The following is a 360,000-nucleotide window of genomic DNA, read 5'->3' as shown; positions in this document are numbered from 1 at the left end:
TCGGGCGCGCTCACGTTCGGAGTGCCGACGTCACCCGGGGTACCCAAGGCCTCGGCCGACCTCACTCTCACCCTGCCCTACAACGACATCGACGCTGCGAAGCTCCTTTTCGCCCAGGAAGGCAAGGAACTCGCCGGCCTGATCATCGAGCCGGTCGCCGGCAACATGAACTGCATTCCGCCGAAGGACGGCTACCTGCAGGCGCTGCGCGAGCTGTGTACCGAACATGGCGTGCTCCTCATCTTCGACGAGGTCATGACGGGTTTTCGCGTCGCACTCGGTGGGGCGCAGGCCTATTACGGCATCACGCCCGACCTGACCTGCTTCGGCAAGATCATCGGCGGCGGTATGCCGGTGGGTGCCTATGGCGGCCGCCAGGATCTGATGGAACAGATCGCACCGTCGGGCCCGATCTACCAGGCGGGGACGCTGTCGGGTAACCCGGTGGCGATGGCCGCGGGCCTGGCCATGCTCCAGCTGATCCAGGCACCCGGCTTCTACGATGACCTGACGGCCCGCACCGTCCGCCTCACCGACGGCATCCTCGCGGAGGCGAAGAAGGCCGGCGTGCCTTTTAGCGTGAACCGCGTCGGCGCGATGTTCGGCCTGTTCTTCACCGACGAAACGGTGGAGAGCTACACCCAGGCGACCACGGGGGATGTCGCGGCATTCAACCGCTTCTTCCACGGCATGCTGGAGCGCGGCGTGTACCTGGCGCCGTCGGCGTTCGAAGCGGGCTTCGTCTCCAGCGCGCACGATGACGCGGTGATCGCCGCGACGATCGCCACGGCGGGTGAGGTTTTCGCCTCGCTTCAGGCGAATCGCCGCTGAAGCGGCTCCCACAGAGAGCCGGCTTTCACAGAGAGCCGGCTTTCACTCGGAGCCGGCTCCCACACCGTGCCCTATCAGGCGACCTGCGCTTCCTGGACGAAGGCGGCCAGTGAGGCATGGAGGCGCTCGAGGCCTTCGGCGGTTTCCTCGTCGGTGATGGTCAGCGGCGGCACGATGCGCAACACGTCCGGGCCGGCCTGCAGGATCAGCAGGCCATGCGCCGCGGCGAGGTCGAGGATTTCGCCCGCGCGGCCGGCGTACCTCGCATCGAGCACGGCGCCGATCATCAGGCCGCGGCCACGGATTTCCGAGAACAGGTGGAATTCGTGATTGAGCTTGTTCAGACCGGCACGCAGGTCGTTGGCCTGGCGTTCCACGTTGAGCATGACCGCCGGCGAAGCGATCTTGGCCAGGGCGACGCGCGCGACCGCCGCCGCCATGGGATTGCCGCCGAACGTCGTGCCATGGGCGCCGAACTGCATCACCTCGGCGACCTTGGGGCCGACCAGCATGGCGCCGATCGGGAAGCCGGCACCGAGGGCCTTGGCCAGGGTGACGATGTCGGGCGTGACGTGGTCGTGGGTGTGGGCGAACAGCGTTCCGGTGCGGCCCATGCCGCACTGGATCTCGTCGAGCACCATGAGGGCCTCGTGCGCGTCGCACAGCTCGCGCACCTTCTTCAGGAAACCCGGCTCCGCCGGCATGACACCGCCCTCGCCCTGGACCGGCTCGAGCATCACGGCGGCGACGTCGCCATGGGCCATGGCCTCTTCCAGCGCAGCGGGGTCGTTGAAGGGCACGTAACGGAAGCCACCCGGGAGTGGCTCGTAGCCTTCCTGGTATTTCGGCTGGGCCGTTGCGGTCACCGCGGCGAGGGTGCGGCCGTGGAACGAGCCCTTGAAGGTCACGATGACGCGCTTCTCGGGCGGACGCCCCAGCGAGGCAGCCCACTTGCGCACCAGCTTGATCGCGGCCTCGTTGGCCTCGGTGCCGGAGTTGCAGAGAAAGACCCGCTCGGCGAACGGCGCGTGCTCGACCAGCTCCTGGGCCAGGTGCAGCGGCGGCTCGGAGTAGAAGACGTTGCTGGCGTGCCAGAGCTTGTGGGCCTGGCCGACCAGGGCGGCGACCAGATCCGGATCCTGGTGGCCCAGGGCGTTCACGGCGATGCCGGCGCCAAAATCGATGTAATCGCGGCCTTCCGTATCCCAGACGCGGGAGCCTTTCCCGTGATCGAGGATGACATCGCGCGGGCGGTACACGGGCAGCCAGTAACGCTTGCCCAGGCCAACGAGATCGGAGGGTTCGACAGGGTGCGACGACATGGGTACGACTCCGGGCAGCGGCCGCAGCGCCGACACCCCTACAGGAACGGATGGAATCGCACGGTACGCTCTGCGGTCCGACATCGATCCGAAACCACCTCATCGTATAAGGCGCGGCCCCTGCCGACAACGCGCATCGTGTAGCGCAGGTGCAACGACTTGTTACACCTCGCTACACCGCCTGAACGCCCCGTTTCGGCGACCTTGCCGGAAAGTCCTTGCGAATCAAAGCAAGGCCTTCGTGGCACGGCGCTTGCTGCCGTAGTGGGCAAGGCCCTGTGAAGCCCGCGATGTTCGCTCGCCCGACGACCCTGCCAAGCCGGACGACGAATGGGAACTCCCGGTCCCCCAGAGGGCCGGGAGTTTTCTTCACTCCCCATCAGGACGGGCCGAGCCCGGTCAGCGGAGCTGATCGAGCGCGAGTTGGTGCTTTTTGCAAAGGCGGTAAACGGTCACGCGGGATACGCGCAGGCGTCGCGCGCACTCGCTGATGTTGAACGCACTTGCGCGCAGGCAATCGACGATCGCTTCGCGTTCGGCGGAGGTACGCGCGCTGCCCAGGCTGTCCCGGTCCGTGCCAGGGAGGTCGGCACTCAGCTCGAGATCTTCCGGCGTGATCAAGGCGTCGTCGGCGATCACGGCTGCGCGCTGCACGCGATTCATCAGCTCGCGCACGTTGCCCGGCCACGCGAAGGCGTTCATCGCCTTGCGGGCGGTCGTGCTGAAGGCCCGTGCACGCGTGCCGTAACTTTCGCGGAAAGCATCGAGGAAATACTGGGCGAGCAGCTCGATATCGCCGTTGCGTTCTCGCAAGGGCGGCATGCGCAGGCGGAGCACGTTGAGTCGATAGAACAGGTCCTCGCGGAACCGGCCCTGGGAGACGGCTTTTTCGAGATCCACATGAGTGGCCGCCAGTACACGGACGTCCACCTTGATGGACTGGCAGCTGCCGATTCGCTCGATCGTGCCTTCCTGCAGCACGCGCAGCAGGTTGGTCTGGGCGTCCAGCGGCAGGTCGCCGATCTCGTCGAGGAACACCGTGCCGCCATCGGCGGACTCGAAGTGACCGATACGCCGTGCGGTGGCACCGGTGAACGAGCCCCGCTCGTGGCCGAACAGTTCGGACTGGACGAGGTTGGCCGGCAGTGCCCCGCAATTGATCGCCGCGAACGGCTGTTCATGGCGCGGCGACAGCTGGTGCAGTGCCCGGGCCGCCATCTCCTTGCCCGTACCGGTTTCACCGGTGATGAGCAGGGGCAGCTCGACTGGCGCGAACTTGCGAATATTCTGAGAGAGCATGCGGATGGCCGGGCTGTCACCGGTCAGGATGCTCGGGCGGTTCTCGATCGGTGCGGGCGCATCGCCGGGCGCACGCTGCAGCGCCTGGCGCAGGGCGGTGAACGACGACGCTCCGTCGATGATTTCGAGGGCCTGGGGTAAAGCCTGGCGGACCAGGGGTTCGTGGGCCGGGGTGCGCGATCCCGTCAGGCCGATCCAGGCGATGCCCGGATAGTTTTCGCGCAGCGCGTGGAGGATGCGAACCGCCGCCAGCGCACTGGCCCGGAGGTCGACCACGGCGATAGCCGCGTCTCCGCATTCGGGTAGCGCTTCGTTCTGGCTGGCCGGATCGGCAACCAGGGTGCGCCAGCCCGCCCGGAGCAGCCCGAAGTGTTCTTCAACGCTCGGCCTGCCAACCCAGACGACACAACGCCCCGACATTTCCCCGCGCGACATGCCTGCTCCTCACCCGTTACGTGGCCTGCTAGCCGGCTTCGCGGATTCAATCCTGGACCCGCCGCCGGCACCCCTGCAGGCCGGCAAGCCCCACATCGTCGCGCGTGTGTCAGACGACTGCGACGGGGATCGAAGTTATACCGGCATGCCGAATGCGGCCATACACCAAACGGGCTAGCCTCCAGAGCCATACGGGTGTATCGACGCGCTAGCTACAGAAACAGATCCGGGAGTAGCGGGTGGCCCGGCGCGACAGCGTAGCGATCGAAATCGGTGACGCCTTCTTCGCGCAGCACGTCTTCGTCGATGTAGAAGCGTCCGGTCGATTCGCGTGAGGGACGCGTGAGGATCGCGTGGGCCGCATCCGCAACGATGTCCGGCGTGCGGCAATGTTCGGCACGAACGCCATCGATCATCGCGATGGCTGCCGTGCCGATCACGGTTTTCGGCCACAGTGCGTTCACCGCGATGCCCAGCGGTGCGAACTCCGGCGCCATGCCGAGCACGCACAGGCTCATACCAAACTTGGCAATGGTGTACGCGACATGTGGGGCGTACCAGACCGGATCGAGGGTCGGCGGCGGCGAAAGCATCAGCACCTGCGGGTTCTTCGCGTCCTTCAGATACGGCAGGCAGGCCTGCGTGGTCAGGAAGGTGCCGCGCGTATTCACCTGCTGCATGAGGTCGAAACGCTTCATCGGCGTGTTTTCCACACCGGCCAGCCAGATGGCGCTGGCGTTGTTCACCAGGATGTCGATACCGCCGAAGTGTTCGGCAGCTGTCGCCGCGGCCATGCGCACTTCGGACTCTTCGCGGATATCCACCTTCAACGGCAACGCCTGGCCACCTGCCGCTTCGATCTCGGCAGCGGCCGTGTAAATGGTCCCCGGCAGCTTGGGGTTGGCCACACTGCTCTTCGCCGCGATGACGATGTTCGCACCGTCGCGTGCAGCGCGCAGCGCGATAGCCAGTCCGATGCCACGCGAGGCGCCGGTGATGAAGAGGGTTTTCCCCGCGAGTGAAGTCAAGACAAGTCCTTTTACGGGCGCTGGAAGCGCGGAAGAATGTCACGCAGTTCGGCGAGCCGCTCGAGCGGATCGTCGAGTTCGAGCATGTGCTGGCACTCGTTCGGATCCAGCGGCAACAATTCGGAAAGGCGAAAGCCCACCCAGCTGGCATCGTCCGAGCGGGTGATCACGTCGTGTCGCCACGGCGGCTGCATCTGGTCGACGAGGCGTTCGAGAATCGTTGCGAGCAGGCCGAATTCGGGCGGAAGTGGGGTTATCTCTTCGGCACGCCAGGTGGCGATGTCGCCACGTACCTGGCCATCCGAACGGATGCGGGTACGCGTGACGCGAAAGCGCAGGCCACCTTCGGCGACGATACCGAGCAAGCCGTCCTCACTGGTGTGGAAATCGGTGATCGTGGCCAGCGTACCCACCGCGGCGGGCACCGCCGGCTGGCCGGCTTCGTGGCCATCGAGGATCATGCAGACACCAAAGGGCCGGCCCGTGCGCGCGCATTCGCGGACCAGGTCGATGTAGCGCGGCTCGAAAATGCGCAGCTGCAGTTGACCGCCCGGAAAGAGGACGTTCGACAGGGGAAACAGCGGGTAGTCTTGACCGGGCGTGGTGGCTGCCATGCCCGTCAGTCTAACCTGCGTCGAGCGCGGTAAAGAAGCGCCGCGGCGCGGCCTCGAAACCGCCGTTGGACATGAAGACGACATGGTCGCCTTCGCGCGCGTCCGCAGCCAGCGTCCTCACCAGCGCATCCACGGTAGGCACCGCCGTGCCACGACCCGCGAGGGCGGCGGTGACGCGCGCCGCGTCCCAGGCAAGCTCGGGGCGATGGAGGAAGACCACGCGATCGGCATCGGCGAGCGACGGTGCCAGGGCCTCGGCGTGCGCGCCCAGCCGCATGGAGTTCGAACGCGGTTCGAGCGCGACGACGATGCGCGCATCGCCGACCTTCGCGCGTAGCCCCGCCAGCGTCGTCGCGATCGCCGTGGGGTGGTGAGCGAAGTCGTCATAGATGGTAACGCCCCGTGCTTCGCCGATCGTTTCCATGCGACGGCGGACGCTGGCGAAGCTGGCGAAGGCCGGAAGCAGCGCCACCGGATCGGCGCCCGCGGCGGTCGCCGCCGCGAGGGCGGCCAGTGCATTCATGACGTTATGCCGGCCCAACGAATTCCAGCGAATCTCGCCGAGCACGCTGTCGCCATGACGCACACGGAAGTGCGAACCGTCGGCGGCGATCAGCTCGGCGCGCCAGTCGCCCTTCTCGATACCGAACGTCTCGACCGGCGTCCACGCACCCATTGCCAGCACCTCGGCGAGGTAAGCGTCTTCCGCATTGACGATGAGCCGGCCGTTACCCGGGACCGTGCGGACAAGGTGGTGAAACTGGCGCTGGATGGCGGCCACGTCCGGAAAGATATCCGCGTGGTCGTACTCGAGATTGTTGAGGATGGCGATGCGCGGACGGTAGTGGACGAACTTCGACCGTTTGTCGAAGAAGGCCGAGTCGTACTCGTCGGCTTCGATCACGAAGGGCTTGCCTTCACCCCGGCGCGCCGAGACGTCGAAGTTGCCGGGCACGCCGCCGATCAGGAAACCCGGCGAGAGGCCGGCCGATTCGAGCAGGTGGGCAAGCAGGCTGGTGGTCGTCGTCTTGCCATGCGTACCGGCCACGGCCAGCACCTCGCGGCCGCCGAGCAGGGTCTCACCCAGCCACTGCGGACCCGAGATGTAACGCAGGCCTTCGTCGAGCATGTACTCGACGGCCGGATTGCCGCGAACCATGGCATTGCCGACCACGACCAGGTCGGGAGCGGGCTGGAGGTATTCCGCCTTGTAGCCCTGCATCAGGCCGATGCCGAGGGCCTCGAGCTGATCGCTCATCGGCGGGTAGACGTTGGCGTCCGAGCCTTCGACGGTCAGGCCGAGTTCGCGCGCGAGCGCGGCGACGCCGCCCATGAAGGTGCCGCAGATACCAAGGATATGCACGCGCATGAGTCGACTCATCGGAGCGCGATGCCTGGGGCACCGCGGAACGGCCCGCCGGAGCGGGCCGTGCGGATCAGGCGCTGGCAGCCTGGACGCCGCCGGGCAGCACGTCGAGGACGCGCTGGGTGACGTCGTCGAGCTCGCCGACGCCGTCGACGACCTGCAGCTTGCCGCGCTGCTCGTAGAAGCTGGCCACCGGCGCGGTCTGTTCGGCATAGATGCCCAGACGCTTCTTCACCGTGTCCGGATTGTCATCCGGGCGGCCTTCCTTCTCGAAACGCACTTCGCAGCGGCCCACGATGGCCTGGTCGGGCACATCGAGCTTGACCACGACATCGAGCGGCTGGCCGATACGGGCGAGCACGTCATCCAGCGCCGCGGCCTGGGCCAGGTTGCGCGGATAGCCGTCGAGAATGAAGCCCGGCCGGGCATCCGCCTGGCTGAGGCGGTGCTCGATGATGCCGAGCATGATGTCGTCCGAAAGCAGGATGCCCTGGTCCATCAGGCCTTTGGCCTTCAGACCCAGCTCGGTCCCTTCCTTGATCTCCGCGCGAAGCAGGTCGCCGGTGGAGATGTGGGGGACGCCGAGGCGCTCCTTGAGGCGGGTGGCCTGGGTACCCTTCCCGGAACCGGGGGCGCCGAATAGCACGAGTCGCATTGATGCTCCGTTACGTCGGGCGACTGGGGATAAACCCACCGCCGGACACAAGAAAATGGGTCTCAAGGTAACGGCAGGGCCTCGCTCGCGTCAAACGGCCGACACGGGTCCGGTGTAGGCGATGGCCCGCTTCCAGCGCGGAGCGACCAGCCTGCCGCGCTGGCGGGCCACCAGGAACAGGCCCAGCGACACCAGGCTGCAGGCGACCAGGGCGACGATCGATGCCTCCGCGCCGAACTCACCGCCGGACAGCCAGTCCGGGCCGGTCAGGCGCGAGGCGACCAGGCCGTGCATCCGGGCCCCCGAGGTCGGCACGCCGAAAACGAGCGACTGGGTGATGTTCCAGGCCGCGTGCAGGCCCATGCAGGCGAGCAGAGAGCGGGTCGCCACATAGAGCAGGCCGAGCATCACCCCCGCTTCCAGGGCGATGGCCAGGCTGGTGCCGACCGTGGCATGCGGGTTGAAGAAGTGGGCAAAGCCGAAGAACAGCGACGAGATCACCAGTGCCCAGCCGGTGCCGAGGGCTTCCTCGCACGCCCGGAACAGGACGCCGCGGGAAATCAGCTCCTCACCGATGGCGGCGCCGACGCCAGCGCCCAGGACGATACCGGGCCAGTCGGCGCCGCTGTCCGGCCCCAGCACCACGTAGGCATGGCAGAGCCAGAGGGTGCCGACCACCACGGCCATGAGAGCCGCGCCGCCGAACAGCCAGCCCAGGCCTGCCGGCCACGTCACCGGGGAGAATTCGATGAGCGGCCGGCGCTCGATCCAGCGAACCAGAACGAGGTAGGCGATGATCGCCGGCACCGCCCGGATCAGCATTTCGCCGATCCCGTGGGCGAGGGCACCGCTGTCCTTGCCGAACGGCCCGATGGCGTGCAGCGCGCTCATGGCGATGGTCAGCACAATGGTGAGGATCGCGAACAGGCCGATGCGCGCGCCGGCACTGTAAAGCAGGCCAAGCTGCCGGCGCGTGGCGCCGGCCGGCGGGGCGTACAACGTATTCGGTAAACGCATGGCGATCCCCTCCCCCTGACTCAACCCTGAGTCTAGCGTGTCATCCGCCTCCCGCACGCGCTACGCTCGGCACTCCCATGGTGACGAGGAAGTGCGTATGGCCGCCGGCAAAATTCTCTACGCCCAGTCGGGTGGCGTATCCGCCGTCATCAACGCGTCCGCCGCGGGAGTGATCGAAACCGCGCGCGACAAGGGCATCGTCGTTTATGCCGCGCGCAACGGCATCCTTGGCGCGCTTCGCGAGGAGCTGATCGATACCTCCAAGGAAGCCAAGGCGAATATCGCCGCGCTCAAGCACACGCCCGGCGGCGCCTTCGGCTCCTGCCGTTACAAGCTCAAGTCGCTGGAAGAAAATCGCGCGGAGTACGAGCGCCTTATCGAAGTGTTCAAGGCGCACGACATCCGTACCTTCCTCTACAACGGTGGCAACGACTCGGCCGATACGGCGAACAAAGTCTCGAAGATCGGCCAGGCGCTGGGCTACGAGGTCAACTGCATCGGTGTACCGAAGACGATCGACAACGACCTCGTCGTCACCGACACCTGCCCCGGCTTCGGCTCCGTGGCGAAGTACACGGCCATCTCGGTGCGCGAGGCCAGCCTGGACGTCGTCTCCATGATGGACACCTCGACCAAGGTCTTCATCATCGAGGTGATGGGCCGCCACGCGGGCTGGATCGCCGCTGCGGCCGGCCTCGCCGGCTCCGCGCCCGGCGACGCGCCGCACGTCATCCTGTTTCCGGAGAACGTGTTCAATCCGGAGACCTTCCTCGCCAAGGTCAAGGCCACCGTGGAGAAGGTGGGCTACTGCACGGTGGTCGTCTCCGAGGGGGTGAAGGACAGCAACGGCACCTTCCTCGCCGAGTCCGGCGCCCGTGACGCCTTCGGTCACGCGCAGCTCGGCGGTGCCGCACCGGTGCTCGCCGCCCTGGTGCGCGAGAAGCTCGGCTACAAGTATCACTGGGCCCTGCCCGACTACCTGCAGCGCTCCGCGCGTCACATTGCTTCGAAGACGGATCTCGACCAGGCCTATGCCGTGGGCAAGAAGGCCGTCGAATACGCGGCCGAAGGCCTCAATGCGGTGATGCCGGTGATCGTGCGCACCTCGGACGAGCCTTACAAGTGGAAGATCGAAGCGGCGCCGCTGGACAAGATCGCCAACCACGAGAAGAAGATGCCGAAGAATTTCATCTCGAAGGATGGATTCGGCATCACTGCCGCGGCGCGTCGTTACCTCGCACCGCTCATCCAGGGCGAAGCACCGCCGCCGTACGGTCCCGACGGCTTGCCGATTTACGTGACGCTGAAGAACGCCTCGGTGCCGAAGAAGCTGAAGAAGTTCAAGATCTAGCGCCGCGCTGTTGTTGTAGGAGCCGATTTATCGGCGATCGGGTGCTCGCAGCAGACTGGCTCGCTGCCGCGAGTTCGCCGATGAATCGGCTCCCACAGAGAGCCAGTCTGCCGCGAGCACCCGATCGCCGCTGAAGCGGCTCCCACAGAGAGCTCGCCGACGAATCGGCTCCTACCTGAGCAAGGTGCGCATAAGGGTCAGGTCGCGGACGAAGTCCGCGTAGCCCGTCTCGCGAGCCTGTTCATCGGGCAGGCGCAGCAGGTACGACGGATGCACGGTCGCCATCGCGCGAGCGCCATCGGGCAGGTCGATCCACTGCCCGCGCTGCGCCATCAGACGAAACGACGCGCCGAACACTGCCTGCGCCGCCATCGCCCCGAGGCAAACGATCGCGTCGGGGCGGATGCGGTCGATCTCGGCGGCAAGCCAGGGCCGGCATGCCGCCTGCTCCTCGGCATTGGCGCGCTTGTGCAGGCGACGCTTGCCGCGCGGCTCGAACTTGAAGTGTTTCACGGCGTTGGTGATGTAGAGGGCAGCGCGATCGACGCCCGCCTCCTCCAGTGCGCGGTCGAACAGCTTGCCTGCCGGGCCGATGAAGGGTTTACCGGCAAGGTCTTCCTGGTCACCCGGCTGCTCGCCGATGACGACGATGCGGGCATCGCTGGGTCCCATGCCAAAAACCGTCTGCGTAGCCGGCTTCCACAAGTCGCAGCGACGACAGTCCTTCGCCTGTTGGCGAAGCGCCGCCAGACTGCCTTCGGGTGCCTCGGCGACAGCCTTTTGCAACGGTGTGATCTTCTTCCGCGGAATCGTCGGCTGTTTCTCGACCATGGCCTGCATCCTCGGCAAGGCGTCGCGCACCAGTCCCGGAATGAGCTGCGCTTCGGGCAGGTTCTTCCAGTACTTCACCGGCATCTCGCGACGCATCGCGTCCACCTTCAGGCGGGCCGGATTGAAGATGTTCGCGTAGTAAGTGCGCCAGAGATCTTCGAGCGCGTCGCCCGACGGTGCGTCGGCGCGCTGTGCACCCGGCCCGAACGAAAGCGTCGTACCGTCCCAGTGGGCGCTGCGTGAGGGCGTCAGCAAGGACCAGCGCATACCCGTGAATCGACGGACGAAGAACGGTGCCACGCGGGTGACGATGTCGTGGTCCGGTTCGAACCACGCTACGTAGACCGTACCATCGTCCACCGGCAGCTCACGAAAGCGCACGAAGGCCTTCATCTTATGCATGTCGCGATTGACCTGCTTGACGCAGGTATGCGCCCAGGCCACGTCATCGTCCGTGGCGATTGCCAGCAGGTTGCGTTCACCGTGGGCGAGGCGCCAGAGCATGCGGTAGAGCGTGGCATGGCGACGCGGATCCGAATGCGCCAGCACGGTGTTGACGAGGGAGAGGAAATCGCGCGGAACGGCAGGCGCCTGTGTGTGGCGCGGCGGCGGCAGGGCATCGTCGCTTCCGAACAGTCCGCCCTCGGCGCCGGTTGTCCATTCGACCTCGGCCGGATCCACCTCCGCCAGCAGCAGCGCACGCGCTTTCGCGCGCCACTCGTCCGCGTCCGATGCATCGTCGAGCCGGACGCCGAGCATCAGCCGAAGAGATCGGGCTGCGCCGGCTCACGCAGGTCGCGTTGCAAGGCCGCGCTCTCGCGGTCGCCGCGAGGGCGATGATCCACGGTTTCGACAAAGGGAGCGACCTTCTTCACCGGCACACGCAAGCGAATCAGGTCGGCGTAGCGGATGCGCTGATGGGCCCGCATCGCGATCATCCGGTCCACGGTCTTGACGCCGAGGCCAGGTACCCGGAGCAACATGTCACGCGACGCCCGGTTGACGTCCACCGGAAAGCTCTCACGATGACGCAGCGCCCAGGCCAGCTTTGGATCGACCTCGAGCGAGAGCATGCCGCTATCGCCGGGCGGTGCGATTTCCTCTGCGCGGAAGCCGTAGAAACGCATCAGCCAGTCCGCCTGGTAGAGCCGATGCTCGCGCACGAGCGGCGGCGGCTTCAGCGGCAGGATCTTCGATGCATCGGGAATCGGGCTGAACGCCGAGTAGTAGACGCGGCGCAGGTGGTAATTCGTATAGAGGTTGGTGCTGGCCGTGAGGACGTCGCGATCCGTTGCCGCATCGGCTCCGACGATCATCTGTGTGCTCTGTCCGGCGGGGGCGAACTTCGGTGCCTTCTTCTCGGCCTTGGCTTCGTCGATCGACAGACGCAGGCGCCCCATCGCACTGCGGATGTCACCGAGGTCCTTTTCCGGGGCAAGCGACTTCAGGCCTTCGGCCGTGGGCATCTCCACATTGATGCTGAGACGATCGGCCCAGCGTCCGGCGGCATCGATCAGCTCGGGTGAGGCATCGGGAATCGTCTTGAGATGGATATAGCCGCCGAACTTGTGCTCGGTGCGAAGACTGCGCGCAACCCGGACCAGCTGCTCCATCGTGTAGTCGGGCGACTGGATGATGCCCGACGAGAGGAACAGGCCTTCGATGTAGTTGCGGCGGTAGAACTCCATCGTCAGCTCCACCACCTCTTCAGGCGTGAAACGTGCGCGTTGTACGTTGCTGCTGCGCCGGTTCACGCAGTACACGCAGTCGTAGACGCAGAAGTTCGTCAGCAGGATCTTCAGCAGGGAGATGCAGCGCCCGTCCGGCGCGTACGCGTGGCAAATCCCCATGCCTTCGGTCGAGCCGATACCGCCAGAACGCAGCGAGTTGCGGCCCTTGCCGCCACTGGACGAGCAGGACGCGTCGTACTTGGCCGCATCGGCCAGGATGGCGAGTTTGTCGGAGATTTTCATGGGGAATGCCATGGTGCCAAATGACCGCGCGATCCGCGTGAAAACGCGGATCACATAGGCAATGTGGGAGCCGATTCATCGGCGAAAAGCCAACAAAGCGGCGATGCGGGAACCCCGATTGTCCAAGGCAACCTGGCCCGCTGCCGCGGGATCGCCGATGAATCGGCTCCCACACAGCCCGGTATGATCGGATTTTGCTCCCAGAGACGGACTCCGCATGGACCTGATCATCCGCCACGCCACCCTCCCCGACGGTCGCCGCGACGTCGACATCGGCATCGTGGACGGACGTTTCGCGGCGATCCAGCCGGGGCTGCCAGCGAAGGGTGCGGAAGAGATCGACGCGCGGGGCCGGCTGGTGTCCCCGCCCTTCATCGACGCCCACTTCCACATGGATGCGACGCTGTCGCTCGGCCTGCCCCGCCTCAATGCCTCCGGCACCTTGCTCGAAGGGATCTCGCTGTGGGGCGAGCTCAAGCCCGACCTCACCATCGACGCCTTGGTCGCCCGTGCCATGGCCTACTGCGACATGGCCGTGGCCCAGGGCCTGCTGAGCATCCGCAGCCATGTCGACATCTGCGATGACCGCTTGCTCGCGACGCAGGCCCTGCTCGAGGTGAAACGGCGCGTCGCGCCTTACCTGCACCTGGAACTGGTGGCCTTTCCGCAGGATGGCCTGCTGCGTTCGTCCTCCGCGAAAGCCAACATGATCCGTGCCCTGGACATGGGCGTCGAGGTGGTCGGCGGCATCCCGCACTTCGAACGCACGATGGCCGACGGCGCCACGTCCATACGCTGGCTATGCGAACTCGCCGCCGAACGCGGCCTGCGGGTGGACATGCACTGCGACGAATCCGACGATCCCCTGTCCCGGCATATCGAGACGCTCGCCGCCGAGACCATCCGCAGCGGCCTGCAGGGTCGCGTCACCGGTTCGCATCTCACCTCCATGCACTCCATGGACAACTACTACGTGTCCAAGCTGCTGCCGCTGATCGCCGAAGCGGGGGTGCATGCGATCGCCAACCCCCTGATCAACATCACCTTGCAGGGCCGGCACGATACCTATCCGAAGCGTCGCGGGATGACCCGTATCCCCGAGCTGTTGGCCGCCGGCGTCAATGTCGCCTTCGGCCACGATTGCGTGATGGACCCCTGGTATGGCCTGGGCTCGGGCGACATGCTCGAAGTCGCCCACATGGGCCTGCATGTGGCGCAGATGACCTCGTCCGCCGGGGTGGCTCAGTGCTTCGAAGCGGTCACCACATATGCCGCGCGTGTCCTCGGCCTGGACGGCTACGGCATCGAGCCAGGCCATCGCGCCGATTTCGTACTGCTTCAGGCCGGCGACGCCTACGAGGCAATTCGGCTCAAGGCGACCCGGTTACTGGTGGTTCGAAGTGGAAAAATTCTCGCCCGCACACCTGAACGGGTCACTTCGCTAAATCTTACGGAACGCGCGCAGGAACTCACTCTGGAGTTCCGTCCGGGGTCGATTTCCTGAACGCGTGAGTTCATTAGCTGTCGCGTCAGTGAATGCTTTCGCGAAACTTTCGATTCGTAGGACTTCGCATTCAGGAAACTCTGCCTATCTTCGGGTCGTCGATCAGCCGTAGCGACTTGCGGCGTGATGATCGTCCTGGAGAGATGCGATGAAGACGATGCTGCGTACCGCGTTTGCCGCCCTTGCCCTGGTCGCCACGACCGCGGCGTTTGCCGACGACCATCACGACCGCGACCACGACCGCGACAGGCACGGCTACGACCGTGGCCATGACCGCGGTCACGGCGGCCGTGACTGGCATCACGACAACGGCTGGCATGGCCATCGCCCGCCGCCGCCGCGTTACTACGGACACGGCTATCACAATGGTCCTGGCTACTATGGGCCTCCCCCGCCGCGCTATTACGGCCACTGGGAGCGCGGCCATCGCTACTACGGTCGTAACACGGTCGTGTACGACTACGGCAGCTATCGCCTGCGCCCGCCGCCGCGTGGCTACCACTGGGTACGCGAGAACAACGATTTCCTGCTCGTCGCCGTGGCGACCGGCATCATCTTCGACATTGCCACACGCTAATTCGGGAGCATCCGCATGAAACTGCTTAGCAAGATCGCCTTGACCCTCGCCGCCTCGGCCGTCATCGCCCCGGCGTTCGCTTTCAGTCCGGCGCCGTTCGCGCCGGCCGGCATCCAGCAGTATCACGACGACCACGGTGACGATCACCGGGACGACCGTCGCGACGGCCACCGTGACGATCACCGCGACGACCATCGTGACGGCCGTTACGACGACCATCGCGACAACCACGCCAACAACTGGCATCCGGGTCCGGGCGGCCATTGGGAGCGCGGTCATCGTTACGACGGTCGCGTCATCGTGGTGAACGACTACCGCGAGCGCCACCTGCGCGAACCGCCACGCGGCTATCGCTGGCAGCGCGCCGACAACAACGACTTCCTGCTTGTTGCTGTCGCTACGGGTGTGATCGCGGACATCATTTCGCAGTAACGCCGCGGTATCGGGCCGGGCCTTCGCTGTTGCGGGGGCCCGGCTTTTTTTGTGGTTCTTCATCGCTTACCGTGGAGGCATGGCGCTGCCACTTGCGTGTGTGGATGAGGCGCAGAGCCTTCGGTGTCCACCCTCGCTGCTCAGACAGGTCCTCCGCGTTCCGTACCGGAAAGGCCGCTGCGCGGCCCATGTTTTACTTGGCCTGCGGCCGCTGCACTTGTGCGGAACTCGCCTCGAGGGTGGACACCGAAGACTCTTCCTATCCCTGAGGTTCGTGCGGGTCGAGCCGACGAAGCAACGCCGCTTCGGCTGATGGCTCGGCGCCATCGCTATCGCCAAACCGCCAGCCCCAGCGCGCCGGTCCCGTGGGGCCGCGCCACGACGACGAAGCCGCTCACTGAGCGAGATGTACGTAACAGCACGACTGCCGTAACGGCCCCTTGGGCGGCGACACCCACGCCAACGGCTCGCCTTCCCGCTGACCGTATCGTCGTGAGAGACCTTGGTGTCCACCCTCGAGGCGAGTTCCGCACAAGTGCAGCGGCCGTAGGCCAGATAAGTCACGGGCCGCGTTAGCGGCCTTTCCTTTACGGAGCGCGGAGGACCTGTCTGAGCAGCGAGGGTGGGCACCAAGGTCTCCCCGCGAGACGCCCAAGTGTACGCAGCGACGGCGACGGCGAAGCCGAGCCGCCCCCGCGAGGCAGCAAGGCGAGCCCGCGAACAAGGCACCGCACCCCCTCCCGCAGCGCACAACAGCTTCCGCCGCCTCCCCTGCCTATACTCGGGTCGAGCCCCCAGGCGGGCTCTCACCATTCGGGGAGGCTTCGATGCTGCAACAGTACGGTTTATGGATCGCGCTGGCATGTGCGGTCGTTGCGATTCTGTACGGCGCGTTTTCGGTCAGATGGGTCATGGCCAAGTCGCCCGGCAACGAACGCATGCAGGAGATCGCCGCAGCCATTCAGGAAGGCGCGCGCGCATACCTCAACCGCCAGTACGCCACCATCGGTGTCGTCGGCATCGTCCTCCTGATCCTTATCGGTGTCTTCCTCGACTGGGGAACCGGCATCGGCTTCGCGCTGGGGGCGCTCCTCTCGGGGGCCACCGGCTACATCGGCATGAACGTGTCGGTTCGTGCCAATGTTCGTACCGCAGAGGCCGCCCGGAGCGGCCTTTCTTCTGCCCTCGCGGTGGCTTTCCGTGGCGGCGCGGTCACCGGCATGCTGGTGGTCGGCCTGGCCCTGCTCGGCGTGGCCGGCTACTACGGCGTGCTCCTGCACCTGGGCTACGAACGCACCCACGCCCTGCATGCGCTCATCGGACTGGCCTTCGGCTCGTCGCTGATCTCGATCTTCGCCCGGCTGGGTGGTGGCATCTTCACCAAGGGCGCGGACGTCGGTGCGGATCTGGTCGGCAAGGTGGAAGCCGGGATTCCCGAGGACGACCCGCGCAATCCGGCGGTGATCGCGGACAACGTGGGCGACAACGTCGGTGACTGCGCCGGCATGGCCGCCGACCTGTTCGAAACCTATGCCGTCACCCTGATCGCCACGATGTTGCTCGGAGGCGTGATGGCCACCGAAACCGGACCCTCCGGTGTGCTGTTCCCGCTGGTGCTGGGTGGCGCATCGATCATCGCCTCGGTGATCGGTACCTTCTTCGTGAAGACCCGCGGCGGCAAGATCATGAATGCGCTGTATGCCGGCGTCTTCGTCTCCGCCCTGCTCGCCGCGATCGCGTTCTGGCCGATCACCCAGTCGATGATGGCGGACTCGGCGTATGGCGCCGGCCGCATCTATGGCTGCACGATCATCGGCCTGGTCCTCACCGGCGCCATGGTGGTGATCACCGAGTACTACACGGCGACGGAATACGCGCCGGTCAGGCACGTGGCGCAATCGTCGACCACGGGCCACGCGACGAACATCATCGCCGGCCTCGGTGTCTCGATGAAATCCACGGCCCTGCCGGTGCTCGCCGTCTGTGCGGCCATCTGGGGTGCGTTCGAGTTTGCCGGCCTGTACGGCATCGCCATCGCGGCGACGGCCATGCTCAGCATGACCGGCATGATCGTGGCGCTGGACGCTTATGGCCCGATCACCGACAACGCCGGCGGTATCGCCGAGATGGCGGATCTGCCGCCCGAGGTGCGTGGCGTGACCGATCCGCTCGATGCGGTCGGCAATACGACCAAGGCCGTGACCAAGGGTTATGCGATCGGCTCGGCCGGCCTCGCCGCGCTGGTGTTGTTCGCCGATTACACGCACAACCTCAACCAGCACTTCGGCGGTACCGAAATCCGCTTCGACCTGTCCAACCACTACGTGATCATCGGCCTGCTGATCGGCGGATTGATCCCGTTCCTGTTTGCCGCCATGGCGATGGAAGCGGTGGGTCGCGCGGCGGGTGCGGTCGTGGAAGAAGTGCGCCGGCAGTTCCGCGAGATCGCGGGGATCATGGAAGGCACGACCAAGCCGGACTACTCCCGCGCGGTGGACATGCTCACCCGCTCGGCCATTCGCGAAATGCTGGTGCCGTCCCTGCTCCCGGTGCTCGTGCCGGTCGTGGTGATCTTCGGCTTCAAGTGGCTCGGCGGGGCGGAAGCGGGCGCGCAGGCGCTTGGTGGCGTGCTGATTGGCACCATCGTCACCGGCCTGTTCGTGGCCATTTCGATGACCACGGGCGGCGGTGCGTGGGACAACGCCAAGAAGTACATCGAGGACGGCAACTTCGGCGGCAAGGGCTCGGATGCGCACAAGGCCGCCGTCACCGGCGATACCGTGGGTGATCCGTACAAGGACACGGCGGGGCCGGCGGTGAACCCGCTGATCAAGATCATCAACATCGTGGCCTTGTTGCTGGTTCCGTTCCTCTAGCCAGTTGCTCAGGGTAGGAGCCGATTCATCGGCGAATGGGTGCTCGCGGCAGTGTTGCCCGCTGCCGCGGGGATCGCCGATGAATCGGCTCCTACCACAGCGGGGGAGCCGGTTCATGCCTAGGGCCAGGTAGCCCGGAAGTCATGGGCCGGACGGCCCCGCAGGTGAGCTAAGGTCCGGGTTCCGCTCAATCTCGGAACCCCGAACCATGCATCGACGCTGGATTGCGCTCGTCATCGCCCTTACCTTCAGTGGCATGACCCAAGCCCACGACACCCCGCATACCGCCGCTCCCGCCGCCCAGGCCGGGGCCGATGACGAAAACCTCTGGCTGGACGATATCGACGGTGCCAAGCCGCTCGACTGGGTCAAGGCGCGCAACGCCGAGACCGTAAGTAAGTACGCCGAGAGCCAGGACTTCAAGACGCTGGACGCACGTCTCCTCGAGATGCTCGATTCCGACGCGAAGATCCCGATGGTTTCCAAGATTGGCGACCACTTCTACAACTTCTGGCGCGACAAACAGCACCCCAAGGGGCTGTGGCGCCGGACCACGCTGGCCGAGTACCGCAAGGACAAGCCGGCCTGGGACACCGTGATCGATCTGGACGCGCTGGCCGCCTCGGAGAAGGAGAACTGGGTCTGGCACGGCGCGCAGTGCCTGAAGCCGGACTATCGCCGCTGCCTGGTCTCGCTGTCGCGCGGTGGCGCGGATGCGGACGTGGTGCGTGAGTTCGACCTGTCGACCAAGGCCTTCATCAAGGACGGCTTCGCGCTGCCGGAAGCCAAGAGCCAGGTGGCCTGGATCGACGACGACCACATCTATGTGGCCACCGACTTCGGTCCGGGTTCGATGACCACGTCGAGCTATCCGCGCATCGTCAAGGAATGGAAGCGCGGTACGCCGCTCGCTTCCGCCAAGACGGTCTACGAGGGTAAGGACAACGACATGTCCATCTCGGCCTATCGCGATCGCACGCCGGGTTTCGAGCGCGATTTCGTCCAGCGTGCACTGGAGTTCTACAACTCGGAAACCTTCCTGCGTGGCAAGGACGGCAAGCTGACCAAGATCGATGTGCCCAACGATGCGGAAACCGACGTCGAACGCGAGTGGCTGCTGGTCGAGCCGCGCACGGCATGGACGGTCGGTGGAAAGACCTTCCCGTCGGGCTCGCTGGTGGCGACGAAGTTCGACGACTTCATGGCGGGCAAGCGCGAATTCACCGTGCTGTTCACGCCGGATGAGCACACCTCGCTGGCCGGCCATTCGTGGACGCGCCACCACCTCATCCTGACCGTGTCGCACGACGTGGTCAGCCAGATCAAGGTGCTGACGCCGGCCGCTACCGGTGCCTGGAAGGAAGACACACTCAGCGGTGCGCCTGCACTGAGTAACATGCAGGCCGGCGGCATCGATCCCGACGACACCGACGAGTACTTCCTCACCGTGTCGGGCTTCCTGCAGCCCACCACGCTGTATTACGGCACGCTTGGCCAGGGTGAGCGCGAGGCGATCAAGCACGCGCCGGCGTTCTTCGATGCTTCGAAGTTCGCGGTGAGCCAGCACTTCGCCACTTCGAAGGACGGCACCAAGGTGCCCTATTTCGAGATCGCCCCGAAGGCGATGAAGACCGACGGCGACAATCCGACCCTGGTCTACGGCTACGGTGGTTTCGAGATCTCGCTGGAACCGGCTTATGCGGCGGGTGCGGGCCGTGCCTGGCTGGAAAAAGGTGGCGTCTACGTCATCGCCAATATCCGCGGCGGTGGCGAATACGGTCCGCGCTGGCACCAGGCGGCGCTCAAGGCGAACCGTCCGCGTGCCTACGAGGACTTCGCCGCCGTTTCGCAGGACCTGATCGACCGCAAGATCACCAGCCCGAAGCACATGGGCATGATGGGCGGCAGCAATGGCGGTCTGCTCGCCGGCAACATGCTGACCCAGTACCCGCAGCTCTACGGTGCGGTCGTCAGCCAGGTGGCCCTGCTCGACATGAAGCGCTACACCCACATGTCTGCCGGTGCCTCGTGGATGGCCGAATACGGTGACCCGGACAAGCCGGAGGAATGGAAGTACATCCAGACCTTCTCGCCGTACCAGAACCTGCACAAGGGCACGACATATCCGCCGGTGCTGTTCACGACCTCCACGCGCGACGACCGCGTCGGCCCGGTGCACGCCCGCAAGATGGCCGCGCGCATGCAGGCCATGGGCTTCGACGCCAGCCTCTACGAGAACCTCGAAGGCGGTCACGGTGCGGCGGCGGACAACAAGCAGTCGGCGTTCATGAGCGCCCTGGCCTATACCTACCTCTGGGAACACCTTAAATAAGGTCATGTGGGAGCCGCTTCAGCGGCTCCCACAAAAAAGCCCGCTGAAACAAGGCGCTTTGCCGTGGCTGGGGCCGGGCGGTATCCTATTCGGCCGCTTTGACCCCTCGAATCACCAAGGAATCCCATGGGCCTGCACCTCGTTCCCGCCGGCAAGAATGTGCCGGACGAAATCAACGTCATCATCGAAATCCCCAAGGATGCCGAGCCCGTCAAGTACGAAGTGGACAAGGAAAGCGGCGCGATCTTCGTCGATCGCATCCTGTCGACGCCGATGCGCTACCCGTGCAACTACGGCTACGTGCCGGGCACCCTGGGCGGCGACGGCGATCCGCTCGACGCGCTGGTGATCCTGCCGCTGTCGCTGGTCCCGGGGTCGGTGATCCGTTGCCATCCGGTCGGCATGCTGAAGATGACCGACGAAGCCGGCGCCGACGAGAAGCTCGTCGTGGTTCCGGTGGACAAGGTGTTCGCTGGTTACGCGCACATCAAGGATATTGGCCAGGTCTCGGGTCACTGGCTGGAGCGCATCGGCCACTTCTTCGAGCACTACAAGGATCTCGAGAAGGGCAAGTGGGTCAAGATCGACGGCTGGGTGGGCGCGGACGAGGCCAAGGCCGAGATCGTTGCCGGCATGGGTCGTTACAAGGCTGACCACTAAGAGCCGCTCTTTGTAGGAGCCGATTTATCGGCGATTAGCCTCGCAGCTTCTCCGCTCCGTTGGCTTTTCGCCGATGAATCGGCTCCTACATTTCCTTGGTCAGCCGCGGCCCAGCAGGGTGCGCAGGTCGATGATCGCGGCGTTCGCACGCGAGATGTAGTTCGCCATCACCAGTGAGTGATTGGCGAAGAAGCCGAACGGCGATCCGTTGAGGACGACCGGGCTACCCAGCGATTTCTGCGACTCTTCCAGTTCCCGGATCACCTGCTGCAGGCTCGCGTCGGCGTTCTTGCTGCGCAGGATCGGGGCGAAATCGTGGCGGATCGCCTTCAGCTGCTCGAGCAAAGCCCAGGTGTATCCGCGCGCTTCGTAGAAGTTGTCGTCGATCTTGTTCCAGGGCGTCTTCACGTACACCGCCTTGGACTGGCCCGCCTTGCCGGCGACGTCGGCGTTGGGCGCCGCATCCACCTTGAGCTGGCCAACGCTTGCGGACAGACGCTGCGACAGCGAGCCCAGACGGGCGGATACGGTCTGCAGGTAATCGGCAAGGTTGTCGGCACGCGCATAGAAATGCGCGTTCGCGTCCTCGCTGTCGCTCAGGCGCACGAGGTACTTCTCCAGGTCGTCCGTCGCCTTGCCGTACTGCGATTCCGAACTCGGCAGCAGCCAGCGATCGTTCGGGCTGTTGAGCAGCGGATCGGCCTCGCCCAGATCCTTGTCTTCGGTCGACTGTGTCTGCGAACGGCTGAAGCTGTTGCGCAGTGCCTGCGCGAGATCGCGCGAGGCCACCAGCGAGCCGAATTCCCAATTGGGGATGTTGTCCATGAACACGCCAGGCGGCAGCTTGTCGTTGCTCAGGTAGCCACCATGCTTGTCCAGCAGGGTCTGGACCGACTCGATCAGCGTGTACGTGGTCACCGCACCGGTGGCCATCGGCCGGCCGATCTCCTTCATGTGCGCGGTGGTCACCGCGACCGGATCGAACTGTTCGGGCTCCTTGTCCCACCACCACATGGTGAAGAGCACCCAGACGATGAGCAGCGCGATGACGATAGCCACGGTGAGGCTGATCGGGTTGCGCCGGCGACGGGAGGGCGACGGTGAGGGGGCGGCTGTCGCGTTCATGCCTGTCCTTTGGTGGTGGAACATGGGCGGTTAGCTTACCCCGCCTCTGCCGGGTCTACCTTTACGAATATTCTCGGTATGGCTGGTTACACAAGGTGAAAGGGCGCGACAGCTCTGTGTAGGAGCCGATTCATCGGCGATCCCGCGGCAGCGGGCAGGCTGCCGCGAGCACCCATTCGCCGATGAATCGGCTCCTACAAAGAGCAGCTTCACGCCTTCGTGTAGACCTCACTGCCCTGGGCGCGGAATTCGAGGGCCTTCTCCTCCATCCCGGCAGACGCCTCCATCCCCGCCGCGTAGTCGCGCACATCCTGGGTGATCTTCATCGAACAGAACTTCGGGCCGCACATCGAGCAGAAGTGCGCCGACTTGTGGGCGTCTTTCGGCATGGTCTCGTCGTGGTATTCACGTGCCTTGTCCGGATCCAGGCCGAGGTTGAACTGGTCGTCCCAGCGGAACTCGAAACGCGCCTTGGATAGCGCGTTGTCGCGCACCTGCGCGCCAGGATGGCCCTTGGCCAGGTCCGCCGCATGAGCGGCGATCTTGTACGCGATGATGCCGTCGCGCACATCCTGGCGGTTGGGCAAGCCGAGGTGTTCCTTCGGCGTCACATAGCAGAGCATGGCCGTGCCGAACCAGCCGATCATCGCCGCGCCGATGGCGCTGGTGATGTGGTCGTAGCCGGGCGCGATGTCCGTGGTCAACGGCCCGAGCGTGTAGAACGGCGCCTCGTCGCACATCGCCAGCTGGCGGTCCATATTTTCCTTGATCAGGTGCATCGGCACGTGGCCGGGGCCTTCGATCATGGTCTGCACGTCGTGCTTCCAGGCGAGCTTGGTCAGTTCGCCGAGGGTGTCGAGTTCACCGAATTGCGCGGCATCGTTGGCATCGGCGATACAGCCCGGACGCAGGCCGTCGCCGAGACTGAAGGACACGTCGTAGGCCTTCATGATCTCGCAGATGTCTTCGAAGTGCGTGTACAGGAAGTTCTCGCGGTGATGGGCCAGGCACCACTTGGCCATGATCGAACCACCGCGCGAAACGATGCCGGTGACACGCTTCGCGGTGAGCGGCACGAAGCGCAGCAGGACACCGGCGTGGATGGTGAAATAGTCGACGCCCTGCTCCGCCTGCTCGATCAGCGTGTCGCGGAAGATCTCCCAGGTGAGGTCTTCGGCGACGCCGCCGACTTTCTCCAGCGCCTGGTAGATCGGTACGGTACCGATCGGCACCGGCGCGTTGCGGATGATCCATTCGCGCGTCTCGTGGATGTGCTTGCCGGTGGACAGGTCCATCACCGTATCGCCGCCCCAGCGGATCGCCCAGACCAGTTTCTCTACTTCCTCGGCGATGCCCGAGCTGACCGCGCTGTTGCCGATGTTCGCGTTGACCTTGGTCAGGAAGTTGCGGCCGATGATCATCGGCTCGACTTCGGGATGGTTGATGTTGGCGGGGATGATCGCGCGCCCTCGCGCCACCTCGTCGCGCACGAATTCGGCCGTGATACGACCCGGTATCGAGGCACCGAACGACTCGCCCGGATGCTGCGCACGCAGTGCGCTGTCGACGAGGGCGTCGAGTCGCTGGTTCTCGCGGATGGCGATGTATTCCATCTCCGGCGTCACGATGCCGCGGCGGGCGTAGTGCATCTGCGTGACATTGAATCCGGCTTTCGCACGCAAGGGCATGCGCGGGGCCGCGAAGCGGATCGGGTCGAGCCGTGCATCATCGGCGCGTGCGCGGCCAAAGCTGGATGACAGGCCGTCGAGACGTTCGACGTCGCCACGTTCGGTTATCCAGCCGGAACGCACGGCAGGCAGGCCGCGGGCGAGATCGACCGCATGGTCGGGATCGGTATACGGCCCCGAGGTGTCGTAGACGACGATCGACGGATTGGTCTCGCCACCGAACAGGGTCGGCGTGGGCGCCTGGGCGATCTCTCGCATCGGCACGCGCAGGTCGGGGCGGCTGCCGGTCACATGGATCTTGGTCGAGCCGGCGATCGGCTGGGTGACGGCTTCGGACAGCTCGCGCGCGGCGCGGGCAAGATCGGAGGGCATGGCGTTCATTGGCTTCTCGTTCCTTGCGGATAAGGGGAGAAGCGGACGGCGCCGCCACGGAAGCACGCGTGCGCGGACGCACGTTACCCGTGGACGAAGCTTCCTACGCCGGTACGGACCGGATCAGGTTCGAAGGGACTCTCTCAGCCCACGCAATTGCTTGGGCACCCCCGCTTCGAGGGGGATTCAACCACGAAGCGGGTATCCGACGCGAGCGCTCAGCAGTTCGGGCGCGGCTCGTAGGCGCGGATGAACATCTCGACGGCGGCCAGGGCGTTGGCCTTGACCTCTTCACCGAACTGCACGGCGCAGTCCTCGCAGCCGAACAGGCGGCGAAGGAGCAGATCGCCCTTGAGCAGGGCAAGGAACTGCGTGGTGGCACGCGAGGTGTCGGCGATTTCCAGCTGACCACGGGCCGTGGCGCCGTCGAGCAGGCGCTGCATCAGCTTGTGCATGCGCACCGGGCCTTCTTCCCAGACCAGCCGGCCGAAGCGCGGGTTACCGCCGGCCTGGCAGTCCGAGAGGATGGCGCGGAAGGTACCGACCGACTCGACGTTGGTTTCCATCGCCGCATGGCGGCTGGCGATGTTGCTCAGGGTGACGCGGATGTCCGCGCCCGGGCTGAAATCGAAGAGGTCATCGGGCAGGCGTTCCTGCACATGGGCGCGGATCACCTCGCGGAAGAGGTTGTCCTTGTCGCCGAAATGGCTGTAGACGGTGAGCTTGGAGACGCCTGCGGAGGCCGCGACGGCATCCATACTGGTTCCCGCGAAGCCGCCCTGGGTAAAGAGTGCCTTGGCGGCATCGAGGATGGCCGCGCGCTTCTCCATATCCTTCGGACGCCCGGGACCCTGCGTTTTCATTTTCGGGCTGGCGTTCATGGCTACACCTTCACAAACAAAAATTATGACTTTATTATACGCAGCGGTTCAGTTATTTCCAGCACGTCATGGTTGTCATTCATGAAGCCGGAAAAGGTAAGGGTCTGACCGCTCGTCTACCTTAGAATAAGGTGGGGACGGCGCAGGCCGATCCCATGGGCATCAGGGACTTGCGCCACTAGCTGTTCAGGCGCCGGCGAGTCACTGTAGGGCCGGGGCATGACTTCCGTCAGCCCCGTCCGGTGACTTCCGGCACTTAGTAGGCATGGTGCGGGCGCCTCAGCCTTAACACATTGGGAAAGCAGGCTCCGAACGCTTATCCTTTCCAACCTTTTTGTAGCTTTTCGTACGGAATCCAACACCATGGCGATGAATTTCGAGCAGGCCCGGCAGAACATGGTCGAAAACCAGGTTCGCCCGTGGGAAGTCCTGGACTTTGACGTCCTCGAGACCCTGAAGGGGATTCGCCGCGAGGACTTCGTCGCGGCGGCCCACCGCAACGTGGCTTTCGCCGATCTCACCCTGCCCCTGGGCCACGGTGAGGTCATGATGAAGCCGGTGGTGGAAGGCCGCGTCCTGCAGGCACTGGAGCTGAAGAAGACCGATACCGTGCTGGAAGTCGGCACCGGTTCGGGCTTCCTGACCGCCTGCCTGGCCCGTCTCTCGGCCCATGTGACCAGCATCGACATGCATGCCGACTTCGTCGAGGCCGCTCGCCAGCGCCTTGCCGCCACGTCGGTGACCAATGTCACGCTGGAAACCGCCGAGGCCGTCAACGGCTTCAACCCGACCGGCGTTTTCGACGCCATCGTCATGACGGGCGCTGTCCACACGGTCCCGGAAAAGTTCGTGCGCTGGCTCAAGCCGGGTGGGCGCATGTTCGTCGTACGCGGCGATTCCCCGGCGCAGACGGCGGTGCTCCTCACCCACGAGGGTGAAGGCCGCTACCGCGAGGAATCGCTGTTCGAAACGGACCTTCCCTACCTGGCGCATGCCGCGCCGGTGAAGCGCTTCGTGCTCTGACCCACAGATTACCCATCACCCACGAGGCGAAATCATGCGCTTGAAGCTGCTCACCGTCGCGCTGGCATTGGCCGCGACGCCGTTCGCGAGCCATGCTGAAGACTTGCTCGACGCCTACCGTCAGGCCCGGGCAAACGATCCGGTGCTGTCGCAGGCCGACTCCACCCGCCTCGCCATCGGCGAAGGCGTGGACCAGGCACGTGCGCTGCTGCTGCCCCAGGTCAACGGCTCGCTCGGCATTACCCAGTCCGATCCGGCCGGCCCGTCGCGCTCGGTGCTGACCGACGCCGCAGGCAATCCGCTGCGCGATGCCGCAGGCAACCCGCTCCTGAGCAGCGACATCGGCCACACCCGCCAGCGCACGCTGGGCGCGACGGTCACGCAGAGCGTGCTCAACTTCAGCCAGATCGCCGACCTGCAGGCCGCGCATTCGTCCGCGAACTCGCAGAACGCGACGTACGAGGCCGCCCTCCAGCAGCTGGCGACGCGCGTGGCCACGGCCTATTTCCAGGTCCTGACCAACGACGACGCCCTGACCTTCGCCAAGGCCAACGAGCAGGCCCTGGCCCGCCAGCTGGAACAGGCGCAGCAGCGCTTCGACGTCGGCCTGTCCGCCATCACGGACGTGCAGGACGCCAAGGCACAGCACGACACCTCGGTCGCCGCCGTCATCACGGCCGAGAACACGCTGGCCGATTCGCGTGAAGCCCTCACCCAGATCACCGGCAAGCCGGCCGACAACCTGAAGAAGCTGCGCGAGCAGCTGCCGATGGACGCGCCGACCCCGAACGATCCGAAGGCCTGGGTGGCCGAAGCGGTCAAGAGCAGCCCGAGCATCCTCGCCGCGCAGTACAACGTCGAGTCGTCCGAGCACAGCATCTCGTCCGCACGTGCCGGCCATCTGCCGACCATCGACGCCTCGCTGGGTTACAACAAGAGCACGGCGTGGACCCAGAACGCCGGCGCCGGCTCGGCCGCTTCCGCGGGCACCCTCGGTTCGAGCGGCACCAACGGCCGCGGCGCGACCACGGTCGGCCTGACGCTGAACGTGCCGATCTTCTCCGGTGGCCTCACGCAATCGCGCGTCCGCCAGTCGATCTACCAGCGTGACGCCGCCCAGGACTCGCTGGAATCGGTGCGCCGCCAGGTGGTGCGTGACACGCTCAACTTCTACCGCTCGGTCGTCGCCGGCATCAGCAAGGTCGAAGCGACCAAGGCCGCCGTCGAATCCTCCGAGAGCGCTCGCGATGCGACGCAGGCCGGCTTCGAAGTCGGTACCCGCACCATCGTCGACGTGCTGATCGCCCAGCAGAACCTCACCCAGTCGCTCAGCGACTACTCGCAGGCCCGCCACCAGTTCATCCTCGACAAGCTGCTGCTCAAGCAGACGGCCGGCACGGTGGACATCAAGGACCTGGAAGCAGTGAACTCGCTGCTGCAGTAAGGGCAACGGTTTCATCGAACGACAGAAAGGCGGGCCTTCGGGTCCGCCTTTTTTGTCGATTGTTCGCGCATTTCCTGGGCGGCTCGGCTTCGCCGTCGCTCCTCACACTTGGGCGCCTCGCGGGGAGACCTTGGTGTCCACCCTCGCTGCTCAGACAGGTCCTCCGCGTTCCGTAAAGGAAAGGCCGCTAACGCGGCCCGTGTACTTATCTGGCCTACGGCCGCTCCACTTGTGCGGAACTCGCCTCGAGGGTGGACACCAAGGTCTCTCACGACGATACGGTTAGCTGGACGGCGAGCCGTTGGCGTGGGTGCGGTCGCCGAAGCGGGCCGTTACGGCAGTCGTGCGGGTACGTTCACTCCGGCTCGGTGAGCGCCTTTCTCGCCGTGGCGCTGCCCGCGAAAAGACGATCGCGACCGGCGCGCCGGGTCGACCGTTTGGCGATGGTGACAAGCCAGCAGCCAAAGCGGCGTTGCTTCGTCGGCTCGACCCACACGAACCTCAGGAATGGGAAGAGTCTTCGGTGTCCACCCTCGAGGCGAGTTCCGCACAAGTGGAGCGGCCGCAGGCCAAATAGGTGCACGGGCCGCGTTAGCGGCCTTTCCGGTACGGAACGCGGAGGACCTGTCTGAGCAGCGAGGGTGGACACCGAAGGCTCTTTGCCTCAAGCCCCCAAACGAGGGTGGGCACCGAAGGCTCTTTGCCTCAAGCCCCCCGGAAGGCTCTGCGCCTCATCCACACACGCAAGCGGCGGCAAAAGCTGTCCGCTTACTCCTGCAACAACCGGTCGACGAGTTTCATCACCTTGCCGACGGAGCCGCGCTCGCTGTCGAAGACGTGACGGGCGGCGGTGCCCATGCTTTCGCGGCGGGCGTGGTCGCGCAGGAGGGAGAGGACCTGTTCGCCGAGTTCGCTGCTGGTGGCCACGCGCTGACCACCGGTTGCTTCCAGCAGAGCCTGGGTGATTTCTTCGAAGTTGAACGTGTAGGGACCGACCAACACCGGCTTCGACAACGCCGCAGGCTCGAGCACGTTGTGGCCACCGATGGGTACCAGGCTGCCGCCGACGAAGGCGACGTCGCAGGCGGCGAAGAAGCGCAGCAGCTCGCCCATGGAATCGATCACGAAGCACTGGGTGTTGTGCCCGGGAACGCCATCCGTGCTGCGCGTACCCACCTGGAAACCGAGGCTGCGCACCGATGACTCGACGGCCTTGAAGCGCTCCGGATGCCGTGGTGCGATCAGCAGCAAGGCATCGGGCAAGCGTCGCATCACGTCGAGATGCGCCTGGAGCACGGCCATTTCCTCACCTTCGTGGGTACTGGCCGCGATCCATACCGGACGGCCGGTGCCCCAGGCTTCGCGCATGGCCTTGCCGGCCTGCAGCGCGTCGTGGGGCACGGGCATGTCGAATTTCAGGTTGCCGCACACGGTGAGCTGGCTGGGCTCGGCGCCGAGCAGCCGGTAGCGCGCCGCGTCCGTGCGCGACTGCGCGGCGATGTGGCTGACGCAGCGCAGGGCACTCTTCACCAGCGAGCTCATGCGCGCATAGCCACGCAGGGAACGTTCGGACAGACGGGCATTGGCGATCAGTAGCGGAATGCCGTGACGCCGGCAGGCGAAGTAGAGATTCGGCCAGATCTCGGTCTCGACGATCACCGCCAGGCGCGGGCGCGTGTTGCGCAGGAAGCTCCTTACCGCGAACGGGAGGTCGTACGGCAGATAGACACTGTGGACGCGGTCGCCGAACAACTGACGGACGCGTTCGGAGCCCGTGGGCGTCACCGTCGTCACCATCAGGGGGGCCTGCGGGTAGGCCTCCATGAGGGCCTTGATCAGGGGCTCGGCGGCGTTCACTTCACCGACCGATACCGCGTGCACCCACAGGCAGCCATTCAGGCGCGGCGTCGGAAAGCGGCCGAAGCGCTCGCGCCAGCGCACGTGGTAGTCGCCATAGCGCATGCCGCGCGCCATCAGGCGGAGCATCACCAGCGGCGTGAACAGGTACATGGCGCAGTTGTAGATCAGACGCAGCAGCACGCGGTCCCCTGGGACTTGCCAGTGACCGGGCAGTATAGCCGCCCCCATTCGCTACAATGGCGTGACATGCCCGGAATGCCCCGCCCCTCCCTGACCCTACGCCTGCTTGCGCCCCGCCACTGGGCCGCGTGGATCGGCGTGGGCTTCATCTGGCTGATCGCCCACCTGCCCTTCCGGATCCTGATGCGATCGGGGCGCCAGGCCGGCCGGTTGGCCCTGCACCTCAATCCCGAGCGTCGGCGCGTCGCGGCGACCAATATCGCGCTGTGCTTTCCCGAGCTTGGGGCCACCGCGCAGAAGGCGTTGCTACGGGCCAACCTCTGCGATGTCGGCATGATGCTCGCCGAGTTCGCGCTGGGCTGGATGGGCTCGGACCGTGCCATCGCGAAGGTACCGGTGACCGTCGACGGCCTCGAGCACCTCGAAGCCGCGCGTGCCGCCGGCCGTGGTGTGCTGCTGGTCGGTGGGCACTTCTCGCATCTCGAACTGAGTGCGCGCCTGGTCTCCTCGCGCATCCGTATCGCAGGCATGTACCGGCGCATGGACTCGGACGTGTTCGAGTTCGCGGTGCTGCGCTCGCGCCTGCACTATGCCGACGCGATGTTCGACAAGGACGACATCCGCGGCACCGTGCGCTACCTGAAACAAGGCGGCACGCTCTGGTACGCGCCCGACCAGGACATGCGCAGCAAGGACAATGTCTTCGTGCCGTTCTTCGGGGTCAAGGCCGCGACGATCACCGCAACCCATCATCTGGCCCGGCTGTCCGGCGCCCTGGTCATCCCGTTTTATCACCGCCGGTTGCCGGACGATGCCGGCTACGTCATGCGTCTCGGTGCGCCGCTTGCGGATTTTCCGAGCGACGACGCCGAACGCGATACCGCACGGGTGAACGAGCAGATCGAAAGCATGGCAAGGGAAGCACCCGAGCAGTACCTGTGGGTGCACAAGCGCTTCAAGACGCGGCCGCCGGGCGAAGCGAAGATCTACTGATCCCCGCCCCGCGCAGGCAATTACGGGCCTGGGCAGCTATAGCCCGTCAGCGTCGACGAAAGCCACGCGAAAAAGTACGAGCGTAAAAACGACTCGTCTTCCCCCTAGACGGACCTTCCCCATGCAGTCGCTCTTCCGCTTCGCGCGATCCCTGCGCGGTCGGGCCGAATGGCACAGCTCGCGCTGGCGCGGCTTCAACGCCGCGACAACGTATATCGCGCGCTCCGTGCTGCACTGGCGCGAGCATGCGGCGTGGCTGGCCTTCCTGGAGTCGCCGGCCATGGCTGGCCTGGCGATGATCGACCGCACGCTGACGGAGCGCTACCAGCACCGTTACATGAACCGCCACTGGTCGATGATGCAGCGGCTGGGAGCAACGCGAGCGCACTACGCCTTTGCCGTCCGCCGCTTTCCTTCCGAGCTGTTCGACAGTCTGTACTGGCAGCGCGAAGTGCCAGTGGGTCGTGTGATCTTGCGCGATGGAAGCGGCCTGTCCCTGCTGCTGAAGGCCCCTGCCCTGCGGGGTCGCGAAGGCGAGCTGAGCATTTCGCTCACGGACGATCACGGCTTGCAGATCTCTTACGCGACGATCTCCTTCGTTGACGACGGTCGCACCGTGATCATCGGTTGCCTGCAGGGTGCGGCGAACAACGCCGGACGCGATGCGATTCGCGAACTCACCCGACAGTCGCATGGCCTGCGCCCGAAGAACCTTCTGCTTTCGATGATCCGCTCGCTGGCCGAATCCCTGGGTGCGCAACGCATCCTCGGCATCGGCAACGAGGCGCATCCGTTCGCGAGCAGGAAGAAGATCAAGGCCGACTACGACGCGTTCTGGTTGGAGAACGACGGCGTGGCCGATGCGCAGGGCTTTTACACGATGCCGGTGCGCGAGCCCGAACGCTGCGCCTCCACCGTGGAGAGTAAGCGACGCAGCGAGTTCCGCCGTCGCGAGACGCTGCGCCGGGAAGCCTGCGCCTTACTCGTCTCGGCCTTCGTCGCGCAGCGAGGCGCCGAGGCGCAGGCGGCCTGAGACACGAAGCTCGTAGAGCTTGGCGTATTTGAGGAAGGCGTAGAACGCATGCACGCGGGCGGCGACGAAGCCGGCCCATCCGCCCCGCCAGTGACCGCGCCACAAGTAGTAACGCAGGAACGCCACGGTCGGGTAGACCACCATGCGCAAACGCAGATGTCGCGGCGTGCGCGTGCGGCGGTCATGCACCTGCAACGACGAATAACGATTGGCCTTGTCCACGCGACCTTCGATGTCGCGCTCGCCATAGTGGTCGATCACCGCGTCGAGACGACGCACCGGCCCGTCGACGACGATGCTCTCATGCACTTCGTGACCGCTCATGCGCGCGCGGGTGCGATCGAACAGGCGGACGTAGTGATTCAGCCTGGCGCGATCGGACTGCCAGCGCCAGAACACCCATTCGCGACGGAGCAATTCGAAACCGGCGACGTCGGGCGATTCCAGGGCGCGGCATACGCGTTCCGCCGCGGCCGCCGGCAGCGCTTCATCGGAGTCCAGCAGGAGTACCCAGCGATGGAGTGCAAGATCGATCGCGGCCTGCTTCTGTGCGCTGTATCCGGCGAACGGCTTCACGTCGACGCGTGCACCCGCATGCGCGGCGATGTCGCGTGTCGTATCCGTGGACCCGGAATCCAGGACCAGGATGTCGTCGGCGAAGTGCACGGAAGCCAGGCAGGCCTCGATCGTGTCGGCGTTGTTGAACGTGGTAACGACAACCGAGAGCGGTTCACGCGCCATCACGCGGCTCCAGATCCGGCAGATCGGCGAACAGCGCGGCACACCAGACCGATACGAGCCAGGCGGCGAGCAATCCCCACCATGCCGAATAGAAGGCCATGTGCGTATTCAGCGGAAAGAGGATGACGACCAGGGCGAGCGTAGCGGGAAACGCGCGATAACGCGCCGCGGTCCCTGCGCGCCACCACGTGCGCACGGCGAAGATCACCGCCGCCAGCCAGGCGAGCACGCCGATGACACCGGTCTCGGTCGCCACCTCGAGCACGACCTGATGGGCATGACAGGCACCCTCGCCCTCCGCGCACTTCTCGATCGTCAGGAAGTGATCGCCCAGGTTTGCCACGGCGGGATACGCGTAGCGAAATCCGCGCACACCGACGCCGTTCACCGGATGCGCGGCAAACATGCGCAGCGAGGTGGTCCAGATATCCAGGCGCCCGGTCAGCGCGGCGTCGACGCCTTCGCTCGTGCCCGACAGGGCCGGCATGGTGTGCGCGACGCGGTCACGGAAGCGCGGCGACACCTGCCAAGCGAGCAGCGCAACCAGGGCGAGCGATGCGCCTGCCGCGACGCACGCTACGGCGAACCGCCGCGGCGTCTTCGCCTCGTTCCAGAGAAAACCCAGGGCGACGAGCCCGTAGCAAAGCCACGAGGCACGCGACCCGGAAAGTAGGACCGGACCGAGCGCCAGCAGGAAGGCGATCGCCAGGCCGCGACGCCCCCAGCGCTCGCGGGCACCCCAGAGCAGGAAGGGCGCAAGCGCGGAAAGCGCCGGGCCGAGTTTCAGGTTGTCGGCACCGAAGATGCCCGAGAGGCGCTCGGCATTCGAAGCACCGGCAAGACCGTAACCCGTGATGGCCTGGATCCAGGCATCGGCGACCCAGATCGCGACCACGACGGCGGTGGCCAGATAGAGGGCCCGCACCTTACCCGGTCGGCGCATCGCGAAGCAGGTGTACACACCCAGGGGGGCGAAGCGCAGGATGCCTGCCACCGTGAGCCAGGTCTTGCCCGGCGCGGCGGCATCGATCGCCGAGACCAGCGCCGCGCCTGCGTAGGCGGCGAATAGCCACAGGAATAGCTTCGCACCCGGGTGATGGCGAATGGCCTGTGGCTCACGAACCAGCAGCAGGATGCTGCCGACCAGGCAAAGGAACACGCCCAGCTCGGCACTGCGACCGAAGGGCAGCAAGGCCGGCACGAGCCAGATCGGCAGCAGGGGCGATGCAAGGCCGGCTTTGAGCGAACGGGCGAAGGTCCCGCTCACGCGGCTGGCACGCCCTGGAGCACGTCGGCGTAAAGCGCCAGCGTGGCTTCCTGCATGTCGACCAGGCGATAACTGCGCGGCGGCGGAATGGGCGGGGCGAAACGGAGCAACTCGGCCGCCCGCTCGACCAGCTTCTCGCGGTCGCCCAGCGGGACGCGACCAGCCGGGTAGAGCTCGGCCAGCAGCTCACCCACGCCGCCGTGGGCATAACCGATGACTGGCCGGCAAAGGGCCAGCGCCTCGACCACCGTCCGGCCGAACGATTCAGGCCGCACGGACAGCTGAAGGATGAGCGCCGACATGGCGAACACGTCGCGCACGTCGGCGCGAGCCGGCGAGATCACCACCTTGTCGTCCAGGCCGCGGGCACGGATGAGCTCACGCAGCTCGGCCACGTAGGCCTCGCGCCCGGGTTCGTCCGCACCGAGCAGAAGCAAGCGCGCGTCGATGGCGCGGTGCTTCAGGTCGGCCAGGAGCTCGATGGCGTCCGCATGACCTTTCAGGCGCGTACCGCGTCCAGGCAGGGTCAGTAGCGGCGCACCGGCCAACTGGGGATATTCCTCGAAGAAACCGCGCTGCCAGGTCTCGTCGGGCCGGTAGCCATACGGAAAAGCCTCGGTGTCGATGCCGCGCGGAATGACGGCGATGCGCGCCGTGTCGATATCGTCCGGGTAATGGCGGAGCACATAGTCGCGCAAGGTCTGCGACACGACGATCACGCGCTCGCCGCGGAGCAGGATGGCGCTGTAACGTCCCGGCGAATTCAGGCCATGCACCGTGGTGACGAAATGCGGGCGGGGCTTCACGCCACGCATGGCCCACCAGCCTATCCATGCCGGCAGTCGCGAACGGGCATGGACGATTTCGGGCTTCACCTCGCGCAGGATGCGGCGAAGCTTGCCCACGGTGAACAGCGTGCCGAGCGACTTGTGGCCGATCGGCAGGGTGATGTGCTCGCTACCCTCGGCCTCGAGCTGCGCGACGAGACGGCCGCCGGCGGAGACCACGACCGAGCGGTGCCCGGCAGCGACCAGCGCCCTGGCGATTTCCAGGGTCGAACGCTCGGCCCCACCGGAATGGAGGGTGGGGATGAGCTGTACGACGGTCATCGTCCGATCTGGGAAGACGGTGGCCATGGGCGTTCCGAGAGGAAGGAGTGTCACGGGCAATGCAGGAAACATGCCCGCGCGGGGCCGTTCAGTCTTTCAACACGTAATTGGCGCCGCAATAGGGGCACTTGGAGGTGCCGCCATCGTCGACGATGGGCAGGTAGACCTTCGGATGCGAGTTCCACAGGTACATGCCGGGCATCGGGCAGGACAGCGGGAGGTCCGCCTTGGTGACTTCGTAACGGTTCTCGGCGTTGGCCGGGATCAGCTTGGCGGCCGCGGGATTGGCATGCATGGGGAAACTCCGGACTAGGCCGTGGAACTGGGGTCTGCGATGGTAGCAAAAAACGCAATTCCCTCTTGGTGGAATCGGCGCCGGCACGGGTAGCCACCCTCGCTGGGGGCTTGAGGCAAAGAGCCTTCGGTGCCCACCCTCGCTGGGGGGCTTGAGGCAAAGAGCCTTCGGTGCCCACCCTCGCTGGGGGGCTTGAGGCAAAGAGCCTTCGGTGTCCACCCTCGCTGCTCAGACAGGTCCTCCGCGTTCCGTAGCGGAAAGGCCGCTAACGCGGCCCGTGTGCCTATTTGGCCTGCGGCCGCTGCACTTGTGCGGAACTCGCCTCGAGGGTGGACACCGAAGACTCTTCCCATCCTTGAGGTTTGTGCGGGTCGAGCCGACGAAGCAACGCCGCTTTGGCTGCTCGCTCGTCGCCATCGCCAAACGGTCGACCCGGCGCGTCGGTCGCGATCATTCGCGCAAGGGCAGCGCCGCGGCGAGGAAGGCGTCACCGAGCCGGACTACGTACCCAGTACGACTGCCGTAACGGCCCGCTTCGGCGACCGCAACCGTCCTGCCGGCTCGCCGTCGAGCTAACCGTATCGTCGTGAGAGACCTTGGTGTCCGCCCTCGAGGCGAGTTCCGCACAAGTGGAGCGGCCGTAGGCCAGATAGGTACACGGGCCGCGTCAGCGGCCTTTCCTTTTCGAACGCGGAGGACCTGTCTGAGCAGCGAGGGTGGGCACCAAGGTCTCCTGCGCGCAACGCCCAAGTGTACGTAGCGACGGCGACGGCGAAGCCGAGCCAGCGCACAGGGCACCACACGCACCCCGCGGTAATGCGCGACGAACCAACAAAAAAAACCCGCGCCGCTGCCGGCGCGGGTTCGAGGCCGTGAGGCCGTGGTACCTGCTTACTTCTTGTCGGCAGCCGAGGCGTCGTGCGCTTCGGTGGTGATGCGGATCTTGATCTCGTCGGAGACGTTCGGCACGTAAGCGCCGACGCCGAAATCCGAGCGCTTGATCGTGGCCGTGGCGTCGAAGCCGGCGGTCTGGACCTTCATCATCGGGTGCGGGCCGACCTTGTTGACGGTGACGTCGAGGGTGACCGGCTTGGTGACGCCGTGCACGGTGAGGTCGCCGACGACCTTGAGCTTGTCCTTACCGGCCGAGGTGACCTTGGTGCTCTTGAAGGTGACGGTCGGGAACTTGGCGGCGTCGAGGAAATCGGCCGACTTCAGGTGCTCGTCGAGCTTCGGCACGAAGGTGTCGAGGCCGGCGAGCGGCAGGGTCGCTTCGACGGTGGACTTGGTCGGGGCGGCTTCGTCGTAGACGAGGGTGCCGTCGACCTGGCCGAGGTTGGCGGTCGGGTTGGAGAAACCGAAGTGGTTCCAGCTGAACAGGACCATGGTGTGGCCCGGGTCCAGCTTGTAGGTGACCGGAGCGGCGGCAGCGGTGCCGGCGGTGGCGAGCAGGCCCGCGAGGGCGACGTAACGGAGAGCGCGCATGGTGAATCTCCTGCAGTGGGTTGGGTACTGCTGATGGCAGCGGGACCGGGTGGTCACCGCGGGAATGGGTCAGGCTATTTGTGCCGCTTCGTCGAAGGAAAGACGCGGCAGTCGACCGAAAAGATTGGTGTCCGGATCGCCGTAGCCGATGTTGATCAGGAAGTTGGACTTGATCTGGGTACCGGCGAAGAACTCGGCGTCCACGCCGGCCTGGTCGAAACCGGACATCGGGCCGCAGTCGAGGCCAAGCGCGCGGGCCGCCATGATCAGGTAGGCGCCCTGCAGCGAGCCGTTGCGCGTACCGGACGCCTGGACCAGCGCTTCGTTGCCGACGAACCAGCTACGCGCATCGGCGTGCGGGAACAGCTGCGGCAGCTTTTCATAGAAGGCGTAATCGGTGGCGACGATGGCGGTGACCGGCGCCTGCATCGTCTTCTCGGCGTTGCTCTCGGAGAGATACGGCTTGAGGCGCTGCTTGGCGTCCGGCGACTTCACGAAGACGATGCGCATGGGCGAGGAGTTGGCCGCGGTGGGGCCGAACTTGGCGAGCTCGTACAAGCGGCGGATCTGCTCGTCGCTGACGTCCTTCGGCTGCCACGCGTTATAGGTGCGGGCGGTCAGGAAGAGCTGGTCAAGCGAAGCATCGGACAACGGAGCGCTCATGGATATCCTTGTACAGTGATGGATCGCCGGGGCCCCGGCATCCCGACAGTGTAAGCGTCATAAGCCGGTCCGTGACCGGTCGGCCAGGGAACGTACTGTGGCAAATTCGACAACAATGCTGCCCCAGGATGCCTGCTGGGTCGTGACAGACGGGGCGGCCGGCAATCGGAGGCAAGCGCTGGCCCTCGCCGAGGCCCTCACGCCGTCCATTCGCGAGATCGTGGTCGAGCTGCGCGCCCCGTGGTCGTGGTTCGCACCCCGCCAGTTGCCGGGTTCGCGCATGGCACTGGGCCGCGACGATGAGAGCCTGCAGCCACCCTGGCCAAGCCTGGTCATCGGCTGCGGTCGCAGTGCGGCCTGGGCGACGCGACAGATCCGCCAATGGTCGAACGGCAAGACATTGGCGGTGCAGTTGCTCGACCCACGGATCGATCCGGCGCACTGGGACCTGGTGATCGCGCCGAAGCACGATGCCCTCCGCGGTGAGAATGTACTCAATCCACTAGGCTCACTGCATCCCATCGACGACGCCTGGCTCGCCGACGGACGCGATGCGTTCGCGCCGTTCGCGGACCTGCCGTCGCCGCGGCTCGGTGTGTTGATCGGCGGCGCCCGGCGCGGCACGCCATTCGACGACGATGCGGCGGACGCCTTCCTCGCGGCCGTCAAGGCTCGGCATCGGGCGGATGGTGGCTCGGTCCTGGTAGCTGCGTCCCGGCGGACACCGGAGGCGCAGCGGACTCGCATTCGCGATGCGTTGGCGGGCCTGCCAGGTGTCGTGTGGACCGACAGCACGGACGGCGCCAACCCCTACCCCGGCATTCTCGGTTGGGCCGACCGGCTCGTGGTCACGCCGGACTCGGTGAACATGCTGTCCGAGGCCTGCGCGACGGGGCGACCGGTGCATACGTTCGTGTCGAAGCCGCTGCCGGAGAAGCTGGCACGGTTCCATCAGGAGCTACGCTCGGCGGGGCTGCTGCACGACATCGATGCAACCACCGCATCCACACAGACACCACTGCGCGAAACCACGGCGATTGCCAACGAGGTGCGAAGACACCTCGGCCTGGACGAGCCTACGCTCCTGTAGGAGCCGATTCATCGGCGAGCTCTTCCTTCGGGTGGGACTGAGGCCAGCAACCTGGGGGGGGGCGCTGCTGCGCAGCGGGTTTATTTACTATTCGCCGATGACTCGGCTCCTACATGTATTTATTGCCGATAAATCGGCTCTTTATGCATCGACGTAGCGGGCGGCGTCGCCGACCCAGCGGGCGATGAGGCGCTCGCAGCGACCCGGATGATTTTTCATCATCGCTTCGGCCACCCGCTGCACTTCCGGCATCAGGTGCCCGTCGCGCGTGAGGTCGGCGATGCGGAACTGCAGCTGGCCGGTCTGGCGCGTGCCGAGCACTTCACCCGGGCCACGTAGTTCCAGATCCTTCTCCGCGATGCGGAACCCGTCATTGGTCTCACGCATTACCTGCAGGCGCTCGCGAGCCAGCCGCGACAAAGGCATCTGGTAGAGCAACACGCAATTGGAAGCGATGGCACCGCGGCCCACGCGACCGCGCAACTGGTGCAACTGCGCCAGGCCGAGGCGCTCGCTGTTCTCGATCACCATGAGGCTGGCGTTGGGCACGTCCACGCCCACCTCGATCACCGTGGTCGCGACGAGCACGGCGATATCGCCGGCCTTGAACGCATCCATCACCGCCTGCTTTTCCTTCGGCTTCATGCGGCCGTGGATCAGGCCGACGGCGAGGTCGGGCAAGGCGATCGTCAGCTCGGCATGCGCGACTTCCGCCGCCTGCGCGTTGAGCTGCTCGGACTCTTCGATCAACGTGCAGACCCAGTACACCTGCCGCCCTTCGGTGCAGGCCGCATGGATGCGCTCCATGACGTCGTAGCGGCGCTCGTTGGAGATGGCGACGGTCTGCACGGGCGTGCGGCCGGGCGGCAGCTCATCGATCGACGACACGTCGAGATCCGCGTACGCGCTCATCGCCAGCGTGCGCGGAATCGGCGTCGCGGTGAGCACCAGCTGGTGCGGAATGAGATCACCCTCGGCGCCCTTGTCGCGCAGCGCCAGGCGCTGGTGCACGCCGAAGCGGTGCTGCTCGTCGACGATGACCAGGCCCAGCTTCGCGAAGCTGACGCCTTCCTGCATGAGCGCATGCGTTCCCACCAGCACGTGCGCACCGCCCGCCGCGCGAGCGAGCGCACTCTTGCGCGCCTTGCCCTGCACCTTACCGGCGAGCCACTCCACTTCCAGGCCGAGCGGCTCCAGCCAGGCGCGGAAGTTGCGCAGGTGCTGTTCGGCGAGCAGTTCGGTCGGCGCCATCAGGGCGACCTGATATCCGCTCTCGATCGCGGCCAGCGCGGCGAGCGCGGCAACCACGGTCTTGCCGCTACCCACGTCGCCCTGGACCAGACGCAACATCGGGTGCGCGCGTGCGAGATCGCGGGCGACTTCCTTCGAGACGCGCGCCTGCGCTTTCGTGAGCGCAAACGGCAGTGCCGCCAACAGCCGGTCGCGCAAGGTACCGGCGCTCTTCAGCGCGGGCGACTTGCGCTTCTTCACCGCGGCACGCATGCGCCGCAAGGTGAGATGCTGGGTGAGCAGTTCTTCGAATGCGAGGCGCTGCTGTGCCGGGTGCGTGCCTTCGCCCAGCTGCCGCAGGTCGACGTCGGGCGGCGGACGGTGCACATGAAGCAAGGCGTTGCGCAGCGAGGTCAGGCCCATGGGCCGGCCGATCTCGTCAGGGATCAGTTCCAGCCGGTCGTCGGTGGGCAGATGCGCAAGGGCGCGCGAGATCACGCTGGCGAGGCGACGCGGGCCAAGCCCTTCGGTGGTCGGATAGACCGGCGTCAGGCGCTCGTCGACAAGCACCGCTTCGTCCGGTTCGATGCGCTGGTATTGCGGATGGACGATCTCCAGGCCTTGCGGCCCCTGTCGCACTTCGCCAAAGCAAAGCAGGCGTGTGCCCTTGGCGAGCAGGTCCACCTGTGCTTTGCGGAAGTGGAAGAAGCGCAGCAGCAAGGGCCGGCCGGAATCGTCGCCGATGATCACCTTCAGCTGGGGACGAAAGCGGAAGCCGCGCTCCACGTGCTCGACGATCCCTTCCACCTGCGCGCGGTCGCCCGGACGCAGGTCGCCGATGGGTACGACCGTGGTCCGGTCTTCGTAGCGCAGAGGAAGGTGGAACCAGAGGTCCTGCACCTCGCGCAGGCCGAGCTTGCCCAGCGTGTCGGCGAGCGCGGGCCCGACACCGCCGAGTGTCGTCAGCGGTGCGCGTCCGGGATCCGCCGGCGGGGCTACCGGCGTGGTCGCTGCGCTTCGGGCCACGGAGCGTGCCGTGAATTACGGCAGGACGAGGATCGCGTCGACTTCGACCTGGGCGCCCTTGGGCAGGCCCGAGACTTCGATGGTCGAGCGTGCCGGATACGGCTGCTGGAAGTACTCGGCCATCACCGCGTTCACAGCAGCGAAGTTGCCCAGGTCCGTTACGTAGATACCCACGCGGACGATATCCGCCAGCTTGCCGCCCGCGGCTTCGGCCACGGCGACGAGGTTGTCGAACACGCGGCGCGTCTGCAGGGTGATATCGCCCTCGACAAGATTGCCGGTGGCGGGATCGAGCGGGATCTGGCCCGAGAAATACACCGTGTTACCGGCGCGAACCGCCTGGGAATATGGGCCGATGGCCGACGGTGCCTTCTCGGTGGCGATGGTGCTGCGGGTCATGGGGCGTCCTCGGGGATTGATCCCCTGAGTCTACAACGGGTGGCGGTAGACGCCGCTGACCACGCCGGTGCGCCGGACACGACGCATCACGTCGGCCAGGTGCTTGCGATCCTTCACCTCGATGGCGAAGAGCAGCGTCGCGGCCGTGCTGTCGCGCTCGATGTACTCGACGTTCTCGATGTTCGAGCCGGCATCGGCGATGGCCGCCGCCACGGTGGCGAGTACACCCGGACGATTGAGGACTTCGATGCGGAGCTCGGCGCGGTAGTCGCCCTGGACGTCGCGATCCCACTCGATGGCGACGATGCGCTCGGGTGTCTTGCGGAACTCGACCACGTTCGGGCATTCGACACGATGGACGACGATGCCCTTGCCCGACGACAGGAAGCCGACGATCTCGTCGCCCGGCAGCGGATGACAGCAGTTGCCGAAGCTGAGCACGCCGCGCTCCGCACCACTGATGCGGATCTTCTCGGCGTTGTGCTCCGGCGGCGCTTGCGGATGACTCCCCTCGCGCGGCCCGAGCAAGGCGACGAGTTGCGTGGCGACCTGGTCGGCGAAACGGTTGCCGAGGGCGATCTCCGAGAGGAGCTCCTCGAGGCGCTTGAGCTTGGCGTCGTCGAGGAAACGATCCAGCGCGGCGGCCGGCACCGAGTCGAGGCTCAGGCCGCGCGCGTCGAGGGCGCGATCGAGCATGCGGTGACCGAAATCCACCGCGTCCTCGTGCTGCAGATGCTTGAGGTACTGGCGGATCGCCGTGCGCGCCTTGCCGGTGACGACCGCTTCCAGCCAGGCCGGGTTCGGCACGGCGGACGGCGCGGTGATGATCTCCACCTGCTGGCCGGAAATCAGGCGCGTACGCAGCGGTACCAGCTTCTTGTCCACACGTGCGGCTACCGCATGGTCGCCCACGTCGGTATGCACGGCATACGCAAAGTCCAACGCCGTGGCATTGCGCGGCAGCGAGAAGATCTCGCCGCGCGGCGTAAACAGGTAGACCTCGTCCGGGAACAGGTCGATCTTGACGTTTTCGAGGAACTCGGCCGCGGACGGCGTATTGGCCTGGCTGTCGGCCAACGCGGAAAGCCATTCGCGGGCGCGTGCCTGTGCACTGTTCGCGGGGCCCGAGTCCGACTTGTATGCCCAGTGCGCCGCGACGCCGCGCTCGGCCACGGATTCCATTTCCGACGTACGGATCTGGATCTCGATCGGCGCGCCGAAGGGGCCGAGCAGCACGGTGTGCAGCGACTGGTAGCCATTGCCCTTGGGAATGGCGATGAAATCCTTGAAGCGGGCATCCACCGGCTTGTACAGGCCGTGCACGGCACCGAGCGCCATGTAGCAGTGCATCGCCGAATCGGTGATGACGCGGAAGCCGTAGACATCCATCAGCTGCGCGAACGACTTGTGCTCGCCGCGCATCTTCGAATAGATGCTCCAGGCCGACTTGATCCGGCTCACCGCGCGCCCGGGAATCTTCTCGGCGGCAAGGCGCCCTTCCAGCGCCATCTCGATCTTGGCCATCGCCTCGCGGCGATTGCCCAGCGCGGCGCGGATGCGCTCGCCGATGATGCGATGGCGATCCGGATACAGCGCCTTGAAGCCGAGGTCCTGCAACTCGGCCTTGAACTTGTTCATGCCCAGGCGCTGGGCGATCGGCGCGTAGATCTCGAGCGTTTCACGGGCGATGCGGCGACGCGACTCGCCGTCTTTCGCACCGAGCGTACGCATGTTGTGCAGGCGGTCGGACAACTTGATCAGGATGACGCGCAGGTCGCGCGCCATCGCCAGCAGCATCTTCCGGAAGCTCTCGGCATCCGCTTCCTGGCGGCTGGAAAAACGCATCTTGTCCAGCTTGGTGACGCCGTCGACCAGCTCGGCGACGGTCTCGCCGAACTCGCCGGCGAGTTCGTCACGCGCCAGCTTGGTGTCTTCGAGGGTGTCGTGCAGGATTGCCGCGATGATCGTTTCGGCATCCAGGCCGAGCTCGGCCAGTACCTGCGCCACGGCCACGGGATGCGTGATGTAGGGCTCACCCGATTTGCGCGTCTGTCCGTCGTGGGCGGCGGCGCCGATCAGGAAGGCGCGACGAATGCGCAGCACCTGTTCCCGGGGCAGATAGGCGCCCACACGATCTTCCAGCGCCTGCACATAGGGAGGCACCGAGCCATCATCGACCACATCGGTCAGTTTTTTCGCAGGGACGACTTCCATGGGAGGGTCTCGCGCCTTAGCCGGCGCAGCCTCCCGCGCGCGGCCTCAACAGCCGCGCGTCAACCTGCGCAGTGTTACGTTTATGACAGGGCCGACAGCGACCCGGTGTCATCAGTCATCCCCACCCTTCGAGAGGTCGTCGTCCACTTCCGTGGCGGCCCACTCGAGGGCTTCACGCTCGGCACGCTCGCGGGCGGCACGGTCGATTTCGTCGATCATCTCGTCGTTGACGCGACGGTCGGCGATCTCGCGCAGGGCCAGCACGGTCGGCTTGTCGTTGGCGGGATCGATGGTCGGCTCGGCGCCCTTGGAGAGCTGACGGGCACGCTTGGTCGCCATGAGCACCAGCTCAAAGCGGTTGTCGACTACCTCTAGGCAGTCTTCGACGGTAATACGGGCCATTTCAAATCCTTGACAATTAAGACACTTCTGGTCGTGCAGTTTAGCGGTCCGGCCGGTTGGCTGGCAATCAGGGGAGGGGTATCATGCGCGGTTCTGGCCAGGACGGACGGGTATTAGTGCAAATAATAAAACCAAGCGGTACACTAAAGTATCGCCCCACCCGCAAAGTCGCCCCGATGCACCCCAACCTGATTTCCCGGATCGCCAGGCCTGCGCTGGCCGCGTTCGCCACCGCCCTGCTTGCCGCGTGCCATATCGCACCGCCGCGCACGGACGACCCGAACGAACATTTCAACCGGAACATGTACGCTTTCAACGACAAGCTCGACAAGGCGGTCATCCGCCCCGTCGCTGTCGGCTACCGGAAAGTGACCACCCCGGCGGTGCGCACGGCGGTGAGCGACTTCTATACCAATATCCGACTGCCGATCACGGTGGCCAACGACCTGCTCCAGGCCCGTCCGAAGCAGGCCCTGCAGTCGACCAGCCGCTTCGTCGTGAACCTGACGATCGGTTTCCTCGGCTTCAAGGATCCGGCCAGCCTCCTCGGCATTCCGCTGGAAGACAACGACTTCGGTGTGACCCTGGCTCGCTGGGGCGTCCCCGAGGGTGACTACCTCGTGCTGCCGCTGGTCGGTCCGACCACGGTCCGCGATGTCTGGCGCCTGCCGGTCGACAGCTACTTCTTCGATCCGCTCAGCTACTACTCGCGCAACCACAGCTACAAGTATGGCCAGGAGTACATCCCGTCGGCCCTCTACCTGGTGACCCTGCGCTCGCGCGGCATCGACGCGGAGAGCTTCCTCGCCTCGGCCTACGATCCGTACGTGTTCATGCGTGACGCCTACCGCCAGCAGCGCCTGTACCAGATCTACGACGGCAACCCGCCGGCCGAGGTCATCGAGCAGATGCAGGGCCTGAACGATAACCAGGGCTTCGATCCCGACAAGTTGCTCGACGAGCAGCACACCTGGGAACGCCAGAACGGCGAAAAGCCCGAGTAAGAAAAAAGCCCCGCTACCAGCGGGGCTTTTTTCTTACTGTGGGAGCCGCTTCAGCGGCGATGGGTGCTTGCCTTGACCTGGCCCGCTACCGCGGGATCGCCGATAAATCGGCTCCCACATCGCCGCTGAAGCGGCTCCCACATTACTTACAGCAGGTTTTCTACACCGGAAACGCGAGCAAGGGCCTGAAGGCCTTCGGGCGTGTGCGTGACGGCAAGCGTCTTGCCCCGGGTGCGGGCGTGGGCCAGCAACGCCAGCAGCGTGGCGAGGCCGGCGCTATCCGCATGGGTCACGCCGCCCAGATCGAGCGTGGTCTGGCCACTGCGATCCAGTTCAGCACGGGCAGATTCCAGAGCTTGCGCCGCCGTGGCGAACGTCAGGTCACCGGACAGCGCGAGGCTGCCCGGCACCGTGGTCGTCAGCGAGAACGACGACGAACTCACTTCTGCGCGCCGCCCTTGGCACCACCGGTATCCTTCTGGATATCGTCGATAGCCGCGCCGCCCTTCGATTCGAGATCGGCGGTCAGCTTGTCGAGGCCTTCCTTCTTGATCTCGGCGTCGACCTGGTTGCGGTAGTTGGTGATGTACGAGATGCCCTCGATGATCACGTCATATGCCTTCCAGTCGCCGCTGGAGCTCTTGCGGAACGCATAGTCGACCGAGACCGACTTGCCGTCGTCGAGCATGACCTGCGTACGCACCACGGTGCGCTTGTTGTTGAGGTCGTCGGTGAACGGCAGGACCTTCACGCGGCCGCGGGTGTAGTTGAGCAGGCCCTCGGCATACCGGTGCGTGATCGAGTTGTAGAACGCCTTGGCGAAGCGCTGACGCTGCTCCGGCGAGGCCTTGCTGGCGTTCTGGCCGAGCACCAGGATCGACGCGTAGTCGATATCGAAGTGCGGCAGGAAGGTGTCGTCGATCACCGCGATCAGCTTTTCGTGATCGTTCTTGAGCTCGGCCTGGTGGCCTTCGATGGCCTTGGCCAGGTCATCCGAAATCGTCTGCACGATCTGCTGGGGGGTGGCACCCTGGGCGACGGCCGCCGGCGCGGGCGCCTGGGCGAACGCGGGAGCGGCGATGACGCCACCGACGGCGAGGGCGATGGCAAGGGAAAGCTGACGCAACATGCGATGTCTCCTGGGTTCCGGCCTTATTTCTTGCCGGAGTTATCGGGTGTGGTGCCGCCCTGGGCGCCACCGGATTTGTTGTCGCTCGGCGAACCGTTCACGAGGAACTTGCCGATCAGGTCTTCAAGCTGAAGTGCGGACTGCGTAAGGATCAGCTGGTCGCCTTCCGCGAGGAAGGTCGGCGAGCCGCCCGGCTGGATCGCAACATACTGGCTGCCGATCAAACCGCTTGTGAACACCGCACCGGCCGAATCATCCGGTATCTGGGAGTAGCGCTTGTCGATCGCAAGGGTCACGGTGGCTTCGCTGCTGCCCGGCTTGATCGTGACCGAATCGACGCTGCCGATCGGCACACCGGCCATCTTCACCGCCGCGCCCGGCTGCAGGGCGCCGACGTTGGTGAAGTTACCGGTGACATGGAAGGTACCGCCCAGGCGATCCGGGGCGCTGCCGCCACCGAAGAACTTGCCGATCATCTCCTCCAGCTGCTGGGCCGGACGGGTCAGGCCGATCTCGCCGCCCTCCTTCACCGGGGTCTTCGACTGGCCGAACTGGATGCCGACGTACTGGTCGCCGAGCAGGCCGCTGGTGAAGATCGTGGCCACGGAATCCTGGGGGATGTCCTTGTGCCGGTCGTCGATCGACAGGGTGACCTTGGCCTCTTCCTTGCCGGGAACGAGCTCGATCGCCTGCACCGAACCGACACGCACGCCGGCGATCTTCACCGGGGCGCGGTTCTTCAGCTGGCCGATATTGGCGAAGTGGGTCTCCACCGTGTAGCTGGAGCCCTGGCTGGCATTGGCGACCGAGGTGGTCTGGGTGGCCAGGTAAGCGAGGGCGGCAAAGCCCAGCACGATGAACAGGCCGGTGCCGAAGGCATAGGAACGTCTCTGGGTCACGGCGCGATCCTCGAACGGGTAAAGAAGGAAGGGACAGTCATGGCGGGTCTCCGGTGCCTCAGATCAGGAACGAGGTGAGGACGAAGTCCAGCGCCAGGATGGCGATGGACGAAGCGACCACCGTGCGGGTCGTCGCATAGGCGACGCCTTCGCTGGTGGGCGGCGTGGTGTAGCCCTGGAACACCGCGATCAGGGAGACCACGATGCCGAAGGCGATGGATTTGAGCAGCACGCCGTCGATGATGTCTTTATGGACATCCACGGTGGCGGTCATGTTCGACCAGAAGGTGCCGTTGTCGATGCCGAGCCAGGTCACCCCGACCAGGTGGCCGCCGAACACGCCCATGGCACAGAACACCACCGCGAGCAGGGGCAAGGCGATCACGCCGGCCAGGAAGCGAGGCGCGATGACGTAGGCGATCGGATCGACCGCCATCATTTCCATGGCGTCGAGCTGGTCGGTCGCGCGCATCAGGCCGATCTCGGCCGTGACCGAGGTACCGGCGCGGCCGGCGAACAGCAGCGCGGTCACCACCGGCCCGAGTTCGCGGTAGATCGCGATCGCGACCACCGTACCGGTGGCCGAGGTGCCGCCGAAGATCGAAAGTACGTCGTACAGCTGCAGCCCGAGCACCATGCCGACGAACAGGCCGCAGGTCATCACGATGGTCAGGCTCATCGCGCCGACGAACCAGATCTGCCGGATCGTCTCGCGACCGTGGCGGAAGCTGCGCGGGATCGCCGCGAGAATCGTCAGCAGGAAGATGCCGCAGGCACCGATCTGGCTGAGGCTGCGAACGACGACATTGTCATTGCTTGCCGTCGTCATGCCTTGCCTCCTGGAAAACCGAGCGCCGTGGCGTAATCGCCGGCGGGATACTGGAACGGGACCGGGCCGTCGATCTGGCCACCGAAGAACTGCGCGGTCCACGGCGAGCCATCGCTGGCCAGCGTGGCCGGCGCACCCTGGGCCACGACCTTGCCGTTGGCGATGAGGTACACGTGATCGGCCACTTTCTGCACCGCGGCCAGCTCGTGCGCCACCAGCACCGAGGTGATGCCGAGGGTGTGGTTGAGCGTGCGGATGAGCAGCAGCACCTGGTTGAGCGAGATCGGATCCAGGCCGACGAAGGGCTCGTCGTAAAGGATCAATGCGGGATCGAAAACGATCGCACGGGCCAGGGCCACGCGCCGGGCCATGCCGCCGGACAGCTCGGTCGGCGACAGCCGCGCGGCGCCACGCAGGCCGACCGCCTCGAGCTTGTTGAGCACGATGTTACGGATCAGCTCTTCCGGCAGCTCGGTGTGCTGACGCAGCGGGAAGGCCACGTTCTCGAAGACGTCGAAGTCGGTGAGCAGGGCCGAGTTCTGGAAAAGGTAGCCGATCCGCTCGCGCAGCCCGAACAGCTTCTCGCGGCTGAGCGAGGGCACGTTCTCGCCGTCCACCTCGATCGTGCCCGCATCCCCGCGCATCTGCCCGGTGATGTGCTTGAGCAAGGTGGTCTTGCCCGTGCCGCTGGGACCCATGATCGCGGTGACTTTGCCGCGTGGGATATCCAGGTCGAGCTTGTCGAAGATGGTCTTGCCGTTGAGGACCGTAGTCAGTCCGCGTACGCGGACGATGGCGTCGTCGGTCATGGTGCGAGAAGCTCCTCGATCAGCGCCTCGTGGCGGCGAGCCGACGCAGGCGTGCGCTGGCGGACGGCGCGAACGATCGCCTGGAGGTCCGCCAGGGCGTCCTCGAAGCGGTCGTTGACGATGATGTAGTCGAACTCATGCGCGTGGGCGATTTCCTCGCGCGAATTGAACAGGCGGCGCTCGATCACCTCGGGCGCGTCCGAGCCGCGGCCGCGCAGGCGGCGCTCCAGCTCCACGCGCGAGGGCGGCAGGATGAAGACACTCACGCAATCGGGCTTGCCCTTGCGGACCTGGCGCGCGCCCTGCCAGTCGATCTCGAGGAGCACGTCGGCACCCTCGCAGAGCTTGCTTTCGACCACGGTACGCGAGGTGCCATAGAGGTTGCCGTGGACCTCGGCATGCTCGAGGAAGATGCCGTCGGCGATCTCGGCCTCGAAATCGACGCGCTCCACGAAGAAGTAGTGGCGTCCGTACTGCTCGCCCACGCGCGGTGGTCGCGTCGTATGCGAAATGGACAGCGAGATGTCCGGCTCACGCTCGAGCAAGGCATTGACCAGCGTGGATTTTCCGGCTCCCGAAGGCGCGGCGACCACGAACAGCGTGCCGTCGATCATTCGTGGATGTCTCGTAGGGAGTGCATGACCTCTCCGGGAACCGGGCAAAACGAGATTGTAGCGAAATTCTGCCCTCTCCCGGCTTTCGCCGGGGCTTCAGCCGCGGTGGGTAGCTGGGCCATCGCGTTCGGAGGTGACGCTATGTGACAGGTCGTGTCCGGAAGTGTCGCTACACGTCGTCACAGATGAAATCTGTGCACAAGTTCGCAGTTCTGATATGCGCCGTCTTATTTTCTTCACATTTATCCGAATTCGCGTCTCACGGTCGTTGGCACAGCATTTGCTCTATCGCTTCCTCGTACAGGGGGACCCGCCTCATTGGCATCCAACCGTCTAAATCCAACGTGGCTCAAGGGGAGCCGCGACGGCCTGTCGCACCCAAAATTCAGGAAATCGCCGTTTTGAATAGAGTTTTTCGGATCGTCTGGAATCGCGCACTTAACCAGTTCGTGGTCGCCTCTGAACTCTGCCGTTCGCGCGCCAAGGGCGCACGCTCCATCGGCGGCGCCTCCATGATCGCGACCACCAAGGGCCGCCTGGCGGCCGGCGTGATGCTCGCCCTGGCCGGGACCACCGGCGCCTTCGCGCACACGACGTCCATCGGTTACACGAATTCGGGCAACAACTCGCTGTCGTTCTACTACGGCACCTACCATCTGTCCGACGAAGCGACGTACACGGAAGGCTCGCTGCACCTCACCTCGACGGCCGGCTTCAACCAGACCGTCTCGTTCAACATCCTGACCGGGACCAAGCCCGCAGGGCTGGTCGACGGCGACACGAACTTCTTCTCGGACGGCACCAAGCTCATCGGTACGCCGAACCAGGTGATCGCGAACTGGCAGGGCGTGACCTTCAATAACCTGGTGCACGGTACCTACACCTTCACCTATATCCCCATCGCCAACCCGACCCAGGTCTGGGCACCGATCGACAACGTGATCCTCTCCAGCACGATCACGATCATCAATGCCGACCTCAGCACGGCACCGCACGTGGTGGCCGGCCAGGTCGTCGACCAGACCTATGCGATCGACCCGCTGATCATGGACGGCGGCATGGTGAAGAACACCGCCGACGGCACCATGAGCCAGATGGTCAGCATCACGAACAACAACGGCACGTTCGACACCAACGGCCACGACCTCACGCTGACCGGCGAGATGGACGGGCGCGGCGCCCTCATCAAGCAGGGCGAAGGCACGCTCAACCTGCGCGGCGACAACACCTCGGTCGGTGAAATCGATCTCAACGGCGGCGCCATCAACGTCCTTTCGGACGCTGCGCTGGGCGATACCAGCAACGATCTCAAGTTCAACGGCGGCGCACTACAGTGGGGCGCCGGTTTCGATCTCAACAGCGGTCGCAACGTGACGCTCGGCGCGGGCGGCGGCACGCTCGACCTGCAGACGTACAACAGCAACGTCGGCAATGTCATCTCGGGCACCGGCTCGCTGACCAAGACCGGTACCGGCACACTCACGCTGTCTGGTGCGAACACCTACACCGGTGACACGCATGTCGCCGGGGGCGACCTGATCATCGCCAGCAACGGGAAGCTCGGTACCGGCGTGCTGAACGTCGACACCGGCTCGGCCGTCACGATGAACAACGCCACGCAGACCGTGGCGGGCCTCGCTGGCGCAGGCAATGTCGATCTCGAAGGCACGACGCTGACCCTCAACGGCAACGGCGCTTCGACCACGTACGGCGGCGTGCTTTCCGGTACCGGCGGTCTGATCAAGAACGGCAGCAGCACGCAGGTCCTGACGGGCAGCAACACCTACAGCGGCGGCACGACCGTCAACGACGGCACGCTTGCCTTCTCCAGCGATGCCAACCTCGGCAACGCGGCGGGCAGCCTGACCCTCAACGGCGGCACGCTCGAAGCGAGCGGTACCGGTAGCACGGCACGCGACATCCACGTGGCTGGCGGCGCCATCGCCGTGGACGCCGGTCAGCAGCTGACCTCGACCGGAAGCGTCAGTGGTACCGGTGGACTGATCAAGAACGGTGACGGCACCCTGGTCGTCAACGGCGTCGCCTCGCAGGCTGGCGGCGTGACCGCGAACGGCGGCACGCTCGCCCTGGGTGGCACCAATACCTACACCGGTGACACGACCATCAACACCGGCGCGACCGTCGTGGTCTCGCGCGACAACAACCTCGGCGCCTCCGCGAACCAGGTCGATCTCGACGGCGGCGCGCTCGTCGCGACCGGAAGCTTCACGACGGCGCGCGACGTGACTGTCGGTAGCGCCGGCAGCAGCCTCGGTGCCAGCACGGGCAACACCCTCACCTCGACGGGCGTTGTATCGGGCAGCGGCACGCTGAATACGCAGGGCGCCGGCACGATCGTCCTTGCCGGTACGAATACCTACACCGGCGGCACCGCGATCAATGATGGCGTCCTGCAGATTTCTTCCGACGCCAACCTCGGCGCGGCGAGCGGTGCCATCGGCTTGTTCGGCGGCACCCTGCACTCCACCGCCGACATCACCAGCACGCGCGCCGTCACCACGGGCGGCGTGGGCGGCGTCGATGTCGACGCAGGAACCACCTTCAGCACCTCGGGCGCCGTCAACGGTGCCGGTGGCCTGATCAAGAATGGCGAAGGCACGCTGGCGATGTCCGGCACGCTCAGCCAGATCGGCGGCGTAACGGTCAACGACGGCACGCTGGCTCTGTCGGGCAACAACAGCTACCACGGCGCCAATACGCTCAACGGCGGCACGCTTCAGATCGCCAATGACACCAATCTCGGCGATGCCGGCAACCACGTCGTCTTCGAGGGCGGTCAGCTGCACGTGACCGGCGATACCACGACGGCACGCACGGTCGACACGAACGCCGGCTCTAACGCCGACCTCGTCGTCGACAGCGGGAAGACGTTCGCGGTCAACGGCACGGTGCAGGGCAATGGCGGTCTCGTGGCGTCGGGCAACGGCACGCTCGTCCTCGGTGGCAACAACACCTATACCGGCGGCACGCTGGTCAATGGCGGCATGGTGCAGATCGGTAACGATGCGGCGCTCGGTGCCGCATCCGGCGCCATCACTCTCGCCGGCGGCACGCTGCACACGACGGGCGATGTCGCGTCGGCGCGCAACGTCACGTTGAGCGGCGGCGACTTCGCCATCGATCAGGGCACCACGTTCGCCACGACCGGCAACGTCGGCGGCAATGGCGGCCTGGTCAAGAACGGCAGCGGCACGCTCGAGATCGACGGCACGGCATCGCACACGGGCGGCACCACGATCAACGACGGCACGCTGGTGCTGGCGGGCAACAACGGCTACACCGGCGGCACGACGCTCAATGGCGGCACGCTGCAGGTCGCCAGCGACGCCAACCTCGGCAATACATCCGACGCCCTGGTCTTCAACGGCGGCACGCTCCACGCCACCGGCGATGTGAGCGGCACGCGCGCCCTCACGCTGAACGCCGATGCGGTCATCGCGACGGATGCCGGTGCGAGCTTCGCGACGTCGGGCACGGTGTCCGGCCATGGCGGCGTCAGCAAGAACGGTGACGGCACCCTGATCCTCAGCGGCGACAACACGTACACGGGTGCGACCACGATCGACGCCGGCACGCTGCAGATCGCGTCCGACACCAATCTCGGCGCGTCGACGTCCGCACTGACCTTCAACGGTGGCTCGTTGCACACCACCGGCAGTATCGTCACCCAGCGCACGCTCAACCTCGCCGGCAATGCCACGCTCGTCAACGACGCCGGCACCTCGTTTACCGCCGCCGGCACGATCGTCGGCAACGGCGGCCTGGTCAAGGACGGCGCAGGCACGCTCTCGATCACTGGCGTCGCATCGCACACCGGTGGCACGACCGTAAACGAAGGCACGCTGGTGCTCTCGGGCAACAACACCTACACCGGTGGCACCGTGATCAACGGCGGCACGCTGAGCATCGCCAGCGACGCCAACCTCGGCGATGCCGCCAATGCCGTCACGCTCAACGGCGGCAACCTGACGGTGACCTCGAGCATCACGACCGCGCGCAACATCGTCGTCGACAACGGTGGCGGCTCGATCACCACGGACGCCGGCGCCACGCTCAGCCAGACGGGAAGCATCTCCGGCAATGGCACGCTGACCAAGCTCGGTGGCGGCACGCTGATCGTCAGCGGCAACAACAGCTTCACCGGTGGCACGCTGGTCAACGGCGGCACCATCCGCATCGACAGCGGTTCGTCGCTGGGTACCGGCGATATCATCCTGCAAGGTGGCACGCTGCAGACCTATGCGACCCTCGGCACGGGCCAGACGGTGCTGGTCAGCGGCAACTCGGGCGTGAATGTCTCTGCCGGCACCACCACCGTGCTGTCGGGCGACATCAACACCAGTGGCGCCTCGGGCTGCTTCATCAAGAGCGGCGCCGGTGCACTGAGCCTCACCGGCAAGGCGTCGCTCGACCAGGGCACCTGCGTGCAGAACGGTATTCTTCGCGCCAACGGCACGCTCAACAGCAGCTTCGTGAATGTCGACGCGATCGGCACGCTGCGCGGCGTCGGCGTCATCAACGGTCCGGTCAACGTGACGGGCCGCCTGGCACCGGGTAACTCACCGGGCACGCTCACCGTCAACGGCACGGTGACGATGAATGCAGGCAGCACCTTCGAAGCCGACATCGATGGCAAGGGTACCGGCACGGGTGCAGGCAACTACTCCCGACTGCTCGTGATCGGCGCCGGTCATCAGTTCATCGCCAACGGCACGCTGGCACCGCTGCTTCGCGGCATCACCGGTGACGCGAGCAATACGTTCATGCCGACGCTGGGCGATACCTACCGTATCGTCACCGCCGAAGGTGGCATCGTCGGCCGCTTCAGCAGCCTCGACCAGCCGAGCGTCGGCCTGCCGGCCAACACGCGCTTCCTGGCCTTCTACAACCTTGCCAACAGCAACAGCATCGACCTGCGCGTCGTGCCGAAGGCCTATAGCGAGTTCCTCGGCACGGGTGCCACGCGCAATACGCTGGCCCTGGCCGGTGCACTGGACCGCGCGGTGGATGCGCAGATCGCCGGCAACGGCGCGGCCTATACCGCTGTCGTCAATGCCATCGGTGCGCTCGATACCGGTCGCATCGCGGACACCGTCAAGGCGATGGCCGGCGAAGTGCACGCCGATCAGGCCGCCGCGGCACGCGGCATGGGTCTGGCGCTCAACCGCGATGCCTTCGACCACCTGGGCACCGACACCACCAATCCGGCCAACAAGGTCTGGGCGAACGTGACGCAGGACGGCCAGCGTTTTGTCGCCGATAACCAGGGCTCCGGCTACAACGCCAGCACCAGTCATGTCACGGCGGGTGTCGACGTCTTCGCGAACGACGCCACGGTGATCGGCGTGGGCGCGTCGCATGGCGAAAGCAACATCATCGCCACCGGTGGCCAGGGCACGATCCGCGGCAACGCGGGCCTGATCTACGCCCAGCAGAAGGCCGGCGCCATCATTGTCGACGGTGTCGTGTCCTACGGCTCGGACGATTGGTCGAGCCGTCGCATGGATCCGTTCGGCAACGGCTCGCTCGAGACGCGTACGGACGGTCATGACACGATGGCCAGCCTCACGGCGCGCCTTCCGCTGGATGCCGGTGGCCTGCGCGTCGAGCCGTATGCCGGTGTGATCTGGCAGAAGGTGGAACGCGATGCGGTGAACGAAACGGGCACGTCGCCAGCGGCGCTGTCGCTCGACAAGCTGTCCGTGACCGGCACCCGTGCCCTGGTCGGCGTGACCGCCGGCTCGAAGGCGAACGATCCGCTCGCCTCCGAGCTGACCTGGCGCGTCGGCGTCGCCGGTGGTGTGGATTCCGGCAAGCTGCTCGATCCGACGGTGCGCGCCCAGCTCGCCGGCGAACAGTTCGAGACCAAGGCACCGGACGCCGGTCGCGGTTTCGTGCAGTTCAATGCGAACGGCACCATGCGTCTTGCCCACAACACGTACCTCTACGGCGGCCTCACCGCCGAACAGGGTTCGGGTCGGACGGCCTACGGTGTGACTGCCGGTGTGCGCGTCGCCTTCTGAGGCAACGCATCCGGTTAGCAAGGGAAAAGCCCGCTTCGGCGGGCTTTTCTTTTGGCTCTTCGTCGCTTTCCGGCGGACTCATTGCGTGGAGGGGTGAGGCGCAGAGCCTTCGGTGCCCACCCTCGCTTGGGGGGCTTGAGGCAAAGAGCCTTCGGTGCCCACCCTCGCTGCTCAGACAGGTCCTCCGCGTTCCGTACCGGAAAGGCCGCTAACGCGGCCCGTGTACCTATTTGGCCTGCGGCCGCTCCACTTGTGCGGAACTCGCCTCGAGGGTGGACACCGAAGACTCTTCCCATCCCTGAGGTTCGTGTGGGTCGAGCCGACGGAGCAACGCCGCTTTGGCTGCCGGCTCCCATCGCCAAACAGTCGACCCCAGCGCGCCGGTCGCGATCGTCCGCGCGAGACAGCGCAGCGGGAGGAAGGCGCTCACCGAGCCGGGATGGTCGTGTCAGCACGACTGCCGTAACGGCTGGCTTCGGCGGCCACACCCACTCCAACGGCTCGCCGTCCCGCTGACCGTATCGTCGTGAGAGACCTTGGTGTCCACCCTCGAGGCGAGTTCCGCACAAGTGGAGCGGCCGTAGGCCAGATAAGTACACGGGCCGCGTTAGCGGCCTTTCCTTTTCGAACGCGGAGGACCTGTCTGAGCAGCGAGGGTGGACACCAAGGTCTCCCCGCGAGACGCCCAAGTGTACGGAGCGACGGCGAAGCCGAGCCGCCCCCGCGATGGCGATAGGCGAGCCTGAGAACAAGGCGTCGCGCGCCCCGGAAATACGCGGTGAGCGTCTTTCAGGGAACCGCGGTGGCGTAACGACTCGGGGAAACGCCGACGATCCGCTTGAAGGCATGGCTGAACGCGCTCTCGGATGCGTAGCCGAGATCCCTCGCCAGCACGGCCACCGGCACATCGCCCTGGCGCAGCGCGCGCTCGGCAAGACGCATGCGCCATCGCGCCAGGTAGGCCAGCGGCGCCACGCCAGCTGCGGCCTTGAACTGCGAGGCGAAGATGGTCCGCGACATCGCCGCCGCGCTGGCCAGCTGCTCGAGGCGCCAGGCCTTGCCAGGTTCACCGTGCATCATCCGCAACGCCGCGCCCAGGCGAGGATCGGCCGCCGCACGCAACCACCCTGCCTGCAAGGGACCGCCCGCTGACAGGTGGGCGCGCAGGATCTGCACGAACAACAGGTGGGCAAGCTGGGTTCTGGCCATGCCTGAGCCGGGCAAGTCGCCACGACTTTCTTCGAGCATCCGGTCGAGGATCCAGCGCATGGTCGCCGCCTCGGGCGCCGATGCGCGTACGTGGATCATGGGTGGCAGGGCCTCGTGGAGCATCGGCGCATAGGTCGGATGCAGGCGTACGTGGCCGCCGATCTGGAGCACGTCGTCGCCCTCGCCCACCGTGACGATCGGCGTCGTGCGTCCGGCGAACACCTCGCGCGCGTCGACCACCGGCAACGCGAGATCGCTGGCGAGGACGAAACCGCGCTCGGCAATCAGCAGGACCACGTCGCCCGTTTCCATCCGCACCGTGCTGCCACCGTCTGTCCGCAGCCAGCAGCCACCGCGCAGGACGGCGAAGAACTTCAGCTTGTCCGGCGCCGGGAAGCGAATCGCCCAGTCGCCGCCCGCGCTGAAACCGCCGGAAACGACCGATTCGACATCGGCCAGCCTCAACACTTCGGAAATCGGATCGTCAGCCATACCCGTACGATTGAGCATGAATGACGGACTTTCAAGCATTCATCGTTCGGAGAACGACGCCTAAGCTTCTCCCGACCCCACGAGGAGATCCCCATGTCCAGCGTCCAGACCCCCATCCATTCCGGTTTCAGCATGGCCAGCACGGCGGACGAGGTGCTGGCCGGCATCGACCTCACGGGCAAGACCGCCGTCGTGACCGGCGGCTATTCCGGCATCGGCACCGAGACCAGCCGGGCGCTGCGCGCCGCCGGCGCGCGGGTGATCGTCCCGGCCCGCGACCTGGCCAAGGCCCGCAAGGCCCTCGACGGCATCGACGTCACCATCGAGCCGATGGATCTCGCCGATCCCGCGTCCATCGATGCTTTCGCCGAGCGTTTCCTCGCCCGCGGCGAGCCCCTGCACATCCTGGTCAACAGCGCCGGCGTGATGGCCATGCCGCTGACCCGCGACACGCGTGGCTACGAGATGCAGTTCGCGACCAACCATCTCGGCCATTTCCAGCTGACCGCACGCCTGTGGCCGGCACTGAAGCGCGCCGGCGGTGCCCGCGTCGTCTCGGTATCGTCGCGCGGGCACCGCTTCGCCGGCGTCGACTTCGACGATCCGAACTTCACGCACCGTGAGTACGACCCCTGGGTCGCCTATGGGCAGTCGAAGACGGCGAACGTGCTGTTCGCCCTTGGCGTGGACAAGCGTGGCGAGGCCTACGGCATCCGTGCCTTCGCACTGCATCCGGGAGCCATCATCACCGACCTGGTACGTCACATGAGCCAGGACGACCTGCGCGCTCGCGGCGCCATCGACGAGGAGGGCCGCCCGGTCGTCGACCTTGCCCGCGGGTTCAAGAGTGTGCCGCAAGGTGCGGCCACCAGCGTCTGGTGCGCCACCAGTCCCCAGCTCGACGGTATGGGCGGCGTTTACTGCGAGGATGTCGAGGTGTCGCCCGTGCTGGTCGATGCCGATAACACGCCCGGCCGCGTGAGCAGCGATGTCGGGGTTCGCCCCTGGGCCATCGATCCAGCGGCGGTGGAAAACCTGTGGTCGCTCAGCGAAAAACTCACGGGTGTATCACTGCCTTTACGCTGATCCATCATGGAAACGACGCGCCGTTAATGCGTAGCGGCGCATCGTTTGTTTGCCCCGCGTGACGGATCCGCGGTGAGCCGATCAACCCGATGACACTCCAGCCTGCGCGGCCGTTCGCGACGGGCGGACTTACGACTTCTGCGCTTCGAGGCACGGCCATGCGCATCGACAATCCGAATGGATCTTTTGATTCGTTCCCGTATCGCGTCTCTTTCGAAACGATGCGCGATATGGAGAACGCCCGCCGTCACAACTGGTCGCCCGGCTACTACGACACAACCGAAGGCACCTGGGGGCGCCGGCCCGGCGAATTAATCGACGTCCCGCTCGCCGATGGCGAGCCGGGACCGGAACAGCGCGAACCACCTTCGGATCCCGAACCCATCGACGTGAAGCCAAGCGGTCGGGAGACGGCGGACGTCTACTGAGCCGCCGAGGTCGAAGGTGCCTTGTAGATCACCCCGCCTTTCATGACGAAGGCGACGTGCGCGATCGCGCCGATGTCCTGCGTGGGATCACCTGGCACGGCGATGACGTCCGCATCGAGGCCTGCCTTCAGCTGGCCGATGTGGTCTTGCTGGCGCAGCACGTTCGCATCGACCGCCGTCGCGGCCAGCAGCGCGCGGGCGGGTGACATGCCGTCACGGACCATCCAGGCCAGTTCCTTGTAGTTGTCGCCGTGCGTGAACACGCCGACGTCGCTGCCGTTACCGATGGTCACGCCGGCGTCCATCGCCAGCTTGAACGCATGCGCCGCCTTCTGCATGGATTCGGTCGGCGCGTCGCCCGGCTTCCAGCCACCGAAATATTCCGACGTGGCGGCACTGGCTTCGAGCGTCGGCATGTAAGCGACCCCGTGCTGTTTCATCAGCGCGAAGACTTCCGGCGTGCCGTCGTAGCCATGTTCGATGGTGTCGACGCCGGCCATGATCGAGCGGCGCATGCCCTCGGCCGTGGTCGAGTGCACGGCGACCGGCAAGCCCATGCCGTGGGCCGCGTCCACGGCCGTCTTCAATTCGTCCTCGGTAAACGTCGGCATCGATCCCTTCGCCTTGCCGCAGTGGTAGTCGGCGTAGAGCTTGATCCAGTCCGCGCCATGCGCCGCCTGGTCACGCACGGCGTCGAGCATCTGTGCCGTGCCGCTCACGGGAATGCCGCCCTGCGGCAGGTCGACGTCGTCGCGGAAACCGAGCGGACCCGGCCCATAGCAATGCGCCGCGATGGTCGCGCGCGTGGCGACGAAAAGATGCGGCCCGGGGATCACGCCCTTGTCGATCGCGCGCTGCACGTCGACATCGGCATAGCCCGCACCCTCGGTGCCCAGATCGCGCAGGGCCGTGAAGCCGGCCATCAGCGTGTCGTTGGCGTGCTTCACCGCTTCGACCGTACGGAAGGCCAGCGTCTCCTTGAGCACCTGATCGTTCCAGGACGTCTCGTTGTACGGATGCAGGAAAATGTGTGAATGCGCGTCGATGAGGCCGGGCAGGATCGTCATGCCGGCCAGGTCGATGGTCTGCGTGCCGGCGGGAGGTGTCACATCTTTTGCCGGGCCTACCGCGAGGATCTTGTCGCCTTGAACGAGAACAACCCAGCCGGGATGCGTCTGCTCGCTGCGCGCATCGAAAACACGGTCGCCCTTGAGCAACCAGGGGTGATCTACTGGCCTGGGCGTGCTTGACGATTCCGCCGCCAACGATGCGCCCGTCACGGCGATGCACGCCGCAAGGGCGACTGCCCTGCCCCACCCTACCCGCTTAGCCATGCCGTCCCCTGATCGCTTCATTGCTGCCCCGGATGATAGGTCCGCTCGACGTGCCCTTGCAGCTCTTCCGGCCAGAAGTACACCGTCCGCAAATTGCCGGTGGTGTACCGCTCTGCCTCGTCGTTGAAATGCGCCGACGTGGGATGTCCACTTTCGCCGCCCGCCGTGATCGCCCGCGCGTGGACCTTGTCGCCAAACTCGACGACGGCTACGAAGCTGTTCCCGCTGGTGCCGTAGTAACGCTTCGTCCCGGGCCAGCGGTGCGCCCCGAACGAAGCCAGCGAGCCCCAGCGCGACGAGGTGAACGGTACCGGGATGCTCGCCTTCGCGTCGTCGAAGGGTTGCACGATGGCTCCATCGACACGCTGGAAGCGATTGACCTCGCCCCACGGCACGCCCCAGCTGCCAAAGTCGTGCTCCAGGCGATCGGCCGATTCCACCAGCGCATTGAGGCGTACCTGCGGACCGGCCTTCTCCGCCATCACGTCGTAGACCGAAAGCCCTTCCTCGGTGTCCAGCTTGCTGGCCTTGTCCCAGAGGATGTCACCCCAGAAGACCGCCAACGAGGTCGGCATCGAGGTCATGCCCCAACAGTAATCCCAGGTCCGCAGCAAGCCGATGGGACCAGCGAGCTTATGCCTGAGTGCATCACCGTGCGGCAGCGCGTCGTAGTCGGCGATAAGGATCGGCAACTGCCGCGCGAAGGCCGGCAGATAGGGATCGAACGCGGCATCGATCAAGGATGCCAGCGTGAAGTCACGACGACCGGTCAGCACGCGCGTCGCATGGAGGCCGCGGGGATTCTCGCCGACCGCATCCATATAGCGCGGAAAGTCGGCCTGCTTCGGGCTGTCGGGGCCGGCCGCGGAATACGGCCAGTCATTCGTGTTGAAGATCCAGCCCGTGGGCGGATTGAGCAGGCGCGGCGCCTTGTCCAGCGGCAGCAGTCCTTGCCAGTCCGTCGCGGGATCGCTGCCATCGACGGGCTTCGTATAGTCGAATCGGTTGTCGCGCTTCGGAATGAACTGCGGATGCAGGTAGGCGATGTTGCCTTTATCGTCCGCGTAAATCGTATTGTTGGACGAGTTGGCCTTGAGTTCTGCGACCTTCATGTAGGTCGCGTAATCGTTGGCCTTGGTCCGAAGCCAGCTCTGCTGCAAGGCTTCCAGCGGCTTGTTCATCAGTGCGACGGCGATCCACTTGTCACCCTCCGCGCGGACCACAGGGCCGTGATGCGTCGCATAGACGGTGAAGGTTCGCGCCGTGCGTGTACCGTCGGCTGCGCGATACGGTACGACGATCTCGCGCGTGGTGACTGCACGCAATTCCTGGCCGTACCGATAGAAAGGCTTGCCGCCCTGCTCGACGATGGTTTCAGAAAACTCATCGACGACGTCAGCACCGGTGGACGTGTGCATCCAGCCCACATGCTTGTTGAACCCCTGGTAGATGAAGAACTGACCCCAGGTCACTGCGCCGTACGCATCGAGGCCTTCGTCGCTGGACATCTGCAGCTCGGAGCGGAAAAAGAACGACGTATGCGGATTGATCAGCAACAAGGCGTGGCCGTTGGTGGTGAGCTTCGGCGCGATGGCGATGCCATTCGAACCCGTCGGTTCCTCCCAGCTGGATGGCGGCGTGAACTGCGCGAGCGCGCCTTGCGGATCCTTGCCGTAAAACGCCTGCAAGCCCTTCGTCGACACCCGCTCGATGTCGCCACCGATACTGCCTTCGCTGAAGCTCAGCGCCATCCACGGCTCGAAGTGCGTGATGACACGCGGATGCACGTCCGGATGCGTGGCGAGGTAGTCGTTGAGACCATCCGCCCAGGCGTCCATCAAGGCCACCAGCCAACGCGGACTGCGCGCATACATCGCCTTGAGCTGGACCGGATCGACGAAGAGCTTCTGGCGAAGATCCTGCCAGATCGCCGACTCTCCCTCAGCTTCGGCCGTCCGACCCAGCGCCGTCAGGTAATTGGTCTCGACGCGATTGAAGTCGTCTTCCGCCTGGGCGTAGGCCATACCGAACACGGCATCGGCATCGGTCTTGCCATGGACGTGTGCGATGCCCCAATCGTCGCGTTGGATCGTGACGGCCTGCGCTTCGCGCTTCCATCGGGCGGCGTCGTCCGCGGCATGCAGCGGCGCTGTCGCCGCCAGGCCGAGCACGACGAACATAGGCAGTGACAGACGGCACACGAGCATCGGGTATCCCCTGGCTACCGATGAGGGCGTGCCCGTGGCACGCAAGGACGCAGTATAGCCAGGCGAGGTCGGCAACTGCCGGGAATGCGCACCGAAATCATGGTGGCTTCCGGTGCGGCAAGGACTAGTATCGAACACGGCAATGGATGCTGCCATGGAGAGTCTTTATGACCGACCCTACTTTTGGCTCAGTTGAAGCCAGATCTGCAAGGACGCGGCCACAAGGCGTGTCCGTCATCGTTCCCGCCTTGAACGAAGAAGTGGTTATCGGCGCAACGATACGTGCCTTACTCATCAGCGACTATTCGCCCCTGGAGATCATCGTCGTCGACGATGGATCCAGTGATGGGACGACTGACGTGCTTAGCCGCATGGCTTTCGAAGACCCTCGTCTCACGTGCATACGACTCCCACTCACCATGGGAAAGTCGCATGCATTAAACGAAGGCGTGGCAAAAGCCCGTCACGACCTCATCGTGACGGTCGATGCCGATACGATTGTCGATTCCGACTTCATTCGCGCTATTTCGGCGCCGCTTTGCGAAGGTACTGCCGATGCCGTCGCGGGCAACATAAAGGTAGGAAATAAAGGCCACATCATCACATTGTTGCAAAGCATCGAGTACATCTCGAGTCAGGATCTCAAGCGCGCATTTCAAAGCTCACGCCAAATGATCACGACGCTTCCTGGGGCAGGAAGTGCGTACAGAAAAACCGACATTCTGTTGGCGGGAGGGTTCAGCGACGTCACGAGGGCCGAGGACACCGAACTGACGCTTCGCCTCGGCCAGAAAGACCTTCGTCTCGTCTACTGTCCGCAAGCTGTGGCACGGACGGAGGCGCCGACAACCTTACAGGCCCTTTTCCGCCAGCGGCGGAGGTGGAACCTCGGAAACATGCAGTCGATTGGAATGCACATTGGCAAGCTGGGAGGATTGAGAACAGGCCAGGTCGCCGGGTATCTATTACTTTTCTTTGAAAATTTTATCGGTCCTCCGATTCAATGTGCCGCCCTTCTCCTTGCGATCGTTGCGCTATCGACGTCTCAGTTCCTCCTTCTACCCTGGTGCTATGGCGTCATCACGTTGGCTTATGGATCGGCGGTCGTCGCGACCTATTATCGGACGGGTGAGGGCTTGCGAGAATTGATGTGGCTGCCCCTCATGCTATTCGCCCGGCCTCTGTTCGCCATCGCGCCCTATACGGCTGCTCTCTGGCACTACTTCCGGCGATGCCCCGCTGGCTGGCACAAACTCGATCGTACGGGCGAGGTAGCGCTGAGCGGTGTCGAGTGTGGACAATCCTGCGACGAGGTGACTTCTCTCGCATCCTCGAAATAAACAGCCGTCGATCGTCGGAGACAGCAACACTCACCACCCGCGTCTGCGTCTTTCGTTATCGATATTCGGCAACCGTCGCGTCGCAGTATTGATCGACCGGTGAATTCAGCCCGGCGAGTGAGAAGCCGTTACGCGGCGTGGGTCGTCGACGGCGCGATGACCGGCGTTACCATGACTCGTGGCAACGATTGACGTCGGCTGACTATTGCGAAAGTTCTCACTAACGCAATCTCATCGACCGCCGCTTCCGACCTTTGGGCCTCGGCGAGGCGGTAGCACTCATCGGTGAGTCGACCGAGCGTATCGACGGTGCTGTGATCGCAAAAGCCTCGTCAGGCGGCGCCTCGAGCTGACTTAGTTTTGGCTTAGCGACGCACACCGCATCGATGTCCTCGTCTACTAATGCCGAACCTATCGACAGATCGTGAACGTGCGACGACAGTGCGCCTCGACGAAACCTGCATGAAACCAAGTCAGTCTACTTTCCCACTCGCAAGCGGCAGGTAACGAAAGTCGTAGGCAGCAAAGGCTCCGCTCAGGCATGACGACGTACGATCGGCCTGCGCTACATCAACCATGAAGTATCGCGGACGCATCATGCGAATCCACTACGTTGTTACCAGCCTCGAAAGCGGCGGCGCCGAGTTCATCATCCCCGACATCGCCAGGGTGATCCGGGATCTTGGGCACGAATTCCACGTGTTTGCCTGCGAACCTCGCGACCGCATGGCAGAGCCGCGCCTGATCGAAGCAGGCGTACCGTACACGTTGATGTCCGACCGCCCGGCATCGAAGCTTGCCAGCATGTACCGATATGCGAAGGCCGTCCGCGCATCCCCGCCCGACCTGATCTGGACATCGCTGAGCCGGGCCACGCGTGTGGGCCAGCTCGTCGGATCGATGTTCGGCATCCCGGTGGTGAGCTGGAAGCACAGCGCGGATGCGAAGGGATACATTCGCCGATCGCAGCAACGCAGTCACTTATGGATTGCCGACTCCCAGGATGTCGCCTACTACCTTGAAGAGTCGATGGGCGTCGAACCCGGCAGGATCGCCACCTGGCCGTTATTCAATCCGACCTTCGCCGAAACACTCCCGCCCCGCTGGAACGGCGTTGGACCGCTGCGTATCGGCAGCTCCGGTCGCCTGCATCCCCAGAAGAACTACGACCTGCTCATTCGCTCTGTCGACCGACTTCGCCGCGAGGACCCGGAGACCTATTCGAGGATCGACGTGTCGATCGCGGGTGACGGACCGCTTCGTGGTGAGTTGCAGGGCCTGATCGAATCGCTTGGTTTACAGCACAAGGTCACGCTGATGGGCTGGGTGTCCGACGTCCCCGCCTACCTGCGCGGATTGCATCTCTACGTCCAGCCGTCGTCTTATGAGGGCATGTGCATCGCCGCCCATGAAGCCATGGCGGCGGGACTGCCGATCGCCGCCACACCGGTGGGCGAAATGCGGCGTAGCGTTCAGCCCGGCGTGACCGGCGTACTCATCGAAGGCAACATTGTCGGCGACCTTGCTGCGGCCATACGGGAATTTGCCGCGCACCCCGAAAGACTGGCCACCTTCGGCGACAACGCCAGGGCGTATGTGGAACGCAACATGGGCGTCGGGGCCTTCGCTCGGCATGGCAGCGATCTTCTCCGCCGGATCGAGCACGACGTACTGCAAGGCTCCGCCAGGCTGGCTGGCTCTCGAAAGCTTGGCCCGGACATCGCCGTGGCTCCCCGGGCGAGACATGGCGCAGCCAACCGGCGACCACCGGTCGTCACCGGGACCGACTAAGCGATCTCAGTCGTCCGGATAGGCCAGGGCGTAGTCGAATGCGGCACGTACGGCCGCTACCTGCGCATCGTTGCACTGCTGCGGCGTCGCACGCGGGCTATCCGGGTAGACCTCGGTGGTCGTGACATAGCGAGCGTTGGTGATGCCCGCGCACAGACCGAGTTTCTTCACGTCGTATTCGATGACGCCGTCCGCGACCACAGGGGATCCGATGATCTCGCCGTGTTCGTCCGCCGGCGCGATATGCGTGACCTTGGCGACGGCCTCGATGATCGCTTCCTGGAATTCCGGCTGGCGATTGAAGGAATCGTCGACGAGGTAAAAGCCGTCCGGAATCTCGCCAGGCTCGTAGTCCTTGCCGTCGCGCGCGGCCACCGCCGGACGAAACTCCGACTCGTCCGAATCGGTGGTTTCGTGCAGGTCGATGTGCACGAGGATCCGGTCGACCAGAGGGGCCAGCAAGGCCACCAATGCCGCCGACTCCGCCGCCGGGCTGTCTTCGCGGAAGTTGCGATTCGGATCGATCGCGTCCGGATTCCAGCGCTGGATGCGCTCGTACGCCCAGGGGCTGATGCAAGGGGCGACGAGCAGGTTCGCCCGGCCGGCATAGTCCCCGGCGTGGTCGCGCACGAACTGCAGCGCGCCTTCGACACCGCTGGTCTCGTAACCATGCACGCCGCCGGTCACGAGCAGCACGGGCAGGTCGTCGCGCCAGCCGCGACTGTGGATCGCCAGCAGGGGGTAGCGTCCCTCGGCATAGTCGAGCAGGCCGTATTCGCGCACGTCGAAGCGCTCACGCAGTGCGTCGATCGCCGGCAGCACGCCGGCCGCGTAGCTGCGACTCTTCACCTGGCGAGCTCGCCATTGGGCGACTTCCGATGCGCCCCAGGGCTGGCCCGGGCTGCCGATGGGGTAGGACGATGAATTTGTCATGGCCCGATATTAGCCGGGAAGATCAGCCGGCCGTAAGGTTGTGGTCCTAATCTCGAACGATGGCGGCATGCCGGCCGCCGTCGTGAGGGAGACGGGGTGATGGCACTACGAACCTGGGCATGCCTGTTGGCGCTGACCGTGTCGGCCTCGGCGACCGCCGGCGGTGGACCGCTGGGCATCGACCACCGACTCCACTACGACAACAGTGGCATCTGGAAACGCAGCAACCAGAAGATCCTTGCCGGCGCGACCGCCGTGACCGTCTTCGGCGGCGCCTTGTTGCTGGGCGACAACGACGACTTCGGCGACACGCTCTGGCGTTCGGTGGACTCGGTGGTCCTGGCCAGTGCCACGACGGATGTGCTGAAGCTGGGCTTCCGGCGACAACGCCCTTCCGAGACGGACGATCCGGACAAGTTCTTCTCCAGCGGGAAGAAGAACAACAGCTTTCCCAGCGGGGAAGTGACCCTCATCTCGGCGGCCGTCACGCCCTTCATCGTCCGCTATGGCGAAGACCACCCGATGGTCTACGCCCTCGCTTTGCTGCCCGCCTACGACATGGTCGCGCGCATGAAGACCCGGGGTCACTGGCAGACCGACGTACTCGCCGGTGCGGCGATCGGCACCGGCTTCGGCATCTGGGCCTCCCGCCGGAATTCGCCCTTCATCCTCAGCGTGCTGCCGGGCGGCTTCAAGGTGGGCTTCATCAAGCACTTCGACTAGGCCGGGGTCATTCACTCGATGTTCTGAACCTGCTCGCGCATCTGCTCGATCAGCACCTTGAGCTCAACCGCCGCATTGGTCGTACGCGAATCGACGGACTTCGAACCCAGCGTATTCGCCTCGCGGTTGAACTCCTGCATGAGAAAGTCGAGGCGACGACCCACCGGCTCTTTCAGCGCGAGCACACGACGAGCTTCGGAGATGTGGGTGGCGAGGCGATCGAGTTCCTCGTCCACGTCGATGCGGGTGATCTGCAGGACGAGCTCCTGCTCCAGGCGACCCGGTTCCACCGGCTGGCGCATGTCGGCGAGGCGAGTTTCGAGGCGCAGGCGCAGCGCGGCCTGGATCTCGGGCAGCCAGCCGCGGACGTCGCCGACGATCTTCTCGATGCCGTTCAAACGTTCGACCAGCAGTTCGCCCAGCTTGCTGCCTTCACGGCCGCGGGTATCGTTGAGGGCGACAAGCGCCCGGTCGAGCACCTCGACCAGGGCGACCTGGAGGGCATCGGCATCGGTTTCCGCCTGACGGAGCACGCCCGGGAAGCGAAGCAGCTCGGTGAACTCGATCGACATGCGCGGGAAGCGCTGTTCGAGATCCAGCGCCAGCTCGGAGAGGCGCGCCAGCATCTGTCCGTTGACCTGCAGGCCTTCGCTGGAGCCGGCTTCGCTGCGCAGGCGCACCGTGAGATCGACCTTGCCGCGCGACAGGTGGGCACCGATCCGCTCGCGCAGGGCGCTTTCGAAGCTGCGCAGCTCCTCGGGCAGCCGGGGGCTGATCTCGAGGTAGCGGTGGTTCACGGTGCGCAGTTCGCAGGTGAGGGTGCCGATGGGGCCAGCGCTCTCGGCGGAGGCATAAGCGGTCATGCTGCGGATCATGGATGGCTCGCTTACGCGGCGGGGAAGACCGCAATGGTAAACTGACCCACCGTCCGCGCCCAAATCAGGTTATCCATGACTTTTTCCCGTCCGAGCGGCCGCGCCGCCGATCAGCTGCGCGCCGTCAGCATCGAACGTCACTACACCCGCCACGCGGAAGGTTCCGTTCTCGTGTCCTTCGGGGACACCAAGGTGCTGTGCACGGCCTCGGTCGAAGAGCGCGTGCCACCGTGGTTGCGCGGCAAGGGCGAGGGCTGGGTCACGGCCGAGTACGGCATGCTGCCCCGGGCCACGACCGACCGCACCCAGCGCGAAGCCGCGCGCGGCGGCCAGGGTGGCCGCACCATGGAAATCCAGCGCCTGATCGGCCGCTCCCTGCGTGCCTGCGTGGACCGCGCCGCCCTCGGCGAGCGGGTCATCACGCTCGACTGCGACGTCATCCAGGCCGACGGTGGCACCCGCACGGCGGCGATCACCGGCGCCTATGTCGCCCTGGTGGATGCCGTGGCGACGCTGACCAAGCGCAACGCGATCAAGCGCAATCCCATTCTGGGTGCGATCGCGGCCGTGTCGGTCGGCATCTATAACGGTGTGCCGGTACTCGATCTCGACTACGCCGAGGACTCGAACTGCGATACCGACATGAATGTGGTGATGAACGACGGTGGCGGCTTCATCGAGGTGCAGGGCACGGCCGAAGGCCACGCTTTCCGCCGCGAGGAGATGGATGCCCTGATGGACCTCGCCGCCAAGGGTATCGACGACCTGGTGGCCGCCCAGCGCGCCGCGCTCGAGAGCGCTCCGTGACCGAGGTACGCGCCGCCGCCGCAGGAGATCTCGAGGCCATCGTCGCCATCCATCGTGCCGCCTTCGGTCGCGATGCCGAGGCCGACCTGGTCCGCCGCCTGGTCGCCGCCGGTCGGGCCGCGATCTCGCTGGTTGCCGTCGACGATGAGGACACGGTGCTCGGCCACGTGCTGTTCTCGCCGGTGACCATCGAAGAAGGCGACGACGGCAAGTCGCTCGGCCTGGCCCCGGTCGCGGTCCATCCGGATCACCAGCGCCAGGGCCTCGGCCACGACCTGATCGAGGAAGGCATCGGTGCCTGCTTCGTGCAGGACGCCCGAGCGGTCTTCGTCCTGGGCTCGCCGGCTTATTACACCCAGTTCGGTTTCACCAAGGCCTCCGTGCACGACTTGCACGACGCCTACGAGGGCGGCAACGCGTTTCAGGTGCTGCCGCTCACGATCGACGGCCTTTCCGGCTATCGCGGCCGCGTGAACTACGCGCCTGAATTCGCTGAACAGGGGCTCTGAACCGATGCGTCTGGTCCTGGCTTCGGGTAATGCGGGCAAGGTGATCGAGCTGGAGCAATTGCTCGCCGGCAGCGGCGTGCAGTTGGTGCCACAGACGGCGCTCGGCGTGAGCGACGCCGAGGAGACCGGCCTGACCTTCGTCGAAAATGCACTGATCAAGGCGCGCCACGCGGCGCGGGCCACGGGCATGCCCGCGCTGGCCGACGATTCGGGCATCTGCGTGGACGCCCTCGGTGGCGCGCCCGGCCTGTATGCCGCGCGTTATGCGGGCAAGCACGGCGACAGCGCGGCGAACAACGCCAAGCTGTTGCACGAACTGGCCGGCGTGCCGACCGACCAGCGCAGCGCGTACTTCATCGCGGTACTGGTGGTGCTTCGCCACGCCGACGATCCGGCACCGCTGATCGCGGAAGGCCGCTGGCATGGCCGCATCCTCGAGGCACCGCGCGGCGAAGGCGGCTTCGGTTACGACCCGCTCTTCCTTCCTGCCGGCCACGAACTCGGCGCCGCCGAACTGGATCCCGCCGTGAAGAACCGCCTGAGCCATCGCGGCCAGGCGCTCGAGGTGCTCAAGGCGCGCTTCGCCGAGCTGTCATGATCCTCGTCCCGCCGCCGTTATCGCTGTACGTCCACATGCCGTGGTGCGTGCGCAAATGCCCGTACTGCGACTTCAACTCGCACGGTGTCCGTGGCACGCCTGCTTACGCCGAGTACGTGGACGTGCTGCTGGCCGATCTGGACGCGGACCTTCGCGACTTCGGCGAAGCGATCGGCGGCCGTCCGGTCGAAACGGTGTTCTTCGGCGGCGGCACGCCGAGCCTGTTCGCCCCGGAGCTGGTCGGTCGTTTTCTCGATGGCGCGCGGCAACGGCTGGCCTTCGCGACCCACGCGGAAATAACCCTGGAAACCAACCCGGGCACGGTCGAGCACGGTCGCTTCGATGGCTATCTCGCCGCGGGCGTGAACCGTATCTCGTTCGGCGTGCAGAGTTTCGATAACGAGAAGCTGCATCGCCTCGGCCGCATCCACTCCGCCCACGAGGCTGAAGACGCGGTGCGTCAGGCGCGGGACGCCGGCATCGACAACATCAATATCGACCTGATGTACGCCTTGCCGGAGCAGACACTCGAAGGCGCGCTGGACGACGTGCAGCGAGCCATGGCGCTGGCGCCCACGCATATCTCGCACTACCAGCTCACGCTCGAACCGAACACGGCCTTTGCCGCGAACCCGCCGCCGCTGCCCGACGACGATGCCGCCTGGGCGATCCAGGAAGCCTGCGAGGCGAGCCTGGCCGCCGGCGGTTACGGCCAGTACGAAGTCTCGGCCTATGCCGCGACCGGTCGACGCTGCGCACACAACCTGAATTACTGGCGCTTCGGCGACTACCTGGGCATCGGTGCCGGCGCCCACGGCAAGATCACCGATGCCACCGGCGTGCGCCGTCGCTGGAAGACTCGCCTTCCCGCCGCCTACCTTGCCTCGTCCGGCCAGCCGGGCCGCATCGGCGGGGACAACCTCGTGGGTGCGGACGACCTGCCCTTCGAGTACATGCTCAACGCCTTGCGCCTGATCGACGGCGTTCCCGCAGCGGACTTCGCCGAGCGGACCGGCCTGGCTGCCGACACCATCGCTCCGGCACGTGCCGCCTGTATCGCACGCGGCTGGCTCGTGGACGATCCTGTCGTGCTACGGACCACGCCACTGGGCCAACGCTTCCTCAACAACGTGATCGAAGCCTTCATGGCCTGATCGCTGCCGTTTCCGCCCCTAGTCCATCCGCTCTAAGCCGTAAGCCGACCGGCTCCCCGCTGGCGCCCAAGGGCTTCGGACGCCTAAACTCGACATCAGGCAGGGGAGAAACCAACTCGATGAGCACAGGAATGCAGCCCCCACACGGCAGAATGGGTCAGGTCGCCATTGCTTTGTCGCCGCGCGCGGAGCGCGAGGCACAGCAAGGCCTGTCGCTGTGCCTGACGTGGCTGGACATGCCACTGCGCGAATCCCTGCGCGACTTCAGCCAGCGCCTGTTCGCCACGGCCGAAAGCACCCGCAACCACCTCGAGCAGCAGGAGTGTTTCGAAAGCCGGAACATCATCGAGCGCGAGGGGCCCGCCTTCCGTAACCGCTTCGCCGCGCATCTGTCCGAGCGATTCCGACACCTGGGTGAAAACCCCGAGAGCAAGTCGGCGACGGGCGAGCACGTCAGCCTGAACCTGAGCCTGGTGGATCCCGAAGAGCAGGAGCAGGCGGACGCACTGAGCAGCATGGCGGCACGCGGCGAAGCACGCAGCGCGAGCAGCCTGTTCGAACTGGGTTATCGCATGGCCGTGCTCGCCGGCACGGCGCCCCTCGAAGGTGAGGCCCTGCCTGCCGGCCCGCGTGTACTCACCGCCGCCCTCGAAGCGGCGGTGGCGCCGTTGCCGCTGGCCAGCGCGCATCGACTGCTGCTGTTCCACGCCGTCGATACCCACGTGCTCGGGCATAGCGAGGCGTTTTACGGCGCGCTCAACGAACATTACCGGACGCGCGGGATTCTTCCCGGCTTCCGTGTCTACCCCAACGTCCGCGTGTCCACGCCACCCGTCGCGGAGCGTCGCGGCCGGCCCGGCGAGGGTGCGGCTGGCGGTGTCGGCGGCACGGGTGCGTCCGGCAACGCGAATGTCCCTGGTGGCAGCCACGAGGCCGCGCCAGTCAGTGCGACCAGCGAAGGCCATATCGGCGTTCTCGAAAGCCTGCGTGACCTGCTGGCCAATCGCGTGGCCGCCCAGGGCCGCGGCGCAGGCTTCGCGCCCGATCGCCTGGTTTCCCAGGACGAACTCCAGACCGCCCTGTCCGCCCTGCAAGGCCATGTCTCCGAGGTGGCCGGCGCCGCACAGCGTGAAATCCGCAGCGCCCAGGCCTTGCGCGACGAATTGCTCAACCAGCTCAATCGCGGCCGGCCGGCCGGCTCGCCGCCCGCCGAGCTCACCCTCGAGCAGGGCGATACGGTCGAGCTCACGGCCATGCTGTTCCAGAACCTCGGCCAGCAACTTGGCGCCGCCAGCCCGGGCCGCGCCGTCCTGGGTGGCCTGCAGTGGCCGATGCTGCGTGCAGCCGTGAACGACCGTGGCTTCTTCGATCGCCCCGAGCATCCGGCGCGCCAGCTGCTCGACACCGTCAGCGAAGCCGCCCAGCACTGGCTCGATCCCGCCGAGGGCGAGCCGGACGCCGCACTGATCGACCGTCTCGAACGCCTGGTGGTCGAGGCCAGCCACGCCCAGGTGATCGATCCCGCGTGGCGTTCCGAGATCGAACAACAGATTGCCCAGCTGTCGCGCAAGGCACACGTGGCCGAGCGGCGGCAGATCGAAGCGATGGAAGGCCGCGACCGCCTGGAGCGCGCACGCCAGCGTGCCACCGAGATCATGAGCGAGCGGCTGGGCAGTGGTGCCGCGCCGCGTGGCGTCCTGCGCATCCTGCTGGAGCGGACCTGGGCGGACGTCCTCGCCCTGCATATTCTTCGTGGCGGTGAAACGGGCGAGGCCTTCCTTCATTGCCTCGGCGTCACCGACCAGCTGCTCGGCCGCCGTCCGATCGCCGACGTGCAGAAGCTTCGCGTGGAAGTCGAACGCGGTCTCGAACACCTCGGCATGCATCCTTCGGAGGCGGCCCAGGTGGCTGCCGGCCTGTTCGAAGCACCGGAAAAGCAGACCGACGAGGCACTCACGCCGACCGACGTCGCCCTGCGCCTCAAGCAACGCCCGAGGCTGGGCGAAGGCACGGCACATGGGGAGACCGTCGCGCCGGTCGAACCGACACCGCTCGATGCCGCGGCTCGGGCCGTGTACGACGGCTTTGCCACCCTGCGCTTCGGTACCTGGTTCGAATTCGTCCATGACGACGGCAACCTCAGCCGGCGCAAGCTGGCCTGGTTCTCACCCACAACGGGACGCTGCCTGTTCGTCAATCAGCGCGGCAGCCGTGCCGAAGACATGGATCTGACGCGGTTGGCCCGGCTCATCGCCCGAGGCGAAGCGCGTGAATGGCGTGAGCAACGCATGTCCTTCATCGATCGCGCCTGGCAAGCCGTGGCGCGTAGCCTGCGCCGTGACGGCATGCACGAAACACGCATGGCAGGCCACGCATGAGTCAGGAATTCGAACAACGCCGCGCGCCGCGCAAGCGGGTCACCTCGCCCATGCCCATTGTCGACGGCATGACCGAGCGGGTGATCGGTCAGCTCGGCAATCTCTCCGCCACGGGCCTGATGGCACTGACGACGCAGGCGCCGTGCAGTAGCGGCGTGTACCAGGTGAGCTTCACACTGCCGGACGCCCAGCACCGCGAACATCGGGTCGAGATCGGCATCCAGGAGCAGTGGCACGAACCTGCCGCCTCGGCCGGACAATTCTGGGCCGGCTACCGGATCGTGGCCGCCAGCGAGGACGATGTCCGGGCCATCGACGAGTGGATCGGTCCGCCGCCGGACTGAACGGGAGGTCGCGACCATGCTTTACGACGCACCGCACAGGGGATCACCATCGCCCATCATGAGCGATGCCACCACCATCCTGGTCGATACCGACCTCGAACGCGACGATGCCGCGGCCGCCGCCACTGGTCTCTATTTGAGGCTGGCCGGCGACGGCACGATCTCGCCTGTCTATGAAGTCGAAAGCGAACCGCGTTTTCGTGTGCTCGATGAGCGCCTCACCCAGGACACCGGCGTCTACGCGATCGGTCTGCATGCAAGCAGCCACCGCTGGCGCGACGACGAAAAGGGCGGTGCACACCTGGTCGAGGGCGGCCCGGAAAACGGCATTTTCTGTCGCTACGACGGCAGCTTCACCATCCGCTGTCCGGAGTGTCGCCAGCCGCTGGCACCCGGCGATGAAGGCAGCGAAGCGCTGGAAGAAGCCCTGGCGGTGTGGTGCGACGCGCCCAACTCGGCGTATGTGGCCTGTCCCGGCTGCGCGGCCTGGACGCCGCTCACGCTCTGGCGCTCTCCTGCCCATGATTTCGCCGTGGGTCACTTCGCCATCACCCTCTACGGCACGCACCTGCGCAGCCTGACCGATGGCCAGAACGACCACGCCGCCACCCTGCTCCGCCACCGCCTCGGCGACGTCGCCGGCGATTTCGCCGTGGTCTACGCCCGCGCCTAGACCACCGGTTGTGGGAGCCGATTCATCGGCGATCCCGCGGCAGCGGGCCAGGTTGGCGCAAGCACCCCATCGCCGATAAATCGGCTCCCACAGGAAAGCCGGCGACCCCGGAGGCTTGGCTACGGGATCGCCGAAGCGCACCATTGGCGTTTGCCCCGCCCCCTGTTCCCCGGAGATCGACGATGAACGACGCGCTGGCCGCGCTCTACCCGCAGCACCTCGCCACCTTGCGTGAGCGCACCGATACCGCGCTGGCGCGCGGCGGTTTCGACCACCTCGTCGTCCCGGCCGGCCGACCGATCACCAAGTTCCTCGACGACCAGGACTACCCGTTCATCGCCAACCCGCACTTCAAGCACTGGCTGCCGCTGGTCGATGCGCCGGGCAGCTGGCTGGTCTACACCCCGGGCGAGAAGCCCAAGCTGGTCTTCCTGCAGCCGCGCGATTACTGGCACGTGGTGCCGGAAGCGCCGTCGGGCTATTGGGTCGATTCATTCGACATCGTCATCGTGCGCAAGCCGGCCGACGCGATCGCCGAACTGCCGCAGTCACTCGCCCGCTCGGCGATCATCGGCGATCAGTACTGCGCGCTCGACGAGGTCTGTGCGAACAACCCGCCGGCGGTGGTCGATCACCTGCATTACCACCGTGCGTTCAAGACGCCCTATGAAATCGCGCTGATGCGCGAAGCCAGCCGTCGCGGTACGCGCGGTCATCGCGCGGCCGAGCAGGCGTTCCGCAACGGCGAAAGCGAGCTCGGCATCCACTTCGCCTATCTCAAGGCCGTCGGCCAGATCGACGCCGAGCTGCCGTACGCCAGCATCGTCGGCCTCAACGAGCACGGCGCCGTCCTGCATTACACCAACTTCGATCGCAAGGCACCGGCCGAGAGCCGCTCCTTCCTGATCGATGCCGGCGCGAGTGCCTCCGGCTACGCGAGCGACATCACGCGCACGTATGCGGGCAAGAACTTTGGTGAGTTCCAGGCACTGATCGACTCGGTCGACGCGGCCGAGCAGTCGTTCGTGTCGAAGGTGCGCGCCGGCCAGAGCTATCCCGAACTGCATGTGCACGCCCACCATGCGCTTGCCGGCGTGCTGCGCGAGCATGGTTTCATTCGGATGAGCGCGGAAAGCGCGGTGGAATCCGGCGTCTCGTCCGCGTTCTTCCCGCACGGTCTCGGCCACGGCATCGGTCTGCAGGTACACGACGTCGCCGGCTTCGCGGCCGGTGAAACCGGTGGCACCATCGCCAAGCCGGAAGGTCATCCGTACCTGCGCCTGACGCGTAACCTCGAAGCCGGCATGGTGGTCACCATCGAGCCGGGCATTTACTTCATCGACATGCTGCTGGCCGAACTGAAGAACAAGCCGTTCGCCAACGACATCGACTGGGCCAAGGTCGATGCCTTCCGCAAGTACGGCGGCATCCGCATCGAAGACGACGTGGTCTGCACCACGGGCGAGCCGGAAAACCTCACCCGCGACGCCTTTGCCCTGATCTGATCCGTGCTTTTGTAGGAGCCGATTCATCGGCGAAAGGGTGCTCGCCACACCCTTTCCCGCTGCCGCGGGATCGCCGATAAATCGACTCCTACATAAAACACCGACAGGTCGGATTACGGACCCTCGTGCTTCGGCATCGGATCCCGCTTCAGCGTCGCCTCGTCGTCCGAATGCACTTCGTACCAGATGGCGTTGAGGATGCCGAAGGCGGCGGCGAGACCAAGGCCCAGTATCCAGGCGAAATACCACATGGCTTTGCTCCTTCAGTACAGGCTGTGCGACTTGCGCACGTGTTCGAGGGTGACCCGGCCACGCATGACGCGGTAGACCCAGCCGGTATAGAGCAGGATCAACGGGATGAAGACGACGGTCACACCGAGCATGATCAGTAGCGTGCCGCGGCTGGAGGACGCGTCCCATATCGTGAGGCTGGATGTCGGATCAGCTGCCGAGGGCATGAGAAACGGGAACAACGCAAAGCCCGCGGAGAGGATGGTTCCCGCCACGGCGAGGCAGCTGCAGAAGAAGCCCAGGAAGCCGCGCCTGCCGACGAACAGCTGCAAACCGAGTGCGCCAACGAAAGCGATGACCGGGCCGGCCCAGAAGTACGGATGCGTGAGATAGCTGGCGAACCACGATCCACCGACCGCTACCTGCTTGTTCATAGGATTGGACATCGCATCGGTAACCACCGGCCCCGACACGGCGTAACCCGGAATGCCGTAGGCCAACCAGATGCCGGCGAGCACGAACAACACGATGTAAACCGCCGAAGCGATGCGTGACACCTTCGCCGCGCGTTCCGCGATGAGCAAGTCGGCCTTCATCGCTGCCCAGCTCGCGCCATGCGCCAGCAGCATGCTCAGACTCACCAGGCCGGACAGCAGCGCGAACGGACGGAACAGCTGGAAGAAGCTACCATCCCAGGTCATCCGCAAGTCGCCGTCGTAATGGAACGGCAGGCCGAGGAACAGGTTACCGAAGGCTACGCCGCAGACCAGCATCACGATCACACCGGATGCGATCAGGCACGTATCCCACACGGCCCGCCAACGCGGATCGTCCACCTTCTCGCGGAAATTGAACCCGACCGGGCGGATGATGAAAGCGACAAGAAGCACGAACATCGCCACGTACAGGCCGGAGAACGAGGCGGCATAAAGCAGCGGCCACGCGGCGAATACCGCGCCGCCACCGAGGATGAACCACACCTGGTTGCCTTCCCACGTCGGCTCGATGGTCTCGAGCAGCACCACGCGCTCGTGCTCGTCGCGCCCAAGAATGCGCAACAGCGCGGCCACGCCGAAGTCGAAGCCATCCATGACCGCAAAGCCGATCAGCAGGACGCCGATCAGCGCCCACCAGATCACACGCAGGGTTTCGTAATCGAACATGTCGTTCTCCTCAGACCGTCTGCGCGGTGACGGGAATGGCGTCCGGGCGCTTCGGCCACATGCCGAGGCCATCCGGACCCTTGCGGGCGAACTTGAGCATCAGGTAGCCATCGACGAAGGCCAGCGCCGTGTAGAACAGGACGAAGCCACCCAGGGAAATCCAGACCTGTCCTGCCGTGAGCGACGACGCTCCCAGCGCGGTTGGCAGTACGCCCTCAATCGCCCACGGCTGCCGACCGTACTCGGCGACGATCCAGCCCAGCTCCGCGGCCACCCACGGCAGCGGCAGGCTCCACAGAGCCACCTTGAGAAATCTACGGCCGTCGAGACGCCGCGTGCTCGAGCGCCAGAACGCATAACCGAACAGGAAGATGAAGTACATGCCGCACGCGACCATGATGCGGAACGACCAGAACAGCACCGGGACATTCGGGATCGTACTGTCGGCGGCCTTCTGGATGTCGGCCGGTGTCGCCTTGCGCGGGTCGTCCATGAATCGCTTGAGCAGCAAGGCGTAACCCATGTCCTTGTCGTGCGCGGCGAGAATCGCCTTCGCCTGCTCGTCGCCCTTGTTCTCTCGCAGGATAAGCATGGCGTCGTAGGCCTTGATGCCATCGGCGATGCGGATCTTGGCGTCGTCGACAAGGGCGGCAATGCCGGGAATCGGCTGGTCGATGGAGCGTGTGCCGATCAGTCCCATGACCCAGGGCACGCGGATCGCCGCATGCGTCTCTCGCGCTTTCACATCGGGCAGGCCGAACAGCGTGAACGACGCCGGTGCCGGCTCGGTCTCCCACATGGCCTCGATCGCGGCCATCTTCATCTTCTGGTTTTCGGACACGGTGTAACCGGACTCGTCACCCAGCACCACGACCGACAGCGACGCGGCGAGGCCGAAGCTTGCCGCCACGGTCATCGAGCGCTTGGCGAAGTCGACGTTGCGTCCGCGTAGCAGGTACCACGCGCTGATCGAAAGCACGAACATCGCACCCATCGTGTAGCCCGCGCTCACCGTGTGCACGAACTTGGATTGCGCGACCGGATTGAAGATGACCTCCTTGAACGAGGTGACCTCCATGCGCATGGTCTGCGGGTTGAATGCTGCACCTACCGGATTCTGCATCCATGCATTGGCGATAAGTATCCACAGCGCCGACAGGCTGGTCGCGAGGGCGAGGAACCAGGTGACCAGCATGTGCTTCAACGGCGAGATGCGATCCCAGCCGAAGAAGAACAGACCGACCAGGGTGCCTTCGAGGAAGAAGGCCATCATCCCTTCGATCGCCAGCGGCGCACCGAAGATGTCACCGACGTAGTGCGAGTAGTACGCCCAGTTCGTACCGAACTGGAACTCCATGGTCACGCCGGTGGCCACGCCCATGGCGAAGTTGATGCCGAACAGCACGCCCCAGAACTGGGTCATGCGTTTCCACACCTCGCGTCGCGTCATCACGTAGACGCTCTCCATGATGGCGAGCATGAAGGCGAGGCCGAGCGTGAGCGGCACGAAGAGGAAGTGATACAGCGCCGTCAATGCGAATTGCAGGCGCGACAGGCCGACGACATCGGGGTCGACGATCATGGCTTGGATCCCTGGGTAGAGGCGGAAGCGGGCGCGAGCATCCGTCCGACACCGGCGGGCGAGACGTCCGCGCGGGGCAGGGGCCGGATGGCCACGTACCAGATGAGCATGAGCAGGGCGAGCTTGGCGACGACGATCACCGACAACTCGAGGACCAGCCTCGGCAGGGGCTTCTTGTCGCGCCAGCGACGGCGCCTGGGTGGAACGTCGACAACCATCGGTGCGACTCCCTCGATTCCCTGAACATCTGCCAGGCATCGTATGCCTGGCGAGCCGACCGCGATCCATGGCCGATTGTCGCAACCGGCTGACCGCGTATGCTTCGGTTTCCCTCGTTGGCTGAAGCGTATCCCCGGGATGGTTCCGAATAAAGTGCGCTATGCCTCAGTCGACATCCTGCGCGGAATGACGGTGGCCGCCATGCTCCTGGTCAACGATCCCGGGGACTGGGGCCATGTCTGGTGGCCCCTGGAGCACGCCGAGTGGAACGGCTGCACGCCGACCGACTTCGTTTTCCCCCTCTTTCTTTTCATCGTCGGGGTGTCGGTGTCGCTGGCCATCGTGCCGCGCATCGAGGCTGGCGCCGAGCATGCACCGATTCGGCATGCGGCGTTGCGCCGCGCCGCCCGCATCGTCGGATTGGGACTGCTGCTGAATCTCGTCGCGTGGCTGACCATCCCCGAGGCCCACCTGCGCCTTCCCGGCGTGCTGCAGCGGATCGGTCTCTGCTTCGCCGCGGCGGCGCTTCTCGCCGTGGAGGCGCGACCGCGTACGCGTGACTTTGTCGGCGTGGTGTTGCTGGTTGGCTACGGCGTCCTGCTGCTGGCCGGCGGCTCGCTCGACCCCTGGATCAATATCGTCAGCCGGGTGGATACCGCCGTCTTCGGCTCCTTCGTGTACGTGACCGACGCCCCCAGCGGTCGTGGCCACGATCCCGAAGGGCTGTTGGCCACCTTGCCGGCGCTGGCCACCACCCTGCTCGGCATGCGTGCAGGGGCATGGCTTCGCGCAGGCGATACACGCCGCCTGCTCATCGCGGCCGTCGCCTGCGCCGTGGCCGGCTGGCTGCTGCAACCGCTCTGGCCGTTCAACAAGAACCTGTGGACGCCGAGTTACGTGTTGTGGACCGGCGGCTGGTCGTTCGCCGTGCTGGCACTCTTCCACGTCCTGATCGACCAACGCGGCTGGCGACTGCCCGGACGCGCCTTCGGCGTCAACGCCATTGCGGCCTACGCGGGCTCGGGACTGATGGTCTACCTGCTCATCGGCCTCGGCATCGCCGCACCGCTCTACCGCGTGGCTTTCGCGTCATGGATGACGCCGTTGTTCGGACCGTATGTGCCTTCGGCCGCCTGGGGTGTCGTCTTCGTCACCGTCTGGTGGCTGGTGGTCCGCTGGATGGACAAGCGTGGCATCTACCTCAAGGTTTGAGGCACGGCTCGTTCGGGGGGGGGCGGCCCTTGTGGGAGCCGATTCATCGGCGACAGGCGTTACGGCGTCACCGCTCCGTTGGCTTTTCGCCGATGAATCGGCTCCCACAGAATCGGTTCCTACAGAGAAAGCGGTTATCGCTCCAGGGCCTCGGGTGATTTGGGCACCATCGCCGTCAGCACATCCGGCGCGCCCTTGGTCACGGCGACATCGTCCTCGATGCGGATGCCGATGCCGCGCCAGCGTTCGTCGACCGTCTTGTCGTTCGGCGGAACGTAAATGCCAGGCTCGACGGTGACGACCATGCCTTCCTCGAGCACGCGCGGCTCGCCGTCGATGCGGTAGTCGCCGACATCGTGCACATCCAGGCCGAGCCAGTGGCCGGTCTTGCTGGGGAAGTAGGCCTTGTAGCTGCCATCGGCGATAGCGCGATCGGCACCGCCCTTGAGGATGCCGACGGCACAGAGGCCCTCGGCGATCACCCGCACGGCGGCATCGTGCGCCGCGCCGAACGACCGACCGGGTCGCACGGCATCGATGGCGGCGAGCTGGGCCTCGTGGACGATCTCGTAAAGCGCACGCTGGGCCGCCGTAAAGCGACCACCCACCGGGAAGGTCCGCGTGATGTCCGAGGCATAGCACTCCACTTCGGCACCGGCGTCGATCAGGAGCAGGTCGCCATCCTTCAGGGTGGCCCGGTTGGCCTGGTAATGCATGATGCAGGCGTTGGCGCCACCGGCAACCGTCGGCGGAAAGGCCGGCACGGCGCCCTGGCTGCGGATGCTGCGCAGGATCTCGCCTTCGATCTCGTATTCCGCCACGCCGGGACGCGCCAGCGCCATCGCGGCGATATGGGCCGCGCCGGCCACTTCGCCCGCACGTCGCATCAGGGCGAGCTCGTCGCGCGACTTGAACAGGCGCAGGTCGTGGAGCAGGTGGCCCAGCGCGACCAGATCCTTGGGCACCACGCCACCACCGCGTGCCGTGCGCAGGCGACGTATCCAGCCCAGCAACCGTGCGTCGAAGTCCGGCTCCTGCCCGAAATGGCAGTAGACGCGCGCCCTGCCCTCGATCATCCCGGGCAGGATGTCGTCGATATCGTCAATCGGAAAAGCGTCGTCGAGGCGCAGCTCACGCGCGGCGCGATCGGTACCCATCCGCTCACCATCCCAGCGCTCGCGCTCGGCATCGCGTTCCCGGCAGAAAAGCACGGTTTCGCCATGGGCGCGACCCGGCAACAGGGCGAGCACGGCCTCGGGTTCGCCGAAGCCGGTGAGATAGTGGAAGTCGGAGTCCTGCCGGTACGGCCACGGGGCGTCCGCATTACGCATGCGCTCGGGGGCGGCGGCGAGGATCAGGACGGCATCCTCGCCCGCCATGCGCATCAGCTCCCGGCGCCGCCGGGCGTACTCGGCAGCGGAGATCAATGCAGGGTGTCGTTGGCCGACCGCGCTCCGTTGCTCAGTTCGGCGTGGAGCAGCATGGCGCCGGCACGGACGAATTCCTCCAGCTCGGTCAGGTTTTCGTCGTTGATGTCGTCGTCGGTGTCGAATTCGAACTCGGTCGAGGCGATGTTGGCCATGTCTCTGAGGACTTCCTGCGAATCCTCGCTCATGCCCCGGTTGCGCTCGACCGATCCGCCCAGACCGAATCCACCGAGGAACCCATGGATCCAGTCGATCAGGCCGTCGGCGCGTTCGGGGATGGGAGCATCGTCGTCGGGCAGCCAAGGCGAGAAGGTCAGCTCCGGGTCGGCGAGCCACTCCTCGGTCTGGTGACGCAACCGGTTGAGCATGTCCAGTTCATCGGCGGTCGGAGCCGGATCCGGCTCCAGGCTGAGTGCCTCCAGGATGGCGCCATGAGGAAACCGGCCGCCGGCACTGATGAACCCCACGAGCGAGCCGTGGAACTCACTCACCGATGTTACCAGCTTGCAGCGCCCGATGAGCTCGGCGATGTCTTCGGGATCGACGGTCTGGTTGGCCGACATGGGGGTACTCCTCGATAACTTTGCTGCACAGTCTAATGCAGCCACCTTCACGCCGTTCGTTTCACCCCTGCCACCCCCTGCCGACAAGCGCGAACCTCCTGTTATAGTCCGCGCATGACGAATCCGGACGCCTTCAAGACCGAAGTGGAAGCCCTGAGCGCAACGCTCGACCGGCTCGTCGATACCGTTCGCCGCCTGCACGAGGAAAACCGCAGCCTGCGGCACAGCCAGGAACAGTTGGCTAACGAACGTGCGGGGCTCATGGCGCGCAACGAACAGGCGCGCGGTCGCGTCGAAGCGATGATCCAGCGCCTCAAGGCGCTCGAGAACACAGGCTGATCCGTCACATGAATGCCACCGCCAGCGAACCGGTATCCCTCCGCCTCCTCGATCGCGAGTTCCATATCGCGTGCGCGCCGGAGGAGCGGGCCGGCCTGATCGCCGCCGCCCAGTTTCTCGACGGCAAGATGCGCGAGCTCAAGGCCAACGCCAAGGCGCCCGGCTTCGACCGGATCGCCGTCCTGACCGCCGTCAGCATCGCCCACGAGCTGCTTTCGCTCAGAAAGGAGCACGAGTCGCAGGAACAGGTGCTGACCGACGGATTGGCCTCTCTTCGCAAGAAGCTTGATGGTCTGCTCGACGCACCGGTAAAATAGCCGAAGGCGTTCCCTGCGGTGTTCGCCAGCGCACTTTACATTTGCCTTGTTCCTACATACGACCCCGGGTCGGCTTTTCGTGGCTGTTGTGCATGTCCGCCTTTGTGCGGAAAGCCTGGATGCTGCGTAGCTCTCCCACCTGATCCTTTGGATCAAGGTCGTTTGGTGCGCAGCGGCATCGCGGAGAACGCCTCTCCTTAATCAGCCGATCGGCCACCAGGCCGGTCAGCGCCCCTGTCGCGGCACCGGCTGGGGCGGCTCGACGGCAACCTTCGACCGTGCCGTTCAGCTGAGCGCCCCATGTCAAAGCTTCCCGAGAGACGCGAACTTCGAGCCGACCTCGTCCAGCGCCGACGCCAGCTGACGCCGGCCGAGCGCGTCGCCGCGGCCCGTGGCCTGCGCGATTCGCTCGAGCAGTTGCCCGAATTCCTGACCGACAAGCACGTCGCGGGCTATTGGGCGACCGGCGGCGAGCTGCCGCTCAACCTGGCCATCGCGCCACTGGCTGACCGCGGCCAGACCTTTTACCTGCCGATCGTGACCAAATCGGGCGGCAAGCGCCGCCTGACTTTCGCCCCGTGGGCCACCGGTGAGGACGTCGAATCCAACGACATGGGCATTCCGGAGCCCAAGGCCTCCGAGCACATCGTCGAGGCGAACAAGCTGGACCTCGTGCTGGTGCCCCTGCTGGGTTTCGACCGCAAGGGCAACCGCCTCGGTTTTGGCGGCGGCTACTACGACCGCAGCTTCGAGTTCCTGCATGGCCAGCAGCGCCCTGCCCAGCCCCTGCTGGTCGGCGTGGGTTACCACTTCCAGGAACTGGACGCGATCACGACGGCCGAGTGGGACATCTCGCTCGACTACATCGCGACCGACAAGGAACTGATCGACTGCACGGGTGGCGCCGTATGAACTACTGGCTCATGAAGTCCGAGCCGGATGCTTTTTCGATCGACGACCTCAAGCGCAAAGGCAGCGAACCCTGGGACGGTGTGCGCAACTACCAGGCGCGCAACTTCATGCGCGACGGCATGAAGGTCGGCGACAAGATTTTCTTTTACCACTCGAACACGGATATCCCGGGCATCGTCGGCATTGCCACGGTCGCCTCGCCGGCTTACCCGGACGAGAGCCAGTTCAACAAGAAATCCAAGTACTACGACGAGAAAGCCACCCGCGAGGAACCGCGCTGGGTGCTGATCGACGTGAAGTTCGAACGCAAGCTCGCGCGGACCATTTCGCTCGAAGAACTGAAGAACCGCGACGAACTCGCCGACATGCCGCTGGTGCGCAAGGGCAATCGCCTGTCGGTCATGCCGGTCGCCAAGGGCGACTGGGATTTCATTCTCACGCTGGAAAAGCCATGAGCCAGGATAACGAGAAGCGCCTTGCCGCCGAGACCGCCGTGCATCGTTACGTCGAGAACGGCACGTTCAAGGGCGGCATCATCGGCGTGGGCACCGGCTCCACCGTGAACTTCTTCATCGATGCGCTTGCGCCCTTCCGCGACAAGATCAAGGCCGCGGTGTCCAGCTCGGAAGCCTCCAGCGATCGCCTGCGCAAGCTGGGCATCGACGTGCTCGACCTCAATGCCGCCGGCCGCCTCGACCTCTATGTCGACGGCGCCGACGAGTGCGATGCGCAGAAACGCCTGATCAAGGGCGGTGGCGCGGCACTCACGCGCGAGAAGATCGTCGCCGCGGCATCCGACAAGTTCGTCTGCATCATCGATGCCAGCAAGCAGGTGGACGTGCTCGGCACGTTCCCCCTGCCGATCGAAGTGATCCCGATGGCACGCAGCCTGGTCGCCCGCGAGATCGTCGCCCTCGGTGGCCAGCCGGTATGGCGCGACGGCGTGGTCACCGACAACGGCAACTGGATCCTCGATGTGCACAACTGGCGCATCACCCAGCCGGTGGAGCTCGAAGCCACGCTCAACCAGATCGTCGGCATCGTGACCGTCGGCCTCTTCGCCAAGCGCCCGGCCGACGTCGTCATCGTGGGCAATCGCGAGATCTGATCGGGGCCGGTGTACCCTCTCGCCCCATGACGCTTGAATCCATCCTCCTAATTGTCCTGCTGGTGCTCGCACTGGCTTGCCTCGGCCTGCTCGCCGTCCTGCTTTCTCGCGGAAAACAGGACGACGGTAACGCCGGTCGCCTCGATGCCCTGCGTGAAGACAGCCGTCGCCTCGAGGGCGTGCTGCGCGATGAACAACGCGCCGGCCGTGGCGAGCTCGGTGAGAGCTTCAGCCAGTTCCGCGGCCACGTGCAGGAGCAGATGCAGCAGGCCGCCGAACGGCAGCACGAGCGCATCGAAGGCTTCGGGCGCCGCCTCGACCAGCTGACCGAACGCACGGATACCGGCCTGCAATCGCTGCGCCAGGGCCTGGCCGACGACTCGCGCAAGACCCGCGAAGAATCCGCGCTCACCCTCAAGCACTTCGGTGAGCTGCTCGACCAGCGTTTCACGGCCCTGACCGGCGATAACGAGAAGCGCCTCGGCGACATTCGCACCACGCTGGAAACCCGCCTGGCGGCGATCCAGCAGGACAACGCGGCCAAGCTCGAGCAAATGCGCGCCACCGTGGACGAAAAGCTCCAGTCCACCCTGGAAACCCGCCTGGGCCAGTCGTTCCAGCTCGTTTCCGAGCGCCTCGAAGCCGTCCAGCGCGGCCTCGGCGAGATGCAGGCCCTGGCCGCCGGCGTCGGTGATCTCAAGCGCGTCCTGACCAATGTGAAGACCCGCGGCACCTTTGGCGAAGTCCAGCTCGGCGCCCTGCTCGAACAGATCCTCGTCGCCGAGCAGTACGCGGCCAACGTGGCGACCGTGCCCGGCTCGGCCGAACGCGTGGAGTATGCGATCCGCCTGCCCGGTACCGAAGACGGCACCCCGGTCTGGCTGCCGATCGACGCCAAGTACCCGATCGAGGATTACCAGCGCCTGCTCGATTTCCAGGACGCCGCGGACGCCGACGGCGTGCTCGTCGCCGGCAAGGCGCTCGAGCTGCGCGTGCGTGAGGAAGCCAAGCGGATCCACAGCAAATACGTGGCCCCGCCGCACACGACCGATTTCGCCATTCTTTTCCTGCCGACCGAAGGCCTCTACGCCGAGGTCATCCGCCGGCCCGGCCTGTCCGACCAGCTGCAGCGCGAGTATCGGGTGACGATTGCCGGCCCGACCACGCTCACCGCCCTGCTCAACAGCCTGCAGATGGGTTTTCGCACCCTGGCCATCGAGAAGCGTTCGTCCGAGGTCTGGCAGGTGCTGGGCGCGGTCAAGAACGAGTTCAGCAAGTTCGGCACGGTGCTGGAAAAAACCCGCAAGCAGCTGGATACGGTGCGCAACAGCATCGACAGCGCCGGCACGCGTACCCGCGCCATCGAGCGCAAGCTGCGTGGTGTCGAATCGCTCACGGGAGACCAGTCGCAGGCCCTGCTGGAGCTTCCGGCGGATCTGGACGAGCCCGAGACGCCCGATCCGTCCGAGGACTGAAGCCTCTGTGGGCGGCTCCTGTGGGAGCCGATTCATCGGCGATGCTCTTCGGTGGGGACTGGGGCTAGCAACCTGGGAGGAGCGCTGCTGCGCAGCGGGTTTATTGGCCATTCGCCGATGAATCGGCTCCTACATGTATCTATTGCCGATGAATCGGCTCCTACATTTCCTAATACAATGGGTGTTTGAACCTTCGAAGGAATCCCCGATGAGCGACGACGCCACGTCCCGCCCGGTCACCCGCGAACAGGCCGAAGAGGCGGTGCGCACGCTGCTGCTATGGTCGGGTGAGGATCCGACTCGCGAGGGCCTGCTGGACACGCCCAAGCGCGTGGTCAAGGCCTACTCGGACTGGTTCAAGGGCTACGACGAGGATCCCGCCGAATACCTTCGCCGCACCTTCAAGGAAGTGGAAGGCTACGACGAGATGATCGTGCTGCGCGACATCGAGTTCGAAAGCCACTGCGAACACCACATGGCACCGATCATCGGTCGCGCGCATGTCGGCTACGTGCCGACCGATCGCGTCGTCGGCATCAGCAAGCTGGCGCGCGTCGTGGACGGTTTCGCCCGCCGCTTCCAGGTCCAGGAAAAGCTCACCGCGCAGATCGCCCACTGCATCGAAGACACCTTGCGCCCGCGCGGCGTCGGTGTGGTGATCGATGCCAGCCATGAGTGCATGACCACCCGTGGCGTGCACAAGCGCGGCGTGTCCATGGTGACCAGCCAGATGCTCGGCAGCTTCCGCGAAGATCCCCGCACACGAGGCGAGTTCCTTCGCTTCGTCGGCGTCGACCGTCGCTGACGTTGAGCGGACCGACCGACACCACCCTCCACGACGAACGCCTGCAGGATCTCTTCCGCGACGGCTTCGTCGCCGAGGACCTTCCCGCCGTCTTCCCACTGTTGCGTGGGCGCGGCTTGCTGCGCGCGTTTTCCGCCCTGTTCCACGGCAGCGAAGCCCAGGTCCTCTTGCGCCTGCTGGTACTGCGTACGCTCGGCGCGCGCTCGCATGCGTCGGAGTGGACGCCACAGGAAATCCGTGACCACCTGGCCTTCGTCGACACGGTGAAGCTGGAAACCGTGGTCCAACGCCTCAAGGATCACGAGCTCCTCGTCTACGACGGCGAAACGCAGCGTTATCGCGTCGGCCCGCTCGGTCGCAAGGCACTCGCCGCGCTGGCCGTGATGCTGGAGTTCGAGAACGACGATGACGACGGCCTCGGCTATCTCACTGCGCAGCTCGCCGCCGGCCAGGCGGTCGGCCGCGTGTCGGTGGATGAACTCGGCCATCTGCTGTCGCGCCTCAGCGAGCTGAAGGAAGACTTCGATCGCGCCGTTCTGTCCGGCTCCGAGCACCGCATCCGCCGCGCCGCCGAACGCCTGGATTCGGTCTGGACCTGGGTCGAGAAGGGCACCGAGGTCGTCGCCGGCATCACCGAGAAGGAAGAACTGGAGCCCGCCGCGCATCGACTCGCCCAGGCCGTCGGTCGCGCGCAAAGTGCTTTGCTGCGCCAGGCGGGCATCTTCCAGCGCGAACTGAACAAGATCGATCAGCATCGCGTCCACCTCGGACGGACCGGCCTGTCCTCCTCCGACCTCGTCGGCTGGCTGCGCGCGCTGGATGTCGATGCGCTCGCCGCCTTCGAGGATGGGCAGCTGTTGATGCCCCTGCCGGCACCCTTCATCCACGACCAGATCGCCCTCGACGTGGCGGAATTCGAGTTGCTCGAGCGCGAGCGTCTCGCCGCCGAGAGCACCACGCTTCCTGGCGCGGAAGAACCGCCCGACACGGCCGACCTGCCGATCGACGAGGAAGACCTGCGCTTCCTCGAGGACTGGCACACCGAACTGGCCGCCATCGCGACACCGCGCGAACTCGCCGACACCTTGATCGGCAACAACTATGCGCTCTCCGCGTATCGCCTCTCCTTGCTCGGCCTGCTCGGCGACCCCGAATCGGCGGCCCTGGAAGGCGGCACGGCCGACCTCGCGCGGCTGCCTCTCACGCTGGAAATCGAGCCGATCCTGATCGAGACCGACCTGCCCCAGATCGCGCTGGTGAGCGCCGGACGCCTGCGTCCGCGAACCGTCGCGAAGGACCCTACCGATGCATGATGAAACCGCCACCCTGGTCACCCGGCTGCTCGCCCAGCGCTGGTTGCCGCGCGACGACGTACAAGCCCGCAAGGCCTTGCTGGATGAAGCCTTCCGCGAAGAGCTCGATCGCCGTCTCGAATCCGTCGGCCTGGAGCTTCGTGAGCATCCCTATGCCGCGTACATCGGCCTCGCCGTGGCACGCAAGAGTGAGCGCGCCGTCTTCGGCGGCAGCGACAGCTGGATCTCCAACACCTTGCAGCTGGACCGCGACGGCGTCGCGCTGCTCGTCGTCATCTGGGCACTGATCGTGCTGCCGAAGCGTCAGCGCCAGGTCGAGCGCCAGGATGTCGAAGCGGCCGCCTCGCAGAGCCAGATGTTCGCCGAGCAGAAACCCATACCGCGCGATCCGACCGTTTCGCCCGTGATCGCCGAGCGCACCCTGCTCGCCGACTTCGGCGAGAAGCTCGGTGGCAAGACCCGCGTCGGCTTCAACCTCGGCACGCTCAATCGACTCGGCTTCATCATCCGGCGCAAGGGTGACGTCGCCGAGGGCCCGCTGCTCGACCTCGCGTTCGATTACGAGCGAACGGCACGTCGCATTCTCGACGGCGCCCTCGGTGACCTCCTCGCCGAGGCGGCATCGCGCCCGCCGTCGGCGCCGATGGACGACATCGACGACGAGGAACCCATGGACGAGATCGAGGAAAGCGCCGATGTTTGATTTCCGCAGCCTCGAAGTCGTCCACTGGGATTACTGGCAGCGCTTCATCCTGCCGCTGGACACCAACATCGTCACCGTCGTCGGACCGAACGGCTCGGGCAAGACGACCCTGCTCGACGCCTTGCGCACCCTGCTCACCATCGACTGCGCCGGCAACCGCGACTACAAGAGCTACCTCCGCCACAACGGCAAGCCCTTCGCCTGGCTGCGCGCCCGCGTGGGCAACACGCCTGGACCGAGCGGTGAACGCCCGTTCTTCCCGCTGATGGATCGCGAGGTCACCCTCGCCTGCCGCATCCAGAAGAAAGGTGGCGAATGGACGCGACAGTACGCCGTGATGGGCGGCGACGTCAGCGTGGAAGAGATCGAGGCACGTAACGAGTTCCTCGGCCTGCGCGAGTATCGCGTGCGCCTGGAAGGCGCGGGGCTGTCGCAAGCGATACGTCGTGTGCTGACCCTCGAACAGGGCGCCACGGACAAGCTCTGCCAGATGCCGCCCAAGGCCCTGCTCGATTTGGTCTTCGATGTCTTCGGCGACAAGGCCGTGCTCGACGACTACCAGCGCGCCCGCAACGAACAGAACGAAGCCGATCGCGAGCAGCACGGCCTCGAGCACCAGCTCTCCCTGATCGGTGTGAGCCTGCAGGAAGCCGAGGCGCGCGCGCGATCGTTCCAGGAATGGAATGCGCTGAAGACCGAGCGTGTCGACCTCGTCGCCGACATCCTGCCACGCACGGAACTCGCCGAACTCGGCGCAGGTATCCGTGGCGCGCGTCCCCCGCTCACCGGTGTGAAGCGCCGCGTCGGCGAACTCGAGGCGCGGGATGGCGAGCTCACGCGCCAGCTCGGTGAATTCGATGCCGGCGGCGAGACATTGCGCAGCGAACAGCACGAAGCCGACCTTGCCCGTCAACAGACGCAGAAAAGCCTGGACGCCGCGCGTGCCGCGCTCGCGCAGAACGACTTGCTCATCAAGCAGGAGTTGCGTCTGCGCGAGATGGTCGCGGCGCAGGGCGGTGCCGATCACGAGCGCCTCGCCGACGTGGCGCGAGACGCCCGCGCACGGGTCAATGCACTGCAGGGCGAAGAAACCGTACTCCGCCAGCAGCTGGCGACGCTGACCAGCCAACTCGCCGCGTGGCGTAGCGGGCGCCGTTACACGCCCGACTTCGAGGCCGACTTCCGCCGTGCGCTGGAAGCCGCCGGCATCCGCCACAGCATGCTCAGCGAGATCGTCGAGATCGTCGAACCGCGCTGGCAGCCCGCTGTCGAAGCCGTGCTGGCGGGTTACCGCCACGTCGTCCTGCTCGACGATCCGCGTGACCGCGAAAAGGCCTGGAAACTCGGCGAGCAGCATCGCTACAAGCACTTCGTCGTCGCCGATCGCGCCCCCGCGGAGACCGCCACGCACGGATCCCTCCTTGAAGTGGTCGAATTCTCGGCGGCCGCACCGGACTGGCTGCTGCGCAATCTCGACCGTATCCGTCGTGTCGAGGACATTGCCGATGGTTCGAAGTTTGGCCGCGAGCAGGACTGGATCACGCCGCAGGGTTACTTCCGCGAACGACGCGGCGGCCGTCATCTGGGCGTCGACGACATGGTTTTCGGTGCCGCGGCCCGCGATCGCCAGCTGCGCGATGGCGAGGCGAAGCTGCGTGACATCGAAGGCCGTCTTCGCGACATCGCCAGCGAGCGGAAGGATTCACTGGCTCGCGCAACCGACGCCGAGGGCGTGCTTCGCGGTGCCAGCGCCAGCAGCCAGCTTGCCGATCGTGCCGACGAGTTCAGCGAGGCCCACGAGCAGCAGGCCCGGTTGCGCGAGGACGTGCAACGCACCGCGGATAGCCACGTCGCCGCCGAGAATCACTACGAAGCCGTGCGCGAAAAGCGCCTGAAGACGTCGAACGCCCGCGACAATGCCGCACGTGAACAGCGTGTCGTGCAGAACCAGCTCGCCGACGCCGTGCGCCAGCATCATCAGCTGCGCAACGACCAGATCGATCGACTCAAGGCCTTCCGTGCGAAGCGCGCCCATGTCGGTCTGGCCATGCGCAGCCGCGCCGCGATGGCCGCACTGCGTGAGCGCTACGAATCGCCCTCTTCCGTTCGCCGGGAGATCGAACGCATCGAGCGTCGCCTCGACGAAGGCCACTGGGAACAGGACGCCAGCGTGGTCGCGCTTCGCGAAAAGCTGTGGACCGACCACGACGGCCTCAAGCTCGATCTCGAAAAGCGCCGCATTCACCTGGAGCGCGCCTCGCGCATCACCCATGAGGCACGAGGTGCGTACATCCAGGTCCTGCGCAACACCGTTCGCCGCTACGCCAAGAACCTCAAGGTGCTCGCCGAACTGGCAGGCATCGGTGTCGACGTCGACCTGCCCGAGCTGAGCAACGACGACCTCGCACTCGCCTCCGCCGCCTTGAACGTGCGCTTCGAGTTCGACAAGAAGGGCTGGATCGGCATGGACGATGGCGAGGCATCCGGCGGCCAGCAGGTGATGAAGTCGTTGCTTCTGCTGGTGGCCCTGATGCGCGACGAAGATCGGCCCGGAGGTTTCGTCTTCATCGACGAGCCCTTCGCGCATCTGGATATCTTCAATATCGACAAGGTCGGCGCCTTCCTCAAGTCGACGCGCGCCCAGTACATCCTGACGACGCCGGCGACGCACAACGTGAACGTGTTCCAGCCCTCGGACCTGACGCTGGTGACGAGCAAGCGACGGCCGGGAGCGACCTGGGCACAGCCGTTGGCGGTATTGCGGCGACGCGCGACAGCCGCCGCCTGACCAGAACGGGCTTGCGTCAGTACAAGCCCGTCTCACCCGGTACCGGGTTGTCCTCACCCGAACCATCCAACGCGTCGCCGCTTGCATTGCTCGGGCGGTAACGCGTCGGATCGTGCTCGTCGTATTCGTCCTGCGTGAGCGCCTTGCGGCGCGCAAGCAGATAGGCCGTCGCGATGGCACCCAGACCGAGGCTGACACCGATGGCGATACCCCATCCCGTGCGACTCCGCGCCGCGCGGCGGCCGGACGAGGTCAAGGCCTTCGTCGCGGTCAACGTATGGCTCGCCAGCGAGCCAGCACGTTCGCTGTAATCACGAGCCACGCCGCGCGCCCTATCGTAAGCCTCGCGCGGCGGGTAATCCTGCACGAGCTGCCGGGCGTGGGCGAGAAGTTCCTCGCTGATGGTCTTGCGGCGCAGAAAGGACATGGGCGGTCTCCTCGAAATCAGGCGCCTAACGTGCCTTCCGCCATGTGATGAAGACGCAGCGATCCCGTTCTCTCCGGATAACGAAATCGCTGCCGCCGCGAAGGCTCACCCGAGGCTTTCGAGCCATTCGGTATCGGACCCTTCCTCGACGCCTTCGAACAGGAACGTGGACAGGTAGCGCTCGCCCGTATCGGGCAGCATGGCCAGGATCACGCTGTCCTTCGGGGCGCTGTCGGCGAAGGCCAGCGCCGCTGCCACCGTCGCTCCGGCCGAGACGCCGACGAACAGCCCCTCTTCCTTGGCCAACCGGCGTGCGGTATCGCGGGCGACGACCTCGTCCACCGGCAGGTCGACGTCGAAGACGTTCCGGTTGAGTACCTCGGGCACGAAGTCCGGCGTCCAGCCCTGGATCTTGTGGGGCGACCACGGCTTGTCCGCCAGCAGCGGCGCGGCCGTCGGTTCGGACACGACGATCTTCACCTCGGGACGGGCCAGCTTGAGCATCTCGCCGACGCCCGTCAGCGTGCCGCCGGTGCCCCAGCCCGTGACGAAGGCATCGAGACGGCGACCGGCGAAGTCCTGCAGGATCTCCGCCGCCGTGGTGCTGCGGTGGTAGGCGGGATTGGCCGGGTTGGCAAATTGCCGCGGCAGGAACCAGCCGTGCTTCGCCGCCAGTTCCTCGGCACGTCGAACCATGCCACTGCCTCGTTCGGCAGCCGGCGTGAGAATGACGCGGGCACCGTAAGCACGCATCAACTTGCGGCGTTCGACCGAGAAACTGTCGGCCATGGTCGCGACGAACTTGTAGCCCTTCGCGGCGCAGACCATGGCCAGCGCGACCCCGGTGTTTCCGGAGGTGGCCTCGATGACCGTGTCGCCCGGCTTGAGCAGGCCTTTCTGCTCGGCGTCGAGGATCACGGCGATGGCCAGGCGATCTTTCACCGAGCCGCCCGGATTGAACGATTCGACCTTGGCGTAGAGGGTGGCGTGCGCGGGCGCGACGCGGTGCAGGCGGACGATGGGGGTGCGGCCGATCGTGTCGAGAATGCTGTCGTAGATCATCGGGGTTTCCCTTGGCTGGAGGGCAAGAAGCCAAAGGTACTCCCAGCATGCACGGGGCGACAAACGCGGGCCGATCCCGCAGACTGCCGCCCCATGAATCGACGTCCCTATGTTTTCGTGGCGCTCTTGTTGCTTGCCGGCGCGGCGCCGGCCCAGGATTACCCGCGCACCCCCGCCGAGTACCTGCAACGCATGGACGCGAACGGTGACGGCCGGATCGACGAAGCCGAATACGTCCGCTACATGAGCCAGGGTTTCCTGCGCATGGACGTCAACGGCGACGGCGTCATCGACGCCAACGACGGGCCGATGCGACCCGGCGCCCGGCCGATTCACCTCGACGAATTCCAGCGGAACCTCATCCGCCAGTTCCACAAGCTGGACCGCAACAAGGACGGTTATCTCAATGCGAAGGAGCTCTCGCAGCCGCCGATGTAAGGGCGACGGCGAGAGCCGCCACGTCAAGCTTTCAGCTTGCGGCCGAGGAAGTCGCGGATATAACCGGCGATCTCGTTCGCATGCGTCTCCAGGGCAAAGTGACCCGTATCGAGGAAGTGCACCTCGGCCTCGGGCAGGTCACGCTTATAGGCTTCGGCACCGGGCGGAATGAAGAACGGATCGTGCTTGCCCCAGACCGCCAGAAGCGGCGGCTGATGCTCGCGAAAGTACGCCTGGAATGCCGGGTAGCTGGCGACGTTGCTGCGGTAATCCAGCACGAGATCGAGCTGGATCTCGTCCGCCCCCGGGCGGCTCATGTACGCGATATCCAGCGTGTACCCGTCCGGCGACAAGCGACTCAGGTCCGTGCCGGTGCCGTACTGAATGTCACGGATGGTTTCCGGCGCAAGCGCGTCGCGGGTGGCCTCGCGATTTTCCTGTGTGGGTTCACGCCAGTAGCGCTGCCAGGACTCCCATGCCGGACTGAAACCGTCGAGGTAGGCATTGCCGTTCTGCGTAATGATCGCCGTGACCCGTTCCGGGTGGGCGAGCGCCACGCGCAGGCCGGTCGGTGCGCCGTAGTCGAAGATATAGAGCGCGTAACTGGTCAGCCCGATGGCATCGACGAAGCCGCCGATGACCTTGGCCAGGTTGTCGAAGGTGTAGTCGAAATCGCCCCGCTTCGGCGCCTTCGTCTGTCCATAGCCCGGCAGGTCCGGAGCGATCACGCGATAGCGGTCGGCCAGCAGCGGGATCAGGTCGCGGAACATGTGGCCAGAGGTCGGGAATCCGTGCAGGAGCAGGATCACCGGGGCATCGGCCGGGCCGGCCTCGCGGTAGAAGACATCGACATCGCCGACGGGCTGGCTGCGGTACTGGACGATCGGAAGCGCGGGAGCGGAAGCGTTCATGGCAGGTCTCCGGGGGGAATGAACTTGGCGGGTGGATCTGTTAAAATAGATCCGACCGGTCGGTAGTTTATGTGGAGCATTCGATGAAAGCAAGCCTGGGTACGATCGTGCGTGAGGCACGGGAGCTGTTTCGCCACCACGGCTACGATGGCGCCTCGATGCAGGACCTCGCCACGAAGGTCGGCTTGAAGAAGGCCAGCCTCTACACGCGGTTTCCCACCAAGGAAGCCCTGGTGCCCGAGGTGCTGACGCTCACCAACGACGAGTTGTTCGTCGATCTGCCGGCAGGCGATCCTCTCGCCGCCTATGCCCTGGTGCTAGAACGGATCGCCCGTGGCTTGTCCGAGCAGACCCGTTGCGTCGGGCTGCATCTGGCCTATGGCGCATCGGGGCCGGATACACCCGAGGCGGCGCTAGCGGTCCGTGGGTTCTTCACCGGTCAGCGCGAGCGGTTGGCGGCCTTGATCGCGCCATCGGTCGGCGAGACGCGGGCGCGCGAATTGGCGGGGGATGCGATTGCGCGGCTGGAGGGGGCGACGGTGTGGACGGTGATCGAGGGGGATGCGGCACCGATGGGGCGGGCGTTGCGGTTGTCGGTGGAGGAATTGGCGAGCACCCTTCGCCGATAAATCGGCTCCCACAGATAAATCGGCTCCTACCGGGAGCGGTGTTCGCAAGAGTGTGCGGTCCTGTACGCTCTGCCCAGCTTTGGGGAGAGCGAATGAGCACAACCGAACTGTTCCTGATCGCGATGACGATCATCCTTGGCCTGCCTTACCTGATCTGGCGCGTGTTCCGAACCGACTACTGGGCGCCCCTGGTGGTGGTGCAGATCCTGACCGGCATCCTGCTCGGACCGGGCGTGCTGGGGAAAGTCTTTCCGGCTTATTACGCGACGGTGTTCGCGCCCCCGGTCATCGCTGCCCTCAACGGCATCGCGTGGTGGGCGGTGATGGTGTTCGTCTGGATCGCCGGCATCGAGCTGGATCTGCGCGAGGTGTGGAAACAGCGGCGCGAGTGCGGTACCACGGCCGCCCTCGCCCTGGGCGCGCCCTTGCTCACCGGCTGCCTCGCCGCCGTCGGCATGCTGGCGTGGCGCGCGGGGTGGATGGGTGACGCGGCGAGCACCTGGCAATTCGTCCTCGGCATCGGCATGGCCTGCGCGGTGACCGCGCTGCCGATCCTGATCCTGCTGATGGAGAAAATGGGCATCCTGCGCGAGCCGCTGGGCCAGCGCGTGCTGCGTTACGCCAGCCTGGACGACCTTGCGATCTGGGCCGTGCTCGCGATCATTCTGCTCGACTGGCAACGGGTGGGCCACCAGATCGCCTTTCTCGCCGTGTTTGGCGTGGCGGCGTGGCTGTTCCGCCGCCTCATGGCACGCGTCCCCGAAATGGACCGTTATTTCCTCGGTCTCGTCTGGCTCGCCGCCTGCGGTTATGGCGCGGACTGGTGCGGACTTCACTTCATGGTCGGCGCCTTCCTTGCCGGTGCGGTGATGGAACGCGAATGGTTCGACCTCGATCGCCTCGACGGCCTGCGACACAACGTGTTGCTTGTCGTGATGCCGGTCTATTTCCTTTCCACCGGTTTGCGCACGAACTGGCAGATCGGTGGCACGGCGGTCTTCGTCGCCGCGGCGCTCCTGCTGGTGGCCTCGGTGGTCGGCAAGCTCGCCGGTGTCGGGGTTGCCGGCAAGCTCCTCGGCTGGAAGCGTGGCGACGCGTGGACGGTGGGCTGGCTGCTGCAGACCAAGGCGCTGATCATGATCATCTTCGTCAACGTGCTGCTCGACCGGCGCATCATCACCAGCGAAACCTTCACCGCCCTGCTGCTCATGGCGGTGGCGAGCACCATGCTCACCGTACCCATCGTGGCACCCCGACTTAAACGCGCTAACCCCGGTGATTTCTCGTAGTATGGCGCCCGTATTCGGCAGTTAACGCGACCGTTGGGGCGTGCGTTTGGACAACCAGGTCTGGGAAAGCAGGTATCACGAGGCCGTCGATCGGTTGAGTCGTGAGGAGGCACAGTGGCGGACCGCCGAGTCCCTGCTGCGCCAACTCGTCGGCTGTCTCGGTCGTGCCGCCCACGGTGCCCACGATCAGGTCGACCCGCATATCGAACGTCTTTCCGGTGCCCTGCAGGGCCCCATGGACGCGATGGCCCTCGAGCCCCTGGTCAACGGCCTGACCGAGGCCATGAACAACCTGGGAGCGAGGCCCCGAGGCACCCACGCGGAGCGGTCGATCGCGATCACCCGCGTGACGCGCACGGAGCACGGTTCCTCCGTGCAATCGGCGCTGAGTCGGCTGGTCGACCGGATCATCGTGCTGCCGCGCCTGGCCGACCGGGCCAACGAACTGCGCCACGACGTGGCGGACGCTGGCGACCTGGTCGCCCTGGCGACCTGCGGCGATCGCCTCGCCGACCTCATCAACGAGCAACGCCTCGGCCTCCAGCGCGAGATCGATGCCTTGCAAGCCGTGCTTCGCCATGTCACCAGCCGGCTGGACGAACTTAGCCAGTACATGTCACGCGAACTGGCCGACCAGTCCACCGGCGAAGCCAATGGCCAGGCCCTGGATGCCTCGGTCGCCCACGAAATGCGCCTGCTCAGCGAAGCCGCGCTCGAGTACGACGACGTGCACGACCTGCGCGAGCGGGTGAACCTCTGCCTGGAAACGATCGCGCAATGTTTCAGCGAGTTCCGCGACCGCGAAGGCACGCGCCTCACCGCGTATCGCGACCGCGCCGAGAAGATGCGCCAGCGCATCGAGCAGCTGGAAACCGAACGCAACACCTTGCAACGGTCGCTGGAGCGCGAGCACGAACTGGCGCAGACCGACACCATGATCGGCATGCCCAACCGGCTCGCTTACGAGAAGCGCATCGAAGCCGCGTTCGAGAGCTGGCAGACCACGACGCGTCCGCTCAGCATCGCCGCGATCGATATCGATCATTTCAAGAGCATCAACGACACCTACGGCCACACCGCCGGCGACGCCGTGTTGCGCATCATCGGCCAGGCACTGGTCAAGCACGTGCGCCCCTGCGACTTCGTCGCGCGTTACGGCGGTGAGGAATTCATCGTCCTGTTCGACGGCGCGGATGAAGCCGAATCCATGCAGGTGTGCGAGCGCCTGCGCGGCAAGATCCAGCATCTCGCCTTCCACGCCAGCCGCCAGCCGGTACGCGTGACAGCCTCCATCGGCCTGGCCCAGTTCCAGCCGGGTGACACGCCGCAAACCGTGTTCGATCGCGCCGACCTCGCGCTGTATACGGCGAAGAACGGCGGTCGCAACCGCTGCGTCGCGGGCTAAAGCCGCCCGGCGGCGCGGCTCAGACGGCCGCGTCGAAAAGTCGGCCGACCGCAGCCGACAAAGCCATCGCCAGCGCACCCCAGAAGACGATACGCGCGACGCTGCGCGACGTGTTTGCGCCGCCAAGGCGAGCCGAGATCGCACCGAGAATGGCAAGCGCGAGTAGCGATACGCCCACGGTGATCGAGGCCAGATGTTCCGGCGGCGACCACACCGCTGCGAGGATGGGCAGGATCGCACCCGATGCAAAGCTCACCGCCGAGGCTGCTGCTGCTTGCAACGGCTTCGCGGATGTCGTCACCGACAGGCCGAGTTCGTCGCGTGCATGCGCCTCGAGGGCGTTGTGCTTCATCAACTGCTCGGCCACGTCATGCGCGAGTGCACGATCGAGCCCGCGTCGCACGTAGATCTCGGTGAGCTCCTTGTGCTCGCCAGTGGGATCGTCGCGGAGTTCCCGCGACTCCAGGTCCAGTTCCGCCTGCTCGCTGTCGGCCTGCGAGCGGACCGAGACATACTCGCCCGCCGCCATCGACATCGCGCCGGCGACCAGTCCGGCGACACCGGCCAGCAACACGCTGCCCGAGGTGGCCTGTGCGGATGCCACACCTACCAGCAGGCTCGATGTCGACAGGATGCCGTCGTTGGCGCCGAGCACCGCCGCGCGTAACCAGCCGATACGATCCAGCCGGTGGTGTTCGCGGTGCTTAGGCCTGAGCATCGGGTGTTTTCTCCGGGTCGCGCATGACGCGCGTTTCAATGAACGAGGCGAGCCAGCCGACCGCGATGGCACACAGGGTGCCCAGGGCCACTTCGCCCAGACGATAGAACGCGATCTCCCACGACGGTCCCTGGCTGGGCACGAGCAGGACGATGGTCGCGGTGATGCCACCCAGGCGCGCGGCCGGGCCTGCTCCCGCGGTCCAGCAGGCCAGGGTAACCAGGCCGAGTGCCAGGCTGAAGGAAAAGATCTCGCCCGGGCCACCAATCCATAGTCCGAGCAATCCCGCCACGGCACCGATAGCCGTGCCGAGGCAGCGGTCGCGTGCGGCGCCCCGCGTGTCGCCGAAGTGCGGCTGGGTGACGGCGATGGCGGTGATCGCCGCCCAGAAGGCCTGCTCGGTGTGCAGGGCGCGACCGATGGCGTACGACAGCAGCGACGCGGCGAGTACCTTGACCGCCATCATCAGGCCCTGGCCCATGCGGCGGTGCAACGGCATGTCACGGGCCAACCGGTCCAGCGCGGCCTGGGCCTGACCCAGGCGGATCAGCCTGAGCAGGGACTGGCGGGGCCCGTCGTGCGGTTCGGAGGGACTCATGGCGACATCGTAACCGCACACCCCGTCGACGCGTCGCCAACGAACCCGCAAACTACGCCGCCGCGGCCACCCGGCCGCCACCCACGACAAGAGCCCCTCCATGTCCATCTCCATGTACCAGACCTCCGTGCCCGTCCTCGTGCGCGCCCTGAACAACCTCGCTGCCATCCTCGCCAAGGGCGCAGCCCATGCCGCGGAACGCAACATCGCGCCGGAGGTGCTGCTCCATACGCGGATCACGCCGGACATGTTTCCGCTGATCCGCCAGGTACAGATCGCCACCGACATGGCCAAGGGTGCAGGCGCCCGCCTCGCCGGTGTCGAGCCGCCGAAGATGGAAGACAACGAGACCACCTTCGACGAGCTGCAGGCTCGTATCGCCACCGTCATCGCCCAGCTGCAGGCGTACACGCCGGCACAGATCGACGGCAGCGAAGACCGCACGATCCTGCTGAAGACCCGTGGCGGCGAGCAGAGCTTCCGCGGCCAGGATTACCTGCTGGGCTTCGTCCTGCCGAACGTGTACTTCCACATCACCACCGCCTACGCGATCCTGCGCGGCGTGGGCGTGGTGCTGGGCAAGACCGATTTCATCGGTAAATAAGGAAATTAGCTCTTGAGCTTCCAGCCGGTGCGGAAGATCCACCAGACCACGCCCAGGCAAACCAGCAGGAAGCCCACCGTCGCGCCGGCGCTGACCAGCACGTTCACGTCGGCCTGGCCGTAGAAGCTCCAGCGGAATCCGTTGACCAGATACACGACGGGATTGAACAGCGTGATCTTCTGCCAGACCGGCGGCAGCATGCTGATCGAGTAAAAGCTGCCACCAAGGAAGGTGAGCGGCGTGATCACCATCAGCGGCACGACCTGCAGCTTCTGGAAGTCGTCAGCCCACAGGCCGATGATGAAACCGAACAGGCTGAAGGTCACCGCGGTGAGGATCAGGAAGGCCAGCATCCAGATCGGGTGCTGGATCTCGTAGGCGACGAAGAAGCGCGCCGTGAGCAGGATCAGCAGGCCGAGGATCACCGACTTGGTCGCCGCCGCACCCACGTAGCCGATCACCACTTCCACATACGACACGGGCGCCGACAGCAGCTCGTAGATCGTGCCGGCCCACTTCGGCATGTAGATGCCGAACGAGGCGTTGGAGATGCTCTCGTTGAGCAACGACAGCATGATCAGGCCGGGAATGATGAAGGCGCCGTAGCTCACCCCGCCAATCGCTCCCATGCGCGAACCGATGGCGGCGCCGAAGACGACGAAGTACAGCGACGTCGACAGTACCGGCGAGGCGATGCTCTGCATCAGCGTGCGGAAGGTACGGGCCATTTCGAAACGATAGATGGCGCGGATCGCATGAATGTTCATACGCCACCCCGCACCAGGCTCACGAAAATATCCTCGAGCGAGCTCTCACTGGAGTGCAGGTCCTTGAAGTCGATACCCAGCTCGCCCAGCTTGCGCAGCAGCATGGCGATGCCGGTGTCGTTGCCCTGGGTGTCGAAGGTGTAGGTGAGGCACTGGCCGTCGTCGGACAGGTCCAGCGGCCACTCACTCAGGCCCTCGGGCACGGCCGCGAGTGGACTCTGCAACGACAGCGTGAGCTGCTTCTTGCCGAGCTTCTGCATCAGCGTGTGTTTCTCTTCCACCAGTACGATCTCGCCGCGATTGATGACGCCGATGCGGTCGGCCATCTGCTCGGCTTCCTCGATGTAATGGGTCGTGAGGATGATGGTGACGCCCGACTCGCGCAGGCGACGGACCATTTCCCACATGTCGTGACGCAGCTCCACGTCGACGCCGGCCGTGGGCTCATCCAGGAACAGGACGCGCGGTTCGTGCGCGAGCGCCTTGGCGATCAGCACGCGACGCTTCATGCCGCCGGACAGCGCCATGATCTTGGAGTCCTTCTTTTCCCACAGCGAGAGATCGCGAAGGATGCGTTCCAGGTGCACCGGGTTCGGCGCCTTGCCGAACAGGCCGCGACTGAATTTCACCGTGGCCCAGACCGTTTCGAAAGCATCGGTGGAGAGCTCCTGCGGGACCAGGCCGATCAGGCCGCGTGCCGCGCGGTAGTCGTGCACGATGTCGTGGCCGTCGACATGCACGCTGCCTTCGCTGCCGTTGACGATCCCGCAGATGATGCTGATCAGCGTGGTCTTTCCGGCACCGTTGGGACCCAGCAAGGCGAAGATCTCCCCGCGACGGATCTCCAGGTCCACCTTGTTGAGCGCTTGCAGGCCACTCTTGTAGTGTTTGGAAAGCCCGCGCACCGAGACGATGGCATCGGGCGAGGATGGGGTGGCTTCGAGTGGCGACATGAGGACCCGCGGATCGATGGGTAAGGCGGCCGATGGTAGACCGATTGGACGAAGACTGCCTGCCTTGTCAGGCGCCCTGGGCACCCCCAGATCGAAGCGGATTGCCCAACCCAAAGGCCCCGCCCGCCATGACCCTTTCCGCTTACGACGCTTCCGTCCCCGTCTTCGTCCGCGGTTTCCGCGTGCTGACCGAACTGCTGGACAAGGCCGAGGCCCAGGCCGATGGCTCTCGCCTCATCGAGGCCCGCCTGGCCCCCGACATGCTGACCCTGGCCGGTCAGGTGCAGCGCGCCAGCGATACCGCCAAGTTCGCCATCGCCCGCATCGGTGAAGTCCAGCCGCCTTCCTTCGAGGACAACGAGACCACCTTCGCTGACCTGCGCAAGCGCATCGACAGTACCGTGGCCTGGCTGGAGTCGGTGGACCGCGCCGTCATCGAGGCGGGGGAAGCCCGTCCCCTCTCGCGCAAGTTCAAGGACACCGAGCACAGCTTCACCGCGGCCTCCTACCTGCTGACCTTTGCCATCCCGAACTTCTTTTTCCACGTGACGACGGCGTACGACATCCTCCGCCACAACGGCGTGGCCATCGGCAAACTGGATTACCTCGGCTTCAACGCATGACCGATGGCACGACCCGCTGCGCCTGGGGCGAGTCCGACGAACTCATGCGCGCCTACCATGACACCGAGTGGGGCGTGCCTGAGTACGACGGGCGCAAGCTGTGGGAAAAGCTGGTCCTCGACGGTTTCCAGGCCGGGCTGTCGTGGCGCACCATCCTCGCGCGCCGGGACGGTTTCCGGCGCGCCTTCGAGGGCTTCGATCCGGAGCGCGTCGCCGCGTACGGCGCGGACGATGTCGCCCGCCTGCTCGCTGACGCCGGCATCATCCGCTCGCGCAGCAAGATCGGCGCGGCGATCAACAACGCGAAGGCCTATCTCGCCATGCGCGATAAGGGCGAGGATTTCGCGCGCTTCTGCTGGGACGCGGTCGGCGGTCAGCCGATCCTCTGGGAGGGGCCGGTGCCACCGAACAGCCCCCTCTCCGAACACATCTCCAAGGCGCTACGCCAGCGCGGCTTCACCTTCGTCGGGCCCACCATCGTTTTCGCCTGGCTCGAGGCCACCGGCCTGATCAATTCGCATGCCCCGGACTGCTTCCGGCGCCGGGACGTGGCACGCCAGACGCTGTGCCCCAAGGGTTAACGGGTTTTTTAGTCCCTGCGGCGTAGCGTGGACTCACCGCCCGTCGGCGGCCGCTTCACCCGGTCTACCCATCCCAGGTCTACGTACCGACAGCGAGGGTTTCCATGGCTTCGAGCTCCGCACAACTGTTCATTCCATATAGCGAATCGACACAGGGACCGTGGATCGTCCGCCGTGCCTCCCTGCCCCTCGGCCGTTATGCGTCGCAGTCCATGGCGATCGCTGCCGCCGAAGCCCTGGCCCCCGGCCTGTCCGACAACCTGGGCCGTCCGGTCGAGATCCATGTCCAGCAATCCGACGGCACGTGGGAAGAACACACCTACGTCGTCGCCGGCCTCGTCGCCGGTAGCCCGATCCCCTCTGTCGGTATCAACCGTCACGCCTGAGCGTCGTGGGGTGAGACGGGTATGAGGTAACCTTGGTCGGTTGCCCTTCCCGTTCTGCGCTCTCATCGATGCTCACCGACGACACCAAAGCCGCGATCCGCGCCGCTTATGCGCGATTGAAGGACGGCCTTGCGGGGTTCCGCGGTCGTGCCTCGCAGCTCAAGATGATCGCCGAGGTGGCCAAGGCCCTGGGCGAACCCGGCGGTGCCGCGGTCATCGAGGCGCCGACCGGTACCGGTAAGTCCATGGCCTACCTGATCGCCGGGCTGGAAGTGGCCCGTGCCCAAAAGAAGAAGCTGGTCATCGCCACCGCCACCGTGGCCTTGCAGGAACAGTTGGTGCAGCGGGATATCCCCCAGTACCTCACCCTGTGCGGTGTCGAGGCCAAGGTGGCCCTGGCCAAGGGCCGCGCGCGCTACCTGTGCCCCCGCAACCTGCGCATGGCCGGCTCGGAGCCGTCCGCCCAGGGCGGCTTCGAGTTCGATGCCGACGTCGCGTTGTGGGCGCGTCCACCTGCGGAGCGCGACACCAAGGCCGTCGCGAAACTCAGCGCGGCCTTTGAATCGCGTGAGTGGAACGGCGATATCGACACCAGCCCCGAGCCACTTTCCGACCTCGTGCGCGGCATGGTGACGACCAGCGCCGGCGGCTGCACGGGTCGCAAGTGCGGTGCCTTCGCGGTCTGCCCGTTCTTCGTCGCCCGCCGGCTCATCGGTGAGGCGGATATCGTGGTCGCCAACCAGGATCTGGTGCTGGCCGACCTGACCATGCCGCGCGATGAAGACACTTTCGGCGGCGTGATCCTGCCCAAGCCGGAAGAAACCCTCTACATCTTCGACGAGGCACATCACGTGCCCGCGAAAGCGATCGACCGCGGCGCTGCCGACGTGCATCTGGCCACCGCCGTGCGCCGCATCGGGCGCCTGCAGAACCAGATCCACGCGGCCTACTCGCTCACCGACAAGGAAAGCATCGGCAACCTCTCGCTCGAAGCCGGCGATGAGAAGCTCATGCTGATGTCGGGCTCGCTGGAAGAAATCGAACGCGAGATCCGCATGTCGTGGACGCCCTCGTCCAGCGAAACCGAACCCGTGTTCCGCGCGTCGCTGGGCCAGCTTCCGGAAAACTGGAAGATGCATGCCGAGCACCTGCATCTGGTGACCAAGGACATCCAGCGCTGGCTGCGCACGGTGCGCCGCACCGTCGTCGAGATGGAGGCTGGCGGCCCCACGCAGGAAGCGCTCTCGCGCGAGCTTGGCGTAGCGCTCGAGCGTCTCGATCGTCAGGTCCGCACCTGGTACGCGTGGTCGTCCGACGATCGCGAGAACGCGCCACCGCTCGCACGCTGGGTCACCATGACGCCCGAGCAGCAACTCGTCTGCCATGCCTCCGCCGTCTCTGCCGGAGGCCTGCTGCGCACCGTGCTATGGGATAACGCCTCCGCCGTGGTGATGACCTCGGCCACGCTGAGCGCCGGCGGCAACTTCCGCGGCTTCGCCGATTCGGTCGGCCTGCCCAATGATGCGGTGACACTCAGCCTGCCTTCGCCGTTCGATCTGGAGAAGCAGGCGACGCTCACCGTGCCGGCACTGACGACCATGCCGGACGATCGGGAAGGCCATGCGCGCGAAGTGTCGGGCTGGTTGGCCAAGAACCTCGACTGGGACGCCGGCAACCTCGTGCTTTTCACCTCGCGGGCCAAGCTCGATCGCGTGTTGCAGATTCTCCCTATCGAGTTCGTCCGCAAGGTGCGCGCGCAAGGTTCGCTTTCGAAGGCGCAGCTGATCGCCGAGCATCGCGAAGACATCGAGGCTGGCAAGGGCAGCACCTTGTTCGGCCTGGCCTCGTTCGGCGAAGGCCTCGACCTGCCGGGCAAACTCTGCGAAACCGTCGTCGTCACGCAGCTTCCGTTCGCCGTGCCCACCGATCCCGTCGGGGCGACTTACGCGGAGTGGCTGGAGTCGCGCGGACGCAATCCCTTCATCGAAGTGAGCGTGCCCGATGCCACGCGTATCCTCACGCAGTATTGCGGCCGCCTCATTCGTACCGAAACCGACACCGGCCGCATCGTGCTGCTCGATCGCCGCGTGATCACCAAACGCTACGGCACAGGCATGCTTCGTGCGCTACCGCCTTTCGCCCGCAACATCGAGCGCGTCGCATGACCATCATTCCCTTTGCCGAGCTCAAAGCCGTGCCGTGGAAGAATGGTCTCGGCATCACCCGCGAAATCGTCGTCGAACCGCCCGGTGCGACGATGGACGATTTCCTCTGGCGGGTGAGCATCGCCGACGTCGACACGGCATCGCCGTTTTCGGCTTTTCCCGGTATCGACCGCATCATCGTGCTGCTCGAGGGTGACGGCTTCACGATGACGCTGGACGGTGAGCGCGAGCACGCATTGACGACACCGTGCGCACCCTTCGCCTTCGCCGGCGAGGTGCAGGTGGATGTGACACTGGCGGGCGGCGCCACACGCGATTTCAACCTGATGGTCCGCCGCGGCGAGGCCTCTGGCACGGTCGACGTCGTACACGGTCCGGCCATCGTCGACGCCACCGACGTCGCGTTGTTTCATCTCGCCGAGGGAAGCGCCATCGCCGACGGCACCCCCTGCCAGACCGGTGATTCCATAACCCGTCCGCACCGTATCGAACTTGCCGCCGACACCACCGCCCTACTCGTCCGCATAAGGCCAGTCAAACCTGCGACGTACCAGGCAAATCATCCTCAGGCGTAACGTCGCCGAGCAGCGGACGTTTCCACAGCTCCAGCGACGTCAGCTGGAACCGAACAGGCGGCACCGCGCCCTCCCAGCCCTCGATCCCCGGGAAGTACTCGCGCATGACCTCGACCAGGCTGGTGAAGCCGCTGTCGAGCTCGGACACCGCCAACACCGGCTCGCGATCGATGTGAAAGAACAGGAACACGGTATCGGCCGCCAGGTTGTCCCGGTTGCCCGCCTCGATGCGCCGGATCTGCTCCATCCGCACCTCGCGCGTCCGGAACGGCCCCAGGTGGACCACGACGACGCCCGATTCCCGGTCGAAGTGAACCTTCGGCCGCCACGTGAGGTTTTCACGAAGGCGCGTCCATAGGGGGCGGGGCGTTGATTTGGGGCCCATCGGCGGTGTCTCTGGTCGGCTCCCCCCGTTATCGGCCGCGAGTTCGTAGGATTTAGTTGTAGTTCACCGCCGGAGGGCATCGTAGGGGGTCTGCTCGTAAGGAAAGGCACCGCCATGCGTGAACTGTTCGCCGCCCTCTCCCTGGCCATGGCCGCGTCCAGCGCCGTCGCCACCGTCCCGCTCGCCCCCGTACCCGACCTGGACCTGGCCCGCTATGCCGGCACATGGCACGAGATCGCCCGCCTGCCCATGTGGTTCCAGCGCAAGTGCGAGAGCAACGTCACCGCTCATTACACGCCGAAGCCGGATGGCACGGTCGCCGTGCACAACGCCTGCGTCACGGCCGAGGGCAAGACGATCGCCAGCGACGGCGTGGCCCGGCGTCCGGACAACTTCGCGCGCGGAAAGCTGGAGGTGCGTTTCGCCCCGGCGTGGCTGTCCTGGCTACCGATGGTGTGGGCGGATTACTGGGTACTCGCCCTGGACGACGACTACCAGTGGGCTCTCGTCGGCCAGCCTGGCCGGAAGTACCTGTGGATCCTGTCGCGTGAGCCGTCGATGGATCGGGCCACCTTCGAGGCATTGAAGAAGACCGCCACCGACATGGGCTATGACCTCACGCCACTGATCGTGTCGGGCAAGGTGGAGTAAGCCACGGGGCTGCTAGGATCGCGATCACCCACGAGACCGGCCGTACCGATGCCCACCGCTTTAACCTGCCCCTGCGGATCCGGCGCCACCCTGGCGAACTGCTGTGGTCGCTGGCACGCCGGTGAACCGGCCCCCACGGCCGAGGCAATGATGCGCTCCCGCTACGCCGCCTACGTGCTCGGCCTCGAGGACTACCTGCTCGCGACCTGGCACGAAAGCACGCGACCCGCGTCGCTCGGCCTGGCGACGCAATCGCCGCGACCCACCTGGCTGGGCCTCAGCGTCAAACGCCACGAAACCCCGACGCCGGAGTCGGCGATCGTCGAGTTCGTGGCGCGCTTGCGTATGGGTGGGGGTAGTGCGGAGCGCATGCATGAAACGAGTCGTTTCGTGCGCGAAGGCGGTCGCTGGTTTTATGTCGACGGCACGCTCGACTGAGCCAGGCACTACGCCGAGGGCACGCTCGACGGATGCTTCTTCCGGCGCTTCGCGTACCACCGTCCGAAGGACGGCATGAGACAGGCGACGACAAACGCCGCGATAGCACTGAACATTCCATTGATCCCTGTGCGCCGGCCGCAGGCCGACTATGCCGGCAATCTAGGTGTCACGTCAGTTATTGTCAATCGCCGTCCCTGGCGATCGATCGGCACGTTCAGATAATCGAACGGGTCACGCCACCGTCGACGCGGATGGCCGCGCCCGTGGTGCCGGAAGCCTGCTCCGACGCCAGGTAAACCGAGACATTGGCCACTTCTTCCACGCTCAACAGGCGCTTGATCAGCGAGGTCGGGCGGTGGGTCTGGATGAAGTCACGCTCGACCTCTTCCAGCGACTTGCCCTGGTCCTTGGCAATCTTGCCGAAAAATTCGCTGACACCTTCGGACAGGGTCGGGCCTGGCAGGATGGCATTGACGGTGACGCCGGTGCCCGAGAGCACCTCGGCAAGGCCACGCGACACACCAAGCTGGGCGGTCTTCGTGACGCCGTAGTGGACCATCTCGGCAGGGACCTGCACGGCGGATTCGCTGGAGATGAACTGCACGCGACCCCAGCCGCGCTCGGCCATGCCCTTGGCGTAATGACGCGAAAGGCGCACGCCCGAATTCACGTTCACTTCGAAGAAGCGCGTCCACTCGGCGTCCTCGATGTCGAAGAAGCCCTTCGGCTCGAAGATGCCGAGGTTGTTGACCAGGATGTCCGTCTCCGGGACGGCCTTGATCAGGGCGGCGGCGCCTTCGGCCGTGCCGAGGTCCGCGGCGACGCCCTTGAGCTTCGCGTTCGGAACATCCTTGCGGATCGTGGCGAGGGCTTCATCCACGCGAGCCTGGGTGCGGCCGGTGACGACTACCTCGGCGCCCGCGGCGGCGAGGCCCGTGGCGATGGCCAGGCCGATACCGGCGGTCGAGCCACTGACGATGGCACTGCGCTTGCTGAGATCGATGTTCATGGTGGCGCTCCGAGAAGGGAAGGTTCGATGTCTGACCCACTCATCGTCGGGGCTGACCGGGCGTGGATCAATCGCCGTTTAGGCAAAAGACTCTCGCCGCCACGCCAAGAACCGCAAGCCTCAAGGGCTGGCGAGGTCGAACCGGCCCTCACCGAGGGCGACGCCGTGGGGCCCGAAGCGACGCTCGGCGATGAGGGCGCGATCCTCGTGGTCGACCAGGATGACCGTACTGGCACGCGTACCGTAGTTCTCTCCGACGATGAACGCACTGGAGAGGAAGCGCTCACGCTCGATGCCGATGCCCGTGTCGGGGAGGACATCGTCGGGCCAGGCGCCCTGGTCTGCGAGCAGCGCGAACAGCGCGTCCACGTCGGTGTCCTGGTCGGCGGCGACCCAGGCGGTGAGATGCTCGACCAGTGCCTGGGTCTTCGGCCACGGCGCGTTGAAGTCCGCGTTACTCAGGCCGTGCACACCCGGCTCGACCCGTTGGGCGCGCGCGTTCGGATGATTGCCCAGGTAATAGGCGTCGTCGTGGTCGAAGGTCAGCAGGTTGAACGGCCGGTATGCCTTCGCGCTCGACATCAGTTCGATGGCATGGGCGCGGGCGGGCACGTTGGAGCCGAGGTAGTCCGCGACCAGCAACCCCCGCGACATGCCGCTGTGGTCCGCGCTCATGTCACGCACGTTGGTGATCACACTGACCCGGCCATGCGGTGCGATGCCGGCCCAGGTGCCGCCGGCCTCGAGATCGCGCCCCGCGATGATGTCGGGGGCTTCGTCCCACGGCGCCAGCGGCGCGGTCGGACGTGCGTGGAACTCGTCGCGGTTGCCGACGAGCACCAGCTTCCAGCGCGGATGGACATGCCAGGCGAAGGCGATCAGGCACATGGGCGGGGAATGGCTCGGTAGAGCATGGGCCTATTGTGCCCTACCTGTCGCCGTAAGGTTTTGTGGCGGCTTAGACCGCCACCTTCAATGTCAGCTTCGCTGTCGCCAGCAGGCGTGCGATCGAGCCAGCCGCTTCACGACCGTCGTAGACCGCACGCACGACCAGATCCGCGCCACGCACGTTGTCGCCACCGGCGAAGATACGCGGGTTGCTCGTCTGCAAGGGCAGGCGCCCTTCGCCACCGACAACGATGCGGCCGCTCCTGTCGCGCTCCACGCCGAAGGCCTCGCACCAGTCGGGAGGGCTCGGCTGGAAACCGAAGGCCTGAATCACCACGTCGGCGCGCAGGTCGGTCTCGCTGCCTTCAACGTTGCGCGGTCGCGGGCGTCCGTCACCGTCATCGACAAGCTGGGTCTCGACCACGCGAACCGCGGTGACCTTGCTACCGTCGCCCACCAGGGCGATAGGCTGCTGCTGGAAGAGGAAACGCACGCCTTCCTCGCGGCTGTAGCCGACTTCACGACGCGAGCCGGGCATGCTGGCTTCGTCGCGACGGTAGACGCAGGTGACCGACGCGGCACCGAGGCGGATCGCGGTACGGTTGCAATCCATACCGGTGTCGCCGCCACCGAGGACGACGACGTGTTTGCCGGCGAGGTCGTACTCGGGCGCGGGCGCTTCGTCGCGAAGCAGGCGTTCTACATTGGCGATGAGGAAGGGCAGCGCATCATGCACGCCGCCCAGGTCGCGGCCGTCGAGCTGACCGTCGACATAGGTGTAGGCCCCCGTGCCGACGAACACGGCATCGTAATCGGCGAGCAACTCGTCGAAGGCGATGTCGCGTCCGATCTCGACACCGAGATGGAAGCGCACACCCATGCCTTCGAGCACCATGCGACGCGTAAGCACGACGGACTTGTCGAGCTTGAACGGCGGGATGCCGAAGGTGAGCAGGCCACCGATTTCGTGCTGGCGATCGTAGACATCCGCCGCGATGCCGGCACGGCGCAGACGATCGGCGCAGGCGAGGCCCGCGGGGCCCGCGCCGACGATAGCGACACGCTGCCCGGTCTCGCGAACGCGTGACAAATCGGGACGCCAGCCCTGGCGGATGGCCTCGTCCGTTACCCAGCGCTCGACGCTACCGATCGTGACGGCGCCGAAATCGCCTTGCTCGAGCGTACAAGCGCCTTCGCAGAGACGGTCCTGCGGACACACGCGGCCGCAGATCTCGGGCAGCGGGTTGGTCTCGTGCATGAGGGTGGCGGCCTCGAACAGACGACCATCCTGCACCAGCTTCAGCCAGTTCGGGATGTAGTTGTGCACCGGGCAGGCGTGCTCGCAGTACGGATTGCCGCAATCGATGCAGCGCTCCGACTGCGATGCCGCCTCCGACGGGGCGAACTCGCCGGAGATTTCGCCATAGCCGAGCACGCGCACGGCCACCGGTACGGTGCGCGGTGTCTGCCGCGGGACCTCGAGGAAGCGGAAGTCCTTCGTGCTCATGCGGCGCTCCGCAGTTCTTCAGCGAGGGCGTCGAGGCTCGCGGCTTTCGGCTTGACCAGCCAGAAGCGTTGCAGCAGGCCACGGAAATCGCCGAGCACCTTGCGACCCCAGGCGGAATCGGTGAGTTCGGCGTGGCGGGCGATGAGTTGGCGCAGGTGCTGCATGTAATGTTCCATGCCTTCGTGCGAGATACGCACGATGTCGACGAGTTCGTGGTTGTAGCAGTCGACGAAGTTGCGCTCGGTGTCGAGGACGTAGGCAAAGCCACCCGTCATGCCGGCACCGAAGTTGAGGCCGGTGCGACCGAGCACGGCGACGACGCCGCCGGTCATGTATTCGCAGCAGTGATCGCCGGCGCCTTCGACGACAGCCAACGCACCGGAGTTCCGCACAGCGAAACGCTCGCCGGCCTGACCCGCGGCGAACAACTCGCCACCGGTTGCGCCATACAGGCAGGTGTTGCCGATGATCGAGGCTTCCTGGCTGGCGAACGGCGAATCGGCCGGCGGCCGGATGATGAGACGGCCACCGGACATGCCCTTGCCGACACCGTCATTGGCTTCGCCGGTCAGGTCGATGTGCACCCCGGACGCATTCCACGCGCCCAGGCTCTGTCCCGCCGAACCGGTCAGGTGCAGGTGCACCGGTTTCTCGACCATGCCGACATCGCCCCAGCGACGCGCGACATCGCCGGACAGACGCGCGCCGATGGCGCGATCGGTGTTCGCGATGTCGTAGTGGAAGGTCCCGCCGAGCGCATCGGCGACCACGGCCCGGGTATCCGCCGAAATCCGGCTGGCCAGGGTCGCGGGATCGCGCACCGGGTTGCGCGCGAAGGTACAGGCGAAGTCCACCTTCTCACCCATGCCGTCTTCGGCGATGAGCGGGGTGAGGTCGAGGCGATCCTGCACGGCGGTGACGCCGTCGCGCTGCTCCAGGCGGCCACTCTGGCCGACCAGTTCTTCCAGCGTGCGCACGCCGAGACGGGCGAGGTGGCGACGCACGTCTTCCGCGACGAAGCGGAAGTAGTTCATCACCATGTCGGGCAGGCCGAGGAAGTGCTTCTGGCGCAGTACCGGATGCTGGGTCGCGACACCCGTGGCGCAGTTGTTCAGATGGCAGATGCGCAGGTACTTGCAGCCCAGCGCCACCATCGGACCCGTGCCGAAACCGAAGCTCTCCGCACCGAGCATGGCGGCCTTGATCACGTCGAGACCGGTCTTCAGGCCACCGTCGGTCTGCAGGCGAACACGGCCGCGCAGATCGTTCAGGCGCAGCGTCTGCTGCGTCTCGGCCAGACCGAGCTCCCACGGCGTGCCCGCGTACTTGATGGACGTGAGCGGGCTCGCGCCGGTGCCACCGTCGTGACCGGACACCGTAATCAGATCGGCGCCCGCCTTGACCACGCCTGCGGCGACGGTACCGACGCCGGCGTGCGAGACGAGCTTCACGGAGATGAGCGCCTTCGGGTTCACTTCCTTGAGGTCGTGAATGAGCTGGGCGAGATCTTCGATGGAATAGATATCGTGATGCGGCGGCGGTGAGATCAGGCCGATGCCTGGCTTGGCATAACGCAGGCGGGCGATCGTCGCGTCTACCTTGTGGCCGGGCAACTGCCCGCCTTCGCCGGGCTTGGCGCCCTGGGCGATCTTGATCTGCAGGACCTCGGCATTGACCAGGTAGGTCGGCGTGACGCCGAACCGGCCCGACGCGACCTGTTTGATCTTCGAGGCGCGGTCGGTGCCATAGCGCGCCGGATCCTCACCGCCTTCACCCGAGTTGCTGCGTGCGCCGAGCCGGTTCATGGCGATGGCCAGCGCCTCGTGCGCTTCCGGCGACAGCGCACCCAACGACATGCCGGCCGAATCGAAGCGTTTCAAGATGCTCTCCACCGGCTCGACCTCGTCGAGCGGGATGGCGGTGCCTTCGCGTGGCACGAGCAGGTCGCGCAGCGCGGAAGGTGGGCGCGCATCCACGTAGTGCGCGTACTTCGCGTAGTCGTCCCAATCACCCGTGCGCACCGCCACCTGAAGGCTGGCGATCACATCCGGGTTGTACATGTGGAATTCGCCGCCGTGCACGTACTTGAACAGACCGCCGGCGCGAAGTGCATGGGCTTCATCCCAGGCTTCGGCGGCGAGCAGGCGCTGTTCTTTTTCCAGATCGTCGAAGGTCGAGCCGCCGATGCGCGAAGGCGTACCGGGAAAGCAGATGTCGACGACGTCGCGCGACAGTCCGACGATTTCGAACAGCTGCGCGCCGCGGTAGCCGGCGACCGTCGAGATACCCATCTTGGAGAGGATCTTGAGCAGGCCCTTGCGGATACCGCGGCGATAGTTACGGCCGATTTCACGCGGCGCGCCTTCGCCGTTGCGGATGTGCCCGCTACGGCCCATGTCGAACAGGCTCTGGTAGGCCAGCCACGGGTAGATGGCCGTAGCGCCGAAGCCGAGCAGACAGGCGAAGTGGTGCGGGTCGCGTGGCGTGGCCGTCTCGACCATGATGTTGCACTGACATCGCAGGCCACGGTCGACCAGGCGCGCGTGCACGGCGCCGGTCGCCAGCAGCGAGTGGATCGGAAGCAGGTCGCGACGGGGATAGCGGTCGCTCAGGAAGACGATCTTCACGCCACCGCGCACGGCGGATTCGACGCTATCGCAGATGCGCAGCAGCGCTTGCTCCAGCGTTTCATCGGAACCGTACATGAGATCGAATCGCGGCGTATCCGCGTACTCGGCATTCGCGAGGATCTGCCGCAGTTTGCGTTGCGAGAGGATCGGCGAATTGAGCAGGATCTGCTTCGCGTTCTCCGGGCCGAGGTCGAAGATATTCCGTTCCTGCCCGATCTGCGTCACCAGCGACATGACCAGGCGCTCGCGCAGCGGATCGATCGGCGGATTCGTCACCTGCGCGAAACCCTGGCGGAAGCGGTCGAACAGCGGACGGATCTGTCGCGACAGCACGGCCATCGGCGTGTCGTCGCCCATGGATCCGGTCGCTTCCGCTTCGGTCTCGGCGAGTACTTTCAGTACCGACTCGCATTCTTCGCGGGACAGGCCGAACAGCTTCTGGTAGCGGCGCAGTTCCTCGGCAGGCAATGGCTCGGCAGCGAGACTGGGGTCGATCAGGTCCGACTCGAGATAGGTGACACCATCGCGCAACCAGTCGCGGAACGGTGCGCGCTTGCGATTGATCGCATCGATATCAGCGTCGCGTAGCAGCCGGTGCTCGCGGAAATCCACGGCGATCATTTCACCCGGCGCGAGGCGACCCTTGGCGACTATGCGCGCCGAGGGGACATCCCAAAGCCCGGCTTCCGAGGCGACGATCAGGTGGTTGTCGTCGGACAGCGCCCAGCGTGCGGGGCGCAGGCCGTTGCGATCGAGCGTGCACGCGGCATAACGCCCATCGCACATGACCAACCCGGCAGGGCCATCCCAAGGCTCGCTGTGCAGGGCGTAGTACTCGTAAAACGCCGCGAGATCCTCGTCGATGTCCTCCCGCGCGGAATACGCCGGCGGGACCAGCACACGCATCGCCGTGAGCAGGTCCATCCCACCCATCAACAGCACTTCGAGGGCGTTGTCCAGGCTCTCGGAATCCGAACCACTCTGCCGGACCAGCGGACCGATGTCGGAGAGGTCGACGAGATCCGAGCGCATGACCGACGTACGCGCCTGCATCCAGCGACGGTTTGCGCGGATGGTGTTGATCTCGCCGTTGTGCGCAAGCAGGCGGAACGGCTGCGCGAGGCGCCACTGCGGCGAGGTGTTCGTCGAGAAGCGCTGGTGGAAGACCACCGCATCGGCGACGAGCGCCGGATGCTTGAGATCGGGATAGACATCGCGCAGGTGGCCCGGCGCGGCCATCGCCTTGTAGCCGATCACTTCGCCGGAGAGCGAAACGACATAGAACTGCGTGTCGCCGGCCAGCGCGAGCTCGGTGCGGCGGCGTGCGCGGAACAGCGCGGCTTCGAACTGCGCCGGGGTGAGATCGCCCGGTGCGTCGACGAAAATCTGGCGGACGCGCGGCATGGACGACGCCGCCAGCGGTCCGCACGCGGCCGTGTCGACCGCGACATCGCGCCAGCCGGCCACGTGGAGGTTCACGGCGGCGAGTTCGGTCTCGAGGACGGTGGCGGCGCTGCCATCGCCATCGGGATCGAGGAAGACCACGCCAGCGGCGAAATGCGTGGCGAGCGCGATGCCGGATTCGCGCGCAAGCGCCCGAAGCCATTCGACCGGCCGGCGAATGAGTACACCGCAGCCGTCACCACTGATGCCGTCGGCGTTGACGCCGCCGCGATGCGATAGTTTGGCGAGGGCCGAAAAGGCGGTGTCGACCAGTGCCGAACTGGCATGGCCGTCTATCTGCGCGACGATACCGAAGCCGCAGCTGTCGTGTTCGAACGCCTCGTCGTAGAGGCGCGGAGTGCCTTGCTTCACCATCCGCCTCCTGGGGCATAAGGTTGTGCTGGGAATCTGGCGTGCACGTGGCCCCGCGACCTGGAACGGTCGACCATCACGTGCGCGCGAAGGAGCTTGCGGCCCACTTTAGTCATATTTGTCGCGCTGCGTCAAAGCGTTCAGACGTCCAAACGGAAAGCGAACGGAATTCTTACGTCGCGCGTGTCGAGACCAGTGAGAAGAAACGGGCTGGGGTGCGGCTCGCGAGGCATACCAGCGCAGATAGTTTCGTGTGAGACGAATTTCCCGACCCGAGCACCGGATGGGTAATAATCGCCCGATGCACCCATTCCCTCGCCTCCCTTTCCTCCTGACCCTCGCCCTCGCCGCTGCCGCCCCCTTCCCGCCCGCCTTCGCGGCGCAGGACGTCAAGGCACGGTCCGAGCAGGACGACGCCCGGCAGAAGCTCGATGGCGTCCGCAAGGAGATCGAGGGACTGACAAAGGCGCAGCGGGACACCGCCAACTCGCGCGACACCGCGAACGCGGCCCTGGCCCGGCAGGCCGAACAGGTCTCCACGGCCGCCAAGGCGGTCCGCGAGACCGACACCGAGCTGGAAGCACGCAAACGCGACCTGGCGCAGCTGAACGAGCAACGCGCGGGAATGCAGGCCGGACTCGACCAGCAGAAGGGCGCGCTTAGCGACCTGCTCCGCGCCACGTATACCCTCGGCCGGGGTTCCGACCTGCAGATTCTCCTCGGCGACGAGAACGTCAACCGGATCTCGCGCGCCCTCGCCTATTCCCGTTACTTCCAGGAGAACCGGGTCGAGCGCATTCGCGGCCTGCTCGCGGATCTTTCCCGCCTGCAGGAGGTCGAAACCGCGATCACCGCCGAACAGGAAAAGCTCGAGGCGACCCGGGCCGAACGCGAGAAGCGCACCGGCGAACTGGAAAAGCAGCGCAGCGAGCAGCAGAAACTGGTGGCCGAAGCGGACTCCAAATACAAGGACCAGGCGCAACGCATCGCCGCACTGAAGCAGAACGAGCAGGACATGAATGCCCTGGTCGCCAAGCTGCAGAAGGTGATCGACGAGGCCGCCAAGGCCGCCGAGCCTGCCCCGGTGCCGAAGGGCACGGCACCGTCGGCACCGCTGGGCAACCTGCGCGGCAACCTGCCCTGGCCGACCAACGGTCCGGTGCACGCGTATGGCAGCGGCGTCATCATCGTCGCCGCGCGCGGCAGCGAAGTGAAAGCCGTGGCCCGTGGCCGCGTCGTCTTCGCCAACTTCCTGCGCGGCTACGGCATGATGATCATCGTGAACCACGGCAACGGCTTCATGAGCATGTACGGCAACAACGAAACGCTGTTGCGCGGCGTGGGCGACATGGTCGAGGCCGGCGAAACCGTCGGTACGGCCGCGGCGCCCGCCGGCGACAACGGCGCCTATTTCGAGCTGCGCCAGGGTGGCAAACCCATCGATGCGCGCGGCTGGCTCGGTAAACGGCATTGATCCCGGAGACAGGCATGCGCCAGCACCCCCTTCGTTTCGCTCTCGCGCTGGCCCTCGGCACCGTGGTGGCGATTCCCGCCGCCCAGGCCCAGCACAAACCGCTGAAGCAACCCGACGCGCCGGCAGCGTCGTCGAGTTCCGCAGCAGCCATCGCGGCGAAGGCCGACGACGAGGTGTCTCTCGACGATATCCGCAACTTCACGCGGGTCTACCAGATCGTTCGCCAGGCCTACGTCGAGAAACTCGACAACAAGACCATCATGAAGGCCGCGATCAGCGGCATGCTGGAAAACCTGGATCCTCACAGCGAGTACCTGGACAAGGACGGCCTCGACGAACTCGACGAGGACACCACGGGCCAGTACGGCGGCCTCGGCATCGAGGTGCTGCAGGTGGAGGGCTCGCTGAAGATCGTCTCGCCGATCGACGACACGCCGGCCTCGCGCGCCGGCATCAAACCGGGCGACACCATCGTCAAGGTCGACGGCATGGTCATCGACGGCCAGAACATCGACGAAGCCTTCAAGAAGCTGCGTGGCGATCCAGGCAGCAAGATCACCCTGACCATTCTTCATGAGAAGTCCGACAAGCCGATCGACATGCCACTGGTGCGCGAGCGTATCGCCGTCACCAGCGTCAAGGTGAGGCAGCTCGACCCGGGCTATGCGTACATCCGCCTGAGCCAGTTCCAGGAAGACACGGCGACGGACATGGACAAGAAGCTCACCGATTACATCAAGAAGAATGGCGCGCCGAAGGGTGCCGTGCTCGACCTGCGGTCGAATCCCGGCGGCCTGCTCACCACGGCGGTCGCCGTTGCCGACGCCTTCCTCGACTCCGGCACCATCGTCACGACGAAGGGACGCCTGCAGGACGCCAACCTCAATTTCGAGGCCCACCCGGGCGACCTGCTCAAGGGCGCGCCGATGGTGATCCTCACCGACAACGGCACGGCGTCCGCGGCGGAGATCGTCTCCGGTGCACTGAAGGACAACCATCGCGCGCTGATCATGGGGCGACGCACCTTCGGCAAGGGCGTGGTGCAGACCGTGCTGCCGCTGGACCAGGACCACGCCGTGAAGATCACCACGGCGCGTTATTACACGCCCAACGGCACCTCGATCCAGGCCGAAGGCATCAAGCCGGATATCCCGCTCGCAGACCTCGCCGTGAACAAGAGCGATACAGCACCGCAGCTGATCGGCTCCGAAGCGGATCTTCGCAATCACCTGGCCAATGAGAAAGCCGCCGGTGGCGACAAGAGCTCGGGGGACGACGATGGCAAGCTGGCGATCGAGGATTACGCGTTGTCGCAGGCGCTGAATGTGCTGAAGGGCATGGCGCTGAATCGGCAGCCCGCCGCCAAGTAAGGTCTCACCAGAACTTCCACCAGGGCCGATCCGCGCGGGCCGTCACCATGGCCCGCCGGACGCTCCACGGCAGCGTCGCCTTGCGCCCCGGCTTGAGCGCTTCGGCCGGCGTCCATCCTTCGAAGGCCGCGACGCCATACGCGCTCGCGGGCCGCGTTTCGTCGAACGTCGTCACGCTGTGGGCGAGTTCGGGCGGCAGGAAAAAGAAGTGGTCGGCATCTTCGCCTTCCGCGTCGGCGTGATCCTGCAGGGCCTCGATGCGTGCGTGGATGGCATCGAAGGCGCGAGGCAGCGATCCCTGCGAGGCGAGGTGACGCGTGTCGTCCTGCTGGCCATCGTGTTCGATGCTCCACGTGCGCAGCCCGTCCACGTAGCACGTGGCGGCACTGACCAGCTGCTGGTCGTCCTGTTCGCAGGTGACCACGGTGCAACCACGCGACAGGGGGCGCAACGATTCCTCGGCGATCAACGGGGAGGCGAAACGCGTCACCACGACAAACCAGCCTGATGGGAGCGTGATCGCGAAGCCACGGCGCGGATGCGATTCGGTCTGTTCGTTGCGAACCAGGTCGAGGGCGCCCAACACGGCGTCCGCATCCTTGCCCTTTACCGCCAGCCAGCCGATCGACGCGCCCATGACATCACTCCCTTTCGGGTGGTTTCAGCAGGAAGCGCACCGAAAGCAGGCCCACTTCGTAAAGCAGGCACATTGGCACGGCGAGCATCACCATGGACAACAAATCCGGCGGGGTGATGAAGGCAGAAATAGCGAAGGCGCCGACGATCGCGTAGCCGCGGCCCTTGCTGAGCTTCTCCGCGTCGACGATACCCACGGCGGCCAGGATCACCACGGCCACCGGCACTTCGAAGCAGAGGCCGAAGGCGAAGAACATCAGCATGACGAAATCGAGGTAATGCGTGATGTCGGTCATCATCGCCACGCCTTCAGGCGTGACGGCGTTGAGGAATTTGAACGCCGCCGGCATCACCACGAAATAGGCGAACGCGCAGCCGGCATAGAACAGCACCAGCGAGGCGACCAGCAGGGGCCGCGCCAGCCGCTTCTCGTGGCGGTACAGCCCGGGACTGACGAAGGCCCACAGCTGGTAGATGATCATCGGCATGCTGATGAACAGCGCCACGAAAAAGGCGAGTTTCAACGGGGTGACGAACGGGCTGGCCACCTCGGTCGCAATCAGGTGCGCGCCCTGCGGCATGCGCTCGACCAGCGGCTTGGCCAGTTCCGCATAAAGATGATTGGCCACGGGGACCAGGGCCAATAGCACCAGCAGGAGCACGACCACGGCGCGAAGGAGCCGGGAGCGTAGTTCGATCAGGTGGGAGAACAGGCCCTCTTCGATCGCGTCGTCGGCGGACGGACGGGGGTCACTTGGGGTCATGCGTCTCATCCGTGGGCGGCGTGGTCACGCCGTGGGCCAGCGGCAGCATGTCGCGTGCCGGGTCGGGCTCACGACCCTCGATACGCGCCGTCTGCGTTTCGGTAAAGGTGTCGCGCACGCGATCGCCGGTGTCACGGATGTCCTGGCCGGCACCGCGGATCTCGTCGCGGACGCTGTCGTGGGCGGAACGGGCGCTTTCGGCCGTCTCGCGCAGCGTGCGCTTGATTTCCTCGGCCTGGATCTCGCGCTCGACCTCGGCCTTCACGTTGTCCCAGCCGTTGCGCATGCGCCGGAGCAAGGCGCCCGCGGTGCGGGCCGCGTGCGGGAGCTTCTCGGGGCCGAGCACGATGAGCGCCACCACCGCGAGCAGCAGCAATTTACCGAAGCTGATCTCGATCATGGCGCCGCCAGGATCACGGAGCGCGGTCGCGCGGCTCGGTGGATTCGGTGTGGACCGGCGGGACCTGGGCCGTTACCGGCGGATCGGCGCGCAGCTTCTCTTCGCGCTCACGGGCGGCCTTGGCCTCCTCGTCGCCTTCCATCCCTTTCTTGAAGTCGCGCATGGCACCGCCCAGATCCGAGCCGATGTTGCGCAGCTTCTTCGTGCCGAAGATCAACACGACGACGAGCAGCAGGAGGACGATATGGGTAATGCTCATGAAAACCTCGCAGGCGCCCGCCAGGGCACCGATGGGACGGACCGGCGCCCTTGCGCGACGCCGGATGGTTCAGATTCAGCGGTTAGTGTACTCCTCCAGCGTATCGCGGAAATTGACCACGTATGCCGGAGCGTTGGTTATACCGCCTGTCTCGAAGATGCGGCGGGGTGTAATGCCCGGGCCGTACACCTGCTTGTTCGTATCGTCGTCGATGCTGAAATGGGTGCCATCCAGCGCCACGCCGGCGAACAGACCCCGGGCGCGGGAGTAGGTGTAGATCTCGGCCTTGAGCTGGCCGTCGGTGGCCGCCGTGGCTGAGCGCCCCACCGGGCCGGCGGCGGCGGAGGCGTTGGCGCCCAGGGTGAACTTGCCGTCGATGATGCCCTGCACGCCCCGGTCCGTGCGGAAGACCAGGATCACGTCGGCTGACTGGATACCGATCTGGAAGCCGACACCGGCACCCGCCATGGAGATGAAATTGGGATTGGACCAGGTCCCGTCGGGACTCTTGATCGAGATCAGCCCCTCGCCCTTGGCGCCCGAGAAGACGAAACCGCCCTTGACCATGTCAGGCAGCACCGCGATCGCCCTGGCGTTCTTGAGCAGGTCGGCCGGAAGCTGTTTATCGGGGGCGTCATCCATGATTTCCTTGAGCACGCGAACCGCGTTCTCGGCCTGCTCCTTCGGTGGATCCGCGGCCTGGGCCGCCGAGATGGGCAGCAAGGCAAGAAGTCCGAGGGCAAGCAGGCGGGAAAGACGTGGGGTCATCGCGTGGCTCCTTTCATACATGACGGCTTCGGCGTGACACCGTGCTATGGCAGACTGCGGGAATTCCCGCGAGTGCCCGACGCCGATGCCAGGTACGCCAAACTATACCGGCCTTGCCGGGTATTCCCACGACACCCTGCCCCAGGTCGGTGTGCTACTGGTTAATCTCGGTACACCTGAAGCGCCGACAGCCGCAGCTGTTCGGCCCTATCTTGCCGAGTTCCTCGGCGACCCGCGTGTCATCGAATACCCCCGCCTGCTCTGGCTGGCCATCCTGCATGGCGTGATCCTGCGCGTGCGCCCGAAGCGTTCGGCACATGCTTATGCGCGTATCTGGACGGAGCAGGGATCGCCGCTACGTGTGGGCAGCGAGGCCCTCGCCGCCGCCTTGCAGGCGGAACTGGGCCGGCGGCGATCGGGCCCGATCCGTGTGGCACTCGCCATGCGCTACGGCAGACCCGCCGTTGCCGAGACGATCGCGCAACTGCAACGCGAGGGTGTTCGCCGCCTGCTCGTGCTGCCGCTCTACCCGCAGTACTCGGCGACTTCGACCGGCAGTGTCTTCGATGCCGTCGCCGACGCGGTGAAAGGCCTGCGCTGGCCACCGGAGCTGCGCCAGATCAACGACTATCACGCCGAGCCGGGGTATATCGCGGCGCTGGCCGATAGCGTGCGCGCGCACTGGGAACAGAACGGTCGCGGTGAGAAGTTGCTCATGAGCTTCCATGGCATTCCCGAACGCTACGTGCGAAACGGCGACCCTTATTTCTGCCAGTGCCACGCCACGGCGCGGCTCCTGCGTGAAGCGCTCGGGTTGTCCGAGGAGGAAGCGCCGCTCAGCTTCCAGTCCCGCGTCGGTCGCGAACGCTGGCTGCATCCGTATACCGATGAAACCGTGAAGGTTTTTGGCAAGGACGGGATCAAGCGAATCGACGTGATCAGCCCCGGCTTCGCCGTCGACTGCCTGGAAACGCTCGAGGAAATCGCCATGCAGAACGCCGACTTCTTCAAGGAAGCCGGCGGCGAGACGCTCAACTACATCCCCTGCCTCAACGCCGCGCCCGCGCACGTCGGAACGATCGCCGATCTCGTGCTTCGGCATACCCAGGGCTGGCCAGAGTTCGCCGCAGACTACGACGCCGCCGAGGCGGCTCACCGTCTTGCCGCCAGCCGTGAACGCGCTCGCCAGGTGCGCGACAATGCGTGAGCTGCGTATCGGCATCCCGGGACTGGAACTGTCCGGCCTGACCTGGGGCGAACCCGATGCACCCCCGTTGTTGCTCATCCACGGTTGGCTGGACAATGCGGCGAGCTTCGCCCTGCTGGCACCGCTGCTGGCCGAACGATTCCATGTGATCGCGCTGGACCTGCCCGGGCACGGCCATTCCGATCACCTGCCGGCAGGCACGATCTACCAGCACGTCGACTACACGCGTGCCGTCCTGGCCGCTGTCGATTCGCTCGCCCTGCCCCGTTTTCATCTGCTCGGCCATTCCCTCGGTGCGGGTGTCGCGACCATGGTCGCCATCGCCGCGCCCGAGCGGATCCGCGCCCTGGCCCTGATCGAAGGCCTCGGGCCCCTCGGCGACGATGGATCGCGCACGCTCGATCGCTTCCGCGATGCGCTGGCCATCAAGGACGAAGGCAGCCGGCCGCTTCGCGTTTTCCCGTCCATCGACGATGCCTCCCGCGCGCGGGCACTGGCCAGTGGCCTGGATAGCGCGCTGGCCCGGCATATCGTCGAGCGCGGGCTACGCGCGGTTGACGGTGGTTACAGCTGGCGCAGCGACCCACGCCTCTCGAAACCCACGGCGATCCGCCTGGCCGAAACGCAGGTCATGTCGCTCTTGCTGGGGCTGGCGGCGCCGACGTCGCTGTTGCTGGCGCGGCCGCATCCACCGTATCTGGAACCCGAGGCGTTACAGGTGAGGATCGACTGCGTCGATGAGATCGCGGTGGAACACATGGATGGGGGGCATCATCTGCACCTTGAACATCCGGGGGCGGTCGCGGACTGGTTGCACAAAGCCCTGTAGGAATCGCCGATGAATCGGCTCCTACAAAAAGCCGGCTCTTGTGGGAGCCGATTCATCGGCGATTCCCTAGACGACGGGATCCAACCTAAACGCTGGCTGGACCATCGGATCGATCAGCCAGTGATCGGCGAGCAGGAAGGCGAACAACACCATCAGGTAAACGATGGAGTAGTTGAACATCTTCATCGCGAACAGCTCATCCGGCGGATTGAGCATGCGGATGGCATACCAGAGGAAGCCCGCGCCGAGAATCACCGCGCCGAACAGGTAGATGAGCCCGCTCATGCCGGTGAAGAACGGCAGCAGGGTCACCACGCAGAGCAGGATCGTATAGAACAGGATGTGCCAGCGCGTGTAGACCACGCCGTGGGTCACCGGCAGCATCGGCACCTGCGCGCGCGAATAGTCGTCGACGCGAAAGATCGCCAGCGCCCAGAAGTGCGGCGGCGTCCAGACGAAGATGATCAGCAGCAACTGCAGCGCATAGGGATGCAGCGAACCGGTCACCGCCGTCCACCCGAGCATCGGCGGCGCGGCACCGGCAAGACCGCCGATCACGATGTTCTGGGGTGTCGCGCGCTTGAGATACGCCGTATAGATCACCGCGTAGCCTATCAGCGAGAAGAACGTCAGCACCGCGGTGAGCATGTTCACCAGGAACACCAGCACCAGCATCGACACGATGCCCAGCGTCATCGCGAAGACGAATACCTGCATCGACGTGAGCTGACCGGTCGCGAGCGGACGGTGCGACGTGCGCGCCATGATCTTGTCGATGCGCTGGTCGATCAGGTGATTGAACGCAGCGGCGGAGGCGGAGGCAAGCCAGATACCGAGCGTGCCGAAGACCGCTGCGTGCCATGTCGGCAGCACGCGCTGTCCGGAGGCATCCACGGCGAGGAACATGCCGATGACGGCGCAGAAGACCAGCAGCGCAACGACGCGCGGCTTGGTCAGTTCGTAATATTGGCCGAGAATGCTCACAGTGACTCCGTGGTCGCGGGCAGGCGCTGCGTGCTGGCCAGGGCCACGAGCAGGGTGAAGAGGAGCAGCGCGGCCACGCCATTGTGCGCCGTGGCTACAGGTAGTGGCAGGCCGAGATGGACGTTGCCGATACCGAGAAGGACCTGAGCGACCAGGACCACACCGATAGCGATGCCCGCCCGACGCAAACCCGCGCGCGCCAACTTGTGCGACAGCCAGGCGAGGTAGCAGAACGTCACCAGGGCGCCGATGCGATGTGCCAGCTGGATCGAACTGCGCGCGGCCATGTCGAGCACACCGCCTTCATAATTCACACCGATGCCGCGCCAGAGCACGAAAGCCTGCGGGAAATCCGTCTGCGGCCACCACTGGCCAAGGCACTTCGGAAAATCCGTGCCGCAGGCGAGCGCCGCATAGTTCGAGCTGGTCCAGCCACCCAGGGCGATCTGGCAGACGAGCACGACAATACCGACAGCGACCGGTCCGCGCAGAGCTGCGAAGCGATCGTCCGGCGTACCGACGCGCCACCAGCGCAGGGCAGCCCAGGCAATCAGGCCGAAGGTCGCGAGGCCACCCAGCAGGTGTCCCATCACGACGATCGGCTTCAGCAGCAGCGTGACCGTCCACATGCCAAGCATCGCCTGGAAGATGATGACAGCCAGCGCGACGACGCCGATTTTCCAGGCGCCCGGTCGGTCCAGTGTCACCGCAGCGATCAAGGGCAGCGCGATCGCCAGGGCGGAGAGGAACGAGGAGACGACGTGCTCGCCACGGATGTACATCACCACGCCGACCACCGCGAACGCGGCAGCGAGCAAGACGGCGATCACCGCGACGCGTCGGCGCCATGCGGAGACCAGTGCGATCGCCAGCACCATGAAGCCAAGACCACCGGCGAGGAAGCGATGGACCTGTTCGCGCCAGGCCTTGTGCGTTTCGTAGGGGCGATCGGGGAAGGCCTGGTTGGCCTGTGCAATGTCCTGCGCATGGCCGGGCCACGTGGCCTTGCCGTAGCAGGTCGGCCAGTCCGGGCACGACAGGCCGGCATTCGACAGGCGCACGAAGGCGCCGAACATCACGATGCAGAAGGCGAACAGCGCAGCAAGCAGTGCGAGGGTACGCAGGATTTTCACGGTACCTGGTGTCATCAGCGAATCACCTTCTGCATATCCTTGCGCAGGCCGCTCGGATCGAAACCGGCGGGATAATAGGAAAGCGCCGTGCCGTTGGACTCGATGAGCACGGCGGAGACCGTGTCCGGCTCGGTCGGACGAAACTCACCGAAGGCATCGGCGGCATCACTTCCGAGTTTCCAGCTGGGCATCACGCCATCGGCGCCGGGAGCGGTCGGCGGCGTGCCGAGATAGAGCAGGCGCAGACGGTCCGCGTTGGCATTGAGCACGATGCGCGCATTACGCATCAGCGCCAGCGTCTGCAGGCAGTGGTCGGCGCAACCCGGCCCCGGCAGGGCGATCAAGGTCAGTCGCGGCTCGCTGTCGCGCCACACCCAGGGCTTGCCGTCGACGTCCACACGCACGTCGGTGACGCTCCGCTGGGGCACGATCGGCCGGCCATTGCCCTTGCCTTCCGGCTGCCAGCCACTGAGCGTGAGCAAGCCTGCCGCGATGATCGGCGCAAGGAACACCAGCATGATCAGGATCAGCTTGAGGCGACTGCTGCGCAGGTTCTTGGTGGAGACGTTCGGATCGGTCATGGATTCTCGGGCCGCTTCGGGCGTCGCTGGCGATGCAGGAGGACGAAGATCACCACCGCAGCGAGCGCGAAGGTGAACCATTGGAAGGCGTAGGCGCGGTGCCGCGCCGGCGGCATGAAGCCGGGCGTCCAGTCGCGCGCGTAGATACTGGCCGGATCGGCGTCGAGCAGCAGCACGCGAGGATACAGCGCGCGGCCGACGTCGGCGCCGATCTCCTTGAGGTCGACATAGACCATCGACTTCTCGGCGCCGTGCTGCTCCGGCAGCCGGTCACCGCCCAGGCGGACACCGACACCCGGAGACGGCACGTACAGCCCCCGGATCGTCGTTTCGCCGTTAGGCAGGGGCGGCAGGCGCGGATTGGCGCCGGATTCCTTGGCCAGGAAGCCGAGATCCACCAGCACGTAGGGCGTCTGCCCGTGCGGCGAGAATGGCACATAGACGTGGATACCGACCTGCCCCGCATGGGTCTGGTCGTCGAAGATATAGGTGTGGCCGGGCACGAACTGGCCATGCAGGGCCACGCGGGGATAACGATCCACCGGCGGCGCATCCGCGATCATGCCGAAGTCTTCCACCGCTGCCGCAGCGGATGCGGCGTAGCGCCGCAGCAGTTCGTCCTTCTCGTCGGCGCGGTCCAGCTGCCAGACACCCAGGCGCACGAAGGCAAGCACACCCACCACGGTGAGTGCGACAGCGAACCACGTCGGACGACGCAAGAAGCTCATGCCAGACGCCCCACGGCCACCGCTATACTCGGATTGTCGATATCGGGCGGAAGGGTCACGTGGAAACCATCTATAAGTACGCGCTGGTGATTCTGCTGTTGGTTGTGCTCTTCAACCTCGGCCAGGCCCTGTTCTTCATGATGACCGACAAAGGCCAGAGCAAACGCACGGTATGGGCGCTTACCCGTCGCATCGGCCTGTCGTTGCTGCTCATCGCCATGGTCGCGCTGGGCATCTTCATGGGCTGGCTGCATCCCCATGGGGTCGGCCAATTCTAACGCGCATGGCCGGGGGGCCAAGGCGCGCTGCGGCATTTGGTGCCGTGGGGTAGTCACAGGGGGAAAGCCGGGATGACTTCAGGAACACGTCGACCGCTACCCACCGCGCTGTTTCTCGCGTTGATTCCCATCGGCTGGTCGGGCGTGACGGTCGTGGTAACGGGGATGGAAGGCCTGTTCGGCATCTTTCCGAGCCGCAGAACCGGATTCACGCTCGATGGGCGAATAGCCTCGCTCGTTCGCGGATAAGTCAGGCCAGTGCGGCAAGCACGTGCTTGGGGTCTTTACGGATAGCTCGGAGAAGAGCCCGGGCCGGACCGGTTGGCGCTCGCCTGCCCTGTTCCCAATTGCGCAACGTGCCCACATCCACATCGAGAAGGAGAGCGAACTTCGATTGTGAAAGGCCCGTTGTCTCCCTGAGTTCCTTGATCGCCGCTGGATCGACCCAGAACACGCGCGATGCTTGCCTCTCACCGCGAAGAATCTCGTCCATCTCCTGGACGCTTTCCATCAGGTCTTCAAAAAACTTGCTCATAGTGACTTTTCCAGGTCTCGATGATCTTTCGGAGCGTCTTGCGATGCTCCGCCGTCAGGTCTTCTCGCTCGCTCTTTGCGAATATCAGCAACATCGCGATGTGAGAGCGGGGAACGAAGTGGTAGTAAATCACCCGCGCCCCGGCGCTCTTGCCGCGACCGGCCATGGCAACGCGAACTTTTCTGAGCCCGCCCGTGCCTTCCATCACATCACCCACTTCGGGGTGCTCGAGGAGGTACCACTGGAGCCGGGCGTAATCGTCGTCTTCGAGGAGTTCGGTGATCCGCCTGGTGAACGCAGGCGTCTCGACGAAGATCACGTGGTGAAGGTACGCCAATGACGCATATACGTCAACGGCGTACCCCTCGAGATATTGTCTTTCATGATCCTTCCTCCGCTCGCGCGAATGGCGCTTCTGGAAGGATCCGCACTCCTACGGCGTGAGATCAGTGGGCGGAGCTCAACTTGCCATGAGGGCGGAACTCGCGCCACAAAAAACCCGCCTCACGGCGGGTTCTTCGATTCACATGTCAGCGCGCTTACATCAGATCAAAGCACGTAAACAAACAGGAACAGCGCCAGCCACACCACGTCGACGAAATGCCAGTACCAGGCGACGGCTTCGAAACCGAAGTGATCGTCCTTGGTGAAGTGGCCCTTGGCGCAACGGATCCAGATGATCGCCAGCATGATCGTGCCCAGCGTCACGTGCATGCCGTGGAAGCCGGTGAGCATGAAGAACGTGGCGCCGTAGACGCCGCTGCCCAGCGTGAGGTTGAAGTGCTCGTACGCCTCGGCGTACTCGTGCGCCTGGAACCAGAGGAACAGGCAACCGAGCAGGACGGTGGCACCGAGACCGATCAGCAGCGCCTTGCGGTGACCGGCCTTCAGCGCGTGGTGCGCGATGGTGATGGTCACACCGGACGAGAGCAGGATCAGCGTGTTGAGCAGGGGCAGACCCCAGGCCGCGATGGTCTGGAACGAGCCGCCGATCTTCTGCGGACCGCCGCCACCGTTCGCGCCCCACGATGCCTCGTAACCCTGCCAGACGAACTGGTGGGTGAGCACGCCGTGGCCTTCGCCGCCCAGCCAGGGCACCGAGAAGATGCGCGCGTAGAACAGCGCACCGAAGAACGCACCGAAGAACATCACTTCGGAGAAGATGAACCACATCATGCCCATGCGGAACGAGCGATCGACCTGGCCGTTGTAATTGCCGGCCATCGACTCGCGGATCACCGAACGGAACCAGCCGAAGAACATGCCCAGGATCATGACGAAGCCGATCCAGAAGAGCGGCTTGCCAAAGGCGCTGCTGTCGCCGGGCTGCGAATTCAGCCAGTGCGCGGCACCGTACACGGTGACGAACATGGAGATCGCCGCCACGATGGGCCAGTAGCTCTTGCTCGGTACGTAATAGACGTCGTGTTGCTGGTGACCCATGGTGGTTTCCCGTGGATGTCGCTGGTTTAGCCGATCAGACGTTCAGCATCTGCACGATCGAGAGAAGGAACACCGACACGGCGAACCCGCCCGCGATGAGAGCGGTAACGCGGGCGCGCTTGAGGCGCGCCGCCATCTCGATGTCCGTCTTGTCCTGCATCGATCAGTGGTCCGTGTTGCCGTGCGCGAGTTCGTCGTCGTGGATCACGGGCGGCACGTCGAAGGTATGGAACGGTGCCGGCGACGGCACGGTCCACTCCAGGCCCTTGGCCCCTTCCCACGAGCGATCCGCCGCCTTCTTCTTCGAGAAGAACACGCAGTGGATGATCACGCCGAGGAAGATCAGCTGGGAGGCGCCGAACCAGAAGCCGCCGATGGAGCTGACCATGTTGAAGTTGGCGAAGGCGACGTTGTAATCCGGGATGCGTCGGGGCATGCCCGCCAATCCCAGGAAGTGCTGCGGGAAGAACAGCACGTTCACCGAGATCACGCTGGACCAGAAATGGATCTTGCCCCAGGTCTCGCTGTACATGTGGCCCGACCACTTCGGGATCCAGTAATACGCGGCGGCCATGATCGAGAACGCGGCACCGGTCACCAGCACATAGTGGAAGTGCGCGACGACGAAGTACGTGTCGTGATACTGGAAGTCGGCCGGGGCCAAGGCGAGCATGAGGCCCGAGAATCCACCGATGGTGAACAGGATCACGAAGGCGATCGAGAACAGCATCGGGGTCTCGAAGGTCATCGAGCCGCCCCACATCGTCGACACCCAGTTGAAGACCTTCACGCCCGTGGGCACCGCGATCAACATCGTCGCGTACATGAAGAAGATCTCCGCACCCATCGGCAGGCCCACGGCGAACATGTGGTGGGCCCAGACGATGAAGGAGAGGAAGGCGATGGAAGCGATCGCGAACACCATCGCGCGGTAGCCGAAGATCGGCTTGCGGGCGAAGGTCGGGATGATTTCCGAGATGATCCCGAACGCCGGCAGGATCATGATGTAGACCTCGGGATGCCCGAAGAACCAGAAGATGTGCTGGAACAGGACCGGGTCACCGCCGCCGGCGGCATTGAAGAAGTTGGTGTGGAAGTACTTGTCGGTCAGCAGCATGGTGACCGCGCCGGCCAGCACCGGCATCACCGCGATCAGCAGGAACGCCGTGATCAGCCAGCTCCAGACGAAGACCGGCATCTTCAGCAGGTCCATGCCCGGTGCGCGCATGTTGAGGATGGTTGCGATGATGTTGATCGCGCCCATGATCGAGCTGATGCCCATCAGGTGGATCGCGAAGATCACGTAAGCGACCGACTCGCCCTGCAGCGACAGCGGCGGGTACATCGTCCAGCCGCCGGCGGGACCGCCGCCCGGCATGAACAGGGTGGACAGCAGCATGAAGAAGGCGAACGGAAGGATCCAGAACGACAGGTTGTTCATGCGCGGCAGGGCCATGTCCGGCGCGCCGACCATGAGCGGAACCATCCAGTTCGCCAGGCCGACGAAGGCCGGCATGATCGCGCCGAAGATCATCACCAGCGCGTGCATCGTCGTCATTTCATTGAAGAAATACGGCTGCACCAGCTGCATGCCCGGCTTGAACAACTCCGCGCGGATGACCATCGCGAAGGCGCCGCCGATGAAGAACATCGTCAGCGAGAAGATCAGGTACAGCGTGCCGATGTCCTTGTGATTCGTGGACATCACCCATCGCTGGAAGAACCCTTTCGGGGCCCCGTGGTGATCGTGGTGATCGTGGGTGGCTGCGTGCGCCATAATGCCTGCCTCTACCTGCTTGACTTTTCGGTTAACCCTGGGGGGCCGGGGCGGGAGCGTTCTGGGCGGTCTGCGCGGCCTTCTGGAGCGTGGCCTCGTTTTCCTGGGTCGCCAGCCATTGTTCGAATTCGGCCTTAGGCACGGCCTTCACGACGATCGGCATGAAGCCGTGGTCCTGGCCGCACAGCTCGGCGCACTGGCCGCGGTAGACACCGGGCTCCTTGATCTTGGTCCAGGCCGCGTTGGCGATGCCCGGGATCGCATCCATCTTCCAGCCCAGCGCCGGCACCCACCAGGAGTGGATGACGTCGCCGCCGACGATGATGAAGCGAATCTTGACCCCGACCGGCACCACGAGGGGCTTGTCGACGTCGAGCAGATAGGTGTTGTAGCCGTCGACCTGGATCTTGTCCGGATCGAGGTTGGACTTCAGCTGGCGGGTGCGGTCCGAGGACTCTTCGAGCTTGGATACGAAGCCGACCTTGTCGACCCCCTTACCCTTGTAGTCGACGTAGTCGTAGCGCCACTTCCACTGGTAGCCGGTGATCTTGATGGTCATGTCGGCGCCGGTGGTGTCGGCGAACGAGGTCAGGCCACCCGTGGCGAGGTTCGCCAGGAAGATCAGGATGATGACCGGGACGACCGTCCAGACGATTTCCAGCGTGGTGCTGTGCGCCCACTTCTCGGCGACGGCGCCGCGCGACTTCCGGAAGCGGAACATCGCGATGAACATGGCGCCGAAGACGAGGACGCCGATGACCACGCAGACCCACAGGGCAACCATGTGCATCGCATAGGGCGACCACTCGCTCACACCCTTGGTCATGTTCAGCTGGTTGGCAACGGGGTTGGCCCACGCCTCCCCACCGAACAGCGCCATCGCGCCTGCCGCCCACGCTGAAACCGATCGTCCGATGCCGCCAGATGTCATGTCTTGCACCTTTAATGAACCTACCTGCGCGTCTGGGTCGAGACCTCGGCCAGCAGCACCATGAGTTTCCTTGACACCTCGACCCGTTCCTCTTCCCCGAGAAAGGCGCCGATTTCTAGCTCGTTGCCGTGTGACTTGAGCAACAGACGCTGGCGTCCGTCCCCCGGAGCCAGACCCACCCTGACCCAATACGTCTGGAAGCGCCGTACCCGACGACCGGGCACCACCCTCACCTCCAGCGTATCCGGCCCGATGGCGATACGTTCACCCCTGTCGCCGGCCTTCCAGGCCGCGCCAAGCGCGAACCCCACGACGAAGGTTTCGATCAGGGCGAACACGGGAGCGAAGACATTCCCCTGCCACGCGCCGAACGACGCCGTCGCCAGGGCTATCGCCGCCAGACCCATGATCAGTCGACGCAGACCAAGCTTGTCCAGCGCACGGTTGGGCCTGAGCCACAACACGCGCGGCTGACCCGCGACGGTCGGTCGAAGCACGTTCATGGAAAGTCCAGCGTGCCTGGAACCCGAGGGATGATAGGGCGCTGGTCAAGAAGCGGCAAGGTTGGGAAGGGACGTGTTGTCGCAGGCGGTGTGCCGTGGGGTGCCCTACCGCTGTGCAACACACACCGGGGCCCGAGCTCCCCTACAATGGGCGGTCTCCCCATGTCGCCCACTCCCCTCGTGAACCCATCGATCCTCCGTCCCGAACTCCCGACCGGCGCCGAGCCGGCACGCGCGCGTATCACGGCCGCCTGGCTGCGCGACGAAACCGAGGCCGTCAACGACCTGCTGGCCCAGGCCACCTTGCCGCCGACCGAGCGCGAACACGTCATCGACGTCGCCGCCGGCCTGGTCACGCGCGTCCGCGCGCGGGCCAAGGACCAGAGCGCCGTCGAGTCCTTCATGCGCCAGTACGACCTGTCTTCCGAGGAAGGCGTCCTGCTGATGTGCGTGGCCGAGGCGCTGCTGCGCATCCCCGACAAGGCCACCGCGGACAAGCTCATCCGCGACAAGCTGGGTGAGGCCGACTGGAAGAAGCACCTTGGCCAGAGCGAGTCGCTCTTCGTCAACGCGTCCACCTGGGGCCTGATGCTCACCGGCCACCTGGTGAACCTCGCCGAAGAGACCCGTCACGACTTCAGCTCCGCCCTGCGCCGCCTGGTCGGCCGCGCGGGCGAGCCGGTCGTGCGCCTTGCCGTGCGCCAGGCCATGCGCATCATGGGCCACCAGTTCGTCATGGGTCGGACCATCAAGGAAGCGCTGGACCGCTCCGCCGAGAAGGAACATGCGGTCTACCGCTACTCGTACGACATGCTCGGCGAGTCGGCGCTCACCCAGGAAACGGCCGAGCGCTACCAGCAGGATTACCGCGACGCGATCAACGCGCTCGGTGCCCGCGGCCCGTTCAAGAGCAACCTCGAAGCGCCGTCGATCTCGGTGAAGCTCTCGGCGCTGCATCCGCGCTATGAAGTGGCCAACCGTGCCCGGGCGCGCATCGAACTCGGCGCCAAGCTGCTCGAGCTCTCGCAACTGGCCTTCAAGAACGGCATCGCGCTGTCGGTCGACGCCGAAGAGACCGATCGCCTCGAGCTGTCGCTCGACATCATCGGCGACGTCTTCGAGCACCCGTCGCTGGAAGGCTGGAACGGCCTCGGTATCGTGATCCAGGCGTATCAGAAGCGCGCACCCTTCGTCATCGACTGGGTGACCGAGAAGGCCCGCGCCACCGGCCGCCGCTGGTTCGTGCGCCTGGTCAAGGGCGCGTACTGGGACGCCGAGATCAAGCGTTCGCAGGAAAACGGCCTTACCGGTTACCCGGTGTATACGCGCAAGCCGAACACCGACGTTTCCTATCTCGCCTGCGCACGCCGGCTCTTCGCCGCCGGTGGCGATGCGGTCTATCCGCAGTTCGCCACGCACAACGCGCACACGATCGCCGCGATCAACCATCTGGCGCAGGGTCGTCCTTACGAGAACCAGCGCCTGCACGGCATGGGTGCGGATCTGTATGCCGAGGTGATCGGCAAGGACAAGCTCAACGTGCCCTGCCGCGTGTACGCGCCGGTCGGTACGCATGAAGACCTCCTGCCCTACCTGGTGCGCCGCCTGCTCGAGAACGGTGCCAACACCAGCTTCGTCAACCGCGTGGTCGACGAGAGCGTGCCGGTACGCGAACTCGTCGCCGACCCGTGCGAGACGGTGCGTGCCTTCGCCTCCATCCCCCATCCCCGCATCCCCCTGCCGGTCAATCTGTACGGTGAACTTCGGAAGAACTCCATGGGCATGAACTTCGCTAACGACAACGAGCTCCACGAGCTCGCCGACGCCGTCAACCGTCACAGTGGTCCGTGGACCGCCGCCCCGCTGGTCGCCGGTGGCGCCACGGCCGGCACCAAGGTCGAAGTGACCGATCCGTCGGATCGTCGCCGCATCGTCGGCACGGTCGAAAACACCGATCCGGCCCTGGTCGATCGCGCCCTGTCCGCCGCCGTGAAAGCCCAGCCCGCCTGGGATCGCCTGCCGGCCGCCAGCCGCGCCGCGATCCTCGAGCACGCCGCCGAACAGCTCGAGCACAACCGCGCCGAATTCATCGCGCTGTGCGTGCGCGAAGCCGGCAAGAGCCTGCCGGATGCGATCGCCGAGATCCGTGAAGCCGCCGACTTCCTGCGTTACTACGCCACCATGGCACGCCGCCTGTTCGGTCAGCCGGAACAGCTGCCCGGCCCCACCGGCGAGAGCAATCAGCTGTTCCTCAACGGCCGCGGTGTGTTCGTCTGCATCAGCCCGTGGAACTTCCCGCTGGCGATCTTCCTCGGCCAGGTCGCCGCGGCGCTCGCTGCCGGTAACGCCGTCATCGCCAAGCCGGCCGAGCAGACCGCACTGATCGGCTACGCCGCGGTCAAGCTGCTGCACGCCGCCGGCGTGCCGACCGACGTCCTGCAGTACATGCCGGGCGATGGCGCCACCGTCGGTGCCGCGCTCACCCGCGACCCGCGCGTGGCCGGCGTGGCCTTCACCGGCTCGACCGATACCGCCTGGGCGATCAACCGCGCACTGGCTGCGCGTAACGCGCCGATCGCCGCGCTGATCGCCGAGACCGGCGGCCAGAACGCGATGATCGCCGACTCGTCGGCCCTGCCGGAGCAGATCGTCAAGGACGTGATCGCCTCGGCCTTCCAGTCCGCCGGCCAGCGCTGCTCGGCAGCCCGCGTGCTGTTCGTGCAGGAAGACATCGCCGACAAGGTCACCGCGATGCTCGCCGGCGCCATGGCCGAGCTGAAGATCGGCGACCCCGGCCTGCTCTCGACCGATGTCGGCCCGGTGATCGACAACGATGCCCTGCAGATCCTCGTCGACCACGCCGCGCGCATGGACAAGGAAGCAAAAAAGATCGGCGAAGTGCCGCTCAACGACGCCACCGCCAACGGCACGTTCTTCGGCCCGCGCGCGTACGAGATCCCGTCGCTCGACGTGCTCACCCGCGAAGTCTTCGGCCCGGTGCTGCACGTGATCCGCTGGAAGGGCTCGGAACTGGACAAGGTGGTCGAGCAGATCAACGGCACCGGCTTCGGCCTCACGCTGGGCATCCACAGCCGCATCGACGACACCATCGACTACATCCAGAGCCGCGCCCGCGTCGGCAACTGCTACGTCAACCGCAACCAGATCGGCGCGGTGGTCGGCGTGCAGCCGTTCGGCGGCGAAGGCCTCTCGGGCACTGGCCCGAAGGCCGGCGGCCCGCACTACCTGCTCCGCTTCGCCGGTGAGCGCACGCTCACGATCAACACCACCGCGGCCGGCGGCAACGCGTCGCTGCTGACGATCGGCGAGTAAGGCCACCGCGGGTCCAATGAAAGCCGCGCATCGCAGGATGCGCGGCTTTTTCGTTTCCCTGTTACGTAGTCCGGTTGCGTCACCAGGTCTGGACTGGCGTCGTGGAAACGCGGTTGATCGCGCGGGCGTTGAGAAAGACAAAAGCGCCACCGCTGAAGCGAAGCTCATGAATATCGGAGGGAAGATTCTCGAACAGGATGCTCGTTACACCATCGTTCAAGGCTTCCGTCACCGTTGCCAGTGGGTTCCCCGCCTTGTCGAACGCAGAGACGGTGAGCTTCGTGGCTTTGCCTTTCAGTCCACAGATCGACGCGCTCACGGCGCGCAACCCCGCATTAAAGAACACGACCTTCAGATCGCCGCTACCGACGTTCAGACCCGTCGCCTCAAACGTGAATGGCTTCTCCGCCGCCACGACCGTCTGGAACGGTGATGCGAGTCTGGTGTAAGGGCGTCCTTCCACTGCGGTGTCATCCCCCGTCGTTTCGCTCAGCGGCTCGTACACCTTGATGTGCTCGTACGGACTGCCGAACCACTCATCGGCGTTTACCTTTTCCTGCTGGTCCTTAGTCAGCTTCATAACCACTCTCCATGTCGCGCGTAGCCCCCCTGCAGGAGAGGGATAAGCCCGGCTCCTGGCAATTCAAGCGCCCCGCCCCGGCGTGCGCGAGGCGATTCCGGCAGTCCGGACGGCAAGCTGTTAAGGCGGTCCGGAATTCGCGAACGAACTCCCCCTCTGCCGTATCGTCTCGGAGCAGGCGACGCTGGTCAGCGCCGAGCCGCACCTACAACGAAAGTCATATTGCGGAGCGTGGCCATTTCGTTGCTTCCTGTCAGGACATCGCGCCGGCCGGAACCCGGCGCCCATCCATCCTGGAGGGCCGCGACATGATGTTGCAGATGTCCGCTATACCGGCGTCACCCGCTGTTCAATCAGACCCCGCCCGTGCATCCGCACCGGGCAAGCCACCGGGCCCCAGGCCGGCGTGGAACAACGCACGCTTGCAGGCCTTCATGACGACCCAGCATGGAGGTCGCACCGAGGTGGGCGCCCTGGCAACGCAGGCCATGGAGGAGTCGTTCCAGGACGCCCCTCCCGGCACGGTGAAAGCCGGCGGCATGCTCGAGCTTCGGGAGACGATGGTCGTGGCGGCCAACACCGATGTGATCATCGAACCGACCGACGACGGCTGTGTGGTGACGGGTACACGGGGGAAGAACAACGAGTGCCGACTGATCTTCCGCCATGCCTATTGCCACGTGCGTTGCGATATCCGCATTCCCAACGGCGCGGCGGATGCCCGCATCACGTACCTGAGATCGCCCAGCGAAAGATCGCCCAGCCTCGGTGAACTTCATTCGATCAATATCTGCCAGCCTTTACTCAGGATGCGCAGTGATGCCGGAGGGTTCTCGATGACACTCGACTACCATGCCGACCCCCTCTACGAGGTGCAGGGCATCCTGTGGCGCGGCGGCCTGCTGCAGATCTCGCGGATCGGCCTGACGCCCTGACGAAGAAAGGGCGGCCCCGGGGCCGCCCTTTCTCGTTATCGCCCAACCCGTGGGGTTTACTTCAGGCCGCGATCCTTCAGCATCGGCTCGATGCTCGGATCCTTGCCGCGGAAGTCGCGATAGAGCTTGCCAAGCTCTTCGGTGTTGCCGCGCGAGAGGATCTTGTCGCGGAAGATCTGCCCGTTCTCGCGGGTCAGGCCGCCGTGCTCCTTGAACCACTCGAAGGCGTCGGAATCGAGCATCTGCGTCCACAGGTACGCGTAGTATCCGGCGGCGTAACCATTACCCCAGATGTGCTGGAAATAGCTCGAGCGGTAACGCGGCGGTACCTGGGCGAGCGTGAAGCCCGCTTTCTTCAGCGCATTGGCTTCGAAGGCATCGACATCCTGCTTCGGCGCACCCGGAGCGATCATGTGCCACTGCATATCGAGCAACGCCGCCGAGATCAGCTCGCTCATCGCGTAGCCCTGGTTGAAGCTCTTCGCCTTCTTGATCTTGGCAACCAGTTCGTCCGGCATGGGGGCGCCGGTCTGGTAGTGCTTGGCGTAGTTGGCGAAGACCTTCGGATCGGAGGCCCACTGCTCATTGAACTGCGACGGGAACTCCACGAAGTCGCGCGCCGTGTTGGCGCCGGACAGCGACGGATACTGCGTGGCGGCGAACATGCCGTGCAAGGCGTGGCCGAATTCGTGGAACATCGTGGTGACGTCGTCGAACGAGAGCAGCGCTGGCTGGCCAGCGGCCGGCTTGGTGAAATTGGCGACGTTGTAGACCACCGGCTTCAGGCCGAACAGCTTCGACTGGTCGACGAAGTTGCTCATCCACGCGCCGCCGTTCTTGTTGTCACGCTTGAAGTAGTCGCAATAGAACAGCGCCATGGAGGTGCCGTCCTTGTCGAACACTTCGAACACGCGAACGTCCGGCTGGTACACCGGTATGTCCTTGCGCTCCTTGAAGGTCAGCCCGTACAGCTGGTTGGCTGCGTAGAACACGCCGTTCTGCAACACGTTGTCCAGCTCGAAATACGGCTTGATCTGCGCTTCGTCGAGGTCGTACTTGGCCTTGCGGACCTTCTCGGCGTAGTGGTCCCAGTCCCATGCCTGGACCTGGAAGCCGCCCTTCTCCTGGTCGATCACCTGCTGGATGTCCTTCGACTCCGCGGTCGCGCGGGCGACGGCAGCGGGGGCGAGACGCTCCATGAATTTCTCGGCCGCGGCTGGCGTCTTCGCCATCTGGTCGTCGAGTTTCCAGGCCGCATAGTTCGGGAAGCCAAGCAACTTGGCGCGGTCGGCGCGCACCTGGGCGATCCGCGTGATGATCTCGCGCGTGTCGTTGGCGTCGCCGTGCTCGGCACGATCGAACGAGGCCTTGAACAGCTTCTCGCGGGTGTCGCGGTCGTTCATGCCCTGCAGCGCGGGCTGCTGCGTGGTGTTCTGCAGCGTGACGACGTACTTGCCGTCGAGCTTGCGATCCTTCGCCGCCGCACTGGCGGCTTCGACGTCGGCGTCGGACATGCCGTCCAGCGACTTCTTGTCGTCGACCACCAGGGCACCGGCCTTGGTCGCGGCGAGCAGCACGTTGGTGAACTTGGTGCTGAGGGTCGACTCTTCCTTGTTGAGATCCTTCAGCTTGGTCTTGTCGGCCTCGGACAGCTTGGCACCCGCGTGGACGAAATCGTCGTAGGTCACCTGGAGCAGGCGTGCGGATTCCGGATCGAGCTTGAGCGAATCGCGCTCGTCATGGAGGGCTTCCACGCGCTTGAACAACTTGTCGTTGAGATAGATCGCATCGCTGTGCGCGGCGAGCTTCGGCGATTCGTCCTCATCGACCTTCTGCAAGGTGTCGTTCGTGTTGGCGCCGGTGAGCGCGCTGAACACGTTCTCCGCGCGCTTGAGCAGGACGCCCGATTTTTCCAGGGCAACGATCGTGTTGTCGAAGCTCGGCTCGTCCGTCGCGTTCGCGATGGCCTCGACCTCGGCCAGCTGCTGCTTCATGCCCTCTTCGATCGCCGGCTGGAAGTCGGCATCCACGATCTTGTCGAACGGCGGCGCCTGGAACGGCAGTTCGCTCGGCGTCAGCAGCGGATTCACGTGCGACGCGGGGACGGCGGCGGACGCTGCCGTGGTCGCAGCCGGCGCGGGCGCGGTGCTGGCCGGTGCGGGGGCGGCAGATTTCTCGGCGTCGTTCGACGAGGAGCAGGCGGCGGTGAGGGCGATCGAGGTGGCGATCACGAGGCTACGGACCTTCAGCATGGGCAACAAATCCCTGACGGTGGGCAAAGCGTCGACTCTAGTGGCGCGGGGCCACCGAGGACAACCGCCATCGGTCAGGGGACGGTACCGGGGTCAGCGGGTGTCGCGCAGCTCCCAGCTCGAGCCGATCAGCAGGTTCAGCCGATGCTTGACGATACGCATCGGCAGGCTCGTGGTGAGCTGCACGTCGGTGCGGTCGTTGGAAAGCTCGCCCTTCGCGGAGGCGCTTCCGTCGGTGACGCCCAGGCTCGGATCGACCTCATCCGGTTCGGCCTGTTTGGCGCGCCAGCGCTGGAACAGGCCGTCGCTGCGCATGGCATCGGCGATGTCGGCGGCCAGCTTGTCCGGCCCGATGCCTTCGAAGGAAAGCTCGGGATCGGGGCCTCTGGCCTTGCTCATGTCTTTTACGGAGAGGAAATAGGTCGTCATGGCGTCTTAGTTAAGCCGGTGGACGTGAATGTACCGTCAGCCGAGCAGGTCGAGGTCGAGCAGGAGTGCCGCGTCTCGCGGCGCCACCCGGTGTGGAAGCACGCCAAGGCAGGGCGCGGGCATCAGTTCACGCAAGGTGGCGATGTTCTTCTCGCGCAGTGGCATGTCCGACTCGACGATGTTGGCGATCCACCCGGCGAGCACGCAGCCGTCCGCCTGGATGGCGCGCGCCGTGAGCCGCGCATGGCTGATACAGCCCAGGCGAATACCGACCACGAGGATCACCGGGAGATCCCACCGACGAGGGATGTCTTCGGTGGACATGCCTTCGGCCAACGGCACCATCCAGCCACCGACGCCCTCGACGATGACGCGGTCGTAGTCGCGGGCGAGTGCGGCGAAGCCGGCGTCGAGGGGCGGCCACGCGATGGGCTGCCCCGCCCGGGCCGCGGCCAGATGGGGCGCTACCGCCTCCTCCAGCGCGATCGGGTTGACCCATTCGTAGGGCGGCCGGGGCGAGCTGGCGGCCTGCAGGTCGAGGGCATCCTGGTTGCGCAGCCCATCCGGCTGCCGGGCCGAGCCACTGGCAACCGGCTTCATGCCTGCGACGCGTTGACCGGTCTCGCGGAACGCGTAGACGAGGGTTTGTGCGCCGTGCGTCTTGCCGATGCCGGTATCGGTACCGGCCACGAAGAAGTGTCGTGACATGAGGCCTGGAGCCTTGCGGGGACGGGGACGTGGCACCATACACGGTCACAGATACCGAATTCACCGGAACCCGCCATGTTCGAAGCCAAGGCCATCGCCACCGACGACAAAGCCACGCTGTACGCCGAGCTGGTCACCCAGGCCCGCGGGCTGCTCGCCGGCGAACCGGACATGATCGCCAATGCGGCGAATTTCGCGGCCCTGGTCTTCGACGCCGTGCCCGACATCAACTGGGCGGGCTTCTATCTGTTCGACGGCAAGGAACTGGTCGTCGGTCCGTTCCAGGGCAAGCCGGCCTGCATTCGCATCGCCATCGGGCGTGGCGTGTGTGGCACCGCCGCGCAAACGCGTGAGACACAGCTGATCCGGGACGTGCACGAGTTCGACGGCCACATCGCCTGCGACGCCGCCTCCAATTCGGAAATCGTGGTGCCCCTGGTCAAGGCCGACGGCAGCCTGCTCGGCGTGTGGGACGTGGACAGCCCGTCCGTCGCACGCTTCGACGACGAAGACCGCAAGGGCATGGAAGCACTCTGCCGCGTGTTCATGGAGACCCTGGCCTGAGCCAGGGTTGTCCGAGCCGATATCCGGCCGTCAGAGCTCGTGCGGACGCGGGGTTGCCAGTAGTACCATGACCCGTGCACGGGCTTCTTCGACGCCGGTCTTGGCGCTCGAGGAGAAGACCTGCGCCGTGCCTGGCACGTTGTTATCGCGGAAATGCTTGCGCATGGCATCCAGCGCCTTCTGGGCCTGGCTTCGAGAAATCTTGTCGGCCTTGGTCAGCAGCACGTGGCAGGGCAGCTGGGTGTCGGCGCAGAACTGCAGCATCGTGGCGTCGAACTCTTTCAGCTCATGCCGGATATCCACGATCAGCACGATGCCGCGGAGGCTGCGACGCATCTTCAGGTAGGCGTCGATCTCGCCGCGCCAGTGCTTGCGCATGGCCTCGGGCACTTTCGCGTAGCCATAACCGGGAAGATCGACCAGCCGGCAATCGAGCGGCTCGGCAGCCTCGGTTTTCAACCGCGGCAGATCGAACACGACCATCAGCTGGGTGCGTCCCGGCGTCTTGGACGTGCGCGCCAGCGCGTTATGGCCCGTCAACGCGTTGAGCGCGCTCGACTTGCCGGCGTTGGAGCGCCCGGCAAACGCCACCTCGGCGCCCTGATCGAAGGGCAGCTGGACGATTTCGTGGGCGGCCAGGACGAAGGTGGCGCCGTTCAACGGATTGGAAGACATGGGGGATAGCCCGCCGGGCGGGAAAAACAATGGTCGGGCAGTGTATGCGATACCACGCCCGGTCGCGCGCTGATGCGGTTTGACCCGGCTCTCCCGGGCCCCTCATAATCTTTTGGTTGCGGCGCGTGGGGAAGCGCGCCCGATCCGGAAGCATCCCCCCTTGGAGAGACTTATGAAGTTTCGGCACGCCGCCGCTGCCATCACCGCGATGCTCGTCATGAATGTAGCTGCGGCCCAGACCGCAGCACCTGCCAAACCGGCCTCCGCGCCGGCGGCAGCGACCACCGCGGCGAAGCCAGGGGCGAATCCGGCGACCGATCCGGCCACACCGGGCATGCCGACCACCGAGACCGCCACCGCGGCACCGGGCGCCGACGCGACGGCCGCAGTCAAGCCGGGCGATGCCACCGCCGGCCAGGGCAAGGCCGCCGCCTGCGGCGCCTGCCACGGCATGGACGGTAATTCGACCGACGCGCAGAACCCGCGCCTCGCTGGCCAGAGCGAGCAGTACATCGTCCGCCAGCTCACCGACTTCAAGGCGGGCAAGCGCCAGAACCCGATCATGATGGGTATGGCTGCCCCGCTGACGCCGCAGGACATGCACGACATCGGCGCGTACTTCGCCAAGCAGAAGCCGCTGCCGGGCGTTGCCGACAAGGCGCTTGTCGACCAGGGCCAGACGCTTTATCGCGAAGGCGATACCGCACGCGGCATTCCCGCTTGCATGGCTTGCCATGGGCCGGACGGTCGCGGCAACCCGGGCGCCATGTACCCGCAGTTGACCAGCCAGCACGCCAAGTACATCGAGGCCACGCTGAAGTCCTGGCACGACGGCACCGCCTGGGGCGACGACGCGCACGCGAAGATCATGCCGTCCATCGCGCAGAAACTTGACGACAAAGACATCGCCGCGCTGGCCAGCTATATCGAAGGCCTGCACACGAACGAGGCGACGGACGCACCCGCGACACGCTGATGGCGTTAAAGTTGGAAGATCGAACGGGCCCCTTCGGGCCCGTTCTCGTTTAGAAGGTTAGAAAAGGAATCCCCGATGCGACTGCGCCTTCCCCTGCTCTGCGCCGCCCTGATGGGTCTGGCGGCCTGCGGCTCCGGTAACAACGATACCGCCGCGACCACCCCGACTCCCCCGCCTGCCGCCACCGCGGCAGCCCCCGCCGCGACCGCGCCTACGCCGGCTTCGACCGCTGCCGCGCCTGCCGCTGCCGGCACCGCCGCCGTGGCCGCACCAGTCGCCGCCCCGGCAACCGATGTCGACGACGCGAGCCGCCCGGCGCCGAAGCCCTTCGTCGATGAGGGTAAATGGGTCGAAGGCAAGAACTACTTCCGCATCGATCCCGCGCAGCCGACCAGCACGCCGGGCAAGATCGAAGTCACCGAAGTGTTTTCGTACGGCTGCCCGTTCTGCTACCAGTTCAACGGCCTGGTCGAACAGTTGGCCAAGGACCTGCCCCGTGGCGTGGTCATGACCTACACGCCCGCCTCGTTCCGACCGGATGAAAACTGGCCGCTGCTGCAGCGCGCCTTCCTCACCGCCCAGGCCCTGGGCGTGGAGAAGCAGGGTCACGACGCCATGTTCGATGCGGTGAACAAGGGTGCGCTCAGCATCATGGACACCGGCGGCGACCGCCGGAAGCCGCAGTCGGCCTGGCCGACCATCGACGATGTCGCCAAGGTCTACGCCAAGTACGGCGTCAAGGCGGAGGACTTCGTCGCCACCGCCAATTCCTTCACGATCAACACGAAGATGAAGCGCGCCGATGAACTCGTGCGCGCTTACGAGGTCGATGGCACACCGGCGATCATCGTCAACGGCAAGTACCGCCTGTCGCCTGCCAGCGCCGGTGGCTATCCGCAGGCCGTCGAGCTCACGCAGTGGCTCGTCAGCAAGGAAGCCGCGGGTAAGTAACCGCGTTCTCGACCCCTCCCGGAGATTTTCATGCTCAAGCGTCTCTCGTTCCTGTTCGTCGGCCTGACCCTGGCCACCGCCTGCTCGGCTGGTGGTGCCGATCCGGCGACCGCGACTGCGGCCACCTATACCGCCGACCAGTACGCCACCATTGCCGCGCCCGTACGTCTCGATCCGAAGGACGGAAAGGTCGAAGTCGTTGAAGTGTTCTCGTACGGCTGCATCCATTGCGCGCATTACGAGGCGCAGGTGGAAGACCTCCAGAAGAAGCTGCCCAAGGGCGTGGTGTTCCATGCCATCCCCGCGGCCTTCAACGACGCGTGGGCGCCGTACGCACAGGCGTACTACGCCGCGCAGAAGCTCGGCGTGCTGCCGAAGACCCATGCGGCACTGTTCAAGGCCATCCACGAAGAGCACTACCCGCTGGGTACGCTCGACGAGCTCGGCGACTGGTATGCGAAGACCGCAGGCGTCGACAAGGCCAAGTTCCTTGCCATCGCCGACAGCAAGGAAACGCACGACCGCATCATCGCCGACACCAAGCTGATCAAGGACTGGGGCGTCGATGGAACGCCGTCGATCATCGTCAACGGCAAGTACCGCCCCGCGCAGTTCAAGGACTTCGACGAACTCAATGGCATGACGCTGTTCCTCGTCGACAAGGAACTCAAGGGCGGCAAGTAAGCCCTTGGGTCGATGCCGACGCCGATACCGATGCCCCCCGTTCACACGGCGGGGGGCATCCTCGGCAGTCACGGCCCGACGTGGTAACCATCGCGAAACACCATGACCCGCTCCCCGCCGAATTCCTCTCCCGCTCCCGAGCGCACCCTGCGCCTGCTGAGTTGCAACATCCTCGCCGGCGCCAGTGTCCAGCGCTACAGCGACTACGTCACGCGCAGCGTCAACGCGGTGTTACCTGGCCGATCCAAGCTGGCCAATCTCGACTCGCTGGCCGAGCTCCTTCATGAATTCGACGTGGTCGGCCTGCAGGAGGCCGACGCGGGAAGCCTGCGCTCCGGCTTCCTCAACCAGACACGCTACATCGCCGAAGCGGCGGGCATGCCGTTCTGGAGCCACCAGCCGAACCGGCCGATGGCTCGCGTCGCGCATTCGGCAAACGGCCTGCTCAGCCGCATCGAGCCAACCGAAGTCATCGACTACCCGCTACCGGGCCGGATCAAGGGTCGCGGCGCGTTGTTCGTAAGATTTGGCGAAGGCACCAACGCGCTGGTGATGGTCGTCGCCCACTTGTCGCTCGGCGCGGCGGCGCGTCAGGGCCAGCTCGCCTTCATTGCCGAATTGCTGGCGCCTTACCCGCATGCGGTGCTCATGGGCGACCTCAACACCGAGCCGACCAGTCCCGAGATGCGCGTGCTGTTCGACAAGACGGCGTTGCAGATGCCGGCGATCCACACGCTCACCTTCCCGAGCTGGAAGCCGCGCCGCGCGCTCGATCACATCCTGACCTCGGCGGACATCAAGCTCGATCGCACGTGGACATTACCCCGCGCCTTCTCGGATCATCTGCCGCTTGCCGCCGAAATCCGCCTGCCTCTCGCCCTTGCCGAGGCAGCCGGCGCATCCCGACCGAGGTGATCCGTTCCATGAAACCGAGCCTGCGCGCCGCCCTGCCCTGGGCCATCATCGTCCTCGCCGCCCTCGGAGCGACCTGGGTTCGCTACGGCTTCGTCGAACCCTCGGACATGGCCCATGCCTGCGATGGTGCGAACGGCCCGTGGTGGTGCGGCACCCGCACGCTCGTCGTGCAGGGATTTCTCAGCTATGGCTACGGCTATGCGGCCGTGCTGATCGCGCTCGTCGCGCTGTTCTGGCGCAACACGGCGGCCGCCGTGCTCGCCGCCTGCGCCGGTGTCATCGCCCTGCAGCTGTACTGCTACGAGGGCGGTGCGCTGGCGCTGCTGATCGGCGTACTGCGCCTGGTCCGCGTGCAGTACGACCGGCAGCAGGTCGCCGTCACCGACTGACGAGGCTTAATCGCGCCTCGCCCGATACCACGCCAGCAGCACGGGCAAGGCCAGTGCGAGGTTGAGCAGCATCCAGCCCCAGGAGACGGCGTTCGCACCCAGCTCCTGCACGACGACCGCAACACCGAGTCCGACCATCCAGACGCCGAGCAATCGCTCTTCGACCATCGGCATGAGGATGTACTCACGCGTGCGCAGGATGGCGAGCAGCAGGAAGCCGACGCACGGCAAGGCGAAGAGACCGATCGGGAAATCGCGGTATCGGCCGTTGAACACCATCAGGATGCCGTAGAGCGTCAGCACGAACATCCAGAAGAAGCGTTGCGGCGTGAACGCATCCGACCAGTCGATGCCCAGACGACGGCGCTCGACCGGTCGTGGCGCGATCGCCACGGGATTGACCGGCGAAGCCAGGCGCGAGGCGATGGCGCGCGATAGTGACAGCGCGGTCAGCAACGCCAGGATCGCGATGATCGCGCCCGTGGCCCATTCGACGTCGTTGCGGGCGGTAAAAAGCAGAAGGCGCGCGTGCGCCGCCAGCGCCGTACCCGTGGCAAACCCCGCGAGGATCAGCGCGATCCAGCCCGATGCCCCGTGCCAGCGTCGGCGGAAGGCACCCACGATGAGGAACAGCAGCGCGCCGATACCGCCGGCGCCGATCGCCCAGGCCCAGCGCGGCTCTTCGACGATCGGGCCCTGCATGGCGAACTTGGGCTTGGCATCGGCATCGAAAATGCCCCAATACCCGCCCACGGTCCCTTCGAGGTCGCGCTTCCACGGCTGGTCGAACGCTTCGATGACGTTGTACGGCATGTCGACGGTGGCGGCGTAGTTGAGGAACTCGCGCATGTAGCGAGCCTCGTTGACCAGGCTCGCACTCGCATCGCGACGCGTACGGCCCTGACTCGGCCAGCCGGTTTCGCCGATCATGATCGACTTGCCGGGGAACTCCTTCTTCATGGCCTGGTACACATCGGCGACGTGGTGTACGGCGTCGGCCGGCGCCACGGGTTCGTCTTCCCAATACGGAAGAATGTGGATCGTGATGTAGTCGGTGTCCTTGGCCAGCTCCGGATGCTTCTTCCAGAACTCCCAGACATCGGCGTAGGTCACCGGCACATCCGTCGCCGCGTTCACCCGCGCGATATACGCACCCAGCGCCTTGGGCGACAGCTCGCCGCGCAGCAGCACTTCATTGCCGACAACGATGCCGCGGAGCGTGTCGTGATCGCGCCGGGCAGCGTTCAGGGCCAGCTTGATCTGCTCTTCGTTCGCAACCGGATCGCGCCCCAGCCACACACCCATCAGCACTTTCATGCCGTAGCGTCCGGCGATATCCGGCACGGCTTCGAGCCCCTGGTTCATCGCATACGTGCGCACGCAGTCGAAGCGGGTGGAGAGAGCTTTGAGATCCTCCTCAACGCGCTCGCGCGACACGAAGGCGTGGGGGTCCATCGGATTCTCGCCCTTCAGCCGGAACGGCGCATAGGAAACGCAGGCGATACGCGTCGTCGGCGAGTCAGGGAGAGGGATCGGGCGACCGAGCGTCCACCAGTAACCGGCACCGAACAGGGCGGCGGCAACGAGGAGTATCCATGCGAGCGGGCGCGCGAGGCGCGCGTAGGGCGTGAGGGGCGGCATCCCGCTAGCTTAACGGGCCCACGGCGCGAGGGCGATTCCGGGCCGGGGCGACCGTTCATCCGAAGTGCGCACCACCTTCCCTTACAATCGGGCGATAAGTCCTAAGTAAAGGAAGACCCGATGGCATCCGCCCCGGCAGCACGACGCGTCGATCGCTCCCTCCGCCTGCTTGGCGGACTCGTCCTCGCCGTCTGCAGCCTGACGGCCGCGTTTTCCGCCGCGGCCAGCGGGACGGATGCCGAGCGGGCCCGCTTTCGCCAGGCGTACGCCGCGGCCCAGCAGGGTGGTGACGGATGGCGGGCGCAGGCGACGGGGCTGGAGGGCTACGTGCTGTTCCCCTACCTTGAAGCGGCCTCCCTCGAACACGACCTGCGCACGCTTGACCGCGGCCCGGTCGATGCCTACCTGGCCCGCTACCCCGGGCTGATTCCCGCTGCCGACCTGCGCAAGGATTACCTCGGTGAGCTCGCCCGCCGCAAGGACTGGGCCACGTTCAGTGCGATGTACCAGCCCGGCCTGGGCGATGCGCTGACCTGCTTCGCCCTGCAGGCGAAGCTGTCGCGCGGCGAGCCGCTCGTCTTCGAGCGCGACCTTGCCGACCTGTGGAAGAAGGCCAGCCTGCCCAATGCCTGCGATCCGGTACTGTCCGCCGCCCACGATCAGGGCCTGCTGACGCCCGAGCGCGTCTGGACGCGGATCCAGACTGCCGCCGATGCCGGCAAGGGTGGCACCGTGGCCGCCCTTGCCCCGTGGCTGCCCGCCGATGATGCCATCGTCGCCCAGCGTATCGCGCAAGCCCTCAACGACCCGGCGACAGCGCTGCGCGATGCGGCGAACTGGCCCGACACGCCGCGCCACCGACAAGCCGTGACGCTCGCCCTTCAGCGTATGGCACGTAAGCAGTCCACCATCGCCGATGGTGCGTGGAGCTCGCTGTCCTCGCATTTCACGCTCAGCGAGCAACAGCGCGGTGCGATCGAAAACGCACTGGCGTTGTTCCACGCGACGGACTTCGACGAGTCCGCGCTGGATCGCCTGGCCGCCCTGCCGCCGGGCGCGCAGACCGATGCCACGCGCGAATGGCGCGTGCGTGTGGCGCTGGCACGACAGGACTGGACGGCGGCCCTCGCGGCCCTGGATGCCCTGGGCGAATCCCAGAAACAAGACGGCGAATGGCGCTACTTCCGCGCACTGGTCCTCGGCAAGCTGGGCCGGCAGGGTGAAGCGAAGGCGCTGTACCAGTCGGTGTCGCAAGAGGCTACCTACTTCGGCTTTCTTGCCGCCGACCGCATCGACTCGGCGTACGCCATCTGCCCGTCGACCATGGCGACCGACGAACGCCGCGAGGCCGCCCTGCTCGCCGACCCCGGTCTCGATCGCGCCTTCGAGCTATATGCGGTGGGTCTGCAGAAGCAGGGCCGTCGCGAATGGACGGCCGCGCTTGCCGGGCGCGACGCCGATACCCAGCGTCTCGCCGCCGATCTCGCCTTCCGCAAGGGCTGGTACGACCGCGCGGTCTTCGGCCTGTCGTCCGGCGACGCCCTGCGCCTTTACGAACAACGTTTCCCGCTGGCCCGCCAGGACGGCGTGGTCGAACAGGCCAGCCAGGCCGGCATCGAAGCGCCGTGGGCCTACGCGATCATCCGCGCCGAAAGCGCCTGGATGACCGATGCCCGCTCCGGCGCGGATGCGCGTGGACTCATGCAGCTGCTTCCCGGCACGGCCTCGCTCGTGGCCAAGCGCAACGGACTCACCTGGTCCGGCGGCGACAGCCTTTACGACCCGGCCACCAATATCGTGCTGGGCACACGCTATCTCTCGCAGATGGCCGAGCGTTACAACGGCGCTCCCTGGCTGGCCAGCGCGGCGTACAACGCCGGCCCGAACAAGGTCGACCAGTGGCTGACGGCACGCGGCACGCTGGACCCGGATCTGTTCGTCGTCAGCATCCCCTATAAGGAAACACGCGAGTACGTCGCCCGCGTGATGGCGTTCGCGGTGATCTACGACTGGCGCCTCACCGGCAACGCCTTGCCGATCAGTACGCGGATGACCCGGATCGGCAGCACCTATGCCCTGCCCTCGTCAGGTGCCCTGCGCAAGCCGGTCACGTGCCCGGCACCCGCCGCGGCCGTGGCCCGCAGCGGACGCGACACCGCTCCCGCGGCGCCTGCCGCCTTGCAGCCGGCACCGGCCGCGGCGTCGTCGGCGCCCGCCTCACCGGATGCCCAGCCATGAAACCCCAGCGGATCGTCCTGCTCGGCGCCACCGGTTTCGTCGGCGGCGCGCTCGTGCCGCGACTGGCGGCGGACGGGCACGAACTGATCCTGCTCTCGCGTAATCGCCAGGGCCGCCGTCATAGCGTCGTCGGCCGCAACGTCACCGTCGCCAGCGCCGATGTCTACGACCCAGCCACCCTGCGCCGCCACGTGGCCGGCGCGGATGCCGTGATCAACCTTGTCGGCATCCTCAACGAAAGTGGCCGTCACACGTTCGAACGCGCCCACGTGGGCCTGACGCGCCTGCTCGTCGAGGCCTGCCGTGACACGGGCGTCCATCGCTTTCACCAGATGAGTTCGCTGAAAGCAGGCCAGGGACTGTCGTCCTACCTGCGCACGCGCGGCGAAGCCGAAGCACTGGTGAAGGCCTCCACGCTCGACTGGACCATCTACCAACCGAGCACGATCTTCGGACCGAACGACGGCCTGGTCTCCCGCTTCGACAAACTCATGGCGATCGCGCCGGTGATACCGCTGCCCCGCCCCAACGCGAAGATCGCACCGGTCTACGTAGGCGATGTCGTCGAGGCGATGGCACGCGCGATCGCCGATCCGGCGATCTCGGTATTGCGTACCTTCGAACTCTACGGCCGCGAGACCGTGTCCCTGATCGACGTGGTACGCGCCATTCGCGATGCGCGCGGCCGTCGTCGCTGGGTCGTTCCGATGCCCGATGCGCTCGGCCGGCTACAGGCGCAGCTCGCCCAGTTCGCGCCAGGCAAGCCGTTCACGCCGGACAACTTCCGCACGCTGCGCACCGACTCGGTCGGCAAGGTCGACGGGCTCGCCCAACTAGGTATCGTGCCGCAGTCGTTTTCCGCGTGGCTACCCCGCCTGCTCGGCAAACCCGTTCGCCAGCGCCGTCTCGACGACGCGCGTGCGCGTCACCACCACTGACGCCCACATGGATATCTATCTCGTCGGCGGCGCCGTCCGCGACCAACTCCTGGGCCGCCCTGTCGTCGATCGTGACTGGGTCGTCGTGGGCGCCACGCCCGAGGAGATGCTGTCTGCCGGATACAAGGCCGTCGGCAAGGACTTTCCCGTCTTCCTCCACGGCGACACCAAGGAGGAATACGCGCTCGCCCGCACCGAACGCAAGACCGGGCGCGGCTACCACGGCTTCGCGTTCCACGCCGATCCTGGCGTCACCGTGGAGCAGGATCTCGAGCGGCGCGACCTGACGATCAATGCCATCGCCCAGCACGAAGACGGCCGCCTTGTCGATCCCTTCGGCGGCGTCGCCGATATCGCCTCGCGTACGCTGCGCCATGTGTCCGCCGCCTTCATCGAGGACCCGGTACGCCTGCTTCGCGTGGCGCGTTTCGCGGCCCGCTATGCGCCGCTCGGCTTTCGTGTGGCCGACGAGACCATGGCCCTGATGCGTCGCATGGTCGACGACGGTGAAATCGATCATCTGGTGCCGGAGCGTGTCTGGGCGGAGACGCGCAAGGCATTGGCCGAGCCTGCTCCCTCAGTCTTCCTCCGCGTGCTTCGCGAAAGCGGCGCGCTTCGCGTGCTGTTTCCGGAAGTGGATGCGCTGTACGGCGTACCGCAGCGACCGGAGTTCCATCCGGAAGTGGACACAGGCATACACATCGAACTGGTGTTGGACGCCGCCGCACGACTGGCACCGGGCGACGCTCTCGTGGGCTGGTGCGCGCTCACCCACGACCTGGGCAAGGCCCTGACACCGGCCGACGTGCTGCCCCGCCACATCATGCATGAGCAGCGCGGCATCGAACCGGTGCGGGCGATCTCGGCACGACTGAAGGTGCCGTTCGAGTACGCGTCGATGGCCGAGCTCGTCTGCAAGCACCATCTCAATGCGCACATGGCCTTCGAACTGAAGCCGACGACGATCCTGCGCCTGCTCGATGCGCTCGGCGCACTACGACGACCCGAGCGCCTCGAAACGTTCCTGCTGGCCTGCATGGCGGACAAGCAAGGCCGGCTGGGCAGCGAAGACGCGCCGTATCCGCAGGCGGATTTTCTGCGTGACTGCCGCAAGGCGGCGGCTGCGATCACGTCGCAGCCGTTTGTCGATCAGGGTTTGCATGGGCCCGCTATCGGCGAGGCGATGAAGAAGGCCCAGGCCCAGGCGATTGCGGCTGTGCCGAGGAACCGCTCTTTGTAGGAGCCGATTCATCGGCTACAGGCGCGAGCCCTGGTCGGCGGCGAGGATGCCTTCGGGCAGGGCCGAGGCTTCGATGCCCTTGGCGAACAGCATCACCTGGAAGCGCTCGCCCATCTGCTCGGGCAAGGTCAGCTTCTTCACTTCCTGGGCGAGCCGGTAGCGCGCGGCCTCGTCGGTCAGCATCAGGTAATCGTTCTCGAAGAACTCCTGCATGCCCACAGCCAGCAGGAACGGTGCCTGCGGCATGTACGCCGCGACACCGAAGCCGGCGTTGTTGCCCGCTTCGGCAAGACCGGTGAAATCCACCGAGGCCGTGAGGTCCTGCAGGCCGGGCAGGTAGAACGCGTCGCCGTGCATGCGATGGCGATAGAACGCACGCAAGGTGCCGTCCGTGCGCTCCGGCAGGTAGAACTCGTTGCGCGTATAGCCGTAATCGGCGAACAACATCGCGCCACGCCTGAGCGAGCCAGCCACTGCCTGCATCCAGTACGGCAACTGCGGGAGGATCTCGGTGCGATAACCGTTTTCGAAATCACGACCGAGATCGCGCTCGACGTGACGCACGGCGCCGCTGACCAGGGCATCGGCGGGGCGGTCCGTGCGATGAAAGCGACCGTCGCCGTCGAGGACCACGTACTCCTCGTACACTTCGCCGTCGCGCACCGTGAAGCGCGTGGTCGGCAGCGCGTCGATCACTTCGTTGGCGAAGAGCACACCGTCCCAGTCCTGCTCCGGCGGACCGTCGAGCCACACCGCACGGGAGAACAGTTCGGCCGGCAAGGCAGCATGCAGGCGTTCACGCTGACGCTCACGAAGGTCGGCACTGGGTTCGAGAATCATGAAGCGACGCGGCAGACGACCCGCGGCATCGAGGGCCAGCAGGGCGGCTTCGGCGAAGGCACCGCTGCCGCCACCCAGTTCGAGGAAGTCCGCGTCGGGGCCCAGGGAGGCAAGTACCGGCTCGAGCGCGCGGACCACGCAACGGGCGAAAAGCGTGCCGATCTCCGGCGCGGTGATGAAGTCGCCATCCCCGCCGAACTTGGCCTTGCCCGCGCTGTAATAGCCGAGGCCGGGCGTGTACAGGCAGCGCTCCATGAAGCGCGAGAAGGTCATCGGCCCGTGGGAGGCGATTTCCTCACGCAGCAGGGCGGAAAGATGATCGGAGTGGGCGCGCTCGTCGGCGCCGGGTTCGGGAAGCTTGGCGTTCATGCCCTCAGGATAACGGATGCCGCGCCCCGGTTCAGGAGCGCGGCATCCCGGGGCCGATCAGAAATCCTGCTGCAACGACAGGAACACGCCACGGCGCGGACCGAACTGCGGCGCGCCGACGCCGATACCGGAGCCGTCACGGATCTCGTAGGTACGATCCAGTGCGTTGACCAGGGCCAGCTGGGCGTGGGTCTTGCCGATGCTGGTCAGGTCGAAGTCGTGCGCCAGGCTTAGGTTGAGCTGGAAATAGCCCGGTATCGTGTCGCCATTGGGCACCGCGCCATCGCGACGCAGGCCCGAACCGAACAGGTAGTCCGCACCAACGCGCGTGCCCTCGGAGAAGGCGTAGCTGATGCCACCCGACGAGGTGTACTTCTGGTCGTGATCGAGGTGGATGTAGTTGTTGTAGATGTAGGCCAGATCGTCCGGGTTGAAGTTGTACTGACCCGTGATGATCCGCTTGCCCACCGAGCGGTTGTACGCAAAGTTGAAGTACGCCGTGAGGGCGCCATCGGTGTAGTTCACCGTCAGCTCGCTGCCCTTGATCCGGCCCTGGTCGTAGTTGAAGGTCGAGTACAGCAGCGCTGTACCGAACTGACCCTCATCCTGCAGGCGCGAGACGCGGCGGTTGTAGCTGTCCAGGCCGACGGTCCACTTGTCGCCGATCTTCTGCGAGATACCGACGTCGTAGTAGCTGGAGCGCTCGGCCAGCGGCGTGTCGTTGCCGCTGTCGGGAAGCGCGTTGGTGGTGCCGGCGAACTTGGCGATGGAAACCGGGCTGATCTGCTCGCTGGCCGGCGGCGTGAAGTAACGCGAGTAACCCGCGTGGATCGTCGTGGTGTCGGTCGCCTGGTAAACCAGGCCAAGACGCGGGCTGAGCTGGCTTTCGGTACGGAAGGCCTCGTAGCGATCGCCGCGTACGCCGTAGTTCACGGTCCACTTGTCGCCGATGCTCCACTCGTCCTGCAGGTACACCGCATAGGTGCGCGCCAGGATCCGGCTGGAGTCGAGGATATTGAGCGGTGTGGTCGAGGTCTGGTTGCCGTCGTCATCGGCCGGGAAGACCAGCGCATCGTTGCTCGACGCCGCACGCTCGAACGAGCCGTACATGCCGTAGCGCAGCGTGTGGTTGTCGCCCAACGGCGTGGAAAAATCCGCCTGCAAGGTGCTGGCGCGGTTGGCACGACGCACATCCGACGCGACACCGTTGAACATCAGGTCGCCGATATCGTCCGGCGTGAAGTCCAGGCTGCTGTAACGCTCACCGGCCGACACCTGGTATGCCGTCGAGCCCATCTTGCCCTGCAGGCTGAGGACGCCGAAGCGCGTCTTTTCCTGCTGGCGCTCGTTGAGCTGGGCCGAGTCGAAGTTGGTCACATCGAGATAACCGAACTGCGGCGTCTGGCCCGGGTTGTTCGGGATGTCGAAGCGGTTGTTGGTCACGCCGAACATGAAGCTCAGGCGCGTGTCGTTATTGATGAGGTAGGAAACGTCGCCGAACGCCTTCACCTGGTTGGTGTGGTCGTGCACCGCCTTGCGGCTGGCCGTGGGGTTCTCGATGCCGACGTCGTTCTCGAGATAGTTGGCCGTGAGGAAGAAGCTCCAGTCGCCCGTCTTGCCGAACAGCGTGGCGTTCGGGTTCAGCGTGCCGTACTGGCCGCCGGTGATGCCGACGGTGCCGCCGATGCCGTCTTTCGGCGTACGCGTCGTGATGTCGACAATGGCCGCGGTGCGCTCACCGTACTGCGCGGGGAGCGCGCCGGTGAGCAGCTTCACGTTGTCGATCATGCGCGCGTCGAGGGTCTGGCCGAAGCCACCGATGCTTTCCGGAATGAGCACGCCATTGATGCGGTACTGCAGGTTGGCGTGATCGCCACGCACATGCAGCTGACCGTAGGAATCCTGGACCACGCCCGGCGCCTGCAGGATGACCTGGTTGAGCGGGGTGGAATCGCCCAGCGGCAGGGCCTGGATCGTCTGCCGATCCATGACGTACTGGCTGCTGCCGGTGTCCGGCGACAGGCTGTTACGCGCCTCGTCGAGACGGGCGGTGACGTCCACCGCGCCAAGGTTCGTGGCCTTCTGCGGGTCGGTGGCGTCGGTGGTGTCGTCCGCGAAGGCGGGGGCGGCGGACAGGGCAAGGGCGATGCAGAGCGCGAGGCGAGCGGGGGTCATCGGGGACTCTTCTGGGGTAGCGATGTTATAACGTATCATAATGAAATCGGAGGATGGGGGAAATCCGCCGGAAGTCACTATCCGCCCGACGGGGTTTCATCGCCCTTTCGCTTCATGGCGGACTCACGCAGGCCACGCGACGATGCTTGCCATCGCATGCCCGGAGAGACCGATGGCCAAAAAGGACCCTACCTCGACCTCGAAAGAGATCGTTCCCGTGTCCGCCGAGCGCGGCGAGAGCCCTGTCGCCAAGGCGATTCTCGAGTTCGTCAGCCGCATTCCCGAGAGTGAGGTCCCCCGAGTGAAGGGCGACGCCGCCGAGGAGTGTCGCCGACTGGCCTCATCCGCCGCGCAGAAGGCCGCCATCACCGCCGGCTCGCTCGCCCTGCCCCCGGGTCCGCTGGGCTGGCTCACCGTGCTGCCCGAACTCGTCGCGATCTGGCGCATCCAGGGCCAGCTGGTCAGCGATATCGCCGCGGCGTATGGCAAGACACCGAAGCTGGGCCGCGAGCAGATGCTCTGGTGCCTGTTCCGCCACACCGCCGCGCAAGCCTTCCGCGACGTCGCCATCCGGGTCGGCGATCGCCTTGTCTTCCGCACGACCGCGACCAGCGTGTTGCAGCGGCTGGCCGGCCGCATCGGCGTCAGCGTCTCCAAGCGCGCTGTCGGCAAGGGTATTTCCCGCTGGCTACCGGTGGTCGGCGCCCTCGGCGTCGGTGCCTACGCGTACTACGACACGGGCCAGGTGGCGAAGACCGCGATCGACCTCTTCAGCGGCGAGATCCACATCGACGACGATCCGGACGGCAGCGAACCGAACGGCCGAGAGCAAGGCAAGACATCTCGCGCCCGGAAGGGGACCGCCACCCCCGACGCAAAAGCCCCTGTAGGAGCCGGCTCCGCCGGCGATCCACCCGCGCCGAAGACAGCAGCCCGCAAGACATCGCCCGCGGCCACACGCAAACGCGCCACGACAAAGAAAACCGTCGCCCGCAAATCCGTCGCGACCAAAGCAACCAAGGTAGCCAAGCCAGCGGCGAAGAAAGCGGCCGCCAAGGCGACAAGCAAGGCCACGAAAAAAGTGACCGCACGTCGGGCGCCTGCGAAGAAGACCGCCGCCCGCAAGCCCCGGGCCGCGACGTGACGCGCGCCCCTGTTTGCGGCAAGCTCCTCCCGGATTGAACAGGGAGTCGCGATGAACAAGCAGCCGGTCATTCTGGTTACCGGAGGTGCCCGCCGCGTCGGCGCCGCTATCGTGCGACGCCTGCACGCTGCAGGCTGCGCCGTCGCCATCCACTACCGAAGCTCGGCGGATGAGGCAGAGGCGCTCGCTCAGGAACTCAATGCCACGCGGACGAATAGTGCACACACGTTCGCCGGCGCACTCGAAAACGATGACACGCCCACCGCACTGGTGGACTCCGTGCTCACGCACTTCGGCCGGCTCGACGGCTTGGTCAACAACGCCTCGGCGTTCTATCCCACACCGATCGGCGAGACCACCGCCGCGCACTGGGACGATCTTTTCGCCGCGAATGCACGCGCGCCGTTCTTTCTCGCCCAGGCCGCGACGCCGGCACTACGTGCGGCGCATGGCGCCATCGTCAACATCGTCGATATCTACGCGGAGCGACCGCTCGCCGGGCACGTCGTCTACTCGATGGCGAAAGCGGCGCTGGTCATGCTGACGCAGGCGCTGGCCAAGGATCTTGCGCCGGACGTGCGGGTGAACGCGGTCGCGCCGGGCGCAATTCTCTGGCCCGCCTCCGGCAAGCCGGAAGAAGCCGCAGAGGCACTGATCGCGAAGACGCCGCTAGCGCGCAAGGGCGAGCCGGACGATGTGGCCGAAGCCGTGCGGTGGTTGCTGCTGGATGCGCATTACACGACTGGGCAAGTGATTCGTGTCGATGGCGGCAGGGCTTTGAATATTTGAAGCGTCGGCAAAGATAGGGTTCTTCGTCGCTTACCTTGAGCCATTGCGCCGCCGCTTGCGTGGAGGTGTGAGGCGCAGAGCCTTCGGTGCCCACCCTCGCTGGGGGGCTTGAGGCAAAGAGCCTTCGGTGTCGAGCCGACGGAGCAACGCCGCTTTGGCTGCTGGCTTGTCACCATCGCCAAACGGTCGACCCGGCGCGCCGGTCGCGATCGTCTTTTCGCGGGCAGCGCCACGGCGAGAAAGGCGCTCACCGAGCCGGAGTGAACGTACCCGCACGACTGCCGTAACGGCTCGCTTCGGCGGCCACACCCACTCCAACGGCTCGCCTTCCAGCTAACCGTATCGTCGTGAGAGACCTTGGTGTCCACCCTCGAGGCGAGTTCCGCACAAGTGGAGCGGCCGTAGGCCAGATAAGTACACGGGCCGCGTTAGCGGCCTTTCCGGTACGGAACGCGGAGGACCTGTCTGAGCAGCGAGGGTGGACACCAAGGTCTCCCCGCGAGACGCCCAAGTGTACGTAGCGATGGCGAACCCAAGCCGCCCCGCGAGGTCGACGAGCGTGCCCGCGAACGAAGCACGGCACGTACGCCCCGGAAATGCGCGAAGAACCAAAAAGACGAGGCCCCGATGTCGGGGCCTCGTTTGCTGGTCTCGCCGCTGAAGCGGCTCACACGGGTTTGGCGGAATGCTCAGCCCTTGGGGCGGAACGCCGATTCCAGAAGCGCGCGATCGAAACCCTGGCCCGGATCGCCTTCTTCGGCGAAGCGGTACAGCGCCGCCGAATAGACGCCGTGCATCGCGGTCTGGAACAGGCTGAGAGCAACCAGGCCGATCACCGCGGCGGCGCCGACGACGAACATCAGCGCGACGGAGTGCGTGGCGACCGCACCGAGGAAGAGCATGCCGCTGACCAGGAGCAGGCCGAAGGTCAGCAGGCTGCCGGCGACGCCGATGCCCGCGTTGCCGATGAGGTTCTCGCCCCAGGTATCGCGCAGCAGCGACGCACTGCGCTTGATCGCGTCGATGGGACCGACGTCCTGCGCGGCGAGCACCGGCACGACGAGGAAGGTGGCGACCGTCCAGCCGAAGCCGAGCAGACCGACGACGATGCGACCGATGAGGCCGAAACGCTCCTGCAGCGCACGCAGGATCATGCCGACCGTGGCGGAGATGAGCGCATAGCCGATGATGTTGGGCAGCTTACCCATGGCGAGCCGGACGCCATCGCGCACGGTCGGGTTGCCCCCATCGAGACGGATCATCGCGGCCGAGGCCAGCGCGGTGTTGAAAAAGATCACCACCGTGTACTGCACGAAGTAGAACAGGAAGCTCACCAGCATGAACATCGGTGAGGCATGACCGCGCTGGCCTTCGAAGCCCGCGCGGTGATGAGCGATCAGGGTGAACACCGGCCACGCAAAGGTAGCGATCACGGCGAGCGAAGCCAGTCCCGCGAACAGCGGGAAGAGCATCAGCTCCTTGTCCTGGCGGAGGATGTTGGCGCTCGACTTCATCAGCGCCCAACTGCGTGCGAACTTACCCATTTCCCCGTTCCCTTTGGCCCCTTTGGTGGAACGCGTTGTAGCATCCCTGGGCAGCGGTTCGCCAGAGCCCATGGGCCGGGCGCGCTCAGGAGGCGACGCCTCAGGGACTTCCTAGGACTTGGCGTTGACGGCTTCGGTGCAAGCGTCGTCCAGCGCCAGGGGTTCGCTTTCTGTCGGGAACGCTGCCCAGAGCTCGGCCATGGTCCGACCGTCGACCGGATGGCGAACTGACGGCGCGATGTCGACCATCGGCTTGAGGACGAAGGCGTGGCGCAGCTCGCCGCGCGGCAGCTTCAGGTTTCCCTTGCCGCTGAGGACGAGGTCGTCGAAAAGGACGATATCCACGTCGAGCGTGCGGGAGCCGTAACGCGCGCCACCCCGAATGCGGCCATGCCGGTCTTCCAATGCGTGCAGCCAGTCGTTCAGGGCATCGGGCGCGAGGTCGCTGTCGATCGCGACGGCCAGGTTGAAGAAGTCGGGGCCATCGAAGCCGACGGCAGTACTGCGATAGACCGGGGAGACGTCGATCTTGCCGAAGCGGGCACGCAACTCCTCGACCGCGGCGACGAGCCAGCGCTCCGCATCGATGTTGGAGCCAAGGCTCAGGTAGGCACGACCGGTCCCGGTCATTCCGGTCGGATACCGCGTTCGATGCGGACGCCCACCGCTTTGGCACCGCGCACGGCACCGGGCTTGGACAACTTCAAGCGCACCCAGGACACACCGAACTCCTCGCGTACGATATCGGCGCAACGCTCCGCGAGAGTTTCCACCAGACCGAAGCTGGACGCTTCCACGTACGACTGCAGGCGCTTGGAGATGGACTTGTAGTTCAGCGTATCGGCGATGTCGTCGCTGGCCGCGGGGCGACGATTGTCGAAAGCCATTTCCAGGTCGAACGACAGGGTCTGCCGGATCCGGCGTTCCCAGTCGTAGATGCCGATGACCGCGTCGATGCGCAGGTCTTCGATGAAGACGATATCCATGGAGGGGGCGTAGGGGACGAAGAGGGCCTTACAGGGTCCGCGACCGCCTTGAGATACGCAAGTGGGGCGGCTTCCTCGCTCAGGCCGCGGGCAGACTCTCCAGGCTCCAGCGCGGATGCACTTCGATCGTGGCGTCCTGGTGCTGACCCGACGCCAGGCGGATCGCGCCGGCGAGGGCGATCATCGCGCCGTTGTCGGTACAGAACGCCAGGCGCGGGAAATAAACCCGGAAACCGTCTTTCGCCCCCGCCTCGGCCAGTTGTTCGCGGAGGCGCTTGTTCGCGCCGACGCCGCCGGCGATCACCAGCCGCTTGGCGCCCGTGGCCTCGAGCGCACGCCGGCACTTGATCGCCAGGGTGTCGACGATGGCTTCCTCGAAGGCCCTCGCCACGTCGGCGCGGGTCTGGTCGGTCTTGTCGCTGGCATTCCAGGCCAGCAGTACCTGGGTCTTCAGCCCGGAGAAGCTGAAGTCCAGCCCCGGCCGGTCGACCATGGGCCGGGAAAACCGGAACCTGCCCGGCGTGCCCTGCTCGGCGAGCTTGGCCAGGGCCGGGCCGCCGGGATAAGGCAGGCCCATCATCTTGGCCGTCTTGTCGAAGGCCTCGCCCGCTGCATCGTCCAGGGTGTCGCCAAGGATCGTGTACTCGCCGATCGCCTTCACCTCGACCAGCATCGAGTGGCCGCCGGAGACCAGCAAGGCCACGAACGGGGTCTCCGGCGGGTCGTCCTCGAGCAGGGGCGCCAACAGATGACCTTCCATATGGTGGACACCGATGGCCGGTACGCCGAGCGCCCAGGCCATGGCGCGGGCGGCCGAAGCGCCCACGAGAAGGGACCCGACCAGGCCGGGTCCCGCCGTATAGGCCACGCCGCCGAGATCGGCAGGGGTGAGCCCGGCCTCCTTCAAGGCCTCGCGCACCAGGGGGACAAGCTTGCGGACATGGTCCCGGCTGGCCAGTTCGGGCACCACGCCGCCGTATTGGGCGTGCAGGGCGATCTGACTGAAAAGGGCGTGGGAAAGCAGGCCACGACCCGGTTTTTCCGGGTCCCAGCGCAGCAAGGCCACCCCTGTTTCATCACAGGACGTTTCCACGCCTAAAACAGGCTTTGAAATTTTCGAATCGATCACGTTATAATCCACGGCTCGCCCGGGTACTCCGGGTCAGTTTAATCAAGTGGAGTTTCCATGCCGAGCGTTAAAGTCCGCGAGAACGAGCCTTTCGAGCTTGCCCTCCGTCGCTTCAAGCGTACGTGCGAGAAGGCTGGCGTGCTGGCCGAAACGCGTAAGCGCGAATTTTATGAAAAGCCGACCCAGGAGCGTAAGCGCAAGCGCGCCGCTGCTGTGAAGCGTCACCTGCGCCGTCTGTCCCGCGACACGACGCGCCGGACCCGCATGTACTGATGCCCATCCCGGTCCCTTGGGACTGGGTATGGTACCTCGGCAGGCGCCCTGCGCGCTGCCCGGTGTATTCAGAGCGGAAATCCCGAGCCGGCTTTGCCGAAAGGTAAAGCCGGCTTTTCGTCGTCCCGGAGAAAGTGCATGAGCCTCAAGGCAAAGATCACCGAAGACATGAAGGCCGCCATGAAGAGTGGCGAAAAGGACCGCCTGGCCGTGATCCGCCTGATCCAGGCCCAGATCAAGCAGCGCGAAGTCGACGAGCGGATCGAGCTCGACGATGCCCAGGTCCTGGCCGCGCTGGAGAAGATGCAGAAGCAGCGCCGCGACTCCATCGAGCAGTTCGACAAGGCTGGCCGTACCGATCTGTCGACCATCGAGCGCTACGAAATGGGCGTGATCGACGGTTACCTGCCGGCGAAGCTGGACGACGCCGAACTGGATGCCATCATCGCCGCCGCCATTGCCGAAACGGGTGCCACTTCGGCACGCGACATGGGCAAGGTGGTCGCCCTGATCAAGGAAAAGGCCGCCGGTCGTGCGGACATGGCTGCGGTAGCAGGCAAGGTCAAAGCCAAGCTGGCTTGAAGCCCGACTCTGTGTGGGAGCCGCTTCAGCGGCGATAGGGTGCTCGCCCCATCCTGGCCCGCTGCCGCGGGATCGCCGCTGAAGCGGCTCCCACAGGTAAAGAGGCCGGACAACACGCCTCAGCTTCACGACGGCGCCACACGGTTGTCATTAATTTCCCCCGCGCGGCTGGTGGACTCCCTCCGGCGCTGACGGGGGATCCCTATGCTCAAGTACGCCATTATCTTCGGTCTCATCGCGCTGGTTACCGGCGCGCTGGGCTTCAGCCGTGTGTCCGGCATCGCCGCGACGATCGCCAAGGTCTGCTTCGCCATCTTCCTGATCCTGTTCGTGATCGCGATCCTGGCCGTGATCGGCGTGTTCCACATGGCGTTCTGACGATGATCCGGTCTCCATTCGGACGCGGATGCATGGCATCCTAGGCGACTGATGCGTGGCCGAATTCCCGACAATTTCATCGACGAACTGCTGACCCGCGTCGACATCGTCGACGTGATCGAGCGTCGCGTCCCGCTGAAAAAGGCGGGACGCGAATGGACCGCCTGCTGTCCGTTCCATAACGAGCGCTCACCCTCGTTCTACGTGAGCCCGCAGAAGCAGTTCTTCCACTGCTTCGGCTGCGGCGCGCACGGCAGTGCGATCAAGTTCCTCATGGACTACGACCGCCTCGAATTCCCCGACGCCATCGAGGAACTCGCCCAGTCCGCCGGCCTGAAGGTGCCCTACGAGGGCAACCGCGACGATAAGCCGCGTGAAGATCGCAGCGACCTCTATACCCTGCTCGACGATGCCGCGAGCTTCTACCAGCGCGAGCTCGGTAACAGCCCCGAGGCCACGTCGTATGTGGACCGTCGGGGCCTCGACGACGAGATCGTCAAGCGCTTCCGTATCGGCTGGGCGCCGGCCGGCTTCGATGGCGTGATGAAGGCCCTGGGCACGAACGATCGCCGACGCCAGCTACTCAACGAAGCGGGCATGGTCGCCAGTAACGAGCGCGGCAATAAATACGATCGCTTCCGCGAACGTGTAATGTTCCCGATCCTGGACCGTCGCGGTCGCGTGATCGCCTTCGGTGGGCGCGTTCTGTCGTCGGAGCAGAGCCCGAAGTACCTCAATTCGCCCGAAACCCCCTTGTTCCACAAGGGCAAGGAGCTGTTCGCCCTGTGGCAGGTGAAGCAGGCGAACCAGACCGTCACCCGGATCATGGTGGTCGAGGGCTATATGGATGTCATCGCCCTGCATCAGGCGGGGCTGCCGATCGCCGTCGCCACCCTGGGCACCGCAACCACACCCGAACATGCCGAGGTGCTCTTTCGTACCGCACCCGATGTCTACTTCTGTTTCGACGGCGACCGCGCCGGCAAGGCCGCGGCGTGGCGGGCGCTGGAATCCGTGCTGCCGCGCATGCGCGACGGCCGCCAGGCGCACTTCCTCTTCCTGCCCGACGGCGAAGATCCGGACACCCTGGTGCGCAAGGAAGGCAAGGACGGCTTCGAGAAGCGCATGAAGGAATCCATGCCGATGTCCGAGTACTTCTTCGAAGAACTCGCGCGGGATGTCGACCTCAGCCGCCTGGACGGCCGCGCCCGCCTGGCCGAACGGGCCCGCCCGCTCATTGCCAAGCTGCCCGACGGGGCCTTCCGCGACCTCATGGGCCAGGAGCTGGAGCGCCGTACGGGCGCCAAGGCGGTGCTCGAGCCCGAACCCGCGCCGACCCGCCAGCAGCAGGCGCGGCCGGCCAATGTCCAGCGCAGCCTGGTACGCAGCGCGATCACCCTGCTGCTGGCCCAGCCCGCGCTGGCCGACGAGGTGGAGCCACCGTATGCCTTCCTGCGTCTCGACCGCCCCGGCGTGAACCTGCTGGCCGAGTTGATCGACGTGGCGCGGTCCCGCCCAGGCATCAATCCTGCGGTGCTGGTTGAGTATTTTCTTGACCGACCCGAGTACGCCTCCCTGCAAAAACTCATGCAGGCCGAGGTGGTCGGCGATGCCGATATGCAGCGCGTCGAGTTCCTCGGTTCGCTCGATCAGATGCAGCGCCAGGCCGTGACACAGCGTCGCGAATACCTGATCGGACGGAGCCGCGAGGGGGTACTGGACGATACGGAGAAGGCCGAACTGCGTGTCCTGCTGGCCGCCCGCTCCGCGCCCGCCCCGGCGGAGGGCGAATGATGCGCTGCACCGCGAGATTAACGCGATCCATGGGATCATCCGGGCTTCGTACCCTGAAGGGACCGGCCGGGGCCGGACTTGCGCGTCGCTGATGGATTTATTGAATCACCTCGTCGATCTTTTCGGGCAAAACGGCTATGCGGCTGTTTTCCTCGCCCTGATGCTCTGCGGAGCAGGCGCGCCCCTGCCGGAAGACATCACCCTTGTCGCCGGCGGCATCATCACGGGCCTGGGCTACGGCGATGTCCACTCGATGGTCGGCGTGGGCATGGCGGGCGTCCTGGTCGGCGATTCGACGATGTTCCTGCTCGGTCGTCATTTCGGCGCACGCATCCTGCGCTGGCGTTTCGTCGCGCGACTGTTGACACCGGAGCGCTACGCCAAGGTGCAGGAGAAATTCGAGCGCTACGGCAATCGCATGATGTTCGTCGCCCGCTTCCTGCCGGGCATGCGCACCGCGGTCTTCATCACCGCCGGCGCGACCCACCGCGTGGGATTCTTCCGCTTCCTGCTGCTGGACGGCCTCGCCGCGGCGATCAGCGTGCCGCTGTGGGTGTACCTGGGCTACTTCGGGGCGCACAACCACGAATGGCTGGCCATGTGGATCCACCGCGGGCAGACCGGCATCTGGCTGGCCATTGCCGCTGCGCTGATCGCATTGGCCGCGCTGTGGTGGCGTCGCAAGAAGGCTCCCCGCGACTGCTGAGCTCGTCGCTGCGCCTCTGCAGGAGCCGATTCATCGGCGATGCTCTTCCTTAGATGGGAACTGCGGCAAGCAACCTTGGGGGAGCGCTGCTGCGCAGCGGTTTATTTATTATTCGCCGATGAATCGGCTCCTACGTTTCCTATGACGAGCGCTGGCCTGCCTCGGCGAATAGCCATTCCCGAAATACCATGGTTTCTTCGCGAGACACGGCATCCCGGGAGATCGCCAGGTAATAGGTGTGCCGCAGCGGCACGTCCAGGCGGAACGGCTCAGCCAGCCGCCCGGCGGCGAGGTCGTAAGCCACCAGCAGGTCCTGGGCCAGCGCCACGCCCTGCCCTTCGATCGCCGCCTGCAACATCATCGTGCCGTCGCCGAAGCCCATGTCGCGCGAGACCATGGCGGTCTCCAGGCCGGCACGCTCGAACCACTGCTCCCAACTGACCGCCGAGGCCGCACGGCGACCGGGCCGCTCGTGCAGTAACAGGTGATCGACCAGATCGGCCGGGCCGTGAATGCGCTCCGCCAACGAAGGGGCGCAGACCGGTGTGTAGCCGCTGGTCGCGAGGATGGTCTGGTCGCCGCCCTCACTCAGGCGATCGTCGATGGCCAGGTCCCAACTCGCCTCATCGGCGCCATCGGTCACGACTTCGACGGCGATATCCGGATGCCTCGAAAAGAAGCGGAACAACCGCGGCACCAGCCATTTCGTACCGAAGGTCGGCGGTACGGAGACCCTCAACGAGGCGCTGCGCTCCCCCATCACCTGGTCAGTGGCGTGTTGCAGTGCACGAAAAACATCGCGGACACGCGGAAAATAGTTCTCGCCAGCGGACGTCAGCGACAGCTTATTGTTGCTTCGCACAAAAAGCGCCGTACCCAGGTAAGACTCAAGCAATTTGACCTGGGCACTGACCGCAGCCGCCGTCAGCGAGAGCTCTTCACCGGCCTTGGTGAAGCTCAAATGCTGCGCTGCAAGTTCGAAGACTCGCACGGCGTTGAGAGGTAGCGAGCGCTTCATTGCGGACTCATTCAAAAAAACTTGGGGAAGCCCCGGAGAAATTCTAGTTTGCCTGTCCTGACAGGTGACGCCAATCATCCGTGGCGCTTTCGAACGGACCCGCGATGAACATCCTCACCATCGACACCGGTACTACCAATACACGCGTCACCGTCTGGACCGACGGCGAGGTGGTCGCGCAGGCCGCGCGACAGGTCGGTGTGCGCGATACCGCGATCACCGGCAACACGAAGAAACTCGAAGACGGCGTCCGCGAAACCATCGCCGAGGCGCTGGCATCGGCCCAGATCGAGCGCAACGATATCGGCCTCGCCGTGGCCTCCGGCATGATCACCTCCAATGTCGGCCTTTGCGAAATTCCGCATGTGCCGGCCGCGGCGGGCATCGACGACATGGCGAAAGCCATGCGCGAGCACCGCGTCGAAAACGTGTGGCACGCGCCGATCTGGTTCGTGCCCGGCGTGCGCAACGCGGTGGAACACATCGGCCTGCACAACTGCGAGGCGATGGACATGATGCGCGGCGAAGAGGTCGAGTCGTTTGCGCTCGCCGAGCGCCTCGACCTCAACGAGCCGACCGTCGTCGTACTCCCGGGTTCGCATTCGAAGTTCGTCAGCATCGACAAGGACCGCCGCATCGACGGCTGCGTGACGACACTGGCGGGCGAGCTGCTGCACGTGATCTCGCACGACACCATCCTGGCCGGTTCGCTGAAGGAAGGCTTCGCCAAGCGCATCGATCCCGAGATGCTGCTGGCCGGCGCCGCGTCGGCGAACAAGATCGGCCTGGGTCGCGCCTGCTTCAGCGTGCGCATCCTGGACCAGTTCGCGGTGTACGACGCCAATGCGCGCGCGAACTTCCTGCTCGGCGCCGTGCTCGGCTCCGACCTGCTCACGCTCAAGAATTCCAGTGCGATCCGGATGAGTCCGGGTACACGCTTCGTTGTCAGCGGCAAGCCGATCCTGCGCGAGGCGATCGCGCGGCTGGTCGAAGGCGACGATTTCTTCTCCGGCACCGTCACGGTGCTGGGCGACGACGAACAGCGCGACCTCGCAGGATACGGCGCCATCGCCGTGGCCCGTCGTCGCGGCCTGGTCGACTGAAAACAACGAGTCATTCGAGGAGGGAACGCATGAAGACGAAGATTGCCCTGGGTCTCAAGGCCCTTGCCGTGGCGCTGGCCATGGCCTCCGCCCCGACCTTCGCGGCCGACGAGCCGGTGAAGATCGGTTTCGTGGTCAAGCAGGCCGAGGAACCCTGGTTCCAGGACGAGTGGAAGTACGCCGAGCAGGCCGCCAAGGAAAAGGGTTTCACCCTGGTCAAGATCGCCGCGCCGGACGGCGGCACGGTGCTCACCGCCATCGACAACCTGAAGGCGCAGCACGCGCAGGGTTTCATCATCTGCACGCCGGACGTCAAGCTCGGGCCGTCCATCGTGGCCAAGGCCAAGATCGACAACCTCAAGCTGATGACCGTCGATGACCGCCTCATCGACGGCTCGGGCAAGCCGATCGAAGCCGTGCCGCACATGGGCATCTCGGCGAGCAAGATCGGCGAGCAGGTGGGCCAGGCCATCGCCGACGAAATGAAGAAGCGTGGCTGGAAGCCGGAAGAAACCGGCGCGCTGCGCATCTCCTACGATCAGCTGCCCACGGCCAAGGATCGTACGGACGGTGCCGTCGCCGCACTGACCGCCGCCGGCTTTCCCAAGGCCAACGTAATCAACGCGCCGGAAGCCAAGACCGATACCGAGAACGCCTTCAACGCGGCGAACATCGCGATCACGCAGAACCCCAAGTTCAAGCACTGGATCGCTTTCGGCCTCAACGACGAAGCCGTGCTCGGCGCCGTGCGTGCCGCGGAAGGCCGCAACTTCCGTGCGGACAACATGATCGGCGTGGGCATCGGCGGCAGCAAGTCGGCACTCAACGAGTTCGCCAAGCCCCAGCCGACCGGCTTCTTCGGCAGCGTGCTGATCAGCCCGAAGCGTCATGGCTATGAGACCTCGCTGAACATGTATGCCTGGATCAAGGATGGCAAGGCACCGCCGCCGCTCACCCTGACCACCGGCATACTGACCACGCGTACGAACGTTGCCGAAGTCCGTAAGGAAATGGGTCTTTGACGATGACCGACGCACCACGCCTGGAATTCCGACATATCGGGAAAACCTTTCCGGGCGTGCGTGCGCTCGGTGATGTCGGCTTCGCCGTGCGCGCCGGTAGCGTGCATGGCCTGCTCGGCGAGAACGGGGCAGGCAAGTCCACGATGATGAAAATCCTCGGCGGGGAGTACATCCCCGACGAGGGCGAGCTGGCGATCGACGGCCAGGTTCAGCACTTCCGCAAGGCTGCCGACGCGATCGCCTCCGGCGTCGCGGTGATCCACCAGGAACTCCAGTACGTGCCGGAACTGTCGGTGATGGAGAACCTGTTGATCGGTCGCCTGCCGACACGCTTCGGCCTGGTCGATCGACGCAAGGCGCTGGCCTGGACCCGTGAGCGTCTCGACGCGCTAGGCGTGGATCTCGACCCACGCGCCAAGCTCAAGCAGCTTTCCATTGGCCAGCGACAGATGGTGGAGATCGTCAAGGCGATCCTTCGCGATGCGAAGATCCTCGCCCTCGACGAGCCCACCAGCTCGCTGTCGCACCGGGAGACCGAGGTCCTTTTCCGCCTCGTGCGCGATCTTCGCGCACAGGGCAAGGCGATGATCTACATCTCGCATCGCCTGGACGAGATCTTCGAGCTCTGCGATGCCGCGACCATTTTCCGTGACGGCCGCAAGGTGGCCGACTTCGACACGCTCGAAGGCGTCACGCGCGACCAGCTCGTGCAGCGCATGGTCGGCCGCGAGATCAGCGATATCTTCGGTTATCGTCCCCGCGAACACGGCAAGGTGCGTCTGGCCGTGCAGGGCGTGACCGGACGCGCCGTACCGGCACCGGTGAGTTTCGAGGTGAAGGCGGGTGAGATCGTCGGTTTCTTCGGCCTCGTCGGCGCGGGCCGCAGCGAAGTCATGCGTGTGATCTACGGTGCGGACCGACGCACCGCCGGGACCGTGCAAGTGGACGGCGAGACCGTCAAGGCCTCGCATATCCGCGACGCCATTCGCCATGGCCTGGTGCTCTGCCCCGAAGACCGCAAGGAAGACGGCATCATCGGCGTGCGTTCGGTGTCAGAGAACATCAACATCAGCGCGCGTCGCAACCATCTCATTGCCGGCCTGTTCGTCAACGACCGCAACGAAGCGAAGACGGCCGACACGTATATCGATCGCCTACGCATCCGCACGCCGAACCGCCGGCGGGAGATCCGCCTGCTCTCGGGTGGCAACCAGCAGAAGGCCGTGCTGTCGCGCTGGCTCGCCGAGAAGAACCTGCGCGTACTGATCGTCGATGAGCCCACCCGGGGTATCGACGTCGGCGCGAAGAACGAGATCTACAACGTGCTCTACGAACTCGCCGACCGTGGCGTGGCCGTGGTCATGATTTCCAGCGAACTGCCCGAAGTGCTCGGCGTCTCCGACCGCGTCATCACGATGTGTCGCGGCCAGATCACCGCGCAGTTCAACCGTACCCAGGCGAACGAGGCGGACGTGCTTGCCGCCGCGTTGCCCGAAGGCGCCAGCGCCACCCCGATGAGGAACACCTGAGCCATGACCGAGACCAACGCCGCCGCCATCGGTGCCAAGCAAGCCGACACACCGGACGCGCGCCGCCGCGCCATGTTCTGGCAGATCGTCGACGACTACAGCCTGATCGGCATCTTCATCGTGCTGTTCGCGGTGCTGAGCGCCACGGTGCAGTACTTCTTCTCGTGGGACAACATCGTCGGCCTTGCGCTGTCCGTGTCGCAGATCGGCATGGTCAGCTGCACGATGATGTTCTGCCTCGCCTCGCGCGACTTCGATCTGTCGGTCGGCTCCACGGTGGCGTTCGCCGGCGTCTGCTGCGCCATCGTCTCCAATGCTACGGGTAGCGTGGCGCTCGGCATCGCGGCCAGCCTCGTTGCCGGCGCCCTGATCGGCTTCATCAACGGCGTGGTCATCGCCAAGCTCAACATCAACGCGCTGATCACGACGCTCGCCACGATGGAAATCGTGCGTGGCCTCGCCTTCATCACCTCGCAGGGCCAGGCGGTCGGCGTCACCAGCGAAGCCTTCTTCACCCTGGGCAGCGCCGAGCTGTTCGGCCTGCCCGTGCCGGTCTGGGTCACCCTGGCCTGCTTCGTGGTCTTCGGCATCCTGCTCAACAAGACGATCTACGGCCGCAACACGCTGGCCATCGGCGGCAATCCGGACGCGGCGCGCCTCGCCGGCGTCTCGGTGGACTGGGTGCGTATCGCCATCTTCCTGATCCAGGGCCTGGTCGCGGCACTGGCCGGTATCATCCTGGCCTCGCGCATGACCAGCGGCCAGCCCAACGCAGGTGAGGGCTTCGAGCTCAACGTGATCTCGGCCTGCGTGCTGGGTGGCGTGTCGCTCATGGGCGGCCGTGCGAGCATCAGCGGCGTGCTCGTTGGTGTCCTCATCATGGGGACGGTGCAAAATGCCATGAGCCTCATGAACATCGACGCCTTCTACCAGTACCTGGTCCGCGGCACGATCCTGCTGATCGCGGTGCTGGTCGACCAGCTCAAGAACCGCAGGCAATCCCGCTGATGACCGACGCTTTCGTTCCGCTATCCCCGCATCGCCAGGAGCACGCCGAAGGCGTGATCTGGGACGACCTGATGGGCCTGGTCCGCTGGACCGACATCGGCGCCTCGCGGCTTTACGCGTACGACCCCACGACCGGGGCGACGACCGAGACCGCCCTGCCTGCCCGCCTGTGCTGCTTCGCGCTGACGAACGAGCCCGGCGTGCTGCTGCTCGCCCTGGAGAAGCAGCTGGCCCGCTTCGACACACGGCGTGCCGACTCGCTCGTGGTGCTCGAAGACATCGAGCTCGACCTGCCGGGCACGCGGGCCAACGACGGCCGCTGCGACCGTGGCGGCAACCTGATCTTCGGCACGCTCAACGAGCGCGGCCCGGAACAGGTCGCTTCGTTCTGGCGCTACTCGCGTGAGGGCACGCTGTCCCGGCTCGCACTGCCCAAGGCGGCGATCACCAACAGCATCTGCTTCAGTCCGGACGGTGAAACGATGTATTTCACCGATTCGCCCACGGCGAAGATCATGGCCTGCCGCTATGACGCCGCCAGCGGCGAGGTGGAGCACATCCGCGAATTCGTCCAGCTCGACAAGGGTCTCGAGCCTGACGGCTCCACCGTCGATGCCGACGGCTTCGTCTGGAACGCCCAGTGGGGTGGTTCGCGGGTCCAGCGCTATGCGCCGGACGGCCGTGTGGACCTGGCGATCGACCTGCCGGCGCGCCAGCCGAGTTGCCTGGCCTTCGTCGGCCCCACGCTGGACCGCCTCGTGATCACCTCGGCCAGCAAGGGCCTCGACGCCGCCGTAGCCAGCGCCGAGCCCCTCAATGGCGCCATTTTCATCGGTACCCCGGCGCGAGGCCGCGGGTTGCCCGAAGCCCGTTACGGCTAAGGAACGAACGCATGACCCACGCTACGCACGCCGACCCGCGCACCACGCCGCTGCCGCGCCTTGCCGGCAAGATCGCCATCGTCACCGGCGCCACCCAGGGCATCGGTGCGGCCACCGCGAAGCTGTTCGCCGCGCATGGCGCGAAAGTGGTCCTCAACGTCCTCGAGGACAACGCGCAGGCGCGGGCCACGCTGGCCGACCTGCAGACCGACGAGGCCATGCTGTTCGAGGCCGACGTGACCGATCCCGCCGCGATCACCCGCATGGTGGCTGCCGCGACCGAACGCTTCGGACCGCCCGACGTCCTCGTCAACAACGCCGGCATCAACGTCTTCAACGATCCGCTGTCGCTCAGCGACGACGAGTGGACGCGCTGCTTCGAGGTGGACCTCAAGGGCGCCTGGAACTGCGCCAAGGCGGTCCTGCCGGGCATGCTCGCCGTGGGCCGCGGCAGCATCATCAACATCGCGTCGGTGCATGGCCACAAGATCATTCCGCACTGCTTCCCCTACCCCGTCGCCAAGCACGGCCTGATCGGCCTGACCAAGGCCCTGGGCATCGAATACGCCGCCCGCAACATCCGGGTGAATTCGATCTCTCCGGGGCTTATCCTCACCGCCATTGCCGAGGCCGGCTTCGCTGCGGCAGCCGATCCGGCCGCCGAGCGCAAGCGCCAGACGGACATCCTGCCGAACAAACGCATCGGCGAACCCCAAGAGGTCGCTTACACTGCGTTGTTCCTGGCCTCCGACGAGGCACGCTACATCAACGCCGCCGATATCCGTATCGACGGCGGCCGCTCACAGCTTTACCACGAGAACTGATATGGCCTGGCCTACCGCGCTACCGCTCATCGCCATCCTGCGTGGCATCACGCCCGAGGACGTCGTCGAGCATGTCGAGGCATTGCTTCAGGAAGGCTTCGACGCCATCGAGATCCCGCTCAACTCGCCGGACTGGGAGAAAAGCATCCCCCTGGCTGTGCGCCAGGCAGGCGACCGGGCGCTCGTCGGTGCGGGCACGGTGCTCAGCGTGGAGCTTGCCAGTCGCGTCGCCGATCTCGGTGGCACCCTCATGGTCACCCCGAACACCGACCCCGACGTCATCCGCCGGGCGCGTAGCCGTGGGCTATACACCGCGATCGGCTTCATGACGCCGAGCGAGGCCTTTGCGGCGCTCGCCGCTGGCGCGCAGTCGCTCAAGCTGTTCCCATCGTCCAACCTCGGGCCGTCGTACATCAAGGCGATTCGGGCCGTGTTGCCGCCGGACGTCCCCTTGCTCGCCGTGGGCGGGGTCACCCCCGACAACCTCGGCCAGTTCCTCGATGCCGGCTGTATCGGCGCAGGGCTTGGCGGTGACCTCTACAAGCCCGGCCAGCCCGTCTCGCGCACGCGCGAACAGGCCGCTGCCTTCGTCAAAGCCTATCGCTCGAACTGACCATGAAGATCACCAAGCTCACCACCTACCGTGTCCCGCCCCGCTGGATGTTCCTCAAGGTCGAGACCGACGAGGGCGTCGTCGGCTGGGGCGAGCCGGTCGTCGAGGGTCGCGCGCGCACCGTCGAAGCCGCCGTGTCGGAACTCTCGGAGTTCGTCATCGGCAAGGATCCGTCGCGCATCAACGACCTCTGGCAGGCGATGTACCGCGGCGGCTTCTACCGGGGTGGCGCGGTGTTCATGAGCGCCATCGCCGGCATCGACCAGGCCCTCTGGGACATCAAGGGCAAGGTGCTGGGCGCCCCCGTCTTCGAACTGCTCGGCGGTCGTGTACGCGACCGCATGAAGACCTATTGCTGGGTCGGTGGCGATCGCCCGGCCGACGTCATCGCGCAGATCCGCGCGCGGATGGAGCATGGTTTCGACACCTTCAAGATGAATGGCTGCGAGGAGATGAGCATCATCGCCTCGAGCAAGGCCGTGGACGCTGCTGTGGCGCGCGTGGCGGAGATTCGCGAGGCCTTCGGCAATACGATCGAGTTCGGCCTGGATTTCCATGGACGCGTCTCCGCGCCGATGGCCAAGGTGCTGGTGAAGGAGCTGGAGCCGTTCCGTCCGCTGTTCATCGAAGAACCGGTGCTCGCCGAACAGGCCGAGTACTACCCGCGCATCGCCGAGCAAACCTCGATCCCCCTCGCGGCGGGCGAGCGCATGTATTCGCGCTACGAGTTCAAGCATGTGCTCGAGCGTGGCGGCATTTCCATCCTGCAGCCGGATCTTTCGCACGCCGGCGGCATCACCGAATGCGTAAAGATCGCAGCGATGGCCGAAGCGTACGACGTGGCTCTCGCGCCGCACTGCCCGCTCGGTCCGATCGCACTGGCGGCCTGCCTGCATGTCGACTTCGTCAGCTGGAACGCCACGCTGCAGGAACAGAGCATGGGCATCCACTACAACAAGGGCGGCGAAGTCCTCGACTACGTGCTCAACAAGGACGCGCTCAAGCTCGACGATGGCGGCTATGCAAAACCCTTCACCGGCCCGGGCCTTGGTATCGAGGTGAACGAGGAACTGGTGATTGAGCGCAGCCGTGAGGTCGCCGACTGGCGGAATCCGCTGTGGCGGCATGCGGATGGCTCGGTTGCCGAGTGGTAAGTAGCGACACTCCGGCCCGCTGCCGCGGGACCGCCGATGAATCGGCTCCCACACAGAGCCGCTCTCTGTGAAAGCCTGCTTTCTGTAAGAGACTGCTTTCTGTGGGAGCCGCTTCAGCGGCGATAGCCAGCTAGCGAGAAGGCTGAGGGTCGATGATTCGCACGTCGCCCAGCCCCAGTCCATCGAGGCGGTAACCACCCACCGCCTCCCGGATCAATCGAAGCGTCGGCAAGCCAACGGCCGCCGTCATGCGACGCACCTGCCGGTTGCGCCCCTCGCACAACACGATGCGCAGCCAGCTGTCCGGCACCGTCTTGCGGAAGCGTACCGGCGGATCGCGCGGCCATAACCAGTCGGGCTCGTCGATCGCCTCGACGCCCGCCGGTAACGTGGGCCCGTCGTTGAGCGTAACGCCGCGACGCAGGCGCTCGAGGGCTTCCTCGCTGGGAATACCCTCGACCTGCACCACATAGGTCTTCGGCTGCTTGTGCTTCGGATCGGCAAGGCGATGTTGCAGCTTGCCGTCGTCGGTCAGCAGGAGCAGGCCTTCGCTGTCGTGATCCAGCCGCCCCGCGGCATAGACGCCTTTCTGCGGCACGAAGTCGGCAAGCGTGCGCCGGCCGGCTTCGTCGGTGAACTGGCAGAGCACACCGAAGGGCTTGTTCAGTGCGACCAGCACCTTACTTGGCGGCGGCGGGCTTCACGAAGCGCAGGGTCATGCGATCGGACTCGCCGATGGCCGTCCACTTCGCCTTGTCGGTTTCGCCCATGTCGTAGGTCGGCGGCAGGGTCCACACGCCCTTCGGATGGTTGTGGTCGTCCTTCGGATTGGCATTGATCTCGCTCTGCGCGTCGAGCTTGAAGCCGGCATCCGTGGCGAGCTTGATCACGTAGTCGGTCGGCAGGTAACCGGAGTTGACGACGTCGTCGAGCTTCTTGCCCGCGTCCGCGCGATGGTCTTCCACGCCCAGCACACCGCCCGGCTTGAGCACGGCGAAGAACGATTTGAACATCGTCTCGGCGGTACCGTCGGCGGCCCAGTTATGCACGTTGCGGAAGGTCAGCACCATGTCGGCCGAGTTCGGCGGACCGAGCACGGGCGCCTTGTGATTGACCGCGATCAGCTTGGCGTTGCCGTACTGCGCCGGGGCGAAGGAGAACTTCTTCTGCAGCGCCGCCATGCCCTTGGAGCCATCTTCGATCACGCCGATGTAGTGACCGTTGTCGTGCAGGAACGGGGCAAGGATCTCGGTGAACCAGCCGCCCGACGGCCAGATCTCGATCACGGTCATGTCCGGACGGATGCCGAAGAAGGTCAGCATTTCCTTCGGATGACGGTACTGATCGCGCGCCTTGTTCTGCGGCGAACGCCAGCTACCGGCGATGGCCTTGTCCAGCTGGGAGGCCGTGAGCTGCCCGGCGCTGGCCGGCGGCGTGGCCTGGGCAGGCTGGTCCACCTCGGTGGCGGCTTGGGAAGCAAAGGAGGCCGTCAGGCCGAGCAATCCAGCGCAGGCGAAAGCGAGCTTCTTCATGGCGTCACCGGGGTGTGGGGGATGTGGGCGGAGAGGCTAGCACGAGGCTCTGGCGATGGCATGGGCAGTTGGGAGGGGTCCGGCGGCCCGCTCTTGAGATAACGCATACACTCTCTTGAGCAAAATACATGCATCTCTCGCAGGGTCCCCGCATGACATCCCCCTTTCTACGCCCCCTGGCTGGCGCCGTTCTCGTTGCGCTTGCCGGTGGTGCCGCGGCGCAGGACGCGCCGAAGCTCGCTCCAGTCGTGGTGACTGCCACGCGTACCGCGCAGTCCCCCTATGACATCCCGGCTGCGATCGACGTGGTCGCCACGCCGCCCGATGGCAGCCTCGACGTGAACCTGTCCGAGCAGCTGCAGAGCATTCCCGGCATCGTGGCCCGCGACCGGCAGAACTACGCGCAGGACGAGCAGATCTCGATCCGCGGCTTCGGTGCGCGCTCGACCTTCGGCATCCGCGGTATCCGCCTGTATACCGACGGCATTCCCGCGACCATGCCGGATGGCCAGGGCCAGGTGTCCCATTTCAATCTCGACTCGGCCGACCGCGTCGAGGTGCTGCGCGGCCCGTTCTCCGCGCTGTATGGAAACGCCTCCGGCGGCGTGGTGCAGCTTTTCACCGCTGACGGCACCGATCCGGCCGAGTTGCACATCGGTGTCGCCGGGGGCAGCAACGGCAACTTCCGTACCTCGGTCAACGCACGCGGCGTCGAGGGCCCGGTGGACTACAACGTGGACGTGAGCCACTTCCGCACCAGTGGCTATCGCGACCACAGCGCCGCCCGGCGCGAGTCCGGCAACGCCAAGCTGGGATGGAAGATCGACGACGACCGCAAGCTGACCCTGGTGCTCAATACCGTAGATATTCCCGGTGCCCAGGACCCGCTCGGCCTGACCCGCGCCCAGTACCAGGCGAATCCACGCCAGGTCGCCTCGGTGGCCGATACCTACGACACGCGCAAGTCGGCCGACCAGCAACAAGCCGGACTGATCTACGACCAGCGGGTCGACGACTCGAACAGCCTCCGCGTGATGACGTACTACGGCCAGCGCGACATCACCCAGTACCTCTCCATCCCCAAGGCCACGGAAGTGGCCCAGCCGGGCAACTCCGGCGGCGTGGTCGACCTGACCAGCCAGTACGGTGGTGGCGATGTGCGCTGGACGTGGAGCGACACCCTGGCGGGACGCCCGTTCGAAATCGCCACGGGCATCGCCTACGACAACCAGCATCAGCACCGCATGGGCTACAACAACTTCGAAGGCGACACGCTCGGCGTGCGCGGCGACCTCCGTCGCGACGAGATCGACCGCGTGTTCGACTTCGACCAGTACGCGCAGGCGACCTGGCGTATTGCGCAGGACTGGACCCTCATGGGTGGCATCCGCCACAGCGACGTGCACTTCAGCTCGACGGACCGTTACATCGCACGCGGCAATCCCGACGATAGTGGCACGCAGTCATACAGCGCCACCACGCCCGTATTCGGCGTGCTCTGGCGCGCCGCGCCGTGGGCGCACGTGTACGCGAACTGGGGTCGTGGCTTCGAGACGCCGACCTTCTCCGAAATCGGCTACCGCGCGGACAACGGCCCGGGCCTGGCCTTCAACCTGCAACCCTCGCGCTCGCACAACGAAGAAGTCGGCATCAAGCTGCAACCCACCGAGCGAACGCAAGCCGGTATCGCGCTGTTCCGCGCCGATAGCGACAACGAGTTGGCGGTGGCGACCAATGTGGGTGGCCGCACGACGTACCAGAACATCGCGCGCTCGCGCCGGCAAGGCATCGAGACGTCGTTCAATACCGAGCTCGCGCGCGATCTCCACTTCGTCGCCTCCTACACGCACCTGCAGGCGAGCTTCCGCACGCCCTTCCTCACGTGTGCGTCGACGGGTTGCGCATCGCCTAACACGCCGGTTCCCGCCGGCACGCGCATCCCGGGTGCACCGCGCTCGACCGGCTACGCCGCCCTGAAATACGGTGGCGCTCGTGGTCTGCAGGGCACGTTCGACGTGCAGACGATGGGCTCGACCCCGGTCAACGACCTCGGCACGGAATCCGCGCCGGGCTACGCCCTGTTCGGTCTCTCCGCTGGCTACGTCTTCGACCAGGGTCCCTGGCGCGTGAACACGTTTGCCCGCGTCGATAACCTCGCCGACCGTCATGTCATCGGCTCGGTGATCGTCAACGACGGCAACGGGCGCTACTACGAACCGGCGCCCGGCCGCAGCTTCCTGGTCGGCGTGGACCTGACATGGCGGTGAGTGTCGCTCAGCCGGAAATAGCGAGGCGCTCGGACCGGTAAAGCAGGGCGGTGCCCCACACCGCCAGCAGCGCGGCGACGAATCCACCGGCCAGGCATAGGCCGATCTGCCAGCCCGGCATGCCGTCGCCGCGCAACAGCTGGACGATACCGAGGTTCTGGCCGAGCAGCGGCACGGCGTACATCCAGGGCTCGGCGCGCACCGGGATGACCGACAGCAGCACGCTGGGCAGGATCGGGATGATCATCAGGATCGACAGGTAGGTCTGCGCTTCGCGATAGCTCTTGGCGAACGCCGAGACCAGCGACTGCAGGGCCGCCAGCAGCAGGATCAGCGGCAGCATCAGCAGGATGACCTGCCCGCTGAAGCGCCAGCCGATGTCCAGCGCGATGCCGAGCTTCTCGGTGGGAATGAACCACGGTGCGGTCATGAAGGCACTCACCGTGAGCAGCAGGCTGACCAGCGAGAAGGTGCAGATGGCGGCGAGTTTGCCCGCGAGGATCTTCCAGCGGGCCACCGGATTGACGAACAGCGGTTCCAGCGACTGTCGCTCGCGCTCACCGGCCGTCAGGTCGATAGCCAGATACATGCCGCCGAGAAAGACGGTGAGGACGAAGAAGTACGGCAGGAACGAGAACATCAGCCCGGAACGCGATTGCGACGTGGCCTGGTCCCGGTCGGCGACCTGCACCGGCCACGCCGTCGTCGGCGACAGTCCTCGCGCGATGAGGCGCATGGCACCCTCGCGGCGACCGTAGCTCTCGACGACGCTGCGCACGCGCATCACCGGCGTGGATGCGTCACGTCGGGACGAGTCGTAGATCAGCTCCACCTGCACGGTCTGGCCCTTGTTCCAGGCTTTCGCGTAATCCGGCGAAATACGCACGACGATATCGGTGCGCTGCTCGCGCACGGCATTCTCGGGGTCGGCAAGGGCCGGCTGGGCCTCGATGCCGGCACTCTTCAGCGCGGCGACGAGATTGGGTGCGAGGTCCGCACCGATCACCGGCACCGCGATGGGCCGGTCCGCCTTGGCGATCTCGCGGTTGATCGTCACGTTCATCAGCATGATGAACATCACCGGCCCCAGCAGCGGACCGGTCACCAGCGCATTGATGAGGGTGCGCCGGTCGCGCAGGTTTTCGCGCACTTCCTTCCAGTAGACGGCGGTAAAGGCGCTCATGCGGCCAGGCCCTCGTCGGTACCGATGATCTTCACGAAGGCGTCCTCGAGGCTGCTCTCACCTGTCTGCGCGAGCAAGGCGGCAGGGGTCTCGTCAGCAACGACACGACCGTGTGCGATCACCACGATACGATCGCAGAGCGCGGCCACCTCCTGCATGATGTGACTGGAGAACAGCACGCAACGCCCCTCCGCCTTCAACTGCCGCATGAAGCGGCGCATGGCGCGCGTCGCCATGACATCCAGGCCATTGGTCGGTTCGTCGAGCAGCACGTTGCGGGGATCGTGGACGAGGGCGCGGGCGATCGCCGTCTTCACCCGCTGTCCCTGCGAGAAGCCTTCGGTGCGCCGCGTGGCGATATCGCGCATCTCCAGGCCGTCGATCAAGGCCTCGCGACGGCGCGCCAGCAGGGCGGGTTCCATACCGTGCAAACGCCCGAAGTAGTCGATGTTCTCCGCGGCGGTGAGCCGCTTGTACAGCCCGCGCGCGTCCGGCAGGACACCGAGCCGGCGACGTACGGCCAGCGCATCCTCATACGCGTCGACGCCGTCGACGAGCACCTGGCCCGCGTCGGGCTTCATCAAGGTGTAGAGCATGCGCAGCGTCGTGGTCTTGCCGGCGCCGTTCGGGCCGAGCAAGCCGGTGATCTCTCCATCGCGAGCCGTGAAGCTCACGCCGTTGACGGCACGTACTTCGCCGAAAGCCTTATGCAGGTCCCTGACTTCGATCATGGCGTGGCTCCGTTGAATCCCACGAAGACGGGCAGTGGCGCGAGACGATCCAGGCAACGCGCATCGAGTGCCTTCGCGTTGGCTGTGTCGATGAACTGGTCGAGCAGGCGCGGCATGCAGCCGCGTGCAACGACGTTGTGGCCCTGTCCCTTCAACACGAAGTGGCGTCCGTTCGGCAGCCCCTGCAGTACCTGCTCGCCGTAACGGGGTGGCGTCACCGGATCGAACTCCCCCGACATGAGCAGCGCCGGCACCGGACTCTTCAGTGGCTGGTGGAAATCCGCCGGCCGCTTGCCATGCGGCCAGACCGAGCACGCGGCACGGAACGCTTCGATCATGGCGTCACCGAGGATGGTGTCCTTGTCCTGCGGGCGTGAGGTCAACAGGTCGGCGTCTTCGGAACAGATCACCGAGTACTGCATGCCACCGTCCATGGTGTCGCCGAGATCGCCGGTGAGCAACTTGGCCTGGCCCAGCAAGGGACCGACATCGCCGTGGGCGGCGGCGTCGATCGAAAGGGGCAGCAAGGCCGCCGTCTCGGGTGAATAGGCGAACATGCGGACCACGGTCGCCAGGGCGTGCTCACTCAAGACGCGTTGCACGGACGCGTAGTTCTGCGGATCGCGGAAGCTGACCTTGTGCGGATTCGCACGCAGGGCGTCGCGCAGCTGGAAGAGGGTCTGGTACGGATCGCTGAAACGCGCGTGGCAGGCCTGGTCGGCATCGCAGCGGGCGAACTGGGCCTTCAGCGCGGCGTCGAGGTTAACGGCGAAGTCCTCACCGAGAACGAGTTCGTTCGGCGCGATGCCATCGAGGACGAGGGTGCGCAAGCCTTCCGGATGGCGCATGGCGTACTGCTGGGCGACGCGGGTGCCATAGGACACGCCCAGAAGATCGAACTTCGGCGAGCCGAGCGCACGGCGTGCATCTTCGAGATCGGCGACGGCGTCGGTCGTCGTGTAGAAGCGCACGTCCGCGTCCGGCGACAGCTGGTCGAGGCAGTGGCGGGTTTCCTTGCGCACCGCCTCGGCGTCGAAGCTGTGCGATGCCGCGCCGCCAGGACCGCCGGGCTCGTCCTCGTCACGGCAACTCAGGGGATGCGACCCTCCGGTGCCGCGCTGGTCGAGCAGGAGGACGTTACGGTGCGCGAGCAACGGGGCCATGGCGGGGGCGATCGCCGGGTAGCTCTCGGCAGCGGACTGACCGGGTCCGCCAGCGATGAACGCCACCATGTCGTCTGCCGGCACTTGGGCGCTGCTGCGAATGACCGCCAGGCGCATGTTCACCTTGCGACCCTGGGGATGGTCGCGATCTTCCGGCACCGCGAACGGCGCGCACCAGGCGGCTACCGACGTCCCCGAGTGGGGTTGCGCCAACTCACAGGGACGGAGCGTGAGCGTGCCGAGGGTCCACACGCGCGGCGGGGCGGGACGCGTGGCTGCCGGCACCGCGGCGACGGGCTTGTCCACATCGTCCGCGACCGGCTTCCGCATGAGTTGCCGGGTGGCGAACGCCCCCGCGACGATGACCAGGATGATGGCGATACGTTGTGCGCGTTTCATGCCGTCAGTCCCCGGGCGTGAAAATGGATTCGATGGAGAGCGCGAAAACTGCCGCGATCTTGAAGGCCAGTGGCAGGCTGGGATCGTACTTGCCCGTCTCGATTGCGTTCACCGTCTGCCGGGACACGTCGAGCCGCTCGCCGAGATCGGCCTGCGACCAGCCCAGCGCGGTACGGAGCTCGCGAACGGTGTTTTTCACACGGCTCCTTCCTGGGTCGACCGAAAGCGGGCGCGAAGAGTCGCAAAGCGACGTGGTGCGGCATGCCGAACCTTCGTGTGCTTGTGGCGACATGTCAAGCACGCTTGACATCACGGGGACGCGGACACGTGGTCATGTCAAGCATCCTTGACAGATTGCTGCGCCAAATCGGCATCGCTAAGTCGTTACGGCAGCGTGCGCTGGAATTCACACGTGTGACGACTTTCCTTCCCTGATCCTTGCAGCCGACGGGTACACGTCTCTGGAGATTGGCCATGAAATTCCGTCTGCTCGTCACATCCGCGCTGATCGGCGCCGGCATCGCCTCGGGTGCCGCCCAGGCGGCGACTGCCACCACCACCTTCAATGTCCGCATCACCATCACCGCCGCGTGCGATATCAGCACCACCGCGCCGACCGATGTGAACTTCGGCACGACGCCGTCTACGGCCACCAATGTCGACAACCAGGGCGCGCTCAACGTCAATTGCACGCCGAGCTCGCCGTACACGATCGCGCTCGACAACGGGCAGAACGGTACCGATGTGAACAGCCGGAAGATGAGCAGCGGCACCGCACTCGTGCCCTACCAGCTCTATCGCCTGGCTTCGCGCACCGCCGCCGATGTATGGGGCAGCACCACGGGCACCGGCGGCAACATCTATGCCGGCACCGGAACGGGTACCGTACAGACCGTACCGGTCTACGGCCGCGTACCGAGCACGAATTTCGCGGCCGGCAGCTACGCCGACGTCATCACCGCCACGATCACGTACTGACGGTGTGCCCGTGGCCGCGACGCGTGGCAATCGCCTGCGCGCTGGCCGCAGCGTTCCTGCTCATGCCCCTCGCATCGGCGAGCGGCCTTCAGGTGTCACCGATCGGCCTGCGACTGGCCAGCGCCGCACAGGCGGACGTCCTATGGCTGACCAACACCGGCAGCGAGCCGGTACACGCGCAGGTACGCGTTTTTCACTGGTCGCAAGTCGACGGCAAGGACGTGCTCGAACCCTCGCGCGACCTGGTCGTCAGTCCACCCATGGTGACCATCGCCCCAGGCGATCGCCAGATGGTTCGCGTGATCCGGCAGGTGCCCGCGCCCTCGGCGACCGAGGCCTCGTACCGCGTCATCGTCGACGAGCTCCCGATCGATGCCGGCGACCGTCCGGGACTGAAGTTCGTCCTGCGCTACTCGATCCCGGTCTTCCTCGCGCCAGTGGGCGACCCGCCCGTGAAGGTCACGCTGCAGGCGAGCTGGGAGGATGCCCCGGACGGCCCGAGGCTGCGCGTGAGCAATGCGGGAAGCGGCCATGCGCAGATCGCCGACCTCGTCTGGCGCGGCGCGAAAGGACAACACACCGTCCTGCTCGCCGGCCTGGTCGGCTACGCGCTGCCCGGCAGCACCATGAGCTGGCGTCTGCCGCAAGGCGCTTCGCATGCAGGCGGCACGGTGAAGGCGAGGATCAATGGTGAAACGTCCGAGTCGGCGCTGGTCGTGGACCCGGACGGCCGCTAGCCTCCTCGTGCTGGACGCCGCCGCCATGCATGCCTCTGCCACGGACACCGATCCCGTGCCACCCCCGGCGACCGTGCAACCGCGCGAGCGTCTCGTGGGCGAAGATCTCTACCTCGAGGTCGTGCTCAACGGCAGCGCAACCGAACGCCTCGTCCATTTCACCCGTCGTGGCGAAGCTCTCTGTGCGACGGCGACCGATCTGCGCGGGCTCGGACTCGTGCTTCCTCCCGGCGACGACGAGCGTTGCCTTCCCGACATCCCTGGCCTGCACTACACCTATGACGTGAACCGGCAGCGCGTGTCCGTCGACGCGCCTTTGGACCAACTCAACCTGCCACGGCAGATCCTCAACAAGGCCGAGCGCAGCGCCACGCCGCCAACGAGTGGCACCGGCGTGCTGCTCAACTACGACGTCTACGCGGCGCAGGGCGGTGGGCTGGGCAACGTCAGCGCACTGACCGAGCTACGCGCCTTCAGCGAGGGCCTCGGCGTCCTGAGCAGTACCGAACTCACGCGTCGCTACCAGACGCCCGGACAAGGCTGGCAAGGCGATACCGTGCGTCTGGACACGCAGTGGCGACTGGCCTTTCCCGCGCAATCGCTGGCGCTGACGGTTGGCGACACGTTCACCGGTTATCTCTCCTGGACGCGCGCGACGCGCATCGGGGGCATCGGCTTCGGTACCGACTTTGCCCTGCAGCCCTATCGCATCACGACGCCGCTTCCGCAGTTCTTCGGCCAGGCAACCGCACCGTCCTCCGTCGAGCTGTATGTCGACGGCATACGCCAGTACAACGGACGGGTGCCCGCCGGGCCGTTCCAGCTCACCGCCGTGCCGGGTGTCGATCAGTCGGGACAGGCACAGGTCGTCCTCACCGATGCCCTGGGGCGCAGCAGCACGGTGACGTTTCCTTTCTACTCCGCACGACAGCTGCTACGCGCCGGTCTCGACGACTGGTCCGTGGAACTGGGAACCGTGCGCGAGGCCTACGGCATCACCTCCTTCCGATACGGCGACGCGCCGATAGGAAGCGGCACATGGCGCCATGGGTTGAGCGACAGCCTCACGCTGGAGAGTCACGCCGAAGCGGGCGACGGACGCGGGATAGCGGGTGTAGGCGCCGTATGGAACCCCGCCGGCGCCAGCGTCCTCAATGCGTCGATCGCGGGATCTCGCGGTGGCGGTTTGCAGTACGGGCTCGGTTACGCGTGGACCGGACGCTACGTGAATGCATCGCTGGATACCGTGCGCAGCGACGCGAGCTACCGGGACGTCGCATCGAACTATGGATCGCCACCGCCACGCGCCAGCGATCGTGCGCTGATCGGTTTCAACGTACGCGAATCCAGCTTCGGCGCGAACTTCGTCCGGCTGCGTTACGCGGGGCAGTCGGCCTCGCGCTACGCCGGCCTGTACGTCCTGCGAAATCTCGGCCGGGGCATCTCGGTCAACCTCAGTTATAACCAGAACCTCGACCAATCCAGCGATCGCAGCGTCTTCCTCGGTGTCACCGTGTCACTCGACCAGCGCACCACCTGGAGCGTGTCGGCGCAGCGCGATCGCGACCAGACGTTCGTCACCGCGGATGCGAGTCGGCCGGTCGACGGTGACGGCGGATTCGGATGGCACGTGCAGGGACGCAGCGGTAGTGACGGCGGCGGCCTGGCCGAGCTGGGCTGGCTCGGCAATCGCGGTCAGTTGACCGTCGGCGCGAGCAATGTCGGGCCCTCGTCCTATAGCTACGCGGACGCTAACGGTGCCATCGTGCTCATGGGCGGACACGCCTTCGCCGCACGTCGCATCGACGATGCCTTCGCCCTGGTCAGCACCGAAGGCACGCCGGATATTCCCGTGCTGCTCGAGAACCGGCGCACGGGCGTCACCGACAGCAGCGGACTGCTCCTGGTTTCAAGGCTCAACGCCTACCAGGACAACCGCCTCGCCATCGATCCACTCGACCTCCCCGCCGACGATCGCGTGCAGCGCGTGGAAAGCATCGTCGCGCCCTCCGACCGCTCCGGCGTCGTCGTGCGCTTTCCGGTGAAGCGCGTGCGCGCCGCGTCGGCGATCCTGGTCGACGGGAACGGCACGCCCTTGCCGGTGGGCGCCCTGGTCGACACGGGTGACGGCTCGCCGGCCTATGTCGGTTACGACGGCATGGTCTATCTCGACAACCTCCACGGAAGTACGGCACTGCGCGTCACGCTACCGGACGGCCACCGTTGCGAGACCTCGCTCACCTATCCCGCCAGCGCGCGGAATCTACCGCAGATCGGACCGCTGACCTGCCGGACGATGCCATGAAATGGCTGGCGCTCCTGCTGCTGGCCTTCGCCGCGCTGTGCGCAACGCAGCGCGCTGAAGCGACGACGACATGCACCGTCACCAGCATCACCAATGTCGCCTTCGGTGCCGTGGATCCGACGGGGACCTTCGTCGATACCACGGCGACACTCAACTACAACTGCACGTACAACGGCATTCTGGGCGCCCTCTACGGCAGCTATATCACCGCGTGCGCCAGCCTGGGCGCCGACGATCTCGGCAACTTCGCACCGCGCACGATGATCGACGCCAGCGGCGACCGCATGCAATACCAGCTGTATAAGGATTCGACGCGTACGACGGTCTGGGGCATCCTCACCAACGCCACCTATACCGCGCGAACGTTCAACATGAGTATCGGCATCCTGTCTAACGGCGCCGTGGTGTCAGGCAACGTGACGATCTACGGCCGCGTACCTGCCCTGCAATCCAATCTCTCGCCGGGCAGCTACGCCGCCACCCTGGCCAGCTCGCTTACGAGCAACTCGCTTACCTACAGCTACAACGAAGCCTTGCTAAGCCTCGGCGTGGCACCGGCGACCTGCCAGTCCGGTGGCACCGGCGGTCCGATCACGGCGACCGCGCCGTCGCTGGGCGTCACGGCGTCCGTCGCGGCGAAGTGCACGGTCGGCACGGCGACCGACCTGGACTTCGGCAGCGTGCCCGGCCTGCTGAAAACGGCGACCGACAAGACATCCCTTGTACGCATGACCTGCACCAACCGTGCGGCGTATCAGGTCGGACTCGATAGCGGACAGAATGCGTCGGGCACGATACGCCGCATGTCGTCCGGTAGCGGTTTCGTCACCTACGACCTCTTTCGTGATGCGTCGCGCACCCTGCACTGGGGCGACACGCTCGACACCGATACGGCGACGGGCACCGGCTCGGGCAGTGAGCAGATGATGACGGTGTACGGGCGGGTTCCGGCACAGCCCGCGGCCAAGGCCGCGGTCTACAACGACACAATCAAGGTCACCGTCACCTACTGAGTGGCCACCGTGCCGAGTGGCCACCGTGGCGCGCCTTCAGAATGCATAGACCACGCCGGCACGGGCGCTCATGCCTGACTCGCCGCCACGCCCCATGCGTATCCGCGCCGTGACATCGGCGTACGCCGTCAGGCCGTGGCGAAACTGCAGCGCAACGCCGGCCGCCACATCAGCGCCCTTGCCTGCCCGGCCCGTCGCCAGGCGCACGCCCGATACATCGATCGACTCGCCCGAGCCGCGCGTCACGACGTAGCGGGCGTCGACATACGGCGACCAGGCAGCAAGCACATCGCCACGCGGTTCGAATCGCATGGCGGCTCGCGCGCCACCGCGCAGGGTGAGACGTTCGGGGGAACCGCCCCGAAGCAAGAGCCCATCCCGATCGGCGACGCTGACGAAGCGCAGTCGCTGCCAAAGCAGGGAGACGGCGGGCTCGATCACGAAGTGTTCCGTCGTGTCCCAACGAAAGCCGCCGCCCAGCATGGCGTCATTCGCATGGGCACGAAACCGCCCGAGGACCTCTCCCCGCGCCGGTGTATCCACGTCGAGGCGGTAAACCGAGTAGCCGAAGGACGCCTCGGCGTGCCAGCCGTCGTCGGTCGTCAGGGCGGACGTGACCGTCACGCCACGTGCCTGGGCCCTCGCGCGGCTCGCGCCATCGACGTCACGCGGAGCGATGCGTGTGGATCCCGTGGAAAGCCCCAGCCCCGCACGCATCGTCGTGGCGCCCGATGACCAGGCGAGCAGGTCGCCGGCCATCTGCAAGCCGCGATCCGAACGCACGTAGTCCACGGCGAAGCGCTGGAATGGCAGGCCGCTTTGGTACATCACGTGGCCGCCGAAGGTCTGGACGCGCCATGCGGGGTCCCGCGCCGCGGCTGGCTCGACCGGACGCAAGGCATCCATCGCTGCCCGTCCATAGCCGAAGAGCGCATTGGCAAGTACCAGGTATGCCGGTACCTGTGGCACCAGCCGTGCACGTGAAGACGGCGATTCATCGTTGACCGGTCGACCCGACGCATCGGTGCGGCGACTTTGCAGGCGATAGTCCCAATGATCGTTGCCGCTGCCTTCCAGCAGGCGTTGCCCGGCATCGGACGTGCCCGGCGCATAGGCCACGAGACCGTATTGCCACGGGCCGGCCGCGACGTAACCGCCATCGAGAAAGAAGGAAGTCGCATCTGCGCTGCCGCCGACCTGCACGACGCTGATACCGTCCGCGGCACGCGGCTCGCCCGTGAGTGGCGATGTATCGGCGCCCATCCCCGCCGCATTGAGGATGTGCAGGCGCGTGGAGCCGATCGCGTCACCGGCCACCAGAAGGCGGTCCGTGAGCTGTTGATCGGTGGCTCCGCCGGCATCCAGCCGCGTCCGCAGGGTTACGGCACCCTCGCCGCCAGGATGGGCGAACGTACCGACACGCAGTGTGCTGGCTGGCGCGGCGCCGTCGAACGCGACCTGCGCGCGCCCGAGCAGGGCCAGGTGTTGCACCGAACTATCACCCGTGGCCGTCCACGACCCATCCGCGATGTTGAGTTCGGCAAGTCGTTCACCCCGGCCATGCCAGGACGATTTGTCCAGCCTGACACGCAGCGGCCCGCTTCCCGCGCTGACGATATCGCCCTCAAGCGTGCTGTGATCGGCGGAGAGAGCGAGCAGCTGATCCGCGTTCTCGATGCGCCCGACAACGGTCGTCCCACCCGTCACCCGCACGGCGACGTCGCCGGGGTGTCCCTGCACGGCGCGGATCGCATGGCCCACACCACGTACCTCGCCGCCGTCGATGGCCGCCACGCCGCCGGCCAGCGCGACGGCGGTCGAGCCCGTACCCGCGGCCACGATCCGCGTGTCGGATGCATGGAATGCCGACGTCGCGCCCTGGATCGAAACCGCGTTGACGCCCGGCTGTTCCGTCAGGACGGAACTCTTGCCGAGAATGACACTTGCCCCGTCGCTGAGGGTGACGGCATCGGCGAGCTCGAACGCCGCAGCGGCGCCGTTGCGTTTCCCCGTGTGGACGATCGAAAGGCCGGATCCGACGACCCGACTGTTCGCTCCCCGGGCAAGGACGCCGATCGCGTTGTCGCCGTCCATGCGTAGTCCGACATGATTCGCCGTGACCCGGCTACCCGATCGCGACGAGATACCGATGCTGTCGGCAGCGCTCATCGTCAGGTCGACGTTCTGCAAGGTGACCCTGGAAACGTCCTGGGCATGGACGCCGATCGACCGTGTGCCGGTGCCGACGATGCGACTGTCGCCGATGAACGCGCTCGCTTCGCCGTAGGCCAGTAGCCCGTAGGCATGGCGAGTACGATTGCCCGAGCTGCGATTGACGACGTCCACCTCGTAGGCGTCGAACGAAGCGCGTTTCCTCACCTCGATGGCACGCCCGACACCGGGGCCGACGATCGTGATCGTGTCACCGCGACCCAGTGAATAAGCCTCATCCGGATCGATGACCACGGTGTGGGGATAGTCGGTAGACCGCACTGGAGCGGCCAGTACGCCGAACCATGCGACGGCGAGCGCGCCGCGCGCGTACGAACACATGGCCATGATGCCTTCCTCGTTTCGTCGATGAGGAAAGCAACTTAGTAATCGATGAGCAGCACGTATGTCGGGGAGTGGCCGATCCGTGAGTCAGCTGTCGCCTCGACGCCACTCGCCGCGCTTGGGTTTGGCGACCGGCTTCGGACCCGCCTTCCGCTTCAGGCGTGCTTCCAGTGTCGCGGCCTGTTCTTCGCGTTCGTCGTGCAGCTTGAGGTAATTGCGCCAGCGCTGCGGTGACAGTTCGCCCGAGGCTAGCGCTGCCTGAATCGCGCAGCCCGGCTCGTTGCTGTGCCCGCAATCGGCGAAGCGGCACTGCGACGATAAGGTTTCGATGTCGGCGAAGAGGTCGAGATTCTCTTCGCCAGTAAGCTTCAGCTCACGCATCCCCGGCGTATCGATCAGGCAACCGCCCGTCGGCAAGCTCAGCAGTGCGCGATGTGTCGTTGTATGCCTGCCGCGGCTATCGTGCGTGCGCACCGCACCGGTCGCCATGCGTTCCTCACCCAGCAGCGTATTGGTGAGTGTCGATTTACCCGCGCCCGACGACCCGACCAGAACGGCGCTGGAGCCCGGGCCGAGGTACTCGGCCAGGAGAGCGACGGTGCTCGGATCTTTCGCATTGATCGCATGCACGGCGGCATCGCCGGGGAGGCGCTCGCGCAGGGCAGTGACCGCCCCTTCGACGTCGACCTCGGTGTCCGCCTTGCTCAACAACACGACCGGGCGCGCGCCGGAGCCTTCAACGAGCGTGAGGTAACGTTCGATGCGCGACGGATTGAAGTCACCGTCCAGACCGGTGATCACCAGCACGTAGTCGATGTTGGTGGCGATGATCTGGCGTTCATAGCGCTCGCCGGCTGCGGCGCGGGTCAGGACGGAACGCCGTGGCAGCACCTCTTCGATGACCGGATGGTTGGCATGATCGAGGAGGACGAAATCACCGACCGATGGCCGCAACGAGGGGTCGAGGCCACGTTTCAGGAAGTGGCCGGCCGGCTGCGCATTGAACGCGACCGAGCCGTCGTGCACCTCGTAGCCGGCACGATGCTGTGCCACGACGCGGGCGAGGCGGCGTGGGTCGTCGGGCAGGGCGGGGTCGCGCCAGCCGATACGGCGCAGGCGCGCCAGGTCCGATGAGTCGGTCATGGCCGTGATTATGCCCGCTTCCGGCCCGCTTTCCGCCTCGCGAGCCCGTACGGACGCTGTTACGATCCGATGACGACCGTCGGGAACGCGCCCGGCGGCATGCACCGGAAGTCCTGCACGTGTCATCGATCAAGCCCAGCGCGCACCTGGCGGAAGTGCGCTATGAAATCCGCGGCGCCCTCACCCGGCGTGCCCGCGACATGGAAGCGGCCGGCCAGCCGATCATCAAGCTCAATATCGGCAACCCCGGTCGTTATGGCTTCGCCACCCCGCCGCATCTGCGTGAGGCGATCGGCGCCCATCTGACCGACAGCGAAGCCTACGGTCACGAACAGGGCCTGGAAGAGGCCCGCGAGGCCATCGTCGCCCAGCAGAAAGCCCGCGGATCGGTCGGCATCGACGTCGAGCGCGTCTTCATCGGCAACGGTGTCAGCGAGCTTATCGATATCTCCCTGCGCGCCCTGCTCCAGCCCGGCGACGAGGTGTTGTTGCCCAGCCCGGACTATCCGCTGTGGAGCGCGGCGACGATCCTCAACGACGGCAGCCCGCGTTACTACCGCTGCCTGGCGGAGAACGGGCACCTGCCCGATCCGGACGAGATCGAGGCGTTGATCGGCTCGCGCACGCGCGCCCTCGTGCTGATCAACCCGAACAATCCCACCGGCGCCGTGTACCCGAAAGCCCTTCTGGAACGTATCGTCGAGGTCGCGCGGCGTCATGGCCTGCTGCTGCTCTGCGACGAGATCTACGACGAGATCCTCTACGACGACACGCCGTTCCAGCCGCTGGCGGCCATCGCCGGTGACCATCCCTGCGTCAGCTTCGGCGGGCTCTCCAAGGTGCATCGCGCCTGCGGCTATCGTGTCGGCTGGATGAGTCTCTCCGGCGATCCCCGCCGCACTGCCGAGTATCGCGACGCGCTCCAGTTGCTCGCCGCCTTGCGCCTGTGCGCCAACGTGACCGCGCAGTGGGCGGTACGCCCGGCCCTGCTCGACAAGCCGACCATCGGTGCACTGACCTCGCCCGGCGGCCGGCTGCACGAGGCACGCCAGACGGTGCTCGACCATGTCGCTGCCAGCCCGTTCCTCGATGTCGTCGCACCGGGCGGTGCCATCTATGCGTTCCCGCAGATCCGTCCGGATGCGATCGCCCATTTCGACGACACCGCGTTCGCCCTCCGTCTGCTGGAGGAGGAGAGCGTCCTCGTCGTTCCGGGGACCAGCTTCAACCTCTCGGCGAGCCGTCATCTGCGACTCACCCTGTTGCCCGAGCCGGCCCAGCTCGCGGAAGTCTTCGTGCGCATGGATCGCGTGCTGACCCGCATGGCCAACGAGGCCGCCCCCGCCGCCAGCGCGGTCGCCTGACCCGTGGCGGAAACGACCTTCCTCGCCCTCGGCGATTCCTACACCATCGGCGAAGGTGTGCCGACCGAAGGCCGCTGGCCTGAACAACTGGTGGCGCGGTTGCGCGAGCGCGGTGTCATGGTGGGCGACCCACGCATCATCGCGACCACGGGCTGGACTACCGACGAGTTGTCCGGTGCGATGGACGAGGCCGGTCTGCGTGGCAGCTTCGGCCTGGTCACCCTGCTGATCGGGGTGAACAACCAGTATCGCGGCCGCTCGGCCAGCGAGTATCGCGAGCAGTTCCTCGCCCTGCTCCACCGCGCGATAGCCCTGGCCGGCGATTCGCGACGGGTCGTCGTGGTGTCGATTCCCGACTGGGGCGTCACCGCTTTCGCCGAGGGCCGCGACCGTGCGGCGATCGGTAGCGACATCGACACCTTCAACGCCATCGCGCACGACGAGGCGATTCGCGCGCATGCGCGTTGGGCGGACGTGACGCCTGCCTCGCGAGCGGCGGGCGCGAAGCCGGGGATGCTGGTGGAGGATGGCCTGCATCCGTCGGCGGCGCAGTATGCTTTGTGGGTGGATGCGATCCTGCCCGAGGCGCAGGCGGCGGTGAGGGAACTTCACCGCTGATCGCCGACGAATCGGCTCTTGCACAAAGTCGGCACATCCTTCTCCTGGTGGGAGCCGATCCATCGGGATCCGGTGCATCGGCACCGGCCAGAACCCCTCTCCCCCGCAACATCGCTGAAACACGCCCGCCACGGCCCGGTTACTTCCCAGGCCGACACTGACGTCCCGGGACAACCCGGGAAACCGACGTCATGGCCAAGCTCTCCTGCCGCAGCGCCTTCATCTCCGACGTGCATCTGGGCACGCCGGACTGCAAGGCCGCCTATCTGCTCGACTTCCTCAAGCATCTCGACTGCGAGCGGCTTTACCTGGTCGGCGACATCGTCGATCTCGAGGCTCTCGCCAAGCGCCATTGGTGGCATCCGGACCATAGCGCCGTGATCGCCGAGCTCATCGCCATGGCGGCGAAGGGCGTCGAGGTGATCTACCTGCCGGGCAACCACGATTTCCAGATGCGCGGCCTCGCTGGCTCGACCATCGCCGGCATCCGGGTGGAGCTCGATGCGGTTCATGAAGGTGCCGACGGCCGCCGCTATCGGGTCAGCCACGGCGACGAGTACGACCCCGAACACATCGGGCGCAGCTGGATCGCCTGGCTCGGCGACAACCTGCACCGCTTTATCTGCTGGGCGAACCGGCGCGTGCACGCCGTGCGCAAGCGACTCGAACTGCCCTACATGCCGCTCTCGATCATCCTGAAGTCGCATGTGGGCGCCGCCCTGGCCTACATCCGCGACTACGAGCAGCGGGTGGCCTCCGACGCCCGCGAGCGAGGCTTCGACGGCCATATCTGTGGCCACATCCACTTCGGCCACATCCGCTCGCTGGACGGCGTCCTGTACATGAACGACGGCGACTGGGTGGAGCACTGCACGGCCCTGGTCGAGGATATGAGCGGCGCCATGGAGCTGATCCACTGGACGGAGCGCTGCACCCAGCTGGGTCGCGCCAGCCGTGAGACGGTGTTGCCGTCCCCCGAGGCCGTGCGGGGCTTCGCGCCGCTGGTCGACTGCAGGGCCGATTTGGCCGAATTGACCACGGAAGTGTCACTAGCGGGTTGAAACGGACTGTCGGGGGGCCCATGTGCCACGGATGCCGGTAAAATGGCCCCCTCTCTTTCCGCGGTGACCCCATGGCCCTCGATACACCTACCCGCGAGCGCATCGAAACCCTCCTCGGTCAGCATGACGTCGTGCTGTTCATGAAGGGCACGCGCCAGCAGCCGATGTGCGGCTTCTCGGCAGCGGCGACCAATACGCTCAACGACATCATCCCGACCTACCACACGGTCAACGTGCTGGAAGATCCGGAAATCCGCGAGGGCATCAAGGAATACGGCCAGTGGCCGACCATTCCGCAGCTCTACGTGAAGGGCGAGCTGGTCGGCGGTTCGGACATCATCCGCCAGATGTACACCAGCGGTGAGCTGTACACCCTGTTCGGCGCCAGTGCGCCGGATCGCACGCCGCCGGAAATCGCCATCACCGAGAAGGCCGCCGAAGCCATCCGTGGCGGCATGGCCAATGCGCAGGGCATGGCGTTGCACCTCGAGATCGGCCCGGACCACAGTGCGGGCTTCCAGCTCGCCCCGGCGGGCGACTTTGACATCGTCGTGGTTGCCAGCGGCATCGAAGTGCACTTCGATCCGGGCAGCGCCGCGCGCGCCAAGGGCGTCGTCATCGACTGGGTCACCACGGTCCAGGGCGAAGGCCTCAGCCTGAAGTTTCCCGGCGCCGTCGAGATCGGCACGCTCAACGTTCACCAGCTGAAGGACCGCCTCGCCGCGGGGGACATCACCCTCGTCGACGTGCGCTCTGCTCACGCCCGTGCCATCGCCGCCCCGCTCGCCGGTGCGCGCATCCTCGAAGAGGAAGGCTACGAAGCGCTGGCCCAGCTGCCGAAGGATGCCCCGATCGCCTTCATCTGCCACCACGGCGTCTCCAGCCGCGCCGCCGCCGAGCGCTTCGCCGCGCACGGCTTCACGCAGCTGTTCAACGTCGAAGGCGGCATGGACGCGTGGTCGCGCGAAGTGGATCCCACGGTCCCGCGTTACTGAGCCAAGGCCGAACCTGGTCCGACAATCAGTTAGAAAAGACGGCGCCTTCGGGCGCCGTTTTCGTTTGCTACGTCAGCGCGGCCTGAAAACATTCAGCGCGGCCCCAAAACATGCAGCGTGATGCGGGCAAACGGCCCGTTCTGCGCGACCGCCGTGATCTGGTGATCGCCGGGCAGGGGAAGCGCGATCTGAATCGGCTTGGCCCCGGCACTCGCTCCTTGCAGGCGTCCATCGAGCAACCATTGCACGTCGTCGACGGTACCTAGCGCATTCACCGTCACGTGCAGGGGCTCCGCCGCGTTAGGCGGTTTGCGAAGCGTCACGCCATCGGCGACGCCGGCGATGCGAATCGGGCTCGCCGCATCCAGTGAGTCGGGTGCGCACCCTGCGGCCAGCGGCGGCAGGGCCGATGCGGCGAGATCGTCCGTCGACAACCATGGCGTCGCCAATGCAGGCCACCGCGCCACCGTCACCGTGCGCGCGCCCACCGGGCCGCAACCACCACTCAGTCGGCGGCCCTTGTCGTCGATGTGAAGCACGATGCGTCCGCTTGCCCAGGCGGTGATCCCACGCTCGGCAAACGTGGGCGGTACGGTCTTGCCCAGGATCCAGCTCGCATGGCGCTGGCGACACTGTGCTGGCGGCGTATCGGCGACCGTGCCACCGAGCGGCCAACAGATATCGACCTTGCCGACATCGACGGGCTGCGTGGCACGAGTGCCTGCGTGGGTCACGGGCAGCATGCCGTTCACGGCGAAGAGCAAGGGCAGCGAGGTCACCGCACCGTATTGCCCCGGCGACGGCGTGCCATCGGGGCGACCGATCCACACGCCGATCGTCCAGTCATCGGTGACACCCATCGCCCAGGCATCACGATAGCCGTAGCTGGTTCCGGTCTTCCATGCCAGCGGCGCGGAGGCGCTGACCGAGCCCTCCAGTGGTGCGCCCTCCACCGCGGCCGGGTTACTGGCCAGGATATCGCGCACGATCCATGCCGCCCCCGGGGACAGCAGATGGCGTGGCTGGTAGGGATCCGTCGTGGTGAAGCGCGGCGGCGCGGCCACACCCCGGTTGGCGAACGCGCTGTACGCACCAACCAGTTCCTCGAGGCGCGCGGAGGCACCACCGAGGATGACCGAGAGATTGGGTTGCGCGCCATCGGGAAGGCGCAGGTCGACACCGCCCGCCGCGAGACGCGCCACGAAGCGATTCGCACCGACATGGTCCAGAACATCCACGGCAGGCACATTGAGTGACGACTGCAGCGCGTCCGCGACGCTGACGGGACCGTGGAACGCTTCGTCGAAGTTACCCGGACGATAGCCGCCGAAATCCTGCGGGGCGTCCACCAGCAGGCTGCCCGAACCGATCAAGTCGTCGTCGAGGGCGAGGCCATAGAGAAACGGCTTGAGCGTCGAGCCGGGTGAGCGCTGCGCGCGAACCATGTCGACATGACCGTAGCGCAGGGGATCGGCGAACGCCGCAGTGCCTACATAGACACGCGCCTCCATCGTAGCGTTGTCGACCACAAGCACGGCGGCCGATGTGTGGGACGGAAGGCGGGAAAGATAGTCGCTCACCCGATCCTCGATCGCCCGTTGCAACGGCGCGTCGACCGTCGTGACGATCCTGCGCGCATCCGGATCGCGCTGGTGCAGCCGTTCGGCGAGCAAGGCGGCGTCCAGGGGCGACCGCAACGAGCGGGCGACAACGGGCTCGATCGCCGCGTCGCGCACCTCGGCATCACTCCAGCGACCGAGGTCGCGCATGCGCCGGAGTACCTTGTCGCGCGCCTCTCGCGCCGCCGCAGCGTGGCGGTCGGGACGCAAGCGGCTTGGCGACTGCGGCAATACGGCGAGCAATGCCGCTTCCGCATGCGACAGACGGCTGGAAGGTTTGCCCAGGTACGCCCAAGAAGCGGCTTCGACACCCTGGATAGGGCCGCCGTAGGGTGCGTGGGTCAAGTACAGATCGAGGATCTGCGCCTTCGACAGATGGGCTTCGAGCTGCATCGCCCGAAAGATCTGGACGATTTTCCCGGCAACGGTATGCGGGATCGGATGGATGCTCCGCGCGACCTGCATGGTCAGCGTGGAGCCACCCGAAACGACATGGCCCCGCCACAGGCCACCCGCCGCTCCACGAAGCAGCGCCCAGGGATTAACCCCTGGGTGCCACCGGAACCAGCGATCCTCGTACGTAAGCAGGGCATCGAGGTAGAGCGGCGACACCTGCGCCGCCGTGACCTGCTGACGCCACACGCCGTCGCTATCGGCGAACGCGCGCAACGGTGTGCCGTCACGCGCGACAACGACACTGCTGATCCCGTCGGGGCCAGGCAACCGCAGCGGGAACACGCGATCCAACAGCACCGCCACGACCACGATCGATCCCAGCACGATCAGGACAGCCCGTCGCCATCGACGGGCCTTCCCGGATGTCACGGCTCGCCCACCGTCAGCGTCGTCAGCGTGGTCTTGCCGATCCCGCGCACCGCCGGACGGTACATATCCTCCACCAGCGGCGGCGGCACCACGTACGTCCCTGGCGTTACCGCGCGAACCAGATAGAACACATGCGCGACCTGCCCACGGCGTAGCTTGAGGGCGGCCGCATAACGGTCGTCACGGTATTCCTCGTGCACGATCTCCGCCGCACCCTCGTGCTCGTCCAGGTCGATGCCATCGACCACCACGCCCTTCCACTGCTGAGCGCCACCGAGGTTGAGGTTCTCGATCTCGAGACCGCCGGGAACAAGATCGCTGACCAGGGCGTCGGGCATATCCATGCGTGCCTCGATCCGCAATTCCACGATCAAGGTATCGCCCTCTTTCAGCGAGTCGCCGGACCAGGCCTGGCCGTCGGTCGTGTAGTAGCCCCGCCTGACGTCGATCTGGGTGTCGTCGGCGGGTGGCGCTTTCTGCGAGATACCCGCCACGTCGAGCGTCGCGAAAATCGTCGCGTCGCCTTCCGGCTGAACGGTGACACCGGAGGCGAGGTCGGCAGCGGTCACATCGCGGGTGAACAGGAAGCGGCCATCGGGCACCGCCTCCTTCGTCGCGCCCACCTGTAGCGATGCCGACAGGGGACGATTGTCCGCGGCACCGAACACATGGGCCACGCGTGCGATGGCGACTTGCTCCTGCGTGCTGAGGTACGACCACGACCAGTGGTAATACGGCACTTTCGCCTGCATGGCACGCACGTTGGCAGTCGCGTTCCGCGCCCAGTCGATCAGCTTGGCGTCGTACTCCGGCTTACTCATGCCGTAGGAATGGGTGAGCGCGACCATGGTGCCGAGATCACGCAGGTCCGAACCGTAGTCACCGACGTACCACGGGCGCTCCTTCGTCCAGGCGAAGGCTTCATCGACGGCCTTCTGCGCGCGCTCGTTGTCACCCATGAGCTTCAACGCGATACCAAGGTGCACCAGCGGCAGCGGAGCCACGAGCTTGCTGCGGTCGTTGTCGAACAGATTGCGCAGCGTACCCAGCGGCGCCCGGTTCACGCGGGCGAGCACGAAGCCGGCGTAGGCCTCGTCGGCCAGACGCATGTGGTCGTGGTGTTCGTAGCTGTAGTAAGGATGTCCACCGGCGAGAAGATCGTCACTGCTGCGTTGCAGGGCCTTCTGCAGTACGTCGTCCGGCACCGCGTACCCCGCTTCGCGCGCATCGAGCATGAAGTCGATGACGTAAGGCGTGATGAAGGTTTCGATCGGGCTGGTGCCACCCCAGAAGCTGAAGTGACCGTTGCTCGCCTGGAAGGACGCGATGCGCGCCAGCGCCGTATCGACGGAGGAACGCTGCGCCGCCGGGCTGAGACCCGTCGTACCGAGCATCGCTGCGGTCTTCTGGTCCATGTACAACGCCGCGTAGCCCTTGCTGGTCGTCTGTTCGATGCAGCCGTAGGCATAGGTCAGCAAGCTCTTCAGCGCGGCGGCGTACGGCAAGGGCGGCAGCGTGCTGAGCGTGATCCGGCCGAGCACGGTCGACGGCACGAAGCCGGCGGCGAGCGATCCATCCAGGCGCGTCGCCTTGCCACCTTCGATCGCCATCGGCACCGACTTCACTTCCTCGGGCCACGCACTGCGGACGGAAAACTCGAAATGCCGATCCACGCTGAAATCGTTGAGTTCGGCGTGGATGTCGACCTTGGCCACGTCGACACCCGCGGCCGCCGTGACCGGCATCGTCAGCACCGTGCCCGCGCCGTTCTTCAGCGTGACCGACTGCGTGGTGTTGTCGACGCGGATAAGACCGGTACCTTTTACCGTGACCTTCGCGACACCGTCCTTACCCGACATGTTCTTCAGGTCGATCGTGATCCTTGCCTTATCGCCACCGGCCATCACCCGAGGCGTGCCCGGCTCGACCACCAGCGGCGCACGCACGGTCACCTGGCCTTCGGCATTGCCGAAGCGATCCTCACTGAAGGCAAGCGCCGACACGCGCAGGCTACCGTTGAAGTCCGGCACGTCGACATGCACGACGGCCTTGCCACTGGCATCGAAGGCCACCGGACCGGCGAAGAGATCGACGATCTTGACCTTCGGATTCAGGCGCGTGGCCTTCGGCAGCCCCTTGCCACCCATGTCGCCGCCGTAGCGCAGCTTCGCGGTGGCGCCGTCCATCGCCTCGATCACGCGGCTATAGAGGTCATACGCGTCGATCACCATCGCGCGCCGGGCGAACATCCACGCCCAGGCGTCCGGCACGGGGTAGTTGGTGATGTTGAGCACGCCCTGGTCTACGGCAGCCACGGCCACGAAGGCGCGCTTGCCAGCGAGCCCGTCCGCCTGCACCGTGACATCCAGCGGATTCCCGGGACGCATCGTCGCCGGCACGCTCAGCTTGAGCGGGATGCGACGGTCGTTGCGATCCATGGTGACGTGCTCGATGCCCATCGCGCGCGCCGGCGTCGTCTTGTCGCTGGCCTGACCGCCACGGAAGGCGAGCGCGACGACGTGGACGTCATGGCGTTCCCATTCGGCGGTCACGGGGATATCGAAGGTCGCTCCGGCTTTCGCGTCGATATTACGGGTGTAGAGCAGATGATCCGACTCCACCAAAAGGACGCCAGGACCGGGCTGCGGCGGCGTGATCGTCACCTTCATGGTGTCACCGGTGCGGTAACGCGCCTTGTCCAGCGCAATCTTGACCTTGTCCGGCCGCGCTTCCTTGCCCGTATTTTCGTCGTCCCAGCTGTAGCCGGCGAAGAAGGGGAACACCGTCGTCAACTTCGTTTCCGGATCGAATACCTCCAGGCGGTACCCGCCCCACGAGACCGGGAGGTCGAGCTTCGCGCTCTTGCCGGCGGCGACGTCGATATCGTGTTCCTCCATCAGTTCGAGACTGACGTTGGCGTTCGACTTCCAGTCGTCGCCGTGCTCGTACAGCCAGTAGAACGAACGGATCTCGCGTTGCAGGCGTACTTTCAGATGCTGCCCGGCGACCAGCTTGCCGTCGGCGTTCGCGCGGACGATCTCGAACGACGCGTTGCTCTCGCTCGGCGCGCCCTGCTTCGGATCGAACAGCGGACGCACGCCAACCAGGTTCGCTGCCGGCCAATAGACCTTGTTCATGACACGCGTGACGGCGCGGCCACCGGACTCGTATACGCTGCCGGAGACCACGAAAGTCATCGGGCTAACCGGCTTCACGTCATCGGGAACGGCGATGTCCTGCTCCATCTGGCCCTTGTCATCCAGGGGTTGATCGACGATGTCGTCGGCGCTTTTGTGCGGAGCGACCAGCGGGTCACCGAAGAACGTGTCCTGCATGGCAGGCAGGGGATGCACTTCCGGCGCGACGAAGAGCTTCGCCGTAAATCGATTGCCTGCCGCCGGGGCGCCGAACAGGTAGCTCGATTCCACCTTGAGCCGCAGCGGCTCGTCCGGCACGACGTGCGTCTGCGGACTGGTGATCGCCACCTTGAGGCGTTCGGGAAGGAATTCCTCGACGTGGAACGGGAACGCCTGCACGGACTCCTTGCCCGCCGGATCGAGCCGGAACTCCAGTTGCCACAGACCGGTCGGGGCATCGGCGGGAATGGTCTGCTTCAGCTCGTAGTAGTCGAGTTCATCGGGCTCGATCTTGGTATCGACCAGCGCGCGGCCGTCGGGCTGCTTGAGGCGCACATAAAGCGCCTGCTGATTCATCGGTTTGCCGTCGTAGTCACGCAGCAAGGCGGACACGCGCATATCCTCGCCGGGACGATACAGATCCCGACCGGACCAGGCATACACTTCGAACGGCGCCTGGCGTCGACCCGTCACCTCGAAGTTGGAAACGTCCAGCGCCGGTCGATTGAACGGAAGCACGGACACGTCGCTGCCGTGACGCGCGACGAGCACATCGTTGACATCGACTTTGTAGGCAAGCAGGGCGTTACCCTTGTCATCCGTGGTCGCTGAAAGCGTAGCCTGCCCACCCTCACCATCGATCTCGACCTGGACACCGCTGACCGGTGAGCCATCCTTGAGCGAGGCGACATGGAGCAATGCGTTGTCCTTGTATACGCGCAGGTGCAGGCCGAGGTCGCTGACGAAGAAGATCGACGTGTCATAGGCGTCGCTGAACGAGCCGCCGCGCCGAAGGACCGCCATGTAAACGCCGGGCTCCTTCAGCTGGGGAATGTCCTGCACGGGGATGAAACTCACCGAGCGCGCGTTTTTCTCGCCAGGCAAGGTGTAATGGTTGGCATACACCGACTGCCCGATCTCGGTCAGCGGCATCGGGCTGCTGGTGCCCGCGTTACAGGTGCGATAGCTGGTCGGTTCGAAGTCGAGCTCGTAGCTCTCCTGCCGCTTTCCCACCGAATACGTGCAGAACAACTTCGAGAGCTGGTCGTCCTTGATCCGGAAGAACTCGATGCTCGCGTCTTCGACGTTCATCGAAACAATCGGCAAGCCGCGCGTACCCCGTGCTGGCAGAACGCTGCCTTTGGAAGCGAAGCCCACGGCAGCCGGCATGTCGCCAGAAAAGACATCGTGGCGCTGGTCGGCGGCCAACGTACGACCGTCCGCAGCCAGGAGGGTCGTCTTCACCGTCACGGCGTAGTGGGTGTTCGCCGTGACGAACGGGAAGCTAAGCGTCTTCCGGTCGCTGTCGAGCGTCCAACTGCCGGTAACGCCCCCTCCGTTGGGGCCGGTGACGACGATCCGCTCGTCGAAGGGCTGCGCATCCACCAGCGGTGCCGTAAAGATCAGCACCAGCTCACTGCGCCCGTCGCGAAAGCGGCTGCTCGCCGAGGCGACACCGAAATCCTGCTTGCCGCCTTTGGCGGCGGCTGGGGCTGCGCCCTGCAGGGCGGGTTTATCTCCCTCGTCGTGCCGACAGGCACCCAGGAGGCTAACGATGGACAGCAGACCGCACACAACAACGATGCCGCCGATACGGCGGACCTTCCTATGGTTCGACATGTTGGTTCCCTGTGAGTGGGCAAAGTGTCGCATGACCTCGTGGCGATTTCGAGGCGGCGACCGGGCACGACCGGGATGCCGCGGCACCCGACGTGCCCTTTCTGTCAGGACGGTGTCAGGCCGCTGCGGACGACCGGGTCGCGACAGCCAGCGCATGCGATCGGCGATCGCGCCAACGCAGGAACGGACGCTCCACCGCGTAGTGGAGAACCGCACCCCCCACCAACGTCGCCAACACATAGATGCCGAAGCGCAACAGGCCATGCTCGACCAGCCGGCCGACGAGCGCTGCCTGCACCAGCATGAACACGCCCTTGTGGCTGAGATAGATGCTGTACGACGCCGATGCCAACCAACCGGCACCGGGGATCTTCAGGCGCGCGAACCACGTTACGCCGCTACCGGCAGCGACGAAGGCCATCATCGCCAGGGCGACCAGCGGATAGCCGACCACGCAGGGCCAGAAGTCGGCGCGTGCGTTGTCGAAGAGCACGATGGACGCGGCAAGCAGTGCACCCCCGAGCGCCAGCAGCAGGTTCACACGGGCGTGGATCCAGGCGAACCACGCGGGACGGTAGACACCGCAGGCCGCCAGCGCGACACCGGCAACGAGCCCGTCCAGTCGCGCCCAGGTCGGGTAGTACAGATAACGCAGATACCTGGTTCCCCGTTCGTCGGCGGGACCACCGACCGGGCTGTCATTCGGGCCGACGAAGTGCGTCCACAACCAGGCGCGTAACAGCACGCCGCCCACGACGACGACCAACGCCACCGTGGCGAATTTCCACGCGGCCGGCCTGCGCGTCAGCGCGAAGGCAAGGAAGGGGAAGACAAGATAGAAATGTTCCTCGACGCAAAGCGACCACACGTGTGAGAACGCGTAGTTGTCGCCGTCGTCGTACTGGAGGTTGAAGGTGAAGGTGAGGAACTGCCACAACGGCTGCATGCCCGGCGTCTCGGGCCACGCCGCCCACAGCTTGTACAGCGCCAGCACGACGAAGAACGCCGGCAGGATGCGCACGAAGCGGCGCGCGTAGAATGCGCGGAAGTCGAGTGTGCCCGTCTGGGACAGGGCCTTCAGGACCTGCGTGCCGATCAGGTATCCGCTGAGCACGAAGAAGAGATCCACGCCCATCCACCCGGACCACTGCAGCAAACCGTAGCCGTCGCCGAGACCGCCAATGAGGTAGCTATGGAACAGGAGCACCCACGCGATGGCGACGGCGCGCAGCGTGTCGAGTCCGGGGAGGCGGGTCATGCGCGTTCCTTGCTTGGGCTGAGCGTGAATGTGCGGGAGTACCGGGCGCAATCGCAGGCCGGGTTATGGCGATTCGGAGGCACGGCGCATCCGGAGGCACCCTGCGACGGTGGTCGCTAGCTGTGGGTGCGCTGGTGAAGAGCGGCGAGCAGGGCGCCGATGTAGGTGCGGCTCGCTCGCAACGTCGTGCCGTCGCGCAGGCGAAGTACCGCGTCGCGGTTGGGACGGGGCTGGAACTCCGCGACCTGATCCACGCGGACGATGGCCGAGCGATGCACGCGAAGGAAGCGCGCTGGATCGAGCTTGCGAGACAACGTCGTCAGGGTCTCGCGCAGGAGATGGCGCTGTCCGCTCACGTGCAACGCGGCGTAATCGCCGTCGGCCTCGATCCAGGTGATATCCGCCGCTTCGACGAAACTCAGGCGCGTGCCGATACGAATGCTGAAGCGTTCAGGCCAGGAGCTCGTCACCGTGTGCCCGAGCTGGCGACGCGCGCGGTCGATCGCCTCGGCGAAACGTTCGTCGTCGATCGGTTTCAGCAGGTAATCGATGGCATTGAGTTCAAAAGCGCGCAAGGCGAAGCTGTCATGCGCGGTGAGCAGGATCGCCAGCGGTCGTTCCGCCACAGGGATGGCCGCCAATGCATCGAGCCCGCTCAGGCCGGGCATCTGCACATCGACAAAGGCGACGTCCACCTCGGCCCTGCGCAGCGTCGCCAGCGCGTGACCATCGTGGCACTCGGCCACCACCGTGACGTCCGGCTCGGCACGCAAACGTGAAAGCACACCGCTGCGTGCGAGCGGCTCGTCGTCCACCACGGCCACGCGAATCATCCCGCCTCCTTCGTCGGCGGGGACACTCGCCAGGGCAAGGTCACAGTCACTCGCCACCGAGCCCCGAAGGGCCCCGCTTCCAAGGCATGCGCGCCGGGGTGAAGAGCGTCGAGACGGGCGCGCACGTTGGCAAGACCGACACCCTGCCCTTCGCTCGCCGCCTCCTCGAGCCAGTCGTTCTCGACGACGACACGCAGGGCCTCGGACTCACGTTGTACGCGGATCGACACGGTGCCGCCCTCCGTCCTGGGCGCGATGCCATGGCGTATCGCATTCTCAACCAGGGGCTGCAGGAGCAAGTGGGGCACCAGCGCATCGAGGGTGTCGGGACCGGTCTGGAGATCGATGCGCAGGCGGTCGCCTAGTCTGGCTTTCTCGATGTCCAGGTAGGCGGAGGTGAACACCACTTCGTCCCCCACCGTCACTTCGTGCCCTCGCGTTTCCTCCAGGGTGGTACGAAGGAAGTCGCCAAGGCGGGCGATCATCCGGCTGGCATCCCGCTTGCGATCGTCGTTCACCAGCGCGGAGATGGCGTTGAGGGTGTTGAACAGGAAATGCGGCTGCAACTGGTACTTCAACGCGCGCAGCTCCGCATCGCGTGTCGCCTGCGCAGCGAGCACCAGGCGCTCGCCTTCGGCGCGCAAGGCCGCACGGTGCAGGACCATGGCCTGCAGGCCGCAGAACGCGATGAGGGCGAGCCAGCAGCCATCCAGGCCACCGAAGACCCAGACCCACGTGACCTTCGCGCGCATCTCCGCACTGGCCAGGTTCTCCAGCGCGGCCACCGCGTTGATCACCGACATCGCGTAGCTCACCGGCAGCAGCACCGCCGCCATCGTCCACCAGCTAGCACCGCGGCGCCACAGCACGCGCTGCAACCAGCCCAGGGGAACGATCCAGGCGAGGTAGGACAGCGTGTAGAACAGGCGGAACGCCAGCGCTTTCGGATCGCTGATCGACGAGGGGAAACCCATCACCAGCATGCAGCCGAAGATGGGCAGGCCTGCGACCCAGGCCATGCCCGGCGATACCGTGACGTTCCGATCTTCCTGCACGATGACTCCTACGCGTTTCCGCCGATTCTATCGGTCAGAAGTTCGAGGAGTAGAGCATGGCGGCGATCTTCCAGCCGTTGTCGGTGCGGACCAGCTGCCAGGTCTCCGCGCCATGGTTGCCGACCTTGCCGTCCATCAGGAACTCGAAATCGAAGTAGACCGACGCGACCGAGCCGTCGGTATCGATGCGTACGTTGTGAAAGCGCTCCTCGACACTGCCCTTGGCCTTGCCGACGAAGTCCGTGAACTCCTGCCAGCTGCCTTGCTTGTACCGCGTCACCTCGGGGTGTTTGGCCTTGACGTTGGTGAACGACGGCTCACCGAGCGTCGTGATCCAGGCCTTGCTCTCCGGCAGGAACAGGTCGCCGAGGGCCTTGGCATCCTTTGCTTTCAATGACGCCTGGAAAGTGTCTACCACCTGCTGGACCTGCGCCTTGGGCGACTCGTCGGCGAAGCTTGGCGCAGCGACGGCGAGCAGCAGAGCGGCGAACGGGAGGGTGTTGCGCATGCGGGTAGCCTCGACGGGAGTGGGTATCCGGAGAGGACCAACAAAGACGCCCTGCCGCAAGGGAACGCGCGGCAGGGCGTGGCGTTACTGCGATGAGCCGGTTACAGGCAGCCGAGGAGTCCTTCGTAGATCGTCTTACGGGTCATCGGAAGCTTCACTTCCAGCGGATCCTTCGCCGCCATGAGCGTTTCGTAGAACGACTCGGCCGGTGTGTCCTTGGCGAGCGCGAGCTTGCACTTGAACAGTTTGGCGTTGACCTGCACGGCACCGGACTTGCCGTTGACTTGGGTGTAGCTGCCGGCGAACGTCCACAGGCACTGTTTCATCGTGCCCTTGGTGGAATCGACCGAGCAGCGCAGCTGCATCGGCCGCAGGTTGCCGTAGTCGCCTTCGCAGAAGGTGTCGCCGCAGACGTTGGCGAACGCACCCGAGAGGTGCTCTTCGAGCTTCTGGAAGCGCTCGAGACCGGCTTCGGATGCCGGCCAGTCGATCGCGTCGACGTAGCGTGCGGGAACGGGAGCCGGGGCCGGTTTCGGCGGGGTATCCGCCTGGGCCATGACAACGGCGGGAACGAACAGCAGGGCGGCGGCGAGGGTGTTTCGAAGCATCGTGGTGTCTCCTTGGTTGGGGAGCACACATGACACCGTACCCGCGCATGGGCGTCTGTCCATCGACGCCCATGCCGGTTCGTAGTCTTACAGCCAGCGTCCGTAGCGGCGGATGTAGATCGTCTTCATCAGCTGGGTGAGCACGCAATAGCTCACCAGGGTCACCGCCAGCCAGGCGAAGTAGATGCCCGGCAGCGGCACCATGCCGATGCGCGCACCGAGCCCCGAGTAGGGAATCAGCATGCCGATGACCATGATCGCGCCGGTCAGGGCCAGCACCGGTGCGGAGGCCACGCTCTGCAGGAACGGAACGCGTCGCGTGCGGATCATGTGCACCACGAGGGTCTGCGAGAGCAGGCCTTCAATGAACCAGCCCGACTGGAACAACGACTGGTGGGCGACGTCGTGGGCACCGAAGTAATGCCACATCAGCCAGAACGTGGTGATGTCGAACACCGAGCTGACCGGACCGATCCAGACCATGAAGCGACCGATATCGCCCGCATCCCATTTGCGCGGGTGACGCAGGTACTCCTCGTCCATGCGATCGAACGGGATCGACAGCTGGGACAGGTCGTACAGCAGGTTCTGCACGAGGATCTGCAGGGGCAGCATCGGCAGGAACGGCAGGAAAGCACTCGCCACCAGCACGCTGAACACGTTGCCGAAGTTCGAGCTGGCGGTCATCTTGATGTACTTCATGATGTTGCCGAAGGTGACGCGACCTTCGATCACGCCCTCCTCCAGCACCATCAGGTTCTTCTCGAGCAGGATGATGTCCGCCGATTCCTTGGCGATATCCGTTGCCGTGTCGACCGAGATGCCGACATCCGCTTCGCGCAGTGCCGGCGCATCGTTGATGCCGTCACCCAGGAAACCGACGGTGTGACCGCGCCGCTGCAGCGCCTTGACCACGCGCGCCTTCTGTACCGGCGACATCTTCGCGAACACCGTGGTCTTCTCGACCATCGCGTCGAGCGCATCGTCATCCAGCTGTTCGATATCGCGCCCGAGAGCGGATGCCGTGACGTCGAGACCCACTTCGGTACAGATCTTGCGCGTAACCGCTTCGTTGTCGCCGGTGATGACCTTCACCGCGACGCCGTGATGGTTCAGCGCACGAATCGCTGTCGCCGCCGAATCCTTCGGCGGATCGAGGAAGGCCAGGCAGCCGACCGCGGTCAGGCCCGATTCGTCGGCCACGCCGTAAGCCCGCTCGCCCGCCGGGTCACGGCGAATGGCGACGATGAGCACGCGCAGGCCGTCCTCGTTGAGTTCGCGCGTCATCGCGCGGATCTCGGCACGCTTCTCCGAGGTCATCGGCTCGACCACATCGCCGATCCGTGCCTCGCTGCAGATCTGCAGCATCTCTTCGACGGCGCCCTTGCACACAAGCAATTGCTCGCCGCGACCGTCCGATACCACGACCGACATGCGCCGGCGCTGGAAGTCGAAAGGAATCTCGTCGACCACGTGGAAGCGGGAAGCGATCGGCTCGAGGTCGCGATGCGTCAGCACCGCCTTGTCCATGAGGTTGCGCAGGCCGGTCTGGAAGCGGCTGTTGAGGTAGCCATACTCCAGCGCGTCGTCGGAGTCGTCACCGTTGAGGTCGACATGGCGTTCGAGCACGATCTTGTCCAGCGTCAGCGTGCCGGTCTTGTCGGTGCACAGCACGTCCATCGCGCCGAAGTTCTGGATCGCATTGAGGCGCTTGACCACCACCTTGCGCTTCGACATGGCGATGGCGCCCTTGCCGAGGTTGGCGGTGACGATCAGCGGCAGCATTTCCGGCGTCAGGCCGACCGCGACCGAGAGGCCGAACATGAAGGCTTCGAGCCAGTCGTGCTTGTCGAAGCCGTTGATCAGGAAGACCACCGGCACCATCACCGCCATGAAGCGGATCAGCAGCCAGCTCACCGAGGAGATGCCGCGGTCGAAGCTGGTCTGCACGCGCTCGCCCGAGAGGGTGTGCGCGAGCGAGCCGAGATAGGTACGTGCGCCGGTCGCCAGCACCACGGCCGTCGCCGTGCCGGAGACCACGTTGGTGCCCATGTAGCAGACCGTGGGCAGGTCCAGCGGACCGTCGGCGGTGCCCGGACCAGTGGTGGCGTTCGGTGCGGCCTTCTCCACCGGCAGCGATTCGCCGGTGAGGATGGCCTGGCTGATGAACAGGTCCTTGGCGGCCAGCAGGCGAAGGTCGGCCGGCACCATGTCGCCGGCGCCGAGGTGGACGATGTCGCCCACCACCAGTTCCTCGACCGGCACTTCGATCCGCTCGGCGTGCCCGTCCTCGGCACGGCGGGTCACCGTGGAGGTATTGCGGACCATGGCCTTGAGCTTCTCGGCCGCCCGCGAGGAGCGAAACTCCTGGGAGAACGAGAGGAGCACGCTGATGCCGACCATCACCGCGATGATCACCGGGCCGGTGAGATCATCCGGCGCGGTGACGAGCTGGACCACCGCAAGGACGAGCAAGACGATGATGAAGGGGTTGCGGAAGGCGTGCAGCAGCTGGATCGACCAGTGCGGCGGCTTCTCGTGCCCGACTTCGTTGATGCCGTCGCGGTCCAGCCGCTCGGCGATGGCGACCTCGTCCAGACCGTCGGTGCGGGCGTCCAGCGAGCGCAGCAGTTCGTCGGCCGGACGGTAGGCGTCGGCACTGGCGTTGGTGAAGGCTTTAGCGGCGACGGCCGCCTGCGAGATGTGCTTCTTCATGGCTCACTGCCTTTCCGGACGACCTCTCCGGACGGGCGCGAGCGGCTCTCAGCTGGCAGCTGAAGGCGTGCGCGCCGGCGCGGAGCCGACGTTCGGTTTCCGGGTAATCGTGACGGCGGACGGCGAAAGCCGCGCCGTAGAGTCTATGTCGCTGTTCATGCCTGCGGCAGTTTGCCGTCAGCCCGTTTCAAATTGCTTTCAGCGGTGTCGAGCGAGCGCGGAACGGTGATCGTGCGCTTGGCCGGGGAGGCCTCGTTGGCACGACGACGGGCAAGAGCGAAAGCGAGACGGCGGCCGAACATGCGCGGGCCGGTCTTTTCGAGCTGGATGTACATGGCTCAATCCTCGAAATAACGGAAGCTCGCGAGCTTCCGACGAGGAGAGCCGGACTTTCCCTAGCGGAGGAAAGCGCCGACAGACCGGGTGCGGTCGCCGCGGGCGATGAGTTTTGCCAGCGCCGGGCTCCGATGCGAGCGGAAGCCGGCGCGTCGACTAGGGTAGACGTCCATAAGCCTGGATAAGCTAAGAAGGGTGCCACCGCACGATAAGAGCGGAGCGGTAGCCCGGGAATTGTCGCGCCGCAGCGAGGATCGGTCAAGCCTTAATGAGCCCAACGAAGGCAAATGTGGGAGCCGCTTCAGCGGCGAAAAGCCAACGGAGCGGCTTAGCTGAAAGCCATGCTCAACTGGCTTCCGTCGTGGGCCGCCCATCCGTGATCCCCGCCTCGTACTCCCGGGCCTCCCCCATCAGCCAATCACGGAACCGGGTCACGCCGCTATGCGATTCGGACCGCTTCGGGTAGACGAGGTAATAGGCTTCGGCCACCCGCAGCCGCTCCTTGCAGAGCACCGTGAGCGCCCCGCACTCGATCAGCGAGCGGGCCATGACGAGGCGACCCAGGGCTACGCCCATGCCTTCCAGGACGGCACGCTGGAGATGCTCCGTGTTGTCGAAGCGGGCGACGTAGCGCGAAGGCAAGGGCATGCCGAAGGCCTCGGCCCAGTCGTTCCAGCGGCCCGAGGGGTCGCCGAGCAGCGGCCAGCCTTCCAGCGACGTCGTTGGCAGCCCACCCATCTTGCGAACCAGCGACGGGCTGGCAATCGGCACGATGTACTCGGCGAACAATTTGTCCGCCTTGGTTCGCGGCCATGAGCCCAATCCATAGCGGAAGGCGACGTCGATGGTCGGCTCGCGATCGAAGTCCACGACCGACACGGACGAAGACAGGCTGAGCTCCAGTTCCGGATGCGCACCCACCAGCCGGGGAAGGCGCGGGACCAGCCAGCTCGACGCGACCGAAGGCAACACGCTGAGGGTGACGGTGTCCTGGTGACGGCTCGCATAGCGATTGAGCGCGTGCTCGATGCCATCGAAATGGTGGCCGATCGAGTCGAGCAGGTTATTACCGTCGGCGGTGAGCGTGACACCGCGTGGTCCGCGATCGAACAACGAGCGATCGAGACGCTCCTCGAGATGGCGGATCTGGTGACTCAGCGCGCTCACCGTGAGGTTGAGCTGCTCCGCGGCAAGCGACAGCTTGCCGGTCCGGGCGACCAGGACGAACCCCTGTAGCTGACCGAGCGGCAAGCGAGACATGTGAAAAATCCTCAAGTCCAGGTTGCAAACATATCGCTTTTTGGCGGCCTGCGGAACGGGCACCCTTAACTCCACCGATAGTCGCAAGGGGTTGCGACTCCATCCGCAAGGAGTACGTCATGGCTTCGATCTTTACCGGCCTCGCCTTCATGCACGGCCACATCGTCGACCGCGAACTCATTTTCCGCCTTGGCCGCGACGAGCTTATCGCCGACCGTGGCGCAGGTTCACCGCAAGCCACGCCGCCCATCCGCCATGAAGAGCGTAAGGCATCGCGAGAGGTTTCTGCCTGCCCGGCCTGTGCGAGCTGCTGACGGATACATCGCCTGAACCTTGCGTGCTCCAAAATGGCGGTTTCCGCCCATTCCGGAGAGACGCATGACGCTTCGCCCCATCGGTCGTTCATCCCTGCAGGTCGCCCCGCTCGCCTTCGGCGGCAATGTGTTCGGCTGGAGCGCGGACGAGCCCCGCTCATTCGAGCTCCTCGATGCCTTCGTCGATCACGGCTTCAACCTCATCGACACGGCGGATGTCTACGAAGCGTGGGTCCCCGGTAACGAAGGTGGCGAATCCGAAACCATCATCGGCAACTGGCTGAAGAAGAGCGGCAAGCGCGACCGCGTCGTCATCGCGACCAAGGTAGGCAAGTGGGCGCGTTACCCGGGACTGTCGCCGATCAATATCAAGGAGGCGGTGGACGATTCGCTGCGCCGCCTGAAGACCGATTACATCGACCTGTACCAGTCGCACGAAGACGATGCGAAGGTGCCGCTCGAAGAGAGCTTGCGCGCCTTCGACGACCTGGTGAAGGCGGGCAAGGTGCGCGTGATCGGTGCCTCGAATTACAGCGCCAACCGCCTGGCCGATGCGGTCTCCACGAGTGCGTCGAAATCGCTCGCACGTTACGAGTCGCTGCAGCCCGAGTACAACCTGATGGACCGCGCTGGCTTCGAAGAAGATATGCAGCCGTTGTGCGTGAAGGAAAACATCGGCGTTATCAGCTATTACTCGCTGGCCAGTGGCTTCCTCAGCGGCAAGTACCGTAGCGAGGCCGACCTGCAGAAGAGCAAGGTACGCGGTGGCGCCGTGAAAAAATATCTCGATGCGCGGGGGCTGCGCGTGCTGGCTGCCCTGGACGCGGTCGCGGCCTCGCATGCGGCGACGCCTGCCCAGGTCGCACTGGCATGGGTGATCGCGCAGCCGGGGATTTCCGCCGCCATCGCCAGCGCAACGACCGTGGAGCAGCTGGCCGACCTGGCAAAGTCGGCGACACTCGTACTGACTGGCGTGGAACTCGATTCGCTGCGCATCGCGAGCACTGCCGCCTAGGGCAGACAAAAGCCGACTTGAGGAGATCGATGACTCCCTCTCCAGGCATCCGCCGACATCCCGACGCGGCCGCCGGGAGGCAGGATACCTATCGCCAGCACTAACTGGCGTTCCATTCTCAAGGAGATCGACATGTCCAGGAACGGACACCGCGTGATGCTCGCAGCCCTCGCCTGCATCAGTACCGTGCCCGGCAGGGCCGCCGCCGTAGCCAATGAGGCGCCCGCCTCGCTAGACACTGCAACAACCACCGACGTGCGTTGCCATTTCACGCTCCAGTCGGATCCGATGAACGTGAAGACCGATTTCGTCGATGCGGGAATACGACTGAAGGGATACTGGCACTCCACGGACATCCTCAGGTCACGCAGCATGTTCTTCACGAACGCTTCGCCGACCGAGCTCCACAACGTCTGCGTCGACAGGATCGCCAGGATCTCCGTGGCCAACCAGCTGGCCTTGATCAGCGCGACCAGCGGCGGCGTGAGCAACAACTACGACATCTGGCATAACGGCGACCTGGCGAAAGGCAGGCCCATCGAGCGCATCGTGTCATTCGGGGACAGCCTGAGCGACTCCCGGAACATGTACAACGAGTCCCAGTGGCTCCTCCCTTACAGGGCGTCGTGGTATGTGGGCCGTTTCAGCAACGGTCCCATCTGGGTCGAGCACCTCGCCATGCGTACGGGCCTCACGCTGAACAACTGGGCGGTGGGCGGCGCACAGACGAAAGACGCTCAGGTCGGATTGATCCAGGGCGTCGGAAAACAGATAGACAGCTTTTTCGAGTACGCGTCGAAAGCGGACGGCTACGAGCCGTCACGTACTCTGTTCACCTTCCTGATCGGCGGCAACGATTTCGTCAACGACACCCAGGCAGCGAAACAGGTTGTCATCGACCAGGAAAAGCTGCTCGAAAAGCTTGTTGCAGGCGGTGCACGCCGGATCCTCATCGTGAACCTGCCGGACCTGACTCTCGCGCCCGTATTCACCATGCAGGGTGGCCGCACCGATGAAAGCACGGTGCTGGGAAAAGTCGAGTACTACAACTCGCGGATTCGCGACGTGGTCGCCCGGATAGTCGCGCGCACCGAGGGTACGGAGATCCACATCATGGATGCACGCAAGCGCTTCGACGAGCTCATTGCCAGCCCGGCGACACTCGGCTTCACGAACGCGCGAGAGTCCTGCCTTGAGATCGATTCGCCCGGCTCGCTCACCTACCTCCAGACGCAGACACCGAGGGCCGGCTGCACCGACCCGTCAACGTATGTGTTCTGGGACAGCCTGCACCCCACCACGCGTGTGCACGAACTGATCGCCCAGTGGGCGATCGAGGCGATGCCCGCAAGCTGGGGCCTGCGACAGGAGTAAGGACAGACCCTGCGGGGGCCGCGTAGGCGGCGTCCCGCAGGGACCCGGTCAACGCGAGGCGAGCAGCGTTGCGATCGCCTGGTTGAACGTGGCGCTGGGACGCATCGCTGCGCTGACCAGGGCCATGTCCGGGTGGTAGTAGCCCTTGATCTCGACCGGCTTGCCCTGCGCACCGTTGAGTTCACCGATGATCTTTTCTTCGTTCTCGGCCAGCTCCTTCGCCACCGCCGTGAACCGCGCCTTCAGGTCCGCGTCGTCGTTCTGCGCAGCGAGCGCTTCAGCCCAGTACATGGCCAGGTAGAAGTGGCTGCCACGGTTGTCGATCTCGCCGACCTTGCGCGCTGGCGACTTGTTGCTGTCGAGGAAGCGGCCATTGGCCACGTCGAGCGTCTTCGCAAGCACGCGGGCGTGCTGGTTGTCGTAGCGCTCGCCGAGGTGTTCGAGCGACGCCGCCAGCGCGAGGAACTCACCCAGCGAATCCCAACGCAGGTAATCCTCTTCGACGAACTGCTGGACGTGCTTCGGCGCCGAACCACCCGCGCCGGTTTCGAACAGGCCACCACCGGCCATCAGCGGCACGATGGAGAGCATCTTCGCCGAGGTGCCCAGCTCCATGATCGGGAACAGGTCGGTCAGGTAATCACGCAGCACGTTACCGGTGACCGAGATGGTGTCCTCGCCCTTGCGGATGCGATCCAGCGACAGCTTCGTCGCCGCGACCGGATCGAGGATGCGAATGTCCAGACCGCTCGTGTCGTGATCCTTGAGGTAGCGCTCGACCTTGGCGATCACCTGCGCGTCATGGGCGCGGCTCTTGTCCAGCCAGAACACGGCCGGCGTCGCCGAGAGGCGTGCACGCTGTACGGCGAGCTTCACCCAATCCTGGATCGGTGCGTCCTTGGTCTGGCACATGCGCCAGATGTCGCCCGCCTCGACGGCGTGCTCGAAGACAACGCTGCCGTCATCGGCGATGACGCGCACCTTGCCGTCTGCCGGAATCTGGAACGTCTTGTCGTGCGAACCGTACTCCTCGGCCTTCTGCGCCATCAGGCCGACGTTGGGCACGCTGCCCATGGTCGCCGGATCGAATGCCCCGTGGGCGATGCAGTCCTCGATCACGGCCTGGTACACACCCGCATACGAGCGATCGGGGATGACGGCCTTGGCGTCCTGCAGCTTGCCTTCACCGTTCCACATGCCACCGGAGTCGCGGATCATCGCCGGCATGGAAGCGTCGACGATGACGTCGCTGGGCACGTGAAGGTTGGTGATGCCCTTGTCGGAGTTGACCATGGCCAGCGCCGGGCGGTTCGCGTACACGGCTTTCAGGTCGGCTTCGATCGCCGCGCGCGTGGTCGCATCGAGCTTGTCGAAACGGGCGTAGAGGTCGCCGATGCCGTTATTGGCGTCGAAGCCGATCTGCTTGAGCGCATCGGCGTGCTTGCCCAGCACGTCCTTATAGAATTCGCGTACGACGATGCCGAACATGATCGGATCGGACACCTTCATCATGGTGGCCTTCAGGTGCAGCGAGAAGAGCACGCCCTTCGCCTGCGCATCGGCGATCTGCGCATCGATGAAGCTGGCGAGAGCCTTCTTGCTCATCACTGCGGCGTCGACGATCTCGCCAACCTTGACCGCGACCTTGTCCTTCAGCACTTTCACGCTGCCATCGGCCGCCGTGAATTCAATACGCAGGTTGCCCGCCTTCTCCAGCGTGGCCGACGTCTCGCTGCCGTAGAAATCACCGCCGTCCATGTGCGAGACATGCGACTTCGATTCGCTCGACCACTTGCCCATGCGGTGCGGGTGCTTACGAGCGAAGTTCTTCACCGAAAGCGGCGCGCGGCGGTCGGAATTACCTTCGCGCAGCACGGGATTCACGGCACTGCCCATGGCCTTGCCATAGCGCGCGTTCGTGTCCTTCTGCTCGTCGGTGGAAGGAGCATCGACGTAATCGGGCAGCTTGTAACCCTGCGACTGGAGCTCGCGGATCGCGGCCTTCATCTGCGGCACGGAGGCGCTGATGTTGGGCAGCTTGATGATGTTGGCGTCCGGCGTGGTCGCCAGGGCACCGAGTTCCGCCAGGTGATCGCCGATTTTCTGGGCGTCGCTGAGGTAATCCGGAAACTGCGAGAGGATGCGGCCGGCGAGCGAGATATCGCGCGTCTCGACAGCCACGCCGGCGGTGCCCGCAAAGGCCTCGATGATCGGCAGGAACGACGCCGTGGCGAGGAACGGGGCCTCGTCGGTGAGGGTGTAGATGATCTTGGGCGAGCTGGACATGATTCGGCGAGCCTTATGCTTGAGTGGGCCAGGTCATGGGGCCCGCCGGCGCAAGCCTCAAGGGCGCACCGGCGAGCGGGAAACCGGACCATTGTGGCGCGGATGGCGGCAGGCGGGAAAGCCGCTACGCAGCAATGCAGTTATGCCGCCGGGGCACAGGGGCGCCTACCGGGTGCTCAGGCGCAGGATGCGCGCTTCGCGGCGGCGGGCCTTGCGGGCTTTCCAGCGCTCCGACAGGCAGGCGAAAATCACGTACAGCGCCGGGGTCGACAGCAGGGTCAGGCTCTGCGAAATGATCAGGCCGCCGATCATCGCGATACCCAGCGGGCGACGCAGCTCGGAGCCTTCGCCCAGGCCGATGGCCAGCGGCAGTGCGGCGAGGATCGCCACCATGGTGGTCATCATGATCGGGCGGAAACGGACCAGGCAGGCCTCGCGGATCGCCTCCCTCGAGTTCAGGTGATGCTCGCGCTCGGCAACGAGAGCGAAGTCGATCATCATGATCGCGTTCTTCTTTACGATGCCGATGAGCAGGACCAACGCGATCATCGCCACGACGGATAGCTCCGTATCGGTGATCACCAGCGCAGCGAGTGCACCCACACCCGCCGCCGGCAGCGTGGAAAGAATCGTCACCGGATGGATCAGGCTCTCGTAGAGCATACCCATCAGCAGGTAGACGACGATGATCGCGGCCAGGATCAGCAGCGGCATGTCGCTCTGTGACTGCTGGAAGCGCCTGAAGTCGCTGCCCGCATCCAGACGGATATCGCCAGGCATGCGCATGCCGTTGATCGTTTTCTGGATGATTTCCATCGCCTCGCCCATGCTCACGCCGGGAGCCAGGTTGAAGCTGACGCCCATGCTCGTGTACTGATCTTCGTGGACGATCTGGGTCGGTGCGAGTCCCGGTACCTGCTTGGTCACCGCGGACATCGGCACCATGGCACCGGAGTCCGCCTTCACGTAGATCTGGTTGAGCGACTCCGGCGTGGCCGCCATCTGCGGCAAGGCATTGACGATGACGCGGTACTGGTTGATGTCCGAGTAGATCGTCGACACCGCACGCTGGCCGAAGGCGTTGTACAGCGCGCCGTCGATATTGCCGATGGAAACGCCGAGGCGCCCCGCCGTGTCGCGATCGATCACGATGTTCTGGCGCAGCCCGGCGGCGTCGATATCGCTGCCGACGTCCTTGAGCATCTTGTTCTTCTTCAGCGCGTCGACCAGCTTGGGCAACCACTCCTGCAGCTCGGCGACATCGTTGCCTTTGAGCGATACCGAGTACTGGCCACCCTGCGACGTACCACCGCCACCGCCGGTGGGAAGGTCCTGGATGGGACGCAGGCGCAGGTTGAGATCGGGGTATTTATTGGCCTTGGCGGAAATACGATCGAGTGCGTCGAAGGTGGTGTCTTCACGACCATCCGCCACGGTCTTCAACTCGATATTGAACGAGCCCGTCGAACCGGTGCGACTGGTGCCCAGACGCGAGCCGACTGACTTTACGTCGGGATCGGCGAGCAGCATCTCGGTGAGGCGTGCCTGGCGCGACTTCATCTCGCCGAAGGAGACCGTCGAGCTGGCCGTGGCGCGCGCGGCCATCAGTCCTGTGTCCTGCGGCGGGAAGAAGCCGCCCTTGACCATGCCGGCAAGCACGAAGGTGATGCCGACCAGCACCAGCGGCGTGAGCGCCATCAGCAGCGCGTGGCGCAACGACCAGTCCAGCGCACGGCGATAGACCCCGATCAGTCGTTCCTGCCCACGCTCCAGCGCCCGACCCAGCCGCGACTCGGGCTTGTCGTTCTTGTGCGCCTTGAGGAAATGACCGCAGAGCGACGGCGTCAGCGTAAGCGAGACCAGTGCCGAGACCACGATCGCGGCGACCAGGGTGACCGTGAACTCCTTGAAGAACATGCCGGTGATGCCGCCGGCAAACAACAAAGGAATGAACACCGCGATGAGTGACGCGGTAATCGACACGATGGTGAAGCCGATCTCGCGCGCGCCGAGCAAGGCGGCTTCGAATCGGGAAAGACCTTCGTCCATGTGCCGGATGACATTCTCGATGACCACGATGGCATCGTCGACGACGAAACCGATCGCGATCACCAGGGCCAGCAGGGTCAGGTTGTTCAGCGTATAGCCGAAGCAATACATGGCCACGAAGGCGCCAGCCAGCGACAAGGGCACGGCAAGGCCAGCGATGACGGTGGGCGCGAGCCGGCGCAGGAACAGCGCCATCGTCATGATCACCATGCCGAGGCTGATCAGCAGGGTCGCCTGCACTTCGTGGAGCGAGGCACGGATCGTCGGCGTGCCGTCGAAGAACGAGTGCAGTTTGACGCCAGCCGGCAACCAGGCCTGCATGGTCGGGATCTGCGCCTTGATGCGGTCGACCGTCTCGATGACGTTCGCATCCGACTTGCGATACACGTACATCAGGATGCCGGGCTTACCGTTGAACCATGCGGCCTGGTAGGCATCCTGCTGACCGTCGTACACATGCGCGATGTCGGACAGGCGGATCGGCACGCTGTTCTTGACCGCGATCACCAGCTTGCCGAAGTCGTCGGCCGTATGCAGGGAGTCCGTCGCGGTCACGGCGATGTTGCTATAACCGTCGGTGAGGAAGCCCTGCGGCGAGGTCACGTTGGCGGCGGTGAGCGCATTACGCAGCTGGTCCGGCGACAGGCCCATGGCATTGAGCGCGCGCAGGTTCACGTCCACGCGAATGGCCGGCGTGGCGCTGCCGGCGATGTCCACCGAGGCGATGCCCTCCTGCTGGCGCAGCCGCTGCGCGAGGATCGAGTCGGCCACGTTGTAGAGCTCGGTCGGCGCGACCGTGTCCGAGGTCAGCGCCAGCACGATCACCGGATCGTCGTTGGGGTTGGCCTTCTGGTACGAGGGCGCGTTGAGCAGGCCGGCGGGAAGGTCCGGCTGGGCCGCATTGATCGCCGACTGCACGTCGCGCGCGGCGGCGTCGATATTGGTCCCGTTCTGGAAGAAAAGCAGGACGAAGGTACTGCCCTCGGAACTGTTCGAACGCATCGACTCCACGCCCGGTACCTGACCCAGGTGGCGCTCGAGGGGTGCGGCAACGGTGGACGCCATCGTGCTCGCATCGGCGCCCGATTGCTGCGCCTGGACGAAGATCGCGGGGAACTGGATGTTCGGCAGCGCGGCGACGCCGAGCAGGGAGTAACAGATCATGCCGACGACAAAGAGCCCGATGGCGAGCAAGGTCGTGCCGATGGGTCGGCGGATGAACGGGCCGGAGATATTCATGCAGTGGGACGGCTTGTCTCGTGCTGGATCGCGTCGATCGTCCCTGTATCAACGCGTATCCCGGAAAAAGGTTTCGCCGGGCGGCGAACCGTCCGGCGAATGAGGGTGGTGCGGTCTCCCCCGGCGACGCTTCGCATCAGGAAGCGGGCCGGGCATCTGCCAGTAATAGCTCCCGTCGCGCCTTGCGCTCCGCCAGCCAGTCGGAGAATCGCTCCATGTAGAGGTAGATCACCGGCGTGGTGTAGAGGGTGACCAGCTGCGAGAGCAACAGGCCGCCGACGATCGACACACCCAACGGCTTGCGCAGTTCCGAACCGATGCCGGTGCCCAGGGCCAGCGGCAAGGCGCCGAGCAGCGCCGCGGCGGTGGTCATCATGATCGGGCGGAAGCGCAGCAGGCAGGCACGACGGATCGCTTCCTGCGCATTCAGCCCGGTGCGCTTCGCCTCGATCGCGAAGTCGATCATCATGATCGCGTTCTTCTTCACGATACCGATCAGCAGCACGATGCCGACGATGCCATCGACCGAGAGGGTCATGCCGCACATGAGCAGGGCCAGCAAGGCACCGACGCCCGCCGGCGGCAACGTGGAGATGATCGTCAGCGGATGGATGTAGCTCTCGTAGAGCACGCCCAGCACGATGTAGATGACGATGATCGAGGCCAGCAGCAGGAGCACTTCGTCGCCGACCGACGAGGAGAACTCGGCGGCCTTGCCGATGAACTGGCCACGCACCTGCGGCGGGAAGTTGAGCTGTTTCTCGACCTCGTGGATCGCCGCGACCGCCTCGGAGAGCGACTCGCCCTTCGCCAGGTTGAACGAAATCGTGACCGCCGGCAGCTGCTGCAGGTGGGTCACCACCAGCGGCGCACTGGTCACGACGGAACTGGCCAGCGCGGTGATCGGAATCGTGCCGCCACCGCCGACCTGGAAGCCAACGTTACCGGTGTTGCCGATACCGGCCGGCGTGGCCGAATTGCTCGATGCCAGCTGGCCGAAGCTGGTGGCGTTCGAGCCGGTGAGCGCGCCGTTGCCATTGCCACGCACGGTCAGCTTGTTGAGCAGATCCGAGCTGGTGCGGAACTCGGGCGAGACTTCCATCACCACGCGGTACTGGTTCAACTGGGTGAAGATGGTCGAGATCTGGCGCTGGCCGAAGGCGTCGTACAAGGTGTCGTCGATGGTCTGGACCGGCACGCCGAGGCGGCTGGCACTGTCGCGATCGATGGTCAGCTTCAGCGCCGTACCCTGGTCGGCCAGGTTGTTGTCGACATCCGACAACTCCTTGCGCTTGCGCAGCGCGGAGGTCATTTGCTGGGCGTAGCCGGCCAGCTCGGTGGAGTTCACGTCGGACAGCGAGTACTGGTACTCGGTTGCCGAGACCTGGGTATCCAGCGTGACGTCCTGTACCGGCTTCAGGTACAGCGCGACACCGGCGATATTCTCGACGGTCTTCTGCAGGCGCGGCAGGAGTTCGTCGAGCGAGGCGCGATCGCCGCGATCCTTCAGTACCAGCGACAGCTGGCCCTGGTTGAGCGTCGGGTTGATCGAGCCCGCACCGATGAAGGCGGCGACGCCGGCGACCGCCGGGTCCTTCGCCAGCGCATCGGCGACGGCCTTGGTGCGCTGTTCCATCTGCGGGAAGGCGACGTTCTGGTCGGCCTGGACCACGGCGGTGATCAGGCCGGTGTCCTGCTCGGGCAGCAGGCCCTTGGGAATGATGATGTAGAGCACCACGGTCAGGGCCACGGTGAGTGCGGCGACGACCATGGTCAACGGACGGTGGTCGAGCACCCAGTCGAGGCTGCTGCCGTAGCCATCGACGATGCGCGACCACGTGGTGTGCTTGCCCGAAGCGGAAGCGTGCTCGTGCGCGTCTTCCGCGTCCGGCAGCTCGTCAGCCTTGAGCAGGTAAGCGCACATCATCGGGGTGAGGGTCAGGGAGACCAGCATGGAGATGGCGACGGCGATCGTCAGCACCCAGGCGAACTCGTGGAACAGGCGACCCGTGACGCCCGGCATCAGCAGCAGCGGCAGGAACACCGCAATCAGCGAAACGGTCAGCGACAGGACGGTGAAGCCGATTTCCTTCGCACCGATTTCCGCAGCGGTCTTGGCATCGTGGCCCTGCTCGATGTATCGGACGATGTTCTCGATCATCACGATCGCATCGTCGACGACGAAGCCCGTGGCGACCGCGAGCGCCATCAGCGAGAGGTTGTCCAGCGACATGCCGGCGAAGGCCATCACACCGAAGGTGCCGACCAGCGACAGCGGCACCGCGACCGACGGGATGACCGTGGCCCACAGGCGGCGCAGGAAGACGAAGATCACCGCGACGACGAGGAAGATCGTCAGGATGAGGGTGAACTGGACGTCCTCGACCGAGGCGCGGATGGTGATCGTCCGATCGGAGAACACCTTCAGGTGAACGTCGGCCGGAAGCACCTTCTGCAGGTCGGGGATGGTCTGGCGGATCTGCTGCACCGTCTGCACGATGTTCGCGCCGGGCTGCCGGCGGATGTCGAGCAGGACGGCAGGCTTCCCGTTCGCCCAGGCGGCGAGCTGGTCGTTCTCGACACCGTCGATCACGTTGGCGACATCGGAAAGACGCACGGGTGCGCCGTTCTTGTACGCGATGATGGTGCCCTTGTACTCGGCCGCATCGGCCAGCTGGTCGTTGGTGCCGATGCTGTACGACTGGGTCTTGCCGTTGAGCGTGCCCTTGGGCGCGTTGACGTTGGCCTGCGTGAGCGAGCTGCGCACGTCCTCCATGGTCAGGCCGAGGTTGGCCAGCTGCGCCGGGTTGATCTGGATACGCACGGCCGGACGCACGTTACCGGCGATCGAGACCAGGCCCACGCCCTGCACCTGCGCCAGCTTCTGCGCGATGATCGAGTCGGCGTAGTTGTTCACGTCGCGCAGCGGCAGGCTGTCCGAGGTGAGCATGAGGGTCATGATCGGCGCGTCGGCCGGGTTCACGCGGTTGTAGACCGGCGGATACGGCAGGTTGTTCGGCAGCGTACCGCGTGCCTGGTTGATCGCCGCCTGCACGTCCTGCGCGGCGACGTCGATGTCGCGATCCATGGCGAACTGCAGCACGATCGTCGACAGCCCCGCCGACGAGTCCGAGCTCATCGAGGTCAGGCCGGAAATCTGGCCGAAGTTACGCTCGAGTGGCGTGGTGACCAGGGCAGCCATCGTCGTGGCGCTGGCACCCGGATACTGCGTGGTGACGACCATGCTCGGCGCACTGATCTCCGGCAGCGCCGACACCGGTAGCTGGCGGTAGCCGAGGATACCGAGCAACAGCACCGCCACCATCAGCAGCGAGGTCGCGATCGGTCGGCGAATGAAGAGTGTCGAAAAACCCACGTTTGTGTCCTGGTGTCGGGACCTTTCGGTCCGTGGGCGGCGCGTCCGTCATGGACACGCCGCGCGCTCTGTCAACCGCCGCGCTTGCCGCCCTGGCGACCCTGCTTACCTGCCGTCTTCGACTTCTGCAGCTCTTCGGCGGTGGGTGCTTCGGGCACCTGGCCCGGCGCCAGCGGCTGGATCTTCGAACCCGGCTTGAGACGGAACTGACCTTCCGTGACCACCTTGTCGCCGACCTTCACGCCCTTGCTGAGCATGACGTGGCTGTCGCCGACCTCGGTCGCGGTTTCCACCGCCTGCATCTTGACCGTGTTGTCGCCCTGCACGAGGTAGACGTAATCGCCGTCCGGACCGCGCTGCACTGCCTGGGCGGGCACCACGAGACCGTTCTTCACCGTGCGCACCTTCAGCTGCACGTTGACGAACTGGCCCGGCCACAGCTGGGTTTTTTCGTTATCGAACAACGAGCGCAGGCGGAACGTGCCGGTGCTGGTGTCGATGGTGTTGTCGAGGACGTCCAGGTGACCCGTGGCGATGGCGTGCGAATCGACGCGGTCGAGCGCGGAGACTTCCAGGGCGGAGAGCGAGCCGTCCGTCGTCGAGCCACGGACCAGGTCGAGGTTCTTCTCGGGCAGGTAGAACATGACGTAGATCGGGTGCAGCTCGGTGAGCGTCACGATCGCGTCCGTGGTGGCGACGATGTTGCCGGCGTCCACCGAGCGGATGCCGGCGAGGCCGTCGATCGGCGCGATGACCTTGGTGAAGCCGAGCTGCACCTGGGCGGCACGGATCGCGGCCTGGTCGGCGTTGGCGGTCGCCACGGCCTGGTCGAGGCTGTTCTTCAGGTTGTCCAGGTCCTGCTTGGACACGTACTGCTGACCACCCTTGCTGACCAGGTTGGTCGAGCGGTCGAGGTTGTTCTTCGCCGTGGCCGCGAGCGCCTGGTCCTGCTTGAGCTTGGCGACGGACTGGTCGTACTGGGACTGGATCGTGCGCGGATCGATCTCCGCGATGACGTCGCCCTTCTTCACTTCCTGGCCTTCCTGGAAGTTGAGCTTCATCAGCTGGCCGCCGACCTGCGGGCGCACGGTAACCGTATTACGTGCCTGCACGGTCCCGAGGGCCGTGAGGTAGACCGGCACGTCCTGTGTCGCTACGGGAACGACCGTGACCGGCACGGGCGGCTGATCTTTGCCCTGCCCCTCTCCGTTGGCCTGGGCACCCGCCGCGGCGTCGCCCCCCTTGGCCTGATGGCTCCTGACGATGAAGAAGCCTGCAATCAGCACGACCACAATGACGGCCAGCGCGATTTTCCAGAAACGCGACATGTAACACTCCCAGATGAATAACCGGTCGAAGGCACCGCTCCGACCGGGCGCGCCGTGCGCCATGGGGGGTTATACCCCCCGAAGGTTAAGGATCGACGGCGCCAATGTTAGGTGTTGGGGAACGGAATTGAACAATGCCGGTTGACAGGGGTCCCCCATGACTGACGGCATGTTTACCCCTTTCCGCATGAACCGTTCCAGCGCCGATCTCAAGACCGCTGACTCAAGCAAGGGTTCCGTTATACTCGCCCGGTTCGACGCCGCATCGCGGCCGCAGGCACGCCGGAGCCCGGGGAGGGGGACGGCACACCCAAATTCAGTGGAGTCAATGCGTGAGCGGTTCTCCGAGCAAGTCCGACCAGAACTTCATGCGTCAGTTCTCATTGCTGACCGCCGGCCTCAGCGTCCTCGCCGTCGTCCTGATGGTGCTGGCGTACGTCATCTACAGCAATATCCCCAAGGACCAGGACCCCGCCGTCGCCAAGCGGACCGAGGCCCGGATCGCCCCCGTCGGCGCCGTATACGCCGGTGACACGGGCCGCGCCGCCATGCTGGCCGCCCAGGAAGCCGCCGCCAAGCTCGCCGCCTCGCAAGTGGCTTACGGCGGCAGCACCGACGGCAAGACGATCTACGACAACCTCTGCCACAGCTGCCACACGGCGGGCGTGGCCGGCGCACCGAAGGTCGGCGACAAGTCCGCCTGGGGCGCCCGCATCGCCGAGGGCATCGCCGTACTGACCAAGCACGCGATCGAGGGCTACACCGGCCCGGACGGCAACCATATGCCGGCCAAGGGCGGCAATCCGTCGCTGACCGACGAGCAGGTCGGCAACACGGTGAAGTGGATGGTCGACCAGGCGAAGTAGGAGCCGATTCATCGGCGATCCCGCGGCAGCGGGCCAGTCTGAGGCGAGCACCCATTCGCCGATGAATCGGCTCCTACCGTAACCCCGCAAGCGACGAGCGCTGCACGACCCATTCGCGGGCGAAATCCCTCAGTTGCGGGAAGAACCGCTCGAAGGTCCCGCGCAACATCGTGTCTTCGGAAAGAAGAAGCGGCATCGCATCGGCGACCGGATTGGCGCGCGACAGACGCTGCGAGATACCGCCCAAGGCCTTGCCGATCGCCGCGGGCTCGATGTACCCGGCCGGCAGGTCATTGGCATCCATATAGCCAAGGAAGCGCCTCAGCGAATCGGGGAGTATCGGCATCGCCGCATGCATCTCGTCGCGTAGCCCGGCCGAGAATTCGGCCAGGGGATGAGCAGACCACTTGGCGAAATCCCTTGCCAGGCAATGGTCGAACCACATATCCAGCAGGATGCCCGCGTAACGACGAAACGGTGCGGGAAGGCGCTCGCGCGCCGCGCGAACCTCGTCGTGGCTGTCGGTGAAGCCGTCGATCGCCCGGTGCAGGTAGATGCCGTCGCGCACGCGCGGCGGCAAGGCCAGGTCGGGTGTGCCGCGAATGAAATCGCCCATCACCCCGCCCAGCCGCAGCGCCGCGTCGTCGCCCGCCAGCAGGGCGTGGGCCAGGACGTTCACGGGGCGGGTATCATGAAGGGCATGAGCGAACATCTATCTGAAGCGCCGGAGCGATTTCCGGACGAGACCGCCAGCTTCGCGCTCGCGGGCCCCGCGGGCAAGCTGGAATGCGAAGCCCGGGCCGCTGCCCCTGATGTCGCCCGCGACGCCATCGCCGTCATCTGCCATCCCCTGTCCACCGACGGCGGCAGCATGCGCAACAAGGTCGTGACGATGATCGAGCGCTCGCTGCGCGAAGCCGGCGTCGACACGGTCATCTTCAACTTTCGCAGCGTGGGCGGATCCGAAGGCGAGTTCGACAGCGGTCACGGTGAAAGCGACGACCTCGCCGCCGTGGTCGCCTGGGCGCGCAAAACGCGCCCCGGTGCGGCGTTGTGGCTGGCGGGATTCTCCTTCGGCAGCTACGTCACCCTGCGCAATGCCGTGAGCCTCGGCGCCGAGGCGCTGATCAGCGTCGCGCCGCCCGCCGCGGGCCGTGGCTGGGACTTCGGGCCGCTGGACCTGCCCACCTGCCCGTGGCTGGTCGTGATGGGCGATGCCGACGAGATCGTCGAGCCGCAGGCCGTCTACGACTGGATCGACAGCCTGCCGGAAGACCGTCGACCGCAGCTGATCCGGATGGAGGACACCAGTCACTTCTTCCATCGCCGCCTCATGGACCTGCGCGGTGCGATCAAGCATGCCGTGAAGGACTGGTTGCCGGGACCCCGCCCCGCATGAACTGCACGGAATCGACACCGGGCGAACGTTACCGCGACGGTATCGCCGGCCATCGCTGGGAATCCGATCCCGCGCAGTTGCCCGTCATCGCGGAATTCGACCGCCTGCATGCCGCGCTCTGTGCGCCGGAACCGTCGGCGCCCGGTCTTTTCGGCCGCCTGCGCAACATGCTCGGCAGCGAACCGCGCAAGGCCGTTCCGGGCCTCTACCTCTGGGGCAGCGTCGGTCGCGGCAAGACCTTCCTGATGGACCTGTTCGTATCGAGCCTCGCCCCCGGCCTGGCACTGCGCCGTCACTTCCATCGCTTCATGCTGGAAGTGCATGGCACGCTTCGCGAACTCGGCGAACGGCAGAATCCGCTCGACGAAGTCGCCGATCGCCTGGCCGCGAAGTGCCGCGTCCTGTGCCTGGACGAGTTCCTCGTCTCCGACATCGGCGATGCGATGATCCTCGCCGGCCTGCTCGATGGCCTGTTTGCTCGCGGCGTGACCCTGGTCACCACGTCGAATACGCCGCCCTCGGGTCTCTACAAGGGTGGCCTGCAGCGCGCGCGCTTCCTGCCGGCGATCGCGGCGATCGAAGCCCAGTGCGTCGTGCACGAAATGATTTCGCCTCGCGACTGGCGCCTGCGTGCCCTGTCCCAGGCATCGGTGTACATGGTGCCCCCGGGCGCGGAAGCCGAACGTTCGCTGGCCCGCATCTTCGGCGGCCAGGCGCAGGGCGACGTGGTGGACGGTGGTTCGATCCTGCTGAACAGCCGCGAGATCCCCGTGCGCAAGCGCGCCGACAACATCGTCTGGTTCGATTTCGTCGCGCTATGCGAGGGGCCGCGCGCCGTTGCCGATTACATCGAGCTGGCCCGCACCTTTCCCGCGGTCATCGTCTCCAACGTGCCCCAATTCACCGTCTACTCGGAGAACGAAGCGAAACGCTTCGTTCTCCTGGTCGACGAGTTCTACGACCGGCACGTCAAGCTGGTGCTTTCCGCCGCCGCGCCGATCACCGAACTTTACGATGGCAACAAGGTTCGCGCCGAGTTCGGGCGCACCGAATCGCGTCTGATCGAGATGCAGAGCGAGGACTACCTTGGCCGTGACCATAAGCCCTGATTCGGCGCGGACGCGGACGCCTGTTCGCTCGCGGCCCGCCACCTTCATGCTTTGCGGGCGGGTCTCCCGCGCCACCTGAGAGGACAACCATGGAACATTACGAACTGGTTCCCGGTCGCGGCATTCGCCGCGACGACACCGATATCTTCTTCGGCATGCCACGCAAGAAGCTACGTGACTCGCTCGGCTGGAAGGCCGGTGGCGAGAACATGTGGGACGACGAGGACGAATACAGCACGCCCGACGGCAACGACTGGCTCCGCCTGCGCTTCCTCGACGACAAGCTCTGCGATATCGAGGTCCTGGGCGGCAATCTCGTCCACGAGGGCATCGAGCTGGTCGCCACGACCTTGCCTGCCTTGCGTGTCGCCCTGAAGAAGGCCGGCATGGCGTTGGAGAAAACCCAGTGGCTGTCCGAGGGACACGACTGCATCGACCTGCAGATCGTCGTCGCCTCCCGGGAAGATGCCGGCGACGTCGGCGACGAGATCGAATGGGTCATCACCAGCAGCGATTTCCGCGTCGAATGACGCCTCGGGCCTCCACCGTCGCCCGGCCCATGCGCTTTGCGGCGGTCGCCCTTCTCCTGCTCGCCATGGCGGGTTGCGCCACCGCGCCGTCCGTCGCGCCCCAGCGCAGCGCGCTCGCGCACTGGACCCCCTCGCCGAACTTCAATGCGCGCAAGGCCCAGCTGATCGTGTTGCACCACACGTCCATCGGCGATCCTGCCGCCGCCCTGCGCGTGCTCAGTACGCGCAATAGCGAAGGCCCGGTCAGCGCGCACTACCTGGTCGAAGCGGACGGCCGCATCGACCAGCTCGTCGACGACAACGCACGTGCCTGGCACGCCGGCGCATCACGCTGGGCCGGCATGACCGACATCAACTCGTCGTCCATCGGCATCGAGATCGATAACGACGGCAACTCACCCTTCACCCAGCCGCAGATCCAGGCGCTGGTGAACCTGCTCGCCGATCTCACCGCGCGCCTGGGCATCCCGCGAGAAGCGGTGGTCGGCCATGGCGATATCGCGCCGGGACGCAAGAACGATCCCAGTGTGCAGTTTCCCTGGGCGACGCTGGCTCGCTACGGGTTCGGGCTGTGGCCCGACCCGACACTCCTACCGGCGCCACCGAACTTCGACAGCCTCGCGGCGATGCGTCTGGTGGGTTACGACGTCGGCAGCCCACGCAACGCGATCATCGCCTTCCATCGGCATTACCGCGCGATGGAAACCGATGCGCTCGATGCGACCGACGCCGCGATTCTCTATTCGTTACAGCGCAAGCTGATGGCGCCACGCCAGTAAACCCTCGCCGCTGAGTCCGGATCAGTAAGCGAACGATCCGAAGGCAGCGATCGTCTGCTCGATCGCCGCATCGTCGATATCCAGATGCGTCACCAGCCGGACCGACGGCAGGTAGCCGATACTCAGGCGAACACCTGCATTCGTCATGTGTGCCGCGAGATCCTTCAGGCGCGCCGCCGGCACGTCGAGGAACACCATGTTGGTGTGACAGGCCGTGACCTTGAGACCTTCGATGCGGCGCAGGCCGTCGGCGAGCCGACCGGCACGGGCATGGTCGTCCGCGAGCCGTTCCACGTGATGATCCAGCGCGTGCATGGCCGCCGCAGCGAGCATGCCGGCCTGACGCCAGCCACCGCCGGTGACCTTCTTCCAGCGACGCGCACGCTCGATCAAGGCGGCGTTACCGAGCAGGACCGAGCCGACGGGGGCGCCCAGCCCCTTGGAAAGACAGACCGAGACGCTGTCGAAGCCGGCCGCCACATCGCGGGCCGGTCGACCGTAGGCGATCGCCGCGTTGTACAGGCGCGCACCATCGAGATGCAGGCCGAGGCCACGACGGGTCGCCAGTTCGCGGGCCTGCGCCATATAACCGAACTCTAGCGTCCGGCCGTGCCAGGTGTTCTCCAGCGCGAGCAGCCGCGAGCGGGCGAAGTGCGGGTCGATCGGCTTGATCGCCGCCTCGACCTTGTCCAGCGGCAGGCTGCCGTCGGCGTCCTGCGGAATCGGCTGCGGCTGGATCGACCCGAGCACCGCGGCACCGCCGCCCTCGAAGCGATACGTATGGGCGTCCGCACCGACGATGTATTCGTCGCCACGTTCGCAATGACTCATCAGGGCGAGCAGGTTGCTTTGCGTTCCCGTGGGCACGAACAGTGCGGCGGCGAAACCGAGCTCCCCGGCGAGGCGTTCCTGCAGGGCGTTGACCGTGGGGTCCTCGCCGTAGACATCGTCACCGACCGGCGCGCGCAACATGGCTTCGCGCATCGCCTCGGTGGGTTGGGTGACGGTATCGCTGCGCAGGTCGATCATGGCCATGGTGTCGGGGTCGGCGGGGACAGCCCTAGATACTACGCCAGGGAGGTTACTGCTTTGCCGCTTCGTTGGCTTTTCGCCGCTGAAGCGGCTCCCACAGTTGGCGTGGCATCATGGTTCCTATGATCATTATCGTCATGGGTGTCTCCGGCAGCGGCAAAAGCACGATCGGTGAAGGTCTGGCGACCCGACTCGGCCAGCCCTTCATCGACGGCGACAGCCTCCATCCCGCCGCTAACCGCGAGAAAATGGCGCACGGTATTCCCCTGGATGACACGGACCGCCAGCCGTGGCTCGAGGCCATCGTGGCAACCATGGACGAGCATCGCGAGCGCGGCGAGGCGCTGGTGCTGGCATGCTCCGCCTTGAAGCGTCGCTACCGCGATTTCTTGCGCGGCGGGCACGATGACGTGCGCTTCGTCTACCTCCACGCATCACATGCCCTGCTGGTCGAACGGCTCGGCCATCGTAGCGGGCACTTCTTCGATCCCAGCCTCCTCGACAGCCAGCTGGCTACGCTCGAGGAGCCCTCCGCCGAGGAGGCCTTCCGTGTGGAGGTCGGAAGTACGCCTGCCGAGACGATCGAACGCATCGTCCGTGCACTCGTTTGCGCTGTCGAAGAATAGGGTTCGTCGCGGACTTCCGTAGAGGGCGTGCTGTGCCTTGCGCGCTGGCTCGGCTTCGCCGTCGCCGTCGCTGCGTACACTTGGGCGTCTCGCGGGGAGACCTTGGTGCCCACCCTCGCTGCTCAGACAGGTCCTCCGCGTTTCGTAAAGGAAAGGCCGCTCACGCGGCCCATGTGCCTATTTGGCCTACGGCCGCTCCGCTTGTGCGGAACTCGCCTCGAGGGTGGACACCAAGGTCTCTCACGACGATATGGTCAGCTGGACGGCGAGCCGTTGGCGTGGGTGTGGCCGCCGAAGCGAGCCGTTACGGCAGTCGTGCTGACACGACCATCCCGGCTCGGTGATCGCCTTCCTCCCGTTGCGCTGTCTCGCGCGGACGATCGTGACCAGCGCGCAAGCTCGACCCTTTGGCGATGGCGACGAGCCAGCCGCCGAAGCGGCGTTGCTTCGTCGGCTCGACCCACACGAACCTCAGGGATGGGAAGAGTCTTCGGTGCCCACCCTCGAGGCGAGTTCCGCACAAGTGGAGCGGCCGTAGGCCATATAGATACATGGGCCGCGTTAGCGGCCTTTCCTTTACGAAACGCGGAGGACCTGTCTGAGCAGCGAGGGTGGGCACCGAAGGCTCTGCGCCTCACCCCCGCAAGACCGAAGGCTCTGTACCTCACCCCTCCACGCAGGCGGCAGCGGCAGCGTCAGATGTCGTAACTCACACCCAGCCGCACATAACGCGGCAGCTGGCGAACCACCGCCTGGCCGTACTGCGGATCGGCCACACCCGGGTCCGTCTGCGAGTACGGGTAGCGGTTGAGCGCCCGCTGATCGTTGAAGGCATTGAAGACGCTCGCCGTGAACGACAACTTGCCTTCGGCGAACGCCGGCCGGTAGGTCGTGCCCAGATCCAGCTGGCGAATCCAGGGCAGCCTGCCCTGCGACCCCGGCGTCGCGGCGACGCCATCGCAGTAGTGGTACTGGCCGCCGTACTTGCCCGGATCGGTGAGGTTGGGGCCGTAGTAACCCAGGCAGACCTTCGGCGCACCCGAGACGAAGCTCAGGTTCGCGGAAACCAGCCATTCCGGCGTCAGCTGGTAGTAGCCGTAGAGCTTGAGCTGGTGGGTGTGGTCGTTGTTGGTCGGGCCGTTGTTGTTTTCCATCAGGTAGCTGTTGTCCCAGTCCGGACTGGTGGACGCCGCTGTCGCCTGGACGTCGGAGCGCAGCTGGCCTTCGGTATCGCCGTAGCTGCGCGAGAAGACGTAATCCACCTTGCCGTACCAGCGGCCGTCGAACGGATGCTCGAGGAAGCTTTCCAGTGCGTAGTAACGACGCTCGAGACGAGGAAAGCCGAACTCGGCATTGGTCATCGGCACGCTGACCAGCTGTCCCGAGGTGTCGATCAGGTTGAACGTGCTGGCACGACCCGGGTTGAACAGGTAGCAGCTGTTCGTCGTGGCGACGTCATAGCCGAGCGAGGCCGCCTTGGCGATGATCCGGTCCGTGTCGCAGTAATCGTCGATCGCGCTGCGCAGGATGCGCTGGGTCAGCTTCGCGCCATAGACCCAGTCGTGGCCGAGTGTCTTCGTGAAGCCGAGGATGAACTCGTCCTGGTACTCGGACTTCAGGTTCTTCGCGGTGACCGTTCGCGGATCCGGAAGGACGCCGTAGTAGTTGTTGGACGACACCGGTTGCGAGAACGACGTGAGGCCAGTCGGCAGGCCCTGCCCGTCGATGCCGCTATAGGTGAAGTACTGCGAGGTGCTCAGCGCCGCACCCGCAGCGTTAAGTCCGGGGTTGAGCGGCAGGCCGAGGTAGTAGCGGCCGGCATTGCCGTACACCTTGAAGCTCGCGTCACCGTTTACGTCCCAGCTGAAGCCGAGTCGTGGTGCCCACTGGGGCCGATGCTGGGTGACATAGGCGTCGCCGTCACGGTTGTAGTTCTCGAACTGATCGTTGCGCAGACCGAGGGACAACAACCAGCGGTCATTCACCTGCCACTTGTCTTCGATGTACTGCGCGCGCTGGCTGGAACGGACGCTGGCGAGCGAACTGGACACATGACGAACGACGTAATAGCCGTCCTGACCGTTAGCGATGCCGCCCGTCGCCGGGACACCGAGACCGGTCGAAATCGGCGTGTTCGGATCGGCGCGGCCGTACGTCCAGTAGTAGCCGTCACCCGAGGCCTGCGAGCCCTGGTCGATCGCGCGCGTCACTTCGTTGTCGATACCCGCGCTCAGCGTGTGGTCACCGAGCACATAGGTGACGTCGAATCGCGTGTTCGTGGTGCGCTGGCTACGGTCGGCGTTGTACAGCGTGGAGACGTTCTGATTGTTGCCTCGTGGCGAACCGTCGTTCAACGCGGGATTCTGGTTGATGAGGCCGTCCACGTAGGTCAGGCTCGGATCGTACGCACCCGGCTGGTCGTACTGGCTCAGCTTCATCTTGCCGAACAGGGCGGACACGGTCAGGTTGTCGGTGATGTAACCGGTGTATTTTCCGGAGAAGACGTGGCCACCGGTCTTGATGTTGTCGGCCGACCCGATCTGCTCGCCCCGCGTCAGGTTCGTATAGTCGTAATCATAGACACTGCCGCTGGTCTTGCGCGTGTTCGACGCACCGGTCAGCTCGAGGATGTTGTTGTCCGTGATGTTCCAGTCGACCTTGCTGTACCAGCGGGGTGAGTTGTAGCGGTACTGCACGTCCGGACTCGTGCTGTCGACCGCGTTGTGCGTCGAGCCTTCCTGGCGTTCGAACTCCCCGGCGAGGAAGAAGAACAGTTTGTCCTTGATGAGCGGGCCACCGATATAACTACTGACCGTCGTGACCCAGCTCTTGTCCTGTGCGTTGGGCCGGTAGAGTTCGCCGGCAACCGGCGACGATGGAAGTCCGTTCGTGTAATAGGTGTTGCTCGTCTCGGCGCGTGCAAACGCAGGCTCCCACAGGATCTGTCCGCCGACATGCCATTCGTTGCTTCCGCGCTTGCCGACCTGGTTGATGACACCGCCATCGGAGCGGCCGTACTGGGCGCTGTAGCCGCCGGTATACGTTTCCTGCTGGTCGATCGCGCCATAGGGCAGCGAGATGCCACCGAGCCCGCGTTGCGGATCGGTCACGTTGAAGCCATTGATGTAGTACGCGTTCTCGCTGGCCGCCGAACCGCCGAAGCTGTTCAACGACGCCCCGGTGGGGCCGGTGTAACCACCGCTGTTCGACACCACGCCCGGCGCAAGCCGGGCAATCTCGTCGGCGTTGCGCGCCAGCGGCAGACGGGACAACTGCTCCGCGGTGATCACCGAGCGCGAGTCCACGGTGGTGACGTCGATATCCGGCAGGCGCGACGCGCTGACGTTGACGCCTTCGAGGTTTGCCGTTGCCGCGCCGAACGACACGTCGGTCGATGCGGCGACCCTCAGGCCCACGTCCTTCCGTGTCTCCACGTCGGCACCATTGCGCCGTAGCGTGACCGAGTAGGTACCGAGGGGAAGCTGGCTTGCGCTGTAGCGCCCCTTGTCATCCACGTTCACTTCGCGGGTCAGGCCGTTGCTTCCCCGGACGACCACGGTCGCGCCTTGGGGATCGTTGACCTGGCCGGAGATGCCGCCCGTGGTGGACTGCGCGAGCGCTGCCCCGGTGCCGAGTGCCGTCAGCAGCGCGGCAAAAAGGAGAGGACGGCGAAGGGTGATTCTGGTTTGCACGGTGGTGCCTCATCAAGTCAAACAGGGACGCCCGCAACGGGCACGACGTCGGCACGAACGCGCAGCACTTCGTGCACGCGTCGTCGCGACCGGAGGATCGAAAGAGCACGCGCACGGAACGGCGCGAGAACGGAGACAGGGGAAGGGGGTTACTCGACCGCCCGTAGGGCGGGTGCGCTCAGCGGCGCGGAAGCATCAGCCGCGACAACAACAGCGACACGCACCGATCGAAACGATATCGATCAGAAGGTGCGTGCGAGTTGAGGGCTGGATGATCAAGAGGGGATGCCTGCGTGTGAGTCGGCAGTATAGACGTCTAAAAGTCTTAACGAGAATGCATGCTGCGTTAGTATTCCGCGAATGTCAACCGTTCGGGAACCCGATCGTTGCAGGCCCCTCAGGGGCGGTAATGACTCGGCGACTTGCCCAGCACCCGGCGAAACATGGTCGAAAAGCTGGTGGAACTCTCGTAGCCCAGGTCCAGCGCAACCGTGGTCACGGACTCGCCGGCGGCCAGTCGTGGCAAGGCGACCAGCAGGCAGGCCTGCTGTCGCCACTGGGCAAAACTCGTGCCCGTTTCACGGCGAAACAGCCGGGTGAAGCGACGCCGGTGCATGCCCAGGTCGGCCGCCCAGTCGTCGATGGTCTCGCTCATGCGTGGCTGCTCGAGGAAGGCCGCGCAGCGGGCGGCGAGCGGTGCGTACGTAGGCAAGGGCAAGGCCAGCGGGATGGTCGGCGCGCGGGCGATCTCCTCGACCACCAGGGACATCAGCAGTCCATCGCGCCCGTCCTGGTCATATTCACGCGGCACATCCACCGCCGCGACCAGCAAGGCACGCAGCAAGGGCGCCACCGCAAGCACGCGGCAATGCTCGCCCAGGGCGGTGCTGGCCGACTGTTCGATGTATACGCTGCGCGTGCTCACGCTGCCGACCATGCGCACCGAGTGCGGCGTACCCCCGGGAATCCACACGGCGCGCTCGGGCGGGGCGATCCAGGCACCCTCCGGGGTCGTCACCGCCACCGTTCCCGCCGCCGCGTAGAGCAGCTGGCCCCGCCGGTGCTGGTGCGTGGCCATTTCGAACGAGGCCGGGTATTCATGGCCACGGGAAACCACCGGCCGGGGCACGGCTTCGAACGCCACGGGGTCGTACTTCACGATCATTGTCCCGATCTCGAACGTGTCTGACCCATATCCTAGCGCGGGACGCCCGGAAGCGTGGTCTCATAGGCTTCCCCGATCCCCAGGACGACCCCATGCAAGCGCCAGCCAGCGCGACGGTGGATACACCGCGCGCGGACCCGACCGTGTTCGGCGTGATCTTCGCGATCAGCTTCTGCCACCTGCTCAACGACATGATGCAATCGCTGCTGCCGGCGATTTATCCGGGCCTGAAAGAAGGCTTCCATCTGGACTTCGGCCAGATCGGCCTGATCACGCTGACCTACCAAATCACCGCCTCGATCCTGCAGCCGCTGGTCGGCCTGTATGCGGATCGCCGGCCGACGCCGCTCGCGCTGCCCGGTGGCACGCTGTTCTCGCTGGCCGGTCTGCTCGTGCTGTCCATCGCACACACCTACCCGATGCTGCTCGTCGGCGCCTCGCTGCTGGGCATGGGCTCATCGGTCTTCCATCCGGAATCCTCGCGGGTGGCGCGCATGGCCTCCGGTGGCCGGCACGGCCTGGCGCAGTCGCTGTTCCAGGTCGGCGGCAATGCCGGCCAGGCGCTGGGCCCGCTCGCCGCCGCGGTCGTCGTCGTGCGCTGGGGTCAGTCGAGCCTGGCCTTCTTCGCCCTGCTGGCCCTGCTTTCCGGTGCGATCCTCTGGAACGTCGGCCAGTGGTACAAGCACCATGGCCTGCCGCGACTGAAGGCCAGCGCGGCGAAGCAGGCACCGGTGTCGCATACCAGCGCCGAGGCCAAGCGCGGTATCGCCGTGCTGCTCGCGATGATCTTCTCGAAGTACGTGTACCTGGCCAGCCTGACCAGCTACTTCACCTTCTATCTCATCCACCGCTTCAACGTGTCAGTGGAGAACGCACAGCTGCACCTGTTCGCGTTCCTCGGCGCGGTGGCCGTGGGCACCATCCTCGGCGGCCCACTCGGCGATCGCATCGGCCGCAAGCGGGTGATCTGGTTCTCGATCCTGGGCACCCTGCCCTTCACCCTGCTGCTGCCGTACGCCAGCCTGTTCTGGACGGCGCCACTGACGGTGGCGATCGGGCTGATCCTGGCGTCGGCCTTCCCGGCGATCGTGGTGTTCGCGCAGGAACTGGTGCCGGGCAAAGTCGGGATGATCTCCGGGCTGTTCTTCGGTTTCTCATTCGGCATGGGTGGACTGGGCGCGGCCGTGCTCGGCGAGCTGGCGGACCATATCGGCATCGAAGAGGTCTACCGGATCTGCGCCTTCCTGCCGTTGATCGGCTTGCTGGCGGCGTTTCTGCCGGATACGCGGAAGGCGGCGCGGTAATCCTGATAGAGCATCGCCGATGAATCGGCTCCTACCCCGCTCTGGTAGGAGCCGATTCATCGGCGATGCTTTTCACACACGGGCGATGCTTTAGGGCTTCGGCAAAGCGTAAGCGATCACCCAATCGCCCTGCTTCGTGCCCAGCGAACCATGCCCGCCTGCGGTGACCAACAGGTACTGACGACCGCTGCTATCCGCATACGTCATCGGCGTGGCCTGCCCACCTGCGGGCAGACGCGACTCCCACAGCTTCCTGCCCGTGCGCACGTCGTAACCGCGCACGTAGTAGTCCAGCGTGCCGCTGAGGAAGGTGACGCCGCCGGCGGTGGTGACCATGCCGCCGAGGCTCGGTACACCGAGCGGCATCGGGATTGGCAACGGTGCGCTGTCGACGATCGTGCCGTTCTTGTGCCGCCAGAGCATCTTGCCGCTGCGCAGGTCCACGCCCGCGACGTAACCCCACGGCGGTGCCTGGCATGGAATACCCAGCGGTGACAGGAAGGCCGAGAGTTCGATGCCGTAGGGAATGCCTTCGGCCTTCTTCACACCTTCGGTCTCGCTCTTCGCTGGGCCGACTTCCATTTTCGCCAGCTTCTCCTTCGGAATCAGCTTCGACTGGAAGGCCATGTAGCTGGGATTGATCAGCATAAGCTGACGGGTCGGATCGACTGAGATGCCACCCCAGTCGAACACACCGAAGTTGCCGGGGAAGACCAGCGATCCCTGCTCCGACGGTGGCGTGAACATGCCCTCGTAGCGCAGCGAACGAAAGCGCACGCGACACCACAGCTGATCGAACGGCGTGGTGCCCCACATGTCCTGCTCGCGTATCTGTGGCGGTGCGAAGTTGAGGTCGGACAGTGGCTGCGTCGGCGCGGTGTGATCGCCCGTCACCGCACCCTGCGGACGCGGCACTTCGTTGATCGGGACGATGGGTGTGCCGTCGCGACGATCGAGTACGTAGACGCTGCCCTGCTTGGTCGACGCGAGTACGGCCGGCTTCACACCGTCGGCCGTCTGCAGGTCGACGAGGGTCGGTTGGCCGCCTACGTCCATGTCCCACAGGTCGTGGTGCGTGAACTGGTAGTTCCACTTCACCTTGCCCGTGGCGATGTCGAGGGCGACAAGGCCTGCGCCGAACTTCTCCGAGGTGGGTGTGCGACCACCAGCGAACTGATCGGGGGTCTGGTTGCCCATGGGCAGGTAAACGATGCCCAGGTTCTCATCGACGCTGAAGAGCGACCAGACATTGGGCGAGTTACGCGTATAGATGCCATCGGGACCGATCGGCGTGGTCGCGTCCGGATTACCGGGATCGAAATTCCAGACCAGATGACCGTCGTGCACGTCGTAAGCGCGGATGACACCAGACGGCTCGTTGGTCGATTCGTTATCGGTGACGTGACCGCCGATGATCACCAGGTCCTTCGTCACCGCCGGCGGCGAGGTGGAGTAGTAGCCACCCGGCGTGAACGGCCCGACGTTGCTGCGCAAGTTGATCGTGCCCTTGTCGCCGAAGTCGGCGCAGGGCTGGCCGGAGTCCGCGTTCAGCGCGATCAGCCGTGCATCGGCGGTCGGCAGGAAGAGGCGACGCGGACACGTCGCCGACGCCGTGGCGGTCGGCGGCAACGGCGCGGTGGACGCGGCCACGGGAATGCCGGCGGCCGTGGTCGCCGGTGCGGGAATCACGGCGGACGCGTACTTCGCATCGTCGTGGTACGAGACACCGCGGCAGGTCATGTGCTCCCAGTGCTTGAACCCGACCGGACTCTGGATCTTCGGGTCGAATTCCCAGCGCTTCTGTCCGGTGGCCGCATCGACCGCGATGACGCGGCTGTGCGGCGTGCACAAGTACACCGTGTCGCCGATCTTGAGCGGGGTGTTCTCGGACGTCGTCTCGGTCGGATCGTCCGGACCCACCTTGTCACCCGTCTCGATCTTCCACGCGACCTGCAACTGGCCGACGTTGTCCGGGGTGATCTGGGTCAGCGGCGAATAGCGCTGGCCGTACGGCGAGCTGCCGTAATCGGTCCAATCGCCGTCCGCGCGCGCGGCACGATCGCCCTGCGGTCCGGACACATCGGCCATCGGCAATTCGCCCGGCAGGTCGTGATCGACGTGGAACACGCCGACGATGCCGACAGCGGCGACGATCAACAGTGAGACGAAGAGAAAGCCACCACCGGTATCGCGGGCGCTGTCGTAGTAGCGGTCACGGCCGAGGCCACGTCGCGGCCAGGGCAACAGCAGCCACAGGCCAAGCACGAACCACACGTCGAGGCGGGGTAGCAGCTGCCAGAAATCCCACTGGACTTCCCACACCGACCAGGCGGCACTGCCGATCAGCATGAGCGCGTAGAGGCCTACCGCCAGGCGCTGTCGAAGCAGCAACAGGATGGCCACGACCAGCAGGATCGCACCGGCCACGAGGTAGTAGAGGGAGCCGCCGAGATTGATGAGGCGTATGCCACCGAGCAAGGTCGCACCACCGGCCAGCGCGAAGAGGAACGCCGTAAACAGCGTTGCCGGATGAAATCTTCTGACTCGTTTCACGTGTCGCCTCATCATGAGCAGTAACCCCACCCCTGCGGACAGAGTGGTGCTCAGGGCGTGAATCCGAGGTAGAGGGGTGACATCACACGTTCTTGCGAACGCGCTTACGCACCCGCCTTTTCGGCAAGCGCGGCCAGCATCGCCTCGCGCATGAGGTACTTCTGCACCTTGCCCGTCACCGTCATGGGGAAGGCATCGACGAAGCGCACGTAATGCGGCACCTTGAAGTACGCGAGATGGCGCCGGCAGTAATCCTGGATGGCGGCTGCCGATACGGACGACCCATCGCGCAAGCGTATCCAGGCGCAGACCTGCTCGCCCAGGCGCTCGTCCGGCACGCCGAAGACCTGCACATCCTGGATATCCGGGTGGCCATAAAGGAACTCCTCGATCTCGCGCGGATAAATGTTCTCGCCTCCGCGGATGATCATGTCTTTCAGGCGGCCGACGATGGTGCAGTAACCGGCATCGTCGATCGTCGCAAGATCGCCCGTATGCATCCAGCGCGCCTCGTCGAGCGCGGCGCGCGTATTGGCGTCGTCGCCCCAGTAGCCGCGCATGACCGAGTAACCACGCGTCAGGAGTTCGCCTGTCTGGCCGCGCGGTACGACACGCCCGGCTTCATCGACGACCTTCACCTCCACGTGCGGATGCACCCTTCCGACTGTCGAGACGCGAAGTTCGAGCGGATCTTCCGCGACGGTCTGGAAACTCACCGGACTGGTTTCGGTCATGCCATAGGCGATCGTCACTTCGGCCATGTGCATGTCGCGCACGACGCGACGCATGATCTCGATCGGGCACGGCGAGCCAGCCATGATGCCGGTGCGCAATGAGGTGAGATCGAACTCGTGGAAACGAGGATGTTCCAGCTCGGCGATGAACATCGTCGGCACACCATGCAAGCCCGTACATCGCTCCTCGGCCACGGCCTCCAGTGTCGCCAACGCGTCGAAGCCTTCGCCGGGAATGACCATGCAGGCGCCGTGCGTCACGCAGGCGAGGTTACCCAGCACCATGCCGAAGCAGTGATAGAACGGCACCGGGATGCACAGCCGATCCTCTTCGGTGAGGCGCATGGCTTCGCCGATGAAGAAGCCGTTGTTGAGGATGTTGTGGTGCGTAAGCGTGGCGCCCTTCGGCGCGCCGGTCGTACCGGAGGTGAACTGGATATTCACCGGATCGTCGAACGACAGCTCGGTTTCGATCGCGGCGAGGCGCGCCCGCGCTTCCGTATCGGCGACGATGTCGGCCCAGCGCCGGGTGCCTGCCGCCGGTTCGTCGTCGAGCAGGATCACGTGACGCAGGTCGGGCAGCGCGGCGGCACGCAGGCCGCCGGGTACCGACGTTGCGAGCTCCGGCGCGAGTCCGGAGAGGATCTCGAGGTAGCGCGAACTCTTGAAGGCTCGCGGGAGGATCAGGGCACGGCAGGCCACCTTGTTCAACGAATAGGCCAGCTCGTGCGAGCGATACGCCGGATTGATGTTGACCAGGATCAGGCCGGCCTTGGGCGCGGCGAACTGCGCCACCACCCACTCGGCCCGATTCGGTGCCCAGATACCGACGCGATCGCCGGGTTCAAGGCCGAGCGCGAGCAGGCCGGCCGCCACCCGTTCCACCTCGGCGTGGAACGCGGCGTACGTCCAGCGGATGCCCTGCTGGCGGACGACCAGGGCGGGCCGATCCGGCCAGCGTGCGGCGATTCGATCGAGCATCGCCCCGACCGTTTCGCCGAGTAACGGCGTCGCACTCGCACCGTGGACATAACTGGCGGCGTGATCCATGCGGGCGTTCCTCGAAACAGCGGCGTTGCAACGCAGGATAGGTCAGCCGCCGCGACTCACCAACTGGGCGATTACCTCGTCGACGCCGGCACGGCCTTTCACCGGGGTCCCTTCGAAGTCGATCCAGCCTTCGTTGAAGCCATCCAGCATGCGCATGCGCGGTGTCGGGTTCGTCATGCCCTGGGCGACGAAGCGCGATTCCCATTCGTCACGCGGCACGACATGGGCGACCACGTCACGCCCGAGCGCTTTGGCGAAGGCTGCGGCGATATCGTCCGGACTGGTCCGCAGGGGGCTTTCGAGTTCGACCACACGAACGCCCGTGGAGACCTCGCCCAGGAGCGTGGCGGCCAGCTCGCCAATGTCCTTCGTGGCGACCATGGGCACTTTACGATCGAGGGGGTAGAGATAGCTGTCGATAACGCCCGTGTCGCGCGCCGCGGCAACATCCCACTGCGCGTTCTCGAAGAACCAGCCGGCGCGCAGAAAGGTTACCGGCATGGGCAGCTTGCCCAGCACGCCTTCCATCCGGCCCAGCTGCGAGAGAAGGTTTTCCTCGGTGGCGTGTGCGCCGACCGTCGACAGGACCACCACGCGATCGGGCCGGGCTGCGAGCAAGGCGTCGCGGATGGAGGCAATGCTGCGGGCCGATTCCGGATAGCCCGGCGATGGATCGAACAGCGGCGGCAGGAGCACGAAGACCGCTTCCGCGCCTTCGAAGGCACGGGTCAGCGCCGGCGTGTCATCCACGTCGGCGACGGCGACCTCGGCACCGCGCTCGGCGAAGACCACACCCTTCGCTGCATCGCGAACGACCGCGCGGAAAGGCTTGCCTGCAGCGAACAGCGCATTGGCAAGGGCGGTGCCGACCTGGCCGGTGATTCCGGTAATGGCGTACATGACGTTCTCCTCGTGTTGATAGTGACGAGGAGGACGATAGGCCGACGGGACTGTTGACTGAAGCGACTTATTCGCAGCGCTTTAGTGACGTTTTGTCACCTCAGGCGAATTCCGCCCAGGCATCGCTGCCCTTCTTCACTGGCGCCGACTGGCCGAAACTGAGGTCGTGCGCGGCCCGTTCCACCGCCGAAACAGGCGCTGGCCGCTCGGCGCTGGCGGTGCCGTCGACGGTGAAGAACGCGACCTGATCGCTCAGCGAGTGAGCCTGGTCCTGCATGGACTTGGCCGCGGCGGCCGCCTCTTCCACCAATGCGGCATTCTCCTGGGTCACCTGGTCGATCTGCGCGATGGCCAGGTTGACCTGATCCACACCCGCCGACTGCTCGGCGCTGGCCGCGGCGATCTCGGCGACGATGTCGGTCACCTTCTTCACGCTGGCGACGATATCGCGCAAGGCTCCGGAGGACTGCTCGACCAGCGCCGCGCCGATCTCGACACGTTCACCGCTTTCGGCGATCAGCCCCTTGATCTCGCGCGACGCCGCGGCGCTGGACTGGGCCAGTCGACGCACTTCCGCCGCCACGACCGCGAAGCCCCGACCTTGTTCGCCGGCGCGTGCCGCTTCCACGGCAGCGTTGAGCGCCAGCAGGTTGGTCTGGAAGGCGATCTCGTCGATCAGGCCGACGATGTCGCCGATGCGGCGGCTGGAATCGCCGATCTCACGCATGGCGGCCATCGCTTCGCCAACCACGTCGCCACCCTTCTCCGCTTCACTGCGTGCATGACGCGAGAGTCGGTCGGCGGCGGTGGCGTTCTCCGCGTTCTGCTTCACCGTGGCGGTCATCTCCTCCATCGATGCCGCGGTTTCTTCGAGGCTGGACGCCTGCTCCTGCGTGCGCTGCGACAGGTCGTCGTTGCCACGCGCAATCTCGGCGGACGTCGTGGCGACGACATGCGCCCCTTGCTGCACTTCGGAAACGATGGAGGACAAGGTACCGCGCATGCGCTCCAGTGCGCCGAGCAGGCTGGCCGGGGCGTACTCGCCACCGTCGCTTCGCAGGTCGCCGCCGGCGATACGGCCGGCAATATGCACGGCGTCACGCGGCTCACCACCGACGGTCGCGCGGATACTGCTCATCGACAGCCAGATCACCAGCAGCGCGAGCCCCGCGATGAGCGCGGACTTGAGCAGGTCACGCTGCAGCTGCGCGTGGAACGCCGCGTCGATGTCGCTGAAGTAGGCCCCGGAAATGAAGTGCAGGTCCCAGGGTTTGTACCAGCTGGAATAGCTGATCTTGTCCCTGAGCTCGTTGGTCTTGGGCATGACCTGTGTGTAACGCGTCATGCCATGGCCGTCCTTCGTGTCGGCCTCGAGCATGGCCACGTACTGATGAAAGCCCTTGCCGTCCTTGTCGTCGCGAATGTTCTTTCCGATGTCGTCGGCGCGCAGCGGATGCATGCGCATCGTCAGCGCCGAGTCGAACGCGAAGACATAGCCGGTGTTGTTCGACCAGCGCATCGCCTGGATGTCGTCGAGTGCGGCGACGCGCGCTTCGAGGTCGCTCATCTGGCCCTTTTCAGCGCGCGCGTGATACGCATCGGCGATCGCGATGGCGGCGGTGACATGCTGCTCCAGCGTGTCGGCCAGCTGCGTCATCTGCACGTGGCGACTTTCCACGCCCGACATGACGGTCTGCCCGACCAGGCCCAGCACCACCACGGTCATGACCATCCACACGCGCGCGTTCAACGTCGTGCGGCCGAACCAGTTCTTCAATGCGGACATGTACCGTCACCCTGTGCTTTCCCCGTCTATGCATTAACGGCCGGAATTCGCAGGTCTTTACGACGGCTTTATGAACGGCGCAGGCCTCGCTCTGTGTGGGAGCCGCTTCAGCGGCGATCCCTACGGAGCACCCAAATGATGATCCCCCGACCCCACAACCTTGTCCGACCGCCCAGGCAGCCCGATGACCGCCTCCGCCCCCACAGGCACATGCACATCCAGCTCCACCCGCCCACCGACCTTCCGCCAGGCCACCGAAGCCTCCCCATAAGGCGTCATCACCGCCGCCGATGCATGGTCCAGCCACGCGGTCACCGCCGGCCGCACCTCGATCCTCCGCCAACCCGGTTCCAACGGCCGCAACCCGGCAACATCACCGAACAGCCAGTCATCCACCGTGCCGAGGAAATAATGTCCCCGCGAGCGCGAGGCCAGCTTCCAGTGCTCCCACAGGCTGGTCGCGCCGTTCGCCCGCCAGAAGCCCCAACTCGGAAAGCTCACTTGCGTGGCGATGCGCCAGGCCTCGTCGGCGTGCCCCGTGGCGGTAAGCACCGGCAGGATAATCTTGGTCGCCAGGGCGCCGGTATCGAGGTGGTCGCCCCGGGCCTTCGCATCCGCCGCCACGCCGGCGGCGACGCGATCGCGCAAGTCGTCGGGCACCAGCCCGAAGGCCAGCGCCAGCAGGTTGTGCGCCTGGCGATAGCCCTTATCGCCCTCGCCCCGGTAGCGACCGGCTACGCGATCGAGGAAGCGTGCATTGAAGGCATCGCGCACGAGATCCGCCTGCGCATCGAATCCCGCCGCACGTGTTGTGTCGCCGCGCAGGCGAAGCATGTCCGCGGTGACGCGCTGCATGCGATACAGGTACGCCGTGGCGGCGACGCGTTTGTCTTCCGGCGCATTCTCACCACCCGGGTCGGTTTCCGGACTCACCCAGTCGCCCAGTTCGGTATCGGCAATGCCGCCGGGCGAACGCGCGTTCTCCATCGCCACATAGCGCGCGATGCCTTCGATATGTTCATCGATGGGACGGCGGTCACCCGCGTTCATCCAGAGTGACCACGGCACCAGCACATAGGCGGCGTGCCAGGTCGGCGCGCGGACGTCGCCCCAGCCGGGATTCGGCGCGATCAGCAAAGGCGAACCATCCGCCTTGCGCGTATCGGCGATGTCGCGCACCCACTTCGCCAGCAGGCGATCGGCATCGACGTTGCGCAGGAACATATCCGCGCCGAGCATGCCGTCGCCGGTCCAGCCGTTCTTCTCGTACATCGGCGTATCGGTGGGGATGCCGTAGAGGTTGTTGAGCAAGGTGTCGACCGCGGCGCGATGAATCCAGTCGAGCAACGGGTTCGCGCTCTCGAAGCGGCCGGTCACGGCGACGTCGGTATGCACGACCTGCGCGGTGACGGCACCGAGTGCCGGTTCGCCGCCCGGCCAGCCTTCGACCTGCACGTAGCGGAATCCCTTGTAGGAGAACCGCGGATGCCAGCGCTCGCGCGTGCCGGCAAGCGTGAGCCGATCCGTCTGGAATCCCGCCTTGAAATAGTGATGCTCATCGCGCGCATCCACCGTGCCATCGGGCATCAGCTTCTCGCCGTAATGCGCCGTGATCGTCGTCCCCGCCGGACCCGTCACGTCGAATGTCGCCCAGCCGGCGATGACGCGAGCGAAGGCGAAGACGAACACGCCGGGCTTCGGCTCGGTCACCGACGTGGCGTGCAAGGTGTCGATCACGCGGATCGGCTGTTCGGTCTGCGCGACGAGTTTGCCGCGCGGCACGGGAAGCACGGCCGCCGGCACCCACGTCCTCGGTGTCGATGCACGCGCGTCGTAGGTTTCACCACCGTAGAGATCGTCCAGACGTGTCGGGCCGTCGGCCATGCGCCAGCTGTCGTCGGTGACGATGTCCTGCACGTGTCCGTCGTCATAGCGAATGCGCAGTAACGCACGCAGTCGCGGCTGCCCGTGCCAGGGCGCGCGCTCCCAATGCCAGACGTTCGGGTTGGTCATGCCGTAGAAGCCGCGGCCCAGTTCGGCAGCGAGCGTATGTTCGCCTGGCGTCAGCGGGACATCGTTGGCGACCACTTCCACGCGCTTGTCGTAGTCGGTGAAGCCGGGGGAAAGCACGGCATCGCTCACCGGACGCCCATCGACGGAGAGGTCGGCGTACCCGCCCGCCGCGACGTAAAGCGTCGCGCGCGTGGCGTTCGCATCGACATGAAAGACCTTGCGCAGCAGCGGTGCGGGCACACTTGTCGCGTCGGCCTTGCCGATCCACTTCGCGCCGTGCCAGCCCGGCTCGTCGAGCGCGGTGTCGAAGTGCGACGTCGTGCTGCCGTTGCCGTCCGAGGTCTGGACTTCGGCGCGCCACTCGTAGCGTTGCCCTGGCAGGAGCGCGGGACCCGCGTAGTCGATGTCGAAGGATTGCGGCGAGCGGACGTCACCGCTGTCCCAGACGGGCTTGCCTTCGTGCGTTACGACGATGCGATAGCCGGTCTGGCGTGTCCCATTGACTGGTGACGCGATGAGCCAGGAGAAGCGCGGGGTGGGTGTGTCTACGTAGCTGGGGGTGTTGCTGCGTTCGACGCGGGGGGATTGGATGGAAAGGTTACCGCTAGCACCCTTCGCCGATGAATCGGCTCCCACAGAGGGCGAGGCACCCGCGAACGGCGAGGCCGCCAGGGTCAGCAGGAGGGCGGTGGGCAGGAGGCGGGTGCTTGGCAAGGCCGGGACCGATGCGAGGGAGAACGGTCGAGCATAACCGGCAAGAAGAAGGCCTGCCGGAGGACCGCTTACATCCGTCTAACGCGCGAAGGTTTATCCCTTCCGGACCTCGACCCTCCGGAGCCAACGTCATGAAGACCGTCCTCGCCGGCATCGCCCTCACCCTCGCCATCGCCGCTCCTGTGGCATCCGCCGGTCAGCTCGACAAGCTGATGGGTGGATCGTCCAGCAGCTCGCTCACCTCCGGCAGCATGGGCAACGTCGCCGGCATCCTGCAGTACTGCGTCACCAACAATTACCTCGGCGGCGACAGTGGCGCTTCGGGCGTGAAGGACCAGTTGCTCGGCAAACTGGGTGGCGGCTCATCCGCGACCGCCGCCGCGCCGACGCAGGACAAGGGTTATCTCGACGGCGCCAAGGGCCTGCTCAAGTCCAAGGACGGCAAGACCGTGGATCTGGGCGGCGCGGCCAGCTCGGACAGCTCACCCATGGGCGACATGAAAGCCAAGGTCACCAAGAAGGCCTGCGATGTCGTGCTCAAGCAGGGCAAGGGCATGCTCGGCGGCATGGGCAAATGACATGACGTGGACGGGACATGGACGTCCCGCCCCGTAAACCGGGAGATCTCTCTCCACTGTGAGGATCTCCCCATGGCGAAGCACGCCACGTACGACCCCTACACGATGCGCGACCCGCGCACGCAATATCCGCAACCGGACTTTTCCAAGCAGCCGCAACCGGCACCCGGCCTCGCTGCCGACATGGTGCCGAAGCCTGACCACGGCGAGACCAGTTACCGCGGCAACGGCCGCCTGAAGGGTCGCAAGGCCCTGGTCACCGGCGGCGACTCCGGCATCGGCCGCGCGGCGGCGATCGCGTTCGCGCGTGAAGGCGCCAGCGTGATGATCAACTATCTCCCCGAAGAACAGGAAGACGCCGACGACGTGATCGCCCTGCTCACGGGCGAAGGCCATACCGTGTTCGGCGTGCCGGGCGACCTGAAGGACGAAGCCTTCTGCAAGCAACTCGTCGCCCGGGCTGTGAAGGACCTGGGCGGTCTCGACATCCTCGCGAACGTGGCGGGACGCCAGCAGTTCGCCAAGTCCATCGCCGACCTGGACAGCGCGGCATTCCAGGCAACCTTCCAGACCAACGTGTTCGCGCTCTTCTGGCTATGCAAGGCGGCCCTGCCGCACATGCCGCCCGGTGCGGCGATCGTGAATACCGCGTCGATCCAGGCGTATGAGCCTTCGGACATCCTGCTCGACTACGCGCCCACGAAGGCGGCTATCGTCGCCTTCACCAAGGCGCTGGCGAAGCAGGCTGCGGAGAAAGGCATCCGCGTAAATGCGGTGGCACCGGGTCCGGTGTGGACGCCATTACAGCCGAGTGGCGGACAGCCCCAGGACAAGCTGGTCGAGTTCGGCAAGAACGTGCCGCTGAAGCGCCCGGGACAGCCGGTCGAGTGCGCGCCGGTATATGTGCTGCTGGCGTCGCAGGAGGCGAGCTTTATTACGGGCGAGACGTATGGGGTGACCGGGGGGCATATGTTGCCCTGAGGCGAGCACCCATCGCCGATGAATCGGCTCCCACCAGAGCCCGATAACCTGCTCGGTAGGAGCCGGTTTATCGGCGATGCTCTCCTGTGGGAGCCGCTTCAGCGGCGATGCCCTTACGATCCCCGCGTGATCCGCCCGATGGCCTCGATCAGGTCCGCCACGCCGTAGGGCTTCACGATGATCGCCGTACGCGCATCGCGCTCGACGCCGTTGGCGGTCTGGTCGCCGGTGGCGAAAAGCACCGGCAGCGACGGCTGTGCCTCACGCATGCGCTCGGCGACCTCGACACCATTCATCCCGGGCAGGCCGACGTCGGTGAGCAGGATGTCGATATCCTCGGCGCCGTGCCAGCGCATGGCCTCGATGCCGTCGCCCGCTTCGAAGACGATGTGCCCGCGGCTCTCGAGCATCTCGGCAATGGACATGCGGATGAGTGCATCATCCTCGACCACCAGCACACGCAACGAGGCCGGGGCACCCTTCGGCGAGGGCATCGACGGCGCCGGCGCGGCCTTGGGATCGCCCGGTGTGCGCGGCACCCGGCCGGCGAGTACATGGCGGATCTTTCGCGCCAGGGCCTCACGCGAATACGGTTTGCTCAGCAACTCCACGCCTTCGTCCAGGCGGCCGCCGTGCACGATGGCATTTTCGGTATAGCCGGAAGTGAACAGCACGCCGATGCCAGGCTGACGCTCGGCAGCCTTGCGTGCCAGCTCCGGGCTGCGCAGGGGACCGGGCATGACGACATCGGTAAACAGCAGGTCGATGGCGATGCCGCTTTCGATGATCGACAACGCACTTTCCGCATCGCGCGCCTTCAGCACGCGATAACCGAGATCGGCGAGCAGCCCGACCACCGTCTCGCGTACCGCCTCGTCGTCCTCGGCCACGAGAATGGTTTCGTCGCCACCGCGCACGCCTTCTTCCTCGACCTCGACCACACGGTCTTCGCCCTGCACCGAGCGCGGCAGGTAGATCTTCACCGTCGTGCCTTCGCCGGGCTCGCTGTAGATTTTCACGTGGCCGCCGGACTGTTTCACGAAGCCATAGACCATCGACAGGCCCAGGCCCGTGCCACGACCTTCGGGCTTGGTCGTGAAGAACGGATCGAATACCTGGCCAAGGATGTCCTGCGGGATGCCGGCGCCGGTGTCGGTCACGGCGAGCATCACGTACTGGCCGGGACGCAGGTCACCATGCGCCTTGGCATAGGCGTCGTCGAGCAGCGCGTTACCCGCTTCCACGGTCAGGCGGCCCTGGCCGTTCATCGCATCCCGCGCGTTGATCGCCAGGTTGAGCAGCGCGTTCTCGACGTTGGACGGATCCACCAGGGTGTTCCACAAGCCACCCGCGATCACCGTTTCCACGTCGATGGCCTCGCCGAGCGCGCGACGCAGCAGCTCGTCCATATCGCGAATGAAGCGACCGATGTTGACGACCTTCGGCGCCAGCGGCTGGCGGCGTCCGAAGGCGAGCAGCTGGGCGGCGAGTTTGGACCCGCGCGTGACACCGGCCATCGCATTGGCGACGCGGCGCTCGGCCCGCTCGTTGCCGGATACATCGGTGGCGAGTAACTGCAGGTTGCCGCTGATGACCTGGAGCAGGTTATTGAAATCATGGGCGACACCGCCGGTGAGGTTACCGATGGCGTCCATCTTCTGCGCCTGACGCAGTTGTTCCTGGGTGACCTCCAGCGCCGCCTCGCGCTCACGCTCGGCCGAGACATCGCGGGCCACGGCGAAAATCAGGCCCTCACTCGGGACCGCGCGCCAGGAAAGCGTACGCAGGCCGCCGTCGGCGGTGCGATAGCGGTTCTCGAAACGGAGCGTCGCCTCACCGTCGGAAAGATGGCCGGTCTCGTCCTGGGTACGGAAAATGTCGTCCGGGTGGACGAAGTCGAGGTAGGAGCGGCCGACCGTATCGCGCTCGCTCCAGCCCAGGATGGCGGTCCACGCCGGGTTGACCGACAGCAGGCGCGTGTCGGTGTCGGCGACGACCAGGATGTCGCTGGACAGGGTCCAGACCCGGTCACGCTCGTACGTGCGCTCGACGACCTGGCGTTCCAGGTCTTTGGCGAGCGTCCGTAACTCGTGCTCGGCGCGGCGCCGTTCAACGGCCACGCGCGTGCGGCTGGCCACCTCGCTGACGAAGCTGATCTCTTCCTCGGGCCACGCGCGGGGGTGTTCATGATTGAGATAGAGCAAGGCGACGAAGCCACCCCGCTCGGTCACCGGCATATTGATGAAGGACAGGGCACTGATCCCCGCCAGCGCATCGGCCGTCGCCGCGGTCCGTGGATCGGTCCGGGCGTCGGTCACCACGGCGGTCACGCCGCGCTTGAGGTCGTCGATGTAGCTGCCGTAGTCGCGAAAGCGCAGCAGGCCGGCGAGCGTGGTGATCCCCGGGGCATTCCAGTCGCGCTCCACGGTGATCGTCTCCGCGACCGGATCGATCGTGCCATAGCCGGCGCGACTGACCTTCAGCGTCCGGCCGAGTACCTCGGCGACACGATAGGCAATCTCGGCAGGATCTTCCAGGTCACGCAACAGATTGCCGATCTCGATCAAGGCGAGACGGCGATCGTCGGCCGCACCGTCACCGCCCGCACCCTCGGCGACCGGGCGGATCGTCACCGCCACGCTGGCCGTTGCGCCCGGGCGCGCTTCGAGCGACACCCGTACAGGCAGGCCATCCGCCGTGCCCAGGGCCAGCTCGCGCACGCCGTTACCCGGAACGACCAGTGGCAGGGCGGCGAGAAGGCGGTCCCGGCTCTCACTGTCCCACAGGCCGAGGAACCCCGAGGGCTCGTGCTCGCGCAGGCGTGCCGTGACCCAGGCGTTGGCGTAGATCAGCTCCCCCGTCGCCGACAGGGCGGCAAAGCCGAACGTCAGGCCATCGAGCGCATGGGAAAGGAGGGTCTGGTCCTGCAATGCGAACGATGAGGGCATCGGAAATGCAATCGTGGGTTGGTGATGGCCGGCGATTTTATCGGTTCGTTGTGGTTCCCTTTGTGTAGACGGTCTTCACAAAATCGTCATGCGCCAGCGCATCAAAACCGCTTGACAAAGGCGACTCCCAAGCCGATCAAGCACCTAGGGCAAACACCCTACATCTTGTGTTGACGCACCCCCCAGCCAGCTATATCGTGTGTCCCGTTGGTGTCCGGAGAGGCGCGACTGCCCGTCGGACTTAATAGGGAATACCGGTGTGAATCCGGAACTGCCCCGCAGCGGTAAGTGGAAACGATCCCGTTCTATGCACTGGTCCTACGGGGACTGGGAAGCGACGGGTAGGCGGGCCGAGAGGCCCACGTCCACAAGTCCGAAGACCTGCCAGCAATCGGAGCCCGAGCGGCCTCGATAGCAGTGACGGCTTCCGCGGGGAAGCACGTCGCGGACCGGAGCCCTTCGCGGCGCTCCGTCCTCGACGATTCCCGCGTTTCACCGCCATCGCATCGAGCCGGTTCCTCGGGAACGGGGTTTGACCAAGGCCATGGGGCTGCCAACACAATGACGACGATGGATTCCGCAGCGCGCGAGCGCACCGAGACGGCCGATGCGGCCGCCACCCCCTCCGCAGCAACCGACAAGGCGCCTGCCGCCGGTTACAAGAACGACGTGCCGCCGGCCTTCGCGCTGACGCCGCCGCACAACCCCGGCCAGATGCGCGTGACCAAGCGCAACGGCGGCCACGAAGTGGTCGACGTGAACAAGATCGTGCGCGCGGTGACGCGCAGCGCCGATGGCCTGTTTGCGGTCGATCCGATGCGCGTGGCGCTGAAGACGATCGGCGGCCTGTACGACGGCGCCACCACCCAGGAACTCGACCAGCTGTCGATCCGCACCTCGGCGGCCCTCACCGCCGAAGAGCCGGAGTACGGCCAGCTCGCCGCGCGCCTGCTCGCCGCTTTCGTCGACAAGGAAGTGTCGGGCCAGGACATCCAGTCGTTCTCGCAGTCGATCTCCGCCGGCTTCGACCTGGGCATCCTCAACGAGCGCCTCCGCGACTTCGTGCAGATCAACGCGCGCAAGCTCAACGATGCGATCGACACGACCGGTTCGCGCCGCTTCGAATACTTCGGCCTGCGCACCGTGTACGACCGTTACCTGCTGCGCCATCCGACCAAGCGCTTCGTGATCGAAACGCCGCAGTACTTCTTCATGCGCATCGCCTGCGCGCTCGGTGGCAACGATGTCGCCGAGACGCTCGAGCTGTATCGCATGCTGTCGTCGCTCGAATACCTGGCCAGCTCGCCGACCCTGTTCAACGCCGGCACGGCGCACGAGCAGCTGTCGTCGTGCTTCCTGCTCGACTCGCCGCAGGACGCGCTGGAATCCATCTACGCCAAGTATGGCGACGTGGCCCAGCTGTCGAAGTTCGCCGGTGGCATCGGCCTGGCCTACTCTCGCATCCGTTCGCGCGGTTCGCTGATCAAGGGCACCAATGGCCACTCCAACGGCCTCGTGCCCTGGCTGAAGACGCTCGACGCGTCCGTGGCCGCGGTAAACCAGGGTGGCAAGCGCAAGGGCGCGGCCTGCGTGTACCTGGAATCCTGGCACGCGGATATCGAGGAATTCCTCGAACTGCGCGAGAACACCGGCGACGACGCACGCCGCACGCACAACCTGAATCTGGCCAACTGGGTCCCGGATCTCTTCATGCGCCGCGTGGAGACCGATGGCGACTGGTCGCTGTTCGATCCGAAGATCGTCCCGCACTTCGTCGATACCTGGGGCCCGACCTTCGAAGCCGCCTATGAAAAGGCCGAGGCCGAAGGCCTCGCCGCGAAGTCGATCAAGGCGCGTGAGCTCTACGCCCGCATGCTGCGTTCGCTGGCCCAGACCGGCAACGGCTGGATGACCTTCAAGGATCGCTCCAACGCGACCAGCAACCAGACCGCCCTGCCGCAGAACGTGATCCACCTGTCGAACCTGTGCACCGAGATCCTCGAAGTGACCTCGGAAGGCGAGACGGCCGTGTGCAACCTCGGCTCGGTGAACCTCGCCCGCCACGTGGTGGACGGCCAGTTCGACTACGACAAGCTCGCCACCACGGTGCGCACCGCCGTACGCCAGCTCAACCGCGTCATCGACCTCAACTTCTACCCGATCGCCACGGCGAAGACGGCGAACATGAAGTGGCGCCCGGTCGGTCTCGGCGTGATGGGCCTGCAGGACGTCTTCTTCAAGCTGCGCCTGCCGTTCGATTCGGAAGAAGCCCGCAAGCTGTCGACGCGCATCCAGGAAGAGATCTACTTCCATGCGCTGTCCATGTCCAACGAGATCGCCGAGCGCGATGGCCCGCTGCCGGGCTTCGAAGAGACGCGTTCGGCCAACGGCGAGATGCAGTTCGACTACTGGCCGACGGCGACGCCGACCGACCTCGATGGCCGCTGGGCCGAGCTGCGCGAGAAGATCAAGGCCAAGGGCCTGCGCAACTCGCTGCTCATCGCCATCGCACCGACCGCGACGATTGCCTCGATCGCCGGTTGCTACGAGTGCATCGAGCCGCAGGTGTCCAACCTGTTCAAGCGCGAGACACTGTCGGGCGACTTCCTCGTGGTCAACCGCTACCTGGTCGACGAACTGAAGACGCTGGGCCTGTGGACCGCCGAAGTGCGCGACCAGATCAAGCTCGCCGAAGGTTCGGTACAAGGCATCAACGCTATCCCGGCGCGGCTGCGCGAGGTGTACCGCACCACGTGGGAACTGCCGCAGAAGGCCCTCATCGACCTCGCCGCCTCGCGCGGTGCGTACATCGACCAGAGCCAGTCGCTGAACCTGTTCATGGAGAACCCGAACATCGGCCAGCTCTCCTCCATGTACATGTACGCGTGGAAGTCGGGCGTCAAGACGACCTACTACCTGCGCTCGCGTCCTGCCACGCGCATCGCCAAGACCACCGTGAGCTCCCCGGCCGCCGTCCAGGCACCGATCGCTCCGGTCGCCGATGCGCAGGAACAGGCCGAAGCCGCGGTGTTCTGCTCGCTCGAGAACCCCGAGTACTGCGAAGCCTGCCAGTAACAACAGCAACAACATCTGTAACTCCGCAACACCGCAACACTGTCCCTGTAGGAGCCGATTCATCGGCGATAGGGTGCTCGCGACGAGCCTGCCCGCTGCCGCGGATCGCCGCTGAAGCGGCTCCTACAGAGACCTTGCATACCGATGCTGGCGCGACCCCGCGCCGCTCACCCATTCCCGAGGTACCCGATGTCCGCTGCACCGATCACCCGCGACTCCAACATCCTCGACCCCGGCTTCGAACTGACGCTGCGGCCGATGAAGTATCCGCAGTTCTACGAGATGTACCGCTCCGCTATCCGCAACACCTGGACGGTGGAAGAAGTCGACTTCTCGCTGGACACGTCGGACCTGAAGTCGAAGATGTCGGACGCGGATCGCCACCTCATCCATCGCCTGGTGGCCTTCTTCGCCACCGGCGACACGATCGTGTCGAACAACCTGGTGCTGAACCTGTACCAGCACATCAATTCGCCCGAAGCGCGCATGTACCTCTCGCGCCAGCTGTATGAAGAAGCGCTGCACGTGCAGTTCTACCTCACCCTGCTCGACACCTATATTCCGGAACCCTCGGAGCGCAACAAGGCGTTCGCGGCGATCGAAAGCATCCCGTCCATCGCGGCCAAGGGCGAGTTCTGCTTCAAGTGGATCGACTCGATCCAGGGCCTCCATCGTCTGGAAACCCGCGAGCACCGTCGCCAGTTCCTGCTCAACCTGATTTGCTTCGCCGCCTGCATCGAAGGCCTGTTCTTCTTCGCCGCCTTCGCCTACGTGTACTACCTGCGTTCGCGCGGCCTGCTGCACGGCCTGGCCTCGGGCACCAACTGGGTCTTCCGTGACGAGTCCGGCCACATGGCCTTCGCCTTCGAAGTCGTCCGCACCGTGCGCGAGCAGGAGCCAGACCTCTTCGACGACGAGATGCGCATGCAGGTCGAAGCCATGCTCGAAGACGCCATCGCCTGCGAAACCCTGTTCGCCCAGGACGTGCTCTCGGGCGGCGTCGCCGGCCTCTCGGTCACCGACATGCGCCAGTACCTCGAGTACTGCGCCGACCAGCGCCTCGTGCAGCTGGACATGCCGAAGAAGTACGGCTCGAAGAACCCGTTCGACTTCATGGACCTGCAGGACGTCCAGGAACTGACCAACTTCTTCGAGCGCCGCGTTTCCTCGTACCAGGTCGGCGTGGAAGGCGAAGTCGCCTTCGACCAGTCGTTCTGACGGCCCTTCCTGTTGCAGTGCCTGTATCATTGCTGCACTGCAACAGGAACCGCCCATGACCGACATCGCCCACCCCATCGAGGCCCGCGTCCTCGAAATCGTCTTCCCCGACCACACCAACCACCTCGGCACGCTGTTCGGCGGCCAGGCGCTGGCGTGGATGGATAAGGCGGCCTTTCTCGCCGCCTCGCGCTACTCCCGGAAGATCGTCGTCACCGCCCGCTCGGAGCAGGTCGACTTCCACGTCCCGGTACGCAAGGGCCAGATGGTCGAGCTGATCGCCACGGTCGTCTCGGTCGGCCGCACCTCGATGAAGATCGACGTCGCCATGTACACCGAAGACCTGCTCACCGGCGCGCGCGAGCTGTGCACGCGTGGCACGTTCACCATGATCGCGCTCGATGCCGATCACAAGCCGACGCCGGTGCAGCCGCTGCCGGCCTGACGCTGCCGGCCTGACGTCACCGGCCTGACGCTGGCCGCAACCTTGCCCGCTGCCGCGGGTTCGCCGATGAATCGGCTCCTACCGAAGCGTATGCCAAGCCTGTTGACTTAGAGCGCACTCGAAGGCGTACGCTCCTCGAATGCCCAATTCGATGACCATCGCCGAGGCCGCTCTCGCCACCGGCCTCACCACGCATACGCTGCGGTATTACGAGCAGATCGGCCTGATCGATCCGGTGCCGCGGCGGAGTGGCCAGCGTGTCTACGGCGAGGCCGAGATGCGTTTCATCCACTTCGTGCTCAAGCTACGTGCCACCGGCATGCCTATGCGGGTGATCCAGGAATACGCCGAGCTGCGTCGCCAGGGCGAAACGCCCGAGAGCATCCGCCTGCGCGGCGATCTCCTGGCACGCCATGCCGCCACCCTGCGCGACGAGCTGGTCACGCTCACCGAGACGATCGGGCGGCTGGACGAAAAAATCGCCCTGTACCGCTCGATGTACGTCGAAGACGGCGCCCCTTCCCCCGCCGAAGCACCGACGCCACCCGCGCCGGTGCCGGCTGCCATCCCCTCGAGACGCAGGAGAAATGCATGAAGACCCGCCAACTTGGAACGCATGGACCGCAGGTGTCCCTGCTCGGCCTCGGCTGCATGGGCATGAGCGAGTTCTACGGCGCCGGTGACGAGAAGGAATCGATCGCCACCCTCGAGCGCGCGCTCGAACTCGGGATCACCTTCTGGGACACCTCCGACGCGTATGGCCCGCACACCAACGAAGAACTGCTCGGCCGCACGCTCGCCGGCCGCCGCGACCAGGTCTTCCTGGCCACGAAGTTCGGCATCGTGCGCGATCCGAACGACCCGACCAAGCGCGGCATCAGCGGTCGGCCCGAGTACGTGCGTCAGTCCGTCGAAGGCAGCCTGCGCCGCCTGAAGACCGATGTCATCGACCTCTATTACCAGCACCGTGTCGACCAGACCGTGCCGATCGAGGAAACCATCGGCGCCATGGCGCGCCTGGTCGAGGAAGGCAAGGTGCGTTACCTGGGCCTGTCCGAGGCCTCGGCCGAATCCATTCGCAAAGCGGTCAGCGTGCATCCGATCACCGCACTGCAGAGCGAGTATTCGCTGTGGACGCGCGATCCGGAGACGACGGGCACCCTGGCCGCCTGCCGCGAACATGGCATCGCCCTGGTCGCCTATAGCCCGCTGGGTCGTGGTTTCCTCACCGGCGCGATCACCCGGCCGGAGGATTTTGCCGAGGACGACTACCGCCGGCTCAACCCGCGCTTCGTCGGCGAGAACTTCCAGAAGAACGTCGCCATCGTCGACAAGGTGAAGACCTTCGCCGCCGACAAGGGCTGCACGCCCGGCCAGCTGGCCCTGGCATGGGTACTGGCCAAGGGCGAGGACATCATCCCGATCCCGGGCACCAAGCGCCGCACCTACCTGGACGAGAACGCCGCTGCCGTCGATGTCGTCCTGAGCGCGGCCGAGGTCGCCGAGATCGACGCGATCTTCCCGCCAGATTCCGCCGCCGGCGAGCGCTACCAGGCCAACATGATGGGTTTCATCAACGCCTGATCCGTGAACGGCAGCCCCGCCCCGGTTAACGGGGGTGGGGCTTCCCTCCCTATAATGGGCGGATGTCATCTCCCGATCATTCGCCGCTGGGCAAGGCCACCGTCTACGCCGACCGCTACGACGCCGGGCTGCTCTATCCCATTCCCCGCCAGGGCAAGCGCGACGAAATCGGCGTCTCCGCCGACGCGCTGCCGTTCCACGGCGTGGATGTATGGAACGGCTACGAGCTGTCCTGGCTGGACCTGCGTGGCAAACCCGTCGTCGCGGTCGCCGAATTCCGCTTTCCGGCGACGACACCGAACATCGTCGAATCCAAGTCGTTCAAGCTCTACCTGAACAGCTTCGCCCAGGAACGCCTGGCCGATGCCGCCGCCGTGGGCGCGATCCTCGTCCGCGACCTGTCGGCGGCAGCCGGAGGCCCCGCCGAGGTGATCCTGCGGGCACCGGGCGACCTCGACGGGACACCGATCGGTGAACCCGAAGGCGCTCTCCTGGACGTCCAGGAGCTCGACTTCGACAGCTACGGCCCGCCCCGCCCGGATTTCCTGGCGACCCACGAAGGCGACGCCCGGGAAGTACTGGTCTCGCACCTGCTGCGCTCCAATTGCCCGGTCACCGGCCAGCCCGACTGGGGCAGCGTGCAGATCGCCTATACAGGCGCGCCGATCGACCGCGCCGGCCTGCTCCGTTACCTGGTTTCCTTCCGCAGCCACACCGAATTCCACGAGCAGTGCGTCGAACGCATCTTCATGGACATCCGCGAACGCTGCGCGCCACGCGAGCTGGCCGTGTATGCGCGTTACACGCGCCGCGGCGGCCTCGACATCAATCCGTTCCGCAGCACGGACCCGGCCGCCGTGCCCGGCAATCCGCGCGGCGCGCGGCAATAATGAATGCACCGTTCATGCGTTCTTCATTGGTCTTGCCTTTAGTTGTGTAGCCTGTAACCTGCCGCGGCCAAGGGGATCGGTCCCTGTGCCTCGTCCCATTCGACTTTGATCAGCACTATCGGAATCCAGACATGAAGCTTTCCTTCCGTTCGTCCGCCCTCGCCACGGCCACCGTCGCCGGTCTGCTGGTCCTCACCGCCTGCGGCAAGAAGGAAGATCAGCAAAACGCCGCGCCGGCGCCGGCTGCTACCGCTCCGGCTGCCGCCAGCACCGCTCCGGCCGCTGCTCCCGCCGCCACGACCACCGCTGCCGTCGCTGCTCCGGCTGCCCAGCCCGTTGCCGCGCCCGCTGCCCCGGCTGCCGCTGCCGACACGCTGAAGGTCGGCGCGGTCACCCTCGGCAACGCCGTCGGCGCCGACAAGAAGGTCGCCAAGGCGAAGAACGCCTTCGCTCCGTCCGACAAGACCATCTACGCTTCGGTCGCCACCGACGGCACGACCGCCGGCGCCACGCTGAATGCGAAGTGGACCTACCAGGACGGCGACACCGCCACCACGGTCAGCGACATCAGCCAGTCGATCAGCACGGACGGCCCGGCCGTCACCACGTTCAAGATCCAGAATCCGAACGAGTGGCCGGAAGGCAAGTACAAGGTCGCCATCTCGCTCAACGGCCAGGCCGTGGGCAACGAAGCGTTCGAGGTCAAGAAGAAGTAATTACTTCTTCCGCGAATGTTTCAAAAAAAAGGGGGGTGGCGAAAGCCACCCCTTTTTCGTGGACCCACCTGCTCCTGCCTTGGTAGGAGCCGATTCATCGGCGATCCCGCGGCAGCGGTCAAGGATGAGGCAAGCACCCCATCGCCGATGAATCGGCTCCTACAGAAAGCCGGGCCTCGTTTACCTTTTCAGCAGCGCGTTCAGGAGCGGATAGGTCACTGCCGCCGGCGCAGCTTTGCCCATGAACTCGGCCGCCTTCTGTGCGGTAGCCGCATAAGCATCCAACGACAGCGCGATACCCGCGCTCAGGCGCCGCGCGCCGGCTGAGTAGAGTTCCGCGTGCGACGGCAAACCCGGCACCAGCATGACGTTCAACGGAACCGACGCGATCCCTTCGGCGACCCGTCGGATCTCGTCGATCACCGATAGGCCGGGAACGAACATGCCATCGATTCCGGCGTCGATGTAGCGCTTCGCCCGAGCGAGGACTTCCTCGACTGCCGCGTCACCCGACGCCATGCCACGGAGATACACATCGGTACGTCCGTTGATGAAGAGGTCACGCTTGCCCAGCGCCGCGCGTATCGCCTGCAGCTTCGCGACGAGCAGGTCCGGCGACTTCGATCCGTCCTCGATGTTGATACCCGCCACGCCTTCGTCCACCAGCGTGACAACCAGTCGGGCCACCTCCTCCGGGTCATCCGAACACCCCTCCTCGATATCGACGGTCAGGGGCAGGTCGACCACGCGCAGGATGCGGCGCACGGCACCGATCATCTCGGCAGCAGGTAGCTGATCGCCATCCGGCCAGCCGCACGACCACGCCACCCCGGCGCTGGTCGTGGCGACGGCTGGGGCGCCGGCATGCTGGATGACCGAGGCACTGGCCGGATCCCAGGCGTTAGGCAGCACGAGGAGCTCGCTACCGCGGTGAAGGTCTCGAAGGCGTTGGGCACTCATGGAGAACGTTCCTGGCGAGAAGGTGCGCACACCATCGCGCCTTCGCTACGACGCCGCAACTGCCGCCCGGCGTGTAGAAAATGCATAGGCCCGGTGAGACAGGGACTCACCCGTTGACGACACGGACTTCAGGCGGGCGATGGTCGAATGGCACCCGACCTGGAGCAGCAAGTGATGCCGCCCGGGCGGCACCATCGCTCCACCCACCCTATTCCGCTTCTACCGCGTCACCAGAGAGGAGTCACCGACATGCTGCATTGGGCCGTAGTTTTCTTCGTCATCGCCATCATCGCGGCGGTCTTCGGCTTCACCGGCATCGCCGCCGGCGCCGCCAGCATCGCCAAGATTCTGTTCGTGGTCTTCCTTATCCTGTTCATTCTGTCGCTGCTGTTCGGCGGCCTGCGTCGCGGTCCCAGGATATAAGTCACGCGCACACCGAGTAACAGGGACAACGCCCCGGCCCCAGACCGGGGCGTTGTCTTATCCGGAGGTCGCCAACGAGGGTCTGCCATGCGCACGTTCGCCAGCCTCATCATCGCCCTCTTCCTTGCAGGCACGGCGTCCGCCGAATCCGCGCGAAGCAGCGCCGCCGATACCGACTTTGTCCGCAAGGCCAGTAGCGGTAATCTCACCGAGATCGCGCTTGGTAAACTCGCCGCGGACCAGGCGTCATCCGACGATGTGAAAAAGTACGCCGCCCAAATGGTCATCGATCACAGCCGGTCGAACGAACAACTGGGCAAGCTGGCGGGAAGCAAAGGCATCCAGATCGCAACCGCGCCGGACGTAGCGCAGCAGCAAGACATCGACCGACTCAAGGGCCTCGATGGGGCGAACTTCGATCGTGCGTACTCCGACCTCATGCTGCGCTCACACAAGCTGACCTCGGGGCTTTACGAGCTGGAAGCCACCAAGGGCGAGGACACCGAGATCCGCGCCTTTGCCCATGACACGCTTCCGCTCCTGCGCGAACACGAGAAGCTCGCGGATTCGTTGCCACCGTTCTGACCGCAGACGGGCTCGCCGTGGACGGCGAAACGGCGGATCATCGGGAATCCGCCACCACGTCTCCCCGGACACCGCCATGTCATACGACGCCCTCGACGCGCTCGACCGTCTTCCCCGCATCCCCTTGCTCGACACCGTGACAGCAGTCCATCGCCTCGAGCGTGTCGAAGAGCGGCTTGGCCTTGCCAGGCGCGGCATCCGCCTGAGTATCAAACGCGACGACGTCATGGCGCTCGGCGGCGGTGGCAACAAGCTGCGCAAGCTCGAGTATCACCTGGGCCATGCGCGCGACATCGGCGCGGACACCATCATCACGGTCGGTGGCGTTCAGTCGAACCATGCGCGCCTGACGGCGGCCGCTGCCGCGCGGCACGGATTCGCTTGCGAGATGCTCCTCGCACGCATGGTTCCCAAGGACGGCGACGACTACGAGAAGAACGGCAACGTGCTTCTCGATGCATTGTTCGGTGCGAAGGTGACGCTACTGCCGCGTGGCGAGAATGCGCTGGTCCATGCGACGGCGCGCGCGGAAGCGCTGCAGGCGGGAGGCCATGTCGTCGTTATTCTTCCCACCGGTGGCTCGACGCCACGTGGTGCCTTGGGCTACGCGCGTTGCGCACGGGAAATCGCGCAGCAGGAAGACGCGCTCGACCTGCGCTTCGATCGCATCATCGTGCCCAATGGCAGCTCGGGGACGCACGCGGGCCTTGTCGCGGGCTTCGCCGCGCTGGGCCGCCAGCCGGAGCGGGTCATGGCGTATTCGGTGCTTGCCGCACGCGACGCCGCGGCAACGACGACACTCGGGCTGGCACGCGATGCACTCGCCCTGCTCGGCTCGCAGGCCGAGTTGTCCGATGCGCATGTGCGGATAGACGGAGCGCAGCTGGGCGACGGTTATGGCGTGCCGACGGTGGCCATGAAGGACGCCTTGCGCCTGATGGCGAGCGCCGAAGGCATCCTGTTGGATCCGGTGTATTCGGGGAAGGCGTTTGCGGGGTTGGTGCAAAGCCTGCGCGATGGCACCGTGCGCGATGGCGAGCATGTGTTGTTCATTGCGACGGGTGGGCAGCCTGGCCTCTATGCGTATCGCGAGGATCTGGTGGGGTGAGCCGCGTCGTGTGTGGGAGCTGTATGTAGCAGCTTTGTGTGGGAGCCGATTTATCGGCGACAGGCGTTACGGCGTTTCCGCTCCGTTGGCTTTTCGCCGCTGAAGCGGCTCCCACATGTTCTTCCTTTTCGCCGCTGAAGCGGCTCCCACAGGGTTCACCTTTCGCCTCAGGGCCTCAAGGTAATTCCACGCGCGCGATCAAACCGCCGCCGGGGCGAGCCGCCAGGGTAAGCCGGCCACCGATCGACAGCATCAGCTGTGCAGCGATCGCCAGGCCCAACCCTGTTCCACCCGTATCGCGGTTGCGCGAATTCTCCAGCCGGTAGAACGGCTCGAGCACGCGCCCCAGTTCGTCCTCGGGAATGCCCGGACCGCGATCGGCGACTTCGATGCATAACGTGCCGGCCGCGGTGCGCGCCATGCCTACTTCCGCCGTGCCGGCGTACTTCAACGCGTTGTCGATCAAGTTGCCGAGCACCCGTCGCAGCGCCTGCGGCCGGACGATCGCCGTGCCGTCGACGCTGCCGGAAAGACTCACGGCCTTGCCGGTGTCCTGGTAGTCGAAGACGAGGCTTTCCACGAACGCGGCCGGATCGATCTTGCGCGGCGTCTCCGTGGCGCCATGCGCACTGCGCGCATACGCCACGCCTTCGCGCACCAGGTGCTCCATCTCGTGCAGATCCTGGAGCAGCTTGCCGCGCTCCTGTGAATCGTCGAGGGCCTCGGCGCGCAGACGCATGCGGGTGATCGGCGTCTGCAGATCATGCGAGATCGCGGCGAGGATCTGCAGGCGCTCCTTCACGTAGAGCGCGATGCGATCCTGCATGGCATTGAACGCCACCGCCGCCTGAGCCACCTCGGTGGGGCCGTCCTCGGCCATCCGCGGCCCTTCGTTCGTCGGGGTGATGGACTCCGCGGCGCGCGCCAGTCGAACCAGCGGACGCGTGGCCAGGCGGACGGCCAGCCAGGTGATCACCACCAGCACGATCATCTGCAGGATGAAGACGAAGGGAAGCCAGTCGGCGAGGGGCATCACGCGTGGCGTGACTTCGATAGCCAGGGGGGCGCCGTCGTGCAGGGTGAGGTGTACCTGGTAGCGCTCCGGCCCCATCGCGACGGTATTTGCCTTGACCGCGAACGACGGACCGACTTCGCGCTGGATCAGACCGGTGACGACGCGCGCACGATCCGAGATCGGATCGGTGCCGCCCTGGCCCGGACCGAGGATGTAGCGGTAATTGTCGCGTTGTAGCCGACCCAGCCATGCCGGCCGCTCCGCGGCCGGGAGGCGATCGAGAATCGCCACCGATGTACCGACGTCGTGCTCGAGGGTATTGAGCATGACCGTCTTCGCGCTCTGGTAGCGCTCGAAGAACAGCAGCCCGAACGACATGCCGTGCGCCAGCAGCAACCCGGTAAAGATGATCAGATACAGGCGCGATGCGATGCTCTTCGGCATCCAGCGCGCCAGCGTCGCATTCACGACGCTTCCCCGAGCACGACGACCGGCATGGTGAAGACATAGCCCTCATTGCGCACGGTCTTGATATAGGCCTGCTCTCGGGCGTCATCGACGAGGCGCTGGCGGAGACGACTCACCATCAGGTCGATCGAGCGATCGAACAGCTCGGCGTCGCGCCCCTGGGTGAGGTTGAGCAGCTGGTCGCGCGAGAGGATTCGCTGCGGGTGATCGAGGAACACGCGCAACAGACGGAATTCCGCGCCGCTCAGCGACACGATGGTGCCCTCGTCGTCGAGCAAATGGCGCGCGGTGGTGTCCAGGCGCCAGCGACCGAAACCGAGCATGCCACTGGCTTCGGTCACGCGGAGGTTCGGCGGCAGCATGCGCGTGCGGCGGATCACCGCGTTGATGCGCGCCAGCAGTTCGCGCGGCGAGAATGGCTTGACCACGTAATCGTCGGCGCCCATCTCCAGCCCGATGATCCGGTCGGTCTCGTCGTCGCGCGCGGTGAGCAGGAGCACCGGGATCGCCCGGTGCTTGCTCGCGCGCAGGTTACGGGTGAGCACCAGCCCGTCGTCGCCAGGCATCATGATGTCGAGCACGATGAGGTCCACGGCGGTGGTATCGAGCAGGGCATTCATCTCGCGACCATCGGCCGCTACGCTGGTACGCAGCCCGTTCTTCTGCAGGTACTGCGCGACACCCGTGCGGATTTCGCGATCGTCATCGACGACGAGGATATGGTCGACGTGGTCCATGAAAGGCTCCCGTGGGTGATGTCAGGCAGAGTCAGGCCCTGGTCACGCCTTGCCCAAGAGCTGGCGGACGCGTGCTTCGGTTTCGTCGTAGTTTCCCTCGCCATAGTGGCTGTAGACAATCTTGCCGTTCTGGTCGATCAGATATAGCGCAGGCCAGAACCGGTTGCCATAGGCGTTCCAGGTGGCGTAGCCGTTGTCGACGGCGACCGGATACGTGATGCCTTGCGCCTTGATGGCCGATGCGATCCCGGGAAGCTCATGTTCCTCGTCGTACTCCGGCGTATGCACGCCGACCACGACCAGACCGTCGTTCGCGTATTTCTTGTACAGCGCCTCGGTATGCGGCACGACATGCACGCAGTTGATGCACTCGTGCGTCCAGAACTCCACCAGGGTGACCTTGCCATGCAGGTCCTTGAGGGAAAGCGGTTGCGAATTGAACCAGTGGTCGATGCCGACGAAGTCCGGCGCAGGCACGGACGCGGAAGCGGCTGTGGCGTCGCCGGCACGGTCGCGGGCCCAGCCGGCGGGCCACGCGGCGATCAGGGCGAGGCAGATCGCAGAGAAGCCGATAAGAAGACGGGAGGAGGTCATGGCGCGTCACCTGTGAATGAGGATGACTTATTGAAGCCCCGCCACGTATCCCGGGCGTGTCGCCGGGAGTGCCGTTTTGTATCGCAACGTAGCGGGCCAACCGGTATGTATCCCAATGTATCCCGCGGTGGCCACTACACATTCCGACGCGTTTCGGCAGGCATGGCGACACAACCGGGATACGCCACAGGCGTCTCCTAGTCACCACCTCAAACCGAACGGGAGACCACCATGTCACGCATCGAGAACGTCCTCTATACCGGCAAGACCCGCACCACCGGCGGCCGCGACGGCGAATCGCGCAGTTCCGACGGCCGCCTGGCCATCAAGCTGTCCCCGCCCGGCACGGCCGGCGAAGGCACCAACCCGGAGCAGCTCCTCGCCGCCGGCTGGTCCGCCTGTTTCATCGGCGCCATGGGCCTGGCGGCCCGTGCGCAGCACGTGGCCCTGCCCAAGGACACCGAAGTGAATACCGAGGTCGACCTCGGCACGGCCGGCGACCAGTACTTCCTGCAGGCCCGTCTCAACGTGAGCTTGCCGGGCCTGGATCGCGAGGTGGCGCAGTCGCTCGTCGACACCGCGCACCGCACCTGCCCCTACTCGAAGGCGCTACACGGCAACATCGACATCGTGACCACCCTCGTCTGAGGCCGGTACACATGGCCGGAATGGCTATGTGCGCCAGCGCCCGACCGGCGTAAATTATCGCGAGCCACGGCGCCCGTGGCTCCCGGTAACGAACGGAGATGCGTATGTTTCGTCGGTCGTGGTTCGTGTGGGTGTCGCTGCTGATCGCCGCAGCGGCACATGGCCAGGAGATGCACGACCACGGGATGCCCGAGAAACTCGGGAGAGTCACGTTTCCCATCTCCTGCGATCCCAAGGTGCAGCAGCCTTTCGACCGTGCGGTCGCCCTGCTGCACTCCTTCGCCTATGGGCCCGCCGCCAAGGCGTTTCGCGATATCGCCGCCGCCGACCCGACCTGCGCCATGGCGCGCTGGGGTGAGGCGATGACCTATTTCCATCCGGTCTGGGCACCGTCGCTTCCACCCGACACGTTCGCGGCCGGCCAGAAGGCCATGCTCGAGGCGACCCGCCTGGGCGCCACGAGCCCCCGCGAGAAGCAGTTCATCGGAGCGCTCGGTCAGCTCTACAAGGTCGATCCCGGCCTGAAACCTGCGCAGCGCACGCTGGCTTACGAACAGGCCATGGCGGTGCTCGCCCACGACAATCCGAAGGATGTCGAGGCGCAGGTGTTTTACGCCCTGGCACTGTTGTCCAATGCCGCTCCTTCCGACAAGACCCACGCGAAGCAGAAGCAGGCCATCGATATTCTCGAGCCGCTGTTTCGCGTGAATCCCGACCATCCGGGCATCGCCCACTACCTGATCCACGCCTGCGACAGTGCCGAGCTGGCGCAACGCGGCCTTCCCGCCGCCCGGAAGTACGCGGGCATCGCGCCGTCCGCACCGCATGCCCTGCACATGCCCTCGCACATCTTCACGCGGCTGGGACTGTGGGACGACTCCATTCGATCCAATCTCGCCTCCGAGACGTCCGCGCGTGAACACGGCGACGTCATGGGCCAGCTGCATGCGATGGATTACCTGGTCTATGCGTACATGCAGACCGGTCGCGCCAAAGACGCGGCGGGCGTCGTGAACGACATGCGCGCCATGCCATCGCTCGACATGACCGATTTCGGCGTCGCTTATGCGGCCACCGCCATGCCGATCCGCGTCGCGGTCGAACAGGGTCACTGGGTGGAGGCAAGCACCATCAAGGACCCCGCGGGTGCACCACCCTCGGTTGTCGCCATCGCCGTGTGGGCCAGAGGCATGGGCCTGGCCCGTACCGGCCACGCCAACGACGCAGGCCGGGAGGCGACACGCCTCGAGCAGATCGCGAAACAGCTGAGCGATAGCGGCGACACCTACTGGTCGGTACAGACCGCCGTGCTGGCGGATGAAGTCAAGGCATGGTCGGCGCAGGCCGCGGGTGACCGCGCGAACGCCGTGGCGCTACTCACCTCGGCGGCGGACAAGGAGGATGCGCTGGAGAAACGCCCGGTGACCCCCGGCCCGATCCTTCCCGCGCGAGAGCAACTCGGCGATCTGTTGTTGGCGCAAAACCAGCCCGACCTCGCCGCGACCGCCTTCAAGACCGCACTGGCCGAGTCTCCGGGACGCGCCGGCGCACTGCGCGGCCAATCCCAGGCCACCCACCCCACCCGCGCCTTGTAGGAGCCGATTCATCGGCGATCCCCAGCACCCCTCACCACCTCACGGAAACGCAAGAACTCGCTGCCATTTGCCCCCTCCATCCGGTTTGCCCATGCCAGAATGACCCCATCGCATCCCGACCGAATTCCCCCCAATGACCTCGCCCCGCACCACCGTCTTCGCCGCCCTGGCGCTCTGTGCAACCTTAGCCCTCGCCACAGCCACCGGCGCACCCCAGGCGGCACCGACCAGCACGGGCGCAGCGGCGCACGCCGATACCCAGGGACCGATCGCGCTCGTCGCCAGCGACCAGCAAGCGGTTGCCGGCAAGGTTGCCACCCTGTTCCTGAGCCGCTTCCACTACCGGCCCCGGCCGCTGGATGCGACGTTCTCCGCCGTCGTCTTCGACAAGCTGGTCGAAACGCTCGACCCGGAGCGCGGCTACTTCACCCAGGCCGACATCGCACATTTCGCGCCGCTTCGGCCCACGCTCGGCAACGCCATCGACGAGGGTGACCTGACGCCCGCCTTCGAGCCGGTGAATCTCTACCTCAACCGTGTGGTCGACGAAGCACGCTACGCGCAATCGCTGCTGAAGGATGGCTTCGACTTCACGGCCCATGAGTCCATCGCCACCGAACGGAAGGCCGCGCCGTGGCCTGCGTCGACCGACGAACTCCATGAGCTCTGGCGTGAACGCGCCAAGGAAGACTGGCTGCGCCTGAAGCTGGCCGGACAAGGCGACGACGCGATTCGCAAGACGCTTGCCCATCGTTACGCGAACCTTGTCTCGCGCATCGAGAAGACCAGCACCGACGACGCCTTCCAGTTGTTCATGACGGCGTACGCCGAGTCGACCGATCCGCACACCGACTACTTCGCGGCGAAGGCCGCGACCGTGTTCAACACGGAAATGTCCCTGTCGCTGGAAGGCATCGGCGCCTATCTGCGCGAGCACGACGAATACACGCAGGTCACCGAGTTGATCCCGGGCAGCCCGGCCGCCAAGTCCGGGAAGATCCATGTGGGTGACCGCATCACCGGCGTCGGCCAGGGCAGCGCAGGGCCGCTGACCGATGTCATCGGCTGGCGCTCGGACGATGTCGTTGCGCTCATCAAGGGCAAGAGCGGCACGTCCGTGCGCGTCGAGCTGCTTCCCGATGAGAGCAAGGGCGATGTCGCCCCGCACACCATCACCCTCACCCGCCGCCACATCAGCATCGAGGACGAAGCCGCGAAGCAGACCGTGCTCCAGGTCGGCGAACCGGGCCATGCGCACAAGCTGGGCATCATCACCGTGCCATCGTTCTATGAAGACTTCGACGCAAGGCGCGCGGGTGATGCGAACTACCGCAGCGTGACGCGCGATGTCTCGCGCATGCTCGGCGAGCTGAAGAAGCAGAAGGTCGACGGCGTGGTCATCGACTTGCGTGATAACGGCGGCGGATCCTTGACTGAAGCCTCGGACATGGTCGGACTGTTCACGGGTGCCGGCCCGGTCGTGCAGGTGCGCAGCGCGGACGGCAAGGTCGAGGTGCAAGGTGCCACCAACGCCGCGCCGGCCTGGTCGGGTGCGCTGGGCGTTCTCGTGAATCATGGCTCGGCGTCGGCCTCGGAAATCTTCGCCGCGGCGATCCAGGACCGCGGCCGTGGCGTCATCCTCGGCCAGCGCACGTTCGGCAAGGGCACGGTGCAGAACCTGCTCGACCTCGACGAGGCCGTGGAAGAAGCGCACGACGGCAAACTCGGCGAGCTCAAGATGACGATCGCCCAGTTCTATCGCATCAACGGCGACAGCACGCAATTGCTGGGCGTGACGCCGGATATCGCGTTCCCGGCGACGGAAGACGAAAAGGACTTCGGCGAGTCGACCTACAAGAACGCGCTACCAGCGTCGTCGATAGCGGCCGTTCCCCACACGCAGAACAAGACGCTCGCGCCGCTCTTTCCCAAACTCGATAGCGCGCACCTGGCACGCGTACAGCACACCGCACGCTGGCAGCTCACCATCGACGAGCTCGCCGCCTTCCAGGCGACGGCGGCGCGCGCGACCGTCTCGCTGAATCTCGATGAGCGCAAAGCGACCCGCGAGGCCGACCTGAAAGTCTCCGCGGACTTCCGCGCGCGCCGCAAGGCACTGAACCTGGCGGATGGCCTTCCCACCGACGACGACACCGCGCTTCAGGGTGACGACGGCCTGGATCCGGAAGAGCGCAGCGTGGCGCTGGACAAGCGTCCCGAGCCGACCAAGCCGTCGAAGGATCCGTACGTGCAGGAAGCGGCGCAAATCATCGCCGATGAAGCGGCGATGTTGATGGCAGCCCCGAGCGCGCAAGCGCCCGGGTGATCGATCGTTACGTGGATGCCGCAGCATCCGCGGAAGCGAATTGTCCGCGCAGCTTGTAGGTGGCTTCCACCGCGCGGATCGCCGACCAAAGCGCTATGCCCGCGAGGAAGACATTGGTTCCACCAGGCATCTTGACACCCATCAGGTGGGCCACCGTCACAGCCGCGACCAAGGCGGCAAAGAGCACCAGAATGCTCGCGGCGGCCCGACTATTGAAGCGCCAGAGCAGACCGGCGAGCACCACGTAGATCACCGCATCGACGATCAACGCGCGGCCGATAAACATCGCGAGGAACGCTTGCAGGCCCGCGAGGCAGAGAAACAGGATCGATGTTTCCCTGACGATCGCCAGTGCGTCCGCGCGACTCTCGATCTTCGCCATGACGGCGGACTTCCCGCCCTTACGCTTCGGCGGTTCATACGTACCCGTGGCGTACTCAGGCTTCTTGAGCCTGTCTGCCATCGCGCGCGCGAAATCGTCAGGTGTTCCCTTGTCTTCCATGCTGCCCCCTGGTGGGCCGGCGAATGGTCCGTCGGCGCTGTGCGACGGAAGATCGCAAGGGGGCCGGCAGGCTGTCAAGCGACCTGACGGCGTCGCGGTAATCGACGCCGCGGAGACCCCGTACCGATAGCCGCACCCACGAGAGCGCCGCTATCATGGCTGACCATGATTCCGTACAGCCTCGAGGTGACACCGCGCCCGTTCCGCTACCGCGTGCTGGCTTATGCGGTGGCTGCCTGCGCCACCACCACCGGGATCGCGGCACTCCTTCTGCGCGTGTTCGACCTGTCGAACGTGGTGATGGTGTTCCTGCTCACTGTCGTCCTCGTAGCGCTGCGCTGGGGCCGCGCCGCCGGCGCCCTGGCCGCCTTTGTCGCCGTCGGCAGTTTCGACTTCTTCTTCGTGCCGCCGGTCTGGTCGTTCCACGTGTCGGACACGCAGTACATCTTTACGTTCGTCCTGATGCTCGCGGTGGCCCTCGTCACCGGACAGCTGGCAGCACGGTTGCGCGACGAAGCCGTCACCGCGGCCGCCGGCGAGAAACGTGCGAGCGCATTGGCCACCGTGGCGACCGACCTGTCGGTGGCCGTCCGCAATGACGACATCGCCCGGGTATGCGCCACACGCATCGGCCCGTTGTTAGATGGCAGCGCAACCCTCCTGCTTCCCGACGACCATGACCGTATGTCACCACAAGGCCCCGGTGACGCCGGCATCGCCCAGTGGGTGCTCGAGCAAGGCCTTCCGGCAGGACAGGATACGGACACACTCCTCGCGTTCAACGCCACCTATCTTCCGCTTCCCACCGCGATGCGTACGCGCGGCGTGCTGCTTCTGGAACGCACGACAAGGACGCCCCTGGATGCCGGGCAGGTCACGTTGCTACGCGCCTTCCAGTCGCTTATCGCCCTGGCCATCGAGCGCGTGCACTTCGTCGACGTGGCCCACGAAACCCAGCTGCGCATGGAAGGCGAGCGGCTACGCAGTACGCTGCTTGCCGCCGTGTCCCACGATCTACGAACACCCTTGACGGCCATCCGTGGCATGGCAGGCATGCTCGGAGACAACGACGTCGCGCGCGCCATCGCGAACCAGGCCGACCGCATGCAGCGCCAGGTGGTGAACCTGCTGGATGCGGCGCGCATGCAGGGCGAAGGTGTGCGCCTCGACCTGCAATGGCAGGCACTGGATGAGGTCGTCGGTGCCGCGCTGGCATCGATCGATCTCGGCGGTCGCCGCGTCTTGGTCGACATGTCGCGAGATTTTCCGCTGGTGTCGTTGGACGCCGCCCTGTTCGAGCGGGTGCTGGCGAATCTGTTCGACAACGCCACCAAGTACACCCCCGATGACGCGACCCTTCGCATCCGCGCCGACCGCGTCGGCACGCGAATCCATTTGACCGTCGAGGACGATGGCCCGGGTTTTCCACCGGGCGTCAACGCGGATTCCCTCTTCGACGCGTTTTCCCGTGGCGCACGCGAATCGTCCATTCCCGGTGTCGGGCTCGGCCTGTCGCTGTCACGGCGTATCGTCGAGGCACACGGTGGCAGCATCGCCGCGTCGAGGGTCACCCCGCATGGCGCACGCTTTGAAATTACCCTGGTCGCCGGCGAGCCGCCGACGATCGACCTGGAAGACCCCGAATGAACAAACCGCGCATCCTGGTCGTCGAAGACGAATCGGATATTCGCCGGTTCCTGAAGCTGGCCCTCGAGCGCGAAGACATGACCGTGTTCGAAGCCGGTGATGCCTTGCGTGCCCGGATCGAAGCCGCGAGCCGTCAACCCGATCTGATCGTTCTCGATCTCGGCCTCCCCGACGACGACGGCAAAGCCGTGATCCGCGACGTGCGCGGGTGGTCGTCGGCGCCGATCATCGTGCTTTCCGCGCGTGACAGCGAAGCGGAGAAAGTCGCCGCGCTGGAGGCGGGCGCGGACGATTATCTTTCCAAGCCCTTCGGTGTTCCCGAGCTGGTGGCGCGTGTGCGTGCGCAGCTGCGCCGGGCGAGCCTGGCCGGCGATCGCGGCCAGGCCAGCGCGCGCATTCGCTTCGGAGATATCGAAGTGAACCTCGCAACACACGAAGTGTCGCGTCGCGGCGAAGCCGTCCACCTGACACCGATCGAATTCCGCCTGCTGACCGCACTGGTCCGCGGGCAAGGCAAGGTGCTGACCCATCGGCAACTGCTGCATGACGTATGGGGTCCGGGTTACGCCACGCGACCGCACTACGTGCGTGTCTACATGGCCAATCTCCGGCAAAAGCTCGAGGACGAACCGGCCAGGCCGCGTCACCTCGTGACCGAACTCCAGGTCGGCTACCGGCTGGCAGGCCTGGACTGAGGCATCTTGATAGGATCTTGATACCAGGACGGGCAATACAGCGCCACCCTTAGACGACGATGCCCACCATGGCTGGTCATTCCTGATCCTAAGGCTTGACCATGATCCTCCGTACCATGCTCCTACCCGTCGTCCTGCTAGGTGTTCTCCCGGCCTTCGTTGCCCGCGCCGACGATGCCCCTCCCATATGCACGGACCGTCCGACCAAGGCCAATAGCGCCTGCACCGTGCCCGAGGGTACGTGGCAGCTCGAGACCGACGTGGACAACGACACGCACGACGCGCACGCAGGGAGTAGCTCCGACACCTTGTACTTCGTGAATCCATACATCAAGTACGGCATCGGCGCGCAAACCGATATCGAAGTGAACTGGGCACCGGCCGTGCGCGTCACGACGAAGAGCGACGGCGACCGTCACACCACGCGCGGCGCGGGCGACCTGACGGTTCGCCTGAAAACCAGCCTCTACAGCGGCGACGTGTTCAACGCCTCGATCATTCCCTTCGTGAAAGCACCGACCGCATCGCACGGCATCGGCAATGATCACTGGGAAGGCGGCGTCGCGGCACCGATGAGCGCCGCGGTGGGTGGCGGCTTCACGCTGACGATCGGACCTGAGCTCGATGCGCTGGCCGATGCCGATGGGCACGGTCGACATCTGGCCGTGACCAATCTCGTGAATATCGCGCACCCCCTGACCAACGCGTTGTCCGTGGCCGTGGAGTACTGGCGCCAGGACAATCGCGATCCGTCGGGCCACGTGAAGCAGGCGTCCGCCGATATCGCGTTCACCTACCTGGCAAGCCCCGACTTCCAGCTGGATATTGGCGCCAATGTGGGCGTGAACAGCGTGACGCCGGATCGACAGATCTATGCGGGCTTCTCGTACCATTGGTGACGTGACGAGCCGCCGTCAGTCGTAGAAGGCAGGCAGGATCTTCAGCGTGTCGGTCTGCGCCTTGTCGTGATTGATGAATAGCTGCGCGTGATATCGATCCATCATGACCTTGACGTTCTCCATCGAGGTGACCGACGCGGCCTTATCGGTATTCAGGCTGGGCACGACATCGTTGCGCAGATTCGCGGCGGAATGGGCGACGTCACCCGACAGGATGATGAAGCCGGATTGCTTCAGATGGACGAGAAGCGATTGACTTCCCGGCGTGTGTCCCGGCGTGGGGAAGAGCGTGACACTGCCGTCGCCGAACACGTCCGTGTTGCCGTCGAGAAGCTGGAGATGCTTCGGCGATCCCATGAGCTTGCGCGCCAGCGCCTTCAGTTGATTCACGTTGGCGTTCGGTCCATCCGGCGAACGGATCCATGCGTACTCGACGCGCTGGATAAGGACCGTCGCCTTCGGGAACAGTGCGACGTTCCCGATATGGTCGCCGTGCGTATGCGAGATCGCGACGTAGTGGATATCGTCCGGTGTCAGGCCGATCGCGGAAAGCTGGCCGGAGATCGACTGATCGAGGTGGTACACGATCAACTGGGGAAGGGTCGACCAGCCCTTCGGGTCGTTCAAGGCGGATTCCGGCACGCCGGTATCCCAGATCAGCCACGTGCCGCCGTGCTTGATCAGCCAGCATGTCGAGGAGAATTCGATCGGCTTGCCGACGTTTTCTCCCGGTGTCCACACCGATTCGTCGTTCGCGAGGGAGCGGCCGCAATCCAGCCGATACAGCCGATCGGCGAAGCCGGCGCGTGCCGGGTCGGGAAGGGTGGCCGTGGTCGCCGCCGTTGAGGCGGCCGCCCACCCAAGCCACGCTGCCAGCACGACGACCGGCGCGAACACGCATGAGCGCAGTTTCATGGCACGTACTCCACGACGTCGAAACAGCTTGAACGATCGGGGCAGCAGAGCACGCACGCGACGCAAAGGATTGGCAAATTGCGCCCATCCCGGACAGCGCCATTATCATCGGGCGATCTCATGCCGCAGGATGGCCGATGACCGCTTCCCTTCCCCTTCCCGAATCTCCCGAACGCGTCGTGCATTTCTGGCGCGACGCAGGCTTCGATCGCTGGTTCAAGAGCGACGCAGGCTTCGATCGCATGTTCAGCGAGCACTTCATGGGTGCACATCTTGCTGCCGCGCGCGGCGATCTGAATGCGTGGCGCGAGACAGCCGAGGGCTGCCTCGCCTTGCTGATCCTTCTCGACCAGTTCCCCCGCAACGCCTTCCGCGGTTGCGGTCATATGTATGCGACCGACCCACTGGCGCGCTCGATTGCGCGACACGTGCTAGAGCGAGGCTTCGACCAGCAGCTCGACCCCGAGATGCGCGCCTTCGTCTACCTGCCTTTCGAGCACTCGGAAGACCTGGCGGATCAGGAGCTTTCCGTGAGGCTGTTCGATGCGCTGGGTGGTGCGTTTCAGCCTTACGCGGCCACGCACCGCGACATCATCCGGCGCTTCGGGCGGTTCCCGCATCGGAACGGCGAGCTGGGGCGCGAGACCTCGCCGGAAGAGCGGGCGTTTCTCGAGGGGGGCGGGTTCGCGGGGTGAGACAGAGCGCGGCGGGCTGGAAGAGCTCGCCGCTGAAGCGGCTCCTACGGGGGAGCGGCGCCTTGGGAGAAGATGGTGCGCCCGGAGGGATTCGAACCCCCGACCAATGGCTTCGGAAGCCACTACTCTATCCGGCTGAGCTACGAGCGCGTCTTGCAGGTCCGGGATTGTAGCCGAATGACCGTGGGCGGCCTAGCCTGAGCCGTCAGGCTCGGGCCAGTGCGGGTTCGGCGCCTGCCGCGGCGGCGCGAAGGCTTTCCCTGTAGCGCCGGCTACACGGCAGGACGGTGCCGTCCGTCATGTGGAGGCGGGCATCGCCTGCATCGAGCGGCTCGATGGCGGTCACCTGCGCCAGCTGGACCAGATAGCTCCGGTGCGCCCTGACGAACACGGCCGGATCCAGCCGCGTCTCCAGCGCCGCGAGCGTGCTGCGCAGCGGATAGTCCCGGCCGCGTACCCGCAGGTTGACGTAGTTGCCCGCCGACTGGACCCACTCGATGTCGGCCGTGGCGACGAGGAAATCCCGCCCCAGCTTGCGAACGAGGAAGCGCTCCGGGCGGTCGACGGCCTCCACCGGCGGCCCCTCGTCGGGGACGTCGAGGAGGCTGGCTTCGCCCTTTATGTGCCGCCCGAACCATTCGACCATGTGGCCGACGGCGACGATCAGGAAGAATGTCCGGACATCCTTCAGGTACTCGTAGACCGCCTGCGTGGTCCACGGGCCCGGCTCGTATCTCGACCCAAAGCTCCCATAGACGAGGATCCGGATCAGATCCATGCCGACCACGTGGACGGCGGAGTACGCCACGCTACCCAGGAAGTACAAAGGCAAGCGCCGACGCCACGTATCCGCGTGCAAGGGCCAGCGGTCGCAGGCCCACAACAGGAAGGGCAGGATGAACAGGCCGATGGTGATGCTGCTGAATTCGTTGGTGGCGATCTGCCAGGTCGGCGCCGCGATGTTGTAGCGGATCGCGTCCATCCGGCTGGTCATCGTGTTGCCGATGGCCGCCGTGACGAAGACCAGCAACCAGAAACCGATCATCAGCCAACGACGGCGTCGATGGGCCTGGTCCAGTTCCTTACCGGGGGGTATCGGGGCGGTCGCTTCCATGCGGGGAATCATAGCGTCGTCACGGTGGTCCGTTAGGAAAACCATCCCCACCGTCCCACAGTTCGTCCCTAAAAGCTTTGTTTTCGGCCCTTCGCGATGGTGCCGGCCCGTCCCGAAGCCAATCCTGTCGCCAGCCTTCACGACAGGATGCACGGCCATGAGCACGACCCGCCGCCACGACATCGATGCCTTGCGCATCTTCGCCTTCGCACTACTGATCCTGTATCACACGGGCATGGCCTACGTTGTCGGCTGGGACTTCCACATCAAGAGCGCGTACACGGCCGAGTGGCTGCAGTGGCCGATGCTCTTCGTGAACCGCTGGCGGATGTCCCTGTTGTTCCTGATCTCCGGCGCAGCGATCGCCCTAGCCGCGCCCGAAGGTCGCCTCTGGCGATTCGCGAGGGAGCGCACCTGGCGACTGATGCTGCCGCTGATCTTCGGCATGTTCGTGGTGGTGCCCATCCAGCCGTACTGTGAAGGCGTCGCCAACGGTCACCTGACCCCGGGGTTCTGGAACTTCCTGGTCAGTTACTGGCACGTCCACCCCTGGCCGAAGGACAGCTTCGGCGGGTGGCAGTACGGCATCACCTGGAACCACCTCTGGTACCTGCCCTACCTGTGGACATACACGCTGTGTCTCGTCGCCTTGATGCCCCTGCTGGGGTTGGCCCGGGTGCGCACCGGCGTCGCCGCCTTCTGCCGTGCGCCGACCTGGGTCATGATCGTCGCACCGGCCGCGCTTCTCGAGTTTTATGTCCTGACGCTGGATCCGTTTTTCCCGGCAACGAATGCTTTCGTCGGTGACTGGTACCAGCATGCCAAGTACGCGACGATCTTCCTCGGCGGCTACCTGCTTGCCCGTGAGGCCGGGTTCTGGACTCGCGTCGTGGCGATACGCAAGGCGACCCTGGTGACGGCCGGCGTGGCGATCGCGGTCTACATGGGCCTGCGGCTGGCCGGGCACCTGGTCACCGCCGATTCCTGGGTGCACCGCGTACCGGACGCGTTCTGGGACAGGCTGACGGAGGTGTCGCATTGCCTGTACCTGTGGACCGCCCTGCTGACGATTCTCGGCTGGGGCAAGGCCTTCCTCGATCGTCCCTTCCGGTGGCTACCGTACTGCACCGAGGCGGTGTATCCCTGGTACATGCTGCACCAGAGCCTGATCATCCTGCTGGTGTTCTGGCTGAAGCCGATGTCTCTGGGGCCGTGGCTGGAACCCGCGCTGGTGGTGAGCGGAACCGTTGCCGGCTGCTACGTGCTGCACGAGTTCGTGATCCGCCGCGTGGCGTTCATCCGGCCGCTGTTCGGATTGAAAGCGGCGAAGCGCGTGCCCGGTACCGCTGTTGTGCGAGCCGATTCATCTGTGGGAGCCGATTCATCGGCGATGGGTGCTCGCGAAGGCGCCTGAAAGCATCGCCGCTGAAGCGGCTCCCACAAAGTCAGGGGTATCGCCGATAAATCGGCTCCTACAGTAAGAGAAAGGGCCCTTGCGGGCCCTTCGTCTTATTTTGCCTTGTACAGCTCGCCCAGCCAGTCGGGCTTGCTCTTGTCGCGTTCCAGATGGGGATACATCAGGCCGTCGTGGTAGTCGACGTTGATCGTCTTGTACTGGTCGAAGTTCTTGACCAGCAGCTGGATCGGCGCCTTGCTCGTCTTCGCATCGGTGACGGCGTCCTTCAGCACGTCGCCGGAGAACTCCTTGCTGTTCACCGCGATGATGTGCATGCCCGGCGAGAGGCCGGCCTTGAACGCCGGACCATCCCAGCGCACGTCGGAGATATCACCCTTCGACGACACGGCGAAGCCTGCCGAGTAGGTCAGGTCGGTCATCATGCGGCGCGTTTCGAAGCCCTTGATCGCGTCGGAAGGCTTGTCGTTGTAGACCAGCTTCCAGCCGCCACGCTCGATGCCTTCGATGTCGCCCTTATGCCCATCGACGCGGTCGCGCAGGTAGGTCGCCCAGTCGTACGGCGCAATGCCATTGAGGGTCGAGACCACTTCTTCGAACGTATACGGATTGACCTTCCAGTCGCCGTCCTTCATGCCGAAGAACGCCTTGGCGAAATCGTCCAGGTTGCGCTTGTTCTTGGTCAGCTCGCGCAGCCGGGTGTCGACATCGAGCCAGATCATCTGGCCGCCCTGGTAATAGTCTTCGCTCATCTGGTAATTGCGATACGAGAGCGGGCGACGCTGGGCAATGGTCGGATCGTTGGTGGTGTCTTCGATGGTGCGCCACGACAGGCCGGGGCGACCCTTGTCGTACGTCGCGGCGACGAAGGCGAGCAGGTCGCGCGCCTGGTCCTGGGTCACGAGACCCGAGCGCGCAGCGACGACGTTGCCCCAGAACTGCGTCTGGCCTTCATAGACCCACAGCAGGCTGTTGCCCATCGGCACGTTGAAGCTCGGCGTGGCCAGATCGGCACCACGACGGTACTTGCCGTCCCAGGAATGGTTGTACTCGTGGGCGAGGAGATCGCGACCGAGCCAGTTCTTGTCCCACTCGGTGAAGTAGCCCGGGGCGGCGCTATTTTCCGAGGAGCGATGGTGTTCCAGGCCGATACCGCCGAGCTTGTCGGTCAGCGCGAGCAGGAAGTCGTAGTGATTGTAGTGACGCGCACCGTAGAGCTTGTCCATCTGCTGGACGAGCTTGCGATGAATTTCCAGCGCTTCCGGCTTGATCTCGAGCGACTTGGCGTTGTCGGCCACGATGTTCAGGTGTACCGGCGAGCGGCCGTTCGGATCGAGGTCGACGCGCTTGAAATAGCGGCCGGCGAAGATCGGCGAGTCGACGAGGTCGTCGTAGTTGATCGTCTTGAAGTTGACCGTGTCGCCACTCTTGCTCGCTTCTTCCAGCGCGCTGCCGTACTGGAAACCAGCCGGGAGCGTCACGCTCGCGTCGACCTGGACGCGGTCGGCGCGGTAGCCCGCCGGATACAGCGATACCTGGTTCCACTCGACATTGACGATGTCCGGCGTCATGACGATGCGACCCTGGCGGGTGTCCTGCGGGGTCAGCGTCTGGAATTCGACATCGACGGAGGAGGCGCCTGCCGGCACGTCCACATGAAAGGCGTAGACGTTGAATTCGTCACGCTTCCATTCGATGCGTTTGCCGCCCGAGGTCACGACGAGACCAGCAAACTGGTCGATCGGGCCAGTCGGCGAATGGTGGCCCGGGATCCACTGCGGGAACAGCAGGGTCAATGGACCCGCCTGCGCAGGAATGGTCTCGCGGACGCGCAGGACGCGGTGATCGAGATCGGTCGCATCGACTGCGAGCTTGAGGGTGCCGTTATAAGCAATGTCCTGCGGAGCGGGGACATCATCCGCATGGACAGCCGTCGCGCCAACGCCGGCGAGTGCCGCCAGCAGCGCGGAGGCAAGAAGGGTGGATTTCACTGAGTTCTCCCGTGGAACGTGTGGGTCGCCCGGCCATCCATGCGAGCGGGTCGGCGCGAGCCCCTGCGGTTCGCGCAAGCCTTCGATGCTAAACGCCGGGGGCCGGGGTTCCCCATGCCAGAGGTCACGGACGAAGCGCAGCACCCTGTCACAAGGCAACGGTAAGGCGATGGTTTGACGACGTCATTTACCTTAGACCGCAATAACTTGCGACTCGGAAGCAAGTCAAAAAGTACTTGGCGTGGAAAGTTAAAAGATCGTAATATCGCGCGGCCAGTAAAGGGGCCGCCCGGCGAAGGGGCCGGTGCGCACTATCAGGAACACAGGGATCCTCATGGAAAAGCTTCTCCTCACGGCAGCCGCGGCTGCCGCACTTTCGTTTGCTTCGTTCGGTGCCCAGGCTTCCAGCGAAGGTACCTTCATCGGTATCAATGGCGGTCGTACCAACTACGACATCAGCCACTCCGATTTCCACGACAAGACCGATACCGCCTTCGGCGCGGTGGTCGGCTATCGCTGGGCGGTGGATCGTCCGTTCTACCTCGGCGTTGAAGCCGGTTATGTGGACCTGGGCAAGATCACGAGCAAGTACGACGAGACGGAATCGTTCGGTACCGGCGCAAACGCTCCCGTCGCCACCTTCCACGAAAAGGACGAGCTCAAGGGTCGTGCCATTCTCGTTGGCGCCAACGGCAAGTGGGAGCTTCCGCACCATTGGACGATCACGGCTCGTCTGGGCCTTGCGCATTCGCACACGTCCTACGATGCGAAGTACAACCAGAAGTTCAACGGCGAGCTTGTCCAGAGCGAATCGTTCCACGACTCCTCGAATGACAACGGCATCTACGCCGGCGTCGGCTTCGGCTATGACTTCACGAAGAACTTCGGCGTGACGGTCAACTACGATAACTACTCGCTGAAGGCGCAGGGCATCACCGATGACAAGCGCACGGTGAATGTTGGCGTCTGGGGCGCGGCGGCAGAAGTCCGCTTCTGATCCATCCTGATCTGTACGATCGAAAACGGCCGCTTTCGCGGCCGTTTTCTTGTGCATCCGATTCGGTCAGGTACGCGACGGGATCTTCAGCCCTCGCTCCACGCCAGGTCGCGAGGTGCCGCGTTCGAGCCAGGCAATGACATTCTGGAAGTCATCGAACCCAACGAGCTCACGTGCACCGTAGAACGTCACCAGATTGTTGACCCAGCCCAGCGTGGCGATGTCGGCGATGGTGTATTCGTCGCCAACGATCCACTGGCGGCCGTCGAGACGACGATCCAGTACACCAAGAAGACGCTTCGACTCATCCACATAGCGCTGCAGCGGACGCTTGTCCTCGAACTCCTTGCCGGCAAACTTGTGGAAGAAACCCACCTGGCCGAACATCGGACCGATCGCGGCCATCTGGAAGAACACCCACTGGATGGTTTCCCAGCGCTTCGCCGCATCCGCCGGAATGAACTTCCCGGTCTTCTCCGCAAGGTAGAGCAGGATCGCACCGGATTCGAAAAGACCGATCGGCTTACCGCCGGGACCATTCGGATCGATCATTGCCGGGATCTTGCCGTTCGGGTTGAGCGACTCGAATTCGGGCGTCTTGTTCTCGTTCTTCATGATGTCGACGAGGTGAACCTCGTACGGCAACCCGAGCTCCTCGAGCAGGATCGAGGTCTTGACCCCATTGGGTGTCGGCAGCGAGTAGAGCTGGATACGGTCGGGGTGCGCGGCAGGCCAGCGCGAGGTAATGGGGAACGTGGAGAGATCTGACATGTTGCCTTTCCTTCGGGCCGTGAGCTTCGAAGGTAGGTCGTCGGCGAACGGTATTCAATGGGCCGACCGAAAAGCACGCGCCTTCCGATGCTCCGATCATGACTGTAAGCGCCGAGCGTGAGCGCACTTAAGCCAGCCCTCGAAGCCCTCCGGCACGATATCGTCCGCGGCCCTTCCTTCCTGGAGGACGGTCATTCACGCCGGACTCTCATCGAATCGTCACGCTCATGACAACCTCATCACCCTCCTCCTACCCGTATGCCTTTCTGTTTTCGCTCGCCTTCGGTGCCCTCATCCCGCTGGTCTCGACGGCATCAAACGCACGCCCGGCGAACGCCATCGAGCTATTCGACCAGGCCGTGGCTCGCGGCCTGCCGCAAACCATCGTGCTTCCCGTGCCGGCCGAGAACGCGCGCGACCATCCCGACCTGGGCGAAGGGCTTCTCCTCATCGAATCACCCCTCGATGTCACGATCCGCTTCCCCGGGGAAGTGAGCGACAAGGCGGAAGGCACGCTGTATGTCGCAACATGGCAGGGTAAACCGGCCGCCGCCACGCGGACCGGCAATCATCTGGATATCAGCGTGCGACATCCCGACACCATCGAAGTCATCGGCTTCAGCAAGGGCACCGAAGGAAGTCATCGCGTGGAGGCTGGCTTGTCCCATGGCGAGATACGAGCGCGAACGATGATCATGCCGCGCTACACGGCAGCAGAGCGCGTCGCAACCAGGCCACGCCATCTGCGGGAGCGACCGACCATCGTCTTCTGGCTCTTCCTCCATGACGACACGCTTGGCATGACACGGCAGCATATCCACGCCAGCTACCTGGCCTGGTGGCTCGCCGACATGAAGCGAGTACTGCCGACCCACCGGCTATGGGCGATCTACAGCCAGCAGATCGCCGGGGTGACCGACCTACCTTATGGACACGGGGAGTCACTCGTCGACTGGACAAACGCCATCGATGCTTACGCGAAGCGGGAAAGTCTTCCCAAGATACGCGGCGAACTCGAATACAAGTTCATGTTGGTGACGAACGATGAAGTAGCACCTGGCATCTCGGGACTCGCATGGCTTGGCGGTGACCAGGCCATCGCCTCGCTGAAGGGACGTTTCACGATCATCGCCCACGAGTATGGGCATACCCTCAACGCCAACCACGACGTCGCCGAAGTGAGTTGGTCCTCCGGGTGGCCGTGTGAAACGAACCTCACGTCCGACACCAGTTCATTGCGGGCAAACTGCTACCGCTATTCGGCGACGAACGAGCGGCGCATGCGTGCGTATGCGGCGAACGAATGGACCGTGCCGGTCCGCCCCGACCCACCCGACATCCCACTCCGTGCCGTCGAGTGAACGGGCGCACTGCGCTGATTTCGTGTAGGTGCCCCTGCGAACTCGTCTCGGCAATGGCCGCGACGACGAGTAGGGGTTTGACGCTACAACTTGTGCGTCCAGGACTGGGCTAGCGTTGAGTACAGCCCGGAGACCGCGCCGCACGGTGGACTACTCGTCGTCCACCCACCCTCTAGGCGAAGAGGGTGGGCATGCCCGCACGGCGCCCACGCGACCGATCGCACGTAGACTTTCGGTACCCCACGGGGTCATCGGCATCGATGCCGGTGCGTCATCCAACCACATAGGGATTTGTCATGAAAAGGACCGTGTTCGCGACAGCAGTCGCACTCTCGCTCAGCCTCGTTTCAGTCGCCGCCACCGCCAGCTCGAGCGGCGCCTTCGTACGCTTCGAAGGCGCCAGGGCGAATTACGACATCGACAGCGCACAGCACGACGGCAAGTCCGCTCGCGCCTTCGGTGTCACTGCGGGTTATCGCTGGCAGCTCTCGAAGCCGCTCGCATTCGGTATCGAGGCCGGCTACATGAACCTCGGCACGGTGAAGGATCAGTTCGACGGTGTCCTGTACAAGGACAACGGGAGTCGCCAGGCTGTCACCATCCGTAGCGAACTCGGCACGCGCAGCTTCCTTTTCGGCCCGACGGTCCGCTGGAACATGAGCCCGGCCTGGTCACTGACGGGGCGTCTTGGCATCGCCCACGCACGCACGCGTGTGGTCGATCGGATCGATGCTGGCGGCACGTCGAGGTCTCACCGGAACACGCTCGTCCGGAACACCGCATATGCCGGAGTCGGCGTCGGCTATGCCGTGACGTCGAACATCGACCTCGGCCTGAACGTGACCCACTATTCGGCGAGCGGACGAGGCTACTCGGTGAACGAGGACGTGAATACCAATGTGGTGGGCGCCAGCGTCGAAGTGAGGTTCTGAACGCGAGGGGGCGGTCGCGCTGGGCGACCGCTCCCTCGCACCCGCCGAATCAGTTCGTGCGGTTGAGCTTGCTGTGCTTCACGCCGTAGGTGAAGTAAACGATCAACCCGATCGCCATCCAGATGGCGAAGCGCTCGAAGGTGATCCACGGCAGGCCCCAGATCAGCGCCAGCGAGAACAGGATGCCCAGCGGGGCGACGAACCACACGGCCGGTGTCTTGAACTTCCGTTCGAGGTCCGGCTTGCGCACGCGCAGTACGAGCACGGACGCACAGATGAGGATGAACGCGCTCAGCGTCCCGATGTTCACCAGCTCGGCCACCTCGCCGATCGGCAACAGGCCAGCGACCACAGCCGTGAAGATGCCAAGGATCATGGTCGGGCGTGCGGGCGTTCCGAAGCGCGGATGCACGCGGGCGAACCAGGCGGGAAGGAGCCCGTCGCGCGACAACGCAAACCAGATGCGCGCCGCGCCCAGCATGAAGGCGAACAGCACACTGATGACGCCGATGACGGCGGCGACGGCGATGACATTGCTCAGCCACGGCAAACCGATGGCGTTGAAGGCGTCGGAGACCGACGCCTCACCGTTGAGCGTGCCGTAGGGAACGATGCCGGTGAGCACCAGGGATACCGCGATATAGAGCACCATGGCTACCGCCAGCGACAGCAGCACCGCGCGCGGAAGATCGCGCTGCGGGTTCTTCGCTTCCTCGGCAGCCGTGGTGAGCGTGTCATAACCGAACACCGCGAAGAACACGACGCTCGCCCCGGTCAGCACGCCCTGCCAGCCGAAGTGGCCCATGCCCTTGGCATCGAACACGCGCTCGGGGATGAACGGGTGCCAGTTGGCCGTATTGATGTAGAACGCGCCGACGCCGATCACCAGCGCCACGCCGATCACCTTGATACCGACGATGACCGTATTGAGGCGAGCGCCCCACTCTGTCTTGACGGAGAGCAGGATCGCGACGAACAGCGAGATGCCGGCGGCGATGATGTTGAATCGATGTCCATCCGTCGGAGCGGCGACGGGATGGGCGACGGTTACGCCCAACGACCCGATGGCCTGCTGCCAGTAGTACGCCATGGTGTCGGCGCTCATGCTCTTCTGCGCCCACTCGGGCAGGTGCACGCCTGCGGAAGACAGTAAGACCTGCACGTAACCGGACCAGCCGATGGCGACGACCGCGACCACCAGCGCATATTCGAGCAGCAGGTCCCAGCCGATGATCCACGCCGCGCCTTCGCCGAGTACGGCGTAGCCGTAGGTGTACGCGCTGCCGGTGACCGGAATCAGGCCGGCGAACTCGGCGTAGCAGAGCGCGGCGCAGGCGCTGCCCAGGCCGGCGATGATGAAGCTGAGCGCGACGGCAGGGCCGGCATTGAGTGCCGCCTGCTGGCCGGCGAGCACGAAGATGCCCACGCCGATGATGCCGCCGATGCCGATGGCGGTGAGCTGCCACAGACCGAGCACCCGCCTGAAGTCCTTGCGCTGGCCCACCTCGGCCTGCAGTTGCTCGACGGACTTGTGGCGGAGGAACTTGGCTAACGACATCGGGGGATCCCTGGAGCTGGCTGAGCCGGGATCATAGCGGTGTGGCCGGAGCCTGTCGTCTTTGGGAGCTATTTGCCGTCGAGCGCCCTGCGGCCCAGGGCGGGATCGTCGGTGAAGAAAGCATCGATACCGGTGGCCAGGTACGCCCGGATCTCCGCCACGGAACCCGCCTCGTTGCGCGCGGCATCGCCGGCCTCGTTACGGAAATCCGCAGCCAGGAAGTGGTTCTCCGGCCGGAAGGTGTACGGGTGGACCTCGAGGCCCGCCGCATGCGCGTCATGGACCAGCGGAGCCACTGGCGCAAGCCGGCCATCCTTGCCCAGCGGGATGATGCTGCGCGTCGAGGGCCCGATGGCGTCGGCATAGGCGGCGATCGCCTTGAGCCCCTTCGGCGTCATCATCGCGCCGTAGGTCGTCCCGGCGTCGTCGGCCGGGTGCGCCGCAGGGTCGTCGATCAGCTGGAGCAGGCGGATATTCGGATGCGCTTTGCCGAGCTTGCCACGCAGGTACTTCAGGTTGCCGATCTCGAAGGACTGTATCTCGATCGGTGCGGACCGCGTATAGGCGTGCGCAGCGAGGGTAGCCAGCAGCTTGTCTTCCATCGGCAGGCCTACGCCGTGGAAATACGTGGCGTGCTTGATCTCGGGAATGATGCCGATGACCCGCCCGCGAGCCGACGACTCCGCAGCGACGAACTCGATCATCTCGTCGAAGGTCGGTACGCTGAACTGGCCATCGAACGCGGTATTGGCCTTGCGGATATCAGCCAGGCGCTCGCGGGCCCGCAGGGTTTTCAGCTCGGCGAGGGTGAAGTCCTCGGTGAACCAGCCGGTGATCTGGACGCCATCGACCGTCTTCGTCGTGCGCCGCCCGGCAAATTCCGGATGCGCCGCCACGTCGGTCGTGCCGCCGATCTCGTTTTCATGGCGGATCACCAGCACCCCGTCCTTCGTCGAGACCAGGTCGGGCTCGACGAAATCGGCACCGTCCTGGATCGCCACGGCGTAGGAGGCGAGCGTGTGCTCCGGGCGCAGCGCGCTGGCACCGCGATGGCCTATGACCAGGACCTTCGCGGCAAGCGGCTTCGCCGGTGCGGCATGCGTGGACATCGAAAACACTCCGAGCGCCAGGACGAGAGCGCACGAGGATAGGGCAAACGAGGCGCGTGCATGCGAGCCGCTTGTTCTGGCCATCATCAGAAATCCGCCGTCAGGGTGACGAAGCTCTGGCGCGGGGCGCTGGCATGGAAGGCAAGCGCACGGCCGTTCGGATCCGTGGCCGCGAAAGCGGTCAGGTTGGTCGCATAGCGGTGATCGGTGAGGTTCGTGATGTTGAGAGCCAGGGTGAGTGCCTTGAGGCTGGCGATCGGACCGAAGTTGTAGCTCGCGCCGAAGTCGAAGGCCGTGGCGCCGGCAACGCTCTGGTCGTTCGTATACGTGTAATAGCGCTTGCCCGTGTACTTGCCCTGCAGGCTGGCCGACCACGGACCGTAGGTATAGCTGATTTCGCTGGCGAACATCCGCTTGGGCGTATCGACCGTGGTCTTGTCCTTCACCGGCACGACCTGTCCGTTGGCAATGTAGTTGTCGTCGTACTTCGAGCGATTGAACGAGGCCGAGTTGTACCACTGGAAGCCACGGATGGGTTTCCAGATAAAGGTGAACTCCGCACCGCGGCTGCTGACCGAGCCCACGTTGACAAAGGCCGTATTGCATTCGGGACGCGTGCCCTGTTCGATGCTCGGGCAGGGATTGAGCGAAAGCAGGCGGTTGTCGAACTTCACGTCGTAGAGGGCGACGGACGCCTCGTACCACGCACCGACACTACGGAAGCCACCGTCGATGCTGCGCGATTCCTCCGGCTTCAGGCTGGACTTGGTACCGTTGAACGCGGCCTGCGATACGGAGAGTGGGCCACCCGCACCACCGCCCTGGAAGGCAGCGATGTTCTTGGCATAGGACAGGAACAGCTCCTGGCCGGGCGCCAGCTGATAGGCCAGGCCCGCCTGGGGCAGGAAGGACTTCTCGGCCTTCAGCGTACCGTTGGCGTACGGACTCTCCACACCGGGCAGTTCGCGCGCGGTCATGGTGGTGTGGGGGCTCTTCACGCCAACGTCGACACTGAGTCGATCGTCGAACGCCTTGAAGCTGTCCTGCAGGTAGGCCTGCTTGGTCGTGATCACGTAGTCCTGGGCGAACAGGCGACGATTCGGGTCGGACAGATAGCGGTCGTCGCTCACCGGGCCGTCGATGTAGTAGAAGTTACGCTCGACGTGGTGGTCGTTCTTTTCGTACCAGATGCCGCCTTCGACATGATGGCCGCCGAGATCCCACGCCAGCGACGCGATCGCGCCGTTACGGTTGATCGTGTAGTTGGTGCTGCGGATTGAGATCGGCAGTTCCTGCGCGGTACCCGGATACGATTTCTGGCCTGGCGACCACCAGTGACCCTGGCCAGCGTCCTCATGGTGGTAAACCTGCGTATGCAACGTGCCGGCATCGGACACGGTGAAGTCGCCGGCCAGGTAGTACAGATCGTCGCTACGCAGGGCGCGGCTCTGGTAATACGCATCGTCGATATTGTCGACGCCACCGGAGAAGCCGCAACGCGGATCGCTCACGCCACCCTTGGTGTAGGCAGGCGCGCAATACGCTGCCGCCAACGCGCGCTTCCAGTCGGGCGCATAGAGATTCCAGTCCCAACCGAGGCCCCGCTGCATGCCACTCTTGGAGAGATACGCATAATCCGCCTGGCTGGTGCGCGAGGTGTCGGCGAAACCGGTGATGCGATTGCCTTCGCCGAACTCGTAGACGGCCTTGCCGTTGAACTGCTTGGTGTTGGTCGGTGAGTTGGGGTTGGCCCACATGTCCGCGTCGGTGTGCGCGCCGGACAGGTACATCGAGAAGCCCTTGTAATCGCCGGTATCGATGCGCGCATAGCTGCGACGGTTATGGTCGCTGCCGAAGGTCTGCGCGACCTTGCCGCCAAAGGTCTTCGCCGGATCCGACGAGAAATACTGGATCGCGCCGCCGAGGTTGCTGGTCGATGCGGTGCCGAGCGCACCGATACCTTCGGACAGCTCCACCGTGGCCATGTTCTCGGCGATCAGGGCGCGCGAGATGTTCAGGCCGTTGTAGTTGCCATAGGCGTTATCGCCCAGCGGCAGGCCATCCAGCGTGTAGCCCAGGCGGGTCGTGTTGAAACCGCGCAAGGTGATCGTCTGCGACTCTTCGTTGGCGCCGAAGGCATCGTTGGACTGTACGGAGACGCCAGGCAGCCGGTTCAGGATCTTCTGCGGGCTGGTACCCGGCGGCAGGATCGCCTGGTCGGCGGGCGTGATGCGCTGCACCTGTCGTGTCTCGCCCTGGCCGATCACCGACACGCCTTCGAGTTGCTGTGCCTGGTCGGCGGTGGCGGGCGGCGGTACGTCCTCGGCATGGGCCTGGAGGGCCATGGCGGAGGCAAGGGCGAGGAACAGGGTACGGCGGGAAAGCATCATCGACAGGGAGCTCGTCGTGGGGGAAGCCGACTAGCCTGCGATGGCGACATGTATGTTTTCTTACGAAACGATGTGATTCTTGCGATGGGGTGACGTGCGTCGCACTTAACGAGGCGCCGTCCCGGAACTGAAACACGTCGTCGTCAACATGCTCACCTTTTATCCTCACGGAAACCTGTCATGCGTCGACTCGCCACACTGGCCACCCTCCTCCTTGCGGCGGTCACCGTGGATGCCCACGCGCATCGGGTCATCGTCTTCGTCTGGGACGGTATGCGGCCGGATGCGATCAGCGAGGACGACACGCCCAACCTGGCCAGGCTGGCGAAACAAGGCACGTTCTTCGCGGACAACCACGCGACCTACCCCACCTTCACCATGATCAACGCGTCGAGCTTCGCCACCGGCTCGTTCCCGGGGACGATCGGCTTCTTCGGCAACCGTTTCTGGGCGCCGGGCGCCACGGGCTTCGACGCCAAGGGTGCGCCGAGCGATTACAACGCACCGATCTATACGGAGGATTACGCCGTCCTTCGCGCCCTCGACGATCATTGGCAGCACGACCTGCTGCAGGCGCCGACGCTACTCGAACGCGCACGCAAGGCCGGCCTGAAGACCGCGGTGGTCGGCAAGTCCGGACCCGCGTTCATGCAGGACATCCACGAGGGCGGCGTCATCCTCGACGAGAACGTGGCACTGCCGCTGGCTTTCGCCAGGCGCCTGACCAAGGCGGGTCTGCCACTCCCCGCAAACACCGTTCACGCCTACGACGCGGATCGCTTCCAGCTCGAGCCCGACAACGGGACGCCGACCGCGCCGTTGCCCCTGGTCACCTTGAAGGACGGCGTGACCTCCGACGCGTCCGATGCGGCGGGTGCACCGCCGACCGTCGCCAACGCGTACCTGATGAATGCCTTCCTGACGTACATCCTTCCGGTGGAGAAGCCGGACGTGAGCTTCGTCTGGTTGCGGAATCCCGACTCCACCGAGCACCTCTACGGCGTCGGCTCGCCGAACTTCCACCTGGCGCTGCGCGCACAGGACGAACTGCTCGGCAAGTTGCAGGCCCGCCTGAAGGAACTGGGCATGGACGCCGACACCGACCTGGTCATCGTCTCCGACCATGCGCATAGCAACGTGTCGGCGCCTGTAGAGCAGTTCCCGCTACGGACGATCTCGGATGGCCGCGTCGGCAAGCCCGATGGCGAGTGGGGCTACTCCGTATCCGGTGCGATCCGCCTGGCCGATGAAATGACCCGTGCGGGTTTCACGGCCTTCGACGGCTACGGCTGCCTCTACGTGCCCGTGATGTCCGGCATCCAGGCCGATGGTAAACCGCTGCGGCCGACGCGCTTCGACGACGACGGCAAGCTCTGTGGCAAGCCTGGTCCGTACACGACGCCGGCGTATAAGGTTCCGGCCGAGCTGCCGAAGCAGTCCTTCGTCATCGCGCCCAACGGCGGGAGCGAGTACCTCTATCAGCCCGAACACGATCGCACGCAGGTACTCAAGGCCGTGCGCTTCCTGCAGAGCCAGGAGGCTTTCGGCGCGATCTTCGTCGATGCACGCTACGGCAAGATTCCGGGCACCCTGCCGCTCGGCAGCGTGCACCTGGCGAACAAGCGCGCACCGGACATCGTGGCTAGCTACGACTTCGATGCGGACGCGACCGTGCAGGGCTTCAAGGGCACTGTCTACACCAGCATGTCGAACGAGCGCGGCATGCACGGCAGCTTCAGTCCCGTCGACGTGCACAACCTGCTGCTGGTCAGCGGCCCCGACTTCCGCAAGAACGTGCGCAGCGAGCTGCCCAGCGGCAACGTGGATCTCGCGCCCACGCTGGCAGCCGTCCTCGAGCTGGATTTCGGCAAGCCGGACGGCCGCGTGCTGCGTGAGGCGATCGAAGGTCGCAACGGCGATGGCCTCGCGGTGAGACCCGTCGACGTGACCACGGACACCGCGACCGGCCTCGACGTCCGCCAGGTCAACGGCGCGCCGATGAATCGCACCGCCTACCGCTTCGTCCTCAAGACCAAGCAGCTGAACGATAACGGCAAGGTGTACACGTACTTCGACCAGGCCAGGGCCGAACACCTGCCCTGACCAAACACGCGCTTACGGTAGGAGCCGATTCATCGGCGAAAACCAGGTCGCGGCAACCCGGCCCGCTGCCGCGGGATCGCCGATGAATCGGCTCCTACAATAGGCGCGCGTTTCTGCTAGTTTTCCGACCCGATACCTTACGTCCCACCGGATACCCCCATGCTCAAGCATCTCGCGATGGCCACGCTCTCGGCCGCCCTGCTCGCCTCCTGCGCCGGCGCGCCGAAAGACAAGACCGCCCATCCCGCCGCGATCAACGATGGTGCGACGCTGGACCTGGCCATCCTCGAGACGACCGACGTCCATTCGAACATTCTTTCGTACGACTACTACAAGCAGAAGGATGACCCGACCTTCGGCTATGAGCGCGTGGCCACGCTGATCCGGCAGGCTCGCCAGGAATTCCCGAACACCGTGCTGTTCGACAGCGGCGACACCATCCAGGGTTCCGTCCTCGCCGACTACCAGGCCATGGTCAAGCCGGTGGGGTGCGATACGGAGCTGGGCATCTACGCCGCGATGGACGCGATCGGTTACGACGGCGGAACCGCCGGCAACCACGAATTCAACTACGGCCTGCCCTTCCTTGCCCAGGTCACCAATACGGCGATGAACGTCGATGGTGTCAAGGCACAGCAGTGCGCCGGGCCGAAGTTCCCGCTGGTGCTGTCCAACGTCTACAGCGCACGTGACGGCAAGCCGATCTTCAAGCCGTGGACCATCGTGACCAAGACGGTCAACGTCACCACGGCGAAGGGCAAGGTGGTTCCGACCACGCTGAAGATCGGCATCATCGGTTTCACGCCTCCGCCCATCATGGACTGGGACAAGCACAACCTGCAGGGCAAGGTCACCGTCGACGGCGTCGTCGAGGCCGCGAACCGCTATATGCCCGAGGTGCTCGCCCAGAAGCCCGACCTGGTCGTCGCGATCCTGCACGGCGGCCTCAACACGGCACCGTACACGCCGCAGATGGAGAACGGTGGCTGGTACCTCGCCGGCGTGCCGGGCATCGATGCGCTGCTGCTCGGTCACTCGCATACCGAGTTTCCGGGGCCCCGCTACATGGACATGAAGGACGTGGACGCGAAGCGCGGCATCGTGCGTGGCGTGCCTGCCGTCATGGGTGGCTTCTTCGGCAAGGACCTCGGCGTGATCAACATGACGCTGAAACGCGAAGGTGATCGCTGGGTGGTGGAAAAGGACAAGAGCCACAGCCAGGTTCGTCCTATCTGCCCGAAGAAAAACGAATGCGTAGCCGCCGATCCGACCATCGCGCCGATCGTGAAGGAAGCTCACGAAGCCGCGATCGCTTACGTCAACACGCCCATCGGCGCGACCGACCACGATCTGTCGAGCTACTTCGCCGACGAGGGCAACATGAGCGCGATCGCCGTGGTCAACGCCGCGCAGGCCGACTACGCACGTGACGAACTGAGCCGTACCCACCCGGAGTGGAAGGACGTCCCGGTAGTCTCCGCAGCCTCGGCGTTCCGCACGGGTTTCGGTGGTCCGGACGACTACACCGATGTGCCGAAGGGCCCGATGACGATCCGCAACGCCGCGGACTTGTACTTCTACCCGAACACGCTCGCCGCGGTGAAGATCGACGGCGCCGGCGTGAAGGCATGGCTGGAGGAGTCGGCACGTCGCTTCAACCAGATCGATCCGTCGAAGGAAGGCGAGCAGCCGCTGACCGGCAAGTTCGTGGCGTACAACTTCGACCAGATGCAGGGCGGCATCACGTACACGATCGACATCACCCAGCCGGAAGGCCAGCGCATCGGCAATCTCCGCTACAAGGGCAAGCTGCTCCAGGACAGCCAGCCGGTCATCGTCGTCACCAACAGCTACCGTGCGAATGGCGGCGGCGGTTTTCCGGGCATGAATGGTGAGTCCGTCGTGCTGAACGCGCCGGACGGCAACCGTGAAGTCGTGATCAAGTGGGTGGAAGCGAAGAAAACCATCACCGCCAAGGACGTCGACAAGCGTTCGTGGAGCTTCATCCCGGTCAAGACCAAGGGCACGCTGACCTTCACCGCGGCCGCCGGCAAGGAAGACATCGCCAAAGCCCAGCACCTCGCCATCAAGCAGCTCCGCGACAACGGCGACGGCACCGCGGTCTACGCCCTGGACCTCTCCAAGCGCTAACCAAGGGAATGTGGGAGCCGATTTATCGGCGAAAGGCCAACAGAGCGATTTAGCCGGAAAGGCGATCGCCGCTGAAGCGGCTCCCACATGAAGTGGCTCCCACAATAGTGCCTGTCGGCAGCCTTGCCAGAATCCACATAGGCCATCCGGCCAGCACCGACCCGCTTGACAGCCCCGTACACGCGGGCATAACGTCGGGCTCATGCATCCCAACGCGCCAGCGCTGCGTTTCACCCCGGCCCTCCCGGCCGGCGCGCTTGCGTCCGCATCCACCACCGCGACGACAACGACAACGACCACTACCCTGGTCGGAGGATCGGAGTTCGCGCGCGCCTAGTTCCTTGTCGCTGCCGGCCCCGACCTCCCGCAGGACGGGATCGGCGCCGGGACTCCCAGCCAAGATCTCTTACCTGATGTGACGAAGGGCCTCTCACCGGAGGCTTTGATCGTGTCCATCGCTATCGCATTACCCCGTTCGCCCTTACGTGTCGCGCCTGTCCGCGCTGCCGTCGCGCCGCTTGTGGTCAATATCGGCGTCGTCGGTCCCGGCAAGGTCGGCAGTGCCTTCCTTACCCAGCTGCGCCTCGCCGCCCCCCGCCTGCTGCGCGAATGCAACCTGCAGCTCAGCCTGCGAGCCGTCAGCGACAGCCGCCACATGTGGCTCGATTGCGACGACGATGCCCTCAACGGCCGGCTGCATGGCGCGCAGATATGGCGCCCTGCCGAGCTCGACGAGTTCGCCGCCTACGTGGCCGGCCGCGAGGGCGAAGTGGCGGTGCTGGCCGACTGTACGGCCAGCGACATCGTCGCGAATCACTACGCCGGTTGGCTGGCCGCCGGCATCCATGTCGTGACCCCGAACAAGCGTGCCGCCAGCGGCCCCCTCGATCGCTGGCACAAGATCGCCCGCGCCTCGGACGCCAGTGGCGCCCGCCTGCACTACGAAGGCACGGTGGGTGCTGGCCTGCCGGTGGTACAGACCCTGCGCGACCTGATCGACACGGGCGATGAACTGCTCGCCGTGGAAGGGATGCTTTCCGGCACGCTGGCCTGGCTGTTCAATCGTTTCGACGGCTCGGTACCGTTCTCGGCCCTCGTCCGCGAAGCGCACGCCATGGGTTACACCGAGCCCGACCCGCGTGACGACCTTTCCGGCATGGATGTCGCCCGCAAACTGGTGATCCTCGCCCGCGAAGCCGGCGTGGCCCTCTCGCTGGACGACGTGAACGTACGTAGCCTGATCCCGGCCGAACTGGCCGAGGGCAGCCGCGACGACTTCATGGCGAACCTCGGTGCCATGGATGCGCCGATGGCCGCCCTCCTTGCCGACGCCCGTGCTGCCGGCGGCGTACTCCGCCACGTCGCCCGGCTCGACGGTCGACACGCCTCCGTCGGCGTCCAGGTGATGGGCACCGACCACGCCTTCGCCCACTCGCGCCTCACCGATAACGTGGTGCGTTTCGCCACGCGCCGATACTGCGACAATGCCCTGGTCGTCCAGGGGCCGGGTGCCGGCCCCGAGGTCACCGCCGCGGCGGTCTTCACCGACCTGCTGCGCGTGGCCGGTGCCATGGGAGTAAAACGGTGCGCATGCTGAAAGAAGAATCCTCGCCCCTGGTCCGTGCGGATGTCGCCGTCGCCGAGGCCTACGCCAGTGTCGGCAACGTCGGTATCGGCTTCGACATCCTGGGCCACTGCGTCGCCGGTGCCGGCGATCGTGCCGAAGTGCGCCTCATTGCCGAGCGCGAAGTACGCATCACCGCCATCGACGGCGTGATCACCGACCTGCCGATGGCCGCCGCCGACAACACGGCCGGCGCCGCGCTGCTGTCGATGATCCACGGCCTGGACCTGCCCTTCGGCTTCGAGCTGGTGTTGCACAAGGGCATCGCCCTGGGTTCCGGCATGGGGGGATCCGCCGCCTCCTGTGTGGCCGCCGTCGTTGCCGCGAACGCCTTGCTCGACGAACCGCTCGCACGCGAGGCCTTGTATCCGTTCGCGCTGGATGGCGAAGTCGTCGCCAGCGGCAGCCGTCATGGCGACAACCTCGGACCAATGCTGCTCGGTGGCCTGGTACTCGCCACCGACAAGCGCATTGTGCGCATTCCGGTGCCGGCCGAGTGGTACTGCGCGCTGGTCCATCCGCACGTGGTGCTGGAAACCCGCCGCGCCCGTGCCGCGCTCGCCGGTCACTACGCGCTGGGGGAATTCGTGGCGCAGAGCGCCAACCTCGCGCTGGTCCTGGCTGGCTGCTATCGCGGCGAGGCCGCCCTCGTTCGCGAAGGGCTTTCCGACGTACTGGTAGAACCGCGCCGCGCGCCACTCATTCCGGGCTTCGCCGCCGTGAAGCAAGCCGCCCTGGATCATGGTGCGATGGGTGCCAGCATCTCCGGCGCCGGTCCGAGCGTTTTCGGTTGGTTCGAGGACCGTGCTTCGGCCGAAGCCGCCTCGCACGACATGCGCGCCGCTTTCAAAGCCGCCGGCCACGACAGCGACGTTCTCGTCGCTCCTGTCGACGGCCCCGCCGCCCGCGTGCTCTGACCATGCGCTACATCAGTACGCGCGGCGGCGCCGCGCCCACCCGTCTTTCCGATGCCATCGCTGCGGGTATCGCGCCCGATGGCGGACTGTATGTACCCGAGAAGATGCCGCGCGTGCCCTTGCCGCCAGCGAATGGTTACCTCGCCGGTACGGCGCTGCGCATGCTCGAGCCTTTCTTCGAGGGCGATCCTCTCGAGGACGATCTGCCGACCATCTGTGCGGAAGCCTTCGCGCATCCTGCGCCGCGTCGCGAGCTGAGGATCGACGGCGCCCACGTGCTCGAGCTCTTTCACGGCCCGACGGCAGCCTTCAAGGACTTCGGCGCACGCTTCCTTGCCGCCTGCCTGACCCGCCTGCGTCGCGACAGCGATCGGCCGCTGACGATTCTTGTTGCGACATCGGGCGATACCGGTGCGGCCGTGGGTGCCGCCTTCCACAACCTCCCCGGTGTGCGCGTCGCCATTCTTTACCCCGACAACCGCGTGTCGCCGCGCCAGGCTCACCAGCTGGGTAGCTTCGGCGGCAACGTACGTGCACTGCGGGTGGAAGGCGGCTTCGACGACTGCCAGCGTCTCGTGAAGGGCGCATTGGGCGACAGCGCGCTCCAGGGCGACGTGCCGATGTCCTCGGCGAACAGCATCAGTCTGGGCCGGCTGCTGCCGCAGATGGCCTACTTCGGCCACGCGTCGTTGAACGCGGATGGCCCGATGAACGTCATCGTGCCGACCGGCAACCTCGGCAATGCCGTGGCCTGCCTGTGGGCGCGTGAGATCGGCCTGCCGATCGGCGATGTGCTTTTCGCCTGCAACGCAAACGATACCTTGCCCGAGTTCTTCGGCGGACAGCCGTATCGTGGACGTGACGCCGTGCCGACCATCGCCAATGCGATGGACGTGGGCGCGCCAAGCAACTTCGAGAGGCTGCGTCACTTATTCGGTAGCGAGGACAACGCGAGGCGCAACGGGCACGCCGAGAGCGTGGACGATGCGGAAATTCGTGACGTCATACGCCGTCATTCAGACAGCGATGGCGAGATCTTCTGTCCGCATACCGCCACCGCCATCCGTGTCTTCGAACGCCGTCGGCACGCCGGCGACACGCGCACGTGGACCGTCGCCGCGACGGCACATCCGGCCAAGTTCGACACGGTGGTCGAGCCGCTGATCGGGCGGACCGTCGCCGTGCCGGAGGCGCTGGGTGCGATGCTGGCACGTGAGGCGACGGCGGAGCCGCTTGCTGCCGATGGACGAATGTTTGCGGACTGGTTGCGGGGTTGGTAGTTGGTGGCAAGAGAGCCTGGTCGGGGTTGCATACCACTTTGCAGAATCTTCGTAGTGGCGCCATTTCCGGCGCGAACCACGACCTGCAGACATCTAGCCGTCCAAATGTCCTAGGAAACAAGTTTCATCGGAAAGTGTTGACACGCGTCAACGACCTGACTTACGTTCGGTGACATGACGCAGCGCACCACCACTGGCCGCTTTGCCCTGAACCGCCTCCCGGCGGCAGTCGGCAAGCTGCGTCTCGGCGGCGGCCTCCTTCTTATTAACCTTGTACTTATTACCTGCGGAGGTGCGGGCTAAGGGCAAGTGTCCAGGTAAATAGAAACAAACCTGAAGACTCCTGAAAACCCCGCACCCGGCAACGGATGCGGGGTTTTTTATTGCCCCAGGCCTGCCTCATTCACGAGCGGAGCCAGACATGAATCCAGCACACCAGGGCAGCACCGAATCCGTCGAGAGCGACGTAGGCGGTCGCGTGCGCATCTTCGACACCACCTTGCGCGACGGCGAGCAGGCCCCCGGCTTCTCGATGGACCGGCGCGCCAAGCTGCGCATGGCGCATGCCCTGGAAGAGCTGGGCGTCGACATCATCGAGGCCGGCTTCCCCCAGGCCTCACCCGATGATTTCGCCGCCGTGGCGGAGATCGCGAGGACGCTGAAAACGCCCACGATCGCCGCATTGGCCCGATGTCAGTCAGCGGACATCGACAGTGCGGGTAAGGCTTTGCAAGGCGCGAGACACTCCCGGATCCACCTGTTCCTGTCCACCAGTCCCCTGCACCGCGAGCACAAGCTCGGCAAGAGCAAGCAGGAAGTGATCGATATCGCCGCAACGGCGATCCTCCGGGCCAAGGCCCTCGCTCACGAAGTCGAATTCTCCGCCGAAGACGCGCTGCGCACCGAGCCGGACTACCTCGCCGAAATCTTCTCCGTCGCCGTCGAGGCCGGTGCCTGCGTCCTCAACGCGCCCGACACTGTCGGCTACGTGACGCCCCAGGAAATCACCGAGATGTTCGCCTACCTGCGCAAGCATGTGCGCGGGGCCGATCGCGTGGTGTTCTCCGCCCACTGCCACGACGATCTCGGCATGGCCACCGCCAACAGCCTGGCCGCCATCAGCGCAGGCGCACGGCAGGTGGAATGCACGATCAACGGCATCGGCGAACGCGCCGGCAATGCCGCGCTGGAAGAAATCGTCATGGCGCTGCACACGCGCCGCCCGTTGTTCAAGGTCGATACCGGCATCGTCACCGAGCGCCTGTTTCCGACCTCGCGCCTCCTCGCCGAAGTCACCAGCCAGGCCGTGCCGCGCAACAAGGCCATCGTCGGCGACAACGCCTTTGCCCATGAATCGGGCATCCACCAGCACGGCATGCTCAAGCACCGCGGCACCTACGAAATCATGCGTCCGCAGGATGTCGGTGCGAAGACCTCGCTGGTGCTGGGGAAGCACTCCGGCCGCCACGCGCTGCGCCAGCGCCTGGTCGAGCTCGAATTCGAGGTGGATGAAGCAACGCTCGACGCCGTCTTCGAAAGTTTTAAAACCCTTACAGACAAACAGCGGTCGGTAACCAACGATGACCTCTGTTCGCTGATGGAACTTCATCAAAACCATGCCCCGGCCGTCGCCGCGGTCAGTCCCTGAAGGAGCAACACATGGAAGCCCCGACCCATCTCTGGCACAACGGTCGCATCAAGACCTGGGCCGACGCCACCGTGCATGTCGGCGCTCATGCGCTGCATTACGGATCGTCCGTGTTCGAAGGCATTCGCGTGTATGCCACGCCCGACGGACCGCGCTACTTCCGGCTGGAAGAACACACCGAGCGCCTGTTCCACTCCGCGCGCATCTACGACCTGGCGATGCCGTACGACGCCGACGCGATCAACCGCGCCTGCCGCGACGTGATCGCCGCCAACGGGCTCACGTCGGCCTATGTGCGCCCGATCGTCTTGCGCAGCGGCTTCACCTTCAGCCTGGCGCCGCCGCTGGATACCGCGGTCGACGTGGCCATCATCGCCCTGCCCTGGGGCGCCTATCACGGCGCCGATGCCATCGAGAACGGCGTGGATGTGTGCGTTTCCTCGTGGAACCGCGCCGCGCCCAATACCTATCCGAGCGGCGCCAAGGCTGGCGGCAACTATCTCAACAGCCAGCTGATCGCCCGCGAGGCCATCAACGGCGGCTTTGCCGAAGGCATCGCGCTGGGCACCGACGGCCTGCTCAGCGAAGGCGCTGGCGAGAACCTGTTCATCGTGCGCAAGGGCACCATCTACACGCCACCTGCCGCCTCGTCGATCCTCTGCGGCATCACGCGCGATTCCGTGCTCACCCTGGCACGTGAGCGCGGCTTCAACGTCGTCGAGCAGCCACTGCCGCGTGAAATGCTCTACTTCGCGGACGAAGTGTTCATGACCGGCACCGCGGCGGAAGTCACCGCCGTCCGCTCGGTGGATCGCAAGCCCGTCGGCGATGGCCGCCCCGGACCGATCACGCGACAGCTGCAGGCAGACTTCTTCGGTCTGTTCGACGGTCGCACCGAGGATCGCTGGGGCTGGCTGACCGCCATCGATGAGCCGGCCGTTGCCGGGAGGGCCGCCGCATGAGCGCGCGTACCCTGTTCGACAAGCTATGGGATGCGCATCAAGTAGCACCCGAGACCGACAGCACGCCGGGCGTGCTGTACATCGACCTGCACCTGGTCCACGAAGTGACCTCGCCGCAGGCCTTCGATGAACTGCGCTCGCGAGGCGTGAAAGTACGGCGCCCCGATCGCACGCTCGCCACGCTCGATCACTCGACGCCGACCCTGCCGGCGAACGCCAGCGGCGTGCGTCCGTATTACACGAAGGAAGCCGAGGCCCAGGTCGCGAAACTGGAAGCCAACGTCAGCGAGTTCGGCATCGACCTGATGGGTTGGGATAGTCCACAACGTGGCATCGTCCACGTTGCCGGGCCCGAAGTGGGCGCGACACAGCCGGGCATGACCATCGTGTGCGGCGACAGTCACACCGCAACGCATGGCGCCTTCGGTGCGCTGGCCTTCGGCATCGGCACCACCGAGGTCGGCCACGTGCTGGCCACGCAGTGCCTGCTCCAGCGCAAGCCGAAGTCCTTCGCCATCCATGTCGACGGTGCCCTGCAGCGCGGCGTCACCGCGAAGGACCTGATCCTGCACATCATCGGGACCATCGGCATCGGCGGCGGTACGGGCTACGTGCTCGAGTACACGGGCGATGCCGTGCGCGCGTTGTCGATGGAAGAGCGCATGACTGTCTGCAACATGTCGATCGAGGCAGGCGCGCGCGCCGGACTGATCGCACCGGACGAGACAACGTTCGCCTGGCTGGAAGGCCGCGAGCGCGTGCCGAAGGGCGAAGCCTGGGACCGCGCCGTCGCCCAATGGAGCACCCTGCCCAGCGATGCCGGCGCGACCTACGACCGCGAGGTGCGCATCGACGCATCGACGATCCAGCCGTCGGTGACCTACGGCACGCACCCGGGCATGGTCGTCGCCATCCACGCCAACGTTCCCGCCGCCGCCGACGCCGTCGAACAGCGGGCGCTCGATTACATGCAGGTGGTCGCGGGCAAGCCCATTGCCGGCGAGGTCGTCGATGTCGTCTTCATCGGCAGCTGCACCAATGGCCGCCTGTCCGACCTGCGCGCGGCTGCTGAGATCATGCGTGGCCGCAGCGTCGCCAGCGGCGTGCGCATGCTGGTCGTACCGGGCTCGGAGCAGGTGCGCCGGGATGCCGAGCGCGAGGGCCTGCACGAGATCTTCCGCGCGGCCGGCGCCGAATGGCGTGAACCCGGTTGCTCGATGTGCATCGCCATGAACGGTGATCTCGCCCAGCCGGGCCAGCTCGTCGTCGCCACCAGCAATCGCAATTTCGAGGGGCGCCAGGGCAAGGGCGCGCGGACCGTGCTGGCCAGCCCACTCGTCGCCGCTGCGTCGGCCGTTGCCGGCCGCGTGACCGATCCTCGCGAATACATGACCCAGGAAGCAGCCGCATGAGCCAGACCAGCCGCCCGCTCACCTACGTGCATTCCCGCACGGCGGTGTTGCGCAACGAGAACATCGACACGGACCGGATCATTCCGGCGCGTTTCCTCACCACGACCGAACGCACGGGCCTGGGCAAGCATTGCTTCGAAGACTGGCGCTATGCCGCCGATGGCAGCGACAACCCGGACTTTCCGCTGAACCAGCCCAACGCCCGGGGCTGCGCGATCCTGGTCGCCGGTCACAACTTCGGCTGCGGCTCCTCTCGAGAGCATGCACCGTGGGCCCTGCTCGACTACGGCATCCAGGCCGTGATATCCAGCGAGATCGCGGACATCTTCCGCGGCAACTCGCTGAAGAACGGTCTGCTCGCCATCGTCGTGAGCACCGCCGAGCATCGCTGGCTGCTCGACAACCCCGGGATCGAACTGCGGATCGACATCGCCGACGGCTCGATCCGCCTGCCCGACGGCGGCACGATCCGCTTCGACCTCGACGCCTTCTCGCGCCACTGCCTCCTCAACGGCGTCGATCAGATGGGCTTCCTGCTGCAGCAGGAAGCCGCCATCGCAGCCTTCGAACATCGCATGGAGAAAGCCGCATGAAGGCCCAGATCGTCGTTTTGCCAGGTGACGGCATCGGTCCGGAAGTGGCCGCCGCCGGTGTGGCGGTATTGCGCCAGATCGCCGAACGCTTCGGCCACCAGTTCACGTTCAGCGAGCACGCCATCGGCGGCGACGCCATCGATCGTTTCGGTGACCCGCTGCCGCCCTCGACGCGTGAGGCACTCCTCGCCGCGGACGCCATCCTGCTCGGCGCGGTCGGTGGACCGAAGTGGTCCGACCCGAACGCGAAGGTTCGCCCCGAGCAAGGCCTGCTCGCCATGCGCAAGCTGCTCGGCGTCTTCGCCAATGTGCGTCCCCTGAAGTTGCATCCGCGCACGGCCGCTTTGTCTCCCCTCAAACCAGAGCGTACGCAGGGCGTGGACCTGGTCTTCATCCGCGAGCTCACCGGCGGCATCTACTTCGGTGCGAAGACGCGCAGCGACACCGACGCCACGGACGAATGCCGCTACAGCGTCGAGGAGATCGAACGGGTCGTCCGTCACGCATTCGAGTTGGCACGTACCCGCAAGAAGAAAGTCACCTCGGTCGACAAGGCAAACGTACTGGAAACCTCGCGCCTGTGGCGGTCGGTCGCCACACGTGTCGGCGCGGAGTATCCCGACGTGGCGCTGGAACACCAGCTGGTCGATTCGATGGCGATGCACCTGCTCACCCGCCCGGCCGACTACGACGTCATCGTGACGGAGAACATGTTCGGCGACATCCTCACCGATGAAGCCTCCGTGCTCGCCGGTTCACTCGGCCTGTCGCCGTCCGCTTCAGTGGGCGGGCCGGGCGCGGGCGTCTACGAGCCCATTCACGGGTCGGCACCCGATATCGCCGGCCAGCAGCTGGCCAACCCGCTCGGCACGATCCTCTCGGCGGCCATGTTGCTGCGTCATTCGCTGGGTCTCACCGACGAGGCGGCCGTGGTCGAAGCGGCCGTGGATCACGTGCTCGAGCAAGGCAATCTCACCCGCGACCTGGGCGGCACGGCGACGACGCAAGCCGTCACGCGCGCTGTCCTGGACGCCTGTCACGCCAAGGCGGAGGCCGCATGAACGACAAGAAGATCCCGATCCGTACGCTGCGCAGCGACGCGATCAAGACCGGCCCGGATCGCGCGCCGGCACGTGCCATGTTGCGCGCCACCGGTCTCGACGACGACGCCATCGCGCGGCCGATGGTCGCCATCGTGCACAGCTGGTCCAATGTATCGCCGTGCAACCTCAATCTGCGCGACCTCGCCGAAGCCGCGGCCGACGGCGTCCGCGCCGCGGGAGGTACGCCGGTGGAGTTCAACACCATCGCTGTGACCGATGGCATCGCCATGGGCACCTCCGGCATGCGCTCCTCGCTGGTCAGTCGGGAGGTCATCACCGACTCGATCGAGCTCGCTGTCGATGGGCATTGCCTGGATGCGATGGTGGTGCTGTGCGGCTGCGACAAGACCATTCCCGCCGCAGCGATGGCACTGGCCCGCCTCAACATTCCCGGCGTGGCCCTGTATGGCGGCAGCATCGACCACGGCAGCCGCAACGGCTGCCCGATCACGGTGCAGGAAGTGTTCGAGGCCGTCGGCGCGCACGGCGCGGGCAAGATCGACGATGCCGAACTGGAGGATGTCGAGCGTCATGCCTGTCCGGGTGCCGGGGCCTGCGGCGGCCAGTTCACCGCCAACACCATGGCGATGGTTCTGACCACGCTCGGCCTGTCGCCAGTCGGCTTCAACGACATCCCGGCAACCGACCCGGCAAAGCGGGACGCCGCCTTCCGCTGTGGCGAACTGGCCATGGCCTGTCTCAACGACACCCGCCTGCCTCGCGAAGTCATGACGCGCGCCGCCTTCGATAACGCGGCACGCATGGTCGCGGCGACGGCAGGTTCGACGAATGCCGTGCTGCACTTGTTGGCCATGGCCAACGAAGCCCGTGTGCCGCTGAGCATCGAAGACTTCGAGCCGGCATCGGCCAACACGCCGGTGATCGCCGACCTCAAGCCCGGCGGCCGCTACAGCGCCGTCGAACTGACCGCCGCCGGCGGCACAGCGATCGTTGCGCAGGCACTGCGCACCGCCGGCTTGCTCACCGATACGCCAACCGTCACCGGCCGCAGCCTGTTCGCCGAACTCGATGCCGCACCGGCGCCGACCGAAGGCCAGCAAGTCGTTCGTGATGTCGCCCATGCGTTCAAGCCGCGTGGCGGCTACAGCATCCTCTACGGCAACCTGTCGCCGGAAGGCTGCATCCTGAAGCTCGCCGGCCATGGACGGACCAGTCACGCCGGTCCTGCACGCGTCTTCGAGAGCGAGGAAGAAGCCTTCGCTGCCGTGCAAGCCGGACGGATCCGTTCGGGCGATGTCATGGTCATCCGCAACGAAGGGCCCGCGGGTGGCCCGGGTATGCGGGAGATGCTGGCGGTCACCGCCGCCCTGGTCGGTCGCGGGTTGGGCAATGACGTGGCCCTGATCACCGACGGCCGCTTCAGCGGCGCCACGCACGGCTTCATGGTCGGACACATTGCCCCGGAGGCCGCGCGCGGCGGTCCGATCGGGTTGATCCGCGAAGGCGATGCGATCTTCATCGATGCGTCCACGCGCGAGTTGCGCACCGATGCCGATCTCGCCTCGCGCCGCGGCACCTGGCAACCGACGCCACCGAAGGTCACGCGAGGCGTCCTCGCCAAGTACGCGCGACTGGTCGGCTCGGCCGCGGAAGGCGCGGTTACCCAGGCCTTCGATGACGCGCCCGCCACGGCCAACGTATCGACCTCCGCCCGACGCAAGGCCGACGAAGAAAACATGACCCAGGAGCTGATCGGGAATTGACGTGGGAGCCGATTCGTCGGCGATTGCCGTTGCAGCTAAACCGCTCCGTTGGCTTTTCGCCGCTGAAGCGGCTCCCACATGTCCTCATTCGCCGCTGAAGCGGCTCCCACAGAAACCACCACCGAATCGCCCTATCCGCCATTCCAAGGAGACATCCCGTGACCGATAAGCAAGCCACTACCGCTCCCCTGCAGAACGCCCGTATCGCCGTGCTCGGCTACGGCAGCCAGGGCCGTGCGCACGCGCTCAACCTGAAGGACTCCGGCCTGGATGTCGTGGTCGGCCTGCGTCCGGGTGGCCCGTCGTGGAGCCGCGCCTACGTCGACGGGTTCGCCGTGGCCGAGCCTGGCGATGCCGTGCGCGGCGCCGACCTGGTCGCGGTGCTCACACCCGACATGACCCAGCCGGGTATCTACAAGGACGCGATCGAACCGAACATCAAGCCGGGTGCGACGCTGCTGTTCGCGCATGGCTTCAACGTGCACTTCGGCCAGATCGAGCCGCGCAAGGACATCGACGTCGTGCTGGTTGCGCCGAAGGGCCCGGGCGCACTGGTCCGTCGCGAATACGAGATCGGACGCGGCGTGCCCTGCCTGTATGCCGTGCACCAGGATGCCACCGGCCATGCGACCGAGCGCGCCACAGCCTACGCAGCCGGTATCGGCGGCGCGCGCGCCATGCTGATCGAGACCGACTTCAAGGAAGAGACCGAGACGGATCTGTTCGGCGAGCAGGCGGTCCTCTGCGGCGGTGCGAGCGAACTGGTGATCAAGGGCTTCGAAACCCTCGTCGAAGCCGGCTACCGCCCGGAGATCGCTTACTACGAGGTCATGCACGAACTGAAGCTCATCGTCGACCTGTTCTACGAAGGCGGCATCGCCCGCATGCTCGAGTTCATTTCGGAGACGGCGCAGTACGGCGACTACACCCGCGGCCCGCGCATCGTCGACGAAGGCACCAAGCAGCGGATGAAGGCCGTGCTCACAGAAATCCAGGACGGCACCTTCGCCCGTGAATGGACGGCCGAATACAAGGCTGGCCTGCCCAACTACAAGGCATTCAAGCAACGCGATCTCGATCACCCGATCGAAAAGGTGGGTGCACAACTCCGCGCACGCATGCCGTGGCTGGCCACTAACCAGCCGAAAGCCGCCGTGGAGCCGATTCAGGCCGCCGAGTAAGCGGCAGGTCTTGCAGGAGCGCGCGATGTGCGCGGCACACTCTTCGCGATCCCTCCCAGCGACTCCCCAAGAGATCGCGGACGTCGCGCGCTCCTGCACCCTTTACGTGAGAGGACTCAGATACCCGTGAACGCGCAACTGGACTCCGTCGGCGACATTCGCCGCCCTACCGTGAATCATCCCCTGGCCGGCACCGCCATGACCGGGGCGGACATCGTCGTGCAGGTGCTTGCCGATGAAGGTCTCGACGTACTCTTCGGTTACTCCGGTGGTGCCATCCTTCCCGTGTACGACGCAGTATTCCGTTACAACGAAAGCCACCTGCGCGAGAACGGCAGCGAAACGCTTCCGCTGATCGTTCCCGCCAACGAACAGGGCGCCTGTTTCATGGCCGCCGGCTACGCGCGCGCTTCAGGCCGCGTCGGCGTCGCCCTGGTCACGTCCGGTCCGGGCGCGACCAATGCCGTGACACCGGTGCGCGACTGCATGGCCGACTCGATTCCCCTGATCGTGATCTGCGGCCAGGTGCCCACCGGCGCGATCGGCACCGATGCCTTCCAGGAAGCACCGATCACCACGATCATGGGAGCCTGTGCGAAGCATGTCTTCCTGGTCACCGATGCCTCCACCCTGGAAGCCACCCTGCGCACCGCGTTTCACATCGCGCGTAGCGGACGGCCCGGACCGGTTGTCATCGATATTCCGAAGGATGTCCAGAATGCTCCGTTGATTTTCGAGGGCCGGCGCGAGCTCGCTGTCCGTGGCTATCGATCCCGCCTGCATGCCGTGGAATCGGCTGTCATCGCCGATACGCACTGCGCCGACTTCTTCGCCTTGCTCGCCGCGGCCAGGCGCCCCCTCATTTACGCAGGTGGTGGCATCGTCTCATCCGGCGCCGCGGAAGCGCTGCGCGAATTCGCCCATGCCTTCGGTGTGCCCGTCGTCACCACGCTGATGGGCATTGGTGGCTTCGACACGACCGATCCATTGGCCCTGCATATGCTTGGCATGCATGGCGCCGCCTATGCGAACTACGCCATGGACGACTGCGACTTCGTCTTCGCGCTTGGCGCACGCTTCGACGATCGCGTCGTCGGCGTGCCGGCCAAGTTCGCGCCAAAGGCCCGTGCCATCGCCCAGATCGACATCGATCCGGCCGAGATCGGCAAGGTGAAGGCCGTCGACTGGCAACACATCGGCTCGCTTGACGTCTCCCTGGATCGGCTGCTCGCTTACGGACAGCGGATCGGCTTTCATGCGGACTACGCGCCGTGGCACGCCCACGTCGCCGGATTGAAGAAGACGCACGCCATGGATTTCTGTCGCGACGGCGACGCGATTCATCCCTGTGCGGTGATCGAGGCGATCAACCGAATCACCGGGGGTCGCGCCATCATCAGCACCGGTGTCGGCCAGCACCAGATGTGGGCGGCGCAGTACTTCGATTTTCGCGAGCCGCGCACCTGGCTGACCTCCGGCTCCATGGGCACCATGGGCTTCGGCCTGCCCGCGGCGATCGGGGCACAGTTCGCACGGCGCGACCGCGTCGTGATCGACATCGACGGCGATGCCAGCATCCGTATGAACATCGGCGAGATGGAGACCGTCACGACATACAACCTGCCGGTGAAAGTCCTCGTCATGAACAACAGCGGTGACGGCATGGTGCGCCAGTGGCAAAAGCTGTTCTTCAAGGGCCGTTTTTCCGCCTCGGACAAGAGCCTGCACAAGAAGGACTTCGTTCGCTCCGCGCTGGCCGACGGCTTCGAATGGGCACGACGGCTCGAGGACCCGGCATGCATCGGCGACACCGTCGCCGAGTTCCTCGCCTTCGACGGGCCGGCCTTCCTTGAAGTAGTGATCGACCCCGATGCCGGCGTGTACCCCATGGTCGGACCCGGCTCGACCTATGCCGAAATGATTACCGGCGACTGGATCGCCAGTCGCCATGCGCCCGTGAACGACACCGCCGAACCGACAGGGATGTTCTGACCATGCGCCACCTGATTTCCATGCTGCTGCAAAACGAGGCCGGCGCACTTTCACGCGTTGCCGGCCTGTTTGCCTCGCGCGGCTACAATATTGAATCGCTCACCGTGGCCGCGACGCAGGATATCGACGCCTCGCGCCTCACCTTGGTGGTGTTCGGCGACGATACCGTCGTCGAGCAGATCATCAAGCAGACCGCGAAGCTCGTCGACGTCATCGAGATCGCGGAGATCACGCGACGCGAGCACGTGGAGCGCGAACTCCTCGTTGCTCGCGTCGACGCTGAAGCCGTCGCGATCGATGCCTGCCTCGCGCAGTTCGGCGGACGTCTCCTGCAGAGGTCCGGCGATCAGTCGGTAGCGGAGTTCACCGGGCGCGCCGACGAAGTCGACGCATTCCTGGATGCGCTGGGCCAGGCGGGCGATATTGTCGATCACGCCCGCAGCGGCATTGCCGCGATCGAACGGCCCACGGCTGCGTGTCAGAAATAGCTGATCTCAAGTCCGAGGTCGCTCGCGAAGCCAATGTCCGCGTTCAGATCCAGATCGTTGACGGCATTGATCCACGGCCGGACCAGCAGCTTGACGCTGAGATCCTTGATGTTCGCGGGGGCTTCGGTACTGCCGGCCTCTGTCACGAAGCCCACCGCATAGCGGCCGTTGGTGATCGGCAGGTTCTCGCGCGGCGATGTCGCTGGTCCCCACGTGGCGCTCCCGAGGTCGATCATGCGGTCTGCGCCGGTCGCGTAGCCCTGCACGCCATCGACCTTGGTCGACTGTGCGTCGAACAGGAGGAAGAGCTTTCCCGTCCTTTTTTGATCGTCATTCGCGCGCATCGGGAAGATCTTGTCCGACGCGGGATCGCTGCCTCCGGCTTCCCTGACGACAAAGGCGAATCGCTGTGCCTGTAGGCAACTGACGCTGGTCGGCACCGATTGTTCCTCGAGCTGCGTTTCCTTCGAAGGATCCGACGAAAGATCGCTGCGCTTGATCGTGCCGAGGTTCAGCGTGCTGCCGATAACGACATTGCAGGCCGCTCCCGGCGTAATGGAACCCTTGACGAGGAGATCGGCTCCGGTCTCGGTGGCGACAGCGGATGCAGACAGCAGCAGGGACGCGGATGCGCAACACATGGCGAAATATTTCATATCAGTTCCTTCGTGGGTGTTTTTCTTGATGGTGGGATGGATGAGCAGATGGGTATCGAAAGTCCTTATCGGCGACGGACAGGGAAGGTCTCTTTCAGTAAATGATTTCAATCGTCATGAGACCGTCGGCGTGAATCTCTTCGTCGAGAGAAAGCGATGCCTTCGGTGCGATGAAGATCGTTGCATCGAGGGTGACGTCGAGCGCCTTCACGGCGAGCGGCCCCGTTGTCGCCTGGGTGGGGGCGGCATAACCGACGCGTGCCGCGCCATCGTGATCAGCCACGATGGCACCACCGGTAGCGGCCCACGAGCGGCTTCCGTCGAGTGAATGTGTGGCGCGCAACTCGCCGCGATCGGACGTAGCGCCCGCCGCCCAGCGCAGCACGTAGGAGCCGATGCGCTCCCCCGCCGGCGTCTTGCCCAGACCGAAAAGCTGGCTTTCCGGGTAGGTGACATCCAGTCCCGTCGGAGCGACGGCCGTACCCGGCCGTTCGTCACGCATGATGCGAAAGGCGAAGGGTAACGGTCCGTCGCACAGCACCTGAAGCCGACCAGCCTGGATCGCGGTAAGGCGTGTGGAGGCGCCATGACTGTCGAGGTCCGCCGAGCGAACTCGACCGAACGACAGATGCCGCACCACGTCCACGTTGCAGCGTCCCGGCTGGACCTCGGCTTGCACTGCCAGGTCGGCTGAGGCGCCGGTCGCCACGAGCTCCACCGATCCCGTCGTCGTCCACCGCGCCGCATCGCCAACGGCGAGGGCGGCTTCATCGACCCGAGCCGTGATCTCGATGCTCGCGCTGAAATCGCGACCCATGGCTGCGTGGCCATGCGCCAGCGGTGTGAGGGCCGCGTCCGGATTCCAGGCGAGCGAGGCTCCCACCTGGCCTGGCACGCCACCGCCGCCTCGATCGACCTGACCGAGGTCCACGGGCACGCCATCCAGTCGCGCGTCGCGCAGCCGCATGACGAAGCGTCCCGCCTCCGTGAAGAGGAATCCCCGCTCGTCGGCGGCCGCGCCGCGGAACATCACGGCCATATCCCCGGGTTCGTCGCATCGAACATGCAGTCCGATCGTCCGTGCGGGCAGGCCAAGCATGCCCTTAGCCTCGACCGCCAGCGTGGCACGACTCAAACGTCCGTAGTCGACGTGTGTCGTGCTCAATACGACCTCACATGTCCGCGCCCGCGCGCTCGCGACGGACGCGAACAGCGAGGCAGCCAGCCACACCGCAAGGCAGGCAAGCATCTTGGCCTGCGCTCTCCTCACCGTCCTCATCGGGGATCGTTCTCGATCGGCCGACATACCGCTGCCATGGACTCGTAATAAGCGTTCGTGTCGCGCTGCTCACCCAGGCGGATGTCAAGTCCGCAGTCCGGCATATCGTCGCGACGCACCGTCAGTCGAGGCGTTGCCAGGGCATTCGGCACGAAGATCTCGCCATCGCCCTGCACCACGCCGACCACCTCGCCCTGGCCGTCGGTAACGGTCGCACCGAATGGCACGACGCGGCCGTCGACGGTGCGCGCGCTGACGAGCACGCGGCGTGTCGTGTTTACTGCGAAGTCGAGCGCCATCACCGCGCCACGGCCGGCCTGGACCATGGCGGCGCCACGGTGGATGTCGACGTTTCGCGGCAATGAATCCGTGGCGACCTCGATGCCACTTTTGCCGTAAGGGCTGAGCTGTGGAAGCACGGCGTAGCCCCTGCCGTCCGTCCATACCGGGCCACCGGGGGTCGACACGCGAACGCCTGCCGCGTCGCCCACGGAAAGCACACCGAAAGTGTCGCGCACGGCGTAAGGCGATGCCGTGAGGCCGTGTTCGTGCAGGACCAGGCCGCCGCGAACCGCCAGGCTGACACTGTTGCTTCGCGTATCCCGCGTGTACCCTGCATCGAGCTGGAGATAGCGCGGCAGTAGCGAGACGGCCGTGTTCAGGCTGCGACGCCCGTCACCGGACCGGTACTCCAGTCCCGCACGATACGAGACGAACTCATTGACCTGATCGGAAAACGTCGTTCCGTAACGGGTCTCGCCCGTGTAGCGTCGTATCGTCGTGCTCATGCGACGACGGTCTCCGAGAGGAATAGTTGCGTTGAAATAAATCGCGTTATTGCCGCTACGCATGGCGTGGCCAAGGTTCCACTCCGCCGAGAGCGACATCGAGGCGCGCCCCAGCCGGGTCGCCCACGATGCCAGTGCACGTTTCGTCGTCCGGCCGTCGAACAGGGTCGTACGGGAGTAGCCCGCACTGAGATTGCCGAAGCGGGAATCCGACCACGACAGCGACGCGGATGACTGGCTGCGATAGCGGGTGCGATTCCGTGTCGTCGCGCCGATCCGGGCCGTATCGAGGAGCTCGCGAAACCCGTGGCTTTGTCGGGTACTCGAGTAGGCCATCGACCACTGCGCATTCAGACGCTGCGAGAGCGTCAGCGTACCCTGCACACCGGCCACCCTCTCACGCGAGGCCCGTGAGCCGACGAGGTCGACCTGAACCTGGGTCGTCGTCGCCAGCGACGACCCGAGTCCAACGCCGAACGATTGGTACGCCGTCGCCAGCATGGTTCCGCTGCTGAGCACGATACGACGACGGACCGGCCCGCTCCAGCCGGCGCTCACCACCCACGGCGTGCCGATGCCGCCCGTCTTTCGCGCCCTTCCGACGGCGAGTGAGTAGCCCGCCGATGGTGTGGCCGTGCCGGCCATGGCCGGCGACACGACGAAGTGCTGCCGTTCACCACCGGAACCGACCACCGTGACATCCAGGCTGCCGTGACGGTTGATGCGCGGCACACGGGTCAGCGCAAACGGGCCGACCGGCACCACGGTGGAATAGATCAATACGCCGTCCTGGCGAACGTCGACGCGGGCCGGGCTCGATGCGACACCCTCCACGATCGCGCCACCCTCTGGCGTCGCCAATGCCTGCTCGCTCATAAGCTGCACACCCGAGATCTGGGCGCCGGCGAGTGCGGGATTCATGATATTCAGCTGGCCCAGCTGAAGTACCGCGCGGTGGTTCGCGAACGAACGTTGCGCATAGGTATCCAGAAGGTCCGTGCGATAGCGACCGTCGCTGGATGTGGCTACCTGGCGACTGCGAACCACCCAGTCGCCGGCATTGAAGCCGAGTTCCGTATTGGCCGAACCGTAGCGGCTCCCCCGTGAACCGCGCCGACTGTCCATGCCGATCACTTCGTAGTTGAGCAGGGCGGCCGTGCCACCCCTCGCGTAGCCGGACACATCCTGCCGAGGCGTCCTTAGCGCATCGGTCGGCACGAGCAGCGAGACCTCTCCTTGCGCCGGGTCGAGTTCGACGTTCGCACGCGGAAGACGTGAGGTCATGTCGGGGCATGCAAACGCCGGTGACTGGCCCGACGGTCGCTCATCGATGGATGAGGCAGCGATCTCCGCGGCCTCGAGCAGTGCCGCATCGACACATAGCGCGCCCGTCTCGTTGAAGCTCGCCTGCACCCGGCCCATGGACCTGCCGTTAACCCTCAGCGCTACCACGTGGCGCCCGGCGGTAAAGCGAGGTGCCTGGCGGAAATACTCGGCCAGCTTCGGATCGATGCCTCGCTGCTTCAACATGCCTGCATCGAACTCGACATCGGTCAGATCGTTGGCACATGCGTCGGGCAGGTCCAGTACGCACGCCAACGGCAACAGCACCAACCGTAAACGCGCGCCGCGAAGCCGGCGGCTAGATGCCAGTGAGGCCACAGGCATGCTCAGCGAACGGCAGCGGTTAGCGGCGCGTCGTAGGCATCGACCGCGAATCCATAGACCGTGGCGGGATACAGACGTACCGAAGTCGCCGTACGGGCGGCTTCGGGGACCGGCAGTGAATGAACCGCTCCCGGCAGGAGGTAGGCAGCGGGCACTTTCAGCGAGCTCATCATGGGAAGAAGGTGGATCTCCTGACCCATGCGGACCACGTAAGGCGTGTCGTTACGAACGGTCAGCTCACCGTTCGCGATCGACCACGCCAATCCCTTCCATGGTTCGCGCTGCATGGGCAGTCCTTTCGGATGCACGATCACGGGAAGGTTCTGGCGGATATTCACCGCAACGGTGGCACGCCCGGGTTCCAGCTTGTTCTTCGGCGGAATGCCTTCGAAGACGACACGCCTCAGGCGCTGGAACTTCAGCGGCTCGGCATTGCGCAGGATGAAGCGAACCAGTTGGCTCTCGCCCGGCTCGACGCGCGAAACCGGTGGCGTGACGAACAACAGGGGTTCGCCGTCCTCGGGGATATCCTGCAAGGTGACGTTGAGAAGTGAAGGCCGCGCATCGCTGTTGCGCACCTTGACGGCCGCTTCGCCTTTTTCCTCATACACGATCACCACCGACGTCTCGGGGAGCATGCCGTCGGCGAGCGCCGATGTCGCCGACATCAGGCCGAGCGGAACCATGGCGAGTAAGCGCACCGTGCGACGGTGCGGACGATGGATCGTCAACATGATTGACTCCAGGCTGGCGTCCCCGATGTGGCACCGGGGACGCCGCGACTCAGTAGAGGATCTCGATGGTCGCCTGTCCGGCCAGTGCGACTTCTTCCACCACGATCGGATCCTTGGCCAGCACTGCCTTGATCTTCAGCGGGACGATCAGCGAGGTGAGGGCGGCCGGCTCGGTCGCAGCGGCGTCAGCGCCGAAGGCGAAAGCCTCGCCATCGTGATCGAATGGCGCGCTGCCGTTTCCGAGCTTGTCCCACGCCTGGCCCGCACCGCTGTCGGTCGACTTGAGGACAAAGTTGTTCGCCGCCATCGAAGGAGCATCGATGCTGAGCACGAAGTATCCATTGGCCTTGTTGCTCTTGCCCTGCTCGTTCCTGCCCAGGCTGTAGTGGGAATCGCCCGGCTCGGAAACACCCAGACCCGTCGCGTCAGTAGCCTTCAGGCGGAACTTCGCAGCGGCGCCCTCACAACTGATCGTCAGCGAGGCGTCTTTTTCCTTGAGCTCGAGATCCTGCCCACCGGTGAAATCCGACAGCTTCACCGGATCGAGCTTTACTTCCGACGCGCCGCCGAGGGACACACTGCAGGCTGCTGGCGAAATCGTGCCGGTGACCTTGAGGCTGGCTGTATCGTCCGCCATGGCAGAGGCCGGAACCAGCAGTGCGACGGCGATGCCGGAAAATAACGAGAGATGACGCATCGGGTGGTGCTCCGCATCTTGAAAGGTCGGTCATCCTATCGACCACGCCAGATCACCGACATAGGATCACTCCTATTTTTCCCGACCCATCAGCCCGCCACGCCGAGAGGCGTTACCAGACCTTGTACACCTGCCCGGTCTGCCGGCCTTCCACCGATCGCGAGAACGCCATCGCGGCGCGCGCCGCACTCACGGGCTCGAAGCCGCGGAAATAAGGAGCGTACGCATGCATCGCTTCGGTCAGCACATTCGGACTGACGACGTTGATGCGTATGCCACGCGGGAGTTCGATCGCGGCAGCGCGCGTGAAGGCTTCGACAGCACCATTGACCGTGCTCGCCACGGCTCCGGCCAGGATCGGTTGCTCGGTGAGAATGCCGGTGATGAGCGTGAACGATCCGCCGTCACGCACATGGGGCGTACCCGCACCGACCAGGCGGATCTGGCCGAGGAGCTTGTCCTGCAGCCCCTCGAGATATTGCGCTTCGGTCAATTCGCCAAGCGGTGCGAAGGGGACCTTGCCGGCGGCGGAGATCACGGCATCCACCGGGCCGACATCGCGGAACATGGCCTCGACACTGGCCATGTTCCGCAGGTCGACGCGCACGTCGCCATGCGAACGGCTCGCACCGACGATCTCGTGCCGCGCGCCGAGTTCCACCGCGATCGCCTTGCCCAGGGTGCCGTTGGCGCCCACGATGAGGATCTTCATGTCTCACTCCTTGGTGATGAATAAGGTGATGAATAAGCACGCAAGGGTAACGAATTCGTCTCGGGCGTTTCACTCGCCCGATCCTAGGTTGGAGCCCTTACCCTGATCGAGTGGAGGCCCCGCCGATGCCGTACAACCCGAGCAACCCGCAACCGCCTTTCGCCGAGCCCGGCAAGAACCGCCCCGATAGCGAGATCCGCAAGCCCGGCAGCTACAAGCCCGAATACGACGCCGATCCCGAACCGCCCGAGGACAATGATCCTATCGAGCCGCTCAAGCGCTGACGTTCTTCCCCGGGGCGCCGAAAGGCGCCCCTTTTTTGGCTAGACTTCCCTGCATGAGCCCCCCTCCCAAGAAGCCCCAGCCGCGACGCACGGCGGCGCCGTCCGCGCGCAAGGTCGCTCCGCCGAAGCCCGTCGCCCGGCCGGCCGACGCCTCGACCACGGCCGAGCGCGTCCTCGCCTTCCTCCTGAAGGGCCTGCCGCCCGAGCGTCGCGAGAAGATCCACGCTTACCTGGTGCTCACGCGCATGGATCGCCCGATCGGCGCGTTACTGCTGCTCTGGCCGACCTGGTGGGCGCTCTGGCTGGCGGCCAAGGATTTCCCGCCGATCGGCCCGCTGATCATTTTCACCCTCGGCGTGTTCGCCATGCGCTCGGCCGGGTGCGCGATCAACGACTACGCCGACCGCAAGCTCGATCCTCAGGTGGCGCGCACGGCGGGACGGCCGATCGCGAGCGGGCGGGTGACGCCACGCGAAGCGCTTTACGTGTTCGCCGGACTACTGGTGTTCTCGTTCCTGCTGGTACTGCTGACCAACCGACTCACCATCCTGCTTTCCTTCGGCGGTGCGGCGCTGGCGGCCATCTATCCGTTCTGCAAGCGCTACACCAACCTGCCGCAGGTGGTGCTTGGCGCGGCCTTCGGCTGGTCCATCCCGATGGCATTCGCCGCGGTGACCGACAGCGTCCCGCCGGTTGCCTGGCTGCTTTTCATCGGCAATATCCTGTGGTCGGTGATCTATGACACCGAGTACGCCATGGTCGACCGCGAGGAAGACATCAAGGCGGGCGCAAAGTCCACCGCGATTCTCTTTGCCGATGCGGACCTGGTCATCATCGGCATCCTGATGGGTACCTTCCTCGTCACCATGTTGCTCGTCGGCTCACGTTCGGCCCTGGGCTGGCCGTACTGGCTCGGCCTGGCCGCCACGGCCGGCCTGTTCGCTTACCAGCAATGGCTGATGCGCGACCGCGCGCGCGATGCCTGCCTGCGCGCCTTCCGTCACAACAACTGGGTGGGTCTGGCCCTCTGGCTCGGCATCGTGATCGCGCTCGCTCTGTGACCGCCGTCACGTCCCGAGCATTTCCTGGCGATTTATCACGATTGAAACCGCACAGTCATACGAGGTGAGTCGATCCGTCATGACTGACGCATAAGTTCCTACGGGTTGCATTGCCCCTTCCCCGGAGCTTTATCCCGTCATGCGTACCAAGCCACTCTGCCGCGCCCTTCGCGCGGCGATAGCCACCGCTTTGCTCGTTGCCACCGCCGTTCACGCCGACGACGCGCCCCCGCAGAAGAAGACGACCGATCTCGACAACGTCGTGGTCACCGCCCGTTCGGGCGTCGAGACGCGCACCAAGGCTGAAACCAGCTACTCCATCACCACCATCGACGAGGATCGCCTGCGCATGCAGGCGCCCACCAGCGTCACCGAGGCGGTGAAGTCGGTCCCCGGCTTCTGGGTCGAGTCCTCCGGCGGCGAGGCCTCGGGCAATATCCGTGCGCGCGGCATCCCGGTGGATGGCTACGGCTCGGTCACCCTGCTGGAAGATGGCATTCCCGTGCAGCACGATCCGGCCCTCGGCTATCTCAACGCCGACCAGGCCTTCCGTCTCGACGAAACCATCGAGCGTGTCGAAGTCGTCCGCGGCGGCCCTTCGTCGATCTTCTATTCGAACGCGCCCGCCGGCGCGATCAATTTCATACCGCGTCAGGCCGGCGACACGCCCGAAGGCCTGATCAAGTACACGGTGGGCAACTATTCGTTGAACCGTCTCGACTTCTGGTACGGCACGCCGATCGGCGGCGGCTGGAAACTCGGCGTCGGCGGCTTCTGGCGCATCGACGACGGCCAGCGCAATCCGGGCTATCGCGCCAACGACGGTGGCCAGCTGCGTGCCACCTTGTCGAAGAAGCTCGACGGCGGCGACATCAGCTTCGACGTGAAGCACCTCGACGACAAGGTCGCCCTGTACCTGGGCATTCCCATGCGAACGAACGGCAGCGGCGACATCCGCGCGGTGCCGGGCTTCAACGGCAACTACGGCACGCTGGCCGGTCCGGAGACCGAGCACCTGCAGATGCGCGAAGGCGACGGCAGTCTCTATAACTTCGACAACAGCGAAGGCACGCACGTCAAGCGCACGCAGGTGTCGTTCAAATTCAACCACGATCTCGGCGACGACTGGAAGCTCGCCGAGTCCATGCGGTACAACACCACGGATACACAGCGTAATGGCGTGTTTCCGAACGCACTGCAGAGCGCGTCCTCGTTCATCGCGCAGGACAGCAAGCGCCTGTCGCTGATCCCGGGGGCGACGGCGCTGCAGTTCCGTTACGTCGACAACCCCGGCCAGGTATTCAACACGGCGAACCAGAACGGCAACGGCCTGGTTCTCACCGATGGCCTGCGCGGCGTGACGATGCCCGTTAACGAGTTCATCAACGACACGCGCGTGCTTCGTCAGTTCGAGTTCGGCGAGCAGACGCACGACGTGACCTTTGGCTACTACCACGCCAACTTCCAGCAGGATTTCGACCGCTATTCGTCCACGGTCCTGACCGATGTCGAGGACAATGCACGCCCGATCGACCTGGTCGGCATCGATCGCAACGGCAACGTCGTCGGATCGCTCACCGATCATGGCGTCTATCGTTACGGCTACGAATGGGAACATGCCAGCGGCAAGTCCAACACCAATGCGGCCTATATCTCCGATGAGTGGACCGTTACACCGGAGCTGCGCATCGACGGCGGCCTGCGCTACGAGCGGGTGAACGTCCAGGGTTATACCGAAGGCAAGCAGACCGTGAACCTCGGTGGCTCGCCGGCGGCGGCCACGGTACTCACCGGCAACGGCGTGTTCACCCACTACGACCAGACCTTCTCCAAGACTGGCTGGACGCTCGGGGCCAACTGGCAGTTCTCGCCGCGCCAGGGATTGTTCGCGCGATGGACGTCCGCCTTCCGCCTGCCCAACCTCAGCACGTACATCACCAGCCCGACGGCGACGCCGTTGTTGCAGACGATGGACCTTGCGGAAACCGGCTGGAAGTACAGCGATCGCTTCATGGACCTGTATGCCACGGCGTTCTACACGAAGTACGACAACGTCAGCTTCACCAACAACGTCTTCGACCGCAACGGCAACACGTCGACACCGCAGACCGGCTTCGCCAGCACCAAGACCTACGGCCTCGAGCTCGAAGGTACGCTGTATCCGACGAAGTGGTTCGACGTGCAATTCAATGCGACGCTACAGGATCCGAAGTACAAGGGCCTGTCGTATACGGACAACATCAACAACGGGCCGGTGCTGCGCGACTATGACGACAACCAGCTGATCCGCGTGCCGAAGGTGAGCTATCGCGTGGTGCCCGGCGTGAACCTCATGGACGGCAAGCTGCGCCTGCAGATGTCGTACGAGCATGAAGGCAAGCGCTTCGTCGACACGGCCAACTCGGTCGTGCTGCCCTCGTACCACGTCGTCGGCGCCAGCGCCCGCTACGATGCCACGCCGGAGCTGTCGCTCTACCTCTACGCCGACAACCTCTTCAACTCGCTGGGCCTGACCGAGGGCAACCCGCGCGCCGGCGAGCTGGCCAGCTCCGATGCGGGTGCCAACACCTTCATCGCGCGCCCACTCCTGGGTCGCTCGTTCCGCGCCGCCGTGATGTACCGCTTCTGATGCGCGCACTGATCGCCGTGCTTCTGGCCTGCTTCGCCGCGTCCGTCACGGCGGAGCGGGCCCCCGACCTCGTGCTTCGCGGTGCGTTGACCGGCAAGGACCAGCACACCTATCGCGAAGTACCGTTCGACGTACCAAAAGGGACGACGCGGATCACCATCGACGTCGACTACACCGGCCGCGACGAGAAGACCACGATCGACCTTGGCCTGCTCGGACCCACGGGCTTCACCGGGCAGGATGGCTTCCGCGGCTGGAGTGGCGGTAGCAAGCGTCGTTTCACGGTGTCCGCGACCGATGCCACGGCATCGTTCCTGCCAGGTGCGATTGAAACGGGCAAGTGGCGCCTGCTGCTGGGCATTCCCAACATCCGCCCTGCTTCGGCGGCGACGTTCACGGCACAGGTGTGGCTATCGCACGACGACGAGGGATTCGGTCCAGAGCATGGACTTTCCGCGACGCTGAACCCGGAAGCCCGCTGGTATCGCGGCGATCTTCACATGCATACGGCGCACAGCGATGGCGGCTGTCCGAACGCGTCGGGAACGAAGAAGGTCCCATGCCCTCTGTTCCTCACCGTCGCTTCCGCGGCGAAGCGTGGCCTCGACTTCATCGCCATCTCCGAGCACAACACCATGTCGCAGGTGTCGGAGATGCGCGAACTCCAGCCCTACTTCGACACCATGCTGATGATCCCGGCCCGGGAGATCACGACCTTCGAAGGCCATGCGAATCTGTTCGGTGTATCGCGACCGCTGGATTTTCGCGTTGGGAGCGCCAGCGTGCCCGACTGGAACGCCTTGCTTGCCGACGTCACCAAAGCGCACGGACTGATCTCGATCAACCACCCGCGGCGACCCAACGACGAGACCTGCATGGGCTGCGGCTTCACGCCGCACAACGTCGTGGACATGCGTGGATTCCAGGCCATCGAAGCGATCAACGGTGGCGACGCGGAGCGACCGGACAGTGGCATTCCGTTCTGGGAGGCCCAGATCGACGCGGGCCTGCGCATCACGGCGATCGGCGGCAGCGACAGCCACGACGGCAGCGATGCACCACGCGACAGGTTCGCGGGACGTATCGGTTCGCCGACGACCGTGGTCCATGCGCCGGACTTGTCGATGGAAGGCATCCTCGACGGCATTCGCGCGGGTCATGTTTTCATCGACGTGGAGGGAACGCGTGATCGCTCGCTGGATGTCCAGGCCACCACCGGTACGACCATGGCAGCGATGGGCGATGCGCTGACCGTCACAACGGGCGGTTCGGTGCATGTGCTCGTGCGGACGGCGGCGCTCGGCAGGCAGTACCTGCGCGTCACCGACAACGGCAAGCCGGTCGATATGGAAGGTCACAACGTCATCCCATCGAACGGAGAAGTCACCTTCGACTGGTCGAGCGACGGCAAGCCCCACTGGCTACGCGTCGACGTGCGCTCGCCCGAGGGCAAGCTACTGATCCTCGGCAACCCGATCTACATTAATCATTGACCGTCGCCATCACCGGAGGCCGTGTTACGAGCGGCCACCGGGGAGCGGCGTGCGCGCCAACGCCCAGACGTCGACGCGTTCGACGCCTGCCGCGACGAGGGCCTTCGCGCACTCGGCCAGGGTGGCACCCGTGGTCATGACGTCGTCGACGATGGCGACATGGTTTTGTGCCGGCACGCGACGCACGGCGAAAGCGCCGCGCACGTTACCAAGGCGTGCCGCCGCATCGAGTTCGGACTGAGCGTCGGTTTTTCGCGCCCGATAAAGCACGTCATGCGCCACGGGAATGCGATAACGACCTCCCAGCGGGCGGGCGAGCTCGAGTGCCTGGTTGTAGCCGCGCGAGCGCAGGCGGCCCGGGTGCAACGGCACCGGCAGGAGCAACTCGGGCAGCGACGGCGGCGGCCCCTCGTCGATCCACGCGTCCGACAACACCCGACCCGCGGCGAGACTGCCGGCGAACTTGAAGCGCGTTTCGAGTGCGTCCAGGGGCCAGGCGTATTCGAACGGCACCCACAGATCCGACCAGGGGCGCGATTCGCACTGGCACGCGTCGCATTCGGGAACCGGCAAGGGCAGCGGAACAGCGCAACGTCCGCAGCAGGCGAGATTGCGTGGCAAGGCGGCGTAACAGGCGCGGCAGAGTTCACGCGCCTCGTGGCCCTGATCGCTGCAGACAAGGCATCGCGGCGGAAGAACGAGCCGGCTGGCCGCCGCGATCCATTGAGTCAGTCGAGACGCGTCCATGCGTCAATCCGCAGCATCAGTAGCGGCGGCGGTACATGGCGGCGTCGACGATGGACCACAGATGGACGATCCAGCCGAGCCAGATGACCCAAAGCACGGCGGCCAGCACGAACATGAACAGCGCCTTGAACACACGGCCCTGCACCAGCTGGCCAAGGCCGGGAATGAAGAAACTGCAGATCGCGGCAAGCACGTTGCCACTGCTGCCCTGTCCGTCGCTCATGTGCAACCCTCCTATGGGAACGACTTCATAGTAAGCGAGTCGTCGAAGGGGCGCATGAGTCCGTTGACCATCCGTTAAGTTTGGGTGCCTGCATGACGACGGGCGCGCAGACGAACTCGCCTAAAGCCAGCGCTGTATGGGCGTTGATATCTTGTGCCTCCCACGCACCCTGCTCGTTTAGCGATTCCGCGCGTGCATACGAAGGTCAGTGCACACGACCGCAGCGCGAGGGCGGCCCAGGAGCTACGAAATATTCGATGCCATCACTGGCAGGTCATATCCGGTCCTGCACTTCAAGGCCGAGGCAATTCCATTCCACCTTCTGCTCGATCGGGAGCAGGTGTCGTTACATCTTCATGTGTACTACGCCAGCCACTCTTACACGCATTCGCGAACGGCTGAGAATTCGTAGCGTGCACTACCGAACCAACCAACCGGCGGGAGTTCGTGGCACGTGTCGTTTCTTCCAGATCCTCACGCCGTTCTATCTTTGGACAAAGGGCCTACGCCCGGTAAGGGGTCACTTGGTCAACTTTTTTCGAGCCGACTAGGTTGACAGTCATCCCGGCGGGCGCCGACACTGCGCGCCTTCGCCACGGGAACCCACCATGACCGCAGCCATCCGCCACGACTGGTCCCGCGAGGAGGTCGAGCACCTCTTCGCCTTGCCCTTCAACGATCTGCTTTTCCAGGCGCAGACCGTGCACCGCGAGTACCACGACCCCAATGCGGTCCAGGTGTCGACCCTGCTTTCCATCAAGACGGGCGGCTGCCCCGAGGATTGCGCCTACTGTCCGCAGGCGGCCCGCTACAGCACCGGCGTCAAAGCCGAGAAGCTGATGAGCGTGGAAGCGGTGCTCGCCCGGGCCCAGGCAGCGAAGGACGCCGGCGCCAGCCGCTTCTGCATGGGTGCCGCCTGGCGTTCGCCGAAGGATCGCGACGTGGTCAAGGTGGCCGAGATCGTTGCCGCCGTGAAGGGCCTCGGTCTGCAGACCTGCGCCACGCTCGGCATGCTGTCCCAGCCGCAGGCCGACACGCTCAAGGCGGCCGGTCTGGACTTCTACAACCACAATCTGGATACCGCGCCGGACTATTACGGCGAGATCATCCACACGCGCGAGTTCCAGGATCGCCTCGACACGCTCGACCACGTGCGCCAGGCTGGCCTGAAGACCTGCTGCGGCGGCATCGTCGGCATGGGTGAATCGCGCGCGCAGCGCGCCGGCCTGCTGACTACGCTGGCCAACCTGCCCGAGCATCCGGAATCCGTGCCGATCAACCGCCTGGTCCAGGTCGCCGGCACGCCGCTGGCCGGCACCGAGGCGCTGGATCCGTTCGAGTTCGTGCGCAGCATCGCCGTGGCCCGCATCGTCATGCCTGCCTCGGTCGTGCGCCTGTCCGCCGGACGCGAGTCGATGGACGACGCCTTACAGGCGCTGTGCTTCGCCGCCGGCGCCAACTCGATCTTCTACGGCGAGAAGCTGCTCACCACGGGCAACCCGGACGTGGAGCACGATCGCCGCCTGTTCCAGCGTCTCGGCCTGAAGCCGATGGAAGTCGAGATCGAACCGGGCGCCGTCCACGCGGACATCGTCGAACGCGCCGACGCGGCGTGAGCCGGCCGGACCTCCGTGCCCGCGTGGAAGCCGCGCGGGCACAGCGCGAGCGGGAGGGCCTGTTGCGGCGTGCGCGCACCTGCGAATTGACGGCGGATGGCCGTCGCCTCGTCGACGGGCGCGTACTGATCGACTTTTGCGGCAACGACTACCTCGGTCTGGCCCGGCACCCCGACCTGGTCGCCGCGCTGACGCGTGCTGCCGCCATCGAAGGCGTCGGCACGGGCGCCGCGCATCTGGTGTCCGGCCATCGGGGCGAGCACGCCGCCCTCGAGGAGGATCTGGCGGACTGGACCGGGCGCCAGCGCGCCGTGCTGTTTTCCACGGGCGTGATGGCCAACCTGGGCGCGTTGCAGGCCCTGCTTGGCGCCGGCGGCCTGCCTGGCCGCGGCGATGCGCTGTGCGTACAGGACCGACTCAACCACGCCAGCCTGATCGACGGCGCTCAACTGGCCGGCGCGGAACTCCGGCGCTATCCCCACGGCGACGCCGAGGCGGCGGCCCGCCAGCTCGCGGCGCGGCCCGACCATGCCGCCCTGCTGGCCACCGACGGCGTCTTCAGCATGGATGGCGACATCGCCCCCCTGGCCTCCCTGGCGACACTCTGCCGCCAGCGCCACGCTCTCTTCTATGTCGACGACGCCCATGGCCTGGGCGTGCTCGGCCCACAAGGCGCCGGCAGCGTCGCGGCGGCCGGCCTCGATGCCCGTCAGGTGCCTGTGTTGATGGGCACCCTGGGTAAGGCGCTCGGTACGGCCGGCGCCTTCGTCGCGGGCGACGACGACCTGATCGAAGCCATCATCCAGTTCGCGCGCCCCTACATCTATACGACGGCGATGCCGGCTGCCCTCGCCGCGGCGACACGCGCCTCGCTGCGCCTGGTGCGTGCCGACACGGATGGACGTCGTGAGCAGCTCACCGCACATATCGCCCGGTTTCGCGCCGGCGCGAAGCAGCTGGGACTGCCCGTCATGCGTTCGACGACCGCTATCCAGCCGCTGGTAATCGGCTCGGCCGAAGCGGCCATGGGCGCGTCGCGAGCCCTGGAAGCCGCTGGCTTCCTCGTGGTCGCCATCCGGCCACCCACAGTGCCGCAGGGCGCCGCCCGGTTGCGGATCACGCTATCCGCGGCGCACTCGTCCGACCAGATCGATGCGCTCCTGGAGGCGCTGGGCTCCCTCCCCGGCCTCGGCGGGACCGCCGCCGTATAATGGGCGGCCGCGTCCCTTCCCCTATGCCCATGTCGATCCTCAACATTTCCGCCTACAAGTTCGTCGGCCTCGATGATCTGGACGCGCTGCGTGCGCGCCTGGTCGAGCGCTGCGAGGCCCTGGCGCTGAAGGGGACGATCCTGCTCGCGCCGGAGGGCATCAACCTGTTCCTGGCCGCTCCGCGTGAGGCGATCGAGACGTTCGTGAGCTGGCTGCACGAGGATCCGCGCTTCGCCGACATCGCTCCGAAGGAGAGCCTCTCCGAGGACGTGCCTTTCGGACGGATGCGCGTGCGACTGAAGAAAGAAATCATCACGATGCGCGCGCCCTCGATCCGACCCGAGGAAGGTCGCGCGCCTCATGTGCTGCCGCTCGATCTGCGTCGCTGGCTCGACCAGGGGCACGATGACGACGGCCGCCCGGTCGTACTGGTCGACACGCGCAACGATTACGAAGTGGCCGCCGGCACGTTCGAGAACACGGTGGACTACGGCTTATCGAGTTTCACCGGCTTTCCCGAAGCCATCGCCGCGGACCGCGCGCGCTTCGACGGCAAGACCGTGGTCTCCTTCTGCACCGGCGGCATCCGCTGCGAGAAGGCGGCCATCCACATGCGCGAGATCGGCATCGATCACGTGTTCCAGCTTGAAGGCGGCATCCTGAAGTATTTCGAGGAAGCCGGCGGCGCCCACTGGCATGGCGACTGCTTCGTCTTCGACGAGCGCGGCGCCGTCGACCCGACACTCTCGCCAAGTGACACCGCGGACATCACACCGTGAGCGGTTTGCACATCGAGCAACACGGCGACGGCGATACACCGCTGGTGCTTATCCACGGCTGGGCCATGCACGGCGGCATCCTTGCGCCACTGGTCGAAGCGCTCGCTTCGCGTTACACCCTGTACGTGGTCGACCTTCCGGGTCACGGTTACTCGCGCGACTGCGACATTCCGCTCGAACCGCTGGCGTGTGCGAATGCCATCGCCACGGCGACCCCACCGGCGATGTGGATGGGTTGGTCCCTCGGCGGTCTGGTCGCGCTCACGGCGGCCCTCGACCTGCCCGACCGGGTAACCTCCGTCGTTGCCCTTTGCTCCACGCCGCGCTTCGTCCGCACCGAAGGCTGGCCCTACGGCAACGACGCGGCCATGGTCGAGAAACTCGCCGCCGATCTGGAAACCGACTACCACGCCACCCTGGAGCGCTTCATCGCGCTCGAAGCCATGGGTAGTGCCGATCCTCGCGCCGAGGCCCGGCGCCTGAAGGAAGAAGCCTTCTCCCGTGGCGAGCCCGACCCGCGCGTACTGATGGAAGGCCTCCGCCTGCTTGAGAGCACCGACCTTCGGCCACGGCTGTCCGAACTGCGTACGCGCAGCCTCTGGATAGCCGGCCGACGCGACCGCATTGTTCATCCCGAGGCCATGCGTTGGTGCGCCGAGGCGGCCGGTGGCCGCTTCGAGGAAATCGCCCACGCCGGCCACGCCCCCTTCATCGGACACGCGGACGCCGTGGCCGATGTCCTGACGCAGTTCACCGAAGCAGACGCATGAGCGAATTTCATTTCGACCGGACCCAGGTCAGGCGCAACTTCGGCCGCGCCGCCGCTACCTACGAGAAGCACGACGCGCTCCAGCGCGAGGTGCAGTCGACCCTGGTCGATCGTCTCGACATGTACGAGCAGGTGCCCGAGATCGTCCTCGATGTCGGCGCGGGCACCGGCCGCGGCAGCGCGGCGCTGAAGAAGCGCTACCCGAAGGCCCAGGTGATCGCGATGGATCTCGCGCTGCCGATGCTGCGCCAGGCAAAGCAGCACAGCAGCTGGCTGAAGCCTTTCTCGCGCGTCGCGGCCGATGCCTATACCTTGCCGATGCCCGACCATAGCGTCGACATCCTCTTTTCCAACCTATGCTTCCAGTGGTGCGAGGACATCGCCCGCCTGTTCACCGAGTGCGCGCGCGTGCTCAAGCCGGGCGGCCTGCTGACCTTCTCCACCTTCGGCCCCGATACGCTCAGCGAGCTTCGCGCCGCGTGGGCCGCCGCCGACCAGCACGCCCACGTCGCACGCTTTCTCGACATGCACGATGTTGGTGACGCCATGCTGACGGCGGGCCTACGCGATCCCGTGCTGTTTGCCGAGCGTTACACGCTGACGTACCCCACCCCTCGTGCACTGCTCGACGAACTGCGTGGACTTGGCGCGAACAACGCCGATGCGGACCGCCAGCGCGGGCTCACCGGCAAGCAGCACTACCGCCGCATGCTCGATGCCTACGAGGCCTTGCGCCACGAGGGCGTCATTCCGTCGACGTGGGAAGTGGTGACGGCGCACGCCTGGGGCCCGCCCGCAGGACAGTCGCGACGCGAGGGCAGTGGCGAGATCGCCAGCTTCCCGATCGAGAACCTGCGCGGCTCGCGGCGGAAAACGCCATTCTGAGTGAGGCGGATCAACGACCGGCGCGGTACTCGCAGCCGGGTTCGTGGCCGTCGATCATGCCGGTTGCCTGCATGAGCGCATAGCAGATCGCCGTTCCCGCAAAACGGAAACCGCGCTTATGCAGGATGGCACTCATGGCATCGGAGGCATCGCTTCGCGTCCGCACGCCGAAGGCGAGACGCGGCGGCGCGACGGCGACATCGCTGTCGACGAAGGCAAGAAGAAAGCGCGATAGCGATCCCTCGGTTTCGATCAGCCGCAGCGCCGCCCGCGCATTGCTGCGGACCGAGGCAATCTTCAGGCGGTGACGGACGATGCCGCGATCGCGACGAACCGTCGCCAGTTCGCCGTCCGTCATCCTGGCGATACGCAGCAGGTCGTAGCCGTGGAAAACCCGGCGGTAACACGCGCGTTTACCGAGGATCGTGCGCCAGGACAACCCGGCTGCCGCGCCGCGTAGCGTGATCAGTTCGAAGAGCTGGCGATCGTCGTGTATCGGGAGCCCCCATTCGGTATCGTGGTAAATGCGTTCGGCATCGCTCTGTTCGGCCCAGGCACATCGCATGTCCCGTCTCACACGTCCTGAAGGTGAGACGAGAATAGCCACGCAAAGGTGCCACGGATGTCCGCTTCAGGTGGTGCGCGTCGTGCGAATGCTTACCAGGGAAGGTCGTCCAGATCGACGTTCCCGCCAGTCAACACCGCACCGACACGACGGCCGTTGACCCGCTCCGGATAACGCAGCAGGGCGGCGAGCACCGTCGCACTGGACGGCTCGACCACGATGCGCAATTCGGACCAGAGCAGGCGCATGGCGGAAACGACTTCGACATCGCTGACACGCAACACGGTGACAGCCTGTTCTCGCAGTACATGAAAGTTGGGCTCGCCGATCAGCGTGCGGAGGCCGTCGCAGATCGTGTGGGCGGTGAACGGCCCGACGCGCTCGTCGGCCTCCAACGAACGTGCGGCGTCGTCGGCACCTTCAGGCTCGGCACCGAACAGCACGATCGCGGGGTCGATGCCGTGCGCGGCGATCGAACAACCGGACGCAAGGCCGCCACCACCGACGGGAAAGAGGATCGTGTCGATCCCGGGCGCCTGTCGGAGCAGCTCCGGCACCAGGGTTCCCTGGCCTGCCATCACGCGTGGGTCGGCGTACGGATGGACGAGCGTGGCGCCTGTGCTCGCCATGAGTTCCGCCGCCTTCGCCTCACGAGCAGCGGTGGTCGGCGCACAACGATGCACGGTGGCACCCGCCGCCACGATCGCGTCCACCTTGGTTTTCACGGCGCCCTCGGGAACGACGACATGCGCCGTGATCCCGCGCGTGCGCGCCGCCATCGCCAGGGCGTTCCCGTGATTCCCGGAGGAGTGGGTGACGACGCCACGTGCGGCATCCTCATCGCCCAGCGACCACACGGCGTTGGTCGCACCGCGGAACTTGAACGCGCCACCGCGCTGCAGATTCTCGCACTTGAAGACGACAGCGGCGCCGACCAGCGCATCGATGCGATCGCTGCGCAGGACCGGCGTCACCAGCGCATAGGGCGCGATGCGCGCGGCGGCATCGCGGACATCGGCGAAGGTGGGCAAGGTCACGTATCGAACTCCACACCGCAGACGAAGCGACGCTCCTGCCCGGCAGCCAGCGTGATCAAGGGCGTGCAGTCATCGCGGTTGAAGGCATCCGGCATGCATTCCATCGGCTCCAGCGCTACCGATTTGCGCGCGTCGCGATCGGCCGTATCCGAGGTGAAGACCAGCATCACGCCTCGCTCCTGCCACACGGCGATCCCCGCGCCCGTCTTCGGATCGCGCAGGCGAGTGCGGGCCTTGCCATCCGTATCCAGCTGGAGGTCGGCGTAGGTGTGATTGAGTTCGGTCGCACCGATGGCGCGCGTCTTGCGGAAATCGAGCGCACGATCCGCCTTGTCCATCGCCTGCCAGGCGCTTGTCCCCGGCAAGGGGATGAAGTCCTTGTCCGTGGCGATCACCTTGTCCGCCGGCACGCGCAGTTCCCACGCCTCGATCGGATTTTCCGACAGACGGAAGTACGGGTGCCAGCCGAAGAACGTGGGCGCGGCATGCTCGCCGACGTTGCGCGTCTTCGCTTCCACGGTGAGACCGTGCTCGTCGAGGGTGAAGGTAACGCTGAAATCGAGCGCGAAGGGGTAACCCGGATTCACGCCCGGGCGGATCGCGTCGGTAACGAGCGTGACCGACGCCTTGCTGTCGTCGCCCTGTTCACGCTGCACGTCGAACACGGTGCCGCGAAGAAACCCATGGCGACTGGCACGATCGGCACCGACAGCACCTGGCTGCAAATCGTAAGTCGTTCCTTCAAATGTGTAGCGGGAATCGTTAACACGGTTGGCAAACGGCGTCATGATGGCGAAGCGAGAGCCCTTGTGCCCGACCAGTTCCTTGGCGTCGCGAAAGCCGTCGGTCACGGGACGCGTTTCGTCGCGCCAGCGCGTGGAGATCGACAGCACGGTCGCGCCGCGCCGGGCGATGCGGACCTCGCGGTCGGCGTCGGCGTCGACCAGCACCACCAGCTCGTTGGCGCCCAGGGTGGAGCGCGTCACGGTGAATCGGGACATGGGGAGGCTTCCTTTTGACGAATCCGACCGCATGTTAGCCTGCCTGTCAGACCAGAACATGTGTTGTCTTACCGCCATGAGTGATCGCTCCGACGCCCCCACCTCCGTCATCCGCCTTGCCGACTACCGCCCGCCCGCGTGGGCCGTGGAAGACGTGGTGCTCGAGTTCGATCTCGGCATCGACCATACCGAGGTCACCAGCCGGCTCACCCTGGTGCGGCAGGCCGACGAGCCGATTCGCCTGAACGGCGAAGGCATCGAACTGCTGGAACTGACCCTCGACGGTCGTCCGCTGGGTGACGGCGAGTACATCCTCGCCAACGGTGTGCTGGAAGTCGCCGTGGATGCCGACCGCTGCACGCTGGGCGCCCGCGTGGCGGTTCGGCCGGCGGAGAACACCGCCTTCGAAGGCCTGTACCTTTCCGGCAGCCGCGATCGCGGTTTCCTGCTGACCCAGTGCGAAGCCGAAGGGTTCCGTCACATCACGTATTTTCCGGACCGGCCGGACGTCCTTTCGAAATACACCGTGACCTTGCGCGCCGACCGCCAGCGTTTCCCGGTGCTGCTCGCCGGCGGCAATCCCGACGGCACGGGCGACCTCGCCGATGGCCGGCACTGGGCGCGTTTCGTCGATCCACACCCGAAGCCGAGCTATCTGTTCGCCCTGGTCGCGGGACGCCTGGAGCGGATCAGCCACGACTACACCACGGCCGACGGCCGCGCGGTGGCCCTGCACATCTGGGCCGAGGCCGATGTCATCGACCGTTGCGACTACGCGATGGATTCGCTCATCCGCAGCATGCAGTGGGACGAGCGCACTTACGGGCGCAACTACGACCTCGACGTGTTCCACGTCGTCGCCACCCACGATTTCAACATGGGCGCGATGGAGAACAAGGGTCTCAACATCTTCAACGCGAAGTACCTGCTGGCCGATCCGGATTCGAGCACCGACGACGAGTACCGTCATGTCGAAGCCGTGGTCGCACACGAGTATTTCCACAACTGGAGCGGTAATCGCGTCACCTGCCGCGACTGGTTCCAGCTCAGCCTGAAAGAGGGCCTGACGGTATTCCGCGAACAGAGTTTCTCGGCGGACATGAATTCGGTGTCGCTCAAGCGCATCGAAGACGTGGCGCTGCTGCGGCGCGCCCAGTTTCCCGAAGACGCCGGCCCGTTGTCGCATCCCGTACGGCCGTCGCAGTACAGCGAAATCAACAATTTCTACACCGCCACCGTCTACGAGAAAGGTTCCGAGCTCGTACGCATGCTCGCCGGCCACCTCGGTCGCGACGGCTTCCGCAAGGGCATGGATCTCTACTTCGATCGCCATGACGGCGACGCCGCCACGATCGAGGACTTCCTGAAGTCACTGGGCGACGCCAATGGCACCGATCTCTCCGCCTACCTGGCCTGGTACGGTCAGGCCGGCACGCCGCGGCTGACGGCGGAAGCACGCTACGACGCAACACAGTCACGCTATCGGCTCACCCTGCGCCAGCGCACCCCGGCCAGCGCGGGACAGACGGTCAAGCATGCGCTGCCGATCCCGGTCCGGCTTTCGCTGTTCGATGCCTCGGGCAAGGCCCTGCCGCTGCGACTCGAAGGCGAGGCCACCGCCGGCGCGACCGAGCGCACGATCGTGCTCGACGGCGCCGAGCGCAGCATCGTCTTCGAAGACATCGCCAGCGCACCGGTACCGTCGTTGCTGCGCGGCTTCTCCGCGCCGGTGATCCTCGAGTTCGACTATGCACCGGAGGAGCTGGGCGTCCTGCTGCGCCACGATCCGGACGGCTTCAACCGCTGGGAAGCCGGACAGCAACTCGCCGGCCTGGCCTATGACGACTGCCGCGACGGCAAGGTCGATGGTGCGGCGATCGGCGCCTGGACCAGGGCGCTCGCCCAACTGTTCGGCGATCCCTCCGTCGAAGACGCGCTGCTCGCCGAACTGCTCACGCCGCCCGGCGAGATCGAACTCGTCGAGCGCCAGCCCGAGCGCGATCCGGACCGCATCCGTGCAAGCCGTCAGGCCATGTTGCGGGCGTTGGCCAGCCGGATCGGCGTGCCGGCCCTGCGTGCGCGTTACGAGGCCTTACGCGCAGCGACCAGTGCCGCGCTCGACGCGACGAGCCAGGCCCAGCGGCAGCTGAAGCGCCGCGTCCTCGACCTGCTCTCCCTGGTCGATGAAGCCCATGCCCGTGAGCTGGCTCGCGCGCAATACGACGAAGCGCCCGGCATGACCGATCGGCTGGCCGCGTTGGCCACGCTGGCAACGGTGGATCCCGACGCGGCGACTCCCGCGTTCGCCCACTTCCGCCATCGCTACGAAGGCAATGCCCTGGCGCTGGACAAATGGTTCGCGGTGCAGGCGCAGCTACCGGGCGAGACGGCCCTTGGACGCATCCAGTCGCTGGAGCGCGACGATGCATTCACGCTGAAGAATCCGAATCGCGTGCAGTCGTTGCTTGGTAGCTTCGCGCGGGCCAATCCCAGCGGCTTCCATCGTGCGGACGGTGCGGCCTATCGCTGGCTGGCGGATCGCCTCGTGGCGATCGACGCTCTGAATCCGCAGGTCGCCGCGCGTGTGGCGACGGCCTTCAATGGGTGGAAGCGCCTGGAGCCCGTCCGTCGCGAGTCGGCGCATGCGGTGGTCGCCGAGCTGGCGTCACGCAAGGACCTGTCGCGCGATCTCACCGATATTCTTGCCCGCGTCGCCCTGGGCTGAGCCCAGAGTCAGTCGTCCATGCCGGCCAGTGCTTCGCGAATACGCGCGAGGCGCTGTTCGATACGCGGGCGAAGCCGACCCTGTTCCGCCGCATTGCGGTCGCTCAGCATTTCCATGGCCAATTCCAGGCTGCCCAATTCGATGAGCAGATCGTGGTGACGGATCATGGGTTCGTTAGTGGACATGACAGCGTTCATGGCGTTCGGCCCCTTCCCTCAGTGGTCAGGATGTTGCGATGCATCGCCCGTGCCACACGCTGTGACGCGAGAAAAAATGTGCGCTGGATCACACCCGATCTCGCCCTCGGGGAGAAACTGACGTACCGCGTCACCAATTGCCGAAATCGAGCACCTCGTTGACGAAAAAGTCACACACAGTTCATTCGAACGGTGTAGTGTTCATTTCAACGAAAAAAAGCCGAGGCGTTGGCCTCGGCTCTTCGTGCCAGTCACTCGGTTTCTGGCGCCCGGCAGCACGGTCATCCTGGATTCCCCCTGTTCCTGAGACCGCCGGGCGCCAGATCTCATTCGATAAACCGAATGGGGCATCCTTGCCCACATCCCGCTTCCTTCTCCCGGCACACGACCAAACCCCTGTCGTTCGGTCTCGGCGCGCGTGTGATCGCGCAGCGTCTGCCCGGGTGAAGTGCACGGAATAGGAAGCACGAGCCGTGCCAAGACCCGCCGCGACCGGTCACGCTGCAACGCAGCGTCGATCGTCCGGCAGGCGTAAAATGGCCGCTCCGGCCCCTCGCGCAAATCCAGACGATGCTACATACAGAAACCTACGACGTCATCGTGGTCGGTGGCGGACACGCCGGCACCGAAGCCGCCCTCGCTTCGGCGCGTGCCGGTGCCCGTACCCTGCTGCTCAGCCATAACATCGAAACGATCGGGCAGATGAGCTGCAACCCGGCCATCGGTGGTATCGGCAAGGGACATCTGGTCAAGGAGATCGACGCCCTCGGCGGCGCCATGGGGCGTGCGGCGGATCGCGCCGGCATCCAGTGGCGAACGCTCAACGCCTCGAAGGGCCCCGCGGTACGCGCGACGCGCTGCCAGGCCGACCGTTCGCTGTACAAGGCGGCGATCCGCCTCATGGTGGAAACCCAACCCAACCTTGTGCTGTTCCAGCAAGCCGTCGATGACCTCCTCCTCGTCGATGGGCGCGTCGCCGGCGTGCGTACGCAGATGGGCCTCGACGTCCATGCCCCCGCCGTCGTGCTGACGGCAGGCACCTTTCTTGCCGGCAAGATCCACATCGGTTCGGCGCAATACGCGGGCGGTCGTGCCGGCGATCCACCGGCAACGACGCTGGCGGCGAAGCTGCGTGAACTGCCGGTCGCCGCCGAGCGCCTGAAGACGGGCACGCCGCCACGCATCGACAGTCGCAGCATCGATTTCTCGGTGCTCGAGGAGCAGCCCGGCGACGATCCCGCGCCGCACTTCTCCTACATGGGCTCGGCAGCGGAGCATCCGCGCCAGGTGAGCTGCTGGATCACCCACACGACCGAAGCGACGCACGATCTCATCCGCGGCTCGCTCGACCGGTCACCGCTGTACAGCGGGCAGATTGAAGGTGTCGGCCCACGCTACTGCCCGTCGATCGAAGACAAGGTCGTCCGCTTCGCCGACAAGACCTCGCATCAGATCTTCGTCGAACCGGAAGGGCTCGACACCTTCGAGATCTATCCGAACGGCATTTCGACCTCGCTGCCCTTCGATGTGCAGTACGCCCTGGTGAGGTCGATCCCCGGTTTCGAGCGCGCGCACATCACGCGCCCGGGTTACGCGATCGAATACGACTACTTCGATCCGCGCGGCCTGCACCCGTGGCTGGAAACGAAGAATATTCCGGGCCTGTATTTCGCCGGACAGATCAACGGCACCACCGGCTACGAAGAAGCCGGTGCGCAGGGCCTCATCGCCGGAATGAACGCGGCGCTTGCCGTGCGCGGCGACGCGCCATGGTATCCGCGGCGCGACGAGGCCTATATCGGCGTACTCATCGACGACCTGACGACGAACGGGACGATCGAGCCGTATCGCATGTTCACCTCGCGCGCCGAGTACCGTCTGCACCTGCGCGAGGACAACGCCGACCTCCGCCTGACACCGCACGGCTATGCGCGCGGCATCGTTCCGGAGGATCGTTTCCGTCGCTTCGAGGCCAAGCGTGACGCGGCGGAACGCGAGACCGCACGGTTGCGAGGCATCTGGGCGGCGCCGACCAATGCCCTGGGTGCGGCCATCGAGCGTTCGCTCGGCATCGCGGTGAGTCGCGAAACGCACGCGCTCGACCTGCTCCGTCGTCCGGAACTGAATTACGCCACCCTGACCGCCGTCGCCGAACTGGGGCCGCCGGTGGACGACGCCGAGGTCGCCACGCAGGTGGAAGTGCAGGCGAAGTACTCCGGTTACCTGGAGCGCCAGCGCGATGAGATCGAGCGCCAGCGTCGGCACGAGTCCACGGCGATACCCGAAGGCTTCGACTACGACCGCGTGCGCGGGCTTTCCTCTGAGGTATTGCTCAAGCTGAAGCGGGCACTCCCGGTGACGATCGGCCAGGCCTCTCGCATCAGCGGCGTGACGCCAGCGGCGATCTCGCTCTTGCTGGTTCACCTGAAGCGTCGCGCTGCGTAGGCGCATGTGCCGAACCGCAGTCGGCGGCGCCCCGGTCCATCTGGCATCATCGGCGCCTGTCAGCGCATCAGTGAAAAGGTAGACCATGCAAGTCTGGATCGGACGCAACGGTGAACGCTTCGGCCCCTACACGGATGACGAGATCCGCCAGTGGCTGCGCGACGGCACCTGCCGTCCCGACGAACTGGGCTGGTACGACGGCATGGTCGACTGGCGCCCGCTGGGCGAGCTGTTCCCCGACGAGCGTCCGAACGTCGCCGACGGCGTGCCGCCCATGCCACCTTCCCCGCCGCCGTTCATGGGTGTCACCGACGTGGCCACGCCCGAGTACGCCGGTTTCTGGCTGCGCTTCGGCGCCTGGGTGATCGACTACCTCATCCTCATCGTGCCGTTCACCGCCATCAGCCTGGGCATGGGACTGAGCACCATCGCGACCGCGTTCCTCGAGCAGATGAAGACCGACCAGGTCGCGGCCTTCCAGGCCTATGCCGCGGCGATGCTGCCGATCACCTACGTGCTGATGGTCATCGGTTACGTCTACTACACCGTCTTCGAGGCCTCGAAGTGGCAGGCCACGCCGGGCAAGATGGCGGTCGGCATCCGCGTCACCGACACGGACGGCCAGCGCATCTCGCTCGCCCGCAGCGCCGGCCGCAATGCCGTGCGCCTGACCAATGTGCTGCGCTTTCCGGTACCACTCCCGCTGATCTGCTACGTGGTCGCCGCCTTCACCCAGCGCAAGCAGGGCGTGCATGACCTGCTGGCCCGCACCTACGTGCTGACCGGTCGCGCGAACGAGGCCCCGGCGCCCGTCGCCGCGCCCCGCAACGGCGACAGCGGCCGCTTCGACGCCTGATCGAGTCGCCCCGACCCGGCCGCCGGGTCGGGGTCTTACCTGTGCTTGCTATCATCCACGGCTCGACCCGACGTTTCGGCCGGCCGAGCAACGCACAGGAACCACATGCAGAGCATCGAACAACGAATTGCCCAGGACATCGCCGCGAAGCCCGAACAGGTGCGCGCGGCGGTCGAACTTCTCGACGGCGGCGCCACGGTGCCGTTCATCGCCCGCTACCGCAAGGAAGTGACCGGCGGTCTTGATGACATTCAGCTGCGGCTGCTCGAAGAGCGCCTGCGCTACCTGCGCGAGCTGGAAGACCGCCGCGCCGCCATCCTCGAGAGCATCGTCGAACAGGGCAAGATGACCGACGCCCTCAAGGCGGACCTCCTCAGCGCCGACACCAAGGCACGCCTGGAGGATCTCTACCTCCCGTACAAGCCCAAGCGCCGCACCAAGGCCCAGATCGCCCGCGAAGCCGGCCTCGAGCCGCTGGCGCTCGGCCTGCGCGACGACCCCACCCAGGATCCGGAAACCGTCGCCGCAGGCTTCGTCGACGCCGAGAAGGGCATCGCCGATACCAAGGCGGCGCTGGACGGCGCGCGCGCCATCCTCATGGAGTCGATCGCGGAAGACGCCGCCCTCGTTGGCGAGCTTCGCGACTGGCTGTGGGACAAGGGTCAGATCCGTGCCGTCGTCGTCGCCGGCAAGGAAAACGAAGGCGCCAAGTTCCGTGACTATTTCGACCACAGCGAAGCCGTGTCGAAGATTCCGTCGCACCGCCTGCTCGCCCTCATGCGCGCGCGCAATGAAGGCGTGCTGGAGATCGACCTCAATCCCGGCGTGGACGCCGACCAGGGCCACGCCGAAGGCGAAGGCCGCGTCGCCGCGCGCGCCGGCATCGTCAACCGCAACCGTGCCGCCGATGCCTGGCTGCGCGAGACCGTGCGCCTGACCTGGCGCGTGAAGCTGCATCTGCACCTCACGCTGGACCTGTTCGGCCGCGTGCGCGAAGGTGCCGAGGACGAAGCCATCCGCGTCTTCGGCGACAACCTGAAAGATCTCCTGCTTGCCGCGCCCGCCGGCGCGAAAACCGTCATGGGCCTGGATCCGGGCATCCGCACCGGCTGCAAGCTCGCGATCGTCGATGCGACGGGCAAGCTGCTCGCCTTCGATACGATCTATCCGCACGAGCCGCGCAACCAGTGGGATCAGTCCGTGGCGCGCATCGCGCAGCTGAGCAAGCAACACGGCGTGAACCTCATCGCGATCGGCAACGGCACGGCCTCGCGCGAGACCGACAAGCTGGCGGCAGAAGTGATCAAGAAGCACGCCGACCTCAACCTGTCCAAGGTCGTCGTCAGCGAAGCCGGCGCGTCGGTGTACTCCGCGTCCGAGCTTGCCTCGAAGGAATTCCCTGAACTCGACGTGTCGATCCGCGGTGCCGTGTCCATTGCGCGCCGCCTGCAGGATCCGCTTGCCGAGCTGGTGAAGATCGAGCCGAAGGCCATCGGCGTCGGCCAGTACCAGCACGACGTGAACCAGGTGAAGCTCGCACGCGCCCTGGATGCCCGCGTCGAGGATTGCGTCAACGCCGTCGGTGTCGACGTCAACACGGCATCGGCACCGCTGCTCGCGCGCGTCGCCGGCCTGTCTTCCAGCGTCGCCGAGAACGTCGTGAAGCATCGCGATGCCAACGGTCCGTTCCCCAGCCGCAAGGACCTGCTCAAGGTGCCTCGCCTCGGCGACAAGGCCTTCGAGCAGTGCGCCGGCTTCCTGCGCATTTCCGCCGGTAGCAACCCACTCGATGCGAGCTCGGTGCATCCCGAGGCCTACCCGGTCGTCGAACGCATCCTCAAGCAGTGCGGCCGTGAAGTGAAGCAGGTGATCGGTGATACCTCGTTCCTGCGTGGCCTCAAGCCGGAAGATTTCACCGACGCGACGTTCGGTGTGCCGACCGTGCGCGACATCCTCAAGGAGCTCGAGAAGCCCGGCCGCGATCCGCGCCCGGAGTTTGTCGCGCCCAGCTTCGCCGAAGGTGTCGAGGACCTGAAGGACCTCGCCGTCGGCATGGTGCTCGAGGGCCGGGTGACCAATGTTGCCGCCTTTGGGGCCTTCGTCGACATCGGCGTCCATCAAGACGGCCTGGTTCACGTGTCCGCGCTGTCGCACACCTTCGTCAAGGATCCGCGCGATGCGGTGAAGGCTGGCGACGTGGTCAAGGTCAAGGTCATGGAAGTGGATCTGCCGCGCAAGCGCATCGCCCTCAGCATGCGTCTCGACGACGTGCCGGGTGAGGCCCGCAGTGGTCGTCCGGCGCAGGGTGGCGATGCCGCGACCGGCGGTGGTGCTAACCGCCGCGGTGGCCAGGGTGGCGGTGGTGGCAATCGTTCGCCGCAGCCGCCCAAGCCGGTCGCCGCACCGGCGAACAGCGCCTTCGCCGACGCCTTCAACCGCGCGCAGAAGAAGTAAGGCTCAGCATCCATCCGGCCGCTTCGAGGCCGGATGGATGGGCTCCGATTCGGCAAGATCCGAGATTTTCCTCAACGCTTTCGCTCGTTGTGGGAGCCGGCTGCGCCGGCGATGGGGCTGCGGCTACACCGCTTTGTTGGCTTTTCGCCGCTGAAGCGGCTCCCCCATTTCATGTTCGCCGCGAAGCGGCTCGGCCAGTGCGGCGGCGCAGCATGCGCCGGCGTATGGCTTCTATTACCGTAACGTTTCTCTAACGCCCCACACACGGAGTGAACCACATGCGTATTCGCCATCTTGCCGGTGCCATCGGTGCCGCCCTTCTGTTCAGTGCCGGGGCGCACGCCGACGGATTCCAGCAGGTCGTCTCGTTCGGCGACAGCCTGAGCGACAGCGGCAACGTCTCGATCCTGTCCGGCTCGCCGGTGATCGCCCGCTTCACCACCAATCCGGGCTCGACGGCCGTCGAGAACATCGCCAAGCACTTCAATCTGTCGCTGACGCCTTCCCTGGCGGGCGGTACCGACTACGCTTACGGCGGCGCCCGCGCCACGATCCCGAACCCGGTCCCGGGCACCGGCTCGCAGATCCAGCAGTACCTGACCGCCAACGGCGGCAAGGCCAACCCGAACACGCTGTACACCATGTGGATCGGCGCCAACGACCTCCTCGCCGCGACGGCCAACCCGGCGACCGCGCAGGTCGTCGTGGCCACCGCCGCCACCCAGGAAGTCGGCCAGATCAAGGCATTGCAGGCTGCCGGCGCGAAGACCATCGTCGTCTTCAACCTGCCGGACGTGGGCAAGACCCCGGCGGCCATGTCGCAGGGCGCCGCGGCGTCGGCCGGCATCACCCAGCTGACCCAGGTCTACAACGGCATCCTCTCCGGTGGCCTGGCCTCCGCCCAGCGCGGCATCGTGCCGATCGACACCTACGCCCTGCTCAACGAAGTCATCGCCAGCCCGGGCACGTACGGCTTCACCAACGTGACCGTTCCGGCCTGCACCACGGCCAGCTCGATCACCTGTACGCCGGCCACCCTCCGCGATCCGAACGCTGCCTCGACCTACCTGTTCGCCGACGGCATCCACCCGACCACGGCGGCGCACGCGCTGCTCGGCCAGTACGCGATCTCGATCATCGAAGCGCCGCAGAAGATCTCGCTGCTCGGCGAGGCCGGCCTCGCCACCAGCGAAGCCCACACCCGTGTGCTGCGCAACCAGATGATGGCCGACAACTTTGGCGCCGACACCCGCGTGTTCGCCTCGGCCGACTACGGCCAGCAGCGCTTCAAGTCCACCGATACCTCGCCCAAGGCAGACAGCGACAACGTCAACCTGACCCTTGGTGCTGACGCCAAGGTCAACGAAAACATCTCCGTGGGCGTCGCCCTCGGCGTGGCCTCGACCAACGCCGACTTCTCTGGCGGTGGCGGCTATAAGATGACGGACATCGCGGGTTCGGGTTACGCGTTCTATCACGCCGGCGGCGGTTACATCGGCGGCTTTGCCAGCTTCGGCCAGCTGAGCTTCACCGACATCGATCGTCGCATCGACCTCGGCGCCGCGCGCCGCACGGAAACCGGCAAGACCGACGGTTCGCATGTCGGTGGCGGTCTGCAGGGCGGCTGGTGGTTCGGTAGCGAGACGCTGAAGACGGGCCCGTTCGTCAGCCTCGCCTTCGAGCAGCTGCGCGTGTTCGGCTACAACGAGTACGGCGGCGACAGCACGGCGATGAACTTCGGCAAGCAGATCCGCAACTCCCGCATCGAAACCGGTGGCTGGCGCGTGCAGGGTTCCTGGCAGTCGGGCAACACCGTACTGCACCCGTTCGCTGAAGTCGCTTACAACCACGACGGTCGTGCCGACGCCCGCTATGTCACCGCCGGCCTGATGAGCATGAGCGGTCGCTTCGACATCCAGGGCTTCACCCCGGACAAGACCTGGGCCACGGCGGATCTCGGCCTCACCGCCGACTTCAACCAGACCTGGAGCGCCTGGGCTGCCTACAGCGGCCGTTTCGGCGACGACACCCAGCGCAACAACAGCCTCAACCTCGGCGTGAAGATGGCTTTCTGATCCAACCACACGCCCCTGTAGGAGCCGCTTCATCGGCGGACCCTTAGGGGCAGATGTAACGAACGAGGCTTTGCATCCCATCGTGCCGGCGGTTCAACCGCTCGCACGATGAGGCGCAAAGCCTTTTTCGTATCCGGGACAGACAGAGGGTTCGCCGCTGAAGCGGCTCCTACAGTTTTCTGCGTTGCGCCCATGACGTCTGCCTTGCGCCCATAAAAAACGCCGGCACTGGGCCGGCGTTTTCTTTGCGAGCGGTAAGCGATGCTTACTTCTTGCTGTTACCGCCGGCCTTCGCGTACATCGCTTCGGCCTGCTTGCGCAGATCGTTGGCGGCGTCGTCGGAGAGGAAGTCGGTCTTGCTGCCGGCCTGGTTCTCTTTCAGGACCAGGTCGCCGGCCTCGTTCCAGCCAGCGCGCTCGGTCGAGGTCGGCTTACCGTCCTTGCTCGGCTTCTTCTCCTGAACGATGACCCAGGGCTTGCCGTTCTTGTAGGCATAGTCGGTCGCGGTGAAGCCCTTGTCGCCGTAGTCGACGAGCTCACGCACGAACTGCACGTCGTTGCCCTTCTTGAAAATCTGCCAACCGTGGGACTCGCCGTCCTTCAGCGCCGTACCCTGGGTGACCTTCATGCCACCGATGTTCTTCTTGACGCTGTTGAAGCCGTTGAGCTCCTTCTCGCCCGGCGTCGCTTCGCCGACCAGCTGGATGTTCGCGACGTTCTTCGCGCCCTTGGTCAGGACCGGCGTCTTCAGCGGCGAGGAATAGTGGCGATCACCGTCCTGCAGCGACACCTCGACAATGTACATGTCGTTCGGATTGAGGTCCGTGGCGTTGAAGTCGAGCTGGAACTGAACCGGCAGGGTCACCGGGGCGATCGTCTTCGTGGCCAGCGGCTGCGCGCCTTCGGTGCTGACGTCGATCAGCTTCAGGTCGAGCTTGGCATCGGGTGAAAGCTGGGCGCCCGCATCACGCAGGGAAACGCTGCCGGTGACGGCATTGGCCGGGCCGGCCGGCGCCTCAGGCGTGCCACCCGCGGCCTGCTGGCCGTTATCGGAAGAGCCGCCGCAGCCGGCGAGGGCCAGTGCGGCCACGGATGCGAGCGACAAGAAAATCCTGCGCATGGTCGAACCTCGTTACGGAACGGAAAGAATAGTCGGTCACGGAAGATACGCGCGCGCATGGCGCCAGTTCTTCCGGGGGAACCTTGGAGCATACCGGCAAATGCGCCGGTGGAAAAGTCAAGGGTGAAAATCCCTAGGAATTCGTAAGTGAGAGTTCGCTAGCAAGCTGGCAGTCAGAATTGCCGGAAACGGGCAACCTACTGATCGATAACCGGTTTGCGAATCTACCTCTTCCAAAAAAAAGGCCACCCGAAGGTGGCCTTTTCTTGCGATCCAGGCCACCAACCCAAGGGGCTGGTGGCTTTCGATCCGACTTCGATGGATCAGAAGTCGTAGGTGATACCGAAGCGAGCGTAACGCGGGGTCGACTGGAACACCGTCGCCTTGTAGTTCGACTCGGGACCAGCCGTGGTGCCTGCCTGCGGATAGATCTGCATCGTCTCGCGGCTGTTGAACACGTTGAACACCGTGATGTTGAAGGCCAGCTTCTTGTCGGCCCACATCGGACGGTATTCGGCGCTCAGGTCGAACAGGTACAGCCACGGGGTGTGACCCATGGAGCCCGGCGACGACGGCTGACCGTAGCAGTAGTGATAGAAATCACCGTAGCCGACCGGATCAGACTGGTCTGCGCCGTACTGACCGAGGCAGGACTTCGGAGCACCCGACGACACCGACAGGTTACCCGAGAGCATGAACTCGTCGGTCAGCTGGTAGGAGCCGTAAGCCTTGAACACGTGACGGCGGCTGTTCGACAGTTCGCCACCCGAGTATTCCATCAACTGCGGGAAGTCCCAGTCGACCGTCGCGGAGACGTCCTTCTGGTTGATGTCCGAGCGGACCTGACCTTCCGAGTTGCCGTAGCTCTTCGAGTAGACGTAGTCGAGCTTGCCGTACCACTTACCATCGAACGGATGCTCGAGGTACATCTCGAGGCCGTAGTAGTTACGCTGCAGCTTCGGGAAACCGAAGTCGCCATTGGTCACGTTGGCCTGGTAGTAGCCGCCCTGCGTGTTCGGCACCAGGAACTGCGACGCGCGACCCGGGTTGAACAGGTAGCTGCCCTGGATGGTACCGATCGTGGTCGGATCGACGCCCTGGTTGATCAGGGTCTGACGGATGATGTCGGAATCGCCGACGTCATCGATGGCGTTACGCAGCTTGCGCAGCGTGGCCTTCGCACCGTAGACCCACTTGTCGCCCAGGGTCTTGTCGAAGCCGAGGATGAATTCATCCTGGTATTCCGACTTCAGGTTACGCGACGCCGCCGTGTTCGGATCGCGCTGCAGGCCGTACTCGCCGTTGGCCGAGATCGGGCCGCCGGTGGCGGTCTGGATCGGGGTCAGGCCGGTCGGCTGACCGAGCGAGTCGATACCCGTGTAGGTGAAGTACTCGCGGGTGTAGAGCGACTGACCCGCCGAACGCAGGGCGACCGACGCCGGCATCGCGAGGTAGTAACGACCCGCGTTGGCGTAGATCTTCAGGCTGGAATCGCCATTGACGTCCCAGGTAGCACCCAGGCGCGGAGCCCACTGCGGGCTACGCAGACGCAGGTAAGCCGAACCACTGGTGTCGTAGTTGGTGAACTGGTCGTTGCGCAGGCCGATCTTCACCAGCCAGCGATCGTTGACCTGCCAGGAATCCTCGATGTACTGAGCGCGCTGAGTCGTACGGACCGAGGCGGTGGTGTTGAACTTGTACTTGTCGACGAAATAGCCGCCCGGACCCGGGTTGCCGACATAGTTGCTCGCGCCCGGCTCGCCAACGATCGGCGCGCCTTCATCGGTCTGGCCGTAGACCCAGGCATAACCCGGACCGGTGGTGAACTGGCCGTCGTCCTTGTCGCGGATGTTCTGGTTATCGATACCGCCGGTGATCGTGTGATCGCCGATGTGGTAGCTCAGATCGATGCGCAGGTTCGTGTTGGTCGACTTGTGGTTCGCCGCGAACGACGTGGCAGCCGGGTTGTCGTTCGTAATCGGGTTGCCGCCGTTGAGATCCGGATTCTGGAAGGACGGGCTCGTGATGTGCGGGTTGACCGACGACGAAACGTCCGTCGAGTACGTACCCTTCATCTTGCCGTAGAGGGCCGTCAGGGTCAGGTCGTCCGTGATGTAGCTGGTGAACTTGGCCGAGTACAGATCCGCACCCGTCTTGTTCAGGGTCGGGCTACCCGACGTGTCCTGGCCGATGTACGCGCCGCGCTGCAGCGTGTTGTAGTCGAACGCGTACTGCGAAGCGTTGTAGTTCTGCTTGTTCGACGCACCGGTGACTTCAAGGATATTGCTATCGGTGATGTTCCAGTCGAGCTTGCCGTAGTACTTCGGATTGCGGGTGTGCTGATCCTGGTAGGTCGGCGTGTCCTGCGTCTTGACGTTGGTCGCTTCGGTACGCTCCTGCTCAGCGGCGAGGAAGATGTACAGCTTGTCCTTGATCAGCGGGCCGCCGACGTAGGCCGACTCGGTGGTGACCGTTTGCTTGTTACGCTGGTTGTACTTATAGATGTCGCCAGCCGAGTGGTTGGCGCTATCGATCACGTAGTGGTCGTTACCCGGTGCCGAAGCGGCGCCGTTCGGCTCCCACAGGATCTGTGCACCGAAGTGCCATTCGTTCGTACCGCGCTTACCGACCTGGCTGATCACGCCGCCGGCCGAACGACCATAGGCCGCACCGTAACCGCCAGCGAGGATTTCCTGCTGGTCGATCGCGCCGTAAGGCAGGGTGATGCCGCCGAAACCGCTGAGCGGATCGGTGGTGTTGAAGCCGTTGATGTAATACGCGTTCTCGGTGACCGAGCCGCCAGCGATCGAGACCAGGCTGTTACCGGTCGGACCCTTGAAGTAACCGCTACCACCGACGGCACCCGGAGCCAGCAGCGCGATGGACTCGGCGGTGCGGGCGAGCGGGAGCTTGGCGAGCTGCTCGGAGGTGATGACCGTGCGCGAATCGACCGTCGACACGTCGACCGGCGGCAGGCTGTTGGCCGTGACCGTGACCGAGTCGAGCGACTGGGCCGAAGCGGCGGTCGCAGCGGCGGCGAACGAAACGTCCGAACCCTTGCCGACCGTCAGGCTGACGTTCTTGCGGGAATCGACGACGGCGCCGTTGCGCTTCAGGTCAACGTTATACGTGCCGACCGGCACGTTGCTGATCTGGTAACGACCCGAGGCGTCAACCGGGATTTCGCGGTTGAAACCGGTGTTGCCGGTGATCTGAACGGTGTCGCCCGGCTGGGCGGTACCGAAGATGTTACCGCTGGTGGACTGAGCGAGAACGACGCCCGTGCCGCCCAGACCGACTGCGAGGGCGACAGCCAACGCGGTATGACGCAGGAGCGAACCCTGCCGGATGATGCGAGAACTCATGTGCAAATCTCCCCAGATCGGCCCAACCGGGCCAGAAAACGAGCAAAACCGACGCCAGGCCGGAAAAAAGGTTGGCCTCGTCGGTGCTCGCTTTTGGGGATGGAATCACCGCCACTCCTCCCAGAGTGACCAGCGCCCCCATAAAACTGCTCCCGACAAGTCCTACGACTCTTACTGAACGGGAGCAGCATCACAGTTCGTGAATGCCCCGCCCAGATTCGTCGAAGCCGAACATAGGCTTAGGGGGCTTGTCGTGTCAACAAATTATTTACAAGGACTTACGGTTTACATGACGCTTGGGAGAACGCCAATTAGTGATGAAACCCTTATCTGACAAGCACCTGACCCAAAAAGGCCACCGGGAGGCCCGGTGGCATCTGGGGATTTGCTTGCGTTCCCTCCGTGGATGCTTTGTTCTGATTGTTCGCTTTGTTCTGTTCAGGTTAACGCCGCCGGGGTGGATGGCCCCGGCGGCGCCTTGATCAGAAGTCGTAGCTGACACCAAGGCGCGCATAGCGCGGCGTGGTCTGGTAGAGCGGCACGCCGTAACGTGTGTTCGGACCTGCGGCGGCGAGGGTGCTACCCAGGAGCGGGTAAGTCTGCGTACGCTCGCGCTGGTTGAACAGGTTGAACACGGTCACGTTGAAGGCGAGCTTCTTGTCAGCCCATTCCGGACGGTATTCGACCGAGCCCGTGACGATGTACGTCCACGGATTGTGGCCTGCGTCGCCAGGACGCGACACTTCACCCGCGCACCAGTGATAGTACGAGCCGTAGCCGAGGCTCGGGTTCGTCTGATCCGGACCGAAGAAGCCAAGGCAGCTCTTCGGCGTACCCGAGGCGATCAGAACGTTAGCCGAGGCCAGCCATTCCGGAGCCAGCTGGTACGAGCCATAGATCTTCAGCTGATGCTTGCGGCTGTTGGCCAGTTCGCCGCCGGCGTACTGCATGACCTGCCAGTAATCCCAGTCGACCGTTGCCGACACCGTGTCCTGACGAATGTCCGAACGGACCTGGCCTTCCGAGTTGCCGTAGCTCTTCGAATACAGGTAGTCGAACTTGACCTGGTACTTGCCGTCCCACGCGTGGTCGAGGTACAGGTTGAGGCCGTAGTAGTTGCGCTTCGAATGCGGGAAGTGGAAGTCGTCGTTGGTCATCTCGACGCTGTAGTAGCCGCCGTTGGTGTTCGGAATCAGGAACGTGTTGGCGCGGCCCGGGTTGAACAGGTAGCTACCCTGGATGGCGCCGATCGTGGCCGGATCGATACCCGAGGCAACCATCTTGTCCTCGATTGCCTGGCCGTCACCCACGTCGTCGATCGAGTTGCGCAGCTTGCGGACCGTCGCCTTGGCGCCGTAGGTCCAGCCGGCCCATGCCTGGGCGTCGAAGCCGAGGATGAATTCATCCTGGTACTGCGACTTGATATCGGTGCCTGCGGCCGTCTTCGGGTCGCGCGGAATGCCGTACTCGCTATTGGCCGAGATCGGACCGCCCGTGCTGCTGAAGATCGGGGCCAGACCCTGCGGAATACCCTGGGCATCGATGCCGGTGTAGGTGAAGTATTCGCGGGTGTAGAGCGAAGCACCCGCCGAGCGCAGCGCGACGGTCGACGGCAGCGCGAGGTAGTAACGACCTGCGTTGGCGTAGATCTTCAGGCTGGAGTCGCCGTTGACGTCCCAGCTGACGCCCAGGCGCGGGGCCCACTGCGGCTTCTTGAGGCGCAGGTACGGGTCGCCATCCTGGTTGTAGTTGGTGAACTGGTCGTTACGGATACCGGCCTTCACCAGCCAGCGGTCGTTTACCTGCCAGGTGTCCTCGATGTACTGAGCACGCTGCGTGGTGCGGACCGAGGCCGCGGTGTTGTACTTGTACTGCGCAACGTAATAGCCATTGCCCGGCGGGGGAGCGACATACGACGCGTCAGTCGGCAGGGTACCGATGATCGGCGTGGCGGCGTCGCCCTGGGCGTATTCCCAGGCATAACCCGGACCCGAGGTGCTCACGCCGTCGTCGGTGTCGCGGACAGTCTGGTTATCCATACCGGCAACGATGGTGTGATCGCCGATGTGCCAGCTCAGGTCGATACGCAGGTTCGTGTTGGTCGACTTGTGGTCCGGGTTGTTGACCTGTGCGGACGGGTTACCGTTGGTGATGGGGCCGTTGGGAGCAAAGGCCGGATCCTCATCGGTAGCACCCAGGATCGAGGGTACGGTGTTGTCACCGCCCGGAGCCGTGTAGTACTTGCCTTTCATCTTGCCGTACAACGCCGTCAACGTGATGTCGTCGGTGATGTAGCTGGTGAACTTGGCGGTGTACAGATCCGCACCGGACTTGTTCAGCGGTACGCCCGCGACGTCCTGGCCGACATAAGCACCCTTGTAGCCGGTGTCGTAGTCGTAGTCGTAGATCGGGGCGTTGTATTCCTGCTTGTTCGAGGCACCGGTGATTTCAAGAATGTTGCTGTCGGTGATGTTCCAGTCGATCTTGCCGTACAGCTTCGGGTTCTTGTAGGTCTGCTGATAAGTAAACGGCGCAGCGATGCTGCCGGTCACTTCACCCTCGCGACGCTCCTGCTCGGCGGCGAGGAAGATGTACAGGGTGTCCTTGATCAGCGGACCACCAGCGTACGCGGAGTACGTCGTGCGCCAGGACTTGTCCCTGTCGTTACGGTCGTAGATGTTGCCAGCGTTCGAACCGACCGTGCTGTAGAAGTTCGACGGATCTGCCTTGGCGCCCTTCGGCTCCCAGAGCACCTGGGCACCGAAATGCCACTCGTTGGTGCCGCGCTTACCGACCTGGCTGATCACACCACCCGAGGAACGACCGTAGGCCGCGCCGTAACCGCCGGCGAGGACTTCCTGCTGGTCGATCGCGCCGTACGGCAGGGTGATACCGCCGAAGCCGCTGAGCGGATCCGTGGTGTTGAAGCCGTTGATGTAATACGCATTCTCGGTGACGGCCGAACCGGCGATGGAGACCAGGGCGTTACCGGTCGGGCCGGTGAAGAACGAGCTACCGGCGACGGCGCCCGGCGCCAGCAGGGCGATCGCTTCCGCGGTGCGCGCCAGCGGCAGCTTGGCGAGCGTCTCGGCCGTGATGACGGTGCGCGAATCGACCGCGCTGACGTCGATCGACGGCAGGGCGTTGGCCGAAACGGTCACGCCTTCGAGGCTGGTGGACTGTGCGGCAGTAGCGGCAGCGCCGGCGAAGGCGACTTCCGTACCGGAACCGACACGCAGGGTCACGTTCGAACGCGAATCGACGACGGCACCGTCGCGGCTCAAGGTGACTTTGTAGCTACCCAACGGCAGCGAGCCGACGGTGTAACGACCCGCCGAGTCCACGTTGACAGTGCGGCTGACGCCGGTGTCGCTGGTGACGGTGACGGTCTGGCCGGCGCCCTCAGGGGCCTGGCCGAAGATGGAGCCGGTCGTCGCCTGGGCGAAGACGGCACCCGACACGGAACCCAGGCCGATGGCCAGGGCAAGAGCGGTGCGGCGTCCCAGTGACGCTGCGCGGTATTGACGCGAATTCATTGAATGCCTCTCCCCGTTAAAGTCCGCTACCGCAAAAACTTGCGATTCGCGGCAAGCCGATCCCGGCCCGGCAAACGCCAGGCTCTGGTTTGATTCGGCGGTAAGATCCCCTCTAAAGACGCGACCAACCAACGATCACGCTTCCCGAAACACCGCCCGTTTGGGCGATGCGTCACATATACGTAAGGTTTCACGGGTAAGCAATGCGAATTTTTACATTAAACTTACATGTCGCAACAATATATTACGAAACACTATTAACAGCCGCAAAAAAACTGCGTGCGGGCAATAGCTTACGTAGGCACTGTTGGCGTCTTCGCGAAACCTAGGATTGTGACCTAGGAAAGATTCCTAACAGAAAAGGAACCTCCGGAGGAGCTCTGGAGGGCAGAACACGATCTTTTTTTGACCCAAAAAGGCCACCGGGAGACCCGGTGGCATCTGGGGAGAGCTTGCGTTCCATCCGTGGATGCTTTGTTCTGATTGTTCGCTTTGTTCTGTTCCGGTTTACGCCACCGGGGTGGATGGCCCCGGTGGCACCATCATCAGAAGTCGTAGGAGATACCGAAACGAGCGTAGCGCGGGGTCGTCTGGTAGTACGGGACGCCGTAGCGCGGATTCACCGCGGCCGAGGTGCCGTAACGCGTATAGAGCTGCGTTTCCTTACGCTGATCCAGGATGTTGAAGACCGTGACGTTGAGGGCAAGCTTCTTGTCGGCCCACTCCGGGCGGTACTCGATGCTGCCGGTGAGCGTGTACTGCCACGGGGTGTGACCGGCATCGCCAGGACGCGACGGCTCGCCACCGCACCAGTGGTAGACCGAGGCGTAGCCGAGGCCCGGTGCGTTCTGCGCCGTGCCGTAGCCGCCGAGGCAGCTGATCGGGGAGCCCGACGCAACCAGGATGTTGGCCGAAGCCAGCCACTCGGGAGCGATCTGGTACGAGCCGTAGACCTTGAACTGGTGCTTGCGGCTGTTCGCCAGTTCGCCGCCGGCGTACTGCATGACGTAGGAGTAATCCCAATCGACCGTGGCCGAGACGTCGACCTGACCGATGTCCGAACGAACCTGACCTTCCGAGTTGCCGTAGCTCTTCGAATACAGGTAGTCGAACCTCACCTGGTACTTGCCGTCCCACGCGTGGTCGAGATACAGCTCCAGACCGTAGTAGTTACGCTTGGACTTCGGGAAGCCGAAGTCGTCGTTGGTCACCTTGACGTCGTAGTAACCGCCGTTGGTGTTCGGGATGACGAAGGTGTTGGCGCGACCCGGATTGAACAGGTAGCTACCCTGGATGGCACCGATGGTGTCCGGATCGATACCCTGCGCGATGGCCGCGTTGACGATGGAATCGCCGTCGCCGACGTCGTCGATCGAGTTGCGCAGCTTGCGGACCGTGGCCTTGGCGCCGTAGGTCCAGCCCGCCCACGCCTGGGCATCGAAGCCGAGGATGAACTCATCCTGATATTCCGACTTGATGTCCTTCGAAGCGGCGGTCTTCGGGTCGCGCGGAATGCCGTACTCGCGATTGACCGAGATCGGGCCACCGGTGCTGCTGGCGATCGGGGCCAGGCCTTGCGGGATGCCGTTGGCGTCGATACCCGTGTAGGTGAAGTACTCGCGGGTGTACAGCGAGGAACCGGCCGAGCGCAGCGCGACGGTCGACGGCAGCGCGAGGTAGTAACGACCTGCGTTGGCGTAGATCTTCAGGCTGGAGTCGCCGTTGACGTCCCAGCTGACGCCGAGGCGCGGAGCCCACTGGGGCTTGGTCAGGCGGAGATACGCTTCGCCACCCTGGTTGTAGTTGGTGAACTGGTCGTTACGAATACCGGCCTTGACCATCCAACGATCATTGACCTGCCAGCTGTCTTCGATGTACTGCGCGCGCTGCTTGGTACGGACCGAGGCCTGCGTGCCGTAGACGTAGCGAGCGACGTAGTAACCCTGTCCACCCGGCGGAGCGACGTACGCGGAATCGGTCGGCAGGACGCCGATGATCGGCGTGTTCGCCGCACCCTTGTTGTATTCCCAGGCATAGCCGGGACCGGACGTGGTCACGCCGTCGTGGTTGTCACGAACGTTCTGGTTGTCCATACCGGCGACGATCGTGTGATCGCCGATGTGCCAGCTCAGGTCGATACGGAGGTTCGTATTGGTCGACTTGTGCTCCGGATCGTTGACCTGGGCGCTCGGGTTGCCGTTGGTGATCAGGCCGTTCGGCGTGTACGCCGGATTCTGGAACTGCGGCGTCAGAATGGAAGGCTGCGAGACGTCGCCACCCGGTGAGGTGTAGTACGTGCCCTTCATCTTGCCGTACAGCGCGGTCACGGTGATGTCGTCCGTGATGTAGCTGGTGAACTTGGCGGTGTACAGATCCGCACCGGTCTTGTTCAACGGATTGCCCGCGACGTCGTTGCCTGCGTAAGCACCCTCCGTCTTGGTCGCGTAGGAGTACTTGTAGAACGGTGCGTTGTATTCCTGCTTGTTCGACGCGCCGGTGACTTCGAGGATGTTGCTGTCGGTGATGTTCCAGTCGAGCTTGCCGTACAGCTTCGGGTTCTTGTACGTCCGGTGGTAGACGAACGGCGCCGCGACGCTGCTGGTCAAGTCGCCTGCACGACGCTCCTGTTCGCCGGCAAGGAAGATGTACAGGGTGTCCTTGATCAGCGGGCCACCGACGTATGCCGAGTACGTCTTGCGCGAGAGCTTGTCGTCGCGGTTCTCGTCGTACAGCTGGCCGGCGAGAGCGCCGACCTGACGGTAGTAGTTGAAACGGTCGGCCTGGGTGCTCTTCGGCTCCCACAGGACCTGCGCACCGAAGTGCCACTCGTTCGTGCCGCGCTTACCGACCTGGCTGATCACGCCACCGGCCGAACGGCCATAGGCCGCGCCGTAACCGCCGGCGAGGATTTCCTGCTGGTCGATCGCGCCGTACGGCAGGGTGATACCGCCGAAGCCGCTGAGCGGATCCGTGGTGTTGAAGCCGTTGATGTAATACGCATTCTCGGTGACGGCCGAGCCGGCGATGGAGACCAGCGCGTTACCGGTCGGACCGGTGAAGAACGAGCTACCGGCAACGGCGCCCGGCGCCAGCAGGGCGATCGCTTCCGCGGTGCGCGCCAGCGGCAGCTTGGACAGCTGCTCGGAGGTGATGACCGTGCGCGAGTCGACCGCGCTGACGTCGATCGACGGCAGGGCGTTGGCCGAAACGGTCACGCCTTCGAGGCTGGTGGACTGGGCGGCCACGGCGGCCGCGCCGGCGAAGGCGACTTCCGTACCGGAACCGACACGCAGGGTCACGTTCGAACGCGAATCGACGGCGGCACCGTCGCGGTTCAAGGTGACTTTGTAGTTACCCAACGGCAGCGAGCCGACGGTGTAACGACCCGCCGAGTCCACGTTGACAGTGCGGCTGACGCCGGTGTCGCTGGTGACGGTGACGGTCTGGCCGGCACCCTGAGGGGCTTGGCCGAAGATGGAGCCGGTCGTCGCCTGGGCGAAGACGGCACCCGACACGGAACCCAGGCCGATGGCCAGGGCAAGCGCGGTGCGACGTCCCAGTGACGCTGCGCGGTACTGACGCGAAATCATTGAATGCCTCTCCCCGTTAAAGTCCGCTATCGCAGGAACCTGCGATTAGCGACAAGCCGACACCGGCCCGGCATATGCCAGGCTCTGGTTCGAATCGGCGGTAAAAATCCCCTTAAACAACGTAATCCAACGAACGATTACGCTCCCCTGAACGCCACCTGCGAGGGCGACGGGAAACATATACGTAAGGTTTCACGAGTAATCAACACTAAATTTTCACGAGATGTAACATCTTGCGGCAATTATCTACGTGACAATAAGTGCGATGCGAAAAATCTTACGTCCTGGCAACATGTTACGAAAGCGTTTCGGTGGGCGAGACCCGGCATAGGACATCGGCCTAGGAAACATTCCTAGCTACAAACCACATTCCGGGAGGCGGGCCGGATCGTTGCCAGACGGGTGTTGGCTGGGCGTTCCGGCTATCCGCCGCGTCGCACGGCCGACCCAAACTTACGAAACTTCTCATCCGAAAGGCTTTCGAAGGGCAATCGCTGTACACCGATTGCGAGGTTCGCGCGTTTGTTCGCGAAATCGCCGGGGGGCGGCCTGTAGAAAACAACGAGGTTCCATGCGCATGAACGACAATTCGAGGGGATCCGTCCTGGCAGATGCCGCCATGGGTGGCCTGGACCATAGCCGTGGAGATGCCAGCGTACCGGCCTCTTCCTTCGCCAGCCGCGTGCGCGCGGTGATCAAGATCTCGGGCAGCGTCAGCGAGATCGCCCGACGCTGTGGATTTTCAGAGGGTGTCGTGCGCAGTTGGCGCGACGGCAACACCGACCCGTCGCGCGGCCGTTGCGTGACGATGGCCAAGACCCTGGGCCTGTCGCTGGTATGGCTGGCCGCGGGCGAAGGTCCGATGATGCTGGACGGTTCGGGCGATGATCCGGCGGCCCGCACCGAGACCTCGGAGTCGATCCGTGCCCGCGATGGCAGCCACGAGACCCACGGTCAGCCGGCCACGGCGCTCGATCCGTCCCGCCTGGCGGCAGCGATGAAACTGCTGCAGTCGGACATCGAGATGACGGGAAGCCGGTTCTCGCCGGTTCGCCATGCCGATCTCGTTGCCGAGATGTACTCGATCCTCGCCCGTTCGAACGAGGGTGATTACGCCGACCGCATGATCGCTTTCCGCCGCACGCTGATGTCGCGCGTCCAGGACGACAAGGGCGCCGCGGCAGCCTGATCGCTGGATGGCGGACGGACACCGCGCCCACCACGCCCGCGACGGCAGGCATGGTGGGGGGCGGGGCTGTCCGCGAGGCTGTGTGGCTTAAAGGCGGGAAATATCGGCGATGGCGCCGAAGGTCGCTTTCAGCTGCGCGAGCAGCGCGAGGCGGTTTGCCCGCACCGCCGGATCCTCGGCGTTGACCAGCACATCGTCGAAGAACCGATCCACCGGCGCCTGGAGCGCCGCCAGACGCGCGAGCGTGCCGGTGTAATCGCCGGCAGCGAGCAACCCCTGCGATTCCGCACGGGCGGCGGCCAGCGCGGCGTGAAGTTCGCGCTCGGCGTCGAACTCGAAGTACCCGGCATCGACCGTCGTCGGAATGGGCGCAGCGTCCGCCTCCTCGGCCTGCTTGCGCAGGATGTTGGCCACGCGCTTGTTGGCGGCGGCCAGGCTGGCCGCCTCACTGCGGCGTGCGAACTCACCCACGGCACGAAGGCGCCGATCGAAGTCGGGCAAGGTAGCCGGCGCCACGGCGAGCACGGCTTCGAACTGGTCGGTCGAAAAGCCCTGGTCCGCGTAATAGCCACGCAGGCGCTCGAGCACGAAGGCCTGCACTTCATCGCCCAACTCACGACGCCGCGCGCCGAGGTCGACCGACGGTGGCTTGCCGTCCTTGCCCGGCTTCACGCCCGCGAGCAGAGCCGTTTCCGGGATCATGTCCAGCGCTTCGGCCAGCGTCGCGCGCAGTTCGATATCCAGGCCACCCTCGATCAGGGTGCGAGCGAGGCCCAGCGCCGCGCGGCGCAGGGCGAACGGATCCTTGTTGCCGCTGGGCTTCATGCCGACGGCGAAGATGCCCGCCAGCGTATCGAGGCGTTCGGCGACGGCCAGGACCTGACCGACCTTACCCGCGGCGATAGCGTCGCCACCGAAGCGCGGCTGATAGAAGCTGTCCAGCGCGTCGGCCACGTTGGCGTCGATGCCCTGACGCGAGGCGTAATAGCGGCCCATGACGCCCTGCAGCTCGGGGAATTCGCCGACCATACGGGTGAGCAGGTCGCACTTGGAGAGGGCGGCGGCGTGCGTAGCCTGCCCCGCGTCGACATCGACGCGATTGGCGATCACGCGCGCCAGCTCGGCCACACGGACGGTCTTGTCCCACAGGCTACCCAGCGACTGCTGGTAGGTGACGTTCTTGAGGCCTTCCTGGTAGTCCGCCAGGGGCGACTTCAGGTCTTCGTCCCAGAAGAACTTGGCATCGGCGAAGCGGGGGCGGATCACCCGCTCATAACCCTTGCGGATTTCAGCTGGATCCTTGCTCTCGATATTGGCCACGCCGATGAAGTGCTCGGTGAGGCGGCCCTCGGTGTCGAACACCGGGACGAACTTCTGGTTGGTCTCCATCGTGGTGACCAGGGCTTCCGGCGGCACGTCGAGGAAGGCGCGCTCAAAGGTGCAGGCGATGCCGACCGGCCACTCCGTGAGGTTGGCGATCTCGTTGAGCAAGCCGTCCGACAGGCTGGGCACGCCACCGGTCGCGACGCGGGCGACTTCGTCGCGCACGCGCTGACGGCGCTCGGCCGGGTCGGCCAACACATGCGCGTGGCGCAGGGCGTCCAGCCAGCTGTCCGCGTCGGCGACGTGAATCGGTTTGGGATGATGAAAGCGGTGGCCGTTACTGAGACGGCCACTGGTCAGGCCGAGGATCTGCCCCTCGACGATGTCGGCACCGTGCAGCATCAGCAGGGTATGCACCGGACGCACGAAGCTGTCCTCGCGGCTGCCCCAACGCATGGCTTTCGGGATCGGCAGCGCCTTCAGCGATTCCGTCACGATCTCCGCAAGCAGCGCTGCCGTCGGCTGCCCGGGCTTGACCGCCCGGAAGACGAACCAGGCGCCCTTGTCGGTCTCGAGTTTGTCCAGCGCCGAGACGTCGACACCACAGGACTGTGCAAAGCCGACCAGGGCCTTGCTCGGCTCACCGTCCGCGCCAAGGCTGGCGGCGACGGCGGGGCCGCGGCGTTCGACCGTCTGCTCCGGCTGGGCGACAGCGACATCGGCGATATGCACGGCGAGGCGACGCGGCGAGGCATAGGCCTTGGCCGAGGCGTAATCCGCAGCCACGCCGCGCTTTTCGAGACCTTCGACCACGCCGCGCGCGAAGGCACCGGCAAGATCGTCCAGGGCCTTCGGCGGCAGCTCTTCGGTGCCGAGCTCGATGACGAGCGGCAAGCGCTTATCGGCCATGGACGGCCTCCTTGTCTTTCTTCAGGCCGGGGAAGCCGAGTTTTTCACGCTGCGCTACGTAGGCCTCGGCCACGGCACGTGCCAGCGTGCGTACGCGCAAGATATAGCGCTGACGCTCGGTCACGCTGATCGCGCGACGGGCATCGAGCAGGTTGAAGGCGTGGCTGGCTTTGCAGACCTGCTCGTAGCCGGGCAGCGGAAGGCCTGCGGCGATCAGCTTGGCGGCTTCGCCTTCGCATACGTCGAACCAGTGGAACAGCTCGGTCACGTTGGCGTATTCGAAGTTGTAGGTGCTCTGTTCCACTTCGTTCTGGTGGAACACGTCACCGTACGTGACCACGCCGTGCGGGGCATGCGTCCAGACGATGTCGTAGATGCTGTCGACATTCTGCAGGTACATCACCAGGCGCTCGAGGCCATAGGTGATCTCACCGGTGACGGGACGGCATTCCAGGCCGCCGGCCTGCTGGAAGTAGGTGAACTGGGTCACCTCCATGCCGTTCAGCCAGACTTCCCAGCCGAGACCCCAGGCACCGAGCGTCGGCGATTCCCAGTTGTCTTCGACGAAGCGCAGATCGTGGACCAGCGGGTCGATACCCAGCGCCTTCAGCGAGCCGATGTAGAGCTCGATGATGTCGTCCGGATTCGGCTTGAGCACTACCTGGTACTGGTAGTAATGCTGAAGGCGGTTGGGATTGTCGCCATAGCGACCGTCCGTCGGGCGACGGCAGGGCTGCACGTAGGCGGCCGCCCAGGGCTCGGGTCCGAGCGCCCTGAGGAAGGTCGCCGGATGGAAGGTTCCCGCGCCGACCTCGGTGTCGAGGGGCTGGACCAGCACGCAGCCCTGGTCCGCCCAATAGCGGTTCAGGGTCTGGATCACGTCTTGGAAAGTGGGCGCGGACATGGTTCCCGAGTCCTTGATAAAGCGGGCTAGTATAGCGGCGTGGGATTCACACAGGGTCGCAAGTCATGGCAGTCAATCCGCAACACGGCGCACTTCTGGGACGCCGTGCCCGGCTGGAACTCGACGAGGTGCTCGCGTCGCTCGTTGTCGATGGTTACCTGACCGGCGAAGACGCCAAACGCGTCCGCATGGGGTCCCGGAGCGGCAAGACCGCCATCGAACTTCACCCCCTGGTCGTGATCGCCAACGCGAAACCCGAGAACCGCCGCGATGCCGGCCGCCCCCTGAGCCTGGAAAGCCTCATGGAGTGGATCGCCGGCAAGGCCGACCTGCCCTACCTGAAGATCGACCCGATGAAGGTCAACGTGGCCCAGGTCACCCAGGTGGTCAGCAGCGCCTACGCGCAGCGGCATCGCATCCTCCCCGTGTCTTCCTCGACCAGCGAAGTGGTGTTCGCCACCGCCGAGCCCTTCGACACCGGCTGGGCCACCGACCTCGCCCACATGATTCGCCGCGACGTTCGCCGCGTCGTCTCCAGCCCGATCGATATCAACCGTTACCTGCAGGAATTCTACGGCGTACAGCGGTCGATCCAGCTTGCCCAGGATGCCAAGGGTATCGGCGACACCTCGAAGATCATCAACTTCGAGCAGCTGGTCGAACTGGGCAAGGGTGGCGAGCTCGGTGCCGACGACCGGCATGTCGTGCACATCGTCGACTGGCTGCTCCAGTACGCCTTCGAACAGCGCGCCTCGGACATCCATCTCGAGCCGCGTCGCGATGCCGGCCAGATGCGTTTCCGCATCGATGGCGTGATGCAGAAAGTGTTCGAACTGCCGCCTCCGGTGATGACCGCGGTCACCTCGCGCATCAAGATCCTCGCCCGCATGGACGTCGCCGAGAAACGCCGTCCCCAGGACGGCCGCATCAAGACGCGCTCCGCCGGCGGACGCGAGGTCGAGCTTCGTATCTCGAGCATGCCCACGGCGTTCGGCGAGAAGATCGTGATGCGTATCTTCGATCCCGACCTGGTGATGAAGGACTTCTCGCAGCTTGGCTTTTCCGAAGAGGAAGGCCTGCTCTGGCGCGGCATGGTCGAGCGGCCGCACGGTATCGTGCTGGTCACCGGGCCGACAGGCTCGGGCAAGACCACCACGCTCTATTCGACGCTCAAGCATCTGGCCAAGCCGGAACTGAATGTGTGCACGGTGGAAGACCCGATCGAAATGGTCTCGCCCGAGCTCAACCAGATGCAGGTTCAGGCGTCGATCGACCTGGACTTCGCGGCAGGCGTTCGTACCCTGCTGCGACAGGATCCGGACATCATCATGATCGGCGAGATCCGCGACCTCGAAACCGCGCAGATGGCCGTGCAGGCATCGCTCACCGGCCACCTCGTCCTGTCGACCCTGCACACCAACGACTCACCAAGCGCGGTCACTCGCCTGCTCGATCTCGGCGTACCGCACTACCTCATCCAGTCGACGCTCACCGGCGTGGTTGCGCAGCGCCTTGTGCGCACCTTGTGCCCACACTGCAAGCGAGCCACCACGCAGAGCGCCGACGAATGGCGTGCCGTCACGCATGGTTGGGACATTCCCCTGCCCGAGCGCGTCTTCGAGGCGGTGGGCTGCCTGGAGTGTCGCAAGACCGGCTTCCTCGGCCGTACCGGCATCTACGAAATGATGCCGGTATCGTCACGGTTGCGCGGCCTCATCTCGGCCGAGCTCGATCTTTCGCGCCTGGGTGCCGCCGCGCTGAAAGACGGCATGAAACCCCTGCGCATTTCCGCCGCGGCACAGGTCGCCGCCGGCGTGACCACGGCGCGCGAGGTGCTCAACGTGCTTCCGCCCACCGATATCGACGATATTATTTCCTCATGAAGCCCCTACTCATCGTGCGCACCGGCCGCGCACCCGATGTCATCAGCGCACGCCACGGCGATTTTCCGCGCTGGTTCCGCCTTGGCCTGCGCTTGCCCGCACCGCATGTGCGCGTCGTGGATGTCGAGCAAGGCGACAGCCTCCCCGATCCCGACGAGTGTGCCGGCGCGGTGATCACCGGCTCCGCCTCGATGGTGACCGAGCGACTGCCCTGGAGCGAGCGCACGGCCGGATGGATTCGGGACGCGATGGATGTCGATCTTCCCCTGCTGGGCGTCTGCTACGGACATCAGCTGATGTCGCACGCGCTCGGCGGTCGTGTCGACTATCTTCCCGGTGGACGCGAGATGGGCACGGTAAGTCTGACGACGTCGACGGAGCACGCGGCCGGTGACACGCTCGCCACGTCGCTACCGAACCGTTTCCATGCCCATGCCACGCACGAGCAAAGCGTCATGGAACTCCCGCCGGGCGCCGTCTCGCTGGCCCGTTCGGAACGCGACCCGCATCATCTGGTTCGCTACGGGACGCATGCGGTCAGCACGCAGTTCCACCCCGAGTTTTCCGCCGAAGTGATGCGCGCGTATATCCGGCGCAAGCACGACGTCCTCCGTGAGGAAGGCCAGGCACCGGACGATCTGCTGGCCGCCGTCGTGGCGACGCCCGCCGCAACCATGTTGCTGCGCCGCTTCGTGCGCGAACATCTGCAGGCGCCGCGCGCGACGTCAGCCGCGTAGGCGGCGCACGATCGCGCCGCGCGAAAACAGCGCAAAGACGATGCCGAAGACAAAGCCGCCGATGTGGGTCCACCACACGACGGCGCCGTAGCTCGCGCCCGCCACACTGAAAAGCAGCTGCACCAACGCCCAGATGCCGATCAGGAGGAAGGCGGGCACGCGCACGAATTCAAGGAAAAGACCCAGCGGAAGCACGAGGCCAAGCTTCGCCCGCGGAAACAGTGTCACGTAGGCGCCTACCACGGCAGACACCGCGCCACTGCAACCGACGATCGGTACACCCGTCCCGGTCAGCGAAATGGCGCCGATCAGGTTCGCGACGACGCCACCGAGCAGGAAGAGCAGAAGGAAGCGAGGGGAACCGAGACTTCGCTCGGCCGGCAGACTGAAAATGACGAGGAAGAGCAGGTTGCTCACCAGGTGCAGCCAGCCGCCATGTATGAAGATGGCCGTGAAAAGCCGTAACAAGGCGGGATCGCTCAGCTGTTGCCAGAGCGGCAAACCGGCACTGAAAAGATGTGCGGGGACGGTGCCCCAGCGTCGCATGATGGCCTGGCGCTCGTCGTACCCGCTAAGAGCCAGCGCGACGAAGCAGACGACGCAGACGATAACGATGAGGATCGTGGCCCAGCACAGACGCGAGCGCCGCCGTGTGTCGACGTGGACGAACATACTCAGGGTACGCCGCGCGCGAGATGCGGCCCTTCGGTTTCCAGCGACGACAGGGCAAACATCGTCTCCGGGCCTACGACACCGTCCGCCGCGATGCCGAAGCGCTGTTGCAGGGCACGCACACGAGCTTCGACCGTCCGGTCGAAGGTGGCGGGCGGCGCGGTAGCCGCGGACGGACCACCCTCCGCCGGGAGCCGCGCGAGCAGCCAGCGCATGCCGTCGCCGGCGTCGCCGCGAGACAATTTTCCGGGCATGCTGACATCGACACGGAACACCGCATAAAAGCGTCCGTTCCAGACGTGTTCGAAGACGTCACGGGTCAGTTCGACGTATTTGCCGCCAAGATAAAGACGGACCGCCTGATCGCCCGCACCGACGAGAAGCACTTGTTGCTTCGCATGCGCGTCGTCGAGTTCAAGCACGATCGGTCGGTCGAAACGGCGCAGCTGGTCCAGCGATCCGCGGCCGCTCACGCAGGCAAAGCCCGGGAAGATGAGCGCATCGCAGTTGATCGCGTTGGCCACCGAGGTGTCCTTGGATCCCACCTGCCAGCGGGCGAGTAGCTCACCCCACACCCGGACTTTTCCAATATCGGGCGCGGGCAAGGCCTCGCTCAGCCTTGTCAGTGCCTGCTCAGGCGTGACCGTCACCAGGTTCTTCGGTCGCGACGGGCTACGTCCGGAAAGGAACCAGGTCGCCGCGCCGCCGACGAAGAGAATGGCCAACATGGCACCCACGGCAAGCAGGGGTTTCTTGTATCGACGCAGCCAGTACCTCGCATGTTGTGGCAACACCTCGCGTGCGACGAAGCCAAGGGCCCGCTCGCCGATGGACTGCTCGCCGCGCTCGGCCGCACGTTCGAGGGCTCGGTGGGCCAGCGCATTGAGGCGACGAGGATTGCCCTTGCCGTCGTCGCGGAGTGTGCGTAAACCCAGACGACTGAACGGCATGCGTGCCGTACCCGCCACGTGCAAGCGGTGGCGAACATAGCGCTCGCTTTCCTCGCCGTTCAACACAGGCATCGGCAGCCGGCTACGAATATGCGCCGCAAGTGAAGGAGCCGACGAGCCGGACAGCCGTTCGCGCAACGCCGGCAAACCGGACAACACGATGTGGAAAGGGGCGTCGTCGTTCTCGCAAGCGAGGAGCAAGCGCTCGACGATCGCCAGGTCGTCGTCAGCAAGCTGATCGGCATCGTCGAGAATCAGGAGATAACGATGACTGCCGTGCTGGGAGATCCGTCCGAGTCCGGCCGCAAGCCCATCGACCAGGTGGTCTTCCGTGTTCGCCTCGGCGCTCAGCGGCAGGGGTAATCCGAATCCCGCGTACATGGCTCGCAGCCACGCCACCGTTTCCAGTGCGTAGTCGCCTGCGGCCTGACGCACGGCGCGAACACCGTGGTTAGGGGCATCCGCCTCCACCAGCATGCAGAGCAGGCTCTTGCCGACACCAGCCTCACCGGTCACCAGGGTGACGCTGGAGGTTGTCGACGTCAGCTCATATTCGACGTGCGCGAGGATCTCCCGCTCGCGTGCGAACAGGCAGGCAAAGCGCGGATCCGGAGCGTCGCCAAATGGCAGCTCGCGCAGCCCGAAGGTCTCTAGGTACATGGGCCTAATGTAGCCGATTGTGGGGGCCGCTTCAGCGTTGTGGCGGCTCCTGTGGGAGCCGATTGATCGGCGATAACCCGGTCTCGGCCGCGTCGCCCGCTGCCGCGGGATCGCCGATAAATCGGCTCCCACAGGTTTTTCGGTAAATCGCAGACAAAGAAAAACCCGCCTCCAAAGGAGACGGGTTGTTCCGGTATAAGGCCCCTGGCGGTGACCTACTCTTGCATGGCTTGAGCCACACTACCATCGGCGCATGCGCGTTTCACTTCTGAGTTCGGGATGGGATCAGGTGGTACCACGCCGCTATGGCCGCCAGGGAAGGGGTGGGAGCAGCGCTTTTTGAGCGCCGGCTCCACAGAGGGTGTAAACGAGTGACAAGCGTCCGGATTCGGAAGCGAGTAGAGAGAGTTAAGACGGTGAAGCGTCTTGGGGTTATATGGTCAAGCCTCACGGCTCATTAGTACACGTAAGCTCAATGCATTGCTGCACTTCCACACCGTGCCTATCAACCACCTAGTCTTGATGGTGCCTTTAGGAGAGTCAAGCTCTCGGGAGATCTCATCTTGGGGCGTGCTTCCCGCTTAGATGCTTTCAGCGGTTATCACTTCCGTTCGTAGCTACCGGGCAATGCCATGGGCATGACAACCCGAACACCAGCGGAACGTCCACTCCGGTCCTCTCGTACTAGGAGCAGCCCCCCTCAAATCTCCAACGCCCACGACAGATAGGGACCGAACTGTCTCACGACGTTCTGAACCCAGCTCGCGTACCACTTTAAATGGCGAACAGCCATACCCTTGGGACCGGCTACAGCCCCAGGATGTGATGAGCCGACATCGAGGTGCCAAACACCGCCGTCGATATGAACTCTTGGGCGGTATCAGCCTGTTATCCCCGGAGTACCTTTTATCCGTTGAGCGATGGCCCTTCCATACAGAACCACCGGATCACTAAGACCTACTTTCGTACCTGCTTGATCCGTCGATCTCGCAGTCAAGCACGCTTATGCCTTTGCACACAGTGCGCGATGTCCGACCGCGCTGAGCGTACCTTCGTGCTCCTCCGTTACTCTTTGGGAGGAGACCGCCCCAGTCAAACTACCCACCATACACGGTCCCCGATCCGGATTACGGACCTAGGTTAGAACGTCAAGCACTTCAGGGTGGTATTTCAAGGATGGCTCCACCAGAACTAGCGTCCTGGTTTCATAGCCTCCCACCTATCCTACACAGAAGAACTCAACGTTCAGTGTAAAGCTATAGTAAAGGTTCACGGGGTCTTTCCGTCTTGCCGCGGGAACGCTGCATCTTCACAGCGATTTCAATTTCACTGAGTCTCGGGTGGAGACAGCGCCGCTGTCGTTACGCCATTCGTGCAGGTCGGAACTTACCCGACAAGGAATTTCGCTACCTTAGGACCGTTATAGTTACGGCCGCCGTTTACTGGGGCTTCGATCAAGAGCTTCGCCTTGCGGCTGACCCCATCAATTAACCTTCCAGCACCGGGCAGGCGTCACACCCTATACGTCCACTTTCGTGTTTGCAGAGTGCTGTGTTTTTGATAAACAGTCGCAGCGGCCAGGTTACTGCGACCCCTCGATGCTCAGTCACGCACGTGACCACACCAAGAGGCGCACCTTCTCCCGAAGTTACGGTGCCATTTTGCCTAGTTCCTTCACCCGAGTTCTCTCAAGCGCCTTGGGATTCTCACCCTGCCTACCTGTGTCGGTTTGCGGTACGGTTTTTCTACAGCTGAAGCTTAGTGGCTTTTCCTGGAAGCGTGGTGTCAGTCACTTCGTCCCAAAGGACTCGTCTCGGTGCTCGGCATAAAGATTCCCGGATTTGCCTAAGAATCATGCCTACCGCCTTTCCCCAGGACAACCAACGCCTGGTAGACCTAACCTTCTCCGTCCCCACATCGCACTGTAGAAAAGTGCAGGAATATTAACCTGCTTCCCATCGACTACGCATTTCTGCCTCGCCTTAGGGGCCGACTCACCCTGCGCCGATGAACGTTGCGCGAGGAAACCTTGGGCTTTCGGCGGGGAGGCTTTTCACCCCCCTTATCGTTACTCATGTCAGCATTCGCACTTCCGATACCTCCAGCAGACTTTACAATCCACCTTCACAGGCCTACGGAACGCTCCTCTACCGCGTACAGATCAAAATCTGTACACCCCGAGCTTCGGTGCATAGCTTAGCCCCGTTAAATCTTCCGCGCAGACCGACTCGACCAGTGAGCTATTACGCTTTCTTTAAAGGGTGGCTGCTTCTAAGCCAACCTCCTGGCTGTCTATGCCTTTCCACATCGTTTTCCACTTAGCTATGACTTTGGGACCTTAGCTGCGGGTCTGGGTTGTTTCCCTTTTCACGACGGACGTTAG

299 protein-coding genes, 1 tRNA gene, 2 rRNA genes, 1 other RNA gene, 1 pseudogene and 2 riboswitches (2 of these 306 running past the window's edge) are annotated in these 360,000 nt (G+C 65.4%); of the genes and pseudogenes, 156 read left to right on the top strand and 148 right to left on the bottom strand.

The window, feature by feature from the left end; all coding sequences use genetic code 11:
- A protein-coding gene (gene hemL / locus BJI69_RS10110) for a glutamate-1-semialdehyde 2,1-aminomutase (protein WP_046969537.1) crosses the window boundary here: on the top strand, nucleotides 1-831 show its 3' portion. Its footprint begins 462 nt before the window's first position; the window shows 831 of its 1,293 coding nt (coding positions 463-1,293); the start codon falls outside the window, past its left edge; its stop codon occupies nucleotides 829-831.
- Between the two features lie 74 nt (nucleotides 832-905).
- Here the strand turns inward: hemL and BJI69_RS10105 are convergent, their stop codons facing one another.
- The 7 genes from BJI69_RS10105 to BJI69_RS10075 form a co-directional block, all read right to left on the bottom strand.
- Complete coding sequence (locus BJI69_RS10105; protein WP_046969536.1) at nucleotides 906-2,153, bottom strand: acetylornithine transaminase; 1,248 nt, start codon at nucleotides 2,151-2,153, stop codon at nucleotides 906-908.
- A 399-nt stretch (nucleotides 2,154-2,552) separates the two neighbouring features.
- Nucleotides 2,553-3,887, bottom strand: coding sequence for a sigma-54-dependent transcriptional regulator (locus BJI69_RS10100; protein ID WP_046969535.1), 1,335 nt, complete (start codon nucleotides 3,885-3,887; stop codon nucleotides 2,553-2,555).
- A gap of 212 nt (nucleotides 3,888-4,099) precedes the next feature.
- Nucleotides 4,100-4,915 (bottom strand): SDR family oxidoreductase, encoded by an 816-nt coding sequence (locus BJI69_RS10095; RefSeq protein ID WP_046969534.1) that lies wholly within the window; start codon nucleotides 4,913-4,915, stop codon nucleotides 4,100-4,102.
- 11 nt (nucleotides 4,916-4,926) lie between these two features.
- On the bottom strand, nucleotides 4,927-5,529 hold the full coding sequence (locus tag BJI69_RS10090) for an LON peptidase substrate-binding domain-containing protein (protein ID WP_046969533.1): 603 nt from the start codon (nucleotides 5,527-5,529) through the stop codon (nucleotides 4,927-4,929).
- A 10-nt stretch (nucleotides 5,530-5,539) separates the two neighbouring features.
- Entirely contained in the window at nucleotides 5,540-6,898 is a 1,359-nt protein-coding gene (gene mpl / locus BJI69_RS10085; RefSeq protein WP_046969532.1) for a UDP-N-acetylmuramate:L-alanyl-gamma-D-glutamyl-meso-diaminopimelate ligase, read from the bottom strand.
- 67 nt (nucleotides 6,899-6,965) lie between these two features.
- Complete coding sequence (locus BJI69_RS10080; protein ID WP_046969531.1) at nucleotides 6,966-7,550, bottom strand: adenylate kinase; 585 nt, start codon at nucleotides 7,548-7,550, stop codon at nucleotides 6,966-6,968.
- Nucleotides 7,551-7,640: 90 nt separating this feature from the next.
- Complete coding sequence (locus tag BJI69_RS10075; protein WP_046969530.1) at nucleotides 7,641-8,567, bottom strand: CPBP family intramembrane glutamic endopeptidase; 927 nt, start codon at nucleotides 8,565-8,567, stop codon at nucleotides 7,641-7,643.
- Between the two features lie 97 nt (nucleotides 8,568-8,664).
- On the opposite strand from BJI69_RS10075, the gene BJI69_RS10070 reads away from it, so the two are divergent.
- Entirely contained in the window at nucleotides 8,665-9,918 is a 1,254-nt protein-coding gene (locus BJI69_RS10070) for a 6-phosphofructokinase (RefSeq protein ID WP_046969529.1), read from the top strand.
- Nucleotides 9,919-10,089: 171 nt separating this feature from the next.
- Here the strand turns inward: BJI69_RS10070 and BJI69_RS10065 are convergent, their stop codons facing one another.
- The gene (locus tag BJI69_RS10065; RefSeq protein WP_046969528.1) at nucleotides 10,090-11,508 is read right to left on the bottom strand and encodes a UdgX family uracil-DNA binding protein; all 1,419 of its coding nucleotides are present in this window, start codon (nucleotides 11,506-11,508) and stop codon (nucleotides 10,090-10,092) included.
- Nucleotides 11,508-12,722, bottom strand: coding sequence for a putative DNA modification/repair radical SAM protein (locus tag BJI69_RS10060; RefSeq protein WP_046969527.1), 1,215 nt, complete (start codon nucleotides 12,720-12,722; stop codon nucleotides 11,508-11,510). Before BJI69_RS10060 ends, BJI69_RS10065 begins: the two co-directional genes overlap by 1 nt.
- Nucleotides 12,723-12,939: 217 nt before the next feature.
- Here BJI69_RS10060 and BJI69_RS10055 point away from each other — a divergent pair, with 217 nt between their 5' ends.
- The 6 genes from BJI69_RS10055 (at nucleotide 12,940) to ppa (ending at nucleotide 21,103) form a co-directional block, all read left to right on the top strand.
- Nucleotides 12,940-14,226: an amidohydrolase family protein gene (locus tag BJI69_RS10055; RefSeq protein WP_046969526.1), complete on the top strand. Its 1,287-nt coding sequence runs from the start codon at nucleotides 12,940-12,942 to the stop codon at nucleotides 14,224-14,226.
- 148 nt (nucleotides 14,227-14,374) lie between these two features.
- Nucleotides 14,375-14,803: an RcnB family protein gene (locus BJI69_RS10050; RefSeq protein WP_046969525.1), complete on the top strand. Its 429-nt coding sequence runs from the start codon at nucleotides 14,375-14,377 to the stop codon at nucleotides 14,801-14,803.
- Between the two features lie 21 nt (nucleotides 14,804-14,824).
- Nucleotides 14,825-15,235 carry an RcnB family protein gene (locus BJI69_RS10045; RefSeq protein WP_425476900.1) on the top strand — a complete coding sequence of 137 codons (411 nt, stop codon included), beginning with the start codon at nucleotides 14,825-14,827 and terminating at the stop codon, nucleotides 15,233-15,235.
- Nucleotides 15,236-16,062: 827 nt separating this feature from the next.
- Nucleotides 16,063-18,111: a sodium-translocating pyrophosphatase gene (locus BJI69_RS10040; protein ID WP_046969503.1), complete on the top strand. Its 2,049-nt coding sequence runs from the start codon at nucleotides 16,063-16,065 to the stop codon at nucleotides 18,109-18,111.
- A 208-nt stretch (nucleotides 18,112-18,319) separates the two neighbouring features.
- Nucleotides 18,320-20,443, top strand: coding sequence for a prolyl oligopeptidase family serine peptidase (locus BJI69_RS10035; protein WP_046969504.1), 2,124 nt, complete (start codon nucleotides 18,320-18,322; stop codon nucleotides 20,441-20,443).
- Between the two features lie 126 nt (nucleotides 20,444-20,569).
- The gene (gene ppa / locus BJI69_RS10030) at nucleotides 20,570-21,103 is read left to right on the top strand and encodes an inorganic diphosphatase (RefSeq protein ID WP_046969505.1); all 534 of its coding nucleotides are present in this window, start codon (nucleotides 20,570-20,572) and stop codon (nucleotides 21,101-21,103) included.
- A gap of 99 nt (nucleotides 21,104-21,202) precedes the next feature.
- Here the strand turns inward: ppa and BJI69_RS10025 are convergent, their stop codons facing one another.
- The 3 genes from BJI69_RS10025 to BJI69_RS10015 form a co-directional block, all read right to left on the bottom strand.
- Complete coding sequence (locus BJI69_RS10025; RefSeq protein ID WP_046969506.1) at nucleotides 21,203-22,228, bottom strand: DUF2333 family protein; 1,026 nt, start codon at nucleotides 22,226-22,228, stop codon at nucleotides 21,203-21,205.
- A 209-nt stretch (nucleotides 22,229-22,437) separates the two neighbouring features.
- Nucleotides 22,438-24,297 (bottom strand): phosphomethylpyrimidine synthase ThiC, encoded by a 1,860-nt coding sequence (gene thiC / locus BJI69_RS10020; RefSeq protein ID WP_046969507.1) that lies wholly within the window; start codon nucleotides 24,295-24,297, stop codon nucleotides 22,438-22,440.
- Between the two features lie 74 nt (nucleotides 24,298-24,371).
- A riboswitch (TPP riboswitch) is annotated at nucleotides 24,372-24,470 on the bottom strand.
- Between the two features lie 36 nt (nucleotides 24,471-24,506).
- Nucleotides 24,507-25,169 (bottom strand): TetR/AcrR family transcriptional regulator, encoded by a 663-nt coding sequence (locus BJI69_RS10015; protein WP_046969508.1) that lies wholly within the window; start codon nucleotides 25,167-25,169, stop codon nucleotides 24,507-24,509.
- Nucleotides 25,170-25,532: 363 nt separating this feature from the next.
- On the opposite strand from BJI69_RS10015, the gene BJI69_RS10010 reads away from it, so the two are divergent.
- Complete coding sequence (locus BJI69_RS10010; RefSeq protein ID WP_046969509.1) at nucleotides 25,533-26,192, top strand: protein-L-isoaspartate O-methyltransferase family protein; 660 nt, start codon at nucleotides 25,533-25,535, stop codon at nucleotides 26,190-26,192.
- A gap of 34 nt (nucleotides 26,193-26,226) precedes the next feature.
- Nucleotides 26,227-27,636 carry a TolC family outer membrane protein gene (locus BJI69_RS10005; protein ID WP_046969510.1) on the top strand — a complete coding sequence of 470 codons (1,410 nt, stop codon included), beginning with the start codon at nucleotides 26,227-26,229 and terminating at the stop codon, nucleotides 27,634-27,636.
- A 768-nt stretch (nucleotides 27,637-28,404) separates the two neighbouring features.
- Here the strand turns inward: BJI69_RS10005 and waaA are convergent.
- Nucleotides 28,405-29,646 carry a lipid IV(A) 3-deoxy-D-manno-octulosonic acid transferase gene (gene waaA / locus BJI69_RS10000; protein WP_425477399.1) on the bottom strand — a complete coding sequence of 414 codons (1,242 nt, stop codon included), beginning with the start codon at nucleotides 29,644-29,646 and terminating at the stop codon, nucleotides 28,405-28,407.
- A 105-nt stretch (nucleotides 29,647-29,751) separates the two neighbouring features.
- Between waaA and lpxL the strand changes: the two genes are divergently transcribed.
- Complete coding sequence (gene lpxL, locus BJI69_RS09995; RefSeq protein ID WP_078023129.1) at nucleotides 29,752-30,669, top strand: LpxL/LpxP family Kdo(2)-lipid IV(A) lauroyl/palmitoleoyl acyltransferase; 918 nt, start codon at nucleotides 29,752-29,754, stop codon at nucleotides 30,667-30,669.
- A 121-nt stretch (nucleotides 30,670-30,790) separates the two neighbouring features.
- A complete protein-coding gene (locus BJI69_RS09990) occupies nucleotides 30,791-31,702 on the top strand; it encodes a VirK/YbjX family protein (protein WP_046979309.1) in 912 nt (303 codons plus the stop codon).
- Here BJI69_RS09990 and BJI69_RS09985 read toward each other — a convergent pair.
- From BJI69_RS09985 to BJI69_RS09960, 6 genes are all read right to left on the bottom strand, one after another.
- Nucleotides 31,649-32,443 carry a glycosyltransferase family 2 protein gene (locus BJI69_RS09985; protein ID WP_071924919.1) on the bottom strand — a complete coding sequence of 265 codons (795 nt, stop codon included), beginning with the start codon at nucleotides 32,441-32,443 and terminating at the stop codon, nucleotides 31,649-31,651. The two genes, BJI69_RS09990 and BJI69_RS09985, sit on opposite strands and share 54 nt — an antisense overlap.
- A complete protein-coding gene (locus tag BJI69_RS09980; RefSeq protein ID WP_046979307.1) occupies nucleotides 32,433-33,710 on the bottom strand; it encodes an O-antigen ligase family protein in 1,278 nt (425 codons plus the stop codon). Before BJI69_RS09980 ends, BJI69_RS09985 begins: the two co-directional genes overlap by 11 nt.
- Nucleotides 33,707-34,819 carry a glycosyltransferase gene (locus BJI69_RS09975; protein ID WP_244890717.1) on the bottom strand — a complete coding sequence of 371 codons (1,113 nt, stop codon included), beginning with the start codon at nucleotides 34,817-34,819 and terminating at the stop codon, nucleotides 33,707-33,709. The genes BJI69_RS09980 and BJI69_RS09975 overlap by 4 nt, the downstream gene beginning before the upstream one ends.
- 88 nt (nucleotides 34,820-34,907) lie before the next feature.
- A complete protein-coding gene (locus tag BJI69_RS09970; RefSeq protein ID WP_046979305.1) occupies nucleotides 34,908-35,114 on the bottom strand; it encodes a zinc-finger domain-containing protein in 207 nt (68 codons plus the stop codon).
- 891 nt (nucleotides 35,115-36,005) lie between these two features.
- Complete coding sequence (locus BJI69_RS09965) at nucleotides 36,006-36,599, bottom strand: YceI family protein (protein WP_046968042.1); 594 nt, start codon at nucleotides 36,597-36,599, stop codon at nucleotides 36,006-36,008.
- A 69-nt stretch (nucleotides 36,600-36,668) separates the two neighbouring features.
- On the bottom strand, nucleotides 36,669-37,262 hold the full coding sequence (locus BJI69_RS09960; protein WP_046968043.1) for a malonic semialdehyde reductase: 594 nt from the start codon (nucleotides 37,260-37,262) through the stop codon (nucleotides 36,669-36,671).
- A gap of 115 nt (nucleotides 37,263-37,377) precedes the next feature.
- Here BJI69_RS09960 and BJI69_RS09955 point away from each other — a divergent pair, with 115 nt between their 5' ends.
- Entirely contained in the window at nucleotides 37,378-38,352 is a 975-nt protein-coding gene (locus tag BJI69_RS09955; protein ID WP_046968044.1) for a mitochondrial fission ELM1 family protein, read from the top strand.
- A 141-nt stretch (nucleotides 38,353-38,493) separates the two neighbouring features.
- Here the strand turns inward: BJI69_RS09955 and recG are convergent, their stop codons facing one another.
- From recG to rpoZ, 4 genes are all read right to left on the bottom strand, one after another.
- The gene (gene recG, locus BJI69_RS09950; protein WP_046968045.1) at nucleotides 38,494-40,608 is read right to left on the bottom strand and encodes an ATP-dependent DNA helicase RecG; all 2,115 of its coding nucleotides are present in this window, start codon (nucleotides 40,606-40,608) and stop codon (nucleotides 38,494-38,496) included.
- Between the two features lie 15 nt (nucleotides 40,609-40,623).
- A complete protein-coding gene (locus BJI69_RS09945) occupies nucleotides 40,624-41,007 on the bottom strand; it encodes a RidA family protein (protein WP_046968046.1) in 384 nt (127 codons plus the stop codon).
- 30 nt (nucleotides 41,008-41,037) lie between these two features.
- Nucleotides 41,038-43,221, bottom strand: coding sequence for a RelA/SpoT family protein (locus BJI69_RS09940; RefSeq protein ID WP_046968047.1), 2,184 nt, complete (start codon nucleotides 43,219-43,221; stop codon nucleotides 41,038-41,040).
- Between the two features lie 111 nt (nucleotides 43,222-43,332).
- Complete coding sequence (gene rpoZ, locus BJI69_RS09935; protein WP_046968048.1) at nucleotides 43,333-43,623, bottom strand: DNA-directed RNA polymerase subunit omega; 291 nt, start codon at nucleotides 43,621-43,623, stop codon at nucleotides 43,333-43,335.
- Between the two features lie 176 nt (nucleotides 43,624-43,799).
- Between rpoZ and BJI69_RS09930 the strand changes: the two genes are divergently transcribed.
- The gene (locus BJI69_RS09930; protein WP_046968049.1) at nucleotides 43,800-44,627 is read left to right on the top strand and encodes an MlaA family lipoprotein; all 828 of its coding nucleotides are present in this window, start codon (nucleotides 43,800-43,802) and stop codon (nucleotides 44,625-44,627) included.
- Between the two features lie 146 nt (nucleotides 44,628-44,773).
- Here the strand turns inward: BJI69_RS09930 and BJI69_RS09925 are convergent, their stop codons facing one another.
- The 6 genes from BJI69_RS09925 to gmk are packed head-to-tail and all read right to left on the bottom strand — an operon-like array spanning nucleotide 44,774 to nucleotide 48,907.
- On the bottom strand, nucleotides 44,774-45,070 hold the full coding sequence (locus tag BJI69_RS09925) for an STAS domain-containing protein (RefSeq protein WP_046968050.1): 297 nt from the start codon (nucleotides 45,068-45,070) through the stop codon (nucleotides 44,774-44,776).
- Nucleotides 45,067-45,756 carry an MlaC/ttg2D family ABC transporter substrate-binding protein gene (locus BJI69_RS09920; RefSeq protein WP_046968051.1) on the bottom strand — a complete coding sequence of 230 codons (690 nt, stop codon included), beginning with the start codon at nucleotides 45,754-45,756 and terminating at the stop codon, nucleotides 45,067-45,069. The genes BJI69_RS09925 and BJI69_RS09920 overlap by 4 nt, the downstream gene beginning before the upstream one ends.
- Nucleotides 45,757-45,779: 23 nt before the next feature.
- On the bottom strand, nucleotides 45,780-46,655 hold the full coding sequence (gene mlaD / locus BJI69_RS09915; protein ID WP_046968052.1) for an outer membrane lipid asymmetry maintenance protein MlaD: 876 nt from the start codon (nucleotides 46,653-46,655) through the stop codon (nucleotides 45,780-45,782).
- Between the two features lie 58 nt (nucleotides 46,656-46,713).
- On the bottom strand, nucleotides 46,714-47,484 hold the full coding sequence (gene mlaE, locus BJI69_RS09910) for a lipid asymmetry maintenance ABC transporter permease subunit MlaE (protein WP_046968053.1): 771 nt from the start codon (nucleotides 47,482-47,484) through the stop codon (nucleotides 46,714-46,716).
- The gene (locus BJI69_RS09905; protein WP_046968054.1) at nucleotides 47,481-48,293 is read right to left on the bottom strand and encodes an ABC transporter ATP-binding protein; all 813 of its coding nucleotides are present in this window, start codon (nucleotides 48,291-48,293) and stop codon (nucleotides 47,481-47,483) included. The genes mlaE and BJI69_RS09905 overlap by 4 nt, the downstream gene beginning before the upstream one ends.
- Entirely contained in the window at nucleotides 48,290-48,907 is a 618-nt protein-coding gene (gene gmk, locus BJI69_RS09900; RefSeq protein ID WP_046968055.1) for a guanylate kinase, read from the bottom strand. The genes BJI69_RS09905 and gmk overlap by 4 nt, the downstream gene beginning before the upstream one ends.
- A gap of 401 nt (nucleotides 48,908-49,308) precedes the next feature.
- On the opposite strand from gmk, the gene BJI69_RS09895 reads away from it, so the two are divergent.
- A complete protein-coding gene (locus tag BJI69_RS09895) occupies nucleotides 49,309-54,951 on the top strand; it encodes an autotransporter-associated beta strand repeat-containing protein (protein ID WP_046968056.1) in 5,643 nt (1,880 codons plus the stop codon).
- Nucleotides 54,952-55,740: 789 nt separating this feature from the next.
- Here BJI69_RS09895 and BJI69_RS09890 read toward each other — a convergent pair.
- Nucleotides 55,741-56,670 (bottom strand): AraC family transcriptional regulator, encoded by a 930-nt coding sequence (locus BJI69_RS09890; RefSeq protein ID WP_211258512.1) that lies wholly within the window; start codon nucleotides 56,668-56,670, stop codon nucleotides 55,741-55,743.
- A gap of 75 nt (nucleotides 56,671-56,745) precedes the next feature.
- Between BJI69_RS09890 and BJI69_RS09885 the strand changes: the two genes are divergently transcribed.
- Nucleotides 56,746-57,738, top strand: a complete 993-nt coding sequence (locus BJI69_RS09885) for an oxidoreductase (protein WP_046967994.1) — start codon at nucleotides 56,746-56,748, stop codon at nucleotides 57,736-57,738.
- Between the two features lie 158 nt (nucleotides 57,739-57,896).
- Nucleotides 57,897-58,166 (top strand): hypothetical protein, encoded by a 270-nt coding sequence (locus tag BJI69_RS09880; protein ID WP_046967993.1) that lies wholly within the window; start codon nucleotides 57,897-57,899, stop codon nucleotides 58,164-58,166.
- Here BJI69_RS09880 and BJI69_RS09875 read toward each other — a convergent pair.
- Together BJI69_RS09875 and BJI69_RS09870 are read right to left on the bottom strand one after the other, a co-directional pair.
- The gene (locus BJI69_RS09875) at nucleotides 58,160-59,500 is read right to left on the bottom strand and encodes an amidohydrolase family protein (RefSeq protein WP_052767218.1); all 1,341 of its coding nucleotides are present in this window, start codon (nucleotides 59,498-59,500) and stop codon (nucleotides 58,160-58,162) included. The genes BJI69_RS09880 and BJI69_RS09875 overlap by 7 nt on opposite strands.
- 17 nt (nucleotides 59,501-59,517) lie before the next feature.
- Entirely contained in the window at nucleotides 59,518-61,707 is a 2,190-nt protein-coding gene (locus tag BJI69_RS09870) for a penicillin acylase family protein (RefSeq protein ID WP_046967991.1), read from the bottom strand.
- 167 nt (nucleotides 61,708-61,874) lie between these two features.
- Here BJI69_RS09870 and BJI69_RS09865 point away from each other — a divergent pair, with 167 nt between their 5' ends.
- Both BJI69_RS09865 and BJI69_RS09860 read left to right on the top strand, forming a co-directional pair.
- The gene (locus BJI69_RS09865) at nucleotides 61,875-63,047 is read left to right on the top strand and encodes a glycosyltransferase family 2 protein (RefSeq protein WP_162200989.1); all 1,173 of its coding nucleotides are present in this window, start codon (nucleotides 61,875-61,877) and stop codon (nucleotides 63,045-63,047) included.
- 597 nt (nucleotides 63,048-63,644) lie between these two features.
- The gene (locus BJI69_RS09860; RefSeq protein WP_162200988.1) at nucleotides 63,645-64,838 is read left to right on the top strand and encodes a glycosyltransferase; all 1,194 of its coding nucleotides are present in this window, start codon (nucleotides 63,645-63,647) and stop codon (nucleotides 64,836-64,838) included.
- Between the two features lie 6 nt (nucleotides 64,839-64,844).
- Here BJI69_RS09860 and BJI69_RS09855 read toward each other — a convergent pair whose 3' ends face one another.
- The gene (locus tag BJI69_RS09855; protein WP_046967990.1) at nucleotides 64,845-65,771 is read right to left on the bottom strand and encodes a M14 family metallopeptidase; all 927 of its coding nucleotides are present in this window, start codon (nucleotides 65,769-65,771) and stop codon (nucleotides 64,845-64,847) included.
- Between the two features lie 99 nt (nucleotides 65,772-65,870).
- Between BJI69_RS09855 and BJI69_RS09850 the strand changes: the two genes are divergently transcribed.
- Nucleotides 65,871-66,494: a phosphatase PAP2 family protein gene (locus BJI69_RS09850; RefSeq protein WP_046967989.1), complete on the top strand. Its 624-nt coding sequence runs from the start codon at nucleotides 65,871-65,873 to the stop codon at nucleotides 66,492-66,494.
- 11 nt (nucleotides 66,495-66,505) lie between these two features.
- On the opposite strand, the gene BJI69_RS09845 is transcribed toward BJI69_RS09850, so the two are convergent.
- Entirely contained in the window at nucleotides 66,506-67,369 is an 864-nt protein-coding gene (locus BJI69_RS09845; RefSeq protein WP_046967988.1) for a YicC/YloC family endoribonuclease, read from the bottom strand.
- A 75-nt stretch (nucleotides 67,370-67,444) separates the two neighbouring features.
- Here BJI69_RS09845 and rph point away from each other — a divergent pair, with 75 nt between their 5' ends.
- The 8 genes from rph to pepQ all read left to right on the top strand — a co-directional run bounded on the left by rph (nucleotide 67,445) and on the right by pepQ (nucleotide 75,337).
- The gene (rph, locus tag BJI69_RS09840) at nucleotides 67,445-68,176 is read left to right on the top strand and encodes a ribonuclease PH (RefSeq protein ID WP_046967987.1); all 732 of its coding nucleotides are present in this window, start codon (nucleotides 67,445-67,447) and stop codon (nucleotides 68,174-68,176) included.
- Nucleotides 68,173-68,685, top strand: coding sequence for a GNAT family N-acetyltransferase (locus BJI69_RS09835; protein WP_046967986.1), 513 nt, complete (start codon nucleotides 68,173-68,175; stop codon nucleotides 68,683-68,685). The genes rph and BJI69_RS09835 overlap by 4 nt, the downstream gene beginning before the upstream one ends.
- A 4-nt stretch (nucleotides 68,686-68,689) precedes the next feature.
- Nucleotides 68,690-69,283, top strand: a complete 594-nt coding sequence (gene rdgB, locus BJI69_RS09830; RefSeq protein WP_046967985.1) for an RdgB/HAM1 family non-canonical purine NTP pyrophosphatase — start codon at nucleotides 68,690-68,692, stop codon at nucleotides 69,281-69,283.
- Nucleotides 69,280-70,437 carry a radical SAM family heme chaperone HemW gene (gene hemW, locus BJI69_RS09825; RefSeq protein ID WP_046967984.1) on the top strand — a complete coding sequence of 386 codons (1,158 nt, stop codon included), beginning with the start codon at nucleotides 69,280-69,282 and terminating at the stop codon, nucleotides 70,435-70,437. The genes rdgB and hemW overlap by 4 nt, the downstream gene beginning before the upstream one ends.
- A gap of 131 nt (nucleotides 70,438-70,568) precedes the next feature.
- Complete coding sequence (locus tag BJI69_RS09820; RefSeq protein WP_046967983.1) at nucleotides 70,569-72,815, top strand: DUF1631 family protein; 2,247 nt, start codon at nucleotides 70,569-70,571, stop codon at nucleotides 72,813-72,815.
- Nucleotides 72,812-73,159 (top strand): PilZ domain-containing protein, encoded by a 348-nt coding sequence (locus BJI69_RS09815; RefSeq protein ID WP_046967982.1) that lies wholly within the window; start codon nucleotides 72,812-72,814, stop codon nucleotides 73,157-73,159. The genes BJI69_RS09820 and BJI69_RS09815 overlap by 4 nt, the downstream gene beginning before the upstream one ends.
- Nucleotides 73,160-73,217: 58 nt before the next feature.
- Entirely contained in the window at nucleotides 73,218-73,832 is a 615-nt protein-coding gene (locus BJI69_RS09810) for a hypothetical protein (RefSeq protein WP_046967981.1), read from the top strand.
- Between the two features lie 182 nt (nucleotides 73,833-74,014).
- Nucleotides 74,015-75,337: a Xaa-Pro dipeptidase gene (gene pepQ / locus BJI69_RS09805; protein WP_046967980.1), complete on the top strand. Its 1,323-nt coding sequence runs from the start codon at nucleotides 74,015-74,017 to the stop codon at nucleotides 75,335-75,337.
- A gap of 113 nt (nucleotides 75,338-75,450) precedes the next feature.
- Here the strand turns inward: pepQ and cydX are convergent, their stop codons facing one another.
- Genes cydX through cydP form a run of 4 tightly spaced genes read right to left on the bottom strand, consistent with a single transcriptional unit; the run spans nucleotide 75,451 to nucleotide 78,531 of the window.
- Entirely contained in the window at nucleotides 75,451-75,588 is a 138-nt protein-coding gene (cydX, locus tag BJI69_RS09800) for a cytochrome bd-I oxidase subunit CydX (protein WP_052767214.1), read from the bottom strand.
- Nucleotides 75,589-75,600: 12 nt separating this feature from the next.
- A complete protein-coding gene (gene cydB, locus BJI69_RS09795) occupies nucleotides 75,601-76,731 on the bottom strand; it encodes a cytochrome d ubiquinol oxidase subunit II (RefSeq protein WP_046967979.1) in 1,131 nt (376 codons plus the stop codon).
- A 10-nt stretch (nucleotides 76,732-76,741) separates the two neighbouring features.
- Nucleotides 76,742-78,310 (bottom strand): cytochrome ubiquinol oxidase subunit I, encoded by a 1,569-nt coding sequence (locus tag BJI69_RS09790; protein WP_211258513.1) that lies wholly within the window; start codon nucleotides 78,308-78,310, stop codon nucleotides 76,742-76,744.
- On the bottom strand, nucleotides 78,310-78,531 hold the full coding sequence (gene cydP / locus BJI69_RS09785; protein WP_046967977.1) for a cytochrome oxidase putative small subunit CydP: 222 nt from the start codon (nucleotides 78,529-78,531) through the stop codon (nucleotides 78,310-78,312). Before cydP ends, BJI69_RS09790 begins: the two co-directional genes overlap by 1 nt.
- A 139-nt stretch (nucleotides 78,532-78,670) precedes the next feature.
- Between cydP and BJI69_RS09780 the strand changes: the two genes are divergently transcribed.
- The gene (locus tag BJI69_RS09780; protein WP_046967976.1) at nucleotides 78,671-79,744 is read left to right on the top strand and encodes an acyltransferase family protein; all 1,074 of its coding nucleotides are present in this window, start codon (nucleotides 78,671-78,673) and stop codon (nucleotides 79,742-79,744) included.
- A 134-nt stretch (nucleotides 79,745-79,878) separates the two neighbouring features.
- Here BJI69_RS09780 and BJI69_RS09775 read toward each other — a convergent pair whose 3' ends face one another.
- Nucleotides 79,879-81,129 (bottom strand): aminopeptidase P N-terminal domain-containing protein, encoded by a 1,251-nt coding sequence (locus BJI69_RS09775; protein WP_244465275.1) that lies wholly within the window; start codon nucleotides 81,127-81,129, stop codon nucleotides 79,879-79,881.
- Between the two features lie 38 nt (nucleotides 81,130-81,167).
- A complete protein-coding gene (locus BJI69_RS09770; protein WP_046967974.1) occupies nucleotides 81,168-81,734 on the bottom strand; it encodes a UPF0149 family protein in 567 nt (188 codons plus the stop codon).
- Between the two features lie 114 nt (nucleotides 81,735-81,848).
- Between BJI69_RS09770 and BJI69_RS09765 the strand changes: the two genes are divergently transcribed.
- The 11 genes from BJI69_RS09765 to BJI69_RS09715 all read left to right on the top strand — a co-directional run bounded on the left by BJI69_RS09765 (nucleotide 81,849) and on the right by BJI69_RS09715 (nucleotide 91,494).
- The gene (locus tag BJI69_RS09765; protein WP_046967973.1) at nucleotides 81,849-82,073 is read left to right on the top strand and encodes a TIGR02449 family protein; all 225 of its coding nucleotides are present in this window, start codon (nucleotides 81,849-81,851) and stop codon (nucleotides 82,071-82,073) included.
- An 8-nt stretch (nucleotides 82,074-82,081) separates the two neighbouring features.
- Nucleotides 82,082-82,390, top strand: coding sequence for a cell division protein ZapA (locus BJI69_RS09760; protein ID WP_046967972.1), 309 nt, complete (start codon nucleotides 82,082-82,084; stop codon nucleotides 82,388-82,390).
- A gap of 7 nt (nucleotides 82,391-82,397) precedes the next feature.
- Nucleotides 82,398-82,581: non-coding RNA, 6S RNA (gene ssrS, locus BJI69_RS09755), on the top strand.
- A gap of 109 nt (nucleotides 82,582-82,690) precedes the next feature.
- On the top strand, nucleotides 82,691-83,302 hold the full coding sequence (locus BJI69_RS09750; RefSeq protein WP_046967971.1) for a 5-formyltetrahydrofolate cyclo-ligase: 612 nt from the start codon (nucleotides 82,691-82,693) through the stop codon (nucleotides 83,300-83,302).
- Nucleotides 83,299-83,757 (top strand): EVE domain-containing protein, encoded by a 459-nt coding sequence (locus BJI69_RS09745; RefSeq protein WP_046967970.1) that lies wholly within the window; start codon nucleotides 83,299-83,301, stop codon nucleotides 83,755-83,757. Before BJI69_RS09750 ends, BJI69_RS09745 begins: the two co-directional genes overlap by 4 nt.
- Nucleotides 83,754-84,410 (top strand): ribose-5-phosphate isomerase RpiA, encoded by a 657-nt coding sequence (gene rpiA / locus BJI69_RS09740; RefSeq protein WP_046967969.1) that lies wholly within the window; start codon nucleotides 83,754-83,756, stop codon nucleotides 84,408-84,410. The genes BJI69_RS09745 and rpiA overlap by 4 nt, the downstream gene beginning before the upstream one ends.
- 26 nt (nucleotides 84,411-84,436) lie before the next feature.
- Nucleotides 84,437-85,885, top strand: coding sequence for a DNA recombination protein RmuC (locus BJI69_RS09735; protein WP_046967968.1), 1,449 nt, complete (start codon nucleotides 84,437-84,439; stop codon nucleotides 85,883-85,885).
- A gap of 208 nt (nucleotides 85,886-86,093) precedes the next feature.
- A complete protein-coding gene (gene folE / locus BJI69_RS09730) occupies nucleotides 86,094-86,690 on the top strand; it encodes a GTP cyclohydrolase I FolE (protein WP_046967967.1) in 597 nt (198 codons plus the stop codon).
- A gap of 2 nt (nucleotides 86,691-86,692) precedes the next feature.
- Complete coding sequence (locus BJI69_RS09725) at nucleotides 86,693-88,003, top strand: hypothetical protein (RefSeq protein WP_046967966.1); 1,311 nt, start codon at nucleotides 86,693-86,695, stop codon at nucleotides 88,001-88,003.
- Nucleotides 87,996-88,706, top strand: coding sequence for a hypothetical protein (locus tag BJI69_RS09720; protein WP_046967965.1), 711 nt, complete (start codon nucleotides 87,996-87,998; stop codon nucleotides 88,704-88,706). Before BJI69_RS09725 ends, BJI69_RS09720 begins: the two co-directional genes overlap by 8 nt.
- Complete coding sequence (locus tag BJI69_RS09715; RefSeq protein ID WP_046967964.1) at nucleotides 88,699-91,494, top strand: AAA family ATPase; 2,796 nt, start codon at nucleotides 88,699-88,701, stop codon at nucleotides 91,492-91,494. Before BJI69_RS09720 ends, BJI69_RS09715 begins: the two co-directional genes overlap by 8 nt.
- Nucleotides 91,495-91,510: 16 nt before the next feature.
- Here the strand turns inward: BJI69_RS09715 and BJI69_RS09710 are convergent, their stop codons facing one another.
- A complete protein-coding gene (locus BJI69_RS09710; protein ID WP_046967963.1) occupies nucleotides 91,511-91,921 on the bottom strand; it encodes a hypothetical protein in 411 nt (136 codons plus the stop codon).
- Between the two features lie 105 nt (nucleotides 91,922-92,026).
- Entirely contained in the window at nucleotides 92,027-92,983 is a 957-nt protein-coding gene (cysK, locus tag BJI69_RS09705; protein WP_046967962.1) for a cysteine synthase A, read from the bottom strand.
- Between the two features lie 93 nt (nucleotides 92,984-93,076).
- Here cysK and BJI69_RS09700 point away from each other — a divergent pair, with 93 nt between their 5' ends.
- The gene (locus tag BJI69_RS09700; RefSeq protein WP_046967961.1) at nucleotides 93,077-93,421 is read left to right on the top strand and encodes an EF-hand domain-containing protein; all 345 of its coding nucleotides are present in this window, start codon (nucleotides 93,077-93,079) and stop codon (nucleotides 93,419-93,421) included.
- Between the two features lie 23 nt (nucleotides 93,422-93,444).
- On the opposite strand, the gene BJI69_RS09695 is transcribed toward BJI69_RS09700, so the two are convergent.
- The gene (locus BJI69_RS09695; RefSeq protein ID WP_046967960.1) at nucleotides 93,445-94,332 is read right to left on the bottom strand and encodes an alpha/beta fold hydrolase; all 888 of its coding nucleotides are present in this window, start codon (nucleotides 94,330-94,332) and stop codon (nucleotides 93,445-93,447) included.
- An 83-nt stretch (nucleotides 94,333-94,415) separates the two neighbouring features.
- Between BJI69_RS09695 and BJI69_RS09690 the strand changes: the two genes are divergently transcribed.
- The 3 genes from BJI69_RS09690 to BJI69_RS09680 all read left to right on the top strand — a co-directional run bounded on the left by BJI69_RS09690 (nucleotide 94,416) and on the right by BJI69_RS09680 (nucleotide 97,655).
- Nucleotides 94,416-94,961 (top strand): TetR/AcrR family transcriptional regulator, encoded by a 546-nt coding sequence (locus tag BJI69_RS09690; RefSeq protein ID WP_046967959.1) that lies wholly within the window; start codon nucleotides 94,416-94,418, stop codon nucleotides 94,959-94,961.
- A 92-nt stretch (nucleotides 94,962-95,053) separates the two neighbouring features.
- Nucleotides 95,054-96,250: a cation:proton antiporter gene (locus BJI69_RS09685; protein WP_046967958.1), complete on the top strand. Its 1,197-nt coding sequence runs from the start codon at nucleotides 95,054-95,056 to the stop codon at nucleotides 96,248-96,250.
- A gap of 40 nt (nucleotides 96,251-96,290) precedes the next feature.
- Entirely contained in the window at nucleotides 96,291-97,655 is a 1,365-nt protein-coding gene (locus tag BJI69_RS09680) for a GGDEF domain-containing protein (protein WP_052767213.1), read from the top strand.
- Nucleotides 97,656-97,674: 19 nt separating this feature from the next.
- On the opposite strand, the gene BJI69_RS09675 is transcribed toward BJI69_RS09680, so the two are convergent.
- Complete coding sequence (locus BJI69_RS09675) at nucleotides 97,675-98,373, bottom strand: VIT1/CCC1 transporter family protein (RefSeq protein ID WP_046967957.1); 699 nt, start codon at nucleotides 98,371-98,373, stop codon at nucleotides 97,675-97,677.
- Entirely contained in the window at nucleotides 98,360-98,971 is a 612-nt protein-coding gene (locus BJI69_RS09670) for an FUSC family protein (protein WP_052767212.1), read from the bottom strand. The genes BJI69_RS09675 and BJI69_RS09670 overlap by 14 nt, the downstream gene beginning before the upstream one ends.
- 100 nt (nucleotides 98,972-99,071) lie before the next feature.
- Here BJI69_RS09670 and BJI69_RS09665 point away from each other — a divergent pair, with 100 nt between their 5' ends.
- Nucleotides 99,072-99,575, top strand: coding sequence for a DUF1993 domain-containing protein (locus tag BJI69_RS09665; protein ID WP_046967956.1), 504 nt, complete (start codon nucleotides 99,072-99,074; stop codon nucleotides 99,573-99,575).
- Nucleotides 99,576-99,580: 5 nt separating this feature from the next.
- Here the strand turns inward: BJI69_RS09665 and BJI69_RS09660 are convergent, their stop codons facing one another.
- A complete protein-coding gene (locus BJI69_RS09660; protein WP_046967955.1) occupies nucleotides 99,581-100,342 on the bottom strand; it encodes an ABC transporter permease in 762 nt (253 codons plus the stop codon).
- Nucleotides 100,339-101,295: an ABC transporter ATP-binding protein gene (locus BJI69_RS09655; RefSeq protein WP_046967954.1), complete on the bottom strand. Its 957-nt coding sequence runs from the start codon at nucleotides 101,293-101,295 to the stop codon at nucleotides 100,339-100,341. The genes BJI69_RS09660 and BJI69_RS09655 overlap by 4 nt, the downstream gene beginning before the upstream one ends.
- A 128-nt stretch (nucleotides 101,296-101,423) precedes the next feature.
- Here BJI69_RS09655 and BJI69_RS09650 point away from each other — a divergent pair, with 128 nt between their 5' ends.
- The 5 genes from BJI69_RS09650 (at nucleotide 101,424) to BJI69_RS09630 (ending at nucleotide 105,625) form a co-directional block, all read left to right on the top strand.
- Nucleotides 101,424-101,918 carry a DUF1993 domain-containing protein gene (locus tag BJI69_RS09650; RefSeq protein ID WP_046967953.1) on the top strand — a complete coding sequence of 165 codons (495 nt, stop codon included), beginning with the start codon at nucleotides 101,424-101,426 and terminating at the stop codon, nucleotides 101,916-101,918.
- The gene (locus BJI69_RS09645) at nucleotides 101,915-102,499 is read left to right on the top strand and encodes a DNA-3-methyladenine glycosylase I (RefSeq protein ID WP_046967952.1); all 585 of its coding nucleotides are present in this window, start codon (nucleotides 101,915-101,917) and stop codon (nucleotides 102,497-102,499) included. Before BJI69_RS09650 ends, BJI69_RS09645 begins: the two co-directional genes overlap by 4 nt.
- 104 nt (nucleotides 102,500-102,603) lie before the next feature.
- The gene (locus BJI69_RS09640; RefSeq protein ID WP_046967951.1) at nucleotides 102,604-102,885 is read left to right on the top strand and encodes a DUF2188 domain-containing protein; all 282 of its coding nucleotides are present in this window, start codon (nucleotides 102,604-102,606) and stop codon (nucleotides 102,883-102,885) included.
- Nucleotides 102,886-102,953: 68 nt separating this feature from the next.
- On the top strand, nucleotides 102,954-105,050 hold the full coding sequence (gene dinG, locus BJI69_RS09635; RefSeq protein ID WP_046967950.1) for an ATP-dependent DNA helicase DinG: 2,097 nt from the start codon (nucleotides 102,954-102,956) through the stop codon (nucleotides 105,048-105,050).
- Nucleotides 105,047-105,625 carry a HutD/Ves family protein gene (locus BJI69_RS09630; RefSeq protein ID WP_046967949.1) on the top strand — a complete coding sequence of 193 codons (579 nt, stop codon included), beginning with the start codon at nucleotides 105,047-105,049 and terminating at the stop codon, nucleotides 105,623-105,625. The genes dinG and BJI69_RS09630 overlap by 4 nt, the downstream gene beginning before the upstream one ends.
- Here BJI69_RS09630 and BJI69_RS09625 read toward each other — a convergent pair.
- Nucleotides 105,585-106,010, bottom strand: a complete 426-nt coding sequence (locus tag BJI69_RS09625) for a hypothetical protein (RefSeq protein WP_125903025.1) — start codon at nucleotides 106,008-106,010, stop codon at nucleotides 105,585-105,587. The genes BJI69_RS09630 and BJI69_RS09625 overlap by 41 nt on opposite strands.
- 114 nt (nucleotides 106,011-106,124) lie before the next feature.
- On the opposite strand from BJI69_RS09625, the gene BJI69_RS09620 reads away from it, so the two are divergent.
- Nucleotides 106,125-106,661, top strand: coding sequence for a lipocalin family protein (locus BJI69_RS09620; protein ID WP_046967947.1), 537 nt, complete (start codon nucleotides 106,125-106,127; stop codon nucleotides 106,659-106,661).
- Nucleotides 106,662-106,709: 48 nt separating this feature from the next.
- A complete protein-coding gene (locus BJI69_RS09615; RefSeq protein ID WP_046967946.1) occupies nucleotides 106,710-107,099 on the top strand; it encodes a YchJ family protein in 390 nt (129 codons plus the stop codon).
- A 217-nt stretch (nucleotides 107,100-107,316) separates the two neighbouring features.
- Here BJI69_RS09615 and BJI69_RS09610 read toward each other — a convergent pair whose 3' ends face one another.
- The 4 genes from BJI69_RS09610 to gltB form a co-directional block, all read right to left on the bottom strand.
- Nucleotides 107,317-108,111, bottom strand: coding sequence for an SDR family NAD(P)-dependent oxidoreductase (locus BJI69_RS09610; protein WP_046967945.1), 795 nt, complete (start codon nucleotides 108,109-108,111; stop codon nucleotides 107,317-107,319).
- Between the two features lie 120 nt (nucleotides 108,112-108,231).
- Nucleotides 108,232-108,999 carry an NRDE family protein gene (locus BJI69_RS09605; protein ID WP_046967944.1) on the bottom strand — a complete coding sequence of 256 codons (768 nt, stop codon included), beginning with the start codon at nucleotides 108,997-108,999 and terminating at the stop codon, nucleotides 108,232-108,234.
- A gap of 70 nt (nucleotides 109,000-109,069) precedes the next feature.
- Nucleotides 109,070-110,506: an FAD-dependent oxidoreductase gene (locus BJI69_RS09600; protein ID WP_046967943.1), complete on the bottom strand. Its 1,437-nt coding sequence runs from the start codon at nucleotides 110,504-110,506 to the stop codon at nucleotides 109,070-109,072.
- Nucleotides 110,503-114,954: a glutamate synthase large subunit gene (gene gltB, locus BJI69_RS09595; RefSeq protein ID WP_046967942.1), complete on the bottom strand. Its 4,452-nt coding sequence runs from the start codon at nucleotides 114,952-114,954 to the stop codon at nucleotides 110,503-110,505. The genes BJI69_RS09600 and gltB overlap by 4 nt, the downstream gene beginning before the upstream one ends.
- 280 nt (nucleotides 114,955-115,234) lie before the next feature.
- On the opposite strand from gltB, the gene BJI69_RS09590 reads away from it, so the two are divergent.
- Both BJI69_RS09590 and BJI69_RS09585 read left to right on the top strand, forming a co-directional pair.
- Entirely contained in the window at nucleotides 115,235-116,425 is a 1,191-nt protein-coding gene (locus BJI69_RS09590) for a murein hydrolase activator EnvC family protein (RefSeq protein WP_078023122.1), read from the top strand.
- A 14-nt stretch (nucleotides 116,426-116,439) separates the two neighbouring features.
- Nucleotides 116,440-117,795 (top strand): S41 family peptidase, encoded by a 1,356-nt coding sequence (locus BJI69_RS09585; RefSeq protein WP_046967941.1) that lies wholly within the window; start codon nucleotides 116,440-116,442, stop codon nucleotides 117,793-117,795.
- Between the two features lie 4 nt (nucleotides 117,796-117,799).
- On the opposite strand, the gene BJI69_RS09580 is transcribed toward BJI69_RS09585, so the two are convergent.
- The 5 genes from BJI69_RS09580 to BJI69_RS09560 all read right to left on the bottom strand — a co-directional run bounded on the left by BJI69_RS09580 (nucleotide 117,800) and on the right by BJI69_RS09560 (nucleotide 120,622).
- Nucleotides 117,800-118,432, bottom strand: coding sequence for a hypothetical protein (locus BJI69_RS09580; RefSeq protein ID WP_052767211.1), 633 nt, complete (start codon nucleotides 118,430-118,432; stop codon nucleotides 117,800-117,802).
- Nucleotides 118,433-118,436: 4 nt separating this feature from the next.
- Nucleotides 118,437-119,195, bottom strand: a complete 759-nt coding sequence (gene tatC, locus BJI69_RS09575) for a twin-arginine translocase subunit TatC (RefSeq protein ID WP_046967940.1) — start codon at nucleotides 119,193-119,195, stop codon at nucleotides 118,437-118,439.
- Nucleotides 119,182-119,595: a Sec-independent protein translocase protein TatB gene (gene tatB, locus BJI69_RS09570; RefSeq protein WP_071924915.1), complete on the bottom strand. Its 414-nt coding sequence runs from the start codon at nucleotides 119,593-119,595 to the stop codon at nucleotides 119,182-119,184. The genes tatC and tatB overlap by 14 nt, the downstream gene beginning before the upstream one ends.
- Before the next feature lie 13 nt (nucleotides 119,596-119,608).
- The gene (gene tatA, locus BJI69_RS09565) at nucleotides 119,609-119,854 is read right to left on the bottom strand and encodes a twin-arginine translocase TatA/TatE family subunit (protein ID WP_046967939.1); all 246 of its coding nucleotides are present in this window, start codon (nucleotides 119,852-119,854) and stop codon (nucleotides 119,609-119,611) included.
- A 75-nt stretch (nucleotides 119,855-119,929) separates the two neighbouring features.
- Complete coding sequence (locus tag BJI69_RS09560; protein ID WP_046967938.1) at nucleotides 119,930-120,622, bottom strand: lipid-binding SYLF domain-containing protein; 693 nt, start codon at nucleotides 120,620-120,622, stop codon at nucleotides 119,930-119,932.
- Between the two features lie 85 nt (nucleotides 120,623-120,707).
- Between BJI69_RS09560 and hemH the strand changes: the two genes are divergently transcribed.
- The gene (hemH, locus tag BJI69_RS09555; RefSeq protein ID WP_046967937.1) at nucleotides 120,708-121,829 is read left to right on the top strand and encodes a ferrochelatase; all 1,122 of its coding nucleotides are present in this window, start codon (nucleotides 120,708-120,710) and stop codon (nucleotides 121,827-121,829) included.
- Nucleotides 121,822-122,658 (top strand): alpha/beta fold hydrolase, encoded by an 837-nt coding sequence (locus BJI69_RS09550; protein ID WP_046967936.1) that lies wholly within the window; start codon nucleotides 121,822-121,824, stop codon nucleotides 122,656-122,658. The genes hemH and BJI69_RS09550 overlap by 8 nt, the downstream gene beginning before the upstream one ends.
- Nucleotides 122,659-122,724: 66 nt before the next feature.
- Here BJI69_RS09550 and cyoE read toward each other — a convergent pair whose 3' ends face one another.
- Genes cyoE through BJI69_RS09530 form a run of 4 tightly spaced genes read right to left on the bottom strand, consistent with a single transcriptional unit; the run spans nucleotide 122,725 to nucleotide 126,084 of the window.
- Nucleotides 122,725-123,642 (bottom strand): heme o synthase, encoded by a 918-nt coding sequence (gene cyoE / locus BJI69_RS09545; protein ID WP_046967935.1) that lies wholly within the window; start codon nucleotides 123,640-123,642, stop codon nucleotides 122,725-122,727.
- Nucleotides 123,639-124,790: a COX15/CtaA family protein gene (locus BJI69_RS09540; protein ID WP_046967934.1), complete on the bottom strand. Its 1,152-nt coding sequence runs from the start codon at nucleotides 124,788-124,790 to the stop codon at nucleotides 123,639-123,641. Before BJI69_RS09540 ends, cyoE begins: the two co-directional genes overlap by 4 nt.
- Entirely contained in the window at nucleotides 124,790-125,356 is a 567-nt protein-coding gene (locus tag BJI69_RS09535) for a hypothetical protein (protein WP_046967933.1), read from the bottom strand. The genes BJI69_RS09540 and BJI69_RS09535 overlap by 1 nt, the downstream gene beginning before the upstream one ends.
- The gene (locus tag BJI69_RS09530; protein WP_046967932.1) at nucleotides 125,353-126,084 is read right to left on the bottom strand and encodes an SURF1 family protein; all 732 of its coding nucleotides are present in this window, start codon (nucleotides 126,082-126,084) and stop codon (nucleotides 125,353-125,355) included. Before BJI69_RS09530 ends, BJI69_RS09535 begins: the two co-directional genes overlap by 4 nt.
- A 59-nt stretch (nucleotides 126,085-126,143) precedes the next feature.
- Here BJI69_RS09530 and BJI69_RS09525 point away from each other — a divergent pair, with 59 nt between their 5' ends.
- Nucleotides 126,144-126,362, top strand: a complete 219-nt coding sequence (locus BJI69_RS09525) for a twin transmembrane helix small protein (protein ID WP_036139356.1) — start codon at nucleotides 126,144-126,146, stop codon at nucleotides 126,360-126,362.
- A gap of 250 nt (nucleotides 126,363-126,612) precedes the next feature.
- On the opposite strand, the gene nadS is transcribed toward BJI69_RS09525, so the two are convergent.
- The 7 genes from nadS to BJI69_RS09495 form a co-directional block, all read right to left on the bottom strand.
- Nucleotides 126,613-126,897, bottom strand: coding sequence for a NadS family protein (gene nadS / locus BJI69_RS09520; RefSeq protein ID WP_046967931.1), 285 nt, complete (start codon nucleotides 126,895-126,897; stop codon nucleotides 126,613-126,615).
- Nucleotides 126,881-127,216, bottom strand: a complete 336-nt coding sequence (locus tag BJI69_RS09515) for a type II toxin-antitoxin system RelE/ParE family toxin (protein ID WP_046967999.1) — start codon at nucleotides 127,214-127,216, stop codon at nucleotides 126,881-126,883. Before BJI69_RS09515 ends, nadS begins: the two co-directional genes overlap by 17 nt.
- A gap of 230 nt (nucleotides 127,217-127,446) precedes the next feature.
- Nucleotides 127,447-128,340, bottom strand: coding sequence for a cytochrome c oxidase subunit 3 (locus BJI69_RS09510; RefSeq protein ID WP_046967930.1), 894 nt, complete (start codon nucleotides 128,338-128,340; stop codon nucleotides 127,447-127,449).
- Between the two features lie 34 nt (nucleotides 128,341-128,374).
- Nucleotides 128,375-128,500 carry a hypothetical protein gene (locus BJI69_RS23025; RefSeq protein ID WP_280136194.1) on the bottom strand — a complete coding sequence of 42 codons (126 nt, stop codon included), beginning with the start codon at nucleotides 128,498-128,500 and terminating at the stop codon, nucleotides 128,375-128,377.
- A 3-nt stretch (nucleotides 128,501-128,503) separates the two neighbouring features.
- Nucleotides 128,504-130,117: a cytochrome c oxidase subunit I gene (gene ctaD, locus BJI69_RS09505; protein ID WP_046967929.1), complete on the bottom strand. Its 1,614-nt coding sequence runs from the start codon at nucleotides 130,115-130,117 to the stop codon at nucleotides 128,504-128,506.
- A gap of 31 nt (nucleotides 130,118-130,148) precedes the next feature.
- Complete coding sequence (gene coxB / locus BJI69_RS09500; RefSeq protein WP_046967928.1) at nucleotides 130,149-131,048, bottom strand: cytochrome c oxidase subunit II; 900 nt, start codon at nucleotides 131,046-131,048, stop codon at nucleotides 130,149-130,151.
- A gap of 20 nt (nucleotides 131,049-131,068) precedes the next feature.
- Nucleotides 131,069-131,551: a DUF2244 domain-containing protein gene (locus tag BJI69_RS09495; protein ID WP_181016751.1), complete on the bottom strand. Its 483-nt coding sequence runs from the start codon at nucleotides 131,549-131,551 to the stop codon at nucleotides 131,069-131,071.
- Between the two features lie 162 nt (nucleotides 131,552-131,713).
- On the opposite strand from BJI69_RS09495, the gene putA reads away from it, so the two are divergent.
- Entirely contained in the window at nucleotides 131,714-134,884 is a 3,171-nt protein-coding gene (gene putA, locus BJI69_RS09490; RefSeq protein ID WP_046967997.1) for a bifunctional proline dehydrogenase/L-glutamate gamma-semialdehyde dehydrogenase PutA, read from the top strand.
- 79 nt (nucleotides 134,885-134,963) lie between these two features.
- Here putA and BJI69_RS09485 read toward each other — a convergent pair whose 3' ends face one another.
- Nucleotides 134,964-135,464 carry a hypothetical protein gene (locus BJI69_RS09485; RefSeq protein WP_046967927.1) on the bottom strand — a complete coding sequence of 167 codons (501 nt, stop codon included), beginning with the start codon at nucleotides 135,462-135,464 and terminating at the stop codon, nucleotides 134,964-134,966.
- Nucleotides 135,465-135,886: 422 nt separating this feature from the next.
- Here BJI69_RS09485 and BJI69_RS09480 point away from each other — a divergent pair, with 422 nt between their 5' ends.
- Nucleotides 135,887-136,399 carry a hypothetical protein gene (locus BJI69_RS09480; protein ID WP_046967926.1) on the top strand — a complete coding sequence of 171 codons (513 nt, stop codon included), beginning with the start codon at nucleotides 135,887-135,889 and terminating at the stop codon, nucleotides 136,397-136,399.
- 56 nt (nucleotides 136,400-136,455) lie between these two features.
- Here the strand turns inward: BJI69_RS09480 and dcp are convergent, their stop codons facing one another.
- The 3 genes from dcp to bioD form a co-directional block, all read right to left on the bottom strand.
- Nucleotides 136,456-138,651: a peptidyl-dipeptidase Dcp gene (gene dcp / locus BJI69_RS09475; RefSeq protein ID WP_046967925.1), complete on the bottom strand. Its 2,196-nt coding sequence runs from the start codon at nucleotides 138,649-138,651 to the stop codon at nucleotides 136,456-136,458.
- Nucleotides 138,652-138,744: 93 nt separating this feature from the next.
- Nucleotides 138,745-139,050 carry a hypothetical protein gene (locus tag BJI69_RS09470; protein WP_244890716.1) on the bottom strand — a complete coding sequence of 102 codons (306 nt, stop codon included), beginning with the start codon at nucleotides 139,048-139,050 and terminating at the stop codon, nucleotides 138,745-138,747.
- A 66-nt stretch (nucleotides 139,051-139,116) separates the two neighbouring features.
- Nucleotides 139,117-139,788, bottom strand: coding sequence for a dethiobiotin synthase (gene bioD, locus BJI69_RS09465; RefSeq protein WP_046967923.1), 672 nt, complete (start codon nucleotides 139,786-139,788; stop codon nucleotides 139,117-139,119).
- A 75-nt stretch (nucleotides 139,789-139,863) separates the two neighbouring features.
- Here bioD and BJI69_RS09460 point away from each other — a divergent pair, with 75 nt between their 5' ends.
- On the top strand, nucleotides 139,864-140,352 hold the full coding sequence (locus BJI69_RS09460; protein ID WP_046967922.1) for a GAF domain-containing protein: 489 nt from the start codon (nucleotides 139,864-139,866) through the stop codon (nucleotides 140,350-140,352).
- 30 nt (nucleotides 140,353-140,382) lie between these two features.
- Here BJI69_RS09460 and yihA read toward each other — a convergent pair whose 3' ends face one another.
- Nucleotides 140,383-141,027: a ribosome biogenesis GTP-binding protein YihA/YsxC gene (gene yihA / locus BJI69_RS09455; RefSeq protein WP_046967921.1), complete on the bottom strand. Its 645-nt coding sequence runs from the start codon at nucleotides 141,025-141,027 to the stop codon at nucleotides 140,383-140,385.
- Between the two features lie 172 nt (nucleotides 141,028-141,199).
- Here yihA and BJI69_RS09450 point away from each other — a divergent pair, with 172 nt between their 5' ends.
- The 5 genes from BJI69_RS09450 (at nucleotide 141,200) to BJI69_RS09430 (ending at nucleotide 144,942) form a co-directional block, all read left to right on the top strand.
- On the top strand, nucleotides 141,200-142,003 hold the full coding sequence (locus tag BJI69_RS09450) for a c-type cytochrome (RefSeq protein WP_244465274.1): 804 nt from the start codon (nucleotides 141,200-141,202) through the stop codon (nucleotides 142,001-142,003).
- Between the two features lie 75 nt (nucleotides 142,004-142,078).
- Nucleotides 142,079-142,954, top strand: coding sequence for a thiol:disulfide interchange protein DsbA/DsbL (locus BJI69_RS09445; protein WP_071924914.1), 876 nt, complete (start codon nucleotides 142,079-142,081; stop codon nucleotides 142,952-142,954).
- 30 nt (nucleotides 142,955-142,984) lie between these two features.
- Nucleotides 142,985-143,638, top strand: coding sequence for a thiol:disulfide interchange protein DsbA/DsbL (locus BJI69_RS09440; protein ID WP_046969553.1), 654 nt, complete (start codon nucleotides 142,985-142,987; stop codon nucleotides 143,636-143,638).
- A gap of 102 nt (nucleotides 143,639-143,740) precedes the next feature.
- Nucleotides 143,741-144,553: an endonuclease/exonuclease/phosphatase family protein gene (locus BJI69_RS09435; RefSeq protein ID WP_046969552.1), complete on the top strand. Its 813-nt coding sequence runs from the start codon at nucleotides 143,741-143,743 to the stop codon at nucleotides 144,551-144,553.
- Between the two features lie 8 nt (nucleotides 144,554-144,561).
- Nucleotides 144,562-144,942 (top strand): hypothetical protein, encoded by a 381-nt coding sequence (locus tag BJI69_RS09430; protein WP_046969551.1) that lies wholly within the window; start codon nucleotides 144,562-144,564, stop codon nucleotides 144,940-144,942.
- 6 nt (nucleotides 144,943-144,948) lie between these two features.
- On the opposite strand, the gene BJI69_RS09425 is transcribed toward BJI69_RS09430, so the two are convergent.
- Entirely contained in the window at nucleotides 144,949-146,583 is a 1,635-nt protein-coding gene (locus BJI69_RS09425; RefSeq protein ID WP_046969550.1) for a glycoside hydrolase family 17 protein, read from the bottom strand.
- 120 nt (nucleotides 146,584-146,703) lie between these two features.
- On the opposite strand from BJI69_RS09425, the gene BJI69_RS09420 reads away from it, so the two are divergent.
- Genes BJI69_RS09420 through BJI69_RS09410 form a run of 3 tightly spaced genes read left to right on the top strand, consistent with a single transcriptional unit; the run spans nucleotide 146,704 to nucleotide 150,999 of the window.
- A complete protein-coding gene (locus BJI69_RS09420; protein WP_046969549.1) occupies nucleotides 146,704-148,821 on the top strand; it encodes a transglycosylase SLT domain-containing protein in 2,118 nt (705 codons plus the stop codon).
- Nucleotides 148,818-149,759, top strand: a complete 942-nt coding sequence (locus BJI69_RS09415) for a complex I NDUFA9 subunit family protein (protein WP_046969548.1) — start codon at nucleotides 148,818-148,820, stop codon at nucleotides 149,757-149,759. The genes BJI69_RS09420 and BJI69_RS09415 overlap by 4 nt, the downstream gene beginning before the upstream one ends.
- Nucleotides 149,760-149,766: 7 nt before the next feature.
- Nucleotides 149,767-150,999 carry a multifunctional CCA addition/repair protein gene (locus tag BJI69_RS09410; RefSeq protein ID WP_046969547.1) on the top strand — a complete coding sequence of 411 codons (1,233 nt, stop codon included), beginning with the start codon at nucleotides 149,767-149,769 and terminating at the stop codon, nucleotides 150,997-150,999.
- A gap of 15 nt (nucleotides 151,000-151,014) precedes the next feature.
- Here BJI69_RS09410 and BJI69_RS09405 read toward each other — a convergent pair whose 3' ends face one another.
- Both BJI69_RS09405 and BJI69_RS09400 read right to left on the bottom strand, forming a co-directional pair.
- Complete coding sequence (locus tag BJI69_RS09405; protein ID WP_046969546.1) at nucleotides 151,015-152,208, bottom strand: class I SAM-dependent methyltransferase; 1,194 nt, start codon at nucleotides 152,206-152,208, stop codon at nucleotides 151,015-151,017.
- Between the two features lie 57 nt (nucleotides 152,209-152,265).
- Nucleotides 152,266-154,383, bottom strand: a complete 2,118-nt coding sequence (locus BJI69_RS09400; protein ID WP_046969545.1) for a TonB-dependent receptor — start codon at nucleotides 154,381-154,383, stop codon at nucleotides 152,266-152,268.
- Nucleotides 154,384-154,555: 172 nt separating this feature from the next.
- Here BJI69_RS09400 and BJI69_RS22845 point away from each other — a divergent pair, with 172 nt between their 5' ends.
- Complete coding sequence (locus BJI69_RS22845) at nucleotides 154,556-155,527, top strand: hypothetical protein (protein WP_071924913.1); 972 nt, start codon at nucleotides 154,556-154,558, stop codon at nucleotides 155,525-155,527.
- A gap of 51 nt (nucleotides 155,528-155,578) precedes the next feature.
- Entirely contained in the window at nucleotides 155,579-156,316 is a 738-nt protein-coding gene (locus BJI69_RS09390; protein ID WP_046969544.1) for a pteridine reductase, read from the top strand.
- Between the two features lie 689 nt (nucleotides 156,317-157,005).
- On the opposite strand, the gene BJI69_RS09385 is transcribed toward BJI69_RS09390, so the two are convergent.
- The 4 genes from BJI69_RS09385 to tsaD form a co-directional block, all read right to left on the bottom strand.
- Entirely contained in the window at nucleotides 157,006-157,860 is an 855-nt protein-coding gene (locus BJI69_RS09385; RefSeq protein WP_046968179.1) for a DUF6159 family protein, read from the bottom strand.
- Nucleotides 157,861-157,971: 111 nt separating this feature from the next.
- The gene (gene folK / locus BJI69_RS09380; RefSeq protein WP_046968180.1) at nucleotides 157,972-158,490 is read right to left on the bottom strand and encodes a 2-amino-4-hydroxy-6-hydroxymethyldihydropteridine diphosphokinase; all 519 of its coding nucleotides are present in this window, start codon (nucleotides 158,488-158,490) and stop codon (nucleotides 157,972-157,974) included.
- A complete protein-coding gene (gene folB / locus BJI69_RS09375) occupies nucleotides 158,487-158,846 on the bottom strand; it encodes a dihydroneopterin aldolase (protein ID WP_046968181.1) in 360 nt (119 codons plus the stop codon). The genes folK and folB overlap by 4 nt, the downstream gene beginning before the upstream one ends.
- Before the next feature lie 79 nt (nucleotides 158,847-158,925).
- Nucleotides 158,926-159,906 (bottom strand): tRNA (adenosine(37)-N6)-threonylcarbamoyltransferase complex transferase subunit TsaD, encoded by a 981-nt coding sequence (tsaD, locus tag BJI69_RS09370; protein ID WP_425477393.1) that lies wholly within the window; start codon nucleotides 159,904-159,906, stop codon nucleotides 158,926-158,928.
- 126 nt (nucleotides 159,907-160,032) lie between these two features.
- Here tsaD and rpsU point away from each other — a divergent pair, with 126 nt between their 5' ends.
- The 5 genes from rpsU (at nucleotide 160,033) to BJI69_RS09345 (ending at nucleotide 163,708) form a co-directional block, all read left to right on the top strand.
- Nucleotides 160,033-160,248: a 30S ribosomal protein S21 gene (gene rpsU, locus BJI69_RS09365; protein WP_029213735.1), complete on the top strand. Its 216-nt coding sequence runs from the start codon at nucleotides 160,033-160,035 to the stop codon at nucleotides 160,246-160,248.
- A 138-nt stretch (nucleotides 160,249-160,386) separates the two neighbouring features.
- The gene (locus tag BJI69_RS09360) at nucleotides 160,387-160,830 is read left to right on the top strand and encodes a GatB/YqeY domain-containing protein (protein ID WP_046968182.1); all 444 of its coding nucleotides are present in this window, start codon (nucleotides 160,387-160,389) and stop codon (nucleotides 160,828-160,830) included.
- 204 nt (nucleotides 160,831-161,034) lie between these two features.
- The gene (locus BJI69_RS09355; protein WP_029213737.1) at nucleotides 161,035-161,208 is read left to right on the top strand and encodes a DUF1328 domain-containing protein; all 174 of its coding nucleotides are present in this window, start codon (nucleotides 161,035-161,037) and stop codon (nucleotides 161,206-161,208) included.
- 51 nt (nucleotides 161,209-161,259) lie between these two features.
- The gene (gene dnaG, locus BJI69_RS09350; protein ID WP_046968183.1) at nucleotides 161,260-163,002 is read left to right on the top strand and encodes a DNA primase; all 1,743 of its coding nucleotides are present in this window, start codon (nucleotides 161,260-161,262) and stop codon (nucleotides 163,000-163,002) included.
- Between the two features lie 91 nt (nucleotides 163,003-163,093).
- Nucleotides 163,094-163,708 (top strand): DedA family protein, encoded by a 615-nt coding sequence (locus tag BJI69_RS09345; protein ID WP_046968184.1) that lies wholly within the window; start codon nucleotides 163,094-163,096, stop codon nucleotides 163,706-163,708.
- A gap of 139 nt (nucleotides 163,709-163,847) precedes the next feature.
- Here the strand turns inward: BJI69_RS09345 and BJI69_RS09340 are convergent, their stop codons facing one another.
- Nucleotides 163,848-164,804: a LysR substrate-binding domain-containing protein gene (locus BJI69_RS09340; protein WP_125903022.1), complete on the bottom strand. Its 957-nt coding sequence runs from the start codon at nucleotides 164,802-164,804 to the stop codon at nucleotides 163,848-163,850.
- 26 nt (nucleotides 164,805-164,830) lie between these two features.
- Here BJI69_RS09340 and BJI69_RS09335 point away from each other — a divergent pair, with 26 nt between their 5' ends.
- From BJI69_RS09335 to dgoD, 8 genes are read left to right on the top strand one after another with little or no spacing between them, the layout of a single operon-like run.
- Nucleotides 164,831-165,829 (top strand): 2-dehydro-3-deoxygalactonokinase, encoded by a 999-nt coding sequence (locus tag BJI69_RS09335; protein ID WP_046968186.1) that lies wholly within the window; start codon nucleotides 164,831-164,833, stop codon nucleotides 165,827-165,829.
- Nucleotides 165,830-165,858: 29 nt separating this feature from the next.
- Complete coding sequence (locus BJI69_RS09330) at nucleotides 165,859-166,851, top strand: arabinose ABC transporter substrate-binding protein (protein ID WP_046968187.1); 993 nt, start codon at nucleotides 165,859-165,861, stop codon at nucleotides 166,849-166,851.
- A gap of 2 nt (nucleotides 166,852-166,853) precedes the next feature.
- Nucleotides 166,854-168,380: an L-arabinose ABC transporter ATP-binding protein AraG gene (gene araG / locus BJI69_RS22265; protein WP_046968188.1), complete on the top strand. Its 1,527-nt coding sequence runs from the start codon at nucleotides 166,854-166,856 to the stop codon at nucleotides 168,378-168,380.
- Nucleotides 168,381-168,383: 3 nt separating this feature from the next.
- Nucleotides 168,384-169,388, top strand: a complete 1,005-nt coding sequence (gene araH / locus BJI69_RS22260; protein WP_084822530.1) for an L-arabinose ABC transporter permease AraH — start codon at nucleotides 168,384-168,386, stop codon at nucleotides 169,386-169,388.
- Nucleotides 169,388-170,269 carry an SMP-30/gluconolactonase/LRE family protein gene (locus tag BJI69_RS09315; RefSeq protein ID WP_046968189.1) on the top strand — a complete coding sequence of 294 codons (882 nt, stop codon included), beginning with the start codon at nucleotides 169,388-169,390 and terminating at the stop codon, nucleotides 170,267-170,269. Before araH ends, BJI69_RS09315 begins: the two co-directional genes overlap by 1 nt.
- Nucleotides 170,270-170,280: 11 nt before the next feature.
- Complete coding sequence (locus BJI69_RS09310; protein WP_046968190.1) at nucleotides 170,281-171,093, top strand: SDR family oxidoreductase; 813 nt, start codon at nucleotides 170,281-170,283, stop codon at nucleotides 171,091-171,093.
- A gap of 1 nt (nucleotide 171,094) precedes the next feature.
- Nucleotides 171,095-171,706: a 2-dehydro-3-deoxy-6-phosphogalactonate aldolase gene (locus BJI69_RS09305; RefSeq protein ID WP_046968191.1), complete on the top strand. Its 612-nt coding sequence runs from the start codon at nucleotides 171,095-171,097 to the stop codon at nucleotides 171,704-171,706.
- Between the two features lie 2 nt (nucleotides 171,707-171,708).
- Complete coding sequence (dgoD, locus tag BJI69_RS09300) at nucleotides 171,709-172,860, top strand: galactonate dehydratase (protein ID WP_046968192.1); 1,152 nt, start codon at nucleotides 171,709-171,711, stop codon at nucleotides 172,858-172,860.
- Nucleotides 172,861-172,990: 130 nt separating this feature from the next.
- Here the strand turns inward: dgoD and BJI69_RS09295 are convergent, their stop codons facing one another.
- The gene (locus tag BJI69_RS09295) at nucleotides 172,991-173,539 is read right to left on the bottom strand and encodes an rRNA large subunit pseudouridine synthase E (protein ID WP_046968193.1); all 549 of its coding nucleotides are present in this window, start codon (nucleotides 173,537-173,539) and stop codon (nucleotides 172,991-172,993) included.
- A 1-nt stretch (nucleotide 173,540) separates the two neighbouring features.
- Nucleotides 173,541-174,392, bottom strand: a complete 852-nt coding sequence (locus BJI69_RS09290; protein ID WP_046968194.1) for a class I SAM-dependent methyltransferase — start codon at nucleotides 174,390-174,392, stop codon at nucleotides 173,541-173,543.
- 152 nt (nucleotides 174,393-174,544) lie between these two features.
- Between BJI69_RS09290 and BJI69_RS09285 the strand changes: the two genes are divergently transcribed.
- Nucleotides 174,545-176,659: a TonB-dependent receptor family protein gene (locus BJI69_RS09285; protein WP_046968195.1), complete on the top strand. Its 2,115-nt coding sequence runs from the start codon at nucleotides 174,545-174,547 to the stop codon at nucleotides 176,657-176,659.
- Between the two features lie 7 nt (nucleotides 176,660-176,666).
- On the opposite strand, the gene BJI69_RS09280 is transcribed toward BJI69_RS09285, so the two are convergent.
- Genes BJI69_RS09280 through BJI69_RS09265 form a run of 4 tightly spaced genes read right to left on the bottom strand, consistent with a single transcriptional unit; the run spans nucleotide 176,667 to nucleotide 180,334 of the window.
- Entirely contained in the window at nucleotides 176,667-177,842 is a 1,176-nt protein-coding gene (locus BJI69_RS09280) for an ABC transporter permease (RefSeq protein WP_046968196.1), read from the bottom strand.
- Nucleotides 177,839-178,573, bottom strand: coding sequence for an ABC transporter ATP-binding protein (locus BJI69_RS09275; RefSeq protein WP_046968197.1), 735 nt, complete (start codon nucleotides 178,571-178,573; stop codon nucleotides 177,839-177,841). The genes BJI69_RS09280 and BJI69_RS09275 overlap by 4 nt, the downstream gene beginning before the upstream one ends.
- Nucleotides 178,570-180,135: an alpha/beta hydrolase gene (locus tag BJI69_RS09270; RefSeq protein WP_046968198.1), complete on the bottom strand. Its 1,566-nt coding sequence runs from the start codon at nucleotides 180,133-180,135 to the stop codon at nucleotides 178,570-178,572. The genes BJI69_RS09275 and BJI69_RS09270 overlap by 4 nt, the downstream gene beginning before the upstream one ends.
- A 4-nt stretch (nucleotides 180,136-180,139) precedes the next feature.
- On the bottom strand, nucleotides 180,140-180,334 hold the full coding sequence (locus BJI69_RS09265; RefSeq protein WP_046968199.1) for a helix-turn-helix transcriptional regulator: 195 nt from the start codon (nucleotides 180,332-180,334) through the stop codon (nucleotides 180,140-180,142).
- 275 nt (nucleotides 180,335-180,609) lie between these two features.
- On the opposite strand from BJI69_RS09265, the gene BJI69_RS09260 reads away from it, so the two are divergent.
- From BJI69_RS09260 to BJI69_RS09245, 4 genes are read left to right on the top strand one after another with little or no spacing between them, the layout of a single operon-like run.
- Entirely contained in the window at nucleotides 180,610-181,113 is a 504-nt protein-coding gene (locus BJI69_RS09260) for a Csu type fimbrial protein (RefSeq protein WP_046968200.1), read from the top strand.
- A 23-nt stretch (nucleotides 181,114-181,136) separates the two neighbouring features.
- Complete coding sequence (locus BJI69_RS09255) at nucleotides 181,137-181,850, top strand: fimbrial biogenesis chaperone (protein ID WP_211258517.1); 714 nt, start codon at nucleotides 181,137-181,139, stop codon at nucleotides 181,848-181,850.
- The gene (locus BJI69_RS09250; RefSeq protein WP_078023117.1) at nucleotides 181,801-184,155 is read left to right on the top strand and encodes a fimbria/pilus outer membrane usher protein; all 2,355 of its coding nucleotides are present in this window, start codon (nucleotides 181,801-181,803) and stop codon (nucleotides 184,153-184,155) included. The genes BJI69_RS09255 and BJI69_RS09250 overlap by 50 nt, the downstream gene beginning before the upstream one ends.
- The gene (locus tag BJI69_RS09245; protein ID WP_046968201.1) at nucleotides 184,152-185,168 is read left to right on the top strand and encodes a Csu type fimbrial protein; all 1,017 of its coding nucleotides are present in this window, start codon (nucleotides 184,152-184,154) and stop codon (nucleotides 185,166-185,168) included. The genes BJI69_RS09250 and BJI69_RS09245 overlap by 4 nt, the downstream gene beginning before the upstream one ends.
- 36 nt (nucleotides 185,169-185,204) lie before the next feature.
- Here the strand turns inward: BJI69_RS09245 and BJI69_RS09240 are convergent, their stop codons facing one another.
- Together BJI69_RS09240 and rsgA are read right to left on the bottom strand one after the other, a co-directional pair.
- The gene (locus BJI69_RS09240) at nucleotides 185,205-187,727 is read right to left on the bottom strand and encodes an autotransporter family protein (protein WP_046968202.1); all 2,523 of its coding nucleotides are present in this window, start codon (nucleotides 187,725-187,727) and stop codon (nucleotides 185,205-185,207) included.
- Nucleotides 187,728-187,811: 84 nt separating this feature from the next.
- A complete protein-coding gene (gene rsgA / locus BJI69_RS09235; RefSeq protein ID WP_046980633.1) occupies nucleotides 187,812-188,867 on the bottom strand; it encodes a ribosome small subunit-dependent GTPase A in 1,056 nt (351 codons plus the stop codon).
- A 119-nt stretch (nucleotides 188,868-188,986) separates the two neighbouring features.
- On the opposite strand from rsgA, the gene BJI69_RS09230 reads away from it, so the two are divergent.
- The 4 genes from BJI69_RS09230 to grxD all read left to right on the top strand — a co-directional run bounded on the left by BJI69_RS09230 (nucleotide 188,987) and on the right by grxD (nucleotide 192,905).
- Nucleotides 188,987-190,231, top strand: a complete 1,245-nt coding sequence (locus tag BJI69_RS09230; protein WP_046968204.1) for an aminotransferase class I/II-fold pyridoxal phosphate-dependent enzyme — start codon at nucleotides 188,987-188,989, stop codon at nucleotides 190,229-190,231.
- A gap of 3 nt (nucleotides 190,232-190,234) precedes the next feature.
- Entirely contained in the window at nucleotides 190,235-190,849 is a 615-nt protein-coding gene (locus tag BJI69_RS09225; RefSeq protein ID WP_046968205.1) for an SGNH/GDSL hydrolase family protein, read from the top strand.
- 191 nt (nucleotides 190,850-191,040) lie between these two features.
- Complete coding sequence (locus BJI69_RS09220; RefSeq protein ID WP_046968206.1) at nucleotides 191,041-191,910, top strand: UDP-2,3-diacylglucosamine diphosphatase; 870 nt, start codon at nucleotides 191,041-191,043, stop codon at nucleotides 191,908-191,910.
- Between the two features lie 71 nt (nucleotides 191,911-191,981).
- Nucleotides 191,982-192,905, top strand: a complete 924-nt coding sequence (gene grxD, locus BJI69_RS09215) for a Grx4 family monothiol glutaredoxin (RefSeq protein WP_046968207.1) — start codon at nucleotides 191,982-191,984, stop codon at nucleotides 192,903-192,905.
- 92 nt (nucleotides 192,906-192,997) lie between these two features.
- Here grxD and pbpC read toward each other — a convergent pair whose 3' ends face one another.
- The 10 genes from pbpC to BJI69_RS09165 all read right to left on the bottom strand — a co-directional run bounded on the left by pbpC (nucleotide 192,998) and on the right by BJI69_RS09165 (nucleotide 208,898).
- Nucleotides 192,998-195,349: a penicillin-binding protein 1C gene (gene pbpC, locus BJI69_RS09210; RefSeq protein ID WP_046968208.1), complete on the bottom strand. Its 2,352-nt coding sequence runs from the start codon at nucleotides 195,347-195,349 to the stop codon at nucleotides 192,998-193,000.
- Entirely contained in the window at nucleotides 195,346-200,325 is a 4,980-nt protein-coding gene (locus tag BJI69_RS09205) for an alpha-2-macroglobulin family protein (RefSeq protein ID WP_046968209.1), read from the bottom strand. The genes pbpC and BJI69_RS09205 overlap by 4 nt, the downstream gene beginning before the upstream one ends.
- A 115-nt stretch (nucleotides 200,326-200,440) precedes the next feature.
- Nucleotides 200,441-201,583 (bottom strand): acyltransferase family protein, encoded by a 1,143-nt coding sequence (locus BJI69_RS09200; RefSeq protein ID WP_046968210.1) that lies wholly within the window; start codon nucleotides 201,581-201,583, stop codon nucleotides 200,441-200,443.
- Nucleotides 201,584-201,699: 116 nt separating this feature from the next.
- Complete coding sequence (locus tag BJI69_RS09195; RefSeq protein WP_046968211.1) at nucleotides 201,700-202,416, bottom strand: LytR/AlgR family response regulator transcription factor; 717 nt, start codon at nucleotides 202,414-202,416, stop codon at nucleotides 201,700-201,702.
- Entirely contained in the window at nucleotides 202,413-203,471 is a 1,059-nt protein-coding gene (locus tag BJI69_RS09190; protein ID WP_052767240.1) for a sensor histidine kinase, read from the bottom strand. The genes BJI69_RS09195 and BJI69_RS09190 overlap by 4 nt, the downstream gene beginning before the upstream one ends.
- 34 nt (nucleotides 203,472-203,505) lie before the next feature.
- Nucleotides 203,506-203,979 (bottom strand): nuclear transport factor 2 family protein, encoded by a 474-nt coding sequence (locus BJI69_RS09185; RefSeq protein WP_046968212.1) that lies wholly within the window; start codon nucleotides 203,977-203,979, stop codon nucleotides 203,506-203,508.
- A 101-nt stretch (nucleotides 203,980-204,080) separates the two neighbouring features.
- A complete protein-coding gene (locus BJI69_RS09180) occupies nucleotides 204,081-204,587 on the bottom strand; it encodes a hypothetical protein (protein ID WP_052767241.1) in 507 nt (168 codons plus the stop codon).
- 87 nt (nucleotides 204,588-204,674) lie between these two features.
- Nucleotides 204,675-207,302: a magnesium-translocating P-type ATPase gene (gene mgtA / locus BJI69_RS09175; RefSeq protein WP_046968213.1), complete on the bottom strand. Its 2,628-nt coding sequence runs from the start codon at nucleotides 207,300-207,302 to the stop codon at nucleotides 204,675-204,677.
- Between the two features lie 155 nt (nucleotides 207,303-207,457).
- Nucleotides 207,458-207,637 (bottom strand): hypothetical protein, encoded by a 180-nt coding sequence (locus BJI69_RS09170; RefSeq protein WP_046968214.1) that lies wholly within the window; start codon nucleotides 207,635-207,637, stop codon nucleotides 207,458-207,460.
- Nucleotides 207,638-207,983: 346 nt separating this feature from the next.
- Complete coding sequence (locus BJI69_RS09165; RefSeq protein WP_046968215.1) at nucleotides 207,984-208,898, bottom strand: LysR substrate-binding domain-containing protein; 915 nt, start codon at nucleotides 208,896-208,898, stop codon at nucleotides 207,984-207,986.
- A 119-nt stretch (nucleotides 208,899-209,017) separates the two neighbouring features.
- Here BJI69_RS09165 and BJI69_RS09160 point away from each other — a divergent pair, with 119 nt between their 5' ends.
- The 3 genes from BJI69_RS09160 (at nucleotide 209,018) to BJI69_RS09150 (ending at nucleotide 211,601) form a co-directional block, all read left to right on the top strand.
- Nucleotides 209,018-209,212 (top strand): hypothetical protein, encoded by a 195-nt coding sequence (locus BJI69_RS09160; protein ID WP_046968216.1) that lies wholly within the window; start codon nucleotides 209,018-209,020, stop codon nucleotides 209,210-209,212.
- 64 nt (nucleotides 209,213-209,276) lie between these two features.
- Entirely contained in the window at nucleotides 209,277-210,227 is a 951-nt protein-coding gene (locus tag BJI69_RS09155; RefSeq protein WP_046968217.1) for an aldo/keto reductase, read from the top strand.
- Nucleotides 210,228-210,359: 132 nt separating this feature from the next.
- A complete protein-coding gene (locus tag BJI69_RS09150) occupies nucleotides 210,360-211,601 on the top strand; it encodes an SGNH/GDSL hydrolase family protein (RefSeq protein WP_078023115.1) in 1,242 nt (413 codons plus the stop codon).
- Between the two features lie 48 nt (nucleotides 211,602-211,649).
- On the opposite strand, the gene BJI69_RS09145 is transcribed toward BJI69_RS09150, so the two are convergent.
- The 4 genes from BJI69_RS09145 to BJI69_RS09130 form a co-directional block, all read right to left on the bottom strand.
- Nucleotides 211,650-213,887, bottom strand: coding sequence for an NADP-dependent isocitrate dehydrogenase (locus BJI69_RS09145; RefSeq protein ID WP_046968218.1), 2,238 nt, complete (start codon nucleotides 213,885-213,887; stop codon nucleotides 211,650-211,652).
- A gap of 165 nt (nucleotides 213,888-214,052) precedes the next feature.
- Nucleotides 214,053-217,175 (bottom strand): efflux RND transporter permease subunit, encoded by a 3,123-nt coding sequence (locus BJI69_RS09140; protein ID WP_046968219.1) that lies wholly within the window; start codon nucleotides 217,173-217,175, stop codon nucleotides 214,053-214,055.
- 136 nt (nucleotides 217,176-217,311) lie between these two features.
- Entirely contained in the window at nucleotides 217,312-220,551 is a 3,240-nt protein-coding gene (locus BJI69_RS09135) for an efflux RND transporter permease subunit (RefSeq protein ID WP_046968220.1), read from the bottom strand.
- A 71-nt stretch (nucleotides 220,552-220,622) separates the two neighbouring features.
- Nucleotides 220,623-221,879: an efflux RND transporter periplasmic adaptor subunit gene (locus BJI69_RS09130; protein ID WP_046968221.1), complete on the bottom strand. Its 1,257-nt coding sequence runs from the start codon at nucleotides 221,877-221,879 to the stop codon at nucleotides 220,623-220,625.
- Nucleotides 221,880-222,247: 368 nt separating this feature from the next.
- On the opposite strand from BJI69_RS09130, the gene BJI69_RS09125 reads away from it, so the two are divergent.
- A complete protein-coding gene (locus BJI69_RS09125) occupies nucleotides 222,248-222,745 on the top strand; it encodes a c-type cytochrome (protein WP_046968235.1) in 498 nt (165 codons plus the stop codon).
- Nucleotides 222,746-222,818: 73 nt separating this feature from the next.
- Here the strand turns inward: BJI69_RS09125 and BJI69_RS09120 are convergent, their stop codons facing one another.
- Entirely contained in the window at nucleotides 222,819-223,424 is a 606-nt protein-coding gene (locus tag BJI69_RS09120; protein ID WP_046968236.1) for an acyl carrier protein phosphodiesterase, read from the bottom strand.
- 21 nt (nucleotides 223,425-223,445) lie between these two features.
- On the opposite strand from BJI69_RS09120, the gene BJI69_RS09115 reads away from it, so the two are divergent.
- The 4 genes from BJI69_RS09115 (at nucleotide 223,446) to BJI69_RS09100 (ending at nucleotide 226,562) form a co-directional block, all read left to right on the top strand.
- Complete coding sequence (locus BJI69_RS09115; protein WP_046968222.1) at nucleotides 223,446-224,144, top strand: alpha/beta hydrolase; 699 nt, start codon at nucleotides 223,446-223,448, stop codon at nucleotides 224,142-224,144.
- Nucleotides 224,141-225,253 carry a cell division protein ZapE gene (gene zapE, locus BJI69_RS09110; RefSeq protein ID WP_046968223.1) on the top strand — a complete coding sequence of 371 codons (1,113 nt, stop codon included), beginning with the start codon at nucleotides 224,141-224,143 and terminating at the stop codon, nucleotides 225,251-225,253. Before BJI69_RS09115 ends, zapE begins: the two co-directional genes overlap by 4 nt.
- An 89-nt stretch (nucleotides 225,254-225,342) precedes the next feature.
- Nucleotides 225,343-225,783 (top strand): hypothetical protein, encoded by a 441-nt coding sequence (locus BJI69_RS09105; protein WP_046968224.1) that lies wholly within the window; start codon nucleotides 225,343-225,345, stop codon nucleotides 225,781-225,783.
- On the top strand, nucleotides 225,780-226,562 hold the full coding sequence (locus tag BJI69_RS09100) for an N-acetylmuramoyl-L-alanine amidase (RefSeq protein WP_046968225.1): 783 nt from the start codon (nucleotides 225,780-225,782) through the stop codon (nucleotides 226,560-226,562). The genes BJI69_RS09105 and BJI69_RS09100 overlap by 4 nt, the downstream gene beginning before the upstream one ends.
- 21 nt (nucleotides 226,563-226,583) lie before the next feature.
- On the opposite strand, the gene ltaE is transcribed toward BJI69_RS09100, so the two are convergent.
- Nucleotides 226,584-227,597: a low-specificity L-threonine aldolase gene (gene ltaE / locus BJI69_RS09095; protein WP_046968226.1), complete on the bottom strand. Its 1,014-nt coding sequence runs from the start codon at nucleotides 227,595-227,597 to the stop codon at nucleotides 226,584-226,586.
- Nucleotides 227,598-227,707: 110 nt separating this feature from the next.
- Between ltaE and BJI69_RS09090 the strand changes: the two genes are divergently transcribed.
- Nucleotides 227,708-228,220 carry a gluconokinase gene (locus BJI69_RS09090; protein WP_244465282.1) on the top strand — a complete coding sequence of 171 codons (513 nt, stop codon included), beginning with the start codon at nucleotides 227,708-227,710 and terminating at the stop codon, nucleotides 228,218-228,220.
- Nucleotides 228,221-228,915: 695 nt separating this feature from the next.
- Here BJI69_RS09090 and BJI69_RS09085 read toward each other — a convergent pair.
- A complete protein-coding gene (locus tag BJI69_RS09085; RefSeq protein ID WP_125903021.1) occupies nucleotides 228,916-231,912 on the bottom strand; it encodes a TonB-dependent receptor in 2,997 nt (998 codons plus the stop codon).
- A 397-nt stretch (nucleotides 231,913-232,309) separates the two neighbouring features.
- A complete protein-coding gene (locus BJI69_RS09080) occupies nucleotides 232,310-233,071 on the bottom strand; it encodes an AraC family transcriptional regulator (protein ID WP_244465286.1) in 762 nt (253 codons plus the stop codon).
- A 98-nt stretch (nucleotides 233,072-233,169) separates the two neighbouring features.
- On the opposite strand from BJI69_RS09080, the gene BJI69_RS09075 reads away from it, so the two are divergent.
- Nucleotides 233,170-234,381: an MFS transporter gene (locus BJI69_RS09075; RefSeq protein WP_046968335.1), complete on the top strand. Its 1,212-nt coding sequence runs from the start codon at nucleotides 233,170-233,172 to the stop codon at nucleotides 234,379-234,381.
- Between the two features lie 90 nt (nucleotides 234,382-234,471).
- On the opposite strand, the gene BJI69_RS09070 is transcribed toward BJI69_RS09075, so the two are convergent.
- From BJI69_RS09070 to BJI69_RS09050, 5 genes are all read right to left on the bottom strand, one after another.
- Nucleotides 234,472-236,934: a membrane-bound PQQ-dependent dehydrogenase, glucose/quinate/shikimate family gene (locus BJI69_RS09070; RefSeq protein WP_046968334.1), complete on the bottom strand. Its 2,463-nt coding sequence runs from the start codon at nucleotides 236,932-236,934 to the stop codon at nucleotides 234,472-234,474.
- Nucleotides 236,935-237,038: 104 nt separating this feature from the next.
- Entirely contained in the window at nucleotides 237,039-238,718 is a 1,680-nt protein-coding gene (locus BJI69_RS09065) for an AMP-binding protein (RefSeq protein WP_046968333.1), read from the bottom strand.
- Nucleotides 238,719-238,760: 42 nt separating this feature from the next.
- Nucleotides 238,761-239,618, bottom strand: a complete 858-nt coding sequence (locus BJI69_RS09060; protein ID WP_046968332.1) for an NmrA family NAD(P)-binding protein — start codon at nucleotides 239,616-239,618, stop codon at nucleotides 238,761-238,763.
- Nucleotides 239,619-239,718: 100 nt separating this feature from the next.
- A complete protein-coding gene (locus BJI69_RS09055; RefSeq protein ID WP_046968331.1) occupies nucleotides 239,719-241,404 on the bottom strand; it encodes a methyl-accepting chemotaxis protein in 1,686 nt (561 codons plus the stop codon).
- A gap of 120 nt (nucleotides 241,405-241,524) precedes the next feature.
- Nucleotides 241,525-244,131: an alpha-L-rhamnosidase gene (locus BJI69_RS09050; protein WP_052767254.1), complete on the bottom strand. Its 2,607-nt coding sequence runs from the start codon at nucleotides 244,129-244,131 to the stop codon at nucleotides 241,525-241,527.
- A gap of 131 nt (nucleotides 244,132-244,262) precedes the next feature.
- Between BJI69_RS09050 and BJI69_RS09045 the strand changes: the two genes are divergently transcribed.
- A complete protein-coding gene (locus BJI69_RS09045; RefSeq protein ID WP_046968330.1) occupies nucleotides 244,263-244,709 on the top strand; it encodes a DUF2501 domain-containing protein in 447 nt (148 codons plus the stop codon).
- Nucleotides 244,710-244,781: 72 nt separating this feature from the next.
- On the top strand, nucleotides 244,782-245,690 hold the full coding sequence (locus BJI69_RS09040) for an SDR family oxidoreductase (protein ID WP_046968329.1): 909 nt from the start codon (nucleotides 244,782-244,784) through the stop codon (nucleotides 245,688-245,690).
- 113 nt (nucleotides 245,691-245,803) lie between these two features.
- Here the strand turns inward: BJI69_RS09040 and BJI69_RS09035 are convergent, their stop codons facing one another.
- On the bottom strand, nucleotides 245,804-248,638 hold the full coding sequence (locus BJI69_RS09035; protein WP_052767253.1) for a hybrid sensor histidine kinase/response regulator: 2,835 nt from the start codon (nucleotides 248,636-248,638) through the stop codon (nucleotides 245,804-245,806).
- Nucleotides 248,639-248,829: 191 nt separating this feature from the next.
- Nucleotides 248,830-249,041: riboswitch (cobalamin riboswitch) on the top strand.
- A gap of 167 nt (nucleotides 249,042-249,208) precedes the next feature.
- Here BJI69_RS09035 and BJI69_RS09030 point away from each other — a divergent pair.
- The 7 genes from BJI69_RS09030 (at nucleotide 249,209) to BJI69_RS22515 (ending at nucleotide 256,566) form a co-directional block, all read left to right on the top strand.
- Nucleotides 249,209-251,713: a ribonucleoside-diphosphate reductase subunit alpha gene (locus tag BJI69_RS09030; RefSeq protein ID WP_425476879.1), complete on the top strand. Its 2,505-nt coding sequence runs from the start codon at nucleotides 249,209-249,211 to the stop codon at nucleotides 251,711-251,713.
- Nucleotides 251,714-251,902: 189 nt separating this feature from the next.
- Nucleotides 251,903-252,931, top strand: coding sequence for a ribonucleotide-diphosphate reductase subunit beta (locus tag BJI69_RS09025; protein WP_046968328.1), 1,029 nt, complete (start codon nucleotides 251,903-251,905; stop codon nucleotides 252,929-252,931).
- 55 nt (nucleotides 252,932-252,986) lie between these two features.
- Nucleotides 252,987-253,376 carry an acyl-CoA thioesterase gene (locus tag BJI69_RS09020; RefSeq protein WP_046968327.1) on the top strand — a complete coding sequence of 130 codons (390 nt, stop codon included), beginning with the start codon at nucleotides 252,987-252,989 and terminating at the stop codon, nucleotides 253,374-253,376.
- Between the two features lie 151 nt (nucleotides 253,377-253,527).
- Nucleotides 253,528-253,971, top strand: coding sequence for a MerR family transcriptional regulator (locus BJI69_RS09015; protein ID WP_211258519.1), 444 nt, complete (start codon nucleotides 253,528-253,530; stop codon nucleotides 253,969-253,971).
- Nucleotides 253,968-254,960 carry an aldo/keto reductase gene (locus BJI69_RS09010; RefSeq protein WP_046968325.1) on the top strand — a complete coding sequence of 331 codons (993 nt, stop codon included), beginning with the start codon at nucleotides 253,968-253,970 and terminating at the stop codon, nucleotides 254,958-254,960. Before BJI69_RS09015 ends, BJI69_RS09010 begins: the two co-directional genes overlap by 4 nt.
- 62 nt (nucleotides 254,961-255,022) lie before the next feature.
- Nucleotides 255,023-255,850 (top strand): NADPH-dependent 7-cyano-7-deazaguanine reductase QueF, encoded by an 828-nt coding sequence (queF, locus tag BJI69_RS09005; protein WP_046968324.1) that lies wholly within the window; start codon nucleotides 255,023-255,025, stop codon nucleotides 255,848-255,850.
- 131 nt (nucleotides 255,851-255,981) lie between these two features.
- Nucleotides 255,982-256,566: a hypothetical protein gene (locus BJI69_RS22515; RefSeq protein ID WP_071924912.1), complete on the top strand. Its 585-nt coding sequence runs from the start codon at nucleotides 255,982-255,984 to the stop codon at nucleotides 256,564-256,566.
- 180 nt (nucleotides 256,567-256,746) lie between these two features.
- Here BJI69_RS22515 and BJI69_RS08995 read toward each other — a convergent pair whose 3' ends face one another.
- On the bottom strand, nucleotides 256,747-257,526 hold the full coding sequence (locus BJI69_RS08995) for an isocitrate lyase/PEP mutase family protein (RefSeq protein WP_046968322.1): 780 nt from the start codon (nucleotides 257,524-257,526) through the stop codon (nucleotides 256,747-256,749).
- 249 nt (nucleotides 257,527-257,775) lie between these two features.
- On the opposite strand from BJI69_RS08995, the gene BJI69_RS08990 reads away from it, so the two are divergent.
- The 3 genes from BJI69_RS08990 to BJI69_RS08980 all read left to right on the top strand — a co-directional run bounded on the left by BJI69_RS08990 (nucleotide 257,776) and on the right by BJI69_RS08980 (nucleotide 259,642).
- Nucleotides 257,776-257,949, top strand: a complete 174-nt coding sequence (locus tag BJI69_RS08990; RefSeq protein ID WP_046968321.1) for a DUF1328 domain-containing protein — start codon at nucleotides 257,776-257,778, stop codon at nucleotides 257,947-257,949.
- 87 nt (nucleotides 257,950-258,036) lie between these two features.
- On the top strand, nucleotides 258,037-258,534 hold the full coding sequence (locus tag BJI69_RS08985; protein ID WP_052767252.1) for a DUF4142 domain-containing protein: 498 nt from the start codon (nucleotides 258,037-258,039) through the stop codon (nucleotides 258,532-258,534).
- A gap of 76 nt (nucleotides 258,535-258,610) precedes the next feature.
- A complete protein-coding gene (locus tag BJI69_RS08980) occupies nucleotides 258,611-259,642 on the top strand; it encodes a D-cysteine desulfhydrase family protein (protein WP_046968320.1) in 1,032 nt (343 codons plus the stop codon).
- 175 nt (nucleotides 259,643-259,817) lie between these two features.
- Here BJI69_RS08980 and BJI69_RS08975 read toward each other — a convergent pair whose 3' ends face one another.
- The 3 genes from BJI69_RS08975 to BJI69_RS08965 are packed head-to-tail and all read right to left on the bottom strand — an operon-like array spanning nucleotide 259,818 to nucleotide 262,456.
- Entirely contained in the window at nucleotides 259,818-261,125 is a 1,308-nt protein-coding gene (locus BJI69_RS08975; RefSeq protein ID WP_244465285.1) for a sensor histidine kinase, read from the bottom strand.
- Nucleotides 261,122-261,862 carry a response regulator gene (locus BJI69_RS08970; RefSeq protein ID WP_046968319.1) on the bottom strand — a complete coding sequence of 247 codons (741 nt, stop codon included), beginning with the start codon at nucleotides 261,860-261,862 and terminating at the stop codon, nucleotides 261,122-261,124. Before BJI69_RS08970 ends, BJI69_RS08975 begins: the two co-directional genes overlap by 4 nt.
- Nucleotides 261,863-261,904: 42 nt before the next feature.
- A complete protein-coding gene (locus BJI69_RS08965) occupies nucleotides 261,905-262,456 on the bottom strand; it encodes a redoxin family protein (protein ID WP_046968318.1) in 552 nt (183 codons plus the stop codon).
- 231 nt (nucleotides 262,457-262,687) lie between these two features.
- On the opposite strand from BJI69_RS08965, the gene BJI69_RS08960 reads away from it, so the two are divergent.
- From BJI69_RS08960 to BJI69_RS08950, 3 genes are all read left to right on the top strand, one after another.
- Nucleotides 262,688-263,104 carry an organic hydroperoxide resistance protein gene (locus BJI69_RS08960; RefSeq protein ID WP_046968317.1) on the top strand — a complete coding sequence of 139 codons (417 nt, stop codon included), beginning with the start codon at nucleotides 262,688-262,690 and terminating at the stop codon, nucleotides 263,102-263,104.
- A gap of 104 nt (nucleotides 263,105-263,208) precedes the next feature.
- Nucleotides 263,209-264,699, top strand: coding sequence for a tetratricopeptide repeat protein (locus tag BJI69_RS08955; protein ID WP_125903019.1), 1,491 nt, complete (start codon nucleotides 263,209-263,211; stop codon nucleotides 264,697-264,699).
- 133 nt (nucleotides 264,700-264,832) lie between these two features.
- Nucleotides 264,833-267,025: a carboxy terminal-processing peptidase gene (locus BJI69_RS08950; RefSeq protein ID WP_046968315.1), complete on the top strand. Its 2,193-nt coding sequence runs from the start codon at nucleotides 264,833-264,835 to the stop codon at nucleotides 267,023-267,025.
- 7 nt (nucleotides 267,026-267,032) lie between these two features.
- Here the strand turns inward: BJI69_RS08950 and BJI69_RS08945 are convergent, their stop codons facing one another.
- Entirely contained in the window at nucleotides 267,033-267,527 is a 495-nt protein-coding gene (locus BJI69_RS08945; RefSeq protein ID WP_046968314.1) for a hypothetical protein, read from the bottom strand.
- Between the two features lie 165 nt (nucleotides 267,528-267,692).
- Here BJI69_RS08945 and BJI69_RS08940 point away from each other — a divergent pair, with 165 nt between their 5' ends.
- The 3 genes from BJI69_RS08940 (at nucleotide 267,693) to BJI69_RS08930 (ending at nucleotide 270,768) form a co-directional block, all read left to right on the top strand.
- Nucleotides 267,693-269,174, top strand: coding sequence for a DUF4118 domain-containing protein (locus BJI69_RS08940; RefSeq protein WP_052767251.1), 1,482 nt, complete (start codon nucleotides 267,693-267,695; stop codon nucleotides 269,172-269,174).
- A complete protein-coding gene (locus BJI69_RS08935; protein ID WP_046968313.1) occupies nucleotides 269,171-269,869 on the top strand; it encodes a response regulator in 699 nt (232 codons plus the stop codon). The genes BJI69_RS08940 and BJI69_RS08935 overlap by 4 nt, the downstream gene beginning before the upstream one ends.
- A 101-nt stretch (nucleotides 269,870-269,970) precedes the next feature.
- The gene (locus BJI69_RS08930) at nucleotides 269,971-270,768 is read left to right on the top strand and encodes a transporter (protein WP_046968312.1); all 798 of its coding nucleotides are present in this window, start codon (nucleotides 269,971-269,973) and stop codon (nucleotides 270,766-270,768) included.
- Between the two features lie 15 nt (nucleotides 270,769-270,783).
- Here the strand turns inward: BJI69_RS08930 and BJI69_RS08925 are convergent, their stop codons facing one another.
- Nucleotides 270,784-271,683, bottom strand: a complete 900-nt coding sequence (locus BJI69_RS08925) for an N-acyl homoserine lactonase family protein (RefSeq protein ID WP_046968311.1) — start codon at nucleotides 271,681-271,683, stop codon at nucleotides 270,784-270,786.
- Between the two features lie 137 nt (nucleotides 271,684-271,820).
- Here BJI69_RS08925 and BJI69_RS08920 point away from each other — a divergent pair, with 137 nt between their 5' ends.
- Nucleotides 271,821-272,378, top strand: coding sequence for a DUF924 family protein (locus BJI69_RS08920; RefSeq protein WP_046968310.1), 558 nt, complete (start codon nucleotides 271,821-271,823; stop codon nucleotides 272,376-272,378).
- A 73-nt stretch (nucleotides 272,379-272,451) separates the two neighbouring features.
- Here the strand turns inward: BJI69_RS08920 and BJI69_RS08915 are convergent.
- Nucleotides 272,452-272,528 (bottom strand) — tRNA-Arg (locus BJI69_RS08915).
- Between the two features lie 55 nt (nucleotides 272,529-272,583).
- Entirely contained in the window at nucleotides 272,584-273,492 is a 909-nt protein-coding gene (locus BJI69_RS08910; RefSeq protein WP_046968309.1) for a LytTR family DNA-binding domain-containing protein, read from the bottom strand.
- A 157-nt stretch (nucleotides 273,493-273,649) separates the two neighbouring features.
- Here BJI69_RS08910 and BJI69_RS08905 point away from each other — a divergent pair, with 157 nt between their 5' ends.
- Nucleotides 273,650-274,906 carry an acyltransferase family protein gene (locus tag BJI69_RS08905; protein WP_046968308.1) on the top strand — a complete coding sequence of 419 codons (1,257 nt, stop codon included), beginning with the start codon at nucleotides 273,650-273,652 and terminating at the stop codon, nucleotides 274,904-274,906.
- Between the two features lie 95 nt (nucleotides 274,907-275,001).
- Here BJI69_RS08905 and BJI69_RS08900 read toward each other — a convergent pair whose 3' ends face one another.
- Nucleotides 275,002-276,897 carry a M61 family metallopeptidase gene (locus BJI69_RS08900; protein ID WP_046968307.1) on the bottom strand — a complete coding sequence of 632 codons (1,896 nt, stop codon included), beginning with the start codon at nucleotides 276,895-276,897 and terminating at the stop codon, nucleotides 275,002-275,004.
- Nucleotides 276,898-277,231: 334 nt separating this feature from the next.
- On the opposite strand from BJI69_RS08900, the gene BJI69_RS08895 reads away from it, so the two are divergent.
- Entirely contained in the window at nucleotides 277,232-277,894 is a 663-nt protein-coding gene (locus tag BJI69_RS08895) for an outer membrane protein (RefSeq protein ID WP_046968306.1), read from the top strand.
- Nucleotides 277,895-277,960: 66 nt separating this feature from the next.
- Here the strand turns inward: BJI69_RS08895 and BJI69_RS08890 are convergent, their stop codons facing one another.
- Nucleotides 277,961-278,665: a glutathione S-transferase N-terminal domain-containing protein gene (locus BJI69_RS08890; protein WP_046968305.1), complete on the bottom strand. Its 705-nt coding sequence runs from the start codon at nucleotides 278,663-278,665 to the stop codon at nucleotides 277,961-277,963.
- A gap of 227 nt (nucleotides 278,666-278,892) precedes the next feature.
- Between BJI69_RS08890 and BJI69_RS08885 the strand changes: the two genes are divergently transcribed.
- On the top strand, nucleotides 278,893-280,026 hold the full coding sequence (locus tag BJI69_RS08885) for a zinc metalloprotease (protein WP_052767250.1): 1,134 nt from the start codon (nucleotides 278,893-278,895) through the stop codon (nucleotides 280,024-280,026).
- Nucleotides 280,027-280,322: 296 nt separating this feature from the next.
- Complete coding sequence (locus BJI69_RS08880) at nucleotides 280,323-280,958, top strand: porin family protein (protein ID WP_046968304.1); 636 nt, start codon at nucleotides 280,323-280,325, stop codon at nucleotides 280,956-280,958.
- A gap of 49 nt (nucleotides 280,959-281,007) precedes the next feature.
- Here the strand turns inward: BJI69_RS08880 and BJI69_RS08875 are convergent, their stop codons facing one another.
- The 3 genes from BJI69_RS08875 to BJI69_RS08865 all read right to left on the bottom strand — a co-directional run bounded on the left by BJI69_RS08875 (nucleotide 281,008) and on the right by BJI69_RS08865 (nucleotide 286,012).
- Entirely contained in the window at nucleotides 281,008-282,516 is a 1,509-nt protein-coding gene (locus BJI69_RS08875) for an amino acid permease (protein WP_046968303.1), read from the bottom strand.
- Nucleotides 282,517-282,584: 68 nt separating this feature from the next.
- Nucleotides 282,585-283,625 carry a glycerophosphodiester phosphodiesterase gene (locus BJI69_RS08870; protein ID WP_046968302.1) on the bottom strand — a complete coding sequence of 347 codons (1,041 nt, stop codon included), beginning with the start codon at nucleotides 283,623-283,625 and terminating at the stop codon, nucleotides 282,585-282,587.
- Between the two features lie 86 nt (nucleotides 283,626-283,711).
- Nucleotides 283,712-286,012 (bottom strand): TonB-dependent receptor, encoded by a 2,301-nt coding sequence (locus BJI69_RS08865; protein WP_046968350.1) that lies wholly within the window; start codon nucleotides 286,010-286,012, stop codon nucleotides 283,712-283,714.
- Nucleotides 286,013-286,195: 183 nt separating this feature from the next.
- On the opposite strand from BJI69_RS08865, the gene BJI69_RS08860 reads away from it, so the two are divergent.
- The 14 genes and pseudogenes from BJI69_RS08860 to ilvN all read left to right on the top strand — a co-directional run bounded on the left by BJI69_RS08860 (nucleotide 286,196) and on the right by ilvN (nucleotide 305,193).
- The gene (locus BJI69_RS08860) at nucleotides 286,196-288,118 is read left to right on the top strand and encodes an alkaline phosphatase family protein (protein ID WP_052767249.1); all 1,923 of its coding nucleotides are present in this window, start codon (nucleotides 286,196-286,198) and stop codon (nucleotides 288,116-288,118) included.
- Between the two features lie 159 nt (nucleotides 288,119-288,277).
- Entirely contained in the window at nucleotides 288,278-290,269 is a 1,992-nt protein-coding gene (locus BJI69_RS08855; protein WP_046968301.1) for a bifunctional 2',3'-cyclic-nucleotide 2'-phosphodiesterase/3'-nucleotidase, read from the top strand.
- A 448-nt stretch (nucleotides 290,270-290,717) separates the two neighbouring features.
- Entirely contained in the window at nucleotides 290,718-291,866 is a 1,149-nt protein-coding gene (locus BJI69_RS08850) for a homoserine dehydrogenase family protein (RefSeq protein WP_425476878.1), read from the top strand.
- A complete protein-coding gene (locus BJI69_RS08845) occupies nucleotides 291,860-292,810 on the top strand; it encodes a homoserine kinase (protein ID WP_046968347.1) in 951 nt (316 codons plus the stop codon). The genes BJI69_RS08850 and BJI69_RS08845 overlap by 7 nt, the downstream gene beginning before the upstream one ends.
- Nucleotides 292,811-292,812: 2 nt before the next feature.
- Nucleotides 292,813-294,090: a threonine synthase gene (gene thrC / locus BJI69_RS08840; RefSeq protein ID WP_046968300.1), complete on the top strand. Its 1,278-nt coding sequence runs from the start codon at nucleotides 292,813-292,815 to the stop codon at nucleotides 294,088-294,090.
- Between the two features lie 421 nt (nucleotides 294,091-294,511).
- A pseudogene (locus BJI69_RS08835) lies at nucleotides 294,512-295,687 on the top strand (2-isopropylmalate synthase); the annotation flags it as partial.
- 62 nt (nucleotides 295,688-295,749) lie between these two features.
- Nucleotides 295,750-296,700, top strand: a complete 951-nt coding sequence (locus BJI69_RS08830) for a branched-chain amino acid transaminase (protein ID WP_046968299.1) — start codon at nucleotides 295,750-295,752, stop codon at nucleotides 296,698-296,700.
- Nucleotides 296,697-298,112 carry a 3-isopropylmalate dehydratase large subunit gene (gene leuC, locus BJI69_RS08825; protein ID WP_046968298.1) on the top strand — a complete coding sequence of 472 codons (1,416 nt, stop codon included), beginning with the start codon at nucleotides 296,697-296,699 and terminating at the stop codon, nucleotides 298,110-298,112. The genes BJI69_RS08830 and leuC overlap by 4 nt, the downstream gene beginning before the upstream one ends.
- A complete protein-coding gene (gene leuD / locus BJI69_RS08820; RefSeq protein WP_046968297.1) occupies nucleotides 298,109-298,705 on the top strand; it encodes a 3-isopropylmalate dehydratase small subunit in 597 nt (198 codons plus the stop codon). The genes leuC and leuD overlap by 4 nt, the downstream gene beginning before the upstream one ends.
- Nucleotides 298,702-299,766, top strand: a complete 1,065-nt coding sequence (gene leuB / locus BJI69_RS08815; RefSeq protein ID WP_046968296.1) for a 3-isopropylmalate dehydrogenase — start codon at nucleotides 298,702-298,704, stop codon at nucleotides 299,764-299,766. The genes leuD and leuB overlap by 4 nt, the downstream gene beginning before the upstream one ends.
- A 26-nt stretch (nucleotides 299,767-299,792) precedes the next feature.
- Nucleotides 299,793-301,532 (top strand): dihydroxy-acid dehydratase, encoded by a 1,740-nt coding sequence (ilvD, locus tag BJI69_RS08810; protein WP_046968345.1) that lies wholly within the window; start codon nucleotides 299,793-299,795, stop codon nucleotides 301,530-301,532.
- Between the two features lie 158 nt (nucleotides 301,533-301,690).
- A complete protein-coding gene (gene ilvC, locus BJI69_RS08805) occupies nucleotides 301,691-302,713 on the top strand; it encodes a ketol-acid reductoisomerase (RefSeq protein WP_071924911.1) in 1,023 nt (340 codons plus the stop codon).
- 198 nt (nucleotides 302,714-302,911) lie between these two features.
- On the top strand, nucleotides 302,912-304,705 hold the full coding sequence (gene ilvB / locus BJI69_RS08800) for a biosynthetic-type acetolactate synthase large subunit (RefSeq protein WP_078023477.1): 1,794 nt from the start codon (nucleotides 302,912-302,914) through the stop codon (nucleotides 304,703-304,705).
- A 2-nt stretch (nucleotides 304,706-304,707) separates the two neighbouring features.
- Nucleotides 304,708-305,193 (top strand): acetolactate synthase small subunit, encoded by a 486-nt coding sequence (ilvN, locus tag BJI69_RS08795; protein WP_046968295.1) that lies wholly within the window; start codon nucleotides 304,708-304,710, stop codon nucleotides 305,191-305,193.
- On the opposite strand, the gene BJI69_RS08790 is transcribed toward ilvN, so the two are convergent.
- From BJI69_RS08790 to BJI69_RS08765, 6 genes are all read right to left on the bottom strand, one after another.
- Nucleotides 305,184-305,960: a hypothetical protein gene (locus BJI69_RS08790; protein ID WP_125903018.1), complete on the bottom strand. Its 777-nt coding sequence runs from the start codon at nucleotides 305,958-305,960 to the stop codon at nucleotides 305,184-305,186. The two genes, ilvN and BJI69_RS08790, sit on opposite strands and share 10 nt — an antisense overlap.
- Nucleotides 305,944-307,098 carry a DUF1120 domain-containing protein gene (locus BJI69_RS08785; RefSeq protein ID WP_046968293.1) on the bottom strand — a complete coding sequence of 385 codons (1,155 nt, stop codon included), beginning with the start codon at nucleotides 307,096-307,098 and terminating at the stop codon, nucleotides 305,944-305,946. Before BJI69_RS08785 ends, BJI69_RS08790 begins: the two co-directional genes overlap by 17 nt.
- Before the next feature lie 26 nt (nucleotides 307,099-307,124).
- Nucleotides 307,125-309,515, bottom strand: a complete 2,391-nt coding sequence (locus BJI69_RS08780) for a fimbria/pilus outer membrane usher protein (RefSeq protein WP_162200990.1) — start codon at nucleotides 309,513-309,515, stop codon at nucleotides 307,125-307,127.
- A 71-nt stretch (nucleotides 309,516-309,586) separates the two neighbouring features.
- Nucleotides 309,587-310,318, bottom strand: a complete 732-nt coding sequence (locus tag BJI69_RS08775; protein WP_071924909.1) for a fimbria/pilus chaperone family protein — start codon at nucleotides 310,316-310,318, stop codon at nucleotides 309,587-309,589.
- Nucleotides 310,319-310,367: 49 nt separating this feature from the next.
- Nucleotides 310,368-311,015, bottom strand: coding sequence for a fimbrial protein (locus BJI69_RS08770; protein WP_052767247.1), 648 nt, complete (start codon nucleotides 311,013-311,015; stop codon nucleotides 310,368-310,370).
- Nucleotides 311,016-311,127: 112 nt separating this feature from the next.
- Complete coding sequence (locus tag BJI69_RS08765) at nucleotides 311,128-311,727, bottom strand: short chain dehydrogenase (protein WP_046968291.1); 600 nt, start codon at nucleotides 311,725-311,727, stop codon at nucleotides 311,128-311,130.
- 125 nt (nucleotides 311,728-311,852) lie between these two features.
- Between BJI69_RS08765 and BJI69_RS22510 the strand changes: the two genes are divergently transcribed.
- From BJI69_RS22510 to BJI69_RS08750, 4 genes are all read left to right on the top strand, one after another.
- The gene (locus BJI69_RS22510) at nucleotides 311,853-312,011 is read left to right on the top strand and encodes a hypothetical protein (protein ID WP_154670741.1); all 159 of its coding nucleotides are present in this window, start codon (nucleotides 311,853-311,855) and stop codon (nucleotides 312,009-312,011) included.
- A 53-nt stretch (nucleotides 312,012-312,064) separates the two neighbouring features.
- Complete coding sequence (gene ubiA / locus BJI69_RS08760; protein WP_078023109.1) at nucleotides 312,065-313,072, top strand: 4-hydroxybenzoate octaprenyltransferase; 1,008 nt, start codon at nucleotides 312,065-312,067, stop codon at nucleotides 313,070-313,072.
- A gap of 139 nt (nucleotides 313,073-313,211) precedes the next feature.
- Entirely contained in the window at nucleotides 313,212-315,701 is a 2,490-nt protein-coding gene (locus tag BJI69_RS08755; RefSeq protein WP_046968290.1) for a TonB-dependent receptor, read from the top strand.
- Complete coding sequence (locus BJI69_RS08750; RefSeq protein ID WP_046968289.1) at nucleotides 315,701-317,194, top strand: CehA/McbA family metallohydrolase; 1,494 nt, start codon at nucleotides 315,701-315,703, stop codon at nucleotides 317,192-317,194. Before BJI69_RS08755 ends, BJI69_RS08750 begins: the two co-directional genes overlap by 1 nt.
- 24 nt (nucleotides 317,195-317,218) lie before the next feature.
- Here BJI69_RS08750 and BJI69_RS08745 read toward each other — a convergent pair whose 3' ends face one another.
- Together BJI69_RS08745 and BJI69_RS08740 are read right to left on the bottom strand one after the other, a co-directional pair.
- Complete coding sequence (locus BJI69_RS08745; RefSeq protein ID WP_046968288.1) at nucleotides 317,219-317,941, bottom strand: ComF family protein; 723 nt, start codon at nucleotides 317,939-317,941, stop codon at nucleotides 317,219-317,221.
- Nucleotides 317,942-317,957: 16 nt separating this feature from the next.
- The gene (locus tag BJI69_RS08740) at nucleotides 317,958-318,164 is read right to left on the bottom strand and encodes a hypothetical protein (protein ID WP_046968287.1); all 207 of its coding nucleotides are present in this window, start codon (nucleotides 318,162-318,164) and stop codon (nucleotides 317,958-317,960) included.
- Nucleotides 318,165-318,772: 608 nt separating this feature from the next.
- Between BJI69_RS08740 and bioB the strand changes: the two genes are divergently transcribed.
- The 5 genes from bioB (at nucleotide 318,773) to bioC (ending at nucleotide 323,424) form a co-directional block, all read left to right on the top strand.
- On the top strand, nucleotides 318,773-319,780 hold the full coding sequence (gene bioB / locus BJI69_RS08735) for a biotin synthase BioB (RefSeq protein ID WP_046968286.1): 1,008 nt from the start codon (nucleotides 318,773-318,775) through the stop codon (nucleotides 319,778-319,780).
- The gene (gene bioF, locus BJI69_RS08730; RefSeq protein WP_046968285.1) at nucleotides 319,777-320,991 is read left to right on the top strand and encodes an 8-amino-7-oxononanoate synthase; all 1,215 of its coding nucleotides are present in this window, start codon (nucleotides 319,777-319,779) and stop codon (nucleotides 320,989-320,991) included. The genes bioB and bioF overlap by 4 nt, the downstream gene beginning before the upstream one ends.
- 29 nt (nucleotides 320,992-321,020) lie before the next feature.
- Nucleotides 321,021-321,770 (top strand): sulfurtransferase, encoded by a 750-nt coding sequence (locus tag BJI69_RS08725; RefSeq protein ID WP_046968284.1) that lies wholly within the window; start codon nucleotides 321,021-321,023, stop codon nucleotides 321,768-321,770.
- 65 nt (nucleotides 321,771-321,835) lie between these two features.
- On the top strand, nucleotides 321,836-322,540 hold the full coding sequence (gene bioH / locus BJI69_RS08720; protein ID WP_244465287.1) for a pimeloyl-ACP methyl ester esterase BioH: 705 nt from the start codon (nucleotides 321,836-321,838) through the stop codon (nucleotides 322,538-322,540).
- On the top strand, nucleotides 322,537-323,424 hold the full coding sequence (bioC, locus tag BJI69_RS08715; RefSeq protein ID WP_046968283.1) for a malonyl-ACP O-methyltransferase BioC: 888 nt from the start codon (nucleotides 322,537-322,539) through the stop codon (nucleotides 323,422-323,424). Before bioH ends, bioC begins: the two co-directional genes overlap by 4 nt.
- Before the next feature lie 10 nt (nucleotides 323,425-323,434).
- Here the strand turns inward: bioC and BJI69_RS08710 are convergent, their stop codons facing one another.
- From BJI69_RS08710 to BJI69_RS08700, 3 genes are all read right to left on the bottom strand, one after another.
- Nucleotides 323,435-323,989, bottom strand: a complete 555-nt coding sequence (locus tag BJI69_RS08710; protein ID WP_046968282.1) for a DNA-3-methyladenine glycosylase I — start codon at nucleotides 323,987-323,989, stop codon at nucleotides 323,435-323,437.
- 92 nt (nucleotides 323,990-324,081) lie between these two features.
- Nucleotides 324,082-325,026, bottom strand: a complete 945-nt coding sequence (locus BJI69_RS08705; RefSeq protein ID WP_046968281.1) for a threonine ammonia-lyase — start codon at nucleotides 325,024-325,026, stop codon at nucleotides 324,082-324,084.
- On the bottom strand, nucleotides 325,023-326,027 hold the full coding sequence (locus BJI69_RS08700) for an aldose 1-epimerase (RefSeq protein WP_046968280.1): 1,005 nt from the start codon (nucleotides 326,025-326,027) through the stop codon (nucleotides 325,023-325,025). Before BJI69_RS08700 ends, BJI69_RS08705 begins: the two co-directional genes overlap by 4 nt.
- Nucleotides 326,028-326,103: 76 nt before the next feature.
- On the opposite strand from BJI69_RS08700, the gene pepN reads away from it, so the two are divergent.
- Nucleotides 326,104-328,752, top strand: a complete 2,649-nt coding sequence (gene pepN, locus BJI69_RS08695) for an aminopeptidase N (protein WP_046968279.1) — start codon at nucleotides 326,104-326,106, stop codon at nucleotides 328,750-328,752.
- Nucleotides 328,753-328,760: 8 nt separating this feature from the next.
- Here pepN and BJI69_RS22505 read toward each other — a convergent pair whose 3' ends face one another.
- Entirely contained in the window at nucleotides 328,761-328,937 is a 177-nt protein-coding gene (locus tag BJI69_RS22505; protein ID WP_154670740.1) for a hypothetical protein, read from the bottom strand.
- 582 nt (nucleotides 328,938-329,519) lie between these two features.
- Between BJI69_RS22505 and mnmG the strand changes: the two genes are divergently transcribed.
- From mnmG to BJI69_RS08670, 4 genes are all read left to right on the top strand, one after another.
- Nucleotides 329,520-331,394 carry a tRNA uridine-5-carboxymethylaminomethyl(34) synthesis enzyme MnmG gene (mnmG, locus tag BJI69_RS08685; protein ID WP_046968277.1) on the top strand — a complete coding sequence of 625 codons (1,875 nt, stop codon included), beginning with the start codon at nucleotides 329,520-329,522 and terminating at the stop codon, nucleotides 331,392-331,394.
- An 85-nt stretch (nucleotides 331,395-331,479) separates the two neighbouring features.
- Nucleotides 331,480-332,250: an RDD family protein gene (locus tag BJI69_RS08680; protein ID WP_046968276.1), complete on the top strand. Its 771-nt coding sequence runs from the start codon at nucleotides 331,480-331,482 to the stop codon at nucleotides 332,248-332,250.
- Nucleotides 332,251-332,355: 105 nt separating this feature from the next.
- Entirely contained in the window at nucleotides 332,356-334,704 is a 2,349-nt protein-coding gene (locus BJI69_RS08675) for a Tex family protein (protein WP_046968275.1), read from the top strand.
- Nucleotides 334,705-334,982: 278 nt separating this feature from the next.
- Nucleotides 334,983-336,779, top strand: coding sequence for an autotransporter outer membrane beta-barrel domain-containing protein (locus BJI69_RS08670; RefSeq protein ID WP_046968274.1), 1,797 nt, complete (start codon nucleotides 334,983-334,985; stop codon nucleotides 336,777-336,779).
- 265 nt (nucleotides 336,780-337,044) lie between these two features.
- Here BJI69_RS08670 and BJI69_RS08665 read toward each other — a convergent pair whose 3' ends face one another.
- The 4 genes from BJI69_RS08665 to BJI69_RS08650 form a co-directional block, all read right to left on the bottom strand.
- Entirely contained in the window at nucleotides 337,045-337,899 is an 855-nt protein-coding gene (locus tag BJI69_RS08665) for a YbaY family lipoprotein (RefSeq protein WP_046968273.1), read from the bottom strand.
- 323 nt (nucleotides 337,900-338,222) lie between these two features.
- The gene (locus tag BJI69_RS08660) at nucleotides 338,223-341,264 is read right to left on the bottom strand and encodes a TonB-dependent receptor (RefSeq protein WP_046968272.1); all 3,042 of its coding nucleotides are present in this window, start codon (nucleotides 341,262-341,264) and stop codon (nucleotides 338,223-338,225) included.
- Nucleotides 341,265-341,746: 482 nt separating this feature from the next.
- Nucleotides 341,747-344,800: a TonB-dependent receptor gene (locus tag BJI69_RS08655; protein ID WP_046968271.1), complete on the bottom strand. Its 3,054-nt coding sequence runs from the start codon at nucleotides 344,798-344,800 to the stop codon at nucleotides 341,747-341,749.
- A gap of 545 nt (nucleotides 344,801-345,345) precedes the next feature.
- Entirely contained in the window at nucleotides 345,346-348,387 is a 3,042-nt protein-coding gene (locus BJI69_RS08650) for a TonB-dependent receptor (protein ID WP_046968338.1), read from the bottom strand.
- A 580-nt stretch (nucleotides 348,388-348,967) separates the two neighbouring features.
- On the opposite strand from BJI69_RS08650, the gene BJI69_RS08645 reads away from it, so the two are divergent.
- On the top strand, nucleotides 348,968-349,579 hold the full coding sequence (locus BJI69_RS08645; protein ID WP_125903017.1) for a helix-turn-helix domain-containing protein: 612 nt from the start codon (nucleotides 348,968-348,970) through the stop codon (nucleotides 349,577-349,579).
- Between the two features lie 87 nt (nucleotides 349,580-349,666).
- Here the strand turns inward: BJI69_RS08645 and glyS are convergent, their stop codons facing one another.
- Together glyS and glyQ are read right to left on the bottom strand one after the other, a co-directional pair.
- Complete coding sequence (gene glyS, locus BJI69_RS08640; protein WP_046968270.1) at nucleotides 349,667-351,811, bottom strand: glycine--tRNA ligase subunit beta; 2,145 nt, start codon at nucleotides 351,809-351,811, stop codon at nucleotides 349,667-349,669.
- Nucleotides 351,801-352,715, bottom strand: coding sequence for a glycine--tRNA ligase subunit alpha (gene glyQ / locus BJI69_RS08635; RefSeq protein ID WP_046968269.1), 915 nt, complete (start codon nucleotides 352,713-352,715; stop codon nucleotides 351,801-351,803). Before glyQ ends, glyS begins: the two co-directional genes overlap by 11 nt.
- 65 nt (nucleotides 352,716-352,780) lie before the next feature.
- On the opposite strand from glyQ, the gene tfpB reads away from it, so the two are divergent.
- Together tfpB and BJI69_RS08625 are read left to right on the top strand one after the other, a co-directional pair.
- A complete protein-coding gene (gene tfpB / locus BJI69_RS08630) occupies nucleotides 352,781-354,598 on the top strand; it encodes a type IV pilus assembly ATPase TfpB (protein ID WP_046968268.1) in 1,818 nt (605 codons plus the stop codon).
- Nucleotides 354,595-355,335, top strand: coding sequence for a glutamine amidotransferase (locus tag BJI69_RS08625; protein ID WP_046968267.1), 741 nt, complete (start codon nucleotides 354,595-354,597; stop codon nucleotides 355,333-355,335). Before tfpB ends, BJI69_RS08625 begins: the two co-directional genes overlap by 4 nt.
- Here BJI69_RS08625 and BJI69_RS08620 read toward each other — a convergent pair.
- The 4 genes from BJI69_RS08620 to BJI69_RS08605 all read right to left on the bottom strand — a co-directional run.
- Nucleotides 355,324-356,007, bottom strand: coding sequence for a rhomboid family intramembrane serine protease (locus BJI69_RS08620; RefSeq protein WP_046968266.1), 684 nt, complete (start codon nucleotides 356,005-356,007; stop codon nucleotides 355,324-355,326). The two genes, BJI69_RS08625 and BJI69_RS08620, sit on opposite strands and share 12 nt — an antisense overlap.
- Nucleotides 356,008-356,009: 2 nt before the next feature.
- On the bottom strand, nucleotides 356,010-357,617 hold the full coding sequence (locus tag BJI69_RS08615) for an ExeA family protein (protein ID WP_046968265.1): 1,608 nt from the start codon (nucleotides 357,615-357,617) through the stop codon (nucleotides 356,010-356,012).
- 202 nt (nucleotides 357,618-357,819) lie between these two features.
- Nucleotides 357,820-357,934 (bottom strand): 5S ribosomal RNA (rrf, locus tag BJI69_RS08610).
- Nucleotides 357,935-358,053: 119 nt separating this feature from the next.
- Nucleotides 358,054-360,000 (bottom strand): 23S ribosomal RNA (locus BJI69_RS08605); it runs 937 nt beyond the window's last position.

Source organism: Luteibacter rhizovicinus DSM 16549 (assembly GCF_001887595.1).
GTDB lineage: Bacteria > Pseudomonadota > Gammaproteobacteria > Xanthomonadales > Rhodanobacteraceae > Luteibacter > Luteibacter rhizovicinus.
Note: the sequence above shows the minus strand (reverse complement) of the source record. Positions and strands in the feature narration are given on the sequence as shown.

Coding starts and splice junctions, on each gene's coding strand:
- BJI69_RS09530 (WP_046967932.1), bottom strand. CDS start 126,084: ATGAGCTTCTTGCGTCGTCCGACGTGGTTCGCTGTCGCACTCACCGTG.
- BJI69_RS08920 (WP_046968310.1), top strand. CDS start 271,821: ATGACCGCTTCCCTTCCCCTTCCCGAATCTCCCGAACGCGTCGTGCAT.
- BJI69_RS08845 (WP_046968347.1), top strand. CDS start 291,860: ATGCTGAAAGAAGAATCCTCGCCCCTGGTCCGTGCGGATGTCGCCGTC.
- BJI69_RS09275 (WP_046968197.1), bottom strand. CDS start 178,573: ATGATCGAAGTCAGGGACCTGCATAAGGCTTTCGGCGAAGTACGTGCC.
- BJI69_RS09665 (WP_046967956.1), top strand. CDS start 99,072: ATGTCCATCTCCATGTACCAGACCTCCGTGCCCGTCCTCGTGCGCGCC.
- araH (WP_084822530.1), top strand. CDS start 168,384: ATGACCGAGACCAACGCCGCCGCCATCGGTGCCAAGCAAGCCGACACA.
- BJI69_RS09065 (WP_046968333.1), bottom strand. CDS start 238,718: ATGGATCACGCCGCCAGTTATGTCCACGGTGCGAGTGCGACGCCGTTA.
- BJI69_RS08865 (WP_046968350.1), bottom strand. CDS start 286,012: ATGCTTTCCCGCCGTACCCTGTTCCTCGCCCTTGCCTCCGCCATGGCC.
- BJI69_RS09985 (WP_071924919.1), bottom strand. CDS start 32,443: ATGGCGCGTGAACCGCTCTCGGTTGTCGTTACCACGTTCAACAACGCC.
- BJI69_RS08930 (WP_046968312.1), top strand. CDS start 269,971: ATGATCCTCCGTACCATGCTCCTACCCGTCGTCCTGCTAGGTGTTCTC.
- araG (WP_046968188.1), top strand. CDS start 166,854: ATGACCGACGCACCACGCCTGGAATTCCGACATATCGGGAAAACCTTT.
- BJI69_RS09700 (WP_046967961.1), top strand. CDS start 93,077: ATGAATCGACGTCCCTATGTTTTCGTGGCGCTCTTGTTGCTTGCCGGC.
- BJI69_RS10010 (WP_046969509.1), top strand. CDS start 25,533: ATGGCGATGAATTTCGAGCAGGCCCGGCAGAACATGGTCGAAAACCAG.
- BJI69_RS09585 (WP_046967941.1), top strand. CDS start 116,440: ATGCGCCAGCACCCCCTTCGTTTCGCTCTCGCGCTGGCCCTCGGCACC.
- BJI69_RS10060 (WP_046969527.1), bottom strand. CDS start 12,722: ATGAAAATCTCCGACAAACTCGCCATCCTGGCCGATGCGGCCAAGTAC.
- BJI69_RS23025 (WP_280136194.1), bottom strand. CDS start 128,500: ATGCAGGACAAGACGGACATCGAGATGGCGGCGCGCCTCAAGCGCGCC.
- tfpB (WP_046968268.1), top strand. CDS start 352,781: ATGGCAGTCAATCCGCAACACGGCGCACTTCTGGGACGCCGTGCCCGG.
- BJI69_RS09410 (WP_046969547.1), top strand. CDS start 149,767: ATGGATATCTATCTCGTCGGCGGCGCCGTCCGCGACCAACTCCTGGGC.
- BJI69_RS10065 (WP_046969528.1), bottom strand. CDS start 11,508: ATGCTCGGCGTCCGGCTCGACGATGCATCGGACGCGGACGAGTGGCGC.
- folB (WP_046968181.1), bottom strand. CDS start 158,846: ATGGATATCGTCTTCATCGAAGACCTGCGCATCGACGCGGTCATCGGC.
- BJI69_RS08680 (WP_046968276.1), top strand. CDS start 331,480: ATGCAAGTCTGGATCGGACGCAACGGTGAACGCTTCGGCCCCTACACG.
- BJI69_RS09250 (WP_078023117.1), top strand. CDS start 181,801: ATGGTGAAACGTCCGAGTCGGCGCTGGTCGTGGACCCGGACGGCCGCT.
- mgtA (WP_046968213.1), bottom strand. CDS start 207,302: ATGAAGAAGCACATCTCGCAGGCGGCCGTCGCCGCTAAAGCCTTCACC.
- BJI69_RS08655 (WP_046968271.1), bottom strand. CDS start 344,800: ATGAATTCGCGTCAATACCGCGCAGCGTCACTGGGACGCCGCACCGCT.
- BJI69_RS09495 (WP_181016751.1), bottom strand. CDS start 131,551: ATGAACGTGCTTCGACCGACCGTCGCGGGTCAGCCGCGCGTGTTGTGG.
- BJI69_RS09185 (WP_046968212.1), bottom strand. CDS start 203,979: ATGCGCAACACCCTCCCGTTCGCCGCTCTGCTGCTCGCCGTCGCTGCG.
- BJI69_RS08620 (WP_046968266.1), bottom strand. CDS start 356,007: ATGTTCGTCCACGTCGACACACGGCGGCGCTCGCGTCTGTGCTGGGCC.
- BJI69_RS09425 (WP_046969550.1), bottom strand. CDS start 146,583: ATGCCGCCCCTCACGCCCTACGCGCGCCTCGCGCGCCCGCTCGCATGG.
- BJI69_RS09920 (WP_046968051.1), bottom strand. CDS start 45,756: ATGTTGCGTCAGCTTTCCCTTGCCATCGCCCTCGCCGTCGGTGGCGTC.
- BJI69_RS09685 (WP_046967958.1), top strand. CDS start 95,054: ATGAGCACAACCGAACTGTTCCTGATCGCGATGACGATCATCCTTGGC.
- rpsU (WP_029213735.1), top strand. CDS start 160,033: ATGCCGAGCGTTAAAGTCCGCGAGAACGAGCCTTTCGAGCTTGCCCTC.
- cydP (WP_046967977.1), bottom strand. CDS start 78,531: ATGGTTGTCGACGTTCCACCCAGGCGCCGTCGCTGGCGCGACAAGAAG.
- BJI69_RS08960 (WP_046968317.1), top strand. CDS start 262,688: ATGTCACGCATCGAGAACGTCCTCTATACCGGCAAGACCCGCACCACC.
- BJI69_RS08970 (WP_046968319.1), bottom strand. CDS start 261,862: ATGGACCACGTCGACCATATCCTCGTCGTCGATGACGATCGCGAAATC.
- BJI69_RS09780 (WP_046967976.1), top strand. CDS start 78,671: ATGGTTCCGAATAAAGTGCGCTATGCCTCAGTCGACATCCTGCGCGGA.
- BJI69_RS09025 (WP_046968328.1), top strand. CDS start 251,903: ATGTCCGCTGCACCGATCACCCGCGACTCCAACATCCTCGACCCCGGC.
- mnmG (WP_046968277.1), top strand. CDS start 329,520: ATGCTACATACAGAAACCTACGACGTCATCGTGGTCGGTGGCGGACAC.
- BJI69_RS08710 (WP_046968282.1), bottom strand. CDS start 323,989: ATGCGATGTGCCTGGGCCGAACAGAGCGATGCCGAACGCATTTACCAC.
- BJI69_RS09440 (WP_046969553.1), top strand. CDS start 142,985: ATGCTCAAGCGTCTCTCGTTCCTGTTCGTCGGCCTGACCCTGGCCACC.
- BJI69_RS09845 (WP_046967988.1), bottom strand. CDS start 67,369: ATGATCCGCAGCATGACCGCTTATGCCTCCGCCGAGAGCGCTGGCCCC.
- glyS (WP_046968270.1), bottom strand. CDS start 351,811: ATGGCCGATAAGCGCTTGCCGCTCGTCATCGAGCTCGGCACCGAAGAG.
- BJI69_RS09720 (WP_046967965.1), top strand. CDS start 87,996: ATGCATGATGAAACCGCCACCCTGGTCACCCGGCTGCTCGCCCAGCGC.
- BJI69_RS08725 (WP_046968284.1), top strand. CDS start 321,021: ATGTCGATCCTCAACATTTCCGCCTACAAGTTCGTCGGCCTCGATGAT.
- BJI69_RS09890 (WP_211258512.1), bottom strand. CDS start 56,670: ATGCTCAATCGTACGGGTATGGCTGACGATCCGATTTCCGAAGTGTTG.
- BJI69_RS09550 (WP_046967936.1), top strand. CDS start 121,822: ATGCGTGAGCTGCGTATCGGCATCCCGGGACTGGAACTGTCCGGCCTG.
- tatA (WP_046967939.1), bottom strand. CDS start 119,854: ATGAGCATTACCCATATCGTCCTCCTGCTGCTCGTCGTCGTGTTGATC.
- BJI69_RS10040 (WP_046969503.1), top strand. CDS start 16,063: ATGCTGCAACAGTACGGTTTATGGATCGCGCTGGCATGTGCGGTCGTT.
- BJI69_RS09400 (WP_046969545.1), bottom strand. CDS start 154,383: ATGACCCCCGCTCGCCTCGCGCTCTGCATCGCCCTTGCCCTGTCCGCC.
- BJI69_RS09875 (WP_052767218.1), bottom strand. CDS start 59,500: ATGGCTAAGCGGGTAGGGTGGGGCAGGGCAGTCGCCCTTGCGGCGTGC.
- BJI69_RS09815 (WP_046967982.1), top strand. CDS start 72,812: ATGAGTCAGGAATTCGAACAACGCCGCGCGCCGCGCAAGCGGGTCACC.
- BJI69_RS10105 (WP_046969536.1), bottom strand. CDS start 2,153: ATGTCGTCGCACCCTGTCGAACCCTCCGATCTCGTTGGCCTGGGCAAG.
- BJI69_RS09540 (WP_046967934.1), bottom strand. CDS start 124,790: ATGACACCAGGTACCGTGAAAATCCTGCGTACCCTCGCACTGCTTGCT.
- BJI69_RS09435 (WP_046969552.1), top strand. CDS start 143,741: ATGACCCGCTCCCCGCCGAATTCCTCTCCCGCTCCCGAGCGCACCCTG.
- BJI69_RS08830 (WP_046968299.1), top strand. CDS start 295,750: ATGGAAGCCCCGACCCATCTCTGGCACAACGGTCGCATCAAGACCTGG.
- BJI69_RS08625 (WP_046968267.1), top strand. CDS start 354,595: ATGAAGCCCCTACTCATCGTGCGCACCGGCCGCGCACCCGATGTCATC.
- ubiA (WP_078023109.1), top strand. CDS start 312,065: ATGAGCCCCCCTCCCAAGAAGCCCCAGCCGCGACGCACGGCGGCGCCG.
- BJI69_RS10080 (WP_046969531.1), bottom strand. CDS start 7,550: ATGCGACTCGTGCTATTCGGCGCCCCCGGTTCCGGGAAGGGTACCCAG.
- BJI69_RS10090 (WP_046969533.1), bottom strand. CDS start 5,529: ATGGCAGCCACCACGCCCGGTCAAGACTACCCGCTGTTTCCCCTGTCG.
- BJI69_RS09220 (WP_046968206.1), top strand. CDS start 191,041: ATGGCCAAGCTCTCCTGCCGCAGCGCCTTCATCTCCGACGTGCATCTG.
- dinG (WP_046967950.1), top strand. CDS start 102,954: ATGCTCACCGACGACACCAAAGCCGCGATCCGCGCCGCTTATGCGCGA.
- BJI69_RS09865 (WP_162200989.1), top strand. CDS start 61,875: ATGACCGACCCTACTTTTGGCTCAGTTGAAGCCAGATCTGCAAGGACG.
- dcp (WP_046967925.1), bottom strand. CDS start 138,651: ATGCTGAAGGTCCGTAGCCTCGTGATCGCCACCTCGATCGCCCTCACC.
- BJI69_RS09305 (WP_046968191.1), top strand. CDS start 171,095: ATGGCCTGGCCTACCGCGCTACCGCTCATCGCCATCCTGCGTGGCATC.
- BJI69_RS09460 (WP_046967922.1), top strand. CDS start 139,864: ATGTTCGAAGCCAAGGCCATCGCCACCGACGACAAAGCCACGCTGTAC.
- coxB (WP_046967928.1), bottom strand. CDS start 131,048: ATGACATCTGGCGGCATCGGACGATCGGTTTCAGCGTGGGCGGCAGGC.
- BJI69_RS08740 (WP_046968287.1), bottom strand. CDS start 318,164: ATGAGCGACGGACAGGGCAGCAGTGGCAACGTGCTTGCCGCGATCTGC.
- BJI69_RS09420 (WP_046969549.1), top strand. CDS start 146,704: ATGGCATCCGCCCCGGCAGCACGACGCGTCGATCGCTCCCTCCGCCTG.
- BJI69_RS08925 (WP_046968311.1), bottom strand. CDS start 271,683: ATGAAACTGCGCTCATGCGTGTTCGCGCCGGTCGTCGTGCTGGCAGCG.
- BJI69_RS09735 (WP_046967968.1), top strand. CDS start 84,437: ATGACGCTTGAATCCATCCTCCTAATTGTCCTGCTGGTGCTCGCACTG.
- BJI69_RS09745 (WP_046967970.1), top strand. CDS start 83,299: ATGAACTACTGGCTCATGAAGTCCGAGCCGGATGCTTTTTCGATCGAC.
- BJI69_RS09170 (WP_046968214.1), bottom strand. CDS start 207,637: ATGTACATCCAGCTCGAAAAGACCGGCCCGCGCATGTTCGGCCGCCGT.
- BJI69_RS09345 (WP_046968184.1), top strand. CDS start 163,094: ATGGATTTATTGAATCACCTCGTCGATCTTTTCGGGCAAAACGGCTAT.
- mlaE (WP_046968053.1), bottom strand. CDS start 47,484: ATGACGACGGCAAGCAATGACAATGTCGTCGTTCGCAGCCTCAGCCAG.
- BJI69_RS10025 (WP_046969506.1), bottom strand. CDS start 22,228: ATGAACGCGACAGCCGCCCCCTCACCGTCGCCCTCCCGTCGCCGGCGC.
- BJI69_RS08675 (WP_046968275.1), top strand. CDS start 332,356: ATGCAGAGCATCGAACAACGAATTGCCCAGGACATCGCCGCGAAGCCC.
- BJI69_RS09640 (WP_046967951.1), top strand. CDS start 102,604: ATGGCTTCGAGCTCCGCACAACTGTTCATTCCATATAGCGAATCGACA.
- BJI69_RS09155 (WP_046968217.1), top strand. CDS start 209,277: ATGACGCTTCGCCCCATCGGTCGTTCATCCCTGCAGGTCGCCCCGCTC.
- BJI69_RS08895 (WP_046968306.1), top strand. CDS start 277,232: ATGGAAAAGCTTCTCCTCACGGCAGCCGCGGCTGCCGCACTTTCGTTT.
- BJI69_RS09330 (WP_046968187.1), top strand. CDS start 165,859: ATGAAGACGAAGATTGCCCTGGGTCTCAAGGCCCTTGCCGTGGCGCTG.
- ctaD (WP_046967929.1), bottom strand. CDS start 130,117: ATGGCGCACGCAGCCACCCACGATCACCACGATCACCACGGGGCCCCG.
- BJI69_RS09415 (WP_046969548.1), top strand. CDS start 148,818: ATGAAACCCCAGCGGATCGTCCTGCTCGGCGCCACCGGTTTCGTCGGC.
- BJI69_RS08910 (WP_046968309.1), bottom strand. CDS start 273,492: ATGGAAGCGACCGCCCCGATACCCCCCGGTAAGGAACTGGACCAGGCC.
- BJI69_RS09820 (WP_046967983.1), top strand. CDS start 70,569: ATGCAGCCCCCACACGGCAGAATGGGTCAGGTCGCCATTGCTTTGTCG.
- BJI69_RS09775 (WP_244465275.1), bottom strand. CDS start 81,129: ATGCGCATGGCGGGCGAGGATGCCGTCCTGATCCTCGCCGCCGCCCCC.
- BJI69_RS08665 (WP_046968273.1), bottom strand. CDS start 337,899: ATGCGCAGGATTTTCTTGTCGCTCGCATCCGTGGCCGCACTGGCCCTC.
- gltB (WP_046967942.1), bottom strand. CDS start 114,954: ATGGTGAAGCAAGGCACTCCGCGCCTCTACGACGAGGCGTTCGAACAC.
- BJI69_RS10070 (WP_046969529.1), top strand. CDS start 8,665: ATGGCCGCCGGCAAAATTCTCTACGCCCAGTCGGGTGGCGTATCCGCC.
- BJI69_RS10100 (WP_046969535.1), bottom strand. CDS start 3,887: ATGTCGCGCGGGGAAATGTCGGGGCGTTGTGTCGTCTGGGTTGGCAGG.
- BJI69_RS08615 (WP_046968265.1), bottom strand. CDS start 357,617: ATGTACCTAGAGACCTTCGGGCTGCGCGAGCTGCCATTTGGCGACGCT.
- BJI69_RS08880 (WP_046968304.1), top strand. CDS start 280,323: ATGAAAAGGACCGTGTTCGCGACAGCAGTCGCACTCTCGCTCAGCCTC.
- lpxL (WP_078023129.1), top strand. CDS start 29,752: ATGCCCCGCCCCTCCCTGACCCTACGCCTGCTTGCGCCCCGCCACTGG.
- bioB (WP_046968286.1), top strand. CDS start 318,773: ATGACCGCAGCCATCCGCCACGACTGGTCCCGCGAGGAGGTCGAGCAC.
- BJI69_RS09145 (WP_046968218.1), bottom strand. CDS start 213,887: ATGTCCAGCTCGCCCAAGATCATCTACACCCTCACCGACGAGGCCCCG.
- dgoD (WP_046968192.1), top strand. CDS start 171,709: ATGAAGATCACCAAGCTCACCACCTACCGTGTCCCGCCCCGCTGGATG.
- ltaE (WP_046968226.1), bottom strand. CDS start 227,597: ATGGCCATGATCGACCTGCGCAGCGATACCGTCACCCAACCCACCGAG.
- BJI69_RS09870 (WP_046967991.1), bottom strand. CDS start 61,707: ATGCTCGTGTGCCGTCTGTCACTGCCTATGTTCGTCGTGCTCGGCCTG.
- BJI69_RS09405 (WP_046969546.1), bottom strand. CDS start 152,208: ATGAACGCCAAGCTTCCCGAACCCGGCGCCGACGAGCGCGCCCACTCC.
- BJI69_RS09590 (WP_078023122.1), top strand. CDS start 115,235: ATGGGTAATAATCGCCCGATGCACCCATTCCCTCGCCTCCCTTTCCTC.
- BJI69_RS09055 (WP_046968331.1), bottom strand. CDS start 241,404: ATGTCCGCATTGAAGAACTGGTTCGGCCGCACGACGTTGAACGCGCGC.
- BJI69_RS09655 (WP_046967954.1), bottom strand. CDS start 101,295: ATGTCGCCACTCGAAGCCACCCCATCCTCGCCCGATGCCATCGTCTCG.
- BJI69_RS09810 (WP_046967981.1), top strand. CDS start 73,218: ATGAGCGATGCCACCACCATCCTGGTCGATACCGACCTCGAACGCGAC.
- BJI69_RS10075 (WP_046969530.1), bottom strand. CDS start 8,567: ATGCGTTTACCGAATACGTTGTACGCCCCGCCGGCCGGCGCCACGCGC.
- thrC (WP_046968300.1), top strand. CDS start 292,813: ATGCGCTACATCAGTACGCGCGGCGGCGCCGCGCCCACCCGTCTTTCC.
- BJI69_RS09620 (WP_046967947.1), top strand. CDS start 106,125: ATGCGTGAACTGTTCGCCGCCCTCTCCCTGGCCATGGCCGCGTCCAGC.
- BJI69_RS09945 (WP_046968046.1), bottom strand. CDS start 41,007: ATGACCCGCAGCACCATCGCCACCGAGAAGGCACCGTCGGCCATCGGC.
- BJI69_RS10050 (WP_046969525.1), top strand. CDS start 14,375: ATGAAGACGATGCTGCGTACCGCGTTTGCCGCCCTTGCCCTGGTCGCC.
- BJI69_RS08890 (WP_046968305.1), bottom strand. CDS start 278,665: ATGTCAGATCTCTCCACGTTCCCCATTACCTCGCGCTGGCCTGCCGCG.
- BJI69_RS09630 (WP_046967949.1), top strand. CDS start 105,047: ATGACCATCATTCCCTTTGCCGAGCTCAAAGCCGTGCCGTGGAAGAAT.
- ppa (WP_046969505.1), top strand. CDS start 20,570: ATGGGCCTGCACCTCGTTCCCGCCGGCAAGAATGTGCCGGACGAAATC.
- pepN (WP_046968279.1), top strand. CDS start 326,104: ATGAGTGATCGCTCCGACGCCCCCACCTCCGTCATCCGCCTTGCCGAC.
- BJI69_RS09090 (WP_244465282.1), top strand. CDS start 227,708: ATGGTTCCTATGATCATTATCGTCATGGGTGTCTCCGGCAGCGGCAAA.
- BJI69_RS09020 (WP_046968327.1), top strand. CDS start 252,987: ATGACCGACATCGCCCACCCCATCGAGGCCCGCGTCCTCGAAATCGTC.
- BJI69_RS09045 (WP_046968330.1), top strand. CDS start 244,263: ATGAAGACCGTCCTCGCCGGCATCGCCCTCACCCTCGCCATCGCCGCT.
- BJI69_RS22845 (WP_071924913.1), top strand. CDS start 154,556: ATGGCCAAAAAGGACCCTACCTCGACCTCGAAAGAGATCGTTCCCGTG.
- BJI69_RS09355 (WP_029213737.1), top strand. CDS start 161,035: ATGCTCAAGTACGCCATTATCTTCGGTCTCATCGCGCTGGTTACCGGC.
- BJI69_RS08870 (WP_046968302.1), bottom strand. CDS start 283,625: ATGTCCACGCATGCCGCACCGGCGAAGCCGCTTGCCGCGAAGGTCCTG.
- tatC (WP_046967940.1), bottom strand. CDS start 119,195: ATGACCCCAAGTGACCCCCGTCCGTCCGCCGACGACGCGATCGAAGAG.
- BJI69_RS09260 (WP_046968200.1), top strand. CDS start 180,610: ATGAAATTCCGTCTGCTCGTCACATCCGCGCTGATCGGCGCCGGCATC.
- BJI69_RS08965 (WP_046968318.1), bottom strand. CDS start 262,456: ATGACCTCCTCCCGTCTTCTTATCGGCTTCTCTGCGATCTGCCTCGCC.
- BJI69_RS08785 (WP_046968293.1), bottom strand. CDS start 307,098: ATGCTTGCCTGCCTTGCGGTGTGGCTGGCTGCCTCGCTGTTCGCGTCC.
- BJI69_RS09650 (WP_046967953.1), top strand. CDS start 101,424: ATGACCCTTTCCGCTTACGACGCTTCCGTCCCCGTCTTCGTCCGCGGT.
- tatB (WP_071924915.1), bottom strand. CDS start 119,595: ATGATCGAGATCAGCTTCGGTAAATTGCTGCTGCTCGCGGTGGTGGCG.
- BJI69_RS09645 (WP_046967952.1), top strand. CDS start 101,915: ATGACCGATGGCACGACCCGCTGCGCCTGGGGCGAGTCCGACGAACTC.
- BJI69_RS09535 (WP_046967933.1), bottom strand. CDS start 125,356: ATGACCGATCCGAACGTCTCCACCAAGAACCTGCGCAGCAGTCGCCTC.
- BJI69_RS09010 (WP_046968325.1), top strand. CDS start 253,968: ATGAAGACCCGCCAACTTGGAACGCATGGACCGCAGGTGTCCCTGCTC.
- queF (WP_046968324.1), top strand. CDS start 255,023: ATGTCATCTCCCGATCATTCGCCGCTGGGCAAGGCCACCGTCTACGCC.
- BJI69_RS09105 (WP_046968224.1), top strand. CDS start 225,343: ATGGAACATTACGAACTGGTTCCCGGTCGCGGCATTCGCCGCGACGAC.
- BJI69_RS08980 (WP_046968320.1), top strand. CDS start 258,611: ATGTCATACGACGCCCTCGACGCGCTCGACCGTCTTCCCCGCATCCCC.
- BJI69_RS08860 (WP_052767249.1), top strand. CDS start 286,196: ATGCGTCGACTCGCCACACTGGCCACCCTCCTCCTTGCGGCGGTCACC.
- BJI69_RS10035 (WP_046969504.1), top strand. CDS start 18,320: ATGCATCGACGCTGGATTGCGCTCGTCATCGCCCTTACCTTCAGTGGC.
- BJI69_RS09015 (WP_211258519.1), top strand. CDS start 253,528: ATGACCATCGCCGAGGCCGCTCTCGCCACCGGCCTCACCACGCATACG.
- BJI69_RS09040 (WP_046968329.1), top strand. CDS start 244,782: ATGGCGAAGCACGCCACGTACGACCCCTACACGATGCGCGACCCGCGC.
- bioD (WP_046967923.1), bottom strand. CDS start 139,788: ATGTCACGACACTTCTTCGTGGCCGGTACCGATACCGGCATCGGCAAG.
- BJI69_RS09760 (WP_046967972.1), top strand. CDS start 82,082: ATGAATGCCACCGCCAGCGAACCGGTATCCCTCCGCCTCCTCGATCGC.
- BJI69_RS08955 (WP_125903019.1), top strand. CDS start 263,209: ATGTTTCGTCGGTCGTGGTTCGTGTGGGTGTCGCTGCTGATCGCCGCA.
- BJI69_RS09885 (WP_046967994.1), top strand. CDS start 56,746: ATGTCCAGCGTCCAGACCCCCATCCATTCCGGTTTCAGCATGGCCAGC.
- BJI69_RS08670 (WP_046968274.1), top strand. CDS start 334,983: ATGCGTATTCGCCATCTTGCCGGTGCCATCGGTGCCGCCCTTCTGTTC.
- BJI69_RS09860 (WP_162200988.1), top strand. CDS start 63,645: ATGCGAATCCACTACGTTGTTACCAGCCTCGAAAGCGGCGGCGCCGAG.
- BJI69_RS08775 (WP_071924909.1), bottom strand. CDS start 310,318: ATGTTGACGATCCATCGTCCGCACCGTCGCACGGTGCGCTTACTCGCC.
- rsgA (WP_046980633.1), bottom strand. CDS start 188,867: ATGACCGACTCATCGGACCTGGCGCGCCTGCGCCGTATCGGCTGGCGC.
- BJI69_RS09770 (WP_046967974.1), bottom strand. CDS start 81,734: ATGTCGGCCAACCAGACCGTCGATCCCGAAGACATCGCCGAGCTCATC.
- BJI69_RS08935 (WP_046968313.1), top strand. CDS start 269,171: ATGAACAAACCGCGCATCCTGGTCGTCGAAGACGAATCGGATATTCGC.
- BJI69_RS09360 (WP_046968182.1), top strand. CDS start 160,387: ATGAGCCTCAAGGCAAAGATCACCGAAGACATGAAGGCCGCCATGAAG.
- BJI69_RS09030 (WP_425476879.1), top strand. CDS start 249,209: ATGGATTCCGCAGCGCGCGAGCGCACCGAGACGGCCGATGCGGCCGCC.
- BJI69_RS09970 (WP_046979305.1), bottom strand. CDS start 35,114: ATGCATGCCAATCCCGCGGCCGCCAAGCTGATCCCGGCCAACGCCGAG.
- BJI69_RS09675 (WP_046967957.1), bottom strand. CDS start 98,373: ATGCTCAGGCCTAAGCACCGCGAACACCACCGGCTGGATCGTATCGGC.
- BJI69_RS09060 (WP_046968332.1), bottom strand. CDS start 239,618: ATGTACGCCATTACCGGAATCACCGGCCAGGTCGGCACCGCCCTTGCC.
- rph (WP_046967987.1), top strand. CDS start 67,445: ATGACTTTTTCCCGTCCGAGCGGCCGCGCCGCCGATCAGCTGCGCGCC.
- BJI69_RS09430 (WP_046969551.1), top strand. CDS start 144,562: ATGAAACCGAGCCTGCGCGCCGCCCTGCCCTGGGCCATCATCGTCCTC.
- BJI69_RS09310 (WP_046968190.1), top strand. CDS start 170,281: ATGACCCACGCTACGCACGCCGACCCGCGCACCACGCCGCTGCCGCGC.
- BJI69_RS09075 (WP_046968335.1), top strand. CDS start 233,170: ATGCAAGCGCCAGCCAGCGCGACGGTGGATACACCGCGCGCGGACCCG.
- BJI69_RS09690 (WP_046967959.1), top strand. CDS start 94,416: ATGAAAGCAAGCCTGGGTACGATCGTGCGTGAGGCACGGGAGCTGTTT.
- BJI69_RS08855 (WP_046968301.1), top strand. CDS start 288,278: ATGCTCAAGCATCTCGCGATGGCCACGCTCTCGGCCGCCCTGCTCGCC.
- BJI69_RS09710 (WP_046967963.1), bottom strand. CDS start 91,921: ATGTCCTTTCTGCGCCGCAAGACCATCAGCGAGGAACTTCTCGCCCAC.
- BJI69_RS09510 (WP_046967930.1), bottom strand. CDS start 128,340: ATGGGTCACCAGCAACACGACGTCTATTACGTACCGAGCAAGAGCTAC.
- BJI69_RS22515 (WP_071924912.1), top strand. CDS start 255,982: ATGAAGCTTTCCTTCCGTTCGTCCGCCCTCGCCACGGCCACCGTCGCC.
- BJI69_RS09965 (WP_046968042.1), bottom strand. CDS start 36,599: ATGCGCGCTCTCCGTTACGTCGCCCTCGCGGGCCTGCTCGCCACCGCC.
- BJI69_RS10005 (WP_046969510.1), top strand. CDS start 26,227: ATGCGCTTGAAGCTGCTCACCGTCGCGCTGGCATTGGCCGCGACGCCG.
- BJI69_RS09855 (WP_046967990.1), bottom strand. CDS start 65,771: ATGACAAATTCATCGTCCTACCCCATCGGCAGCCCGGGCCAGCCCTGG.
- BJI69_RS08990 (WP_046968321.1), top strand. CDS start 257,776: ATGCTGCATTGGGCCGTAGTTTTCTTCGTCATCGCCATCATCGCGGCG.
- BJI69_RS09280 (WP_046968196.1), bottom strand. CDS start 177,842: ATGAGCGCCTTTACCGCCGTCTACTGGAAGGAAGTGCGCGAAAACCTG.
- BJI69_RS09610 (WP_046967945.1), bottom strand. CDS start 108,111: ATGAACATCGATCTCAGCAAGCGCAGTGCCATCGTCAGTGGCTCGACC.
- BJI69_RS08950 (WP_046968315.1), top strand. CDS start 264,833: ATGACCTCGCCCCGCACCACCGTCTTCGCCGCCCTGGCGCTCTGTGCA.
- BJI69_RS09035 (WP_052767253.1), bottom strand. CDS start 248,638: ATGCCCTCATCGTTCGCATTGCAGGACCAGACCCTCCTTTCCCATGCG.
- BJI69_RS09880 (WP_046967993.1), top strand. CDS start 57,897: ATGCGCATCGACAATCCGAATGGATCTTTTGATTCGTTCCCGTATCGC.
- BJI69_RS09240 (WP_046968202.1), bottom strand. CDS start 187,727: ATGGCCATGTGTTCGTACGCGCGCGGCGCGCTCGCCGTCGCATGGTTC.
- BJI69_RS09560 (WP_046967938.1), bottom strand. CDS start 120,622: ATGACCCCACGTCTTTCCCGCCTGCTTGCCCTCGGACTTCTTGCCTTG.
- BJI69_RS09600 (WP_046967943.1), bottom strand. CDS start 110,506: ATGAGCACGAAGGACTTCCGCTTCCTCGAGGTCCCGCGGCAGACACCG.
- BJI69_RS09990 (WP_046979309.1), top strand. CDS start 30,791: ATGCAGTCGCTCTTCCGCTTCGCGCGATCCCTGCGCGGTCGGGCCGAA.
- bioH (WP_244465287.1), top strand. CDS start 321,836: ATGCACGGCGGCATCCTTGCGCCACTGGTCGAAGCGCTCGCTTCGCGT.
- BJI69_RS09285 (WP_046968195.1), top strand. CDS start 174,545: ATGACATCCCCCTTTCTACGCCCCCTGGCTGGCGCCGTTCTCGTTGCG.
- BJI69_RS09765 (WP_046967973.1), top strand. CDS start 81,849: ATGACGAATCCGGACGCCTTCAAGACCGAAGTGGAAGCCCTGAGCGCA.
- BJI69_RS08645 (WP_125903017.1), top strand. CDS start 348,968: ATGAACGACAATTCGAGGGGATCCGTCCTGGCAGATGCCGCCATGGGT.
- BJI69_RS09205 (WP_046968209.1), bottom strand. CDS start 200,325: ATGTCGAACCATAGGAAGGTCCGCCGTATCGGCGGCATCGTTGTTGTG.
- thiC (WP_046969507.1), bottom strand. CDS start 24,297: ATGAACGCCATGCCCTCCGATCTTGCCCGCGCCGCGCGCGAGCTGTCC.
- BJI69_RS09485 (WP_046967927.1), bottom strand. CDS start 135,464: ATGAAGCTGACTAAGGACCAGCAGGAAAAGGTAAACGCCGATGAGTGG.
- BJI69_RS09975 (WP_244890717.1), bottom strand. CDS start 34,819: ATGACCGTCGTACAGCTCATCCCCACCCTCCATTCCGGTGGGGCCGAG.
- nadS (WP_046967931.1), bottom strand. CDS start 126,897: ATGAGCAAGTTTTTTGAAGACCTGATGGAAAGCGTCCAGGAGATGGAC.
- cydX (WP_052767214.1), bottom strand. CDS start 75,588: ATGTGGTATTTCGCCTGGATACTGGGCCTTGGTCTCGCCGCCGCCTTC.
- BJI69_RS09445 (WP_071924914.1), top strand. CDS start 142,079: ATGCGACTGCGCCTTCCCCTGCTCTGCGCCGCCCTGATGGGTCTGGCG.
- BJI69_RS09905 (WP_046968054.1), bottom strand. CDS start 48,293: ATGACCGACGACGCCATCGTCCGCGTACGCGGACTGACTACGGTCCTC.
- BJI69_RS09125 (WP_046968235.1), top strand. CDS start 222,248: ATGCGTCAGTTCTCATTGCTGACCGCCGGCCTCAGCGTCCTCGCCGTC.
- gmk (WP_046968055.1), bottom strand. CDS start 48,907: ATGATCGACGGCACGCTGTTCGTGGTCGCCGCGCCTTCGGGAGCCGGA.
- BJI69_RS08940 (WP_052767251.1), top strand. CDS start 267,693: ATGATTCCGTACAGCCTCGAGGTGACACCGCGCCCGTTCCGCTACCGC.
- BJI69_RS09270 (WP_046968198.1), bottom strand. CDS start 180,135: ATGAAACGCGCACAACGTATCGCCATCATCCTGGTCATCGTCGCGGGG.
- rpoZ (WP_046968048.1), bottom strand. CDS start 43,623: ATGGCCCGTATTACCGTCGAAGACTGCCTAGAGGTAGTCGACAACCGC.
- BJI69_RS09695 (WP_046967960.1), bottom strand. CDS start 94,332: ATGAACGCTTCCGCTCCCGCGCTTCCGATCGTCCAGTACCGCAGCCAG.
- zapE (WP_046968223.1), top strand. CDS start 224,141: ATGAACTGCACGGAATCGACACCGGGCGAACGTTACCGCGACGGTATC.
- BJI69_RS09660 (WP_046967955.1), bottom strand. CDS start 100,342: ATGAACATTCATGCGATCCGCGCCATCTATCGTTTCGAAATGGCCCGT.
- BJI69_RS09850 (WP_046967989.1), top strand. CDS start 65,871: ATGGCACTACGAACCTGGGCATGCCTGTTGGCGCTGACCGTGTCGGCC.
- rpiA (WP_046967969.1), top strand. CDS start 83,754: ATGAGCCAGGATAACGAGAAGCGCCTTGCCGCCGAGACCGCCGTGCAT.
- leuC (WP_046968298.1), top strand. CDS start 296,697: ATGAGCGCGCGTACCCTGTTCGACAAGCTATGGGATGCGCATCAAGTA.
- BJI69_RS08945 (WP_046968314.1), bottom strand. CDS start 267,527: ATGGAAGACAAGGGAACACCTGACGATTTCGCGCGCGCGATGGCAGAC.
- hemH (WP_046967937.1), top strand. CDS start 120,708: ATGCCAGGTACGCCAAACTATACCGGCCTTGCCGGGTATTCCCACGAC.
- BJI69_RS08745 (WP_046968288.1), bottom strand. CDS start 317,941: ATGGACGCGTCTCGACTGACTCAATGGATCGCGGCGGCCAGCCGGCTC.
- BJI69_RS09615 (WP_046967946.1), top strand. CDS start 106,710: ATGCCCACCGCTTTAACCTGCCCCTGCGGATCCGGCGCCACCCTGGCG.
- BJI69_RS09625 (WP_125903025.1), bottom strand. CDS start 106,010: ATGGGCCCCAAATCAACGCCCCGCCCCCTATGGACGCGCCTTCGTGAA.
- BJI69_RS09580 (WP_052767211.1), bottom strand. CDS start 118,432: ATGGGCGCGTCGATCGGCTGGCTGGCGGTAAAGGGCAAGGATGCGGAC.
- BJI69_RS09470 (WP_244890716.1), bottom strand. CDS start 139,050: ATGAGCAAGGCCAGAGGCCCCGATCCCGAGCTTTCCTTCGAAGGCATC.
- BJI69_RS09340 (WP_125903022.1), bottom strand. CDS start 164,804: ATGATTGGCGTCACCTGTCAGGACAGGCAAACTAGAATTTCTCCGGGG.
- hemW (WP_046967984.1), top strand. CDS start 69,280: ATGATCCTCGTCCCGCCGCCGTTATCGCTGTACGTCCACATGCCGTGG.
- dnaG (WP_046968183.1), top strand. CDS start 161,260: ATGCGTGGCCGAATTCCCGACAATTTCATCGACGAACTGCTGACCCGC.
- BJI69_RS09180 (WP_052767241.1), bottom strand. CDS start 204,587: ATGCTTCGAAACACCCTCGCCGCCGCCCTGCTGTTCGTTCCCGCCGTT.
- BJI69_RS22505 (WP_154670740.1), bottom strand. CDS start 328,937: ATGTCCACTAACGAACCCATGATCCGTCACCACGATCTGCTCATCGAA.
- BJI69_RS09955 (WP_046968044.1), top strand. CDS start 37,378: ATGCTGCCCCAGGATGCCTGCTGGGTCGTGACAGACGGGGCGGCCGGC.
- BJI69_RS09130 (WP_046968221.1), bottom strand. CDS start 221,879: ATGTCGCGTTTCTGGAAAATCGCGCTGGCCGTCATTGTGGTCGTGCTG.
- leuB (WP_046968296.1), top strand. CDS start 298,702: ATGAAGGCCCAGATCGTCGTTTTGCCAGGTGACGGCATCGGTCCGGAA.
- BJI69_RS08770 (WP_052767247.1), bottom strand. CDS start 311,015: ATGCGTCATCTCTCGTTATTTTCCGGCATCGCCGTCGCACTGCTGGTT.
- BJI69_RS09115 (WP_046968222.1), top strand. CDS start 223,446: ATGAGCGAACATCTATCTGAAGCGCCGGAGCGATTTCCGGACGAGACC.
- folE (WP_046967967.1), top strand. CDS start 86,094: ATGAGCGACGACGCCACGTCCCGCCCGGTCACCCGCGAACAGGCCGAA.
- BJI69_RS10055 (WP_046969526.1), top strand. CDS start 12,940: ATGGACCTGATCATCCGCCACGCCACCCTCCCCGACGGTCGCCGCGAC.
- BJI69_RS09940 (WP_046968047.1), bottom strand. CDS start 43,221: ATGGAAGTCGTCCCTGCGAAAAAACTGACCGATGTGGTCGATGATGGC.
- BJI69_RS08765 (WP_046968291.1), bottom strand. CDS start 311,727: ATGAAGATCCTCATCGTGGGCGCCAACGGCACCCTGGGCAAGGCGATC.
- waaA (WP_425477399.1), bottom strand. CDS start 29,646: ATGTACCTGTTCACGCCGCTGGTGATGCTCCGCCTGATGGCGCGCGGC.
- BJI69_RS09385 (WP_046968179.1), bottom strand. CDS start 157,860: ATGGGTAAGTTCGCACGCAGTTGGGCGCTGATGAAGTCGAGCGCCAAC.
- leuD (WP_046968297.1), top strand. CDS start 298,109: ATGAGCCAGACCAGCCGCCCGCTCACCTACGTGCATTCCCGCACGGCG.
- bioC (WP_046968283.1), top strand. CDS start 322,537: ATGAGCGAATTTCATTTCGACCGGACCCAGGTCAGGCGCAACTTCGGC.
- BJI69_RS09290 (WP_046968194.1), bottom strand. CDS start 174,392: ATGAAGAAGCTCGCTTTCGCCTGCGCTGGATTGCTCGGCCTGACGGCC.
- BJI69_RS09160 (WP_046968216.1), top strand. CDS start 209,018: ATGGCTTCGATCTTTACCGGCCTCGCCTTCATGCACGGCCACATCGTC.
- BJI69_RS08905 (WP_046968308.1), top strand. CDS start 273,650: ATGAGCACGACCCGCCGCCACGACATCGATGCCTTGCGCATCTTCGCC.
- BJI69_RS09100 (WP_046968225.1), top strand. CDS start 225,780: ATGACGCCTCGGGCCTCCACCGTCGCCCGGCCCATGCGCTTTGCGGCG.
- putA (WP_046967997.1), top strand. CDS start 131,714: ATGTCGCCCACTCCCCTCGTGAACCCATCGATCCTCCGTCCCGAACTC.
- BJI69_RS08985 (WP_052767252.1), top strand. CDS start 258,037: ATGCGCACGTTCGCCAGCCTCATCATCGCCCTCTTCCTTGCAGGCACG.
- BJI69_RS09960 (WP_046968043.1), bottom strand. CDS start 37,262: ATGAGCGCTCCGTTGTCCGATGCTTCGCTTGACCAGCTCTTCCTGACC.
- BJI69_RS09670 (WP_052767212.1), bottom strand. CDS start 98,971: ATGAGTCCCTCCGAACCGCACGACGGGCCCCGCCAGTCCCTGCTCAGG.
- BJI69_RS09335 (WP_046968186.1), top strand. CDS start 164,831: ATGAACATCCTCACCATCGACACCGGTACTACCAATACACGCGTCACC.
- BJI69_RS09150 (WP_078023115.1), top strand. CDS start 210,360: ATGTCCAGGAACGGACACCGCGTGATGCTCGCAGCCCTCGCCTGCATC.
- BJI69_RS09750 (WP_046967971.1), top strand. CDS start 82,691: ATGTCAAAGCTTCCCGAGAGACGCGAACTTCGAGCCGACCTCGTCCAG.
- folK (WP_046968180.1), bottom strand. CDS start 158,490: ATGACCGGGACCGGTCGTGCCTACCTGAGCCTTGGCTCCAACATCGAT.
- grxD (WP_046968207.1), top strand. CDS start 191,982: ATGGCCCTCGATACACCTACCCGCGAGCGCATCGAAACCCTCCTCGGT.
- BJI69_RS08875 (WP_046968303.1), bottom strand. CDS start 282,516: ATGTCGTTAGCCAAGTTCCTCCGCCACAAGTCCGTCGAGCAACTGCAG.
- BJI69_RS09165 (WP_046968215.1), bottom strand. CDS start 208,898: ATGTCTCGCTTGCCGCTCGGTCAGCTACAGGGGTTCGTCCTGGTCGCC.
- rdgB (WP_046967985.1), top strand. CDS start 68,690: ATGCGTCTGGTCCTGGCTTCGGGTAATGCGGGCAAGGTGATCGAGCTG.
- yihA (WP_046967921.1), bottom strand. CDS start 141,027: ATGTCTTCCAATCCGTTGAACGGCGCCACCTTCGTCCTGGCCGCCCAC.
- ilvN (WP_046968295.1), top strand. CDS start 304,708: ATGCGCCACCTGATTTCCATGCTGCTGCAAAACGAGGCCGGCGCACTT.
- BJI69_RS09715 (WP_046967964.1), top strand. CDS start 88,699: ATGTTTGATTTCCGCAGCCTCGAAGTCGTCCACTGGGATTACTGGCAG.
- BJI69_RS08700 (WP_046968280.1), bottom strand. CDS start 326,027: ATGTCCCGATTCACCGTGACGCGCTCCACCCTGGGCGCCAACGAGCTG.
- BJI69_RS09315 (WP_046968189.1), top strand. CDS start 169,388: ATGACCGACGCTTTCGTTCCGCTATCCCCGCATCGCCAGGAGCACGCC.
- BJI69_RS10015 (WP_046969508.1), bottom strand. CDS start 25,169: ATGAACGCCAGCCCGAAAATGAAAACGCAGGGTCCCGGGCGTCCGAAG.
- BJI69_RS09450 (WP_244465274.1), top strand. CDS start 141,200: ATGAAGTTTCGGCACGCCGCCGCTGCCATCACCGCGATGCTCGTCATG.
- BJI69_RS09140 (WP_046968219.1), bottom strand. CDS start 217,175: ATGAATATCTCCGGCCCGTTCATCCGCCGACCCATCGGCACGACCTTG.
- cysK (WP_046967962.1), bottom strand. CDS start 92,983: ATGATCTACGACAGCATTCTCGACACGATCGGCCGCACCCCCATCGTC.
- BJI69_RS08660 (WP_046968272.1), bottom strand. CDS start 341,264: ATGAGTTCTCGCATCATCCGGCAGGGTTCGCTCCTGCGTCATACCGCG.
- BJI69_RS09390 (WP_046969544.1), top strand. CDS start 155,579: ATGAACAAGCAGCCGGTCATTCTGGTTACCGGAGGTGCCCGCCGCGTC.
- BJI69_RS09245 (WP_046968201.1), top strand. CDS start 184,152: ATGAAATGGCTGGCGCTCCTGCTGCTGGCCTTCGCCGCGCTGTGCGCA.
- BJI69_RS08885 (WP_052767250.1), top strand. CDS start 278,893: ATGACAACCTCATCACCCTCCTCCTACCCGTATGCCTTTCTGTTTTCG.
- BJI69_RS09605 (WP_046967944.1), bottom strand. CDS start 108,999: ATGTGCCTGATCGCCTTCGCCTGGCATGTCCATCCGCGCTGGAAGCTG.
- BJI69_RS09930 (WP_046968049.1), top strand. CDS start 43,800: ATGCACCCCAACCTGATTTCCCGGATCGCCAGGCCTGCGCTGGCCGCG.
- glyQ (WP_046968269.1), bottom strand. CDS start 352,715: ATGTCCGCGCCCACTTTCCAAGACGTGATCCAGACCCTGAACCGCTAT.
- BJI69_RS22510 (WP_154670741.1), top strand. CDS start 311,853: ATGCCGTACAACCCGAGCAACCCGCAACCGCCTTTCGCCGAGCCCGGC.
- pepQ (WP_046967980.1), top strand. CDS start 74,015: ATGAACGACGCGCTGGCCGCGCTCTACCCGCAGCACCTCGCCACCTTG.
- ilvB (WP_078023477.1), top strand. CDS start 302,912: ATGACCGGGGCGGACATCGTCGTGCAGGTGCTTGCCGATGAAGGTCTC.
- BJI69_RS09195 (WP_046968211.1), bottom strand. CDS start 202,416: ATGATTCGCGTGGCCGTGGTGGACGACGAGCCGCTCGCACGCAGCGGT.
- BJI69_RS08995 (WP_046968322.1), bottom strand. CDS start 257,526: ATGAGTGCCCAACGCCTTCGAGACCTTCACCGCGGTAGCGAGCTCCTC.
- cydB (WP_046967979.1), bottom strand. CDS start 76,731: ATGTTCGATTACGAAACCCTGCGTGTGATCTGGTGGGCGCTGATCGGC.
- BJI69_RS09200 (WP_046968210.1), bottom strand. CDS start 201,583: ATGACCCGCCTCCCCGGACTCGACACGCTGCGCGCCGTCGCCATCGCG.
- BJI69_RS08755 (WP_046968290.1), top strand. CDS start 313,212: ATGCGTACCAAGCCACTCTGCCGCGCCCTTCGCGCGGCGATAGCCACC.
- mpl (WP_046969532.1), bottom strand. CDS start 6,898: ATGCGCGTGCATATCCTTGGTATCTGCGGCACCTTCATGGGCGGCGTC.
- BJI69_RS08750 (WP_046968289.1), top strand. CDS start 315,701: ATGCGCGCACTGATCGCCGTGCTTCTGGCCTGCTTCGCCGCGTCCGTC.